This is a genomic window from Microbacterium sp. SORGH_AS_0969 (assembly GCF_030818255.1).
Classification (GTDB): Bacteria; Actinomycetota; Actinomycetes; order Actinomycetales; family Microbacteriaceae; genus Microbacterium.
The window spans coordinates 403,415-861,911 of the sequence record NZ_JAUTAG010000001.1; the positions used below are offsets into that span (position 1 = coordinate 403,415).

At 69.2% G+C, this 458,497-nt stretch carries 426 protein-coding genes, 5 tRNA genes, 6 pseudogenes and 1 other annotated feature (2 of these 438 cut by a window edge); of the genes and pseudogenes, 188 read left to right on the forward strand and 249 right to left on the reverse strand.

The annotated features are described in order from the left end of the window. Together nirB and QE388_RS01760 are read right to left on the reverse strand one after the other, a co-directional pair. Positions 1 to 258: the 5' end (the start) of a nitrite reductase large subunit NirB gene (gene nirB, locus QE388_RS01755; RefSeq protein ID WP_307387035.1), read on the reverse strand. The gene continues 2,322 nt to the left of window position 1, outside the view; the window shows 258 of its 2,580 coding nt (coding positions 1-258); its start codon is at positions 256 to 258; the stop codon falls past the left edge of the window. A 374-nt stretch (positions 259 to 632) separates the two neighbouring features. Continuing rightward, positions 633 to 1,070, reverse strand: coding sequence for a nitroreductase family deazaflavin-dependent oxidoreductase (locus QE388_RS01760; RefSeq protein ID WP_307382516.1), 438 nt, complete (start codon positions 1,068 to 1,070; stop codon positions 633 to 635). Positions 1,071 to 1,136: 66 nt separating this feature from the next. Between QE388_RS01760 and QE388_RS01765 the strand changes: the two genes are divergently transcribed. Then, positions 1,137 to 2,588, forward strand: a complete 1,452-nt coding sequence (locus QE388_RS01765; RefSeq protein WP_307382518.1) for an NCS2 family permease — start codon at positions 1,137 to 1,139, stop codon at positions 2,586 to 2,588. Positions 2,589 to 2,666: 78 nt separating this feature from the next. Here the strand turns inward: QE388_RS01765 and QE388_RS01770 are convergent, their stop codons facing one another. Further along, positions 2,667 to 3,482: a glucose 1-dehydrogenase gene (locus QE388_RS01770; RefSeq protein ID WP_307382520.1), complete on the reverse strand. Its 816-nt coding sequence runs from the start codon at positions 3,480 to 3,482 to the stop codon at positions 2,667 to 2,669. Further along, complete coding sequence (locus tag QE388_RS01775; protein WP_307382522.1) at positions 3,475 to 4,524, reverse strand: sugar ABC transporter substrate-binding protein; 1,050 nt, start codon at positions 4,522 to 4,524, stop codon at positions 3,475 to 3,477. The genes QE388_RS01770 and QE388_RS01775 overlap by 8 nt, the downstream gene beginning before the upstream one ends. 240 nt (positions 4,525 to 4,764) lie before the next feature. Here QE388_RS01775 and QE388_RS01780 point away from each other — a divergent pair, with 240 nt between their 5' ends. From QE388_RS01780 to QE388_RS01800, 5 genes are all read left to right on the forward strand, one after another. After that, on the forward strand, positions 4,765 to 6,261 hold the full coding sequence (locus tag QE388_RS01780) for a sugar ABC transporter ATP-binding protein (RefSeq protein ID WP_307382524.1): 1,497 nt from the start codon (positions 4,765 to 4,767) through the stop codon (positions 6,259 to 6,261). After that, complete coding sequence (locus QE388_RS01785; RefSeq protein ID WP_307382525.1) at positions 6,258 to 7,343, forward strand: ABC transporter permease; 1,086 nt, start codon at positions 6,258 to 6,260, stop codon at positions 7,341 to 7,343. Before QE388_RS01780 ends, QE388_RS01785 begins: the two co-directional genes overlap by 4 nt. Before the next feature lie 14 nt (positions 7,344 to 7,357). After that, complete coding sequence (locus QE388_RS01790; protein ID WP_307382527.1) at positions 7,358 to 8,122, forward strand: LuxR C-terminal-related transcriptional regulator; 765 nt, start codon at positions 7,358 to 7,360, stop codon at positions 8,120 to 8,122. A 76-nt stretch (positions 8,123 to 8,198) separates the two neighbouring features. Then, positions 8,199 to 9,365 carry an LLM class flavin-dependent oxidoreductase gene (locus tag QE388_RS01795; protein WP_307382529.1) on the forward strand — a complete coding sequence of 389 codons (1,167 nt, stop codon included), beginning with the start codon at positions 8,199 to 8,201 and terminating at the stop codon, positions 9,363 to 9,365. A 5-nt stretch (positions 9,366 to 9,370) separates the two neighbouring features. Then, positions 9,371 to 10,216, forward strand: a complete 846-nt coding sequence (locus QE388_RS01800; protein ID WP_307382531.1) for a flavin reductase family protein — start codon at positions 9,371 to 9,373, stop codon at positions 10,214 to 10,216. A 75-nt stretch (positions 10,217 to 10,291) separates the two neighbouring features. Here QE388_RS01800 and QE388_RS01805 read toward each other — a convergent pair whose 3' ends face one another. Genes QE388_RS01805 through QE388_RS01840 form a run of 8 tightly spaced genes read right to left on the reverse strand, consistent with a single transcriptional unit; the run spans position 10,292 to position 19,014 of the window. Further along, on the reverse strand, positions 10,292 to 11,344 hold the full coding sequence (locus QE388_RS01805) for a 2,3-butanediol dehydrogenase (protein WP_275801163.1): 1,053 nt from the start codon (positions 11,342 to 11,344) through the stop codon (positions 10,292 to 10,294). A 17-nt stretch (positions 11,345 to 11,361) separates the two neighbouring features. Then, complete coding sequence (locus QE388_RS01810) at positions 11,362 to 12,228, reverse strand: amidohydrolase family protein (protein WP_275801161.1); 867 nt, start codon at positions 12,226 to 12,228, stop codon at positions 11,362 to 11,364. Between the two features lie 11 nt (positions 12,229 to 12,239). Next, positions 12,240 to 12,644, reverse strand: coding sequence for a PaaI family thioesterase (locus QE388_RS01815; protein ID WP_307382534.1), 405 nt, complete (start codon positions 12,642 to 12,644; stop codon positions 12,240 to 12,242). Then, on the reverse strand, positions 12,641 to 13,108 hold the full coding sequence (locus tag QE388_RS01820) for a MaoC family dehydratase (RefSeq protein ID WP_275801157.1): 468 nt from the start codon (positions 13,106 to 13,108) through the stop codon (positions 12,641 to 12,643). Before QE388_RS01820 ends, QE388_RS01815 begins: the two co-directional genes overlap by 4 nt. Next, positions 13,105 to 14,814 carry an AMP-binding protein gene (locus QE388_RS01825; protein WP_307382536.1) on the reverse strand — a complete coding sequence of 570 codons (1,710 nt, stop codon included), beginning with the start codon at positions 14,812 to 14,814 and terminating at the stop codon, positions 13,105 to 13,107. Before QE388_RS01825 ends, QE388_RS01820 begins: the two co-directional genes overlap by 4 nt. Positions 14,815 to 14,837: 23 nt before the next feature. Then, positions 14,838 to 16,250 (reverse strand): MFS transporter, encoded by a 1,413-nt coding sequence (locus tag QE388_RS01830; RefSeq protein ID WP_307382538.1) that lies wholly within the window; start codon positions 16,248 to 16,250, stop codon positions 14,838 to 14,840. Positions 16,251 to 16,296: 46 nt separating this feature from the next. Next, positions 16,297 to 18,012 carry an FAD-dependent monooxygenase gene (locus QE388_RS01835; RefSeq protein WP_307382540.1) on the reverse strand — a complete coding sequence of 572 codons (1,716 nt, stop codon included), beginning with the start codon at positions 18,010 to 18,012 and terminating at the stop codon, positions 16,297 to 16,299. Positions 18,013 to 18,045: 33 nt separating this feature from the next. Beyond that, positions 18,046 to 19,014, reverse strand: coding sequence for a LysR family transcriptional regulator (locus QE388_RS01840; RefSeq protein ID WP_275801150.1), 969 nt, complete (start codon positions 19,012 to 19,014; stop codon positions 18,046 to 18,048). A gap of 142 nt (positions 19,015 to 19,156) precedes the next feature. Here QE388_RS01840 and QE388_RS01845 point away from each other — a divergent pair, with 142 nt between their 5' ends. The 7 genes from QE388_RS01845 to QE388_RS01875 all read left to right on the forward strand — a co-directional run bounded on the left by QE388_RS01845 (position 19,157) and on the right by QE388_RS01875 (position 26,584). Further along, positions 19,157 to 19,975: a 2-keto-4-pentenoate hydratase gene (locus QE388_RS01845; protein ID WP_307382542.1), complete on the forward strand. Its 819-nt coding sequence runs from the start codon at positions 19,157 to 19,159 to the stop codon at positions 19,973 to 19,975. After that, positions 19,975 to 20,913: an acetaldehyde dehydrogenase (acetylating) gene (locus tag QE388_RS01850; protein ID WP_307382543.1), complete on the forward strand. Its 939-nt coding sequence runs from the start codon at positions 19,975 to 19,977 to the stop codon at positions 20,911 to 20,913. The genes QE388_RS01845 and QE388_RS01850 overlap by 1 nt, the downstream gene beginning before the upstream one ends. Then, positions 20,910 to 21,941 (forward strand): 4-hydroxy-2-oxovalerate aldolase, encoded by a 1,032-nt coding sequence (gene dmpG, locus QE388_RS01855; protein WP_275801146.1) that lies wholly within the window; start codon positions 20,910 to 20,912, stop codon positions 21,939 to 21,941. The genes QE388_RS01850 and dmpG overlap by 4 nt, the downstream gene beginning before the upstream one ends. After that, positions 21,941 to 22,825: an alpha/beta fold hydrolase gene (locus QE388_RS01860; RefSeq protein WP_275801144.1), complete on the forward strand. Its 885-nt coding sequence runs from the start codon at positions 21,941 to 21,943 to the stop codon at positions 22,823 to 22,825. Before dmpG ends, QE388_RS01860 begins: the two co-directional genes overlap by 1 nt. 28 nt (positions 22,826 to 22,853) lie before the next feature. Continuing rightward, a complete protein-coding gene (locus QE388_RS01865) occupies positions 22,854 to 23,795 on the forward strand; it encodes a 3-carboxyethylcatechol 2,3-dioxygenase (RefSeq protein ID WP_275801142.1) in 942 nt (313 codons plus the stop codon). A 50-nt stretch (positions 23,796 to 23,845) separates the two neighbouring features. Next, positions 23,846 to 24,997 (forward strand): iron-containing alcohol dehydrogenase, encoded by a 1,152-nt coding sequence (locus QE388_RS01870; protein WP_307382545.1) that lies wholly within the window; start codon positions 23,846 to 23,848, stop codon positions 24,995 to 24,997. Positions 24,998 to 25,093: 96 nt separating this feature from the next. After that, positions 25,094 to 26,584: an aldehyde dehydrogenase family protein gene (locus QE388_RS01875; protein WP_307382547.1), complete on the forward strand. Its 1,491-nt coding sequence runs from the start codon at positions 25,094 to 25,096 to the stop codon at positions 26,582 to 26,584. 401 nt (positions 26,585 to 26,985) lie between these two features. Here the strand turns inward: QE388_RS01875 and sucD are convergent, their stop codons facing one another. From sucD to QE388_RS01915, 8 genes and pseudogenes are all read right to left on the reverse strand, one after another. Continuing rightward, on the reverse strand, positions 26,986 to 27,888 hold the full coding sequence (gene sucD / locus QE388_RS01880) for a succinate--CoA ligase subunit alpha (RefSeq protein ID WP_307382549.1): 903 nt from the start codon (positions 27,886 to 27,888) through the stop codon (positions 26,986 to 26,988). 17 nt (positions 27,889 to 27,905) lie between these two features. Continuing rightward, entirely contained in the window at positions 27,906 to 29,069 is a 1,164-nt protein-coding gene (sucC, locus tag QE388_RS01885) for an ADP-forming succinate--CoA ligase subunit beta (protein WP_307382551.1), read from the reverse strand. A gap of 172 nt (positions 29,070 to 29,241) precedes the next feature. Next, positions 29,242 to 29,469: a hypothetical protein gene (locus tag QE388_RS01890; protein WP_275801291.1), complete on the reverse strand. Its 228-nt coding sequence runs from the start codon at positions 29,467 to 29,469 to the stop codon at positions 29,242 to 29,244. 71 nt (positions 29,470 to 29,540) lie between these two features. Next, entirely contained in the window at positions 29,541 to 31,097 is a 1,557-nt protein-coding gene (locus tag QE388_RS01895) for a hypothetical protein (protein ID WP_307382553.1), read from the reverse strand. Beyond that, entirely contained in the window at positions 31,073 to 31,837 is a 765-nt protein-coding gene (locus tag QE388_RS01900) for an ABC transporter ATP-binding protein (protein ID WP_275801287.1), read from the reverse strand. The genes QE388_RS01895 and QE388_RS01900 overlap by 25 nt, the downstream gene beginning before the upstream one ends. Positions 31,838 to 31,942: 105 nt before the next feature. Next, positions 31,943 to 32,837, reverse strand: a protein-coding gene (locus QE388_RS01905; RefSeq protein WP_307382555.1) for an IS5 family transposase whose coding sequence is annotated in 2 segments (ribosomal slippage) — positions 31,943 to 32,485 and positions 32,487 to 32,837 — 894 coding nt in all. Because the reading frame shifts where the segments join, the coding sequence is not laid out codon by codon here. 46 nt (positions 32,838 to 32,883) lie between these two features. Then, positions 32,884 to 33,488: pseudogene (locus QE388_RS01910) on the reverse strand (DNA-binding response regulator). Continuing rightward, a complete protein-coding gene (locus QE388_RS01915; RefSeq protein ID WP_275801281.1) occupies positions 33,485 to 34,651 on the reverse strand; it encodes a sensor histidine kinase in 1,167 nt (388 codons plus the stop codon). Before QE388_RS01915 ends, QE388_RS01910 begins: the two are co-directional and overlap by 4 nt. Before the next feature lie 152 nt (positions 34,652 to 34,803). Here QE388_RS01915 and QE388_RS01920 point away from each other — a divergent pair, with 152 nt between their 5' ends. Beyond that, on the forward strand, positions 34,804 to 35,304 hold the full coding sequence (locus QE388_RS01920; RefSeq protein ID WP_275801279.1) for a small multidrug efflux protein: 501 nt from the start codon (positions 34,804 to 34,806) through the stop codon (positions 35,302 to 35,304). 224 nt (positions 35,305 to 35,528) lie between these two features. On the opposite strand, the gene QE388_RS01925 is transcribed toward QE388_RS01920, so the two are convergent. Both QE388_RS01925 and QE388_RS01930 read right to left on the reverse strand, forming a co-directional pair. Further along, on the reverse strand, positions 35,529 to 36,119 hold the full coding sequence (locus QE388_RS01925; protein ID WP_307382556.1) for a DUF305 domain-containing protein: 591 nt from the start codon (positions 36,117 to 36,119) through the stop codon (positions 35,529 to 35,531). A gap of 85 nt (positions 36,120 to 36,204) precedes the next feature. Continuing rightward, complete coding sequence (locus tag QE388_RS01930) at positions 36,205 to 36,687, reverse strand: nucleoside deaminase (RefSeq protein ID WP_307382558.1); 483 nt, start codon at positions 36,685 to 36,687, stop codon at positions 36,205 to 36,207. A gap of 108 nt (positions 36,688 to 36,795) precedes the next feature. Between QE388_RS01930 and QE388_RS01935 the strand changes: the two genes are divergently transcribed. Further along, positions 36,796 to 37,449 (forward strand): hypothetical protein, encoded by a 654-nt coding sequence (locus QE388_RS01935; RefSeq protein ID WP_307382560.1) that lies wholly within the window; start codon positions 36,796 to 36,798, stop codon positions 37,447 to 37,449. Continuing rightward, positions 37,446 to 37,592: a hypothetical protein gene (locus tag QE388_RS01940; RefSeq protein WP_307382561.1), complete on the forward strand. Its 147-nt coding sequence runs from the start codon at positions 37,446 to 37,448 to the stop codon at positions 37,590 to 37,592. The genes QE388_RS01935 and QE388_RS01940 overlap by 4 nt, the downstream gene beginning before the upstream one ends. Before the next feature lie 260 nt (positions 37,593 to 37,852). Here the strand turns inward: QE388_RS01940 and QE388_RS01945 are convergent, their stop codons facing one another. Continuing rightward, complete coding sequence (locus QE388_RS01945; RefSeq protein WP_307382563.1) at positions 37,853 to 38,302, reverse strand: AAA family ATPase; 450 nt, start codon at positions 38,300 to 38,302, stop codon at positions 37,853 to 37,855. Positions 38,303 to 38,486: 184 nt separating this feature from the next. Between QE388_RS01945 and QE388_RS01950 the strand changes: the two genes are divergently transcribed. Both QE388_RS01950 and QE388_RS01955 read left to right on the forward strand, forming a co-directional pair. Next, a complete protein-coding gene (locus QE388_RS01950) occupies positions 38,487 to 39,956 on the forward strand; it encodes a GH32 C-terminal domain-containing protein (RefSeq protein WP_307382565.1) in 1,470 nt (489 codons plus the stop codon). A gap of 67 nt (positions 39,957 to 40,023) precedes the next feature. Beyond that, positions 40,024 to 42,078 carry a sucrose-specific PTS transporter subunit IIBC gene (locus QE388_RS01955; protein ID WP_307382567.1) on the forward strand — a complete coding sequence of 685 codons (2,055 nt, stop codon included), beginning with the start codon at positions 40,024 to 40,026 and terminating at the stop codon, positions 42,076 to 42,078. A gap of 44 nt (positions 42,079 to 42,122) precedes the next feature. Here QE388_RS01955 and QE388_RS01960 read toward each other — a convergent pair whose 3' ends face one another. Beyond that, positions 42,123 to 43,100, reverse strand: a complete 978-nt coding sequence (locus tag QE388_RS01960; RefSeq protein ID WP_307382568.1) for a LacI family DNA-binding transcriptional regulator — start codon at positions 43,098 to 43,100, stop codon at positions 42,123 to 42,125. 47 nt (positions 43,101 to 43,147) lie between these two features. After that, complete coding sequence (locus QE388_RS01965; protein WP_275801266.1) at positions 43,148 to 43,351, reverse strand: hypothetical protein; 204 nt, start codon at positions 43,349 to 43,351, stop codon at positions 43,148 to 43,150. Positions 43,352 to 43,380: 29 nt separating this feature from the next. Between QE388_RS01965 and QE388_RS01970 the strand changes: the two genes are divergently transcribed. Both QE388_RS01970 and QE388_RS01975 read left to right on the forward strand, forming a co-directional pair. Next, positions 43,381 to 43,833, forward strand: coding sequence for a hypothetical protein (locus tag QE388_RS01970; protein ID WP_307382569.1), 453 nt, complete (start codon positions 43,381 to 43,383; stop codon positions 43,831 to 43,833). Positions 43,834 to 43,910: 77 nt separating this feature from the next. Beyond that, positions 43,911 to 44,120 carry a DUF1653 domain-containing protein gene (locus QE388_RS01975; RefSeq protein ID WP_275801262.1) on the forward strand — a complete coding sequence of 70 codons (210 nt, stop codon included), beginning with the start codon at positions 43,911 to 43,913 and terminating at the stop codon, positions 44,118 to 44,120. A gap of 71 nt (positions 44,121 to 44,191) precedes the next feature. Here the strand turns inward: QE388_RS01975 and QE388_RS01980 are convergent, their stop codons facing one another. Together QE388_RS01980 and QE388_RS01985 are read right to left on the reverse strand one after the other, a co-directional pair. Beyond that, positions 44,192 to 44,458 (reverse strand): LysE family transporter, encoded by a 267-nt coding sequence (locus QE388_RS01980; RefSeq protein ID WP_275801260.1) that lies wholly within the window; start codon positions 44,456 to 44,458, stop codon positions 44,192 to 44,194. 38 nt (positions 44,459 to 44,496) lie between these two features. After that, positions 44,497 to 44,784, reverse strand: a complete 288-nt coding sequence (locus tag QE388_RS01985; protein WP_307382572.1) for a hypothetical protein — start codon at positions 44,782 to 44,784, stop codon at positions 44,497 to 44,499. Positions 44,785 to 45,120: 336 nt separating this feature from the next. Here QE388_RS01985 and QE388_RS01990 point away from each other — a divergent pair, with 336 nt between their 5' ends. Then, on the forward strand, positions 45,121 to 45,522 hold the full coding sequence (locus tag QE388_RS01990) for an aldehyde dehydrogenase (protein ID WP_307382574.1): 402 nt from the start codon (positions 45,121 to 45,123) through the stop codon (positions 45,520 to 45,522). Between the two features lie 7 nt (positions 45,523 to 45,529). On the opposite strand, the gene QE388_RS01995 is transcribed toward QE388_RS01990, so the two are convergent. The 3 genes from QE388_RS01995 to QE388_RS02005 all read right to left on the reverse strand — a co-directional run bounded on the left by QE388_RS01995 (position 45,530) and on the right by QE388_RS02005 (position 47,000). Then, positions 45,530 to 45,787 carry a nuclease gene (locus QE388_RS01995; protein ID WP_307382576.1) on the reverse strand — a complete coding sequence of 86 codons (258 nt, stop codon included), beginning with the start codon at positions 45,785 to 45,787 and terminating at the stop codon, positions 45,530 to 45,532. Between the two features lie 100 nt (positions 45,788 to 45,887). Next, complete coding sequence (locus QE388_RS02000; RefSeq protein WP_307382578.1) at positions 45,888 to 46,493, reverse strand: PIN domain-containing protein; 606 nt, start codon at positions 46,491 to 46,493, stop codon at positions 45,888 to 45,890. Positions 46,494 to 46,496: 3 nt separating this feature from the next. After that, complete coding sequence (locus QE388_RS02005; RefSeq protein ID WP_307382581.1) at positions 46,497 to 47,000, reverse strand: helix-turn-helix domain-containing protein; 504 nt, start codon at positions 46,998 to 47,000, stop codon at positions 46,497 to 46,499. Between the two features lie 301 nt (positions 47,001 to 47,301). On the opposite strand from QE388_RS02005, the gene QE388_RS02010 reads away from it, so the two are divergent. The 3 genes from QE388_RS02010 to QE388_RS02020 all read left to right on the forward strand — a co-directional run bounded on the left by QE388_RS02010 (position 47,302) and on the right by QE388_RS02020 (position 48,548). Next, entirely contained in the window at positions 47,302 to 47,475 is a 174-nt protein-coding gene (locus tag QE388_RS02010) for a hypothetical protein (RefSeq protein ID WP_307382583.1), read from the forward strand. 186 nt (positions 47,476 to 47,661) lie between these two features. Further along, positions 47,662 to 48,114: an N-acetyltransferase gene (locus QE388_RS02015; protein ID WP_307382585.1), complete on the forward strand. Its 453-nt coding sequence runs from the start codon at positions 47,662 to 47,664 to the stop codon at positions 48,112 to 48,114. A 23-nt stretch (positions 48,115 to 48,137) separates the two neighbouring features. Then, the gene (locus QE388_RS02020; RefSeq protein ID WP_307382586.1) at positions 48,138 to 48,548 is read left to right on the forward strand and encodes a RidA family protein; all 411 of its coding nucleotides are present in this window, start codon (positions 48,138 to 48,140) and stop codon (positions 48,546 to 48,548) included. A gap of 117 nt (positions 48,549 to 48,665) precedes the next feature. Here the strand turns inward: QE388_RS02020 and QE388_RS02025 are convergent, their stop codons facing one another. Next, on the reverse strand, positions 48,666 to 49,505 hold the full coding sequence (locus tag QE388_RS02025) for a nucleotidyl transferase AbiEii/AbiGii toxin family protein (protein WP_307382588.1): 840 nt from the start codon (positions 49,503 to 49,505) through the stop codon (positions 48,666 to 48,668). Then, complete coding sequence (locus QE388_RS02030; RefSeq protein ID WP_307382590.1) at positions 49,502 to 50,059, reverse strand: hypothetical protein; 558 nt, start codon at positions 50,057 to 50,059, stop codon at positions 49,502 to 49,504. Before QE388_RS02030 ends, QE388_RS02025 begins: the two co-directional genes overlap by 4 nt. Positions 50,060 to 50,306: 247 nt before the next feature. Here QE388_RS02030 and QE388_RS02035 point away from each other — a divergent pair. The 8 genes from QE388_RS02035 (at position 50,307) to QE388_RS02070 (ending at position 61,896) form a co-directional block, all read left to right on the forward strand. Then, positions 50,307 to 51,571 (forward strand): IS3 family transposase gene (locus QE388_RS02035; RefSeq protein ID WP_307387036.1). Its coding sequence is split into 2 segments (ribosomal slippage): positions 50,307 to 50,610 and positions 50,610 to 51,571, totalling 1,266 coding nucleotides; the frame shifts between segments, so codons are not numbered across the junction. After that, positions 50,606 to 50,740: a sequence feature (AL1L pseudoknot), on the forward strand. (Overlaps the previous gene by 135 nt.) Positions 51,572 to 51,890: 319 nt before the next feature. Then, positions 51,891 to 53,030, forward strand: coding sequence for a hypothetical protein (locus tag QE388_RS02040; protein WP_307382592.1), 1,140 nt, complete (start codon positions 51,891 to 51,893; stop codon positions 53,028 to 53,030). A gap of 280 nt (positions 53,031 to 53,310) precedes the next feature. Beyond that, the gene (locus QE388_RS02045; protein ID WP_373426600.1) at positions 53,311 to 54,729 is read left to right on the forward strand and encodes an MFS transporter; all 1,419 of its coding nucleotides are present in this window, start codon (positions 53,311 to 53,313) and stop codon (positions 54,727 to 54,729) included. Positions 54,730 to 54,733: 4 nt separating this feature from the next. After that, positions 54,734 to 56,872: a molybdopterin oxidoreductase family protein gene (locus QE388_RS02050; protein WP_307382596.1), complete on the forward strand. Its 2,139-nt coding sequence runs from the start codon at positions 54,734 to 54,736 to the stop codon at positions 56,870 to 56,872. Next, complete coding sequence (locus tag QE388_RS02055; RefSeq protein ID WP_307382598.1) at positions 56,865 to 58,430, forward strand: FAD-dependent oxidoreductase; 1,566 nt, start codon at positions 56,865 to 56,867, stop codon at positions 58,428 to 58,430. The genes QE388_RS02050 and QE388_RS02055 overlap by 8 nt, the downstream gene beginning before the upstream one ends. 211 nt (positions 58,431 to 58,641) lie before the next feature. Then, positions 58,642 to 59,274 (forward strand): LysE family translocator, encoded by a 633-nt coding sequence (locus QE388_RS02060; protein WP_307382600.1) that lies wholly within the window; start codon positions 58,642 to 58,644, stop codon positions 59,272 to 59,274. A gap of 134 nt (positions 59,275 to 59,408) precedes the next feature. Next, entirely contained in the window at positions 59,409 to 61,202 is a 1,794-nt protein-coding gene (locus QE388_RS02065) for a S8 family serine peptidase (protein ID WP_307382601.1), read from the forward strand. A gap of 25 nt (positions 61,203 to 61,227) precedes the next feature. Further along, positions 61,228 to 61,896 carry a TetR/AcrR family transcriptional regulator gene (locus QE388_RS02070; RefSeq protein ID WP_307382603.1) on the forward strand — a complete coding sequence of 223 codons (669 nt, stop codon included), beginning with the start codon at positions 61,228 to 61,230 and terminating at the stop codon, positions 61,894 to 61,896. A gap of 132 nt (positions 61,897 to 62,028) precedes the next feature. On the opposite strand, the gene QE388_RS02075 is transcribed toward QE388_RS02070, so the two are convergent. Beyond that, on the reverse strand, positions 62,029 to 62,571 hold the full coding sequence (locus QE388_RS02075) for a YbaK/EbsC family protein (protein WP_307382604.1): 543 nt from the start codon (positions 62,569 to 62,571) through the stop codon (positions 62,029 to 62,031). 221 nt (positions 62,572 to 62,792) lie between these two features. Here QE388_RS02075 and QE388_RS02080 point away from each other — a divergent pair, with 221 nt between their 5' ends. The 3 genes from QE388_RS02080 to QE388_RS02090 all read left to right on the forward strand — a co-directional run bounded on the left by QE388_RS02080 (position 62,793) and on the right by QE388_RS02090 (position 66,370). Then, positions 62,793 to 64,052, forward strand: a complete 1,260-nt coding sequence (locus QE388_RS02080; RefSeq protein ID WP_307382606.1) for an acyl-CoA dehydrogenase family protein — start codon at positions 62,793 to 62,795, stop codon at positions 64,050 to 64,052. A gap of 91 nt (positions 64,053 to 64,143) precedes the next feature. Next, the gene (locus QE388_RS02085) at positions 64,144 to 65,322 is read left to right on the forward strand and encodes an AI-2E family transporter (RefSeq protein ID WP_275797554.1); all 1,179 of its coding nucleotides are present in this window, start codon (positions 64,144 to 64,146) and stop codon (positions 65,320 to 65,322) included. 4 nt (positions 65,323 to 65,326) lie between these two features. Further along, entirely contained in the window at positions 65,327 to 66,370 is a 1,044-nt protein-coding gene (locus QE388_RS02090) for an ATP-dependent DNA ligase (protein ID WP_307382608.1), read from the forward strand. 287 nt (positions 66,371 to 66,657) lie between these two features. Here the strand turns inward: QE388_RS02090 and ligD (QE388_RS02095) are convergent, their stop codons facing one another. Further along, complete coding sequence (gene ligD, locus QE388_RS02095) at positions 66,658 to 67,683, reverse strand: non-homologous end-joining DNA ligase (RefSeq protein WP_307382610.1); 1,026 nt, start codon at positions 67,681 to 67,683, stop codon at positions 66,658 to 66,660. Positions 67,684 to 67,898: 215 nt separating this feature from the next. On the opposite strand from ligD (QE388_RS02095), the gene QE388_RS02100 reads away from it, so the two are divergent. Then, on the forward strand, positions 67,899 to 68,525 hold the full coding sequence (locus QE388_RS02100) for a DUF1684 domain-containing protein (protein ID WP_307382612.1): 627 nt from the start codon (positions 67,899 to 67,901) through the stop codon (positions 68,523 to 68,525). Positions 68,526 to 68,759: 234 nt separating this feature from the next. Here the strand turns inward: QE388_RS02100 and QE388_RS02105 are convergent, their stop codons facing one another. Together QE388_RS02105 and QE388_RS02110 are read right to left on the reverse strand one after the other, a co-directional pair. Next, entirely contained in the window at positions 68,760 to 69,818 is a 1,059-nt protein-coding gene (locus QE388_RS02105; RefSeq protein WP_307382613.1) for an SseB family protein, read from the reverse strand. A gap of 67 nt (positions 69,819 to 69,885) precedes the next feature. Next, complete coding sequence (locus QE388_RS02110) at positions 69,886 to 72,333, reverse strand: ATP-dependent helicase (protein ID WP_307382615.1); 2,448 nt, start codon at positions 72,331 to 72,333, stop codon at positions 69,886 to 69,888. 80 nt (positions 72,334 to 72,413) lie between these two features. Here QE388_RS02110 and QE388_RS02115 point away from each other — a divergent pair, with 80 nt between their 5' ends. Further along, entirely contained in the window at positions 72,414 to 72,821 is a 408-nt protein-coding gene (locus QE388_RS02115) for a YccF domain-containing protein (protein WP_307382617.1), read from the forward strand. Here the strand turns inward: QE388_RS02115 and QE388_RS02120 are convergent, their stop codons facing one another. Beyond that, a complete protein-coding gene (locus QE388_RS02120) occupies positions 72,822 to 73,760 on the reverse strand; it encodes a hypothetical protein (RefSeq protein ID WP_307382619.1) in 939 nt (312 codons plus the stop codon). A gap of 370 nt (positions 73,761 to 74,130) precedes the next feature. On the opposite strand from QE388_RS02120, the gene QE388_RS02125 reads away from it, so the two are divergent. From QE388_RS02125 to QE388_RS02145, 5 genes are all read left to right on the forward strand, one after another. After that, a complete protein-coding gene (locus QE388_RS02125) occupies positions 74,131 to 75,048 on the forward strand; it encodes a DMT family transporter (protein WP_307382620.1) in 918 nt (305 codons plus the stop codon). After that, positions 75,029 to 75,745, forward strand: coding sequence for a GntR family transcriptional regulator (locus tag QE388_RS02130; protein ID WP_307382622.1), 717 nt, complete (start codon positions 75,029 to 75,031; stop codon positions 75,743 to 75,745). The genes QE388_RS02125 and QE388_RS02130 overlap by 20 nt, the downstream gene beginning before the upstream one ends. Before the next feature lie 36 nt (positions 75,746 to 75,781). After that, positions 75,782 to 75,857, forward strand: a tRNA-Met gene (locus tag QE388_RS02135). A 150-nt stretch (positions 75,858 to 76,007) separates the two neighbouring features. Beyond that, positions 76,008 to 76,232 carry an RNA-binding S4 domain-containing protein gene (locus tag QE388_RS02140; RefSeq protein ID WP_275797536.1) on the forward strand — a complete coding sequence of 75 codons (225 nt, stop codon included), beginning with the start codon at positions 76,008 to 76,010 and terminating at the stop codon, positions 76,230 to 76,232. Positions 76,233 to 76,327: 95 nt separating this feature from the next. Further along, entirely contained in the window at positions 76,328 to 77,608 is a 1,281-nt protein-coding gene (locus QE388_RS02145; protein ID WP_307382623.1) for a hypothetical protein, read from the forward strand. A gap of 120 nt (positions 77,609 to 77,728) precedes the next feature. On the opposite strand, the gene QE388_RS02150 is transcribed toward QE388_RS02145, so the two are convergent. The 4 genes from QE388_RS02150 to ykgO are packed head-to-tail and all read right to left on the reverse strand — an operon-like array spanning position 77,729 to position 78,715. Then, positions 77,729 to 78,025 (reverse strand): hypothetical protein, encoded by a 297-nt coding sequence (locus QE388_RS02150; RefSeq protein ID WP_275797532.1) that lies wholly within the window; start codon positions 78,023 to 78,025, stop codon positions 77,729 to 77,731. Next, a complete protein-coding gene (locus QE388_RS02155) occupies positions 78,012 to 78,329 on the reverse strand; it encodes a helix-turn-helix transcriptional regulator (protein WP_275797531.1) in 318 nt (105 codons plus the stop codon). Before QE388_RS02155 ends, QE388_RS02150 begins: the two co-directional genes overlap by 14 nt. A gap of 48 nt (positions 78,330 to 78,377) precedes the next feature. Then, the gene (locus QE388_RS02160; protein WP_275797529.1) at positions 78,378 to 78,572 is read right to left on the reverse strand and encodes a hypothetical protein; all 195 of its coding nucleotides are present in this window, start codon (positions 78,570 to 78,572) and stop codon (positions 78,378 to 78,380) included. Between the two features lie 20 nt (positions 78,573 to 78,592). Further along, positions 78,593 to 78,715 carry a type B 50S ribosomal protein L36 gene (ykgO, locus tag QE388_RS02165; protein WP_056226526.1) on the reverse strand — a complete coding sequence of 41 codons (123 nt, stop codon included), beginning with the start codon at positions 78,713 to 78,715 and terminating at the stop codon, positions 78,593 to 78,595. 79 nt (positions 78,716 to 78,794) lie between these two features. Here ykgO and QE388_RS02170 point away from each other — a divergent pair, with 79 nt between their 5' ends. The 3 genes from QE388_RS02170 (at position 78,795) to QE388_RS02180 (ending at position 81,066) form a co-directional block, all read left to right on the forward strand. Then, complete coding sequence (locus QE388_RS02170; protein ID WP_275797526.1) at positions 78,795 to 79,790, forward strand: GTP-binding protein; 996 nt, start codon at positions 78,795 to 78,797, stop codon at positions 79,788 to 79,790. A 257-nt stretch (positions 79,791 to 80,047) separates the two neighbouring features. Further along, entirely contained in the window at positions 80,048 to 80,233 is a 186-nt protein-coding gene (locus tag QE388_RS02175; RefSeq protein ID WP_307382625.1) for a hypothetical protein, read from the forward strand. After that, positions 80,230 to 81,066: a DUF72 domain-containing protein gene (locus QE388_RS02180; RefSeq protein ID WP_307387038.1), complete on the forward strand. Its 837-nt coding sequence runs from the start codon at positions 80,230 to 80,232 to the stop codon at positions 81,064 to 81,066. The genes QE388_RS02175 and QE388_RS02180 overlap by 4 nt, the downstream gene beginning before the upstream one ends. Positions 81,067 to 81,196: 130 nt before the next feature. On the opposite strand, the gene QE388_RS02185 is transcribed toward QE388_RS02180, so the two are convergent. Genes QE388_RS02185 through QE388_RS02200 form a run of 4 tightly spaced genes read right to left on the reverse strand, consistent with a single transcriptional unit; the run spans position 81,197 to position 85,250 of the window. Then, a complete protein-coding gene (locus tag QE388_RS02185; protein ID WP_307382626.1) occupies positions 81,197 to 82,276 on the reverse strand; it encodes an ABC transporter permease in 1,080 nt (359 codons plus the stop codon). Continuing rightward, positions 82,273 to 83,229: an ABC transporter ATP-binding protein gene (locus QE388_RS02190; protein ID WP_307382628.1), complete on the reverse strand. Its 957-nt coding sequence runs from the start codon at positions 83,227 to 83,229 to the stop codon at positions 82,273 to 82,275. The genes QE388_RS02185 and QE388_RS02190 overlap by 4 nt, the downstream gene beginning before the upstream one ends. A gap of 48 nt (positions 83,230 to 83,277) precedes the next feature. Further along, complete coding sequence (locus tag QE388_RS02195) at positions 83,278 to 84,207, reverse strand: NAD(P)/FAD-dependent oxidoreductase (RefSeq protein WP_307382630.1); 930 nt, start codon at positions 84,205 to 84,207, stop codon at positions 83,278 to 83,280. 53 nt (positions 84,208 to 84,260) lie between these two features. Further along, the gene (locus QE388_RS02200) at positions 84,261 to 85,250 is read right to left on the reverse strand and encodes a glycerophosphodiester phosphodiesterase family protein (protein WP_307382632.1); all 990 of its coding nucleotides are present in this window, start codon (positions 85,248 to 85,250) and stop codon (positions 84,261 to 84,263) included. A 143-nt stretch (positions 85,251 to 85,393) separates the two neighbouring features. Between QE388_RS02200 and QE388_RS02205 the strand changes: the two genes are divergently transcribed. After that, entirely contained in the window at positions 85,394 to 86,278 is an 885-nt protein-coding gene (locus tag QE388_RS02205) for a Bax inhibitor-1/YccA family protein (RefSeq protein WP_275797514.1), read from the forward strand. A gap of 241 nt (positions 86,279 to 86,519) precedes the next feature. Further along, positions 86,520 to 87,749, forward strand: a complete 1,230-nt coding sequence (ligD, locus tag QE388_RS02210; RefSeq protein WP_307382634.1) for a non-homologous end-joining DNA ligase — start codon at positions 86,520 to 86,522, stop codon at positions 87,747 to 87,749. On the opposite strand, the gene QE388_RS02215 is transcribed toward ligD (QE388_RS02210), so the two are convergent. Next, the gene (locus QE388_RS02215; RefSeq protein ID WP_307382636.1) at positions 87,716 to 88,273 is read right to left on the reverse strand and encodes a TetR-like C-terminal domain-containing protein; all 558 of its coding nucleotides are present in this window, start codon (positions 88,271 to 88,273) and stop codon (positions 87,716 to 87,718) included. The two genes, ligD (QE388_RS02210) and QE388_RS02215, sit on opposite strands and share 34 nt — an antisense overlap. 73 nt (positions 88,274 to 88,346) lie before the next feature. On the opposite strand from QE388_RS02215, the gene QE388_RS02220 reads away from it, so the two are divergent. After that, on the forward strand, positions 88,347 to 89,060 hold the full coding sequence (locus QE388_RS02220) for an MBL fold metallo-hydrolase (protein WP_307382638.1): 714 nt from the start codon (positions 88,347 to 88,349) through the stop codon (positions 89,058 to 89,060). 102 nt (positions 89,061 to 89,162) lie between these two features. On the opposite strand, the gene QE388_RS02225 is transcribed toward QE388_RS02220, so the two are convergent. From QE388_RS02225 to guaB, 10 genes are all read right to left on the reverse strand, one after another. Next, complete coding sequence (locus QE388_RS02225) at positions 89,163 to 90,530, reverse strand: glycosyltransferase (RefSeq protein ID WP_307382640.1); 1,368 nt, start codon at positions 90,528 to 90,530, stop codon at positions 89,163 to 89,165. Between the two features lie 163 nt (positions 90,531 to 90,693). Beyond that, positions 90,694 to 92,274, reverse strand: a complete 1,581-nt coding sequence (gene guaA, locus QE388_RS02230; RefSeq protein ID WP_307382641.1) for a glutamine-hydrolyzing GMP synthase — start codon at positions 92,272 to 92,274, stop codon at positions 90,694 to 90,696. Beyond that, entirely contained in the window at positions 92,271 to 92,792 is a 522-nt protein-coding gene (locus QE388_RS02235) for a DUF3817 domain-containing protein (protein ID WP_058614267.1), read from the reverse strand. Before QE388_RS02235 ends, guaA begins: the two co-directional genes overlap by 4 nt. Before the next feature lie 9 nt (positions 92,793 to 92,801). Beyond that, entirely contained in the window at positions 92,802 to 93,671 is an 870-nt protein-coding gene (locus QE388_RS02240) for an SURF1 family protein (protein WP_307382644.1), read from the reverse strand. A gap of 13 nt (positions 93,672 to 93,684) precedes the next feature. Next, a complete protein-coding gene (locus tag QE388_RS02245; protein WP_058597889.1) occupies positions 93,685 to 94,800 on the reverse strand; it encodes a GuaB3 family IMP dehydrogenase-related protein in 1,116 nt (371 codons plus the stop codon). 15 nt (positions 94,801 to 94,815) lie between these two features. Further along, entirely contained in the window at positions 94,816 to 95,487 is a 672-nt protein-coding gene (locus QE388_RS02250; RefSeq protein ID WP_307382646.1) for a TMEM175 family protein, read from the reverse strand. 37 nt (positions 95,488 to 95,524) lie between these two features. Continuing rightward, entirely contained in the window at positions 95,525 to 97,213 is a 1,689-nt protein-coding gene (locus QE388_RS02255) for an ABC-F family ATP-binding cassette domain-containing protein (RefSeq protein ID WP_307382648.1), read from the reverse strand. Positions 97,214 to 97,329: 116 nt separating this feature from the next. Next, a complete protein-coding gene (locus QE388_RS02260; RefSeq protein WP_275797301.1) occupies positions 97,330 to 97,542 on the reverse strand; it encodes a hypothetical protein in 213 nt (70 codons plus the stop codon). Positions 97,543 to 97,576: 34 nt separating this feature from the next. Further along, on the reverse strand, positions 97,577 to 98,500 hold the full coding sequence (locus tag QE388_RS02265) for a hypothetical protein (RefSeq protein ID WP_307382651.1): 924 nt from the start codon (positions 98,498 to 98,500) through the stop codon (positions 97,577 to 97,579). 307 nt (positions 98,501 to 98,807) lie between these two features. Further along, the gene (guaB, locus tag QE388_RS02270; protein WP_275799024.1) at positions 98,808 to 100,310 is read right to left on the reverse strand and encodes an IMP dehydrogenase; all 1,503 of its coding nucleotides are present in this window, start codon (positions 100,308 to 100,310) and stop codon (positions 98,808 to 98,810) included. Between the two features lie 273 nt (positions 100,311 to 100,583). Here guaB and QE388_RS02275 point away from each other — a divergent pair, with 273 nt between their 5' ends. The 5 genes from QE388_RS02275 (at position 100,584) to QE388_RS02295 (ending at position 105,414) form a co-directional block, all read left to right on the forward strand. Further along, positions 100,584 to 101,882, forward strand: coding sequence for a branched-chain amino acid ABC transporter permease (locus QE388_RS02275; protein ID WP_307382652.1), 1,299 nt, complete (start codon positions 100,584 to 100,586; stop codon positions 101,880 to 101,882). An 11-nt stretch (positions 101,883 to 101,893) separates the two neighbouring features. Next, positions 101,894 to 102,874 carry a branched-chain amino acid ABC transporter permease gene (locus tag QE388_RS02280; RefSeq protein ID WP_307382654.1) on the forward strand — a complete coding sequence of 327 codons (981 nt, stop codon included), beginning with the start codon at positions 101,894 to 101,896 and terminating at the stop codon, positions 102,872 to 102,874. Next, positions 102,867 to 103,799 carry an ABC transporter ATP-binding protein gene (locus QE388_RS02285; RefSeq protein ID WP_275799018.1) on the forward strand — a complete coding sequence of 311 codons (933 nt, stop codon included), beginning with the start codon at positions 102,867 to 102,869 and terminating at the stop codon, positions 103,797 to 103,799. The genes QE388_RS02280 and QE388_RS02285 overlap by 8 nt, the downstream gene beginning before the upstream one ends. After that, positions 103,799 to 104,581 carry an ABC transporter ATP-binding protein gene (locus QE388_RS02290; RefSeq protein WP_058597882.1) on the forward strand — a complete coding sequence of 261 codons (783 nt, stop codon included), beginning with the start codon at positions 103,799 to 103,801 and terminating at the stop codon, positions 104,579 to 104,581. Before QE388_RS02285 ends, QE388_RS02290 begins: the two co-directional genes overlap by 1 nt. Before the next feature lie 101 nt (positions 104,582 to 104,682). After that, a complete protein-coding gene (locus QE388_RS02295; RefSeq protein WP_307382656.1) occupies positions 104,683 to 105,414 on the forward strand; it encodes a hypothetical protein in 732 nt (243 codons plus the stop codon). 59 nt (positions 105,415 to 105,473) lie between these two features. Here the strand turns inward: QE388_RS02295 and QE388_RS02300 are convergent, their stop codons facing one another. After that, positions 105,474 to 106,760, reverse strand: coding sequence for an ABC transporter substrate-binding protein (locus QE388_RS02300; protein WP_307382658.1), 1,287 nt, complete (start codon positions 106,758 to 106,760; stop codon positions 105,474 to 105,476). 205 nt (positions 106,761 to 106,965) lie between these two features. Continuing rightward, a complete protein-coding gene (gene rarD / locus QE388_RS02305) occupies positions 106,966 to 107,907 on the reverse strand; it encodes an EamA family transporter RarD (RefSeq protein ID WP_275799010.1) in 942 nt (313 codons plus the stop codon). A 288-nt stretch (positions 107,908 to 108,195) separates the two neighbouring features. On the opposite strand from rarD, the gene QE388_RS02310 reads away from it, so the two are divergent. The 4 genes from QE388_RS02310 to QE388_RS02325 are packed head-to-tail and all read left to right on the forward strand — an operon-like array spanning position 108,196 to position 111,909. Next, positions 108,196 to 109,041: a MetQ/NlpA family ABC transporter substrate-binding protein gene (locus QE388_RS02310; protein ID WP_307382660.1), complete on the forward strand. Its 846-nt coding sequence runs from the start codon at positions 108,196 to 108,198 to the stop codon at positions 109,039 to 109,041. After that, positions 109,038 to 110,069, forward strand: a complete 1,032-nt coding sequence (locus QE388_RS02315; protein WP_307382662.1) for a methionine ABC transporter ATP-binding protein — start codon at positions 109,038 to 109,040, stop codon at positions 110,067 to 110,069. The genes QE388_RS02310 and QE388_RS02315 overlap by 4 nt, the downstream gene beginning before the upstream one ends. Beyond that, a complete protein-coding gene (locus tag QE388_RS02320) occupies positions 110,066 to 110,734 on the forward strand; it encodes a methionine ABC transporter permease (protein ID WP_307382664.1) in 669 nt (222 codons plus the stop codon). Before QE388_RS02315 ends, QE388_RS02320 begins: the two co-directional genes overlap by 4 nt. A 2-nt stretch (positions 110,735 to 110,736) precedes the next feature. Beyond that, positions 110,737 to 111,909 carry an aminotransferase class I/II-fold pyridoxal phosphate-dependent enzyme gene (locus QE388_RS02325; protein WP_307382665.1) on the forward strand — a complete coding sequence of 391 codons (1,173 nt, stop codon included), beginning with the start codon at positions 110,737 to 110,739 and terminating at the stop codon, positions 111,907 to 111,909. A 168-nt stretch (positions 111,910 to 112,077) separates the two neighbouring features. On the opposite strand, the gene groES is transcribed toward QE388_RS02325, so the two are convergent. Beyond that, entirely contained in the window at positions 112,078 to 112,374 is a 297-nt protein-coding gene (gene groES / locus QE388_RS02330; protein WP_013583903.1) for a co-chaperone GroES, read from the reverse strand. 132 nt (positions 112,375 to 112,506) lie between these two features. Between groES and QE388_RS02335 the strand changes: the two genes are divergently transcribed. Beyond that, complete coding sequence (locus QE388_RS02335) at positions 112,507 to 113,694, forward strand: class I SAM-dependent methyltransferase (protein WP_307382667.1); 1,188 nt, start codon at positions 112,507 to 112,509, stop codon at positions 113,692 to 113,694. Between the two features lie 5 nt (positions 113,695 to 113,699). On the opposite strand, the gene QE388_RS02340 is transcribed toward QE388_RS02335, so the two are convergent. Genes QE388_RS02340 through tsaB form a run of 4 tightly spaced genes read right to left on the reverse strand, consistent with a single transcriptional unit; the run spans position 113,700 to position 116,528 of the window. Continuing rightward, positions 113,700 to 114,125 carry a hypothetical protein gene (locus QE388_RS02340; protein WP_307382668.1) on the reverse strand — a complete coding sequence of 142 codons (426 nt, stop codon included), beginning with the start codon at positions 114,123 to 114,125 and terminating at the stop codon, positions 113,700 to 113,702. Further along, positions 114,122 to 115,222, reverse strand: a complete 1,101-nt coding sequence (gene tsaD, locus QE388_RS02345; protein WP_307382670.1) for a tRNA (adenosine(37)-N6)-threonylcarbamoyltransferase complex transferase subunit TsaD — start codon at positions 115,220 to 115,222, stop codon at positions 114,122 to 114,124. The genes QE388_RS02340 and tsaD overlap by 4 nt, the downstream gene beginning before the upstream one ends. Then, on the reverse strand, positions 115,222 to 115,896 hold the full coding sequence (gene rimI, locus QE388_RS02350) for a ribosomal protein S18-alanine N-acetyltransferase (protein ID WP_307382671.1): 675 nt from the start codon (positions 115,894 to 115,896) through the stop codon (positions 115,222 to 115,224). Before rimI ends, tsaD begins: the two co-directional genes overlap by 1 nt. Next, complete coding sequence (gene tsaB / locus QE388_RS02355) at positions 115,893 to 116,528, reverse strand: tRNA (adenosine(37)-N6)-threonylcarbamoyltransferase complex dimerization subunit type 1 TsaB (protein ID WP_307382673.1); 636 nt, start codon at positions 116,526 to 116,528, stop codon at positions 115,893 to 115,895. The genes rimI and tsaB overlap by 4 nt, the downstream gene beginning before the upstream one ends. A gap of 63 nt (positions 116,529 to 116,591) precedes the next feature. Here tsaB and QE388_RS02360 point away from each other — a divergent pair, with 63 nt between their 5' ends. Continuing rightward, positions 116,592 to 117,515, forward strand: a complete 924-nt coding sequence (locus QE388_RS02360) for an alpha/beta fold hydrolase (protein ID WP_307382675.1) — start codon at positions 116,592 to 116,594, stop codon at positions 117,513 to 117,515. Here QE388_RS02360 and QE388_RS02365 read toward each other — a convergent pair. The 10 genes from QE388_RS02365 to coaA all read right to left on the reverse strand — a co-directional run bounded on the left by QE388_RS02365 (position 117,490) and on the right by coaA (position 126,149). Beyond that, the gene (locus QE388_RS02365) at positions 117,490 to 118,407 is read right to left on the reverse strand and encodes a sensor histidine kinase KdpD (RefSeq protein ID WP_307382676.1); all 918 of its coding nucleotides are present in this window, start codon (positions 118,405 to 118,407) and stop codon (positions 117,490 to 117,492) included. The genes QE388_RS02360 and QE388_RS02365 overlap by 26 nt on opposite strands. Continuing rightward, positions 118,404 to 119,120, reverse strand: a complete 717-nt coding sequence (locus QE388_RS02370) for a response regulator transcription factor (protein WP_307382678.1) — start codon at positions 119,118 to 119,120, stop codon at positions 118,404 to 118,406. The genes QE388_RS02365 and QE388_RS02370 overlap by 4 nt, the downstream gene beginning before the upstream one ends. Next, positions 119,117 to 119,398: a DUF4190 domain-containing protein gene (locus QE388_RS02375; protein ID WP_307382679.1), complete on the reverse strand. Its 282-nt coding sequence runs from the start codon at positions 119,396 to 119,398 to the stop codon at positions 119,117 to 119,119. The genes QE388_RS02370 and QE388_RS02375 overlap by 4 nt, the downstream gene beginning before the upstream one ends. Then, positions 119,395 to 119,916 carry a DUF3060 domain-containing protein gene (locus QE388_RS02380; protein WP_307382680.1) on the reverse strand — a complete coding sequence of 174 codons (522 nt, stop codon included), beginning with the start codon at positions 119,914 to 119,916 and terminating at the stop codon, positions 119,395 to 119,397. Before QE388_RS02380 ends, QE388_RS02375 begins: the two co-directional genes overlap by 4 nt. Position 119,917: 1 nt before the next feature. After that, positions 119,918 to 121,123: an OmpA family protein gene (locus QE388_RS02385; RefSeq protein WP_307382682.1), complete on the reverse strand. Its 1,206-nt coding sequence runs from the start codon at positions 121,121 to 121,123 to the stop codon at positions 119,918 to 119,920. Positions 121,124 to 121,202: 79 nt separating this feature from the next. Next, positions 121,203 to 121,706, reverse strand: a complete 504-nt coding sequence (tsaE, locus tag QE388_RS02390) for a tRNA (adenosine(37)-N6)-threonylcarbamoyltransferase complex ATPase subunit type 1 TsaE (RefSeq protein ID WP_307382683.1) — start codon at positions 121,704 to 121,706, stop codon at positions 121,203 to 121,205. After that, complete coding sequence (alr, locus tag QE388_RS02395) at positions 121,703 to 122,824, reverse strand: alanine racemase (RefSeq protein ID WP_275796165.1); 1,122 nt, start codon at positions 122,822 to 122,824, stop codon at positions 121,703 to 121,705. Before alr ends, tsaE begins: the two co-directional genes overlap by 4 nt. Continuing rightward, positions 122,821 to 123,201 (reverse strand): holo-ACP synthase, encoded by a 381-nt coding sequence (locus QE388_RS02400; RefSeq protein WP_275796167.1) that lies wholly within the window; start codon positions 123,199 to 123,201, stop codon positions 122,821 to 122,823. Before QE388_RS02400 ends, alr begins: the two co-directional genes overlap by 4 nt. A gap of 98 nt (positions 123,202 to 123,299) precedes the next feature. Then, complete coding sequence (gene glmS / locus QE388_RS02405) at positions 123,300 to 125,150, reverse strand: glutamine--fructose-6-phosphate transaminase (isomerizing) (protein ID WP_307382686.1); 1,851 nt, start codon at positions 125,148 to 125,150, stop codon at positions 123,300 to 123,302. 54 nt (positions 125,151 to 125,204) lie between these two features. Then, positions 125,205 to 126,149 carry a type I pantothenate kinase gene (gene coaA, locus QE388_RS02410; protein WP_058597865.1) on the reverse strand — a complete coding sequence of 315 codons (945 nt, stop codon included), beginning with the start codon at positions 126,147 to 126,149 and terminating at the stop codon, positions 125,205 to 125,207. Between the two features lie 51 nt (positions 126,150 to 126,200). Between coaA and QE388_RS02415 the strand changes: the two genes are divergently transcribed. Next, the gene (locus QE388_RS02415) at positions 126,201 to 127,130 is read left to right on the forward strand and encodes a Ppx/GppA phosphatase family protein (RefSeq protein WP_307382688.1); all 930 of its coding nucleotides are present in this window, start codon (positions 126,201 to 126,203) and stop codon (positions 127,128 to 127,130) included. Positions 127,131 to 127,230: 100 nt separating this feature from the next. Here QE388_RS02415 and glmM read toward each other — a convergent pair whose 3' ends face one another. The 5 genes from glmM to QE388_RS02440 form a co-directional block, all read right to left on the reverse strand. Beyond that, positions 127,231 to 128,586 (reverse strand): phosphoglucosamine mutase, encoded by a 1,356-nt coding sequence (glmM, locus tag QE388_RS02420; RefSeq protein WP_307382689.1) that lies wholly within the window; start codon positions 128,584 to 128,586, stop codon positions 127,231 to 127,233. 14 nt (positions 128,587 to 128,600) lie between these two features. Next, complete coding sequence (gene rpsI, locus QE388_RS02425; protein WP_058597862.1) at positions 128,601 to 129,071, reverse strand: 30S ribosomal protein S9; 471 nt, start codon at positions 129,069 to 129,071, stop codon at positions 128,601 to 128,603. A 24-nt stretch (positions 129,072 to 129,095) separates the two neighbouring features. Continuing rightward, positions 129,096 to 129,542: a 50S ribosomal protein L13 gene (gene rplM, locus QE388_RS02430; protein WP_058597861.1), complete on the reverse strand. Its 447-nt coding sequence runs from the start codon at positions 129,540 to 129,542 to the stop codon at positions 129,096 to 129,098. A 188-nt stretch (positions 129,543 to 129,730) separates the two neighbouring features. Continuing rightward, entirely contained in the window at positions 129,731 to 130,498 is a 768-nt protein-coding gene (locus tag QE388_RS02435; protein WP_275796179.1) for a CPBP family intramembrane glutamic endopeptidase, read from the reverse strand. Positions 130,499 to 130,646: 148 nt separating this feature from the next. Then, positions 130,647 to 131,483 carry an alpha/beta fold hydrolase gene (locus QE388_RS02440; protein ID WP_275796181.1) on the reverse strand — a complete coding sequence of 279 codons (837 nt, stop codon included), beginning with the start codon at positions 131,481 to 131,483 and terminating at the stop codon, positions 130,647 to 130,649. A 143-nt stretch (positions 131,484 to 131,626) separates the two neighbouring features. Between QE388_RS02440 and QE388_RS02445 the strand changes: the two genes are divergently transcribed. From QE388_RS02445 to QE388_RS02465, 5 genes are all read left to right on the forward strand, one after another. After that, positions 131,627 to 132,115 (forward strand): hypothetical protein, encoded by a 489-nt coding sequence (locus QE388_RS02445; protein WP_275796183.1) that lies wholly within the window; start codon positions 131,627 to 131,629, stop codon positions 132,113 to 132,115. 48 nt (positions 132,116 to 132,163) lie between these two features. After that, positions 132,164 to 132,643, forward strand: a complete 480-nt coding sequence (locus QE388_RS02450; RefSeq protein ID WP_275796185.1) for a MarR family winged helix-turn-helix transcriptional regulator — start codon at positions 132,164 to 132,166, stop codon at positions 132,641 to 132,643. Positions 132,644 to 132,680: 37 nt separating this feature from the next. Continuing rightward, positions 132,681 to 133,100, forward strand: a complete 420-nt coding sequence (locus QE388_RS02455) for an organic hydroperoxide resistance protein (protein ID WP_275796187.1) — start codon at positions 132,681 to 132,683, stop codon at positions 133,098 to 133,100. Between the two features lie 76 nt (positions 133,101 to 133,176). Beyond that, positions 133,177 to 133,824 carry a response regulator transcription factor gene (locus QE388_RS02460; RefSeq protein ID WP_275796189.1) on the forward strand — a complete coding sequence of 216 codons (648 nt, stop codon included), beginning with the start codon at positions 133,177 to 133,179 and terminating at the stop codon, positions 133,822 to 133,824. Continuing rightward, a complete protein-coding gene (locus tag QE388_RS02465; RefSeq protein WP_275796191.1) occupies positions 133,821 to 134,951 on the forward strand; it encodes a sensor histidine kinase in 1,131 nt (376 codons plus the stop codon). Before QE388_RS02460 ends, QE388_RS02465 begins: the two co-directional genes overlap by 4 nt. Positions 134,952 to 134,984: 33 nt before the next feature. On the opposite strand, the gene QE388_RS02470 is transcribed toward QE388_RS02465, so the two are convergent. Further along, a complete protein-coding gene (locus QE388_RS02470; RefSeq protein WP_275796193.1) occupies positions 134,985 to 136,049 on the reverse strand; it encodes a PIG-L family deacetylase in 1,065 nt (354 codons plus the stop codon). A 217-nt stretch (positions 136,050 to 136,266) separates the two neighbouring features. On the opposite strand from QE388_RS02470, the gene QE388_RS02475 reads away from it, so the two are divergent. Next, on the forward strand, positions 136,267 to 136,548 hold the full coding sequence (locus QE388_RS02475; RefSeq protein ID WP_307382694.1) for a hypothetical protein: 282 nt from the start codon (positions 136,267 to 136,269) through the stop codon (positions 136,546 to 136,548). A gap of 15 nt (positions 136,549 to 136,563) precedes the next feature. On the opposite strand, the gene QE388_RS02480 is transcribed toward QE388_RS02475, so the two are convergent. After that, complete coding sequence (locus tag QE388_RS02480; protein ID WP_307382696.1) at positions 136,564 to 137,643, reverse strand: PIG-L family deacetylase; 1,080 nt, start codon at positions 137,641 to 137,643, stop codon at positions 136,564 to 136,566. 242 nt (positions 137,644 to 137,885) lie between these two features. On the opposite strand from QE388_RS02480, the gene QE388_RS02485 reads away from it, so the two are divergent. From QE388_RS02485 to QE388_RS02505, 5 genes are all read left to right on the forward strand, one after another. Then, a complete protein-coding gene (locus QE388_RS02485) occupies positions 137,886 to 139,445 on the forward strand; it encodes a sugar transferase (protein WP_275796199.1) in 1,560 nt (519 codons plus the stop codon). 74 nt (positions 139,446 to 139,519) lie between these two features. Beyond that, positions 139,520 to 140,845 (forward strand): UDP-glucose/GDP-mannose dehydrogenase family protein, encoded by a 1,326-nt coding sequence (locus QE388_RS02490; protein ID WP_307382699.1) that lies wholly within the window; start codon positions 139,520 to 139,522, stop codon positions 140,843 to 140,845. A 340-nt stretch (positions 140,846 to 141,185) separates the two neighbouring features. Continuing rightward, positions 141,186 to 143,180, forward strand: a complete 1,995-nt coding sequence (locus QE388_RS02495; protein ID WP_307382701.1) for an AarF/ABC1/UbiB kinase family protein — start codon at positions 141,186 to 141,188, stop codon at positions 143,178 to 143,180. 111 nt (positions 143,181 to 143,291) lie between these two features. Next, positions 143,292 to 143,450, forward strand: a complete 159-nt coding sequence (locus tag QE388_RS02500) for a hypothetical protein (protein WP_275798425.1) — start codon at positions 143,292 to 143,294, stop codon at positions 143,448 to 143,450. Between the two features lie 55 nt (positions 143,451 to 143,505). Next, entirely contained in the window at positions 143,506 to 143,991 is a 486-nt protein-coding gene (locus QE388_RS02505; protein WP_275798427.1) for a VanZ family protein, read from the forward strand. Positions 143,992 to 144,013: 22 nt separating this feature from the next. On the opposite strand, the gene QE388_RS02510 is transcribed toward QE388_RS02505, so the two are convergent. From QE388_RS02510 to QE388_RS02520, 3 genes are all read right to left on the reverse strand, one after another. After that, on the reverse strand, positions 144,014 to 144,670 hold the full coding sequence (locus QE388_RS02510; protein ID WP_307382703.1) for a hypothetical protein: 657 nt from the start codon (positions 144,668 to 144,670) through the stop codon (positions 144,014 to 144,016). Between the two features lie 219 nt (positions 144,671 to 144,889). Continuing rightward, positions 144,890 to 145,318 (reverse strand): hypothetical protein, encoded by a 429-nt coding sequence (locus tag QE388_RS18505; protein ID WP_373426632.1) that lies wholly within the window; start codon positions 145,316 to 145,318, stop codon positions 144,890 to 144,892. 5 nt (positions 145,319 to 145,323) lie between these two features. Next, positions 145,324 to 145,599: a helix-turn-helix domain-containing protein gene (locus tag QE388_RS02520; RefSeq protein ID WP_275798433.1), complete on the reverse strand. Its 276-nt coding sequence runs from the start codon at positions 145,597 to 145,599 to the stop codon at positions 145,324 to 145,326. Between the two features lie 345 nt (positions 145,600 to 145,944). Between QE388_RS02520 and QE388_RS02525 the strand changes: the two genes are divergently transcribed. Then, positions 145,945 to 147,417, forward strand: coding sequence for a sugar transferase (locus tag QE388_RS02525; RefSeq protein WP_307382708.1), 1,473 nt, complete (start codon positions 145,945 to 145,947; stop codon positions 147,415 to 147,417). A 65-nt stretch (positions 147,418 to 147,482) separates the two neighbouring features. Here the strand turns inward: QE388_RS02525 and QE388_RS02530 are convergent, their stop codons facing one another. Next, a complete protein-coding gene (locus QE388_RS02530; protein ID WP_307382710.1) occupies positions 147,483 to 149,135 on the reverse strand; it encodes a polysaccharide biosynthesis tyrosine autokinase in 1,653 nt (550 codons plus the stop codon). Between the two features lie 335 nt (positions 149,136 to 149,470). On the opposite strand from QE388_RS02530, the gene QE388_RS02535 reads away from it, so the two are divergent. Continuing rightward, the gene (locus QE388_RS02535; protein WP_307382712.1) at positions 149,471 to 151,942 is read left to right on the forward strand and encodes a LuxR family transcriptional regulator; all 2,472 of its coding nucleotides are present in this window, start codon (positions 149,471 to 149,473) and stop codon (positions 151,940 to 151,942) included. A gap of 31 nt (positions 151,943 to 151,973) precedes the next feature. On the opposite strand, the gene QE388_RS02540 is transcribed toward QE388_RS02535, so the two are convergent. Beyond that, positions 151,974 to 152,177, reverse strand: coding sequence for a hypothetical protein (locus QE388_RS02540; protein WP_275800944.1), 204 nt, complete (start codon positions 152,175 to 152,177; stop codon positions 151,974 to 151,976). A 136-nt stretch (positions 152,178 to 152,313) separates the two neighbouring features. Here QE388_RS02540 and QE388_RS02545 point away from each other — a divergent pair, with 136 nt between their 5' ends. Both QE388_RS02545 and QE388_RS02550 read left to right on the forward strand, forming a co-directional pair. Continuing rightward, positions 152,314 to 153,078, forward strand: coding sequence for an ABC transporter ATP-binding protein (locus tag QE388_RS02545; RefSeq protein WP_307382716.1), 765 nt, complete (start codon positions 152,314 to 152,316; stop codon positions 153,076 to 153,078). Beyond that, positions 153,075 to 154,529 (forward strand): FtsX-like permease family protein, encoded by a 1,455-nt coding sequence (locus QE388_RS02550; protein WP_307382718.1) that lies wholly within the window; start codon positions 153,075 to 153,077, stop codon positions 154,527 to 154,529. Before QE388_RS02545 ends, QE388_RS02550 begins: the two co-directional genes overlap by 4 nt. Positions 154,530 to 154,531: 2 nt before the next feature. Here QE388_RS02550 and QE388_RS02555 read toward each other — a convergent pair whose 3' ends face one another. Then, positions 154,532 to 155,203 carry a DUF998 domain-containing protein gene (locus tag QE388_RS02555; RefSeq protein ID WP_275800949.1) on the reverse strand — a complete coding sequence of 224 codons (672 nt, stop codon included), beginning with the start codon at positions 155,201 to 155,203 and terminating at the stop codon, positions 154,532 to 154,534. Positions 155,204 to 155,737: 534 nt separating this feature from the next. Between QE388_RS02555 and QE388_RS02560 the strand changes: the two genes are divergently transcribed. Beyond that, entirely contained in the window at positions 155,738 to 157,093 is a 1,356-nt protein-coding gene (locus QE388_RS02560) for a cell division initiation protein (RefSeq protein ID WP_307382720.1), read from the forward strand. Positions 157,094 to 157,185: 92 nt separating this feature from the next. Continuing rightward, on the forward strand, positions 157,186 to 157,404 hold the full coding sequence (locus QE388_RS02565; RefSeq protein WP_307382721.1) for a hypothetical protein: 219 nt from the start codon (positions 157,186 to 157,188) through the stop codon (positions 157,402 to 157,404). A 32-nt stretch (positions 157,405 to 157,436) separates the two neighbouring features. Here the strand turns inward: QE388_RS02565 and QE388_RS02570 are convergent, their stop codons facing one another. Then, the gene (locus tag QE388_RS02570) at positions 157,437 to 157,808 is read right to left on the reverse strand and encodes a hypothetical protein (RefSeq protein ID WP_275800952.1); all 372 of its coding nucleotides are present in this window, start codon (positions 157,806 to 157,808) and stop codon (positions 157,437 to 157,439) included. A gap of 92 nt (positions 157,809 to 157,900) precedes the next feature. Between QE388_RS02570 and QE388_RS02575 the strand changes: the two genes are divergently transcribed. Genes QE388_RS02575 through QE388_RS02585 form a run of 3 tightly spaced genes read left to right on the forward strand, consistent with a single transcriptional unit; the run spans position 157,901 to position 161,130 of the window. Next, entirely contained in the window at positions 157,901 to 158,440 is a 540-nt protein-coding gene (locus QE388_RS02575) for a MarR family winged helix-turn-helix transcriptional regulator (RefSeq protein ID WP_275800953.1), read from the forward strand. Further along, positions 158,437 to 159,231, forward strand: a complete 795-nt coding sequence (locus QE388_RS02580; protein WP_307382724.1) for a transglutaminase family protein — start codon at positions 158,437 to 158,439, stop codon at positions 159,229 to 159,231. Before QE388_RS02575 ends, QE388_RS02580 begins: the two co-directional genes overlap by 4 nt. A gap of 51 nt (positions 159,232 to 159,282) precedes the next feature. Beyond that, on the forward strand, positions 159,283 to 161,130 hold the full coding sequence (locus tag QE388_RS02585) for a DUF2207 domain-containing protein (RefSeq protein WP_307382726.1): 1,848 nt from the start codon (positions 159,283 to 159,285) through the stop codon (positions 161,128 to 161,130). Positions 161,131 to 161,132: 2 nt separating this feature from the next. On the opposite strand, the gene QE388_RS02590 is transcribed toward QE388_RS02585, so the two are convergent. Then, a complete protein-coding gene (locus QE388_RS02590; protein WP_275800987.1) occupies positions 161,133 to 161,798 on the reverse strand; it encodes a triacylglycerol lipase in 666 nt (221 codons plus the stop codon). A gap of 141 nt (positions 161,799 to 161,939) precedes the next feature. On the opposite strand from QE388_RS02590, the gene QE388_RS02595 reads away from it, so the two are divergent. Beyond that, positions 161,940 to 163,382, forward strand: a complete 1,443-nt coding sequence (locus tag QE388_RS02595; protein WP_307382727.1) for a glycosyltransferase — start codon at positions 161,940 to 161,942, stop codon at positions 163,380 to 163,382. A 163-nt stretch (positions 163,383 to 163,545) separates the two neighbouring features. On the opposite strand, the gene QE388_RS02600 is transcribed toward QE388_RS02595, so the two are convergent. Beyond that, on the reverse strand, positions 163,546 to 163,734 hold the full coding sequence (locus QE388_RS02600) for a hypothetical protein (RefSeq protein WP_275800959.1): 189 nt from the start codon (positions 163,732 to 163,734) through the stop codon (positions 163,546 to 163,548). 89 nt (positions 163,735 to 163,823) lie between these two features. Further along, on the reverse strand, positions 163,824 to 166,424 hold the full coding sequence (locus QE388_RS02605) for an MMPL family transporter (protein ID WP_307382730.1): 2,601 nt from the start codon (positions 166,422 to 166,424) through the stop codon (positions 163,824 to 163,826). Between the two features lie 113 nt (positions 166,425 to 166,537). On the opposite strand from QE388_RS02605, the gene QE388_RS02610 reads away from it, so the two are divergent. From QE388_RS02610 to QE388_RS02620, 3 genes are all read left to right on the forward strand, one after another. Beyond that, positions 166,538 to 167,110: a TetR/AcrR family transcriptional regulator gene (locus tag QE388_RS02610; RefSeq protein WP_307382731.1), complete on the forward strand. Its 573-nt coding sequence runs from the start codon at positions 166,538 to 166,540 to the stop codon at positions 167,108 to 167,110. Between the two features lie 262 nt (positions 167,111 to 167,372). Next, positions 167,373 to 168,395 (forward strand): TerC family protein, encoded by a 1,023-nt coding sequence (locus QE388_RS02615; RefSeq protein ID WP_058595144.1) that lies wholly within the window; start codon positions 167,373 to 167,375, stop codon positions 168,393 to 168,395. 106 nt (positions 168,396 to 168,501) lie between these two features. After that, positions 168,502 to 169,467 (forward strand): LLM class F420-dependent oxidoreductase, encoded by a 966-nt coding sequence (locus tag QE388_RS02620; RefSeq protein ID WP_307382734.1) that lies wholly within the window; start codon positions 168,502 to 168,504, stop codon positions 169,465 to 169,467. Between the two features lie 24 nt (positions 169,468 to 169,491). On the opposite strand, the gene QE388_RS02625 is transcribed toward QE388_RS02620, so the two are convergent. The 5 genes from QE388_RS02625 to QE388_RS02645 form a co-directional block, all read right to left on the reverse strand. Next, positions 169,492 to 170,310: a helix-turn-helix domain-containing protein gene (locus QE388_RS02625; RefSeq protein ID WP_307382736.1), complete on the reverse strand. Its 819-nt coding sequence runs from the start codon at positions 170,308 to 170,310 to the stop codon at positions 169,492 to 169,494. 509 nt (positions 170,311 to 170,819) lie between these two features. Next, positions 170,820 to 171,311 (reverse strand): FBP domain-containing protein, encoded by a 492-nt coding sequence (locus QE388_RS02630; RefSeq protein ID WP_058595138.1) that lies wholly within the window; start codon positions 171,309 to 171,311, stop codon positions 170,820 to 170,822. Between the two features lie 274 nt (positions 171,312 to 171,585). Further along, a complete protein-coding gene (locus QE388_RS02635; protein ID WP_307382740.1) occupies positions 171,586 to 171,963 on the reverse strand; it encodes a PPOX class F420-dependent oxidoreductase in 378 nt (125 codons plus the stop codon). Beyond that, positions 171,957 to 172,487, reverse strand: coding sequence for a 2'-5' RNA ligase family protein (locus QE388_RS02640; RefSeq protein WP_307382742.1), 531 nt, complete (start codon positions 172,485 to 172,487; stop codon positions 171,957 to 171,959). Before QE388_RS02640 ends, QE388_RS02635 begins: the two co-directional genes overlap by 7 nt. A 19-nt stretch (positions 172,488 to 172,506) precedes the next feature. Then, positions 172,507 to 172,884: a hypothetical protein gene (locus QE388_RS02645; RefSeq protein WP_307382743.1), complete on the reverse strand. Its 378-nt coding sequence runs from the start codon at positions 172,882 to 172,884 to the stop codon at positions 172,507 to 172,509. Between the two features lie 168 nt (positions 172,885 to 173,052). Here QE388_RS02645 and QE388_RS02650 point away from each other — a divergent pair, with 168 nt between their 5' ends. After that, on the forward strand, positions 173,053 to 173,346 hold the full coding sequence (locus QE388_RS02650) for a hypothetical protein (RefSeq protein WP_307382745.1): 294 nt from the start codon (positions 173,053 to 173,055) through the stop codon (positions 173,344 to 173,346). 7 nt (positions 173,347 to 173,353) lie between these two features. Here the strand turns inward: QE388_RS02650 and QE388_RS02655 are convergent, their stop codons facing one another. Next, positions 173,354 to 173,677, reverse strand: coding sequence for a hypothetical protein (locus tag QE388_RS02655; protein WP_307382747.1), 324 nt, complete (start codon positions 173,675 to 173,677; stop codon positions 173,354 to 173,356). A 190-nt stretch (positions 173,678 to 173,867) separates the two neighbouring features. Here QE388_RS02655 and QE388_RS02660 point away from each other — a divergent pair, with 190 nt between their 5' ends. Beyond that, a complete protein-coding gene (locus QE388_RS02660) occupies positions 173,868 to 174,323 on the forward strand; it encodes a MarR family winged helix-turn-helix transcriptional regulator (RefSeq protein ID WP_307382750.1) in 456 nt (151 codons plus the stop codon). A gap of 4 nt (positions 174,324 to 174,327) precedes the next feature. Here the strand turns inward: QE388_RS02660 and QE388_RS02665 are convergent, their stop codons facing one another. After that, positions 174,328 to 174,648, reverse strand: a complete 321-nt coding sequence (locus QE388_RS02665) for a hypothetical protein (RefSeq protein WP_058595178.1) — start codon at positions 174,646 to 174,648, stop codon at positions 174,328 to 174,330. Between the two features lie 87 nt (positions 174,649 to 174,735). On the opposite strand from QE388_RS02665, the gene QE388_RS02670 reads away from it, so the two are divergent. Continuing rightward, positions 174,736 to 175,761: a glycoside hydrolase family 6 protein gene (locus QE388_RS02670; protein ID WP_307382752.1), complete on the forward strand. Its 1,026-nt coding sequence runs from the start codon at positions 174,736 to 174,738 to the stop codon at positions 175,759 to 175,761. Between the two features lie 135 nt (positions 175,762 to 175,896). Beyond that, positions 175,897 to 176,871, forward strand: coding sequence for a response regulator transcription factor (locus QE388_RS02675; protein ID WP_275800976.1), 975 nt, complete (start codon positions 175,897 to 175,899; stop codon positions 176,869 to 176,871). Between the two features lie 103 nt (positions 176,872 to 176,974). Here the strand turns inward: QE388_RS02675 and QE388_RS02680 are convergent, their stop codons facing one another. Then, on the reverse strand, positions 176,975 to 178,450 hold the full coding sequence (locus tag QE388_RS02680) for a glycosyltransferase (RefSeq protein WP_058596227.1): 1,476 nt from the start codon (positions 178,448 to 178,450) through the stop codon (positions 176,975 to 176,977). Between the two features lie 149 nt (positions 178,451 to 178,599). On the opposite strand from QE388_RS02680, the gene QE388_RS02685 reads away from it, so the two are divergent. After that, positions 178,600 to 179,673 carry a hypothetical protein gene (locus QE388_RS02685; protein WP_307382755.1) on the forward strand — a complete coding sequence of 358 codons (1,074 nt, stop codon included), beginning with the start codon at positions 178,600 to 178,602 and terminating at the stop codon, positions 179,671 to 179,673. Positions 179,674 to 179,727: 54 nt separating this feature from the next. Here QE388_RS02685 and QE388_RS02690 read toward each other — a convergent pair whose 3' ends face one another. Further along, positions 179,728 to 180,528 (reverse strand): hypothetical protein, encoded by an 801-nt coding sequence (locus tag QE388_RS02690; protein ID WP_058615171.1) that lies wholly within the window; start codon positions 180,526 to 180,528, stop codon positions 179,728 to 179,730. Between the two features lie 174 nt (positions 180,529 to 180,702). Between QE388_RS02690 and QE388_RS02695 the strand changes: the two genes are divergently transcribed. Together QE388_RS02695 and QE388_RS02700 are read left to right on the forward strand one after the other, a co-directional pair. Next, positions 180,703 to 182,370 (forward strand): ATP-binding protein, encoded by a 1,668-nt coding sequence (locus QE388_RS02695; RefSeq protein WP_081318599.1) that lies wholly within the window; start codon positions 180,703 to 180,705, stop codon positions 182,368 to 182,370. After that, on the forward strand, positions 182,367 to 183,485 hold the full coding sequence (locus tag QE388_RS02700; protein WP_307382758.1) for a hypothetical protein: 1,119 nt from the start codon (positions 182,367 to 182,369) through the stop codon (positions 183,483 to 183,485). Before QE388_RS02695 ends, QE388_RS02700 begins: the two co-directional genes overlap by 4 nt. A 1-nt stretch (position 183,486) precedes the next feature. Here the strand turns inward: QE388_RS02700 and QE388_RS02705 are convergent, their stop codons facing one another. Continuing rightward, the gene (locus QE388_RS02705) at positions 183,487 to 184,113 is read right to left on the reverse strand and encodes a hypothetical protein (RefSeq protein ID WP_307382760.1); all 627 of its coding nucleotides are present in this window, start codon (positions 184,111 to 184,113) and stop codon (positions 183,487 to 183,489) included. 87 nt (positions 184,114 to 184,200) lie between these two features. Between QE388_RS02705 and QE388_RS02710 the strand changes: the two genes are divergently transcribed. Both QE388_RS02710 and QE388_RS02715 read left to right on the forward strand, forming a co-directional pair. Then, positions 184,201 to 185,967, forward strand: a complete 1,767-nt coding sequence (locus QE388_RS02710) for a DUF4012 domain-containing protein (RefSeq protein WP_307382762.1) — start codon at positions 184,201 to 184,203, stop codon at positions 185,965 to 185,967. A gap of 204 nt (positions 185,968 to 186,171) precedes the next feature. After that, positions 186,172 to 186,738, forward strand: a complete 567-nt coding sequence (locus tag QE388_RS02715) for a hypothetical protein (protein ID WP_058627755.1) — start codon at positions 186,172 to 186,174, stop codon at positions 186,736 to 186,738. Positions 186,739 to 186,820: 82 nt separating this feature from the next. Here the strand turns inward: QE388_RS02715 and QE388_RS02720 are convergent, their stop codons facing one another. The 32 genes and pseudogenes from QE388_RS02720 to rpsJ form a co-directional block, all read right to left on the reverse strand. Next, complete coding sequence (locus QE388_RS02720; RefSeq protein ID WP_307382765.1) at positions 186,821 to 187,513, reverse strand: endonuclease/exonuclease/phosphatase family protein; 693 nt, start codon at positions 187,511 to 187,513, stop codon at positions 186,821 to 186,823. A 65-nt stretch (positions 187,514 to 187,578) separates the two neighbouring features. After that, on the reverse strand, positions 187,579 to 188,436 hold the full coding sequence (truA, locus tag QE388_RS02725; RefSeq protein WP_307382767.1) for a tRNA pseudouridine(38-40) synthase TruA: 858 nt from the start codon (positions 188,434 to 188,436) through the stop codon (positions 187,579 to 187,581). A 77-nt stretch (positions 188,437 to 188,513) separates the two neighbouring features. After that, on the reverse strand, positions 188,514 to 189,074 hold the full coding sequence (gene rplQ / locus QE388_RS02730; protein WP_058596235.1) for a 50S ribosomal protein L17: 561 nt from the start codon (positions 189,072 to 189,074) through the stop codon (positions 188,514 to 188,516). A 43-nt stretch (positions 189,075 to 189,117) separates the two neighbouring features. Continuing rightward, positions 189,118 to 190,107 carry a DNA-directed RNA polymerase subunit alpha gene (locus QE388_RS02735; RefSeq protein ID WP_013583989.1) on the reverse strand — a complete coding sequence of 330 codons (990 nt, stop codon included), beginning with the start codon at positions 190,105 to 190,107 and terminating at the stop codon, positions 189,118 to 189,120. Between the two features lie 178 nt (positions 190,108 to 190,285). After that, positions 190,286 to 190,684, reverse strand: a complete 399-nt coding sequence (rpsK, locus tag QE388_RS02740; RefSeq protein WP_013583990.1) for a 30S ribosomal protein S11 — start codon at positions 190,682 to 190,684, stop codon at positions 190,286 to 190,288. A gap of 36 nt (positions 190,685 to 190,720) precedes the next feature. After that, positions 190,721 to 191,095 (reverse strand): 30S ribosomal protein S13, encoded by a 375-nt coding sequence (gene rpsM / locus QE388_RS02745; RefSeq protein WP_058623963.1) that lies wholly within the window; start codon positions 191,093 to 191,095, stop codon positions 190,721 to 190,723. A gap of 179 nt (positions 191,096 to 191,274) precedes the next feature. Then, the gene (gene rpmJ, locus QE388_RS02750) at positions 191,275 to 191,391 is read right to left on the reverse strand and encodes a 50S ribosomal protein L36 (RefSeq protein ID WP_005050492.1); all 117 of its coding nucleotides are present in this window, start codon (positions 191,389 to 191,391) and stop codon (positions 191,275 to 191,277) included. A 61-nt stretch (positions 191,392 to 191,452) separates the two neighbouring features. Then, positions 191,453 to 191,674, reverse strand: a complete 222-nt coding sequence (gene infA, locus QE388_RS02755) for a translation initiation factor IF-1 (protein WP_013583992.1) — start codon at positions 191,672 to 191,674, stop codon at positions 191,453 to 191,455. 141 nt (positions 191,675 to 191,815) lie between these two features. Beyond that, positions 191,816 to 192,520 (reverse strand): thioredoxin domain-containing protein, encoded by a 705-nt coding sequence (locus tag QE388_RS02760; protein ID WP_058596236.1) that lies wholly within the window; start codon positions 192,518 to 192,520, stop codon positions 191,816 to 191,818. Continuing rightward, positions 192,517 to 193,359 (reverse strand): type I methionyl aminopeptidase, encoded by an 843-nt coding sequence (gene map / locus QE388_RS02765; RefSeq protein WP_307382770.1) that lies wholly within the window; start codon positions 193,357 to 193,359, stop codon positions 192,517 to 192,519. Before map ends, QE388_RS02760 begins: the two co-directional genes overlap by 4 nt. A 2-nt stretch (positions 193,360 to 193,361) precedes the next feature. Then, the gene (locus tag QE388_RS02770; protein ID WP_058596237.1) at positions 193,362 to 193,958 is read right to left on the reverse strand and encodes an adenylate kinase; all 597 of its coding nucleotides are present in this window, start codon (positions 193,956 to 193,958) and stop codon (positions 193,362 to 193,364) included. Then, the gene (gene secY / locus QE388_RS02775; RefSeq protein ID WP_275799828.1) at positions 193,955 to 195,277 is read right to left on the reverse strand and encodes a preprotein translocase subunit SecY; all 1,323 of its coding nucleotides are present in this window, start codon (positions 195,275 to 195,277) and stop codon (positions 193,955 to 193,957) included. The genes QE388_RS02770 and secY overlap by 4 nt, the downstream gene beginning before the upstream one ends. Positions 195,278 to 195,386: 109 nt before the next feature. Next, complete coding sequence (gene rplO, locus QE388_RS02780) at positions 195,387 to 195,920, reverse strand: 50S ribosomal protein L15 (RefSeq protein ID WP_307382773.1); 534 nt, start codon at positions 195,918 to 195,920, stop codon at positions 195,387 to 195,389. Next, the gene (gene rpmD, locus QE388_RS02785) at positions 195,920 to 196,105 is read right to left on the reverse strand and encodes a 50S ribosomal protein L30 (RefSeq protein WP_013583998.1); all 186 of its coding nucleotides are present in this window, start codon (positions 196,103 to 196,105) and stop codon (positions 195,920 to 195,922) included. The genes rplO and rpmD overlap by 1 nt, the downstream gene beginning before the upstream one ends. Further along, the gene (gene rpsE, locus QE388_RS02790) at positions 196,105 to 196,785 is read right to left on the reverse strand and encodes a 30S ribosomal protein S5 (protein ID WP_013583999.1); all 681 of its coding nucleotides are present in this window, start codon (positions 196,783 to 196,785) and stop codon (positions 196,105 to 196,107) included. The genes rpmD and rpsE overlap by 1 nt, the downstream gene beginning before the upstream one ends. After that, positions 196,782 to 197,141, reverse strand: a complete 360-nt coding sequence (gene rplR, locus QE388_RS02795) for a 50S ribosomal protein L18 (RefSeq protein ID WP_058596239.1) — start codon at positions 197,139 to 197,141, stop codon at positions 196,782 to 196,784. Before rplR ends, rpsE begins: the two co-directional genes overlap by 4 nt. 2 nt (positions 197,142 to 197,143) lie before the next feature. Beyond that, on the reverse strand, positions 197,144 to 197,680 hold the full coding sequence (gene rplF / locus QE388_RS02800) for a 50S ribosomal protein L6 (RefSeq protein WP_058596240.1): 537 nt from the start codon (positions 197,678 to 197,680) through the stop codon (positions 197,144 to 197,146). Positions 197,681 to 197,686: 6 nt separating this feature from the next. Next, positions 197,687 to 198,085 (reverse strand): 30S ribosomal protein S8, encoded by a 399-nt coding sequence (gene rpsH / locus QE388_RS02805; RefSeq protein ID WP_058596241.1) that lies wholly within the window; start codon positions 198,083 to 198,085, stop codon positions 197,687 to 197,689. A gap of 92 nt (positions 198,086 to 198,177) precedes the next feature. Then, complete coding sequence (gene rplE, locus QE388_RS02810; RefSeq protein WP_058614733.1) at positions 198,178 to 198,768, reverse strand: 50S ribosomal protein L5; 591 nt, start codon at positions 198,766 to 198,768, stop codon at positions 198,178 to 198,180. 2 nt (positions 198,769 to 198,770) lie between these two features. Continuing rightward, a complete protein-coding gene (gene rplX / locus QE388_RS02815; protein ID WP_307382777.1) occupies positions 198,771 to 199,130 on the reverse strand; it encodes a 50S ribosomal protein L24 in 360 nt (119 codons plus the stop codon). A gap of 2 nt (positions 199,131 to 199,132) precedes the next feature. Then, on the reverse strand, positions 199,133 to 199,501 hold the full coding sequence (rplN, locus tag QE388_RS02820) for a 50S ribosomal protein L14 (RefSeq protein WP_013584005.1): 369 nt from the start codon (positions 199,499 to 199,501) through the stop codon (positions 199,133 to 199,135). A gap of 35 nt (positions 199,502 to 199,536) precedes the next feature. Continuing rightward, positions 199,537 to 199,863: a 30S ribosomal protein S17 gene (rpsQ, locus tag QE388_RS02825; RefSeq protein ID WP_058596244.1), complete on the reverse strand. Its 327-nt coding sequence runs from the start codon at positions 199,861 to 199,863 to the stop codon at positions 199,537 to 199,539. Continuing rightward, positions 199,863 to 200,174 carry a 50S ribosomal protein L29 gene (gene rpmC / locus QE388_RS02830; RefSeq protein WP_013584007.1) on the reverse strand — a complete coding sequence of 104 codons (312 nt, stop codon included), beginning with the start codon at positions 200,172 to 200,174 and terminating at the stop codon, positions 199,863 to 199,865. Before rpmC ends, rpsQ begins: the two co-directional genes overlap by 1 nt. Next, positions 200,174 to 200,593 (reverse strand): 50S ribosomal protein L16, encoded by a 420-nt coding sequence (gene rplP / locus QE388_RS02835; protein WP_013584008.1) that lies wholly within the window; start codon positions 200,591 to 200,593, stop codon positions 200,174 to 200,176. Before rplP ends, rpmC begins: the two co-directional genes overlap by 1 nt. Beyond that, complete coding sequence (gene rpsC / locus QE388_RS02840; RefSeq protein WP_013584009.1) at positions 200,593 to 201,351, reverse strand: 30S ribosomal protein S3; 759 nt, start codon at positions 201,349 to 201,351, stop codon at positions 200,593 to 200,595. Before rpsC ends, rplP begins: the two co-directional genes overlap by 1 nt. Beyond that, positions 201,351 to 201,749, reverse strand: a complete 399-nt coding sequence (rplV, locus tag QE388_RS02845; RefSeq protein WP_013584010.1) for a 50S ribosomal protein L22 — start codon at positions 201,747 to 201,749, stop codon at positions 201,351 to 201,353. Before rplV ends, rpsC begins: the two co-directional genes overlap by 1 nt. Before the next feature lie 25 nt (positions 201,750 to 201,774). After that, positions 201,775 to 202,056 carry a 30S ribosomal protein S19 gene (rpsS, locus tag QE388_RS02850; RefSeq protein WP_013584011.1) on the reverse strand — a complete coding sequence of 94 codons (282 nt, stop codon included), beginning with the start codon at positions 202,054 to 202,056 and terminating at the stop codon, positions 201,775 to 201,777. 12 nt (positions 202,057 to 202,068) lie between these two features. Beyond that, positions 202,069 to 202,908, reverse strand: coding sequence for a 50S ribosomal protein L2 (gene rplB, locus QE388_RS02855; RefSeq protein WP_013584012.1), 840 nt, complete (start codon positions 202,906 to 202,908; stop codon positions 202,069 to 202,071). A gap of 24 nt (positions 202,909 to 202,932) precedes the next feature. Continuing rightward, positions 202,933 to 203,232 carry a 50S ribosomal protein L23 gene (gene rplW / locus QE388_RS02860; protein WP_058596245.1) on the reverse strand — a complete coding sequence of 100 codons (300 nt, stop codon included), beginning with the start codon at positions 203,230 to 203,232 and terminating at the stop codon, positions 202,933 to 202,935. Next, positions 203,229 to 203,891, reverse strand: a complete 663-nt coding sequence (gene rplD / locus QE388_RS02865; protein WP_058596246.1) for a 50S ribosomal protein L4 — start codon at positions 203,889 to 203,891, stop codon at positions 203,229 to 203,231. Before rplD ends, rplW begins: the two co-directional genes overlap by 4 nt. A 4-nt stretch (positions 203,892 to 203,895) precedes the next feature. Then, positions 203,896 to 204,555, reverse strand: a complete 660-nt coding sequence (gene rplC / locus QE388_RS02870; RefSeq protein WP_058596247.1) for a 50S ribosomal protein L3 — start codon at positions 204,553 to 204,555, stop codon at positions 203,896 to 203,898. Between the two features lie 45 nt (positions 204,556 to 204,600). Continuing rightward, positions 204,601 to 204,873, reverse strand: a pseudogene (gene rpsJ / locus QE388_RS02875) (30S ribosomal protein S10); the annotation flags it as partial. Positions 204,874 to 205,402: 529 nt separating this feature from the next. Between rpsJ and lepB the strand changes: the two are divergent. Beyond that, positions 205,403 to 206,119 carry a signal peptidase I gene (lepB, locus tag QE388_RS02880; protein WP_307382780.1) on the forward strand — a complete coding sequence of 239 codons (717 nt, stop codon included), beginning with the start codon at positions 205,403 to 205,405 and terminating at the stop codon, positions 206,117 to 206,119. A gap of 57 nt (positions 206,120 to 206,176) precedes the next feature. On the opposite strand, the gene QE388_RS02885 is transcribed toward lepB, so the two are convergent. The 3 genes from QE388_RS02885 to QE388_RS02895 form a co-directional block, all read right to left on the reverse strand. Further along, the gene (locus tag QE388_RS02885) at positions 206,177 to 206,392 is read right to left on the reverse strand and encodes an Rv0909 family putative TA system antitoxin (RefSeq protein ID WP_307382782.1); all 216 of its coding nucleotides are present in this window, start codon (positions 206,390 to 206,392) and stop codon (positions 206,177 to 206,179) included. A 114-nt stretch (positions 206,393 to 206,506) separates the two neighbouring features. After that, on the reverse strand, positions 206,507 to 208,384 hold the full coding sequence (locus QE388_RS02890; protein ID WP_307382783.1) for a DUF4012 domain-containing protein: 1,878 nt from the start codon (positions 208,382 to 208,384) through the stop codon (positions 206,507 to 206,509). Then, positions 208,381 to 209,457 carry a hypothetical protein gene (locus QE388_RS02895; protein ID WP_307382785.1) on the reverse strand — a complete coding sequence of 359 codons (1,077 nt, stop codon included), beginning with the start codon at positions 209,455 to 209,457 and terminating at the stop codon, positions 208,381 to 208,383. The genes QE388_RS02890 and QE388_RS02895 overlap by 4 nt, the downstream gene beginning before the upstream one ends. Positions 209,458 to 209,950: 493 nt before the next feature. Here QE388_RS02895 and QE388_RS02900 point away from each other — a divergent pair, with 493 nt between their 5' ends. Together QE388_RS02900 and QE388_RS02905 are read left to right on the forward strand one after the other, a co-directional pair. Then, complete coding sequence (locus QE388_RS02900) at positions 209,951 to 211,375, forward strand: polysaccharide biosynthesis tyrosine autokinase (RefSeq protein ID WP_307382787.1); 1,425 nt, start codon at positions 209,951 to 209,953, stop codon at positions 211,373 to 211,375. After that, positions 211,372 to 211,977, forward strand: coding sequence for a low molecular weight phosphatase family protein (locus QE388_RS02905; protein ID WP_307382789.1), 606 nt, complete (start codon positions 211,372 to 211,374; stop codon positions 211,975 to 211,977). The genes QE388_RS02900 and QE388_RS02905 overlap by 4 nt, the downstream gene beginning before the upstream one ends. 33 nt (positions 211,978 to 212,010) lie before the next feature. On the opposite strand, the gene QE388_RS02910 is transcribed toward QE388_RS02905, so the two are convergent. The 3 genes from QE388_RS02910 to QE388_RS02920 are packed head-to-tail and all read right to left on the reverse strand — an operon-like array spanning position 212,011 to position 214,801. Next, on the reverse strand, positions 212,011 to 213,546 hold the full coding sequence (locus tag QE388_RS02910; protein ID WP_307382791.1) for a hypothetical protein: 1,536 nt from the start codon (positions 213,544 to 213,546) through the stop codon (positions 212,011 to 212,013). Next, on the reverse strand, positions 213,543 to 214,019 hold the full coding sequence (locus QE388_RS02915; RefSeq protein ID WP_307382793.1) for a VanZ family protein: 477 nt from the start codon (positions 214,017 to 214,019) through the stop codon (positions 213,543 to 213,545). Before QE388_RS02915 ends, QE388_RS02910 begins: the two co-directional genes overlap by 4 nt. A 2-nt stretch (positions 214,020 to 214,021) precedes the next feature. Beyond that, complete coding sequence (locus QE388_RS02920; RefSeq protein WP_058614741.1) at positions 214,022 to 214,801, reverse strand: glycosyltransferase family 2 protein; 780 nt, start codon at positions 214,799 to 214,801, stop codon at positions 214,022 to 214,024. Between the two features lie 62 nt (positions 214,802 to 214,863). On the opposite strand from QE388_RS02920, the gene QE388_RS02925 reads away from it, so the two are divergent. From QE388_RS02925 to QE388_RS02935, 3 genes are all read left to right on the forward strand, one after another. Next, positions 214,864 to 215,346, forward strand: coding sequence for a GtrA family protein (locus tag QE388_RS02925; protein ID WP_275797928.1), 483 nt, complete (start codon positions 214,864 to 214,866; stop codon positions 215,344 to 215,346). Then, positions 215,343 to 215,627 (forward strand): hypothetical protein, encoded by a 285-nt coding sequence (locus tag QE388_RS02930; protein ID WP_307382795.1) that lies wholly within the window; start codon positions 215,343 to 215,345, stop codon positions 215,625 to 215,627. Before QE388_RS02925 ends, QE388_RS02930 begins: the two co-directional genes overlap by 4 nt. Before the next feature lie 243 nt (positions 215,628 to 215,870). After that, positions 215,871 to 216,815 carry an NAD-dependent epimerase/dehydratase family protein gene (locus QE388_RS02935; protein WP_307382797.1) on the forward strand — a complete coding sequence of 315 codons (945 nt, stop codon included), beginning with the start codon at positions 215,871 to 215,873 and terminating at the stop codon, positions 216,813 to 216,815. An 83-nt stretch (positions 216,816 to 216,898) separates the two neighbouring features. On the opposite strand, the gene QE388_RS02940 is transcribed toward QE388_RS02935, so the two are convergent. Together QE388_RS02940 and QE388_RS02945 are read right to left on the reverse strand one after the other, a co-directional pair. Beyond that, positions 216,899 to 218,089 (reverse strand): glycosyltransferase family 4 protein, encoded by a 1,191-nt coding sequence (locus QE388_RS02940; protein WP_307382800.1) that lies wholly within the window; start codon positions 218,087 to 218,089, stop codon positions 216,899 to 216,901. After that, complete coding sequence (locus tag QE388_RS02945) at positions 218,086 to 219,798, reverse strand: nucleotide sugar dehydrogenase (protein WP_307382802.1); 1,713 nt, start codon at positions 219,796 to 219,798, stop codon at positions 218,086 to 218,088. Before QE388_RS02945 ends, QE388_RS02940 begins: the two co-directional genes overlap by 4 nt. 154 nt (positions 219,799 to 219,952) lie before the next feature. Between QE388_RS02945 and QE388_RS02950 the strand changes: the two genes are divergently transcribed. The 6 genes from QE388_RS02950 to QE388_RS02975 all read left to right on the forward strand — a co-directional run bounded on the left by QE388_RS02950 (position 219,953) and on the right by QE388_RS02975 (position 231,602). Then, complete coding sequence (locus QE388_RS02950) at positions 219,953 to 221,530, forward strand: right-handed parallel beta-helix repeat-containing protein (protein ID WP_307382804.1); 1,578 nt, start codon at positions 219,953 to 219,955, stop codon at positions 221,528 to 221,530. After that, a complete protein-coding gene (locus QE388_RS02955; RefSeq protein WP_307382806.1) occupies positions 221,530 to 223,707 on the forward strand; it encodes an acyltransferase family protein in 2,178 nt (725 codons plus the stop codon). Before QE388_RS02950 ends, QE388_RS02955 begins: the two co-directional genes overlap by 1 nt. Positions 223,708 to 223,848: 141 nt before the next feature. Beyond that, positions 223,849 to 227,490, forward strand: a complete 3,642-nt coding sequence (locus tag QE388_RS02960) for a right-handed parallel beta-helix repeat-containing protein (RefSeq protein WP_307382808.1) — start codon at positions 223,849 to 223,851, stop codon at positions 227,488 to 227,490. 77 nt (positions 227,491 to 227,567) lie between these two features. After that, entirely contained in the window at positions 227,568 to 228,932 is a 1,365-nt protein-coding gene (locus tag QE388_RS02965) for an O-antigen ligase (RefSeq protein WP_307382810.1), read from the forward strand. A 13-nt stretch (positions 228,933 to 228,945) separates the two neighbouring features. Then, positions 228,946 to 230,418, forward strand: a complete 1,473-nt coding sequence (locus tag QE388_RS02970) for a glycosyltransferase (RefSeq protein WP_307382812.1) — start codon at positions 228,946 to 228,948, stop codon at positions 230,416 to 230,418. Beyond that, the gene (locus tag QE388_RS02975; protein ID WP_307382814.1) at positions 230,415 to 231,602 is read left to right on the forward strand and encodes an oligosaccharide flippase family protein; all 1,188 of its coding nucleotides are present in this window, start codon (positions 230,415 to 230,417) and stop codon (positions 231,600 to 231,602) included. Before QE388_RS02970 ends, QE388_RS02975 begins: the two co-directional genes overlap by 4 nt. Before the next feature lie 17 nt (positions 231,603 to 231,619). On the opposite strand, the gene QE388_RS02980 is transcribed toward QE388_RS02975, so the two are convergent. From QE388_RS02980 to QE388_RS02995, 4 genes are all read right to left on the reverse strand, one after another. Continuing rightward, positions 231,620 to 232,159, reverse strand: a complete 540-nt coding sequence (locus tag QE388_RS02980; RefSeq protein WP_307382816.1) for a DapH/DapD/GlmU-related protein — start codon at positions 232,157 to 232,159, stop codon at positions 231,620 to 231,622. 5 nt (positions 232,160 to 232,164) lie between these two features. After that, the gene (locus tag QE388_RS02985; RefSeq protein WP_307382819.1) at positions 232,165 to 233,244 is read right to left on the reverse strand and encodes a glycosyltransferase; all 1,080 of its coding nucleotides are present in this window, start codon (positions 233,242 to 233,244) and stop codon (positions 232,165 to 232,167) included. Beyond that, the gene (locus tag QE388_RS02990) at positions 233,241 to 234,374 is read right to left on the reverse strand and encodes a glycosyltransferase family 4 protein (RefSeq protein WP_307382822.1); all 1,134 of its coding nucleotides are present in this window, start codon (positions 234,372 to 234,374) and stop codon (positions 233,241 to 233,243) included. Before QE388_RS02990 ends, QE388_RS02985 begins: the two co-directional genes overlap by 4 nt. A gap of 320 nt (positions 234,375 to 234,694) precedes the next feature. Next, on the reverse strand, positions 234,695 to 236,434 hold the full coding sequence (locus tag QE388_RS02995; protein ID WP_307382824.1) for a DUF4012 domain-containing protein: 1,740 nt from the start codon (positions 236,432 to 236,434) through the stop codon (positions 234,695 to 234,697). A 191-nt stretch (positions 236,435 to 236,625) separates the two neighbouring features. Here QE388_RS02995 and QE388_RS03000 point away from each other — a divergent pair, with 191 nt between their 5' ends. The 5 genes from QE388_RS03000 to QE388_RS03020 are packed head-to-tail and all read left to right on the forward strand — an operon-like array spanning position 236,626 to position 242,175. Then, positions 236,626 to 237,786 carry a glycosyltransferase gene (locus QE388_RS03000; RefSeq protein ID WP_307382826.1) on the forward strand — a complete coding sequence of 387 codons (1,161 nt, stop codon included), beginning with the start codon at positions 236,626 to 236,628 and terminating at the stop codon, positions 237,784 to 237,786. Positions 237,787 to 237,790: 4 nt separating this feature from the next. Then, positions 237,791 to 238,492 (forward strand): DapH/DapD/GlmU-related protein, encoded by a 702-nt coding sequence (locus QE388_RS03005; protein WP_307382828.1) that lies wholly within the window; start codon positions 237,791 to 237,793, stop codon positions 238,490 to 238,492. Next, positions 238,489 to 239,586, forward strand: a complete 1,098-nt coding sequence (locus QE388_RS03010; protein ID WP_307382829.1) for a glycosyltransferase family 4 protein — start codon at positions 238,489 to 238,491, stop codon at positions 239,584 to 239,586. The genes QE388_RS03005 and QE388_RS03010 overlap by 4 nt, the downstream gene beginning before the upstream one ends. Then, the gene (locus tag QE388_RS03015) at positions 239,583 to 240,965 is read left to right on the forward strand and encodes a hypothetical protein (protein WP_307382831.1); all 1,383 of its coding nucleotides are present in this window, start codon (positions 239,583 to 239,585) and stop codon (positions 240,963 to 240,965) included. Before QE388_RS03010 ends, QE388_RS03015 begins: the two co-directional genes overlap by 4 nt. Then, entirely contained in the window at positions 240,946 to 242,175 is a 1,230-nt protein-coding gene (locus QE388_RS03020; protein ID WP_307382832.1) for a hypothetical protein, read from the forward strand. The genes QE388_RS03015 and QE388_RS03020 overlap by 20 nt, the downstream gene beginning before the upstream one ends. 31 nt (positions 242,176 to 242,206) lie before the next feature. Here the strand turns inward: QE388_RS03020 and QE388_RS03025 are convergent, their stop codons facing one another. The 15 genes from QE388_RS03025 to QE388_RS03095 form a co-directional block, all read right to left on the reverse strand. Further along, positions 242,207 to 243,046 (reverse strand): hypothetical protein, encoded by an 840-nt coding sequence (locus tag QE388_RS03025; RefSeq protein ID WP_307382834.1) that lies wholly within the window; start codon positions 243,044 to 243,046, stop codon positions 242,207 to 242,209. Positions 243,047 to 243,287: 241 nt separating this feature from the next. Then, positions 243,288 to 244,481, reverse strand: a complete 1,194-nt coding sequence (tuf, locus tag QE388_RS03030; RefSeq protein ID WP_058595425.1) for an elongation factor Tu — start codon at positions 244,479 to 244,481, stop codon at positions 243,288 to 243,290. Positions 244,482 to 244,640: 159 nt separating this feature from the next. Beyond that, positions 244,641 to 246,755, reverse strand: coding sequence for an elongation factor G (gene fusA / locus QE388_RS03035; RefSeq protein WP_058595426.1), 2,115 nt, complete (start codon positions 246,753 to 246,755; stop codon positions 244,641 to 244,643). Between the two features lie 86 nt (positions 246,756 to 246,841). Next, positions 246,842 to 247,312, reverse strand: a complete 471-nt coding sequence (gene rpsG / locus QE388_RS03040; protein ID WP_058595427.1) for a 30S ribosomal protein S7 — start codon at positions 247,310 to 247,312, stop codon at positions 246,842 to 246,844. 5 nt (positions 247,313 to 247,317) lie between these two features. After that, entirely contained in the window at positions 247,318 to 247,686 is a 369-nt protein-coding gene (gene rpsL, locus QE388_RS03045; protein ID WP_013584051.1) for a 30S ribosomal protein S12, read from the reverse strand. Between the two features lie 364 nt (positions 247,687 to 248,050). Continuing rightward, positions 248,051 to 248,779, reverse strand: a complete 729-nt coding sequence (locus QE388_RS03050; RefSeq protein ID WP_307382837.1) for a hypothetical protein — start codon at positions 248,777 to 248,779, stop codon at positions 248,051 to 248,053. Further along, complete coding sequence (locus QE388_RS03055) at positions 248,776 to 250,332, reverse strand: DUF5684 domain-containing protein (protein WP_307382839.1); 1,557 nt, start codon at positions 250,330 to 250,332, stop codon at positions 248,776 to 248,778. Before QE388_RS03055 ends, QE388_RS03050 begins: the two co-directional genes overlap by 4 nt. Further along, positions 250,329 to 252,806, reverse strand: a complete 2,478-nt coding sequence (locus tag QE388_RS03060) for a transglutaminaseTgpA domain-containing protein (RefSeq protein WP_307382841.1) — start codon at positions 252,804 to 252,806, stop codon at positions 250,329 to 250,331. The genes QE388_RS03055 and QE388_RS03060 overlap by 4 nt, the downstream gene beginning before the upstream one ends. Next, the gene (locus QE388_RS03065) at positions 252,803 to 254,179 is read right to left on the reverse strand and encodes a DUF58 domain-containing protein (protein ID WP_307382842.1); all 1,377 of its coding nucleotides are present in this window, start codon (positions 254,177 to 254,179) and stop codon (positions 252,803 to 252,805) included. The genes QE388_RS03060 and QE388_RS03065 overlap by 4 nt, the downstream gene beginning before the upstream one ends. Before the next feature lie 25 nt (positions 254,180 to 254,204). Beyond that, positions 254,205 to 255,179 (reverse strand): MoxR family ATPase, encoded by a 975-nt coding sequence (locus tag QE388_RS03070; RefSeq protein ID WP_058595432.1) that lies wholly within the window; start codon positions 255,177 to 255,179, stop codon positions 254,205 to 254,207. A 97-nt stretch (positions 255,180 to 255,276) separates the two neighbouring features. Beyond that, positions 255,277 to 261,234, reverse strand: a complete 5,958-nt coding sequence (locus QE388_RS03075) for an Ig-like domain-containing protein (RefSeq protein ID WP_307382843.1) — start codon at positions 261,232 to 261,234, stop codon at positions 255,277 to 255,279. Continuing rightward, positions 261,234 to 262,367: a serine/threonine-protein kinase gene (locus tag QE388_RS03080; RefSeq protein ID WP_307382845.1), complete on the reverse strand. Its 1,134-nt coding sequence runs from the start codon at positions 262,365 to 262,367 to the stop codon at positions 261,234 to 261,236. The genes QE388_RS03075 and QE388_RS03080 overlap by 1 nt, the downstream gene beginning before the upstream one ends. A gap of 98 nt (positions 262,368 to 262,465) precedes the next feature. Then, a complete protein-coding gene (locus QE388_RS03085; RefSeq protein ID WP_058596744.1) occupies positions 262,466 to 263,128 on the reverse strand; it encodes a hypothetical protein in 663 nt (220 codons plus the stop codon). 80 nt (positions 263,129 to 263,208) lie between these two features. Then, positions 263,209 to 263,694 (reverse strand): hypothetical protein, encoded by a 486-nt coding sequence (locus tag QE388_RS03090; protein WP_307382848.1) that lies wholly within the window; start codon positions 263,692 to 263,694, stop codon positions 263,209 to 263,211. A gap of 11 nt (positions 263,695 to 263,705) precedes the next feature. Next, positions 263,706 to 264,809 (reverse strand): ABC transporter, encoded by a 1,104-nt coding sequence (locus QE388_RS03095; protein ID WP_307382850.1) that lies wholly within the window; start codon positions 264,807 to 264,809, stop codon positions 263,706 to 263,708. A gap of 125 nt (positions 264,810 to 264,934) precedes the next feature. Between QE388_RS03095 and QE388_RS03100 the strand changes: the two genes are divergently transcribed. Then, positions 264,935 to 265,528 carry a hypothetical protein gene (locus QE388_RS03100; RefSeq protein ID WP_307382851.1) on the forward strand — a complete coding sequence of 198 codons (594 nt, stop codon included), beginning with the start codon at positions 264,935 to 264,937 and terminating at the stop codon, positions 265,526 to 265,528. Positions 265,529 to 265,532: 4 nt separating this feature from the next. Here the strand turns inward: QE388_RS03100 and QE388_RS03105 are convergent, their stop codons facing one another. The 5 genes from QE388_RS03105 to QE388_RS03125 all read right to left on the reverse strand — a co-directional run bounded on the left by QE388_RS03105 (position 265,533) and on the right by QE388_RS03125 (position 276,408). After that, a complete protein-coding gene (locus QE388_RS03105) occupies positions 265,533 to 266,129 on the reverse strand; it encodes a hypothetical protein (RefSeq protein ID WP_275801744.1) in 597 nt (198 codons plus the stop codon). A 148-nt stretch (positions 266,130 to 266,277) separates the two neighbouring features. Next, the gene (gene rpoC, locus QE388_RS03110) at positions 266,278 to 270,153 is read right to left on the reverse strand and encodes a DNA-directed RNA polymerase subunit beta' (protein WP_307382854.1); all 3,876 of its coding nucleotides are present in this window, start codon (positions 270,151 to 270,153) and stop codon (positions 266,278 to 266,280) included. A gap of 71 nt (positions 270,154 to 270,224) precedes the next feature. After that, the gene (rpoB, locus tag QE388_RS03115; protein WP_275801742.1) at positions 270,225 to 273,719 is read right to left on the reverse strand and encodes a DNA-directed RNA polymerase subunit beta; all 3,495 of its coding nucleotides are present in this window, start codon (positions 273,717 to 273,719) and stop codon (positions 270,225 to 270,227) included. Positions 273,720 to 273,991: 272 nt separating this feature from the next. Next, complete coding sequence (locus tag QE388_RS03120; RefSeq protein WP_307382857.1) at positions 273,992 to 275,662, reverse strand: urea amidolyase family protein; 1,671 nt, start codon at positions 275,660 to 275,662, stop codon at positions 273,992 to 273,994. Then, positions 275,656 to 276,408 (reverse strand): 5-oxoprolinase subunit PxpA, encoded by a 753-nt coding sequence (locus QE388_RS03125; protein WP_307382859.1) that lies wholly within the window; start codon positions 276,406 to 276,408, stop codon positions 275,656 to 275,658. The genes QE388_RS03120 and QE388_RS03125 overlap by 7 nt, the downstream gene beginning before the upstream one ends. Before the next feature lie 261 nt (positions 276,409 to 276,669). Between QE388_RS03125 and QE388_RS03130 the strand changes: the two genes are divergently transcribed. Then, a complete protein-coding gene (locus QE388_RS03130; RefSeq protein WP_307382861.1) occupies positions 276,670 to 278,334 on the forward strand; it encodes an ABC transporter ATP-binding protein in 1,665 nt (554 codons plus the stop codon). 345 nt (positions 278,335 to 278,679) lie between these two features. Here QE388_RS03130 and QE388_RS03135 read toward each other — a convergent pair whose 3' ends face one another. The 3 genes from QE388_RS03135 to QE388_RS03145 form a co-directional block, all read right to left on the reverse strand. Beyond that, positions 278,680 to 279,639 carry an ABC transporter permease gene (locus QE388_RS03135; protein ID WP_058614107.1) on the reverse strand — a complete coding sequence of 320 codons (960 nt, stop codon included), beginning with the start codon at positions 279,637 to 279,639 and terminating at the stop codon, positions 278,680 to 278,682. After that, entirely contained in the window at positions 279,636 to 280,640 is a 1,005-nt protein-coding gene (locus QE388_RS03140; RefSeq protein WP_058596734.1) for an ABC transporter permease, read from the reverse strand. Before QE388_RS03140 ends, QE388_RS03135 begins: the two co-directional genes overlap by 4 nt. A 137-nt stretch (positions 280,641 to 280,777) precedes the next feature. Continuing rightward, positions 280,778 to 282,445, reverse strand: a complete 1,668-nt coding sequence (locus QE388_RS03145) for an ABC transporter substrate-binding protein (RefSeq protein WP_307382865.1) — start codon at positions 282,443 to 282,445, stop codon at positions 280,778 to 280,780. 308 nt (positions 282,446 to 282,753) lie between these two features. On the opposite strand from QE388_RS03145, the gene QE388_RS03150 reads away from it, so the two are divergent. From QE388_RS03150 to QE388_RS03160, 3 genes are all read left to right on the forward strand, one after another. Then, complete coding sequence (locus tag QE388_RS03150; RefSeq protein WP_275799219.1) at positions 282,754 to 283,620, forward strand: spermidine synthase; 867 nt, start codon at positions 282,754 to 282,756, stop codon at positions 283,618 to 283,620. Between the two features lie 122 nt (positions 283,621 to 283,742). Then, positions 283,743 to 284,270 (forward strand): tetratricopeptide repeat protein, encoded by a 528-nt coding sequence (locus QE388_RS03155; RefSeq protein ID WP_058596724.1) that lies wholly within the window; start codon positions 283,743 to 283,745, stop codon positions 284,268 to 284,270. A 30-nt stretch (positions 284,271 to 284,300) separates the two neighbouring features. Next, on the forward strand, positions 284,301 to 284,789 hold the full coding sequence (locus QE388_RS03160; RefSeq protein WP_307382867.1) for a SprT-like domain-containing protein: 489 nt from the start codon (positions 284,301 to 284,303) through the stop codon (positions 284,787 to 284,789). Between the two features lie 294 nt (positions 284,790 to 285,083). Here QE388_RS03160 and QE388_RS03165 read toward each other — a convergent pair whose 3' ends face one another. Continuing rightward, complete coding sequence (locus tag QE388_RS03165) at positions 285,084 to 285,710, reverse strand: 2-phosphosulfolactate phosphatase (protein ID WP_307382869.1); 627 nt, start codon at positions 285,708 to 285,710, stop codon at positions 285,084 to 285,086. 80 nt (positions 285,711 to 285,790) lie between these two features. On the opposite strand from QE388_RS03165, the gene QE388_RS03170 reads away from it, so the two are divergent. Then, positions 285,791 to 286,297 carry a hypothetical protein gene (locus QE388_RS03170; RefSeq protein WP_307382870.1) on the forward strand — a complete coding sequence of 169 codons (507 nt, stop codon included), beginning with the start codon at positions 285,791 to 285,793 and terminating at the stop codon, positions 286,295 to 286,297. Between the two features lie 29 nt (positions 286,298 to 286,326). Here QE388_RS03170 and QE388_RS03175 read toward each other — a convergent pair whose 3' ends face one another. The 3 genes from QE388_RS03175 to QE388_RS03185 all read right to left on the reverse strand — a co-directional run bounded on the left by QE388_RS03175 (position 286,327) and on the right by QE388_RS03185 (position 288,758). Further along, positions 286,327 to 286,914, reverse strand: coding sequence for a response regulator (locus tag QE388_RS03175; protein WP_373426633.1), 588 nt, complete (start codon positions 286,912 to 286,914; stop codon positions 286,327 to 286,329). Positions 286,915 to 287,018: 104 nt separating this feature from the next. Beyond that, positions 287,019 to 288,176, reverse strand: coding sequence for a sensor histidine kinase (locus tag QE388_RS03180; protein WP_275799207.1), 1,158 nt, complete (start codon positions 288,174 to 288,176; stop codon positions 287,019 to 287,021). Between the two features lie 93 nt (positions 288,177 to 288,269). After that, positions 288,270 to 288,758 (reverse strand): Lrp/AsnC family transcriptional regulator, encoded by a 489-nt coding sequence (locus QE388_RS03185; RefSeq protein ID WP_058596719.1) that lies wholly within the window; start codon positions 288,756 to 288,758, stop codon positions 288,270 to 288,272. A gap of 105 nt (positions 288,759 to 288,863) precedes the next feature. Between QE388_RS03185 and QE388_RS03190 the strand changes: the two genes are divergently transcribed. Further along, positions 288,864 to 290,273, forward strand: a complete 1,410-nt coding sequence (locus QE388_RS03190) for a DUF6421 family protein (protein ID WP_307382874.1) — start codon at positions 288,864 to 288,866, stop codon at positions 290,271 to 290,273. A gap of 160 nt (positions 290,274 to 290,433) precedes the next feature. Further along, a complete protein-coding gene (locus tag QE388_RS03195) occupies positions 290,434 to 291,132 on the forward strand; it encodes an SDR family NAD(P)-dependent oxidoreductase (protein ID WP_307382876.1) in 699 nt (232 codons plus the stop codon). Between the two features lie 90 nt (positions 291,133 to 291,222). On the opposite strand, the gene QE388_RS03200 is transcribed toward QE388_RS03195, so the two are convergent. Beyond that, complete coding sequence (locus QE388_RS03200) at positions 291,223 to 292,812, reverse strand: MFS transporter (protein WP_307382878.1); 1,590 nt, start codon at positions 292,810 to 292,812, stop codon at positions 291,223 to 291,225. Positions 292,813 to 292,932: 120 nt separating this feature from the next. Further along, positions 292,933 to 296,124, reverse strand: a complete 3,192-nt coding sequence (locus tag QE388_RS03205; RefSeq protein ID WP_307382881.1) for a DEAD/DEAH box helicase — start codon at positions 296,122 to 296,124, stop codon at positions 292,933 to 292,935. A 110-nt stretch (positions 296,125 to 296,234) separates the two neighbouring features. Between QE388_RS03205 and QE388_RS03210 the strand changes: the two genes are divergently transcribed. After that, positions 296,235 to 297,302 carry a low specificity L-threonine aldolase gene (locus tag QE388_RS03210; protein WP_307382883.1) on the forward strand — a complete coding sequence of 356 codons (1,068 nt, stop codon included), beginning with the start codon at positions 296,235 to 296,237 and terminating at the stop codon, positions 297,300 to 297,302. A gap of 120 nt (positions 297,303 to 297,422) precedes the next feature. Here QE388_RS03210 and QE388_RS03215 read toward each other — a convergent pair whose 3' ends face one another. Further along, entirely contained in the window at positions 297,423 to 299,345 is a 1,923-nt protein-coding gene (locus QE388_RS03215; protein ID WP_307382885.1) for a M3 family metallopeptidase, read from the reverse strand. Positions 299,346 to 299,383: 38 nt separating this feature from the next. Further along, positions 299,384 to 299,998, reverse strand: a complete 615-nt coding sequence (locus tag QE388_RS03220; protein ID WP_307382887.1) for an NUDIX hydrolase family protein — start codon at positions 299,996 to 299,998, stop codon at positions 299,384 to 299,386. A gap of 202 nt (positions 299,999 to 300,200) precedes the next feature. On the opposite strand from QE388_RS03220, the gene QE388_RS03225 reads away from it, so the two are divergent. Next, positions 300,201 to 300,863 (forward strand): alpha/beta hydrolase, encoded by a 663-nt coding sequence (locus QE388_RS03225; RefSeq protein WP_307382889.1) that lies wholly within the window; start codon positions 300,201 to 300,203, stop codon positions 300,861 to 300,863. A gap of 214 nt (positions 300,864 to 301,077) precedes the next feature. Then, the gene (locus tag QE388_RS03230; RefSeq protein WP_307382891.1) at positions 301,078 to 302,673 is read left to right on the forward strand and encodes an ABC-F family ATP-binding cassette domain-containing protein; all 1,596 of its coding nucleotides are present in this window, start codon (positions 301,078 to 301,080) and stop codon (positions 302,671 to 302,673) included. A gap of 2 nt (positions 302,674 to 302,675) precedes the next feature. Here the strand turns inward: QE388_RS03230 and QE388_RS03235 are convergent, their stop codons facing one another. Then, positions 302,676 to 302,960, reverse strand: coding sequence for a hypothetical protein (locus tag QE388_RS03235; protein WP_275799545.1), 285 nt, complete (start codon positions 302,958 to 302,960; stop codon positions 302,676 to 302,678). 133 nt (positions 302,961 to 303,093) lie between these two features. Between QE388_RS03235 and QE388_RS03240 the strand changes: the two genes are divergently transcribed. The 3 genes from QE388_RS03240 to QE388_RS03250 all read left to right on the forward strand — a co-directional run bounded on the left by QE388_RS03240 (position 303,094) and on the right by QE388_RS03250 (position 309,353). Beyond that, the gene (locus QE388_RS03240) at positions 303,094 to 307,806 is read left to right on the forward strand and encodes an ATP-dependent helicase (RefSeq protein ID WP_307382894.1); all 4,713 of its coding nucleotides are present in this window, start codon (positions 303,094 to 303,096) and stop codon (positions 307,804 to 307,806) included. 119 nt (positions 307,807 to 307,925) lie between these two features. Further along, on the forward strand, positions 307,926 to 308,702 hold the full coding sequence (locus QE388_RS03245) for a DNA-formamidopyrimidine glycosylase family protein (RefSeq protein ID WP_275799543.1): 777 nt from the start codon (positions 307,926 to 307,928) through the stop codon (positions 308,700 to 308,702). Between the two features lie 243 nt (positions 308,703 to 308,945). After that, complete coding sequence (locus QE388_RS03250; protein WP_058598191.1) at positions 308,946 to 309,353, forward strand: transferase; 408 nt, start codon at positions 308,946 to 308,948, stop codon at positions 309,351 to 309,353. A gap of 89 nt (positions 309,354 to 309,442) precedes the next feature. Here QE388_RS03250 and QE388_RS03255 read toward each other — a convergent pair whose 3' ends face one another. Then, complete coding sequence (locus QE388_RS03255) at positions 309,443 to 309,832, reverse strand: DUF1304 domain-containing protein (RefSeq protein WP_058598188.1); 390 nt, start codon at positions 309,830 to 309,832, stop codon at positions 309,443 to 309,445. A 35-nt stretch (positions 309,833 to 309,867) separates the two neighbouring features. Between QE388_RS03255 and QE388_RS03260 the strand changes: the two genes are divergently transcribed. From QE388_RS03260 to QE388_RS03275, 4 genes are all read left to right on the forward strand, one after another. Beyond that, on the forward strand, positions 309,868 to 310,590 hold the full coding sequence (locus QE388_RS03260) for a LysR substrate-binding domain-containing protein (protein ID WP_307382897.1): 723 nt from the start codon (positions 309,868 to 309,870) through the stop codon (positions 310,588 to 310,590). Between the two features lie 87 nt (positions 310,591 to 310,677). Continuing rightward, positions 310,678 to 312,759, forward strand: a complete 2,082-nt coding sequence (locus tag QE388_RS03265) for a CocE/NonD family hydrolase (protein WP_307382899.1) — start codon at positions 310,678 to 310,680, stop codon at positions 312,757 to 312,759. A 64-nt stretch (positions 312,760 to 312,823) separates the two neighbouring features. Beyond that, on the forward strand, positions 312,824 to 313,552 hold the full coding sequence (locus tag QE388_RS03270) for a GMP synthase (protein ID WP_307382901.1): 729 nt from the start codon (positions 312,824 to 312,826) through the stop codon (positions 313,550 to 313,552). 186 nt (positions 313,553 to 313,738) lie between these two features. Further along, positions 313,739 to 314,554 carry a tryptophan-rich sensory protein gene (locus QE388_RS03275; RefSeq protein WP_307382902.1) on the forward strand — a complete coding sequence of 272 codons (816 nt, stop codon included), beginning with the start codon at positions 313,739 to 313,741 and terminating at the stop codon, positions 314,552 to 314,554. 120 nt (positions 314,555 to 314,674) lie between these two features. Here the strand turns inward: QE388_RS03275 and treZ are convergent. The 7 genes and pseudogenes from treZ to QE388_RS03310 form a co-directional block, all read right to left on the reverse strand. Continuing rightward, positions 314,675 to 316,427 (reverse strand): annotated as a pseudogene (gene treZ / locus QE388_RS03280) (malto-oligosyltrehalose trehalohydrolase). Between the two features lie 93 nt (positions 316,428 to 316,520). After that, positions 316,521 to 318,926, reverse strand: coding sequence for a malto-oligosyltrehalose synthase (treY, locus tag QE388_RS03285; RefSeq protein WP_307387041.1), 2,406 nt, complete (start codon positions 318,924 to 318,926; stop codon positions 316,521 to 316,523). Positions 318,927 to 318,931: 5 nt separating this feature from the next. Beyond that, positions 318,932 to 321,154 (reverse strand): glycogen debranching protein GlgX, encoded by a 2,223-nt coding sequence (gene glgX, locus QE388_RS03290; protein WP_307382904.1) that lies wholly within the window; start codon positions 321,152 to 321,154, stop codon positions 318,932 to 318,934. A 64-nt stretch (positions 321,155 to 321,218) separates the two neighbouring features. Further along, positions 321,219 to 321,695, reverse strand: a complete 477-nt coding sequence (locus tag QE388_RS03295; protein WP_307382906.1) for a glutaminase — start codon at positions 321,693 to 321,695, stop codon at positions 321,219 to 321,221. Next, a complete protein-coding gene (locus QE388_RS03300) occupies positions 321,692 to 322,558 on the reverse strand; it encodes a transposase (RefSeq protein ID WP_307382908.1) in 867 nt (288 codons plus the stop codon). Before QE388_RS03300 ends, QE388_RS03295 begins: the two co-directional genes overlap by 4 nt. A gap of 21 nt (positions 322,559 to 322,579) precedes the next feature. After that, positions 322,580 to 323,258, reverse strand: a pseudogene (locus QE388_RS03305) (GTP pyrophosphokinase family protein). 43 nt (positions 323,259 to 323,301) lie between these two features. Then, complete coding sequence (locus QE388_RS03310) at positions 323,302 to 323,469, reverse strand: hypothetical protein (RefSeq protein WP_307382910.1); 168 nt, start codon at positions 323,467 to 323,469, stop codon at positions 323,302 to 323,304. A gap of 119 nt (positions 323,470 to 323,588) precedes the next feature. On the opposite strand from QE388_RS03310, the gene QE388_RS03315 reads away from it, so the two are divergent. After that, positions 323,589 to 323,924 carry a hypothetical protein gene (locus tag QE388_RS03315; RefSeq protein WP_307382912.1) on the forward strand — a complete coding sequence of 112 codons (336 nt, stop codon included), beginning with the start codon at positions 323,589 to 323,591 and terminating at the stop codon, positions 323,922 to 323,924. A gap of 2 nt (positions 323,925 to 323,926) precedes the next feature. Here the strand turns inward: QE388_RS03315 and QE388_RS03320 are convergent, their stop codons facing one another. After that, a complete protein-coding gene (locus QE388_RS03320; protein WP_275801436.1) occupies positions 323,927 to 324,244 on the reverse strand; it encodes an ATP-dependent DNA ligase in 318 nt (105 codons plus the stop codon). 113 nt (positions 324,245 to 324,357) lie between these two features. Here QE388_RS03320 and QE388_RS03325 point away from each other — a divergent pair, with 113 nt between their 5' ends. Further along, positions 324,358 to 324,675: a hypothetical protein gene (locus QE388_RS03325; protein WP_275801437.1), complete on the forward strand. Its 318-nt coding sequence runs from the start codon at positions 324,358 to 324,360 to the stop codon at positions 324,673 to 324,675. A 10-nt stretch (positions 324,676 to 324,685) separates the two neighbouring features. Here the strand turns inward: QE388_RS03325 and QE388_RS03330 are convergent, their stop codons facing one another. After that, positions 324,686 to 325,234: a MarR family winged helix-turn-helix transcriptional regulator gene (locus QE388_RS03330; protein ID WP_307382915.1), complete on the reverse strand. Its 549-nt coding sequence runs from the start codon at positions 325,232 to 325,234 to the stop codon at positions 324,686 to 324,688. 139 nt (positions 325,235 to 325,373) lie between these two features. Between QE388_RS03330 and QE388_RS03335 the strand changes: the two genes are divergently transcribed. After that, positions 325,374 to 325,862 carry a MarR family winged helix-turn-helix transcriptional regulator gene (locus tag QE388_RS03335; RefSeq protein ID WP_275801439.1) on the forward strand — a complete coding sequence of 163 codons (489 nt, stop codon included), beginning with the start codon at positions 325,374 to 325,376 and terminating at the stop codon, positions 325,860 to 325,862. Positions 325,863 to 325,893: 31 nt separating this feature from the next. Here QE388_RS03335 and QE388_RS03340 read toward each other — a convergent pair whose 3' ends face one another. Continuing rightward, positions 325,894 to 326,136: a DUF3072 domain-containing protein gene (locus tag QE388_RS03340; protein WP_275801440.1), complete on the reverse strand. Its 243-nt coding sequence runs from the start codon at positions 326,134 to 326,136 to the stop codon at positions 325,894 to 325,896. Between the two features lie 79 nt (positions 326,137 to 326,215). Here QE388_RS03340 and QE388_RS03345 point away from each other — a divergent pair, with 79 nt between their 5' ends. Together QE388_RS03345 and QE388_RS03350 are read left to right on the forward strand one after the other, a co-directional pair. Beyond that, the gene (locus QE388_RS03345; RefSeq protein ID WP_307382918.1) at positions 326,216 to 327,178 is read left to right on the forward strand and encodes an alpha/beta fold hydrolase; all 963 of its coding nucleotides are present in this window, start codon (positions 326,216 to 326,218) and stop codon (positions 327,176 to 327,178) included. A gap of 67 nt (positions 327,179 to 327,245) precedes the next feature. Next, positions 327,246 to 328,361, forward strand: coding sequence for an aromatic acid exporter family protein (locus QE388_RS03350; RefSeq protein WP_307382920.1), 1,116 nt, complete (start codon positions 327,246 to 327,248; stop codon positions 328,359 to 328,361). Between the two features lie 118 nt (positions 328,362 to 328,479). On the opposite strand, the gene QE388_RS03355 is transcribed toward QE388_RS03350, so the two are convergent. After that, positions 328,480 to 329,835 (reverse strand): aminotransferase class III-fold pyridoxal phosphate-dependent enzyme, encoded by a 1,356-nt coding sequence (locus QE388_RS03355; protein WP_307387042.1) that lies wholly within the window; start codon positions 329,833 to 329,835, stop codon positions 328,480 to 328,482. A 1,823-nt stretch (positions 329,836 to 331,658) separates the two neighbouring features. Here QE388_RS03355 and QE388_RS03360 point away from each other — a divergent pair. Beyond that, a complete protein-coding gene (locus QE388_RS03360; RefSeq protein ID WP_307382921.1) occupies positions 331,659 to 332,309 on the forward strand; it encodes a hypothetical protein in 651 nt (216 codons plus the stop codon). A gap of 10 nt (positions 332,310 to 332,319) precedes the next feature. Beyond that, positions 332,320 to 334,041 (forward strand): signal peptidase I, encoded by a 1,722-nt coding sequence (locus QE388_RS03365; RefSeq protein ID WP_307382923.1) that lies wholly within the window; start codon positions 332,320 to 332,322, stop codon positions 334,039 to 334,041. Positions 334,042 to 334,119: 78 nt separating this feature from the next. Here QE388_RS03365 and QE388_RS03370 read toward each other — a convergent pair whose 3' ends face one another. Further along, positions 334,120 to 335,475 (reverse strand): APC family permease, encoded by a 1,356-nt coding sequence (locus QE388_RS03370; protein WP_307382925.1) that lies wholly within the window; start codon positions 335,473 to 335,475, stop codon positions 334,120 to 334,122. Between the two features lie 17 nt (positions 335,476 to 335,492). Continuing rightward, positions 335,493 to 337,109, reverse strand: a complete 1,617-nt coding sequence (locus tag QE388_RS03375; RefSeq protein WP_307382926.1) for an amidohydrolase — start codon at positions 337,107 to 337,109, stop codon at positions 335,493 to 335,495. A gap of 169 nt (positions 337,110 to 337,278) precedes the next feature. Between QE388_RS03375 and QE388_RS03380 the strand changes: the two genes are divergently transcribed. After that, positions 337,279 to 337,902: a TetR/AcrR family transcriptional regulator gene (locus QE388_RS03380; RefSeq protein ID WP_193754817.1), complete on the forward strand. Its 624-nt coding sequence runs from the start codon at positions 337,279 to 337,281 to the stop codon at positions 337,900 to 337,902. 12 nt (positions 337,903 to 337,914) lie between these two features. Here QE388_RS03380 and QE388_RS03385 read toward each other — a convergent pair whose 3' ends face one another. After that, positions 337,915 to 338,718 (reverse strand): DUF1206 domain-containing protein, encoded by an 804-nt coding sequence (locus tag QE388_RS03385; RefSeq protein WP_307382928.1) that lies wholly within the window; start codon positions 338,716 to 338,718, stop codon positions 337,915 to 337,917. Between the two features lie 16 nt (positions 338,719 to 338,734). Further along, positions 338,735 to 339,412, reverse strand: a complete 678-nt coding sequence (locus QE388_RS03390; RefSeq protein WP_307382930.1) for a phosphatase PAP2 family protein — start codon at positions 339,410 to 339,412, stop codon at positions 338,735 to 338,737. Between the two features lie 256 nt (positions 339,413 to 339,668). Here QE388_RS03390 and QE388_RS03395 point away from each other — a divergent pair, with 256 nt between their 5' ends. Together QE388_RS03395 and QE388_RS03400 are read left to right on the forward strand one after the other, a co-directional pair. After that, a complete protein-coding gene (locus QE388_RS03395) occupies positions 339,669 to 339,851 on the forward strand; it encodes an antitoxin VbhA family protein (RefSeq protein ID WP_275801498.1) in 183 nt (60 codons plus the stop codon). Then, positions 339,844 to 340,491: a Fic family protein gene (locus QE388_RS03400; protein ID WP_307382933.1), complete on the forward strand. Its 648-nt coding sequence runs from the start codon at positions 339,844 to 339,846 to the stop codon at positions 340,489 to 340,491. The genes QE388_RS03395 and QE388_RS03400 overlap by 8 nt, the downstream gene beginning before the upstream one ends. Before the next feature lie 6 nt (positions 340,492 to 340,497). Here QE388_RS03400 and QE388_RS03405 read toward each other — a convergent pair whose 3' ends face one another. Then, positions 340,498 to 341,211, reverse strand: a complete 714-nt coding sequence (locus QE388_RS03405; RefSeq protein ID WP_373426602.1) for a DUF433 domain-containing protein — start codon at positions 341,209 to 341,211, stop codon at positions 340,498 to 340,500. A 170-nt stretch (positions 341,212 to 341,381) separates the two neighbouring features. On the opposite strand from QE388_RS03405, the gene QE388_RS03410 reads away from it, so the two are divergent. From QE388_RS03410 to panB, 3 genes are read left to right on the forward strand one after another with little or no spacing between them, the layout of a single operon-like run. Next, positions 341,382 to 342,146 (forward strand): Rossmann-like and DUF2520 domain-containing protein, encoded by a 765-nt coding sequence (locus QE388_RS03410; protein ID WP_307382937.1) that lies wholly within the window; start codon positions 341,382 to 341,384, stop codon positions 342,144 to 342,146. Then, positions 342,143 to 343,024 carry a pantoate--beta-alanine ligase gene (panC, locus tag QE388_RS03415; RefSeq protein WP_307382938.1) on the forward strand — a complete coding sequence of 294 codons (882 nt, stop codon included), beginning with the start codon at positions 342,143 to 342,145 and terminating at the stop codon, positions 343,022 to 343,024. The genes QE388_RS03410 and panC (QE388_RS03415) overlap by 4 nt, the downstream gene beginning before the upstream one ends. After that, positions 343,021 to 343,875, forward strand: a complete 855-nt coding sequence (gene panB / locus QE388_RS03420; protein ID WP_307382940.1) for a 3-methyl-2-oxobutanoate hydroxymethyltransferase — start codon at positions 343,021 to 343,023, stop codon at positions 343,873 to 343,875. The genes panC (QE388_RS03415) and panB overlap by 4 nt, the downstream gene beginning before the upstream one ends. Positions 343,876 to 343,911: 36 nt before the next feature. Here the strand turns inward: panB and QE388_RS03425 are convergent, their stop codons facing one another. Both QE388_RS03425 and QE388_RS03430 read right to left on the reverse strand, forming a co-directional pair. Further along, positions 343,912 to 344,661: a hypothetical protein gene (locus QE388_RS03425; RefSeq protein ID WP_307382941.1), complete on the reverse strand. Its 750-nt coding sequence runs from the start codon at positions 344,659 to 344,661 to the stop codon at positions 343,912 to 343,914. Between the two features lie 356 nt (positions 344,662 to 345,017). Beyond that, positions 345,018 to 345,108, reverse strand: a tRNA-Ser gene (locus tag QE388_RS03430). A gap of 273 nt (positions 345,109 to 345,381) precedes the next feature. On the opposite strand from QE388_RS03430, the gene QE388_RS03435 reads away from it, so the two are divergent. The 3 genes from QE388_RS03435 to radA are packed head-to-tail and all read left to right on the forward strand — an operon-like array spanning position 345,382 to position 348,382. Further along, on the forward strand, positions 345,382 to 346,335 hold the full coding sequence (locus tag QE388_RS03435) for an L-lactate dehydrogenase (RefSeq protein ID WP_307382943.1): 954 nt from the start codon (positions 345,382 to 345,384) through the stop codon (positions 346,333 to 346,335). Positions 346,336 to 346,358: 23 nt separating this feature from the next. After that, positions 346,359 to 346,958 carry a DUF4304 domain-containing protein gene (locus QE388_RS03440; protein ID WP_307382946.1) on the forward strand — a complete coding sequence of 200 codons (600 nt, stop codon included), beginning with the start codon at positions 346,359 to 346,361 and terminating at the stop codon, positions 346,956 to 346,958. 56 nt (positions 346,959 to 347,014) lie between these two features. Next, a complete protein-coding gene (gene radA / locus QE388_RS03445) occupies positions 347,015 to 348,382 on the forward strand; it encodes a DNA repair protein RadA (RefSeq protein ID WP_307382947.1) in 1,368 nt (455 codons plus the stop codon). A 516-nt stretch (positions 348,383 to 348,898) separates the two neighbouring features. Here radA and QE388_RS03450 read toward each other — a convergent pair. The 6 genes from QE388_RS03450 to QE388_RS03475 all read right to left on the reverse strand — a co-directional run bounded on the left by QE388_RS03450 (position 348,899) and on the right by QE388_RS03475 (position 354,725). After that, the gene (locus tag QE388_RS03450; RefSeq protein ID WP_307382948.1) at positions 348,899 to 349,309 is read right to left on the reverse strand and encodes a dehydrogenase; all 411 of its coding nucleotides are present in this window, start codon (positions 349,307 to 349,309) and stop codon (positions 348,899 to 348,901) included. Between the two features lie 346 nt (positions 349,310 to 349,655). Next, entirely contained in the window at positions 349,656 to 350,372 is a 717-nt protein-coding gene (locus tag QE388_RS03455) for a FadR/GntR family transcriptional regulator (RefSeq protein WP_307382950.1), read from the reverse strand. Between the two features lie 26 nt (positions 350,373 to 350,398). Further along, positions 350,399 to 351,178, reverse strand: a complete 780-nt coding sequence (locus QE388_RS03460) for a 3-oxoacyl-ACP reductase (protein ID WP_275800738.1) — start codon at positions 351,176 to 351,178, stop codon at positions 350,399 to 350,401. Between the two features lie 43 nt (positions 351,179 to 351,221). Further along, a complete protein-coding gene (locus tag QE388_RS03465) occupies positions 351,222 to 352,577 on the reverse strand; it encodes an aldehyde dehydrogenase (protein ID WP_307382952.1) in 1,356 nt (451 codons plus the stop codon). Further along, the gene (locus QE388_RS03470) at positions 352,574 to 353,389 is read right to left on the reverse strand and encodes a gamma-glutamyl-gamma-aminobutyrate hydrolase family protein (RefSeq protein ID WP_307382953.1); all 816 of its coding nucleotides are present in this window, start codon (positions 353,387 to 353,389) and stop codon (positions 352,574 to 352,576) included. Before QE388_RS03470 ends, QE388_RS03465 begins: the two co-directional genes overlap by 4 nt. Further along, positions 353,370 to 354,725 carry a glutamine synthetase family protein gene (locus QE388_RS03475; RefSeq protein ID WP_307382954.1) on the reverse strand — a complete coding sequence of 452 codons (1,356 nt, stop codon included), beginning with the start codon at positions 354,723 to 354,725 and terminating at the stop codon, positions 353,370 to 353,372. Before QE388_RS03475 ends, QE388_RS03470 begins: the two co-directional genes overlap by 20 nt. A 146-nt stretch (positions 354,726 to 354,871) precedes the next feature. Here QE388_RS03475 and QE388_RS03480 point away from each other — a divergent pair, with 146 nt between their 5' ends. Further along, a complete protein-coding gene (locus QE388_RS03480; RefSeq protein WP_058595805.1) occupies positions 354,872 to 356,407 on the forward strand; it encodes an amino acid permease in 1,536 nt (511 codons plus the stop codon). Between the two features lie 174 nt (positions 356,408 to 356,581). Here the strand turns inward: QE388_RS03480 and QE388_RS03485 are convergent, their stop codons facing one another. From QE388_RS03485 to QE388_RS03495, 3 genes are all read right to left on the reverse strand, one after another. Further along, the gene (locus tag QE388_RS03485; RefSeq protein ID WP_307382956.1) at positions 356,582 to 357,250 is read right to left on the reverse strand and encodes a hypothetical protein; all 669 of its coding nucleotides are present in this window, start codon (positions 357,248 to 357,250) and stop codon (positions 356,582 to 356,584) included. 46 nt (positions 357,251 to 357,296) lie between these two features. Beyond that, complete coding sequence (locus QE388_RS03490) at positions 357,297 to 357,806, reverse strand: amino-acid N-acetyltransferase (RefSeq protein WP_275796115.1); 510 nt, start codon at positions 357,804 to 357,806, stop codon at positions 357,297 to 357,299. Positions 357,807 to 357,876: 70 nt separating this feature from the next. After that, the gene (locus tag QE388_RS03495) at positions 357,877 to 360,402 is read right to left on the reverse strand and encodes an ATP-dependent Clp protease ATP-binding subunit (RefSeq protein WP_275801511.1); all 2,526 of its coding nucleotides are present in this window, start codon (positions 360,400 to 360,402) and stop codon (positions 357,877 to 357,879) included. A gap of 189 nt (positions 360,403 to 360,591) precedes the next feature. Between QE388_RS03495 and QE388_RS03500 the strand changes: the two genes are divergently transcribed. Genes QE388_RS03500 through QE388_RS03510 form a run of 3 tightly spaced genes read left to right on the forward strand, consistent with a single transcriptional unit; the run spans position 360,592 to position 362,059 of the window. Beyond that, positions 360,592 to 361,218, forward strand: coding sequence for a hypothetical protein (locus QE388_RS03500; protein WP_307382958.1), 627 nt, complete (start codon positions 360,592 to 360,594; stop codon positions 361,216 to 361,218). Beyond that, positions 361,218 to 361,832, forward strand: coding sequence for a hypothetical protein (locus tag QE388_RS03505; protein WP_307382960.1), 615 nt, complete (start codon positions 361,218 to 361,220; stop codon positions 361,830 to 361,832). Before QE388_RS03500 ends, QE388_RS03505 begins: the two co-directional genes overlap by 1 nt. Next, a complete protein-coding gene (locus tag QE388_RS03510) occupies positions 361,829 to 362,059 on the forward strand; it encodes a helix-turn-helix transcriptional regulator (protein WP_307382962.1) in 231 nt (76 codons plus the stop codon). The genes QE388_RS03505 and QE388_RS03510 overlap by 4 nt, the downstream gene beginning before the upstream one ends. A gap of 86 nt (positions 362,060 to 362,145) precedes the next feature. Here QE388_RS03510 and QE388_RS03515 read toward each other — a convergent pair whose 3' ends face one another. From QE388_RS03515 to QE388_RS03525, 3 genes are all read right to left on the reverse strand, one after another. Next, on the reverse strand, positions 362,146 to 362,874 hold the full coding sequence (locus QE388_RS03515; protein WP_307382964.1) for a hypothetical protein: 729 nt from the start codon (positions 362,872 to 362,874) through the stop codon (positions 362,146 to 362,148). A 79-nt stretch (positions 362,875 to 362,953) separates the two neighbouring features. Beyond that, positions 362,954 to 364,420: a cardiolipin synthase gene (cls, locus tag QE388_RS03520; RefSeq protein ID WP_275801517.1), complete on the reverse strand. Its 1,467-nt coding sequence runs from the start codon at positions 364,418 to 364,420 to the stop codon at positions 362,954 to 362,956. A gap of 82 nt (positions 364,421 to 364,502) precedes the next feature. Further along, positions 364,503 to 364,694 carry a hypothetical protein gene (locus QE388_RS03525; RefSeq protein ID WP_275801518.1) on the reverse strand — a complete coding sequence of 64 codons (192 nt, stop codon included), beginning with the start codon at positions 364,692 to 364,694 and terminating at the stop codon, positions 364,503 to 364,505. Between the two features lie 132 nt (positions 364,695 to 364,826). On the opposite strand from QE388_RS03525, the gene QE388_RS03530 reads away from it, so the two are divergent. Continuing rightward, a complete protein-coding gene (locus tag QE388_RS03530) occupies positions 364,827 to 365,942 on the forward strand; it encodes a DUF4192 family protein (protein WP_307382967.1) in 1,116 nt (371 codons plus the stop codon). A gap of 13 nt (positions 365,943 to 365,955) precedes the next feature. Here the strand turns inward: QE388_RS03530 and lysS are convergent, their stop codons facing one another. From lysS to ftsH, 11 genes are all read right to left on the reverse strand, one after another. Continuing rightward, positions 365,956 to 367,476, reverse strand: coding sequence for a lysine--tRNA ligase (lysS, locus tag QE388_RS03535; protein ID WP_307382969.1), 1,521 nt, complete (start codon positions 367,474 to 367,476; stop codon positions 365,956 to 365,958). A gap of 81 nt (positions 367,477 to 367,557) precedes the next feature. Continuing rightward, the gene (gene panC, locus QE388_RS03540) at positions 367,558 to 368,412 is read right to left on the reverse strand and encodes a pantoate--beta-alanine ligase (protein ID WP_307382971.1); all 855 of its coding nucleotides are present in this window, start codon (positions 368,410 to 368,412) and stop codon (positions 367,558 to 367,560) included. Beyond that, positions 368,409 to 369,137, reverse strand: a complete 729-nt coding sequence (locus tag QE388_RS03545; protein ID WP_307382973.1) for a DUF2520 domain-containing protein — start codon at positions 369,135 to 369,137, stop codon at positions 368,409 to 368,411. Before QE388_RS03545 ends, panC (QE388_RS03540) begins: the two co-directional genes overlap by 4 nt. Next, positions 369,134 to 370,666: a PH domain-containing protein gene (locus QE388_RS03550; protein WP_307382975.1), complete on the reverse strand. Its 1,533-nt coding sequence runs from the start codon at positions 370,664 to 370,666 to the stop codon at positions 369,134 to 369,136. The genes QE388_RS03545 and QE388_RS03550 overlap by 4 nt, the downstream gene beginning before the upstream one ends. A gap of 56 nt (positions 370,667 to 370,722) precedes the next feature. Further along, positions 370,723 to 371,223 (reverse strand): PH domain-containing protein, encoded by a 501-nt coding sequence (locus tag QE388_RS03555; protein WP_373426634.1) that lies wholly within the window; start codon positions 371,221 to 371,223, stop codon positions 370,723 to 370,725. Positions 371,224 to 371,470: 247 nt separating this feature from the next. Further along, on the reverse strand, positions 371,471 to 371,956 hold the full coding sequence (locus QE388_RS03560; RefSeq protein WP_307382977.1) for a DUF3180 family protein: 486 nt from the start codon (positions 371,954 to 371,956) through the stop codon (positions 371,471 to 371,473). Continuing rightward, positions 371,953 to 372,480 (reverse strand): 2-amino-4-hydroxy-6-hydroxymethyldihydropteridine diphosphokinase, encoded by a 528-nt coding sequence (gene folK / locus QE388_RS03565; RefSeq protein ID WP_307382980.1) that lies wholly within the window; start codon positions 372,478 to 372,480, stop codon positions 371,953 to 371,955. Before folK ends, QE388_RS03560 begins: the two co-directional genes overlap by 4 nt. Continuing rightward, positions 372,477 to 372,845 carry a dihydroneopterin aldolase gene (folB, locus tag QE388_RS03570; RefSeq protein ID WP_275801526.1) on the reverse strand — a complete coding sequence of 123 codons (369 nt, stop codon included), beginning with the start codon at positions 372,843 to 372,845 and terminating at the stop codon, positions 372,477 to 372,479. Before folB ends, folK begins: the two co-directional genes overlap by 4 nt. Continuing rightward, positions 372,845 to 373,636: a dihydropteroate synthase gene (folP, locus tag QE388_RS03575; protein ID WP_307382982.1), complete on the reverse strand. Its 792-nt coding sequence runs from the start codon at positions 373,634 to 373,636 to the stop codon at positions 372,845 to 372,847. The genes folB and folP overlap by 1 nt, the downstream gene beginning before the upstream one ends. Continuing rightward, a complete protein-coding gene (folE, locus tag QE388_RS03580; RefSeq protein ID WP_307382983.1) occupies positions 373,633 to 374,220 on the reverse strand; it encodes a GTP cyclohydrolase I in 588 nt (195 codons plus the stop codon). Before folE ends, folP begins: the two co-directional genes overlap by 4 nt. Before the next feature lie 6 nt (positions 374,221 to 374,226). After that, a complete protein-coding gene (gene ftsH, locus QE388_RS03585; protein ID WP_275801529.1) occupies positions 374,227 to 376,230 on the reverse strand; it encodes an ATP-dependent zinc metalloprotease FtsH in 2,004 nt (667 codons plus the stop codon). 241 nt (positions 376,231 to 376,471) lie between these two features. Between ftsH and QE388_RS03590 the strand changes: the two genes are divergently transcribed. Beyond that, entirely contained in the window at positions 376,472 to 377,956 is a 1,485-nt protein-coding gene (locus QE388_RS03590) for an ATP-binding protein (protein WP_307382985.1), read from the forward strand. 138 nt (positions 377,957 to 378,094) lie between these two features. Here the strand turns inward: QE388_RS03590 and hpt are convergent, their stop codons facing one another. Further along, positions 378,095 to 378,646, reverse strand: a complete 552-nt coding sequence (hpt, locus tag QE388_RS03595; protein WP_058595761.1) for a hypoxanthine phosphoribosyltransferase — start codon at positions 378,644 to 378,646, stop codon at positions 378,095 to 378,097. A 23-nt stretch (positions 378,647 to 378,669) separates the two neighbouring features. Further along, positions 378,670 to 379,668, reverse strand: coding sequence for a tRNA lysidine(34) synthetase TilS (gene tilS / locus QE388_RS03600; RefSeq protein WP_307382987.1), 999 nt, complete (start codon positions 379,666 to 379,668; stop codon positions 378,670 to 378,672). Positions 379,669 to 379,757: 89 nt separating this feature from the next. Between tilS and QE388_RS03605 the strand changes: the two genes are divergently transcribed. Next, positions 379,758 to 380,291 carry an inorganic diphosphatase gene (locus QE388_RS03605; RefSeq protein WP_275801531.1) on the forward strand — a complete coding sequence of 178 codons (534 nt, stop codon included), beginning with the start codon at positions 379,758 to 379,760 and terminating at the stop codon, positions 380,289 to 380,291. Between the two features lie 53 nt (positions 380,292 to 380,344). Here QE388_RS03605 and QE388_RS03610 read toward each other — a convergent pair whose 3' ends face one another. Beyond that, the gene (locus QE388_RS03610) at positions 380,345 to 381,775 is read right to left on the reverse strand and encodes a M23 family metallopeptidase (protein ID WP_307382989.1); all 1,431 of its coding nucleotides are present in this window, start codon (positions 381,773 to 381,775) and stop codon (positions 380,345 to 380,347) included. A 214-nt stretch (positions 381,776 to 381,989) separates the two neighbouring features. Between QE388_RS03610 and QE388_RS03615 the strand changes: the two genes are divergently transcribed. The 6 genes from QE388_RS03615 (at position 381,990) to QE388_RS03640 (ending at position 387,484) form a co-directional block, all read left to right on the forward strand. Continuing rightward, positions 381,990 to 382,062: transfer RNA gene (locus QE388_RS03615), tRNA-Glu, on the forward strand. A 28-nt stretch (positions 382,063 to 382,090) separates the two neighbouring features. Continuing rightward, positions 382,091 to 382,164, forward strand: a tRNA-Asp gene (locus QE388_RS03620). 64 nt (positions 382,165 to 382,228) lie between these two features. After that, positions 382,229 to 382,301, forward strand: a tRNA-Phe gene (locus QE388_RS03625). Positions 382,302 to 382,619: 318 nt separating this feature from the next. Beyond that, on the forward strand, positions 382,620 to 383,270 hold the full coding sequence (locus QE388_RS03630) for a hypothetical protein (protein ID WP_307382990.1): 651 nt from the start codon (positions 382,620 to 382,622) through the stop codon (positions 383,268 to 383,270). A gap of 603 nt (positions 383,271 to 383,873) precedes the next feature. Next, the gene (locus tag QE388_RS03635) at positions 383,874 to 385,295 is read left to right on the forward strand and encodes a hypothetical protein (protein ID WP_307382993.1); all 1,422 of its coding nucleotides are present in this window, start codon (positions 383,874 to 383,876) and stop codon (positions 385,293 to 385,295) included. A 128-nt stretch (positions 385,296 to 385,423) separates the two neighbouring features. Continuing rightward, positions 385,424 to 387,484 (forward strand): MDR family MFS transporter, encoded by a 2,061-nt coding sequence (locus tag QE388_RS03640; protein ID WP_307382995.1) that lies wholly within the window; start codon positions 385,424 to 385,426, stop codon positions 387,482 to 387,484. Between the two features lie 67 nt (positions 387,485 to 387,551). Here the strand turns inward: QE388_RS03640 and QE388_RS03645 are convergent, their stop codons facing one another. From QE388_RS03645 to QE388_RS03660, 4 genes and pseudogenes are all read right to left on the reverse strand, one after another. Further along, positions 387,552 to 389,138, reverse strand: coding sequence for an AMP-binding protein (locus QE388_RS03645; protein ID WP_307387046.1), 1,587 nt, complete (start codon positions 389,136 to 389,138; stop codon positions 387,552 to 387,554). A gap of 89 nt (positions 389,139 to 389,227) precedes the next feature. Continuing rightward, entirely contained in the window at positions 389,228 to 390,088 is an 861-nt protein-coding gene (chrA, locus tag QE388_RS03650) for a chromate efflux transporter (RefSeq protein ID WP_307387048.1), read from the reverse strand. Between the two features lie 100 nt (positions 390,089 to 390,188). Beyond that, positions 390,189 to 390,425, reverse strand: a pseudogene (locus tag QE388_RS03655) (chromate transporter); the annotation flags it as partial. Positions 390,426 to 390,434: 9 nt separating this feature from the next. After that, positions 390,435 to 391,439 (reverse strand): Gfo/Idh/MocA family protein, encoded by a 1,005-nt coding sequence (locus tag QE388_RS03660; protein WP_307382997.1) that lies wholly within the window; start codon positions 391,437 to 391,439, stop codon positions 390,435 to 390,437. A 189-nt stretch (positions 391,440 to 391,628) separates the two neighbouring features. Between QE388_RS03660 and QE388_RS03665 the strand changes: the two genes are divergently transcribed. From QE388_RS03665 to QE388_RS03680, 4 genes are all read left to right on the forward strand, one after another. Beyond that, complete coding sequence (locus QE388_RS03665; RefSeq protein WP_307383000.1) at positions 391,629 to 392,693, forward strand: polysaccharide deacetylase family protein; 1,065 nt, start codon at positions 391,629 to 391,631, stop codon at positions 392,691 to 392,693. A 142-nt stretch (positions 392,694 to 392,835) separates the two neighbouring features. After that, positions 392,836 to 393,966, forward strand: a complete 1,131-nt coding sequence (locus tag QE388_RS03670; protein ID WP_275797681.1) for a glycosyltransferase family 2 protein — start codon at positions 392,836 to 392,838, stop codon at positions 393,964 to 393,966. A gap of 45 nt (positions 393,967 to 394,011) precedes the next feature. Beyond that, positions 394,012 to 394,269, forward strand: a complete 258-nt coding sequence (locus QE388_RS03675; protein ID WP_058595771.1) for a glutaredoxin domain-containing protein — start codon at positions 394,012 to 394,014, stop codon at positions 394,267 to 394,269. Between the two features lie 15 nt (positions 394,270 to 394,284). Beyond that, complete coding sequence (locus QE388_RS03680; protein ID WP_307383003.1) at positions 394,285 to 395,520, forward strand: kynureninase; 1,236 nt, start codon at positions 394,285 to 394,287, stop codon at positions 395,518 to 395,520. Between the two features lie 142 nt (positions 395,521 to 395,662). Here the strand turns inward: QE388_RS03680 and QE388_RS03685 are convergent, their stop codons facing one another. After that, positions 395,663 to 396,811 (reverse strand): ROK family transcriptional regulator, encoded by a 1,149-nt coding sequence (locus QE388_RS03685; protein ID WP_307383005.1) that lies wholly within the window; start codon positions 396,809 to 396,811, stop codon positions 395,663 to 395,665. A 110-nt stretch (positions 396,812 to 396,921) separates the two neighbouring features. Between QE388_RS03685 and QE388_RS03690 the strand changes: the two genes are divergently transcribed. From QE388_RS03690 to QE388_RS03705, 4 genes are all read left to right on the forward strand, one after another. Then, entirely contained in the window at positions 396,922 to 399,387 is a 2,466-nt protein-coding gene (locus QE388_RS03690; RefSeq protein ID WP_307383006.1) for a glycoside hydrolase family 2 protein, read from the forward strand. Positions 399,388 to 399,402: 15 nt separating this feature from the next. Continuing rightward, positions 399,403 to 400,269, forward strand: a complete 867-nt coding sequence (locus QE388_RS03695) for a LacI family DNA-binding transcriptional regulator (RefSeq protein WP_307383008.1) — start codon at positions 399,403 to 399,405, stop codon at positions 400,267 to 400,269. 142 nt (positions 400,270 to 400,411) lie between these two features. Continuing rightward, positions 400,412 to 402,160: a sodium:proton antiporter gene (locus QE388_RS03700; protein ID WP_307383009.1), complete on the forward strand. Its 1,749-nt coding sequence runs from the start codon at positions 400,412 to 400,414 to the stop codon at positions 402,158 to 402,160. 97 nt (positions 402,161 to 402,257) lie between these two features. Beyond that, positions 402,258 to 402,728, forward strand: a complete 471-nt coding sequence (locus QE388_RS03705) for a dehydrogenase (protein ID WP_275797670.1) — start codon at positions 402,258 to 402,260, stop codon at positions 402,726 to 402,728. Positions 402,729 to 402,755: 27 nt separating this feature from the next. On the opposite strand, the gene QE388_RS03710 is transcribed toward QE388_RS03705, so the two are convergent. Together QE388_RS03710 and QE388_RS03715 are read right to left on the reverse strand one after the other, a co-directional pair. Further along, complete coding sequence (locus QE388_RS03710) at positions 402,756 to 405,095, reverse strand: excinuclease ABC subunit UvrA (RefSeq protein WP_307383010.1); 2,340 nt, start codon at positions 405,093 to 405,095, stop codon at positions 402,756 to 402,758. Between the two features lie 624 nt (positions 405,096 to 405,719). After that, on the reverse strand, positions 405,720 to 407,267 hold the full coding sequence (locus QE388_RS03715) for a DEAD/DEAH box helicase (RefSeq protein ID WP_307383011.1): 1,548 nt from the start codon (positions 407,265 to 407,267) through the stop codon (positions 405,720 to 405,722). Positions 407,268 to 407,511: 244 nt separating this feature from the next. On the opposite strand from QE388_RS03715, the gene QE388_RS03720 reads away from it, so the two are divergent. Next, positions 407,512 to 407,664, forward strand: a complete 153-nt coding sequence (locus QE388_RS03720; RefSeq protein WP_307383013.1) for a hypothetical protein — start codon at positions 407,512 to 407,514, stop codon at positions 407,662 to 407,664. Positions 407,665 to 407,806: 142 nt separating this feature from the next. On the opposite strand, the gene QE388_RS03725 is transcribed toward QE388_RS03720, so the two are convergent. The 8 genes from QE388_RS03725 to QE388_RS03760 all read right to left on the reverse strand — a co-directional run bounded on the left by QE388_RS03725 (position 407,807) and on the right by QE388_RS03760 (position 417,975). Further along, a complete protein-coding gene (locus tag QE388_RS03725; RefSeq protein WP_307383015.1) occupies positions 407,807 to 408,394 on the reverse strand; it encodes a DNA-3-methyladenine glycosylase I in 588 nt (195 codons plus the stop codon). Positions 408,395 to 408,556: 162 nt separating this feature from the next. Continuing rightward, the gene (locus QE388_RS03730) at positions 408,557 to 409,267 is read right to left on the reverse strand and encodes a peptidase E (RefSeq protein WP_307383017.1); all 711 of its coding nucleotides are present in this window, start codon (positions 409,265 to 409,267) and stop codon (positions 408,557 to 408,559) included. Further along, positions 409,264 to 412,029 carry a glycoside hydrolase family 2 TIM barrel-domain containing protein gene (locus tag QE388_RS03735; protein ID WP_307383018.1) on the reverse strand — a complete coding sequence of 922 codons (2,766 nt, stop codon included), beginning with the start codon at positions 412,027 to 412,029 and terminating at the stop codon, positions 409,264 to 409,266. Before QE388_RS03735 ends, QE388_RS03730 begins: the two co-directional genes overlap by 4 nt. A gap of 4 nt (positions 412,030 to 412,033) precedes the next feature. Beyond that, positions 412,034 to 412,894, reverse strand: a complete 861-nt coding sequence (locus QE388_RS03740) for a carbohydrate ABC transporter permease (RefSeq protein WP_307383020.1) — start codon at positions 412,892 to 412,894, stop codon at positions 412,034 to 412,036. Then, complete coding sequence (locus QE388_RS03745; protein WP_307383022.1) at positions 412,891 to 413,880, reverse strand: carbohydrate ABC transporter permease; 990 nt, start codon at positions 413,878 to 413,880, stop codon at positions 412,891 to 412,893. Before QE388_RS03745 ends, QE388_RS03740 begins: the two co-directional genes overlap by 4 nt. Then, positions 413,877 to 415,946: a DUF6259 domain-containing protein gene (locus QE388_RS03750; RefSeq protein ID WP_307383024.1), complete on the reverse strand. Its 2,070-nt coding sequence runs from the start codon at positions 415,944 to 415,946 to the stop codon at positions 413,877 to 413,879. The genes QE388_RS03745 and QE388_RS03750 overlap by 4 nt, the downstream gene beginning before the upstream one ends. A gap of 267 nt (positions 415,947 to 416,213) precedes the next feature. Continuing rightward, complete coding sequence (locus QE388_RS03755; RefSeq protein ID WP_307383026.1) at positions 416,214 to 416,609, reverse strand: hypothetical protein; 396 nt, start codon at positions 416,607 to 416,609, stop codon at positions 416,214 to 416,216. Between the two features lie 103 nt (positions 416,610 to 416,712). After that, positions 416,713 to 417,975 (reverse strand): ABC transporter substrate-binding protein, encoded by a 1,263-nt coding sequence (locus tag QE388_RS03760; RefSeq protein WP_307383028.1) that lies wholly within the window; start codon positions 417,973 to 417,975, stop codon positions 416,713 to 416,715. Positions 417,976 to 418,154: 179 nt separating this feature from the next. On the opposite strand from QE388_RS03760, the gene QE388_RS03765 reads away from it, so the two are divergent. The 4 genes from QE388_RS03765 to QE388_RS03780 all read left to right on the forward strand — a co-directional run bounded on the left by QE388_RS03765 (position 418,155) and on the right by QE388_RS03780 (position 423,353). Then, positions 418,155 to 419,462 (forward strand): DUF3863 domain-containing protein, encoded by a 1,308-nt coding sequence (locus QE388_RS03765; protein ID WP_307383030.1) that lies wholly within the window; start codon positions 418,155 to 418,157, stop codon positions 419,460 to 419,462. After that, a complete protein-coding gene (locus QE388_RS03770) occupies positions 419,459 to 421,966 on the forward strand; it encodes a family 78 glycoside hydrolase catalytic domain (protein ID WP_307383033.1) in 2,508 nt (835 codons plus the stop codon). Before QE388_RS03765 ends, QE388_RS03770 begins: the two co-directional genes overlap by 4 nt. A gap of 184 nt (positions 421,967 to 422,150) precedes the next feature. After that, the gene (locus QE388_RS03775) at positions 422,151 to 422,435 is read left to right on the forward strand and encodes a hypothetical protein (RefSeq protein ID WP_307383035.1); all 285 of its coding nucleotides are present in this window, start codon (positions 422,151 to 422,153) and stop codon (positions 422,433 to 422,435) included. Between the two features lie 78 nt (positions 422,436 to 422,513). Next, positions 422,514 to 423,353 carry a hypothetical protein gene (locus QE388_RS03780; protein ID WP_307383038.1) on the forward strand — a complete coding sequence of 280 codons (840 nt, stop codon included), beginning with the start codon at positions 422,514 to 422,516 and terminating at the stop codon, positions 423,351 to 423,353. A gap of 819 nt (positions 423,354 to 424,172) precedes the next feature. On the opposite strand, the gene QE388_RS03785 is transcribed toward QE388_RS03780, so the two are convergent. Continuing rightward, complete coding sequence (locus QE388_RS03785) at positions 424,173 to 424,931, reverse strand: SDR family NAD(P)-dependent oxidoreductase (protein WP_307383040.1); 759 nt, start codon at positions 424,929 to 424,931, stop codon at positions 424,173 to 424,175. 82 nt (positions 424,932 to 425,013) lie between these two features. Here QE388_RS03785 and QE388_RS03790 point away from each other — a divergent pair, with 82 nt between their 5' ends. From QE388_RS03790 to QE388_RS03835, 10 genes are all read left to right on the forward strand, one after another. Then, entirely contained in the window at positions 425,014 to 425,919 is a 906-nt protein-coding gene (locus QE388_RS03790; protein WP_307383042.1) for an SIS domain-containing protein, read from the forward strand. Next, on the forward strand, positions 425,916 to 426,872 hold the full coding sequence (locus QE388_RS03795) for an NAD(P)-dependent oxidoreductase (protein WP_307383044.1): 957 nt from the start codon (positions 425,916 to 425,918) through the stop codon (positions 426,870 to 426,872). The genes QE388_RS03790 and QE388_RS03795 overlap by 4 nt, the downstream gene beginning before the upstream one ends. Continuing rightward, entirely contained in the window at positions 426,869 to 427,798 is a 930-nt protein-coding gene (locus tag QE388_RS03800; RefSeq protein ID WP_275800803.1) for a phosphotriesterase, read from the forward strand. The genes QE388_RS03795 and QE388_RS03800 overlap by 4 nt, the downstream gene beginning before the upstream one ends. Before the next feature lie 392 nt (positions 427,799 to 428,190). After that, a complete protein-coding gene (locus tag QE388_RS03805; protein ID WP_307383046.1) occupies positions 428,191 to 428,793 on the forward strand; it encodes a glucose-6-phosphate isomerase family protein in 603 nt (200 codons plus the stop codon). Further along, complete coding sequence (deoC, locus tag QE388_RS03810) at positions 428,786 to 429,475, forward strand: deoxyribose-phosphate aldolase (protein WP_307383048.1); 690 nt, start codon at positions 428,786 to 428,788, stop codon at positions 429,473 to 429,475. The genes QE388_RS03805 and deoC overlap by 8 nt, the downstream gene beginning before the upstream one ends. Next, entirely contained in the window at positions 429,472 to 430,440 is a 969-nt protein-coding gene (locus tag QE388_RS03815) for a shikimate dehydrogenase (protein ID WP_307383050.1), read from the forward strand. Before deoC ends, QE388_RS03815 begins: the two co-directional genes overlap by 4 nt. Before the next feature lie 3 nt (positions 430,441 to 430,443). Then, positions 430,444 to 431,955 (forward strand): FGGY-family carbohydrate kinase, encoded by a 1,512-nt coding sequence (locus QE388_RS03820; RefSeq protein WP_307383052.1) that lies wholly within the window; start codon positions 430,444 to 430,446, stop codon positions 431,953 to 431,955. Further along, entirely contained in the window at positions 431,952 to 432,677 is a 726-nt protein-coding gene (locus tag QE388_RS03825; RefSeq protein WP_275800798.1) for an SDR family oxidoreductase, read from the forward strand. Before QE388_RS03820 ends, QE388_RS03825 begins: the two co-directional genes overlap by 4 nt. After that, positions 432,674 to 433,303, forward strand: a complete 630-nt coding sequence (gene eda / locus QE388_RS03830; protein WP_307383055.1) for a bifunctional 4-hydroxy-2-oxoglutarate aldolase/2-dehydro-3-deoxy-phosphogluconate aldolase — start codon at positions 432,674 to 432,676, stop codon at positions 433,301 to 433,303. Before QE388_RS03825 ends, eda begins: the two co-directional genes overlap by 4 nt. Before the next feature lie 671 nt (positions 433,304 to 433,974). Further along, positions 433,975 to 436,863 (forward strand): chitobiase/beta-hexosaminidase C-terminal domain-containing protein, encoded by a 2,889-nt coding sequence (locus QE388_RS03835; RefSeq protein WP_307383057.1) that lies wholly within the window; start codon positions 433,975 to 433,977, stop codon positions 436,861 to 436,863. 247 nt (positions 436,864 to 437,110) lie between these two features. Here QE388_RS03835 and QE388_RS03840 read toward each other — a convergent pair whose 3' ends face one another. The 5 genes from QE388_RS03840 to QE388_RS03860 all read right to left on the reverse strand — a co-directional run bounded on the left by QE388_RS03840 (position 437,111) and on the right by QE388_RS03860 (position 443,970). Further along, positions 437,111 to 439,213, reverse strand: coding sequence for an acyl-CoA dehydrogenase (locus tag QE388_RS03840; RefSeq protein ID WP_307383059.1), 2,103 nt, complete (start codon positions 439,211 to 439,213; stop codon positions 437,111 to 437,113). A 568-nt stretch (positions 439,214 to 439,781) separates the two neighbouring features. Next, positions 439,782 to 441,815, reverse strand: coding sequence for a DNA helicase RecQ (recQ, locus tag QE388_RS03845; RefSeq protein ID WP_307383061.1), 2,034 nt, complete (start codon positions 441,813 to 441,815; stop codon positions 439,782 to 439,784). A 65-nt stretch (positions 441,816 to 441,880) separates the two neighbouring features. Next, positions 441,881 to 443,335: a cation acetate symporter gene (locus tag QE388_RS03850; RefSeq protein ID WP_307383063.1), complete on the reverse strand. Its 1,455-nt coding sequence runs from the start codon at positions 443,333 to 443,335 to the stop codon at positions 441,881 to 441,883. Continuing rightward, positions 443,332 to 443,724: a heavy metal transporter gene (locus QE388_RS03855; RefSeq protein ID WP_307383065.1), complete on the reverse strand. Its 393-nt coding sequence runs from the start codon at positions 443,722 to 443,724 to the stop codon at positions 443,332 to 443,334. The genes QE388_RS03850 and QE388_RS03855 overlap by 4 nt, the downstream gene beginning before the upstream one ends. A 54-nt stretch (positions 443,725 to 443,778) precedes the next feature. Continuing rightward, positions 443,779 to 443,970 carry a hypothetical protein gene (locus QE388_RS03860; protein ID WP_307383067.1) on the reverse strand — a complete coding sequence of 64 codons (192 nt, stop codon included), beginning with the start codon at positions 443,968 to 443,970 and terminating at the stop codon, positions 443,779 to 443,781. Between the two features lie 25 nt (positions 443,971 to 443,995). Between QE388_RS03860 and QE388_RS03865 the strand changes: the two genes are divergently transcribed. Continuing rightward, a complete protein-coding gene (locus tag QE388_RS03865; RefSeq protein WP_307383069.1) occupies positions 443,996 to 444,511 on the forward strand; it encodes a CGNR zinc finger domain-containing protein in 516 nt (171 codons plus the stop codon). Between the two features lie 109 nt (positions 444,512 to 444,620). On the opposite strand, the gene QE388_RS03870 is transcribed toward QE388_RS03865, so the two are convergent. Genes QE388_RS03870 through QE388_RS03890 form a run of 5 tightly spaced genes read right to left on the reverse strand, consistent with a single transcriptional unit; the run spans position 444,621 to position 449,504 of the window. After that, positions 444,621 to 445,325: a LytTR family DNA-binding domain-containing protein gene (locus tag QE388_RS03870; protein ID WP_307383071.1), complete on the reverse strand. Its 705-nt coding sequence runs from the start codon at positions 445,323 to 445,325 to the stop codon at positions 444,621 to 444,623. Beyond that, positions 445,322 to 446,494, reverse strand: coding sequence for a sensor histidine kinase (locus QE388_RS03875; protein ID WP_307383073.1), 1,173 nt, complete (start codon positions 446,492 to 446,494; stop codon positions 445,322 to 445,324). Before QE388_RS03875 ends, QE388_RS03870 begins: the two co-directional genes overlap by 4 nt. A 13-nt stretch (positions 446,495 to 446,507) precedes the next feature. Next, entirely contained in the window at positions 446,508 to 446,744 is a 237-nt protein-coding gene (locus QE388_RS03880; protein WP_275800565.1) for a YbdD/YjiX family protein, read from the reverse strand. A 7-nt stretch (positions 446,745 to 446,751) separates the two neighbouring features. Beyond that, positions 446,752 to 449,016: a carbon starvation CstA family protein gene (locus tag QE388_RS03885; RefSeq protein WP_307383076.1), complete on the reverse strand. Its 2,265-nt coding sequence runs from the start codon at positions 449,014 to 449,016 to the stop codon at positions 446,752 to 446,754. Then, on the reverse strand, positions 449,013 to 449,504 hold the full coding sequence (locus QE388_RS03890; RefSeq protein ID WP_307383079.1) for a hypothetical protein: 492 nt from the start codon (positions 449,502 to 449,504) through the stop codon (positions 449,013 to 449,015). Before QE388_RS03890 ends, QE388_RS03885 begins: the two co-directional genes overlap by 4 nt. 47 nt (positions 449,505 to 449,551) lie before the next feature. Between QE388_RS03890 and QE388_RS03895 the strand changes: the two genes are divergently transcribed. The 6 genes and pseudogenes from QE388_RS03895 to QE388_RS03920 all read left to right on the forward strand — a co-directional run bounded on the left by QE388_RS03895 (position 449,552) and on the right by QE388_RS03920 (position 455,571). Beyond that, a complete protein-coding gene (locus tag QE388_RS03895; protein WP_307383081.1) occupies positions 449,552 to 449,890 on the forward strand; it encodes a GNAT family N-acetyltransferase in 339 nt (112 codons plus the stop codon). After that, on the forward strand, positions 449,887 to 450,906 hold the full coding sequence (locus QE388_RS03900) for a pirin family protein (protein ID WP_307383083.1): 1,020 nt from the start codon (positions 449,887 to 449,889) through the stop codon (positions 450,904 to 450,906). Before QE388_RS03895 ends, QE388_RS03900 begins: the two co-directional genes overlap by 4 nt. Positions 450,907 to 451,081: 175 nt before the next feature. After that, complete coding sequence (locus QE388_RS03905; protein ID WP_275796322.1) at positions 451,082 to 451,639, forward strand: ECF transporter S component; 558 nt, start codon at positions 451,082 to 451,084, stop codon at positions 451,637 to 451,639. A 64-nt stretch (positions 451,640 to 451,703) separates the two neighbouring features. Then, positions 451,704 to 453,480: pseudogene (locus QE388_RS03910) on the forward strand (ABC transporter ATP-binding protein). Next, positions 453,477 to 454,268, forward strand: a complete 792-nt coding sequence (locus QE388_RS03915) for an energy-coupling factor transporter transmembrane protein EcfT (RefSeq protein WP_307383085.1) — start codon at positions 453,477 to 453,479, stop codon at positions 454,266 to 454,268. The pseudogene QE388_RS03910 and the gene QE388_RS03915 overlap by 4 nt, the downstream one beginning before the upstream one ends. 64 nt (positions 454,269 to 454,332) lie before the next feature. Then, the gene (locus QE388_RS03920) at positions 454,333 to 455,571 is read left to right on the forward strand and encodes an LCP family protein (protein WP_275796316.1); all 1,239 of its coding nucleotides are present in this window, start codon (positions 454,333 to 454,335) and stop codon (positions 455,569 to 455,571) included. Positions 455,572 to 455,648: 77 nt separating this feature from the next. Here QE388_RS03920 and QE388_RS03925 read toward each other — a convergent pair whose 3' ends face one another. Further along, positions 455,649 to 456,785: a M15 family metallopeptidase gene (locus tag QE388_RS03925; protein WP_307383088.1), complete on the reverse strand. Its 1,137-nt coding sequence runs from the start codon at positions 456,783 to 456,785 to the stop codon at positions 455,649 to 455,651. Between the two features lie 135 nt (positions 456,786 to 456,920). On the opposite strand from QE388_RS03925, the gene QE388_RS03930 reads away from it, so the two are divergent. Then, positions 456,921 to 458,351: an ATP-binding protein gene (locus QE388_RS03930; RefSeq protein WP_307383089.1), complete on the forward strand. Its 1,431-nt coding sequence runs from the start codon at positions 456,921 to 456,923 to the stop codon at positions 458,349 to 458,351. Between the two features lie 90 nt (positions 458,352 to 458,441). Here QE388_RS03930 and QE388_RS03935 read toward each other — a convergent pair whose 3' ends face one another. Beyond that, positions 458,442 to 458,497: the 3' portion of a hypothetical protein gene (locus QE388_RS03935; RefSeq protein WP_307383091.1), read on the reverse strand. It continues 571 nt past the right edge of the window; 56 of the gene's 627 nt are visible here — the last part of the coding sequence; the start codon falls outside the window, past its right edge — the gene reads right to left on this strand; it ends in the stop codon at positions 458,442 to 458,444.

Consider the following 458,497-nt stretch of genomic DNA (forward strand, 5'->3'; position numbering starts at 1 on the left):
GGTGACACGGGCGTCGGTCTCGACGCGAACCCGCTCGTGGTCGAGCACGGCGGGGTCGAGCGTGAGGTCGTCGGGCGTCTTGCCGCTGAAGATGCCGGTCAGCCCGACCCGGTCGTAGGGGCCGCGGGCCTCGTCGCCGAGCACCGTGATCGACCAGCGGCCGTCGGTGTCGCGGCTGGTGAGGCTCTCGACGAAGCGGTGCGCCACCATTCCGGCACCCACGACCACGACGGATCCGGATGACGCGGGGTGGAGCATGCCGTCACCGTACGCGTCGGACTTTGCGTCGGCGTCAGCGGCAGGTTTCGTGCCGGTTGCGGTGTGTGAGCGGGCCATGCCCCGACGCTAAGCAGCCGAGGTTTCCCCCGCCGTCGCCCCGGCGTTACCCCCGGCGAACGTTTCTCTCACGCGGCGGTGGCGGTGGTGTGAGGTTTCGCCAGCGGCATCCGGTCCCTTGGACTAGCTCAGGGACCTCCGCCCAGGTGGCTGAGCCGACGCGCGAGGTGGCCGCGCCCGCAAGCAAGGTGGCTGAGCCCGTCGAAGCCACCGCAACCCGCAGAACGCCCGGACCCTTCGACAAGCTCAGGGACCTCCACCGAGGTGGCTGAGCCCGTCGAAGCCACCGCAACCCGTTACTCGACGGGCTCCAGCACGAACACCTCGATGCGGCGCTCGGTCTTCTTCTGGTACTCGTCGTAGTCGGGCCAGACCTCGGTCGCGTAGCCCCACCACTCCTCGCGCTCGGCCCCCTCGGCCTGGTGCGCGTCGTACTCCTTCTTCACGTCGCCGTCCTGCAGCGCGACGCGAGGGTTCTTAACGAGGTTGTAGAACCACGCGGGGTGCGCGGGAGCCCCACCCTTGGATGCCACGACCGCGTACTTTCCGTCGTGCTCGACCCGCATCAGCGCGGTCTTGCGGAGCCCTCCGGTTTTGGCCCCGACCGTGGTGAGGACGATGATGGGTACGCCCCGCAGCTCGGCGGCTTCCCGGCCTCCCGAGGCCTCGAACGCCTCGGCCTGCTGGCGGGCCCACTCGCTGGTGCTGGGCAGATACTCTCCTGAGAGCGACATGTCTCCCACGATACGTCGGCGTCTTCCCCTCCGGTCTAGCCCCTTCCCCCTTTTTCTGGAGCCTTCATGAGCGCTTCTGCTCCCGAGACCACGGCCGCCCCCGAACCGAAGAACGGCCTCGACCGGTTCTTCGAGATCACCGCCCGCGGTTCGACCGTCGGCGCCGAGGTCCGCGGCGGCGTGGTCACGTTCGTGACGATGGCCTACATCGTCATCCTGAACCCGATCATCCTGTCCGGAACCCCCGACGTCGCCGGCAACGCCCTCGGCTTCCCCCAGGTCGCCGCGGTCACCGCGCTCACCGCGGGTGTCATGACGATGCTGTTCGGCCTGGTCACCCGCCTGCCGTTCGCGTTCGCCGCGGGCCTCGGCATCAACTCGTTCCTCGCCGTCGGCATCGTCGGCGAGGTCACGTGGCCCGAGGCGATGGGACTCGTCGTCATCAACGGCCTCATCATCGTGCTGCTCGCCGTCACGGGCCTCCGCCGGATGATCTTCGAGGCCGTTCCGCTCGCCCTCAAGACGGCGATCACGGTCGGCATCGGCCTCTTCATCGCCTTCATCGGCTTCGTCGACAGCGGACTCGTCACCTCGACCGGGCTCAGCTCGCCGCCGGTGGGCCTCGGTGTCGAGGGCTCGATCGCGACGATCCCGACCGCGCTGTTCGTGCTGACGCTCGTCGTTACCGCCGTGCTGCTGGTGCGCAAGGTCAAGGCGGCACTTCTCATCGGTCTGCTCTCGGGCACGATCATCGCGGTGATCGTCGAGGCGGTCGCGCACCTCGGCGCCCGCTCCGACGTCAACCCGGGCGGCTGGAGCCTGAGCGTTCCGACGCTTCCTGCGCAGCTCGTGAGCCTGCCCGACCTCTCTCTTGTCGGCCAGGTCGACCTCGTCGGCTCGTTCGGCCGCATCGGCGCCCTCGCGGCCCTCATGCTCGTCTTCACGCTCGTCTTCACGAACTTCTTCGACGCGATGGGCACGATGACCGGCCTCTCCCGCGAAGCCGGTCTCGCCGCTCCCGACGGCACGTTCCCCCGTCTGCGCTCCGCCCTGGTGATCGAGGGCATCGGCGCGGTGGCGGGTGGAGCGACCTCGTCGTCGTCGAACACCGTGTTCATCGAGTCGGGCTCGGGCATCGGCGAGGGCGCCCGCACGGGCCTCGCGAACGTCGTCACCGGCGGCCTGTTCCTGCTCGCGATGTTCTTCACCCCGCTGACCAGCATCGTTCCGACCGAGATCGCCGCCGCGGCTCTGGTCATCGTCGGCGCGCTGATGATGGCGCAGATCCGCCACGTCGACCTCAGCGACATGTCCGTGCTCATTCCGGTGTTCCTCACCGTGACCGTGATGCCCCTGACCTATTCGATCGCCAACGGCATCGGCGCGGGCTTCGTCAGCTGGGTGCTCATCCAGTCGCTGTCGGGCCGCGTCCGCCGCGTGAGCCCGCTGCTGTGGATCGTCGCCGCCGGCTTCGTCGTCTTCTTCGCCCGAGGGCCGGTGGAGGCGCTGCTGGGCTGATCGCCGCCCTCTTTCGGGGCCCGGATGCCGTGGCATTCGGGCCCCTCCCCGGAGGGGCACGTCATGGCGACCGCATGCTCACGCCTCCCCGCGATCCCCCAGCGAGGGACTCAGGAACGGGCTGTACGAACCAGGCGTCGCGAGCAATCCTCCATCGACCGGCAGCGTCACACCGGTTACGAAGGACGCTTTGGGCGAGCAGAGCCAGGTGACGGCCTCAGCGACTTCCTCGGTCGTGCCGAAACGGTGCAGCGGCTGGGGCGCCAACATCATTTGCTGCAACGGCTCCGGCGCCGATTGCATGAGAGGCGTCCAGATCGCTCCCGGGGCCACCGCGTTGATGCGGACGCCGAGATTGGCATACTCGCCGGCCGACACCTTGGTCAGCCCGACCACAGCATGCTTCGTCGCGACATACGGGCTGGTGAGCGCCGTGCCGGTCAGCCCCGAGACGGAGGCTGTATTCACGATCGCGCCGCCGCCGTGGTCCTGCATATGGCGCAACTCGTGCTTCATGCACAGCCACACCCCCTTGATGTTGACGTCGAAGACCCGGTCCCAGGCCTCCTCCTCCACGTCGGCGGTGAATCCCTCGGCGACCGTGCCGGCGTTGTTATGGGCGAAATCGAGCCGTCCATACGTCGCGATCGTCGTATCGACGAGACGCTCGACGTCCTCGCCCTGGGCGACATCCACGGGCACGAACCTCGCCTCACCCCCCGCCGCGATGATGAGCCGAACCGTCTCTTCGCCCCCTGGCCGGGCGCGTTCCAGATCGGCCACCACGACGGACCCGCCGGCAGCGGCGAAAGCGAGAGCGCTCGCGCGCCCGATCCCGCTGGCGGCACCGGTCACGAGCCCCGCTTTGCCGTCGAACCAGCGCGGCTCAGACACCTTTGGCCTTGTCGACGTTGTCGCTACTGATGACGGTGCCCTTGATGTTGATCAGCGGCGGCAGCTCTCCGCCCTGCTTCGTCAGGATGTCGTAGGCCGCGTAGATGGCCTGCGTGCTCAGCGCGTCCGAGTCGAGGAAGTAGCTGAATGTCACAGCGCCGTTCTTCACCGACTCGACATCGGTGACCGATCCTGCATTCATGCCGGTGATGATCTTGCCCTTGGCGATATTGCCGGCCGCAATCGCGGCGAGGGAGTTGTAGGTCAGGATCGCATCGACATTCGGGTACTTCGTGAGAATGTCACTCGCGGCGGTGGCCGCCCCCGCGGGATTGTCGGTCTGTGCGTCGACCCGGCCGAGGAATTTCAGCCCGAACTTCTCGCCCCAGTACTCCTGCCGATCGCCCACGTACTGCAAGGACGGGATCGGCAGACCGACATTGAGCACGGCGAATGTCGCACCGGGCTTCTTCTCTGCCACCGCTCGGACGATCGCATAGGCCTCATCGTCGTAAGCGTTGCCGATCGAGGCCGAGACGCCCGGGATCGGCTGCTGAGTGAAGTCCCACGGCGTCGCGAACGCCACCACGGGCACGCCCGCCTTGTTCGCCTTCTCGATGGAGTTGCTCCACGATTCGGGGTTCAGCGGGTAGCCGACGATCACGTCGACACCCTGTGTGAGGAGTTCGTCGAACTGGGTCACCTGCAGCTGGGCATCGAGATTGGCGTCCTTCGCGATCATGGTGCCGCCCAGTTCCTCCGTGACCTTCTGGGCGACCTCTTGCTGGTAGTGCGTGACGGGGTACGCGTCGAACGGACTGAGGTAGCCGACGACGAACGACTGCCCCGGGACCTTCTCCGGCGTCGGAAAGCTGTCCGGGTAGCCGGCTTCCGGGCCGTCATACGGCACGTCGACGAACTCGGCGGTCGAATCGCCGGCGGTGCCTGCCGGGGCGGAAGCTGTGCTGCACGCGGCCAGAGAGATACCTACTGCCGTGACGGCGATGATGGCGCCGAAGCGGACGCGGCGGGGTCGGGTCATTGCTGCCTACTCCTCGTTGAGTGATGATGACGCCCCACGCTAGGTCAGGCCTCGTCGCACACACCATGAGATAGTTCGACCGCCATTGATAGCCGAAGTCGTGCCGGATGAACGTCGGCATCGTTCACGCTTTGACTATCGATCCGTGACGAACTTCGTCAGAGACCTGGGCGGTTTCTTCCCCTACATTCGGTCGCGTTGCAGCCACCGTGCTGATCGACCTCACTGGAGAGGGCGCGAATGAGTCATTTGAATCTGACGGGCATCACGAAATCTTTCGGCGGGGTCCACGCTCTGCGCGGCGTGGACTTCGCGGTGTCCGAACGCGGCAGCGTGCACGGCCTCATCGGCGCGAACGGCTCGGGGAAGTCGACGCTGCTCGGCGTGCTGTCCGGGCAGGTCAGCCCGGACTCGGGCGCGGTGTCGCTGCACGGGGAACGCGTGGAGCTCCGCGATCCGGCCCATGCGCTCTCGCACGGCATCGCGATGGTGTCACAGGAGTCGGCCCTGGCACCGCACCTGTCCGTCGCGGAGAACATCCTGCTCGGCCGTCGGCTCGAACGTTCCTGGTGGGGCATCGACTGGAAATCGACCAACCGTCGCGCCCGCGATGTGCTCGCACGTCTCGACCTCGACTACGACCCGACCATCGCCGTGTCGCGCTTGCGTCCAGACCAACGCCAGATGGTCGAGATCGCACGAGCGCTCTCGATCGAGACCTCGATCCTCATCCTCGACGAGCCGACGAGCTCGCTGAGCGACGACCAGGTTCGATCGTTGTTCGCCGCGGTCCGGCGGTTGAAGGGGCACGGCGTCTCGACGGTGTTCGTCAGCCACCGTCTCCCGGAGCTGTTCGAACTCTCGGATGAGATCACCGTGCTCCGCGACGGACTCACGGTGGCCACCGGACCGACCGGGGCGTTCGACCAGGCCACGCTCGTGGATGCCATGGTCGGAGCGCCGAAGGCTTCCCGCCCCGCAGGACGACGGAGCCGCCGCGCGGCGGTTCCCGAAGCCGTCCCGCGGATCCAGGTGCGCGGCGCGAGCTCACCCCGCGCCTTCACCGATGTGAGTCTCACGGTGCAGGCGGGCGAGATCGTCGGCCTGGCCGGTCTCACGGGTGCCGGGCGGGGCGAGCTCCTGGAGTCCCTCTTCGGCTCACGCCCCTTCACCGGAGACGTCGCGCTCAACGGCACATCGCTGGCGGGTTCCCGTCCGGATGAGGCCATCTCGGCTGGTGCCGGCTACCTCCCCCCGGATCGCAAGACGGAAGGGGTGGTGCTGCAGCGCAGCATCGTCGACAACCTGTTGATGGTCAGCACCCGCGACCGTCGGCGCCTCGGCGCCCCGCGGGCTACCGACACCGCGTCCGCCGCGACGCTGGCGAAGCGGATGTCGATCAAGGCGCCCGACCTCGGCTCCACGGTCGGCTCGCTTAGCGGCGGGAACCAGCAGAAGGTCGCGATCGGCAAGTGGCTCGGCGCCGAGAAGTCGGTCCTGCTGCTGGACGAACCGACGCGCGGCGTCGACGTCGCCGCCAAGCACGAGATCCACTCCCTCCTGCGTGACGCGGCGGACCGGGGCACCGCGCTCCTGGTCAGCTCGTCCGAGACCGACGAACTCCTCGAACTGTGCGATCGCATCCTCGTCATGCACGCCGGCGTGATCGTCGCCGATGTTGCTGCGGCAGATGCGACCGAACCCCTCATCACCCGATTGGCTGGAGGCCACCTATGACCATCGAACCGACCACCGCCGCACCGCCCGCTCTGGCGCGCGTCTGGGCGGGAACGAGGCTGTTCCGGCCGGTTCTGTTCCTCGTGATCGCCATGCTGCTCATCTTCGCGATGACCCAACCGGTGTTCTTCACCGCCGGCAACATCGCCAACGTCCTCACCGCGGCCGCGCCGCTCTGGGTGGTCAGCATGGGGATGACCCTGGTGGTCATCACCGGCGGCGTCGATCTCTCGGTGGGGGCGACGGCCGCCCTGACCGGGATCTTCCTCGCCAAAGCCGTCGAAGCGGGACTGCCGGCGGCGCTCGCGCTCCCGGCGAGCGTCGTGGTCGGTGCCGTCGTCGGCGCTGTGGCCAATGGCCTCTTCATCGGGTGGCTGCGGTTGTCGTTCTTCGTGGTCACGATCGCCTCGATGACGACCATCACCGGCATCGTCAACCTGTGGTCGAACAGCAAGTCGTTCTACTTGACCGATCCGCTCTTCTCGCAACTGTCCGGCGGCGGGCTCCTCGGCATCCCGTACCCGGTGTGCCTGATGATCGTGGTGTTCGCGCTGTTCCTCTATCTCGAGCGGCGCACGTTCTTCGGCCGCGACGTGTTCGCCGTCGGCGGGAGCTTCTCGGCCGCCCGACTCTCGGGCATCAAGACGACCCGGACGATCGTGCTCGTGTACTCGGTGTCGGGTGCGCTGGCGGGTGTGGCCGGGGTGCTCTCCAGCGCTCGCGTCGGCGCCGCGACGCCTCAAGTCGACCCGAGCCTGCCGCTCCTGGCGGTCGCGGCGGTGCTCCTCGGGGGGACGAGCCTGCTGGGAGGCCTCGGCAGCGTCGTGGGTACGGCGCTGGGCGTCCTCTTCATCGCCCTCCTGCAGAACGGATTGAGCATCGCGGGCATCGCGAGTTTCTGGCAGCAGGTGATCACGGGCGTCATCCTCGTCGCCGCGGTCCTCGGTGACCGGATCTCGGCGCGGCGCCGGCCCTCGCGCCGGCAACGTGCCGCTGACGCTCGAGCGCAGGCCGAAACTCGCACGGATGCCACCCCCACCGCGACGCCGTCTGCCCAGACGCAGTCCACCGGCGCTCGATGACGATTGGAGCGCGTGTGATCGAGGGTGACGACCTGTCGTCGATCGACTACGACCGGATCTTCGGCGTCCTGTCCGACTGCGATCCCGCGCGCGATCTCGCGAGCTTCCGCGAGGCGCTTCTGGAATCCCTGGGGCGGCGGTTCGGGCTCCGAACGACGACGTTCTTCACCGGTTCATCGTTCGCCGCCATCTGGGCGGACCCGCACCCACTCGAAACCCGGAGCTCCGTGGGAATGCTCGCGCCCTACCAGGACGGCTGGTACCGGAGCGACGTGTTCGCCTCACCGGAGGCGGCGGCACTGCTCCGGCGCACGCGAGTCGCGGGGCTCGGCGAACTCGGCCGGCTTTCGCACCGGTCTCACGAGTACCTGCACCGCTACCTGTACCCCGGCGGCTTCCGCGCGGCCACGGCGCTTCACCTCGACGCCGGAGGGGGGCGGCAAGCCGTCGTCGGGATCTTCAAGACCGAGCCCTCGCTGCGCGAGCAGCAGGAACTGGCCGCTCTCCGGCGCCTCGCCGGACCTCTCAATGCCCTCAGCCGTGCGCTCGCCCCCGCTGATGCGCCGAACCTCTCTCACGATCGACTCTCCTCGCTCGCGCCGCGGCAGCAAGAGGTGGCGCGCCTGGTCGCCGACGGCCTCTCGAACGCGGAGATCGCGGCGCGCCTCAATCTCACGGAGGGCACGGTGAAGAAGTACGTCAGCGCGATCCTCCTGGCGACCCAACTCCGCTCGCGCACGCAGCTCGCGCTGCTTGTCGGCACCCGCCGACACAGGTAACTTTCGACCACTTCAGCGACACCTGCACCTTTCCGACACTGGTGAGACCACGACGACGTGAAGAAAGGGATTCACCATGACGCGCATGCGTTTCGGAATCGTGCAGACCCCGCTGCACTCCTCGAAGATCAACCCCACCCTGGCCATGCGCCAGGACCTCGAACTGATGCAGCATCTCGATCGGCTCGGCTTCGACGAAGCATGGATCGGTGAGCACCACTCGGGGGGCAGCGAGATCATCGGCAGCCCGGAGATCTTCATCGCCGCTGCCGCGGAGGTCACCAGCCGCATCAAGTTCGGGTCCGGCGTGACCTCGATCAGCTACCACAACCCGCTCTGGGTCGCCGACCGCTTCGTCCAGCTCGACCACCAGACACGTGGACGTGTGATGCTCGGCGTCGGGCCCGGGTCGCTTCCCTCCGACTCGTCGATGATCGGGCTGACCCCGACCGACACCCGCGAACTGCTCTCGGACAACATCGACATCATCCTGCGTCTTCTGCGAGGCGAGACGGTCACCGCGACCACCAAGACCCACACCCTCGTCGATGCGCGGCTCCAGCTGGCGCCGTACTCGGAGCCGCTCTTCGACATCGTCGCGGCCGGTGTCGTCTCCCCGACGGGACCGCGGCTGGCCGGAATGCACGGCCTCGGGCTGTTCTCGATCGGCGCCACGATGACCTCCGACGGTTTCGATGCGCTCGCGCACGCCTTCGGCATCCAGCAGGAACGGGCCGCGGAGTACGGCAAGACCGTCTCGCGCGACCAGTGGCGTCTGGCGACGCTGTTCCATCTCGCAGAGACCCGGGAGCAGGCCTACAAGGACGTCGCTTACGGCATCGAGGAGTGGTTCCGCTACTGGAAGGATGTCGTGGCCTTCCCCCAGATGGCGGTCGAGGGCGAGAACGTCCGCGAGATGATCGACTTCATCAACGACAACGGCATCGGCGTGATCGGCACCCCGGACGACGCCGTGCGACAGATCCAACGCCTCGAGAAGCAGACCGGCGGCTTCGGCGCTCTGCTCGTCTTCGGCAACGACTGGGCGGATCGGGCGGCGACGTTCACCTCGTACGAGCTCTTCGCTCGTCACGTCATCCCGGCGTTCCAGGGGCACCTCGCCGCGGCCGCGGCGTCCCAGGCGCACACTGCGGCCATGCGCGAGGAGCAGACCAAGCAGCACCTGGCGGCGATCTCGCACATGACCGAGAAGTACGGCGCCGAAGTCGCTGCGAAGGCGTGACGGCGATGATCATCCGAATCGGAAGCACCGGCGACCCGGCGGGCGTGGAGCTGGTCGAGGCTGACGTCTTCGATCGGCTGCACGTGGAGGCGGAGGAGGGTGCGACACGCGCACAGATCGATGACGCCCTTCGGCGTGCCCGCGCCGGCTCGTTCGACTACGGGGTTGCGCAGCCCGTCATCGACTCGGGGTGGATCCGTCACCATGCTCACGACGACACCGCATGGACGACGTCGTTCGAGGCGATGCTCGCGTTCGCTCAGTCCCGGGGCTGGTACTCCGCGGAAGCGGGCACCATCCAGGCGCACGTCGAGTCTCGGCCGTCGGCGGCCGTCAGCGCCGACGAGTTCCGCGCCGCGTTCCGCGGGTATCCCGCGGGTGTCGCCGTCATCACGGCCGACGACGGCACCGGGCCCGTCGGTCTCACCGCCACCTCGGTCATTTCCGTGAGCGCCCAGCCACCGCTGGTGGTGTTCTCCGTCTCTCAGGACTCGTCGAGCTCTCCCACGCTCACGGCGGCGAGCTCGGTCGTCGTGCATTTGTTGGGCTCGCGCGATCTGTGGGCGGCGAAGCTCTGCGCCACGAGCGGTATCGACCGCTTCGCGGACACGTCGCTGTGGAGCCGCCTGCCCACCGGCGAGCCCTACTTCCCGACCACCACCCGATGGTTGAGGGCCGATGTCGTATCGACGTCGGTGGCGGGCACATCGACGATCGTGATCGTCCACGTGGTTGAGACAGGGTCATCGTGTGACGGGGAGCAGGACTCCGAGGCTGCCCCCCTCGTCTACCACAACCGCACGTGGCACGCGTTGAGCGGGCATTCCGAGCTCGAGGTACGAGCGGGCTGAGCCGCCCCCGCCCCGCTGCCGCAAACGTCGATGGCCGCCTCTCCCGAGGCGGCCATCGACGTCTTCAGCGGACGATCACGGATGGACGAGGATCTTCACCTCGGTCTCGTTGTTCTGGATGAGTCGTTCGAAGCCCTGCTCGACGACATCCTCCAGAGCGATCCGGCTCGTGATGAGCGGGGTCAGATCGATGGATCCCTCCTGGATGAGGGCGATGACAGCGGCGTGGTCGTGGGCGTAGGCCATGGATCCGCGCAAGGTGATCTCCTTTATGACGACACGCTCCATGTCGACGGCTGCCGGCGTCATCCACACGGACACGTTGACGATGGTGCCGGTGGGCTTCACGGCATCCATCAGCATGTCGAGCACGGGCTGGACACTCGTGCACTCGAACGCGACATCGGCGCCGCGACCGCCCGTGCGATCGCGGACGGCCTGGGCGACATCCGTCTCCGAGGGATCGAAGACGGCATCCACGCCGACGACCCGCGCTTTCTCCTTGCGCGCGGGATTGATCTCCGACACGACCACGTTCAGGCCCTTGGCCTTCAAGATGGCTGCCGTCATGAGGCCGATCGGGCCCGCCCCGCCCACCAGAGCGGTCTGACCCCGCTCGGCACCGCTGCGCGTCACCGCGTGGTGAGCCACCGCGAGCGGTTCGATGAGGGCGGCCTGGTCGAGGGGGATGTCCCCGATGGGGTGGACCCACTTCCGGTCGGCGACGACCTTCTCGCTCAATCCGCCGCCGCGGCCCGCGAGCCCGACGAAGTTCGTGTCCGGCGACAGCTGATACTCGTCATCGGGTCCCATGGGCACGTCGTCGCGGATGATGTAGGGCTCGACGACGACGTTCTGGCCGACGACGAGGTCGGTGACGCCCTCCCCGACCGCGCTGACGGTACCCGAGAACTCGTGGCCCATGATGATCGGCGGCTCCTCGCCGGAGATCGGGTGCGGGTGTCCCGGATGGGGGATGAAGTTCGGACCGACGAGGTACTCGTGCAGGTCGCTCCCGCAGATCCCGCACCAGGCGATGTCGACCATGACGGCGCCAGGTCGGAGGACGGGTTCGGGGACGTCCTCGACGCGCAGGTCTCGCGCGGCGTGGAAACGAGCGGCTTTCATGGTCTCTCCATTCGAGGTCAGGACGAGGGGTCGGTGAGGGTGAGCCGCGTCGCCGCCTGTGGGAAGACACGGAGGAGGTTTCGCCACATGATGTTCTCGAGGTCCTCTTGCGGCATGTCGGATGCCAGGAGTTCGTGCATCACGGATGGCGTGTTGTACAGGAGCGGCTGCGCGTACGAGTCGGTTCCGAACAGGAGCCGCTCCGAGCCGAACCGCCCGACGAACTCGTCGAGGGGGCGGAGCAAGGGGAAGCAGATGGCGGTGTCGAAAAGCACGTTGGGGCAACGCTCCGCAATGTCGAAGAGGTAGCGGATCTGCGTGGCACCGGAGAATCCGTCCAGCGCCACGAGGGTGGCATCCGGATGCGCGGTCGCCAGATCCAACAGCGACCACGGAGCTTCCAGACCCGACTCGCTGAACAGGTGGAGGTAGCAGGGCAGTCCGTGTTCGGTAGCGAGATCGATCAGGACGTGCATCCGACGGTCGGAGAGCGCCACGCCCTGGTAGCGGGTGTGCCACGCCAGGCCGTCGATGCGGCATTCGTCGACGAGTCGCGCCACCTCGTCTCGGCAGAGCGAATCGCGATGCAGGGGTTCGACCGTGCCGAGCGCGAGGGGGAATCGGCTGGGCAGACTGTTGCGATACGCGACGATGCCGTCGTTGAGTGCGCGCGTGCTGGCGATTCCCTCGCTGCGGTCGTACTGGAAGCCGGGCAGGACACAGGCGGCGGTCAGACCGAACTGATCGAGCATCGCAGCGTGCACCTCGACCGGCCGGATGCTGGCCCCGTCGACCGTCGTCCCTTCTTCTCCCATTCCCAGAGCGAGTTCGCCCACGTGGTGATGGGTGTCGATGATGTGCGCTGTCGTTCGAGAGGGGGTCATCGCTGTTCCTTTCACGCGGTCCGCGGGTTGCGGAACACCGCTGTCGCGGACGCGATCAGGCGGCCATCACAGGTGATCTCCCCCGCCACGAAGCTCATGGTCTTGGTGCGCGCGGTGACCCGGGCCGAGCCGAGCAGCGTCTCGCCGAGGGAAGCAGCGCCGATCATGCTGCTGGAGAGCTGGATCGTGATGGGATGCCCCTGCTGGCCCGCACCGAGCGAGCGCTCGACCTCCGCACCGAGCGTGAAGTCGAGAAGAGTCAGAATGAGTCCCCCGTGCACGGTGCCGTTCGGGTTCACATGGGCCGATCGCACCGTGAGGCGGATGCCGATCGCGTCCGGTGCGGCACTCCACTCGATGCCACCGATGTGGTCGAGGAACGTGCCCTCCTGGCCGATCGATACGTAGTCGCTCATCGCGAGTCTCCTTCGGTGATCAAGACGATCCAGTCGGCGATCATCGCCGGGCGATCCGAGCCTTTCCGCTCGAGGACGCAGCCGAGGACGAGCCGATAACCGGCCGAGGTCTCCTCGAGGGAGTCGAGCGTCAACCGCAGCCGCAGCGAATCCGCGGGCGTGACCGGCGCGGTGAACCGCACCCTGTCCAGCCCGTAGTTCGTCCAGCGCTGCGCCCGGCGCACCGCGTAGCACTCGTTGGCGAGACCGGTGACGAGGCTGAGCAGGAGGAAGCCGTGCGCGAGCACGTCGCCGAACGGCCCCTCCGACTTCGCACGCGGACGGTCCACGTGGATCCAATGCTCGTCACCGGTGAGCTTCCCGAAGGCGGCGATGCGCTCAGCGGGCACCGTGACCCAGCTGCTCTCTCCGAGCACGCTTCCCACCCGCTCACGGAGCTCACCCGCGGAATCGACGGTGATCATGAGGCCTCCTTCGCCCCGACGGCATCGAGGTGATAAAGCGCGTCGATCAGTCCGACCGAGGCGACGCGGAACGGGGCCGGTTTGATCAGCCCTTTCGGCGAGAGCAGGTCTGCCGGCGGTTCCCCGGGCAATACGGCGGCGGCCCGGATCAGGTTGGTCTGCCCCGACGTGTGCGCGTTGTGAGCGCCGATGACGGCGTCGACGTCCACTCGTGCGCCCTCCTCCACCCAGAACACCGCCACGAGGTGAGGACGGTCCGGTCCGGCGACGACGACGTCGCGCACCGCTGCACCGCCCTGGGCGAGCAGGCTCGAGCGCAGGCGGTCGACGTTCACCCATGACCCGTTGGCCAACTTGAAGTCGTCTGCGATGCGGCCGTCGAAGCGGAACCCGCGACCCGGGTCGTCCTCGTCCACGAGGACGCCGGCGTCGCCCGATCGATAGAAGCCGTCGCCATCGAACACCGCGGCCGTTAGATCCGGCGCTCGCCAGTATCCGGGCATCACGCCGGGCCCCTTCACCCGCAGTTCGAGCTTGTCGGCCACCGGGACCAGCCGCACGGTCACTCCGGGCAGCGGGGGCCCGATGTGCCCGGGTTCGCTGTCGGTGGTGTGGACGGTCGTGGCCGCCGGCCCCACCTCCGTCGATCCCCAGCCCGTAAGCACAGGCACCGGCCGCTCTCGGACGGTCAGCGACAACTCGCGCAGCCGGTGGAACGTGGTCATCGGCATCGCGGCTCCGGCGGAGAAGAGCGCGTCGGAGCGGGCGAAGAACGCCCGTCGAAACGCGTCATCGGCTTCCAACACCGAGAGGAGGGCGTGGAAGGTGGCAGGGACAGCGGCGTGGAACGTGGGCGAGAACTCCGTGATCGAGGCGATCGTTCGAACGAGTTCCTGGGGACGACCGTGCGCATCATCGATGTGAAGGGTGCCTCCCCCGAGGAGCACCATGTCGATGTTCGCGTTGCCCCCGAAGGCGTGGTTCCAGGGCAGCCAGTCCACCAGCACCGGCGCGTGATCCGTCACGAACGGCCACACGTCGGCCGTGGCCCGCATGTTGCTGACGAGCATCCGATGCGTGTAGACGACGGCCTTCGGCGTACCGGTCGACCCGGAGGTCAGCAGCAGCTTGACGGCGTCGTCGTCCTGCGCCACGGCGAGCAGCTGGTCGCCGACGTCGTGCGCGCGATCACGAGTGTGCTCGCCGCGGGGACGCATGCTCGTCACCGCGATCCGCCCGTCAGGAAGTCCCGCGTGCAACGCAGGATCCGGTACCACGATGAGCGCGGGATCGACGACGTCCAGCACTCCGGCGATGCGCGCCGGGTCGGCGCCCGGGCGGAGGTACTGCGGCGCGATCGGCGCCCACATCGCGCCTGCCAGCATGATCGCGTGGCCGTAGATGAACGACTCGATGCTGTTGGTCGCGATCACGGCCACCCGTTCGCCGCGCTGGATTCCCTGCTCGGCTAGGCCCACCGCGGTCCGCGCGATGGCGGACCAGGCGCTCGCGTAATCGAGCGCGCGTCGTTCCCCATCGGGTGCAACTTCGGTGAGCAGGACGGAGTGCGGCGTCCTGCGAGCCCACCGACGCAACCAGTGCAAGGTCGTGACCGGCGCTGCCGAGAGCTCGTGCCGCGAGCGCATTTCGATCACGCCGCCCGGCAGACGCTCGACCTCGACGTCGGGGTCCTTGAACGCAGACACGCCGTGGATCGTCGGCGATGCGCTCACCGGGCGGCCTCGCCGGATGCGGAGTGCGCGACGCGATGGCGGGACGCACGCGTCAGGTGCGAGGTCGCGGCGCCTTCCTCACTCCCGCCGAGCGGCGGGGCCTCTACGGCACGCTCCTTCGAGAACACGAGCGCGATGATGCTCAGCACGGCCACCCCGGCGACGAACCACACGATGGGAGCCACGTCGCCCGGGTCGCCGGCGATGAGGGCGGTCATGATGAGCGGGCCGAAGCCGCCGCCGGTCGTCGCAGCGAGCTGATAGCCCAGCGACAGACCGGTGAACCGCGAGCCGGTGTGGAAGCGCTCGCCCATGAAGGCCGCGAGTGGACCGAAGGTGGCTCCGATGGCGAGACCGTTGATGAGAGAGAAGGCGAGCAACGCTCCCCCCGCGGTGCCGGTCTGCAGCAGAGCGAAGAACGGCCACGCGAGCACGGCCCCCGCGATGACGCCACCGATCATCACCGGGCGGCGCCCGACCCGGTCGGAGAGGGCGGCGAAGAGGAGTTCGCCGATGATGCAGACGAGCGACCCGGCAGACGAGATGAAGAGCACGCTCGAGGTCGTCAACCCGTGGGCGGCGCCGTAGGTGATCCCGAAGGCACCGGAGAGCGTGAAGGAGAGGAACGGTGCCAGCAGTGCGACGAAGGCGAGGATGAGCGCGCCGGGTCGGCGCAGCACCTCGATCAGGGGCGGGCGCACCTTTTCGGTCGCGGTCTCGCGTCGACGCTGCTCCTCCACGAACAGCGGCGACTCGGAGACGCGCACACGGATCCACAGACCGAACACCACCAGGACGGCGCTGAGGGCGAAGGGCACGCGCCAGCCCCAGCTGAGGAACTGGTCCTCGGGCATCAGTGCGAACAAGGCGAGCACGACGCCCGCCAGCAGGGAGCCGCTCGGCTGTCCCGCGGTGGCGAACACGGAGGCGAATCCACGTCGCCGGGGGTTCGCGTGCTCGAACGCCATGAGCGCAGCACCGCCCCACTCACCCCCGACCGAGAGCCCCTGCACGATGCGCAGCACGATGAGAAGCACGGGGGCGAGCACCCCCGCTTGATCGCGAGTGGGAAGAACAGCCATCAGCGCCGTCGCGACACCCATCATGCTCATCGTGAGCACGAGCACCGACTTGCGTCCGACGCGGTCGCCGAAGTATCCGAAGATGATCGCCCCGAGGGGCCTCACCACGAAGCCGACGGCCAAGGTCGCGAAAGCCGCGATCGTGGCGACGGCGGGAGGCAGATCATTGAAGAACAGCCGGTTGAAGATGAGCCCGGATGCGGCGGCGTAGAGCACGAAGTCGTAGTACTCGATCATGCTGCCCACGTAGCTCGAGGTCAGCACGCGTCGGAGCTCCGTGCTGTCCTTGCCGACGTACATCGGGATCTTGGGCTTGGTTGTGCTCATTGTGGTGTCTCCTTTGATCTCCATGAGCGAGCGGGGGGGCGAGGGGTCACGCCGCGCCCACGCGACGGTCTTCCTCGACGTCCCGGTCGACGGTGCGCGCGGAGCCGAGCAGTCGGCCGAACATCGCATCCGGGTCGTCGGGGGAAGTGCCGCTGTAGGCGATGTAGAGGTCCGGCCGCACCAGGACGGCGGGGACGTCGAATGTCCCCTCGGCCTCTTCGTCGTCCAGGGCGACGATCTCCAGCGCGACGCCCGCTCTCCGTGCCGCGGCGCGGAAGGGCTCCGCATCGGTGTCGCCCACCGTGATGAGGGTCCAGTCGCGTCCGAGCGCGTCGAAGAGGGACGAGCCGTCGGTCCTCCAGACGTGCGGCAGCCGCGAGCCGGCCCGCACGGACGGCGTGTACGTGTCGATGGCGGCGATCGCCGTCGCATCGGCGGACTCGGGCGAAACGATGCCCGCCGAGTGCTCGTATCTCGAACCGAACTGCACTCCCTGGCTGTGCCACTGCTGACGATCGATCAGCTGGATGAGCCGGCCTGCCTCCGCGCGCAGCGCGTTCCCCCGCTCGGACGCCGCGTGCAGTTCGGGATCGCGTCCGATGGCGGACATGTCGCGATCGATCTTCAAAGCTGCCCGAGAGGTCGCCTCGCCGACAGACTGCCGCTCCGCCTCATAGTCGTCGAGGAGGGCGTCCGTCCCCACGCCGGAGAGCAGTGCCGCCAGACGCCAGCCGAGCCCGACCGCATCGGCGATGCCGGTGTTCATGCCGAACCCGCCGAGGGGCAGCCACAGGTGCGCCGCGTCACCGGCCAGGGCGATCCGTCCCTGGCGGAAGGAGTCCGCGACCAGGCGGCGCGGAGTCCAGCGGATGACCTGGAGCTTCTCATGGGCTATGGGGCGACCGATGGCGGCTTCGAGGACCCGATCGGGGTCGAGGTCTTCGGGCTCCATCCCCTCCGGCACGCGAGCGTGACAGAGGAAGAGGGACTCGCCGTCGAGTTGGAGGAAGGAACCGCGAAGCTCGGGCCCGTACCACCAGTACATCCATCCCGGATTCTTCAGGAGCGGAACGAGCTCCTCGGACCGGAAGTAGATCGAGAGGCGGCGCTCGGCAGCTTCGGCATCCCCCCGCAGACGGGCGCCGATGGCACGGCGCATGACACTCGCCCCACCGTCGCACCCGGCGGCGTACCGGGCCCGCACCGTGCGGGAATCGCCTTTCGCCGTCGCGGTGAGCGTGATCGAGACTCCGTCGGCATCCTGGTCGGCGTTCGTCGCCTCCCAGCCCCGCACGACCGTGACGCTCGGCAGCTCGGCCAAGCGGTCCGCGAGCAGAGGCTCGAGGAAGATCTGCGAGATCCTGTGCTGCGGCTCAGGGGTCGGCCACTCGGCGAACTCGGGGGCCGAGCCGTCGAGCACCGCCTGACTCGAAGAGAACTCGAAGCGGGTGAGTTCGTAGGAGTCCAGTGTCGTCACGTACACCACGTCGGTCGCGTGCTCGAGGGGCAGCCCGGCGCGGCGGATGCGGTCGGCGCTGCCCTGACGGCGGAAGTACTCCATCGATCGGGCGTTCGTCGTATTGCACCGGGGGTTGGTGGTGGTCTCCGTGGCCTTCTCGACCACGAGTGTCTTCACTCCGCGGAGGCCGAGTTCGGTCGCGAGTGTCATTCCGACCGGGCCTGCCCCGACGACGACGACGTCCCAGGCGGACTCGGCATCGAGCGCGCGATCAACTGAGGTGGGGTTCTGGCTTGTCAACACCGCATCACGGTAAGACGGAGCCGCGTGATAGCACTATGACGTAATCGCGCCTTCATCGATAGCCGAATCGCGAGCAGTCTCCTCCCCCAAACGTTCGTCGATGACGAGACGCAGTCGGTCGAGGAGGCGCTGCTGAACGGGAGTGAGCCGACTTCCGATACGCCGCACGATGAAGAGCTTGTCTCGAATGGGCTGTCCTGCGATGCGCACTTCGCGCAGTGTCCCCGCCTCGATGTCGGCCTGTACCGACGCGCGCCACAGCATGGCGACCCCGATGTCGGCGGCCACGGCCTGCTTGATCGACTCAGCGCTTCCGAGTTCGATCTCCACCCGACGGTCGGTGACCCCGATCGACTCGAGCGCGTTGTCTTGACTGCGCCGGATGGCCATCCCGCCGGGCGGGCAGACGAAGGGCAGCTTCGCCAGTTGCTCCGGCGTGACCGTGTCGGGGATCTCGGTGTTCGTCGCCGCGGCGATCACCGCCCACAGCGGCTCGGCGACGAGTTCGGAGTCGAAGGCTCGCGAGTCGAGCACCGCACCGGTGGCGACGATGGCGAAGTCGTGCCTGCCGAGACGCGCCTGCTCCAACGCGGTCTCGACCGCCGAGATCTCCAACCGCACGGACACTCCGGGGTTCGCGACTTTGAAGTCGATGACCGCCGGAGTGAGGATGCTGTTGCCCACGGTGATGCTCGCTCCCACCGACACGAAACCCGAGAGCCCGTCGGAGAGGTCGGCGAGATCCTTATCCAGGTCGAGGCGTCCGCGCAGCACCTCGTTCGCCCACAGCAGGGTGCGTTCTCCCGCTTCGGTCAAGGCGATGCCCCGACCCTCAGGGTGGAACAGCCGCGCCCCGATCTTCTGCTGCAGAGACCGAAGGTGCGCGCTGACGACCGGCTGCGAGATGTAGAGCTCCTCCGCTGCCCGGCGCACCCCGCCCAGTTCGGCGACCTTGCTGAAGACTTCGAGCTTCTGTAGGGAAATGCGATTGTCGGGGGACATGTGGGCCTCCTCGCCCGGGACTGCACAAATAGTCAATCGACTATATGACTTTGCAAATCTACGTCATAGATCAATGGGGTTTCCCGACCGTACCGTGGACCGGGTCGCAAGAGAAATATCGCGGCACCGAAGGGAGTCCAGCGTGGTGCACATCGACGAGGCAGCCGCACGACTGCGCATCGCCGCCGAGACCGGACGACCCTGCTCGCCGATCCGTGAGCTCGAGCATTACTCCATTTCCGACGCGTATGCGATCCAGGAACTCGTCCTGATGTCGCGGGTCACGTCGGCGAACCGACGCATCGGACGCAAAGTCGGACTCACCTCCCCCGCGGTGCAGAAGCAGCTCGGAGTCGAGCAGCCCGACTTCGGAGTCCTTCTCGCCGACATGGAGGTCGCCGACGGGGGCCACCTGCCGACATCCGCGCTCCTGCAGCCGCGCATCGAGGCTGAGATCGCTTTCGTGCTCGGAGCGGACGTTCCCGACCCGGACCCCGCCGCGGTCATGCGAGCCGTCGCCTACGCGGCTCCGGCTCTCGAAGTCGTCGACAGTCGTGTGGCCGGTTGGGACATCACCATCGTCGACACGATCGCCGACAATGCGTCCAGCGGACTGTTCGTGCTCGGCTCCTCGCGCCTCGCGCTCGACGAGTTCGAGCCGGTGGCGGTCTCGATGACGATGCGCCGCAACGGCGAGATCGTCTCGACGGGCACGGGCGCGGACTGCCTGGGCGATCCCCGGAACGCCCTGGTCTGGGTGGCCGAGACGGCGCTCAGCCTGGGCCGTCCGCTTCGTGCGGGTGAGGTCGTTCTCTCGGGCGCGCTCGGGCCGATGGTCCCCGTCTTCCCGGGCGACCTCTTCGAAGCCGAGATCACGGGCCTCGGTTCCGTCTCCGTACGCGCTTCCGCGCACTCCCCCGTGGCATCCGTGGATGCATCCGCTCCCAGAAAGGACTCCTGATGGCCAAAGCGGCGATCATCGGGTCGGGCAACATCGGCACCGACCTCATGTTCAAGATCCTGCGACTCAGCGAAACGCTCGACATGGGCGTCATGGTGGGAATCGATCCGGAATCAGACGGGCTCGCGCGCGCCCGTCGACTGGGCATCGCCACCACGTCCGACGGGGTGGACGGCCTCATCGCTCACCCCGACTTCGACCAGATCGAGGTAGTCTTCGACGCCACCAGCGCGGGCGCCCACCGTCACAACGCACAACGACTGCTCGCGCTCGGCAAGCAGCTCGTCGACCTCACCCCGGCCGCCATCGGCCCGTACGTCGTTCCGTGCGTCAATCTCGACGCCCACCTCGACGCACCCGACATCAACATGGTCACGTGCGGTGGACAGGCGACCATCCCCATCGTCGCCGCCGTCAGCTCCGTGGTTCCCGTCCACTACGCCGAGATCGTGGCATCCATCTCCTCTCGTTCGGCGGGCCCCGGGACGCGGGCGAACATCGACGAGTTCACCAAGACCACGGCGCGCGCGATCGAGGAGGTAGGACGCGCGGCGCGGGGCAAGGCGATCATCGTCCTGAACCCGGCCGAGCCGCCGATGATCATGCGCGACACCGTGCAACTGGTCGTGGGTCGTCTCGACGAGACCACGAAGCACCGCATCGTCGAGTCGATCGCGGCCACGGTGGCCGAGGTGTCCGACTACGTCCCCGGCTACCGTCTGAAACAGGAGGTGCAGTTCTCCGACGAAGGTGCCGAGCTCGACGGTCTGCTCCCCTCCCCCGCGGACGGTCGCTACACTCGCGTGGCCGTCTTCCTCGAGGTGGAGGGGGCCGCGCACTACCTGCCCTCCTACGCCGGGAACCTCGACATCATGACCTCGGCAGCGCTTCGCGTGGCCGAGCGCGTGGTGTCCGCACGTCTCGAGGTGAACGCATGACCACCTCGGTGTACCTCCAGGACGTCACACTCCGCGATGGCATGCACGCGCTGCGGCACCGGATCACCCCGGCGAACATCGCCCAGATCGCCGCAGGACTCGACCGGGCCGGCGTCGCCGCGATCGAGGTGTCTCACGGCGACGGACTGGGCGGCAGCAGCCTGACGTACGGCGCCGGAAGCAACACGGACTGGGAGTGGATCGAGGCTGCGGCCGGCGCTGTGCGCACCGCGGTGCTGACCACGCTCATCCTGCCCGGCATCGGCACACTGCACGACCTCGCCCGGGCCCGCGACCTCGGCGTGCGATCGGTGCGGGTCGCCACCCACTGCACGGAGGCGGACGTCGCCGCCCAGCACATCGCCGCCGCCCGCGAATGGGGCATGGACGTCTCGGGCTTCCTGATGATGTCGCACCTCAACGACCCCGGTTCCCTCGCGCAGCAGGCGAAGCTGATGGAGTCCTACGGCGCGCACTGCGTGTACGTCACCGACTCCGGGGGTCGCCTGACGATGGCCGGGGTACGAGAACGCGTGCGCGCCTACCGCGATGTGCTCGACGCGTCCACCGAGATCGGCGTGCACGCTCATCAGAACCTGTCGCTCTCCGTGGCCAACTCGATCGTGGCGGTCGAGGAAGGTGCGCACCGGGTCGACGCATCTCTCGCGGGCCTGGGGGCGGGCGCCGGGAACACGCCGATCGAACCGTTCGTTGCGGCGGCAGAACTGCAGGGGTGGGAGACCGGCGCCGATCTGTTCGCGCTCCAAGACCTCGCGGACGACGTCGTGCGACCGTTGCAGGACCGCGCGGTGCAGGTCGACCGAGAAACGCTCAGTCTCGGCTATGCCGGGGTGTACTCGAGCTTCCTGCGGCACGCCGAACGTGCGGCCGAGACCTATGGCCTCGATGCGCGCGAGGTCCTGGTCGAGGTGGGCGCCCGCCGTCTCATCGGCGGACAGGAAGACATGATCATCGACGTCGCCCTTGACCTCGTGGCCGAGCGCGACGCACAGAAGGCGAGGGCATGATGGCCGACCGTCCTTACACGAGCGTCTGGAGCGATCTGAATCAGGTCGAGTTCAGCCAGGGTTTCATCGACGCCGGCGGGTACCGCACTCGGTATCTGCACGCGGGCGACGCGTCGAAGCCGCCTCTCGTGCTTCTGCACGGCATCACCGGTCATGCGGAGGCGTACGTGCGCAACCTGCAGGCGCACGGCGAGCACTTCGATGTCTGGGCCATCGATTTCATCGGCCACGGCTACAGCGCGAAGCCCGAGCATCCCCTCGAGATTCCTCATTACGTCGCGCAGGTCTGCGGCTTCCTCGACGCCATCGGCGCGGAGAAGGCGTCGTTCTCGGGCGAGTCACTCGGCGGGTGGGTGACCGCCCGATTCGCCCAGCTGCACCCCGAGCGGGTGGAACGGATCGTGCTCAACACCATGGGCGGCACCATGGCCAACCCCAAGGTCATGGAGCGGCTGTACACGCTGTCGATGGATGCCGCCCGCGATCCCAGCTGGGAGCGTGTACGGACTCGGCTGGAGTGGCTGATGGCCGACCCGACCATGGTGACGGACGATCTCATCCGCACACGCCAGATGATCTTCGAGCAGCCGGATTGGCTGATGGCGTGCGAGATGAACATGGCGCTGCAGGATCCCGAGACGCGGGCGCGGAACATGATCTCCGACGACGACCTCCGCGCCATCCAGGCACCGGCGATGGTGCTGTGGACGACGAAAGACCCGTCGGGCCCGGTCGACGAGGGGCGACGGATAGCCTCCCTCATTCCCCACGGGAGGTTGGCGGTGATGGAGAACTGCGGTCACTGGCCTCAGTACGAGGACACCGACACCTTCAACCGCCTGCACCTGGACTTTCTGCTCGGCCGATCCGTCGCCGATCAGTAGCCCCGAACGCCTCAGACAAGGAGCCATCATGCCGGTCGCACTCGCCGCCATGTCACACAGCCCGCTGCTCGAGCTCGTCGATCCCGGGCCCGAGACCACCGAGGCCGTGGAGGGCGCCTTCGCCGCGGCACGCGCCTTCGTCACCGATTTCGACCCCGAGCTGATCGTGAGCTTCGGGCCCGACCACTACAACGGCTTCTTCTACGAACTGATGCCCCCGTTCTGCCTGGGGTATGAAGCCGTGAGCATCGGCGACTACGGCAGCCAGGCCGGCGTGCTGGACGTTCCCACTGACATCGCCCGCGGTCTCGCCGAAGCCGTTCTGGACCAGGGAGTGGACCTGGCGGTTTCTTTGCGGATGGAGGTCGACCACGGCGCGGTCCAGCCGCTGGAGATCCTCTATGGCTCCCTCACGGCGAAGCCCGTCATCCCCATCTTCATCAACTCGGTCGCGCCCCCGTTCACCCCGCTCGCCCGAGTGCGAGCGCTCGGCTCTGCCATCGGCGACTACTTCGCCGGCACGGACAAACGCGTGCTGTTCCTCGCCTCGGGCGGCCTGTCGCACGACCCGCCCGTGCCTCGGATCGCGACCGCCACGCGCGAACAGCGTGAGTTCCTGTTGGGCGGGGGGCGGCATCTCACTCCCGAAGCCCGCAACGACCGCCAACAGCGCGTCATCTCGGCCGCCCACGCATTCGCAGCGGGTGAAGCGGACATCATGGATCTCGCCCCCGAGTGGGATGAGGCATTCCTCGACATCGTGGAGAGCGGCGATCTCTCGTCCTTCGACGCCTGGAACCCGAAGTGGATGACAGAGACGGCCGGCAACTCCTCGCACGAGGTGCGAACGTGGATCGCCGCATACTCGGCCCTGGCCTCCAGCGGGCGCTACCGTCTGGATACCCGGTTCTACCGGCCCATCAAGGAGTTCATCGCCGGGTTCTCCGTCACGACCGCGGTCCTCGCGTAAGCGGGATCACGCATCCCCCCAGGGCACACCGACTGCGAAGAAGGATTCGGATGGCATTCATCCAGTACATCGGCCGCATCCAGTTCGACGATGGCGCGCGGCAGACACTGCCCGCCGAGGTCGCGCGGCTGGGCCTCGAGCGGCCCCTGATCATCTCCGATCGGGGGCTCCAGGCCAACGGCGTGCTCGCGAAGGCCCTCGAGTTCCTGACGGGGTGGGAGGCCCTGCCGACCTTCCTCGACGTTCCGAGCAACCCCACCGAAGCGGCGGCGCGCGCCGCGCTGGACCTCTATCGCTCGGAGGGCTGCGACGGGGTCATCGCCATCGGCGGCGGTTCGCCGATGGACTGCGGCAAAGCGGTCGCTCTCCTCGCGACCCACGATCAACCGCTCGAGGTCTACCTCGCGAAGTCGGGCGGCGAGGGGCGGATCACGCGAGACGTGGCGCCCGTCATCGCCATGCCGACGACGGCGGGCACGGGCAGCGAGATTGGACGGGGCGCGGGACTCACTCTGGCGAACGGGGAGAAGGAGGTCTTCCTCAGCCCGAATCTCGTGCCCCGCGTGGCGATCTGCGACCCCGAGCTCACTCATGGCCTACCGCCGCACCTCACGGCCGCGACAGGCATCGACGCGTTCACGCACGCCTTCGAGGCGTTCCTGTCACCCGCCGTCAATCCTCCGGCCGACGCCATCGCCCTTGAAGCCCTTCGCCGGATGCACGCGTGGCTCCCCCGGGCGGTCGCTGACGGTCGGAATGCGCCGGCTCGAGCGAACGTGATGATGGCCGCCCTCGAAGCGGCGATGACGACGTGGAAGGGCCTCGGTCTCACTCACGCTCTTTCGATGCCCTTCGATGATCTCGGTCTGCACCACGGCACGGTGGTGGGTGTGCTCCTGCCGCACACGATCGACTTCCTCACCGAGGCCGTACCGATCGAGCGGCTCGCCGCGGCCTCGGAGGCCCTCGGCTCCACGCCGGCGACGCTGGCGATCGATCTGGCCGCCTTCACCGAGCAGCTCGGCCTTCCCTCTGATCTCACGGCGCTCGGAGTCGACCCCCGGAGCCTCGCCGACTACGGCGTGCTGGCGGCGGGCAGCGCCTTCAACAAGACCGCGCCCGGCCAGGCGAGCGCAGCAGACTACGAGCGCATGGCGCGATCGGCGATGACGCCCTTCGGTCGACAGGTCGTTTTGCGCTGACCTCGATACGCCCGACGAACCGATAGTCGTGGGGTTATCGGTTCTCACCGATCTACCTGTTAGTCCTCGTTCACCCCTCTTCTTAGGCTGAAAATCATGACGAACTCCGCATCGTTGCATCCGTCGTCCACCGATGACATCGAGCCGCCCCGCGAACTGCGCGCGCGCAACCCCCGCTCCGGCGAGATCGACTATGTGGTCACTCCGCCGACGCCGGCGGAGGTCACCGACCTGGCCGCCTCGCTTCGCGAAGGTCAGCGCCCGTGGCGCGACCTCGGGCTCTCCGGCCGGATCGCAGCGCTCTCGGCATGGGCCGACGCGATCGAGCGCGACGTCGCGCGGATCGCCCGCGCCGAGGGCACCGATACCGCGCGTGTGCGCGTCTCGTCCGAGGTGCCCTACATGGTCGCGGCCGCGGTCCGGGATTGGTGCGCCAAAGCACCCGCGCTCATCGACGCCGCGACGCTGGAAGGTCGCTCGAGCGTGATGAGCGACGTCACCTACACGACGCAGTTCGAGCCCTACGGTCTCCTCGGGATCATCAGCCCGTGGAACCATCCCTTCCTCCTGTCGTCCACCGACGCGATCCCCGCGCTGCTCGCCGGATGCGCCGTCCTGGTGAAGCCGAGCGAAGTCACGCCCCGTTTCATCGAGCCCGTGATGTCCACCATCCGGAGCGTGCCCGAGCTCGCCTCGGTCTTCGCTTACATCCCCGGAGCCGCCGACGTGGGGCAGGCTGTCATCGACAATGTGGATGCGCTCTGCTTCACGGGGAGCGTGTCGACGGGCCGCCTGATCGCTGCTGCGTGCGCTTCGCGTTTCATCCCCGCCTTCCTTGAGCTCGGCGGCAAGGATGCCGCGATCGTCACCGCCACCGCGGACGTCGCGTCGGCCGCGTCCGCCATTCTCAAGGGGTCGGTGCACAACACGGGCCAGCTGTGCTTCTCGACCGAGCGCATCTACGTCGACCGCACCATCTACGAGCCGTTCGTCGCCGAACTCGTCCGCCAGTCAGAATCGCTCGAGCTGAGCTACCCCGACCCGACGCACGGCCACCTGGGGCCGTTCATTCTCGAGCGCCAAGCGGAGATCGTCGACGATCATCTTCGTGATGCCGTCGTCCGCGGCGCGACCATCCTCACCGGCGGTACCAGCGTCGAGCTCGGCGGCGGCCGGTACATGCGACCCACCGTGCTCGTGGGCGTCGACCACTCGATGCGCGTGATGACCGAGGAGACGTTCGGACCGGTGATGCCGGTGATGCCCTACGAGAGCATCGACGAGGCCGTCGAACTCGCGAACGACTCCGAGTTCGGCCTGTCCGGAGCGGTCATCTCCGGCAGCGCCGAGGAGTCCGACGCCGTCGCGCGCCGCCTCGACGCCGGTGCCATCAGTCTGCAGGACACGTCGCTGACGATCGGCATCATGCGCGACGTCGAGAAGGTCGCCTTCAAGGCCTCGGGTCTCGGTGGCTCGCGGATGGGGCCGGCGGGCCTGCTGCGTTTCCTGCGCAAGAAGGCCCTGATCCTGCGCACGGGTCCGGTGGTCTCCATGGAGGCGCTCGCCGAGCACAATCGCCCCGTGTGAGCCCACCCCGGAAGGGGCCTGGATGCCATGGCATCCAGGCCCCTTCCCATTGCATGTGCGCCGAACGCATACGATCCAGTCGAGCGCGTACGCACCGGGTGACCCCACCGCGTGCGCTCGACCCGGTCGTGTGCGCTCGCGAGCGCGCCGTCCCGCCCGTCCGCGCCCGCGGGGGATGTCCCCGGCGAGCGTCCGAGACACGCCGCATGCGTCCCGACCGGCACCGCGTGTCTTGGACACTCGACGCCGGAACCGCCGCCGGTGTCGCCGCCGCAGACTCGGTGTCCAGGACGCGCGGATGCGCTGCGGCACCGTCCGCGCGTCTTGGACACTGAACCAAGCCTCACCCGCAACGCAAAGGGCCCGGATGCCATGGCATCCGGGCCCCGATAGAGAAGCGCTTACAGGCTCTCGATGATCTCGCGCATCAGCGACGCGGTCTCGGACGGCGTCTTGCCGACCTTCACGCCGGCGGCCTCGAGGGCCTCCTTCTTCGCCTGGGCGGTACCGGCCGAGCCGGAGACGATGGCACCGGCGTGGCCCATGGTCTTGCCCTCGGGGGCGGTGAAGCCGGCGACGTAGCCCACGACGGGCTTGGTGACGTTCTCGGCGATGTAAGCGGCGGCGCGCTCCTCGGCGTCTCCACCGATCTCGCCGATCATGACGATGGCCTTGGTCTCGGGGTCGGCCTCGAACGCCGCGAGGGCATCGATGTGGGTGGTACCGATGACCGGGTCGCCGCCGATGCCGATGGCGGTCGAGAAGCCGAGGTCGCGCAGCTCGAACATCATCTGGTAGGTCAGGGTGCCCGACTTCGAGACGAGGCCGATGGGGCCCTTACCCGTGATGTTCGCGGGCGTGATGCCCACGAGCGCCTCGCCGGGGGTGATGATGCCGGGGCAGTTCGGGCCGATGATGCGGGTCTTCTCGCCCTTCGACTTCGCGTAGGCCCACGCCTCGGCGGTGTCGCCGACGGGCACGCCCTCGGTGATCACGACGAGGAGGGGGATCTCGGCGTCGATGGCCTCGACCATCGCGTCCTTCGTGAAGGCCGGGGGCACGAACGCGATCGACACGTCGGCGCCGGTCTCGCGGATGGCCTCTTCGACCGAGGCGAAGACGGGCAGCTCGACGTCGTTGCCGGCGGCATCCTTGTGCGTGACGGTGGTGCCGGCCTTGCGGGCGTTGACGCCACCGACGACCTGGGTGCCGGCCTTGAGCATGAGGGCGGTGTGCTTGGTGCCCTCGCCGCCGGTGATGCCCTGGACGATGACCTTGGAATCCTTGTTGAGGTAGATCGACATTTCTCTGTCCCTATCCCTTACGCGTTGGCCAGTTCGGCGGCCTTGTCGGCGCCCTCGTCCATACCGGCGGCGAGGGTGACGAGCGGGTGGTTGGCGGCGGCGAGGATCTCGCGACCCTCCTCGACCTGGTTGCCGTCGAGACGGACGACGAGCGGCTTGGTCGCGGTGTCGCCCAGGATCTCGAGGGCCTTCACGATGCCCTCGGCCACGGCGACGCACGAGGTGATGCCACCGAAGACGTTGACGAAGACGCTCTTGACCTGCTCGTCGCCGAGGATGACGTCGAGGCCGGCGGCCATGACGGTCGCCGAGGCGCCGCCACCGATGTCGAGGAAGTTGGCGGGCTTGACGCCGCCGTGCTTCTCGCCAGCGTACGCGACGACGTCGAGGGTCGACATGACCAGCCCCGCGCCGTTGCCGATGATGCCGACCTGGCCGTCGAGCTTGACGTAGTTGAGGTCGTGCTGCTTGGCCTTCGCCTCGAGCGGGTCGGCCGCGTCCTTGTCTTCCAGCGCCTCGTGGTCGGGGTGGCGGAAACCGGCGTTCTCGTCGAGCGAGACCTTGCCGTCGAGGGCGATGATGTCGCCGTCCTCGCTCTGGATGAGGGGGTTCACCTCGACGAGCGTGGCGTCCTCGCCCTTGTAGACGTTGTAGAGCTTGACGAAGACGTCGGCGACCTTGGGCGCGAGCTCCTCGTCGAACTTGGCGGCGCGAGCGATCTCGAGGGCCTTCTCGGGCGTGATGCCCTCGATCGGGTCGACCTCGATGCGCGCGAGGGCTTCGGGACGCTCGACGGCGAGCTCCTCGATCTCCATGCCGCCCTCGACGCTGGAGAGCGAGAGGTACGAGCGGTTCGAACGGTCGAGCAGCACCGAGAAGTAGAACTCCTTGGCGATGCGAGCGCCGGCCGCGACCATGACGCGCTTGACGACGTGGCCCTTGATGTCGAGGCCGAGGATGGCCTGCGCCGCCTCGAAGGCCTCGTCGGGGTTCTTGGCGACCTTCACGCCGCCGGCCTTGCCGCGGCCTCCGGTCTTGACCTGAGCCTTGACGACGACGACGCCACCGAGCTTCTCCGCGGCCGCCTTCGCCTCCTCAGGGGTGTCGGCGATGATGCCGGCGAGCACCGGCACCTCGTACTTCTCAAAAAGATCACGTGCCTGGTACTCGTAGAGATCCACGGACAATCCTTCGCTGGGCGATCGGTGGTGGGAGGAGGCAAAAGTCTCTCGATATCAAGAGATCTGCGCCAATCGACAAGCCTACTAGACAGGTCCACCGCCCCCGACCCCAGCCCGTCCGAACGGAGGGGGTCCCGGATGCCGAGACCCCTCCGTTCGCTCGGGAACAGGCTCAGGAGTCGCGGCGCGGCGCAGCCCCGAGGCGGATGCGACGCACGTTGAGCCAGTAGAAGACCGGGGTCATCAGGACCACGATGGCCGACATCGCGATGACGATGACAAGTGTCTGGTGCTGACCGAGCAGCGCGAAGACGAGGTAGCCGAGGCTGGAGGCGAGGGCCATGACGAAGCTGTTGAGCCAGATGCGGCCCTTGCTGGGGGTTGCTGCGGGGGTGGACACGGGTTCTCCTTCGGTGAGGTGTCGTCGGTCCGCGCGGGTGCGGGTCGACATGTGGGGTCGGTCGAGCGAGGTCAGCGCGGGGAGAAAGCGGCGAGGAGCCGATCGGGATGTCGATCGAGGTAGTCTCCGCTGACCCGGATCGCCACGACGGCGCCGACCACGGCCAGCACCAGCGCCGCGAGGAGCACCACGTCCACCGGCAGGAACGCCTGGACGAGGGTGCTCAGCCATCCGGCCGCGAGAACGAGGCCGATGGCGGCACCGGTCGCGCCGAGCGCGCGGACCACCAGCGTGCTGCGGTCCCCCTGCGGAGCCTCCTGGTCGTACGCGTTCCGCGAGCTCGAGACCGCGCCGACGGCGAAAGACAGGGCCAGAGCGGCGAGCGCGGAGATGAGCGCGGTCGGAATCTGGTCGGCTGTCCCGCTCGCGATCCCGAGACCGATGGTGACCGCGGCCACCGCGGGAACGAGGAACAGCGATACGGCCAGCATCTTGCCCCGCAGCACGGCGGCGAGCGACGCACCGGTCTGTACGGTCAGTTCGATCCCCCGCCCATCCCAGGCGAAGAGGTTCAGCAGCACGCCCGACGCCATCGCCACGGTTCCGATGGCCGCGGCGAACGGGAGCCCCGTCGTATGCACCTGCGCCACAGCGAACATCACGCCGACGACGGGGCCGACAATGAGGAACTGTGCGGCACGCGGCGCCCGGAAGAAGTAGTAGCGCAACTGCTGGCTCGCCGCCCCGAGGGCCGCACCGGCCGAGAACGGGCGCAGCACCGGCGGCACGAGCGGCAGCTCGCGCGCCGAACGGTGGTGGGGGGATGCCACAGCGCGAGCCGTGTGGCCCTTGACGTGCCGACGCAGCGCGACGCCCCAGAGCAGAAGCGCGAGCACGATCGTCACGACCACGATCCCGAACCGCGCGAGCGCCCCGGGCAGGTCGCCCGCATCGAGGACGTAGCCGACGGCCGCTGCCGCCCCGGGAGGCGTCCAGGTCAAGACCGTGACGAGAATCGCCCCCGCGTTCTCAGCCGCCCCGAGGATCGGAGCGAACACGTGCGGCAGAACGTAGATCGAGACCACCACGAGGCTCGAGAGGACGACGGCCAGATCGCGTCCGCGTCGCGCAGTCAGCGCCTCCGCGAACAGGGCGCGCACGGCGTACGACGTCGCCGCGCACATCACGGTGAACAGCAGCCCCGCCGCAACCGCCGCGAGCCGGCTGGCCAGATCGACGTGGACCTGCGCGACGCCGCCGATCGCGGTGAGGAACGTCGCAGCCGCCGTGGGCGAGAACAATCCGCCGAGGAGCAGGCCGCTCACCTGCTGCGTCCGGCTGAGCGGGTATTGCTCCAGGACCGTGGGGTCGATGATGTTCGCGATCGGCAGCGGCGTGGTGATGGGGAGCACGGCCCACCCGACGAACAGCGCCACGAACAGCAGGAGCACGAGAAGGTCGCCGAACGCCTCGAGACCGGAGTCGAGCGTCGCCACGAGCGCTCCGCCGCACAGCCCCACGACGATGCCGAGCGCCCAGCCGAGCGCGAAGGTGGCGATGCCGAGAGCGGAGGCGCGCGCGCCCCCGATCTGGATCGCGAGCCTCAGGCGGGCGAGGACGAGAGCCATGCGAGATCCCCCTCCGCGAGGTCGCGGCCGCCGACGATGTCGACGAACGCCTCTTCCAACGAACCGTTGGGCGCGAGTTCGGCCACGGTGCCCTCGGCGACGAGGGTGCCCTTGGCGATGATGGCCACGCGGTCGCACAGCTTCTGGACCACGTCGAGAACGTGGCTCGAGAAGACCACGGTGCCGCCGCCCTGGCGGAAGCGCTGCAGCATCTGCTCCATGACCTGGGTGTTGACGGGGTCCAGCGCCCCGAACGGCTCGTCGAGGATCAGCACGCGGGGGCTGTGCAGCATCGCCACGGCTAGGCCGACGCGTTTGGTCATGCCGAGCGAGAAGTCGGCGATGGGACGCCCGGCATCGGCTTCCAGGTCGAGCACGCGAAGCAGATCGTCTCCGCGGCTGCGAATGTCCGCGGATGCCATTCCGCGCAGCATTCCCGCATAGTCGAGCATTTCGCGTGCGGTGAGGCGTCCGAACAGCGGCGGATTGTCGGCGACATATCCGAGAAGGGCCTTCGCATGCCGGGGGTTGGGCCATACCGAGACTCCCGCGACCTCGATCGTGCCGGCATCCGGCTCGAGGAGACCGGTGATCATCCGGATCGACGTGGTCTTGCCTGCACCGTTCGGCCCGGCGATGCCGTAGAACGAACCCTGCGGAATGGTGAGGTTCAGACCGTCGACGCTGGTCACGTCGCCGAACTTCTTCACCACACCCGCAACCTGAATAGCCCCTGTCATATCGCTGAGAATAGGGGAAGAATGCGGTGCGATTGTGACGTTCTGGCAAACTACCTCGCGAACTTTCCACCCGCCGTGTTTCTCGAGCACAAACGCACGGGTCGGCTAGGGCGTGTCTGACAATGTTTTGGTCCAGGTGATGGTGGCGTGGATGAGGACGGCGGCGCGGAATACGACCGCTAACTTGTCGTAGCGGGTGGCGAGGCCTCGCCATTGCTTGGTGTGGCAAAACCGCCGCTCGATGACGTTGCGGTTGCGGTAGTCATCGGCGTCGAGCCCGACGGGCCTGCCGCCGCGGGATCCGCGGCGTTTGCGGTGACCTTGCTGGTCACGCGGTTCCGGGATCACCGCCTTGATTCCCCGGCCGCGCAGGTGCGCTCGGATCGCGCGCGACGAGTACGCCTTGTCGCCGCGGACCGCATTCGGACGTGTGCGAGGCCGTCCGACCGGTCGGGTCACGCGCAGCTGCTCCAGCATCGGGATCAGCATCGGTGAATCACCAGCCTGGCCGGGAGTGATCACGGTGACCAGCGGAAACCCGTTGCCGTCGACGAGTTGATGGATCTTCGTCGACAGACCACCTCTCGAGCGGCCGACGCCGTGATCAGGCGGCTCGACGGTCAGATTCGTGTAATTCGATCCAGCCCCCTGTGGGGCGGGTCGTGTTCGTTGCGTGCTGATGCGCGCGAGCGATCGTGGAATCCACCGACACCGACCAGTCCACCATCCCTTCGGCGTCGGCCTGGGCGATCAGTGTGGACACGATCGTGTCCCACGTCCCCTCGGTGGCGAGCCGGTGATGCCAGGTCCATACCGTCTGCCAGGGCCCGAACACCTCGGGCAGATCACGCCACGCGATGCCGCACCGGTACCGGTAGATGATGCCCTCCAACATCGACCGCGCATCCGAGAACTTCCGCCCCGGACGCCCCGTCGGCTTCGGCAACATCGACTCAATCAACGACCACTGAGCATCAGAGAGCAACTGGAACCGCGACACGACCCCAGGCTCTCAGCCAAACCCACCAACCTTTGTCAGACACGCCCTAGATCCAGCCCCGCTCCCGCGCGTGGATGGTCGCCTGCTGACGGCTCGCCAGCCCGAGCTTCCCGAGCACCGACGAGACGTGGTTGCGCACGGTCCCGGCCGAAAGGTGCAGCGCCGAAGCGATCTCGGCCACCGTCTCCCCGCGCGCGCCCGCCCGCAGCACGTCGAGTTCGCGGTCGGTCAGCGGGCTCCGCTCGTCGCTCAGCGCGCGTCGGCGGCGATCTCGGGGTCGACGTAGCGTCGCCCGGCGGCGACCTCGCGGATGACCGCGGCCACGTCATCCGCGGGCCGTGATTTCGGCAGGAAGCCGTCGACCCCCGCCCCGAGCGCGCGCCGCAGCACGCCGGGACGCGCGTGACGCGTGACGATCACGCACCGCGACGGCACACGCCGCAGGATCCGCGCGGCCGTGTCGACGCCGTCGAGGCCCGGCATCTCGAGGTCGAGCAGGCACACGTCGGGGCGCAGCCGCTCGGCCTCGGCGATCGCGCTCTCGCCGTCACGGCACTCCCCCACGACCTCGAGATCGGGCTCGAGCCGCAGCAGCGCGGCGAGCGCCGTGCGGATCATGTCCTCGTCATCGGCGATGAGCACGCGGATCATGCCGGCACCTCCTCGGGCACGCGAACGGTGATGCGGAAAAGGTCGCCCGCGTGGGCGGCATCCACTGTTCCGCCGACGCTCCGGACGCGCTCGGCGATTCCCGACAGCCCCGCGCCGTCTCCGACCGGAGACGCTGCGGCGCGCGCGTCGTTCTCGACGATCAGCACCCACGACCCCTGGTGTCGAGCGAGGGAGAGGGATGCCGAGACCCCACCGCCGTGCTTGAGCACGTTCGTCGTCGACTCGCGGATCACCGGCCCCAGCACGTCAGCGGGGGCGCGGCCGGCCTCGGTGTCGACGAGAAGCTCGACGGTGAGACCCGCCGCGCGGAGCAGATCGGCGGCGTTGGCGAGCTCGTCGGGAAGGGGGACCCCGCGGAAGCGGGCCGCGAGGTCGCGGGTCCCGCGCCGCGCGTCGTCGACGCTCGCGCGGGCTGCCCGCACCTGCTCCACAGCCGCCTCGGGATCGCGTCCCATCATCTTCTCGGCGAGCTCGAGCTGCAGCGCGATCACCTGGAGGTGGTGTCCCTGCAGGTCGTGGAGATCGCTCGCGAGGCGCAGGCGTTCCTGCGCGGCGGCGAGACGACCCTCCGCACGACGGGCGCGATCGAGCTCACGCACGATGTCCCACCACCACAGCGAGGTCGCGGTCAACGGCGGCAGCATCGCGATGAAGATGCCCATCCCGAGGATCTGGGCGACGTACCCGCCCGGGTTGAGGCGAGTGGCCTCGATCACCCAGGCGGCGATGATCACGACGGTCAGCAGCACGACGAGACGAAGGCGGATACCCGCGCGCCACCGCACGAGGCACAGGGCCTGGGCGACGAGCACGGCACCGAGCAGCAGGGAGCCCGCCGCCGCTCCGGCGAGCGCAGCCGACACCACTCCGGCCAGCACCCAGGGCCACACCGGGCGCCGGGCGCTGGGATCGCCGTCGTCGAGCGGCTCGCGCCGGTAGTGAAGAAGCAGCAGGATCGCGGATGCCACCGACCCGCCCGCCCCGACCAGGTACAGCACCGTGATCCACACCGGCTCGTTCAGGACGAGGACGAGTGCCCAGATCACCAGGCCGAAGACGTGCAGCATCATGATCGAGACGACCGTGTACCACCACGTCACGCGGACGTCGCGGGCGTAGGCGGCGGCGGGGGAAGTGCTCACCCCGGCCACTGTACGGCCGTGACATTCGTCATGGGTGGGGCGCAACATCCTCCCGATTCACCGTGACACCGTGACACTGCCGCCGGAGGGCCGCTCTCGCTGGGATGGAATCACCGCGGAACACGCCGCGGTCTCATCCCCCAGGAGCAGCCATGTCGAACCCCGTCTCCGACCTCGTCCTCGGTTTCCAGAACCTCGTCGCCGAGGTTCCCGACCTCGTCCAGCCCCTCGTCGTCGCGCTGGCAGGCGCCGTGCCCTTCATCGAGGGCGAGGGGGCTGCCGCGATCGGCATCATCGGCGGCATCCCGCCGATCGTCGCCGCTCTCGCCGGAGCCGTCGGCAACCTGATCTGCGTCGCCATCGTCGTGCTCGCGACCTCGCGTGTGCGCACCGCCGTGACCACGCGGCGGGGCGGCGCCGAGAAGCCCGTCACCGCGCGCCGCGAGAAGTTCGAGCGGGCGTACCACCGCTATGGAACGCCCGGCGTGAGCCTGCTCGGCCCCCTGCTGCTGCCCACGCAGTTCACGGCCGCGGCCCTCACCTCGACCGGTGTCCCGCCGATGCGTGTGCTCGCGTGGCAGGCCGCGGCGATCGCCCTGTGGACGACGGTGATCACGCTGATCATCACGGGAGTCATCCGCGCGGTGGCGTGAGCCCGGGAGGGCGGGCCGCGGACCCAGGTCGCGGTCGTATCCCCGCGAGGACGCACCCGTTTGTCGAGGACGCACCGGATGGGCCCCGAACGGGGGCGTCCTCGCCGAACGGGTGCGTCCTCGCCGAACGGAGGCGTCCCGAGCGAACGGAGGCGTCCGGAGCGAACGGGCACGGCGGCGTCGGTGGGGCCGCACCCGGTCAGCACCTCGAGACCGCACCCGGGTCAGCTCAGCTTCGCCTGCAACTGCTCCATCGTGGCGATCTCCGTCATCTGGGTCTCGACGATGCTCCTCGCGAGCGAGACGGCCGCGGTGTTCGACCCCGCTTCGATCTCCTCTTGCGCCATGTCGACGGCGCCGCGGTGGTGCTGGATCATCTGAGACAGGAACAATCGCTCGGCCTCATCACCCGACGCCTTCTCCAGAGCCGTGATGTCGTCCGCGTTCATCATGCCGTCGCCATGGTGCATCGATCCCGCGTTCGAGGCATCCACTCCCCAGCCCTCCAGCCACCCCTGCATCTTGTCGATCTCGGGCTGCTGGGCGGCCTTGATGTCCTCCGCCAGCGCCGTCACGCGTTCGTCGATGCCGTCCTTCGCGAGCAGAGTGTCCGACATTTCCACGGCCTGCGCGTGATGAGGAATCATCATGCTCGCGAACATGACATCAGCGTCGTTCCGATCGCTCGACGCGGGCGGTGCGCTGTGATCGCCGTGGTCCATGCCCGACATCGAGCTCCCCGTGCCGGCGCATCCGGCGATCGCGAGCAGCAGAGCGAGCGTGGCGGCGGCCATCGACGCGGAACGGATTCTCATCGGGGCGTCCTCCTGGTGGCTGATGAAGCGGTGTCGGCCTCAGGGTACTGAGGCGCGTGAAGCACTGCCCACCGTGGCGATCAGGTCAGCCCCAGAAGTCGCGGTGCGGCTCCGCAGCCTCTTCCTGCAGGTGCGGCCCGGACACGACGGTGTCCCGTCCGCCGTGCGCGAAGACGTCGCGCGAGGGCAGATCGAGGGCCGCACCGTCGTCCTCGGGTCCGGCGAGCGCGATGAGCCCCGTCCCCGAGAGCGCGTAGACCACGCGGCCGATCCCCGCCCAGAAGATCGCGCCGCAGCACATCGCGCAGGGTTCGCACGAGGTGAAGAGAGTGGATGCCGGCAGCTCAGCGGCATCCACCTCCTTCCACACGCGGCGCACGAGGTTCGTCTCCGCGTGGCCGGTGACGTCACGGTCGGTGAGCACGGTGTTCTCGGCTTCGATGACGCGGCCGTCGCCGGTGACCAGGAGCGCGCCGAACGGGTGGTTGCCGTGATCGCGAGCGAGCTGGGAGAGCTCGATCGCTCGGCGGAGGCGGGCGAGGTCGGTCGTGTCGAGTGTGTCGGCCATGAGTCGATGATGGCGGGTCGCGCCGCTCATAGCACTCCCATAGGTTCTCTTGGCCGCGGGTAGGGCGCTCTTTGGCCGCGAACAGGGATCGGCGTCTTCTCTGGTGCCATGGACCCCGAGCAGAGCACCCCCGACACCGCCCCGGGCAGCGCGGCCGGCCCGGCCTCGCGCCCAGAGGCCTCGCACCTACAGACCTCCCGCGCACAGACCTCGCGCGCACGCTCCCCGCGCCGCCGCATCGCCCGGCGCGCCTTCCTCGCGGGCGGCCTGAGTCTCGTGCTCGCGGCGGGCGGGGTCACGTGGTGGGCGGCCGACCGGTTCCTCATCCCGCACGTCGAGGTGACCGACGTCGCGGCCTACGAAGCCGAGCACGCGGCCGTGGTCACCTCCACCACACCCGAACCGGAGGCGACCACCCTCACCGACACGAGCTACAGCAACGGCTCCACCTCGGTGACCCTCTCGACGGTCACGACCGACACGCTCACGTATTACGTGGCCGACGTCGTGCTCGGCGATACCACCGATCTGCGGTCGGCCTTCGCGAACAACCAGTTCGGCGAGAACATCACGCAGACGACGAGCGAGATCGCCGCCGACAACGCCGCGGTGTTCGCGATCAACGGTGCGGCGGGCGTCCCTGACCGTCACGATCAGGATGCCGCGGACCAGGGGCGTTCCCGGGTTCGCGGCATCCTTCGCGAGCAGGGGCGGGCTCCCGGCAGCTCCGTCACACCCCGGGCCGTACATCTCACCGCATGACCTGTGCCCGCCCGACGTTCGCCGAGATCTCCGAGTGGGTCACCGATTACGAGAAGCAAGATCGCGTCGCCCACGCGACCGTGCACGTCCTCCCCCAGGAAGCCCCGCGCATCTCGAGTCGGGAATCGTCGCGGTCCATTTGAATCACGGCCCCACCTCGATTTACCGCGACGTCGACTGCGACCCGAAGTGGACGGCCGCCCTCACGGAGCGATCCGGCGCGTTCCCGCTCTCGGGCGGACACCTCATCGCCCTCGGCGAGGAGCTGTTGACGGCCGGGCGACTCTGCGAATACCTGCAATCGCGGACGAATCGACCCCCCTCCGCCCTCGAAGCAGCTGCGCACCACCGATCCGCTCGCGGTGACGCCGAAGACCGTCCCGTTCCACAAACGGGTTCTGCGTCACGACGGGCCAGCCAGCCGTGCGACCACGTCGGCCAGCTCGCCGACGGGTAGCGTCCCGTCCAGTTCGAGTGTCGCGCTCCGCCGGAGGAGCGGCTCGACCGCCGTGACGTAGGCGAGGATCTCCTGCTGCTGTGCCGCGGTGTGACCGTACGCATTGTTCGCTCGAGCACGCACCCGTTCGAGGAGAACCTCCGCGGGGGCGCTCAGCAGCACGACGTGCTCGAAACGGTCGGAGAAGGAGCCTTGGTTCTCGCTCGTCCCCGAAACCACGACCGTTGACTCCGCAGTCAGCAGTGCGGTCATGCGGTCGACATCCCACGGACCGCCGTTGCCGTCGGTCCATCCGTCGTAGTCGGTGTCGACGGTGCGGTATCCGCGCGCGGCCAGCTCGCCGAGCACCGTCGACTTTCCCGCGCCCGACATTCCGGTGATCAGGACCCTCGCCATTCCGTCACGCTACCCGGGTGAGATCGTCCCTGCGGGTTCGCTGGCGTACTCCGCATCCCGGCGCTTCGCCGCTGAGGGAGAGAAAGTACGCGACGCCCAGCCACTTGATCGTTTGGAACGCGATCGCTCGCGGCTCGCACGACGAGAAAAGGGGGTCACCGCCCGACCTCTAGGGTTGACAGTCATGGATCTCGAGCGCAGCGCGCGAACCCTGACCGACCCCGATGCCCCCTCCTTCCATCTCTCCGCCCCGTACGGGCGGATCAACGACCCCAATGGGCTCATCGTGGTGGATGGTGTGGCACACGCGTTCTACCAGTGGGGACCGTCGTTTCCCGATCGTGCCGGCATCGGGTGGGGACATGCCTCCTCGAGCGACCTGATCCGGTGGACCCACCACGGCATGGCCTTCGAACCGGATGCCGACTACGACCGCGACGGCTGCTACTCGGGGTCAGCGATTGCCGCCGACACGGGTGCCGACTTCTTGTACACCGGCAACGTCAAGCACCCCGACGGCACCCGCGAAGCCCACCAGGTGCACGTGCACACCGACGACTTCGTCACGTTCACGAAGAACGTCGACGGCCCGGTCGTGCCCGACGCCGCCCGCCCCCCGGGGTACACGGCGCACTTCCGCGACCCGATGGTCTACGCGTGCGACGGCGGGCGCCTGCGGATGTGCATCGGCGTCCAACGAACCGACGAGACCGGTGCCGTGCTGCTGTACAGCGCCGAATCGGCGGCCGGCCCGTGGCGCTTCGACGGCGAGCTCGCGGTGGGCGGGCTCGACGCGGCATCCGCGGGGTACATGTGGGAATGCCCGAACATCTTCCGGCTGACCGACGAAGAGACGGGGATCGAACACGACGTGCTCGTGATCTGCCCCCAGGGCGCGACCGACCCCGCGATCAATCCGTTCGGCGTCGCGGACGTCTGCGGGTACGTCGTGGGCCGTCTCGACGGAACCCACCTTCGCGACACGACCGGATTCCGGCTGCTCGACGCCGGCTTCGAGTTCTACGCGCCGCAGGTCTTCGCGGGGCGCGACACCACCCGCGATGCTCTGCTGCTGTCGTGGGCGGGCATGCCTGCCGAGGACGATCAGCCCTCGCGAGCCCACGACTGGGTGCACACGCTGTCGGCACCGAGACGCCTCACGCTGCGCGGCGGCGTGCTTCACCAGGCACCCGCCGTCGACCGCGCGGACTTCGGTGTCACGATCCCGCTGGACTCAGCCGCCCTCGAAGCGGACGAGAGCCTCGCCCTCCCCGTGCCCGGCGATGCGCGGACGAGCTGGCTCACCCTCCGCGTGCGCATCGCGGACGGCGCGCAGGCCCGTCTGCGGATCGGACCGGACGCTGCCCCCCTCACCGTCGATCTCGACGCCGACGCCCTGACCGTCGATCGCTCGGCCACGCGCTACGTCGACGGCGGGGCTCGACGCGAGGTCGCCCTCCCCGCCCCGGCGGGCGCTGTCCGCACCATCGACCTGCTGATCGACCGGTCGGTCGTCGAGGTGATCGTCGACGGCACGGTGGCATTCACCGCGCGGGCTTTCTTCGCGCCGGGGCCGGTCGCCGTGACGTTGAAGGCCGTCGGCGGCGGGGTGACCCTCGTCGAAGGCGAGTCGTCGGCGTTCTCCGCGCACTGAGCGTCACATACGTCGCTCATTTGGGCGGAGCCGGGTCAGCACCCTACTATGTCAAACGTTTGACAGAGTGTGTCAATCGGTCCTTCCCTTCACCGCCGTCGACCTTCAGGACTTCCCGATGCAGCACGACCTCGTCGCCCGCTCCGTTCTCACCGCGCTCGGTGGACCCGAGAACATCCAGGTGGCCGCGCACTGCGCGACCCGACTGCGGATCGTGACGGTCGACAAGACCAAGATCGATCAGGCGGCACTGGATGCCGATCCCGACGTGAAGGGCACGTTCGAGGCGGGCGGGCAGTTCCAGATCATCATCGGCCCGGGCGACGTGGACAAGGTCTACGAGGAGCTCGTCGCGCTGTCGGGCGTGCGGGCCGCGTCGAAGGACGAGGTCAAGCAGGTCGCCGGCCAAGGCGGCAACGTCGTCGTGCGGTTCATCAAGATGCTGTCCGACATCTTCGTGCCGGTCCTCCCGGCGCTGATCGCCGGCGGCCTCCTGATGGCGCTCAACAACGTGCTGACGGCGCCGGGCTTGTTCGGCCCCGATGCGGTGACCACGACGCTGCCGTGGCTGGCCGACCCCGCCGCGCTCATCAACCTCCTGGCATCGGCCGCCTTCGCGTTCCTTCCGGTGCTCGTGGCCTTCTCCGCGGGTCAGCGGTTCGGCGCGAACCCCTACCTGTCCGCGGCCCTGGGGGCTGCGATGGTCACCCCGTCGCTGGTGAACGGTTACTCGGTCGCGCAGGCGATCGCCGACGGAACCATGACCTACTGGAACATCCTCGGCTTCGACGTCGCACAGGCCGGGTACCAGGGCACCGTCATCCCCGTCCTCGCGGTCGTGTACCTGCTCTCGCTGTGCGAGAAGCTCCTGCGCCGTGTGCTGAAGGGGACGTTCGACTTCCTCTTCACGCCGATGATCGCGCTGCTCGTGACCGGCATGGCGACCTTCGTCGTGGTGGGTCCCGCGATGCGCTGGGTCAGCGACGCCATCACTTTCGGCCTGTCCTGGGTGTACGACAGCTTCGGCTTCGTCGGCGGTGCGCTGTTCGGACTCGCCTACTCCCCCATCGTCGTCACAGGGCTCCACCAGAGCTTCCCCGCGGTCGAGCTCAGCCTCATCGCGCAGGGCGGCTCGTTCATCTTCGTGATCGCCTCGATGTCCAACATCGCGCAGGGCGCCGCGTGCCTCGCCGTCTTCCTCTTGGTTCGCCGCGGCTCCAAGCTCCGGGCGATGGCGGGTGCCTCGAGCCTCTCGGCCCTCCTCGGCATCACCGAGCCCGCGATCTTCGGCGTCAACCTGCGCTTGCAGTTCCCCTTCTTCATCGGCATGGGTGCCGCGGCCGTCGCCGGCGGCTTCATCAGCGCTCTCGGTGTGAAGGCGATCTCCCTGGGGGCCGCGGGTCTCATCGGTTTCGTCTCGATCCAGCCCTCGTCGATCCCGCTCTTCCTCCTGTGCGCGCTGATCAGCTTCGTGCTGTCGTTCGGTGCCACCCTTGGCTACGGCCGCTGGCGCGTCGCCCGTGGGCGCTCGCTCGACCCGACCGAGGGCGTGGCACCGCTCGACGCGTCGGCGGCCGTCGACTCACCCGACACCGAGGTTGACACGGCCGCCGCCACCGGGTCCGTGGCATCCGATCTGCCCGATGCACGCGTCGACATCGTCTCGCCCGCGCGAGGCCGGCTGATCCCGCTCTCCGAGGTGCCCGACCCGATGTTCTCGGGCGGCGTGCTCGGCGGCGGCGTGGCCGTGGTGCCGAGCGAGGGCGACGTCAGCGCCCCGGTCGCCGGCGTGCTGACCGCGGTGTTCCCGACCGGCCACGCCTACGGCATCACGACCGACGACGGGATCGAGGTGCTGGTGCACATCGGCATCGACACCGTCAACCTGAAGGGCGAGCACTTCACTGCCCTGGTCGCCGCGGGCGAGCGCGTCGAGGTGGGCACCCCGCTGGCACGGGTCGACTGGGCGGCCGTCCGAGCCGCCGGGTACGAGATCACGACGCCGATCGTCATCACCAACTCCGACAGCTTCGAGGTCGTCGACTCCGTCGAGGCGGCGGACGTCGCCCCCGGAGACCCGATCTTCCACGTGCACCGCAGCCCCGTCGCTCCGCACGCCTGATCCGACGCAGTAGCGCGACCCGACCCGTGCCGGTCGCGCCGCGGCTACCGCACGGTCTCGCCGCGGCGGAGCGTCACCGGCAGCACCGTCTCGGCCGGGACGTCGACGTCGGGCGACTCGATGCGCCGCATGAGCAGTTCGACGGACTCCTCCGCCAGCCGGTCCACGGGTTGCAGCACCGTGGTCAGGGTCGGAGCGAGATGTCGAACGGCCGCCGATCCGTCGTACCCGACCACTCCGAAGTCGTCGGGAACCCGCACGCCCCGCGTGCGCGCCCATTCCACGGCCATCAGGGCGCTGACATCGTCGGTGCAGAACGCGGCGTCGTAGCCGCCCTCGTCGAGGGCGCTCTCGATGAGAGCTCGCCTCTCGTCGAGGCTCGACCCGAAGCCGTACGCCAGCAACGATTCCGTCAGTCCGTGCGCGCCCACGACCTCGCGGTAGCCCGACCGGCGCGCCGAGCCGAGGTCGTCGCGAGGTGTGACGAAGAGAATGCGCCGGTAGCCGGCATCCACCAGCAGGTGAGTCGCGAGAGAGGCACCCGCACGGTTGTCGCTTCGGACATCCGGGATGCCGGGACCCAGTCGCCGATCGAGAGCGACGATCGGAAGCCCGGCCGTGCGGTACAAGCCGATGTCGTCATTGTGGGTGGAGGTGATGACCCCGGCGACCTGGTGCGCGAGGAGCAGTTCGAGCGACGCCGTTTCGCGCTCGACGCTGCGCAGACTGTCACAGAGGAGGGTCCGATACCCCCGATCGGCGAGGTTCGCCTCGACCGCGGCGGCGAACTCGCCGAAGAAGGGGTCGGCGACCGTCGGAACGATCAGCCCCACGACCCGCGTCCCCCGGCCGAGGAGAGAGCGGGCCACCTCGTTCGGCCGGTACCCGAGTTCGGCGATGGCCCGGTGGACATCGGCGCGGACTCTGTCGCTGAGGTAGCCGCGGTCGTTCAACACCCGCGACACCGTGGTCACCGAGACACCGGCGCGGGCCGCCACATCGGCAAGGGTCGGACGCGACACATACCCTCCCCGGACGGATCAGCCCGTCGCACGGACCGGTTCTCAGTCTAAACGGCCGGGAGCAGCCCCCGTTCGGCGAAGACCTTCTTCGCCGTGGGTGTCGTGTTCCACGGCATCGCGGTGATCACCGCGGCCACCCTGGCCATGACGCTGCGCAACCGCTGACGGCGGGACCGCGCGACGGCGACGGAGCTTCGAGGCCGGTGGATGCCGCTGCGACGCGCCGATTCACGCGCGTCGCGCGTCGTCATAGGCGCTTCTCGCAGCGAGGATGACCTCGATGTTCTGGTTCCGCACGCTGCTGCACACCGCAGGACGCCTCGTGGCTACGTACCCGGGCACGGCGAAATGGATGCTGATGCACGGGCCGACCGTGACCGCCGCTCTCCCCATCCTCGAGGCGGGCACGGCTGTCCTGTCCGAGAGCGGCTTCGGAGCGCGCACCAGTTTCGCCTACGCCGCCCTCTTCAACAACGCCATGCTCACCGTCTCGCTCAACGACGATCGCCTGCAGCACGAGGGCGACGGCCCCCGCGACCACGCGACCATGATGGACGAGTTCCGCAGGATGCCGACGGCATCCCCTCACGCCCACGATCTCGGGCGGGAGATCATCGGCCCCTTCGCCGAGGGCGGGCAGACGGCCGTGCAGACGCGGTGGGCGTACTACGACTTCGTCGTCGACACCACGATCGCCGGACTCGACGCGAGCCTCCGCCCGACCGCCGGGTGAGTGGGAACGCGGATGCCGTTGCACCCACGCCAGCGCGTCGACGCATGCCCCGCGCGGCTCCCACGAAAGGACGTCCTATGACCATCGAACCCGGCATCTACGAGCACTTCAAGGGTCAGCGCTACGAGGTGTTCGGCACCGCGAGGCATTCCGAGACCGAGGAGGTCTTCGTCTCGTACCGCAAGCTCTACGACGATTACTCGTACTGGGTGCGTCCGGTGGAGATGTTCACGGGCGCCGTCGAGCGGGATGGGTACTCGGGGCCGAGGTTCCGCCGCATCGTGTAGCTCTCGACTTGCCGATGGGGCGGGCGCGGAACTCGGTATGTACGCGGGGTCGTGCGACCTCTGTCGAGAGATCAGCGAGCTTCGAAAGCGAGCCGTCCGGCGAGCAGAACATACGTCGCCGCGAACGTGCGGCGAAGCCACGCCATGACCTTCGGGTGCGTGATGACCTGGTTGCGCATCGTCGCGGCGAAGACGCCGTAGAGCGCGAACACGACGAACGTCAGCGCCATGAACACGAGGCTGAGCGAGACCATGTGCCAGGTGCCGTTGGCTTCGCCCGCAGGAACGAACTGCGGGAGGAAGGCGAAGAAGAAGATCGGATCCACCTTCTGAGACATTCGCGTGCAGCACCGCTTCACCTCCACGCCGGACGGCTTCACCTGCTCAGACGGCGATCCCGATCCCGGCGACGCAACACCGTAAATGTGGCCACCGCAGCCACGAACATCGAGGCCATCACCGGGACGCCCCATTCCGCATGCACTCCGAGTCGACCAGCGTTCCGGAAGCCTTCGAAGAGAGGAAGGCCCAAGAGGTCGACAGGCATCACGACATCGCCCGCCGCGTAGCGCGCAGACTCAGCCGCAAAGAAGAACGCGGCGGTCGTCGCAGCAAGCACAAGGACTGCGGTGGCGGCCGCAATGGTCGCGACCGCGATCGTCATTGGGCCGGGGTTGCGTCTTGCGCTGACTGACGTCATTGGCTTCGTCCTTTCGGGTTTCGTGCGCACCATTGCACACCCAGAAGCACGTAGGCATGCCATTACTCGAGAAACTTCACCCCGCACCCACCAGGCCGCCGCGCCGAGCACCGACTCGGCCGACTCATGACGTGGCGAGAGTTGGATGCGCCGACGCCCGCTCCCTCTCAGCCGCCGTGAGCAACTGATCAACCTCCCCAGAGCCCTGTCGAGCCCCGACACCCTCGGCGTAGCATTCGAGTACGCCGGGTCCTCCGCGGCATCCGGTCCCTCCGTCACAACGAGCACTCGGGAGAAGCAATGGACACGATGGCCATGATGAAGTCGATGGACATGGGCGAGATGACCATGGACACGGATGCCATGCAGGAATGCATGCAGTCCCTGAACGCGTGCGCGATGGCCGCGGCGATGTGCGCCGGCAGCGACATGATGCACGGCCCCGAGATGGCGACGTGCTGCGCCATGTGCTCGAACATGGTCGAGATGGCTCAGGCGACGATGCACATGATGATGCGTCCGGCTGGCATGAACATGGACGTGATGAGCGCCATGATGACCGCCTGCATGACCATGGGCAAGGCCTGCGCCGCCGAGTGTCGCGCCCACGCCGACATGGACGAGATGTGCCGCTACTGCGCCATGGCCTGCGACGACATGGTCATGAAGTGCGAGGCCATGATGGCCTCGATGAGCGCGTAGTTCCGGTTCAGGCGACGCGAGCGGTCGTGATGACCGTCGCCGCGTTGAGGAGTTCCGCGACCGGGTGGTAGGCCACCGGCTCCCCCGCCGCGATGTCGACCGCAGGTCCCACGACCCGCAGTTCCACCGTCGCGCCCTTCAGCAGGGCGACGGTGATCGTCGCGCCATCGGCGTCGACCACGAGACCGTCCCACCACGCGGAGGGGTTCGAGGCTGCCATGCAGCGCTGGATCGGGTGGACTGTCGACGAGATCGTGCGGGACATGGCTTCACCTGCCTTCGAGGGGTTTCGGTGAGATGAAGCTACGGGATGCCGTAGGGGCGGGCGATCTGGGACGTAGTGGGACGTAACACCTCAGGTTCAGCTACAGACCGGGTTCTTCGATGTCCCCCGTCGAAGCTCTCGAGGAAGCCAACACGGCCGAGACCGCATCGGCGAATCGAGGTGCCCCGCCGCGCGCGAGCCGTTCCAGCAGTTCGTCTTTCGTGACCGGGGGTCTGCCCATCGCGCGCGCCTGATCTTCGATGAGCTGCACGGTCACGGTCACGCTGAGATCGAACTGCGACAGCAGGAAATCGTCGAGCCGCACGGCTTCCAGTCCGAGCGGCGCGAGCGCCGTCGTGGGAAAGTCGCGCACGTTCTCCGTCACGATGACATCTGCCCTCCCACGGATCGCGGCCGCGAGAACACGGCGGTCATTCGGGTCGGGCAGTTCGAGCCCCTCGACGAGCGGCTCCCATCCCGATACGCGCGCGTCTTCGAACGCCTCGTTCATGCTCCGAAACCGGCTGTAGAACCGGCCGGGATCGATGTCCGGATGGATCTCGCACAGAGCTCGCAGAACCTCCTCCTCAACCGCCTCCGACCAGAGCGGCCGAAAGGCTCCGCAATCAGCCATACGCAGAGGAGTGTCGCAAGGAGCGATGGGCACGAGAACGCAAGCATCAAGGAATGCCGTGAAATGAGTCACTGGTCACTGCCTTCGTGCGCGCCGCAGTGCCTCTGCGTAGTCCGTCGCACTGGCTTCATAGAGGCCGTCGTCGTTCGCCTGACGGGTCATCTCGTCTAGACGGCTCCGCCGTTCCTCTCGCTTACGGTCGCGATACGCGAGAACGTCGTGAAGCCTCAGCCTGCGATGCCGGGACTCGCCGAGCCGCTCGAACGGAAGCTCGTGTTCGTCCAAGAGCCGCACCAGTGTGTTGCGACTGATCCCAAGGAGCGTCGCCGCCTGCTGGGTCGTGAGCTGGCGATCGATCGGCTCCAGGCTGACAGACGCACCCCGTTCCATCGCAGCGACAACACGCTTGAGCGCTTCGTACACAGGAAGCGGAAGAGGAACCTGCTCTCCGTCCGGGCCGACCAGCACGGCCGGAGCAGAATGCTGCTCCAAGAAGTTGGCCAGCCTCATCATCTCGTCGAGGTCATGCGGTGGCTCGACGACCTGTGCGTGACGGGACGAACGCGCATGCTCAGACATGAATCCATTATCGCGCAAATCGCCCAATTCGTTCAATACGCCCATCGCGCCCGTTCCACGCCGTGGACGGCGAACGCACCCTTCGCGCAGCCACGGCCCGCGTGCTCGCCCCTCCGCGCAGGGCGGCGATGACCACGGTGAAATTGCGAAGCGCGGAACCGCTCGGCGTCGTCATCCAGACCCTCGAGCGCCCACGAATTCACCCGCGCAACACGTTCGTGAACGAGGGTCGCCGGATCGACACGTTCGTCTGCAGCGCCTCTTCGGGAGCACGGTTCCGCCTGGGGCGTGCGAAGGAGTGGTGTACGACGCGTCGATCTGGGAGAGCGCGCGCCTTCGGCAGTCGCTCCTCGCCGCCATCTTGATCGGGTCGGCGCTGATCGCCGCGTCCGTCACCAGCGGCGCTCTGATCATCTCGACGGCTATGCGCGGGCGCCCCATCGCCGCCGAGGAGCCGTCGACAGACGGAACGTGATCAATGAGACTCGTTCTGTACGCAGCGGTGTCTAGCGCGACTCTCGTTCCCATCTTCCGGTGTTTTTGACATTCGGACGATGCATGTGGACCGCGCGGAGTCCGAAGAACCCGGCGTGAAGTCGACGCCACTCCGCCGACGCGGCCAGAGCAGCGGCGGCGTCTGGACGCTGATTACTGTGAGCGTGTGCCATCGTTACGCCCCCGGACGAACGCAGACCTCCCCGTTGTCGCGAGCTGGGTTCCCAACGCCGAGGCCCTCTTCGCGTTCGCCGGCCCGTGGGTGAACTGGCCTTTCCTGCCGAGCGACCTCGATGATCTGCACAAACGGCCCGGCGCGAGCGCGTGGATGCTGGACACGAGCGAGGGCGAACCCGTCGGCCACGTGCAGTTCACTCCGCTCGAGGATGCTCTGCGCATCGGCCGTCTGATCGTCGCTCCGAGCGTCCGCGGCCAGGGGTGGGGACGCCGCCTTCTTCTTCTCACCTTGGACTACGCACGCGCACAGGGCGTTTCGCGCGTGCAGTTGGGGGTCTTGGCATCCAATGCCCCAGCCCGCCGACTGTACGAATCGGTCGGATTCGTCGCCGACCCCGAGACTCTCGACGCCGCCATCGTGCTGATGGCCCGCAACATCTGAACCCACCCCCGAAAGGTCAGAAGATGCCCACCGCCGTCACGCTCATCCGTTCGAGCGCGCTCTCCGACAGCGCGGAGTACGCCTACGTCGCCACCGCTCCCGCCGACGCGCGGCTGATCTTCCTCGCCGGTTCCTGCCCACTGAACCTCGACGGCACGACCGCAGGCGTCGGCGACTACGCCGCCCAGGCGGCGAAGTGTGTCGAGAACATGTCGATCGCGCTCCGCGAAGCCGGCGCGGAGATCACGGATGTCATCAGCACGCGAGTCCTCGTCGCCTCGACGCGCCAAGCCGACCTGGTGACGGCGTGGGAGGTTGTCCGCGACGCGTTCGGTGAGCACGACGTTCCGAGCACGCTCCTCGGCGTCACCGTGCTCGGGTACGACGGCCAGCTCGTCGAGATCGAGGCTGTTGCGGCGGTTGTCGACCGCTGAGGCGTTGCCTGCTCACTAGGGACGGAACCCATCGCATCCGCGGGCCGGGAAACCTCGCGAGGATCACGACCTCCCGCGGAGCTCGTCGCGACACGGGTCTTCACGCAAGACCGCGAATCACCAGTCCTCGAAGGCAGGATCGAGAATCGCAGCAACGCGGACGATCTGATCGTCGAGGCTTTCCTCGCTCAGGCCTTCGAGCCGCTCCTTCCGCCGCCAGGCAGCCCACTTCCGCTGGCTGAGTGCGCCGTATCCTTCGAGGACAGGTCCGATCACCTGCAACTCGACGCCTCGGTGCGACGCCACAGCTCGAGCAGCCTCGCGCAGGTCGACGATGTCGATCCCCGCTTCGCCGAGAGTCACGATGTCGACGTAGTCGCGCCAGCGAGTGCTGGTGACACCTCTCTCCAGGATGGTCACGCCTTTCTCCGCGATCGTCGACTCCGGCGCGTACCCCAGGAGCGTGATGGGCTCTCCAAGAAGGCGAGGCAGTGTCACCTTGCGCGGCGCGGGGACGATGGGATCGCCCGTCGACACGTCCCACGCGATGACTCCCTGCCAGCTCCCGATACGCGCTTTGAGGCGAAGCCGGATGCCGGGGTAGGTCGCGTCCTCGCGAATGTCCGTCACCACGAGACTGTCCAGCAGAAACTCGACGCCGTCGTCGGCTTCGACGGCGGCGACGTCACGGACCACCCGGCGAAGATGCGTCGGTGTGACATCAGCTGCTATCGCGTTCGAGTCAGCGTCCTTTGTGAAACGGCGCACGCCATATGCGCCGAGCAGGAGGCCGCCCTTCAGGACGAAATCCTCTGCATGCGGCGTCCGCGCGAGTCTGGCGAGAAAGGACTCAAGTGCGTGCCTGAGGAGATACTCCTGCGTTGCCACCGGGGCGCCGTTCGCGGCGCCCGAACGGGCGAGCGCCTGGATTGTTCGGAAGGTCTTGACGCCGCTCACGTGAGGATCTCCAGCGCGTCGCGCACGGGCTTAGCGCTCCGAGGAAGGGCTTGAGCGACCTTCATCAACTTCGCGGGCTTCCCCCCGCGACGCAGCCACTCTTTCAGGGCGTCGCGCGGAATCTCGTAACCCGTGTCGGCTCGTAGCCGGAAGCAGTCGACGATCGCTCGTTCGGGCGTGTAGATGCCGATCCGCTGAGTACTGCCAGGGATGCCGATGTCTTCTCGCTCCAGCGAAAAGGTGCCCGCATCAAATCGATGCCAGTGGATGGCACTTTCTGAGGCGGGAACGCGGGTTCCGCGGGGAATAGCGACGTCGAGGGCGTCGGGGATGACGTCCGTGAGGTCGTAATAGGCGAGCGCCGAGACCAGGCAGATGGTCGCCTCAGGGCGTCGAGCCGAAGCTTCGAGTTGGTCCCAGTCCGCCGTAGGCGACCCTTCGGGGAGATAAAGGCCCCGAGCGATCCGCTCCCACGCTCCGCTCTTCGCGCTGCGGTAGAAACTGCTCCGACTGCCCGTACCGTGCGCAGGCGAGTTTGGTGTGACGGGTTGCACTACTCCTCCTCGGCGACACAGAACGTATGCAGCTAAGTCTATCTGGATACGACTCGTCCCATAGGCTCACAGGAGGGCGACCTCGCGTGGCCTTCCACCACCACCCCGTTTCTGCCCTAACCGACTCAGCAGGTGCCGTTTCGGGCTGGATTCCATGCCGGAACGCATGCAGTACCTGAACGCCTGGGCGATCTGAAGCGCCCTGGGTTTGTTGGAGGCTCCTGACCTTGGAAACGAGGATGGGGTTATGCCGAAGGAACAGGCGATCGGGAAGCCGACGACGCGTCGGTATTCGGATGAGGAGAAGGCCGCCGCGGTGCGGATGGTGAGGACGCTGCGCGCCGAGCTCGGAGTCACCCAGGGGACGGTGCAGCGGGTCGCTACGCAGCTCGGCTACGGGGTCGAGTCCGTGCGGATGTGGGTGAAGCAGGCCGACATCGACGACGGCGTCACCGCGGGCGTGAGCACCACGGAGGCGCAGCGGATCCGGGAGCTGGAGCAGGAGAACCGGGAGCTGCGCCGCGCCAACGAGGTGCTGAAGCGGGCCGCGTCTTTCTTCGGGGCGGAGCTCGACCGCCACTACCGGAAGTAGTCGCGTTCATCGACGCGAACAAGGACGACCTGGTCGATGGTCGCCGGCTCGGAGTCGAGCTCATCTGCAGATTGCTGCAGGTGGCTCCGAGCAGCTATTACGCCGCCAAGACCCGTTCCCCGTCAGCTCGCGCCGTCCGCGACGAAGAGCTGATCCCGCAGCTGGTGCAGTTGTGGGACGTGAACTACCGGGTCTACGGGGTCCGCAAGCTTTGGAAGGCTGCCGGACGCGTCGGGATCATGATCGGACGGGATCAGACCGCGCGGCTGATGCGGGCAGCCGGGATCGAGGGCGCGAGACGTTCGAAGCGGGTCAAGACCACCAGGGCGGATCCGACATCGGCCAGACACCCGGATCTGGTGCGGCGGGAGTTCACCTCGACCGCACCGAACCGGCTTTGGGTGACCGATTTAACGTTCGTGCCGACGTGGGCTGGCGTCGCTTACGTCTGCTTCATCGTCGACGCGTTCAGTCGGATGATCGTGGGGTGGCGGGTCGCGTCGCACATGCGTACCGAGATGGTCCTCGACGCGATCGAGATGGCACGCTGGTCCCGCGGGCACCGCCACGCGGACCTGCGGTGTCACAGCGATGCGGGCTCTCAATTCACGTCGATTCGCTACGGGGAGCGGCTCGCGGAGATCGGCGCCACCCCGTCGATCGGGACCGTCGGCGACAGCTATGACAACGCCCTGGCCGAGACAGTCAATGGGTACTTCAAGGCCGAACTCGTCCGCGGGCCGGCACGATCCGGGCCGTGGAAGACCGTCGAGGATCTCGAGCTCGCGACCCTCGGCTGGGTCCACTGGCACAACACCGAGCGCCTCCACGGCTACCTCGGCGACGTCCCGCCCGCCGAGTTCGAGAACGCGTTCTATGCTGTCCAAGCCGACCGCGATCAGCTGGTCGGAATCAAATAGCGCGAGTCTCCATCAGACCCAGGGCGCTTCAATCGCCGCGGCGATGAGCGCCTAATTCTCTTCTTTGGTGCGGCCTCTGACTCTCTAAAAGCGGGTGGTAGCCACCGGTTCCCCCACCGCCATGTCGACCGCGGGTACGACCACCGCGACGACCACGAGACCGTCCCATCACACGGAGAGGTTCTAGGCTGCCCTGCAGCGCTGCATCGGGTGGACTATCGACGAGATCGTGCGAGCATCGCCGCTGATAGGAAAGCTAAGATTTCGACCGTTCTCCCATATGAGCCTCGATGTCGTAGGTGTGCCATACCGTTCACACATGAACACGAACGCGCTCCTGCCGGCCGCTGATCCGGTCGATGTCGCTTTTATTCAGCAAGCGCACCAGATTTGGATCCAGGGTAGCCCGGCACAAGCGACACAATTGGTGAGGTCGAGAGCGGAGACTGGCCAGCCTTGGGCGGCGGCTCTTTTGGCCTGGATGCTTATGCAGCAGGGGTACCCCGCTCTGGATGAAGGCGTCACTTGGGCTCTGCGGGCTGCGAGGGTGGGATTTGCTGGCCAACTGACGCAAGCGTTTCACAACGTCGTTGCGAATCTCAGCTCCTACCCAAACCTCGCCGACCGCCTCCCAGAACTACTCACTCTTGGCGTGCCCTGGTGGTCGAGTCCCGATTTCATCGGGCAAGCCTGGAATTTGCTAGCCAACGGCCAGCCGGAGTTGGCGATGCGTCTCATGATGACGCCGAGCACACCTCCCCCGTGGGCTGAGAACGAGCAGCTGTCTCACATCGTCGCCAGCGCTGGCGACCGCATGCGAGAACTGGAGGGCACCGCCGCATCGATAGAGCGCGTTCAGTCCGATATAAACGAAGCGAGCGTCCGTGCGCAAGAGGCCATCGACCGCGCGACGAACGATCTTGAGACACGGGCTGGCCAGGCAGGGCTACTGGTTGACGCCACGACCTCTGACGCGACGAACTCGTTGTTCAAAGCCGATGCTGCTCGAAACGCAAAAGAATCTAGGGGATCGTGGATCGCGGGTCTCTTCACCCTAGGGGCTGCCGCAACGGTAGCGGTGCTTCCCGTCATACTGCACTACCTCCAGATTGGCCCCACCTACACCGCCTTCGAACAAGTGGGACTCCACCTCGTGTCAACAGCCGCTTTGGCAACGTTCGCTGGCGTTCTACTAGCTCGCGCGCGTTCGCGCGACCAGTCCGCTCAACGCGCGCACGATTTGTCGACGGCGATGGGAACGATGATTGCCTACAGCAACCAGATTGGCGATCCGACCGAGAAGCAGCGATTCATGACGACCATGGGACAACTCGTCCTACAGGCTCACCTGACGACGGGCGGAAAGGGCGGGAGTAGCGAGGAATCCCTGAGTGGAATGCTCACATTGGCCAACCTCATCAAATCCCCCGCCCACTCCGCTGCGACATCCGCTTCGTGAACGCATCACAGCGCCGTTTGCGTGAACGCCTTGCGGTGCCGTTCGTAGGCGACGACGAGCGAGGTCGTCTATTCGCCACCACTGGACGTCAGGTCTGATGAACGGCACCATCAGCCACCCGTGTAACGCCCACGTAAACTCCCCCTCTCCCACCCCGCCCTGCGGGGTGAGCCAACCGTTACCTCCCCGCCCCTCCCGACGCGGTCCCGGGTAACGCCCCCTCCCTACGCTGACGGCACGCCCCGCCCATGCGAGGCGCTGCACCTCCCCCGCATCGCCCATGGAGGACCCCGTGACCGTCACCGACCCGCGCCCCGAAACCGCAACGCCGCCCGCGGCCGCAACGCCTGCCGAAACAGCCCCGGCCGACGCAACCCTGACCCGCCGCCCCGGCCGCTGGATCGACAACTGGAACCCCGAGAACGCCACCCAGTGGGCGAACGAGGGCAAGGCCATCGCCTCCCGCAACCTGCGGTGGTCGATCTTCGCCGAGTTCCTCGGGTTCGTCGTCTGGCAGCTGTGGTCGGTCGTCGTCGTCTCACTGCCGGCGGCGGGCTTCCAGCTCTCGACCGGTGAGATCTTCTGGCTCATCTCGATGCCGAGCCTGGTCGGCGCGACACTGCGCATCCCCTACACGTTCATGGTTCCGCGCTTCGGCGGCCGCAACTGGACGATCGTCTCGGCAGGACTCCTGCTCATCCCGAGCATCGGCCTCGCCATCGCGGTGTCCAACCCCGCGACGCCCTTCGGCCTCCTGCTCCTCATCGCCGCGTTCGCCGGCTTCGGCGGCGGCAACTTCGCAAGCTCCATGTCGAACATCACGTTCTTTTACCCGGCCGCGCAGAAGGGATACGCCCTCGGACTCAACGCCGCCGGCGGCAACCTCGGCGCCTCGGTCGCGCAGTTCGTCGTCCCCATCGTCATCACCGTCGGCGCCGCGGCGACCCTCAACCTGCCCCTCGCGGGCCTCATCTGGGTGCCACTGATCCTCGTCGCGATGGTCGGCGCCTACTTCCGCATGGACAACCTCTCCGCCGCGAAGGCCGACATCACGGCATCCCTCGCCGCTCTCAAAGAGCCGCACATGTGGGTGCTGTCACTGCTCTACATCGGTACCTTCGGCTCGTTCATCGGCTTCGCGGGCGTCTTCCCGAAGCTGCTCGCCGACACGTTCCCCGACTTCAAGGGCATCGCGATCGGCACTGCCACCGTCACCCTCGCGTTCCTGGGCGCGCTCGTCGGCTCGCTCGCCCGCCCCTACGGCGGCAAGCTCGCCGACCGCTTCGGCGGCACGGTCATCACGATCGGCGCCTTCACGGTGATGGGACTCGGCATCCTGAGTGTGATCCTCACCCTGCCGATGCAGAACTTCGCGATCTTCCTGCTGTGCTTCCTCGTGCTGTTCGCCGCGGCGGGCATCGGCAACGGCTCGACGTACCGCATGATCCCGACGATCTTCGCCCTCAAGGCCAACGGCGGCATCGGCGCGCAGCGCAAGGCCGCCGCGGCCCTCGGCCTCATCTCGGCGATCGGCGCGTACGGCGGCTTCTTCATCCCGCAGCTGCTCGGCTTCTCGAAGACGACATTCGGCTCGTACACCCCCGCCCTCGGCTGGTTCGCCCTCGCCTACGTCGCGTTCCTCGCCCTCACCGCGGGCGTGTACCTCCGTATGTCGAAGAAGACCGGAACGCGGATCTGACCCCATGAGCTCCGCCGACACCCACTGCCCCTACTGCGCACTGCAGTGCGCCATGACCGTCAGCCACGCGGGCGCCACGACGGTCACGGGCCGCGACTTCCCCACCAACCGGGGAGGGCTCTGCGCCAAGGGCTGGACGTCGGCGGAGCTCCTGGCATCCCCCCACAGACTCCGGATGCCATTGATGCGGCAATCCGACGGGACCCTCGCCGAGACCACCTGGGATGAGGCACTGGATGCCGTGGCGGCGGCGTTCCGCTCGACGCGCGAGGTCCACGGCCCCGACGCCAACGCGATCTTCGGCGGCGGCGGACTCACCAACGAGAAGGCGTACCAGCTCGGCAAGTTCGCCCGCGTCGCGCTCGGCACCTCGCGCATCGACTACAATGGTCGATTCTGCATGTCGTCGGCGGCAGCGGCATCCAACCGGGCGTTCGGCATGGACCGGGGCCTGCCCTTCCCCGTCACCGACCTCGACGACGCGCGGACGATCCTGCTCGTCGGCTCCAACGTCGCCGCGACCATGCCGCCGTTCCTCGCCCATCTCGCCGGAGCGCGCGCTGCGGGCGGCCTGATCGTCGTCGACCCGCGCCGCTCCGCCACCGCGCGCCTCACCGAAGACGGAGCCGGCACCCACCTGCAGCCAGCGCCCGGCACCGACCTTCCGCTGCTGCTCGGCCTCACGCACATCGCAATCGCCGAGGGCCTCCTCGACCGCGCCTATATAGAGGAGCGCACGACGGGGTTCGACGCCGTGCGGCGGTCGGTCGCCGCATGGTGGCCCGAGCGGACGTCCTCGACGACCGGCGTCCCCGTGGCGCAGCTCCGGGAGACCGCCCGCCGCCTCGCCGCGGGCGGCGCGTACATCCTCACCGGACGCGGCGTCGAACAGCACGTCGACGGCACCGCCACCGCGACCGCGGCGATCAACCTCGCTCTCGTGCTCGGCCTCGTCGGCCGCGAGGGCTCGGGCTACGGAACCCTCACCGGACAGGGCAACGGCCAGGGCGGACGCGAGCACGGCCAGAAGGCCGACCAGCTGCCCGGATACCGCTCCATCCGCGACCCCGAAGCCCGCCGGCACGTCGCCGGGGTGTGGGGCGTCGATCCGGATGAGATCCCGGATGCCGGCATCCCGGCCACCGCCCTGCTCGGCGAACTCGGTGGGCCGGTGAAGACGCTGCTCGTCGCCGGGTCGAACGTCGTCGTCTCGGCCCCCGACGTCGAGGCCGTGCGTGCCGGGCTGAAAGCCCTCGACACCCTCGTCGTCTGCGACTTCTTCCTCAGCGAGACGGCGGAGCTCGCCGACATCGTGCTCCCCGTGCTGCAGTGGGCCGAGGAAGAGGGCACGATGACCTCCCTCGAGGGTCGGGTGATTCGCCGTCGCCAAGCGCTGCCGGGACCCGAGGGTGCCGGCAGCGAGCTATGGATCATGGCCGAGATCGCGCGGCGGCTGGGCGCGGCATCCACCTGGTCGACGGTTCCGTCGGAGGTGTTCGAAGAGCTCGCCCGTGCGTCCGAGGGCGGCATCGCCGACTACTCCGGCCTCTCGCACGCGCTGCTCGACACGGGCATTGAGGCGTACTGGCCCTACCGCTCGGAGGGCACCCCGCGTCCGTTCGCCGAGCGCTTCGCCCACGCCGACGGCCGTGCGCGTCTCGTGCCGGTGGATGCCACTCCCCCGGCGCCCATCGACCGCGGCGGCGAGCTGACCCTCGTCACCGGCCGCTACCTGCAGCAGTACCAGTCGGGCACGCAGACCCGTCGCGTCGCCGAGCTGAACGGTGCCCGCCCCGAGGCGCGGCTCGAGATCCATCCGGCCACGGCGTCGCGGCTCGGCATCCGGGAAGATGCGCTCGTCGCCGTCTCGAACGAGCGCGGCACGGTGCGGGCGCGCGCGACGGTGACGACCGACATCCGTCACGACACCGTCTTCTTACCGTTCCACTACGCCGGCGACGAGTGCGCGAACCGCCTGACCGAGGCGATCGTCGACCCGACATCGGCCATGCCGGAGTTCAAGCGCACGCGGGTGCGGGTGGCTCCGGATGCCGCTGTGCCCGTGCCGGCGTTCGAGCACGGGCCCGTGGCGGTGTCGGAGCATCCGGGCGCTGTTCGCACCGAGGAGGGAACCCATGTCTGAGCGTGTGGTGCTGGTGGGCTACGGCCCCGTCGGGGCACGGCTGATCGACGGGCTGCTGCCCGCGGTGCGCGACGGGCGCATCGACCTCACCGTCGTGGGTGCCGAGCCCCACGACGTCTACAACCGCGTCCTGCTCGCCGAGTACGCGGTCGGCCGCACCGACCGCGCGGGCCTCGACATGGACGACCGCCGCCCCGCCGAAGAAGCCGGAGTGCGATTCCACCTCGGCACCACGGTGGTCGGTGTCGACCGTCACCACCGGGTGGTGCGCCTGCACGATGGCATCCGTCTCGATTACGACCGGCTCGTGCTCGCGACCGGCGCCCGCGCGAACGTCCCGACGCTCGCCGGTATGGAGCGCGCGCGGCGCGATCGGGCTTCCGTTTCAGCCTCCCCCGCGGAACTCGACTTCGGCGGCGCGCCGCTCCCGCGCGGTGTCGTCGCATTGCGCGACCTCGCCGACGCGGAACACGTGCGCGCGGCCGTCTCCGCCGGGCAGCGGATCGTCGTCCTCGGCGCGGGAGTGCTCGGCATGGAGCTCGCCCTCGCGGCGGCCGAGGCCGGGGCGGACGTCGTCGTGGCGTACCACTCCGCAGCTCCCATGAACCGCACGCTCGATGAGAACGGCGGACGCGTCCTGGCCGCCGCGGCCACCGCCGTCGGCGTCGAGATGGCGCACCACGCGCGCGCCGAGAGCATCCTCCTCCGATACGACGACCACGGACACGCGTGGTTCGACGGCCTCGTCTGCGCCGACGGCAAGGTGCTCGCGGGCGACCTGCTCGTGCTGTCGTGCGGGGTCGCGGCGCGGACGGAAGTGGCATCCCTCGCCGGACTCGCCACGTCGGCCGGCATCCTCGTCGACGCCTCCTCGCGCTCGTGGACCGACCCGGACATCTTCGCCATCGGCGACTGCGCGCACGTCGCCGATCCCGCGGACGCCGACGCCCACGGCCGCGTCCCGGGCGGCCCGAGCGGACTCGTCGGGCCGGGCTGGCGTCAGGCCGATCGGCTCGCGGCGCTGCTCTCGACGGGCGCCTCGGGGCCGGCATCCGTCGAACGCCCCGGTGTCGTCATGCTCAAGGCCGAGGGGATCGACGTGGTGGCCGGGGGCGCGGTCGACGCCGACCCGTTCTCGCACGCTCCCGGATGCCACGGCCCCCAAGTCACCCTCTGGGCCGACCCCGCGCGCGGCGCCTACGTCAAACTCGTCACCGTCGAGGGCGTGCTCACCGGCTTCGTCGCGGTCGGGATGCCACGCACCGGCGCCGAACTGACCCTGTTGTTCGAGCGCGGCTCGGAGCTCCCGGCCGACCGCTCGTCGCTGCTCCGGCTCGACGCGCCCGACGCCGGGATGGCCGTCGTCGCCGACCCCTTCGCCGCGGATGCCACCGTGTGCTGGTGCAACGGCGTGAGCGCCGGGGCGATCCGCGAGGCGGTCGCTGCCGGAGAGCCGACGGTCGCGTGCGTCAAGGCCGCGACCCGCGCCGGCACGGGCTGCGGCGGCTGCGTGGGGCGAATCAGCGAGTTGCTGGCGCGGGAGTCGGTGCCGGCGTAGAGCGCTCCCGGCGCGACTTGCCGCACTTTGCCGCTCAGGCGCTCCGAAGCGACGAACACCGGCAAACGAAGCGTCCGCGCGCCGGCCCGACCCCGCGTGACTTGCCGCACTTCGCCGCCCAAGCACCCCCGAAGCGACGAACACCGGCAAACAACGCCCCGACGCACCACAACGGAACGTCCCCGAAACGCGACAGCAGTACGCTGCACGCATGCCTCCGATCGAGAACATGCTGGCCTTCGTGGCGGCATCCGTCGTCATCATCGTCATCCCGGGGCCCAGCGTGCTGTTCGTCATCGGACGTTCCATCGCCCTCGGCCGCCGTGCGGGTGTCCTCAGCGTCGTCGGCAATGCCCTCGGCACGGTTCCCGCGGTACTCGCCGTCGCTTTCGGTGTCGGCGCGATCGTGGCCTCCTCGATCGTCGCGTTCACCGTGCTGAAGATCGTCGGGGCGATCTACCTCGTGTGGCTCGGCATCCAGGCCATCCACCACCGCCACGCCCACGTCGCCGGCGCCACACGCGGCCCCACCTCGTCGTGGACGCTGCTGCGCCAGGGATTCGTCGTGGGCCTCACCAACCCCAAGACGATCGCCTTCTTCGTCGCCGTGCTGCCCCAGTTCGTCGCCCCGCACGCCGGTGCAGTGTGGTTGCAGTTGCTCATCCTCGGGCTGATGTTCCAGCTGATGGCCCTGACGTGCGACAGCGTGTGGGCCCTCGCCGCGGGCACGGCGCGCACCTGGTTCGCCCGGTCTCCGAAGCGGATCTCGACGCTGTCGGGAACGGGCGGCGTGATGATGATCGGCCTCGGCGGGGCTCTCGCCTTCACGGGCGCGAAGAGCTGAACGAGTCCGCGGTCTCGAGCTCGCGAGAAACCTGTGCGTTAGCTGAGTGCAAACCATAGGATGAGGCTCGTCGGCTCCTCGAGCCACCGCCGAGCCACCCGGCCGACGGCGTCGTCGACCAGGAGTCCCCCGCCTTGCGTACGTCCGTCGGTTTCGCCCTTGCCCTCATCCTCATCGCCGGTGGGGTTGCCCCCGCGGCTCTCGCCGCCACGCCCGCTGCTCCGGAATCCTGCCGCACCATCCCCGTCGACGCCGACGCGCCCCTGCGCGCCGACATCGCGCGAGAGACGTTCGGCGTCGACGGCACGGGCGTGAAGGTCGGCGTCATCTCCGACTCCTTCGGCCGTACCTCGGCTCCCGGCGCGACCGTCGCCGACGACATCGCGAACGGACTCCTCGCCGGCCCGGGGAACCCCTGCGGACACGAGACCCCCGTCCACGTCGTGCGTGAAGCCGCCGAGGGCACGGACGAAGGTCGCGCGATGGTGCAACTCGTGCACGGCATTGCGCCGGGTGCCGAGCTCGCCTTCGCCTCCGTCGACGAGGGGCACGCGGCATCCGTCATCGAAGCGATCGAGATGCTCGTGGCCGACGGGGCGGACATCATCGTGGACGACGTCGAACCCAAGAACGAGCCCGTCTTCCAGCGCTCCCCCGTCGGCGAAGCGATCGCGCGGGCGAACGAAGCGGGCGTCGCGTACTTCTCGGCCGCCGGAAACTCGACGGCGCTCGCTCGGGATCCCCGCCCGGGTCAAGAAACATCCCCCATCAACGGCTGGGAAACCCCCACCTACCGCCCGATGGCCTGCCCCGACGACATCGTGACGGGCGCCGAGGCACAGGGCTGGGACACCCCCGTCGACTGCCTCGACGTCGACCCCGGCGAGGGCACGGATGCCACCCTCGGCTACACCGTCGGCGCCGGTGACAGCACCCCCGTCGACGTGCAGTGGGGAGAGCCGCTCGGCCGAGTCAGCGGCCTGCTGGTCCCGATCGTGACGGTCGACGGCGAGATCCTCGCGACTCCCGCGACCCGGATGCTCGACGGCACTCCCGGCTTCACCGTCACGCTCCCCGCGTCCGCGACCCCGACGGAGGTCGAGATCTCGGTCGCGCGCATCGTGATTCCGGATGCCGACACCTCCCTGCCCCTCCCACCCATCTCGGTCATCTTCGGCCAGGGCGCCACCCTTCGGTCGGCCGAATATTGGCGCTCGGCGGGCGACGACATCATCGGGCGGACCAACACCGGGCACAACGGCGACCCCGCGGCTCTCTCCATCGGCGCGTCCCCGGTAGACGATCCCACCGAGGTGGAGTACTTCTCGAGCTACGGCCCCGTCGTCTGGGCGTTCGGATCGGCCACCGCCGACCCGCCGTCGGCGATCCTCGAGCCGCGGCCCGTGGTGAGCCGACCCGACGTGATCTCGGTCGACCGCGCGCGCAACTCGGTCCTGGGAATGCCCACCGACGATCCGGCGGTGAAGACGTTCGTCGGAACCTCGGCGGCCGCTCCCAACGCCGCCGGCGTCGCCGCGCTGGTGCTGTCGAAGACGCCGGACCTCGGCCAGGAGGGCCTGCGCGCCCTCCTCACCTCGACGGCCACGCCGATGGACGCACCGAACGACTTCGTCTCCGTCGAGAACTCGGTCGGCGCGGGACTCATCAACGCGGAAGCGGCTCTCGCGGCGCTTCCTCCCGTGCCGACCCCGAGCCCGAGCCCCACCCCGACCCCGACTGCCTCCCCGACGAACTCCCCGTCGCCGTCGGCATCCGCGACGACGCCCGTCGCCGCCGGTCCGTCGCGCCTCGCCAACAGCGGAATGGATGCCTCGGCATTACTGCCGCTCGCCATCGGGGCGATCCTGCTCCTCATCGTGGGAGCTGTGGTGGTCATGGTCGTGCGCGTGCGGTCGCGGCGACGCTGAGACCCCGCGCCGTTAGGCTTCGGGTGTGAGTGACGCCGCTGCCCCCTCGAGCCGCACGGCCGTGGTGGCCGCGGCCATCGACCTGTTCGCCGAGCGCGGGTACGACCAGACCTCGGTCGAGCAGATCGCGCAGGCCGCGGGGGTGTCGCGCTCGACGTTCTTCCGGCAGTTCGGCGGCAAAGAAGACGTCGTCTTCGCTGATCACGAAGTTCTGCTCGCCGAGACACGGGCGTACCTCGCCCAGCCGCATGACGACCCGTGGGCGGCGGTGTGCGAAGCGTCGGTGCGGGTGTTCCGGCACTTCGCGGCCGACCCCGAGCTCGCGCGGCGCCGCTACGCGATCGTGCGTCAGGTTCCGGGACTGCGCGACCGCGAGATCATCACGGTGTTCCGCTACGAGCGCCTCTTCGACGAGTACCTGCGCGAAGCGCTCCCCGGGCTCGACCCCCTGGATGCCGTCGGCTTCGCGGCCCTGGTCACCGCGGTGCACAACCACGTGCTGCGCCGGCTCATGCGGGGCGCTCGGGTGCCGGCATCCGTTCTCCGCCGCGCTCTCGACGACGTGCTCCGCCGCTACGGGGTGCACCCCGCCGGCGACGACGCGGCCGGCGACGACCTCATCGTCGCGGCCTTCCCCCGCCGCATGCCCGCGGCCGAGGTGACGCGGCGCCTCCGCGCCTCGCTCGGCGAGTAGCGCGCTCGTTCCCTCGGCGTTGAGTGTCCAAAACACGCCGTAAGGGACGCGTATGTTGCGGCGTGTCCTGGACACTCAACTCCGCACGCGCCGGAGGAACCCCGCCACGGCACGGGCGGCAGGGCCGCGATGTCAGGCGAGGGGCTTCGCGAGGTCCTCGATCACCTCGGCGCCGGGGAGGGATGCCAAGACCTCACCGGGGAGGAACAACTTTGCGCCGCGGATCCCGGCGCCGACGATCGCCCGCGGCAGCGCCGCCACGCGCGCGTCGAGCAGCAGGCGCCACTCGGAAGGGATGCCGAGCGGCGTGATGCCGCCGTACTCCATGCCGGTCTGCGCGACGGCGTCGTCCATCGGGGCGAATGTCGCCTTGCGCGCGTCGAGCAGGCGCCGCACCGCGCCGTTGACGTCGAGGCGGGTCGTCGCCAGGGCGAGACAGGCCGCCGTCGAGGTGACGCCGCCGCGCGTCCCCTGCACGACCAGGCAGTTCGCCGAGATGTCCAGGCTCTGACCGTAGGCCTCGCAGAACGCGGCGGTGTCGGCCAGCGCCGGGTCGATGGCCGCCACGTCGATGCGCGAGGCGGTCGCGGGATCCAGCGCCGCGATCGCCGCCGCGACCGGTGCGGCCAGCAGATCGGGGTTCTCTGTCGCGGGGATGAAGGTCAGCGCGCTCACCCTCGCGACCCTACCGGGCACGCCCCCTCTTCCCCGCGTGATGCCGCCCTCGCCGCACCCCGAGGCACGTGAGTGTCCGAAACACCCGGAGCCGGGCGCGAGGGCGTCCGGGTGTTCTGGACACTCAGCGACCTCCGCAGCCCGATGGGGCGAGATCCTCGCCACGCGGCACAACATCCCGCGCGTGACACCCAGTACCAACCTGAGCGATACTGGGAACCATGACCATCGATGCCGATGCCCGTACGCTGCCCGGCGAGCGCGTCTCGCACTACGATCTGCTCGGCCGCCGCGACACCGACTACTACGGCGTGTTCGCCGACATCCCCGAGGCCGACCGCGCGGTCTGGGATCGCGCGAAGGCCTTCTGCGACGAGGTCGGCACGCGCATGCAGGGCGAATGGGATGCCGCGACCTACCCCGTGGAGCTCCTCCGACGTATGGGCGAACTCGAGCTGTTCACCGACGGCATCGAGCACCCCGACCTGCCGGACTCCTCGCCCCTCGCCGCGGGCCTCGTGAACATGGAGGTGTCGCGCCACGACGGCTCGCTCGCCACGGCCCTCGCGGTGCAGGGCGGTTTGGCGCTGCGCACCCTCGCCCTCTTCGGGTCCCCCGAGCAGCAGGAGCGCTGGCTGAAGCCCCTCGCCGACGGCACGGTCCTCGGCGCGTTCGCGCTGACCGAGCCCGACCACGGCTCCGACTCGGTCTCGCTCGAGACCACCGCGACCCGCGTCCCTTCGACAGGCTCAGGGACCGGTGGGTGGTCGCTCAGCGGCACGAAGAAGTGGATCGGCAACGGCGCCTCCGGGGGCATCACGTTCGTCTGGGCCCGCGTCGACGCCGAGGGTGACGAAGATCACGACAAGGTGCGCTGCTTCCTCGTGGAGCAGGACACCCCGGGATACACGGGCACCGTCATCACCGGCAAGGTGTCGCTCCGTGGCATCCATCAGGCCCACATCGCCATGGACGACGTGCGCCTGGCTCCGGATGCCGTCCTCCCCGGCACTCACACCTTCAAGGACGCGTCGACCGTGCTGTTCGCCACACGGTCGGGGGTCGCGTGGTCGGCCCTGGGTCACGCGACAGCGTGCTACGAGATCGCACGAACGTATGCCACCGAACGCATGCAGTTCGGGAAGCCCCTCGCGAAGTTCCAGATGGTGCAGGAACGCCTCACGCAGATGCTCGACGAACTCACCGCGATGCAGCTGTACTGCCGCCGCCTCGCCGACCTCGAAGCCTCGGGCGGCCTGCGCCCCACGCAGGCATCGCTCGCGAAGTACCACAACACGCGAGCCGCCCGCCGCGTGGCGGCGATCGCTCGCGACCTGCTCGGCGGCAATGGCATCCTGCTCGAGAACGGGGTCATGCAGCACATGGCCGACATCGAGGCCATCCACACGTACGAGGGCACCGAGAGCGTCCAGGCGCTCCTCCTCGGTCGCGACATCACCGGAATGAGCGCGTTCGTCTGACCCCGGATGCCGGGCGCCCGGCGCTTAATCCGCGATCGCGGCCCGCGCAAGCCGCGCGGGCCATGTCGGTGGCTCCCGCTAACGTCGTCGCATGGGCCTGTTCTCTCGTCATCCCGCGCCTCGCGACGCCATCGCCTCCGCCGCGGCAGCGGTCGAGCCGCCGCCGAAGAGCCTGTGGGCCGACGGCTTCGGACGCCTCGCCGTGCGGGCGGTGCAGATCATCGTCGTGGCAATCCTCGTGGCGGGGCTGATCTGGGGCATCCAGCAGGTGACGCTCGTCATCATCCCCCTGATCCTTGCCCTCATCTTCGCCTCCGCATTCGGGCCCGTGACCATGTGGATGCGCAAGAAAGGCGTGCCCTCGGTCCTCGCGACGCTGCTGACCCTCCTCGCCGTCGTCGTCGTCCTCACCGCGCTCGGCTGGCTCGTCGTCAACGCGGTCATCAACCAGTGGGACTACCTGTCGTCACAGGCGACGAAGGGGTTCGAACAGGCTCAGGACTGGTACCACACCCTGCCGTTCGCGGTCTCGCCCGACCAGGTCAACCAGGTCGTTCAGGGCATCCAAGACTTCGTCACGAGCTCGCAGTTCGGTACGGGCGCCCTGGCCGGTGTGAGCGCGATCGCGTCGTTCGTCACCGGTTTCGTGCTGATGGTCGTCATCCTGTTCTTCTTCCTGAAGGACGGTCCGCGCATGTGGGAGTTCGTCCTGCGGCCGTTCCACGGCAGCCACTACGACCGCGCGCGCCGTATCGGCGACAAGACCGTCACGGTTCTCGGCTCTTACGTCCGCGGCACGGCCTCCGTCGCCGCCGTCGACGCGATCGGTATCTACATCGGTCTGCTCATCCTGCAGGTGCCGCTCGCGCTGCCGCTCGCGGTCCTCGTGTTCCTCCTGGCGTTCATCCCGATCGTCGGTGCGGTGACCGCGGGCATCCTCGCCGCGCTCGTCGCTCTCGTCACGAACGGTCCGATCGTCGCGCTGATCGTCGTCGGCGTGGTCGTGCTCGTGAACCAGCTCGAGGGCAACTTCCTCCAGCCCGTCCTCATGGGGCGCACGATGAAGCTGCACTCCTTCGTCGTCCTTGTCGTGCTCGCCGGTGGAACCGCGATCGGCGGCATCCTGGGCACCTTGCTCGCGGTGCCGCTCACCGCCGTCGCGTGGGGCATCATCACCGTCTGGAACGGCCCCGACGAACCTGCCGAGTGGGCGCGCCGCAAGAAGCGCCGGAACCCGGTCCCCCTGGCCGGTGACGAGAGCTCGGACTGACACCATGCCGTACGAGATCCCGGCGCCGATGCTGGCGAAGGCCGTACCGGCGATCCCCGAGCACAGCAAGGTCGAGGGCGGGTTCAGCTACGAGCCCAAATGGGACGGCTTCCGGGCGCTCGTGTCGTGGGACGGTACCGATGTCGAGATCGGCAGCCGCGGCGCGAAGCCTCTCACACGGTACTTCCCCGAGCTCGTCGCGGCCTTCGCCGAAATCCTGCCCGAGCCCTGCCTGATCGACGGCGAGGTGGTCGTCGCGCGCGGCGAGCCCGGCGCGCAGCGCCTCGACTGGGAGGCACTGTCGCAGCGCATCCACCCCGCCGCGTCCCGCGTGACGATGCTCTCGCAAGAGACCCCGGCCATGTTCATCGGGTTCGACCTGCTCGCGCGCGGCGACCGCGATCTACAGTCCGAGCCCTTCTCCGAGCGGCGGGCACAGCTCGAAGATCTGCTCGGCGCGGTCCCCCACCCGGTTCACGTCACGCGGACGACCGACGACCCCGACCTCGCCCGTCGCTGGCTGGCGGAGTTCGAGGGCGCCGGGCTCGACGGTGTCGTCGCCAAGCCCCTCGCCCAGCCGTACGCGCCGAACAAGCGCACGATGTTCAAGATCAAGCACGCCCGCACGGCTGACGTGGTCGCGCTGGGGTATCGCATGCACAAGTCGTGTCAGGGCGTCGGCTCGCTCCTCGTCGGACTCTACGACGACGAAGGGCGGCTGCACGGCGTCGGCGGCGTATCCGCCTGGACCGACAAGCGTCGTCTCGAGCTGATCGACGAGCTCGCCCCCTTGGTGGAGCGGGATGCCGACGGCGAAGCGGTCGTCGGAGAGACCGATCGCTCGCGGTTCTCGGCATCCAAAGATGTGTCCTTCGTCCGGCTGCGCCCCGAGCGCGTCCTCGAGGTGCGCTACGACCAGCTCGAGGGGATGCGCTTCCGCCACACGGTGCAGTTCGAGCGATGGCGCCCCGACCGCGAAGCGCGCTCATGCACCTTCGCACAGCTCGAGACCGTCAACGCGTACGACCTGGGCGGCGTGCTCGACTGAGCCGGCCGCGCGGCAACCGTCGCCCCGCCGCCCCGCCCCTTGGCATGGGTCCCCGCACGTCGCCGACGAACGCTGACGTGCGCCGAATGCATGCGCCGAGCGCCCGCCAGCGTGCATTCGGCGCAGTTCACGGGCCCTCGTTGTGACCAGGGAGGGCTTCAAAGCCCCGCGGGGGGCGGGGCACGCTGAGGGGGTCACGGCCGGACCGGTCGCGGCCCGGGGCTGCGGTGCGGGTGCCGCCGGAGAGGTCTCGGCCGGCGCCACCCCGGGAGGTCACCGGTCGAGGATCACGCCTCGGGTGCCTTCGCGCGCGACGGCTGCACGCGGGGCGGCTCTCCGGGCATCTTCGGGAACTCCGGAGGGAACGGCAGCTCGCCCAGGCCGTTGTCGAGGTCGCGCTGCCACCACTCCAACAGCGTGTCGATGCGGCCGGGATTCGCCGCGAAGTCGGCCCACGGGTCGCCGACGGATGCCAGTCGCTCGGGAATCGTCCGCACCGTGAACGCGCTCGGGTCGAGACCGTCGAGCTCGTCCCATCCGATCGGCGTCGACACGGTCGCGGCGGGCAGGGCGCGCGGCGAGTACGCTCCCGCCATCGTGCGGTCGCGGTTCGCCTGGTTGAAGTCGACGAAGATGCGCTGCCCCCGCTCCTCCTTCCACCAGTTGGTGGTCACGGCATCCGGCATCCGCCGCTCCAACTCCCGGGCCGCGGCGATCACCGCGTGCCGAACGTCGAGGAACTCGTGCGTCGGCTCGATCGGGCAGAACACGTGCAGGCCGCGGTTGCCGCTCGTCTTGATCCAGGCCTCGAGACCCGCCTCGCGCAGCACGGCGCGCAGCTCAAGCGCGGCGGTCACGGCCTCGGAGATGCCCGTGCCCGGCTGCGGATCGAGGTCGATGCGGAGTTCGACGGGGTGATCGGGGTCGCTCGCGAGCGACGCCCACGGATGGAAGACGATCGTGTTCATCTGCGCCGCCCAGACGGCGGTGCCGATCTCGGTGACGATGAGCTGCGGATGCCGCCGCCCGCTGTTGTACGTGACGGTGACCGCCTCCACGAAATCGGGGGCCCCCTTCGGCGGGTTCTTCGAGAAGAAACTCTCACCGCCGATGCCCTCGGGAAAGCGTTCAAGCGAGACAGGGCGATTCCCGTTGGCCGCGAGGAACGGATCGGCGACGGCGAGGAAGTACTCGGCCAACTCGCGCTTGGTGATGCCCACTTCGGGCCACAGCACCCGGTCGGGACTCGACAGCCCGATCTCCCGGTCCCCGTGCGGGCCCGGCGCGGTCAGGGTGATGCGAGGGGATGCCATGCCCCGACGCTAGTGCGCGGGCAGGGCTCGTGTCTGCCCCGTTGCGGTGCGTGGTCGTCGCGTTCCCTCGCTCGAGCCGAGGCGCGGACCATGCGCACTCCTGCTTTCGCGCTCGAGGTGCAGCCAGGCCCCGGGGCAGGGAGGCCCCGAGCATCACGGCAGCCGCCCGCTGTCCACCCCGAGCCCTGGCATCCGGCCGCCCGTACGCTCGAAGGATGACCTCCGCCGCCGCCCGCACCGCCCTCGAGATCGCCGACTGGCGTCGCCGCGTGTTCGCCCTCTACGACGCCGTGCGCGAGGCGGATGACCCCGAGGAGGCGCACGAGCTCTGGCGTATCGAGCGCGACGCACTCTTCGCCGGGCATCCCGCGACGCCTCTGCTCCCCGAGCAGCGTGAGGCGTTCACGGGTCTCCCGCTCGCTCCCTACGACGCGGCGTGGCGGTTCGAAGCGCCGCTGCTCGACGTCGACGAGGCGTCGTTCGTCGCCACGACGGGAACCGACGGCGAAGTCGGCTTCGAACGCATCGGCCGTGTCGACCTGCCGGACACGGGATCCCTCGACGTGTGGCGGCTGACCTCGTACGGCGGGGGCTTGTTCATCCCCGTTCGCGATGCCGCCGCCGGACGCCCCGGCGGGACCTACGGCGGTGGCCGCTACCTCATCGACACGATCAAGGGCGCCGATCTCGGCCGGGGCGCGACCCCGGACACGCTCGTGATCGACTTCAACTTCGCGTACAACCCCTCGTGCGCGTACGACCCGATGTGGGCGTGCCCGCTCGCGCCGGCGGGCAACGTGCTGCCGGTGGCCGTCCCCGTCGGCGAGCTGTACGGGGTCTGACGGCTCCGACGCCCGAGCCCGCGGCATCCGCGCGAGGGCGAAACTCCTGAGGAATGGGCCCTCGCGCGGATGAAACCGCACGCCGAAACCGCTAGTGCGCGGAAGCTCAGGAGTTTCGCACGCGGCGCTCGGGCGCGCGAGGCTCGAACGGCACGGGACGCGCCGGTCCGAGCCCTGACGCACAGCCCGCAGTCGGTCCCGCGCACACCGCGCGAGGACACGCCCCGCGACGACTTACTCCGCGAGCGCCAGAACCGGAGCAAGATCGGCGCGCGACAGACGGATCCACGGACCCGCGGGGTCGACGAGCAGGCCGGTGAGCCCCTCGTCGCTCGCGAGCGCCTTGGCCAGCTGCTCCGCCTTCAACGGCACCGGCTGGTCGCCACGGCCGAGAGCCAGCAGCTCGAGCGGGTGCGAGAACACCTCGAGGAAGCGCTCGCCCGTGGCGGAGCGCGACTCGGCGACGCCGACCGCTCCGCCCTCTTCGGTCTGGTTCACCGCGATCCAGAGCGGGACACCGTCGACGATCGCCGAGACGATCGCGGATGCCGTGTCGTCGGTGCGCTTCTCGCTGAGCGCGGTCTTGACGCGCAGCTGCTCGTCGGCCTCGCCGACCATGCGCTCCAGCAGCGCCGCCGGGAGCACCGCACGGGCGTCGTCGGAGGCCGGGTCGAGAACGATTCCGGCGTACGGACCACCGAGGACGTGGCGCAGGAGAGCCATGATCGGCTGCCCCATCGCGGAGGTGTCGCGGTCGCCGTCGGCCTCGACGCTCTTGCTGAGCGCCTGGCCGCTGCTGTAGGCGAGGACGAGCTGTTCGTCTCCGCGGGTGGCAATCGCGAGAGGGAGGTCCTTGCCCGCGGCGAGAAGAGCGCGTGCGTCGCCCTTCACGCGCAGGAAGACGTGTCCCTGCAGCAACTGACGAGCGACGTTCAGCAGCTGGGGAGGCTCGGGCTGGCCCTTGATCTCTGCCAGCGCTGTCGCGAGGAGCGCGTTGTCGCGCAGGCCCGGAATCGACTCGAAGCCTTCAGGCGCCTCCATCGGGCCCGGCTGCCGCGCCGACGGACGTGCCGCGACAGGCGGCGTCGAGGGGGTCTCGGGAGCGGCACCGACCCCGCGGAACGAAGAGGTCGAGATGGTGACGTTCGGGGTGGGTGCGGCGGCGGCTTCGGTGCCGGCGTCCGCGGAATCGGTGGCGTCGCTTGGACCGGCCGGGTCGACGGGCTGCTCGCCCGGTTCGATCGTGGTGTCGGCGCGGTCGTCGGACTTGTTTCGGCGCGAGAAAAGAGCCATTGGGCCAGCCTAGCCGCGTGCCTTCTTCTCGCGTCGCCCCCGGGTGAACTCGGAGGTGACCCTCCGGCTAGAGCTTGGTGATCGGCGCGATCTTGATCAGCAGCTTCTTCGGGCCGACGGTGTCGAAGCGCACGTGCGCGACGCGTTTCGCTCCCTCGCCCGTCACGGCATCCACACGACCTTCACCGAAGTCGTCGTGACGGATGCGATCACCCGATGCCAGGACCATGTCGCCGTTGTCGCGAACCTTCGCGGGAATGCGGTTGGGGAACTTGCTCGGGTCGGCCGGCGCGCGCTTCGGCAGCGGGACGAGGTCGTCTCCGTAGCGGCTTCCGCCCCCGCTCTGACCCGGGCGGCGGCCGCGCGCATTCAGCGCGCGCGACTGCGACCCACCTCGACCGTTGACGTCGCCCGGAGACTGGCGCCAGTCGATGAGGTCGGCCGGGATCTCTTGCAGGAAACGGCTCGGCATCGCCACTGTGACCTCGCCGAACTGCGCGCGGGTCATCGCGAGCGACACGTGCAGACGCTTACGCGCGCGCGTGATGCCGACGTAGAAGAGTCGCCGCTCCTCCTGAGGACCACCGGGCTCGTTCGCCGAGATCCGGTGCGGGAGCAGGTCTTCCTCGACACCGGTCAGGAAGACGGCGTCGTATTCGAGGCCCTTTGCGGTGTGCAGGGTCATGAGAGACACCGAGCCGGACGCGTCGTCGAGGTCGTCGGCATCCGCCACCAGCGTCACCTCGGTGAGGAAGTCGATGACCGTTCCCTCGGGGTTGTTCCGCGCGAACTCACGCGTGACCGCGATGAGCTCATCGAGGTTCTCGAGGCGGGCCTCGTCTTGCGGGTCTTTGCTGGCGCGGAGGGCGTCGAAGTACCCGCTCTTGTTGAGCAGCAGCGTGAGCCCCTCGGTGACCGAGGTCGAGGGGGCGAGCTCTCCGGATGCCGGGAGCATGATCGCTGTGGCCTCGGTGAGCACCGCGTCGAGCTGGTCGATCGCCTTCTGGAGCTTAGGCCCGACGCCGATCTGCGCGGAGTTGGCCAGGGCGTCACGGAAGGTGATGTCGTGTTCGGCGGCGTAGCGCGCGATGGCCGTCTCGGTCACGTCGCCGATACCGCGTCGCGGGCGGTTCAGGATGCGGCGGACCGCCATGCCGTCGGCGGGGTTCGCGACGGCGACCAGGTAGGCGAGCGCGTCTTTGATCTCGGCGCGCTCGTAGAACTTCGTGCCGCCCATGATCTTGTACGGCACGGCCGAGCGGATGAAGATTTCTTCGAGCGCACGCGACTGCGAGTTGGTGCGGTAGAAGACCGCGATGCCGGAGTAGTCGACGCCCTTCTTGTGCAGCGCCTCGATCTCGTCGGCGACGAACTGCGCCTCGTCGTGCTGCGAGTAGCCGGTGAAGCCGATGATCGGGTCGCCCGCCCCGACGTCGGTCCAGAGCTTCTTGTCTTTGCGGTCGAAGTTGTTCGCGATGACCGCGTTGGCCGCCGACAGGATGTTCTGGGTCGAACGGTAGTTCTGCTCGAGCAGCACGACCTTCGCGCCCGGGTAGTCGCGCTCGAACTCGCTGATGTTGCGGATGTCAGCGCCGCGGAAGGCGTAGATCGACTGGTCGGAGTCACCGACGACGGTAAGCGACGCGGCGCCCCCGTCGGTCCCTGAGCCTGTCGAGGGGTCGGCGTCGAAGATCATCATGCCGCCGGACGAGAACGGCTCGGCGTCGGAGCCGACGGGCCGCGTGAGCTCGTGGATCAGCGCGTACTGCGCGTGGTTGGTGTCCTGGTACTCGTCGACCAGGATGTGGCGGAATCGCTTGCGGTAGCGGTCGGCCACCTGCGGGAACGCACGGAAGAGATAGACGGTCTGGGCGATCAGGTCGTCGAAGTCGAAGGCGTTGGCCCGCTGCAGCTCGCGCTGGTACGACGAGAAGATCTCGACGAAGATGCGCTCGGCGGGGTCGCTCATGTTGGCCGATCGCGCATACGATTCCGCGTCGGCGAGCTCGTTCTTGAGCTTCGAGATGCGGCTCTGCGTGCCGGCGGGGGTGAGTCCGAACGAATCGCCCTCGTGCTCTTTCACGAGACGCTTGATGAGCGCCCGCGAGTCGCCCGAGTCGTAGATCGTGAAGGCCTTGGTGAAGCCGAACTGCTCGGCCTCGCGCCGCAGGATCCGCACGCACGCGGAGTGGAACGTCGAGATCCACATGCCGTCGGCCTTCTGACCGATCAGCTGATGCACGCGCTCGCGCATCTCGCCCGCGGCTTTGTTCGTGAAGGTGATCGCGAGGATCTGGCTGGGGTACGCCTCGCGCGTGCGCAGCAGCGAGGCGATGCGCCGGGTGAGCACGCTCGTCTTTCCCGAGCCGGCACCGGCCACGATGAGCAGCGCCTGCCCGCGATAGGTCACGGCCTCGCGCTGGGGGCCGTTGAGACCCTGGAGGAGGTCGGCGTCGGGGCGGACATCCGACGGTGCGGGACCGCCGACGATCAGGGGCGTGGAGGCGTCGGTCATGGCGCGTCCAAGTCTAGGCGGGGGCTCCGACATGGGCCTCGCCCCCTTGGCATCCGGAGTCCTCCCGCCATGATGGAGGCATGCGCCTCATCCTCAACATCCTGTGGCTCGTCCTGTCGGGCTTCTGGCTCTTCGTCAGCTACATGCTGGCGGGGATCGTGCTGTGCATCCTCATCGTGACGATTCCGTGGGGCATCGCGGCGTTCCGCATCGGGCTTTACGCGCTCTGGCCCTTCGGGCGCGAGATCGTGGCCAAGCCGACCGCGGGAGTCGGTTCGTTCCTCGGCAACGTGGTGTGGGTCATCCTCGCCGGGTGGTGGCTCGCCCTCGAGCACATCCTGACCGGCATCGCGCTGTGCATCACGATCATCGGCATCCCGCTGGGCATCGCGAACTTCAAGCTCGTGCCGGTGTCGCTCATGCCGCTGGGCAAGGAGGTGCGCGACGTTCGTCGGGGCGGTCCGTTCGACCGCACCCTGGGGAGCTGACTAGAGCGTCGAGCGTTCGCGAGAGCGCTGCGGAAGAGCGAGCAGGATGCCGACGACCGTCACGACCGCACCCGTCACAGCCGCGCCGATGACGAGCTCGGCGGGGATGTCACCGTCGCGCCCGCCTGTGAGCCGGGCGAGGTCCCAGGGCAGCACCCCGATCTGCTCGTTCCACGAGCGCAGGGCGTCGCCGGCCCCCACGACGGCGATCGTCGCCGCGGGCAGGGCGTACGCGATCCCCATCCCGGCCAGGGCGACACCGGTCGCGCGCCGGCGCCCCAGCTGCGGGCGCAGCGACCAGCCGGCGACGACGAACACCCAGGCCAGGAGGGCGAACGCCAGCGCGAGATAGAGCACGCGGACCATCGGCATCGCCCACAGCGCAGGCCAGATCCCCTCGGGACCCGAGAGCGAGATCACCGCGAGCGCGACGACGCACCGCAGGACGAGCGCTCCTCCGACGCCGGCGATGATCGGCCACGGCGAACGCTTGCCGAGCAGCAGCCGCACGACGATCGCGAAGAAGAGCCAGCCGATCACCGCGAGCGCGGCACCCCAGAGCCCGTCGCGCGGGGTCTGCACGACCCGCGTGGCGACGAGGACGCCCGCGGGGACGACGATCATGAGCCAGCGGTCGAGGGGCAGCAGGCCGAGGCTCGATTCCGCCGCCCGCCACGGCCGCGTCGAGGCGATCCAGCTCGCGCGAGCGGCGGCGGCACCGGGACGGCGAACGAGACGCGTGCGGGCCGCGACCATGCCGACGACGATCCAGACCACCCCGAACAGCAGCAGAATGCGGGCGAGCCACTCGGTCGTGGAATCGACTTCGATGGGCGTCCGCGCGAACGGATCGACCAGCATCGCCAGGATGCCGCCGGACAGCAGCAGTCCGCCGGCGACGATCAGGGCCAGGATGCCTCGCCCCGCCGTCGTCGCCATGCACCTACGTTACACAGCGGTTCCTGAGCGTCCGTCCGGCAGAGGACGGGGTCAAGCGCCGCCGCTCGCGCCCCGCCCCGCGTACCGTCGCGCGGAGTTCCTGACCGACACGCCGCCACACGGCATCCGGAACCGGCGTGTTCCCGACGACCTCCGCCCGACGGCACGGCAGCCCGCCCGCGACCGTCGCGGCCCGGGTCCCGCCAGCCACAGGCCGGGCACACGAGCCGCGTACCGTCGCGCGGAGTTCATCACCGACACGCCGCCACACGGCATCCGGAAGCGGCGTGTTCCCGACGACCTCCGCCCGACGGCACGGCAGCTCGCCGGCGCGGCCACACGCGCGGCCAGATTGTGTAACAATCCACTCATGCTTTCCGCTCTCGCGATCCTCGCTGCGGCGCTGTGCTTCTCCACGACCGGAACCGCGCAGGCGCTCGCCGGCGTCGACGCCTCGCCTCTGGCGGTCGGGGCGGCGCGGATCGTCGTGGGCGGCGGCATCCTGGGTCTGCTCGCCCTCGCGCGCCGCCCGCGCACGCCGACGCCGACGCCGACGCCGACAGGATCGCGCTTCTCGACCGCGGGACTGATCGCGGTGGGAGCGATCGGCGTCCTCGCCTATCAACCTCTCTTCTTTCTTGGGACGCGCGAGAACGGCGTCGCGATCGGCACAGTGGTCGCCCTCGGATCGGCCCCCATCGCGACGGGGATCGTGGATGCCATCCGCTCACGCCGCCTCCCCTCCCCCCGGTGGATGCTCGCCACCGCCATCGCGCTCACCGGCGTCGTGCTCGTATCGGGGGTGACCGGCGGGGCGGTGGTGCTCGCGCCGGGCGGGCTGCTCGCCTCGGCCGGCGCGGGAATGTCGTACGCCCTCTATACGGTGTGCGGAAAGGCGCTGATCGATAGGGGGTGGGACTCCGCGCGCGTGATGGGAACGGTGTTCGGCGTCGCGGCTGTCGCGAGCCTGCCCGTTCTGCTGATCGCGGGAGCGTCGTGGCTCGCGACTCCGAACGGTCTCGCGCTCGCGCTCTGGCTGGGAGTGATCGCGACGACGGTCGCGTACCTCCTGTTCGGCTGGGGCCTGGCGCGTCTGACGGCCGTCACGGTCTCGACGCTCACCCTCGCCGAGCCCCTCGCGGCGACCCTTCTCGGCCTCTTCGTGCTGCACGAGCAGCTCACACCCGTCAGCGCGTTCGGCCTCGCGCTCATCGCCGTCGGCCTCGCCGTCGTGTCAGTTCCGTCTCGTCGACGTCAGGAGGTTCCGGATGCCACGGCCCCCGCGTGACTCCCCCGCCTCCGCCGCGACAGCAGCCTACGTACCCGGCCCTCGCGCGGCCGACCTCGTCGCGGACGCGGTGCGTGCCGGCATCCTCTCCGGCGAACTGGCGCCCGGCACACCCCTCCGGGAGGAGGAGCTGAGCGCGACGCACGGCGTCTCGCGGCACACCGCCCGCACGGCCCTCACCCGGCTCACCGCCGAACGGCTCGTCATCGCGGAGCCCTATCGCGGCGTCCGTGTGTCCCTGCTCGACGACGACGCGCTCGTCGCCCTGCAGCAGTTGCGCTGTGCCCTCGAGACCGAAGCGGTGCGGATCGCGCGGGATCGCGGCATCCGTCCGGCCGAGGTCGACGCCGCCCTCGATGCCCTCGCCGCCGCCGAGGCATCCGGAGACTGGCCCGCCACGCTCGACGCGCACGCGCGCGTGCATCTCGCGCTCGTCGATGCGGCCGGCAGCCCGCGGATCGCGGAGGAGTATCGGCGCCTCGATTCCGAGATGCACCTTCTGCTGACGCACGTGCGCCCGGCGTATGCGCCCGGGGCTCTGACCGAGGAACACCGCGAGTACGTCGAGGAGGCGTGGGCGGATCCGCAGCGGGCCGTGCGCGCGCATCTGGAGCACTCGACGCGGGCGATCCTGGAGGGTCGGCGCGCACCTTCGCCACATGGCGACACATCCGGTCACGATCCGCAACGCCCGTAGGAGGCCCGCCGTGCCCGGGTTAGCGTGGGGGCACATCGCGGCGATCCGGGCGGTCCCGGGCCTCGGCTCATAACCGAAGGCGTGGCGGGTTCGACTCCCGCCGTCGCGTCCACGTCTCAGTTCCAACCGGCACCGTCCCCTCTGCCTCCCGGCCGCGGCTCTGCCTCTCGAGTGTCCGAAACACCCGGACGTGTCGAAAAATCGTCCGGGTGTTGTGGACACTCACCGGGGGACCGCACGCAGACCCTGCCATGCTGAGACCATGACCCGCCCCGCACCCCAGGACGTCCCCGTCGGCAGCGAGAGCATCCGCCTCAGCGCGTTCCTGAAGTTCGCCGGCATCCTGGACTCCGGCGGAGACGCCAAGGAGGCGATCATCGACGGCTACGTGACGGTGAACGGCGAGGTCGAACGGCGACGCGGGCGGCAGTTGCAGCTCGGCGACGTGGTCGGATTCGAGGAGCGCGCGTTCCGCGTTCAGCCCTGACCCCGCAGGCACATTGCCGTCAACTAAGACGTGACGCGCTGCTTCTACTCGGCCTATCCATCCCCGCGCGCCGCAACACCCTACACTGCGATTCCATGGGCAAAGGCAGCCGACTACGACGGCTTCGATCAGAAGCGGCGCTCGCGCGGCACGCGACCTACCCGTGGGGTGCCGCACAACCCCTACTGGATCTCACCGCCGAGTACCCGTCCCTCACGCAGATCGAGCGTACAGTCAACGACACCAGCGAGCTCGAGGCCTCACGCCAGAAGCACCTCGGGCGAAAGAAGCCCCCCTCTCAACCAGAAGCGCGCGTCATCGCCGCCGTGGGGAAAACGGGAGATTACCCTTTCGCCTCGTCGGAATTGATCGAGGAATGGATGCGGGGTTGGGAAATGCCCTCCCGATCCGGGAGCCCAACGAGTGGAGCCGGTCGGATCAAGACGTCGTCGTCGGTCTTTGTGGCGATCACGGACGACGATGACATGCCGTCGTCCTCGGCCGCCAGAGACCGACCCACAGTGAGCATCCCGATCCGATACATAGAACTCTGTTCGCGAATCGCTGACGTCTTCCCTCTTTTCGCAACCGTCACGCGGTCAGGCTTGACATGGCAGCAGGTCGGCGAAGCACGAAGAGCGTTGTTCGAGTACACCGATCCGAACACGGCGACGCCCGCGACGACGGAAGACCTCATTCACAACACCGCCGATGAGATATTCACTACTCGGGTGACTTCGGCTGCGGTACGTTGGGCGATCGCCCACGAGATGGCGCATCTCCGCACGACGGCCACACAGAGACATGCTGCGTACGAAAAGGTCCACCAGCTGTGGCCCTCTCTCCAAGAGGATGAATGGGACTCGCTCCGAGGAGAATTGGAACCATTCGGGGGGATTCTCTACAAGTACCGCGACGAGATCGCGTGCGATCTTCTCGCCAATCAGTTCGTACTCGATTCTGCGTTCTCGTCTGACGACCTTCTCACCCAGGCCTGCGGATCACTGCTTGCTCTCGAGGCGCTCGTGTGGAACGGCTGGCACACCGACAAATCAGCGCGCTCGGACACTCACCCGTCTCCTTCACTGCGGTTCATGCTCGTCTACCAGGACTGGCTCGACGTCGTCGGCGAACTGACAACCTGGCAATACCGCACACCCCCTGATGTCTTGGCACTGCAGGATTTCGCCTACTTCTACGCCTTCCAGAGATGGGGGGTCGGCGCGTACTCGCAGCACCGCAGCGGCTCTCAGTGGGGCCAAGATATCTCGGAGATCCTCTCGACTCTCGAGCACGTGGCTCCTGGCGACGGCCCACCCACCATCTACGCGAAGGATGCGGGGGGACGAATACGAAGGGTGCAGCCTCACCCCTAGCGCCCGTCATCGGCAGGGTTGACTACCGAACTGAACGAGAGCGGAAACGCGAAGGCCCGCCCCCTCATCGGGAGACGGGCCTCACGGCATCCGAGGTTCGGGCCCGGATGCCGTCACACCTCAATGCTCGTCGTAGTGATCGGCGTGGGCCGCGTGACGGTGACCGTCGTGCACGTAGTCGACGTGGTCGTCGTGCTCGACGGCCTCGTGGCCGCAGTCGTCGCCGTGGGCGTGCTCGTCGACGGTGTGCTCAGCCTGGGCCTCGTGCTCGTCGTAGTGATCGCCGTGCAGCGCGTGGTGGTGCGTGCCGTGCACGTAGTCGACGTGGTCGCCGTGCTCGACGGCCTCGTGGCCGCAGTTGTCGCCGTGCGCGTGCTCGTCGACGGTGTGCTCGGCGTGGGTCTCAGTGGTGCTCATGTTCGTTCCCCTGGTCGGTCGTTTCCTGGACGTGGGCGATCGCATCGAGCACGACGTGCGCGACGTGCTGATCGGCGAGGGCGTATCGGATCTCTTTTCCCTCGCGCTCGGATTCGACCAATCCCGCCTGCCGCAGCGTGCGCAGGTGTTGCGACACCAACGGTTGCGACAGGCCGGCCTGCTCGGCGAGCGCGCCGACCGTGAGCGGTTCGCGGCTCAGCAGCCACACGAGCGCGAGACGCGAGTCGTTGCCGAGGACCTTGAACAGCTCGGCGGCGTCAGCGAGCCCCGCGATCTTGTCCACATCTCAAGAAGACCACACACATAAACGCTTTGCAATACGTTTAGGCAATCAAGAACGGTTCTCGTTCGCGTTATCGCCGGGGTCGTCGCCGCGCGGCGGCTCGAGCTTCATCCACCCGAACGTCGCGGCATCCTGAATCTCCTCCGCCTGGCGGCGCCGCAGCATCGCGCGACCCCGCGACGCCCCGAGCCCCGCGAGCGCGAGACCGATCGCGACACCGGCGATCAGACCCCACCACTCCACGCCGCGAGTCTACGAACGACTCACCCCTGTCGCCCCTTGAAGCGCGGATTGAGCTTGTTGATCACGAAGACCTTGCCGCGTCGACGCACGACCTGCGCGCCGGGCTGCTTCTTCAGGGATTTGATCGAGGCGCGAACCTTCATGGCGTTCTCCTTTTTGATAACCGTTCTCATTAACAAGGTAAGGTGTCGAGAGCTCCCTGACAAATGAGAGGTGGATGCCATGCGCCGAACGATCGCCATCATGGGCGTCTGCGCCCCCGAACGCCGGTCCTACGCCGAACGAACCGCCATCGCCCTGGGGAGACCGCTCCACCTGCTGCGCTTCGCCGACCTCCGCGCCGCGCACGCGCTGCCCCTGCCTCGGCCACGAACCGACGAAGAGCACGTGGTCGTCGACATGGCCGCCGACGTCGACCTCATCCACTCGATCGCCGCGCGTGGGGGTTCCGAGGTCGAGGCCGTCTGCGTCGTGGACGCGCGGCACATGATCGGCGACCTCCTCGACGACACCGCGCTCGTGGCATCCGCCGCCCCCGGCGACACGCGTGGAGACGTCGGTGCCCGCGCGCGCCAGGCCGCTCTCGCTCTCGAGCTGGCGACCCGCATCGTCTGGATCAACTGGGAGCAGGTGCCGACACCCGCCCTCGCCGTGCAGATGGCTCTGGCGTCGCACCTGAACCCGGGCGCGGTGGTCCGGCTGACGCGCGACCCGCTCAACGACCTCGCGTCCGAGGCGTCGCACGAGGGCGAGATCCTCGAGCGCGCCGGATGGGTCCACGCCCTGAACGACGAGCACGACCCCTACATGCGCGACAACCGCGTCATGACGCTTCGCTACGAGCAGGTCCGCCCGTTCCACCCTGCGCGTCTCTCCGCCGCCCTCGACCGGCTCGATGACGGGGCTGCGGGACGCCTCGTCCGCTCGGCGGGATTCTGCCGCCTCGCCAGCCGTCCCGGCATCCTGGCCCGGTGGGAGCACGTGGGCTCGGCGATGTGGATCGAACCGATCGGGGCCGACGACGGCCGCATGGGCCTCGGTCAGGAGATCGCGTTCACGGGACTCGATCTCTCCGTTCCACGGCTCGCGCACATCCTCGACGACGCCGCGTTGACCGACGCCGAGCTCGCCGCCGGTCCCGCAGCGTGGACCTCGTTCGACGACCCGCTCCCCGCCTGGCCCGCGGTCGAGTCGTCGATCCCGGATGCCACGGACTGACGCGCGCTGCGACGGCACGGGCCGCGGTTCCCCGACGGCACACGCTGCCCGACGGCGCGGCACGCGCCCCGATCTCGCGACGACACGCGCTGCCCGACGGCGCGGCACCGTGACGGCGGGAGGAGAGGGGACGGGCGGAGGACGATCCGGGCGGAAGAGTCCTGCCCTGGCCCCCTGTCCTCCCCCGGCCCCTCGCACCTCTCGCCCTCGAGCGCAAGCCTGTCGACCACGACGGGGCGAGGGCGCACCGTGGACGCATGAGCACTCCTGACATCCCCTCCCGCCACGCCGACGACGCCCACGCCGACTCGGCCGCCCCCACCGACGCCGTGACCGACGAGGTCCGCGAAGACGCCGCCGAGGCCGAAGAGCACGTCGACCTCGCCGATGACACGGGCGACGCCGTCGACCCCGGCTTCCCCGCCGCCGAGGGCCACGCCTGAGCGCGACCGCCTTCGTCGGAATCTCCGGCTGGCGCTACCCACGCTGGCGGGGAGATTTCTACCCGCGCGGGCTCCCACAGCGGCGCGAGCTCGCGTACGTGGGCGAGCACCTCCGCAGCGTCGAGCTCAACGGCTCCTTCTACTCGCTGCAGCGCCCCGCCAGCTACCGGCGCTGGCGCGAAGAAGTGCCCGCGGACTTCGTCTTCGCGGTCAAAGGTTCGCGGTACGTCACGCACATGCTGCGCCTGGTCGGCGTGCACACAGCGCTCGCCAACTTCTTCGCGTCCGGTGTGCTCGCGCTCGGCCCGACCCTCGGCCCGTTCCTCTGGCAGTTGCCCGAACGGGTGGATTTCGATCCCGACGTGCTCGACGGCTTCCTTTCGCAGCTCCCGCGGACGACCGGCGCCGCCCTCGAACTCGCACGGCAGCACGATCAGCGAGTGGACGGCCGCGACTGGCTCGAGGTCGAGGCCGATATGCCCCTCCGCCACGCGCTCGAACCGCGCTCGGCCTCTTTCTCCGATCCGCGGGCGGCCGAGATCCTTCGCGCACACGGGGTCGCCCTCGTCCTCGCCGATACCGCGGGCCGCTGGCCCGTCTTCGACGCCCTCACCGCCGACCACGTCTACGTGCGACTCCACGGCTCCACCGAGCTCTACGCGAGCGGCTACGCCGGCCAGGAGCTCGATGCCTGGGCCGATCGCATCCGCGGCTGGCTCGACGGCACCGCTTCGACGGACGGCGTGCCGCGCGATGTCTATGCCTACTTCGACAACGACGCGCGTGGCCGCGCTCCGCATGATGCGGTGGCACTGGCCGATCGGCTGCGCTGAGGGCGACGCACACGACTCCACCCCTCCAGCCTCGAGCGCTGACGCCGCCGCCCTCCCCCGACCCCCAGTCTCGAGACCCTCGATCCCGAGTCGTCAGCCCGGGCACTCCGCCCCGACGTCGGCCGCGACCTCAGGCGATACGCGTCCCCGGCGGCAGGCGCTTCGCCGGTGTACGGGTCCGGCCGATTCCCCAGGTCAGCAACCCGGCCGCGATCAGCAGTTGCACGATCAGCCCCACGAACCAGCTGGGAACCGTGCCCTCGAGCTGCTCCTCCGGCGTCTCGTACGACGGGACGTCGGGAGCCACGCACCCGTCGAACCGCGTCTCGGTTTCGGGCGCCTTCTGAGCGAGGCGGACGCTGGAGGCGATCTGCGAGAACAGGTCGCGCGGATACCCGTCGACGTAGGTCGGCGGCGTGGCATCCGCCAGGATCACGAACGGATTCGCGGCCAGCACCCACCACACGCGATCGAAGCGCGGCACCTCCGAGGTGTACCGGTTCTCGACGCACGGGAGCTCCTCGTACGACGGGCACCCGGTGTCCCGGGGCCACACGCCGGGATCACAGCCCTCAGGTGCAGCGCTCCAGTCGAAGTCACGCGTGATCGATACCTGCTCGCTCCGCACCGCGAGTCCACCGAGGCCGAAAGCGATCAGCGTCCCGATCGACAGCGCAGCGATGACGAGGTACGTGCTGGCCACCGAGAAGATCGGCCGCGCGACCACGGCGCTGAAGCCGACACCGACGGCGGCCACGACCCCGACTTCGAGAACGAGGATGCCGAGAGAGGCGAGGATGACGCCCGGGTTCAGGCCGCCTGCCGCGGTGGCGACGACGAGGAACGGCGCGGCCACGACGAGGAAGGCGAGCCCCGAGATCCACGCGGCGAGGAACTTGCCGATGACGATCTCGGCCGTCGTGACGAGCGTCACTTGGACGGGCGCGAGGGTTGCGGCATCCCGATCCCCGTTCACGGCACTGCCGCTGAGGGTCGGGGACACGAGCAGCACGAGCAGGAGCACGAGCATGATCACGAGGGAGAAGAACCACTCGTTGCCCCCGCTGGCGAGCGCGAACGACGCGAACGACAGCGCGAGGACAGCCATCAGGATGACGAAGAACACCCCGAGCAGCACGTACCACCCGACCGAGCGCACGCGCTGACGCAGCTCGATGCCGATCACGGTCCTGAGACGGTGGAGGTTCATGCGGGGCTCCCCTCGCCGCCGGGGCCGACTCTGAGGTCGAGGAAGGCGTGTTCGAGATCTCCCACCGCCGGAGCGAACTCGACCACCGGGACGCCGGCACCGACCAGCGCGCGAAGCCCGGCGACGGCCCCCGCCTCGTCGGCGAACGGCACGAGCAGGTCTCGGCGGTCGACCCCGACCTCGTCGGGGGCACGCCCGAGCGCCGCCGCGACCTCGGCGCGACCCGCCTGCGCCCCGCGCGACGGATCGGTGAGCAGCCGCACCCGCCACGACCGTGTGCGCGTCGCCGCCGCGGCGACCCGGTCGGTCCCGACCGTGCGGCCGTCCATCATGAAGACCGCGTCGTCGACGACCTCCTCGAGCTCGGACAGCACGTGGCTCGAGATGAGGATCGTGCGCCCCTCGGCGGCCAAGCGCCGCAGCAGCACGCGCAGCGCGATGCGCGCCTGCGGGTCGAGCCCCGACGCCGGTTCGTCGAGCAGCAACACCTTCGGGTCGTGCACGAGAGCCCGCGCGAGCGCGAGACGCTGCTTCTGCCCGCGCGAGAGCACCCGCGCCGCGGAGGTCGCGAGCGGGGCGAGGTCGACGAGCGCCAGGAGTTCGTCGGCACGCGTGCGCGCCGCCGCGCGCGGAAGGTCGTACAGCTGCGCCGTCGCGACGAGGACCTCGCGCGCCGTCAGGCTCGGCCACGCGCCCAGAGAGTCCGGCATCCACCCCAGAAGACGGCGCGCCCCCGCGGGGTCGGCGATCGGGTCGACGCCGCAGATCCGCATCTCGCCCGCATCGGGCTGCAGCAGCGACGCGAGCATGAGCATGAGCGTCGTCTTGCCCGATCCGTTGGGACCCACGAGCCCCGTCACCCGGCCCGGAGCCGCCGCGAACGTCACCTCCTGCACCGCCTGAACGGCCCCGAACGAGCGCCGTACCCCCGCCGCGTCGATCCCCACATCCATGGCCCCACCCTAGAGGGGCCCTCTGACATCGCGTCAGGATGGGCGGATTCAGGATGCCGCGAGCGCGCGGCCGAGAGCATCGCCCGACGACCACGCGGTGCGCACCGCGGCGCTCTCGCCCCACGCGTCCCCGCACGCGGACAGGCCGGGCGACCGGAAGAACGGCTGCCCGGTGGTCGTGGTCGGACGGGCGAAGGTCCACCGGTGCGCGAAGGTCGAGACGGGGTCGGGGGCGATCCGGAGGAGGCGGCGGGTCGCGGTCAGGACGGGAGCGATCGCCCCGTCCGGATCGTCGAGGTGCCGCCCGGCACGGTCGGCGGTCGTGTGCACGACGAGTACGGGTGCCCCGTCGCCGCGCCGGTCGCCGTCGTCGGCGATGAAGGACACGTCCGGATCGCCGTCGACGAAGGCGCCGTGCAGATCGGCCGGCCAGTGTCGATCCTCCCACCGCAGCACCACGGCGATGACGGGCTCCCACGCGGCCGCCGAGCCGAGACGGACGTCGGTGAGACGCGCCGCCTGCGGCTCCGGCATCGCGAGCACGACCTCGCCCGACGGCTCCCCGTCGACGAGGGACGGCTCCACGCTCTCGACCGCGCGCTCCGACACCACGTCGAGCCCCTGCGCGAGATCGAGAGCCAGCGAGCGGAGCCCGAGCGGAGCAGCCCATCGCATCGGCCCCGGCTTCGGCGTCTGGTTCCCGTCCGCGTCGACGACGACGAACGTGTCGGTCCAGGGGCGCGCGAGGTCACGCTCCTCCCAGTCCGCGACGACGTGCCCGAACCGGTCCGCCTCGCCGACCACGAAGTACGACGCCCCGAGGTCGACCGGACGCCCCTCGAACGTGCGGCTCGACAGACGCCCGCCGACTCGGCGCCCGCGATCGAGCACGCGCGCCGTCTTCCCGGCATCCTGAACCGCTCGGGCGCACGCGAGGCCCGAGATGCCACCGCCGACCACCGTCACGTCAACCGTCATGCGGCCATCCTCACGCGGCCGACCCACCGATCGGCAGGGGTTGCGGTCCGCCGTCAGCCGCGGAACACCTCGACGCCGAGGTCGGGATGATCGACGAACACCCCGTCGAGCCGTGCATCGCGAAGAACGGCCCACTCGGTCCGGAAATCACCGAATGCGGCCCGACCTCCGTGCCGACGATACCCCGGCAGGAGAAACATATTCTCGGGGCGGCATGTCCACGTGAAGACACGGAGACCCCGGCCCTGCGCCTCGGCGACGAACCGGGCGGGGCCGTGCGCCCGCCCGAGCCGCCCGGGGTCCAGAATGAGCCGTTTGTCGGGGCTGATGCCATCGACCTCGCGAGCGAGCGCGTCCAGCCCGGAGGGCGTCAACATCGACGCGTACGTCGCGGCCTCCGCCCCATCGCGCTCGCGCAGATCCCACGGCGCCCCGCCCGCTTCGATGAGCTGCACGAGCGGCGACCGGATGCCGAGCTCTCGCAGTCGCGCCAGCACGAGGGGCTCGAACGACTCGATCACCAGCGTCGGGTCGTCGAGCCAGTCCGCCTCGCGCAACTCGTCGCGAACGAGCGCCGCCATATCGAAGCCCTGGGCGGCGAACGCCGCCGCGTGCTTGATCTCGAGGACGACCCCCACACCACCCGACCGCGCGAGGTCGAGGACGTCTCGCAGACACAGCACGAACTCGGTGTCGTCGAAAGCCGCGCTGCCCGGTCGCAGGGCCGGAATCCGCTCACGGCAGCGGAGTGTGCGGAGTTCGTCCCACGTGAAGTCCTCGACGAACCACCCGGTCAGCCGCTCCCCGTCCACGACCTTCGAGGTGCGACGGTCCCCGAACTCCGGCCTCGTCGCGACGTCGGTCGTGGCGCCGATCTCGTTCTCGTGGCGGACGACCAGCATGCCGTCCTTCGAGGGGACGACGTCGGGTTCGACGGCATCCGCTCCCGCGGCGATCGCCAGCGCGTACGAGCTCGGCGAGTGCTCGGGGCGGTACCCGGGAGCGCCTCGGTGGCCGATGATCAGCGGGCGGTTGAGCGGCACCCGCCCACGGTAGCGACGGCGGGTGAACGACTCCCTTGCTCATAGCGGAATCCCAGTCAACACAAGGAATCTCGCACCCTGCTCGGCTAGTGTTGTCTGACAGCACGGTGCTGTGATGACCATCATTTGGAGTGTGAGTCCCCGTGGCCCTCAATAACCCGGCATTCAATACCCCGGCGTTCCAGGACCCTCGTGCCGGCGCCCAGACCCGTTACAGCCCTCCCGCGGCCCCCGCCGCGAGCGCGGCAGCCGCTGCTGAAGCGGCCAACCTCGAGGGCATGTACACCGCCCCCGCGGCGGGTGCCGTCGAAACCGATCGCATGACGATCGAAGACACCGTCTTCAAGACGCTCGCGCTGTTCGGCGTGCTCGTCGTCGGCGCCGTCGTCGGCTGGATCTGGTCGATGGCCGGCGTCAGCGTCGCGAACCCCAGCCCCAGCGCCGCCCCGATGATCGTCGGTGGCCTCGTCGGCTTCGTGCTCGCGATGGTCGCGATCTTCAAGAAGAAGCCGTCCGTCCCCGTCTTCCTCGCCTACGCGGCGTTCGAGGGTCTGTTCGTCGGTGGCATCTCGGCGTTCTTCGAGTTCATCTACCCGGGCATCGTCATCCAGGCGACGCTCGCGACGCTCTCCGTCGTCGGTGTGACCCTCGCGCTGTTCGCGAGCGGCAAGGTGCGCGCCTCGGCCCGCGCCACGAAGATCTTCCTGATCGCCATGGTCGGCTACATGGTGTTCGGCCTCCTCAACATCGTCCTGATGCTGTTCAACGCCCCGATCGCCGGTGGCGCGTTCGGCATGTACAGCACCGTCAAGATCCTCGGCATCCCGCTCGGTGTGATCATCGGTGTCGTCGTGGTCATCATGGCCGCGTACTCGCTCGTGCTCGACTTCGACCAGATTCAGCGCGGCGTGCGTAACGGAGCGGCTCGTGTCTACGGCTGGGTCGGCGCCTTCGGCATCATGGTCACCGTCGTGTGGCTGTACGTCGAGATCCTGCGCCTGATCGCGATCCTGCGCGGCAACAACTAAACGTTCCGCTCGAAGGGCCGTCCCGTTCCGGGGCGGCCCTTCGTCGTTCCCGGCGCGCCCCGCCCGCCTGCTCACCCGCTCGCTAGCTCGCCCGCCCGCCCGCCTGTCGAGTGTCCAAGACACGCCGCAACGGCGTCGTTCGTAACGGCGTGTTTTGGACACTCGACGTTCTCTGCGAGCCCCGCGCGCCACGCTCCGCAAGGGGTGCGGCGCACGCGCCACCCGGCGCTAGCCTCGCGCCATGAGCCCCGCGAAGACTCCCCCCGAGATCCTCGACATCGACGGCCATGAGGTGCGCGTCACGAGTCCCGACCGCGTCGTCTTCCCCACCCCAGGCCTGACGAAGCTCGACCTCGTGCGCTACTACCTCGACGTCGCCGAGGGCGCCCTGCGGGGAGCAGGAGGCCGACCGATGGTGCTCAAGCGCTTCTCGAAGGGCCTCGACCAGGAGCCGTTCTTCCAGAAGCGTGTGCCCGACAAGCACCCCGCCTTCATCGACACCGCGACCCTCCACTACGCCTCCGGCACCTCCGCCGAGGAGACGGTGATCCGGGATGCCGCGGGCCTGGCGTGGGTCGTCAACCTCGGCTGCCTCGACCTCAACCCCCACCCCGTGCGGGCCGAGGACCTCGACCACCCCGACGAGCTCCGCGTCGACCTCGACCCGATGCCCGGCGTCGCCTGGTCGCAGATCGTCGACGTCGCCTTCATCGCCCGCGAGGTCCTCGAAGACCACGGGCTCGTCGGCTGGCCGAAGACCTCGGGCTCGCGGGGGCTCCACATCCTCGTGCGCATCCGTCCCGAGTGGGACTACGCCGATGTACGCCTCGCCGCCGAAACGCTGGCCCGCGAGGTCGAGAACCGCGCGCCCGGGCTCGCGACCGCCCGCTGGTGGAAAGAGGAACGCGGCGAGAGCGTCTTCGTCGACTTCAACCAGAACGCCAAGGACCGGACGGTCGCCTCGGCGTACTCGATCCGGGCGCTCCCCGACGCGCGCGTCTCGACTCCGCTGACATGGGACGAGGTCCGCGACCGCCGCCCCGAGGAGTTCACCGTCCTCACCGTGCCCGAGCGCTTCCGCGCGATCGGTGATCCGCACGCCGGCATCGACGACGCGGCGGGCTCTCTCGACGCCCTCCTGGCTCTCGCGAAGGAGCTCGGGCCCGCCGAGAAGCCTCCGCGCGGCTCCGACGGCTCCGGCCGCCGCGCCTCGACCATGCCTCTCATCGAGGTCGCACGCACCAAGACCAAGCCCGAAGCCCTCGATGCCCTCGAGACGTGGAAGTCACGGCATCCGGACGCCGCGGGAGCTCTCCACCCGGCCGACATCCTCGTCGACGGCATGCGCGGCTCGAGCTCTCTCTGGTACCGCGTGCGGGTGAACCTGCAGCATGTCCCGGATGCCGAACGTCCCGCGCAAGAGGACCTGATCGCCGACTACGACCCCTGGGCCGGTCGCACCGCGTCCTGACCCGAGGTCAGTGAGCCCACGATGTGACGCATCCCGTACGCGAAGGCTTCGTCGAGGTCACCCCCGAGACGGAAGGCGCCCGTCAGCTCCATCGTGATGAATCCGAGCGCCCACGAGGTCAGCAACCGCGCTGCATCGAGCGCACGGTCGGGACCGACGACGGCCGCGGTCGCGCGGAGCACGGGTTCGCTGGTCGCCGCGAGCCTCTCGGGGTCGATCGACGAGGCGAACAGCAGACGGAACGCTTCCGGTCGCTCTTGACCGAAGCGGCGAAAGACGGTGAGCAGCTCAGCGAGGTCCCCCCCGGCATCCGTCAGTCGGCGTGTCAGGTCGTCCGCGGTCGCGACCCCGACCAGGCCGAGAAGCGCTTCCCGGTCGCGCACGCGCTTGTACAGCGAGGGGGCCTTGACCCCGACGGCCGCCGCCACCGCCTGCATCGTGACGGCGGTCGGACCGCCGCTCTCCAGCAGTCGGGCGGCCTGCGCGACGACCTCGGCGAGAGACGTTCGTTCGGGTGTCGGCATTCAGCGCTCCTCATGGCTACGTATATAAGCTATCATGGCTATTGCTCGTAGCCATCCCGCGAAAGGTCACCCCATGCGACTCGCCCCCTCCCTTCACCGCCTCGGCAACGACATCGTCGCCTCCTACCTGATCACCACGCCCGCCGGCATCACCCTGATCGATGCCGGCCTCCCCGGCATGTACGCCGATCTCCGGCGGGAGCTGGACACCATCGGCCGCCCGATCGACGACATCCGCGGGGTGGTCCTGACGCACGGCGACAGCGACCACGTCGGCTTCGCCGAGCGTCTGCGTCGCGAGAAGGGCGTCCCGGTGTTCGTGCACGCCGCCGACGCCGACCGCGCGCGGGGCGGAGACAAGCCCAAGACAGCGATGGGCCCGATGCGCCTGGGCCCGCTGCTGAGCTTCGCGGCCTACGGCATCCGCAAGGGCATGCGCCCGAACTGGCTGACCGAGGTGCGCGAGGTCGCCGACGGCGACACACTCGACCTCCCCGGCGCCCCGCGGGTGATCGGCATGCCCGGGCACTCCCCCGGCAGCATCGCGGTCTTCTCCGCCGACGCCCGCGCCGTATTCGTCGGCGACGCGCTCACGACCCGCCACGTGCTGACCGGTCGCACGGGCCCCGGTCCCGCCCCCTTCACCGACGACTCGGCCGAGGCCCTGGCATCCCTCGCCCGCATCGCCGATCTGGATGCCGACTGGGTGCTGCCCGGCCACGGTCCCGCGTTCCACGGCTCGCCGTCCGCCGCGGTCGATGCCGTACGAGCGGCCGCGCTCGGCTGACGCACACCGTTGCCGGCCCGCGCCGCGCCCCGGCGGCGGGATCGACGTAGCCGCGCTGCCGTCTGGCCGACGTCCGGTTCTCGCTGCGCCTCGTCCCCGGAGTCAGCGTCGCCGCGGCCGCGAGAGCGCGTCATCGCACGCCGTGGCCAGGGTCTGCATCGCGCGGGCGGGGCTCAGCGCGGTCGCCGCAGCCGACGCCTCGAGCGACAGGCGCTCGCGCGTCTCGGCATCCGTCAGCACCCGCACCAGGGCACCGACGAGCGCATCCTCGTCGCCGTCGGCGACCAGGATGCCGCCGCCCCCGGCCAGCATGTCGCGCGGGCCGTAGCGGATGTCGTACGCGACCACCGGCGTGCCGTGCGCGAGCGCTTCGGCGAGGGCGAGCCCCTGCCCCTCGAAGGCGGAGGTGGTCAGGTAGACGGCGGCGCCGTCGAGGACGCCACCGGGGTCGGTCGTGAGACCGGGCAGCGACACGACGTCGCGCAGGCCGAGGTCGTCGACGAGCGCCTCAAGGTCGGCGCGCTGCGCCCCGTCGCCCCACAGCTCGAGACGCGCGTGCGGCACCTCAGCCACGACCCGCGCGAAAGCGCGCAGGGCGTGCGGCAGGCGCTTGCCCGGGGCGAGCCGCCCCAGCACGACCACGCGGCCCGGGTCGCGCTCGGCGGCCGGGACCACCGTGACCGGTCCAACGACGGCGTGCGGGGCAACCACGTGGTGAGCTCCGGCACCGAATCGGCGCCGCACGTCGTCGCGCTGGTACGCGGTCGGCCACAGCACGGCGTCGAAGCGAGGTGCGATCTCGAACCACCGCGCCCACAGCGCGTTGAGGTCGGAGTCGGCGGCGTAGGGCGGCTCGAGGTGGATCGTGTGCACGGTGTGGAGGATGCGCACGTCGTCGTCGCCCCACCCCACGATGAGCTCGCCGAGCTGCCGGGACTCGCAGATCACGACGACGGGTCGGTCGCGCTCCGCGCGCAACCGCGCCGCCACGTGCGTGAGCCACGCGCGGTAGAGCGCACCGAACCCGGCGACCACGCCGACGGGCGCGCCCGCGGCATCCCGGACGACGATGGGCGCGGTGGTGAGATGCCAGTCGGGATCGACGACGTTCGGCAGCGACACCGCTCCGCCCGCCACCTCGCGGTACTCCAGGGCGGGATCGGCGTCTCCCGGGCTCGCGGCCGCCCGCAGCCAGTCCGCCGCTCCACCGTCGGGAGCCACGGCCTCGTCGAACAGATTGCGAAAGATCCCGGATGCCGAGGCGGCACCGCGCGCGACGAAGGTTGCGCGGTGCTGAGCGTGAGCGTCGCGTGTCCCGGGATCGACGGTGAGGAGGAACGGCGTCGCGCCCGCGTCGGCCATCTGCCGCGCGCGTGCGAGCGTCGAGATCGTGTAGCCCCCGTCGAGGTCCGGAATGAGCCGGCTCGACAGGATGAGGTACCACGCGTCGGGGAAATCACCGGAAGTCACGCCCCCATCCTCCCCCACTCACCGCACGCCCTGCGGCGCGCTGGAGCCGCAAGAGGGTTTGGGGCGCATTCCGGCGTTTGGGGCGCGCTTTCCCGCGCCCCAAACAGACGATCCCGCCCCAAACCCCGCCCTCGGCGCGTCGACGCGAGAGCAGGCTAGACGCTCACTCCCACTCGATGGTCCCCGGCGGCTTCGACGTCACGTCGAGCACCACGCGGTTGACGTCCTTCACCTCGTTGGTGATGCGGTTCGAGATTCTCGACAGCACGTCGTAGGGCAGGCGGGTCCAGTCGGCGGTCATGGCGTCTTCCGACGACACGGGCCGCAGCACGATGGGGTGACCGTAGGTGCGACCGTCGCCCTGCACGCCGACCGAGCGCACATCGGCGAGGAGCACGACGGGGCACTGCCAGATCTCGTCGTCGAGGCCGGCCTTGGTCAGCTCGGCGCGGGCGATGGCGTCGGCCGCACGCAGGATCTCGAGACGGTCAGCGGTGACCTCGCCCACGATGCGGATGCCAAGACCGGGCCCCGGAAAGGGCTGGCGGCCGACGATCGCCTCGGGAAGGCCCAGTTCACGACCGATCGCGCGGACCTCGTCCTTGAAGAGGGTGCGCAGCGGCTCGACGAGCTCGAACTGCAGATCCTCGGGGAGCCCGCCCACGTTGTGGTGGCTCTTGATGTTCGCGGTGCCCGTGCCGCCGCCGGACTCGACCACGTCGGGGTAGAGCGTGCCCTGCACGAGGAAGCGCACCTGCTCGCCCTCGGCCTTGGCCTCGGCGACGAGGTCGGCCTGCACCTTCTCGAAAGCGCGGATGAACTCGCGGCCGATGATCTTGCGCTTCTGCTCGGGGTCGCTGACGCCGGCGAGGGCGTTCAGGAAGGTCTCGCGCGCGTCGACCGTGATGAGCTTCACCCCGGTCGAGGCGACGTAGTCGTTCTCGACCTGTTCGCGCTCGCCCTGGCGGAGCAGCCCGTGGTCGACGAACACCGCGATCAGCTGGTCGCCGACGGCCTCGTGCACGAGGGCGGTCGACACGGCGGAGTCGACGCCGCCCGACAGCGCCGAGATGACGCGCGACGTCCCGACCTGCTGGCGGATGCGCTCGACCTGCTCGGCGATCACGTTGCCGCTGTTCCAGTCGGCGGGGAGACCCGCCGCCTTGTGCAGGAAGTTCTCGAGCACGTGCTGGCCGTGGTCGGAGTGCTTGACCTCGGGATGCCACTGCACGCCGTACATGCGACGTGCGTCGCTCGCGAAGGCGGCGACGGGCGTGTGCGCGGTGCGGGCGAGCACCTCGAAGCCCTCGGGAGCACGCGACACCTGGTCACCGTGGCTCATCCACACGTTCTGCTCGACCGGCTGCCCCTCGAGCAGGGTGCCCTCGGTCACGATCGTGGCGTCCGTCGCCCCGTACTCGCGCAGGCCGGTGTTCGCGACCTCGCCGCCGAGGGCCTTGGCCATGACCTGGAAGCCGTAGCAGATGCCGAGCGTCGGCACGTCGAGATCGAAGACTCCGGCGTCGAGGCTCGGGGCTCCCTCTTCGTACACCGACGAGGGCCCGCCCGAGAGGATGATGCCCACGGGGTTCTTGGCCGCGATCTCTTCCGCCGAGGCGGTGTGCGGCACGATCTCGCTGTAGACGCCCGCTTCGCGGACGCGGCGGGCGATCAGCTGCGCGTACTGGGCGCCGAAATCGACGACGAGGACGGGGCGCTGAGACGTTTCGGTCTGTTCGGTCACCGGTTGCCTTCCGGGGCGGGAACGGGAGCGGATGCCAGGGCGGCTTCGCGCTCGGCGAGGTAGGCGCGCACGCCGCGGGCGGTACGCACCTCGAGGATGAAGGAGAGGAACGGGACGACGCCACCGAGGGCCAGGAAGACGAACCGACGGAACGGCCAGCGCATCAGGCTCCACACGCGGAAGCACGAGATGAGGTACACGACGTAGAACCAGCCGTGCACCACCAGGATCGCCAACGAGATGTTGACGCCATCACCCGTGGAGATCATCTCGCACCCGTCGCCGCCGGGGATGAAGAGGGAGAACCACTGGCATCCGGGGCCGGCGATGGCATCCGCGAACCACAGGAACCCCCCGGATCCGCCCAGGAACAGCTCCACGTGGATGGGCGTGTACTTCAGGATCATCTCGGTGACCAGCAGCAGAAGGCCGATACCGGTGATGATCGAGCAGATCTGGTAGAAGGTCAGGGCTCCGCGGATCGCCGGGAAAGAGGCGAGTTTCGGGGGACGCGGCATGCGCCAAGTCTAGTCGCGAGGAACCGGCGGCCCCGCCGCCTGCGCCTCTTCCTGGGCGTCTTCGAGGTCTTCGACCTCTTTCTCCCACGCGTCGCGGGCCAGGCGGTACCAGAGGTACAGCGCGAAGCCCGCGAAGATCGCCCACTCGGCCGCGTAGAAGATGTTCAACCAGTTCACGCGGGAACGCTCGTCCGGAGCCGGCGACGAGATCGCTTCGAGCGGCCCGATCGCCGTCTGCGAGGCGACGTACTGGCGGTACACCGCGACGCCGTCGACGTCGTGCCAGCGCCCGAGCAGCATCGCGGGCGACATCCGCGTGAGCGTCTGAGGATCGACCCCGGCGGAGGGACGCGCCGGCCCCTCGTCGGAGATCAGGCGCCCCGTGACCTCGACCTCAGCGGTGGGATCCGCCTCAACCCCGGTGCGCAGGTCGTCTGCGGCGGCCTGGGCCGCCTCGAGCGTCGGAGCCCAACCGAGAGCGACGGCGAGGGATACCGGCTTCCCTGCGCCGTCGACCCGCAGCTGACCCGTGACCCAGTACCCTTCGACGTCGTCGTTGAAACGCGACGAGACGACGATGAAGTCGGAGGGGATCCACCGCCCGCTCGTCTCGACGCGTTGGCCGACAAGGGGCTCGGCGAGATAGGCGCCCGGCTGCACGACCTCGTCGAGGGGGCGCACCACCTCGGTCATCCCGGGCTCGGAGGGCGCGGTGTCGACCGCGCGCCCCAGCTGCCACTGTCCGAGCCATGCGAGGACCCCGGCGACCACCAGCGAGAACGCCAGCAGCGCGAGCCATCGCGGACGCAGCATCACCTCGCGCAGCGTCGGCGGGAAGACCTCGGGGATCTCCGGAGCAATGGCGGGCGACGAGGTCACGCAGACTCCGGCATCAGTGTCCGTACGGGGCCACGACGACCTCGACGCGCTGGAACTCCTTGAGGTCGGAGTAGCCGGTCGTGGCCATCGACTTCTTCAGAGCGCCGATCAGGTTCGCGGTGCCGTCCGCGACGGGCGCCGGCCCGTAGAGCACCTGCTCGAGCGGGCCGACGCGGTCGACCGCGACGCGACGCCCGCGGGGCAGCTTGGCGTGGTGCGCCTCGGGCCCCCAGTGGAAACCGCGGCCGGGAGCGTCCGTGGCGCGCGCCAGGGCGACGCCGAGCATGACGGCATCCGCGCCCATGGCGAGGGCCTTCACGATGTCACCGGAGGTGCCGACACCGCCGTCGGCGATGACGTGCACGTAGCGTCCTCCCGACTCATCGAGGTAGTCGCGGCGAGCGCCGGCGACATCGGCGACGGCGGTCGCCATCGGCGCGTGCAGGCCGAGCGTGGCGCGCGTCGTGGACGCCGCTCCCCCACCGAAGCCGACGAGCACGCCGGCCGCTCCCGTGCGCATGAGGTGCAGGGCCGCGGTGTAGGTGGCGGCGCCGCCGACGATGACGGGAACGTCGAGGTCGTAGATGAACTTCTTCAGATTGAGCGGCTCGGCCACGCTCGATACGTGCTCGGCCGACACCGTGGTCCCACGGATGACGAAGAGGTCGACGCCGGCGGCCACGACCGTCTCGTACAGGTCGTGGGTACGCTGCGGCGTCAGGGCTCCGGCCACGGTCACGCCCGCGGCGCGGATCTCGGCGAGACGATCGCGCACGAGTTCGGGTTTGATCGGCTCGGAGTAGAGCTGCTGCATGCGGCGGGTGGCATCGGCATCCGGCAGCCCGGCGATCTCGGCGAGGAGCGGCTCGGGGTCGTCGTACCGCGTCCAGAGACCCTCGAGGTCGAGCACGCCCAGACCGCCCAGACGACCGAGCTCGATGGCCGTGCGGGGGCTGACGACCGAGTCCATGGGGGCGCCGAGCACCGGGATCTCGAACGAGAAGGCGTCGATCGTCCACGCCGTGGACACGTCTTCGGGGTTGCGCGTCCGTCGCGACGGCACGACGGCGATGTCGTCGAAGGTGTAGGCGCGGCGGGCGCGCTTGGCGCGGCCGAGGTCGATCTCCATGGTCACCCGCCCAGCCTACCCGCGACCTCCGACCTCGCCGCCGGTCGCCGGTGGACCGTCGGCCGAAAGCGGGGCATCGGCTCCGCGCAGGAGGCGCGTCAACAGTCCGTCGACGGCGAAGAGGAGGAAGGCGAGCGATCCGATCCAGGGGCTGAGCGCCACGGCCGCGGCACTGATGATCACCGCGCTGAGGCCGGCCCTGCCCAGTCGCCGCGCGTCGTCCTCCGACAGATCGGCGACAGCCCCCGACCGCACGGCCCAGGCCCACTGCAGCCAGCCGACCACGATCGCGAGGAAGAAGTTGACGGGCAGCAGGATCCGACCGAGCAGGAGGTCTTCGTAGGACGTGTTCAGCGACGAGGTGAAGGGGACCAGCACGATCAGGAGGAGGCGGATGTTGTTCAGCCACATCCCCGTGTCGTCGATCCGGACGATCCACTCGAACTGCCGCACGTGCGTCATCCACATCACGCACAGGATGAGGAAGCTGATGACGAACGAGAACACCGGATGCGAGAGCGCGAGGAGACTCTGCGCGAGGTCGTCGTTGGTGCGCACCGTGCCGAGGGACTGGTCGGTGAGACCCAGGACGAGGAGGGTCGCCGCGATCGCGAACACCCCGTCGGTGAACGCCTCGGTGCGCCGGGCCGAGACGGACGTCTCCGGGTGAATCCTCCGCCGGATCATTCGCACAGCGTAGCCGTGCCGACCACCGGTGCAACGGTCATCGCGCCCGCACCACGCGCTGCTCGTCCCACACCGGCTCGGGCGACTCGTACACCTCGCCGTCCGATCCGAACACGAGGAATCGGTCGAAGGACCGCGCGAACCACCGGTCGTGAGTCACCGCGAGCACCGTCCCCTCGAATCGCGCGAGGGCGTCTTCGAGGGCCTCGGCTGACGCGAGGTCGAGGTTGTCCGTCGGTTCGTCGAGCAGCAGCAGGGTCGTTCCCGACAGTTCGAGGAGCAGCACCTGGAACCGAGCCTGCTGCCCACCGCTCAGCGTGTCGAAGGCCTGTTCCGCCTGCGCGACGAGACCGTACCGGTCGAGGGCCGAGCTCGCGGCATCCCGTGGCATCCCCCTTCTGTTGTCATCACCGCGGTGAAGCAGATCGAGGAGCGTTCGCCCGATGAACTCCGGATGCCGATGGGTCTGGGCGAACCATCCGGGCACGACGCGCGCCCCGAGGATCACCCTGCCCGTGTGCGCGACGCGATCGAGTCCCGCGCCGACCGTGGTCACATGCCCGAGGCGCGCATCGGGATCGGTACCGCCTCCCGCCAGCAGCCGCAGGAAATGCGATTTCCCCGAGCCGTTCGATCCGAGGACGGCGACGCGGTCCCCGAACCAGACCTCCAGGTCGAACGGCTTCATGAGCCCGGTCAGTTCGAGCCGTTCCGCGACGACCGCGCGCTTGCCCGTCCTGGCGCCCCGCAGGCGTAGCTGCAGGTCCTGCTCGGGCGGGCGCTCCTGCGGTGGACCGGCCGTCTCGAACTTCGTCAGCCGGGTGACGGCAGCCTGGTAGCGCGAGGCGAAGCCGTCGTTGGCGGCCGCGGCGACCTTCATACGAGCAACCAGCGCGCGCAGCTTCTCGTGCTCTTCGTCCCACCTCCGACGCAGTTCGTCGAGCCGGGCCATGCGGTCATCGCGCGCTGCGGCGTACGTCGCGAAGCTCCCGCCGTGCACCCACGCGGTGCTCCCGGCACTCCCCGTCTCGAGGGTCACGATGCGATCGGCCGCGCGAGCGAGGAGCTCGCGATCGTGCGAGACGAGCAGGACCGTCTTCGCCGTGTCCCGCAGCTGCTCCTCGAGCCAACGCTTGCCGGGGACGTCGAGGTAGTTGTCGGGCTCGTCGAGCAGCAGCACGTCGTCGGGGCCGCGCAGCAGCGCCTCGAGAGCGAGTCTCTTCTGCTCCCCGCCCGACAGTGTGGAGAGCTCGCGGAACCGCGCGCGCTCATACGGCACTCCGAGCGCGGCGATCGTGCAGGTGTCCCACACCGTCTCGTGCTCGTACCCGCCCGCGTCGGCGTAGTCGGCGAGCGCCGCCGCGTACCGCATCTGCGTGTCGAGATCGTCGCGTTCGATGAGGGCGTTCTCGGATGCCTCGAGCTCGAGCGCCGCGCGACGGATGCGCGCGGGCGACACCGCGACGAGGAGGTCGTGGACGGTCTCGCCGACCTTCCCGTGACCGATGAACTGATCCATCACTCCGAGGGACCCACCGATCGCGATCGCCCCACCGTGGGCCTTCTCGTCGCCGCGCACGATGCGAAGCAGCGTGGACTTCCCCGCCCCGTTCGGGCCGACGAGCGCGGTCGTCACCCCCTCGCCCACGCGGAACGTCACCTCGTCGAGCAGGGGCCGCCCGTCGGGGAGGGTGAACGAGATGGCGGTGAGGTCGAGGTAGCCCATGGGGAGATTCCGGTCGACCGCTCGTGGCGGTGGCGTCGACCTCCGAACGCGCGTGCGGCGTTCGCCGGTCGGCTCGCCGACAAGCGAGCCGACCAGCTTAGCGGCAACTCCGCCCGTCAATGACGACGCGGCCTGGGAACCGCGACGAAAGCCGCTGCGATCATGCCGAGCGATCCCGTTCCGAGCAGGACGAGTCCCGCCGGCCATACGGCTAGCCGGTCACGAGGCTCACCGGAGAACGGACCCGGGTCGTAGACCAAGACCGAGTTGAGCACGAGCAGCACGACTCCCGCCATGACGCAGGCCGCCGCGACAATCGCCGGGATCACGCGCCACGCCCACGTCGCCGCGTTGACTACCGGCTCACTGCCCAACGGCGAACCCGACTCGAGGGTCGAAAGCCGACAGCGTTCGCGATGTCGCCTCGAGAGTCCATACCGGGTACCTCATCCCGAGGGTCTTACGACCCACCCATTTCTGGATCTTATACGTCACCAAAGTTCCGACCGCCCACGCCTTGTAGGAGCTCCCGGCGGGGGCTGAGGGCGACGTCCAACTCACGCTCCCCTTCACGGTCCGCGACTCGTGGACCCCAATCGTGGCGCCGATGCCGCTTTTGCTCGCGCCCAACGTCGCGTCGATCGCGGACTCCACCTCGTAGCTCGCCGACATCGTGCATTTCCCGCGGGCCGCACCATTATGCACTTTGCAGATCGCGAGCTGAACACCGCGGTTCGTCCAGTTCATCGTGCGACGCACGTCGATGACGTCATACCGGTAGTAGGTGACCGATACCCCGGGATCGGCCACGACCGGATACGTCACCTTCGCCGCGGCCGCGGTATCGATGACCTGCGTGAGTCGATCGCCGTCGATCTCATAGTGCGTCGGGACACTCCGCCCGTCGGCGTCCAACGCCCACGGCGGAGCGACCGTCGCCGCTTCCTGCCCGTCGCGATCGAGGACACTCGCTCCACCGTCGGGCTGAGCGACGAGCGAGCCTCCGTCCCCCGCGGCTACCTCGTAGGTGAAGGTCGTCGGCGCCGCCGCATCGCTCGTCACGGACATCACCTGTAGCACGCCGTTGCTGCGCACAGCGGGGATGATGCTCGACCCGTCTCCGAGTTCGTGCTCGACGGCCCCGTCTCCGACCCGCTTCGTCGCTGTGGTCCCTCCATCCGACGGCAGCGTCACGCTCACCTCCTGCCCTCCGGGTGTCGACAACGTCACGGGTTGCTCGACATCTGCGGGCAGCACAGCGGTGACGTCGCCTGTCCGGGCGACCACATCGTCACCCTCGAGGCGCGCGGGCGCCGTATCGTCGAGAATCTGCTCCAGGACGTCTGGCTCGGGTGCCTCCGCAAAGGCGGGTGTCACCCCCGCCGATCGCGATGAGCGCGACGGCGACGACGCCGGTCAGCAGACGTTTCATGATCTCTCCCTGTCTCGATGCGCATGTGTACATGCTTCTTCAGGGATGCTATGGATCGACGAGCGGATTCAAATGTCTACATGATCATTCTCATCTTCTCTCTCACCCGCGCACGAGAAAGGGCCGGGCAGTCACCTGCCCGGCCCCCCTCGAAACGACACGTTACTTCTTGTAGTTCGGCGCCTCGACGACGATCTGCACGTCGTGCGGGTGCGACTCCTTCAGGCCAGCCGAGGTGATGCGGACGAACTTGCCCTTGGTCTTGAGCTCTTCGACGGTGCGCGCGCCGACGTAGAACATCGACTGACGCAGACCACCGATGAGCTGGTAGGCGACCGCCGACACGGGGCCGCGGTAGGGCACCTGGCCCTCGATGCCCTCGGGGATGAGCTTGTCGTCGCTGGGGACGTCGGCCTGGAAGTAGCGGTCCTTCGAGTACGACGTCTTCTTGCCGCGCGTCTGCAGCGCACCGAGCGAGCCCATGCCGCGGTACTGCTTGAACTGCTTGCCACCCTGGAAGACGATCTCGCCTGGCGACTCGTCGGTGCCCGCGAGCAGCGAGCCGAGCATGACGGTGTCGGCACCGGCGACGAGCGCCTTGGCGATGTCGCCCGAGTACTGCAGCCCGCCGTCGGCGATGACCGGCACTCCCGCGGGGATCGCGGCCTGCGCGGCCTCGTAGATCGCGGTGACCTGCGGCACACCGACACCGGCGACGACGCGGGTCGTGCAGATCGAGCCCGGTCCGACGCCGACCTTGACGGCATCCACGCCCGCGTCGATGAGCGCCTGAGCGCCTTCGCGGGTCGCGACGTTGCCGCCGATGACGTCGATGTGCGCGAACGACTCGTCGGCCTTGAGGCGCGTCACGATGTCGATGACACCCGCGGACTGCCCGTTAGCGGTGTCGACCACGAGAACGTCGACGCCGGCATCGCGGAGCGCCTCGGCACGCTGCCACGCGTCGCCGAAGAAGCCGATGGCGGCACCGACGCGCAGGCGACCGTGGTCGTCCTTGGTCGCGAGGGGGTACTTCTCGCTCTTGTCGAAGTCCTTGATGGTGATGAGGCCGGCGAGCTTGCCCTCGTCGTCGACGAGCGGCAGCTTCTCGACGCGGTGCTTGGCGAACGTCGCGATGACGTCGTTGGCGTGGATGCCGACGGGGCCGGTGATGAGGCCCTCTTTCGTCATCACGTCTTTGACGAGGGTCGTCTGGCGCTCGAAGCCCGAGACGAAGCGCATGTCGCGGTTGGTGATGATGCCGACCAGCACGCCGTCGGGGTCGACGACGGGCAGACCCGAGATGCGGTACTGCGCGCACATCGCGTCGACTTCGGCCACGGTGGCATCCGGAGTCGTCGTGATGGGGTTCGACACCATTCCCGACTCGCTGCGCTTGACCTGATCGACGATGCCCGCCTGGTCTTCGATCGAGAGGTTGCGGTGCACGATTCCGATGCCGCCCTGGCGAGCGATCGCGATCGCCATGCGCGCCTCGGTCACGGTGTCCATGGCGGACGAAAGAAGAGGCGTGGCGACGGTGATGCGACGGGTGAGGCGCGACGACGTGTCCGCTTCGCTCGGGATGACATCGGTGTGCCCGGGAAGGAGCAACACGTCGTCATACGTCAGTCCGATGAAACCGAAGGGGTCGTGCTGCTCCATGGATCCTCCTGCGCCGTAGCGCCTGTGTGAAAGGGACGTCCGATGGAATTCTAAGCGTCGGGAGCCTGGGAATTGTTCCCGAGCGCTCTGGCCGCCGTGCGCACTCGTGATGACACGGTTCGCTAACGAGGCAGTCGGGGAAACACCCTCGACACATTACGCTCGTAGCGTCGACCGTCGAAGCTGACGGGACGACTTCGTCAGCGTTGCCGAACTGGAGACTCCGTGGGTTATCCCTCCCCCACCGCGACACGATCGCGCACCATATCCCGCATGGCCATCCTCGTGGCGTTCCTCGCGAGCGCCGTCGCCGTCCTGAGCATGTTCCTCGCGTCACCCGCGAGCGCCCAGACGACGACCGCCCCGACCCCGGTCGCTTCGACCGGAACCGGCGACGTTTCGACTCAGTACACGATCGGCGGCATCATCCGTGCCGGCGACGACCCCCTCGAAGGCGTCGAGGTGGCCGTCGAGGGCTCGGGCTTCTCCGAGGTGGGCACCACCGGCGCCGACGGCCGCTGGTCGGTCTCGGTCCCCGGGCCCGGCACTTACACCGCCGAGCTCAAGGTCGACACGCTCCCGGACGGCGTCGTCCCGCGCGACCCCGACAACGTCACCCGCGACGTGACGATCGGCACGACCAACACGGTCAACGTCCTATTCCCGACGGGCGAGGGGACGGCGGCATCCGGATCGATCTGGGACACGCTGTTCTCGCGCTTCTTCTACGGCCTCAACTTCGGCCTCCTGCTGGCCCTGGCCGCGATCGGCATCTCCCTGATCTTCGGGACGACGGGCGTCAACAACTTCGCCCACGGTGAGATGCTCACCTTCGGCGCGATCATCTTCTACGTCTTCACCGCGATGGGCTGGAACCTCCTGCTGGCGGTGGTGCTGACCGTCGCCCTCTCGGCCGCGCTCGGCTGGACACAGGATGCCGTGCTCTTCAAACCCCTGCGCAAACGCGGGGTCGGCCTGGTCCAGGTGCTGATCGTGACGATCGGTCTCTCGATCGTCCTGCGCTACCTGTACCTCTACTTCTTCGACGGCGGCACCCGGAACATCACGACCGGCATCACCGACAACGTCACGATCGGCCCCGTCACCGTGACCCTGACCTCGATCATCAGCATGGGTGTCAGCATCGTGATGCTCGCCGCTGTGGGGTACTTCCTCACCCGCACGCGAATCGGCAAGGCCACGCGCGCCGTGAGCGACAACGCCTCGCTCGCCGCAGCCTCCGGCATCAACGTCGACCGCGTGATCCGCATCGTCTGGGTCATGGCGGGTGCTCTCACGGGCCTGTCGGGCGTGCTCTACGGCCTCTACCGCGGCGTCACGTGGGACATGGGCTTCGCGATCCTGCTGCTCCTGTTCGCCGCGGTGACCCTCGGCGGTCTCGGCAGTGCTTTCGGAGCCCTCGTGGGATCGCTGATCATCGGCATCATCACGGAACTGTCCACCATCGTCATCCCACCCGACCTGCGGTACGCGGTGGCCCTGATCGTGCTCATCGGCGTGCTGCTCTTCCGGCCGCAAGGTGTGCTCGGTCGTAAAGAGCGGATCGGCTGAGGAAAGACGACATGGACTGGCTTTCGATCTTCAACAACGCCGCGGGCGAGCTCATCAGCCCGACCACCGCGGCCTACGCCCTCGCCGCCATCGGCCTCAGCGTGCACTTCGGCTATGCCGGACTGCTCAACTTCGGTCAGGCGGGCTTCATGGCCGTCGGTGCCTATGCCTTCGCCATCGCGACCCTCTCGCTCTCGGCCCCCGTGTGGCTCGCGATCCTCATCGCGATCGCCGCATCGGTGCTGTTCGCCTTCATCCTCGGCATCCCGACGCTGCGACTGCGCGCCGACTACCTCGCGATCGTCACGATCGCGGCGGCCGAGATCGTGCGCTACGTCGTCTCGACGGTCGGTCTGACCGACATCACCGGCGGATCGCAGGGTCTGAACGGCTACAACCGCGAGTTCCAGGCGCTCAACCCCCTGCCGGGCGGCACCTACGGCATCGGGCCGTGGACCTACTCGGCGAACGACTGGTGGGTGCGTCTGTTCGGCTGGGGCCTCGTCATCGTCGCGACGCTCCTCGTCTTCCTGCTCATGCGCAGCCCGTGGGGTCGCGTCGTGAAGGGCATCCGTGAAGACGAGGATGCCGTGCGCAGCCTCGGCAAGAACGTCTACGCCTACAAGATGCAGGCGCTCGTGCTCGGCGGCGTCATGGGCGGCCTCGCGGGCGTGGTGTTCATCCTCCCCCGCGCAGTGCAGCCCGGTAACTACGGCACGGCGCTGACGTTCTTCATCTGGACCGCTCTCCTCCTCGGAGGCGCGGCCACCCTGCTCGGGCCGATCGTCGGCGCGATGCTGTTCTGGGTTCTGCTGTCGCTGTCCAACGGCATCATCGTGGGACTGCGCGACGTCGGCATCCTGGGGTTCATGTCCAGCACCCAGACGGGCCAGGTGCGCTTCATCCTCGTCGGCATCGGACTGATGCTCCTCGTGATCTTCCGGCCACAGGGCATCTTCGGCAACAAGAAGGAGCTGTCGTTCAATGTCTGACACGACCGTCACCCACCCGCTCGTCAAGGGCGAGGTCGGACCCGGCTGCGCCAAGGTCGACCCGATCGTCGTCGCCGACAACGTCACTCGTCAGTTCGGCGGCCTGAAGGCCGTCGACGTCGACCACCTCGAGATCCCGCGCGGACAGATCACCGCCCTCATCGGCCCGAACGGGGCCGGGAAGACGACGCTGTTCAATCTGCTCACGGGCTTCGACAAGCCCAACACGGGCAGCTGGAGCTTCGAGGGGTCGAACCTCGCCGGTGTGCCGGCGTTCAAGGTGTCTCGTAAGGGCATGGTGCGCACGTTCCAGCTCACCAAGTCGCTCGGGCGCCTCTCGGTGCTGCAGAACATGCTGCTCGGCGCCCGCGGGCAGAAGGGCGAGAACATCTTCCGCGCCCTGATCCCGGGGATCTGGCGCTCGCAGGAGTCCGAGAACACCACGCGAGCCGACGACCTGCTGCGTCGGTTCAAGCTCGACGCCAAGCGCGAGGACTTCGCCGCATCGCTCTCGGGCGGCCAGCGAAAGCTCCTCGAGATGGCGCGCGCGCTCATGAGCGACCCGAAGCTCGTCATGCTCGACGAGCCCATGGCGGGCGTCAACCCGGCGCTCACGCAGAGCCTGCTCGGGCACATCCTCGACCTGAAGAAGGAGGGGATGAGCGTGCTGTTCGTCGAGCACGACATGCACATGGTCCGTCACATCTCCGACTGGGTCGTCGTCATGGCCGAGGGCCGCGTCGTGGCGGAGGGGCCGCCCGAGACCGTCATGAGCGACCAGGCCGTGATCGACGCCTACCTCGGCGCCCACCACGACACCGATCTCGGCGACATGACCACGTCGCAGCTCGAGACCATCCAGGCCGAGGCCGCCGCCGAGGCGGAAGCGGAGCTCATCGCCGACGAAAAGGACGGGAAGCTCTGATGACCGACACCGCCACCACCACCCGCACCGCGGTGCTGCGCACCGACGACCTCGTGGCCGGCTACCTGCCGGGCGTGAACATCCTGAACGGGTGCACGGTCGACGCGTACCAGGGCGATCTCATCGGGATCATCGGCCCGAACGGCGCCGGCAAGTCGACGCTGCTGAAGGCCATCTTCGGCCAGGTGAAGATCCGCGGCGGAGCCGTGCTGCTCAACGGCGAGGACATCACCTCGCTCAAGGCCGACAAGCTCGTCGGCAAGGGCGTCGGCATGGTCCCGCAGAACAACAACGTGTTCCCGAGCCTGTCGATCGAAGAGAACCTGCAGATGGGTCTCTTCCAGCGACCCAAGGTCTTCGCCGAGCGGTTCGAGTTCGTCAGCGGACTGTTCCCCGAACTGGCCAAGCGACGCCGTCAGCGCGCGGGCTCGCTCTCGGGCGGTGAGCGCCAGATGGTCGCCATGGGTCGAGCGCTGATGATGGACCCGTCGGTGCTCTTGCTCGACGAGCCGTCCGCGGGTCTGTCGCCCGTGCGCCAGGACGAGACGTTCCTCCGGGTCGCCGAGATCAACCGCGCCGGGGTGACGATCATCATGGTCGAGCAGAACGCCCGCCGCTGCCTGCAGATCTGCCACCGGGCCTACGTGCTCGACCAGGGCAAGGACGCGTACACCGGCACCGGTCGCGAACTGCTCACCGATCCCCGCGTCATCGAGCTGTACCTCGGCACCCTCGCGGCCGACGAGGACGCGAAGCGCGACAACCGGGAGTCTCCCGCCTGATCCGACGCCGATATGCCGCGAGCGCGGCGCTCACCCTCGCGGGCGTCGCGCTCTCGTCATGCGCGAGCAGTGCCGCGCCGACACCCGTCTCGGTCGCCCTCGTGCAGCAACGCGGCGATATCGCTCCGGGTCGCGTGCAGCTGCGCGTGACGAACGACGGCGACTCCCCCGTCGTCGTGACGTCTGCGACGCTCACCCCTCCCGTGCTCGCGGAGCCGGGCGGCGGCGAGACGAAGCGACCTGTGACGCTGTCCCCGGGCCGGACGGTGGACCTCCCGGTGGCGCTGCCCGCTCTGCGGTGCGTCACGGAAGATCCGTCCGTCCGGGCGGTACTGCGCCTCGAAGAAGACGGGGAAAGCCGTGACGCGACGCTGGACGTCACGGACGAGTTCGGAGTGCTCACTCGTCTGGCTGAGACCGAATGCGGCCGGGAGGCCGTGGCATCCGTCGCCCGGATCTCGGCCGCGTCGGCGGCAGTGGGTGAAGGCGGAACCATCGATCTCGAGGTCTCGATCGAGCCGACCAGCGATGCCGGGGCGGGGACCGCCGAACTCCGCGCCCTGCGAGGCACTCCCCTGCTGCGCTTCCCCGCCGGCACCGAGACGCCGCTGGACGTGACCGTGCGCCCGGACGACCCTCCCTCGACGGTGACGATCGCTCTGACGCCGCAGCGCTGCGATGCGCACGCGATCGCCGAAGACAAGGTCGGCACCCTGTTCGACCTCGTGGTCCGGGTCGAGGATCGCGACGTGGTCATCCCGCTCGAACGATCGCCGTCGGTCGCCGCCGCGATCCTGTCGGCCACAGCCGCCGTCTGCGGCCTCACCCCGTAGTCACGACATGCGAAAGGGCCCGGATCCTTTCGGATCCGAGCCCCTCGCGTGGTGTCAGGTCACTCGTTGAGCGAGCCGAACTCCGTGTTCAGCAGGGTGTACTTGTTGTCGGCACCGTACTGGTAGATGCCGATGTACGCCTCGGTCGGGTCACCGTTCGCGTCGAACGTGATCGGGCCGGAGACACCGTCGTAGTCGATGTCCTTGCCCTCGTTGATGAGCTTCAGGCAGTCAGCGAAGGTCGTGCACTTCTCGCCATCCTCGGAGACCGACTGCAGGTTGTCACGGATCGCCGTGCCCGAGTCGTCCTTGGCCTGTGCCGCAGCGAGAGCCGCGACGATGACCGCGTCGTAGGACTCCGGCGCGTAGCTGAAGTCGGTGAGGGCGGGGTCGACCTCCTTCAGGCGAGCCTGGAAGTCGGTGTCGGCCGGGTTGCCGGGGAGGGTTCCCTTGGCGCCCTGCAGAGTGCCCGCCGGGAACTCGTACGAATTCGACAGGTTGCCGTCGACGAAGTAGACCTTCGACGCCGGGTAGCCCTGCGTGCTGACGAGCTGCGGGATGATCGACGACGTCTCTTCGAAGGCGATGACCGCGACCGCGTCGGGCTTGGCCTGCAGCAGCTGGTCGACCTGCGAGGTGAAGACCGTGTCACCCGGGTTGTAGGGGACCGCGACCGAGACCTCGCCACCGGCGGCCTCGACGGCCTTGGTCGCGTTGTCCTTGAGGCCGATGCCGTAGGGGTCGTTGATGTAGATGATGCCGACGTTGGCGGCGCCGTCACCGGTCATCAGGTTGCCGAGCACGCGGCCCTGCAGGACGTCGGAGGGCGCGGTACGCCAGTAGTAACCGTCGTCGGCGTACGTGGTGAAGTCGGGCGAGGTGTTCGCCGGCGAGATCTGCACGATGCCGGCGTTGACCAGCTGGTCGATGAAGGTGAAGGACACACCCGAGGACGCGGCACCGATCACCACGTCCGCACCGGCGTCGACGAGCTCGGTGGCGGACTGGGTCGCGATGTCGGTCGTGGTGTCACCCGAGTCGCGCTCGGTGAGCTCGACCTTGAAGGGGAACTCGGAGCCCGTGGCCTCGATGTCCTCGATCGCGAGCTTGACACCGGCGACCTCGGGCGGGCCGAGGAACGCGAGGTTACCCGTGGCGGGGAGGATGGTTCCGACGTGGAACGTGCCGTCGGCCGTGGACACGGCGCCGCCGCCGGATGAGGCGCTGGGCGCCGCGGCGTCGTTGCCGCCGCCACCCGAACAACCGGCGAGGACGAGCGCACTGGCACCGACCAGGGCGATACCGCCCAGGACCTTGCCCGCGCGGCTACGCGTGAAGACGTTCATAGTGCTCCTTGCTGTGAATGAACGTTGGGCGACACAAGAGGTCGCCTGGTGACCTAAACCTAACCGGACGCACGTTTTCGTCGTGTTGCCGTTCGTTAACGATGTGCGTCGTCGCGGTCACAGCCCCATAACGACCCTGGCGCTCTCATCCGCGATGGCGTAGGCGCCTCGTGCGGTCGGGCCGGATAGCGCAGAAAGTGGCCGGTCAGACCGGTTCTGCGACGTCGGAGACCGAGCGACGGTGGCGACGCGACATCACGATCGAGTCCACGCTCAGCACGATGAGCGCGACCCAGACGAGACCGAAGCCGATCCACCGCTCGAGCGTCATCGGCTCCCCCAGCACCCACACGCCGATGGCGAACTGGATGATGGGTGCCACGAACTGCAGCAGGCCGATCACCGTGAGCGGGACGCGCCGGGCACCCGAGGCGAACAGCAGCAGGGGAATCGCGGTGACCGCTCCCGCGAGCAGCAGGAGGACGGTGTGCAGCGCACCCGCCGTTCCGAGCGTGATGCCGGTCAGGTTCGCGACGAACACCAGTTGGACCGCCGCGACCGGGAGGAGCCAGAGCGATTCGAGGGTCAGACCGCTCACGGCATCCACGGCCGGGCCGATCTGCTTCTTCACGAGCCCGTAGAAGCCGAACGAGAACGCGAGCGTCAGGGCGATCCACGGGAACGCCCCGTAACCGATGACGATCACCGCGACGGCGACGACCGCGAGGCCGATCGCGATCCACGGCACGAGCCGCAGGCGCTCGCGCAGCACGATGACCCCGAGCAGCACCGTCACGATCGGGTTGATGAAGTACCCGAGACTGGTCTCGATGACGTGGTTCGTCAGGGCGCCGTACAGGTACGTCTGCCAGTTGATGTAGATGAGCACGCCCGCGACAGCGGTGAGGCCCATCAGGCGGGGCTGCCGGACGATCGCGAGGAACGGCCGCCACGCGCGGAGGACGGTCAGCAGGATCAAGCAGAAGAGGAAGGCGAGGATGATCCGCCACGCGACGACCTCGAACGGGCCGGTGGGCTTGAGCTGCAGGAAGTAGATCGGCAGGACGCCCCAGAGCAGGTAGGCGCTCAGGGCGTACACGGCACCGCGGGTGCTCCCCCCGGTCGGGGCGGAAGGAGCGGCAGTCACCGACCCAGCCTACGCGTGCCGTCGTACACCGGACGGCCGAACGCCGTCCGTTTCCTGCCACGCGGAGTCGGGGAGGACGACGGTCGTCCCCGAGACGGAACTCGAGCTCCGGGTGCCACCGCCGCTGCCTCACCGTCCAGCGGGTGAACTGTTGCCGCGTGTGACACAGCGTTTCGCGATCGACGAAGACCTCTCGCTACCGTCCCCGAGGGGCTCGGCGCCTGACAGCCGGCCCCTCGCACAGCACGCGATCCACTGCCACGCACCATCCGAGCACCCGGAGAGTCCATGAGTTTCGCACGTACCGCCGCCGCCGTCCTGGCCGCCACCGCCCTCGCCGTCTCACTGACCGCGTGCGGCGCATCGTCGTCCCCGGCATCGACCGAGGCGTCCACCGACAAGACCGACATCAAGATCGGCTTCAACCCCGGCCCGTACAAGGAGATGTTCCAGGGTGGCATCCAGCCCATCCTCGAGTCCGAGGGCTACACGGTCGAGCCGGTCGACTTCACCGACGGCATCGTCGTCAATGTCGCGGTGAACACGGGCGAGATCGACGCGAACATCATGCAGCACCCCGTCTACCTCTCCTTCGTGAACGCGAAGGAAGGGATCGACAACGCCCCGCTCGTGCAGATCCCGACGCCGCGCATGGGGCTGTTCGGCGGGAAGAAGAAGAGCCTCGCCGATGTCGCGGACGGCTCGACCGTCACCGTCCCGAACTCGCCGTCGAACCTCTACCGCGGTCTGTTGATCCTTCGCGACGTGGGGTGGATCGACTTCGCCGACGTCGACGACCCCAACACCGCCGACCTGTCGATCATCACGTCGAACCCGAAGAACCTGAACATCACCCCGATCGACAACGCCCAGCAGGTTCCGGCCCTGCAGGACGTCGACTTCGCCACCATCCAGGGCAACTTCATCGTCTCGGGCGGCCTGAACTACGACGATGCCCTCGCGGTCGAGAACCAGCCGGTGCAGTTCTCCAACGTCGTCGCGGTCCGTTCGGTCGACGTCGACACTCCGTGGGCCCAGGCGATCAAGTCGGCCTACGAATCGCAGGAGTTCATCGACTACATCAAGGCGAACCCGCAGTACTCCGGCTACCAGCTCCCGGCCTGGTTCCAGTGAGCGGCACCGCGGGCGGAGGCATCGTCTTCGACGCGGTGACCAAGAGCTACACCCGGAGGGCCGTCACCACGACGGCCCTCCGGGACGTCTCGCTCGAGGTCGCCCCGGGGACGATCTTCGGCGTCATCGGATACAGCGGCGCGGGGAAGTCCACCCTGATCCGCACCGTCAACGGACTCGAGAAGCCCACCTCGGGCCGGGTGCTGGTCGACGGCGTCGACATCTCGTCGCTGCGGGGGCGTGACCTGCGCGCGGCACAGAAGAACACCGGCATGATCTTCCAGCAGTTCAACCTGCTCGAGACCCTGTCCGCGCGCGACAACGTCGCGCTCCCCCTGCGCCTCGACGGAGCCTCCCCCGCCGAAGCCCGCCGACGCGCCGACGAGGTGCTCGCCTTCGTCGGGCTGAGCGGCAAAGCCGGAAACCACCCCGGCGACCTGTCGGGCGGGCAGAAGCAGCGCGTCGGCATCGCGCGCGCCCTCGCCCGCAACCCGAAGATCCTGCTGTCGGACGAGTCCACGAGCGCGCTCGACCCCTCCACGACCGCGCAGATCCTCGATCTCCTCCGCCGGATCAACCGCGAATACGGCACGACGATCCTCGTCGTCACGCATGAGATGGACGTCATCAAAGACCTCGCGCACGAGGTGGCCGTGATGGCCGAGGGAGAAGTCGTCGAGCACGGGAGCGTGCTCGACACCTTCATCCGTCCTCGCGCCGCCGCGACGCGCGATTTCGTGGACACCATCGTCCCGCGCGGGCTCCCGCGGCGCGTCGTTGAGCACCTGGGCGGCGACGGACTCTGGCGCATGCTGCTCCTGGATGCCGAGGTCGAGCAGCCTCTCATCACGGGCCTGATCCGCCATGTCGGCGTCGACGTCAACATGCTGCACGCCGACATGACGCAGATCCAGGATCACACCGTCGGGCAGCTGATCGTGAAGGTCACCGGCTCCCCGGAGAAGGTCCGCGAAGCGCATGGCTATCTCGCCGCGCGCGTGGTCGAGCTCGAGGAGGTGGCCGGATGAACGGCGACAAGTGGACGCTCGTCACCCCCGACATGTACTTCCGTGCCCTCGGCGAGACGCTGCAGATGCTGGGCGTCTCGCTCGTGCTCGGATCGATCCTGGGCGTCGTCCTCGGAGCGATCCTCGCGCTCACACGCCGAGGCGGGGTTCTCCAGAACACCGCCGTCAACGTGGTTCTCGCGACCGTCGTCAATCTCATCCGATCGCTGCCGTTCATCATCCTGCTCGTGGCGATCCTGCCGTTCACCCGGCTGCTGGTGGGCACGAGCATCGGCGTCTGGGCCGCGATCGTCCCTCTCACCGTGATGGTCGCGCCCTACATCGGACGCCTGGTCGAGAACTCTCTGCTCGAGGTTCCCGCGGGGGTCGTGGAGGCGGCGCGGTCGATGGGCGCCTCTCCGCTGCAGATCTTCTGGCGGTTCCTCCTCCCAGAGGCGCGCGGCTCCCTCATCCTCGCCATCACCATCGCCACCGTCGGCCTCATCGACGCCACCGCGATGGCGGGCGTCGTCGGCGCCGGCGGCATCGGCGACCTCGCGCTGTCGTACGGTTACGAGCGGTACGACGGATTCGCGATGGTGATCACCTGCGTGACCCTGATCGTTCTCGTCCATGGCATCCAGGCGCTGGGCTCCGCGCTCGCGCGCCGCTACCGGCGGCGCTGACGGTGGTCGACTTCGAACCCGCAGCCCGGGTCGACGCCCTCCCTCCGAACTTCTGGGGGGCGATGGATGCCGAGAACGCCCGGATCGCGGCTCTCCCGGGGCCGCGGTTCATCGACGTGTCCAAGGGCAACCCCGATTTGCCGACGCCCGAGCGCATCGTCGAGGCGATGCAACGGTTCGTCGCCGATCCCGTCAACCACCGCTACCCGTCGTACGCAGCGCGCCCGTCGCTGCGGGAGGGCGTGGTGCAGCGGTACCGGGAGGACCACGGGCTCGATCTCGACCCCGACTCCCAGGTGGCGGTCTTCCACGGTTCGCACGAGGCGCTCATGGCTGCGGTGCTCGGACTCGCCGATCCCGGGTCGACGGTCGTGCTTCCCGACCCGGGCTATCCGATGTACACGTCGGCGGTGGACCTCGCTCAGGCACGGGCGGCGACGCTCCCGCTCGTCGGGCCGGATCATCAGCCCGACTTCGCGGCGCTCGCGCACCTCGACCGTGCGCGCGTGCTGCTGCTGAACTACCCGAACAACCCGACCGGGGCGGTGGCGACCCCGGCGACATTCGAGGCGGCGATCGCCTTCGCCGACCGCGTGGGAGCCGCCTTCGTGCACGACTTCGCGTACTCGTCGCTGGGCTTCGAGGCGCGGCCGCTCTCGGCGCTGGAAGTCGACGGCGCCGACGGGCGCACCGTCGAGGTGCAGACGCTGTCGAAGACCTACAGCATGGCGGGATGGCGGGTCGGTTTCGCCGCCGGCAATGCCACGATCATCGCGGCCATGCGCCGCTACCAGGCCCACGCCTTCAGTACGATGTTCGGCGCGACGCAGGAGGCCGCGGCCGCGGCGCTGCGCGGCGATCAGTCGGCCGCCGCCGACCTGGTCGAGGTCTATCGTCGTCGGCGCGACCTCGTCGTCGCGGGTCTGCGCGCGATCGGGTGGGACGTCATCGAGCCGCGGGGGACGTTCTTCGTGTGGGTGCGCCTTCCCGCGCGCACCGACGCCGTCGCGTTCGCCCGCCGCCTGCGGGAAGAGGCCCGCGTCGCGGTGGCCCCCGGCGACGGCTTCGGTCCGCGCGGACGCGGGCATGTGCGGCTCGGCCTCGTCGTCGACGACGCCACGCTGCACGAGCTCGTGGAGCGCCTCGCCTCGTTCTCGGCCGATCCGTCCGCCTGAAGCTTGCGCACGTCTCCCCGATGCAGCGGGTCGACAGGCCATACCCCGACGGCGCATCGCAGATCAGTGACGCGAAAAGCGCCGAGCGCCATCGTGTGACGGTGCTCGGAAACGACGAAGGTCCCGGATGCCGTGGCATCCGGGACCTTCAGACGATCTCGCTCGGGATCAGCGGACGACGACCGCCAGCACGTCGCGAGCCGAGAGCACGAGGTACTCCTCAGCGCCGAACTTGACCTCGGTGCCGCCGTACTTGCTGTAGAGCACGCGGTCGCCGACGGCGACGTCGAGGGGGACGCGGTTGCCGTTGTCGTCGATGCGGCCGGGGCCGACGGCGACGACTTCGCCCTCCTGCGGCTTCTCCTTGGCGGTGTCGGGGATGACGAGACCACTCGCGGTGGTCTGCTCAGCCTCGACCTGCTTGATGACGATGCGGTCCTCGAGCGGCTTGATGGAAACCGACACGGTCTACCTCTTCTTTCTCGTTACAGAAGACTTGTCAGCACTCACGCGGGGAGAGTGCTAATCCGAGTGTAGAGAAGCGCTGGCACTCACGCAACGCGAGTGCCAACACAATCGCGCACCTAGGCTGAATCGGTGGATACCCGCGAGCTGACCGCCCTCCTCACGCCCGAAGGCCTGCGCCTGCTCGACGAGGTGGGCCGGATGGAGTCCACCGACGACGCGGCGCGGGCGGTGTCGCGACTGCGTGCCGCCGGCCACTCCCCCGACCTCGTGTCGGCGGTCGTCGGTCAGGCGCGGCTGAGGGCGCGCGCGACGACGAAGTTCGGACCCTTCGCCGAGCGGATGCTGTTCACCCGGGCGGGCCTCGAACAGGCCACGCGCCTGTCGATCGCCGCGCGCCACGCCGGTCGGTTCCGTGCCGCGGGGATCACCCGCGTCGCCGATCTGGGATGCGGCATCGGCGGGGACGCTCTCGGGATGGCGGGTCTCGGCATCCGGGTCCGGGCCGTCGACGCCGATGAGGTGACGGCCGCGATCGCCGCGTACAACCTCGCCCCCTTCGACGACGCCGTGACCGTCGCGCACGCGCGCGCCGAGGACGTCGACCTCGAGGGAACGGATGCCGTGTGGCTCGATCCCGCGCGACGGACCGCCGGGCATTCCGAGACGCGACAGGTGTCGTCGGCCGAGTGGTCCCCTTCACTCGATTGGGTTTTCGCGCTGGTGAAGGAACGGTCCGGCGGGGTCAAGCTCGGACCCGGGTTCGACCGGGCGCAGATCCCCGACGACCTCGAGGCACAGTGGATCAGCGCGGACGGCTCGACCATCGAGCTCGTCCTCTGGTCGGGAGCGCTCGCGCGCGAGAACGTGCGCCGCGCGGCGCTGGTCGTGCGCGGAGACGATGCGTGGGAGCTCACGGCTCCGGCCGACTCCCCCGACGTCGAGCCGCGCGAGCTCGGGGCGTTCGTGCACGAGCCGGACGGAGCGGTCATCCGCGCGCGGCTCATCGGCGAGGTCGCTCGCGCGCTCGACGCGGGGATGCTCGCTCCCGGCATTGCCTACCTGACCTCGGACGCGCCGCTCACGAGTCCCTTCGTGTCATCGTTCCGGGTGCGCGAGCAGCTCCCGGCGGACCCGAAGAAACTCGGGCAGGCGCTGCGTGCGCGCGGCATCGGGACGCTCGAGATCAAGAAGCGGGGCATCGACGTCGATCCCGCGGTGCTGCGCAAGAAGCTGTCCCTGCGCGGCGACGAGGCGGCGACGCTCATCCTCACGCGCATCGGCTCGAAGCGGCTGGCCCTCTTGGCCGATCGCGTCTGAGCCCGTCACGCGGCGAGCTGCGAGAAGCCCCAGACCAGCCACCCGGCGCTGAAGACGGCGGACAGCAGTGACAGCACCAGCGCCCATGTCGCCGCGCGTCGACCATCGTGGGCGCGACGCAACGACATCGTCGCGACGATCGCGGCCACCGCGCTGAGCGGGAGCAGCCACCCCCAGAAGAACGACGACGCCAACGACGCGATCGCGAGCAGCAGGGCCCACGGCGCGAGCGAGGGCGGCGGCCTCGGGGCCGGGGGCACGTAGGGGATCACGTGGTCGCCGAAGGCCGCCATCTCGAGTTGCGCCGTGGCGAGGCGGCCCTCCTCCGCGCCCGAATCGACGGCCGCATCCGGCTCGACCGGAATGGAAGGAGTGGTCTCGTCCGCGACCGCCTTGCGCGCGCGCCGGGTCGGCGGCGACGCCTCGCTCACGCGGGCGCTCCGGATCCGGATGCCGGGGGCTCGGCATCCGGATCCTCCGCCACCTGGATCTCGGTGACGGGGAGCGTGGAGTCGGCGCCGAACGCGAGGGCCGACGGACGACGACCCGAGGCGATGAGCTCGGCCGCGAGCGCCGCGATCATCGCGCCGTTGTCGGTGCAGAGCCGCAGCGGCGGAATGCGGACGGCCACGCCCGCGGCGGCGGCCCGTTCGAGGGCGACGTCGCGCAGGCGCTTGTTGGCGATCACACCGCCGCCGAGGAGCAGACGCGGCACGCCGTAGCGCTCGCAGGCGTCGAGGGCCTTGGTGACGAGCACGTCGACCACGGCTTCGCGGAACGACGCCGCGACATCGGCGACCGGGACGGGCTCGCCCGCCGCCTCGTGCTGCTCGACCCACCGGGCGACGGCGGTCTTGAGGCCCGAGAACGAGAAGTCGTAGCGGTGGGATGCCATGTCGGAGCCGCGCGAGAGCCCGCGCGGGAAGCGGATGGCGGTCGGATCGCCGGAAGCCGCAGCGCGATCGATCTCGGGACCGCCGGGGTAGGGCAGCTTCAGCAGGCGCGCGACCTTGTCGAAGGCCTCGCCGGCGGCGTCGTCCATGGTCTCGCCGAGAAGCTCGACATCGCTCGTGAGGTCGCGGACCAGAAGCAGCGAGGTGTGTCCCCCGCTGACGAGGAGCGCGACCGTGGGGTACTCCAGCTCCCCGCCGTCGGCGTCGAGGATGTCCGCGGCGATGTGACCGACGAGATGGTTCACGGCGTACAGCGGCTTGTCGAGGGCGACGGCGAGCCCCTTCGCCGCGCCGACGCCGACCATCAGGGCGCCCGCGAGACCCGGGCCGCTCGTGACGGCGACGGCGTCGAGGTCGGCGAGCGTCACTCCGGCTTCGGCGAGCGCCGCGTCGATCGAGGGCTGCAGCGCCTCGAGGTGCGCGCGTGCCGCCACTTCGGGCACGACACCGCCGTAGCGGGCGTGCTCGTCCATGCTCGACGCGATCGTGTTGCTCAGGAGCTGTCGTCCGCGGACGATCCCGATGCCGGTCTCGTCGCAGCTGGTCTCGATGCCGAGTACGAGGGGGGCGTCCATCAGCACCAGCCCTTTCCGGTCGGAGCGGTGGGGGTACCGGTCCCTTCGACAGGCTCAGGGACCTCGGGGCGGGCAGGGACCTCGGGGCGGGCAGGGACCTCGGGGCGGGCAGGGACCTCGGGCCGGGCAGGGACCTCGGGCCGGACAGGGACCTCGGGCCGGACAGGGACCTCGGGCCGGGCAGGGACCTCGGGCCGGGCAGAGGTCTCGGCGCGCCGCGCCGCCCAGCCGCGCAGGTCGAGCTGCATCACGATCGCGTCGACGTCGTCGGGCTGGTAGTACCGCGGGCGACGCCCCACCTCGACGAACCCCTCGGACGCGTACAACGTCTGCGCGACGGGGTTGTCGGCGCGGACCTCGAGGAACACGTCGTGCGCTCCCCGACGCCCGGCCTCCTCGAGCAGGGCCTCGAGCAGCGCTCGCCCGCGTCCGCGACCGCGCGCGGCCTCGGAGATCGTGATGGTCTGGACGTCGGCATCCCGAGCCCCCCGCACCGCGCGCAGACCCGCGTAGCCGATCACGCGGCCCGCTTCTTCGACGACGACGTACCAGCCGTGAGGTGAGGCGAGCTCCTCGCGCATCATCGCCGCGCTCCAGGCGTCGGTCGGGAACGACGCGTGCTCGAGCGCCATGATCGCGTCGAGGTCGTCGAGGGTGGCCGCGCGCGTCGTCATCCGCTCACCCGCTTCGGGGCGTGCGCGGCGACGACGTCGGGGCTGCGAAGGTAGAGCGGTTCGGGACCCGCGAGGGTGCGCCCGGCGTCGAGGGCTCGGGCTGCGGCGAGGGCGATCATCGCGGCCGACACGCTCGTCGCGTCGACGCGGGCCGCACCGAGCTCGGCCAGGCGGGCATCGAGGTCGTCGCGCGGGCTGAGCGCGGCATCCGAGACGCGGACGGGAAGGCCGTCGTCGTCGATGCCGTCGTAGACGCTGTAGGCGAACTCCCGTCGGCGTGCGTCGGTCACGACCGCGAAGCGCGGCGTCTCGACGTCGATCAGCGCGTCGGCGAGCAGGATCCCCAGCGCGATGCCGTCGTGGCTGGGCACGGGCACGACCGGGACACCGCGTCCCAGCGCGTACACCCGCGCGGTCGCGATCCCGACCCGCAGTCCCGTGAAGGGGCCCGGTCCCATCCCGATCGCCACGTGCGTCGGGGCCGGGGCCGCGGACGTCGCGCGCCGCAACAGATCACCGATGACCTCCGCGTGACCGAGGGGATTCGCGCTCTGTTCGTCCGCGAGCACTTCACCGTCGCGCGTGATCGCCGCGACGGCGGTGCCGAGCGAGGTGTCGATGCCGAGGATCACCGTTCCAGGGTATCCGCCGCAGGTCGTGGCATCCGATCGGGCTCCTCGTTCCGAACAAGGATCATGGATGCCACCGAGCTCGGCCTGCGACGGCTCGTCGTTCCCACCGCGGTGGGACCGATCGTCGTCCACGCGGGCCGATCGTCGGGGAGTCCGGTCGCCACCGTGCTGCTGCACGGCGCAGCCGGATCGTGGCGGACGTGGATTCCGCTGATCGCGGCGTCGGACGCGATGCGGCGCCCCCTGTCGGACGTCGTGGCGATCGACCTGCCCGGGTGGGGCGAATCGGCCGGACCCGTTCCCGACGCGGGAGACCTCGCCGTGGCGGTCGCGGCGGTCGCGCGCGCACTCGGGTATCCGCGCTGGCGCGTGGTCGGGCACTCACTCGGGGCGGTGGTCGCGCTGGATGTCGCCGCGCGCTTCCCCGCGGCGACGGTCGCCGTCGGCGTGGTCTCGCCGAGCGGACGGGGGGCGCGGATCGTGGCACGGCACCCGGTCCGCGGCATCCTGACTCTGCCCGGGCTCAGCGGCATGATCCTGGCGATGCGCGTGCTCCGCGGCCTCGGGCCCCTGTCGCGACCGCTGCTCTCCCTGCTGGCGCGAACGGGCCTGCTGCGCGTGCTGGCGCGGCCGCTGTTCCGGCATCCCACGCGCGTCAACCGTGCGGTGAGCGACGCCCTCGCGTCCGACATCCGCCCCGCCTCGTTCCTCGCCGCCGCTCGCGGGGCGCGCACTCACGACGACGCCGTCTGGAGACGTGTCGCGTGCCCGGTCCGCGTGGTGAGAGGGCGCCACGACGTGTTCGTCGCGGCGCGCGATGGTCAGCGATGGCGGCGGCTGATCCGCGATCTCGACGAGGTCGTCCTCGACGACAGCGGTCATTTCGCACACGTCGAGCAGCCGGTCCTCACGCTGATGGCGCTCCGCGAGGTCTGGGTCGCCGACCGCGTGCCGGCGCCGGTCAGGCGGTCGGCAACCGCAGCGTGACGACGGTCCCCGCGCCCTCGCGCGAGCGGAGCTCGACGTCCCCGCCGTGACGGTGGAGGATGGTCCGCACGAGCGAGAGGCCGATGCCCGAACCGGGCACATCACGGGCGTTCGCCGCGCGAGCGAGGTCGTCGAACACGACGGCCTGGGCGTCGGCCGGAACCCCGCGTCCCGTGTCGGCGACCTCGATGACGGCCCAACCCCCGTCCTCGCGCAGGCGGACCTCGATCGGGCCGGATGCCGAGAACTTCACCGCGTTGGCGAGGACGTTGTCGAGCGCCAGGGCGAGCAGGTCCGGGTCTCCCGGCAACACGGGAACCGGCCACGGCACCCGCTCGGCGATGACGCTGATGCGTCCGCGCGCCTCGGGGCGCTGCTGTTCGATCGCGTGCACCGCGTCGCGAGCGAGCGCCTCGAGGTCGACCGGCTCCGTCTCGAGCGGCCTCGTCTCGATCTCGGACAGTTTGCGGAGGTCTCCCACGAGCGCGGCGAGTCTCCGCGCCTGCGCATCGATCACCTCGACGTGGGCGGGAGCCGTGGCGGGATCGACTCCCGCCAGAGTCGCCCGGATCGCCGTGATCGGATTCTTCAGCTCGTGATCCAGCCGCGCGAGGAAGCGGCGGTGAGCGTCCCGCTCGTCATCGCGTCCGGCGCGATAGCCCTTGTCCCGCGCAAGGTCGCGCGCCGCTCTCGCCCGGCCGCGCCGCGCCGTGAGCGCCACGATCACCGCGGCGACGACCGTCAGGGCCACCCCGACGTACACCACGACGAGGGGCAGGGCTGTGCTCACCGTCAGCGCTCTGCGCTCCCCGGCGACGAACAGCACCAGCGCCGCGATCGCCGCGAGAGACACGGGCAGCGCAATCGCGAGCGCCGCCGTCCGCCGGCTCACGCGGCACCGACCGGGTGCACGAAGCGGTATCCCGCGCTCTGCACGGTCTCGATGTAGCGGGGCGCACCGGGGTCGTCCCCGAGCACGCGCCGTAGCTCCGCGATGCGGTGATCGATCGCGCGGGTCGAGGTGACGAAATCGAAGCCCCACAGCGCCGTCAAGAGCCGATCGCGCGTGTGCACCTCCCCGGGGTGCGCCATGAGGTAGTCCAGCAGCATCACGGCCTTGGGCGTCAGGGTCACCTCGGCGCCGTCGCGCCAGACGCGCCGCGCGGAACGGTCGAGCTCGAGGGCTCCCGCCCTCAGTCGCGGTGCCGCGCTCAACGGGCGCTCCCCCGGCACGCTGCGCCGCAGCACCGCCCGGACGCGCGAGAGCAGCTCCTGCGGATCGAAGGGCTTGTTGAGGTAGTCGTCCGCGCCCTCGTCGAGAGCGGCGCTGCGCTCGTACGACTCCCCCACCTGCGTCAGCAGGATAATCGGCAGCCACCGCCCCTCGGCACGCACGCGCCGCACGAACTCGCGCCCGTCGACCCGCGGCATGATGACGTCGCACACGGCGAGCGCGATATCTCCGGTAGGCAGCACATCGAGCGCCTCCTGCCCGTCCGCGGCGACCACGATGCGATAGCCGCTGCGTTCGAGGAAGGCGCCGAGGCCGGCGCGGATCGTCTCGTCGTCGTCGACGAGCAGGATGCCGGGGCGCTCATCGCTCACGACGACACCCACGTGGCGAAGACCGGGATGCCGACCGCGACAGCGATCAGAAGCCCCACCCCGATGATGGTCGCGGCGAGCGCGATGTAGCCCAACACGAGCCCTGCGATCGCGAGCGTCGCGCCACGGTCGCCGGTGCGACGGATCTGTCCGAGCGCGATGTGCCCGAAGATCACCGGCAGGATGCCGAATCCGCACAGGCCCAGGACGAGGGCGGCGATCGCGAGACCGTTCGTCCGCGGTGGGGCCGGAGCCCACGCGGGGACCGGCGCGCTCATCGGGTGTCCCGGACGGAGGTCGTGGCGACCCCCGTGTCGTCGAGGCGCGGGGCGCTCCCCCGCCAGAGGACCGTGTTCACGTCGCCGCTGACGACGAGATCGCCCACCTGCTGGGCGTACACGACGATGCCGTCGCCACTCACGGTGAGCGTCGAGACGTCGTCGAGCACGACCACCGTCGCGAAGCCCGACACGGTCACGTCGTCGCACGCTCCCTCGACCCGGACGACCTTGCCGTCGTCGGCGATGACGAGACCGGGGGTGCAGGCGACGGTGGTGTCCGCGAGAGAGATCGCCTCGTCGCGGGTGCGGAGGTTCGACGGGGCCTCGGGCGCGTCGGAGGCGGGCGGCGCGATCACCTCGGGCCGCGGATCGTCCGTGGCCATTTCGAGAGTCGAGGCGTCGGTGGGCGAGGCGACGGGGCCGGCGGCATCCTTGTCCGTGATGCTCACGGCGCAGCCGGTGAGAGCGGTCAGGGAGAGGCCCAGGGCCAGAGCGGATGCGGTGATTCTGTGCATGTCAGCCTCCGAAGGTGGGGACGAGGATCTCGACCCGGCGGTTGAGTTGGCGACCCGCGGGGTTGTCGGCCCCGTCGATCTCATTGGCGGCGACGGGGCGGGATTCTCCGTACCCTTCCGCCGTCCAGCTGGTGGGCGTCCCCCGCTGACGGAGCGCCTCGACGACGGCCTGCGCCCGACGCTCGGACAGCACCCGGTTCTCGGCGTCGGTGCCGATGGCATCCGTGTGCCCGGAGACCGTGGCTGCGGGCACCTCGGCCCGCGTCAGCAGCGACGCGAGGGCGTCGAGCACGCCGGTCGCATCCGGCCGGATCTCCGCGGAGTCGAAGTCGAACAGCACCGCGTCCGAGAGGGTCAGGGTGGTGCCGCAACTCGCCACGGGGGCGAGAGCCGCGAGCGGTGGGAAGACCCCGAGCCGCGGCACGGGAGGAAGAGGTGCCACCGCCACCGGCCTGCCGTCGACCCGACCGGTGCCGTCGCCGAAGTTCTGGATCTCGATGGTGCCGTCGCGGTACGACCCGGACCCGTCACCGAAGTTCTGGATCTCGACCGCTCCGGCGCGGTAGGTCCCCGATCCGTCGCCGAAGTTCTGGATGCTCCCGTCGCCGCGGGTGCTGTTCCCCGAGCCGTCGCCGAAGATCCGCACCTCTCGGGCCGCATCGCGGTACGTGCCCGAGCCGTCCCCGAAGTTCTCGATCGCCACGTCACCCGAGGTGTACGACCCCGAGCCGTCGCCGAAGTTCTGGATCTCGACGCCGCCGATCGTCGTCGACCCCGACCCGTCACCGAAGTTGCGGACGGTGCCGTCGGGCCCGGTATAGCTACCCGAGCCGTCGCCGTACAGCACCGCCGTACCGGCTCCGGCGCTCACGCTCTGCCCGGCGTCGCATGGCGCGGAACCGACTGTCACGCCCGGCATCGAGACCAGTGACGACGATGCCTCGATCGTGAAGGCCGAGGCCGAGTCGTCCAGCAACGCCAGGTCGGGGAGGGTGAACAGCGGCACCGGAGGGAACTCGCCCACGTCGTACCCGGCGACCCGGGCGACGTCCGGCTCGCGCGTGGGCGTGGCGACCGCGGCCGACGGAGAGGAGGCGGAGACGGATGCCGCCGGCTCCGCGCTGCACCCGACGAGGCCGAGCAGGGCGAGAGCGGCGGAGACGCCGAGCGCCCGACGGGCCGAGAAGGAGCGGGGGGATCGACTCATGGCATCCACCGTATTCACCCGATGTCGCAGGCGTATCGCGGCGGTGTCGCTGTTTCGCGACAACCCTCGCGCCGCCGCATCACGGGCGACGAGAGATCGTCACCGTCCGAGGGGCATCCGCGTCGAAGTCGAGCGTGTGCGGCGCGATCTCACCGCAGGCGTTGTCGACGCCGCGCCCGCCCACCTCGCGGTCGATCTCGATCTCCCACCACGAGTCGGCGAGGTGCTCGGCGACGCCGCGCCCCCACTCCACGATCACCGCAGAGCCCGCGACGTCGATGTCGAGGTCGTCGAGCTCGACCGCGGCTCCCAGGCGGTACGCGTCGACGTGCACGAGCGGCGTCCCCCCGACCAGCGAGGGGTGCGTGCGCGCGATCACGAAGGTCGGGCTCTGGACGGGACCGCGGATGCCCAGCCCCTCGCCGATCCCGCGGGTCAGGGTCGTCTTCCCGGCGCCGAGCGGGCCCGTCAGTACGACGACATCGCCCGGCTCCAGCGCGCGTCCGAGAGCGCGCCCGAGCTCCTCCATCTCGCCCGGGCCGTCGATGCGGCGCTCGCCGAGCAGCTCCTCGGGCACGCTCATGCGCCGACCTCCCGACGAGGCACGCGGGCACCGATCCGTGTGACGATCTCGTAGTCGATCGTGTCGGCGGCGTCGGCCCAGTCGCGAGCCGCCGGGACGCCCAGCGTCGGGTCGCCGAACAGCACGACCTCGTCGCCGACCGCGACGGGATGATCGCCGACGTCGACGACGAACTGGTCCATCGCGATGCGTCCGGCGACCGTGAAGCGGCGCCCTCCGATCACGACGGGACCTCGGTCCGAAGCCTGTCGGGGCACACCGTCCGCGTAGCCGAGGGGCACGAGCGCGAGGGTCGTGTCGCGCTCCGTGCGGTAGGCGTAGCCGTACGACACCCCTGTCCCCGCCGGAACGCGGCGAACGGCCGACACCGCTCCGCGCAGGGTCATGGCCGGGCGCAGGCCCAGATCCGCCGATGTGCGGTCGTGGAACGGCGAGATGCCGTAGATGCCGATGCCGATGCGCACGGCGTTCAGACGCGTCTGCGGGAGCGCGATGGCGGCGTGCGTCGCGGCGATGTGCCGGAGCGGCGGATGCAGACCCGCGGATGCCGCGAGAACGACGCCCTCCTCGAAGCGAGCGAGCGCGGCGAGATCGTCCGCCTCGCTCGTGTTCGACAGGTGCGAGAACAGCCCGACCACGCGCAGCCGTCCGATGCGCTCGAGGCGCGCAGCCTCGGCGAAAACGGTTCGCCAGTCGGCGGGCGCGACGCCGTTACGCGAGAGGCCCGTCTCGATCTTGAGGTGCACCGCCGCGGGGCGGTCGCCCTGAGCCGACTCGGCCGCACGCAGCAGCTGGTCGATGTCGGAGATCCCGAGCTCGATGTCGTGGCGCACCGCCTCGACGAAGGACGCCCCCGGCGCGTGCAGCCACGCGAACAACGGCGCGTGGATCCCGGACCGGCGCAGAGCGAGAGCCTCGTCGATGTCGGACACGCCGATCCGCGTCGCTCCCCCGCGCAGGGCGGCTGCCGCCGCGCGGTGCGCCCCGTGTCCATACCCCTCGGCTTTGACGACCGCGATGACATCGACCCCGGTGAGGCGTCGGAGGTGTCGGACGTTCTCCGCGATCGCGTCCACGTCGATGAGGGCTTCGCGGAGCACTCCCGGTGCCATTCTCATGCGGTGTCTCCTGGAGGGGTCTGCGTTGCGGCTTCGGCGATCACGTACGCGGTGGCGAGCCCCGCGTCGTGCGACATCGACAGGTGCAGCACCGTGATTCCGCGGGCCGCGATCGTGTCGGCGGTCTCACCGCTCAGGGCGAAGACGGGGCGACCCGAAGGCTCGGACGCGACCTCGATGTCGGTCCAGTACACGCCGTCCGAGCCACCGAGGGCCTTGATCAGCGCCTCCTTTGCGGCGTACCGGGCGGCAAGCGACCGTGGTTTGAGGACACGCTCCGCGGGCGCGAAGAGGCGGGGCAGCAGCCGCGGGGTCCGCGCCAGCTGCTCCTCGAAACGGGGCACGTCGACCAGGTCGACGCCGATTCCGACGATCATGCACTCTCCCCTCCTGGCAATCCTGTCCATTCTGCCCGGTCGCCGCGACGAGAAAGGGGCCGGATGCCACGGCATCCGGCCCCTTCTCCCGATCCGGCTTACTCGACCGTGACGGACTTCGCGAGGTTACGCGGCTGGTCCACGTCGAGGCCCTTGGCCTCGGCCAGGCCCATGGCGAAGATGTGCAGCGGCACCACGGCCAGCAGCGGCTCGAAGAGCGGAGCGGCGAGCGGGATGCGCAGCACCTCGTCGGCGGCGGGCAGCACCGCGACATCGCCCTCCTCGGCGATCGCGATCACGCGGGCACCGCGAGCACGGATCTCTTCGATGTTCGAGACGACCTTCTTGTGCATCTCGCCCGAGCCGCGCGGGCTCGGGACGACGACGAAGACCGGCTGGCCGGGCTCGATGAGCGCGATCGGGCCGTGCTTGAGCTCACCGGCCGCGAAGCCCTCGGCGTGGATGTACGCCAGCTCCTTGAGCTTCAGCGCACCCTCGAGCGCGATGGGGTATCCGACGTTCCGCCCGAGGAAGAGGACCGAGCGGGTGTCGGCCATCCAGTGGGCGAGCTGCTCGATGCGCGCCTGCTCGGTCTCCAGCACGCGGGCGATCTTGCCCGGCACCGCCTCGAGCTCGGTGACGGCCTCGACGGCGACCATGGGGTCGATCGCCCCGCGAACCCGACCGACGTGCAGGGCCAGCAGGTACAGCGCGGTGATCTGCGCGACGAAGGCCTTGGTGGAGGCCACGGCGACCTCGGGGCCGGCGTGCGTGTAGACGATGGCATCCGACTCGCGCGGGATGGTGGCACCCTGCGTGTTGCAGATCGACAGGGTCTTCGCGCCGCGCGAGCGCGCGTACTTCACGGCCATGAGGGTGTCCATCGTCTCGCCGGACTGGCTGATCGAGACGACGAGGGTGCGCGGGGAGAGCACCGGATCGCGGTAGCGGAACTCGTGCGCGAGCTCGACGTCGACGGGCACCCGCGTCCACGTCTCGAGCGCGTACTTGCCGACCATGCCGGCGTATGCGGCAGTGCCGCACGCGATGACGAGGATCCGGTCGATGTCCGCGAGGAACTCGTCGAGCCCGTCGAGCTCGGGGATCTCGACGCGACCCTCGTGGATGCGACCGCGCAGCGTGTTGGCGACGGCCTCGGGCTCCTCGGAGACCTCCTTGGCCATGAACGACGACCAGCCGCCCTTCTCTGCCGCGGACGCGTCCCAGGTGACCTCGAACGCCTCGACCTCGACGGGAGCGCCCGAGAAGTCGGTGACCTCGACGCCGTCGGGGGTGATGGCGACGATCTCGTCCTGGCCGATCGCGAGGGCGTTGCGGGTGTGCTCGACGAAGGCGGCGACGTCGGAGCCGAGGAAGTTCTCGCCCTCGCCGAGGCCAATGACGAGCGGCGAGTTGCGCCGGGCGCCGACGACGAGACCCGGGTGGTCCTCGTGCATCGCGAGGAGCGTGTACGCCCCCTCGAGGCGCGACACGACGGAGCGGAACGCCTGCACCAGGTCCTTGGTCCGGGCGTACTCCCGGCCGATCATGACCGCGGCGACCTCGGTGTCGGTCTCGCTGCGAAACGCGAAGCCGTCGCCCACGAGCTCGCTCTTGAGCTCGGCGAAGTTCTCGATGATGCCGTTGTGGATGACGGCGAGCTTGTCATCGTCGGCCAGGTGCGGGTGCGCGTTTGCGTCCGTCGGGCCGCCGTGGGTGGCCCAGCGGGTGTGACCGATACCGGTCGTGCCATTCGGCATCGGCGAGGCTTCCAGGTCGTCGCGCAGCACGGCGAGCTTTCCCGCGCGCTTGCGCATGCCGAGGCCCCCGTCGCCGTCGATCACGGCGATGCCCGCGGAGTCGTAGCCCCGGTATTCCAGCCGCGACAGACCCGCGAGAAGGATGTCCTGGCTCTGCCGAGGACCCACGTAACCGATGATTCCGCACATAGCTTCCGAGTCTACGGGGCCGCGCCTGAACGAACTCCCGTCGGGCGGGAGGGGTCAGAGCTTGCGCAGCAGCACCGACTCGACCGTGTGGTCGGCACCCTTCTGCAGGACGAGCTTCGCGCGGTGCCGCGTGGGCAGGACGTTCTCCTCGAGGTTGGGGAGGTTGATCTCGCGCCAGAAACCGAGCGCCCGCTCGACCGCCTCTTCGTCGCTGATGTCCGCGAAGACGCGGAAGAACGATGACGGGTTCGTGAAGGCGTTGTCGCGCAGCGCCAGGAAGCGGTCGACGTACCAGCGCTCGATGTGGGCGGCATCGGCGTCGACGTAGATCGAGAAGTCGAACAGGTCGCTGACCGCGACCTCGTTCGGCGAGGGCGGCGGCTGCAGCACGTTGAGCCCCTCCACGATGACGACGTCCGGGCGGTGCACGGTGACGTGCGCATCGGGCATGATGTCGTACCGCACGTGGGAGTAGAACGGAGCGCGCGCCTCCTCGGCCCCCGACTTCACCTCGCTGAGGAACTCGACGAGAGCTCGCCGGTCGTAGGACTCCGGGAATCCCTTCCGGTCCATGAGGCCCCGCCGCTCGAGCTCGGCGTTCGGATAGAGGAAGCCGTCCGTGGTCACCAACTCGACCCGCGGGGTGTCGGGCCAGCGACTCATCAGCTCGCGCAGCAGGCGCGCGATGGTGGACTTGCCCACCGCCACCGATCCGGCGACCCCGATGACGAACGGTGTCGTGGCATCCGGTTCTCCCAGGAAGGCGCTCGTGTCGGCCCCCAGTCGCCGCGTGGCGCGCGCGTAGAGGCTCAGCAGGCGACTCAACGGCAGATAGACCTCGGCGACCTCGCGCTGGTCGAGCCGGTCGCCGATGCCGCGCAACTGCACCACCTCGGTCTCGGTGAGGGGCTGTTCGATCCCCCCGGCCATGCGGGCCCACTCGGCTCGATCGATCTGTCGATAGGGGCTCAGCGACGGTGCGGCGGCGGTCTCGGACACGCGGCAATGCTACTCGCGGGCCGATCGGTGCCTTCCCACTACGCTCGGACCGTGCGTCTCGGAGTCCTCGACATCGGCTCGAACACGGTCCACCTGCTCGTCGCCAACGCGCGAGCCGGGGGCCGTCCCACAGCCACCACGTCCCATCGCTCGGTACTGCGCCTCATGCGCTACCTGCAGCCCGACGGGTCGATCTCGCCCGAGGGAGTGAAGGGACTCGTGGATGCCGTCGCCGCGGCCCGCGCGACGGCTGAGGCCGAGGGCGTCGACGAGCTCCTCGCGACGGCGACGTCGGCGGTCCGCGAGGCGACCAACGGCGACGCCGTGATCGCGCGGATCGAGGAAGCCCTCGGCCAGCCGCTGCAGGTGCTCGGCGGCGAGACCGAGGCGCGCTTCACCTATCTCGCAGTGCGGCGCTGGTTCGGGTGGTCGGCGGGACAGATCCTGCTGTTCGACATCGGCGGCGGATCGCTCGAGATCGCCGGCGGTGCCGACGAGCTGCCCGGTCTCGCGGAGTCGGTCCCGCTCGGCGCGGGACGCTCGACCGTGCAGTTCCTCCCCCACGATCCGCCCAGCGCCGACGAGATCGACGCGCTGCGCCAGCACGCCATGTCGGTCTTGGCACCGGTGGCCGAACGTTTCGCCGCGCTCCCCCGACCCGACCACGTGGTGGGGTCGTCGAAGGCGATCCGCTCTCTCGCGAAGCTCGCGGGGTACCCGGTGCCGGGCTGGTCGGGGATCGACCGCATGGTCCTGCCCCGCCGGCAGCTGAAGGACTGGATCCCGCGTCTCGCGCAGATTCCCGCCGACGCGCGCGAGGCACTGCCCGGCATCACCGCGGATCGGACGTTCCAGATCGTCGCCGCCGCGATCGTGGTTGAGCGCGCGATGAAGGCCATGGACGTCGAAGAGCTCGAGGTCTCACCCTGGGCTCTGCGCGAGGGCGTGCTGCTGCGCTACATCGAGTCGCTGGAGTACTGAACGACGAAGGCTCAGCGACTCCGATGAATCGAGGTCCCTGAGCCTGTCGAAGGGACCGGACGCGCGCGGAGGTTCTCGAACTCGTCGAGGGGACGAGCGCCTACAGCGCGAGGCGCTCCCGCACGACGTCGGCGAGCCGGTCGGCGTGGGCCCGAGCGACATCCTCCGACGCCGCCTCCACCATCACGCGGACCAGCGGTTCGGTCCCCGAGGCGCGCAGCAGCACGCGCCCGGAGTCGCCGAGCTCGGCCGTCGACGCGGCGACCGCCGCTTGCACGCCCTCATCGCCGACACCGTCGCGGTCGACACCGCGGACGTTCACGAGCACCTGCGGGTACACCGTCATCAGCGACGCCAGTTCGGCGAGGGTCTTCCCCTGCCGCGCCATCTCGGCGACGACGTGCAGACCCGTCAGCAGTCCGTCGCCGGTCGTGGCGAAGTCGCTCATGATGACGTGCCCCGACTGCTCGCCGCCGAGGGAGTATCCGCCCTCGTTCATGGCCTCGAGCACGTAGCGGTCTCCGACGCCGGTCTGGAGGACCCGGATGCCATGGGCCTCCATCGCCCGGTGGAGACCGAGGTTGCTCATGACGGTTGCGACGAGCGTGTCGTCGACGAGCGTCCCACGCTCCTTCATCGCGACCGCGAGGATCGCCATGATCTGGTCGCCGTCGACGACGTTGCCCTGCGCGTCCACGGCGAGGCAGCGGTCGGCGTCCCCGTCGTGGGCGATGCCGACGTCGGCGCCGAGGCGCACGACGGTCTCGGCGAGCACGTCGAGGTGCGTCGAGCCGACGCCGTCGTTGATGTTCAGTCCGTCGGGGTCGGCGCCGATCACGGTGACCGTCGCGCCGGCGTCCTTGAACGTCTCGGGAGAGACACCGGCGGCTGCTCCGTGCGCGCAGTCGAGGACGACATGGATGCCGTCGAGCGGGTGCGGCAGCGAGCCCAGCAGGTGCAGCACATACCTGTCCTCGGCATCCGCGAAGCGACGGATACGGCCGACACCGGCGCCCGTGGGCTGCAGACGCTCCCCCTCGAGAGCGCGCTCGATGCGCTGCTCGACGATGTCGGGGAGCTTGGTGCCGCCACGGGCGAAGATCTTGATCCCGTTGTCGGGAGCGGGGTTGTGCGAGGCCGAGACCATCACGCCGAAGTCGGCGTCACGGTCGGCGATGAGGAACGCGGTAGCGGGGGTCGGGATGACGCCGGCGTCGAGGACGTCGACACCGGAGGAAGCCAGCCCTGCGGAGACCGCGGCTGCGAGGAACTCCCCCGAGACGCGAGGATCGCGCGCGACGACGGCCGTGAGGCGACGCCCCTCGGCCTTGCGCGCCTCCGCAGAACGGCCCTGGCCCAGGACGACGGCAGTCGCCTGGGCCAGGTGCAACGCGAGCTCGGCGGTGAGGAGGCCGTTGGCCAGCCCCCGCACCCCGTCCGTGCCAAAAAGAGGCATACGGAGTTTCGAACTCAGCGCTTGGAGTACTGAGGCGCCTTGCGGGCCTTCTTGAGACCGGCCTTCTTGCGCTCCTTGACGCGAGCGTCGCGCGAGAGGAAGCCGGCCTTCTTCAGGGTCGGGCGGTTGTTCTCGGCGTCGATCTCGTTGAGCGCACGGGCGATACCCAGGCGCAGTGCGCCGGCCTGGCCCGAGGGGCCGCCGCCGGAGATGCGCGCGATCACGTCGTACGAGCCCGCGAGCTCGAGCACCGTGAACGGGTCGTTGATCAGCTGCTGGTGCAGCTTGTTCGGGAAGTAGTCCTCGATCGTGCGGCCGTTGACCGTGATCGTGCCCGAGCCGGGAACCAGGCGCACGCGGGCGATGGCCTGCTTGCGGCGGCCGACGGCTGCGCCGGGGACCGAGAGCACGGGGCGCTCGGCGGCGACGACGGACTGCTCGGCCGGCGTCTCGGTGCTGTAGTTGCTGGAGTCGATGTTCGACACTGTTTCGTCCTTATCCGGCGGCGCTTACTGGGCGACCTGGTCGAAGGTGTATGCCGTGGGCTGCTGGGCACCGTGGGGGTGCTCCGCGCCGCGGTAGACCTTGAGCTTCTTGAGCTGCGCCGCGCCGAGGCTGTTCTTGGGCAGCATGCCGCGGATGGCCTTCTCGACCGCGCGGACAGGGTTCTTCTCGAGGAGTTCGTCGTAGGTGACGGACTTCAGACCGCCCGGGTAGCCCGAGTGGCGGTACGCCTTCTTGTTCTGGAGCTTCTGACCCGTGAGCGCCACCTTCTCGGCGTTGATCACGATGACGAAGTCGCCGGAGTCGATGTGGTTGGCGAAGGTCGGCTTGTGCTTGCCGCGGAGGAGGACCGCCGCGTGCGAGGCCAGGCGGCCGAGAACGACGTCGGTGGCGTCGATAACGACCCACTCGCGCGTGACCTCAGCGGCCTTGGGGGTGAAAGTGCGCGTCACAGTAGTGCTGCTTTCTTGATCGAACGGAGGAGTTCGTGAATCCCGCTCCGGTGGTCCGTTCCCGTGTCGACGACTCGGGGAACAGGGCCGGTGGAGGGCTCACGTTCGGGCAACCTGCTCGCAGAGAGGCAGGCACCAAAGATCAAGACTACGTCATTCGGATGCCGAGACCAAACGCGGGCGATCCGTCACCCCCAGAGGGTCCCGACGGCGACGAGGACGACCCCGGTGGCGTTGAACACGATGTGCGTGGCGACCGCCCCCCACAGCCTGCCGGTACCGAGCACGAGCACGGCCGTGACGACCCCGACCAGCGCGAGAGCCCACACATCCGGAACGGACAGCGTCGCCGCGAGAAGGTGCGCGGAGACGAACAGCGCCGCGGATATCGCCGTCGCCGCGATCCCTCCGGCGACGCGCCCCGCCCACCGGCGGACAATCGTGTAGGCACACACGAGCACGACACCGCGGAAGAGGAGTTCTTCGAGCACGGGGGCGACGACGACAGCGGAGATCGCGTCGACGACGAAACCGTCGGGGAGGGCCCCATCGACGCTGGGGGTCGACGGCCACGGCAGCGGTCCGCTCTCGGCTTGCGCCAGGGCTCCCTGGACGAATCGCAGGGTGACCCCGAGGACCGCCCCGTACAGGACGTCGACGGCGCGGAAGGCGAGAAGACCGCGAGGGCGAGAGCGGCTCCACGCCCAGACCACGGGGACAGCGAGGCTGACCCAGATGACCGCCTGCGAGACGATCGCAGAGCTCGAAGCGGGCAGGACGGGTGCGAGAGCCCGCGCGACCAGGGCACCCGCACCCGCGGCGGCCGTCGCCCACCCCAGCAGCTCCAGCCCCCACGGCGCCGTCGTCGCCCCGCCCTCACGCCAGGCGCGGTGGGGACGACGACGTCGTCGTCGCATCGGGGCGCCGTCGAGGGATTCGGCATCGCGGGCGCTCATGATCGCCACCGTAGAGGCGTGATTCCGCGGCATCCCGGGAACGTCCGACACCGCCGGGGCGTCTCGCGTCGTGCCCGCCCACCGCGTCACCCGATGAAGGTGAGGGATTCACCTGCGCGGCCGGGCGCGCATCCGGCCGCGCAGGAGATCAGCGCTGCAGGAAGTCGATGAGCACGCGGTTGAACTCGTCGACGTGGCTGACATTGACGCCGTGCGGAGCACCGGCGACGACGTGCAGCTCGCTGCCCGCGATCGCGGCGTGCGTGCGCGCACCCGACCCTTCGAAGGGAACCGTCGCGTCACTGTCGCCGTGGATGACGAGCGTCGGGACGGTGACGTTAGGCAGGTCCTCGCGGAAGTCGGTTGTCGCGAACGCCTCCATCGCCTTCAGCGCCGCATGGTGGTCGGCCTGGTTCGCGAGCCGCTCCGCCTCGGCGCGGTCCGCCTCGGAGACGACGAGCGTGCCGTCGACCGAGAAGAAGTCGGTCGTGAACTGGTGGTAGAACGCCTTCTCGTCGTCCTTCAGGCCCTGCTTCATGCCGTCGGCGGTCTCGTCGTCGAGCGGACCCTCGGGGTTGTCGTCGGTCTTCGCGAGATACGGCGGCACCGCCGCGGCGAAGACGACGCTGCGCACGCGGTCGGCGCCGTGCCGCGTGAGGTAGCGGGCGACCTCGCCACCTCCCATCGAGAAACCGACGAGAGTCGCGTCGCGCAGATCCAGCGCGGCCAGAACCGCCTCGAGGTCGTCCGAGAAGGTGTCGTAGTCGTACCCCGTGCGGGGCTTGTCGCTGCGACCGAAGCCGCGGCGGTCGTAGGTGACGACGCGGTAGCCGGCCTCCTCGAGCGCCGGAACCTGGTGGGCCCAGGACTCCCCCGAGAGGGGCCAGCCGTGGATGAGGACGACGGGACGACCCGTGCCGCCGGTGTCGTCGACGTGGAGGTCGATGTCGGTCAAGAGTCCGTGGTGTGCAGTGATCTCGCTCATGCCGACCATCGTTCGACTCGAATCTGGACGGACGGGGACGGTTGACGTCATGCCGACGAGTTGATACCTCCGCGCATGAACACGAACGTCGTCCCGAGCGCAACGCCGGGCGTGCGCGGCGAGCCTGTCACTAGCCTCCCGGCATGACTTCTCTTCGTCTTCCGTTCGCGATCCTCACGGCCGCGCCTCTCGCCCTGGCACTGACGGGCTGCGCCCCCTCCACGACGGGCGCGGGCACCTCGGAGACGGTCGTCGCGGCCGTCGTGCGCGCGGAGTCGGACAGCGGCGGGCGCGCCGTCGATCTCGAGCGCGAGGACGACGGCTCGTGGGAGGTCCGCGTGGCCATGAGCGGGCGAGCCGAGGATCTGCGGATCAGCGCGGACGGAGGGCAGGTGCTCTCGCGGGGCGAGGCGGACACCCTCGACGCCGAGGATCGTGCCGCGCTCGAGAGGGCGGGGACGACGATGGCGGATGCCGTGCGGACCGCCGTCGCGGCCCACGGCGACGGCAGCGTCGAAGAGGTCGGGATCGAACGCGCCGAGGGCGGCTCGGTATGGCGGGTGTCCTTCGACACGGGTGCGGACGTCACCATCTCGCTCGCGGACGGGAGCGTCGTGCCGTCCGCCCCGTGACGAGTAGGTTAAGTTGTGCACAATTAAATTGTGTGCAACCCTTATCGCATGCCCGCTGTCGATGCCCTCGTCTGCTTCGCCCTCTACGCGGCGAACCGCACGACGACCCAGGCCTACCGGGCTCTGCTCGAGCCCTGGAACCTCACGTATCCGCAGTACATCGCGCTCGTGACCCTCTGGAACGACGGCGACCAGACCGTGAGCAGCCTGGGCGACGCGCTCCAGCTCGACTCGGGAACACTGTCGCCGATGCTCGCGCGCCTGCAGACCGCCGGGTACGTGACGCGAACGCGCGACGGCCGCGACGAGCGCGTGGTCACCGTCTCCCTCACCCCGAGAGGTCACGAGCTGCGCACCGAACTCGCGCACGTGCCGCGGTGCATCGCGCAGGGCTCGGGACTCCCCGACGCCGACAGCGCTCGAGACCTCATCGATGCACTGCACCAGCTGACGGCCGCGATGCGCGACCTGCGCGACCACCCGGAAGACGCCGTCGCCGCCGAACGCGCGACGCGCGACGCCTCCTGAACCGCCCGACACCCCGTCCCCAGAAAGGAACACACTCATGGACGTTCTCTACACCGCAGAAGCGCTGTCCACCGGTCAGGGCCGCCTCGGCCACGTCTCGGCCGGCGAGTACATCGACCTCGAGGTCGCACCGCCCAAGGAGCTCGGCGGATCCGGCCAGGGCACCAACCCCGAGCAGCTCTTTGCCGCGGGTTACGCGGCCTGCTTCCACAGCGCGCTGCACTCCGTCGCGCGCGCACAGAAGGTCACGATCGAGGACTCCTCGGTCGGCGGCCGCGTGCAGATCGGGCCCAACGGCCAGGGCGGCTACCAGCTCGCCGTCCTCCTCGAGGTCGTCCTCCCGGGCATCGAGCACGAGCTCGCCCAGCAGCTCGCCGACGCGGCACACCAGGTGTGCCCGTACTCCAACGCCACGCGCGGCAATATCGACGTCACCGTCACCGTCTCGGACGACTGATGACCACGGGCGGGGGCGCTCGTCACCAACGCCCCCGCCCTTCGCGTCGCCCGGCGGGCGTCGTAGGGTGTGAGTCGTGATCCGGGTCGTAGTCGTCGATGATGAAGCCCTCGTACGCTCCGGTTTCGAGTTGATCCTGGGCGCTGCGCCCGACATCCGGGTCGTCGCGGCCGTAGACGGAGACGTCGCCGTCGACACCATCCGCCGCGAACGCCCGGACGTCGTCCTCCTCGACATCCGAATGCCGGAACGCAGCGGCCTCGACATCCTGGGCGACCTGCGACACGACGCCCACCGCCCGGTCATCGGCATCCTGACGACCTTCGACACGGACGAGTACATCGCTCGCGCACTGTACGACGGTGCGGCGGGGTTCCTCGTCAAAGACACCGCGCCGGAGAACCTCGCGGCCATGGTGCGCACACTCGCCGCCGGCGGAGTGGTGCTGTCACCGCAGGTCTCGCGCACCCTGGTCGACGGCTACACCGGCGCACCCGACCACGACGCCGTGCGGCGGATCGCCCTCCTGACGGATCGCGAGCGCGACGTCCTGGCCTGCCTCCCCACGGGTGAATCCAACGCCGAGATCGGCCGAAGACTGCACCTCAGCGGCGCGACCGTGAAGGACCATGTCAGCGCGATCCTGTCGAAGCTGTCCGTGTCGACGCGGCTCGAAGCGGCTCTCATCTCGGAGCGGGCACGCCCCCGTCGGCGCCGCGCATGACGCGCTTCGTCCCGCGGGCCGTCGAACGACTCAGCGGAACGCGCGGCTTCGCCGTCGTCGTCGACCTCACGCTCGCCGCGGCGGCCTTCATCGACGTCGCCGTCTCGATTCCCTCGTGGTCGACGATCGAGACCGCTCTCGCTCTCGTCGCGGTGGCGGGGCTCCTCGTGCGCCGCCGCCTGCCCTGGGTGTCGTTCGCACTCGTGCTTCCCGGCCTCGTCGTGGATTCCATGACGATCGCCGCCCCGATCGCGCTGTACTCGGTCGCGGTGCGGACCCGTCGCATCCCTCTCCTGGTCGCTGCGGGAGCGGTGACCTTCGGCTGCTTCCTCCTGCCCGACTGGCAGCTGCCCGAGATGGACTTCCTCGCGCCCGCCTTGCTCTACGCCCTGATGTACGCCGCGACGCCCATCGCCCTCGGCGCCCTCGTCCGCACGCACCGCGAACTCTCCGACCGTGTCGCAGAGTTGTCGCTCGCGCGCGAGGCGGGGCGCGAGAGAGAGAGGGAGGACGTCCTCCGGCGCGAGCGCGTCCGCATCTCACGCGAGATGCACGACGTCGTCTCTCATCAGGTCAGCCTCGTCGCCGTCCAGGCCGGGGCCCTCCAGGTCTCGTCTCCCGATCCCGAGTCGCGACGGATCGCCGGGGTCATCCGCTCCCTCGCGGTCCGGACGCTCGATGAGCTCCGCCAGATGGTGGGGGTCCTGCGCGCCGACGGAGCGCGCACCGACTCCGCCGAACCGCAGCCCACGGTCGACGACCTCCCCCGACTCGTGCGAGAGAGCGGCCTCGAGGCGGAGCTGGATATCTCTCTCCCCGCCGATCTCGCTCCTCCCCTCCAACGCGCGGTCTACCGCACCGTCCAGGAAGGCCTGACGAACGCCCGCAAGCACGCGCCCGGGGCGCGCGTCCAGGTCACCGCGACCGCGGACACCGCCGCGATCGACGTCGTCATCGAGAACGACGCCGCGACCGAGCACGGTATCCACCTGCCCTCGAGCGGGACGGGCCTGCTCGGTCTTCGCGAGCGCGCCGAGCTGCTCGGCGGCCACCTCGACGCCGCGGCGCGCAGCGGCGGAGGCTATCGACTGCGCGTCACGATCCCCCGGCGTGACAGCGAGCACTGACACCGCTGCCGCCACCGACCACGGCCGGGGCCCTCAGCTCACGCGCAGCTCGGACTCGCCCTTCGGGTACGAGCGGCGCAACCACGCCCCGAACCCCGGCTGCGAGAGGCATGCCGAGGCATCGGCGCAGGTCACGACGGGGTCGTCCGCGGCGTACGTCTCGTAGATCCGCACCTTCGTGTCGAGCACCGCACCGTCGACGTTGGCGGGCTCGTCCTGCGAGGGGTACCCGATGTAATAGGACATCGCCTCCGGTCCGATGCCCGCCTGCGGCGCGAGGGCTCGCACGAGCGAACCCACCGCCGAGTGATCGGGGTGATCGCCGCGCGCGAAAGCGCTCTCGTGAGGGATGTTCGTGGTCACGTGGGTCGGCTGCGCCGCAGCCAGGAGCTCGACGATCGTCGCCGATAGGCGCGCGCGGTCGTAGACGGTCGAGCCGTCCACCGATGTCAGCGTCGCCGCGGAACCGTTGATGAGCCGCGTCAGGCACACGTTGCCCGTCGCGACGAAGCCCTCGGCATCCAGACCTCCATCCGGCAGCCGCATCATCGTGAGTGAGAGGCGCGGCTCGTCCGAGGGGGTGAACCGTATGACCTGTGCGCCCGAGAGCAGCGTGAGCTTCTCCTCCTGCCACGGCGCGGTGCTGCCGCGCATCTCGTCGTACGCGGCGCGGATACCGGCCTCCCGCTGTTCCGCGTACTCGAGGCCCTTGCCCGCGTCACCCGCCGTGACGAACACGGCACGAACGGTACGCCCCGAGGCGATCTCCTCCGACAGCGCCGGGTTGGCGAAGATGATGTCGTCGTCCGCGTGGGCCCAGATCGCCATCGCGGTGTCGGTGCCGGCAGCCTGCGCGGCCGGAGAGGGCGGCAACGGGGAGGGGAGGGATGCCGGCAGGATCGGCGCGAGCGAGACCCAGGTGCCGACAGGGCCGGAACTCCGTCGGACGTTGCGGTAGACCAGCGCACCCGCCCCGAGCCCGACGACCGCGAGCCCACCGATGAGCAGTCCGCGCCGGGTCAACCGGGCGCGGCGCGCGCGATCGACAGCGGAATCGTCGGGTGCCGTGTCGGGCGAGGGATCGTCGTCAGTGCGCACGGCGGTTCCGTCCTCTTCTCCTGCACCGCGCCGGTCGGGCCGCGTGGCCCCCGGTTCGGTTCTTCGTCTTCCGTCTCGACGCTATCGCGGCGACCCCGGGTATCCCTGTCAGCGCCCGAGAGTTCCCCCGCTCGGCGGGGTTGAGCACCTACGGCAATTCATCCGGTCCATCGATAACGCTCAGCCGAAACCGAGGGAGCGCGGCCACACTCGCCCCATGCAGACGTCCTCACCGCCGCGGTCGCTGTCGCCCGCTGCTCTGCGCGTACGCGCCGTCCTCTGGGAGTGGGACCCGATCGGGGTCCGCGACATCGGCGACGGGTGGCCCGACGACGAGTACGACGACCTCATCGTGCCGATCCTCGAGGCCCTGGCATCCAAGCCCACCGCCGACGAGCTCGCGGCCGACCTGCGTTCGGTGGTCGAGATCGACTACGGCCTGCCCACGCCGGACGGATGCCACGAGGTCGCGGTGTCTCTGCTCCGCCTCCAGGACTGAGCCGTACCGGCCGGCTCAGGGCATCTGCAGTTCGGCCTCGGTCTTGGGGTAGGACCGCCGGAGCCACTCGCCGAACTTTCGCGTCTTGAGACACCCATCGCGGTCGGCGCAACGGATGACGTCGTCCTGTTGGGTGTAGACCCGGTAGATCTCCACCTTGGTGTCGAGGGCCGCCCCCTCGATGTTGCGGGGCAGATTCTCGGACGGATAACCCACGAAGTAGCGCAGCCCCGGGCCGGCGTCCGCGGTCGGTCCGATCGCGTCACGCACGAGTGTGCCGACGACCGAGTGGTCAGGATGATCGCCGGGCGCGAACGCGCTCCCCCGCGGAATGTGGGTCAGCGTCTGGGAGGGGTGGAACGCCTCGGCGAGCTCCGCGAGACTCGCGGTGAGCTGAGCGCTGCTCAGCGCGGGGCCGCCGTCGATGGGAGCGAGCGAGGCGATCGACCCGTCAAGCAGTTTGCTCAGCGTCGCGTACCCGGTCGCCGCGAACCCTCCGTCGGTGATGTTGCCGTCGGGAAGACGGACGAAGAGGACGGACACACGGGGGTCCCCCTGCGGCGTCAGACGATCGACGCGCATTCCCGCGTCCAGGGTGATCTCGGTCTCGTCCCAGAGCCCCTCTTCTCCTCGCATCACGTTGTAGGCGCGCAGGATGCCGAGCTCTCGCGATCGGGTGTAATCCATGCCACGGCCGGCGTCGCCCGCGGTGACGAAGACCGTGCGGACGCAGTCGCCCGCCGCGATCGCCTCGGAGATCGTCGGGTTGGCGAAGATGATGTCGTCATCCGGGTGCGCCCAGATCGTGAGAAGGGTGTCCTCACCGACACAGGGCTGGGCGACCGGCGACGTCGGGGTCGGGGTCGGGGTAGGGGGCGGGGTCGGAGTCGGGGTCGGAGAATCAGTCGGGCGCGGCGACTCGGCCCGAGAGGAGGGCGTCGAGACCGCCGCGGGGGCGGGAGATGCGAAGCGATCGAGCACGATCGGCACGGCGATGGCGGCCGCCGCGACGGCGACGACCGCGGCGACCGCGACGAGGAGGGCGGCGCGGCGGCGTCTTCTCGCGCGAGCGGAGCGCGTTCGCGTGCGCGTCATCGATGGTCCTTTCGGCCGCGGCGCATCGGTCGAGGGCCGGCGATCATCCGTCGCCCGAGTGTAACGACACCGCTTCCCGGCGCCGCGGGACGCCTCCCGCACGGGCGGAAAGTGACCGGATCGCGCGTGTCCCCGAAACATCGCATTCACCCGAGGGTGATTCACTGGGTGAGATCCGCCTGTTATCGTTCAGCGGGGAGAAAGTGAATTTTCAGGCACCCTGGGGGAAAGGCCTAAGCACTGTGACGTCTGACCTGAGAGTCGACGCGACATCGGCGTCGCAGGACAGCTACGGCGGCATCGCCGACGCCGATGAGCAGATCCCTGTTGCCCCGGCGCCGACGACCGTGGCCGCACACCCGCGAGATCGCTGGCGCCTGCGCTATCGCCGCAATCTCTTCCTCACCGACCTCGCCGCGCTGGTCTGGGTCGTCTACGGAACCCAGCTGATCTGGTTCGGTACCGGCAACGTCGCCGTCGCCGCCAACAAGGACGGTCGCATCACCGACCTGTCGTACTGGATCTTCTCCGCGATCCTGATCGTCGCCTGGATGTGGGCGTTGTCGTTCGTCGACTCGCGCAGCGACCGCGTCATCGGCACCGGCTCCCAGGAATACGTGCGGATCATCGACTCGAGCTTCCGTGTGTTCGGCGCCGTCGCGATCCTCGCCTTCCTGACGCAGATCGACGTCGCTCGCGGTTACCTGCTCATCTCGCTCCCCGCCGGGATCGCCGTCCTCATCTTCACGCGGTGGCTCTGGCGCCAGTGGCTCATCGTCCAGCGGTCGCAGGGCAAGTACTCCGCCAACGTGCTCCTCGTCGGATCGTTGACGTCCGTCACCCAGCTGGCGCGCGAGTTCGCGCGCACCCCGAGTGCCGGTTACCGCGTCGTCGGGGCGTGCGTGCCCAACGGGAAGATCGCCGACGTGATCCCCGGGACGACCATCCCCGTCATGGGTCACGTCGGTGACATCGGACGGGCTCTGTCCGTCACGGGCGCCGATACCGTCGCCGTCACGAGCGCCGACGAGCTCCCCGCCGACAAGGTGAAGCAGATCTCGTGGAGTCTGGAAGCCGGGCGTCAGCACCTCGTGCTGGCCCCCAGCATCATCGACATCGCCGGTCCGCGTCTGCACACCCGACCGGTCGCGGGTCTCCCCCTCATCCACGTGGAGACCCCGCGCTTCTCGCGCGGGCAGGTGTTCCTCAAGCGGACCGTCGACCTCGTCGCGAGCGTGACGGGCGTCATCCTGCTCAGCCCGGTCCTCGCCTTCCTCGCCATTGCCGTGCGCCTCTCCAGCACGGGGCCGGTGTTCTTCCGCCAGACGCGCGTCGGGTATCACGGCAACGAGTTCACGATGATCAAGTTCCGCTCGATGGTCGTCAACGCCGAGGACCTTCTGCACGATCTCGCCGCGCAACAACGCGACTCCGGCAACGAGGTCCTGTTCAAGATGAAGAACGACCCGCGCGTGACGCCGATCGGCCGGGTGATGCGCAAGTTCAGCCTCGACGAGCTGCCCCAGCTCTTCAACGTGATCGGCGGTTCGATGTCGTTGGTGGGTCCCCGACCTCCGCTGCCGTCCGAGGTGGCCCAGTACGCGGATCACGTCCACCGCCGGTTCCTCGCCAAGCCCGGAATCACCGGGCTCTGGCAGGTCAGCGGCCGCTCGTCGCTCTCGTGGGAAGAGTCCGTCCGTCTCGACCTGTCGTACGTTGAGAACTGGACGCTCCTCGGCGACTTCGTCATTCTCGGCAAAACCGCTCGCGCCGCCCTGGCGCCGGGCGACACCGCCGCGTGAAATCCCCGCGTGTCCGCGGGTCCGCGACAGGATGCATCCGCGTCGCGTCGACAAGAATCTGAAAGGCTTTCATCGTGCGTTTGTCTGTAGTGGGGTGCGGTTACCTGGGTGCGGTGCACGCGGCGGCGATGGCATCCATCGGCCATGAGGTCGTGGGCATCGACGTCGACGAGCGCAAGATCGCCGCTCTGAGCAAGGGCGAGGCGCCCTTCTTCGAGCCCGGGCTGCAGGAGATCCTGACCGAGGGCATCGCGTCGGGCCGGCTCTCCTTCACGACCGACATGTCCGCCGCGCAGGGGGCCAAGGTCCACTTCATCGGCGTGGGTACCCCGCAGCAGGCTGGTGGGTACGCGGCCGACCTCACCTACGTGAACGCCGCCGTCGACGGACTGCTTCCCTACCTGTCCGAGGGCGATCTCGTGGCCGGAAAGTCGACCGTGCCGGTCGGCACCGCAGCGACGCTCGCCCCGCGGGTGACCGAGACGGGCGCGACCCTGGTGTGGAACCCGGAGTTCCTCCGGGAGGGATGGGCCGTTCAGGACACGATCGACCCCGACCGCCTGGTGGCCGGCGTCCCGTTCTCAGAGGGCGTCGCGACCGTGGAGGGCGAGCGAGCCGCGCAGATCCTCCGCGAGGTCTATCACCCCTCGATCGCGAAGGGCACGCCGTTCATCGTCACGGACTACGCCACCGCCGAGCTCGTGAAGGTCTCCGCCAACGCCTTCCTGGCGACGAAGATCAGCTTCATCAACGCCATCGCCGAGATCGCCGAGGTGACCGGTGCCGACGTGACGACCCTTGCCGACGCGATCGGGCACGACGCCCGTATTGGCCGCCGCTTCCTCGGGGCCGGCATCGGTTTCGGTGGCGGCTGCCTGCCGAAGGACATCCGTGCTTTCTCGGCGCGCGCCGAAGAACTCGGCCGCGGCGAGTCCGTCGCCTTCCTGCGCGAGATCGACGCCATCAATCTGCGTCGACGCGACCGTGCGGTCGAACTGACGAGCGAGGCACTGGGCGGCTCGGTCTACCAGAAGAAGGTCACCGTGCTCGGCGCCGCGTTCAAGCCGCACAGCGACGACATCCGGGACTCCCCCGCCCTCGACGTCGCGGTTCGCCTGCACGGTCTGGGCGCCGATGTCACTCTGACCGACCCCGCGGCCATCGAGAACGCGCAGCGCATCCACCCGCAGCTGACCTACGTGCACGACCGCGACGAGGCACTTCAGGACGCGGATGCCGTCATCGTCGTCACCGAATGGGACGAGTACCGTCATCAGCTCGATCCGGCGCACGCGGCCACGCTCACGCGGGGACACATCGTGATCGACGGTCGCAACTGCCTCGACGCGTCCGCCTGGCGGGCTGCGGGCTGGACGTACCACGGCATGGGTCGCCCCTGATCTCAGCGCTCCCGTCGAACGCCTCGGCCTCGGCCGGGGCGTTCGGCGTCTCCTCGGGGCTCCTGTCGCGGGCCACGGACGAATCCTGTGGACAACGCTCCTCCCCCTGCATGCGCATGTAAGAATGCATACCCCGCCACAAAGGACACGCATGCTCCCGACACTTCGCCTCTCCGTTCCGTCGGCGTCGTCAGACGACGACAGCGACCGGGGATTCGCTCCTCGATGCCCGTCCTGCCTCACGGCCATGGTCGAGACCTGTTCCGGTCGCCTCGCGCACTGGTCCTGCGCGCACTGCGGACATATCCGCATCTCGTGATGCTGCCGCTACGCTGACCCCGTGGTCGTCAGCCTTCTCATCTCCGTCGCCGCCGTCGTCTCGGCGGTGCTCGTGGGGTTCGTCGCCCGCCGCATCCTCGGAACCGCCGTCGGGTGGCCGCGCAGCATCGTCGTCGGGCTGCTCGTCTTCTTCGTCGGCGTCCCCTTCGCGGAATGGACCCTCCGGCAGACGGGCACATCTCCGGACGCCTCGGGAAGCGTCGGTCTGTGGCTCGCACTGATCGCCCTCGCCATCGCCTGGGCCTTCGCGATCGGGGTGGCGGCACTGGTGGCGAGCGAAGCGATCTTCCCCACACGTCCTCTTCCCAACCCCGTCGATCTCGTCCGGGCCGCACTGCGGCAACGCAAGCGCACGCGGCGCTATCTCGAGATCCTGGCGATCGCTTCCCGACACGGCGTGGGCTGGCTGTTCCACGGCGGTCACGCACGAGTGGAACAGGAGCTGAGCACCGCGGAGGAGCGCGCCAACGCGATCGTCGCGACCATCAACGACGCCGGCGTCAGCTTCGTCAAGCTCGGTCAGGTGCTCTCGACTCGCCGCGACCTCATCCCCGAGCCGTACCTCAGCGCACTGTCGACCCTGCAGACCAAGGCGACGACCCTGCCCTGGGAGACGGTGCGCGAGGTGATCGAGACCGACCTCGGCACCTCGATCGACGAGGTCTACGCCGAAGTCGATCGTGCGCCGCTCGCGGCCGCCTCGGTGGCTCAGGTCCACCGAGCACGGCTGCTCGACGGGACGGAAGTGGTGGTGAAAGTGCAACGTCCCGCCGCGCGTGCGCAGGTGGAAGCGGATGCCGACATCATCGGGAGACTCGCGCATCGCGCCGAGGTCCGCACGCGGGTGGGGAAAGACCTTCACATCGCGTCGGTCGCGCGGGGCTTCACCGCGACGCTCCTGGAGGAGCTCGACTATCGCATCGAGGCGCGCAACACCGACATGATCCGTTCCACCCTCGAGCGCATCGACAAGGCGGAGCCCGATCGCCGGGGTCTCGTCTCGGTGCCACGGGTCTTTCCCGACGCGAGCGGGCCGCGGGTTCTGACGATGGACCTGGTCGACGGCGCCGCGTTGAGTGATTCCGCCGAGGCTCTCGCGACGCTGGGACCGGAGCAACGGGATCGGCTCGCCCAGGTGCTCATGTCCACGGTCATCGAGCAGATCCTCGTGTACGGCGTGTTCCACGCCGACCTCCACCCGGGCAACGTCCTCCTGAAGGGCGACGGCACCCTCGGACTCATCGACTTCGGCGCGGTGGGGATCATCGAACGCAGCCGACGCGAGCACATGACGGCCCTGCTCCTGGCCGCGCTGAGCGAGAACGACGTGGCGGCGACCGATGCTCTGCTCCTCATCGTCGACGCCCCCGACGACGTCGATCTCGAAGCATTCCGGCACGACGTGGGAATCGTGCTCACAACCGAACACCTGCGAACGGGCGGCCAGGGGTCGATCTTCACGCGCATGGTCGACGTCATCCGTCAGCATCGCATCGCCCTGCCCGGCGAACTCGCGTCGGCCTTTCGCAGCTTCGCGACCCTCGAGGGGTGCCTGCGCGTGATCGTCGATGACTTCGACATGGTGGGGCGCGCGTTGCCGCTGATGCCGACGCTGCTGCGGCGAACCCTGTCCATGACGCGACTGGCGACGGACCTCCAAGCTGCGACCGTGATCTCGATGGCGCGCATCCAGCGCATGCCTCGGCGCCTCGAGGCTCTCCTCACGGGAATCGAGAAGGGCTCGATCGGCGTCACCCTCCGCTCCGAGGAGGGGAAGGATGCCGGCGGCATCCTGAACCGGGTCACGGCCGAGGCCGCATCGACTCTGGTTTCCATCGCGGCGGTGGTGATCGCCGTCGTCCTCATCATTTCCGGCGGGGGTCCGGTCCTCGGCGGATCCGTGACCCTCTTCGCGGTCCTCGGCGCCGTGATCGGGTTGTTCGGCTTCCTCGGGCTGCTCCGCATCGTGCGACGGACATTCGGCGGGCGCGGCTGAAGAATCGACGATCTTTCGTCGCGCCGATGCGCCCACAGGACACCGGGCGCCGCTACTGTGAGCAGCAGTCACCTCGTCGTTGCACCACCCGGACTCCAAAGGAGAAGTCCCATGGTCGTCACATTCCTGGTCGCCCTGCTCGCGTGGATCGTCATCTCACTCGGCGCCGGCATCGGCCTCGGCCGCATGATGGCGCGCGCCGAGACGGAGGACGGCCGCGTGCCGCCCCTGGCCGGTCGAACGGCCGGCACCACCGCCGCGCGACTCTGATCTCACCCGCTCCCTCCACGAAGGAGGGGCTCGGGCTTCGGGCCTACCGTGAGGCATGCCCATTGCCCGTGCGGTCGCTCGTCGCCGCCGAACAGCCATGACGACCGCGGCGGCCTACCTCATCGCCCTGGCGACGATCGTGTTCTGGCCCGAGCATGTGGATGCCTGGGCGGCCAGGTGGTATCCCGAACTGATCCGATCCGCGCCGTCCCTCTTCCCATTCGGAGTGGATGCCACGCTCAACGTGATTCTGTTCCTCCCGTTCGGCGGCCTCTTGAACAGCGTTCTCCCACGGCGCCCTCTCAGCGCGATCGGACTCGCTTGGGTGACGTCGTTGCTCATCGAGATCGCGCAAGGGCTCTTCCTGCCCGGCCGCACATCCAGCGCCATCGATGTAGCGGCCAACACCCTCGGCGCGGCTCTGGGGTACGCAGCAACGGCGCTCGTCAGGTGGCAGCGGCGAGAACGTTCGAAACGCCGACTGACGACGACGGCGACCGCCGATTCCGCCGACACAACGAGCGCGAGCCCCGCGGCGTGACGCTCCGTCGATCCGCCGGCGCTCAGCCGGGGGTACGGGTCGATTCTCGATACTCTCTGCGTGTCAGCGGCCGAACGGGGCCATGGCCTGTCCCGCCCGAGCCGAGCAGATCAGACGCGGCCTCGGCGATCGCATCAACGGCACTCGTGGCGCTTCTCTCGAAGTCGGCCCACACTGCGGGTCCCTGTCCGATCGGGTCGATGATGTCGTCTTCGCTTCGATCGACGTGACGCTCCACGGCACGAACCCGGGCGACGGCGGAGAGCAGCGCCGGCCATGTGGCCGCAGCCTCCGTCGAGCGTGCCGCACCGACGAGTCGCGCGAACTCGCGAACGGTGAAGACCGTCGCCATCAGGTCGGGCCGCATTCCCAGGACCACCCGCCGGTGTGTGCGCTCCGCACACAGCACCGTGGTTCCCGGGCGGAGCATCTGCTCATTCAAGAGCCGCGTGCGATGCTCCTCGAGCGAAAAGCCCTTCGCCAGCGCGAGGCTGCGTGCGCCCGCCTCAGCGCGGAGACCCGATCGGGCCGCGGTTCCCGCGCTCTCGAGGTCGACCCTGCCGGACCCCTTCTCTGCGAGCCGCTGACGTAGGAGGTTCTCGATGAACGGCGACCGGATCGCATTCGCCGTGCAGACGACGATCACGTGCGGCGCGAGCAAGGAACGTGGCGAGGACATCGAGGGTCTCCTTCCGCGTGGCGCCTCCACGCTCCCCCAGTCAAACGCAGGTTGCTCACGGCGGACCGCCACCGCCGTCCTCCCCACGAAGGACGAATTCTGGGGTGAAATCAGTGCGGCGTGACGCGTGACCATCCCGTCGTCGACCGCTTCGCGCGCGCATCGTCGAAGCGCGACAGCGGCGCCCTTCCCGACGCCACGCGACTGCCCTGTGCCCCCTCACCCCGCGTCATTCCGAAGCGCCGCGGCGATATCGCGATCCTCACGCAGAAGCCTGCCGAGAACACGCGCCGCCGCGGCGTCGATCGCAACGGTGCGTCCGGCTCCGAATTCGAGGGCGACCCACGTTTCGCGGTCGTCGGGGCCGCGGACGAGGCCCACTTCGATGTCGGTCACCGTGCCACCGCCGACGAACCCCTCCCGAACGCGCGCCGGAAAGCCCGTACCGGCGCTTCGATGCACCTCATCGTCCGGGTGGACGGTGTGACCGTGCTCTGTCGTGCACCACACGAAGGCGCACTTCTCCGATCCCGGAGAATGCGCCGCGGGGATTGAGTTCATGCCTGACACCTCTCTCGCTGAGTCGTCGCTGCGCGACGACCCGATCATCGGTGGGCACGCACAAAGTGAACCACGACCCTCCGACATCGAGGTCAACGCCCGGGCGCAACCCCTCCTGGCCGCTCGGGAATCAGCTCATCCAGAGACAGATCGAGCACTTCCGCCAGCACGACGAGCGTCCTCAGACGGGGATTGGCGGGAGTCCCCGGATTGGACTCGCCTTTCTCGAGCTTGCGGTACGTGAAGGTGGCAAGGCCCGCCGCGTGGGCGACGTGCTCTTGGGAGAGTCCGCGCGTCGCGCGGGCGCGAAGAAGTCGCTTTCCCAGTTCCTGGGCGAAGTCGTTCCACGGGTCCGGCGCATCGTTCATCTCCCCAGCTTGATCCGCAGGCTACGCGCACATGAACATGTTTACATGTCGTAGCGACCATCAGCCTCGACGGGTCGTCACGCGAGGCGCGGGTGAAGGATCCCGAGAGTCGGGTGAGCGTTCAGGGGATCAGTGTCGAGCGCCTTCGGCGGGCTGAGCAGGACGCGAGAGTTCGCGCGGTCGGCCCCGGGAATCCGTCGACACCGGCGACTTCACCCGGACTCGGGCCCGTTCGACCCGATCGAGACCGCGCCCGGCGAATGGCACAGTTCCGAGGCCCGCCGCATTCCTCCCGACCCCGCGGCGGCCCCTTCTCGGCCCTCGGCCGCCGTCAGTGGAGCGTTCATGAACTTCGCCGTCTCAACCGTGACTTCACCACCTCCCGCGTCACCCTCGCTCCCACGGCGTGCTCCGGGAACGTCGTGGGAGCGCCGGTACGCCACGATCCTCGTCCTCGTCGACACGGCCGTCGTGCTGGCCGCGGTCTTCGGGGCACAGCTGCTCTGGCTCGGACCTCATCCGATCGAGGTCAGCGCACTACCCGTGAGCTACACGGCCGTTTCCGTTCTCCTCTCCGCAGCGTGGCTCATCGCACTCGCGCTGAGCGGGAGCAGGCATCGTCGGGTTGTCGGACACGGCATCGCCGAGCATCGACTGATCATCGGGGCGTCGCTACAGCTGTTCGGCCTGATCGCGATCGGGGTCTACTTGGGAGGTATTGACCTGTCGCGCGGGTACTTCCTCCTCAGCCTGCCGGTCGGGACGGCCGTCCTGGTCGGTATGCGAACGGCCTGCCGGTCATGGCTCGTACGCCGGCGACGACACGGCGCGATGACAACGCGAGTGATTCTGGTGGGCGGGCAGCAGGAGAACTCCCGCGTCGCCGCCGAACTCCGACGTCGACCGGAGGTCGGGTTCGTCGTCGTCGGCGTTCACACCCTCACCGACGACGCGACCGACGGCGGGTGGGACGGGGATCAGTCACGCCTCCTGCGCGAACGGCTCCAGGATCTCGACGCCGACAGCGTCCTGATCACCGGCAGCGCACATCTCGAACCGCAGGACATCCGTCGGATCGGGTGGGGCCTGGAGCCGGGACGCGAGCACCTCATCGTCGCCCTCAATCTGGTCGACGTGGCAGGACCGCGCATCCACACGCGACCGATCGCCGGTCTTCCTCTCGTACACATCGAGACACCTCAGTACTCCGTCGCGCAACGAGTCCTGAAACGCGCGTTCGACATCGTCGGCTCGGCGACGTTGATCCTGCTCCTCTCACCCGTCCTGCTCACCGTGGCCGCCCTCGTGCGGATGTCGGGCCCCGGGCGCGTCCTCTTCCGCCAGCAGCGGGTCGGCCAAGGCGGAGCGCACTTCGGAATGCTCAAGTTCCGCTCGATGGTCGACGGTGCCGACGCGCGCCTGCGTGAGCTGCTGATCGAACAGGGAAGAGACGGGACGCCCCTGTTCAAGGTCGAGAACGACCCGCGCGTGACACCGATCGGACGGTGGCTGCGTAAGTACTCCCTCGACGAACTGCCCCAGTTGTTCAACGTCCTCCGCGGTCACATGAGCCTGGTCGGGCCCCGCCCGCAGCGCGATGCGGAAGTCGCGTTCTACGACGACGACGCTCGCCGGCGCCTCATCGTCCGACCGGGGATGAGCGGACTGTGGCAAGTGAGCGGTCGGTCGGCACTCGCGTGGGACGACGCCATCCGACTCGATTTGTTCTACGTCGAGAACTGGTCGCTCGTCGGCGACATCGTCATCCTGGCGCGAACCTTCAAGGCGGTGGTCGCTCCGGGGGCGACGGCGCACTGACGAGAGCATGAAGGGGGCGCCGATCCGATATCGGATCGGCGCCCCCCTTCATGCCGGTGACGAGATCACGAGCGACGACGGCGACGATTCTCCCCTGCACCCTCGGGGATGACGCCGGATGCCGCGGCGACAGCCGCGCCCTGTTCACCCGCCAGTTCACCTGATTGCGCGGGCGCGGTCCTCTTCTGCGACAGAGTCCGCAGACCGCTGACGTTGTCGGGCGGAAGGTCCGAGCGGCGCCGCGGGCCGGGATCGCCCTCGATCTCGATGTCGCCACCGCGCGCTCGCCGCGAGCCACTGAACCAGCCTCGCCGCCACCACGCGCCTTGCGGACTCGCGGGGACGCCATAGCCGTAGTACCCCCCGTACTGCGCTCCGTAGTAGCTCGAATCCGCGCCTCGGAGTGGCATACGGTTCAAGACGACGCCGAGCAGTCGGCCCCGCGTCTTCTCGATGTTCTCCGATGCGCGAACGAGCATGTCGTCCGTGGTGCGTCCGGCAGTGACGACGAGAACGGCACCGTCCGCCCAGCTCGCTATCACCGCGGCATCCGCGACGGCGAGGGTGGGAGGAGAGTCGATGACGACGATCATGTCGTCTGCGAGCCTCCGGGTGAGCTGCTGCATGCGCTGAGAGCCGACCATCTCCGTGGGGTTCGGAGGCGTACGACCGGCCGCGACGACGAAGAGGCGACCGTGCTCATCGACCTGATGAGCCACCTGTTCGATGCGTGCACGTCCGGCCAGCACATCCGAGAGGCCGACGTCATCCGAGAAGCCGAAGATCCCTCCCAGCACGGGGCGGCGCATGTCCGCGTCGATGAGGATCACGGACTGGCCGGTCGCCGCGATGCTCACCGCGAGATTCGCCGCGGTGGTCGACTTCCCATCGCCCGGGAGCGGGCTCGTGATCACGATGACGCGCGCGGGGTGGTCGACATCGACGTACTGGAGGTTGGTGCGGAGCTCGCGCATCGCCTCCTTGTGCGCGAAGGAGCCCCGCCCGTCTCGGATGTCGTCGAACGAGAACACGGCGCGTCCGGATGCCAGTTCCTTCTCGACCGGCAGCACACCGATCACGGAGGCGTCGACCGCCTCCGTGATGTCGTGGACCGAGCGCAGGCGCCGGTCGAAAGCGCGCCGCACGAGCGCGAAGACGATGCCCAGAACCGCTCCGCCGATGGCTCCGAGAGCCACGGCGAGTCGAACGTTCGGAGACGACGGCGACGTGGGGAGCCGGGCGGAATCCCCCGCGATCAATTGGACCGCCCCCTCACCCGAGCCAGGGGATTGCAGGCCGTTCACCTCCTTGGTCATGCCGCGGATCCACGCCTCCGCCAGGTCTCGAGCAGATTCCGGCGTCGGCCCGTTGGCCTGGACCTTTACGTTGACCGTGTCGACCGGGTTGGACACCTGGATGCGCTGCACCAGAGATTCCGGACTGTCCGTCAGGCCCAGATCCTCCCGGGCGGACTCCGCGACGCTGCGCCAGTACCCCATGTCGATGAACGACTTGACCTTCGACAGCGCCAGCTGGTCGCCGGCGAGAGCCGCCCCGGTGGAATTGTCGGAGGTCACCGCGGCCACGTAGCCGCTCGCATCTGCCGTATACACACGGGGCTGCAGCGCGCTCCACCCCAGACCGACCAGGCCGCCGGCGACGGTCAGGGCGACGATCGCCTTCCAGTAGGCCCGCAGAACGCGAACCACCCGCTGCATATCCACTCGATCCCGCCTTTCCCACGCCCGGCGACAGGCCGCCGAGCCGGACGCAGCATAGGCAGACACGAGCTCCACCTCGCGACGCCCCTCACCGGAAGCGCCCCGGGCGAGGGCCCGGGACACCCCGTAGCGCCCCGGCCGACGGGGCGGGGAGTATGACGCGGAAGGGGTGATGAGGGGATGACGCCGGGGATGAAAGACCCCCTCACGGGAGAGGAGTCGAATGAATCACCCCCAATGATCAGCAGTGCGCGCCATCACGCGAGACACCGATTGCCCTTCCCTCAAGCCCGGAGGGAAAGGGACGACGGTCACCGAGTTGGAGATACCCGATGCTGATCGACCTGGACACCTCACCCTCTCTCGCGCGCGCCTCCCGCCGCGCGAGCCGATTCTGGACTCCTCGCTGCGACACGGTGACGACGTTGAAAGACGCCGTGACCAGCGATGTGGTGCTTCTCCGCGGCCCCGCGAGGGTCGGGAAGACGTCACTGCTCCGACAGTTCGCCACCGCTCTCGTGGACGACCCCGACATCGGAGTCCAGCTGATCGACGCGGCGCAGATCACACCCGAGAGGTTCGAAAGGGTCTCGGCGGCGTTCCAGGAGGGGCCCGCGCAGCACGTCCTCCTGGTCGACAACCTCACGGACAAGCAGGGGGTGACCTCCGAACAGATCCTCGACCTCCTCCGCGCGGACGGCGATCTCCGCGTCGTCGCGGCCACCCGGCATGTCACCCGTTTGGAGAGCCCCTTGGTCACCCTCGAGTTCGATGTCCACGTGGTTCCGCCCGCGGATCTCCTGATGTCGCGCGCCGAGCTGGCTCTGGTGTTCGAACTCAACGGGGTGGAGATCACGGATGCAGCTCTCGACGTCGTCATGGCGCGCACGCACGGGTGGCCGGCCCTCGCCCAGCTCGTGAGTTCGCGACTTCGCCTCGAAGGGCTCTCGCTCCGCAGTCGCGACGAGGCGGAAGCCATCGCGGAGCATGCGAGTCGATCCCTGACCGGCGACATGGAACAGCACCTGACGACACCGATCACCGACGATCTGCGCCTGCTCGCCGTCGCACCGTTTATCAATGTCGAGCTCGCCGAGGCCATTGGAATCGACTCGACCACCGCGACGGCCCAGCAGCTGCTGTCCGAGCTGCAGGACGCGGGCTTCGTCTGGCCGAGCTCGACCCGCCTCGTCCTCGCAGAGCCCGTGCGAGCGCAATGGCTGCGCGAGATCGAGACCCGGCGACCCGCAGAGGTCGATCGAGCGCGCGTGCGGCTGCTGGAGCATCTCGTCGCGACGGGAGAGCCCCTCCGAGCCGCCCAGCTGGCCGCCGACGCCGGTCAGTGGACGACCCTCGCGTCCGTGCTGCGCTCGTCCGGGCCGGAAGTGTGGTCGCGCGACGCCGACGGCTTCCGGTCACTGATCTCTGCGCTCCGCTCGCACGGCGGTTCCGACCCGATCGTCGTCGACACCCTTCTGAGGCTCGACCCCGAGACGGTCACGTCATCCGAGACGCCGGTCGCCGTGATCAGCGCCCTCAGCAAGCTCCCCGAGGCGAAAGCTGCGGCGCACGGTCGAATCGAGGCACTCCTTCTCCGTGTGAGCCTGCTGCGAGCCGCGGGCCGCTTCGCCCTCGCCACCGAATCGGCCGCGCTGCTCGTCGACGCGCTTCGTCGTCGCCAGGACCTCGCAGCCGACATCGTCACCGAGGGCTGGTACCAGGTCGGCATGACGCACTTCGCGATGGGCAAGCTTCGCGACGCCTCCTTGGCGATCGGTCAGGTCGAGCGGATGGCCCCGCCTGCCCAGAAGATGCGCGCGCGTGGGGTCCTCGCCGTCATCGCCTTGTTGGAAGGCGATGTGCGTGCGGCGGAGTCCCGCATCGCGACCGCTCGAACGGACGGATGGGTCGACACTCCCTGGGGGGAAAGCCTCCGCCTGGCCTCCGCCTGGTTGTCGCTCGAGCACGGCGACGCACTCGAGGCTCGGACGATTCTCGAGTCCGTTCCGGCCACCGCATCGGCGCGCGAGCTGTGGCCCTACGCGGCCGCCACTCAAGCTCTCGCGTTCCTCCTCTCGGGGGCGGCGCCCGATGCGCTCGGGATGCTGCGGTCGTGGGGTGTTCGTGCCCGCAGCACCCCGCCGTCGCATTTCCAGTCCACGCAGATGCTCACGGCTCGCGCGAAGGTGCTCATCGCTCTCCGCCAGGCGAGGAAGGCACTCGCGTTGTTCGAGGGACCGTTCGGCCTGTCCTCGGCGACGGCTCCGGCCATCGCCCTGTCGCAGCTGTACGCGGGTCGCGCACACGAGGCGTATGTCATGAGCGTGAAGTGGGGTATCCACCAGGAGTCTTCACCTCGGGCTTCGCTCGAGAGCATGGTGGTCAGCATCGTGGCCGATATCCGATTGAACGGCTCTGCCGCACAACGGAGCACGGTGCAACGCGCGGAGGCGATCAGCATCAGGAACGATCTGTGGACTCCGTGGAGTGCGGTCGCTCCCGAAGACCGCGCGATGGTCCTCAGCGCGCTGTCCAGCGGCGCGCGTGAAAAGGTCCTGACCCGCGATTCGTTCTTCGCATCATCCGTCAGCGTCCCTCATCTCACCAAGAGGGAGCAGGTCGTCCTGGCACAGTTGACACCCGAGGCGACCATCGTCGACATTGCGCGCATCCTCGTCGTGTCGCCGAACACCGTGAAGACGCAGTTGCAGAGCCTGTATCGCAAGCTGGGGGTCTCGGACCGAGCCAGTGCCATCCGGGCTGCCCATGCCTGGGGTCTCATCGAGAGCGAAAATGAGGGGTGACCCCACTCGCCGTCGCGGCGATCACTGTCCGTCAGCGACGATCGGCGCGACGGCGATCGGCGCGACGGCGGGCCCGCACGACGATGAACCGAACAAGCACGAGAAGCAGGAGCGTGAGGACGACGCCGGGGAAGGTGAGCGGCACACCCGCGCCACGGAGTACGGCGAGCACGACGAGGAGCGCAGCTGCGGGAGCGACCCATCCGAGGACGCGCCAGGCAAGTCGTCGATTCACACGCCAACGCTAACGGTTGGCCGGCAGCGGCTCGCGTCCCGTCATCGGCCCCGTCACTCTCGAGGATGACGCTCCGGCCACGAAGTCCTCCGTCGAGCCGACGCGCTCCGAGAGGGGGATTTCTAGCGTGGGAGCCATGAACATCTCCCCGAGCGACGCCGGCTTCGCCGCCCGCGTCGAAAACCTCACGAAAACCTTCGGAGACGGCGCCAACACCGTTCGCGCGCTCGACGGAGTCTCGCTCACCGTTCGCCGCGGCGAGTTCGTCGCGGTCATGGGACCGTCCGGTTCGGGCAAGTCCACGCTCATGCACGTGATGGCGGGCCTGGATGCACCCTCCAGCGGTCGGGCGTGGCTCGGCGAGCAAGAGATCACCGGCCTGTCCGACGCTGAGCTGACGGTCCTGCGGCGGCGGCGCGTCGGCTTCGTGTTCCAGGCTTTCAATCTCGTTCCCACGCTGACCGCGGCTGAGAACATCCGGCTGCCCTTCGACCTCGATGCTCGGCGACCCTCGGCGACAGAGGAGGCACGGATCGCGAGCCTCGTCGACTCGCTGGGACTGTCGGCGCGGATGAACCATCGCCCGGACCAGTTGAGCGGCGGGCAGCAGCAGCGTGTGGCCATCGCCCGCGCTCTCGCCACGGCGCCCGATCTCGTCTTCGCGGACGAGCCGACCGGCAATCTCGACAGCAGGTCCGGGCGCGAAGTGCTGCAGCTGCTTCGGACGGCGGCGCGGGAGTTCGGTCAGTCGATCGCTATGGTCACGCACGACGCCGTAGCCGCGAGCCGCGCCGACCGAGTCGTCTTCGTGGCCGACGGTCGCGTCGTCGCAGACAAGCCCGGCCAGACCGCCGAGGAGATCTCGTCGTTCATGCTCCGCGCGGAAGGAGCTGCAGCATGACCGCCCCCGTCGTCACTCCCCCCGCACGCCGGAGCGCTGCGGCCTGGTTGCGCGAGCCCGGCATGGGTGCCACCGTGCTGGTCGGCGCGATCTCGACGGCGTTCGGTGTCGTCCTCCTCTCGGTCACGGAGTACGTCGCCACCCTCATCCGGACGCAGCCCGGACTCGAAGGGGTCGAGGGGGTGCAGAGTGTGCTCACCATCGCGACGACCGTCCTGGTGGGCCTGTCGATCTACGTCGGCGCGGTGGTCACCGCGAACACCTTCGCCACCGTGGTCGCGGGGCGGACACGCCGTATCGCGCTTCTGCGGCTGCTCGGGTCCTCCGCTCGACGTGAGCGGACGATCCTTGCTCGCCAAGGTCTCGTTCTGGGGTGCCTCGGTGCGGCGGCGGGGTTGATCGGCGGTCTCGTCGTCTCTCTCGTCGGACTGCGACTCGCGTCGAACGCGTGGGGGCTGGACGTTCAGTGGACCGTTCTCCGTGCCGATCTCGCGGCTCCCTCGATCGCCGTCATCCTCGTCACGTGGGCAGCCGCATGGGTCGGTTCGCGGCGGGTGGGGGTCGTCACCCCCGTCCAGGCGCTCTCGAATGCTGTGGAAGCGCCGCGTGAGCGGGTCGTCGCGCGACGCGGCCGTCATGTCACGGCGGCCGCGCTGGCCATCATCGGGACGGGGCTGCTGGCGGTCGGTATCGTCGTGGGGGGAGTGTCGTCGTCGGGCATCCTGTTCAGCTTCGTCGGAGGAGCGCTTTCGTTCACCGGGATCATCCTGGGTGCCACTCTCTTCCTTCCACCGGTGCTACGCGGGGTGGGAGCGTTGTTCGGGCGGAGCGTCGTCGCTCGGATGGCAGCGGCCAATGCCCTCCGGCATTCGGAACGCTCCTCGCGGATGGCGGTCGGCGTCGTCATGGGTGTGACCCTCGTGACCATGTTCGCCGTCGCGTCAGCCACCTCGACGCGCTTCTTCCACGTCGTCCTCGGCGAGGATATCCCCGCCGAACTCTCCCTCTCCGTCGACGTCTTCACCGGAGTGATGATGGGGCTGGTCGGGGTGTCCGCGGTCATCGCCGCGGTGGGAGTCGTGAACCTGCTGATCCTCGGCATCCTTCAGCGTCAGCGGGAGCTCGGTCTCCTTCGCGCTCTCGGACTGTCCGTCCGGCAGGTTCGCACGATGGTGGTCTGGGAAGCCGCGCACGTCGTTGTCACCTCGGTCGCGATCGGCCTCGTCTTGGGCGTGGTCTACGGCTGGGCGGGCGCGCAGTCCCTCTTCGGATGGATGCCGCACGCGGCCGGTTTCGCCGCCGGTCCCGTGTTCGTCGCGCCGGCGGTTCCGGCGTCCGCCGTCCTGGTCATCGCGGTCGCGACGGCCGCGCTCACCCTGGGCGCCTCGATCGTGCCCGCACGCCTTGCGACCCGTCTGAGCCCCGTGAGATCCCTCGCGGCTCAGGTCTGAGATCAGGACGCCGAGATGCGCTCGTCGGACGCCACCTGCAGACCGAAGACCCCGAACCACGCGATCGCGAGCGTGGCAGCGGTGAACTCGAGGTTGCCGCCGAGCACGGTGTCACCGCGGAACAGCGAGATCATGGCGCCGGTGAACGACGTGGCTCCCACGGCGACGAGCGTGGCCACGCTCGCGGCTCTCATCCACGGCCGGCGCCTCAGCGCGGCCACCTGGGCCATCGCGATGATCGCGAGCACGAACCCCATGACCGCAGAAGAAATGTGCACGAGGTCCTGCGGCAACGCGCCGGGGGTGAAGGGCACGGGGCAACCCGGCGAACACGTCACGACGGAAGCGAGCGCGAAGCAGAGGCCGCACGCGACCAGGGTCGCAGCAACCGGCCACCCTGCCCGGTACGGCCGCGCGCTGCCCACGACCGCGCGGTCGACGAGCACCGTGGCGACCGCCAGGAGCAAGAGCGCCAGGTTGAAGACGGGGGCGGTCGACATCCCGGTCGCCCCCAGCTGGCTGACGTAGTGGACGCTGGGCTCCCACGAACGGCACAGCCAGATCAGACCGGCGCTCGCGAACGCCGCGATCGCACCCGCCGTGGCAACGTGCGCGGGGCGCCGGAGTCGGCCGCTGCCGGTCGTCTCAGCGGACAGCTCCGTCGTTCGGGTCATTCGGCTCTCCGCGCGTGGTCAGTGGCCTCGCAACATTACCGTGCCCCCAGCCGCACCGCCGATGCGTGGATGACTCATCCGCGGGTCGCGGGTGATTTCCACCCGGCCTCACCGAGGGGCGCGAGCAGAGGTCGGATGCTGGTCAGGCGGGCAGAGCCTGCGGAACGCCTGCGTGCCGGGGGGCCGTATCGCGCTGCGGCTCTGCCCGTCTCTCGCTCCGGGGACGCGGCAATGACGTCGAGGCTTCGCGATCTTTCGACGGGCGATTCACCGGGTGAGGAATACCGCTCCCCGCGACGGACGAGCACCTCGGCGTGCGATTCTCTTCGGGAGCGATCAGGAATGGTTCTCCCCCAAGCACCCTTTCTCATTCGGTCGCTCTCCTCGGATGCGCGGTCTCCACACCACGGCACCCGGTCGTCGAGGCCGCGCATCCCCTTGGAACCTCCTTCGAGCTCTCCAGAGCGATCCCCCGCGTGGGGTTGAATCGAAGGGACGTCCGCGCCGGGACGCCACACCGCGAGAGGACTGCCTGTGACCGACGACCGCGAGATCGCGAACGACCACCGAGACGACACGGAAGGCGCTGGTACCGACGCCCTTCTCGACGAGCTGCTGTCGACCAGCGGTGAGGTCGACGGCACGACGGTCTTCCCCGTCGGCTTCCGCGGGTACGACCGCGAAGCCGTCGACGAGGCGATCCGGCAGCTGGTCGAGCGAGTCCGCCGAGCCACGGAGGACTCGCAGGATGCCAAGCGCCGCGCCGAAGCGATGTTCGCTCAGCAGCGCGCCGAGCACGACGCCGAACTCGAGGAGTCGGCCCGAAGGTACTCCGAAGAGGTCGCCGGCCTGCAGGAGCAGCTTCGCGCGGCTTCCGCGCGGGCCGCCGACGCGGAGTCTCAGGTGCACGCGCTGTCGGACGAGTTCGCGTCGAGGGAAGACGACGATCCCCAGCGGGGCCGTGAGCACTTCGACGCGATCCTCCGCGTCGCCGAGGAGCAAGCCGGTGTCCTCGTTCAGAATGCCGTCGCTCAGGCCGAGCGGCTCTTGGCGAGCGCCCACGACGAAGCCGCATCCATTCGCGATGAGGCCCTCGCCGAGCAGGACCGTCTCCGCGCCGAGGCGCAGCACGACGCTGATCAGGTTCGTCTGCGCATCGAGACCGAATCGACCGCCCACACCGCCCGCCTCGAGCGCGAGGGCGCACACGCCGCCGAGAAGGTCGCCCAGGCCGAGCGCGAGGCCGTCGCGATCCGCACAGAAGCGGAGAAGGGAGCGGCCGCACTGCGCTCGATGGCGTCTCGAGAGACCGGGGAGCTCCGCGCGAAAGCCGAACGCGATGTGCGGGAGATGACCGCGCGGGTCCTCGAGTTCGAAGAGTCGCTGACACGCCGCCAGGATGAGGCGCAGCAGGAGTTCCTCGTCCTGCACAACCAGGCCGTCGCGCACGCGGAGCGCATCACCGGCGATGCGAGCGAGCAAGTCGCCGCCGCCCTCGAGCACGCCCGTCGCATCTCCGCCCGTGCGGACGATTACGAGCGTCTCGCTCGCGCTCAAGCGCAGCAGGTCGAGGCCGATGCCCAGGTCAAGGCCCGAGAGATCCTCGACGCCTCCCGCGAGCGTGCGCAGCGTATCGCCGACAAGATCACCGAGCATGCGGCATCCGTCCTTCGCGACGCCGAAGACCGCACGCGCGACCTGCGGTGGCAGCAGCAGCAGCTCGGCAGCTTCATGTCGGAGATGAACGAACTGCTCCGCGCCGCGCCGCGCGGCGGGTCCGCGGGGGCCGACTTCGGAGACGAAAAGTCCACCGACGAGAGCGCCGATGATGCTGCCGTTCCTTCGGAGAGGGAAGAGACGACCGCCGATGAGGAGAACGAGCGCAGCTGAGGCGGGCGCCGTATGAGCCGCCGATCGGATGGCTCCGCTACGCCGATGCGATCGCGCCCGCTCTAGGCTGGGGGCAATCGAAGGGAACCGGGATGGACAGTCGTCGATCACGCCCGATGGGCGCTGCCCTCAGCGCCCTCGCCGCCCTCGTCTTTGCGACGCCGACACTGTTCCTTCCCGCCGACGCGCACGCCTCGGTGAAACTGGTGTTCATCGTGGGCGGGTCCGCGCTTTTCGCGTTCGGTGTTATCCGCGTCCGCGCGGAGGGCGCGGAAACGCGAGAGCCGAAAGATGACCGGCCGCTCGACTGAAGTCCACCCCTGTTGCGCGGGGGCAGAGAGTCTCAGGCGGCGCGGACCAGGGACCTCTGGGCCGCAGAGCGAGCCGGTGCCTTCGCGGGAGCGGTTGCCTGCTTCTCGTCGACCGTGACGTCGAGGCTCAGGCCACGCGAGGAGTTCGCGTCGTTGGCGAGGCGCTTGAGCAGTTCCTGGTCGAGGGACTCCGGCTGCTCAGAGTCGAAGACGAAACGCAGAGGAATCGCGGGCTGGAGCCAGATCGTCGATCGACCGGCGGGCTCGTCGGCGCGGTGCGTCCAGGAGAGGGTGAAGCTCTCGCCGCGGCGGAGCTTGGTCGCGGCGACGACCTTGACATGGGCGAGCATCCGGTCGTCGACCAGGATCGGCTCGGGGGTGGTTCCGTAGAACAGCTTCGCCATGATGTTTCCTCTCCTCGTTGCTTGGTTAGTAACTTACTAGGTAGGCTAGCGAATAGGCAAGCGAGATATCAGGCAGATTTCGGAGGACATCCATGACCGACATCGATGCGAGTCCCCCGTCCTACTGGTACAGCGACAGCACGGAGGACGAGCGCGGAGCGCGAGTCATGGAGGCCCTGCGCGCCTATCGCGCCGCGGAGATGTCCATGCGGCGGCGAACCCAGGCGTCGATGTCGATGGGCGAGAACGAGATGCTCGTCCTCCGTTTCCTCACGCGACGGGGCCGCCGGCACCACGACGTCACGCCGATCGATCTCGCTCGCTACCTCGGGATCTCGACGGCGTCTATGACCGCTCTCCTGGACCGGCTCGAGAAGTCCGGTCATCTCGAACGACAGCCGCACCCGAGCGACCGACGGAAAGTCCTCATCGCCGTGACAGCGCACACCGAGAGTGACATGCGTCACGTGCTGGGGAACATGCACGCGCAGATGATGCTCGCGACGCACGGCATGAGCGAGACCGAGGCTGCGGCGGTCATCCAGTTCCTCGAGCGCATGCGTGGCGCCGTCGACGGCGTCGGAACGGCGCCGATCCCGCACACGTCGGGAACCCCGGACGTGGCGGCGTGACAACTCACGTCGAGTCCCGCCTGAACCTGCGCGTCGACCACGCCACGGATGCGGTCTTCTCCCTTGCGGTCGCGCGAGGCTGGGCACGGAGTGACAACCTCACGCTGACGGTGGACGGGCGTCCGCTCGCCGCCGAAGAGATCGCGGACGAGCACGGAACCCGCCTCCATCGAGCGACGCTCCCCGAGGGAGAGGTCGTCGTGCGGTATCGCGCCGAGGTGGAGCGGCCGACCGAGCCCGTGGCATCCGATGTCGTCGACCCGCTCCGATACCTTCGGCCGAGCCGATTCATCCCGTCGGACGAGCTCGCCGCCACCGCCCTGTCGTGGTTCGGCGGCGCCACCCCCGCCGAGAGCGTGCGGAACATCCCCGACTGGGTCGCCGCGCACCTGTCGTACGTCCCCGGTTCGAGCGGCCCGACAGATACGGCGATTCACACGCTGCTTCTCCGGCAGGGAGTCTGCCGCGACTACGCGCACCTCACGGCGGGACTGCTGCGAGCGGTCGGCGTTCCCGCGCGACTCGTGTCGGTCTACGCTCCGGGCCTGAGCCCGATGGACTTCCACGCCGTCGTCGAGGCCTTTGTCGACGGCCGATGGGAGGTCGTGGATGCCACACGCCTCGCGCCCCGTCCCGAATACGTCCGGATCGCCACCGGCCGCGACGCCGCCGACACCGCTTTCCTCACGACCCTCTCGGGCGCGGCCACGCTCGAGAACGTCGAAGTCCTGGCCGTGGCGGGCGGGGATCTGTCACCCGACGATCCGGCCGCGAGCGTGCTGCTGCCCTGAATCCTCCTCGCGGTGGAGTTTCCGCCGGCTCGACCTCGCTACCGTCGAGGAATGGATGTCGCTCCGAGCCCCCGACCTCGCCACGCCACGCTCTCGGCACTGTTCGTCCTCGCGCTCCTCGTCCTGACGTTCACGGGTGCGCCGCTCGCACGCGCCGACGTCGACGACTTCACCTTCGACTCGTTCGACGCCGACATGGTTCTGAGCCGCAGTCCGGACGGACACGCGGCGCTCGAGGTGACGGAGACGATCGTCGCGCGCTTCCCCGACGAGGACCAGAACAAGGGGATCGTCCGCGTCATCCCCGACGACTACGACGGGGTCCCTCTGCACACCGAGGTCGTCTCCGTGACCGACGGCAGCGGATCGGCGGTGCCGTACGAGGTCGAGCAGAGTCGACGGGAGGTGCGAGTCCTCACCGGGGACGACACCTACGTGAGGGGCGTCCAGACCTACATCATCTCGTACACGCAGCGAGACACCATCCGTGCGTTCGTCGACACAGACGCCGACGAGTTCTACCGCGGAATCAACGGCACGGACGCCGCCCAACCGTTCGGCGAGGTCACCGCGCGACTGACCCTGGACGCCGAACTGGCAGCCGCCGCCCTCGACGGCGCCGCGTCCTGCTACCAGGGCCCGCGGGGCTCCACGACGCGCTGCGACATCTCCGCGGCGGGCGGAGGAGGGACGCCCCTGACGTGGTCCGCTCGCGCGACCGCTCTCGGGCCCGGCGAGAACATGACCATCGCCCTCGGGTTCGTTCGGGGCACGTTCGTCCCCGGCGAGGTATACCGCACTCCGCTCGAGCAGTTCTCGATCGACAACGCTCCGCTCCTCGGCGGCGTCTCGCTCGGCGCGGTCGGGCTGGGTGCCGCGGGCGTCGCCGCGGCTCTCGTGGCGCGCTGGCGGGGACGTGACGCGGCTGGGCGAGGGGTGATCGTCCCCGAATACGGTCCTCCGGACGATGTCGACGTCCTCGAGGGCGCCGAACTGGTCCAGCGGGGACGGGCCGGGGTGCCCGCCGCGATCCTCGACACCGCGATCGCCGGTCATCTCCGCATCATCGACGACCAGGTCGACTCGAAGAAGCTGATCCTCGAACTCGTTGACGCGGAGGATCCCACACCGCTTCGGCGTGGCATCCTGAACGCGGTCTTCGGCGCCGACGCGCAGCAGGGCGCGCGCGTGACACTCGGCCCTCAGAGCCAGGACGTCGCGATCGCCCTTCAGGCGCTCCCGAAGGCCGCAGCCGCCGAACTCCGACGGCGAGGGTGGACGGGACCACCACGGCACGGCCGTTCGGCGCTCGCCGTGTGCCTCTCGATCGGGGCCTTCATCGTCGCGATCGCGACTCTCATCGTCGCCGCCGCGGGCACCTCCCCGGCCTGGTGGCAGGTCGCCGCCGTCCCGGCGACGGTGGTGGCCGGCATCCTGACCTTCGTGTTCCTCCGCTACCGGGATCGGGTGACGGATGCCGGAGCCCCGGCCCGTGATCACCTCCAGGGATTGCGCGACTACCTGGCCCTGGCCGAAGCCGACCGCCTGCGCGTCCTGCAGAGCCCGGAGGGCGCGGAGCGTCGACCGGTCGACGCGGGCGATCCGACCCAGGTGCTCCACCTCTACGAGCGTCTCCTGCCGTGGGCGGTGGTCTGGGGCGTGGAGAAGGAGTGGGCGGAGGCGCTCGACACGCGCGTGCGCGAGATCGGCGACGATCTGCACTGGTACGGCGGGTCGCACGGCTTCTCGACCGCGGCCTTCGCTTCGACGTTCAGCTCCCTGCAGTCGGCGAGCGCTCCCGCCGTGTCGAGCGGCAGCTCAGGGGGCTTCTCGGGCGGATCCTTCGGAGGCGGTTTCTCAGGAGGCGGGATGAGCGGGGGCAGCGTCGGGGGCCGGTGAGCTCACTCGGCGACGCGGATGACCTCGGCGACCACTCGGGGGTCCGCGAGAACGCGGAAGTGGCCTCCCGTGGAAAGACGCACGTTCTTCGCCCCGGCCAGCTCGCTCCCCTCGGGGATGTGCGGATCGAACGCACCGTAGACCGAGGTGATGCGGGTGTTCACGTCCGCCGAGGCGGCGAGCGCGCGCATGGTCGCGTCGCCGGATCGGAAGGCGCGTAACGACGGCGTCGGCATCAGTCGGCTGTAGCGGGAGCCGCCGAAGGGGGTCGCCACGGCCACCATCGCGCGGATCCGCTCTCCCGCGGGGTCGAACGCCATGACGTGCTTGCCGATGAGACCGCCTTTGCTGTGGGCGACGACGACCACGTCCCGGAGATCGCGGGCGATCAGGAGACGGGCGACGCGCTCGGCCGACTCCGTGACGGGCCGACGGTTGCCGCCGAGTTCCGCAACGACGTGAACGGGGTGCCCGCGGTCGTGGAGTGCGCGCGCGAGAGGCTCGAGGAACCGCCAGGTCTCGTAGATGCCGGGGAGGAGGACGATCGGTACGCCGTCGCCCTCGGCGAGGGCGTCCGGGAGGCTGCTCCCGCGCAGGGCCCGGGCTTGCGCGAGGACGGCGTAGACGTAGTCCTGCGCCCACCACAGACCGTTGCGCAAGATCGACATGCGCCCATCGTGCGTCACCGGCGCGCCCACGGCCAGCGGGTTGCGAAGTGCCCGCGCGCGAGCCTCGGCGGCGCGCGGAGCCGAGAGGTCAGCACGTAGAGTCGCGGGCATGGAGACCCCCGACATCCAGGCCGACGACGCATGACCGCACTCCCTACCGGACGGCAGTTCGTGCTCACGTGGGGGATCCCCCGCGACTTCGGAGGCCTGACCGCTGCGCTCCTGCAGCGATCCCGCCTGTTCGATCGCCGAGGCGACGCCCCCGTCCACGTCCTCACCTGCGACGATCGCGAGGATGCCGCCGAGGTCGCGGCAGAGCTGACCCGTCGCGGTGCACTTTCCGAACGCGTTCGTGTCACGAACCTCTGGGACTGGTTGCGTGAGAACGATCTCCCCGGCCGCCGTGTGCGTGCGGCGGACGGTTTCGATCCCCTCCCGGAGTCGGCCGTCGAGGAGCCGGCGGGCGGACTCGCCCGGCGTCGCATCCGTGTCGACGCGAACGGAACCGTGCAGCAGGTCGACCACCTGCGCGCCGACGGCACGCTGGCCGTGAGCGACCGGCGGGACGTCCCCCGCGCTTCGGGCCGGAGGCGACGCGTCGTGATCGGCTGCGACCCCGACGGCACGCCGCGGGCAGCGTGGAACGGGGTTCGCGAGGTCTACCGTTCATGGTTGGACCACCTGACCGCAGGCGAGCGGTCCTTCCTGCTGGTCGACAGCAAGGCGATGGCGCGCTTCGCCGCGGACTACCGGCGCCCGCACGTCGTCGTGCTGCACATCGTGCACGGCTCGCACCTGACGGACGACGGGACGGCCATCCGCGCGTCCCGTGCCGAGGTGTTCGGCCGGCTCGGTGCGTTCGACGCGGTGGTGTTCTGCACCGAGCGACAGGCGCGGGATGCGCGGCGACATGCGGGACCCCTCCCCCTCCTGGCGGCGGTGGCACATCCCGTCACGATCCCGCCGGATGTCGACGTCGCCTCTCCGCGGCGCGGAGCCGTGGTCGTGTCGCGCCTGGCACCCATCAAGCGGGTCGAGGACGCGGTCGACGCTGTGCGGCTGGCGCGGCGCGACCACCCGGGTCTCACGCTCGACGTCTACGGGGACGGTCCGAGCCGTTCGCTCCTCGAGGCGCGCGCCGCTGCGGACCCCGCCATCCGCTTCCGGGGTTTTCAGCCCGCGGCCGTCTCCGCCCTGGCCACTGCCTCGGTGCTGCTGATGACGAGCCGGTCGGAGGCATTCTCGATGGTGGTGGCCGAGGCGATGGCATCCGGATGCCTGCCCATCGCGTACGACGTGCCCTACGGCCCCCGCGAGCTGATCGACGACGGACGCACCGGCTGGCTCGTGCCGGCGGGGGACGTGGCCGCGCTGGCCGACGCCGTGCGGCATGCGGCGGACCTCGACGACGCGACGCTGACTCGGATGCGTCGAGATGCGATCGCCCGCGCGCGCCTCTACGACGAGAGGGCGATCCTCGCCAGGTGGGCGCGTACCCTGCGACGGGCGGATCGTCGGCATGCGCTCCGTCGCCGCACGTGGCGATTCCGTGAGGTGCTGCGGCGCCGCCTTCGAGTTCGCTGAATCCGGTCCCAAACGCCCCGGATCGGCGTACCGTTCTTCTCACCCAGCCCCGGCATCGCCGGCGCGGATGACGCCCCTTCACCGGCGCGTGCGACGACCCTCGTCCGTCGAGCCTCTCCCCCACCTGGCTCCGGACGAGGGCCGCCGCTCTTTAGGCGGGTCGTCAGCGGTCTTCGCCGTAGGCGCGGATGCTGCGCAGATCGTCCTGCAGGTCCTCGTTCGGAAGATCGTCGTCCTCCACGGCGGCATCAGCGGAACGCTGCTCCTGTGCGCCGGCCTTCTTCTCCTCGGGTGCCGCGTCCGTGGCACCGTCCATGACGGGGGCGTCCTGTGTCTCTTCACGATCGGTCATCGTCGTCCTCCTCGGAATCGGTGATCACCGGCATCCTGACGCCCGTCGCCTGCGACCGTCCGGGGCTTGCGCGGATGGTCGCGGGATGATCAGTGCATGGGGTGGCGGCGCTCGAGGGCGGCCCCTTCGACGTCGACGTTGGGCACGATTCGGTCGAGCCAGCGGGGCAGCCACCAGGCGGAACCGCCGAGAACGTGCATGATCGCCGGAACCAGGAGCATGCGCACGATGAACGCGTCGAACAGCACGCCGAGGGCGAGTCCGAGGCCCATCGACTTGATGATGACCGAGTCGGAGGCGATGAATCCCGAGAACACCGCGATCATGATGATCGCTGCCGCCGTCACGACGGTACGACCGGCACGGAAACCTTGCGCGACGGCCAGCCTCGGTGCCGCCCCGTGTGCCCACGCCTCGCGCATTCCGGTGGCGAGGAAGAGCTGGTAGTCCATGGCGAGACCGAACAGGATGCCGACGAGGATGACCGGCAGGAAGCTCAGGATCGGCCCCGGGTTGTGCACGCCGAGCAGCCCGCCGAGCCATCCCCACTGGAACACCGCCGTGACCGCGCCGTAGGTCGCGAACAGCGAGAGCACGAAGCCAGCCGTCGCGATCAGCGGCACCAGCAGCGAGCGGAAGACCATGACCATGATCAGGAACGACAGCCCGACGACCACGACGAGGTAGATCGGCAGCACATCGGCCAGCCCCTCGGAGATGTCGATGTTGATCGCCGCGGCTCCCGCGACGCCGAGGTCGATGTCGCCGTTCACCGGCGGCAGAGCCCGCAGATCGCGCACGAGCTGCTCGGTCGACACCGCGTTGGGCCCCTCTTGCGGGATGACCTGGAACGCGGCGAGCGTGCGGTCGTCGGACACTGCGACTGGGGCCACTGCGGCCACGTCGTCCTGGGCGAAAAGCTCACGCGCGACGTCGAGCTGCAGGCCCTGCACGTCGCCCTCCGTCGTGCCGGCGGGAAGGGAGGCCGTGACGAGCAGCGGAGCGTTGGCACCCGCACCGAAAGCCTCTTCTGTCCAGGTGAAGGCCCGATAGGCGGTGGAATCCTCCGCCTCGGATCCTCCGTCGGGAAGACCGAGGCGCATCGAGAGAGCGGGAACGGCGATGACGAGCAGCGCGGCCGTGGCCACCACCATGGTGACGACGGCACGGAGCGTCGACATGGGGCGCACGGGCCGGCCCACGGTCGCGACAGGAACGGTGCCGGTCCGAGCAGCCCGGCGCGGGTGTTCGTCGACGTCGACCGAGGCCGGGCGGGTGTCGCGCCCGGAGTGCGCCGACGCGTCGGTCGCGGCTGCCGCACGGGCACGCGCCTTCTTGCTGAGGATTCGCGTGCCCGCCAGGCCCAGCAGCGCGGGAATGAGCGACACCGCAATCAGCACGGCGACGAGGACGCTCACCGCGCCGGCGGTGCCCATGAGGCCGAGGAACGGAATGCCGGTGATGTTCAACGCGAGCAGGGCGACGATCACCGTCGTGCCGGCGAACACCACGGCGTTGCCCGCCGTGCCGTTGGCCAAGCCGATGGACTCGACCACGTCGGCCCCCTGCAGAAGCTGCCGACGATGGCGGTAGAGGATGAACAGGGCGTAGTCGATCCCGACGGCCAGGCCGAGCATCACCCCGAGGATCGGGGTCACGGATGCCATCTGCGCCAGACCCGAGAAGGACAGGGTCGCCATGGCGCCGATGGCTACGCCGACGAGCGCCGTGATGATCGGGAACGACGCGGCGAGCAGCGAACCGAGCACGACGATGAGGACGATCGCCGCGATCGCGACGCCGATGGCCTCGCCGACACCGAGGATCTCGGGCACGCCCTGCGAGATCTCGGTGTTGAACGCCACGTCGGCCCCCGGAAGGGGTTCGGCGGTGAAGTGCTCGACCACGGCTTCTTTCGACGCCTCGGGGAGCTCGAGCCGGGGCTTGTCGAAGGAGACGTTGACGATCGCGGTCGATCCGTCCTCGGAGACCAGGCGGACGGCATCCGCGAACGTGAGAAGTTCGGCACCGTCGGCGAGCTGCGTCTCCTGCGCCGCGATCTGCGCGAGCCCGTCGGTCACCTGCGTTCGCTGCTGCTCGAGCGCGGCGCGCTGCTGATCGAGCTGCGCCTGCTGCACGTCGAGGGCGTCGAGCTGCGCCTGCTTCTGCGCATTCGGGAGAGGTGCCGCCTCGACCTGGGCTCGACCGGCGGCGAGTTGCTGCTGCCCCGCGTCGAGTTGGGCCGCGCCCGCGTCGAGCTGCTGCTGCCCCGCTTCCGCTTGCGTGCGCGCATCCGCGAGCTGCTGGCGACCATCGACGACCTGTTGTCGCTGGTCGTCCAGCTGCTGTTGGGCCGAGAAAGGGTCGGTGACCCGTGCCACGTCGGGGAGATCGTCCGCGGACGCGACGAGCGCACTGATCTCGCTCTTCTGCGCGTCGGTGAGAGCCGCCCCGTCGTCGGTGCGGAAGACGACCGTGCCGGAGGCCCCGCTGAAGTCGGGCAGCTCGTTCTGGAGTTTCGCGATGACGTCTCCGGATGCCGTCCCGGGGATGTCGAAACTCGAGCTGAGGCCCTTGAACCCGATGAGGAAGCCGCCGACCACGATCCCCAGGATGACGGCCCAGGCGACGATCACGGTCCATGCCCGGCGGGCTGCGAACGTCCCGAGGCGGTGCAGCAGTTCGGCCATGAAGGGTTCCTCTCGCGTGGCGCACAAGAGAGCACCGTCGGCTCCGACCAGTCGGCGTAAAGATAACACGGACCGTCTCGTCTTTTCTGGGGACCTCATTCAGAATGTGTGACATGGCTCTTCCGCGCAGTGGCCCCGTTCGCAGTGAGGCCGCCCGCCTGGCGATCCTCGAGGCAGCGGCAGCGCTGTTTGCCGAAAGCGGGTACGACCACCTCACGATCGAGGGCATCGCGCGGCGCGCGGGCGTCGGGAAGCAGACGATCTATCGCTGGTGGTCGAGCAAGGGAGACGTGATCGCCGAGGCGATCCTCGAGGGTCACCTCCTGGACGGTCGCCGTCACCTTCCCGACACGGGCGACGCACGCGCCGACCTCGCGGCGTGGCTCACCGAGCTGTTCGCCCTGCGCGCGAGCCCCGACGGAGAGGGGCTCCTACGATCGTTCGTCGCCGCGGCCGCGGAGAACGCCGAGATCGGCCGCCGCCTTCGCGAGGCCATCCTCGCCGCGCCCCTCATGGAGCGTCTGTCGCAGGCGATGGGCGGAACGAGCGGGGCGCGCCTCGAGGCGGGCGCGGAGGCACTGCTCGGCGCGGTGATCCTGCGAGCGCTCAGTCGCGAGGACTTCGACGCCGACGACATGCGCGCCCTCGTCGACGTCGTCACGAGCGGGTCGCCCCCAGTCCCCTGACCCGAGGACAGTGACGCTGCACGACCCGTACACGGCACCCGCACGGCGACCCCTCCACGGACTAGCACAGCGCGCGGATCGAGGTCCAGCCCCCGCGTGGTGACGCGCGTCCGCTAGAATCGCATTCAGCAAGGGGAGTACTCCCACCGCGACGTTCTCGTCAATACGGCCACGCCATCGTGGACCCGGGACGTCGGCCCATCTCACCGGGTGGAGGAGACCTTGGTGTCTTGTCGTACACCTATTTCCCTTGGAGGTCTCCATGGGCGTCACCCCGCTCATCTGGATCATCACGATCGCCGTGACGATCGCGTTCTTCGTGTTCGAGTTCTTCGTCCACGTCCGTAAGCCCCACGAACCGACCATCGGCGAATCCGCCCGATGGTCCGCCTTCTACATCGGTCTCGCCCTGCTGTTCGGGGTCGGCATCGGCGTGTTCTCGGGCTGGACCTACGGCGGCGAGTACTTCGCCGGGTATCTGACCGAGAAGGCGCTGTCGATCGACAACCTCTTCGTGTTCCTGATCATCATGACCGGGTTCGCGGTGCCCAAGAAGTACCAGCAGAAGGTGCTGATGATCGGCATCGTCATCGCGCTCATCATGCGCGGAGGATTCATCGCCGTCGGCGCGGCTCTCATCGAGAACTTCTCGTGGATCTTCTACCTCTTCGGCGCGCTCCTGCTCTTCCTCGCTTACAAGCAGGCGTTCTCCCACGGCGACAGCGACCCCGCCAACGGCAAGTTCATGCAGTTCGTGCGGCGCATCCTCCCCGTCAGCGAGGAGTACAACGGCGACAAGATGACGGTGCGCAAGGACGGCAAGCGGTTCGTCACGCCCATGCTGCTGGTGATCATCGCCATCGGCTTCATCGACCTCGTCTTCGCCGTCGACTCGATTCCGGCGATCTACGGTCTGACGAAAGAGGCGTACATCGTCTTCACCGCCAACGCCTTCGCCCTGATGGGCCTGCGTCAGCTGTACTTCCTGATCGGCGGTCTGCTGGAGCGTCTGGTCTACCTGGCACAGGGCCTGGCCGTCATCCTCGCGTTCATCGGCGTCAAGCTCGTCTTCCACGCCCTCCACGTCAACGAGGTGCCCTTCATCAACGGTGGTGAGCCGCTGCTGTGGGTGCCGGAGATTCCGATCTGGTTCTCGCTGCTGTTCATCGCCGCGACGGTCGCGGTGGCGACCTGGCTGAGCCTGCGCAAGACGCGCAACGACGCCCAGAAGGCGGATCGAACGACATTCGACGACGAGAAGGTGATCCACGCGCCGGAGGATTGACTCTGCGCCGACGGGCCCGTGGCGCACGCCGCGGGCCCGTTGCCGCATCCGACGCCGACGCGCAACCCCGGCGAGCGCCATACGCGTGCGGCCTACCGTGGCCCGCATGACGCGATTCGGGTACACCCTCATGACCGAGCAGAGCGGCCCCCGGGCCCTCGTCGATTACGCCGTCGGCGCCGAGCGAGCGGGCTACGACTTCCTGGTCTCCAGCGACCACTACTCCCCCTGGCTCACCAGCCAGGGTCACGCGCCCTACGCCTGGACGGTGCTCGGGGCGGTCGCGCATGCCACCTCGGACGTCGAACTGATGACGTACGTGACGTGCCCGACGGTGCGATACCACCCCGCGGTCGTGGCGCAGAAGGCGGCGACGCTGCAGCTGCTCTCGGAGGGGCGGTTCACTCTCGGGTTGGGCTCCGGCGAGAACCTCAACGAGCACGTCGTGGGCGAAGGCTGGCCCGCGGTGCACGCCCGTCAGGACATGCTCGTCGAAGCGATCGAGATCATCCGCGCCCTCCACACCGGCGACCTCGTGACCTACGACGGCGAGTACTTCCGCGTCGATTCGGCCCGCGTGTGGGACGCCCCCGAGGGCGGAGTCCCGATCGGGGTCGCGGTCTCGGGCGAGCACTCGATCGAGCGCTTCGCGCCGCTGGGCGATCACCTCATCACGACCGAGCCCGACGGGGACATCGTCGAGGGGTGGGACCAGCACCACGAAGGCGAGTCCCGCAAGATCGGGCAGATCCCGATCAGCTGGGATCCTGACCGGGATGCCGCTGTCGCCCGCGCTCACGACCAGTTCCGCTGGTTCGCCGGAGGGTGGGCTGTCAACGCCGACCTCCCGACACCCGCCGGCTTCGCGGGGGCCTCGCAGTTCGTGCGCCCCGAAGACGTCGCCGACTCGATCGCGTGCGGTCCAGACCTCGACGAGCTCGCGGAGAGCGTGCGCCCGTTCATCGATGCGGGGTTCACCGATATCGCGATCGTGCAGGTCGGAGACGAACAGCAGCAGCGGTTCGTCGACGAGATCGCCGCCCCTCTTCTCGAGAAGCTCCGCGCGCTCTAGGCCCGGCGGCGCCGGGCACATCCGTCAGTGCGGCGTGTGCCCGGTCTCGCGCACCCACTGGTCCAGCCGCCACGGCGGGATGCGGAACACACGGGCGACGTCGGCGAGCGCATACCCGCCCTCCACGACGGAGGCCACCGCGAACTCCTGGAGCGAGCGGAAATCCCGTCCGGCCAACGCGCCGGTCCGCAGATCCGCGAAGGTCCGGGGGGCCGGTTTCGCCGAGGCACCCGGAGCCACGAAGACGTAGGCGGACTTCTTTCTCATCCCATTGGCGAGCGCGTAGTCGTGGGCGTGGGTTGCCGCGGGCGTCGACGTCATGCGCGCCGACGGAACGACGACCTCGTCCGTCCCGAGCGGTTCCTGCGGCACCCAGGGTGCCTGCGGAAGCGGGCCGCCCCAGACCTTCTCCGCGGGCTGGAACGGTGGAACGTCCGATGCACCCCTCACCGGATGCCGCTCATCAGGCACCTCGACTTCACGCGCTGTGTCGCCCGAAGCGGTGACCCAGGGGGCCGGGGGAATCTCTCCTCCCCACACGACGGGGCTCGGCACGACGTACGGGCTCAGGGGCTCGGCATCCGCACCGTTGCTCGCCGTCTTCGTCGCGTCTTCGAACAGGTCGGCGAGACCGATCTCGAAGGTGTCGGCGATCGCTACGAGCGTGGCCAGCGAGGGTGCGGCGCGGCCCGACTCGACGGCGCGCAGTCGACTCTCCGAGAGTGCTGACTCGAAGGCGAGGTCGCTCAGCGACATTCCTCGACCTCCGCGGAGGAGCCTGACTCGATCGGCGAGCGCACGGAGGACCTCGTCGAGACGGTCGGATTCGAGGTCTTCACTCATCGCTGCTCCCTCACCGCGGGTGCATCTGCGACAGGGGCATCGTCCCCCCACTGCGGCAGACGCCGCTGCTGAACGCGGACCAGCCGTGAGATGGTCGCCAAGGAATACCCTCCCTCGACGAGAGCGGCAGGTGCCGCGGCGAGAGCGGCATGGTTCTTGGGCACCCCCGATGCCCTCCCCGGTTGCTCGCCGAAGGACACGTCGACCAACGCTCTCCCCTCAGGCGTCGAGTATTGCGAATGGATGCCCGGGGGAGACACTGAAGATTACCGCGAGAGCGGCGCGGACGGGAAGGCCGTCCGTGACGAGCACGCCCTGGAACACATCGCCCGGGATCGTGGCATCCCGCACAACAGGCAATGCCTCGGCTCCCGGAGGACTTCGACGCCCGTCGGAGCGCGGGGCGGTTGCCGGAGCGAGCGATGTCGTGGACGCGGGTGCGCACGCGCTCACCGTCCTGCCCGCATCCCCGCCGCCCGATCGTGCGGAACGGCGGGGCATCGGTGTCGTCAGGCTCCGTCGCGCAGGTCGCGGAAGAAGCTGTCGACGTGCGCGCGCAGACCCTCGATGCGGCGGTCCCGTGCGGCCGCGGCATCGTGCCCGAGGTACGCCGGAGGATCGAGACGCCGGACGTTCCGCGAGCACTCGAAGTTCGCGCAGAGCAGGGTGCCCACGGTGTTTCCCGCGCGGCCCGCCTTGCCCGCGCGCCGAGCGGCGAAGAAGACGACGTCGTTGGGCAGCGTCACGTCGGCGCACCAGGAGCACTGCGGACGTGACCGCGTGGGCTGCTCGGCCTGGCGCAGTTGCAGACCGACCGGCTTTCCGTCGATCTCGGCGACGACGAACCCGAGGAGGGGCGTCTTGGGGTCGCGCCAACCGAAGTAGTCCAAGCGGTCCCAGTCGTTCCCGTCGAGATCGGTGGGGATGACCAGGGCGCTGCGTTCGCGCGTCGAGACATTGACGAACGAAGAGCGTACGGAGGCAGGGGTGAGAGCGTGCATGAAGGAATCCCGTCGATGGGCTGCGCGACCATCAGCCGTGCAGCAGAATGCCGCGCGCAGCAGTGCTGCACGCGAGCGGAGACCCGGCCGCCCGAGGGGGGCGGTGGGCGGAAGGGCGCGACCCCAGATGTCGGGCCCGCGCCGGCGCCGGTCAGCCGGCGAGAGAAACGGCGCGGTCGGCGCCTCTGCCGCCGGCGTTTCGCACGCCGACGACCCCCTCACGCCCGGTGGGCATCGACGAGGAGACGGGGGACATGTCTCCAGGGCACGCCGCTCAGGCGCGGAACGGCTGAGAGCCCAGGACGCGCTCGACGGTCATCTCGAGCACGACGCGCTCGGGGTTGACGCGCGGCTGGCGGTAACGCGCCGCGTACAGCTCGACGGCGTGTGCGACCGCCTCGGGGTCGTCGGTGACGCGTGCCGGACCCTCGAAGCTGATCCATCGAGCCCCGTCGACGGAGCACACCGCCGCACGGCCGCTGCGCTCGGCGTTGACGAACTTCTGCGTCCCACGGGATCCGATGATCCTCACGACGCCGCCCTCGTAGGTGAACCCCACGGGCACGGCGTGGATCCTCCCCCGTCGCCCCACGGTCGACAGCGTCGCGAGGTGGTACTCGCGGAGGAAGGAGAGCGCATCGTCGGTCAGCACGGTTCCAGGGTGCCACTTCCGGCTATGTGCGTGATGGTGCGGTCGGCGGCATCCCAACGCCGAAGGCACGTCGCGCGCACGGGTAGCTCTCCTCCCCCGGCCGCGGACACGACCGTCAACGCCTCGGCAAGACGCTCGAGAGGAACGCGGCGCGCGAGAGTGACGTGGGGCGTCCATGCGCCCGGAGCGGTGTGATCGCCCTCGCCGATCGATCCCGCCTCGGCGTGGATGGCGGCGTGCAGGCGCAGCAGGGCCGCCGACGGAACGACCGAACGGGCGAGCACTCGGCTCCGTCCCAGGCCGAAAAGCACGGGAGCCCCGAGCGTCAGGCCCAGGGGCAGCCCGTCCTCGAACGTCGAACCGTCGATCTCGTTCAGGGAGGAGCGCACCAGCATCGTCACGTGCGGGCGATTGCTCGCGCCCGTGTGCTGCGCCTGACTGGGCAAGCCGGCCGCGAGCAGGGCGTCCCACTCGCGTCGCACCGCGGCATCCGATGATTCGTCGAAGGTGAGCTCGAGGCTCACGACGGACTTCATACGTATGTCAGCGCGTAGACCACCACGCCGCGGCCACGAGCGCGGGCTGGAAGAACAGTCGCGTGAAGCGCTTGCGGTCCGTGTCGAGGCCGAACGCCGAGCGCCGCTTCCGCCATTGATCGATGTTGCCGGGGAAGATCGCGACGAAGAAGGCCGCGAGGGCCGCGCCGATCCGTCGGCGTTCCCGGGGAAGAGCGATCAGAGCGAGGCCGAAGCCCGCTTCGACGACCCCTGATGCCACGACCACCAGGTCGCGATCGAGGGGAAGCCGTTCCACGAGAGCGTCGGGCACCTGGGCCTGGAAGTCGCGACGCGCGAACGTGAGATGCGAGACCCCGGCGAGGATCATGGCCGCCGCAAGCGTCCACCGTATGAACGATTTCATGACCTCACCGTAGGCTCCGCCGCACACGTCGAGGGCGGGCTTGACGGGCGGGCGCACCGCAGGGCGAACCCGTCACCAGCGCCTACGCGAGGGGGTCGGTTCGCGCAACCCCCGGCCTCCGCCCGCAGGACGGCGTTTGACTGTGACCACCAGCGAGAGGAGGAGCGCGTGACCATCACGGAGATGCCGCCGGCGGCGACCGATGACGCGGATGCCGACACCCTCCTCACCCGCGCCTCAGCGGGAGATCGAGACGCCTTCGGCGCGTTCTACGACCTCACGGCTCCCCGCATCCATGCCGTGCTTCTGGTCCTGACGCGGAATGCGACACGGTCCGCGCTTCTTCTCGAAGAGGTGTACATCGAGGCGTGGGAGCACGTCGTGGCGCGGGGCGTCCCGCGGTGCCCGGCGTGGCAGTGGGTGTCGCTGATCGCGCACCGTCGCGCCGTCGCTGCGGTCTGACCCGGACCTAGGCGGGCAGTGGGGCGGACCGTTCCGTCGCACCGATGTCGACGGTCAGTCCGCCGGACGAGTTCGCCGAGTTGGCGTACGCCTGGAGCAGAGACGGATCCAGCATCTCGGGCTCACTATCGCCGAAGACGAAACGCAGCGGGATCGAGGGCTGGAGCCAGATCGTGCTCCGTCCCACGGTCTCGCCTTCGGGATGCCGCCACGAGAGGGTGAAGCTCTCCCCCCGTCGGAGCTTCGTCGCGATCACGACTTTGACGTGCGCCAACACGCGGTCCGGCATCTGGATGGGGTCCGCGGAGGACCCGTAGAACAAGGAGCCCATCGCGGGCCTCCTTCCGGAGTTCGTCGTAACAAAAATTTTACTAGATTCCCTAACTATCTCCTAGTGCGAAGAGTGATTTTTCCACGTCCCGAAATGAACTATCCGCTATCCCGCGAGATCCATAGGCATGCGTGATTCTCGTTTACCTAACTAGACTGTGCGATCGGGCGGTCCGGGCGACAGGAGAACGATGACAATCGTGGAGAACGACGACCCTTCGACGGTTGCCGCCCGCGCCGTCGAGCGTCTGCGCCTGGCCGAGGCACGCCTCGCCCGTCGACGCCAGACCGGTTGCGGCCCGAGCGAGAACGCCCGGGCAGCGATGAGGTTGATCCTCGAGCGCGCCGATGACGGACAGACGGTGACGCCGACGGAGATCGCTCAGGCGCTCGGGGTGTCGACCGCATCGGTGACAGGGATGCTCGACCGGCTCCACGCCGGCGGCCTGATCGGGTTCATCGCGAACCCGGACGACCGGCGCAGCAAGTTCGTCGTGCCCTTCGATCGATCAGTCGACGCCGACGCCATCGATCCCGTCACCGCGCGAATCCGAGAGTTCGCTCTCACTCTCCCGGCGGACGCGGCCGACCACATCGCGACGTTCCTCGACCAGGTGCGCGAGGTCGTCGACGCCGAATGCCGCTGAAGCGCTAGGCCGAGCGAGCCTCGGGCGAATCCGGCTCCGGTTCGGCTATCACCGTCAATCCGTTCGCCGAGCTCGCTTCATGCATGAGCTCGTCGATCCAGCGGCGGTTCAGCTGCGGCGCTCGACTGCCGTAGAAGTGGAAGACGAGCGGAATCGACGGGTGAATCCACAGCGTCCGCGTCCCGCTTCCGTCCCCGACCGGGAAATGGAACATGAAAGGCTCTCCGCGGCGCAGCTTGTTCATGAACACCATGCGCAAGTGGGAAAGCGTTCGGTCCTCGATGTCGAAGGAATGACCCAACGCGTTGTAAACCAGTTTTCCCACGAATAAAGAGTACATGTCGACCATTGATTAATTACCCGCGACGGAACGCCGCCCTCACCGAACCGATGCTCGGATAGAGTCCACTGCGTGGGGAGAGCGCATCGTCCGAGCCGGCAGCGCCGTCGCATTCCTCGGGTCGTTTTCCTGGTGGGTGCCGTGGTGTTCGTCGTCGCGCTCATCGCCGCGATAGCCGTCGTCGGGAACCTGGTGTCCTCGCTTTTCCAGACCCTCGCCGCCCGTCCGCCCGCCGTCGACACCCGCATCGTCGCTCCGGACGAATCGAAGGCCGCGAAAGCCGCCGGCGATGCCTCGGCCACGCCCGACGAAGCCGCCGCCGCGACGTGGCTCGCCGCTCAGCCCACGACATATTGGCTGACCCCCGAGATCGACCCCGTCGACGAGGTCTGGGACCGCGTCGCTCATCTCGCCTCCGAGGCTCGGGATCAGGATGCCGCCCTCTCCGTCGCCGTCTATGGGCTGCCGGACCGCGACTGCGGGAATCACTCGGCCGGTGGACTGGACCCCGACTCCTACCGCGACTGGACCGCGCGGATCGGCGATGCGCTTCGCAACGCACCCGACGTGCAGAAGATCGTGATCCTCGAGCCCGACAGCATCGCGTTGTCGTCCTCGTGCGGTTCTCCCGCGGATCGCGCGGGCTACCTCAAGACCGCCGTCGAGAACGTCCGCGGGACGAACACGTGGATTTACCTCGATGGCGGCCACTCCGCGTGGCATCCGGTCGACGAGATGGCCTCGCTGATCTCGGCCACGGGCCTCATCGGCGACGTGCGCGGGGTGGCGCTGAACGTGTCGAATTACCAGGACACCGCGGCGGAGTTCGCCTATGCGCACGCCCTGTCCGAGCGACTCGGGGGGACGCACGCGGTGATCGACACGTCGCGCAACGGTGCCGGCCCGGCCGGTTCCGAGTGGTGCAACCCTGCCGGACGGCTCGTCGGGCCGGCAGGCGGCTCCTTCGGCGACGGAGTCGTCGACACGACGCTGTGGATCAAGCCCCCCGGCGAAAGCGACGGCGAGTGCAACGGAGGACCTCCCGCGGGAACCTGGTGGCCCGCCGCCGCGGTCGAACTCACGCGCGAGAGCCGCTGACACCACGCGTCGAACAGTCCCCGCGCCGCCCAGGGGTTCGCGAAAGTGTGTAAAGATGTGGCTCGGTCCGTGTGGCCGCCGCGTCTCGGGGGAGAACGCGGGCACGTTTTCGTGCGAACCAGAAGAGTGGGTGCGATGAGCGACAGCACGGAGATGCTGAAGACGGCCGTGATCGTGGAAGACGATCCGGATATCCGTCATCTCCTCGTCGAGGTCTTGGAAGCGGCCGGTTTCTCGACGGTCTCCGTCGGCAACGGCATCGACGGGGTTCGCGCCGTCATCGCCTATCAGCCCCTCATCACCACTCTCGACGTCAACATGCCGGGCATCGACGGCTTCGAAGCCGCGCGACGGATCCGGGCGCAGAGCGACACGTACATCATCATGCTGACCGGGCTCGAGGAGGAGGCCGACGTCGTCCTCGGACTCGGCGCCGGTGCCGACGAGTACGTCGTGAAACCGTTCCGACCGCGCGAGCTGCGCGCGCGCATCGAGGCGCTTCTGCGCCGGCCCCGCGCCGGCGGGACCGCTGGTGCCGCCCCGCGACAGGACAGCGTGGGCCCGTCCTTCCCGGCTGCACGCCCGGCCGAACAGCAGGCACCCGCTGCCGTCCCACCGACGGCTCCCCCACCCGCCGCGACGAGCGTCCCCGTCGTCGTTCCCTCATCCCAGGGCCCGGAGCCCCGGGAACACGCCGGCGCGGAACTCGCGACGCGCCCGTCGTCCGACGTCGTCGCCCGATCGAACAACGCCGTCACCCCTGGCGGCGGCCCCTGGATCGTGCACCGCGACCTCCAGCTCGACCCCGACAGCCGGATCGTGCTCGTCGGCGGCGACGAACTGGAGCTGACGCGCACCGAGTTCGACCTCCTGGCGACGCTCATGGAGTCGAAGCGACGCGTGCGGAGCAAGGCCGACCTCACGCTGGTTCTCCGAGGCGAGTCCTACGTGACCAGCTACTTCGTCGGTGAGGCCGACAAGCGGGCGATCGAGGCGCACATGACCAACCTCCGTCGCAAGCTCGGCGACAACCCCGCGAACCCGCGCTACATCGAAACGGTCCGCGGGGTGGGGTATCGCCTCACGTCCGAGTTGATGGCCGCTCCCTGATCCTTCGCCCCTCCGACGGATACAACGGATGCCTCGACCCTCCCCAGGGCCGAGGCATCCGTGTTTTCTGACGCGTTCGGGTCGCGATCAGATCGGGTGTCCGTCACACCTTGAAGCCGTGGTGACGACGGACGAGCTTGGAGAACATCAGGAGGGTCTGCAGAACGGTGACGACACCGACGATCGGCCACCCGATCCACAGGATCGACGACTGCACCATGGGGCCGACCATGACCCAGATCACGGCGAGCGCGACGGCGACGGCGAGGAGCACGACCATCGGGGCCCAGTGGCCGAGTCCGCCACCGCGTTCGGCCTTGGCCTGCATCGCCCAGTTGTCGACCTTCTTGCGGGACAGGAAGCGCGTCCACGAGCGGACGAAGTGGCTGATGCGAATCCACATGAAGATCTCGGCCGGGAAGAAGAGCACGGCGAACAGGATGTCCCGACGGTTGACGGCCTTCATCGTGCGGGCGATGCGCAGGTTCAGCAGCATGGCGATCACGGGCGGGATGAGCCACAGCGGCGAGAAGACGAACGCGCCGATCGAGAGCGATCCCGCGAGCAGGGTGAGGAACGCGACGCGGACGAACAGGTTCGTCAGCATGCCGAAGTTCTCGAACCACCGCAGGCGCAGGTTGGGGTGGAAGGGCTGGCCCTTGGTGTCACCGCGCTGGCCAGGCCACATCAGCTCGATCGCGCCGTACGTCCACTTCACCTGCTGGGCGTCGTACCCGGAGAGCGTGGTCATGCCACCCACGTCGGCGCGGGCGTACGGGCTGATCTTGGTCAGGTAGCCGGCGCTCTTGATCTGCAGCGAGAGGAGCGAGTCCTCGACCTCCGAGTCCTTGACCCACGGGGTGACCTGGTGGTTCTGCTTCATCGCGTCGCGGAGCGCGTTGGTCGAGAAGATCGAGAACTGCCCGCCGAGCACGGCCATGTTGCGTCCACGGAGCATGTTCTGCAGGTTGAAGGCCGCGAACTGCGTGCGCTGCCCGGCGGTGAGGAACTTGGCCACCACTCCCTTGATGGGGCGGTCGTCGATCGTGTAGATCGCCGAGATACCACCGATGCGGGAGTCGGAGACGGCCTCGGTCTCGAGGTACTCGACGGCTTTGCTGTCGGCGATGGTGTCGCCGTCGACGCCCAGGAGGTAGTCATAGCCCTCGACGAGCGAGTACCCGTAGTTGAGCGCACCGACCTTCTTGTCGGGGTTCTTGCCGATGTCGTGGACGAACACCTCGGTGAACTGCTCGCCGAGATCGGTGACGACCTCGTGCGGGCCGCTGTATTCGGAGGCGATCTTGACGGTGTTGTCGGACGTGTTGTTCACCACGACATGGATGACATCGGGCACGCGGGTCTGACCGAGAAGCGCCTCGATCACGGCGGCGATCGACTCCTCCTCGTTGTACGCGGGGATGACACAGCCGATCGTCGAGCGGTGGACCGAGGTGTTCTCGAGCACCGCCGCGAAGTCGTCGGCGAAGCCGTGCTCCGAGGCCGCCCCGCCGTTCACGTCGTCGGACGTGTAGGCGAGTGCCTTGGTGTGAGGGGCGAAGCTGCGCGCATCGGTCATGGCGGTGTCTTTCCGTTTCGGAGGGGTGGCGTGTCGGCCATGTCCCACTCTGGTAGGTTCACCGCAAGACGCCAGCCGGGATCCGGCATCGTCCCCGCAAGATTCCCTCAAGATCCGCTCAGGGGAGCAGGAGCAGAAAGCGCCCGCCGATGGCTGTCCTCGACCTCATCGCCGCCATCGCCGCCGCCGCTCTCTCCGTGACCGTGCTCTTCCTTGCCCACGGCCGTCACGGAGACGATCGCGGAGGGCCGCGTGCCGAGCTGGTGCGCTACTTCGGGATCGCCGCACTGGCCGCGCTCGCGTGCGCTTTCCTGAACGTCCTCGAGGAGATGGGCGGTGGCACGTTCGCCGCCGCCGTCGGTAACGCCACGAACGTCTTCGCCCCGGCGCTGGCGTGGGCGGGACTCCGACGCCTCAACGCCCGACCCGCGATCGGTGCGATCACCGCGGGCGCCGGCGCCATTCTCATGCTCGGCGTGACGTACGTCATGCCGCTCGACGACGCCATCCTCTGGAAGACCTTCGGCATCGCCGCCTTCAGCACTCTGGCCGCGATGGAGGCGCGCCGCGCACCGATCAGCGCGATCCGCGGGACATCGCTTCTCGCCGGATCCCTCGCGGTCTTCGCCGCGTACAACGCGAGCCGCCTGGTCGTCGCCGGGGCGACGGGGATCAACTCACCGCTCTGGGAGAAGGTCAGTTCCGCAGAGCTCACCTCGGTCGTGAGTGCGCTCACCATCTGCGCCGCCACCATCGCCACCCTCCAGATGGGCCGGCAACTCGACGACGACCCTGCCCCCGGGACGCGAGCGCACGACCGCGGGGCACTTCGACGCGAGGCCCACGATCTGTTGGAAGAACATTCGGCCATCGACGTGGTCGTCGTGCGCATTCCCGAAATCGACCTCATACGGGCCGCCCACAGCAACGAGCGCGCCGAGCAGATGCTCACCGCCCTCGTGGATGCCGCCCGCGGGACGCTGTCCGCGGTCGGCGCGGGGGTGCCCGCGCGCGACACCGTCTTCTTCCTGCTCCCGGCGAGCGCGGAGGTCGCTCGGGTCGAGCAGTCCGTCCGCGACGCGTTCGCCACGGCGATGCCGCTGATCGGGTACGACGACACCCCCGATCTCTTCTTCGAGCATCACCGGGTCGGTGATGTCGACGGGGTCTCGATGCTCATGGAGAGCCGCCGCCTCCGACCGCGTCAGCCTCTCCCCCACTGACATCGGGGGAGCATGGCAGGGAGGGCGCCGTGCCGAACGAGCGTCGAGGCCGGGTCAGCCCTGATCGGTCGTCTGACCCCATCCGGGCGCGCGTCCGTTGGTGTCGGTGGTGGTGCTCTGCGGCGTCGTCTGGGTGCTGTCGACGGGATAGATCGCGATGGGGAGGTATTGGTAGACGGTCTGCTGGCTGAACGACGAGTCGGTGTTGGCCGTTCCCTCGACCGCGACGCTCAGCGCGAACTCGAGAGTGATCCCGTACGTGTCGTTCGGTAGTTGACGGATCGAGGTGGTGGGCACCAGCAGCCCGCCCTGGAAGCTGTTGAGGAGCAGTCCGCGGTCGGATCGAAGCGTGTCCGACGGCACGAGGGTGCGCGGATCGGCGCTGAACTGGAACGGGTTCGACACCTGTCCCCCGGTCTGGGCGGTCTGCGACGTGATCGAGACCGAGGAGAGGTAGACGCGGCGCTTCTGCGTCAGCACGGCCTTCTCATCGACGCGGTGATCGTAGACGTTGACCGCGAAGCCGAGCTGCTTCTCGTTGGTGGGTGTCCACTCCATCGTGCGCTTGGGGTCCACGGCCCAGACGTCCAGCCGGAGCTCCAGACCATCTTCAACCTCGGACGACAGGGTCACCGAGCCGTCGTAGGTGAAGCGCGAGTCGAACGGCATGCTGGTCGACGCCGCTTGCGGGGCGGTCGTCGGCACGACCACCGACTGATTCGTCGACGAGTGGCCCTGGAAGGCGTTGAACGCGTCGATGACCTGAGTGCACCCACTGAGGGTGATCGGTCCGACGACGAGCGCGGAAGTGATCGCGAGCACGCGCAGAGCGCGTCGGCGAGAGGTCGAGGTCACGGGTGTCTCCTGAGGGAGGGCGCTGGCGCGCAAAGGTCGATAAACGACCATCACACTGCGGGATGCAGGCCTCAGGGGGAGTCTGACCGGACGACGTGCCCCGGTGGGCACAAACGGCGAGCAGAGACAGGATGGCGCGCAGAAGACTACACCACCGTCGATACACTCGAAGACATGTCAGCGGGAAGGAGCGTCGGATCGGCAGCACCGATCCGCGCGCTGGAGCTCGACGAGGGGTCCACTCCCAGCAGTAGGACGCGTTCCGTCTGGCTCCTGCAGCTCGTTCTCGGAGCCAGCGTGGTGATCACCGTGCTGCTCACGCAGGCGTTGGAGCCGTCCCTCTTCGCCGTCTGGACGTTCTCGACGGGCGTCGGCGTCGTCATCGCCCTGACCGCGGTCGCCATCATCGTCCCCTGGCACCGCCTCCCGCGAAGCGCGGTGGCCATCATCCCGTTCGGCGACATCATCGGCATCGGGCTGCTGAGCTTCGGCACGGATCTGCGTTTCGGGTTCTTCTGGGTGTTCCCCATCACGTGGATCGCGACCCATTTCGCCGTGACCCTGTTGATCTCGACTCTCGCGACCGTCGGCGTCATCATCGTGGTCGACGCCGCCGCGAACGGGTCCGGACCGGCCACCGCTCTCCGGCTCATCGTCGTCCTCCTGTCACTGACGTTCATCGGAATCACGGCCTATCTCTCGTCGAGGCAGACCCGCGCGTTCAAACAGCTCTTGCGACGCCAAGCCAGTCGGTTGCAGGGCACCCTGCAACGCGTGACGGGTCAGGAGAGGCGCGTCTCGCAGGTGCTCAACGGGCTCGACACGGGCATCGCGCGCATGTCGGCGGACGGCGAGGTCCTCGCCCTCAACGACACCTACCTGTCGCTGTACGGCATCGATCGCGACGAGCCGCAGCGGCCCGGCAGCGCCGTGGAGTACGCGACCCTGCGCGGCGAGCCGCTGAGCGAGTCGGAGCGCCCGTTCGCCCGTGCCGCGCGAGGCGAGCAGTTCGACGACGAGCGGGTGTGGCTGTTCGACGCAGACGGGGCGTGGCACGCCCTGTCCGCTTCCACCCGACGCCTCGTCTCGTCCGACGAGCCGGAGAGCACGCTTCTGATCGTCCACGACATCACCGCTCTCATCGAGGCCGAACGCGCACGCGAACGACTGGCCGCGACGGTCTCGCACGAGTTGCGCAACCCGCTGACCGCGATCATCGGTCACGCCGATCTGGCTCTCGACGACCCTGATCTCTCGCCGAAGGTGCGGGAGCAGCTCGAGGTCATCGCCGGCGCGGGGGAACGCATGCAGAAGCTGATCTCCGAGATCCTGGCGAACTCGCGAGGTGTCTTCCGCGAGAAGGACACGCCGAAGACCGCGGATGCCATGCGAATCATCGCGTCGTCGCTGGAATCCTTCCGCCCCGCCGCCGCGTCGCGCCGAGTCAGCATCATCGACGATCTTCCCGACACCGCCGAAGTGGTCGGCGATGCGTTCCGGCTCCGGCAGGCTTTCGACAACATCCTGAGCAACGCGATCAAGTACACCCCGGGCGGCGGCACGGTGCGCCTCTCCGCGGAGGTCGGCGACGAGAGCGTCGTCCTGCGATTCGCCGACACGGGGATCGGCATCCCGGCCGAGGACCTGCCGCGAATCTTCGACCCCTACTTCCGCTCACGCGCGGCCCGGGACAGTTCGACGCCGGGGACGGGCCTGGGGATGGGGATCGTCCGAGGGATCGTCGAAGAGAACGGAGGCACCGTGTCACTGGAAAGCGAACTCGGATCCGGCACCACGGTGACGGTCGTCCTCCCGATCCCGCTGAAGGATCGCGAGGAGTGACGGCCGTCGAGACCCTCGCGAATCTCAGCCTCGCGCAGGCGACGGTCACCACCCTCGCGTCGATCATGATCGTCAGCCTGGGTTTCCTCCCCCGCCCTTCCCGCGCGGCCTTGCTCTGGTCCCTGGCCTTCCTGCTCGCGATGAGCAGCACCTGGACATCGGTCGTCGGCGTCGCGGTCGGCGACGAGTCACTCCGCCGTGTGGGGCTGGGGTTGATGCTCGGCGCGCCGGCGCTCATCTGGTCGGGTTTTCGGGCGCGGCGGGGCGGGCGGGCCCTGCCGTGGGTGGGTGCGCTGCAGGGAGTGTGCTCGGCCGTGCTTTTCCTTTTCGCACAGGATGCCGCCGCATACGGCCTCGTGTTCCGTCTGGCGTTCCTCGCCGCCGCCGTGTTCGCGGGGCTGACGATCCTCGAGCTGAGGCGCTCCCCCGACGGACGCGAGCGTCTCATGCTCCCTCTCCTCGTCGTCTCGGCTGGGTTCGTCGTCCTCGCCCTGGCGAGCGTGGTCTCGGCGATCGCCGCTCCGGCAGCGATCGGTGACCTCCAGCTTCCGCGCCTGCTGAACGGGCTCGCGATGCTCATCTACCTCGTGTGCGCGACCGTCAGCCTGCTCTATTTCACGTCGGTCTCCCCCGGGTACTCGCTCACGGCGACCGCGTGGCCGCAATTCGCCGTCACGGCATCCGATCGTCTGCGACGCGCGGGCCGTGCCGCCGAGCCCGGCTGGGTGGCGCTCTCGATCCAGGTGGACGATCCGACTCACCTGCGCAGCGCGGCGGGCGACAACAACTGGGCGCACATCATCTCGGCGTTCGAGTCGCTCATCACCGAGGTGTTTCCCGCCGAAGCCGACATCGGACGCAAGGCGAGCGGTCATCTCGTGGTCGTCGTGGCGCGCCCCGACACCGTGGTCCGTGAGTACGTGCGAACCGTGCTCCGCCGATTCACCGAGATGGATGCCACGTCGTGGATCGCCGTCCAGCTCTCGGCCAGCGTCGGGTGGGTACCCGCGGAAGCCGCAGGTTACGACTTCGATGCGCTCGTCGAGCAGGCGGACACGGCGGCGTCGACGGCTCAGCGTCTCGGCGGAGACCGGTGGGAACGCGTGCGGCTCTGAATCAGCCCGCGGATCCACCACCGGCGATCGCCACGGTGAGCGTGTCGCTGGCCGTCTGCTTGGCGTACTCGTCCGACGTGGGCGTCGCCTGCACGAGGTACTCGTAGGTGAATTGCAGGGTGACAAATGTGGCGTCGGCGGGGACCTCGCCGACGTTGAACGTCTGGGAGTAGCTGTAGGGCGAGAGCACGAGGTAGCCGGGTGCGTTCGACTGGTCGGTCTGCGCGGCGAGCGGCGCGAAGGACTGGGTCTCGTTCCCCGGGACCGCGGTCATCGTCGCGCGTTGCAGGTAGACCTTCTGGCCGTCGTCCGGCGTCACCGTCGTGACCATCGACAGGCTCACCGGCTTCAACGCGGTCGGGGTCCACTTGTCCATCGACAGCGTGGACCAGTAGTTCACCGTCGCCGAGACGGCCCCGGCCGTGACGGTCTTCTGCGTCGAGCCGCTGGAGAGGTCGTTGGACACCGGCTGGGGCGCCGGCGTGGAGACCTGCGTCGGCGACGGAAACGCTGATGCGGCGTTGTTGCCCTGCGCCCACGGCGGCGCTCCGCATCCGGCGACGGCGAACGTCATCGCCAGACCGACCGTGCCCAGCACGACACGACCACCACGCGCCCGGTTCCGCATGCACCCTCCCCCGTCGCGGTCAATTCTAGGGTGACGCGCACCACCCGGGCCTCTGACGCCCGCTCGAGGGCGTCCTATTGTTCGTGGGTGATCGGTACTCATGATCGTCGGCCGGCGGCTCGGGCAGAACGCGTCTTCGCCTGGAGCCTCGGGGCCGTTCTCGTCGTCGGGCTGGTCGCCGCCGCGTGGATCGGTGTGCGCGGGGGCATGGCCGTCGCTCACCTCACGTCCGCACGCCAGACGCTCCAGGCCGCAGAGGCCGGCCCACACGATCCGCCGACCATCGCGGTGGCGCTCGCGACCGTCCGGGACGACACCTCCGCGGCCCGCACCCTGACGAGCGACCCCGTGTGGTCGTGGGCGGAACCGCTTCCGTGGATCGGGCCGCAACTCCGGGCTCTCGCGGTGTCCTCCGCGGCGCTGGACACCGCCGTCTCCGAAGGTCTCGGGCCGCTCTCGTCCGCGGCATCCGGGCTCTCCACGGACGTCCTGCGACCCCGGGAGGGCGCTTTCGACAAGACCGTCATCGCGTCGCTCGAACCCGAGGCCGACGCCGCCGCGACGCACCTTCACGCCGCGGCGGACGAACTGTCCCGCATCGATACGGCACCGCTCCTCGGTCCGCTTCGAGACGGCGTCACGCGCGCGCGAGAGCTCGTCGACGGCGCAGCGTCCGCATCGGACGCTCTCCATCGAGCAACCCTGCTGCTCCCGCGCATGCTGGGCGCCGACGGACAGCGGTCCTACCTCGTCCTGTTCCAGAACAATGCGGAATGGCGTTCGCTCGGCGGCATCGTCGGCGCGGTCGCGCAGGTCGACACGCAGGACGGGCGCTTCGCGCTCGTCGACCAGGCGTCGACGTCCGATTTCCCGGTCGAAGCCGAGCCGGTGGTCGATCTCCCCGGCGAGGTCCAGGATCTCTTCGACACGCGACCGGCGCGCTACATCCAGAATGTCACGCAGGTACCGGACTTCACCCTCGGTGCACCGATCGCCCGAGAGATGTGGAAGCGCCTGCGCGGGCGGACCGTCGACGGAGTCATCACCCTTGACCCCGTCACCCTCGGCTACGTCCTGAAGGCGACGGGGCCGGTCACCTTACCGACCGGCGATCACCTCACGCCCGACAACGCCGTGCCTCTTCTGCTGCAGGACGTCTATCAGCGATACCCCGACCCCGCTCGTCAGGACGAGTTCTTCCGCGCAGCGACAGCGGCCGTCTTCTCCGCTCTCGCCGAGGGGCGCGCCGATCCCGAGCTCCTTCTCGCCGCCCTCATGAGGGCCGGTTCCGAGGGCCGGCTGATGCTCTGGAGCGCGGATGCCGACGAGCAGGCGATCCTCGACGGAACGACGCTGCAGGGCACGCTGCCCGATGACGGCACGGATCAGTCCACGTTCGGGGTCTACCTCAACGACGGTACGGGCTCGAAAATGGACTCCTACCTGCGCCCGAGCGTCGACGTCGCATGGTGCGGGCAGGACTCGGCGGTGTTGGGCGTCACGCTGCGCAACGACGCCCCGGATCCGGCTTCCCTGCCCTCTTATGTGACGGGAGGCGGCGAGTACGGAGTCCCCGTCGGCGAAGCGCTCACCGGCGTGTACGTCGTCCTCCCCGCCGAAGGGAGGTTGGAGGGGTACGCGTCGACGACGGACGGCATACCGCCGGGCTTCGCGGGTGGAACCCTTGAGGGACGACCCGTGTTGAAGTGGTCCGTTCAGCTGGCGCCCGGCGAACAAGCGCATCTGGACGTGCGCGTGTCCATGCCGTGGACGCCGCATCTCGGTGCCGTTGTGACGCCGACGATCGTGAGTCCGGCGATCGGCCGCGGAGCCACCGGCTGCGGCGGGAACTGATCGAGGAACAGACGGGTCACCACGGGCACCCCGCCCGGCCCTGGTGAAGTCCACAGCCTCAGCTCGTGAATACGCCGCGATATGACGGCAGCCCGGCGGACTCCTTCGAAAGACTGCCGTCTGGGGCGATCCTCACCGGCAGAGGTCGAGCGGGTCGCTCTTCGACTTCCACCCGGCCACCGTGCCACCGAGATGGGACCCACCATGAAGAACACGATCCTCCGCGCTGCTGCTGCGGTCTCGCTGGCCGCAGCCGTGTTGTTGGCACCGACCGCCGCCAACGCCTACGTCGATCCGTCCGCCATCACCGCGACGCCGAGCACGATCGCTCCGGGCGAGTCCTCGACCTTCACCACGCCCGGCACCCCGTTCACGGGTAACGAAGACGTGCTGATCTCCATCACCGGAGAAAGCGCCTCGGGCGCAACCCTCGGCATGGTGAAGACGGCGGTCGAGACCAACTCCAACCTGCACACGAGCGCGAACGCCGGCAAGCTCAACGTCCGGATCACGTTCCCCTCGAACGCCATCGGAACCTACAATCTGACCTTCACGGGCGCGACGAGCGGCACCGTCCTGCACGCCCAGGTGCTCGTTGTGAAGGCGAGCCCGACCCCGACGACGCCGCCGGCCTCAGCGGGCCTGGCCAAGACCGGCATCGACGGCGGCGCCACCACGGGTCTGTGGATCGCCGGTGGCGCGCTCGTCGCCACGGGCGCCGCGGTAGGTATCGGCGCCGTCGTGCGCCGTCGTCGTCAGACGGCCGCCTGACGCTCATACGCGAGAGAGAAAAGGTGGGATCGCCCCTTCGGGCGATCCCACCTTTCGCGTCCCGACGGCTGGCGCTCGTCGATCAGGAACCAACGGACGTGGGCGACGTCGATACCTCGGCGGTGATGAGAATCGGTAGGTGATCGCTCAGCCCTTGCGGCAACGTGCGGATGTGAGCGATGTCGAAACCCACCGAGGTGGCGAAGTCGTAGTGCCCGCGGAAGAAGCGGTACCGGGTGTACGTCCGTGCGTCACTCAAAGTGAGCTCGTACCCCTGATCGCGCACCTTCTGTCCCAGGTTCTCCTTGAAGACCGGGTAGTTGTAGTCGCCGACCATGAGAGCGGGAAGCCCCGGTCCGAGGTTCTGCAGCTCGTTGAGGGCCGTGCGGATCTGGTGCCGTCGAAGAGAGTTCAGCGCCGTCAGTGGCGCCGCGTGGAACGACGCCACGATGATCTCGCGGCCGTCGTCGATATCACGCAGCCGCACACCCAGCATTCGTTCCTCGGCCGGCTTCAGAACGTAGTCGTGCAGCGACTTCTTCAGCGCGATCGCGCGCACCTCCACGGCCCGGAACGTGTTCTCCCGGAAGTAAACGGCCAGGCCGAGGCGATTGCGCTGGGTCGCCTCGGCGAGCCGGAGACCTGAGATTTCGAGGGGAATGTCTCGCGTGTCGCACTCTTGCAGGCACAACACATCGACCGCGTGCTCGTCGACGAGTTTCGACAGCTCACCGGCGGCGCGGTGCTTGCGGAGGTTGTACGAGATGACCTTCATAACGCCCCCAGCCTAGAGCCGCACCCGGTCGCGCGACGGGGGTTGCGGACGCACTCCTCGAGGATTCATGCACCGATGTCGTCGGCGTCCCTCCGGTTCCGCGTCTGCTCGGCGCGAGAGGCCAGCAGATCGTCGGCAGGGTATCCCACCTGCGCGAGCACCAGCCCCCGTGCTGCCAGCACCTTGGTGTCGGGGGTCCGGCGCCCGTCGTCTCGGATGCGGACCACGTCCTCCACGTCGAGGCGCCCCTCCCCCACGGCCACGCACGCGCCCACGAGCGCGCGGACCATGCTGTGACAGAACGCATCCGCTCGCACGTTCGCGACCAGGATGCCGTCATCCCCGCGCCGCCAGTCGTACTCGAGCAGGGTGCGGATCGTGGTGGCCTCCTCGCGAGCCTTGCAGTAGGCCGCGAAGTCGTGCAGGCCGATGAGGCGCTGAGCAGCGATATGCATGGCCTCGACGTCGAGAGGAGCCTTGACCGTGGTCGTGCGCAGGCGTTCCAGGGGATCGTATCCCGAGTTCGCGTCCGCGACCCGATAGGTGTAGCGCCTCCACACCGCCGAGAAGCGCGCGTCGAAACCCGCTGGGGCGAGCGTGGTGCGGTGCACGGTCACGTCGGGGTACGCGCCCAGAACGCCGCGCACACGCCCCGCGAGGGCAGCGACGGCGTCGTCCTCGTCGCCTTCGCGGCGACGACGCGGCAATCTCGCCATCTGGTGGCCGTCGAGATCCAGGTGCGCCACCTGTCCGGACGCGTGCACGCCGGCATCCGTCCGTCCCGCCACGACCAGACGCGGGTCACCGCCCAGAATGCGCGCGAGGGCATCCTCGAGGGTTCCCTGCACGGTGCGCAATCCCGGTTGTCGGGCCCACCCTCGGAAGTGCGTTCCGTCGTAGGAGATGTCGAGTCGAAGACGCACCTCTCCAGCCTACGGCGACCCGCAAACACGACGAAGCCCTCACCCCGGTGGGGTGAGGGCTTCGTGGAGAGCGGAACTCAGGCCTTGGCGTCGTCCGAGACGGCGTCCTCGGCAGCAGCCTCAGCGGCGGCACCCTCGTCCTGCGACTCGGCGCCGGCCTCAGCCGACTCGTCGACCGCGGGGGTCTCGTCGACGACGGTCTCCTCGGCGGCGGGCTCCTCAGCCGGGGCGGCAGCAGCAGGAGCCGCGGCGGCCTTCGACGACGAGGGCTTCTTGGTCACGGGCTCGAGAACGAGCTCGATGACAGCCATGGGGGCGTTGTCACCCTTGCGGTTGCCGACCTTGGTGATGCGGGTGTATCCGCCGTCACGCTCGGCCACCAGCGGCGCGATCTCGGTGAACAGGGTGTGCACGACTTCCTTGTCACCGATCACGCTCAGCACGCGGCGACGCGCGTGCAGGTCGCCACGCTTGGCGAACGTGATGAGACGCTCAGCGAGCGGGCGAAGGCGCTTGGCCTTCGTCTCGGTCGTCTTGATGGACTTGTGCGTGTACAGCGCTGCGGCGAGGTTCGCGAGAAGCAGACGCTCGTGGGCCGGGCCGCCTCCGAGGCGGGGACCCTTCGTGGGCTTAGGCATTTCGTGTTACTCCAGTGGGAAGGTTCGGTCGGGTCTGACGGGGTCAGACGGTCTCTTCGTCGTAGCCGCCGAAGAACTGGGCACCGTCGAAGCCGGGCACCGAGTCCTTGAGCGAGAGGCCGAGCGAGACGAGCTTGTCACGCACCTCGTCGACCGACTTCTGACCGAAGTTGCGGATGTTCATCAGCTGGGTCTCCGAGAGGGCGACCAGCTCGGACACCGTGTTGATGCCCTCGCGCTTCAGGCAGTTGTACGAACGGACCGACAGATCGAGGTCCTCGATCGGCATCGACAGCTCGTTCGAGAGAACGGTCTCGACCGGCGCGGGGCCGATCTCGATGCCCTCGGCCTCGACGTTCAGCTCGCGGGCCAGGCCGAACAGCTCGGTGAGCGTGCGCCCAGCCGAAGCAACGGCGTCGCGCGGAGCGATCGAGGGCTTCGACTCGACGTCGAGGACGAGCTTGTCGAAGTCCGTGCGCTCGCCGGCGCGGGTCGCCTCGACGCGGTAGCTGACCTTGAGAACGGGCGAGTAGATCGAGTCGATCGGGATCTGACCCGCCTCGGCGTACTCGTTGCGGTTCTGCGTGGCCGAGACGTAGCCGCGGCCACGCTCGATGGTGAGCTCGAGCTCGAACTTCGCGGTGTCGTTCAGAGTCGCGATGACCAGATCGGGGTTGTGCACCTCGACCCCGGCCGGAGCCGAGATGTCCGCCGCCGTGACCTCGCCGGAACCGGTCTTGCGCAGGTACGCGGTGATGGGCTCGTCACGCTCGCTCGAGACGACGAGCTGCTTGATGTTCAGGATGATCTCGGTGACGTCTTCCTTCACGCCCGGGATCGTGCTGAACTCGTGCAGGACACCGTCGATGCGGATGCTCGTGACGGCCGCGCCGGGGATCGACGACAGCAGGCTGCGACGCAGGGCGTTGCCGATGGTGTAACCGAAGCCGGGCTCGAGGGGCTCGATGACGAAACGACTGCGGAACTCCCCGACCTTCTCCTCGGTCAGAGTGGGACGCTGTGCGATGAGCACTATGTGTTCCTTTCGATCACGTGCCCGCTATATGACACGTGTAATGGGGTGAGGTGTTGAGTTGTACTCGCGGGATGCCGTGAGGACCGCGACCGCGGGTCCCGGCATCCGGAAGTCTGAATCGCGCGTGAGCGCGGCGTTCCCGGGGAGCGAAGAACTCTCCCCGGGAACGGACGCGTCAGACGCGGCGACGCTTGGGCGGACGGCAGCCGTTGTGGGCCTGCGGCGTCACGTCCTGGATCGAGCCGACCTCGAGGCCGGCCGCGGTGAGCGAACGGATCGCGGTCTCACGACCCGAACCCGGACCCTTCACGAAGACGTCGACCTTCTTGACGCCGTGCTCCTGCGCCTGGCGGGCGGCCGACTCGGCGGCCATGCCGGCGGCGTACGGCGTCGACTTGCGCGAACCCTTGAATCCGACACCGCCGGACGAGGCCCAGCTGATGACGGCGCCCGACGGGTCGGTGATCGAAACGATCGTGTTGTTGAACGTCGACTTGATGTGGGCCTGACCCACGGCGATGTTCTTCTTCTCTTTGCGGCGCGGCTTGCGCGCGGCGGACTTGGCCTGTGCCATGTGCGTTCTCCTGAATCCTGACGCTCAGCCCGCGGCTTAGCGCGCCTTCTTCTTGCCGGCGACGGTGCGCTTGGGACCCTTGCGGGTACGCGCGTTCGTCTTCGTGCGCTGACCGCGCACGGGGAGGCCGCGGCGGTGGCGCAGGCCCTCGTAGGAACCGATCTCGACCTTGCGGCGGATGTCGGCGGCGACCTCGCGACGGAGGTCACCCTCCACCTTGTAGGTGCCTTCGATGTGGTCGCGCAGCGCGACCAGCTGGTCGTCGGTGAGGTCCTTGACGCGGATGTCCTGGCTGATGCCGGTCGCGTTCAGGATCTCGACGGAGCGGGTGCGGCCCACGCCGTAGATGTAAGTAAGTGCGATCACCACGCGCTTATCGCGCGGGATGTCGACGCCGGCAAGACGTGCCATGCGGCTCTCCTCAGAGTGTGCTGGAGGTGTGGAGCAGGATCGGTGCTCGGGCCTCCGCCCCGAGGTGTCCCCGCCGTTCGGTCGCTGAGCTTGTCGAAGCGTCCGAGAGGCGGATCTGATCCTGCCGGTGTGTATTCAGTTGGAGATGACGTCGAGTGGAACGACGTCGAGCTGGAAGCTCAGCCCTGGCGCTGCTTGTGGCGCGGGTTGCTCTTGCAGATCACCATCACGCGCCCGTGGCGGCGGATCACCTTGCAGTGATCGCAGATGGGCTTGACGGAGGGGTTGACCTTCATGATGTTCCTGTTTCGCTGTCTTCGAAGCCGCGAGGTGCGGTTCGTTACTTCTCGGCCGGACTCAGCGGTAGCGGTAGACGATACGACCACGGGTGAGGTCGTACGGGCTCAGTTCGACGACGACGCGGTCCTCCGGGATGATGCGGATGTAGTTCTGCCGCATCTTGCCCGAGATGGTCGCGAGCACTTTGTGCCCGTTCGTCAGCTCGACACGGAACATCGCGTTGGGCAGTGCCTCGGACACCGTGCCCTCGATCTCGATGACACCGTCTTTCTTCGCCATAAACTCGCTCACGCTCAGTTGCAGACCGGCCGGTCTGCGGTGGATGGGGGTTCGGTGCTTCGACACGCCAATGAAGGCGCAACGCACCAAAGATCAAGCATACGTGGTAATGCTCGACCCGGCAACTCGCCGGGAGTGTCGTCAGCCGTTCAGACGGGCGACGATGTCCTTCTGCGGGTCACCGGTCAGGTCGGTCTTGTTGGTGAGGAGCGTCCCGTTCACGACGATGGTGGGAGTGGAGACACCACTCGCGCCCGACTGGATCGGGGTCTGACGGGTCATGGCCGTCACGTACTTCTCGTATGTGCCGTCGTTGATGCAGGAGGTCACGGCATCCGATGCGCCGGCGCTCGTCGCGATCGACGCGATCGTGGCGTCGTCCAGGCCCGACGTTCCCTCTGCGGGCTGCTGCGCGTACATCGCCTTGACGAAGGCGGGAATGTTCGCGGGGTCGTCGACCGCGACGCAGTAGGCCGCGCTGGCGGAACGCGTCGAGTACTGGGTCCCCTGCGATGACCGGTCGAGGATGGAGATCGGGTGGATGTTGAGCGTGATCGTGCCATCGTCGACGAGCTGCTGGAGCGTCGGTCCGTACGACTGCTCGAACGAGTTGCAGATGGGGCACATGAAGTCGACATACGTGTCGACGGTCTTCGAGCCGGAGCCCACCGAGATCGCACCCGTGTCCGTGTTGACCGCCGAGGACTGCGGAAGGGTCCCGGGCGAGGTCGCCTGGCTGTTGGCGAACCACACGACACCGCCCACGACGAGCACGACCACCACCGCGGCAGCGGTGATGCCGATCGCGAACCAGTTCGTGGCCTTACGTGCCGCAGCCATCATCATGAATCGATCTCCTTCGGCACCACACCGAAGGGCGCCAGTTTTTCTGCACCACCGTCGGGAGCGGTGAGAACCCAGATGCCTCCATCGTGCACGGCGACGCTATGTTCCCAATGGGAGCCGGCTGTACCGTCGATCGTCGACACGGTCCACCCGTCGTCCTCGACCTCGGTGGCCTGATCGCCGATGACGACCATCGGTTCGATGGCCACAGCAAGACCGGGGCGCACCTCCGGGCCCTTGTCGGCCACGGCGTAGTTGAAGACGCTCGGCGATTCGTGCATCTTCCGCCCGATCCCGTGCCCGACGTAATCGCGCAGGATTCCGTAGCCGCCTTCCGGCGCGTTGTCGTCGATGTACGCCTCGATGGCAGCCCCGACCTCCGCCAGGTGCGAAGCACGGCTCAGCGCCGCGATGCCCGCCCACAGCGAGCCTTCGGTGACTTCCGACAAGCGGCGCCGGGGAGCGACGACATCTTCCGGCGCGTCGCCCGGCACGATGACCGTGAAGGCCGAGTCGCCGTTCCAGCCGCGGAACTGCGCCCCCGCATCGATCGACAGGATGTCGCCCGCCTGCAGGGGTCGTTCACTGGGGATGCCGTGGACCACCTGCTCGTTGACCGAGGCGCAGATGGTGTGCCGGTAGCCGCGCACCATCTGGAAGTTCGACTCGGCACCGCGCTCGGCGATGACCCGGGCGGCGGCCTCGTCGAGCTCGAGCGTGGTGACACCCGGAGCGATCAACGCGCGCACGGCGTCGAGCGCGGCTGCGGTGATCAGCCCCGGCTCCACCATGGCGCGCAGCTGAGCGGGCTTCTTGTAGATCGAGGAGCGGAAGACCACTGTCAGTCAGCCGAACGACGGCGGAGTCCGCGCGCGTCCAGCGCCGCGAAGATCCGGTCCGTGACGTCGTCGAGCCCGCCGACACCGTCGATCTCGTCGACGATCCCTCGCGTCCCGTAGACCCCGAGAATCGGGGCGGTCTCGCGCTCGTAGATGTTCAAGCGGGTCTCGATCGCCTCGGCCGTGTCGTCGGCGCGGCCCTGCTCGGCCGCGCGGGCGGTGAGACGCGCCAGAGACTCGTCACGGGGAACCACGAGTGCGATGACGGCGTCGAGGGCCTCGTCGCGTCCGCCCAGGAACTCATCGAGGTGCATCACCTGCGCGAGGTTGCGCGGGTAGCCGTCGAGGAGGAACCCCTCCCCCGCGTCCGGCTGCGACAGCCGGTCACGCACGACCGCGCTGGTCAGCTCGTCGGGGACGAGGTCGCCAGCGTCGATGATCGAGGTGACCTGCTTGCCGAGGTCGGTGCCTGCGGCCACATTCGCACGGAACACATCGCCGGTCGAGACGACGGGGATGCCGAAGGCCTCCGCGATGCGGACGCCCTGCGTTCCCTTGCCCGAGCCCTGTGGGCCGACGATCAACAGACGTGCCGTCATCGGAGGAGCCCTTCGTAGTGGCGCTGCTGGAGCTGCGCGTCGATCTGCTTCACCGTCTCGAGACCGACACCCACGATGATGAGGATCGAGGCACCGCCGAACGGGAAGTTCTGGTTCGCGCCGACCGTGGCGAGGGCCACGAGCGGCAGGAGCGCGATGAGGCCGAGGTAGATCGAGCCGGGGAGCGTGATGCGCGTCAGCACGTAGTCGAGGTACTCGGCGGTCGGGCGTCCCGCGCGGATGCCGGGGATGAACCCACCGTACTTCTTCATGTTGTCGGCGACATCGACGGGGTTGAACGTGATGGCGACGTAGAAGTACGTGAAACCGACGATCAGCAGGAAGTAGATGAGCATGTACAGCGGGTGGTCACCGCGCGTGAGGTACTGCGAGATCCAGGTGACCCACGGGGCCGGTTCCTGACCCGCCTGCGGCTGGTTGAACTGCGCGATGAGGGCCGGGATGTACAGCAGCGACGATGCGAAGATCACCGGCACCACGCCGGCCATGTTCACCTTGATCGGGATGTAGGTGTTGGTGCCGCCGTAGGTGCGGCGGCCGACCATGCGCTTGGCGTACTGCACCGGAATGCGGCGCTGGGACTGCTCGACGAAGACGACGAGCGCGACGACCAGGATGCCGACGGCCAGGACGAGGAGGAAGACCTCGACACCGCGCGAGTTGAGGATCGACATCATCGCGGCCGGGAAGGTGGCGGCGATCGACGTGAAGATGAGGATGGACATGCCGTTGCCGACGCCACGCTCGGTGACCAGCTCGGCGAACCACATGACGAGGCCCGTACCGGCGGTGAGTGTGATGATCATCAGCAGCTGAGCCCACCAGACGTCGTTCGTCAGGAGCTGCTGGCACTCCGGGATGCCGGCAGTGCCGAAGAGCTGCCCGGAACGCGCCACGGTGACCAGGGTCGTCGACTGCAGCAGCGCGAGAGCGATGGTCAGGTAGCGCGTGTACTGCGTCAGCTTCGCCTGCCCCGCCTGGCCCTCCTTGTAGAGGGTCTCGAAGTGCGGGATGACGACGCGCAGCAGCTGCACGATGATCGTGGCCGTGATGTACGGCATGACACCGAGCGCGAAGATCGACAGCTGCAGCAGGGCGCCACCGGAGAAGAGGTTGACCAGCGACAGCAGACCTTCGGTGCTTCCGGAGTCGCTCAAACACTGCTGGACGTTGGGGAAGTCGACGAACGGCGACGGGACATGAGCACCGAGCCGGTAGATGGCGATGATCCCCAACGTGAAGGCGATCTTGCGCCTCAGGTCGGGCGTGCGGAAAACCCGCGCGATGGCGCTGAACAAAGGGGATTCCTCCAGAACGATCTCGGCGCGCCGCAGGCGCACACCAAATCAGACTAACCCAGAAGGGGCCGACGGCCGTAAGGCCGCCGGCCCCTCCGGGGTTCGGGCGTCAGTTGACGGTGCCGCCCGCGGCGACGATCTTCTGCTCTGCGGAGCCGGAGACCTTGTCGACCGAGACGGTCAGCGCGACCGAGATGTCGCCGGTGCCGAGCACCTTGACCTTCTCGTTCTTGCGCACGGCGCCCTTGGCCACCAGGTCGGCGACGGTCACGTCGCCACCCTGCGGGTAGAGCTCGCCGAGCTTCTCCAGGTTCACGACCTGGTACTCGACGCGGAACGGGTTCTTGAAGCCGCGGAGCTTCGGGGTGCGCATGTGCAGCGGCATCTGCCCACCCTCGAAGCCGACCTTGACCTGGTAACGGGCCTTGGTTCCCTTGGTACCGCGACCGGCCGTCTTACCCTTCGAGCCCTCACCGCGACCCACGCGGGTCTTGGCGGTACGGGCACCCGGGACGGGACGCAGGTGGTGGACCTTGAGCACGCCGGGGCGCGCCGCGGGGGCTTCCTTCTTGGCGGCCGTCTTACCGGCCGTCGCCTTCTTCGGGGCGTCGACCGTGGCGGTCTCGTCCTTCTTGGCAGCCATTAGTCGATCTCCTCAACCTTGACGAGGTGGGCGACGGTCTTGACGTAACCGCGCGTCTGCGCGTCGTCGGGACGGACGACCGAGTCGCCGATCCGCTTGAGACCGAGCGAGCGCAGCGTGTCACGCTGGTTCTGCTTCTCGCTCACCTTGGACTTGATCTGCGTGACCTTCAGACGCTCGGCCATCAGGCACCTACCTTCTGAGCGGCGGCCTCGGCGCGCACGAGGCGGGCCGGGGCGACCTGGTCGAACTCCAGGCCACGGCGAGCGGCCACGGCGCGGGGCTCCTCGAGCGACTTCAGCGCTTCGACGGTCGCGTGCACGATGTTGATCGTGTTCGACGAGCCGAGCGACTTCGAGAGGACATCGTGGATGCCGGCGCACTCGAGGACGGCACGGACGGGACCACCGGCGATAACACCGGTACCGGCAGCGGCGGGGCGCAGGAGCACCACACCGGCAGCGGCCTCACCCTGGACGGGGTGCGGGATGGTCGAGCCCGAGCGGGGAACGCGGAAGAAGTTGCGCTTGGCCTCTTCGACACCCTTCGAGATGGCGAGGGGGACTTCGCGGGCCTTGCCGTAACCGACACCCACGACGCCGTTGCCATCGCCCACGACGACGAGCGCCGTGAAGCTGAAGCGGCGACCACCCTTGACCACCTTCGACACGCGGTTGATCGTCACGACGCGCTCGAGGAACTGGCTCTCGTTGCGGTCGCGCGAACCACGGTCGCGCTGGTTGGTGTTGCGCTCGCGACCACCGCGACGCGGCTCGCGCTCACGCTCGGCAGGGGCCGTGGCCGCAGCCGCACCCTCAGCCGGTGCAGTCTGCTCGGTCACTTCGGTCTCCTTGTTGTCACTCACAGGTTCAGCCCTCCTTCGCGGGCACCGTCGGCGATCGCGGCGACACGACCGGCGTACCGGTTCCCGCCACGGTCGAACACGACGTCGGACACGCCGACGGCCTTCGCACGCTCGGCGACGAGCTCGCCGACCTTGCGGGCCTTGGCGGTCTTGTCACCGTCGAAGCCGCGCAGGTCGGTCTCGAGGGTGGAGGCGGAGGCCACGGTGTGGCCCTTGCTGTCGTCCACGACCTGGACGAACACGTGGCGCGCCGAACGCGTCACGACCAGACGGGGGCGCAGCTCGGTGCCAACGACCTTCTTGCGAAGGCGCGCGTGGCGACGTGCGCGAGCAACAGACTTCGACTGCACAGCCATGCTTACTTACCAGCCTTTCCGGCCTTGCGGCGGACGACCTCGCCCGCGTAGCGCACACCCTTGCCCTTGTAGGGCTCGGGCTTGCGGATCTTGCGGATGTTGGCGGCGGCCTCGCCGACGGCCTGCTTGTCGATGCCGCTCACGGTGAGCTTGTTGTTGCCTTCGACCGTGAGGGTGATCCCGGCGGGCGGGTCGATGAGCACGGGGTGCGAGAAGCCGAGGGCGAACTCGACCGAGCTGCCCTTCTGCGCCACGCGGTAACCCGTACCGACGACCTCGAGGCCCTTGGTGTAGCCCTGGGTGACACCGATGATGTTGTTGTTGATGAGCGTGCGGGTCAGGCCGTGGAGCGACCGCGACTCGCGCTCGTCGTCGGGGCGGGTGACGAGAACCTGGTTCTCCTCGACCGACACCTCGAGGGGCTGCGCAACGGTGAGCGCGAGCTCGCCCTTGGGGCCCTTGACGGAGACCTCCCGGCCGTTCACCGTGACGGTGACTCCGGCGGGGATGTCGATGGGAAGACGTCCGATACGCGACATGTCAGATCACCACACGTAGGCGAGGACTTCCCCGCCGACGCCCTTCTGCTCGGCCTGACGGTCGGTGAGGAGACCGGAGGAGGTGGACAGGATGGCGACGCCGAGCCCGCCGAGGACCGTGGGGACCTCGGTCGACTTCGCGTACACGCGGAGGCCGGGCTTCGAGACGCGCTTGATGCCGGCGATGGACCGCTCGCGGTTCGGGCCGTACTTCAGCGTCATGTTGAGGGTCTGGCCGACACGGGCGTCTTCGACGTTCCAGTCAGCGATGTAACCCTCCTGCTTGAGGATTTCGGCGATGTTGGTCTTGAGCTTCGAGCTCGGCATCGACACGGAGTCGTGGTGCGCCGAGTTCGCGTTGCGCAGACGGGTCAGCATGTCTGCGACCGGGTCTGTCATCGTCATGTGTTGCTTCTTTCGTTCATGAGGTTTCGCCTGCCGTTACACGACAGGCGACCTTCGATGATGGGCCCCCGGAAACCCGGGGGCCCAAGGGGTCAGGCCTGAGCGTCGGCCGACTGGAACGGGAAGCCGAGCTGGCGCAGCAGCGAACGGCCCTCGTCGTCGGTCTTGGCCGTGGTGACGATCGTGATGTCGAAACCACGGACACGGTCGATGCGGTCCTGGTCGATCTCGTGGAACACGGACTGCTCCTGGAGACCGAAGGTGTAGTTGCCGTTGCCGTCGAACTGCTTGGGCGACAGGCCGCGGAAGTCGCGGATGCGCGGCAGAGCGAGGTTAACGAGGCGGTCGACGAACTCCCACGCGCGGTCACCGCGGAGGGTGACGTGCGCGCCGATGGCCTGGCCTTCGCGCAGCTTGAACTGGGCGATCGACTTGCGGGCCTTGGTGACGACCGGCTTCTGACCGGTGATCTTGGTGAGGTCGTCGACCGCACCATCGATCACCTTGCTGTCACGAGCGGCCTCGCCGACACCGGTGTTCACGACGACCTTGACCAGGCCGGGGATCTGCATGACGTTCTCGTAGCCGAACTCGTCCTGCAGCGCCTTCTTGATCTCGGCGTTGTACTTCTGCTTGAGGCGGGGCTGGATCTTGCCAGTCTCCGCGGCAGTCACGGTGCTCATGTTCAGAGGTCCTTGCCTGACTTCTTCGCGAAGCGCACGCGGACGGTGCGCTTGACGCCGTCCTTGACCTGCTCCTCGACCCGGTGGCCGACGCGGGTCGGCTTCTTGGTCGAGGGGTCGACGATCGCGACGTTGGAGATGTGGATCGGGGCCTCGAACGTCTCGATGCCACCGGTCTTGGTGCCGCGCTGGGACTGGCCCACGCGGTTGTGCATGGTGACGTAGTTCACGCCCTCGACGATGACGCGGTTCTGCTCGGGAAGGACCTCGAGGACCTTGCCCTGCTTGCCGCGGTCGCCGCCGCGCTCGGGCTTGGCGCCCGAGATGACCTGAACGAGGTCACCCTTCTTGATTTTCGCCATGATCAGATGACCTCCGGGGCGAGCGAGACGATCTTCATGAACTTCTTGTCACGAAGCTCACGACCGACCGGTCCGAAGATGCGGGTGCCGCGGGGCTCCCCGTCGTTCTTCAGGATCACGGCGGCGTTCTCGTCGAACTTGATGTACGAGCCGTCGGGACGGCGGGTCTGCTTGACGACGCGGACGACGACGGCCTTGACCACGTCGCCCTTCTTGACGTTTCCACCCGGGATCGCGTCCTTGACCGTGGCGACGATGACGTCGCCCAGGCCGGCGTAGCGACGGTTGGAGCCGCCGAGCACGCGGATGGTGAGCAGCTCCTTGGCGCCGGTGTTGTCGGCGACCTTCAGCCGGGATTCGTTCTGAATCACTTTTTACTCCTTGGGTTCCAAGCAAGCCGCGAGGCTTACTTGGCCTTCTCGAGGATCTCGACCAGACGCCAGCGCTTGGTGGCGCTGAGCGGACGGGTCTCGTTGATGACGACGAGGTCGCCGATGCCCGCCGAGTTGGTCTCGTCGTGCGCCTTGACCTTCGAGGTGCGACGGATGACCTTGCCGTAGAGCGGGTGCTTCACGCGGTCCTCGACCTCGACGACGATCGTCTTGTCCATCTTGTCGCTGACGACGTAGCCACGACGCGCCTTGCGGTAACCGCGGGCGTTCTCGTCACGGACATCGTGTTCGGCGTGCTCGTGACCGGCGACCTGCGCCTCGGCCTTCTTCGCGGTAGCCATTACTCCGCCTCTTCCTTCGCGGCGTCGTCAGCGGCATCCGCCTTCTTCGCCTTGCTCTTCTTCGCCTTCGTCGCCTCGACCGGAGCCGGGGTGGCGCGGATGCCGAGCTCGCGCTCACGGATCACCGTGTACAGACGCGCGATGTCGCGCTTGACTGCACGGATGCGGCCGTGGCTCTCGAGCTGGCCGGTGGCCGACTGGAAGCGCAGGTTGAACAGCTCTTCCTTGGCCTTGCGCAGCTCCTCGACGAGGCGCTGGTCTTCGAACGTGTCGAGCTCGCTCGGGGCGAGCTGCTTGGTGCCGATCGCCATTACGCGTCGCCCTCCTCGCGCTTGATGATGCGTGCCTTCAGCGGCAGCTTGTGGATGGCACGGGTCAGTGCTTCACGAGCGAGTTCCTCGTTGACACCGGCGACCTCGAAGAGGACGCGACCCGGCTTGACGTTCGCAACCCACCACTCGGGCGAGCCCTTACCGGAACCCATGCGGGTTTCGGCCGGCTTCTTGGTGAGCGGACGGTCGGGGTAGATGTTGATCCACACCTTTCCGCCACGCTTGATGTGACGCGTCATGGCGATACGAGCGGACTCGATCTGACGGTTGGTCACGTAAGCGGGGGTGAGCGCCTGGATCCCGAACTCACCGAACGACACCGTGGTGCCACCGGTGGCCTGGCCCGAACGGCCCGGGTGGTGCTGCTTGCGGTACTTGACCTTGCGGGGGATGAGCATTACGCCGACGCTCCTTCTGCCACGGGGGCCTCGTTGCGCGGGCCACGACGACGGTCGCCACCGCGGTCGTCACGACCGCGCGACTTGGGCGCGTTGGCCTGCTCGCGGGCGAGCTCCTTGTTGGTGAGGTCGCCCTTGTAGATCCAGACCTTCACGCCGATGCGGCCGAAGGTCGTCTTGGCCTCGTAGAAGCCGTAGTCGATGTTCGCGCGGAGCGTGTGCAGGGGCACCCGGCCTTCGCGGTAGAACTCTGAACGGCTCATCTCGGCGCCGCCGAGGCGGCCCGACACCTGGATGCGGACACCCTTGGCGCCGGCGCGCTGTGCGCCCTGCAGGCCCTTGCGCATCGCGCGGCGGAACGCCACGCGAGCGGTGAGCTGCTCAGCCACACCCTGCGCGACCAGCTGAGCGTCGGCCTCGGGGTTCTTGACCTCGAGGATGTTCAGCTGGATCTGCTTGCCGGTGAGCTTCTCGAGGTCGGCGCGGATGCGCTCGGCCTCGGCGCCGCGGCGACCGATCACGATGCCCGGACGGGCGGTGTGGATGTCGACGCGGACGCGGTCACGCGTGCGCTCGATCTCGATGTTGCTGACACCGGCGCGGTCGAGCGACGTGGTCAGCAGGCGACGGATCTTGATGTCCTCGGCGAGGTAGTCGGCGTAGCGCTGACCGGCCTTCGTCGAGTCCGAGAACCACCGCGACACGTGGTCGGTGGTGATGCCGAGGCGGAAGCCGTACGGGTTGACCTTCTGTCCCATTACTTGCTCGCCTTCTTGTTGGCGCGAGCCGGGGCCGCCTCAGCGGTCTCGGGCGTCGCGAGCACGACCGTGATGTGGCTCGTGCGCTTCTTGATCTGGAAGGCGCGACCCTGAGCGCGGGGCTGGAAACGCTTCAGCGTCGTGCCCTCGTCGACGTACGCGTTCTTCACGTACAGGTCAGCGTCATCCAGGTACTCGTTCGTCTTGTCGGCCGTGACGCGAGCGTTCGCGATGGCCGAGGCGACGAGCTTGTAGATCGGCTCGCTCGCGCCCTGGGGCGCGAACTTCAGGATGGCAAGGGCCTCTTCGGCCTGCTTGCCCTTGATGAGAGCGACGACACGACGAGCCTTCTGAGGGGTCACGCGGATGTGTCGCACGCGTGCGATGGACTCCACCATTTCTCTCTCCTCTTGCGCCCCCGCGTCAGCGGCGGCGGCCCTTCTTGTCGTCCTTCACGTGGCCGCGGAAGGTGCGGGTAGGCGAGAACTCGCCCAGCTTGTGGCCGACCATGGTCTCGGTCACGAACACGGGGATGTGCTTGCGACCGTCGTGCACGGCGATGGTGTGTCCCAGCATGGCGGGGATGATCATCGAACGGCGCGACCAGGTCTTGATGACGTTCTTCGAACCGGCTTCGTTCTGCGAGACGACCTTGCGAAGCAGGTGCTCGTCGACGAAGGGGCCCTTCTTAAGGCTGCGAGGCATCTTCCTCTACTCCTACTTGCGCTTCTTGCCGGCGGTACGACGGCGGACGATGAGCTTGTCGCTCTCCTTGTTCGCGTGACGGGTGCGGCCCTCGGCCTTGCCCCACGGCGAAACAGGGTGACGACCACCGGAGGTCTTACCCTCACCACCACCGTGCGGGTGGTCGACCGGGTTCATGGCGACACCACGCACGGTCGGGCGGACGCCCTTCCAACGCATGCGGCCGGCCTTGCCCCAGTTGATGTTCGACTGCTCGGCGTTGCCGACCTCGCCGATCGTCGCGCGGCAGCGCACGTCGACGTTGCGGATCTCGCCGGAGGGCAGACGCAGCTGCGCGTACGGGCCGTCCTTGGCGACCAGACGCACCGAGGCGCCGGCCGAACGGGCCATCTTCGCACCGCCACCGGGACGGAGCTCGATCGCGTGGATCACGGTACCCGTGGGGATGTTACGCAGCGGCAGGTTGTTGCCGGGCTTGATGTCAGCGCCGGCACCCGACTCGACGACGTCACCCTGCGACAGCTTCGCCGGAGCGAGGATGTAGCGCTTCTCGCCGTCTGCGTAGTGCAGCAGGGCGATGCGCGCGGTGCGGTTGGGGTCGTACTCGATGTGCGCGACCTTGGCGTCGATGCCGTCCTTGTCGTTACGACGGAAGTCGATCAGACGGTACTGACGCTTGTGGCCACCACCGATGTGACGCGTGGTGATGCGGCCCTGGTTGTTGCGGCCACCGGTCTTCGACAGCGGGCGCAGCAGCGACTTCTCGGGCGTCGATCGGGTGATCTCGGCGAAGTCGGCCACCGACGAGCCGCGGCGACCGGGGGTCGTGGGCTTGTACTTGCGAATAGCCATTGTTCTTGTCCTCTATCCCGACCGTCAGCCGACAGACGTGAAGATGTCGATGGTGCCGGACTTCAGCGTGACGATGGCACGCTTGGTGTCCTTGCGCTTGCCGATGCCAAAGCGGGTCCGACGGGCCTTGCCCGCGCGGTTCAGCGTGTTCACCGAAGCGACCTTGACGCCGAAGATCTTCTCGATCGCGAGCTTGATCTCGGTCTTCGACGAACGGGGGTCCACCAGGAAGGTGTACTTGCCCTCGTCGATGAGCGAGTAGCTCTTCTCGGAGACGACCGGCTTCAGGATGATGTCGCGCGGGTCCTTGTTGACGGCGGTCATGCCGAGACCTCCTCGGTGGCGCCCGACTTCGACGCGACGAAGGCGTCGTAGGCGGCCTTGGTGAAGACGATGTCGTCGGAGACGAGCACGTCGTAGGCGTTCAGCTGGCCGAAGGTCAGCACGTGGACGTACGCGAGGTTGCGCACGCTCTTGATCGTCAGCTCGTCGTCGCGGTCGATGACCACGAGAACGTTCTTGACGGCACCGAGGCCGGTCAGCACCGCGGCGGCAGCCTTGGTCGAGGGCGCACCCTCGATGCCGAAGCTGTCGACGATGTGCAGGCGCTGGCCACGAGCACGGTCGCTGAGCGCACCCAGGAGGGCGGCGGCGATCATCTTCTTGGGGGTGCGCTGGCCGTAGTCGCGCGGCTTGGGGCCGTGGACGATGCCACCACCGGTCATGTGCGGCGCGCGGATCGAGCCCTGACGGGCGTTACCGGTGCCCTTCTGCTTGAAGGGCTTGCGGCCGGCACCCGAGACCTCGCCACGACGCTTGGTCGAGTGCGTGCCCTGGCGAGCCGCGGCGCGCTGCGCCACGACGACCTGGTGGATGAGGGGGATGTTCGTCTTGACGTCGAAGATGTCGGCGGGCAGCTCCACGGAGCCGGCCTTCTTGCCGTCGACCTTCAGGACGTCGAGCGCGAGAGTCGAGTCAGCCATGAGATCAGGCACCCTTCACTGCGTTGCGGACGTAGACGATGCGGCCACGAGCACCGGGGACGGCGCCCTTGACGAGCATCAGACCCTTCTCGGCGTCGACGGCGTGCACCGTGAGGTTGAGGACGGTCACGCGCTCGCCACCCATACGGCCGGCCATGCGCATGCCCTTGAACACGCGGCTCGGGGTCGACGAGGCGCCGATCGAGCCGGGCTTGCGGTGGTTGCGGTGCGCACCGTGCGAAGCGGACACACCCTTGAAGTTGTGGCGCTTCATGACACCCGCGGTGCCCTTGCCCTTGCTGGTGCCGACGACGTCGACCAGCTGGCCGGCCTCGAAGAGACCGTCGACGGTGAGCTCCTGACCGAGCGAGTAGTCCGCGGCATCCGCGGTACGAACCTCGGTGAGGTGACGGCGGGGGGTGACGCCCGCGGCCTCGAAGTGGGCCGTGAGGGGCTTGTTCACCTTGCGGGGGTCGATCTGGCCGTAGCCGATCTGCACGGCGTTGTAGCCGTCCTTCTCGACCGAGCGGAGCTGGGTCACGACGTTCGGAGCGACCTCGATGACGGTGACGGGAACGAGCTTGCCGTTCTCGTCCCACACCTGGGTCATGCCGAGCTTCGTGCCGAGGAGGCCCTTGGAGATCTTGGAGTTGATGTCAGCCATGTCGAACCTCAGAGCTTGATCTCGATGTTGACATCGGGCCGGGAGGTCGAGGCGCATCAGCGAGTCGACGGCCTTGGGCGTCGGGTCGATGATGTCGATGAGGCGCTTGTGGGTGCGCATCTCGAAGTGCTCGCGGCTGTCCTTGTACTTGTGGGGCGACCGGATAACGCACACGACGTTCTTCTCGGTCGGCAGGGGAACCGGGCCCACCACGGTGGCGCCGGCACGGGTCACGGTGTCGACGATCTTGCGCGCCGACGAGTCGAGCCCGGCGTGGTCGTACGACTTCAGGCGAATGCGGATCTTCTGTCCCGCCATTGTCTGCTCTCTCTCTTTCTCGCGTCTTACCCGACCTGGGGCATTGGACGCACGGTGGTGCTGACGCACCCTGGCACTTCCCCTCGCTTGCGCGAGAGATGCTGCACCGCTGTTCAGCTGTCAAACCGGATGCCATGGCATCCGGCCCGCCCCTCGCACGCACGCGCGCGAATCCCGTGAAGGAAGAGGGGGTTCGGTGTGGTGTTCTGCTGCCCGCGGCCCAGGACCCTGCGCTCACGCGCCGCCTGTGCACTGCCCTGACAGTGATCCTGGCGCGCGCCGAGCGCACGCCGGAATGTGGAACTGGACTAGTCTACGGACCCGTCGGGCGTGTCGCAAACCCGGGCGTGTCGCGCGCGGCATATCCTCAGCATCGCTCGCCTGGCCGCCGGTGCGTGCGGTGCTTCCTATGGGGGTGAACCGCTCGGAGCACGCGGTTCTCCGAGCGGCAATGCACCCATCTCCTGCCTACCATGTCGGCGCCCGCGGATGCCCCGCGCGGCTGGCGACTCCGATTGGTGGCAGGCACATGAGCGCACGTGATCCAGGCGCGCGACCGACGGGCACCCGCCTGCGCCGCATCCTCCGCTCCCCCGTCCTGCACCTCGTCGCAGCACTGTTCACGCTCGCTCTTCTGCAGGCGTTCGTCGTCAAACCGTTCCAGGTGCCGTCCGAATCGATGTCCCCGACCCTCGAGGCGGGTGATCGCATCCTGGCCGACCGGATCAGCCTCATCGCATCCGATCCTCGCCCGGGCGACGTCGTCGTGTTCTCTCGCCCCGAGGCATGGGAGACGGATGCCACGGCGCCGAGCCCGCTCCGTCGGGCGGTGGGCTGGGTCGGAGATCTCGTGGGCTTCGGTCCGAGCAATCTCGATGCGCTCGTGAAACGGGTCATCGGCGAGCCCGGGACGACTGTGCAGTGCTGCACGGCGGATGGCCGGGTCGAAGTGAACGGGACCGCGCTCGACGAGGACTACGTCCGCAACGACCTCGCCTTCGCCCCCGGGCAGCTGGATTGCGACAGCGTCCCGGCTTCGTCGCGGTGCTTCGGCCCCGTCACCGTCCCCGACGGCTCCTATCTCGTCATGGGCGACAACCGGGCGAGTTCGTCGGATTCGGTGGTGAAGTGCCGCGGCACGACGTCGACCGACGGATGCGCGCGCTTCGTGCCTCGCGATCAGGTCATCGGGACCGTCTTCGCGATCGTCTGGCCGCTAGACCGGCTTTTCTCCCCACTCGACTGAGATGCCGAAGCGGCGCCGCCCGTACCCGGGGCGGCGCCGCTTCGTGTGGCTTCGGAGTCAGTCGTTGCCGATGTGCTTGTCGACGTTCTGACGCACCTCGTCGACCTTCGCGTGCTGCTCCCCCGGCACGACCTTCTTGATGGCATCCGCCGCGCCGTCGAGGATCTTGTCGCTGACTTCTTCGGCTTTCTCGCTCTTCAGCGCCTCTTCGATCTTGTCGCGATTCTCATCGAGCAGCTTCTTGCCCTTGTTGATGATGTCGTCCACGCCCATGCGCGTCTCCCTTCAGGACCGGTGCCGGCGGGGATGCCGACGAGGTTGCGGTTCATTGTCGGGCGGGCGCGGAGCGGAAGGGAAGGGGTTGCCGAAGCGAAGTGACCTCGTGGATCAGCCCGCAAATCCTGCAAGGAAGGGGTCACACGACGCGTCGATCGTCACGGGCGTGTCGTTTGCCGTCGGCGTGTGACGCAGGTCGAGCGGACCCAGCGGCCCCGCCGGCAACTGCACCGTGTACGAGATCGTCCGGTTCTCGTTCTGACCGAGCGTGACCATCCGGCTCTCGCCCGTGTTGTTGTCTTCGACGCCACTGCGTGAGAGCGACGGGATGTCGCCGTCACCCGGGTCCATCGCGGTGATCGTCGCCCCCGGAGGGGCGAAGAAGAGCGCGTTGAGCATCATCGTGGTCTTCGGCAGACCGTAGTCACTGTTCCGGAACCCGAGGGTGTAGGCATTGGTGATGTCATCGGTGATGCCGTTGTGCATGTTCATCGAGACGTTCACCGTGCGATCAGCCGCGTTGCACGTGGCAGAGACATCAGTGGTCAGGTGGTACTCGAGCTTCCCGATCGAGAAGTCGTTCAAGTAGATCCCGAGCTGCGTCGAGGTCGTGTTGTCGGGACGCAGTCCCCCATCGAGCCCCACCTCCGTCACGAGCGCCTGGGCCTGCTCATCCGTGAACCAGAGATTGATGCGTTGTTCCTGCGCGCTCCGCGTCAGCTGATCGAACATGGCGATGGGGTTCCACTGGCCTCCCGCGAGGCGGGAGAAAACGGTGGACGACACCATCGCGAAGAACTCGTCGGACGAACGCCCATTATCACCGGCATCCCCAAAGCGCTGATAGGCGTCACTCAGCAGGAGTTTGACGGCGTTCTCAGAGGTGATCTGCTCGCCCGTCGGCAGATCGACCGGCCCGAGCACCTCGAGCATGTGCGCGAGTACGACCGGATCGATCGACATCACGCCGTCGAACTGCGAACCGTCGGTTCGCTTCCACAACGATTCGAACAGTCGCGCCGTCGTCGGGAAGTCGGGGGTGAAGGTGTAGTCCTGCGAGTAACGCGTGAACGTGTCGGGGTAGAGGGCCAGAGTGCTCTCCGGAAGGTCCAGCACGGAGCGCCCGGCCTGACCCGCCGCGTAGAAGGCCATCGAATCGGACTGCTCTTTGAGCTCGATTCGCCCGTTGTCCACCACCATCACGCTGGATGCAGCAGGATTGCCGCCGGTCGCCCGGATCTCGGCGTTGTTCTGGAACACCACCAGGTACGTCTTCGGGCCGTCCCCGCCCGCTGCGGCAAGCAGAGACGGGAGGTACTTCTGGACCAGGGTGAGCGAGGGAGCCGCCTGATCGACGATCTGCGCCACCTGGTCGAGCGGCTCGGTGACGATCGGGAGCAGGTTGGCCCGGTCGATACCGTCGGTGACCGTCTTGGCATCCGTGAAGGCGCTCGTGATCTCCGGAAGAGCGCCCTCCGCCTGCCGGAACGGCTCGAGATTGATACCCCCACCCTCGACGGCGAGAGAAGAGAAGTCGGATGCCGACAGCAGAGCGACCGTCGGCGGCAGGGCGCGGCCGGTGAGGTCGCGCGTCATCGCCGTGAGTTCCTGGACCGCCTGGGTGTTGTCCTTCACGAGAGGGATAGACGACGCCAGGTCCCACAGGGGGCCCGAGGATCCGGCATCCGCGCGTTCCGTCATCTGGAGCACTTCACCGGAGACCTGATTCAGCCCGTTGATGTCTCGGTTGGCCACGATCTGCGGAACGAAGGACAGCTTGGTCTGCGCTCCGAGGAGGTCGGTGCGCACGACGCCCGCCTGCTGCATGAACGCCAGCGCCACCGCACCGACTGCGCATGCGGCGAAGGCGAGGACGCCGAGCGTCCACCCTGCGATCGTTCCGACGATCCTGCCCGGACCGGGTGCGACCGGCTCCGCCGACTCCTGACGTCGGCGGCGACGCGTCTGATCGTCGGGGTGCGACGTCATGTGGTGCCACCTTCGATCGGGGCGGTGGGGTCGGGATTCGGAACGGACGGCACCGTCGGCTCGGGGTCGGGCGTCGGCTCCGGCTGCGAAGGCTCCGGTGACGGTTCGGGGTCCGGGGAAGGAGCCGGCTGAGAGGGTTGCGGCGCGGGCGATCCGGGATCGGAGGAATCGGAGTCCGTGTCGCCGCCGTTGCCGGTTCCCCCGATGGGAGCGGTCGGCCGGCTGGGCGTGTTCTCTCGCTCCGCCTCTTCGAGGGCGACGATGCGCGCGTTCTCGGCGCGCAGCGCATCCACGGCCGCGGCGTACGCCGGCATCTCCGCGAGGCCGTCACCGCCGGCCCGCTGCGCCGTCACCACCCGCGCGGCAGCATCTGTGACCGCTGTCCGGAAGCTCGAGCCCGCCGAGTCGTTCTCGACGACGAGCTTGGAGGCCTCCGACTCGATCGCCGTGCCCAAGGACTGCAGTTGCGCCCGGTAGCCCGAGATGGCAGAGACGATCGTCGAGCGCGCATCCCGAGCATCGGTGATCAGCGCAGGGAGTTCGTCGCGCGAAAGCCGCACGTTGTCGATGGCTTTGCCCACATCGGCGAGGTCCTTCTCGTCGATCTGGGCACGCTGATAAGCGGGCACGGAGATCGTCACTGCGGAGGCGGCCGCAGCAGCCAGGGTGCCGCGGGCGCTTTCGACGGAACCGAGAACCGAACCATCGACGCGCCCGCTGAGTCCCGCCAGGACCGGAGCGCTCGCGTCTGCGAGCGAAGCCGCCTCTTCGACAGAACTGTCGAAGAGATCCGCCGCCGTCTGGAGCACCTTCGTCTCGTTCGCCAATTCGGCTTCGCGTTCCCTCAAGCTGATCATCGCGTCGTCGGCGGGGTTGGCCGTCGCCCGCTGGATGAAGGCGAACGACGTTGTCACCACCAGCGCCACCACGGCGAGGGTCGCCGCTGCGACACTCAAGTAGTTGACCGCCCCCGCCTTCCGGCGGCCTCCGAAGAGGGGGCGGGCACCCACCTGGGCGAGTTCGGGGGCTCGCCAGCCCTCGCTGTCGACAACCTGTCGCGTCGGTGCGCCCACGAGTGCGGACAGGTCCTTACTCTCGACCGCGGCGTCTCGAGATTCCGCAGCCCCGACGAGTGCAGAGAGCGCGGGCGCCGCTGTTGCACTCGAGTCGTGTCGTTCGGCCGGGCCGAGAAGAACGGAAAGGTCTGGTGGCGCCGTCGCCGGCTCCGCAGACGCGTCGCCCACAAGGTCGCGGAGGTTGTCTTTCGGAACCGGGCGAACAGTTTCATGGGTAGACGGTCCCACCAGAGCCCGAATCGTTTCTGATCCCGTCGACGGACTTTCACCATGCGTCTGAACTGCGCCGGGTTCCGCGTTCGGCCATAGCAGGGTTCGCAGGTCGGTCATGGCGTCTCCTGGGCACCATTTCCGGTGCCGTTCTTGGAATGTCGTAGGGTAGTCGAGGGGGCGCCGTGAGGGCGCGGATCGCCTTGGGAAACAATAACCCGAGAATCTGCGTGATCCAGCCGGGCACCCGCTCATCTACCGATAGGCGAATGGACGAGGCTTGGAACTGCGCGACTATCTTCGAATCCTTCACCGCAACTGGATTCTCATCCTTGCGTTGACGGTTCTCGGCGGTGCGGGAGCCTTTGGCTATTCGCTTCTCCAGACACCGACGTATGAGGCGAACACGCAGTTGTACGTCTCCGTCCGATCGGACAGCTCCGGAGTGAGCGAACTCGCGCAGGGCACCAACTTCGCCCGGCAGGCTGTCGTCAGCTTCGTGGACGTCGTCGACAGTGCCGTTGTTCTCGACCGCGTCATCGACGACCTGAACCTCAATCGCACCGCCCAGCAGCTCGCGAGCTCGATCGAAGCATCTTCTCCCACGAATTCCGTCATCATCTCAATTCGCGTTTCGGATACAGATGCAGAAACGGCCGCCGCCATCGCCAATTCCGTCGGTTCGAATTTCGCCGATGTTGTCGTGAACCGACTCGAGAAGCCGGAAGGCGAGGCAGCCAGCCTCGTCCGTGTCGAAACGATCGCGCCCGCTCTCGTCCCCACGTCGCCGTCGTCACCGCATGTCGCGCTGAACGTCGCGCTGGGTGTGTTGCTCGGCCTCGCGCTGGGCTTGGGTATCGCCATCCTCCGCTCCGTGCTCGACACGCGCATCCACTCGCTGCACGACATCGAAGCCGCGACCGAATCTCCGGTGCTCGGTGGGATCGCCCTCGACCCGGACGCCAAGAAGCGTCCCCTCATCGTGCATGCCGACCCTCGCAACCCTCGCGCCGAGTCGTTCCGCAGCTTGCGTACCAACCTTCAGTTCATCGATGTGGACGGCACCTCGCGCTCGTTCGTCGTGTCGAGCGCCGGACCGGGCGAAGGAAAGTCCACGACGACGGCCAACCTGGCCATCGCTCTCGCCGAGACAGGTGCCCGCGTCGTTCTCGTGGACGGCGATCTTCGCCTGCCGCGCGTCGCTGACTACATGGGCATCGAGGGAGGCGTCGGCCTCACAGACGTCCTCATCGGACGCGCGGAACTGGTGGACGTGCTCCAGCAGTGGGGCACGGGAAAACTGTTCGTGCTGCCATCCGGTCGGACACCCCCCAACCCGTCGGAGTTGCTGGGAAGCCAGGCGATGCAGCGCACCCTGGCCGCTCTGGCCGACGCGTTCGACTACGTCCTCGTCGACGCTCCTCCCCTCCTGCTGGTCACCGACGCTGCGGTCATCTCGCGGTTCACCAGCGGCGTCTTGATGGTCGCCGCCTCCGGCACGACGAAGAAGCCCCAGCTCACCGCGGCCGTCGAGAAGTTGCAAGCAATCGGGAGCCGCCTCTTCGGCGTCATCGTGACGATGCTGCCTTCCAAGGGACCGGACAGCTACGGGTACGGCGCCTACTCGTACAGCGCTCCCGAGGAGCCTGCGACCGCGAGCAAGGGTGAGCGCCGGTCGCGTCGAGACAGGTCTGACGAGAAGTGACCTTCTCGGTTCTCTCGGTCTGCACCGGCAACATCTGCCGGTCCCCCGTCGCGGAGCTGCTCCTCGTTCAGGCCCTGGCCCCCCTCGGCGACGTGCACGTGGAGAGCGCCGGCACCGGTGCCCTCGTGGGCAGTGGTGTGCCGGAGCAGGCGCAGCGACTCGCCGCATCTCGTGGAATCGATGCGTCGGCCCATCGCGCACGCCAGATCGACAACGACATGATCCGCGGCGCAGACCTCATCGTCGCCATGGCGCGCGAACATCGCCGGTTGATCGTCGAGTCGCTCCCGGCCGCCATGCGCCGCACCTTCACCCTGCGTGAGCTGGCACGGATCGCTGAGTTCGTGGAACCTCGCCTGGCACAGGCCGTGATCGACTCCGGTGCGACCAACGCCGCCGATGGGATGCGCGCCGCAGTCGGTCTAGCCGCCGCACTTCGTGGCACGGTTGAGCCACCGGCAAGCCCAGAGGAATTCGACGTCGTCGACCCCTACCGTCGCTCGGATGAGACGTACGAGCGCTCGTTCGTGGAGCTGGCCCCGGCAGCAGACCGCGTGGCCGACTACCTCGGATCTGCAGCGCGCATCGCCCTCTCGCGCTGAGCTTCGGGAACGCGCGAAGCCCAGGGGTCCGGGTCAGCCCGCGTTCCGGCGCCAGAAGCGGAACCCCACGATGTCGCCCTCGAGCCGGTACGACGATGCGACGAAGGGAGCGAGTCCCTCGAAATTCGCCTCACCGTACGGGCACTCGATCGAGATCCCGCATGATTCGGGCGACTCGACGATGAGAGCCGGGGGGAAGGACGTCACGTCGGCGAGGTACTGGGCGGGGAGTCCGCCGTAACCCTGCTCGACGGGAAGCGAGTAGGTGATCGAGGTGGGTGAGAGACGTCCGGATGCCGCGAGGATCCACGTCTCCGCACCGTGCACGAGAACCCGGTCATTCGGGTTCGTCTCCGCGACGACCCTGTCGACGAGCTGCGCCTGATAGGAGCCCGCGACGAACACTCCGGATCTGGTCGCGATCCGTGCCCACTGCAGCGCGCTCGCCGATGAGCCCGCGAGGACGAGGAGGACCGCTCCCCCCGCGACGACCGCCCGGGGGAGGCTTCGGCGCCCCTCGGACGAGACGGTCGGCAACAGAGGAAGTGGAAGAAGACGAGACGCGAGAACGACCCCCGCGACGGCGAAGCCGGCGATCGCGACGACGAGGTAGTGCGGATAGGGGCGACCGGACACCATCTGGGACAGAGCGTCCAGTCCTCCCACCGCGAAGAACACCGCCACGACGAGCGGCGGCGTGCCGTCGGCGGCATCCGCTCTCCGCCCACGGGCGAGCCAGGCCCCCGCGAGCACGAGTACGGCTACCACGACGGCACCGGAGACGAGCAGCTGCGCGAGGGTGCCGAACGCGGCCAAGCGGTCAGAGGCAGTCGTCCCGCCCGAGTAGAACAGGTTGTATCGCACGTACTGGTCGATGCCGGCCCGGAGAGCGTTGCCCACCCAGAGCCACAGGACCAGACCCACCCCCACGGCGACGACGACGGCGCTCACTGCGGCGAGGAACAGCAACCGACGACGGAGGTAGACGGCGCCGACGGCCACGACCAGCACGAGTCCCACGACGTTGTTCATGCGCGTGAATAGCCCGATGGCAAGCGCGAGCCCGAGCACCAGTCCGACGGACGCGGTCGCACGGACGGACGCTTCCCGTCCGGATCGCAGTCCCAGGTGAGCAGCGGCCGAGTATGCCACGAGCTGAAGGGGGAAGAGCCAGGTCTCGGTGAAGTTGCCTCCCTCGAACACCCCGAGATAGGTGACACCGACGACGAGGACCGCCGGCACCGCCGCGTAGCCGATCATCCGGGACCAGAGCACCCCCGCGACGGCGAGACCGACGAACAGCGCGACACCCTCGAGCATCGGAGCGCCCGCGATCCCTCCGCCGAGCTTCCATGCGACGGCTTCGATCGCCGCGAGCAGCGGCCCTTTGTGATCCCACGAATCGACGTACGGCATCCCTCCCCGCGAGACCACCATCCCCGTGTAGAGGAAGACGCCGGAGTCGCGGGTCAGGTGGCCGCTGACGATCATCGGAAGGTACGCGAGAGCGCTGACGAGGAGAGCGGCTGCCGCGGCGGTAAGGCCGGCGCGGGTGAGGAATCGGGTCATGAGAGCGGCTCCCGCACCCCGACGACGTTCTTCTCCCGCCAGGTGCGGATGACGCGTCGGTCGCGGACGTGGACGGCGACGACGACCGCCCCGGCGACGGCGACGCCGATCCAACCACCGAGGGAGTTCGCGATGACGTCGTTGACGGTCGCAAAGCGTGCGGGAAGGACGAAGTACTGCACCATCTCCAGGGTTCCCGACAGCGCCGGGATCAGCGGCAGCGCCAGCCACAGGAAGCGTGTCGGGAACACGAGCGCGAGGAAGAACCCGAGGGGGACGAACATCGCGACATTCGCGGAGAACTCGAACCAGCGATACCCGAACCAGCCCGGGACGCCGTTCCGATGGAGAACCGAGAGCACCCGTTCGATCGCGGATTCGTAACCCTGGTCGATAGGAGTGGGCGACAGCGTCGCCAGAAGAACCACGACCAAGCACATCCCCAGCCCGGTGGCCGCGATCAGCAGGCGCATGATCAGCCGCGCACGGTCGCAACGGGGCGCGGCGACCGTCGCGCACGGGCGATGTCGATGCGCCAGAGCTCCGCGAGCGCGCGACCCGCGAATCGTACGAGACGACGGGGCGGGAGCATCACGCGGGATCGCCCGGTTCCCCACATCGTGCCCTGGACCACCGTCCCGCGGCGGGGGATGCTCTCGACGGCCACATAGCGGACCCGGAGGCTCTTGCGTGCTTCCGCGATCGAGAAGTGCACATGTGGGACGAGGGCGTCCGAGGGCACGCCGTCGACGAGGCGCGTGAGCGTGTCGGGGTGGTACGCGCGCAGCGGGGTGTTCACGTCGGGGACGGAACGGCCGCACAGAAGAAGAACGGCGAAGCGGACGAGCGCGCTCAGGCATCGGCGGAACCAGGGGTCCGTGCGTCCGCGGCGAACCCCGTGGACGACGTCGGAGTCCGACCGGTCCAGTGCGACGGCGACGCGAACGATGTCGTCACCGTAGAACTGCCCGTCGCCGTCGACATGAACGATGACACCGGCGCCGCTTCGCAGGCCCTCGGCGTACGCGGACAAGGCCGTGGGGCCGTGCCCACGATTGACGGGCGAACGCACGACCTCGGCGAAGGCGGAGCCCGCCTCGACGGTGTGGTCCGTCGAAGCGTCGTCCACGACGATCAGTGACACGGTCCGCCCCGCCGCCTCGAAGGAGGTCCGGATCTCCGCCAGGAAGATCGGCAGCGCCTCGGCCTCGTTGAAGGCCGGTATCACGACCGCGACATGGTCTTGCGCGTGCACCCTGGCATCCCTACTTCTCCTCGGGCTGATTTCACCCGGCATCTCCCCCGAACCTGTAGCGTATGACACTCGTGGGGCGCACCAGGAATCTTCGTCGCGCGGGCGCTCTGTCCCTGCGCTTCCTTATCGTTGGAGCGGTCAGCACCGCGATCGAGATCGCGGCGTTCAATCTGCTGATGATCGCGGGTCTCGGCCCGGTCGCGGCCAAGGTGCTCGCGTCACTCATCGCCCTCGTCAACGCGTACTTCGGCAACAGGGAGTGGGCGTTCCGTTCCCGTTCGCGCACCGGAGCCGGTCGGCAGATGGTGCGTTTCCTCCTCGTGAACGCGCTGTGCACCGGCGCCGGCGCCGGGGGCGTCTGGATCGGAGAGCGTGCGCTGGAGGCAATCTACGGGGAGGCAGGACCTGTGGGGCTGAACATCGTCAATCTCGTATCCATCGCGTTCGTCACCCTTCTCCGCTTCGCGCTCTACCACTTCTTCGTCTTCCCACCCGCCCGCCCGATTCCGGCCGCAGAACAGCGCTCCGGTAGGCTCGGCCCGTGAAGACCGCCCCCCGAGTCCTCGGAACCCTCTCGCTGCTCGCCGCGCTGGCATCAATCGGCATCCAGCTGATCGTGGTGGTGCGCCTGTGGGCGGTCTTCGTCGAGACGATCCCCCTGACCAGCACGCTGGCCCTGAGCACAGCGGGGGCGGTGCTCGGTTTGGTCCTGGCGATCGTGAGCGTCATTCTGCGTCGCGGGTCTGTGGGGCTGTTGACGCCGATCGCTGGCCTCGCGAATCTCGGCCTGCTGGCGGCATACGCCTATCTCTTCTCGGTGATCTGACGATTCCCCGTTGTGACGCGAGATTCGCCGAAACCATTTCCGGCCAGACGCCCTTGACGTCAGTAATACTCTCAGCTGCGATCCGTAGAGCATGTCGGCGACTCCGGCCCTGAGGAAGAATGTGTATCGCCGTCGAAAGGCGCAGGAATCTCGAACGCTTTTCCGGCGCGCTCACCTCCTTGAAGTGGATAGCTCGTCGACACGGTCCTCATAGGATTGGGGAGACGAGAAAGGTGGCCACGAGTGAAGGCACTTGTAACAGGTATCGCGGGCTTCGTGGGGAGCACTTTGGCGAAGCGCCTGCTGTCGGACGGCCATGAAGTCGTCGGCATCGATTCGATCACGGACTACTACGACCCCGCCATCAAGAACGCGAATCTCGACTCCATCGGTCGGGATGCCTTCACGTTCTACGAGCAGGACATCAATGAGGCCGACCTGACCCAGGTCCTCGCGGGAGTTGATGTCGTCTTCCACCAGGCGGGCCAGCCGGGCGTCCGCAGTTCGTGGGGCGACGAGTTCTCCGTCTACACGTCGGCGAATATCCTCGCCACTCAGCGCCTCCTCGAGGCTGCCAAGGTACTCGGGACCGTCAAGAAGTTCGTCTACGCGTCCTCCTCGTCGGTGTACGGCAACGCCGAGCGCTACCCGACCGAGGAGACCGATCGGCCGCAACCGATCAGCCCGTATGGGGTCACGAAGCTCGCCGCGGAACACCTCGTCAGTCTGTACGGCGTGAACTTCGGTATACCGACGGTCTCCCTGCGGTACTTCACGGTGTACGGGCCGGGGCAGCGCACGGACATGGCGTTCACCCGCTTCGTCCGCGCCGCCTGGCTGGGCGAGTCGATCTCGCTCTACGGCACGGGTGAGCAAGTCCGCGACTTCACTTTCGTGGACGACGTCGTCGAGGCCAACGTCCGCGCTGGGCTCGGGGACTCCGCACCAGGAAGCGTCTACAACGTCGCCGGCGGCAGCAACGTCTCGATGCTCGAGGTCATCGATCTCATCAACGAGATCTCAGGTCGGCCGCTCAAGGTCGACCGCTATCCGGGGGTCGCCGGAGACGTCTTCCGCACGGGCGGCAGCACCGATCGGATTCGGGAGGATCTCGGGTGGTCCGCGCGCGTCACCCTCGAGGAGGGGCTCAGACGGCACTACGCGTGGGCACAGCGGTCCTTCTCCTAGCAGCGAGAACACGGAAGAGGGGTTACCGCCACGGGCGCAACCCCTCTTCCGTCTTCGTGCGTCTTTTGCGGTGGGAGGCGCCGTCAGCGCCGGGTAAGGCGGTCGAAAACTGCCAGGTACGGGACACTCTGAAAACGCCAGTCGAGGACGTTCACCGCACGCTCGCGACCCGCCCGGCCCATGGCATCCATCTCTTCCGGTTGCTCCAGCAGTCGCAGCAGCTCGTCGCCGTACGCCTTCGGCGTCGCCGGGGTGACGTAGACCGCGGAATCGCCGGCGCTGAAGCGCGTCTCCTTCAAGTCGAAGGCAATGACCGGAAGACCGAACGCCATGTACTCCATGGTCTTGTTCATCGTGCTGACGTCGTTCAGCGGATTGGGCGGATCGGCACTGAGCCCGACGTCAGCTGACGACAGGTAGCGGAACAGCTCCTCGTCGCTCACTCGGCCCGGCATGTAGACGTAGTCGTCGAGTCCGAGATCTGTCACCATCGCTCGCAGCGACGTGTACTCATCGCCCTTGCCGAGGACCGAGAACGAGATATCCGTGCGCTGCTTCTCGTGAACCACGTAATCGATCATGCGGATGACGATGTCGACCCCGTCCTGAGGCCCCATGACACCGTGAAAGTGGACGAGATAGCGGCGACCTCGCTTGGTCGCCTCGTCGGGAGTACCCGGCGTCAACACCGTTGTATCGGGTCCCGTGCGCACGACCGTGACGCGCTCAGCCGGAACCTTTCCGCGTCGACGTGCGACCTCGGCATACGATTCATTCGTGACGATGGTCTCGCGAGCCGTCTTGTACGTCGCGCGTTCCAAGAGTTTGAGTCCCGTGTAGAAGAAACCACGCTTGTGGAAGCGGGATTCGTACACCTCCGGGTTGAGATCATGCTGGTCGAAGACGAAAATGCTGCCCCGCACGCGCATGATCAAGCCGATGAGCCAGAACGTGTCCGGCGGATTGCACGACTGGATCACCGCGGGGACACCGTGGCGCCGCGTCACCCGGAGCGTCAGGAAGAACGTCCGGATCCAGCAGTACACGAACTCCCAGAGGAAACTCGCGATCGACGAGGTCTCCTTCGGGGGCGCGTACTTATAGAGGTGAACACCTTCGTGCAGCTCGTAAGCAGGGTCACCGGGAGCCGCGGGAGTGATGGCAGCGACGCGGTATCCGTTGTCGCGCAGGCTCTTACATTCCAGCCACACGCGCCGGTCACCCGGAAGCGGGAGGTTCTGCACGAGAATGAGGACGAGCGGCGCGTCCTTCACCAGGCTGCCCCCGTGTACGCCGGCACATCCGAGTCGAGGATGCTGCGTCCGCGCAGTTCTTCCTCGTAGCGGGCGGGGAGGAGACCTGAGAGGTCGATCACCGGCACGGTGACGCCTGCAACCACGCGGTCGAGCTCGGCGGGCAGGTGCGTACCGATGAGAACGAGCTCGGCATCGGCGATCGCCTCGTCGACCGAGTCCGTCAGAACGTCATCGAGCGTGGGCAGGATGCTTTCGACGTGTGAACGATTGGCGCCGATCAGGCGATCGATCTTGATGATCGGGTCGAAAGCGGTCACCGTCACCCCCGCTTCGATGAGTCGGGCGACCAGCGCGAGATAGGGGCTCTCGCGCACGTCGTCGGTGGAGGGCTTGAAGGTGAGACCGATCTGCGCAACCCGGCGGACACCGCGATCGAGCACCATCTTCACGGCCTTCTCGATGTGCGCGGTGTTCGTCACCGTCAGGCTGTCGATCAGCGGTAGGTCGACACCGACCGTCTTGGCGTGGAACTGCACGGCCTTGACGTCCTTCGGCAGACACGAGCCTCCGAAGGCGAAGCCGGGCTTCAGGTAGCGGGGGGAGATATTGAGCTGGCGGTCTTCGACGAAGATCTTCATGACCTCGCGCGCATCGATGTCGCTGACGTCGCAGAAGCGGCCGATCTCGTTCGCGAAAGCGACCTTCAGAGCGTGGAAGACGTTCGAGGAATACTTGAGCGCTTCCGCCACACCGGTCGTCACGATGCGGGGAGGCACGCCGATGAACTCAAGGAGCTCGGAGGGACGCTCCGCGGCGACCTCTGATTCCACCCCGATGACGGTGAAGGGAGGACCGTAGAAGTCCGCGATCGCGGTGGACTCACGAAGGAACTCCGGGCAGAAGGCGACGAAGAAGTCGGACCCCTCGACCTTGCCCGATGCCTCCTCGAGCCACGGGATGACGCGGTCACGCGTCGTCCCCGGTAGCACGGTGCTGCGGAGCATGATCGTGAGGGGGCTGGTGCGCTCACGGATCCGACTGCCGATCTGACGGGCCACGGACTCGACGTGGACGAGGTCGAGCTCCCCCTCGGAAGTCGACGGCGTTCCGACGCAGATGATGGCGATGTCGACATCGTCCACCGCAGCTACGTCGCTGGTGGCGCTGAGGAGAGACTGACCGTGGACCTTCGCCATCAGCTCCTGCAGGCCAGGTTCAACAAGTGGTGTCAGCCCCTGATTGACGGCTTCGACCTTTTCGACCGAAGGGTCGATGCCGATGACGACATTTCCGGCGTCCGCCAAGCATGCAGCAGTCACACATCCCACGTATCCCAGCCCGAGTACGGCAACTCTCATTCTTCCCCCTGCATTTCCGGAACATCGGCTGAGACTTCGTCGGCTCTTCATGAAAATAGTACTGTCGGCTCTCGCAACGACCCGGGCGCGGAACTCGAGGAACAAAGAGACGAACACACCCGGTGGCCGTGTCGCTCGCGCCTCGGGGCGAGAGCGAAAAGCCCACGTCGCGATCAACGCTACTCGAATGGTCACAAGAAACACGAAGGCGGTTCCGATGTGCTGCTGACGCGAGTCGTCGAGCGCACCCGCCACGTAGAGCATTCTCGTAACTTCGCTGCCCGATAATCGACTCTGCTCGTACGCCCCTCGAGAACGAGCGCGCAAGAAAGAGACGGCACGCGTGAAGCGACTCCTGACGGCACTCATCGTTGTCGCCTTGGTCGTCACGCTTGCGCTGGCGGGTAGTATCGTTCGCCCTCCGCACCAGCGCGTCACACACGCAGGGACGATCGACGCAACGTCATCGTCGATCCGGTACACAGGTGATTGGATCGCGCACTCTCTCAATGGTCACCAATCGATGACCACCTCGGGCCCCGCGGACGTGCAGTTCACGTTCGAAGGGACGGGGTTCCAATGGTCGGGGGCGACATCGCCTGACGGTGCCACCGTCGAGGTCTCTGTCGACGGTGTCTCCCTGGGCACAGTCGACATGCGCCGGCTCGGCGGTCCGTCCGTCGAACCCCTCTTCTCCACGCCCGTCCTGCCGAACGAGCAGCACGACGTGCGAATCCGCACCGTCGATCTCGATCCGTTTTCGTGGAGTGGTGCCCGCCTTGACGTGGCGGACTTCCTCATCTATAACCCAGAGCCCCCGCCCGCGGTAAAGGGCCTGGGAGGCACCAGCGTGCAAGGCGGCGTCAAGCTCAGCTGGCAGGCATCCACAGACGAACAGATTGTCCAGTACCGGGTCTACCGCAAGTTGGCGTCGGTCGATCAGTTCGAGGAGATCGCTCGCGTTCCGGCGCCGTCCGCGGAGGCCCTGGATGGGTCGATCGGCCGGAGTGACCGCTCCGCGGTTTACCGGGTGACCGCCGTCGACATCGCCGGCCGCGAGTCGGCGAACCCCGCATCTGTCCGCGTGGCTCTGCCGCTGCCAAGCGCGCCGAAGTACCCCGTCCGACAGGACTGCCCCTCCCCGACGATCCAGGTGTCGGACGCCGGGGGCCTTCGCAGCGCCCTTCGACACGCACGAGCGGGCGACTCCATTCTCCTGGCGGACGGCGTCTACGACGGCAACTTCGAGGTTCACGTGCGCGCCACGCTCTCGAAACCGCTCTGGATCTGCGGATCGTCCGGGGCGATCCTCCGGGGGCCGAGCATCAACGAGGGGTACGGCCTCCACATCGCAGACTCTTCGTATGTCAACGCGATCGGCTTCACCGTCAAAAACAGCCGGAAGGGAGTGATGCTCGATCGGAGTGACCACATCACCATGACGCAGCTCACCGTCACCGACATCGGAAACGAGGGCGTGCACTTCCGGAGCAAGACGACCGACTCGATCCTCGCGGCGAGCTCCGTCTCCGATACCGGACGCCAGACCGACACACCTAATCCGCAGTGGGGCGAGGGGGTCTATGTAGGAAGCCACCAGAGGAACTGGTGCGCTCAGGGGTACGCGGATTGCAAGCCCGGCTGCGCCAAGAGCGCTGCCGGGTGCGAGCCGGACGGATCGAGTCGCAACATCATCGCCGACAATGAGATCTTCAACACCACTGCAGAAGCCGTGGACATCAAAGAGGGGGCGCTGAACGGAATCGTCATCGGCAATCACATCAATGCCGACGACTCCACGTCCACGAACCGGTGGATCGTCGTCCGTTCCAACGGATGGTTCATCCTTGACAATCACGGGTCTTCCGATCGCGGCGGAAATGGGATCCAGGTGTACCGCCCACCGGCCCCGGGGTACGGGCGGGAGAACTACATCAGCGGAAACACCGCAGACTTCGCTGGCTCGCAGAAATCGAGCATCGGCTTCGCCGTGTTCGTGCAGACGGGCGGCAACACCGTCGCATGCGACAATTCATATCGGGGCGCGGCAAAGGTCGCAGCTTCGAACGTGTCATGCGAGGCGGGGAGCGGCGACCGGTGATGACGGCGACTACGCGAGCCCGAGAGGCCCGGAAAATCAACACCCCCGCTCATGCATCGGCCACCGGCATTCGGCTCGACATTGAGGGCCTCCGTGCCATCGCGGTACTGGCGGTCCTCGTCTATCACCTCCGCCCGGAGTGGCTGCCCGGCGGTTTTGCCGGTGTCGACATGTTCTTCGTCATCTCGGGTTTCCTCATCACCTCGCATTTGATGCGTGAGGCCGAATCGCGGGGCACGGTGTCGCTCCGCACCTTCTATGCGCGGCGCATCATGCGTCTCATACCGGCGGCGACCGTTGTTCTTGTCACCACGGTCATCGGCGTCTTCCTGTTCGCCCCCCGACTGCTGTGGAGCCAGATCGGGATCGATGTCATCGGGGCGGCGACGTACTCGTTGAACTGGATCCTCGCGAACAGATCGGTCGACTACCTCGCGGAAGGCTCCGCCGCCTCGCCTGTGCAGCACTTCTGGTCGCTCGCAGTCGAAGAGCAGTTCTATCTCATCTGGCCGCTCTTGATCGTGCTCGCGATCGTCTTCAGCGCGAGGGTCGCGCGGAACAAGCGAACCACGGCGAGTGCGCTCGCGGGCGCCGTTCTGGTTCTCTCCCTCGCGTTCGCGATCCAGCAGTCCATCGTCGCCGACGTGTCGGCCTACTTCGTCACGACAACGCGCTTGTGGGAACTCGCGGCCGGCGCGCTCGTCGCCCTCACCATCGACCGGGTTCGTCTCACGTTGCCCGCCGTCGTCCGCAGCATCCTGGTCACGCTCGGGATCGCGATGGTCGCGTGGTGCCTGTTTTTCATCGACGACAGCTTCTGGCCGTCTGCGCTCACGGTCATCCCCGTGGTGGGGATCTGTTTCGTGATCCTCGCGGGCGGGAACGAACAGCCGTCTGTTGGGGAACGCGCGCTCTCAGCCAAGCCGCTCGTTTGGATCGGCGGGATCTCGTACGCCGTGTATCTGTGGCACTGGCCTCTCATCGTCGTAGCCGGGTACAAGTGGGACTCTCCTCCCCTCGCCGTGTCGATCGGCATACCCTTTCTCTCCGTCGGCCTCGCGTGGGCTACGTCTCGCGTCGTCGAGAGCCCGCTTCGCTTCAATCCGTGGTTCAAAGCGAGAACGCGCCGTTCCTTCGCGTTCGGGTTCGGTGCCATGCTTTTCAGTGTGGTCCTGGGAGCATCCCTGGTTCTCGCGGGACCCGGGGATGCCCTTCGTCCGCCGAGTGGTGCGGTCGCCGTCGGAGCGGAGGCCATACCGCTTCCCATCGATCCTCAGGCCGAGACGTCGGCGCAATGGCTCCAGGGGGTGACATGGGCTCTACCTTCGCCCATGGATGCCGCAGAAGATGTGCCCGTCATCTACGCGGACGGTTGCCAACAGGACACCGTCTCCAGCGAGCCGATCAGCTGCACCTACGGAGATGTCGACTCTGACACCACGATGGTCGTCGTCGGCGACTCCAAGGCCGCCCAATGGATGCCGGCACTGATCGCCATAGCTGAGCAATCCGGAATGCGTCTCGTCACGTTCTTCAAGTCGTCCTGCGCCTTCGCGGACGCCCCCATCGAGAGAAATGGCGACCCATATCCGTCCTGCGCTGAATGGAACGCTCGCGTCGTCGAGCAAATCACAACCCTGCGGCCCGGTCTCGTGGTCACGAGCCAGGTCAAGGGTCTCGCCTACAGCGCCTCGGGCGAGGACCAACGAACCCGTGCTGACCGCATGCGCGATGGCCTGCTTCGCACATGGGGAGTCTTGCGGTCGCTCGGTTCGAAGCTGGCCGTGATCGGAGACACCCCCCAGGTCGGCAGCAATGTCTTCGAGTGCGTAGCGGAGAATGCCCAGAACCTGGATGCCTGTTCATATGACCGACGACGGGCGGAATCCGATAGCGCTCTCCCGACCCAAGAAGCCGCTGTCACCGCGCTGGGCGGACGGATAGTGGTCGCGGGGGCCGCATCCGCTGAGCTCACTGACGGCACGGACGGATCTGTCGCCCTCATCGACATGAACGACGTCGTGTGCCCCTCCACCGAACAATGCCCCGCCATCGTGGGAAACACGCTCATCTACCGGACCGGCTCGCATATCACGGCAACATATGTCACCAGCGCGACACCACTTCTTTCTGAGGCCCTGGCCGTGGTGGATGCGCTTCCCTCACGTCACAAATGACGTTTATCCGACCATCTCGAACGCCCTGCGCCAGGTACACCGCGCTCGTATCCTTCTCAGCTGACTGATATCTTTACGCCTTAAGCGTGCGGACCCAGTTGCCTCAAAGGCACAATCCTCGCGGATCAGATTGGGGCACTCGTGGTATTCACTCGGCAGATCGCCATAACTGGCGCAGCAGCTCTCGCCCTCGTGGCGTCATTTCTGACGGCATCCCCCGCTGTGTCTGCGGAGCCCGTCGGTCCTGGCACATACGAGAATGACGCCGCGGCAATCGAATACTCCGGCACGTGGACCTCCGTCGCCTCAAGCAAGGACAGCGGAGGCAGCTACCACAACAGCACGTCACCGACGGCGTCCGCTTCTCTGACCTTCGCGGGCACCGGCGTGACGTGGGTGTCACGGAAGACTGCGAGCGCAGGAATCAATGAGGTTTACATCGATGACGTCCTCGTCGCTACCGTGGATAGATACGACCCCGTCGGCGCGTTCCAGCAAACGCTATACAAAACCGATGGCCTGAGCGCAGGCACGCACACGATCACCATCAAAGCCACAGGTCAGAAGAACGCAGCCGCATCTGGCTCTACGACCGTGATCGACGCCATCGTCGTGCCTCAACCCACCTCGGTCACCGGTCTCTCGGTCGCCCTCAAGGCCGAGGGCCCAGAACTGACGTGGAAAGCCACAGCAGGTGCCGACGGCTACGTCGTGTACCGCACAGGCGGCGAAGAAACTCAGCGTCTGACCGAATCACCCATAACCGATCTCTCCTTCATCGACACCGGAGCGCAAGCCGCGACTCGATACACGTACACCGTTCGAACTCTCTCCGAGGGCCAAGAGGGGCCCGCCTCAGAGGCTGTCCCCGTGGTCACTGCGGCGGGTCCAGGCACTTACGAGAATGATCACACCGCAATCACGTATGAGGGCACATGGACCACCGTCGCCTCTAGCAACGACAGCGGTGGATCGTTCGCGTCGTCGAACTCGTCAACTTCAAAAGCGTCTTTCACCTTCAACGGAAGCAGTGTGAGCTGGATATCTCGACGCACCGGCGCCTCGGGTATCAACGACGTGCTGGTGGATGGCACCAAGGTGGCCACGGTCGATCGCTACAGCGCAGTAGGCGCCTACCAGCAGGCGGTTTTCTCGACCGACTCGCTCTCGGACGGCCCGCATACGATCACCATCCTCGCGACCGGGATGAAGAATGCGTCAGCGTCGGGATCTCAGACAATCATCGACAGCTTCGTTGTACCCGACACGCGCGTCGCGAAGAATCTCCGCGCAGACCCCGACGGGGCCAGCATTGCCTTGACCTGGACTGCTGTCCCCCAGGCAACGTCGTACAACGTATACCGCCAGCCCGATGCTCAGGGAGACGCCTCCGCGATGGGGCGGGTGAATACAGAACCGGTCGTGGCCGCGAACTTCACGGATGCTGGGGCCAGTCCGAGCACCAGCTACTCGTATGCCATTGCCGCAGTTCTCGACGGCGAAGAAGCCCCGCGCAGCGAAACCGCGTCCGCGACGGCAGCGGCGGGCCCCGGCACCTACGAGAACACTCATTCGGCGATCTCCTACTCAGGTACGTGGACGACAACCACATCCACGAACGACAGCGGTGGCTCGTACGCACAGAGCACGTCGCCTACGGCATCCGCGTCCTTCACTTTCTCAGGCCCGACCATCCAATGGATATCTCGCAAGACAGGAGCATCCGGAATCAACGACGTCTACATCGACGGCGTCAAAGTGGCCACTGTCGATCGGTACAGCGCTAGTGGACAATTCCAACAAGTCGTGTACCAGACCACGAGCTTGTCCAATGGAACACATACGATCACCATCAAGGCGACAGGAAAGAAGAACGCATCCGCGAGTGGATCCATCACGATCATCGATGCTTTCGTCGTTCCAGACGCTCGCGTCGCCAAGAATCTGCGCGCTGCAGCGACAACATCCGGAGTCAGCTTGACGTGGAGTTCGGTGAGTTCCGCGCAGTCGTACAACGTCTACCGGGCCGAGGCGGGCTCCTCCCCCCTCAAAGTGAACTCGTCCCCCGTAACCTCAACGACGTTCGCGGACACCACGACCACGCCCGCATCGGTGTACTCCTACACGGTGAAGACCGTGGTAGGCGGTTCCGAGGGTCCTGCCTCGACCGCTACCTCGGTCGTCTCTGCGGCACTTCCCGGCACATATGAGAACGATCGGCCGGCCATCCAATACTCAGGCACGTGGACGACCGCGTCCTCTAACAACGACAGTGGCGGCTCGTACGCGACGTCGAACTCGCCGACCGCGTCGGCCTCGTTCACCTTCATCGGGTCGAACGTCGTGTGGATATCCCGTATGACGGGGGCATCCGGGATCAACGAGGTTCTGATCGATGGCAAGGTGGTGGCGACTGTCGATCGATACAGCGCAACGGGAAAGTACCAGGTGCAGGCGCATCGGACGACGGGGTTGTCGGACGGGGTCCACACCATCACGATCCGCAACACCGACAAGAAGAACGAGGCGGCAAACGGGGCGTCTGTGATCATCGATTCGTTCCGCGTGCCCAAGCCCACGGCACCCGCCAAGCTCTCGTCTGTGAAGTCGACGACTCAGGAAAACGGCGTGAACGTTACGTGGAAGGCCGCGGGGGATCCAGACGTCGTCGCCTACAACATTTACCGCGGAACGAGCACGACCGGGGAGCTCAGCCGTATTGCGACGGTACCGGCGACTGCGACGTCCTTCCTGAATGTCGATGTGAAGGGGACACGGACGTACCGGTACTACGTTCGCGCGGTGGACTACATCGATCGGCTCTCCGCCTCGTGGACATCCGCATCCGCAACAGTCAAGGCCTATGCCGGATCGAACTACGCAGGGATCGAGGACTGTCCCGCAGCCACCGTCACGGTCGCGTCGACGGCGGCCCTCGAGACCGCGCTTGCAAACGCCAAGCCCGGCGACGTCATCCGCTTGCGCGACGGCACCTACAACAAGCGCTTTGCACTCTCCGTCCGCGGCACCGCCGCAGCCCCCGTGTGGATATGCGGATCTTCGAAGGCAATCTTGAAGGGTTACGGCATCTCAGGCGGCAATGGCTTCGAGATCAAGAACTCGTCCTACGTCATCCTGTCGGGCATCACCGTCACGGAAAGCTTGAAAGCGGTGATGGTGACGCGCAGTGATCATGTGACCGTCTCGAACGTCACAGCCCACACGACCGGTCAAGAGGGTATACACCTGCGACAGAACACGACTGACTCCGTCGTCGCCGGCAACACAGTGAGCAAGACGGGCCTGGTAACACCCGAGTTCGGCGAAGGCATCTACATTGGCAATCACCCCGACAACTGGTGCTCGCAGAACGACTGCGAGCCCGACAAGTCGGATCGCAACCTCATCGCCGACAACATAATCTCTCAGACGGCGGCCGAGGCCATCGACGCCAAAGAAGGCTCCGCAGACGGCCGGATCATAGGCAACCAGATCGATTCCACCGGGACCACGGCCACGGACCGCTGGATCGTCATCCGTGGAAACGGCTGGTTCGTCGCAGACAACAGAGGTTCTGGCGGTTCGGTCACCGACGGAATCCGAATCGATGCGCCGCCCCTTCCGGGCTATGGCACGGACAACATCGTCGTTCGAAACAGCGCAACACTCAGCACGACTAATGGGTATGCGGTGCGCGTCAATCAAAAGGGCAACCTCGTCGGGTGCACGACCAACACGAAGTCCGGAGGAAAGGCACTGACGAACATCACCTGCGTCAAATGACCAGTGGAGGGCGGATCGGGTTCCGCAGCGGCCTGCGGGTAGGCTGGGGTCATGATCGATCGACCGACGGCCGCTGAATGCTGAGCTCCGCGGCAGCTGCGCTCGACCGGATCGATTTCGCGGCGCCCCTGGTGTTGATCGCGGTCATCATCGGCGTTGGTGCCCTCATCGCCCTCTTGGCAATTCCGATTCACCTGCTTCCGGTCATGGCCTTCATCGTCATGGTGGCGATTCCGGACCGGCTCCTCTTCATCGCGCCGCTCGAGTACTTTCCGCCGGAAGTAATCATCATGTTCGTGTGGGCTGTTCGAAAGCTCTTGAACGTGGGGACAGGCAGACGCGTCAACGTGCGAACACCTGTGCGAGCGGCCGTCATCGTGATGCTCATGGCCACGTTGACCTGGTTCATCGTCGTTGCGATGAGCCACACCCCCACACGGTCGGCGTCATGGATGGTCTCGTTCGTCGTGCTCCTCGTACTTCCGCTGATTCTCCCGGACAGGGATCGGGAGATCGATACTCTTCGCCGCGCGTGGCCATGGACCGGCGCGATCGTCGCCGTGTACGCATGCCTCCAGGCACTGATCCAGTTCAACCCGATCTACGACCCTCTGTACAAGAGCCTGCGTTTGATCCCCATCCAGCACTGGTCGGTCTTCCGGGCCGACGCATCGCTAGCCCATCCCCTCACGGCGGGACTGTTCTTCTCGATGACGCTGGCTTTCTGTGTGGGCCGCTGGGTGGAGACGAGCCGACGGACCTTCGCTGTCCTCGCATTCCTCAACGGGCTTGGCGTCATTGCGACCGTTTCTCGAGGTTCGTACATCGCTGCGGGAGTCGCTGTCGCTGCGCTCCTTCTCCTAGCCTTGGTCGCCGGCCACCGATTCGGCCGCGACAGAATCGTGCTCATCCTGTGCGCGTTCGCGGTCTTCGGTTACTTTGCTTTGCAGTCCGATTCGTTTCAAGAACGCTCGAATAGCATCGACGGTCTCGGCTCCGTCTCCGCACGTGAGGACATGTGGGGTATCACTGAGGCGACCGCCAGCTGGTACAGATGGCTCGGCGCCGGCCCGGGGACCTCAGAATCGGCGGCCATCCCCTTCAATTGGAAGGGCCTGCCGATCGAGAACTCTTACTTCCAGCTGCTCATCAGCGTGGGAGTTCCCGGAGTCATCCTGTTCGGTTTGTTCCTGGCCACTGTCTACCGTGTCGCGATTCGCGAGCGTAACCTCAGTGCCATCGGCGGTCTGACAGCCGCTCTCGTCGCCATCGGCGGTTACGCCGCGATCGACGGTCCGAGAACCGCACTGGGTCTCCTTGCTTTCATGATTCTGCTCGCGGTGAATCCGGTTCGTGCGGACGAAAACATCGTGAAGGCCTACTCTGCTCCAGTCCGTAATCGACGAAAGTCCTCGCCTGTTCGTCGAGCCGTCGTTCGCTGAGTTAGGAATCGAGTTGAATCTGCCGTACTCTGCTACGCCCTCTGTCTCCTGTGTTGTTCCGACCCACGGCCGGCCAGAGTTCCTCGCTGCGGCTCTCTCCTCTGTGCTGAAACAGAGCTATCTGCCCGTTGAGATCGTGGTGGTGAGCGATGACGAAGACGTGTCCGCTTCGGAAGCCGTGGTGAACGCGGCGAGCGACGGAGCCGATGTACCGATTCGTTTGGTGCGTCGGGCGCATGGTGAACCGGGCGCTTCCGGCTCCCGCAACCTTGGCGCTCATCAGGCGCAGGGAGAGCTGTTGGCGTTTTTGGATGACGACGACATCTGGGAACCGGAACATCTTGCCTCGGCGGTGGCCCTGCTCGTGAATCGTCAGGTGGATGCAGTGGTCTCGCCGTTCTACCGATTCTCAACCTCGGGACGGAGCACAACCACCACTCCGTCCGAGGCATTGACCGCGCGGGACGCGTTTGTGCGCTCCCCAGGGGTCACCGGGAGCACCCTCGTCATCCGAGCCGACGTGTTCGCTCTCCTAGGCGGCTACGACGTCGCGCTCCCCGTCATGAACGACATCGATCTCTTCCTTCGTTTCCTCTTAGCTGGACACGAGTACGCGGTCGCTCCCGAGCCCACCGTTGGTGTGCGCAAACACGATTCCGGACAGCTGACGGACAACTCTCCACGTCGCGTTGCAGGCGGATGGGCATTCCTTGAAAAGCACCGGGGAGCCTTTGCTACTCAGGACGTATCGCCGCGCCTGCATTGGCAATACAGAATGCTCTGGCGCACCCGTCCGAAGAATCCGATCGTGCGCCTGAGGGCACTCGTGGGAATGCTGCGATATCCGGCGGGCGTGATCGCCCAAGATTCACCTGGTCCTTCGCGACGTATTCAAACTCGCGCAGATCTGAGGGACTTCATCGAAGCGGATGCCCTGGCACAGGGCGCCGAGAAACTTCCCATCTGGAGACGCCGCTCGAAGCCGACTCTGCGCTTTCTCCGCGCTCTCCGGGTGGTCGAGTACCACCGTCGTCCCGGCGCGCCCTTCGCGACGAAACCGCTTCTTTTCCTGGCTCAGCGACGCCTGCGACGTCTTGCCGTTCTGACGGGGATCTCGATTCCGCCGGGTGCCTTTGGTAAGGGCCTCGGGCTCCCCCACTACGGCAGTATCGTGGTGCATTCACGCGCACGGTTCGGCGACTGGTGCTGCGTGCAGAACAATGTGAATATCGGTGTCTATCGCGGCGGTGTCCCCAGGGGTGGGGATTTCCTCTACGTCGCTCCGGGTGCTGTCCTGTATGGCGACATCACGATCGGGTCGGGAGCCGTCATCGGCGCCAATTCGGTTGTGAACACCGACGTTGAGGCGAACACGACCTTCGCAGGATCGCCCGCCCGGCTGATCTCACGTCGGGATGCGTCTCTGCTGCACCTCGACGAGGTCGCTGCACGTATGACGGTCCAGAGAAGCGCGCACAAGAAGTGAAACAGCAATTCCTCTTCATCCTCATCTCGCGAGGTCTCGCCAGCGTGCTCAATGCGCTGGTCTTCGTCTGGCTGGGGCGACTCGTAGGCGTCGAGCTCGTCGGCGTCTTGGGGATTGTGACGAGCATCACATCCTTCATCTTCCTGATCGCAGACTTTGGAATGGCGACATTTCTCTCTCGAGAACGCGCAAGAGGGAACGTGGATCACGTGTCCGGGGCCCTCATGTTCAACGTGACGAGCACGCTCGTCTTCGGCGCACTTCTGACGATCGCTCTTGCCGCCTTCGCTGCAGTCGGAGTGGTCCCGTGGGCGGTCGTCCTTCTGGGGCTGGCAGCTGCGTTGGAGAAGAACACCGAGACGACGTTGAGCGTGCCCATCGCCGATAAGAAGAAGTTCGTTCCGGCGTTCAATGTGCTCCTGCGCCGAGCGCTCGCTCTGATCGCGTTCGGCGCAGCAGTGCTCGCCGGCGTCGACCCCGTCCTGGCGTTCTGCTTGGGCACCGCCGCGGCCGCCGTCGCCGGGCAGATCCAGATCAGAACCTGGATGCGGGGAAGAGTCGACCCCGTGGGCCCTGTCTCGTTCGCTCGATTGAAGGACACCGCCCAGCAGGCGTGGCCGTTTTGGATCAGTAACGTCACCGCAGGTGCGCGGCAGCTCGACATCCCGATTGTCGGCCTCTTCGCCTCCGCCTACTCCGCGGGCCTTTACTCAGCCTCGTCGAAGATCATGAACCCATTCCGGCTCATCCCTTCCACCTTGACCGCCCTCGTCGTGCCGCATGTCGCGCGCCAAGGCAAGGCGACGGCAAGGAAGACCGCGATGAAGATCTCTGCGCTCTTCTTGGCAACTCTGGTCGTGATCGTGCCAGCTTCGCTCTTCAGCGAGCCGCTGGTGGTCTTTCTCATGGGAGAGGAGTTCAGCGGGGGCGGCGCGATATTCGCGTTGATGCTGCTCGGACTGCCGTTCGTCGCTCTCGCACCCCCGCTCGGATCCGTTCTGCAGAGCCAAGGACAGGAGAAGTTCGTCGGGTTGAACGGAACCATCTTCGCGATCGTCACGATCGGATTTGTCGCGGTGGGAGCGCTACTCTCCGGAGGGGAAGGAGCAGCTTTGGGGTTGGGGTTGTCCTACGTGCTCAAGTGCCTGTCTCTGTTCGTTCGGATCGTTCGGCACCTTAAGTAGACATCTCCCGGCTCGGACTACGAAAGTCCGCCGAGATCCATCGGAGGGCGCGGTCCGGTCTCGCGCACGGAGTCCACGCGTGAGCGGTAGCTCTCGCCGCGCATATCGGACTCCGCGGGCCAGCCACCCACCTTGGCCATCAGATCATCGTATGAACTCACTGGTCTCGCAGGATTTCCCGCGACGACCAGGCCAGACGGTACGGATCTGGTGACAACGGATCCGGCACCGATGACACAACGATCACCAATGGCGACCCCCGGCATGATGATTGCTCCGGTGCCTACGAAGACATCTGATCCGATCGTCACCGGGGCGTACCGGAATCGACGTCCACGCTCATCCCGGTGGAGCCATCCAGTGCCATCGTGGGTGACGAGCGTCACTTGAGAGCTGATCGTGACGCGATCTCCGACGGTTACCAACCAGGGTTCGGTGGTGACAATCTTCGATAGGATCCGGCAGCCGGTTCCCACCGTGCACCCCATGGCCCGAGACGCATAGACGGGACCCTTGAGGGCCTTCAGAACGCGGTACTTGATGTATGGCCACTTCATGTGTATCAATCCGCCTTCAGAGAGTTCACGAGACGTAGCAAGAGATCGACGCTGTTCTCGGTAGAGAACTCTCCCAGCCAGCCTCTCGGCGCGGACCGCGGCAACCGCATCGCACGCAGAACAGCATCGGCATACTCATCGACGGAGTCCGTCCGCGCGAAAAACCCTGTTACTCCGGGAACGATCGCATCCGCGCTGCCGAAGGCGGTCGAGCCGACTACGGACGGAACACCGCGAGACGCCGCCTCGGGCAGGACATTGCCGAACCCTTCCACGGCTGAGGGCAGCAACACGACAGCGTTCGCGGGAATGTGATCGAACCAGTTCTCGACTCGCCCCTTCAGCACGATCGGGTAGGGACGCTGAACGATGCCGAGGTCACGTTCGAGTTCACCGACGCCGAAGTAGTGGACGGCGACATCCACCTCCTTCGCGAGCCGGTCGGCGATCTCGACGGCAAGCATCGGACGCTTCTTCGCAACCACGCGTGCGGGCACCACGAGCGTGACCGAACGAGTCTCGGGCTGCGGGTCGGCGGGGAACGCGATGCCCGACTTCGCGATCGCCGGATTGGGAATCACCCACACTCGCTCGCGCTGCAGGCGCGCCGCGTACTGGAAAACCGCGCCCACAGGGTGCGAGATCGCGACGAATGCGTCGGCCTTGGGGTAGAGAGCGCGATAAGCCTTGTCGCGAGCAAAGACGTGCAATCCGCTGTGATCGGCTTCCGCGAACGGGATGTTCCGTTCGCTAATCACCACGCGAGGGCGAAGGCGCTTCGGAAGAGACTGAACCACCGCAAGCAGTTGAAAGTTCGCTCGCGTCATCATCGCGATCGCCACATCTGGCTGCTCGGCCAGCAAGTACTTGCGCAGAGCATGCGTCTCGCTCGCCCGTCCGGCACCGGCACGGGAGATGTGTCGAACGTGCACTCCCTCCAGAGTCGGCTCACCCTCGCGGGCGCGGAGGAGGACGACCTCGACATCGTGCCCGCGACGGGCAACCTCCGTTGCCCACATCTTCGTAACGAACTCTGCACCCCCGCCGACGAGGGAAGGAAGGACGAACGCGATCTTACGGCTCATCCCTCCTCCTCCTCCGCGGACGCCTCACGACCAAGCACGAACGGAACAAGGATGGTGGCACGAAGCCCCTCGACCGAAATAATCGCGCGCTCGGCCTTCACGTCGTTGACTCGTCGGATGGCGGCCGCCACGTCCTCGGGGGTACGTTCGGCAATCCGCGTGCCATTGACACCTTCCACCACCAAGCCGTTCGGCTCGCCACCAGCGGTGGTTATGACGGGCAGTCCGCATGCGAGCGACTCCACTACCGCGCGCGGGAAGCCCTCGTGGTGGGAAGTCATCAGAAGCGCGGAGTGCGCGCGGAGGTAGTCGGAGACGCTTCGCTTCTCGACGGGGCCCCTGATGTCGATGCGATCAGAGAGGCCGAGTTCCGCGGCAAGGTCCTTGGTCTTCTGCAGCAGCGAACCGCCGCCAAGCATCGTCAAAGAGTATTGGGGGCCTGCGGCAGCGATGGCCCGCACCGCGAGCAACGGGTCTTTTGTCGCTTCGAAACGCCCAACCCAGAGGAGATTCGTGCGATCTCCCTCGAGAGGCTGGTCGGCGGGATAGAAGTACTCGTCGTCGAACCACGTGGGAGAGAACCGAACGTTCCCACCCCACTGGCTCAGCCGCTCGGCAGCCGCACTATTGAAGATCACGACGTCTTCGCACTCCTTGACAGCGCGCTTCTCGAGAAAACGGAAAGCCTTCGTGAACTTCTTGAAGTATGACTCATTGCCGAGCTTGATACTGTCTTCGCCGTCGTTATGAATGAACTGCACGTGACGGGTCTTGCGAAAGAACCGGCGAATCGCAAAGCCGGTCGTGATTCTGTGCGTCTGCAAGACATCAGCCGAAATCGCTGCTCGATGCTTCCAGACACCCCAGACGAGCTGTGCAATATGAGGAATTCTCGGTCGGATTACGGTGTTGTCAGCGCGATAGACGGGAAGGAATTTTACGAAGCGCCCGTCGATCTCTTCCGTCCGCCACGTGCCAATCGATGCGTCTCCGACCGCATCGACTCCGACAATTGCAAGATCCATATCGTCGGGACGGTACTTGATCAGGCCGCGAATGCAGGTATCCACTCCGCCCGGCTTCGACTTTCGAGGATCGATCGGCTCGATCAGAACGCGCTTTTCCGTCACGGGATCTCCATTCTCCGGCCGCCAGCGGACAGGACGGCGACACCCCGCTTCCGCGTCGTCAACGACCGCCCCATCCTATCGACACGCGAATGCGAAGACCTTCACTCGTCTTCTTCGGCCGGTCGGACACGAGCAGGAGACCCAAAGAGGCGATCAACCGTCATCCCAAGCCCCCACGGCTCCGCCGAGAGGCTCAGGGTGAGTCCATCACCCGCATGGGGGACCCCGCTCAAGGACGTCGGCAGCGGGACAGCGCTACGCGGCCATCATTCGAGGACGGATCATGCGTGCGGCCTCGGCGCGTATCCCCTCGACTGGAACTATCCGCAGCCCTTCTCCGTCACGCTGGTGCGAACCGGATTCACCATCGGCGTGTGGACGAGTGCAGCTTCGTCGGCATTCTGAGGGCCGCCTTCGAACGTCATGGTCATCGTGTGCGCCTCCTGAAGGCCGTTGACGACCCACATGCGTCCCACGGGCCTCCCCAGGTGCTCGCCAGTCGTGATCGCCACATCCGTTCCGTCGATAGTCGCTCCCACGAAGCGGGCGCCGCTTGGACCGTAGAACTGAAGATCAGTTCCGATCACACCCTTGGGGTAATGCCGTCCGCCGTTGACGTAGCTCACCAAGCCATCGGAGGTCGCCTGGTCGAGCGCGTTCACGAACGTGACGGTCGTCGTGTACGTAGGGACGCCCGCGCATCGATCGACGACGAGATCGGCCGACATCCAGGTGTAGAAACTGAGCTTCCCCTCCGTGAGGTCGTTCACGAAAACGCCGACAGTGGCGTCATCTGGACCATCTGATGTCGGTAGCGGACCGGAGAGCCGCGACCCGTCGAAGGCGGATTCGACACCTGAATCGAAGGAGTGGAAGTAGACGCGATTTTCATCGACAGACTGGACGACCGCGTTCACGAAGGGGACGGGCTTGAAGTCACCCGATGAAACGGCGTCGAAGATCTCGACCGCGGCTGATGCGAAGAACTTGTCTTGGTCCACGTTCTTGGGATACCGCGCGTACACATCGCTAAGAAGAACCTGAACAGCATCGGAAGAGGTCAGCTTGTCTCCGGTCGCGAGTGTGATAGGCCCGGTCGCCTTCAGAACATAGGAGAGGACAACGGGATCGATCGCGATGACGCCATCTACCGGCGTTCCGAATGTCTCGGTCCAGAACGCCTTCGAGAGGTCAGCCGCCAGCGTGAAATCGGGCGTGGACGTCGCGTCCTGGGACCAGCGTCCGATCTTGTCGTCGTACAGCTTCACGACTTCCGGGTCGAGGGGGATGATCGGCGTCGCCCGCTTGTTCGTGAAGTCGCCACTCGCGGCCTGCTGCACGATCTCCATCTTGCCGCTCTCGAATCGCAGCATCACAACAGATGCCGGGATACCGCCGAGGCCACGGGCCTCGGCGTTGTTCTGAACAAGGAGGAGATAGTTCTTCGGGCCGTCCTGGCCCATGATGGACGGCAGGTACGGCATCAAAGCGTTCGCGCGCGATAGGGCCGGTTGGAGCTCCTTGACCCCGCCGGTCAGCTGCGCGAGCGGAGCACGCAAGACACCAGGGGTGTCGGCGAGGTCGACCCCGGAGAGGGCGTCCGCAGCATTCTCGCCCGCTGCGGCAGCTGTCGAGATGGGTCCGGCGAGCGCTCCGATAGCAGCGACGTCGAAAGCACCACCAGCAGGACGCAGGAGCGCGGGATCGACGTCGGCAAGCGTCGGCAAGACGCCCTGCGCCAATTCGTCGACGGCGACCGTCGACTCCCGGACCGCGTGCAGAGTCGGGCCGATGAAAGGTGCCTGCTCGGCAATCCACCACAAAGGAGTGTCCGCGGCACCGCGTGCGGCCGCCGCGTGACCCTGCAGTTCCTGCACGGAAGCGGCCAGCGTCGCGCGATCGTCCGAGCCGAATTCGTCCTGGATCTGAGAAACGATGGGCACGGCGGCCCGCAGTTCCTTCTGCGCGATGAATGCGCCGATCGCCACCGCTGCCGCGAGCGCCACGAGCACGGCGACCACCACGGCAAGAGCAATCCAGGCAACCTTGGTGGGGTTCATCCGGCTCAGGAAAGTTCGCGACATGTCATTCCGATCACGCCGAGAAATCGGGCCTCCGGCGTCGTCCGCGACGGGGCTCGTCGCGCGAATGGGTATGCTACCTGAGTCGGATGCAAAGGTAGCTGGTCGCTTTCTTGCGCAGCAGCCCGGGGGTCGCATTCGAAAGGGCCCGCCGAAAGACGAGGAGACGCGTGGGATCTCGCCGCACGCCATCCGTCGCGATCATCGGTACGCGGGGCTACCCCAGCTATTACGGGGGTTTCGAAACGGCTGTCCGTCGGCTTTCGCCCTACCTCGTCGATCATGGCTGGGATGTCTCGGTGTACGGTCGCCCCGGCGCTGTCGAGTCTGACGATCCCGAACGCGATCTGCGCGTCGTTTCTCGCATGACCAGCGGGATCGACTCCCGTGCGCTCAGCACACTGTCGTACGGGTTCACGTCGACCTTCGACGCAGCTCGACGACGGCCGGACGTTGCGCTCATCATGAACGTCGCGAACGGTTTCTGGCTCCCGATGCTGCGAGCTCGCCGCATCCCGACCATCGTGAATGTCGATGGACTCGAATGGAAGCGCGAGAAGTGGAGCGCTCTGGGAAAGGCCGTGTTCCGAGCCGGCGCGCACGTGACCGCGAAATGGTCGACGGAGCGCGTTGTCGATGCGCGTACGATCGGCGACGCCTGGCAGAGCCGGTTCGGTGTCGGAGGCGAGTTCATTCCCTACGGTGCCGACGTCCCCCCGCCCCTCCCCGTTGAACCGGGGTTCGAGCACCGGGGCTACGCCCTGCTCGTGGCGCGCTTCGTCCCGGAGAACACCGTCGGTCCGTTCTTCGATGCGGCCGAACGTCTTGCGCAAACGCACGACGTCATCGCCGTGGGTTCAGCGGGATACGGGGGCGAACTCGACGAGCGCGCCGCAACTCTCGACGCTCGCCTCCCCCGCTTCCACTGGTTCGGTCACGTCCACGACGATCAGCGCCTGCACAGCCTCTGGCAGCACGCGGGTGCTTACTTCCACGGCCACAACGTGGGGGGCACCAACCCCGCCCTGGTCCAGGCGATGGCGGCGGGCGCACCGATCGTCGCTCGCGACACGGTGCACAGCCGCGAGGTCCTCGGCTCCGCCGCCGGGGAGTTCACCGGCCCTGAGCCGGCGAAGATCGAAGCGGCCCTGCGAGGCCTTCTGACGGACCCGGAACGACAGCAACGTCTCAGCGAGGCGGCAGTACGTCGTGCCCGGGACGCTTATTCGTGGGAAAGCGTGAACGCTGCCTACGAGCGCCTCCTCCGGTCGCATCTGCGTCCCGACGGGGACGACGCACCTCGACCCAATCGGCAGGAACGGGAAGGCTGACGCCATGGGCATCGCCGGAAAGATCATCCACGAGCAGCGTGAACGTCTGCGCGAGGCCGGCAGTGATCGGTGGCGCATCGTGAGCGCGCAGCTCGCCGCGAAGGTCGGGCCGATGGCACTTCGCGGAGTCCTGCTCTCCCCCCGTCTCGGTTCGGTGACAGGCATCCCCCTCATCGGGCGCGGAGTCCGCGTGCGCAATGCGCACCTCGTGCACGCCGGGTCGGACCTCATCGTCGAGGACTTCGCCGAGATCCAGGGCCTGAGTCGCGATGGCATCCGCTTCGGTGACCGGGTCTCGATCGGCACCGGAACGCTCATCCGTCCCAGCAGCTACTACTCCCGCGCCATCGGGGTGGGACTCGTCATGGGCGACGGCAGCAGCTTGTCGCCCGGGTGCTACATCGGCTGCTCCGGTGGTGTGACGATCGGCGAGAAGACGATGCTCGGCCCCGGCGTCCGGGTGTTCGCCGAAGACCACGTAATGAGCGATCCTTCGATCGATGTGAAGTCACAGGGCGTCGAGTGGTCTCCCATCACCATCGGCTCCGGATGCTGGATCGCGAGCGGCGTGACCATCACCTCCGGCGTGACCATCGGCGACGGTGCCGTCGTCGCCGCCGGTGCGGTGGTGACCCGCGACGTGCCGGCCGGCGCCGTCTACGGGGGCATTCCCGCTCGAGAGCTCAAGTCGCGGAGCGCTCCGTGACCCGTCGCCGGCGTTGCATCGTCGTGCATCCCTCCGACGAGATGTACGGCGCGGATCGTGTGCTGCTCGAGGTCCTGCGGACCGCGCCGGCAGATCTCGACGTCGAAGTGTGGCTGCCGACCGACGTCGACTACCCCGACCGCCAGCTCTCGCGAGCGCTCCAGGATGCCGGGATCCCGGTGCGTCTTCTCGCGTTGCCGATCATGCGCCGGGCGTACTTGCGTCCCGGCCGTCTGCCGGGCCTGGCCTGGCGCGCGTTGACCGCGAGTCTGCGGCTATTGGTCGCGCGACCGGACCTCGTGTACCTCAACACCGCTGCCGCCTCGCTGGCCGCTCCGGCCGCCCGCGCATCAGGAGCGCGTGTCGTCCTGCACCTGCACGAGCACATCGACGAACGTTCACGCGCCGTCCTCCCGTTCCTCCGCTTCGCGCACCGCATCGTCGCGGTCAGCTCGGCGGTGGCGGACGTGCTGCCGGACGCTCTCCGCTCCCGCACCCGCGTCGTCAACAATGGCTTCGACTCCGCACCGCCAGCTCCCCTGCCGACTTTCGCGGACGGCATCCGCGTCGTCGTCGCCAGCCGCTGGAACGCCTGGAAGGGTCACACGGTTCTCCTCGCGGCGTGGGGGGCCGCGAGGCGCGACGATCTGCGCCTCGAGGTCTTGGGCGATCGCCCGCCGAGCGGAGAGGCCGTCGACGTGCCCGCCCTCGTCGCGACGTCGCCGCGCCGCGCGAGCATCACCGTCACCGGGCCGACCTCGGACGTGCGCGCGTATCTCGACGCCGCGCACGTGGTCGTCGTTCCCAGCGTGCTGCCCGACCCGCTCCCCACGATCGCCATCGAAGCGCTCGGAGCCGGGCGCGCACTGCTGGCGAGCGACAGCGGGGGTCTTCGCGAGATCGCGGGCGACAGCCCTCTCCTCGTCGCTCCCGGCGACGTCGACGCATGGACGGCGGCACTCGAGGGCCTGGACGAGGAGAGCGTTCGTGCCGCCGCCGGCTCCGCCCGCGCCCGCTTCGATGAGCTCTTCTCGCGAGACACCTTCGACCGCCGCATCCGCGCCGAGCTCTGGGACCTGGTGCCCCGATCGTGAGCCTCTTCTCCGCCTCCACGGCCTACGCGCGACCGAGCCTCACCGGCCGAACGCGCCTGATCACGCTCGGGCTGATCGCCGCGGTCGTGGTGAGTTCGTTCCTCGGACGTTACGACGCCGAGATCGTCGGCTTCCGGGTGCGGGTGGAACAGGTCGTGCCCCTGCTCCTGGCCGGCTGGATGCTCGTGCACCCCGTGTTGCGGGGAGCGTTCTTCCGTGCGCTGCGGCATCCCGTCCCGCTCGTGTATGCGGCCTTCGTCGTATGGAATGTCGTCACGACTCTGCTCTTCTCGCCGAGCCTGACCTGGAGTGCGTCGATCCTCATTTGGCTCGTCATCGACCTGCTCCTGCTGGTGTCGATGATGGCGCTGGCCGAAGGCGCGAATCTCGCCGCGCGGCTCGGTCGTCTGTCCGTGGCGCCGTGGGCCCTGGTCGGCTTCGCGGCATACGCCGTGGCGAACCTCACGCGCGGGCAGGTCGCGCTCGGCACCGACTTCGACTACCTCTACGAGGTGTACGTCGCGCGGGTGACCGCGATCGAGGCGAACATCTACGCGTCGATCCTCATCTTCTGGACCCTTCTCACGATCACCCGCAGGGGTATCGGCCGGTGGGAGATCGCCGCCGTCGCGGTGGCGGTGCCGCTGGGGCTCGTCGCCTCTCAGACGCGGACCGCCGTGTTCAGCCTCGTCCTGGGGCTGGGCATCTTCGCCGTCTTCACGCTCTTCTCGCTGCGTTCCTCGTGGCGAGAGCGCATCACCCGCATCCTCCCCGCGGGAATCCTCATCGCGACGCTCGTGGTCACCTACGGAATCATCGCCGCAATGGGAGGCACCGCGCCCGCCGACCGCACCCTTCCCGCGACGGCGAGCCCGTCGGCATCCGTCTCCGCATCCCCGACGGGGACCGCGCCCTCCCCCGCACCCACGCGGGAGCCCGACCCGACGAACCCCGAGCAGCAGAACAAGATCGGCGACGTCGACTTCGTGGGCGGCACGATCGGGTTCCGGCTCGAGGTCGCGGGGCTCGCCGCCCAGGAGATGAAGGGCATCAACCTCTGGCTCGGCAACGGAACGAACACGTTCGGCCTTCGCCACGAGCAGCCCGGCACGCCGGGGATCAGCGGGCACATCATCATGCTGCCCGTCCAGGTGCTCTACGACGGCGGGATCGTCGGCCTCGGGTTGCTGATCCTCTTCTTCGTGACGGTGTTCGTCTGCGTGCCCCGGGAGCGGAAGCCCGTCGCAGCCGGCCTCCTCGCGTCGTACCTGCTCTCGGCGACCCTGACGAGCATGTTCTGGTTCGCGGTCACCTGGATCCTGATCGCGGTGCTGCTGCGGCCCCTCACCGAAGACGAACGTGACCTCGACCGCGTCTGAGGCACCGCGCCCGCACCGCGCCCGGAGTGTCGCGCTGTTGACGGCCGTCTCGGCGGTGTCAGCGATCTCGCCCCTCATCGCGTTGCCGCTCATCACCCGCGCGGCCGGGCCCGACGGCTTCGCCGAGATCGCGATCGGCCAGGCGCTCGGCACCCTGGCGGCCACGATCATCACGTTCGGATGGGCCGTCCGGGGCCCCGTCGAAGCCGCGCGCTCGTCGCACCCCGCCCGGGTCTTCCGCGCCAGTATCGTCGTTCGCGGCGCGAACAGCCTGCTCGTCCTGCCGCTCGTCGCCGTCGTCGCCGCCTTCGCGAGTCACGCCGACGACCACGCGTTGGCGATCGTGTCCGCACTCGCGTTCTCGCTGCAGGGGTTGTCGCTCAGCTGGTACGCGGTGGGCGTCGGCCGACCGCTGCTCGCGCTGATCTTCGATGCCGTGCCGCGCATCGTCCTCAACCTCGTCGGAGCCGTCGCCGCGCTCCTCACGGCCACTCCCCTGCTGTACCCCGCGATCCTGCTCGTCGGCACTCTCGCGGCCTTCCTCGCCGCGACCTGGTTCATCGGCCTCCGGGAACGGTTCTCCGTGCGAGCGGCCCTCGCCGACGCGCGGGGCGCCTACCGGGGCGGCTGGCGTACCGCACTGGCCGCGGGACTCCTCACTTTCTCCGAGACGGCTCCCCTCTCCACGCTCGGCGTGGCGAGCTCTCCGGCCGCGGTCGGGTTCGCTCCATTCGACCGTGTGCTCAAGTACGGCTACATCGGCGTCTACATGATCACCGGCTCTTTCCAGGGCTGGGTGTCATCGGCACCCGGTGACGCGGGCCTCCGACGCATGCGCCGGGCCGTCGGCATGCACGTCGCCCTCGCCCTCGCTCTCGGGGCGGGGTTCGCCCTGGTCGTGCCGTGGGCGACGCCCGTGGTGCTGGGACCCGGCTTCGAGATCTCGACGCTCACGGCCCTCTTCGGCGGGGTCGCGCTGGCTGCCATGACGCTGGCCACGGCCCTGGGGATGTGCGTGGTCCTCCCCGCGGGCCGCGACGGCGCCTACCTGGCCGCCGTCTGCGTCGGAGCGCTGCTCATCGTTCCGGCGGTGCTCGTGGGTTCCTCGCTCGCCGGCGTCGCCGGGGCGGCGGGCGGGGTGGCCGCAGTTCAGCTGCTCGTGATGACGGTCTTCGCGGTCACGGCGCTGCCGGTTCTGCGCAAGCGCTGACCAGGCACGTGGGGGTGTCGTGAACCCTCGCTCAGGCGAGGACGAATCCCGCGATCGAGAGCATCACCCAGACGCTCGTGAAGACCAGGCCCATCAGGAGCGGTCCCCAGAAGCGGCGCGACAGAGCGACGAACACGGATGCCGCGATCCCCAGCCCGACGGGGAGGGCGAACGGCATTCCCGAGACGTTTCCCGCGAAGACGATCGGGATGACGGCGAAAGCGACGGCCGAGACCGCGCCCGAGACGACACGGGCGATGGTCGGCGAGAAGCGCGTCGACGCGTAGGCGAGAGCCGCCGGATAGACGAAACCGATGGCGAAGAACGTGAGCATCATCACGACGAGGAACGGTGCCGCGACCCCCAGGATCAACCACCGCAGCGACAACGCCTCGAACGCGGGCCACCCACGCGAGACCGCGCCGATCCCGGCGATGAAGGGCATGATCGCCCCGAGGACGAGCCCCCACAGCACGTCGAGGCCGCGCACCCGGAAGAATCCGACGGGGCGCGTGCGCGCCATCAGGCCCAGCCCGGTGCCGCCGACGACGATGGATGCCAACACGCTGCCGGCGCTGCGACCGGCGGCGCCGTTGAACGCCACCGTCACGATCAGCCCGACGACCACGGCCACGATCAACGCGGCTGCTGCCGCAACGAGCGGCTTCCACGTGCCGAAGAAACTCCCGGACGGGCGCTCGACGGTACGCGACGCGGACCGGGAGTCGGTCTCGGCGCGCGACGAGCGCTGCTGCTCGGTGCGGGTGACACCGTCGTCGACACCGGTCGTCCGGTCTGTCGTGGGGGTGTCGACGGCCGCTCGGGCCTCGCGACGGGAGCGCCGGCTCGGCTCGAAGGGGGTGTCACTCATCCGTTCAGCTTACGGGTTTCACCCGATCGGCCCCACTTCCCGGGCATCGGCTCCCCCGGACCGCCGTCTGGCTCAGGCGCAGAAGCCGTACGACGTGCTCTTCTCGCGGCGGCCCGGGGTGTCGGCATCCGGCGCTGCACCCGGTAGCGGCGTGAAGGACCGGCATCCGGGAACGACATCCGGGAACGACGAAGGGCCGGGCCCGAAGGCCCGGCCCTTGCCGAGTGAAGTCTGGAGAGACTTACTTGAGGATCTTGGTGACGGTACCGGCACCGACGGTGCGGCCACCCTCACGGATCGCGTAGCCGAGGCCCTCTTCCATGGCGATCGGCTGGATGAGCTCGACCGACATCTCGGTGGTGTCACCGGGCATGACCATCTCGGTGCCCTCGGGCAGCGTGATGACGCCGGTCACGTCCGTGGTGCGGAAGTAGAACTGCGGGCGGTAGTTCGTGAAGAACGGGTTGTGGCGGCCGCCCTCTTCCTTGGACAGGATGTACGCCGTGCCCTCGAAGTTGGTGTGCGGGGTGACCGAACCGGGCTTCACGACGACCTGGCCGCGCTCGACGTCGTCACGCTTGGTGCCGCGGAGGAGCAGACCACAGTTCTCGCCGGCCCAGGCCTCGTCGAGCTGCTTGTGGAACATCTCGATACCCGTGACCGTGGTCTTCTGCGTCGGGCGGATGCCGACGATCTCGACCTCGGAGTTGATCGCGAGGGTACCGCGCTCGGCGCGGCCCGTGACGACCGTTCCACGACCGGTGATGGTGAAGACGTCCTCGATGGGCATGAGGAACGGCTTGTCCTTGTCACGCACCGGGTCGGGGATCGACTCGTCGACGGCTTCCATGAGCTCGACGATCGAGTTGACCCACTGCTCGTCACCCTCGAGAGCCTTGAGGCCCGAGACGCGGACGACGGGGGCGTTGTCGCCGTCGAAGTCCTGCGACGACAGCAGCTCGCGAACCTCGAGCTCGACGAGCTCCAGGATCTCCTCGTCGTCGACCATGTCGCTCTTGTTCAGCGCGACGAGCAGGTAGGGAACGCCGACCTGCTTGGCGAGCAGAACGTGCTCACGGGTCTGAGCCATCGGGCCGTCGGTGGCGGCGACCACGAGGATCGCGCCGTCCATCTGAGCGGCACCGGTGATCATGTTCTTGATGTAGTCGGCGTGGCCGGGCGCGTCGACGTGAGCGTAGTGACGCTTCGGGGTCTCGTACTCGACGTGCGAGATGTTGATGGTGATACCGCGCTGACGCTCTTCCGGCGCCGAGTCGATCGACGCGAAGTCACGCTGGACGTTGGTGGCCGACGGGAACTTGTCGGCGAGCACCTTCGAGATGGCAGCGGTGAGCGTGGTCTTGCCGTGGTCGACGTGACCGATCGTTCCGATGTTCACGTGCGGCTTGGTCCGCTCGAACTTGGCCTTAGCCACTGGGTCCTCCTCAGGACGTAGTTGCGAAGTCTCGGGCGCTGGATTGCGACCGATTCTCCACGGGGATGGTTCTCAGGTTACTAGAGAGTCGGTATTGAGTTTGAGTGGATGCCGGGAACCCGAGCAGGAACCCGGGTTCCCGGCATCCGGAGAGCGGTGTTACTCGCCCTTGTTCTTCTGGATGATCTCGTCAGCCACGGCCTTCGGGACGTCGGCGTAGCTGTCGAACTCCATCGAGTAGACGGCGCGACCCGAGGTCTTCGAGCGCAGGTCACCGATGTAGCCGAACATCTCGGACAGCGGCACGTTGGCCCGGACGACCTTGACGCCGGCGGCGTCTTCCATCGACTGGATCTGGCCACGACGCGAGTTCAGGTCGCCGATGACGTCGCCCATGTACTCCTCGGGAGTACGCACCTCGACGGCCATGATCGGCTCGAGGATGGTGGGGTTCGCCTTGCGGACGGCCTCCTTGAAGCCCATCGAGCCGGCGATCTTGAACGCCATTTCCGACGAGTCGACATCGTGCGAGGCGCCGTCGAGGAGGATCGCCTTGACACCCACCATGGGGTAGCCGGCGAGCACGCCGACGTTCATGGCGTCCTGGAAGCCCTGGTCGGTCGGCGAGATGTACTCGCGCGGGATACGACCACCGGTGACCTTGTTCTCGAACTCGTAGGTCTTGTCGGCCGTGACCTCGAGGGGCTCGATCGCGAACTGGATCTTCGCGAACTGACCCGAACCACCGGTCTGCTTCTTGTGGGTGTAGTCGTGACGCTCGACCGACTTGCGGATGGTCTCGCGGTACGCCACCTGGGGCTTGCCGACGTTGGCCTCGACCTTGAACTCGCGCTTCATGCGGTCGACCAGGATGTCGAGGTGGAGCTCGCCCATGCCCTTGATGACGGTCTGGCCGGTCTCGGCGTTCTGCTCGACGCGGAACGTCGGGTCTTCCTCAGCGAGCTTCTGGATGGCGACACCCAGCTTCTCCTGGTCGGCCTTGGTCTTGGGCTCGATCGCGACCTCGATGACCGGCTCCGGGAACGTCATCGACTCGAGGACGACCTGGTTGGCCGGGTCGCACAGGGTGTCACCGGTGGTGGTGTCCTTGAGGCCGATGACGGCGTAGATGTGGCCGGCGGTGACCGACTCGACCGGCATCTCCTTGTTGGCGTGCATCTGGAAGATCTTCCCGATGCGCTCCTTCTTGCCCTTGGTCGCGTTGACGACCTGGGCGCCGGAGTCGAGGTGACCCGAGTAGACGCGGATGTAGGTGAGGCGACCGAAGAACGGGTGCGTCACGATCTTGAACGCGAGGGCCGCGAAGGGCTCGTCGCGGTCGGCGTGGCGCTCGATGACGACCTCTTCGTCCTTGGGGTCGTGCGCCTCGATGGCGGGCACGTCCAGGGGCGAGGGGAGGTAGTCGACGACGGCGTCGAGCATGGGCTGCACGCCGCGGTTCTTGAACGCCGAGCCGCACAGCACGGGGTAGACCTCGCTGGCGATCGTCATCTTGCGGATGGCGCCCTTGATCTCCTCGTGGGTGAGCTCTTCGCCACCGAAGTACTTCTCGAGCAGCGCGTCGTCGGACTCGGCGACGGTCTCGAGGAGCTTCTCGCGGTACTCCTGCGCCTTCTCGACGAGGTCGGCCGGGATCTCCTGGATCTCGTACTTGGCGCCCATGGTGACATCACCCTTGGCGTCGCCGGGCCAGACCAGAGCGCGCATGTAGACCAGGTCGACGACGCCGACGAAGTCGTTCTCGGCACCGATCGGCAGCTGGATGACGAGGGGCTTGGCCTTCAGGCGGTTGACGATGGTGTCGACCGTGAAGTAGAAGTCGGCGCCCAGCTTGTCCATCTTGTTGACGAAGCAGATGCGGGGGACGTCGTACTTGTCTGCCTGACGCCACACGGTCTCGGACTGGGGCTCGACGCCCTCCTTGCCGTCGAAGACGGCGACGGCACCGTCGAGGACGCGGAGCGAGCGCTCCACCTCGACCGTGAAGTCGACGTGACCGGGGGTGTCGATGATGTTGATCTGGTTCTTTTCCCAGAAGCAGGTCACAGCAGCGGAGGTGATCGTGATGCCACGCTCCTGCTCCTGCTCCATCCAGTCGGTGGTCGCCGCACCATCGTGCGTCTCACCGATCTTGTGGTTGACGCCCGTGTAGAACAGGATGCGCTCGGTCGTCGTGGTCTTGCCGGCATCGATGTGCGCCATGATGCCGATGTTGCGGACCTTGTGCAGGTCGGTGAGCACGTCTTGTGCCACGGGTGTCTTCCTTACCTGTTGGGAGGTTGGTGCCGGGCCCATCGGAGGGTCCGCGACCGGGTTCGATCACGGACCCTCCGCGGGTATTACCAGCGGTAGTGCGCGAAGGCGCGGTTCGACTCGGCCATCTTGTGGGTGTCTTCGCGGCGCTTGACCGCGGCACCGAGGCCGTTCGAGGCGTCGAGGATCTCGTTCTGCAGACGCTCGGTCATCGTCTTCTCACGACGACCCTTCGCGTAGCTCACGAGCCAGCGCAGCGCGAGGGTGTTCGCGCGGTGCGGCTTGACCTCGACGGGAACCTGGTAGGTCGAGCCACCGACGCGGCGGCTCTTGACCTCGAGGGTGGGACGGACGTTGTCGAGCGCCTTCTTGAGCGTGGCGACGGCGTCCTGGCTGTTCTTCGCCTCGACGCCGCGGAGAGCGTCGTAGACGATCGCCTCGGCGATGGACTTCTTGCCGTCGACGAGGATCTTGTTGACCAGCTGGGTGACGACGGGAGCGCCGTACACCGGGTCGTTGACAACGGGACGCTTCGGGGCGGGACCCTTACGAGGCATGGTTCTCAGCCCTTCTTCGCGCCGTAGCGGCTACGAGCCTGCTTACGGTTCTTGACAGCCTGGGTGTCGAGCGCACCGCGGACGATCTTGTAACGGACACCGGGGAGGTCCTTGACACGACCACCGCGGACGAGCACGAGCGAGTGCTCCTGCAGGTTGTGGCCCTCGCCGGGGATGTAGGCGGTGACCTCGGTGCCGTTGCGCAGCTTCACGCGGGCGACCTTGCGCATGGCCGAGTTCGGCTTCTTGGGGGTCGTGGTGTACACGCGGGTGCACACGCCGGCCTGCTGGGGGTTCGACTTCAGCGCGGGAGCCTTGGTCTTCGAGACCTTCGGCGAGCGGCCCTTGCGAACCAACTGCTGAATGGTTGGCACGTTCTCTCCTTGTTTGGCCGGGCGGTTCCTCTCGGACCGTCCGGGGTGCTGCACGGTGACAGCGGTCGTGTCTCCCCCGACACTTCGCGCATCTTGCGATTCGTGACGTGTCGGGCTCACGTGTGATCCACCGCACGTCAGAATGATCGGACGCGGTTTGTGGTGGATATGCCGTGGGGGCGACCTGTTCGCAGATCGATCCCTGAGATGGTGCGAGCGTTGATCCGCACCCCCTGCCCGAAGGCATGACGCACGGCGCGCGTGAACGCACACCCGGTCAATGATACGTGGTGTTCGGGGGTGCGGGCAAACGTGAGGCGATCTCGCAGCACACGGTGCGCGACCGTCCGCGTGATCGCTGCGTTCAGCGGACGAGCGCGACGAAAACGGCCAGGGCTCCCGCGATCACGGCGACGGTCGCTCCGCCGATGACCAGCGGTGCGAGGGCGCCGCGACGCGAGGATCGGGCGCGCACGAGCGCGGGATCGCGCTCGGGGCCGCCCCTCGGCGCGGGCGCGCTGCGCGGCACGCGAACGGCGTCGTCGATGCGAGGCCGGTACGTCTCGGCGGTGTCGGGATCGGGGACGCGGGCGGGTCGCGGAGCAGCGGGCGCATCATCGACCGCGGGCGCGGGTGCAGAAGCATCTCGTGAGGGAAGCGCGTCGCGTGATCCCCGGGACCCCGGCGCCGTCTGGTCATCGTGCTGCACGGTCCGCGACGAGCGCGCCGTCTCGTCGACCTCGGTGCGGAGTGGCGGCGCGGTGTCGTCGTCCGCCGACGTTCCGCGCGCGGAGCGGACGGTGTCGTCGACGAACGTGCGGGAACCGGGTGCGGTGTCATCGTTCACCTCCGCCGCGACGGGCTGCTCCTCACCGCCTCCGGCGTGGTCCGCGCGAACGGTGTCGTCGTCTCCGCGGCGTCGGGTGACCAGGGTGTCGTCGTCGACGGCTCCGGAACGGCGACGACGGGCGACGACCGTCTCGTCGGCGTCATCTTCCCCGGAGTCGACGGGCGCCGTCGGCCAGGGCCGGAGTCGGCCCGCCCAGAGCGTGACCTCGTCCGGGTCGTCCGGTTTGTCGTAGGGGCCGCTCACGCGTCCCTCCGGGACAGCCGCACCTCCGCGTCACCCAGGAAGAACCGTTCGCCGGCTTCGATCTCCTCCCCCGGAGGCGCCTCGATCTCGGTGCCCATCAGGGTGGCGAACAGGACCCCGTTCGTCGAGTCCAGGTCGGTGACGAACCACGTGTCCCCGCGGAGCTGGAGTCGCGCGTGGGTTTTGGACACCGTGCGCGTCTCATCGGTGATCGCCACGAGCTGCGCGTCGGGGAATGCGGTGTCGGCGGCGGGGCGGCGGCCCACGATGACCACGGACGACGTGAGGTCGATCGGGTCGCCGCTCGGCGGGACGAGCGCCCACGGGATCCGGCGTCGACGAGCCACGACCGTGCGATCCAGGGCGTCGAGGTCGTCGTCGCCGTCCGGGTCGGCGGCGAACTCCGGCTGCGTGTACAGCGCGGCGACCGAGGTGCGCGCGGAGCGGGGGGCGCCGGCATCCGGAGCGCCGGAGACGGCGGAGACCGCCTCGGACAGTTCGGGGAACTCGTCCGGGGTCACCTCGGCGTCGAGGGCGGGCGCCTCGGGCTCCGGCGGGGCCTCAGCCGCGGGACGCGTGAGCGGAGAATCGGACGCCGGGGTATCGACGACCTCTGCCCGGCGCGGCGGCGCCCACGGCTCCGGCTGCGGGAACGTCTGCGCGGCGCGCGGCGCGGGCTCGACCTCGGACTCCGCCGGCGCGGGGGGCACCGCGGCGGCGCCCCGCCCGCGGAAGGGCAGACCCGGAGTTAGGGGCACCGTGGGCTGGAAGCCGTTGTCGTCGGAGTCGGACGGGGCGGGCGCCGCATCGGCGGTGCTGCGGCGCGGAGCCGGCTCGTTCGCGTCGGCGCGAAGAGCATCGAGGACGTCGAACACGGACGTCGGGGGCGCGGCATCCGGAGCACGGTCCTGCGGGCGGGACGGGACGGGGCGCTCCGCGAGCGAGGCGTCGTCGTCGTGACGGGACGGCGCCCAATCCACGGCCGAGGGCACGGCGTCCGACAGGGAGCCGGAGGGAGCGGCGAAGGGGAGCACGACGGGCTCGGAGCGGGGTGAATCGTCGTCGGCTGCCGCGGCGGGGGGCTCGGGCGTCCAGCCCCCGACGAGGGGCACGTAGGGACCGGCGAAGTCCTGGCCCCGTCGCGACGGGGCGGAGTTCTCCTCGACCGCGGACGAGCGGATCGCCTCGTGCCCGTACCAGCGCGCGGAGCCGAACCCGAGAACACTCGCCCACACGACCTGCACGAGAACGCCGAGCACGGTCGTCCCGGCCCCGCGATCGAACCCGACGCTGATGCGATGCACCGCGACGATGAAGACGATCACGAACGCGATCCCGCCGAAGAGCGGCACGAGGTTCAGAAGGACGAGCCAGGGCGAGAAGCCGCCGAGCTTCAGGATCGTGGCGCCGTTCACCACGGGGACCCAGGCCTTCCACGACGGCTCGCCGGTCTTGGCGAACATCGCCGACAGTGCCAGGGCGTACCAGACATAGAGGATGACGAACAGGACGGCGGTGGACAGCCCGAGGATGGCGCCGGTGGAATCGTTCATGTCGTGTCGCGCCGCCGTGGGGCGGGGCGCTTCCCCCTCTCGTCGCGGTGCGGCGGCCGTCGGCGCGTGGGGCGCGGGGCGAGGAACCGCAGGAACGATCTCAACGATACGGCCGCGAGCAGCCGCCGCCATCCGCCGCGCTGACGCGTGAGCGTGCGGCGTTCGGCATCGACGATCCGCCAGAACGCCGCGGCTTCGTCGGCCGTGACGGTCCGGGACGAGAAGACCGCGCGATCGGCCTCGTCCGCGAGACGTTCGCCCCCGGCTGTGCCCCACGCCGACACGAGCTCTCGGCGTGTGGATGCCGGCGGGAGTTCGCGACCCGCATCCACACCGGCGTCGACGTACTCGTCCCACCCGCCGGCGATCGCGGCGCGAGGGTCGGGATCGCGACGGCGGCCGCGACGACGGATCACCTTCGCGATCACCACCGCGAGGAACGGGCCGAAAAGCACCAGGACGACGAGAAACGAGAGCCCGGTGATCCGCAGGATCGGCCACAGCCAGGCGAGATCGAGACCGTCGTCCGCCCGGTTCTCATCGTTGAGGGTGTTGTCCTCCTGCAACGGAGCCGGCGGAACGACGTCGTCGACCGTGTCGGGGCGCACCTCGGTGACGTTCTCGGGGTCGCGCTGCTCGGTGACCTCGAGGCTCGGCGACTGCTCCCGCTGCGGGGTGACGTCGATCGCCGCCCATTGTCCATCGGTGCCCTGTACCTCGGTCCACGCGCTGAGGTCTTCGGCACGGCAGATCCCGGCGTCGCACGTCGGGAGGGCGGGATCCGCGGACGTCAGTCGCGCGCCGACGACGACGCGCGCGGGGAAGCCCAGCTCGTGGGCGATCAGGGCGACGGCCACGGCGAACTGCTCGTCGTCGCCGACGGCGGCGACATAGTTTCCGGATGCCGCGGCCCGAGGGTCGTCCTCCCGATCGAGCAGGCGCTGGAACATCGTCTCGATGCGGGCCAGGGAGTGGCCGGACGCGCTCGGCTGCACCTGATAGCCCGAGAGATCGGTCGCCCACTTCGGGAGTGCGGAGCCCGCGGCCGGTGCCAATCCGTGGCTGAGGTACCCGCGCTCCCGCAGCAGCTGCACGAGGGAAGCGAGCGCCGCCCCGCCGTCGCCGGTCGCGTGCTCGTCGACCCACCGGCGGAGGTTCTCGCCGCCCGAGACACCGCCGGGAGCGCCGGGAGGAGTCAGGCTCGCGACGTCCACCGCGGCGGTCTCGGTCCCCGTCACCCGGTAGCGGTCGCCCGGCTCGAGCCCGCCGTCGGCGATCTGCACGCCCGCCTCTGCGGCGGAACTGTAGTAGAACCGGTCGGCCAGCTGGTTCGCCCGGTCGCCGGCGAAGGTGGCTTGACTGAGGCTTCCCGCCGTCGGCATCCAGATTCCGCCGAGGTCGCCGATCTCGATCTCGGCGTCGATCGGACGCCCCTCGCCCGACGGCAGTCGCGACGGGACGCGGACGAAGCGCCCCTCGCCCGTGCCCGAGGAGCGGAAGATCTCTCCGTCGTAGGAGTCGAGCGTGGCGACGCGGATGCGGTCGGGCAGGGCACCGTCGCCGTTCACCTGGAACAGCACGTCGTCGACGCGGGCGTCCGAGAACATCGCCCGGTACGAGGAGAGCGGACTCACCGCCTCTGCGATCTGCCTCTCGGGGCCCGTGGCCGACCGCAGCACGTGCCGGTCGGCGTCGCCAGCCGCCCACGGGACCACGGCGACGGTCGCGAGCGCGGCGACGAGGATCGTGCCCGCCCCGGTGAGGGCGCGACGCCGATCCGTCCGCGATCGCCGCGTGCTCGACGCGACCGTCGCCAGGGCGGTGGCACGACGGAGAGACCGGACCCGCTCGTCGTGGGCCCGCCACGCGAGCCAGAGCACCGCGGAGAGCAGCGCCGCCAGCCCCACCGCGGTCTCGATCGGCGCGGGCAGCGACAGCGGACCCCACACGAGCGGCGAGCTCGGGGACGTCCGCCCGAAGAACAGACCGAACCCGGTCATGAGCAACCCGCTCACGACGGCGGCCGTCGATCGCCGATCGGTCCGCACGGCGAGGGAGAGCGTGAGCACGGTGCCGACGAGGAAGACCACGAGGGCGGGCACGAGCAGGTTGCGGTAGTCGCCCACCGGGAGGTCGACGGTGACCAGGTCCTTCCAGGCCACGAGGACTCCCGCGGATGCCTCGCCGATGCCCCGCAGGATCTCGAGCGGCCCCCCGACCCGCGACGGGACGGCGAGCGGCACGCACAGCACGAGGAACGCGACGACCGTCGCGGCCGCCGTGATCCACCCACCGCCGCGGCGCCAGGTCACGAGCGCGACGATCAGCGCCGCCGCGAACGCCGACACGACCACGAGCACGAGGAAGGACCACGAGGCGTAGACCGGCCAGGCGGCGACGGCGGCGAGCGCGACGGTCGCGAGCGTGTAGAGCGCGGCGGCCACGACGCGCCCCGGATGCCGGGGGGCGGTCACGAGGTCGCTCCCCGCACGAGGAGGCCGGAGAGATCGTCGAGGGTGCCGATGGTCAGGACGGTCAGGCCGGCGATGCTCTGCATGCGCGGGTGCGCACGCTCGTCGCACACGACGGCCGCGACCGCGGTGTCGGCGGGGAAGGCCAGCGCGGCCTGACGCAGCTGCGCGACGGGAACACGGGAGCCGACGACGACGAACGCGATCGAGAGACGCTCGTTCGATTCGGATGCCAGGCGGCAGACGTCTGAGACCGGCATGGTGTTGTCGTGGCGCTCGAGGGCGCTGAAGCCGTCGAGCATCTGCCGCGGAGTGATCGTCGGCACGTGACGGATCGCACGCAGACGGCCCTTGACGACGCGCGGGATCTCGGAGCCCGTGACGATGTCGATGTCGCGGGCGTCGCGGACGGCGCGGAGCCCGAGCGACGCCGCGGCGGCCACGGCGAGCTCGTACTCGTCGGCGTCGAGGTACTCCTGCGAGGCGGCCCCGAGAACGACGGCCATGCGGGAGCGGCGTGACTCCTCGTACTGACGCACCATGAGTCGGCCGGTCTTGGCCGTGGACTTCCAGTGGACCTGCCGCTGCGAGTCGCCGGGCGCGTATTCGCGGATCGCGTGGAACGACATGTCGGCATCGACGAGGCGACGGGTCGCGTTGCCCTCGAGGTCGCGCACGAGACCTGCGCTCGTGGAGGGAAGGGTGACCGTGCGGGGGTGGACGAACACCTCGTGCGCGTCGTCGAAGTCGTGCTCCCGGCGCAGGAGCCCGACGGGATCGCTGCGGACGGTCGTGACCGGACCGACACGGACGATGCCGCGCGGCAGCGGAGGGATCTCCAGCGCCTCGGTGACGCTCTGCCCCGGACGGAGGAGCGGGACCCCGAACTCCACGAGGCCCTGCCCGACGGGGATGTCGAGGCGCCCGGGGAGCGCGACACGCGAGCTCTCGTTGTGTACGACGATCTCGCCCGTCACGCCGTGGCCCGCCACGACGCGCTCACGCGCGAGGGTCAGATCGACGGCGTACGCGCGGGCGCCGAAGAGGAACGGCACGCTCATGAGCAGCAGAAGAAGTGCTGCGCTGCCGGCGACCATCCACTCGATCCAGCCGAAGACGACGCCGAGCAGCAGTCCCCCCGTCGCGGCGATCGTCACGACGGCGCCCGCCGGGCGCACGGTGCGCCCCGCCCACCGCGTCGCCGTCACGGCGGCATCCGTCGTGACGCGCCACGCCTCGGCGACACGCACGACGGCGCGCACGATCCGCCGCTCGCGCCTCGTCGACGTGGACGTGATCGAGGTGCGCGAGCCGGTGACGGCCGTGCCGGCGGACGTGCGCGTCAACCGCGACTCGGTGGAGTTCACCTCCGGCATGGGAGGAACCCCCTCGCAACGGAGGTCATCGCGCGCGCTCGCTCTCGCGCTGCGTGGGCGGTGCGACGTCGAGGAGCACCTGCCCGATGACCGCCTCCGCGGTCACCCCGTCGAACTCGGCCTCGGGGTGCAGGATGAGCCGGTGCGAGAGCACCGCCACGGCGAGCGCCTTCACATCGTCGGGGGTCGCGTACGTGCGGCCCTGCGCGGCGGCGCGGGTACGGGTGGCCCGGGTGAGGGCCAACGCCCCGCGGATGCTGACGCCGAGGCGGACCTCGTCGGCGGAGCGCGTGGCATCCACGAGCCGGGCGATGTAGTCGAGGACGAGGGCGTCCACGTACACGGTGGCCGCGAGATCTGCCATTCCGACGAGAGCCTGCGGGGTGACGATCGGGCGGAGGTCGGCCGTCGAGACGGCCGCTCCGTCGAGGATGCGCACGGTGGCGGCGTGATCGGGGTATCCGAGCGAGGTCCGTAGGAGGAAGCGGTCGAGCTGCGCCTCGGGGAGGCGATAGGTGCCCGCCTGCTCGACGGGGTTCTGCGTCGCGAGGACGAGGAAGGGCACGCCGACCTCGCGCGAGACGCCGTCGATGGTGACCCGCCCCTCTTCCATGACCTCGAGCAGGGCCGACTGCGTCTTCGGGCTCGCCCGGTTGATCTCGTCGGCGAGCACGATGTTGGCGAAGACGGGCCCGGCGTGGAACTCGAATCGCCCCGTCTTCTGGTCGTACACCGTGATGCCGGTGATGTCGCCCGGCAGCAGGTCGGGCGTGAACTGGATGCGGGTGTTCGTCCCCTGCACCGACTGGGCGACCGCGCGCGCGAGCGAGGTCTTCCCGGTACCCGGCACGTCCTCGAGGAGGACATGCCCGTCGCTCAGCATCGCGGTCAGCACGAGCTCGACCACGTGCCTCTTACCGAGCACGGCGCGCTCGACGTTGTCGGCGATCTGCGAGAACGTCTGCGCGAACCAGGTCGCCTGCTCCTGGGTGATCGTCATGTGGGTGGGTCTCTCTCTGGGGGATGGATGCGGGGGGATGGATGCCGGGGGCCGGACTACGCGGGGATCGGTGCTTCGCGGGTCGAGGCTCGGCGGGTCAGGGCTTCGTGGGGGTTCCGGGCGAGCAGGAGCCCGACACCGTGAGCGTCGCCCCATCGAGTCCCCAGCCGCGAGGGGACCAGTCGACGGTCACGACGATGTTCTCGACGCGCTCCGCGCCCACGGGGACACGGTCGCTGCCTTCGGCGCGGGGAACGACCGCGCCGCTCGCGTCGCGGAACACGGCGTTCGAGGTGTCGACTGTCAGGACGGCCTTGTCGTTGCTGGAGCTGCGCGAGATGTCGAGCTTGTCGCCGGCGACGCACGAACGCACGTAGGCGGAAGCCTGCACCTGATAGGGGGCGCTGCCGTCGGCGGGAGTGACGCGACCCGTCTCGGACTGCGTGCCCCACAACTCGTGCTCGAAGTAGACGCCGATACCCGGGTCGCTGCCGAAGACCGTCGACCTGTTGTTCTCGAAATTCGTGTACTTGGGCTCGTTGTTGCGCGGGGGCTTGTTGCCGGCCTGGATCGTTTCGTCGATCCGCCAGCGCGCGATCGCGCGACCGCCATCACGATCGAGAATCGGCTCCGCGTCGACGCGGAACGTGTACCCCTGCGGAGCGGCACGATCCTGGTCGACCCGCTTCGTGTCGGTCACCGGGGCGGCCGAGCCGTACGTCTTGCCCTGGTACACGGAGTCGACGCACGCGGTGAAGGTGTATTCCTCGCCGTCCTTCTTCCCCGGGAACTCGCGGCGCGGGCCACCGTCGCCGGTGCGACAGTTCGTCCCCTCGACGATGCCGTAGCGGAGCTCGGAATCGGTGCCGTTCGGATCGGCGCTCGCCTCGGCCACGATCGTCGTCGACCCGTCGGATGCCGCGCGCGAGGTGAGCGTCAAGGCGAGCCCGGTCGGCTTGCCGACGCCGTGCGCGCGGAAGGTCAAGACGCCGCCCTCGACCGAGCCGCCGAGGCCGGGCGGGACGTCGAAGCGGGACAGAGGCGTGACCCGGACCTCTGTCGAGGCGTTGCTGCCGACGACGAAGCCCTTGATCGGCACCTCCTGCTGATTGCGGCCCACGGAGACGGTCTGCGTCTCGCCCGTGCTGCTGCGGATCTGCAGAGACCCCGTCTCGGCGGCATCCACCCCCCTCACCACGAGATCGACGACGTTGCCGGAGCCGTCGTCCGTGACGGTCGGGGTCCAGTCCACGCTGTCGGGGCGCGGCGGCGGGTCGTACGCCCACGCGGTCGTGCGCACGGAACCGCGCGATTCGCCCACGTCATTGACGGCGGTGACGACGTACTCGCGCTGGTCGCCGTTCGGGGCGGAGACGGTGGGGCAGCCGCCGTCCGGCGCGCAACGGGCGACGATGTCGCCGCGGTATCGCACCACGAAGCCGGTGAGACCGGGGTACGCGCGCCGCGCCTCACCCGCATCGACGCGGAGCGTGACCGAACCGTCGGCGTACGCGGACTGGCGGACGCTCGCCGGCGTGCGCGGGTAGCCCTGCAGATCGAGAACGACGCGCGCGTCGCGCGGACCTGCGGTACTGCGCCCCTGGGCATCGCGCAGGGTCACGCTCGCGGCGCAGGTCGCGCCGGGGGCGTCGGCTGTCCAGGATGCCGCGATGCTCGAGTCCGACGCCACCGAGAAGCTGACACCGGTGCAGGTTCCCGTCGGGCGCACGCCGACGACCTCGAGAGGCGTGCGCGGCAGCGGGTTGACCTCTCCGTCAGCGCCGATCACGTCGATCGTGCACGAGGAGCCGTCGGCCTGCGAGCACTGGCGCGAGGTGGTTCCCCCCTGCGGGAGGGTCGACGGCGCCGCCCCGACGCGCAGGAGGAGGCGAGCGGGGGCCACCGCGTTGTGGCTGGTCACGGTGATGATCGCCGCGTTCTCGGTGCCCGGGACCGCCCGGTCGGCACCGGTGACGGTGACGGTCGAGTCGTCGAGCGTGACGGACGAGAACGCCGACCCGGAGTACTCGACCGCGTAGCGGATGCTGTTCCAGTCCTCGCGGCCCAGCTGCCACGACGTCATGTTGCGCAGGTCGAATGTGGCCGTCTCGCCCGGCCCGACGGTGAGCGAGCCGGGGCGGAGCTCGGGCTGCGGGTCGCGCGCCACGATGCCGATCGGGACGGACAGGAGCGTCCACTCCTGCGTCCCCGCGATGCGCACCGGAACGATGCACGCATCGGCCCAGGGCGACCCGGTGCCGGCTTCGTAGGTCACCCGGGAGCCCGACACCGTGCAGCGCGCCTCCGCGCGCGCACCGGTGGTGGTGGCCTCGGTGCCCACCTCGAGGGTGGCGCGCCGCGGAAGGGCGACGAGGGATGCCATGTCGAACTCGACCGACGACAACTCGTCGACGCGCTGCGCAGAGTTGGGGCGCAGAGCGAGCGTCACATCGTCGTCCCCGGGGACGCGGAGGAAGGCGTAGGTCGTGACCTCCGAGCCGCCGACCGTGCCCGTGACCGCGAAGGGGATGATGCGTCGCGTGGCCGGGAGGTCGCCCGAGATGCGGCGCCCGTCGAGGCGGACATCGGTGGGGTTCCCCCACAGCGAGACCCTGAGGTCGCTGACGTCGCCACCCGACCAGCTGGCGCGGCCGGCGAGCACGTCGACACCCGAGGTGAAGTCGTCGCGGTCCTCGAGGGTCAGCGAGGTGTCGGCCACCACCGGATAGTCGGGCACGCTCTCGCGCACGACCTTGACGACGATGAGCCCCCGCCCCGTGTTGCCGGAATCGGACGCCACGTCGTAGAGGAACGACATCGTCGCCGGGGCGTCCCCGGCGCGGATCACCACCCCGGTGTCGGTGATCGACTCGACCCGGTCCGCCAGACGTGCGTACTCGGGGTTGTCCTCGCCGTCGACGAGCGTCTCGGGGAGGTCGGGGCGCACCCCGGTGAGCGTCAGGCGACCCTGCGTGGGATCGATGTCGTTCGCGAGCGGACTCACGCGGAGCCGGCTGTCTGCGCCCGCCTGCACCTGGACGTAGTCGGTGAAGGTGATGGGGCTCGGGTTCGCCTGGGCATCCAGGACGCCGATGCGCACGGTGCCCTCGCCCGTGGCGCCGGAGGTGTCGGAGACGCGGTAGCGGAACGACACCTGGCCACGATCCCCGGGGACGGACGCGTAGACGAGAGAAAGTCCGTCGGGAGAGATCGACGCGGTCCCGCGATCGGGTTGGCTGACGATCCGGTCGAGCATCACCGCATCGCCGTCGGGGTCGACCCCGAAGCCGGTGAACGGGATCGTCGTCGTCCCGCCGCTCAGCACCCGGCCCTGCAGGGTGTCGGGCACCGGCGCGCGGTTCGCGTCGTCGCCGAGGACGGTGATGCGCACCGTCGCCTCGTCCCACAGCGACGGAGCGCCCGTCGTGTACACCCGGTACGTCACTTCGTACGAGCCGGGAGTGGTCGGCGCGAGGTAGCGCAGCACGCCGCCCGAGGCGAAGGCGAGGGCGTCGCTGGCCGGCTGCGCGCTCACGCTCGCCGGATCGAGGGTGGGTCGTCCGCCGGCGGGCGACACGTCGTTGTCGAGCACCGGAATGTCGACCTGGGCGCCGGCGCGCACGGTGACGGTGTCGTCGACCGCGATCGGGGCGATCTCGGGCGCCGGAGGGAGCAGGTACACCGTCGCCTCGCCGGTGACGCGGGCACCCTCGTCGTCGGTGCCGTCGCTCACGCTGTAGGTCACGGTGCCCAGAAGGCCGGCTTCGCCCGTCGCGGTGCTCCCCGAGACGCGGAGATCGTTCTGGCCGACCGTGTCGACGCTGAGCGAGGCGCCGTCCTCGGCCGCGGCGACGACGTCGCTCAGCAGGAGGACCCGCCCGGTCGGGTTCGACACCGCGGAGAACACGTCGAGCGTGGCGTCCTCCTGCGGGCGGACGAACGCCACGACGGGGGCGGTCGACAACTGCGCGGGGGCGTCCGCGGCCAGGAGGGTGATGCGGGCGGTGCCCGTGGCATCCCGTCCCCCGTCGGAGACCGTGAAATCGACCCGGTACACGCCCGGTTGCGACGCGGTGAAGTCGAAGGTCGTGCTGCCGCCGATGACACCCGCGGTGGCCGCGGCGTCGTCGAGGATCCGGACCGAGCTGAGCGAGACGGCCCCCGCGGTCCCGGTCACGTGCGGACCGACATCGACCGTGAGGCTCGACCCCACCGTGTCGACGACGGCGAAGGACTGAACGGCGAGGCCGGGGTCAGGGGCGACACGGATCAGCAGCGGCTTCGTCGCCACGGCTCCCCGGGTGTCGGCGACGGTGACGTCGAGCTGGATCGTCTGCTCGCCGCCGGAGCCGTCGTCGGCGTGCTGGTAGACGACCTCGCCCGCGGGGGTCGAGGTGACGCTGCCGACTCCGCCCGGGTTGTCGACCGACAGCAGCAGCAGCGGGTCACCGTCCGGATCGACCCATCCGGGGAGGACGGGGACCGTGATCGTGCCGCCGCGGGCGACCTCCGGGGTGGGCCAGGGCTGGAGGCACTTCTCGACACCGCACCACACGGGGGCGGCGTTCGCGGCTTCGGGCGAGACGGTCAGCGTGACGGTGGTGGGGGCGGATGTCAGCCCGTCAGGCGTCGTGCCATCGGTCACCGCGTACGAGAACGTCGCCGTGCCGGTCGCCTCGGGACGCACGCGCACCGCGAGGCGCTGATCGTCGTCGGTGAGACTGAGCTCACCGAAGCCGGGATCCAGACCCGTGACACTCTCGCCGACGATGCTCAGCACGTCCTCGTTGGGGTCGTGGTCGTTCAGCAGGACCGGAAGGGTGACGAGGCGGCCCGCCCGCACGCCGAACGCGTCCGGCTCCGCGATCGGGGGCTTGGGATCGAGAACGACGCTGAGCTGCTCGTCGCTCTGGACCGCGGCCTGCTCCGTCCGGTCGTCGAGGCTCCAGTTCTGACTCGACGCGACGAGCGCGCCGTTCGGGACGGTCCACACCCAGCCGCTGCGCGTCTCATTCAGGATCACGGCGTGGTCGGTCGCGACGAACACCGGACGACGCTGATCGGGAAGCGTTCCCCCCGCGTAATCGAGCGGCGTCTCGCCCGCGTCGGAACGCCAGAGCGTTCCGCCGGCCTCGCCGGGGAGCAGCCACGCCGCGTACGCGACGCCCCCGCGGGAGAGGGGCTTCGCGGGCTGACCGAGCACGGTGCCACCGCCTCCCACCTCGCGGTTCGGCCCGGAACCGTCGACGGGAATCGCCCACAGCGACTGCTCGTCGGCGAGGTAGACCGCGCTGCCCGCGGAATCGGGAGAGCTGACGACGGCCTGGTCGACCACGGCGACATCGACCGGGTCGGTCCCGCGCACCCACACGCGCCCCGCGTCGCCGTCGACGAGAACCCAGGTGTCTCCGGCCGCCGAGAGGAGCGGGGTGGGCACCTCGGCGGCGAGCGCATCGCGCGCGCGCACCTCGTCGGCGGCGATGTCGTAGCGGATGACGGAACCGTCCGCCGAGGAATACGCGAAGAGCATTCCGCGGTCGTCGAGGGCGATGGCATCCGCGGTGTACGACGGGGAGTCGCCGCCGGCCGAGCCGAACGGATCGAGTTCGGATGCCGCCTGCCCGGCCTCGCTCAGTCGCCCGGTGAACAGCGTGCCGGTGTCGGTGCGGTACACGACGAAATCGCCCGCCGTGACCACCGAGGTCGTGCCCGCGGGGGTGTCGGGGGCGGACGAGAGCTGCTCCTCCTGCAGGTCGACCGGCTGGGCCTCGTCGATGCGCGAGAGCTTGCTGTAGCTGTCGGTGAACAGGTACGCGCCGTCCGCGCTCTGCGCGACCTCGCTGGGATTGCCGGCCGACCGCACGGTGTCGAGCTCGCCCACCGAGGTGTTGACCCGGGCGTAGCGCTGGCCCTCGCCGGTCTGCAGAGCCCAGACCGAGGTGTCGACCTCGGGGGTCTCTTGCGCGTCGAGGCCGGGCCAGACGACGCTGGCCGTGATCACGAGAGCCGCAGCCGCGAGCGTGGAGGCGAGACCGACGACCGTACGTCGCCGCATCACAGCACCCCCGTGGCGTACAGCGCGGCGACGACCACGGCGCCCGCGGCGACGACCGTCGCTCCGGCGAGCGCCCAGGGCAGGACGCGGTGCGACGCCGGCCCGGGAGCCGAGATGTCGGTGTCTTCGTCGCGGGCGAGGCCCGTCACCCCGGAGCGGTCGCGGACCTTGCGCGCGCCCTCGCGCTCGATGTGCGAGCGCGTGGGCCCACGCAGCGCCGTGTCGGAGAAGTCGACCATCCCGGCCGACGGCGACCAGGCGGCGCTGGGCACCTCGAGAGGGGTCGCGGCGAGGCCGAGCTCGGTCTGCACGTGCTGCAGATCTTCGCCGAGAGCGCGCGCGCTCGGATGCCGGTCCTGCGGGTTCCGTGTCATCGCGCGGGCGAGCGCGGCCTGCAGGGACGGCGGCACGTCGGAGCGGGAGATCTCGGTGTACGACGCTCGCGCGATGCGACGACGCAGCTGCTCGCGCGAGTTCTGCCCGCGCTCACGACGCTCGAAGGGACTGTGCCCGGCCAGGAGCGAGTAGACGGTCGCCCCGAGACTCCAGACCTCGCTCGAGACGGTGCCGGCGGTCTGCTCGGCGATCACCTCGGGGGCGCTCCAGGGCACCGACATCGCGAGCATCTCATCGGCGTCCTGACGCACCAGCGACGACGAGATCCCGAAGTCGGCGAGGACCGGCGCCCCGAATGTCGTGACGAGGATGTTGCTCGGCTTCACGTCGCGGTGCACGAGACCCGCGTGATGAGCGGACTCGAGGGCTCCGGCCATGCGCACGCCGATGGCGAGGACCTCGGGGACGGGGATCCGCTCGACCCGATAGCGCTGGGCGAGCGACCCCGGGCAGTACTCCATGACGATGTAGGGCCGGCCGTCGGCGGAGATCCCGGCCTGGTACACGGTGACGATCGAGGGGTGCGCCGAGAGGTGCGCGAGCACGTCGGCCTCGGCGTTGAACATGCGCCGGAGGTCGGGGTCGCGCACGTCGCTCGGCAGGACCTTGACCGCCACCTCGCGGCGCGGCATGTCCTGCCCGTAGAGGAAGACGTCGGCGAAGCCCCCGGAGCCGAGCGGACGGATGTACGCGAGCCCGGGCAGGATCGGCGGCGACGAGGGGAGGCGCTGCGGCATGGTGCCCCCTCCCGGACGACGCGCCCGCGTCTGGCCGGGCGGACAACCCGGCAATGCTAACAAAGGCGCCTCCGGGATCCCGGGGGCTGTGGACAAGCTCAGGATGCCGCGTCGCCGGGGTCGCGCGGATCGAACGGCGCGTCGAGGGAACGCGTCAGTTCGTCGAGCATCGCCGCCACCTGCGGCTCCACGTACTCGGCGATCGCCCCCTGGATGCGCAGGCGGTGGTGCAGCAGGATCGTGCACACCTCGCGGCCGATCATGTTCGCGTAGTCGTCGGCGAGACCGACCTCCTGGCGCAGCGCCGCCTTCGCGGCATCCGACAGCGGTGGGAGGGCGGGGATCACCGCGTCTTCTTCAGCGGCCAGGCCGGTGAGGGTGAAGAGGAACGGCGCTCCGGGCTCGGGCTCCGGGTCGAGCGGCAACCCCTCGAACTCGGGCTCGAGGCCTTCCGCCGGACGGTACGAGCGACGGCGGTTGCGTTCGGCCTGCTGGTCCAGTTCGGCCTGCAGCATCGGGAGGTTGCGTGCGGTGTACTCGGCAACGGCGTGATCGACGATCGTCTTCACGCGGGTGGACAGACCGTGCTGGACGCCGTGGGGGACGTCGGAACCGAGACCCGCCGCGGAGAGGACCGGGGATCCGAAGCACCGACGACACGGCGCGATGCGGCCGCGGTGGTTCGCGGGCTCCCACCGGGGCAGCCATTTCAGCCAGGCGTCCACCGCCTGGCCTACCTGGGTCTCGAGCGACCGCTCCACACTCCTACGCTAGACCGACACGCCCGGGCAGCGGGGATGATCGTGTCTCCCGCGCGTCACACCCGCGTCCCCGGCGGCGATCAGGGGGTGTCGTCGTCCTCGTCCTCCCAGGTCCACCGCGGGCGCTCGGTCCGTACGCGCACGAGGAACACCCCGAACACCGCCGCCAGCAGCGCAGCGACCGCGAGCACGGCCCCGGGCCAGCCGAGCGCGACGGTCCCGGCCGCGGCGACCGCCCGCGCGGGGTCCGCCCCGCTGAACAGGCCTCCCACGACGATCCCGGCGAACTCCCCCACGTAGGCACCGAGAGCGCACGGAACCGTGGTGAGATACCCGGGCGGCTCCGCTCTGAGTCCCCAGAGCAGGATGCCGGCGAAAAGCGCGGTCGCGACCACGAGGCCGATGACCCCGGGGATCGGGCCGAGACCCGTCACGGGGATGACGTCGCGATCGACGACGAGACTGGCGACCCCGAGTCCGCCGATCCCGAGAGCGACGAACGTCACGGTCGCGAAAACGACCGCGACCGGCGGGGTCACCCCCGCCGGTCGCGGCGCGTCGGTCATGGCATCCCGCTTCAGACGACGGAGACCTGCGGGCCCGCTTCGAGCGTGCGCTCGTACTCGCGCTGCGCCTCGTCGTTCAGCTCGGTCACGCGCCGGCCGCGACGCGCGACCCACGCGCCGAACCAGATCGTCAGCTCGCGCCCGAGGACGAACGCGACGATCGCGAGCGGGGCGAGGACGTTGTCTCCGAGGAGGTCGACGCCCTCTCGGGCGGTGAGCATCCAGAACGGCGCGGCGAAGAGGGCACCGAGGAGATGCCCGCCCCAGGCGATCACGCCCACGACGAGGCCCCAGACCACCCAGTGCCCCCACCGGCCGCGGTTGATGAGGGCTCCGAGGAACCAGAAACCCAGATAGAACGCCACGGTCGGCACCCAGAGGCCCCACGTGGCGAGGGCGCCGAGAGCGGCATTCGCGAGCCCGGACACCTCGAGATCGCCCGTCAGCAGACGCAGACCGAGGGTCGCCGCAAGGTAGAGGACGGCGAAGCAGAGCGCGGCGAGCAGACCGATCGCGCCGGCCGCCCCGCGGTTGCCGCGCGGACGCGGGGCTTCGGGGGCCTGGACGAAGATCGGCTGCGCGGTGTTCGCGTACGCCGTCGGGGAGGCCGTCGTGGGAGCGTCGGTCGATCGCGTGTCGTAAGCGGTGGTGGACGCCACCGGAGTCGAGGACGCTCCGGCCGCCGCGGCACCTGCGGCGACGGCTCCCCCGGCAGCCGCGGCCCCGGCGGTGTCGCCGTAGGCGTCGTAGCGCTGCGTGGACGCGTCGGTCGTCGCCGCCTCGGTCGCCGCCGCGGCGGGCGCCGCCTCGGGCTCCGCCGAAGCCGCGTACGCGGCCCAGCGGGCGTCTTCGTCATCGAGGTCGGTCGTGGTCGTGGGGGCGACCGGCGACGCGTCGTGAACGGTCGCCGTGGTCGTCTCGGTCGCCGCGGGCGTCGACGACACGTGCTGGTCGCGCTCACGCTCGTCCCAGGCGGCGGCAGCCTCGGCGGGGTCGACGGCATCGCGCTGGGCGGCCTCGGCGTCGGCCAGGCCCTCGTGCGCGCGCCCGACCACGTCGTGCGCCTCGTCTTTGGGCTCGTCGACGGGGTCACCGTACGACTGGGGGTCGCTCATCGGGGTCTCCTCACGCGCGCAAATATCTGCGGCGTCAGGCTAACCCGCGCTCGTCGCCGCACGGCGCAGGCGTGCCGTCGTGTGTCGGTCTCGACCGTGTCGGTGGCGGCATCTAGGGTGACTTCATGGCCCGTCGCGTGTTTCGTCCGACCGGCGCAGCCGTGTTCGCGGTCGCGGCGGTGCTCGCCCTGAGCGCGTGCGCGCCGGACGACGGCGGCTCTACCGCAGCGACGACACCGGCCACGGAGTCGTCCGCCTCCCCGACGGCGACACCCATCCCCACGATCACCCCGACCGTCGCCCCCGCGGCCATCCCCACCGACTGCCGCGCGATGCTCTCGGCCGACGTGCTGGCCCAGTTGGCACCCGTCCCACTGAATGACCCGTCGGTCGGTGCCTCCGGGCCGCAGCCCGACGGCTCGCTCATCTGCATCTGGCGCGATCCCGGCGCCGACACGACGGGCCTCGAAACGCGTATCACCCGCGTCGACCGCGGACCCGCCCTCGACATGCTCAACGACCTCGTCGCCACGCAGGGCTTCAGCTGCTACACGCCCGACGACGGCACGCGGTGCGAGAAGACGTGGATCAACGACACCTACCCGGTCAACGACGGTCGCACGCTCTTCTGGCGCGACCACGTCCTGATCGACACGCAGTACTCCAACCTCGCGCCGACCGGCTACACGGCGAGCATCATCGCGTCGATCTTCGGCTGATCGCTCACTCGGCGAAGGCTCGGGATGCCACCGTCTCGGCGTAGCCGTCCGGCATCCAGTTCGTGAGGGTCGACGACACCCACCGATCGCCGCGGATGTCGTGCACCTCGACGACACCGCCCGCCGCGCGCTCGCAGTGGACCGTGTCGCCGGAGACCTGGCATCCGAATCCCTGCGACGACAGGGTCGCCTGAACAGCCGAGGCCCCCTCGGGGGTGACGGTCGACACCGTGGTCTCCATCGATCGACCCGCCGTCCCCCGCCAGTGACAGGTCACGACCACGGTCGCCCCCGACGCCGCGACGGCCTCGGGGGTCGACGCCGCCGGGGTCCGACGCTGCGTCAGGAGATTGTTGCGCGACCAGACCAGCGACGACCAGAGGTCCGCCGAGTAGAGCTCGCGACAGGTCGACGCCGGAGTCGGAGCCGGCTCCGGCGTGGCCGTGGGAGCGGACCGGGCCGCGCGGAGCGTGTCACCGACGAAGATCACGGATGCCGGGATGCCGGGGACCGCGAGAACGACCAGGACGGCGACCACCACGGTGCAGATGATTCCCACCGGCCACGCGATCCACACGTTCCGGCCACCGACTCGCGCCATCCGTTCCTCCCCGTCCACGGTAGGCGCACTCCCCCGGCGCATCCGGCCTCCGACACGCCGCGGACGCCACACGTCGCGCGGTCGAAACGCCGCGGACACGACGAAGGCCCCCGGCGTGAGCCGAGGGCCTTCGTGCGGGACGGATCCCTTAGTTGTAGCTACCGGGCGTGAAGTCGTCCGTCGTGAAGCTGTCGAAGTCGACGTAGCTCAGATCGGCGTCGGAGTACGCGCCGTCCGAGGCGAAGATGCGGTTGGGGTACCGCTCGCTCTTGGCCTCTTCCGTCGCCTCGACGGTGACGTTGCGGTACTTCGACAGGCCCGTCCCCGCGGGGATGAGCTTTCCGATGATGACGTTCTCCTTCAGGCCGACGAGCGGGTCGCTCTTGCCCTCCATGGCCGCCTGCGTCAGGACGCGGGTGGTCTCCTGGAACGACGCGGCGGACAGCCACGACTCCGTCGCGAGCGACGCCTTCGTGATACCCATCAACTCGGGACGACCCGACGCGGGGCGCTTGCCCTCGCCGACCGTCTCGCGGTTGATGTTCTGGTACCGCTTGAAGTCGACGAGCTCGCCCGGGAGCAGGTCGGTGTCGCCGTGGTCGACGACGGTGACCTTGCGCAGCATCTGGCGGACGATCACCTCGATGTGCTTGTCGTGGATCGGCACACCCTGCGAGCGGTACACGCCCTGGACGCCGTTCACGAGGTACTTCTGCACCTCGCGGGCGCCCTGCACACGCATGACCTCCTTGGGGTCGAGCGTTCCGACCTGGAGGGGCTCACCGACGGTGACGTGCTGGCCGTCCTCGACCAGGAGCGTCGCACGCTTCAGGACGGGGTAGACCACGGGCTCGTCGCCGTTGTCGGGCGTGAGGATGACCTTCTTGGCCTTCTCGGTCTCGTCGATCGTGATGCGGCCATCGGCCTCGGCGATCGGCGAGGCACCCTTGGGGGTACGCGCCTCGAAGAGCTCCTGCACACGGGGAAGACCCTGCGTGATGTCGTCGGCCGACGCGGAACCACCGGTGTGGAAGGTACGCATCGTCAGCTGGGTACCGGGCTCACCGATCGACTGGGCCGCGATGATGCCGACGGCCTCGCCGATGTCGACGATCTTGCCGGTGGCGAGCGAACGGCCGTAGCACTTCGCGCAGACACCGACGGCGGAGTCGCAGGTCAGCACAGAGCGGACCTTGATGGACTCGATGCCACCCGCGACGAGCTTGTCGATCAGGACGTCGCCCACGTCGTCGCCGGCCTCGGCCAGGACGGTGCCCTGCGCGTCGACGACAGCCGTCGCCAGCGTGCGGGCGAACACCGAGTTCTCGACGTTCGCGTCCTTGACCAGCGCACCGGTCGAGTCGGCAGCGGCGATCGGGAGCTCGAGGCCCTTCGACGTGCCGCAGTCCTCTTCGCGGATGATGACGTCCTGCGAGACGTCGACCAGACGACGCGTCAGGTACCCCGAGTCGGCCGTACGGAGGGCCGTGTCGGCCAGACCCTTACGGGCACCGTGCGTCGCGATGAAGTACTCGGCGACCGACAGACCCTCGCGGTACGAGGAGATGATCGGACGCGGGATGATCTCACCCTTCGGGTTGTTCACAAGCCCTCGCATACCCGCGATGTTGCGGATCTGCAGCCAGTTACCACGCGCACCCGACGAGACCATGCGGTTGATGGTGTTGTCGGCCGGGAAGTTGTCGCGCATCGCCTTCTGGACGGCATCCGTAGCCTCGGTCCAGATCTTGATGAGCTCCTGACGACGCTCGGCGTCGGTGGTGAGACCCTTCTCGTACTGCGCCTGGACCTTCGCGGCCTGCTTCTCGTAGCCGCCCACGATCTCGGCCTTGTTCGGCGGGGTGAGGATGTCGCTCAGCGCCACCGTGACACCCGAACGGGTGGCCCAGTAGAAGCCGGCGTCCTTGATCCGGTCGAGCGATGCCGCGACCTCGACCTTGGGGTACTCCTCGGCCAGCTTGTTGACGATCTGCGACAGCTTGCCCTTGTCGGCCTGCTCGCGAACGAACGGGTAGCCCTTGGGGAGCGTGGCGTTGAAGATCGCCTGGCCGAGCGAAGCGTCGACGAGACCGTGCTTGTCGTAGCCCTCGGGCGCCTGGCCCTCGAGGAACGTCAGGCCGGGGATGCGGATGCGCGCCTTGGCCTGCAGGTCGAGGGTGCCCTCGTCCTTGGCCAGGATCGCCTCGCCCACCGAACCGAACGCACGGCCCTCACCGATCGCACCCTCCTTGAGGGTGGTCAGGTGGTGCAGGCCGATGATCATGTCCTGCGAGGGCAGGGTCACCGGACGGCCGTCCGACGGCTTCAGGATGTTGTTCGAGGCGAGCATCAGCACGCGGGCCTCGGCCTGGGCCTCGACCGACAGCGGCAGGTGGACGGCCATCTGGTCACCGTCGAAGTCGGCGTTGAACGCCGCGCAGACGAGCGGGTGCAGCTGGATCGCCTTGCCCTCGACGAGCTGGGGCTCGAACGCCTGGATGCCGAGACGGTGCAGGGTGGGTGCACGGTTCAGCAGCACGGGACGCTCGCGGATGATCTCTTCGAGCACGTCCCAGACCTCGGGACGGTAGCGCTCGACGGCGCGCTTGGCGGCCTTGATGTTCTGCGAGTGACCGAGGTCGATCAGGCGCTTGATCACGAACGGCTTGAAGAGCTCGAGCGCCATCTGCTTGGGCAGACCGCACTGGTGCAGCTTCAGCTGGGGTCCGACGATGATGACCGAACGACCCGAGTAGTCGACGCGCTTTCCGAGCAGGTTCTGGCGGAAACGACCCTGCTTTCCCTTGAGCATGTCGCTCAGGGACTTGAGGGCACGGTTGCCGGTACCGGTCACGGGGCGACCACGGCGGCCGTTGTCGAACAGCGCGTCGACGGCCTCCTGCAGCATGCGCTTCTCGTTGTTGACGATGATCTCGGGGGCACCGAGGTCGATCAGGCGACGGAGGCGGTTGTTGCGGTTGATCACGCGACGGTAGAGATCGTTCAGGTCGCTGGTGGCGAAGCGGCCACCGTCGAGCTGGACCATCGGGCGCAGCTCCGGCGGGATCACCGGAACGACGTCGAGCACCATCGAGGCCGGGCTCATGCCGGTCTGCAGGAACGAGTTGACGACCTTCAGGCGCTTGATCGCGCGGATCTTGCGCTGGCCCTTGCCCTCGGAGATCTGCAGGTGGAGGCTGTCGGCCTCGGCCTGCAGGTCGAAGGTCTCGAGGCGACGCTTGATCGACTCCGCACCCATGTGGGCCTCGAAGTACTGACCGAAGCGGTCCTGCAGCTCGTGGAAGACGTCGTCCTCGGGCTTGAGGGCGCCGACCTCGAGCGTGCGGAAGTCCTCCCACACGCGCTCGAGCTTGGCGATCTGCTCGTCCGCGTTCTTGCGGGCGGCCGTCATGTCCTTCTCGGCGGCGTCCTTGACCTTCTTCTTCTGGTCCGCCTTGGCGCCCTCCGCCTCGAGGGCGGCGAGCTCCTCCTCGAGCTTGGCCAGGCGAGCGGCGATGCGGGCATCGCGGCGGTCGCCGAGCGTCTTCAGCTCGAGACGGATGTTGTTCTCCTGCGTGGCGAGGTCGCGGTGACGAGCATCCTCGTCGACCGAGATCACCATGTAGGCGGCGAAGTAGATGACCTTCTCGAGGTCCTTCGGCGCCATGTCGAGCAGGTAGCCGAGGCGCGAGGGAACACCCTTGAAGTACCAGATGTGCGTGACGGGCGCGGCGAGCTCGATGTGGCCCATGCGCTCGCGACGGACCGAGGACTTGGTGACCTCGACGCCGCAGCGCTCGCAGACGATGCCCTTGAAGCGCACGCGCTTGTACTTGCCGCAGGCGCACTCCCAGTCGCGGGAGGGTCCGAAGATCTGCTCGCCGAAGAGGCCGTCCTTCTCGGGCTTCAGCGTGCGGTAGTTGATCGTCTCGGGCTTCTTGACCTCACCGAAGGACCAACGACGGATGTCGTCGGCGGTGGCCAGACCGATACGGATCTGATCGAAAGTGGTTGATTCGAGCACTGGTTCTCCTGTGTCGGAATTCTCAAATGAAGATCGTGTCGCTGTGCTTCGACAAGCTCAGCAACCAGAGCTCAGATCTCGTCGATCGACGAGGACTCGAAGCGGCTGGAGATGTTGATGCCGAGCTCTTCCGCGGCGCGGAAGGCGTCGTCATCCGTGTCACGGAGGTTGACCGCGGTGCCGTCGGCCGAGAGGACCTCGACGTTCAGGCAGAGCGACTGCATTTCCTTCATGAGGACCTTGAACGACTCCGGGATGCCGGGCTCCTGGATGTTCTCGCCCTTGACGATCGCCTCGTAGACCTTGACGCGGCCGAGGATGTCGTCGGACTTGATCGTGAGGAGCTCCTGCAGCGCGTATGCCGCACCGTAGGCCTCGAGGGCCCACACCTCCATCTCACCGAAGCGCTGGCCACCGAACTGCGCCTTACCACCGAGCGGCTGCTGGGTGATCATCGAGTACGGGCCCGTCGAACGCGCGTGGATCTTGTCGTCGACCAGGTGGTGCAGCTTCAGGATGTACATGTAGCCGACCGAGATGGGCGCCGGGAAGGGCTCGCCGTAACGACCGTCGAACAGGATGGTCTTCCCGCTCGAGTCGATCAGACGCTGGCCGTCGCGGTTGGGGATCGTCGAGTCGAGCAGACCCGCGATCTCCTCCTCGAACGCACCGTCGAACACCGGGGTCGCGACCTTGGTGCCGGGAGCGGCCTCGCGAGCCTGCTCGGGCAGGTGCGCCGCCCACTCGGGCGTGCCCTCGACCTTCCACCCCTGCTGGGCGATCCAGCCGAGGTGGAGCTCCAGGACCTGACCGAAGTTCATTCGACCGGGGATACCGAGCGGGTTCAGCACGACGTCGACGGGGGTGCCGTCGGCGAGGAAGGGCATGTCCTCGATCGGAAGGATCTTGGCGATGACACCCTTGTTGCCGTGGCGGCCGGCGAGCTTGTCGCCCTCGGTGATCTTGCGCTTCTGGGCGATGTAGACCACGACGCGGCGGTTGACGCCCGAGCCGAGCTCGTCGTCTCCGTCTTCGGCGTTGAACTCCTTGACGGCGATGATCGTGCCCTGCTCACCGTGGGGCACCTTCAGCGAGGTGTCACGGACTTCGCGGCTCTTCTCGTTGAAGATCGCGCGGAGCAGACGCTCTTCGGCGCTGAGCTCGGTCTCGCCCTTGGGCGTGACCTTGCCGACGAGGATGTCGCCGGGGCGGACCTCGGCACCGATGCGGACGATGCCGCGCTCGTCGAGGTCCTTCAGCAGGTCGGGGCTGACGTTGGGGAGATCACGCGTGATCTCTTCCTTGCCGAGCTTCGTGTCGCGGGCGTCGACCTCGTACTCCTCGATGTGGATCGAGGAGAGCGTGTCGTCCTTCACCAGGTCCTGGCTCAGGATGATCGCGTCTTCGAAGTTGTGACCCTCCCACGTCATGAACGCCACGAGGAGGTTCTTGCCGAGGGCGAGCTCGCCGTTCTCGGTGGCGGGGCCGTCGGCGATGACCTCGCCGGCCTCGACACGCTCGCCGGCGGAGACGACCACACGCTGGTTGTACGACGTGCCCTGGTTGGAGCGGTCGAACTTGCGGAGGAAGTAGTCCTGCGTGCCGCCCTCGTCGAGCTGCACGGTCACGACGTCGGCCGAGACCTCGAGGACCACACCGGACTTCTCGGCGGTCACGACGTCACCGGCGTCGATCGCGGCGAAGCCCTCCATACCGGTACCGACCACGGGCGACTCGCTGCGCACGAGCGGCACGGCCTGGCGCTGCATGTTCGCACCCATGAGGGCGCGGTTGGCGTCGTCGTGCTCGAGGAAGGGGATGAGCGAGGTCGCCACCGACACCATCTGGCGCGGCGAGACGTCCATGTAGCCGATCTCCTCCACCGGGAAGAGGTCGACCTCGCCACCCTGACCACGGCGGGCCAGGATGCGGTCCTCGACGAAGTGGCCGTCGGCCTTGAGGGCGACACCGGCCTGGGCGACGATGTGGTCGCTCTCTTCGCTGGCCGTGAGGTAGTCGATCGTGTCGGTCACGCGACCGTCGACGACGCGGCGGTACGGCGTCTCGATGAAGCCGAACGCGTTGATGCGCGCGAACGAGGCGAGCGAACCGATCAGACCGATGTTCGGGCCTTCGGGCGTCTCGATGGGGCACATGCGGCCGTAGTGCGAGGGGTGGACGTCACGGACCTCGACGCCGGCACGCTCACGCGACAGACCACCGGGGCCCAGCGCCGACAGGCGACGCTTGTGGGTCAGACCCGCGAGCGGGTTGTTCTGGTCCATGAACTGCGACAGCTGCGAGGTTCCGAAGAACTCCTTGATCGCGGCGACGACGGGGCGCACGTTGATCAGGGTCTGCGGCGTGATCGCCTCGATGTCCTGCGTGGTCATGCGCTCGCGGACGACGCGCTCCATGCGCGACAGACCGGTGCGGACCTGGTTCTGGATGAGCTCGCCGACCGCGCGGATACGACGGTTGCCGAAGTTGTCGATGTCGTCGGTGTCGAGACGGATCTCGGCGGGCTTGCCGCCGCGCACGCCGTCGAACGACACGTCGCCGCGGTGCAGGCGGACGAGGTACTTGATCGTCGCGACGATGTCGTCGACGGTCAGCACCGAGTCGCTGAGCGGCTTGTCGAGGCCGAGCTTCTGGTTGATCTTGTAGCGACCCACCTTGGCCAGGTCGTAGCGCTTGGCGTTGAAGTAGAAGTTGTCGAGGAGCGCGCGCGCAGCCTCGGCGGCCACCTGCTCGCCCGGACGGAGCTTGCGGTAGATGTCGCGGAGGGCGTCTTCCTTCGTGAGGATCGTGTCCTTGGACAGCGTCTCTTCGATGGAGTCGAAGCCGGCGAACTCGGCGAGGATGTCTTCGCTGGTCAGGCCGAGGGCCTTGAGGAAGACGGTGACCGACTGCTTGCGCTTGCGGTCGATGCGGACGCCGACCTGGTCGCGCTTGTCGATCTCGAACTCGAGCCAGGCACCGCGCGAGGGGATGACGCGCGCCGACACGATGTCCTTGTCGGACGTCTTGTCGGGGGTCTTGTCGAAGTAGACACCGGGCGAGCGCACGAGCTGCGACACCACGACACGCTCGGTGCCGTTGATGATGAACGTGCCCTTGTCGGTCTGGAGCGGGAAGTCGCCCATGAAGACCGTCTGCGTCTTGATCTCACCGGTCTGGTGGTTCATGAACTCGGCCTCGACGTACAGCGGGGCGGCGTAGGTCTTGCCGCGCTCCTTGCACTCTTCGATCGAGTACTTCTCGGGCTCGAGGTAGGGGTTGGTGAACGAGAGCTGCATCGTCTCGCTGAGGTCTTCGATCGGCGAGATCTCTTCGAAGATCTCCTCCAGACCGCTGATCTCGGGCACGTCGGTGCGGCCTTCGGCCTGCGCCTCGGCGACGCGGGCCTTCCATGCGTCGTTACCGACGAGCCAATCGAACGACTCGGTCTGCAGTGCGAGCAGATCGGGAACGGTCAGCTTGTCGGAGATCTTCGCGAACGAGAGGCGAGATGCGCCGCGTCCGCTCTTCGGGGTGGTGGTGGATGCGTTGCTCGCAGCAGCCAAGGGAATAACCTCCAGAAGCCCGGGCGAGGGGCTCGTGATTCCTTGTCGTCAGGTGGAGTGCGTTCCTGCCCCGATAACCTGCTCGTCACACACCGCGGTGAAGCGGGGACGGACAGGCTCAGCCGACCACCATATGAGGGCAGGGGGAATCGAGGAGCGCAAAGTCCAAGCATACGCGGGAGGACTCGCCGTGTCCAGTCGAATTCTTGACGCGTTTGCGGACCTGCGGTATAACCGCGCACGCCCGTCGAGCATTCCCCCCGGGGAGGACGTCAGACGCGCCGGAATCGCACGCGATCGCCGGGCCTCACCTGCGCGAGCGCGTCGAGCGTGGCATCCGTTACCACGGCGATCACGGGGTATCCCCCGGTGACCGGACCGTCGGCCAGCAGCACGACCGGGCGTCCGTGCGGCGGAACCTGGATCGCGCCCGGACGCATGCCCTCGCTCGGCAGCTCGCCGGGGCGGAGGCGCTCGAGCTCGGGCCCGTCGAGACGGATGCCGACACGATCGGCGTGGGTCGACACCTCCCATTCCGTGTCGACGAGCGTTTCTTGCGCCCCGGGGGCGAACCAGTCCGCGCGCGGTCCCGCGGCGATGTTCACCTCGACAAGCGTCGGCGGGACGGACCAAGGGAAGAAGTCGAGAACGGGGATCGCGGATGCCGGGGTCTCGGCGCCCATGACATCCCCGGCGCGCACGGGGGCGGGTCCGAGACCGGCGAGCACGTCGCTCGCGCGCGAGCCGAGGGCGAGGGGCGCGAGGACACCGCCGCGCAGGGCGAGGAAGGAGCGCAGGCCGGCGAGAACGGGCCCGATGGAGATCTCGGCGCCCGCGGGGACCCGGACGGGGGCGTAGAGATCGCGCGCCCGACCGTCGACGCGCAGGTCGGTGAGAGCGCCCGTCACGCACACCCACGTGTCGGCTTCGGCCCGCGCGCGGAAGCCGCCGAGCGCGATCTCGAGACCCGCGGCCCCCTCGGCGTTGCCGACCAGGCGATTGGCGATGCGGAGTGCGGTCCGGTCGAGCGCGCCCGAGCGCGCGACGCCGAGGGCCGCGAGATGCGGACGTCCCAGATCCTGGACGGTGGTGAAGCCGCCGGAGTCGAGAACATGCAGCGCCGGGGCCGGGGCGAGCGCGGTGGCGGGACGGGAGGAGATTCCGGCGCGGGAGGAGGAGTCCGCGCCATCCGGTCCTCCGCTGCGCAGATCCCCTCCGCTCTCGGCACCGGCGAGGGGCCGGGGCCCCTCGACAGGCTCAGGCGGCTCGGGGGAGCCCCCGTCCGCGCGAGGCTCGGCCTCGGAGACTCGGGCGGCCTCGATGCGGGCGGGCTGCGGGACGAAACGCACGCGGGCGCGCGGGGGAAGCAGCACCGGGTCGGCGGCATCCGGATCGAAGAGGACCGCATCGGTCGTCCCGATGAGCCTCCACCCGCCGGGGGTCTCGCGCGGATACGCGCCGCTGAAGCCACCGGCCAGACCCACCGCACCCGCGGGTACACGCGTGCGCGGTTGGGCGAGCCGCGGCACGTCGAACGGCCAGTCCTCGCTCACCAGATAGGCGAAGCCCGGGGCGAAGCCGGTGAAGGCCACCGTCCACGGGGCGGCGGAATGCCGGGTGATGAGCTCGTCGACGCGGATGCCGAGCGAGGCGGCTGTGGAGGTGAGATCGGCGCCGTCGTACCGCAGCGGAACCTCGACGAGGGGGCCGGAGGGGGTGGCATCCGGAGCCGTCCGAGAAGCCGCGTGGATCCAGGCGCGGACGGCATCGAGCGAGATGCGACGCGGGTCGAAGGCGACCAGAACGGTGCGGGCGGCGGGGACGAGGTCGTCGATGCCCGCGGGCGGATCCGCGGCGAGCGCGGCGTGCAGCGCCAGGACGGCGGCGAGGTCCGCGACCTCGGCGAGGACGGCGCGCTCCCCCATCGGCCGCAGCGTCACCACGGTGCGCGCACCTCGACGCCCGCGGCGTCCAGGGCGGCACGGACGGCGCGGGCCATCGCGACCGCCGACGGGGTGTCGCCGTGCAGGCAGAGCGAGGCAGCGGCGACGGCGATGCGATCACCGTCGACCGTCTCGACCTCGCCCTCGCGCACGAGCCGCACCGCGCGCGCGGCGACGCGGGCCGGATCCTCGACGAGGTCGCCGGGTTCGCCGCGTGGGACGAGTCCGCCGTCCGCGGTGTAGCCGCGATCCAGGAAGGCCTCGTGCACGAAGGGAAGACCCGCGGATGCCGCGACCTCGGCGATCACGCCCGGAAGCCCGAGCACGGGGAGGGCACGACCGAGACGCGAGGACAGGTCGACGACGGCGTCGACGACCGCCCGCGCCTGCTCGGCATCGTCACGGACAGCGTGATAGAGCGCCCCGTGGGGCTTCACGTAACGAAGGTCGGCGCCGGCCGCCACGAGCGCGGCGAGCTGCGCGGCGACGCTCGTGCGGAGCGCCGCGACGGCGGGCTGGCGGCAGATACGGCCGAAGTTCTCCCGGTCCGCGTAGGAGGGGTGGGCGCCCACGGCGACGCCGAAGCGCGCGGCCCGCGCCACGGCTTCGCGCATCGACGCAGCATCACCCGCGTGACCGCCGCAGGCGACGTTCGCGCTCGAGATCACGGCGAACATCGCCTCGTCGTCGGCGGTCGGCATCCCGTCGACGGTCTCGCCGAGGTCGGCGTTGAGGTCCACGCGCATGCTGCCCACGGTAGCGCCGCACGGGCGTGGGCTCACCGGCAGTGCGGGTTCACGGCCCCTCAGCTTCGGGGCGCCGTTCCTTCATCGGCGCGGCCCGCGCGCGCCCCGAACGGCGGAAAGCGCCCCGAGCGGGGGACGCGCCCGGCCGGCACGCTCCCGACCCGCGGTCTGCCGGGGCGTGATCGCGCCGACGCGTTACGGCCGCGTGACGATGTGCGCCGGGGGGTGGGCAGACGGGGCCGGGCGGACGAGGATGGACGAATGACCTCCGATGTCGCCGGTCCCCCCGCTCCGGCATCCCCCCAGCCCCTTCTCTCGGTCCGTGATCTCGCGGTCGACTTCGCCACCATGGATGGCCCCGTGCGGGCCGTCGATGGGGTGAGCCTCGACATCCACGCGGGTGAGACCATCGCGATCGTCGGCGAGTCCGGCTCCGGCAAGTCGACGACCGCCATGGCGATCATCGGCCTGTTGGCATCCGGTGGTCGTGTGGCGCGCGGGCAAATCCTGCTCGACGGCGAAGACCTCACGACCTACGGCGAAGCGCGGATGCGCCAGGTGCGCGGGCGACAGATCGGCCTCGTCCCGCAGGACCCGATGTCGAACCTCAACCCGGTCGCGAGGATCGGGACGCAGGTGGCAGAGACGCTGCTCGCCCACGGGCTCGCCGACCGGTCGAGCGTGAAGGGCAGAGTCGTCGAGGCGCTCGAGGCCGCCGGCCTCCCAGACGCCGCGAAGCGGGCGGCGCAGTACCCGCACGAGTTCTCGGGCGGGATGCGGCAGCGCGCCCTCATCGCGATCGGCCTCGCGTGCCGACCGCGCCTGCTCATCGCGGACGAGCCGACCAGCGCCCTCGATGTCACCGTGCAGCAGACGATCCTCGACCAGATCGACAAGCAGACGGACGAGCTCGGCGCGGCCGTGCTGCTGATCACGCACGACCTCGGGCTCGCCGCCGAGCGGGCATCGAGAGTCGTCGTGATGCACCGCGGACGGGTCGTGGAGCAGGGCCCGGCGCGGCAGATCCTGGAGAACCCGCAGCACTCCTATACGAAGTCGCTCGTGGCTGCGGCGCCGTCGGTGGCGGCGGTGCGCCTGCGGCCGGAGGACTTCCGCGGCGACCGGGCGGTCGAGACCCGAGACGACATCGTCGAGATCGAAGGGCTCACCAAGGTCTACCCCGTGCGTGGTCGCGGCGACGACTTCCGCGCCGTCGACGACGTCTCGCTGTCGATCCCCCGCGGCCAGACGGTCGCGATCGTGGGCGAGTCGGGATCGGGCAAGACCACCACGGCCCGCATGCTGCTGAAGGTCGTCGAGCCCACGAGCGGCTCGATCCGCTTCGACGGACAGGACGTATCGGCGCTGAAGGGCGAGGCGCTCCGGCAGTTCCGCCAGAGAGTGCAGCCGATCTTCCAGGACCCCTACTCGAGCCTGAACCCCATGTTCACGGTCGAACGGATCGTGGAGGAACCCCTCTCCTTCTACAAGCGCGGGTCGAAGGCCGACCGTTCGAAGCGCGTGCGCCAGTTGATGGATGACGTGGCTCTGCCGGCATCCATGCTCCGCCGCTACCCCTCGGAGCTGTCGGGCGGGCAGCGGCAGCGCGTCGCGATCGCCCGTGCCCTCGCGCTGTCGCCCGAGCTGATCGTGTGCGACGAGCCGGTGTCGGCGCTCGACGTGCTCGTGCAGGCCCAGATCCTCGAGCTGCTGGGCGACCTTCAGCGCGAATACGGGCTGAGCTACCTCTTCATCTCGCACGACCTCGCCGTGGTGCGCCTGATCAGCGACTACGTGTGCGTGATGAAGGACGGGCGCCTCGTGGAGGCGGCATCCAGCGAAGAGGTCTTCACGAATCCGCGCGATCCGTACACGCGGCGCCTGCTGTCGTCGATCCCGGGGAATGAGTTGGGGCTGGCCGGCTGAGGCGCGGCTCTGGTGTCTCCGTTCTGGCGATGCATGTCCCACTTTGTGCGAGATTCCAGGGCGATTCCTGCACAAAGTGGGACACCGCTACCTCGGTGAGCAGCCCACCACACGGCATGTCCCACTTTGTGCGAGATCACCGCACCATTCCTGCACAAAGTGGGACACCCCGGCGGCTGCGGGGTACCCGTCCCACGGCACGTCCCACCCCGCCCCGGGGCATGTCCCACATTGTGCGAGATCACCCCGCGAATTCTGCACAAAGTGGGACATGGATGCCGCGGCGCCGACGCCGCGGCCCCGACCCGCGCGAGCGGGCCGGGGCCGGAACAGCCGGGCGAGGCGCTACCGCGCGCGGGTGCGCGGGTCCATCGCCTCGCGGAGGGACTCGCCGAGGAGAGTGAAGCCCAGGGCCGTGACGGCGATGCAGATGCCGGGGAGGAACGCCAGCCACGGGGCGATCGCCAGCTCGGCCTGCGCGTAGGTGAGCATGCGGCCCCACTCGGCGGTCTGCGGGAGACCGCCGCCGAGGCCCAGGAACGACAGCGCGGCGGCGTCGATCACAGCGGTCGCGAGCGTCAGGGTGCCCTGCACGATGACCGGGCCGACGCTGTTGGGCAGCACGTGCGTCATCGTGATGGTCCGGCGGCTGAGGCCGAGGGTCTGCGCCGAGAGCACGTAGTCGGCGCCACGTTGCTGCAGCATCGATGCCCTCAGAAGGCGCGCGAACACCGGCACCTGCGACGCGCCGATGGCGATCATGATCGCGAGCTGGCTCTGGCCGAGGATTGCGGCGATCGAGACGGCGAGCAGCAGGTTCGGCACCGACAGGAGGATGTCGACGAACCGCATCACGAGCGCGTCGACCCAGCCACCGAACATCCCCGCCAGCAATCCGAGCGCCATTCCGCCCAGAAGACCCAGGGCCGTGGAGATCACCCCGATCTGCAGGGACGCCTGGGCGCCCCAGATGAGCTTGGACAGCACATCGCCGCCGAACCGGTCGAGGCCGAGGGGGAACTCCGCCATCTCGCCCGGGCCGGGGATGTCGGTCGGGGTGATGAAGCGCTGGCCCGGCAGCGACTCGGCCGGGTACGGCGCGAGCAGCGGTGCGAGAGCCGCCACCAGGAGGAATGCCAGCACGATGATCGCGCCGATCCAGGCGACCGGGCTGCGGCGGATCCGCTGGAACACGTCGTGCCAGAAACCGCCGCGCGCCTGGGCGGCGAGCAGCTGCGCATCGACCACCGCGTTGTCGTCGACGGGGCCGCCGCTGGGGGCGGGAGGGAGGATCGAAGAGCTCACTGGACTCTCACTCTCGGGTCGATGACGCTGTACGACAGGTCGACCAGCAGGTTGATGAGGGCGTACGCGATCGCGATGAAGATGATGAAGCCCTGCAGCACCGGGAAGTCGCGCGTGAAGATCGCCCGCGCGAGGAACTGCCCGATGCCGGGGAAGGCGAACACCGTCTCGGTGAGCACCGCGCCGGAGATGAGCAGGCCCGCCTGCAGTCCCACCGTCGTGATGACGGGGAGCATCGCGTTGCGCAGGATGAAGCGGTTGCGCAGCGTCCCGGTGCCGATGCCCTTCGCGCGGCCCGTGCGCACGTAGTCGGCATTCTGCACCTCGAGCACCGAGGCGCGCGTGATGCGCACGATGATCGCGAGCGGGATGGTGCCGAGCGCGATCGCGGGCAGGATCAGGTGGAGGATGGCATCCCACGACGCGTCGAACTCGCCCGTGATCAGGCCGTCGAACACGTACAGGTTCGTGTAGTGCGTCGCGTCGATGCGCGGGTTCTGCCGGCCGTCGGAGGGCAGCCAGCCCAACTGGACGGCGAAGACGTACTTGAGGATGAACGCCAGGAAGAACACCGGGATCGTGATGCCGATGAGGCTCAGCACGACCGCGGTGTGGTCCCAGATCTTGCCGTGGCGACGAGCGGCCCAGTATCCGAGGGGGATGCCGATGCCCACGGCCACGATGAGCGCGGCGATCGAGAGCTCGAGGGTGGCCGGGAAGCGCCGGACGAACTCCTCCAGCACGGGGCGGCCCGTCTGGATCGAGGAGCCGAAGTCGCCGGTGAGGAGCCGCCCGAGCCAGGTGAAGTACTGCACGTACAGCGGCTCGTTGAAGCCGTACAGCTCGTTGATGCGCTCGACGGCCTCGGGAGTCGCGCGCTCGCCGAGAAGGGCGACGGCCGGGCCGCCGGGAAGCGCGCGGACCCAGGCGAAGAGCAGGATCGAGAGGCCGAACAGGGTCGGGATGAGCAGGAGCAGGCGTCTGCCGATGGTGCGGAGCACGGGTTCTCACAGGGTGTCGGGAGCGGGGGGACGCGGGATGCCGCCGGCCCGGCCGTCCGAGACGGCGCCGGGGCGGCGGCATCCGTGAGCCGTGGGCCCCTACTCCCTCGAGGGGGACGGAGCCCACGGCATCCGGATCACTCGGTGAGTTCGATCTCGTTGTAGACCTCGTCCTGCACGGGGCTGGCCGGGTACGACTTCACGCGCTTCGCGAAGGCGAGCGTCGGCACCGGGTTCGCGAGCGGGACACCGGGCAGGAACTGCGCGATCTGCTCGTTCACCGCCTGGTACGCGGGGTCCTGCTCGGCCTCGGTCGCGATGCCGCGGGCCGAGGTGAGTGCCGAGAAGAGCTCGGCGTTGTCGAAGCCCCACTCGTTCGACTTCCCGCCGAAGAACGTGCCCACGAAGTTGTCGGGGTCGTTGTAGTCGCCGGTCCAACCGAGCAGGTGGATGCCGTGCTCGCTGCCGCCCTGGATGAGGTCGAGGTACTCGCCCCACTCGTTCGACACCGGGTTGACGACGATCCCCACCGCCTGCAGCTGCGACTGCAGGTTGGTGAAGATCTGCTCGGGGTTCGGCATGTACGGACGCGAGATGTTGACCGGGTAATTGAAGGTCAGGGTCAACGGGTTCGCCTCGGTGAAGCCGGCCTCGGCGAGGAGGGCCTTGGCGGCCTCCTGGTCGAAGTCGTACGTCGTGACTCCGGAGTTGAAGCCGATGACACTCTCGGGCATGAACTGGGATGCCACGGTGGTGCCCTCGGGCAGCACCTGGGTCACCAGCTGCTCCTTGTCGATGGCGTGGGCGATGGCCTGGCGCACGCGGATGTCGGCGAGCGCGGGGTCGGCCTGATTCATCCCGAGGTAGAGGATGTTGAACGGGTCGCGGTTGGTGAGCATGTAGCCCGCGCTCTCGAGCGCACCGAGATCGGCCGGCGCGACGAGGTCGTAGCCGTCGATCGAGCCGGACTCGAGAGCCTGACGCCGTGCGGTGGTGTCGCCGATCACGCGGAAGATGACCTGCTGCACCTGGCCCTGCTCGCCCCAGTACCCGTCGAACGCGGTGACGGTCGCTTCGGCACCCGGCTCCCACGAGTCGAACCGGAACGGGCCGGTACCGGTGGGGTGCGCCTGGGCGTACTCGCTGAGCGTCGGCGCCTCGGACGTGCCGCCGACCTCGTCGGCCTGGTACTCCTGCAGGGCAGTGGGGCTCTGGATCGCGAAGGCGGGGAGCGAGAGCGCCGGGATGAAGCCGGCGAACGGCTCGGTCAGTGTGATCGTGACCTCGGTCGGGCTGGTCGCTTCGCAGCCCCCGTAGATGGAGGTGCCCGTGTCGGCGTAGCCGCGCATGATCTTGCCCCAGTAGTAGGACAGGCTCTCGGACTGCGCGATGCCGGTGAAGTTGTTCTGCCGGTCGAAGTTGAAGCAGACCGCGTCGGCGTTGAAGTCGGTGTCGTCGTGGAACTTCACGCCCTCTTTGAGCTGGAAGGTGTACGAGAGCCCGTCGTCGGACTGCGTCCAGCTCTCGGCGAGCATGGGCGCGGGGTCGGCCGTCCCCGACTCGACGCCGACGAGTCCCTCGAAGATCTGCCGCGAGATGCGGAACGACTCGCCGTCGCTCGCGAACGCGGGGTCGAGGCTCGACGGATCGCCCGAGGCGCCGAAGACGAAGGTGGAGTCGACGTCGCCGCCGGCATTGCCGCCGCCGTTGTCGTCGCGCTGGCTCGTGCAGCCCGAGAGGGCGAGCGCACCGATGGCGATGATCGCGCCTCCCGCGAGCACGCGGGTACGGAGATTTCCTTGCATTTTTTGTTGTGACCTTCCGGGGGGAGGAAAGGAGGAGCCCGACGGCGCTGTCACTTCGTCGTGCCGCGCTCCGCTTGCTGTTCCCCCGACCGTACAGGTCTCCCCGGCCGCTGCCCATTGCCCGTGTGTATCGATCGTGTTTCGGGTCGGCGGGCAGGATGCCACAGCGAAACGGCGCGGAACACCCACTTCGCGCAGCCCGGCGACGTGCGGCGCAGCGATTCGCTCACCAACGCGCGCGCCCGCCGCCTCCGCGGGCGGCACGGCGGCATCCGGAGCGCCCGGACCCGAGGGCCTAACGTGGAGGAATGGCTCGAATGCGCATCGAACCCGACGACGCCCCCACCGCACGACTGTCGGACGGCTCGATCGCGCGCGTCTCGCCGTCGGGCTTCGTCTCGGGCTTCGAGCTCGTGGTCGACGGCACCCCGCAGTCGCACGTCGACCTCGACGACCCCACGCACCTGCACTTCGAGTACATCGCCCGCATGGGCGCGGTCATCGATCGACTCCGGATGCCGGGACAACCGCTGACCGCTGTGCACCTGGGTGCGGGGGCCCTGACCCTCCCCCGGTACGTCGAAGCCACACGGCCGGGCTCGCGGCAGCAGGTGATCGAGCTCGAGCCGAAGCTGTGGGACCTCGTTCGCGAGAACCTCCCCCTCCCCCGCGGAGCCGCGGTGCGCGTGCGGATCGGTGACGCGCGCGCGGGCCTCTCGCGGCTTCCCGCCGGCCTCACCGGCGCCGTGGATCTCCTCGTCAGCGACGTGTACTCGGGGGCGCAGACGCCCGCGCACCTGACGACGGTGGAGTTCTATCGCGAGGCCGCACGCCTGCTCGCACCCGATGGCGTACTCCTCGTCAACGTCTCCGACGGCCCCGGCCTCGCGTTCGCGCGACGTCAGGTCGCGACGGTGCGCGAGGTGCTCCCCGAGGTGATCCTCCTCGCCGAGGTGCAGGTGCTGAAGGGCCGCCGGTTCGGCAACCTCGTGATCGCCGCCTCGGCGGCTCGCCTTCCCGTCGAGTGGCTGCCGCGACTCATGGCCGCCGGCCCGCACCCCGCGAAGGTGTCACAGGGGGCCGAGATCGAGGAGTTCGTCCGCGGTGCGCGTCCGGCGACGGATGCCGACGCCACACCGTCTCCCAAGCCCTCGGCATCCCTCTTCGAACGCTGACCGCGTGGCGGTCTTCGAATGCTGACCGCGTCACGGTCTTCGAACGCTGACCGCGTGGCGGCTGGGCACATCGGCGTTCTCGACGCAGACTGGAGACCATCGGCCATTCGGGAGGAGCGACGGTGAGCTATATCCGCGGGTATGACCCCGACACATTGCGCGAGATCACTGACTCTCGTGAGTGCGCGGAGCGTCTCGACGAGATCGGCTCGCAGCGCAGCCTCCCCGCCCTGCTCGAGCGCGTGTGGCTCCTCAAGGTTCTCGACCGCTTCGACGAGGCCCTCGCGATCTCGGAGCAGTCGGTGCGCGTCGCCCGCATGGCAGGCACCCGCCGCGACCTTCTGCGCGCCCGCATCCTGCACGCGACGATCATGCAGTGCCGCGGCGCCTATGCCGCCGCCGAGCAGGAGCTGACGATGTGCGCCGAGGAAGCCGAGGGGCAGAACTGGGCGAGCATCGCCGCCTTCGCCCTGCAGCACCGCGGCAAGGTGCACTACGACGAGGGCGACTACGACAGCGCCCGTCGCGACTTCAAGCGTGCCCTGTTCCTCCGTCAGAACGCCGGGGCCACCGACGCCCAGCTCGAGTCGACGCTCCTCGCGATCGATGCCGCCGACCGCCGTCGTTCGCGCGAGGTCGTCGCGAGCTGAATGTCGTAGCCCCCGCTTAGTCTTCCGGTCATGTCCGAACTGCAGCGCGTGCGCACCTGGGCAGAGGCGCTGATCGCCCTGCACCTCGACGCGTCATGGACGTTCGGCTTCGACAACGCCAAGCGTCGCGCGGGTCTCTGCGACTACAGCCGCAAGCGCATCAGCGTGTCGCGCTACCTCGCCGCACGCTACGACGACGACACCAACCACCAGACGCTGCTGCACGAGGTCGCGCACGCCATCGCGGGCGGCGCGGCCGGGCACGGTCCGGTGTGGAAGCGCACCGCCCGAGAGCTCGGCTACGTCGGCGGAACGACCCACGCCGGCGAGACCGCCAACGAACTCGCCCCCTGGGTCGGCACGTGCCCCGCGGGCCACGTCGCCTACCGCCACCGCCGCGCGACGCGGCCGACGTCGTGCGCGAAATGCGCACCGCACTTCGACCCGCGCTTCGCGCTGTCGTGGGTCCGGCGCGACATCAGCCGCGCGACGCGCCTGGCGGCGGCGACGCCGCGCTGACGCGCATCGCGGATTCGGACCTGCGTCGCAGATTCGGACGAGATCCCGCGCTTCATCCGAATCCACGCACTATCTCCGAATCCACGCCACAACACGCCGCATCGGAGACGGCGCGGCCCCGGCCCGCGCGCAAGACCGCACCGGCCCGCCACAGGATCTGCGGGCGCGCCCGGTTCGCCAGGCGTCGCAGATTCGGACCTGCGTCGCAGATTCGGACGAGATCCCGCGCCTGATCCGAATCCGTGCACCATCTCCGAATCCGCGCCACCACACGCGGGCCGGGGCCCGGGCGCTTCAGCCCGCGCGGAACCCGCCGTCGATGAGGGTGGGGACGACGGATGCCGCGTCGCGCGCGGCCGCGGCCTGCACCACATCCGCGCGCCCGGCGTCGGTCAGCGACCGACCCGTGCCGCTCGCCGAGAGAAGATGACGGGCCGCACCGCGGAGAGCGCGATACCCCTCGCCCGCGAGGGCCGCGTCGGGCGAGGCGTGGTCGATGCCGAGGTCGCCGAGCGCGGCGATCACGGCCCCTGACCCCAGGAGGTCATCGACCGCGAAGCGGAGGGTCTCGGCATCCGGACCGTCGGGGTACCCGACCGCGATGAGGGCGATGCTCGTCCGCGCTGCCCGCGCCGTCTGGATCTCGAGCACGCGGTCGGCCACGGCACGTGCGTTCCGGATGCCGCCGACGAGAACGTCCGCGGCGTCTCGGGCCGCGGCGCGCACCAGCGCGGCGGTCGGGAGCCCCTCGACGGGCAAGATGTCCCCCGCCTCGATGGCGGCGAGCGCGTCGGCCGAGAGGCCGAGTGTCTGCACCAGGATCACCACGTCGGCGGGGGCGAGGCGGCCGAGGCCCGGCAGGCCCCAGTCGAGACGCACCTGGTAGTTCGCTTGGGCGTGCGGGGTGGGGTCGTTCGGCATCCCCCGAGCCTAAGCCGGGTGCGCGCGCCCACCGCGTCAACCCGGGTGCCGCTCACCGGCGGTGCGGCAGAATTCGCTGCATGCGCATTCTGTTGAAGTTCGTGATCGATTGCGATCCGGATGCCGCGTGGCGAGCGCTCCACTCCCCGCGCGCCGTCGCGGAGCTGTACGGGCCGCTCCTCGACGTCGAAGCGCTCGGTGAGATGCCGACCTCGTTCTCATCCGGAGACGACGTCCCGGTGCAGATGAGCTTGGCCGGCGCCCTGCCCCTCGGGCGTCAGCTGATCTCGGTTGCCGATCGCGAGACCACGGACGGGAACGGTCGGGTGCGGGTGTTCCGCGACTGGGGGGTGCCGTTGACCGGTCCCCTCGCCGCCCTCGACGTCTGGGATCACCAGATGGCGGTATCGGCGGCTCCCGGTCAGCCCGGGCGGACGCTGTGGCGTGAGCGCCTCACGATCGGCGGATCCGCCGCCCCCGTGCTGTGGCCGGGACTGTGGGCGATGTGGCAGTGGCGCGAGGGCCGCATCCGGGCTCTCGCCCCGACCTGGGCCTACGACCCTGAGTCGAGCGACGACAACGCCTGACGTGGGCACGCGCCCGGACGCGCTGCCGCTCAGACCAGGCCGTGCCGATAGGCGAAGACGACCAACTGGACGCGGTCACGCAGCGCCAGTTTGGAGAGGATGCGGCTGATGTGCGTCTTGACCGTCGCCTCCGAGAGGAACTCCTGCGCCGCGATCTCGCTGTTGCTGAGGCCGCCCGCCGCGAGGACGAAGATCTCGCGTTCACGCTCGGTCAGGTCGCTGTAACTGTGCGGCACGGGCTCGGCGGTACCGTTCTCGGCGATGTGGGCGAAGAGTTCGCGGGTCGCCTCCGCCGCGATGACGGCTGAGCCGGCGTGGACCGTCCGGATGGCGGACAGGAGGAACTCGGGCTCGGAGTCCTTGAGAAGGAAGCCGCTGGCGCCGCCCTGGATCGCACGGGCGGCGGCCTCATCGAGGTCGAAGGTCGTGAGGACGACCACGCGTGGCGCGCCGGGCTCGCGGAGGATCTCCGCCGTCGCGGTGAGCCCGTCCATGACCGGCATGCGCACGTCCATGAGCACGAGATCGGGACGCATCGAGCGGACCATCTCGACGCCCTCACGACCATCGGACGCTTCGCCGACGACCTCGAGGTCGGGCTGCGAGTCGATCACCATCCGGATCCCGGCGCGGAACAGCGCCTGATCGTCGACGAGAACGATACGTACGGGGGTGGTGCTCACTCGGTCGGTTCCTCTCGGCTGTTGGTCGGGTACGGGGCTCACTGCGGCGCCCCGACGGGCAGCGTCGCTCGGACGACGAAGAAGCGCCCCTGCGGCTCAGCGGTCAAACGGCCACCGACGAGCTGCGCGCGCTCGCGCATCCCGATGAGACCGTGTCCGCCCGACGGCTGCGACGGGCCGTCCGCTCGGGCGTTACGGACCGTCAGTTCGACGCGATCGGGCAACCACCCGAGATGCACGTCGACGTGACGGTCGACGCCGTGGCGAAGCGCGTTCGTCAGAGCTTCCTGCAGGATGCGGTACACCGCGAGCTGGATCGCCGCCGGCGGTTCTCCGGGGGGCGCCGGATCGACATCGACCGAGAGTTCGACACCCGCGGCGCGCACGTGCGCGTACAGAGCGTCGAGATCGGTGAGCCGAGGCTGCGGCCCCTCCGCCTGCGTATGGCGCAGTTGAGTGAGCAGTTGACGCACGTCGGTCAAAGCGGCTCGAGCGGTCGTCGAGATCGTGGCGAGAGCCGCCGTGGCGGCGTCCGGGTCGGCGGCTGCGGCATACCGCGCCCCGTCCGCTTGCGCGATCACGACGGCCAGCGAGTGCGCGACGACATCGTGCATGTCGCGCGCGATGCGCACGCGCTGCTGCTCCGCGATGGTCTCGGCTTCGGCGAGGCGCTGGGCGCGACTGTTCTCCGCCGCGCGCATCGCCGTCCGCACCAGGGCTCCCGTCACCCACGCGAGCAGGAGCGCGAACGCCGCAGCCAGAAGAATGGCGAAGATCGCGAACACGTCGTTCGGCTGGACGGGCGACGTCAGCCTGCGGACGACCAGGTACAGCGTGACCAGGACGGCACCTGCGACGGCCGAGGCGAAGCCGGTCCAGAAGACCCGACGGGAACCGTAGGCCGCGGTCGTGTAGAGCACCGCGAAAATGGCCATGTCGGTCGGCGAAGGTTCTCGCCCCAGGCCCATCTGCAGGAGGGCACCCACCCAAGCCAGCGAGAGGGCGAGCCCGGGGTTCAATCGCCGCAGAGCGACGGCCCCGGTGAACGCGACGACCATGACGCTCACCCCGAGGTTCTCGAGGACAGAGGGTTCGGTCGACGCGAGTTCGAGCGCGAGAGCGAGCAGCCCGAAGAAGCCGGCGAGGACGAGGTCGGTCACCAGTTGGTATCGGCGCAGCGGGCGGAGGGAGAGCATCGCGGCAACGCTACAGACCCGCGAGGGAGGCAGCATCCGTCCCGGGATGTATTCGTGGACGCCCGGCCGGATTGCGCGTCTGGGGAGGAGAAGTCAGGCCGGGAAATCGGCCGGTTCGATCGGACGCGCCTCGAAGAAGGTCTGCAGGACGATCGTCGTGCGCGTGTTCACGTGCGCCGCCGCGCGGATGTCGCGGATCAGCTCCTCGAGGTCGCGCGGGGTCGGCACACGGACGAACAACATGTATGCCGCGTCTCCCGCGATCGAATGGCATGCCTCGATCGCGGTGAGGTGCGCCAGCAGCTCGGGCGCGTTGTCGGGCTGCGCGGGGTCGAGCGGCGTGATCTCGACGAAGGCCGCGAGAGGGCGGCCGAGCGCCTCGGCATCCAGGACGGGCCGATAACCCCTCACGATCCCGCGCGCTTCGAGCCGACGCAGTCGCGACTGCACGGCGGAGACGGACAGGCCGACCCGTTCCGACAGGTGCGACAGCGTCGCGCGCGCATCGAGGGAGATCTCGCGGACGATCGCCGCATCGACGGCGTCATCGAGGCGCGCGGGGCGGGCAGAAGCCTCGGTCATGGCGTCGACAGTATCAGGATGCCGCGACACTCCCCTGGCGCCATGCGTAAGTTTTCCGTTAGCATGACGGATCGACAGGAATATTTCCGCTGAACGGAGGATGCCATGACCATCGCGACGCCTTCCCGCGCCTCGCACGAGTTGCTCGACGGCCGCACCGTCGCCGAGGTCGAGCTCACTCCGGCGTGGGCGCAGCTGAAGAACGCGACCGTCGCACTGCAGGGTCTGCAGGCGAGCGACGGGTCGATCGCCGATGCGGCAGCCGCCGCCCCGCTCCTCGACGACATCGTCGAGGCGGTCGAGACTCTCGCGCCCCTCTTCCCGCACGACGCCGCCTACCTCGAAGCCTCGATCGCGGACTTCCAGCGCTGGCGCGACGCCGGGCTCGGCGTGCCCGATTTCCTCGACTCCCTCGTGGCCTTCCAGCCCCAGGAGCACCGGGTCGACGGCATCCGTCATCTCGTCATCTTCCCGATGTACACCCAGAACGGTTCGCGTGATCGGCACCTGGAGGCGGTCCTTGTCGAGGCCATCTGGCCCGACTTCATCGCCCGACTCGAGACCGAGTACACCAACCGGCTGTTCGTTTCGCTGCGCCTGATCGATTTCACCTCCGGATACGACACCAACTCGGCGGTCCTGTTCCCCGAGACGGTCGCGATGCGCGAGATCCCGACGTTCACGTGGGGCGCGATCTTCCAGGACCGCGAGGCCGCCCGCTACCGCCGCGTGACCCGCGCCGCCGCCGAGATCACGAAGCTCGAGCTTCCCGCGGCCGCCGCTCGCATGCTCGACGACCAGTCGCTCACCGAGCAGACGTTCGTCATGTGGGACCTCATCCACGACCGCACGCACATGCGCGGCGACCTTCCGTTCGATCCGTTCATGATCAAGCAGCGCATGCCGTTCTTCCTGTACTCGCTCGAGGAGCTGCGGTGCGACCTCACCGCGTTCCGCGAATGCGTCGCGTTGCAGGCCCGCCTGTCGGCTCGACAGGCTCAGGGACCGGAGCTGGATGCCGCGGAGCAGGCCATGCTCGAACACGCCGGGCTCGTGCAGTACGCGGTGATCTTCGACCGCATCTTCCGCTTCGCGATCACCGGGTCGCGGGTGCGCAACTACGACGGCCTCGGCGGCCAGTTGCTGTTCGCGTGGCTGCACCAGCGCCGCGTGCTGCACTGGACCGACACGTCGCTCGCCTTCGACTGGGACGAGGTACCCGCCGCGGTGATCGCCCTCGCGGACGCGATCGACGAGCTGTACTGGCGCTCCATCGACCGCCCGAAGACGGCGCACTGGCTCGCCGCCTACGACCTGGTGCGCTCGGTCGTCACCCCGCACCCCGCGTCGGTGTGGGCACGCGGTCTGCCCGACGACGTGCTCGCGGGTCTGCCGAAGGGGTACACCGACGCCGTGCTCGACGACGAGTTCCCGCTGTCGATGTTCTTCGAGGCGCTCGAGAAGAAGATGCGCCCCGTGATCGCCTCGACCGAGGGCATCCGCGGCACCGACTGAGGCGCCGCGCGCGCCCCGCGGCGGGCTCCCCCCGTCGAGTGTCCAGAACACGCCGTAGCCGCCCGCGGCGATACGGCGTTTCTTGGACACTCGACGAGGGTGGGCGCGAACGGTCTCGACGTGGCGCGCGAGTCGGGACACACTGGACGAGGGGGCGACGATGACCGACGTGGTGGCCATGGACGAAGGCGCGCGGGACCGACTGGTGCTCCTCGCGGGCGGCACCAGTGCTGCGGGGCGCTCCGCCGCCCGGTTGCTGCTCGATGCCGGGGCTCGCGTGGTGGTCGTCGGCAGCGACGACGAGCGCCTCGCTTCGGTCGCGGCTGAGATCCCCGGCGTCGCCGTTCGACGCTGCGACCTCACGGATTCCGACGCGGTCGACGCCCTGCGTGATCACGTGCATTCGGCGCACGGCCGGATCGACGGTCTTCTGCACCTCGTCGGCGGTTGGCGCGGAGGCGGCGGACTCGCGGGCCAGAGCGACGACGACTTCGCATTCCTCTTGCGCTCGCTCACGGCACTGCGACACGTGAGCCGAGCCTTCGACGACGACCTGAGAACCTCGGATGCCGGGCGCCTGGCGATCGTCTCTTCGACCTCGGTCGCGCGCCCCCTCGCGGGCGGTGCCAACTACGCGACGGTGAAGGCCGCCTCGGAGACGTGGGTTCGCGCGGTCGGTCAGGGCTACGCGAAAGACGCGCGCGACGCGGGGCGGGAACCCACGGCGGCGGCCGTCATCTTCCGGGTGAAGAGCCTCGCCGGCCTCGAGGACGCTCTGGCCGCCTCGTTCCTGGCTCTGTGGGACGACGAAGCCGCCGTGCTGAACGACGTGGTGATCGGGATCGAGGGGGCGGACTGATCCCGCCGGGCGGGTACGCCCGCCTGGCCTGAACCGAGACGCATCGTCGAGAGCGCAGGTGTTGTCTTCGGGCAGACGGCTGGCGCCCCCTCAGTCGCGCCCGCCATTCGATGGGGCGGGGGCGATCCTCGAGCCCTCGTGTCCGTCGGCACGGACAGCGTGGCCAGCGGTGGTGTCGATCGTTCGCTGCTCCTCGGGCGGAGGACCGCTCGGGGCGACCTCGACGTCGGCCCCCAGCCGCGTGGGCGCGGACACCGTGGTGCCCTCGGCATCCGGAACACCTGCCTCGACGACCTCGGCGTTCACCTCGGCCGTGCGGTACTGACGTGAGAGCGTGCGGTACGACCGAGTGAGGAAAGCCAGAGAAGCCGCGATCACCATGAACAGGCCCGCCAAGACGAAGACGAGCGCGATGCCGCGGGACTGGCCGTCGCCGAGCAGCCAGCCCCACGTGGCCTTCCCCGTGTCGCCGTTCATGTAGGGGATGATCGCGAACGCCGCGATCGGCGCGATCAGGAACGACGTCACCGGCGCTGCGGCCGACTCGGCGGCGGCAGCGAATCCGAACACCCGCCCCTGAGTGGCGAAGGGCACGACTTTCTGGATGACGGTCTGCTCGGCGGACTCGACGACCGGGATGAGCGCCATGTAGACCCAGATCCCCACCGCGAAGAGCCACCCCCATTCCCGCAGGGTGAAGATCGCCCCCAGCACGCCCATCGCGATGACGACCCAGAGCATCGTGCGGATCGGATTGCGACCGAGGCCGAACTTCGCGACGAGGCCGCCCCCGACGATGAAGCCCGTCGAGGTGATTGCGAGCACGATGCCCCAGACTTCGGCGTTGTAGACCCGTCCGTCGATCTCCCATCGGTAGAGGTCGAGCCCGTACGGGTCCATCAGCGCCATGTAGACGCCACCGATGAGGTTGTTGAAGGTCGAGAAGATGATGAGCGCGATGAGCCCGGGGGCGGCCCGGACGGCGCGCCATGCTCCGCGCAGATCGACGATCGGCCCCGGTTCGGCCCCCGCCGCCGGCTTCTCTTCGGCGATGCGGATGGTGAGGAGGTGCACGAGCGCCGCGAGCGTGAGCCCGATCGCGATGGCCAGCGTGCCGCCCATGCCGAGGAACCCGACGGACAGGCCACTGAAGACGCTCGTGACCACGAACGCCAAGCCTTGGACCGTCCCGACGAGACCGTTCGCGTTGGCGTGACGCTCGACCGGGACGAGAAGGGTCACGGTGGTGGACAGGGCGATGTTCCGCATGTTCTCGACGACAGCGCCCGCGAGGATGACCGCGGAGAACACCCAGAACCACGGTCCGCCGAGATCGAGCAGGGCCGACTCGGGGAAAGCCAGCCAGAGCGCGCCGGCGACGAGGAATGCCGTGAGGGTGACGAGCCCGGAGAACACCATGACGCGGTGCTTCCGGTGTCGGTCGACGATCGACCCGAAGACCATCGCGAACACGGCGAGGAGAAGCATGTACGCGCCGCCGACGATGCCGATGGCCAGGACCGAACGCGTCTCGAGGTAGACCCAGAAGGTGAGGGCGAACCACAGGAAGCTCGTCGTGACGTTGGCCGCCGCGGTGTTGACGAGAACCGCGAGGAAGGTGCGGTTTCCCCCCGCGGGGGTGCCGGCGACGACGGCGACGGGAGACGGTTCGGCGGACATAGCCACACGGTAGACCCGACCTCCGACATCGGCCAGACGCGCGTCGATGCGAGAGTCCGGCGGCAGCCATCCGGGGCCGTCGATCGGACCATCCCCACGGTGAACGGGCATCGCAGGACGTCAGTCCAGCAGGCTCCGGATGTCGTCGGCGGTCAGGCGCGGTCCTCCCGCGAACGTGCCGCCCTCGTCGCTGCCGCCGTCGAGGACGCGCGAGAACAGCTCGGCCTTCGCCTCGCGCAACGCGACCACCTTCTCTTCGACGGTCTCGGCCGCGACGAGGCGGTAGACGATCACCGGACGCGTCTGCCCGATCCGGTGCGCGCGATCGATCGCCTGGTCTTCGACGGCGGGGTTCCACCACGGGTCGAGCAGCACCACGTAGTCGGCCTCGACCAGATTGAGCCCGATGCCCCCCGCTTTCAACGACACGAAGAAGGCGGGGTCGTCACCCTCACGGAACCGATCGATCTCCGCCTGCCGGTTCGTGGTCGTGCCGTCGAGATATCCCGAGGCGAGTCCCGCCTCGGTGCAGCGCTCCCGGGCGGCGCGGAGGAAACGCGTGAACTGGCTCAGGACCAGGACGCGGTGCCCCTCGGCGGCGGCCTCGACCAACAACTCCTCCAGGGCGTCGAGTTTCGCGGACGGGGCTTCTCCCTCGTCGACCAGGGCGGGATCGAGTGCCAGCTGCCGCAGCATCGTCAGCGATCGGAAGATCGCGAAGCTGTTCCCCTCGGCGTCGTCGAGCAGCCCGAGCAGACGCTGCCGCTCCCGGTGGAAGCGCCGGTCATAGAGCTTGCGGTGCGTCGGGTGGAGGGAGACCTCGATGATCGTCTCCTGCTTCGGCGGAAGCTCCGACGCGACGAGATCCTTCGTGCGCCGCAGCAGGAACGGCCGGATCCGGCGACGCAGGAGGTCGAGGCGCGCGGCGTCGGAGTGCTTCTCGATCGGCGTCCGATAGAGGGTCGTGAAGGATTCGCGCGTCCCGAGGAGTCCCGGCGCAACGAGCGACATGAGGGCCCACAGCTCGAGAAGGTTGTTCTCCATCGGGGTGCCCGTGATGACCAGCGTGAAGGGGACGGAAAGCGCCCGCGCGGCGCGATACCCGCGGGAGGCAGGGTTCTTGATCTGCTGCGCCTCGTCGAGCACCAGCCCGGACCAGTCGACCTCGGCGTACTGCTCCTGCTCGAGTCGGAATAATGCATAGCTCGTGACGACGACGTGCGCCCCGGCGGCCGTCTCTTGGATGCTCGTCGCGCGCCGCGCCTGCGTCGCCGTGACGACGCGCACGTCGAGCCCCGGCGCGAACGTCGCGCACTCCCGGGCCCAGTTTCCGACGACGCTCGTCGGAGCGACGATGAGGAACGGCGCCATGGTCGGATCCGCCCCGCGTGCCGCCTCCATCATGGCGATCGTCTGCACCGTCTTGCCGAGACCCATGTCGTCGGCCAGGATGCCGCCGAGTCCCTGTGTGCGCAGGAAGTGGAGCCAGTCGAGGCCCGCACGCTGGTAGTCGCGCAGGGTCGCGCGAAGACCCGCCGGCGGATCGACAGTCTCGAGCGCTGCATCGTCGGTGAGCCCCCTCACCCGCAGCCACCACTCGGCCTCTTGCGCGGCGATCATGCCCAGCTCCGACAGGTCATCCCACAGACCGACGTTGTACCTGTTCAGCTTCAGCTGCGACTCCGGCCGGTCGGCGAGCGTCCGGGCCTCATCGATGACCGCACGCAAGCGCGCGAACTCGGGGGTGTCGAGACGGACGTACTCCCCATCGCCGAGGAAGAGCACCCTGTCGCCGAGCGCCAAGGCCGTGTACAGGTCGGTGAAGTCGACCTCGACGTCGCCGACGCTGACTCGCGCGTGAAGATCGAACCAGTCACTGCCGTCGTCGGCGGAGGTGCTCAGTTCCACGACCGGAGCCTCGGGTGCCGCGCGGTAGTCCCGCCCCGCGCCGGTGACGAGCACGCGCACATGATCGACGTCGCGAAGGCGCGGCAGCACCTCGACGGAGAGGATCGCCGCCGCCGCCGGAACGAGCGGCCTCGGAGGCGTCGTTCCCGACGGGTACGGCTCCGGGAGGGTGATCCGCGCATCGGAGGCGACGGCGGAAGCGGTCGCCCACACAGCGCTCTCGTGCTCGGGGTGGTGGCGTCCGCGCGTGGTTGAGCGATCCCACCGCGCCGCGATCGATGCCCCGTCGCCCTGGTGGTCGACGATGAGTTCGAGTACCGGCAGAGGAGCGGCGGGCACCTCGACGGTGCCACGTGGGGACACGACGGGCGCATCGAGCTGGAGGCGCGGCAGGTAGTCGGCCAGGAAGGTGTCGGCGCTCGCCGCGTCGATGGTGAGCGCGTTCGGGCGGGCGAGGAGTCCGCGCACGGGTGCGGCCGCCGGGGTCGACAGTCGCGCGAGGGTGATCCTTTCGTCGGCACCGTCGCGATCGGCGACGAAGGCGACGGCGACGGCCGGGTCGCCCACGACCCAGGACGACAGCGAAGCGACCTCTTCGGCGACGCCCTCCACGATGCCGCGCATCTGCAGGCTCGACCCGCGTCGCTCGAGCGCGACAGCGGCGCGGACGGGCTCGGCGGGGATCTCCACCGGGTGGTGCACGCCGGAACCGGAGACGATCGGGACGCCGGCCGCGCGGACCGCGTCGAGCTGCATCCACAGCGAGTGCGGCGGGACCGCGGAGAGCGGCATCCATTCGTCGGAGAGGAACGCACCCGGTCCGGACCGTCCGAGGCGGCCCAGGCTGTCGAGGGCGGCACGCGCCGCAGGATCGGCCGGCAGCGCCGCGAGAGCCGACCACCCGGCCCGCCCCTTGATCCACGTGCCGCGCGTCCCGCGCACGCCGGGACGCGCCGTCAGGGTGAGAGCAGTGCTGCGCCCGTGCCCGCCCCCGCGTCGGATCGACAGGAACAGACAGAGCTCGAACGGTGGTTCGTCAGGAGTCGGCGGGGCGGCGAGGAAGAGCTCGTCGAGGGAGCGCTGCCACTCCGGCCGTGGCGGTCGCCCGGCCGAGATCAACCGGTCGAAAAGCAGGAGCGCCGCCGCGCAGGAGTGTTCGCATTCGGGCCCTCGTCCGCACGAGCACCACCCTGACAGCCGCGTGACGTCGTCAGGGACCCGCAGCTCGAGGTGCTCGTACCCCGCCGCGCCGAAGGACTGCGCGGTGACCACCCGCACGTCGCCGATCGTCTTCACGTCGCCGACCTCGACGGAGCCGTAGACGAGGAGCCGGTCGGCGCGCGTCATCGCCGCCGGCGAGAAGATCTCGCCCGCGATGCTGAGCGCTTCGGGGTCCAGGTGCATCCCCTCATTCTCGTCGGGCCCTCCGACACGCGGCTGCAGCCCGGCCCCGATGGGGGATGGTTCGTCGATCTGTCCGGCTGGGGATAAGAGGCCGAAGTTAGGCTGGGGCCGTGACTTCCCTCCACGACGTGTCGGTGCGCGGTTTCGCCTCCGACAACTACTCCGGCATCCACCCCGACGTCCTCGCCGCGATCGCCGCGGCCAACGAGGGCCACCAGGTCGCCTACGGCGAAGACGTCTACACCGCTCGCCTGCAGGAGCTCTTCGTCGGGCTCCTCGGCGAGGGGGTCGAGGCCTATCCGGTCTTCAACGGCACGGGAGCGAACGTTGTCGGGCTGCAGTCGATGCTGCCGCGCTGGGGCGCCGTGATCTCGGCGTCCACGGCGCACATCAACGTGGACGAGGGCGGGGCGCCCGAGCGCGTCGGCGGCATCAAGCTGCTGACCGTCCCTACCGACGACGGAAAGCTCACCCCCGATCTCGTCGACCGCGAGGCCTGGGGCTGGGGCGACGAGCACCGTGCGCAGCCGCTCGTCGTCTCGATCACGCAGTCGACCGAGCTCGGCACGCTGTACACGGTCGACGAGATCCGCGCCCTGGCCGACCACGCCCACGGGCACGGTATGCGCCTGCACATGGACGGCGCTCGCATCTCCAACGCGGCGGCCGCCCTCGACGTGCCCCTGCGTACCTTCACGCGCGACGCGGGTGTCGACGTGCTGAGCTTCGGCGGCACGAAGAACGGCGCGATGATCGGCGAGGCGATCGTCGTGCTCGACCCCGCGGCATCCACCGGGCTCACCTACCTGCGAAAGCTCGACATGCAGCTCTCGAGCAAGATGCGCTTCGTTTCGGCGCAGCTCGTCGCGCTCCTCGAGAACGACCTGTGGCTGCACAATGCGCGCCACTCGAACGCCATGGCGCAGCGCCTGCGCGCCGGTGTCCAGGCGGGTCTCGCCGACGGGTCGATCCGGGGCGTCGAGTTCACCCAGCCGACCCAGGCGAACGGCGTGTTCGCGACGCTTCCCGCGGGCGTCGCCGATCGTCTGCGCGAGAGCTTCCGTTTCTACGATTGGGACGAGCTTCGCCGCGAGGTGCGCTGGATGTGCTCGTTCGACACGACCGAGAGCGACATCGACGCGTTCATCACGGCGATCGCCCGCGAGACGTCGGCCTGACGCGACCCGCCCGGGCCCGCCCCGGGCCCGGGCCGACCGCGCGATCTGGGCGCCGGAGCCGCGCACCCCAGCTCGAGTGGCTGTGACATCCGAACCCCGGATGCCACGGCCCTCACCGTCTCACGAACCCGCGAGCCAGTCGCGGTAGGCGTCGAAGGTGCTCTCTCGCCCGAGGAACGCGGTGACGAGGTCGCGCGCGTCGCGTGATCCGCCCGGCTCGAGGATCTCGCGGCGGTACCGCTCGGCAATCTGCGTGTCGAACAGGTCGTCGCCGAACGCCGAGAGCAGGTCGCGCGCGATCACGAGGCTCCACTGATACGTGTAGTAGCACGCGCCGTATCCGGTCAGGTGGCCGAAACCGGCGTACGAGTGCGACCCGTCGAGCGGCGTCACGGGGCTGGCCGCGCGGTAGTACCCGTCGACGGCGCTCCGCAGGTCGGCGGGGCGCTCGACGTGCAGGCGGTAGGACGTCGTCGCATGGCCGAGCTGCCGCGTCACCTCGAGCGCGCGGCCGAAGGCGTCGGCCGTGCGCATGCGGGCGACGAGGTCGGCGGGGATCGGTTCTCCTGCGTCGTCGACGGCGAAGGATGCCAGCACCCCGGCATCCCACGCCCATTCCTCGAGCAGCTGGCTCGGCGCCTCGACGAAGTCCCACTCGGTGGCGACCCCGGTGAACCGGGCCCACCGCTGGTGGCCCCCGATGATCTCGTGCACGAGGTGACCGAACTCGTGGAAGAAGGTGACGACCTCGTCGTGCTCGAGCAGGCCGCGCGAGAAGTTGCAGAGGAGAACGCCCTCGGGGAGCGAGCGGCCGGTGATCCCGGGCGCGAGCGGGAAGCACGCGGCGTGGTTGTACTTTCCGTCGCGCGGGTGGAGATCGAGGTGGATGCGGCCGAGACGCTCGTCGCCACGCACGACGTCGTAGGTGCGCACGTCGTCGTGCCACGACGGGGCGTCGACGGCCACGTAGGACACATCGAGCAGGTGCGCGGTCGTGGCCAACACGCCGTCCAGCGTGCGATCGAACCGGAAGTACGACCGCACGACCTGCGCGTCGACGTCGTACTCCTCGCGCTTCAGGGTGCTCAACAGGTACCAGAAGTCCGCGATCGTGACGGCCTCGGCGGACGGGTCGTCACGGCGCAGCCGCTCGAGGATGCGGTCGTACTCCACCGCTGCCGCCGGCGCGGCAGCTTCGGCGACGCGCGTCAGGAACGCGTCGACGGCGGCGCTCGATCCGATCATGCGCGTCTCGGTCTCGTAATCGGCCCAGTCGCCGTAGCCGAGCAGCGCTGCGCGTTCCGCTCGCACGGCCAGCAACTCGGCGAGAACGGGCTCGTTCTCGGGCCACGCCAGGTCGTTGTAGGCGGCGACCAGCGCGTGACGCGCGGAGCGGTCGCGGGCATATTCCCGCACGGGCATGAGATCGGTGTACTCGGTTGTGAGCGTCACCATCCCCTCGTCATCGACCGCGTGGTCGGCGACGAAGTCCGCGGGCAGGCCGTCGAGGGCGCTCGCCGGCACCCGGATCTCGCGCTTTCCGTCGCGGATGTGTCGCGAGAACGTCAGCGAGAGCTCGGTGTCGCGCTCGCTCAGCTCGCGCACCCGCTCGCGCGCCGCGTCGTCGAGGTCGACGCCGCCACGCCGGAAATCGCGGCGGATGTGCGTCAGGAGGCGCAGCTCGTCGTCGCCGACGCCGGTCTCATCGGCCTCGGCGAACGCGCTCCACAGACCCCGATCGAGCAGACGCCGAGCCTGCAGGGCCTCGAACTGCTGGACCTGTTCTTCGGCGAGGCGACGGATCTCGGCATCCGGATGCGACTCGCTCAGCAGGTGCGCCTCGGACAACGCTTCGGCGAAAGCGATGTCGGCGTCGTTCCACAGCTCCAGCCGCTCGGCGGTGGGCAGGTCGTCCGCCATGGCGAGGCGGGCGTCGATCGCGTCGATGCGCGCGCGACGCGTAGCGGGACGGTCGGTGACGAAGCTCGTCCACCCGGCGGCGTCCGTGGGCAGGAGCAGCGGAGCAGGTTCGGTGATCGGCATTCTCCGACCCTAGACAGGGCCTCCGACACCGGCAAAGGTCAACGCAGCGCGCCCACAGACGCGAGCGCCTGCCGCACGAGGGTGCCGCGGCCGCCCTCCATCTCGGCGGCGAGGGCGTCGGATGCCGCCTCCTCGGGCGACAGCCACGTGACCTCGAGTGCGTCCTGGCGCGGCTCGCACGTGCCGGTGACGGGCACGACGAACGCGAGCGCGACCGCGTGCTGCCGGTCGTCGTGGAAGGCGCTGACGCCCGGGAGCGGGAAGTACTCGGCCACCGTGAACGGCGCGGGCTGCGGCGGAAGGAGCGGGAAGGCCATGGGTCCGAGGTCGTTCTCGACGTGCCGGAACAGTGCGTCGCGCACCGTCTCGCCGTAACGCACGCGCCCCGAGACGAGGGTGCGCGTCATCTCTCCGAGCGGTGTCGCGCGCAGCAGGATGCCGACCTGCGTCACCATGCCCATGCCGTCCGTGCGCACCGGGAGTGCCTCGACGTAGAGCATCGGGAGCCGTCGCCGTGCTTCGGCGAGCTCGACCTCGCTGAGCCAGCCCGGGTTGGTGTTCGGGCCGCTGGGCGCACCCGAGAAGGGGCCGGACAGCGGCTCGCGGTCCCCGCCGTTGTCGCCGGGCTCGGGGTCGGGTGTGCGGACAGCCATGCTCCCTGTATATCAACCGACCGCTCCGGATGCCGCGTGTCCGCGCGGTCACGGTGCGTTCCGCCGCGCGGAGGGAGGGGAATCCGAGACGGGAGGAGGTCTCGCGGGCGAAGGGTCCTCCCGTCCCGGGTCCTCCTCCCGACTCACCACCGGCGAAGCCCGATGGGAGCCCGATGTCGGAGGCCTTTGCCACAATGGCCGCATGAGCGCGCCCCTCTCCCTCGACTCCTCCCTCGTGCGGTGGTCGGTGCCGCCGGCCGAACGCGCGAATCGGCCGGTCCTGCTCCTGCTGCACGGCTACGGCTCCGACGAGCACGACCTCTTCGGTCTCGTCCCGTACCTGCCGACCGAATTCGTGATCGCGAGCGTCCGTGCTCCTCTTGCGCCGCCGTGGCCGATGCCGGGAGCCTCGTGGTATCCCATCGAGGGTCTCGACGGACGCGACCCCGACGCCGTCACCCGCGCGGCGCGATCCGTGCTGGCGTGGATTCAGGATGCCGTCGGCGATACCCCCGTGGGGCTCCTCGGCTTCTCACAGGGCGGCGCGGTCGCCGTCCAGACGCTGCGGGTCGACCCCGACGCGGTGGCGTTCGTCGTGGTGCTCGCCGGTTACGCGGCGGGGGGCGAGCTCCCCGGGGACGCGGTCCTGGCGGACCGTCGTCCCCCCGTCTTCTGGGGTCGGGGAGCCGCGGACGATGTCATCCCCGCCCACCTCATCGACGCGACGGCGCAGTGGCTCCCCGGGCATAGCGAGCTGAGCGGCCGGGTGTACCCGGGACTCACCCACTCGATCTCGCAGGACGAGCTCGACGACGTTCGCACGTTCCTCGACGCGCGCCTCGCCGACCGCGAGGCCGCGGGCTGAGACGGACACGGGTGGCCGGGGTTCCCCATCCCGCCCACGTGGGCTATCGTAGGCAGCCCTGTCCCCGAGAACGAGGTCTCCTCCGGTGAAGAACGTCGACGCTTCCGCGCCCCTGTCCGCGCGCTGACCCGTCGACCCGCCGTCTTTCTCGGCCTCCCTCCGCTGATGCGGACGGGTCCGGCGTCCGCGCATCCCGCGTTCCCGGAGTTCCGTCATGTCATCACCGTCCCCTTCCCTCGTCTTCGACCACGTCCGCCTCGAGTGGCCCGACGGAACCGTCGCCCTCGACGGCGTCTCGGGCGCGCTCGGCCGCGGGCGCACCGGTCTCGTCGGCCGTAACGGCGCCGGCAAGTCCACGCTCCTCCGCGTCGCGGCGGGGCACATCGCCCCGACGTCCGGCTCGGTCTCGGCATCCGGTGAGGTCGCGATGCTGCCCCAGCGTCTCGCGTCCGATCCGCGCCGACCGGTCTCTTCGCTCCTCGGCGTCGAGAGGGCGCTGACCGCCCTCCGCGCGATCGAGTCGGGGGATGTGGCACCGCACCACTTCGACGCCGTCGGCGACGACTGGGACGTCGAGACACGCGCCCATGCCCTGCTCGCCGAGGCCGGTGTGCCGTCCGACGCGCTGGATCGAACCGTCGGCGAGCTCTCCGGCGGTGAGACGATGCTGGCCGCGCTCGTCGGGCTGCGCGCCCGTGCGGCCGAGATCACGCTGCTCGACGAGCCGACGAACGACCTCGACCGCGAGGCCCGCGCGCGGGTGAGCGAACTCGTGCAGGCGTGGCCCGGCACCCTCGTCGTGGTGAGTCACGACGTGAGCCTGCTGGAGCTGATGGATGCCACCGCCGAGCTGTACGGCCACACCCTCAGCGTCGTCGGCGGTCCGTACAGCGTCTGGAGAGCGCACCGCGACGCGGAGCAGGAAGCGGCTGTCCGCGCCGAGCGCGACGCCGCACAGAGCCTCCGCCGGTGGCGACGGCAACGCATCGAGTCGTACGACAAGCTCGCCACCCGCGCCCGCGTCGCGCACAAGGCGCAGGTCGAGAAGCGGGTTCCGAGAATCATCGCGGGAGGACGCGCCAACGCGGCGCAGGTGAGCGCGGGCCGATTGAGCACGGAGATGAAGGGCAAGGAAGATGCCGCGCGCGCGGCGCTGAACGAGGCGTCGGCGCGCGTCCGCGACGATGACGTGGTGCGCATCGACCTGCCCGATCCGGGCAACGCGCCCGGTCGGCGCATCGCGACGCTGGGCGACGGCGAGCGCGAGTGGATCGTCACCGGCCGTGAGCGCGTCGCTCTCGTCGGGCGCAACGGTGCGGGAAAGACGACCCTGCTCGAGAGCCTCGTGCACCGAACGGAGTTCGCGGGGGCGGTTCACGCCCGAGCGAGCGTGGAGCACGTCGGCTACCTCCCCCAGCGTCTCGACGGCCTCGACGACGCGGCATCCGTCCTCGACACCGTCTGCGCGGCGGCGCCGGACGTTCCCGTGGCCTCGGTGCGGGATCGGCTCGCCCGCTTCCTCGTCCGTGGAGACGCGGTCATCCGTTCCGTCGGGTCGCTGTCCGGTGGCGAGCGCTTCCGTGTCGCCCTCGCCCGCGTGCTGTTGGCCGATCCGCCGCCGCAGCTCCTCGTGCTCGACGAGCCGACGAACAACCTCGATCTCGACACGGTCGATCAACTGGTGTCGGCGCTGCAGGCCTACCGCGGAGCGGTGCTCGTGGTCAGTCACGACGACGCGTTCCTCGCGCGACTCGGGCTGGACCTCGTTCTGGAGCTGGAGGACGGGGGGCTGACGGAGTGCGCCCCGTGAGCTCAGCAGGCGCCGTCGCCGCCCCCACCGCCGCCGTCGCCGCAGCCTCCACCGCCGACGACGACCGCACCCGCGTCGGCACCGGGGCCGCCGCGCGAAGACGCCCCCGTGCGTACCGCGAAGACCGCGAAACCACCGAAGAGCAGTGCCAGGATGCCGCCGATCGTGGCGCCCATGAGCAGGTTCTGCGAGCCGAGCCACAGGGCGGCACCGATGGCGAGGCCGAGGAGGACGGAGACGGACACGACCGCGACGGCGGCCCGCGGGGACGACGATGCGCTGTTCATGCCTTCACGCTAGGCACCTGCGCGCATCACCGCCTCCGTCTCGAGGGGGAACTCCGGGCGGCCATCCGCCCGTTCCGCGGCGGGCGAACGTCAACCCCGAGCCGATGTCGGAGGTCCGAGAGAAGATGTCGGCATGGCTGACGTCCTCGACAGATTCGGTCCTGCGACGCAGGACTGGTTCCGCGGTGCGTTCTCGGCCCCGACCAATGCCCAAAGAGGCGCGTGGGAATCGGTGTCGTCCGGGCGCAACGCGCTCGTCGTCGCGCCCACCGGCTCCGGCAAGACCCTCTCGGCCTTCCTCTTCGCGATCGACCGGATCTTCCGCGAGAAGGCCCCCGAGATTCCGGATGCCGAGCCCCCGCGCCGCGGCAAGAAAGCGGCTCCGAAGGCCCCCGCGACGAACACGCGCGTGCTCTACATCTCTCCGTTGAAAGCCCTCGGCGTCGACGTGGAACGCAACCTCCGGTCGCCGCTCGTCGGGATCGGGCAGTCGGCCCGGCGCCTCGGCATCCAGGTTCCGGGTGTGACCGTGGGCGTGCGCTCCGGCGACACGAGTTCGAGCGACCGTCGAAAGCTCGTCACCGACCCGCCCGACATCCTCATCACCACGCCCGAGTCGCTGTACCTCATGTTGACGAGCCAGGCCGCCGAGACGCTGCGCGGCGTGCACACCGTCATCATCGACGAGGTGCACGCGGTCGCGGCCACCAAGCGCGGCGCCCACCTCGCGGTGAGCCTCGAGCGGCTCGATGCACTGCTCGAGAAGCCCGCGCAGCGCATCGGCCTCTCGGCCACGGTGCGACCGATCGACGAGGTCGCTCGGTTCCTCGGCGGCGCGCAGCCCGTCGATATCGTGGCGCCGAAAGCGACGAAGGCGTTCGACCTGTCGGTCGTCGTCCCGATCGAAGACATGCTCAACCCTCCCCCGCCCCCGGGCTCCCCCGAGCCAGACGAGGCGACCGACGGCGAGTGGTTCTCCGAGCGACCCGAGAGCACCGAGATGGCCGGCTCGGTGTGGCCGCACGTCGAAGAGGCGATCGTCGACCGGATCCTGGAACGGCGATCGACCATCGTGTTCGCCAACTCCCGCCGGCTCGCCGAGAGGCTCACGGGGCGTCTCAACGAGATCTACGCCGAGCGCGTCGGCATCGACGTGCCCGAACCCACCGTCCCTGCGGGCATGATGGCGCAGGCCGGAGCGTCCGCGGGTGTCGCCGCGATCCTCGCCAAAGCCCACCACGGTTCGGTCTCCAAGGAGCAGCGCGCCCAGGTCGAGGACGAGCTCAAATCGGGCGCGCTGCGCTGCGTCGTGGCGACGAGCAGCCTCGAACTCGGGATCGACATGGGCGCGGTCGACCTCGTCATCCAGGTCGAGGCGCCCCCGAGCGCGGCATCCGGTCTCCAGCGAGTGGGACGCGCGGGGCATCAGGTCGGCGAGGTGAGCCGCGCGGCTCTGTTCCCCAAGCACCGCAGCGACGTGCTGCACACGGCCGTGGTCACCGAGCGCATGCTCGCCGGTCGCATCGAGGCCATCGCGGTACCGCAGAATCCACTCGACATCCTCGCCCAGCAGACCGTCGCGGCCGCGGCCCTCGGCTCGATCGACGTCGAAGAATGGTTCGACACCGTCAAGCGCAGCGCGCCGTTCCGTTCGCTGCCGCGCTCGGCGTACGAGGCGACGCTCGACCTCCTCGCGGGGCGCTACCCGTCCGACGAGTTCGCCGAGCTCCGCCCGCGCCTGGTCTGGGATCGCGACGCGGGGACCCTCACCGGCCGGCCGGGCGCTCAGCGCATCGCGGTGACGAGCGGCGGCACGATCCCCGACCGCGGGCTGTTCGGCGTCTTCGTCGCGGGCGAGTCGCAGAACGCCCGCGTCGGCGAGCTCGACGAAGAGATGGTCTACGAGTCGCGCGTCAACGACGTGTTCACGCTCGGAACGACGAGCTGGCGCATCGTCGAGATCACGCACGACCGCGTCAACGTGCTGCCGGCCTTCGGGCAGCCCGGCAAGCTGCCGTTCTGGCACGGTGACGGCATCGGCCGCCCCGCCGAATTGGGTGAAGCGTTGGGAAAGTTCTCGCGCGACCTGGCGGGCGCCGACCAAGCCAAGGCCGAGGAGCGCCTGCGCGAGTCGGGACTCGACGACAACGCGATCACGAACCTGTTGTCGTATCTCGCCGAGCAGCGCGAGGCCACCGGCAGCCTCCCCACCGACCGCACCCTGACCGTCGAACGCAGCCGCGACGAGGTCGGCGACTGGCGCATCATCCTGCACTCCCCCTACGGCATGCAGGTGCACTCCCCCTGGGCTCTCGCGGTGAACGCGCGCATCCGCGAGCGACTGGGTGTCGAGGGGGCCGCCGTCGCGAGCGATGACGGGATCATCGCCCGGGTTCCGGATGCCGCCGCCGAACCGCCCGGAGCCGACCTCTTCGTCTTCGAACCCGACGAACTCGAGCAGATCGTCACCGACGAGGTCGGCGGATCGGCGCTGTTCGCTTCTCGCTTCCGCGAGTGCGCGGCGCGCGCGCTCCTGCTTCCCCGCCTCAACCCGAACCGCCGTTCGCCGCTGTGGCAGCAGCGGCAGCGGTCCGCCCAGCTTCTCGAGGTCGCGAAGCGACATCCGGCATTCCCGATCATCCTCGAGACGCTGCGCGAGGTGCTGCAAGACGTCTACGACCTTCCCGCGCTCCTGCGCGTGACCCGTCAGATCGGCGAGCGTCGCATCCGGCTCGTCGAGATCACCACCTCGCAGCCCTCGCCGTACGCCCGCGACCTGCTCTTCGGGTACGTCGGGGCCTTCATGTACGAGGGCGACTCGCCTCTCGCCGAGCGACGCGCAGCGGCGCTCTCGGTCGACCCGGCGCTGCTGAGCGAACTGCTCGGCAAGGTCGAGATGCGCGAACTCCTCGACCCCGAGGTCATCGCGCAGTTCGAGCGCGAAGCGCAGCGCCTCGATCCGGATCGCCGCGTGCGAGGGGTCGAGGGCGTGGCCGATCTCCTGCGCATCCTCGGCCCGCTCGACGCGGCCGAGGTCGCGTCGCGTCTCGACGCCGAGACCGATGCCCTCGCCGAGGCCGAGCAACATCTCGCCACCCTCGTCGACGATCGCCGCGCGATCCGCGTCACGATCGGCGGCGTCTCGCGCGTCGCCGGGATCGAAGACGCCGGGAGGCTCCGCGATGCTCTCGGCGCGGCGCTGCCGGTCGGCATCCCGAACGCGTTCCTCGAACCGCTCGCCGACCCGCTCGGCGATCTGGTCGCCCGCTACGCCCGCACGCACGCGCCGTTCACGACCGACGCGGTCGCCGAGCGACTCGGGGTCGGAGTCGCCGTCGCCCGGCTCACACTGCAGCGGCTCGAATCACAGGGGCGTCTGGCGAGCGGGTTCTTCCTGCCCGACCATTCGACAGGCTCAGGGACCCCTTCGACAGGCTCAGGGTCCGGAGGGGGCAGCCGCGGCGACGACACCGAGTGGTGCGACGTCGAGGTTCTCCGTCGTCTGCGCATGCGCTCGCTCGCCGCGATCCGCGGCAGCGTCGAGCCCGTGCCACCCGCGGCCTACGCGCGATTCCTCCCCGTGTGGCAGCACTTGGGGCGACCGCTCGAGGGCATCGACGGGGTGCTCGCGGTCATCGAGCAGCTCGCGGGAGTGCCGATCCCGGCGAGCGCGTGGGAGTCGCTCGTGTTGCCCTCGCGCGTCCGTGACTACTCCCCCGCTCTCCTCGACGAGCTCACCGCCACGGGCGAGGTGGTGTGGTCGGGGCACGGCACCCTTCCGGGCCGCGACGGATGGATCGCGCTGCACCCGGCCGAGGCGGCGCCGTTCACCCTGCAAGACCCCGACGATCCCGACGACCCGGCTCCCGACTCGCTCGAGGCCCGCATCCTCGCCGCGCTCGACGGGGGCGGGGCGTACTTCGCCGCGCAGCTGAAGCAGCTCGCCGGGGCCGAGAACGAGCAGTCGGTCAACGACGCCCTCTGGGCACTGACCTGGGCGGGGCGCGTCACGAACGACACGTTCGCCCCCGTGAGGACGCTCCTCAGCGGCGGCGGACAGTCGCACCGCGTCGTCCGTCGCGCGCCGCGCGCACGCATGTATCGCGGGGCCGCGATGCCGCGGGCGACGTCGGCTCCGCGACCGCCGTCGCTCGGCGGGCGCTGGTCGCTCCTGCCCGAGCGGGAGGCCGATGCCGCCGCTCGCGCAACGGCGACGGCGAGCCTGCTGCTCGACCGCTACGGCGTCGTGACGCGAGGTGCCGTGCAGTCCGAGGGCGTCCCGGGTGGGTTCGCGCAGGTCTACCGGATCCTGGCGGGGTTCGAGGAGGCGGGGCACTGCCGCCGCGGATACGTCATCGAGAAACTCGGGGCGGCCCAGTTCGCCGCCTCCGCGACGGTCGACCGGCTCCGCGAGTTTGCCGCCGTCGCCGACCCTCCTCCCCTGCGCACGGTCACGCTCGCGGCGACCGACCCCGCGAACCCTTACGGTGCTGCCCTGGGCTGGCCCGCCCTCGAAGGCGTTACGCATCGCCCCGGTCGCAAAGCGGGCGGAGTGGTCGTGCTCGTCGACGGAGAACTGACCCTGTACCTGGAGCGCGGGGGCCGCACCGCCCTGGCCTTCACCGATGACGAAGCGCGTCTCGCGGCAGCCGCGACCGACCTCGCCGAGACGGCCAAGCGTCGTCGACTCGAAACGCTGACCATCGAGCAGGTCAACGGCGAGTTCGTCTACGGCACGGCGGTCGGGCGCGCGTTGCGCACCGCCGGGTTCGTCGAGTCGCCGAAGGGGCTCACGCTGCGCAAGCTCACCGCGGGCGACACCCTCCGCGAGGCCGCGCGTGCCTGAGCACCACACCGCCGCGGCCCGCCCCGCCACGCCGGCCGGGACCGACCGCCTCGCTCCCCCCGTCCTCCACGTCGGGGAGCCGAGCCGCACCGTGGTCCGGCCCCGAGCGGAGGCCGCCCGTGCCTGAGGGTGACACCGTCTACCGCGCGGCGGCGAAGCTCTCGGCCGCTCTGGCCGGAAAGGTCGTCACGCGCTTCGACATCCGCGTCCCCGGGAGCGCCACCGCCGATCTGCGCGGCGAGACCGTGCACGAGGTCGCCGCGCGCGGCAAACACCTGCTGCACCGCATCGGCGGATACACGCTGCACTCGCACCTCAAGATGGAGGGCCGGTGGGACGTGTACCGGCCGGGCGAGCGCTGGCGCCGCCCCGCTTTCAAAGCCCGCGCGATCGTCGGGGTCGCGGGAGCCGATGCCGTCGGCTTCGACCTCGCGATGGTCGAGGTGCTGCGCACCGTCGACGAGCACACCGTCATCGGGCACCTCGGTCCCGACCTCCTCGCCGACGACTGGGATGAAGCCGAGGCGGTGCGCCGGGTCGCGGCCGACCCGCGGGAAGCGCACGTCGCACTGCTCGATCAGCGAAACGTCGCCGGTTTCGGCAACGTCTACGCGAACGAGCTGCTCTTCGTGCGCGGCATCGCGCCGACCACCCCGGCCACCGAGATCGACGTGCAGGCGACGATCGCGCTCGGCGAGCGCATGATCCGCGCCAACCTCCCGCGCCCCGAACGGACGTTCACCGGCGACACCCGCCCGGGCCGTCGGTTCTGGGTCTACGGACGTGAGGGCGCGCCCTGTCGGCGTTGCGGCACATCGATCCGCGCGACCTCGCTCGGAGCCTCGGCAACGAGCGAGCGCAACGTCTACTGGTGCCCTACCTGCCAGCCGGCGTGAGGGTCGAGCAGCACCCCGGATCAGCCTCCCCTTCGCGCCCGTCTGTCAACCCGGCAGGCTCACCGCCGTCGACGTGCGAGAACAGGAGGACGAAACATCGTCGAGAGTCCTCGCCGCACTTCTCTCGACGTCGAGCAAACCGATGGCGGCACGGGCGACGAAGAACCATTCGAGGGAATGAAGGGCATTCCCCACCCGTTGTCATACATGTCGGCTGAATCCGAGAGTCGACCGGAGGGGATCGTGGGTAAGAACTACATCGACATCGAAAACGACCACGGCGAGACGCTGCGCTACCGCAAGCACGTCAACGGTCGCGGACTCGTCGCGCACGGCGCGAAGGTCCACCCGTCGGCGCTGGTCGAGAACGGCGCCTACGTCGAACCCGGTGTGCAGATCGCCGCGGGTGTTCGTGTCGGCCGAGGGGCGTGGATCGAATCCGACGCCGTCATCGGACCCGAGGCTCGCATCGAGCCGCACGCGCACATCTGCGCCGGCGCGGTCATCGGCGCGGGCGCTCACATCGGCGTTCGCACGCAGGTGGGCCACAACGCCCGCGTCGCGACGGGCTCGCTCATCGGCGACGACGAGATCATCAACGACGGCGAAGCGGTCGCGACCGACCAGCGGGGACTCCGCCTGGCCGCGTGATCCGGCCGCCGCGACAGCCGTCCCGTGGCCTCACGACCCGCACGACTCCTCGGAGCGTGCGGGTTTTCGTCTCTTGAGCAGCGGACCCGTCAGGCGAAGATCGCGAGCACGAGACCGATGAGCGGCAGGGTGCCCTGAATCGTCGCGGGGCGCAGGTACTTGCTGCCCGAGGTCACGAGCACGAGCGCCGCACCCAGCATGGAGCCGAGCGAGAAGATCAGCAGCGTGCGTCCGGCCACGTCGCCCACGCCGTTGACGATCCAGAACAGGATGCCGATGATGGCGCCGATCGCGAGGAAGAGGTTGTAGAAGCCCTGGTTGTAGGCCATCGGCTTCGTGGCATCCGCCGTCTTCTGATCGGCGATCCCGAAGACCTTCCACGTCTTCGGCTGCGACCAGCGGACACTCTCGAGCACGAAGATGTAGACGTGCAGCAGGGCCGCGAGGCCGGCGAACACGAGCGCCAGGATGCCGATCATGCGTTCCACGTTACTCGCGCGGATAGCCTGGAACCATGGCGAGCGGCAGTGGGTCCCGGGGACGTGGTCCCACCGGCGGTGCCCGCAAGGGCGGAGCGGCACGGCCCTCCACGCCGAAGCGCCCCGCGAGAGGGAAGGCACCGCGCCCCGCCCCCGCTCCTCCGGAACCCCCGCGCACCTTCGTGCTCGGCGCGGTCCCGGGTGCGACCCCGGGGAAGTGGATCGGCCTGTGGCGTGAGCGCATGCCGCACGTCACCCTCGAGCTCCGGGAGATCGACGTCGCCGGGCAACGGTCGCACCTCGACGAGGTCGACGCCGCTCTCGTGCGGCTCCCCGTCACGGCATCCGATGACCTCCACCTCATCCCGCTCTACGAGGAACAGCCCGTCGTCGTGATGTCGGTCGACTCTCACCTGACGGCCGGCGACGAGCTCGACACCGCGGATCTGGCCGGCGAGGTCGTGATCGTCCCCGCCGACGACGTGCTCGGTGCGCGGATCCCGGATGCCGTCCCCCCGACGTTCGCGCCGCCGTCGGACACCGGCGAAGCCATCGCGACCGTGGCCGCGGGCGTCGGCGTCGTGGTCGTGCCGATGTCGCTCGCGCGCGCCCACCAGCGCCGCGATGTCGAGTACCGGGTGCTGAGTGACGGACCGGTGTCGACGGTCGCGCTCGCGTGGCTCCGCGAACGGACGACCGCCGACGTCGAGGCCTTCGTCGGCATCGTCCGGGGACGCACCGCGCGCTCTTCGCGCTGACTCCGCGCGGGGGCGCCCGCACACCGGGAGAGGGACACGCCCCGCGCGGTAGGGTGCGATCGACGCGCACCGCGAAGGGGAGACGGAATGCACGGACGCACAACGACGAACGCCCTGGTGCTGACCGTCGTGCTGACTCTCATCGGCGCGACCCCCGCCATCGCCTCCGACACGAGTGACGCCGCGTCGGCGCCCGCCGCCCCCTCCGCGGAGGCCACCTCCGCGGACGACGGCGCCCCCACGCCCGACGCGGATGTGGACGCCGACCCCGACGTCTCGCGGGGCGTCACGCACGCGGAGAACCCCTCGGTCCCCGAGGGCGCGGTGTGGACCGAGCATTACCTGCCGTCCTCCGTCGCGAATCGCAACGGCGACCCCGTCGAACTGCACGCCGACGTGCTCCGTCCGGCGGGTGTGCCGGCGGACGCCCGCACGCCGGTGATCCTCATCAGCGGTCCCTACCTCTCGCACGCGGGCCAGCAGGCCGACGAGGGCAAGTCGTTCACCGGCCCCTCGATGCGCCACCGCGCCTTCATCGACGACGGCGGCCTGTTCGCCGCCGGCTACACCGTCGTGTTCGGCGACCTGCGCGGCTTCGGCGGGAGCTCCGGCTGTTACGACTTCAGCGGTCCGGGCGAGCAGGCCGACGTGCGCGCGTTCGTGGAGTGGGCGGCATCCGCTCCGTGGTCGACGGGTCGCGTCGGGATGTACGGGAAGTCGTACGACGCCGTCACGGGGCTGATCGGTCTCGCCGACCGTCCCGCGGGCCTCGCGGCGGTCGTCGCCCAGGAGCCGTCGTGGGACCTGTACGACTACCTCTACGAGAACGGCATCCCCGCCGAAAACAACCGCACGACGATCGAGGCGTACAACCGCATCGCGGCCCTGCCCGGCATCGATCACTCCGGGACCGTGGACGGCGTCGTGATCCCGCCCGACACCGAGCGCTACCGGACGAACGCCGCGTACGAGCAGACCCACCCCGAGTGCGCCGCCGGCATCCTGGCCGACACCCTGGAATCCGATCCCTCGTCGCCTTTCTGGACCGCGCGCAACACCGCGCAGCGCGCCGAGGGTTCGACGATCCCGCTGTTCCTCACGCAGGGGTGGACCGAGAGGAATACCCGCCCGGAGGGCATGGCGGAGTTCCTGGATGCCGTCGCCGGTCCGGTGAGCGGGTGGGCGGGGCCGTGGGACCACTACTCCGGCAACGACGTAGACGACGAGGGCCGTCTGAAGATGGGCCGCGCCGGATGGGTCGACGAGGTTCGGGCGTTCTTCGACGCTCATCTGCTCGGGGCGCCGGCCCCCGAACCCGCCTGGGCGCTGCAGGACAACGAGGGGCGCTGGCGCCTCCAGTCGTCGTGGCCCGGCGTCACGCACGAGGTCACCGCTCCTCTCGCGCCCGGCTCGTACGTCGACACCGGCCGCGGCGCCGATGCTCTCCCCGCGGGCGACGAGGGCGACGGCTCGCTCTTCGGCACCGCCCCGCGCGACGCGCAGACCATCGGGGCCTCGCAGACGCTCTCCGCCCCCGTCGACGAGCCCACGCGCCTCAGCGGCAGGGCGTCCCTGAACCTCCGCACCCAGGGGGCGGGCGTCGCGCACGCGCGACTGTGGGACGTCGAGCCCGACGGTGTGCCGACGCTCATCGTCGAAGAAGCGGCACCCCTGGACGCGTCAGGGACGACCCGCATGCACCTGCGCAACGTCGAGTGGACGCTCGCGCCCGGGCACGCGCTCCTGGTCACGGTCGGAACGACCGATTCCCTCGCCTGGCGCCCCTCGCCGAGCGAGCAGACCGTCACGATCGAGAGCGGCGAAGTCACGCTCCCGCTGCAGTCAACGGCCGACGACGTGCCGACCGAGGGGCAACCGGCCCCCTTCCTGGCGACGTACCTCGAGGACGCCCGCTGGCCCGTCCCGATCGCGGCGACGCCGAGCTTCTCCCTGGCGGAAACCTCCCCCGCACCCGTTCCGACCCCCTCGGCCTCGGGCGCGGCCCCCGCGCGCCTGGCCGAGTCGGGGATGCCGTCGAGCCCGGGCCTCGCGGTCGGGGGCGCCGCAGCGCTCCTCGCGGGAGCCCTCCTCATCGCGGTGAGGCGGTCGCGCGTGAGCGGGACCGATGCGCGGGCGAGCGCGACAGCCGGGCGCGGTTCCCGGAGGTGACCCGCTGTTTCCTCGTGAGTCCAGCCCCGGGCACGACGCCCGTGCGCGCGCATAGAATCCCTGGGTGACCGCTCGCCTGCTCTACGTCTGCGCCCGCCCGCAGCGCGATGCGGCCGCGGCCGAGTGGGCGTCGTTCCGCGACGGACTCGGGGTGGACGACGACGATCTCGTGCACCACGACCTCGTCCGTGAGCCCCTCCCCCGCGATATCGAGCGCTTCGCCGCCGTGGTCGTGGGCGGAAGTCCCTTCAACGTCACCGATCCCGACAAGACCGACGAGCAGCGCCGTCTCGAGCGCGACCTCGAGCGCCTCGCGGCCACCGCGATCGAGGGGCGCACGAGCGCGATGTTCACGTGCTTCGGCATCGGCGTCGTCACGCGCATGCTCGGCGGCGAGGTCACCCTGAACACCCCCGAGGGCACGGGCCCCGCCGAGATCGCGCTGACCGACGCGGGGCGCGACGACGAGCTGTTCGGCATCCTGAGCCCGCGTTTCCAGGCGCTGACCGCGCACAAGGAGGGCACCGCGAGCGTGCCTCCCGGGGCGACGCTCCTCGCCGAGAACGCCGCCTGCCCGGTGCAGGCGTACCGCGCCGGGGCCGGCCTGTGGGCGACGCAGTTCCACCCCGAGCCGACCGCCGAGGCGTTCGTCGCGCGGATGGAGGTCTACCGCGACGCGGGCTACTTCGACGCCGAGGCGTTCGACCAGGTCTCGGCGCACGTGCGCACGGCCTCGGTCGAGCAGCCCACCCTGTTGCTGCGGTCTTTCGCCGCGCGGGCCGTCGCGGTCTGACCCTCCCGCGGGCCGTCGCGGCGTGCCCCGTCACGCGAGCCGTCAGGCGGAGTCCATGCCCGACACGCCGCCCCGCCGACCCGCTCCACGGCGTGTCCGCCCCCAACTCCGCACGACGGCGCGGGCCGGATGCCGCGATGTCAAGCCCGAACCGCGAATCTCGCTAGCTTATCTAGGCTTTAGCCCATGAACGTAGAAGCTCCATGGCGGGGGAACGACCTCGCACGTCAGATCGTCGTCCTCTCCGCCCTGTCGTTCATGATCATCGCGGCGGTGATCGGCGCCGGCGCCTTCGGCAACACCGCGGTCGAGGATCAGCAGGACGGCGCGCTCAGCACGAACGGGTCGTACCTCGCCCCCGCGGGGCCGGCGTTCTCGATCTGGTCGGCGATCTACCTCGGCCTCATCGCGTACGCCATCTGGCAGGCCCTCCCGCGCCAGCGTACGAACCCGCGCCAGCGCGCGCTCGGCTGGCTCATCGCCCTGACCATGACCCTCAACGGTCTGTGGCTCGTCGCCGCGCGCTTCGGCACCCTCTTCCTCACGGTCGTCGTCATCGTGCTGCTCCTGGCCGCCCTCGGCTGGACGTTCCGCGTCGCCGTGCTCACGCGCGAACCGCGCGGCGGCGTGGTCGACTCGATCCTCATCGACGGCGTCACGGGTCTGCACCTCGGCTGGGTCACCCTGGCCACGGTCGCCAACACGGCCGCCTGGCTCACGACCGTCGCCCCCTCGTCGTGGGAGAAGGCGGCGGATGCCATCGGCATCGGGGTCCTGGTCGTGGTGGGCCTCATCGGCCTCGCGATCGCGTGGAAGAGCTCGTGGCGCCTCACCCCGGCCCTCGCGCTGGCGTGGGGACTGAGCTGGCTCGCGGTCGAGCGATTCGGCGGCGAGCCGCGGAGCACCGGGATCGGGGTGATGGCGATCATCGTGGCCGCCTTCGTGCTCCTGCCGCCCGCCGTCATCCGCATCCTGCGCCTGATCCGCCCGTCGGTCGACTGACGTCTTTCGAACCTCGTCCCACTTATGGCTGGTTGCAGCCCCCAACCCGCCATAAGTGGGACATGCTCCGTCAGAAGTGGGACGAGGTCCTAAGGAGTCGATACGAAGCAGCGCCCCACATCAGAGAGCCGGAGCCGCGATCGCGCTCCCGCCGGCGGGAACAGTGAGCGCCACGCCGTCGAGCACCACGCCCTCCGTCGTCGCCAAGAGCACCCGGGCACCGGAGGAGACGGATGCCGAGACCTCGGCATCCGACAGGTTGACGACGACCACGAGGTCACCGCGACGAAGCTCGTACACCCGACCGCCCGTCGCCTCGCGCGCCGCGGCCGACAGGCCCACGCGGGAGGGGTCGGTCAGTTCCGGGCGCTCCCGGCGGAGCTTCGCCAGCTCGCGGTACAGCCCCAGCAGCTGCGCGTGGTCGCCCTCGCCGACCTCGTCCCAATCGAGCTTCGAATTTTCGAACGTCGTGGGGTCCTGCGGATCGGGCACGGTGGACTCGTCCCAGCCCATCTTCGCGAACTCGGCGATGCGTCCCTCGGCGGTGGCCTTGCCGAGCTCGGGTTCGGGGTGCGAGGTGAAGAACTGCCAGGGAGTGGATGCGCCCCACTCCTCGCCCATGAACAGCATCGGTGTGCCCGGGGCGGTGAGCGTCAGCACAGCGGCCGCGGCGAGGCGGTCGTAGCCGAGCGACTGCGACAGGCGGTCGCCCGCGGCACGGTTGCCGATCTGGTCGTGATCCTGCGCGAAGGTCACGAGGCGCCAGTTGGGCACGGCATCCGGAATCGGCTTTCCGTGCTTCTCCTCGCGGAACGACGAGTAGGTGCCGTCGTGGAAGAAGCCGCCCTCGCTGACCTTGCGGAACGCGTCGAGGTCGGCGAAGTCCTCGTAGTAGCCGATCGTCTCGCCGGTGAGGGCGACGTGCGCCGTGTGGTGCCAGTCGTCCGACCACTGCGCGGTGAGGCCGTAGCCGCCGGTCTCGCGCGGCAGGATCAGCTTCGGGTCGTTCATGTCGCTCTCGGCGATGGTTGTCAGCGGGATGCCGCGGTGCGCCGACAGGGCGTCGGTGCGCTCGGCGATCTCCTGCAGCACGTGCGGGTCGCGGTGATCGAGCAGCGCGTGCACCGCATCCAGGCGCAGACCGTCGACGTGGTAGTCGCTCATCCACATCAGAGCGTTCTCAACGATGTAGGCGCGCACCGCGTCTTCGTCGAGGTTGATCGAGTCGCCCCACGTGTTGCGGCTGCCCTCGCGCAGGTATGGCCCGTATTCGGGCAGATAGTTTCCCGAGGGACCGAGGTGGTTGTAGACGACGTCCTGGATGACCGCGAGGCCGGCCGCGTGCGCCGCGTCGACGAAGCGCTGGTATGCCTCGGGTCCGCCGTAGGCCTCGTGCACGGTGTACCAGAGAACGCCGTCGTAGCCCCAGTTCCAGGTGCCATTGAAGCCGTTCACCGGGAGGAGCTCCACGTGGGTCACACCGAGGTCGACGAGGTGCTCGAGGCGCCCGATCGCGGCATCCAGCGTCCCCTCGGGGGGTGAAGGTGCCGAGGTGCAGCTCGTAGATCAGTCCGCCCGCGAGCTGCTTGCCCGTCCAGCTCGCGTCGTTCCAGGCGTAGACGCTCGGGTCGAACCAGGCCGAGGCTTCGTGCACGCCCCCCGGCTGGCGCCGTGAGCGCGGGTCGGGGCGCAGGTCGTCGCCGTCGCCGAGGACGAAGCCGTACCGCTCTCCGTCGGCGAGGTCGACCGGGGCGGTCCACCACCCGTCGGCGGCGCTTTCCATCTCGATGTCCTCGACGACGGCATCGCCGCTGTCATCCAGCCGGCGCAACCGCACCCGTTCTGCCTTCGGTGCCCAGACGTCGATGCTCATGGTGTGTCCTTACGCGTGAGGGGTCAGAAATTGTCGCTCAGAGAGGCGTGAAGCGACAGAAAGTGACCCCTCACGCGCTCGGGGGACGGGGGGTCAGAAGATGAGGAGGGCCACCGGGTAGAAGGCCAGGAGGTCGGTCAGCGGGGTGGGTCCGCCCGCGAAGGAGCGGCCGGTCAGCACGTCGATCAGGGGCACGTCCGGGAGCAGCACCACCGTGTCGCGCCATCCGCCCGCCGCCACCAGGCCGTGGGGCAACCGCGTCGCGACGGCGAACACCCCACCGCGATCGAACGCGATGACATGATCGGATGCCACTCCCGCGGCCTCCAGCGGACGGTAGATCTCCAGCGGGTGCTCGCGACGCAGACGCAGCGCTCGCGATGTCACGAGCATCTTGGCCGCGCCCGTGGCATCCACCGCGGGGAAAGCCGCGCCGGGCGCGTCGAGCGAGGCGAGCAGACGTCGCCGTTCGGCGAAGTCCACCGCGCGACGGTTGTCGGGGTCGACCAGAGACTGCTCCCACAGCTCCGAGCCCTGGTAGACGTCGGGGACACCGGGACCCATGATCTGCAGCAGCTTCGCCGACAGGCCGTTCGACCAGCCCGCGGGCGAGATCTCGTCCACGAACGCGCGCACCCGCTCGGCGGCGGGGCCGGTCGCCGCGTCGACGACCGCGTGCATGCGCTCCTCGAAGGCTTCGTCCTGCTCCCACCAGCCGGTGACCTCGCTCGCCTCGCGCGCGGCCTTCTCGGCGTAAGCGTGCAGACGCTCGCGATAGACCTTCAGCCCCTCGGGAGTGGAGGCGGATGCCGGCCACGCGCCCACGATCGCCTGCCACAGCAGGTTGTCGAACGGACCGTGCCCGGTCGAGGCGATTCCGCGGAACTCGCCCAGCACCTCCGCCCAGCGCTCCGGGATCTCGGCCAGCACCGCGATGCGGGCGCGCGTGTCCTCGCCGCGCTTGGTGTCGTGCGTCGACAGCGTGGTCATGGCGGTCGGCCACGACGCGTGCCGCAGCGCCTGGGCGGTGTGGAATCCCGAGACGTCGAGGGCGAACTCGCCCGGGTCACCCCCCACCTCGGTGAGTGAGCCCAGCCGCGTGTAACGGTAGAACGCCGTGTCTTCGACGCCCTTGGCCATGACCGGGCCGGTCGTCTGCTGGAACCGCCACGCGACCTCGCGGCTGGTGTCGGCGAGCACCGGTACGAGCTTCTCGATCACGTCGCCGAGCTCGGGTCGGCGCACCTCGGCCTCGCCCGCGGCGGCATCGAGGTGGGCGCGGCCGGCGGGGAGGTAGGAGCGGTAGACGGGGAAGCACGCGAGGACCTCGGCGAGCGCGTCCTGCAGCACGTCGGCCCCGAACTCCGCACGGAGCTCAGCGGGAAGACCCCGCACGAGCCGCCGGATCTCCGACACCTGGATCGAGTCGGCGATCTTGCGCTTGGTGTCGTGGATCAGATCGTGCCACCCGGTGAGCGGCGCAAGGTCGCTGTCGGCGCGCAGACGTGCGTCGAGCGCGTCGAGCGCCGCCTCGCCCGCGGGGTCGGTCAGCACGCGGTCGATCTCGGCGAGCGCGTCGTAACCTGTCGTCCCGGCGGTCTTCCACCACGAGGGCAGCGCCTCGCCGTGCTCGAGGATCTTCTCACCGAGGACGTATCCGACCTCGCCCTCGCCCGCTTCCTCGAGCGCGACCGCGAGCCGGTCGAGGTAGCCACCCGGGTCGACGAGGCCGTCGGGGTGATCCACGCGCAGACCGTCGGCGAGGCCCTCGCGCACCCAGCGGAGGATCTCGGCGTGCGTCGCCTGGAACACCTCGGGCAGCTCGACACGGACACCGGCGAGGGTGGTGACGGCGAAGAAGCGGCGGTAGTTGAGGTCAGCGGCCTCGTCCTGCCAGAACCGCAGCTCGAAGTTCTGCGCGTCGAGCAGAGCGACGATGGCGTCCCGCGAGCCCGAGGCCGCGGCATCCGTCCCCGTCCCCGGCGCGACCGGGAAGGCGTGGTCGTAGTACCGGATCACACCGTCGGGAGCGTCGTCAGCCGGCGTCGGGTCGTACGAGATCTCGCCGATGACCGCGTCGAGGTCGTCGCCGAGCACGGGTACGCGCACCTTGCCGCCGCCGAACTCCCAGTCGATGTCGAAGGAGTCGGCGTACACCGAGGCGCGACCCTGGCGCAGCACGTCCCACCACCAGGCGTTCGTCCGCGGCTCCGAGACCCCCATGTGGTTCGGGACGATGTCGACCAGGATGCCGAGACCCTCCCCACGCGCGGCTTCCGCGAAGCGCGCGAGGCCCTCGGCACCGCCGCGTGCGGGGTCGACCCGCGTGACGTCGACGACGTCGTACCCGTGGTCGGAGCCTGGCGTCGCCTCCAGCAGCGGCGACAGGTACGCCCACGAGACCCCGAGGTCACGGAGGTATCCCGTGACCTCGGCGGCGTCGTCGAGGGTGAACGATTCGCGGATCTGCAGGCGGTAGGTCGAAAGCGGATGCCGCATCTCGGTCACAACTCCGGCTTGGGCGCCTGGCCCGGCAGGTCATCGGGGCCGACCACCTGGATCTGGGCGGTCAGCGAGGCGGCCACGGAGTGGTCGACCTCGGGCTCGGGGAGGTGGTGCTCGCGCAGCACGATGAGCGACTTGGGCTCGATCGGCAGCGTCTCACCCGGACTCAGCGGCTCGGTGTTCGCGCGCTCCCCCGCGGTGTCGACGTAGGCGTCCCACTCGGGCGCGTATTCGAAGTCCGGCAGAACGAAGTCGACGGGCTCGTCGCCCGCGTTGAACAGCACGAGGAAGTGGTCGTCGCTGATCGACTCGCCGCGACGATCGCGCTCGCGGATGCCCTGGCCGTTGAGGAACACCCCGACGGCGCGGCCGAAGCCGTTGTCCCAGTCCTCCGGCTGCATGAGCGAGCCGTCGGGACGCAGCCACACCACGTCGGGGATCGGCGCCCCCTCCTCCATCTTCACGGGGCGGCCGTCGAAGAAGCGGCTGCGGCGGAAGGTGGGGTGCTGCTTGCGCAGCCGCGCGAGGGCCGCGGTGAACTCGATGAGCGGGTGGTCGACGCTCGACCAGTCCACCCAGGTGATCTCGTTGTCCTGCGCGTAGCCGTTGTTGTTGCCGCCCTGCGTGCGGCCGAGCTCGTCGCCGTGCAGCAGCATCGGCACGCCCTGGCTGAGCAGGAGCGTGGCGATGAAGTTGCGCTGCTGCTGCGCGCGGCGCTTGAGCACCTCGGGGTCGTCCGTGGGACCTTCGACGCCCATGTTGCTCGAGCGGTTGTGCGATTCGCCGTCGTTGTTGTCTTCGCCGTTCGCCTCGTTGTGCTTCTCGTTGTACGACACGAGGTCGCGCAACGTGAAACCGTCGTGCGCGGTGACGAAGTTGATGGATGCCACGGGGAAGCGCCCCGAGTGCTCGTACAGGTCGGCGGACCCCGTGAGGCGCGATGCGAACTCGGCGAGCGCCTGCGGCTCACCACGCCAGAAGTCGCGGACGGTGTCGCGGTACTTGCCGTTCCACTCCGTCCACTGGGGCGGGAAGTTGCCGACCTGGTAGCCGCCGGGGCCGACGTCCCAGGGCTCGGCGATGAGCTTGACCTGCGAGACCACCGGATCCTGCTGCACGAGCTCGAAGAAGGTCGCGAGCTTGTCCACCTCGTAGAACTCGCGCGCGAGGGTCGAGGCGAGGTCGAAGCGGAAGCCGTCGACGTGCATGTCCAGCACCCAGTACCGCAGCGAGTCCATGATCAGCTGCAGCGTGTGGGGGTTGCCGACGTTCATGCTGTTGCCGGTGCCCGTGTAGTCGGTGTAGTACCGCTTGTCGTCGTCTTCGAGGCGGTAGTAGGCCTCGTTGTCGATGCCGCGCATCGACAGGGTCGGGCCCATGTGGTTGCCCTCGGCCGTGTGGTTGTAGACCACGTCGAGGATGACCTCGATGCCGGCCGCGTGAAGCGCCTTGACCATGGCCTTGAACTCCTGCACCTGCTGACCGTGATCGCCGGTCGAGGAGTAGGTGTTCTGGGGCGCGAGGAACGCGATGGTGTTGTAGCCCCAGTAGTTCGACAGCCCCTTCTCTTCGAGGGTGGAGTCGTTGACGAACTGGTGCACGGGCATGAGCTCGATCGCGGTGACACCGAGCTTGCGCAGGTGGTCGATCACGGCCGGGTGCGCGATGCCCGCGTAGGTGCCGCGCAGCTCTTCCGGAACGTCGGGGTGCAGCTGGGTCAGGCCCTTGACGTGGGCCTCATAGATGAACGTCTCGGAGTAGGGGGTCTTGGGCTGGCGGTCGCCCGACCAGTCGAAGAACGGGTTGATGACCACGCCCTTCATCATGTGCGCGGCCGAGTCCTCGTCGTTGAACGAGTCGGGATCGCCGAACTCGTAGCTGAAGACGGGCTGGCCCCAGTCGACCTGACCTTCGACGGCCTTCGCGTACGGGTCGAGCAGGAGCTTGCTCGCGTTGTAGCGCTTGCCGTTCGCGGGGTCGTACTCCCCGTGAACGCGGTACCCGTATCGCTGTCCCGGTTGGATGTTCGGGAGATACGCATGCCAGACGAACGCGTCGACGTCGATCAGCTCGAAGCACGTCTCCTTCCCGTTCTCGTCGAAGAGGCAGAGCTCGACCTTCTCTGCTCCTTCGCTGAACAGGGCGAAGTTCGTCCCGTTACCGTCGTAAGTGGCCCCGAGGGGATAACTGGATCCTGGCCATACCTGCTGCACGTCGCTCACGATAGACCAGCGTTGTTTCCCCGACGGGGCGCGTCATGGCTGTTGACACCCGCCCCGGCCCCGACTATGCGCGCTCGGGCGGATGGCGCAGCAGCTCGACGCGCTCGTCGAGGTAGCGCGCGAGCGGCAGGAAACCGCCTGCCGCGCTCCAGCGGACGAGCGGTTCTCCCCCGCGTATCGCGAGCGGCGTCGAGCGTTCGCCGAGGGCGGGAAGGTCGATCGGATGCCACTCGATGTGGACCGTCTGCCCCTCGGGGACTCCTCCGCGCGCGGCCGCGGCCGCGAGTTCTGCTCGTCGACGCTGCGACTCGGCCGCGAATCCGCGGCGCACCTCGGCGCGCGAACGCACGATGTCGCCGGTGGCGAGCACGGCCTCGTCGGTGAGCAGCAGCACGCCGAGGTGCCACGCGGTTCCGCGCGCCACGATGCGCGGCGGGCGGGGGATGCCGAGCACCCGGCGTCCCTCCTGGAGCTCGCCGAGCCGTTCGCGCGGCGCATCCGCCAGACGGGCTCGCGCGTCATCGAGGAGTGCCGCGATCACGCGTCCGCCCCATCCGCGCGGGCGGCCTCGGCTCGCTCGATCCCCCGTTGCGCGGCGCGCGTCGCCGCGGCGGCTTCCTTCTGCTCGCTCTCGCGCTGTCCGACGACGGCATCCGCATCGGCGGCGTCAGCCTCGGCGCGCGCCAGATCGGCTCGCAGCCCCTCGACGCGCTCGCGCGCGCGATCGGCGCGCTCCCGCGCCGTCGCGAGACGACGGTCCGCGGCCGCGTTCTCGCGGACGGCGTCGGCGTGGACGCGTTCGGCCTCGCGCACCGCCCGCTCGGCGGCCTTGCGCGCCCGCCGTGCGGCGAGATCGTCGCGCGGCGGCGCCGGGGCCATCCCTCGCGGCACGGAGCCCGCGACGGCGTCTCCGAGGCCGCCGGGGTCGAGAGTCGCCAGATCGATCGGTGAGACAAGCCGCCCCGTGAGCACGGCCGCGGCGACCTCCGGATCCACCACCGCGGCGTTCACCGTCTTCTCCACCGACTCCGCCATCGCCGCGCTGAGCGGCGTCCCCGCTTCGGCGGCGAGCTCGCCCGCGCGCCGCGCGAGGGCGGCGACCAGCTGGCGCCGTTGCTTTCCGAGGCGCGCAAGCTCGGCGGCATCCAGGTCGTCCTGCGCCTCCTGCAGAGCCCGCGAGAGCTCGACCGCTTCGCCGAGGCGACCGTCACGGACGAGCAGGTTGACCGCCCACGCGGCCACCGTCGGCTTGCGCAGCTTCGCGATCCGGCGGCTCACCGCTCCCGCCGCGGCGGCTGCCCGTTCCGCGCGAGCGGCGGTGAAACGGGCGGGCGGGAGCGCGAGCAGGTCGGCCGCCGCTTCGTCGACGAGCGCGTCGTCGTCGCTTCGCACTGCGCCGGTCATCGCTCCATTCTGACCGTCGGGTCAGATCGAGACCACCCCGGGCCGGGGTCCGCGGATCTCGCGGTGGAGGCGCTCCATGCGGGTGTCGAGCTCGGCGGCCGTGTCGGCGGCATCCTTCAACTGGTCGAGCAGATCGGCGGGGACGAGGCGGTCGTACTTGTAGTAGATCTTGTGCTCCAGGCTCGCCCAGAAGTCCATGGCGATGGTGCGGAACTGCACCTCGACCGGCACCTGGACCCTGCCCGTCGAGAGGAAGACGGGCACCTCGACGATGACGTGGAGGCTCTTGTACCCGTTGGCCTTGGGCCGGGCGATGTAGTCCTTGACGTCGCGGACGGTGATGTCGTCCTGCTGGGTGAGCAGATCGGACAGCCGGTAGGCGTCGTCGATGAAGCTGCACGTGACCCGGATGCCGGCGATGTCGGTGATCGCCGCGCGAATGGAGTCGAAGTCGGTGTCGATGCCCTTGCGCTGCACCTTGTCCACGAGACTGTCGGGCGTCTTCACCCGGCTCGAGACGTGCTCGATCGGTGTTGTAGTCGTGCATCTCCTGGAATTCTTCGCGCAGGATCGCGATCTTCGTGTCGACCTCGGCGAGCCCGAAACGGTATTCCATGAGGAATCTCTGGAACTCGTCACGCATGGCGCGGAGAGCGGCGCTCGAGACGGTGATCTGCTGATCGTCCAGCGAATCGGCCATGCGACCGACGGTATCGGGTGCAGATACGAGCGTCCTGTGAGCGTCACGCGCGCGGCGGCCCGGGCTCCCGCGGCACGAGCTCGCCGTCGACCACGTCGATTCCCACCAGCCCGTCGAAGACGTCGGGGAGGTCGGCGGAGCCAGGGGAACCGGCGGAGTCGGCGGGGCCTTCGCCGGGTTCCATCGGAGACGGGGGGTATCGGTCGTTCACGGCGCTGTCCTTCCGTGGAGTGCTTCTACGGTGGCAGCACGCCACGCTCCGCCCGGGTGGCTTGACACTCTCGGACGCACGGCGTACTCCCGGTGAGGCCGCGCGGTTAGTGTGGAGGCATGGGGACGATCATTTACGGAAGCTCGACCACCGTTCACATCGAGGATCGCGCGTTGGCGCACCTCAAGGTCGTCATCTCGACGAAGCTCCGCCGCGGTGAGAGCTTCACCCTGTCGTGGCGCCACCCCGACGAGGAGCCTCGCGGCCGGAGCACCCTGTGGCTGCACCCGGCGATCCCGCTGCGGTTCGTCTTCGACGACGCCGAACCGACGAAGCTGAGCCGGGAGTGGATCGCGCGTCTCTCGGAGTCGGCGAACTCGTCCGGTGGCATCATGCTGGTCGCCGAAGACATCGCCCCGTCACACGAGACGAAGAGCGACAGCTCGACCCGCTGAGGTCAGCCCTCGTCGGAGACGCTGTCTTCGGACGGCTCAGGCGTGATCGCCAGCCCGTTGGGTCCGGATGCCGCGAGCATGAGGTCTTCGACCCACACGCGGTTGATGCGCGGCGGGCGGCTGCCGTAGAAGTGGAACTGGATCGGCACCGAAGGGTGCATCCAGAAGCTGCGGCGACCGCTGCCGTCTCCCACCTCGACGTCGAACATGAACGACTCGGAGCGGCGCAGCTTGTTCATCACGACGATGCGCAGGTGAGCCAGCGTGCGGTCATCGATGTCGACGGCGTTGGCGACGGTGTCGTAGATGAATCTGCCCATGGGGTCGAGCCTATCCGAGGAACGCACAAGTCATCCCGACGACGCGTGCCACGTCGGTCGAGGGGAAATCAACCCCGCGGAGAGCGCGAGCCGATCTCGCTAACGTGCCTGGGGTGGGAACGCTCTACTACGGCGACGTCGCGACGCCGATCGAAATGGAAGACCGCGCGCTGGCGCATATCAAGGTCGTCATCGCCACGAAGCTCCGCCGGGGGGAGAGCTTCACCCTCTCGTGGACGCACGGTCCCGGCCAGGAGGTCGGGCGCAGCACCGTGTGGTTGCACCCGTCCATTCCCCTTCGCTTCGTTTTCGACGAGCCGGAGCCGGCGTTGCTGAGCCGCGCGTGGGTGGAGGAGCTGGCGAACTCGGCCAACTCTTCGGGGGGCCTGCTCATCGTCCCCGAGCCGGGAACCGAGAACCCGAAGCCCTGACCCCCGAGACCTAAACGGTGGTCTCGGCGTCCTCGGGCGATGTCTCGTGCGAGGCGGGAGCGGGATCGACCTGGTCGACCGCGTCCTGCAGCCGACCCAGACACGCGACCACGACGTCGCACTCCTCCGGCGTCATCTCGGCCACAGCCGCCATCATGCGACTGTGCATGGAGCCGAGGGTCGCTCGCACCTCATGGTCGCTGGCCGCGGTCGCGACGATTCGGACGCTCCGCCGGTCGGTCGGGTGCGGCACACGCGTGACGTGGCCGGACCTCTCGAGGCGGTCGATGATCGCCGTGGTCGAGGCGGTCGACACCCCCAGGTACCGTGTCAGCTCGGCCGGTGTCACATGGCGATCCTGACCCGCTGCGCGCAGGAGGTAACGGAGCACGAGAAGGTCGTTCTCGCCCATCGACATCGCCTCACGCGTGCGGCGGCGCATGGCGACCTCGGCGGCGCGGTAGACGCGGAAGGCCTGCAGGACCTCGACGGCCCGGTGCCGACGCTCCTCTTCGCTCGCGCCGTACCAGTAGCGCGACGACGATGAGGCGTTCTCCACCTCGGCATCCTATGTCAGGGCGCGTTGTCCAGGCCCCTGCCGTTGCGCGAGGGGGACGAGTACCATGGAAAAATACATCGGCTGACGAGTTGATAGGACATCGAGACACTCGACCGACAAGGAATCCGCGGGAGGTGACATGCGGCACACGGCCACGGCAGACGACGTGGTGAAGGCCCTCAGCGACCTCACCGATTCCAGCGCGATCTCGGAACGGGCGGCGCTGCAGTCCCTGGGCATCGGCCCGAACGACGCGAAAGTACTCCGCTTCCTCCTCGAGCGCAGCGAAGACGACGATCCCGTCACCCCGCGCCTGCTGACCGAGATGCTCGGGATCTCGTCCGCGGCGACGACCACCCTCATCGATCGCCTCGCGGAAGCGGGCTGGGTCGAGCGAGAGCCCTACCCCGGCGACCGGCGTTCGATCGTGGTGCGCGCGACCGTCGATCCCGAGTCTCCCGCCCGACGGATCCTTTCGGTCCGGCGGGCTTCGGTCGCCGAGGCCGCGTCGAAGCTCGGCGCGGCTGAACGACGCGTGGTGGCCGACTTCCTCGACGACATCGCGCGCGTCGAGAAGCAGCACGTGGAGGGCATCGCCGCGGCCGACACCGCGTCCCGCTCGCACTGATCTTCTTCAGCACGAACGGGACGCGTCGCACTCAGGAGGAGTCGCGACCGGTCGCCGACTGCAGGCGGTCGATCTGCTCGGACGCCTCTGCCTTCGTCAGGTCGGCGGGGATCTCTTCCCCCGCTTCGCGCGCGAGCGTGTCGAGGTAGCTGCGCTGCGGCGCGGTCATCGGCTCGTCGCCGGTGACCCAGTCGGACGGATCCTTCTCAGCGGGGTTGTCGCCACCGTCGCGGACGGCGCCGAGGGTCTCTTCTTCACGGGAGGTATCGCTCATGCGCCCGAGGCTAGGCGGAGCGTCCGACACCGACTCCGGGATTGACAGCGCGCCCCGTCCGGTACGGCATCCTGGATCGATGACGAACGACCCGCCTCCCGCCGACGTCCAGGTCGAGACGTACCGGCGCGGGCGCGCACGGACGCGGGTGACGCGCGTGTCGACCGGGGCGAAGACGGGCCGGGACTTCGTGCTCGTCGCGGGCATCGGCGTGGCGTCGACCTACTTCGAGTTCCTCGCGCCGTTGCTGGCGGCCGAGGGAGAGGTCTACGCGCTCGACCTCCCCGGTTTCGCCGGGGTCCCGGCATCCGGAGATCAGCCGACCGCCGCGTTCTTCGCCGATCAGGTCGAGGGGGTGCTCGATCACTACGGCCTGCGCGACCCGGTGCTGATCGGGCATTCGATGGGCACGCAGGTGGTCACCGAGGTGCTCACGCGCCGCGAGCTCTCGCACGCGGTGCTCGTGAGCCCCGTCGTCGACGAGGGCGAAGCGCGGGCCGGCGTGCAGGCCGTGCGGTTCGCACAGTCGACCCTGCGCGAGTCGCTGCACATCGCGCTGCTGGCGGTGTCGGCGTACCTGCTGTGCGGGTTCCTCTACTTCTTCGAGACGCTGCCGTACATGCTGCGGTACCGGATCTCCGACCGCATCGTTGACGCGCGGTCCCACCTCCTGCTCATCCGGGGCGAGTTCGACCGCCCCTCACCGCGCCGGCTGCACTCCCGTCTGGTGGAGCGCGCGCGTTCCGCTCGCCGATGGGAGATCGAGGGGGCCGCCCACTGCGTCGTCAACAGCCACGCGGTGGGCGTCGCCCGGCTCACGATGGAGCACGTGCGCGACGAGCTCGCCCGGAAGGGTCGGATGCCGGCGGCCGAGGCCGCCGTGCCGCCGGCGCGGCACGCCGATGTCCGCATGGTGCTGGGGGCCATGGCGAGCCGCCTGGCGGAATGGATCAGCGCCGCGCGCAAAGACGAGACGGGCGTCGAGCGCGCCAAGGCGCGGCACGCGCGCGTGCTGTGGGAGGCGTACCGGGCGCGACGCTGAGCTACCGCTCGTCCGGCGAGACGGCAACCCCCGAGACCGACCGGCGCGCGGCCCGGAGCATGGAGGGGTGTACATCCGCCCCTCGCTGAGCAGCTCGTTCGACCCGAGGCAGTGGTGGCGCGACGCGATGACGGCCGACCGCCTGGTGCTCGCGGCCAAGACCGCCGGGGCGGCCGCGCTCGCCTGGTACCTCGCGCCTTACGTGCCCTTCGCGCAGAGCGAGTACTCGTACTACGCCCCGCTCGGCGTCCTCGTCAGCATGTACCCCACGGTCGCGCGCTCGGCCTCGAGCGGCGTGCAGGCCGTGGTCGGACTGGCGCTCGGCATCGGCCTGGGCCTTGCGAGCCTCGCGGTGGTGGGTGCGGGCCTTCCCCGCATCGCCGCGGTCGCGATCGTCATCTTGCTCGGCGTGCTGCTGGCCGGGGTCCGTGCCCTCGGCGTCGGCCGCGACTGGGTGGCGATCGCTGCGCTCTTCGTCTTGCTGCTCGGCGGCGCCGATCCCGACGGGTACTCGTCGTCGTACCTGATGACGATGGCGTTCGGCGTGCTGGTCGGGGTCTCGGTGAACCTCCTCGTCGTCCCGCCCCTGCGGGTCAAGCGGGCCGATGACCGCCTGGCCCGGCTCCGCGACGACCTGGGAGAGGCGCTCCGCAGGATCGCGGACGCGCTGGCGGGGCACGCCTTCGATCAGGATGCCGCCGACACCGCGACCGCCGGACTCACGGGGACGCTCGCCGACGTCCGAGAAGAGGTCGAGCTCGCCGACGAGAGCCGGCGCTACAACCCGCGCGGGCGTCGCCTGCGCGCGCCCCGGGATCTCAACCGCCGGCGTCTGGACGCCCTCACCGGAACGGCCGACGCGACGCGCGAGCTGTCGGCATCCCTTTCTCGTCTGACCCAGGGGCCCGATGTCGACACCCGCATCCCCGACGACGCGCGTCGAACTCTCGCCCGCGCGATCGAGGCCGCGTCGCACCTGGTGACCACTCCCCCGGATCCCGAGGCGACCGCGGGGCAGCTGCGCGAGGCCGAGCACGCGCTCACCGCGTACACCGACCGTCTGCGAGAGCTCACCGCACACGACGAGCCTCTCGATGCCTGGGAGGCGGCGGTGAGCCTTCGGCGTGTGATCGCCGCGTGCGGACCACTCTCGGATCCGGACGCCGACACCGCGACCCGCTGAGTTCGCGCGTCGCACCGGGTCTCACGCGACCGCGAGGTCCCTGAGCCTGTCGAAGGGACCGGCACCTTCGACACGCTCAGCCGCCTCGCCCCGTATCCCGGCACCTCCCGCGAGACCGTCAGTAGCCCGTCGACAGCACGCGATCGAGCATGTCGACGAAGTAGTCGGCCGACTCCCGAGTCACGCACAGCGGCGGCTTGATCTTCAGCACGTTCTGGTGATCGCCGGTGGGCTGCATGATCACGCCGAGCTCGAGGAGACGATCGCAGATCGCGGCCGTCTCCTCCGTCGCCGGCGTGAGGGTGCCGCGGTCGCGCACGAACTCCAGGCCCAGGTACAACCCCGACCCGTGGACGGTGCCGACGATCGGATGCCGATCCCCCAGCGCGGCGAGCCGTGCCTTGAGGTGTGCACCGACGACCCGCGCGTTCTCCTGCAGCTGCTCCTCGTCGATGATGTCGAGCACGGTCTGACCGACGACGGATGACAGCGGCGAACCGCCCGTGGAAGAGAAGAAGTATCCCTGCGTCCGGTAGCGGTCGGCGACCTCACGACGGGTGATGACCGCGCCGAGCGGGAAGCCGGCGCCGATGGACTTCGCAACGGCGACGATGTCGGGAACGACCCCCTGCTGCTCGAAACCCCAGAACCACGAGCCGAGGCGGCCGAAGCCGACCTGCACCTCGTCGGCCACGGCCAGCCCGCCGAGCTCGCGTACCGTGGCGTACACCTCTCTCAGGTAGCCGTCCGGCAGGGCGACGCCTCCCGCGTTGCCGTAGAACGTCTCGCTCAGGAAGGCGGCGGGCGGGTGTCCCTCGGCGGCGAGCGCGCGCAACCGCGCGGCCGCCTCGGGCGCGTAGGCAGCGGCATCCGCTCCCCGATGACGACCGCGGTACGAGTTCGCGGCATCGACGGTGTGCACCCACTCGGGACGGGTCTCGAGTGCGTTGGGGTTGTCGGCGATCGAGGTCGAGACCGCATCGCTCGCGTACGTCCAGCCGTGGTAGGCCTCGGCCATCGCCACGACGTCGCGGCGCTCGGTCGCCGCCATCGCGAGGCGGATGGCCAGGTCGACCGCCTCCGAGCCGGAGTTGACGAAGAACACCGTGTCGAGCTCGTCGGGAAGCCGGGATGCCAAGCTCTCGGCGTAGCGCGTGATCGCGGCGTAGTGGAAGCGCGAGTTCGTGTTCAGCAGACGCGTCTGGCGCGAGACGGCTGCGGCGATGCGGGGGGTGCGCGTGGCCGACCGAGGCGACGTTGTTGACCATGTCGAGGTAGACGCGGCCGTCGACGTCGACGAGGAACTCGCGCCATCCGCGCTCGATGCGCGGCGGCCGGGCGTAGTAGTGCTCCTGGACCTCGGCGACGACGGCCTCGCGGCGGTCGAGGAGGTCGTCCTCGACGGGCGCGGCCGGTACCTCGACCCCGAGCGCGAGGGTGGCGTCGCCGACGACGGCGCGCCACCCGGGCAGATCGGCGGCGCGGATCGTCTCGGGGACCTCGTCCGGGTCGAGCGCGGTGAGCAGCACGTCGATACGCCGGCGGGCGGGCACCTCGGCGCTCACCTCCGTGTCGCCGTGGCGGATGCTCAGTCCCGCCGGGACATCGAGCGTCGTGGGCCGGGCGAACCACACCGCAGCCGCGGTCGGCACCGTCGCGGGTGCGTGCGGCGTGCGGGACGGCGCGCCGAGCAGCACCGGGCGCAGAGCCGGGAGCACCACGACCTCCGCTCCCTCGTCGAGCAGACGCTGCGCCGCGCGCTCGACGGCGTCGTCGTCGAGCCACGCCCCCTCGTCCGCGAGCGGCGACAAGGTCCCGGCATCCAGGATCACCGCCCGCCCCGGCTCGCTCAGGAGCGGCGCGCCGGCCCACTCGGGGACGCCGACGGCGGGACGCCCGAGCGCGTGACGAATCTGCGCGGTCGCCACCTCGATCGGAACGGCGGTCGCGCGCCGCAGGATCGAGAACTCCCGATCCAGCGCGCCGCTGGCGTAGTCGTTCGCCTCGTCGAGGCGCACCTGCTGGCGCCCGCTGAGGACGAGCACGACCCCGCGCAGCACGACGAGCGGCCAGAGGGCGGTGATCTCATCGTCCGAGAGCGCCCGCCGTCGGTCGAACGCCGCGATGGCCGGCAGAGTGGTGCGATACGACGCGCCGGCGTGGTGCAGCACCGACGAGACCGTCACGGCGATCTCGCCCACCGCCCACGAATCGATGACGTCTCCGAAGTCGATGACGGCATCGGGGAGGGTCTGGATGCCGTGCGGCCGGAGCACATTGTCGTCGGTCACGTCGTAGTGCCCGAGCTGGCGCGGCAGCGCCTCGGCGACCGGCGCGAGCGCGGCGAGCGCGCGGGCGGTCGCCTCCGCGGTGAACGCGCGCACATCGGCGTCGGGCTCGGTCTCGGCGATCTCGGTGATCGCCCGCTCGGCGTGCCGCAGGTCCCACTGGAGGACGCGCCCCGAGGCCGGGTGCGTCTCGTTCGCGAGCGCCACGCTCACCGCGGCGGACAGCTCGCCGAGCCGTTCGACGACGCGCGGCGAGAGGTAGGCCGAGCCGGTCAGCGTCTTCCCCGACACGAACGAGATGACCCGCGCGTGCAGCCGCCCCTGCGAGGTCTCCCACCACCCCGACATCGCGCCCCGCGGTCCCGTGACGATCTCGGGGATGCGCAGGGTGGGCTCCGCTCGCGCGACGAGGGCGGCCGCGGCATCCTGCATCTCGATCTCGGATTCGCTGAAGACCGGGTTGCTGATCTTCAGCACGCCGAGTGGGTCGCCCCCTCCAGCGGGGGTGACGAGGAAGTTCTGGTCCTGCTGGCTGCCGAGCGAGCGGAGCTCCGTGTCGATGCCGTAGACCTCGCGCAGCAGGGATCGAGCCTCGTCGATGGGAAGGGTCGGCGTCGGCAGCTCACCGTGGGCGAAGTAGTCGAACGAGGCGTCGGTCACGGCGGGCTCCATGAGGCTCGAATCGGGCGGGTCGGTGGCGCGGCAGCTCGGGCGTTCGCGAGGCAGGCATGCGACGAGCGCGCGGTCTCGGAGGGTGCTGGAATGAAACATACAGCGTATGTTTTCGGGCCGCCAGACCGCCGGCGGGCGACTGATCATCACGCCGCGAACGACATCGCAGGTGAATCACGCCGAACCTCGGGGCGGCGCCTCCGACACGGGCGGCGCTCGCCGCCTCGCGGGCGACCGTCCCACCCGCCGGGGCAGGGCCACCGACCCCATCGCCAGAACCCCACCGCGCGATAGAGATGGGACCTCTCGCACTCTCCGAACCCGAACAGGAGCCGTCGTGTCCACCCAGAATCCCGCGCCGTCACGCCGCCGTCGTCTCGCCCTTCCCGTCCTCCTCGCCGGGGGGCTCGGATCCCTGATCCTGGCCCTCGGTCTCTCGCCCACCATCTCCGCGTTCACGGCGCAGATCAAGAACACCGTCGACACGGCCGGCACCGGCACCGTCATCATGCAGGAGAGCAACGCCGACGGCTCGATCACCTGCAACAGCACGGACGGCGGATCCGTGTCCTCGAACACCGCGACCTGCGCGACCATCAACAAGTACGGCGGCAGCGTGACGATGGTGCCCGGCCAGACCGTGTCGACCGACATCAAGATCAAGAACACCGGCAGCGCCGCCGCCACGGGATTCACCCTCACGCCGGGAACCTGTACGCAGACGAACAACGGAACGCCCAACGGCACCGCTACCAACCTCTGCTCCACCATGACGCTCGTCGTGACCTCGGGTTCGACGACGCTCTACTCGGGAACCCTCCAGGGGTTCGCGTCGTCCGTGAACGTGCTCACCGCCCTCGGCACGACATCGGTTCCGTCCGGCTCGACCGTGCCCTTCACGTTCGCGGTGACACTCCCGTCGACGGCGGGGAACACGTACGCCGGTCTCCAGGTGTCGCAGCCGCTCACCTGGGACTTCAGCAGCTGACGTCGCCCTCGTGATCCCGCACCCCGCGGCGACCGCCGTCCGAGGGAGCGCGCGCCCGGCGATCATCGTCGCGGTCGCACTCGTCCTGCTCTCGGTCGCGGTCGCCGCGGCGTTCGCCATCGCCGGCATCCGCCTGTTCGCGGTCCAGACCCCGAGCATGGGCGAGACCGCGCCGGTGGGCTCGCTCGTCGTCAGCCGCGCCGAGCCGAACTATGCCGTCGGCGACATCGTCACCTTCTCGACCGGCGACCGCACCGTGACGCACCGCATCGTCGGCGACTCCGACGGGTCGTTCACCACGCAGGGCGACCTCAACGGGGCGCCGGACGGGAGCCCCGTCGCAGCCGATCAGGTGATCGGTCGCGCCGTGGCGATCCTGCCCGGCGTCGGATTCCTGCTCCAGGTCGCCCCCTGGCTTCTGTTGGGCGTCGCTCTGACCGAAGCGCTCGTGTGGCTCAGCCTGCGGCAGCCGGGGTGGATCTGGAGCGCCCGCCTCACGGGATGGTCGTTGACCGTCACGATCGTCGCCCTGTGGCTTCGGCCGTGGTTCAACGTTCAGATGCTCGACTTCCGCCCGGGCGACGACGGCACCAGCGCGCTTCTTCACGTCGTCAACACCGGGCTGTTCCCGCTCCTCGCGAACGGCACGCGCCTGCTGAGCGGACAGGACGCCGTCGTCTCCACGACCGACCGCCTCCCCAGCGGCGCCTACGTCCTCACCCCCCAGGCCGATCTCGACCTGCCCCTGCGGCTCCTCGTCATCGCGCTGTGCCTGCTCCCGCTCGGGGCGGCGTTGCTCATCCGCGACGACGATGCCGTCGCGCTGCCCGACGGACGTCGCCCCCGACCCGACCGCCGCGGCGGCCGGATCGTCGTTCCGCTCGTGATCATCACGGTGCTCGCGGTCGCCGCGCTCACGACGTTCTCCTCGACCGGAGCGAGCTTCACCGCCCGCATCGCGAACACGAAAGACACCGCGGGGACGAACCCGTTCTTCAGCTGTCGCGACGCCGCACTCTCCGTCGGCACTTCCGCGACCAAGGGCGCGTACGCCCTCACCCCCACGAACAATCCCGCCAAGACCGAGAACGACCTCTCCGGCGCCGCCTCCCGGCGCGCGACGTACGCGGTCTCCCCCACCCTCTCGACGAGCGTCGGGTGCCTCCACGACTCCCCCGCCTCCTCGGTGAGCTTCAACGGCACGTCCCAGTGCCTTTACGTTCCGGGATCGGTGACCAACCCGAACACCTTTACGATCGAGGCCTGGTTCCGCGCTCCGTCGACCGGACGGGGGAAGATCATCGGCTTCGGCGACGCGAACCAGTCCGCCGCCGACGGTCACTACGACCGACACGTCTACCTCGACCAGACCGGTCGCATCGTGTTCGGCGTGTACCCGGGGAGTGTGCGGACGATCTCGACCCCGGCCGGGCGTTCGTACGCCGACGGGACGTGGCACGCGGTGGTGGCATCCCTCTCGAGTGCGGGGATGGCCCTGTACGTCGACGGGAGCCTCGTCGCCACGAACACGTCGATCACCACGGGCGAGAACTACTCGGGGTACTGGAAGATCGGCTGCGGCAACCTCACCGCGTGGGCCAACGGAACCTCGAACGGCACGATCGACTGGTACGGCCCGTCCTTCTTCACGGGCGAGATCCAGTTCGCGGCGATCTACACGCGCGCTCTCTCGGCCGACGAGGTGCGCTCGCACTACGCCGCCGGGCGTTGACGCACACCTCGTGCGAGACAAGGCCGCGCACGCCGGCGGCGCGGCATCCGGAATCCCCCGATGCCGCGCCGCCACCGATCACGCCGGGATGCGTTCGGGCGCCTCGGCCTCTTCGTCGAACTCGACCTCGGGCGGGCGACGGCGGAAGCCGCGGGTCAGCACCGCGAGCCAGACGACGCCGACCCCGATCCACACGAGACCGACCGTGAGCGCGAGCGGCGACAGGCTGAACCACAGCCACGCGGTGAGCGCGAAGCCGAGCGCGGGCAGGACCCCGTATCGGAACGCGGCGACTCCCCCGCGACGACCCTCGTCGATGAGGAAGTGCTTGATCACCGACAGGTTGACGAGCGAGAACGCGGCCAACGCACCGAAGCTGATGAGGGATGCCACCGTGTTCAGGTCGGCGAACAGCGCGGCGAGCGAGACGACACCGACGAAGATCGCCGCGCCGATCGGCGTCCGATAGCGCTTGCTCAGCCGAGCGAAGAAGCTCGGCAGCACGCCGTCACGCCCCATCGCGAACAGGATGCGCGCCACGCTCGCCTGCGAGGCGAGCGCCGCGGCGATGCAGCCCGCGATGTACGCGATGAGGAAGAAGAGCTCGAGCCAGCGCCCCGCGGCGACCTCCATGATCTGGTTCGCCGCGGCATCCGGGTTCTCGATGTCGGCGACGTTCGGGATGACGAGGGTCGACACGTACGCGATCACGGTGAAGATGAGCCCGCCGATGATCGTGGTCAGGATGATCGCCCGCGGGACCGTGCGCTCGGGGTCGCGCGCCTCCTCGGAGAGGGTCGAGATGGCGTCGAACCCGAGGAAGGACAGGGCGAGCATGGCCGCACCCGCGAGGAGGCCGGGGAAAGTGAGGCCGGCATCGTAGAGCGGCTGCAGCAACGAGACGCCGGGGTTCTGCAGGACGTGAAGCACCGCGCACACGACGAACACGGCCGCGAACACGAGCTGCAGACCCACCAGCACGAGGTTGGCGTTGCGCACGACCGTGATGCCCACGATGTTCAGCCCGGTGATGAGGAGGACGCCCGCCAGAGCGAACACCCACGGCGGGATGCCGGGCAGTTGGGCGTTGAGGTAGATGCCCATCAGCACGTAGTTGATGAGCGGGAGAAGCAGGTAGTCGATCATGAGCGACCACCCGGTGAGGAAGCCGACGTGACCGCCGAACGCGCGGCGGGCGTAGGTGTACGCGCTGCCCGCACGGGGGAACGCCTTCACGAGCGCCGCGTAGCTGAACGCGGTGAAGAGCATGGCGACGAGCGTGACGAGGTAGGCCGTCGGCACGTGGCCGCCGGTCGTGACGGCGACGAGGCCGTACGTGGTGAAGACGGTCAGCGGCACCATGTAGGCGAGGCCGAAGATGACGAGGGAGGGAACTCCCATGACTCGCCGGAGCGAGGTTTCGGAGGAGGTCACGGTTTTCCTGTTCGGGGTCAGAAGGAGCGAGGCGGAGTGGCGCCGGCGAGCGCCGACGCCGTGAAGGTGCGGATGCCGCGTCGCCACGTCCCGCGGATACGGGCATCGGCGATGCGGTCGACCGGCTCGCGGCGGATGTCGCGATCGAGCCAGACGAGGTCGGCGACCATGCCGGGGCGAAGAGCGCCGCGGTGAGCGTCGTCGCCGGCCTGCCATGCGACGCCGCTCGTGGCGGCGTCGAGGGCTTCGTCGAGGGTGAGTCGTTCCTCGGGCTGCCAGCCGCCGGCGGGCTGCCCGTCTTCGTCCTGGCGGGTCGCCGCGGTGCGGATGCCGAGGAGCACATCCGGTGAGGTGACGGGCCAGTCGCTGCCGAAGCTGAGGTGCGCGCCGGCGGTGCGCGCGGCACGCATGCGGTACTGCCTCTCCCTCAGGGGGCCGAGGCGCGGCAGCGTGAGCTCGGTCATCACGGCGTCGGGGACGGCCCACTGGGGCTGGAAGCAGAAGGTGACCTCGAGTTCGGCGAGTCGCGGCAGGTCGGCCGGGTCGACGATCTGCGCGTGGGCGATCGTGAGGCGGCGCCCGCGGCGGAGGCTCTCTCGAATGCCCTCCGCTGCGCCGATCGCCGCCCGCACCGCTGCGTCGCCGATCGCGTGCAGGTGCACATCGAACCCGGCGGCGTCGCACGCGGCGACGGCTTCGCCGAGCTGATCCGGATGCCAGTTCGGCAGGCCGCGGGTGTGGGCATCGTGGTAGCAGTCGAGCAGGTGCGCGGTGCGGTTCTCGAGGATGCCGTCGACGAAGAACTTCACGGTCCGCGCCGTGAGACCCGGGACCCCCGCGATGCCGTCCGCGGCGCGGCGCAGGTCGTCCAGCTGCGCGGGCCAGCGCGCGGGGTCGGCACGCAGGGCGAGATCGACGTCGACCGCGAGCCGACCGCTCTCCGCCGCTGCCACCCACGAGGGGAGGTCGTCGAGCTCGGTCCAGGCCTCTTGCGCCCAGGCGATCCCGTTCGCCGCGAGACGTTCGGTGGCCCAGGCGAGCGCCTCGACGTCGGCCGCGACGGACGGACGCGGCGCGCGGTCCAAGACCAGGTCGATCGCCGGTCGCTCGACGAGCGTGCCGAGCGGGGAGCCGTCGGGACGGCGCTCGATGCGTCCGAGCGCGGGCTCGGGGGTCTCGGCATCCAGTCCCGCCGCCCGCAGGGCCGCGGTGTTCGCCCAGACCGTGTGATAGTCCCACGCGTGCAGGACGACGGGCCGCTCGGCCTCCGCCTCGTCGAGCCAGCGGGCGTCGAACATCCCGCCCGGGACGATCGTGGCGTCGTAGCTGCCGCCGATGAGCCAGGCGTCGTCGCTGTCCGCGGCCCACGCGCGGACCCTCTCGACGATCTCGGCGACGGAGGTCGCATCGCGCAGTTCCGGCCCGCGCCGCTCGCGACCGGCGAGCAGGGGGTGGGCGTGTCCGTCGCCGAACGCGGGGAGCAGAAGCCCTCCCTCGAGGTCGACCACCTCGGCATCGTCGGGGACCGGCGAGCCCGCGGATGCCACGACCCCGTCGATCACGACGAGTCGGTCGATGTCGGCCGTCGATCCGTCGACACGGATCGCGCCGTTCGTGAACACCACGACCGCCATGGAAACCTCCTTGAGACCACGCTGCGAGAAACATACAGCGTAGGTTTTAGGAACGCTACGACTTTTCCTCACGACGAATCCGCCGTTTCCTCGACTCGTCACGAACCCGATACACGCCCGAAACGCGGGCATCGCGTAACGTGGTCGAACCCGACCGAAAGGCCCCGACGTGCCACGGCCGCCGCACCCCAAGCTCTCGCGCGAGGCGATCGCCCGCGCCGCCCTCGCTCTCGTCGATCGCGACGGCAGTGACGGGGCGAGCATCCGGCGCGTCGCCGACCGCCTGAAGGTGCACCCGACCTCGCTCTACAACCACGTGCCGAACCTCGCGGCGCTCATCGAAGACGTCCGCGCGCTGGTCTCGCAGCGCATCGACTCATCCTCGCTCCGTGACGACGAGTGGGAGGAGGGCCTGCGACGGTGGGCACGTTCCTACCGGGACGCCTTCCGTCGTCACCCCCGGACGATCCCGCTGCTCATGTCGCACCGGTCGTCGGCGCCGCTGCTGATGTCGCAGTACGAGGACTTCGCCGTCGCCGCCGAGCGCGTCGGCTGGAAGAGCGACGACATCCTCCCGCTGCTCACGGCCTTCGAGTCGTTCATCCTCGGCAGCGTGCTCGACATGTCGGGCCCGACCGTGATGTTCGATCCGACCGGACAGGAAGAGAGCGTTCCCCGCTTCGCGGCGGCCTACGCCACCCTCGTCGACCAGGACCCGGCCGACCCGGTCGCGACTCGCGCTTTCGAGCTCGGCCTCTCGCTCCTCATCGCCGGAGCCCGACCGCGGGAGTGAGGCCGGACGCGGTCACATGTGCGCGTATCGCGCGCGGGCGAAGCAGAAGAGGCCGTAGACGACGAGGCCCGCACCGACGAGCCACAGCACGACCTGCCCGAACGGCAGACCCGCGAGCGAGCGCAAGGCGGCGTCGAGTCCGCCTGCGGTCGAGGGGTCGTGCTTCAGCGCGGCGACCACGAACAGCACGCCCGCCACGCCGACGGCCACGCCCTTGGCGATGTACCCCACCATGCCGAAGGTGCGGATGCCGCGCCCCGCCGCCCCGCCGGGGATCGACATGTGCTTCTCGAACGCCTTCGTGAACCCGCGAACGACGAAGGCGACACCGACGGCCGCGACGCCGAGTCCGATGACGACGAGCAGCACCACCCCGGCTGGGCTCGACAGCAGCTGCGCGGACATCGTCTGCGACGACTGCGACGAGCTCGAGCGTCCGCCGAGCGCCACGGTGAGAGCGGTGAACGCGATCGCAGCGTAGGCGACGGCGGTGCCGACGAACTTCGCTCGATGCGCCCAGCGCTTCTTGGCATCCGGGTCCTGCTCGACGATCGCCTCGGCGATCTGCCACACCGCGAGCGCGGCCAGGCCGACGGCGATGACCCAGAGCAGCACCACTCCCGCGGGAACCTGAGCGACCTTCTCCAACGCCCCGCTCTGGTCGGCGCTGTCGCCGCCGGATCCGGTGGCGATCGAGATCGCGATCACCCCGATCAGCAGGTGGAGCAGGCCGAGCACGACGTATCCGACGCGCGCGGCGACCTCGAAAACGGTCGAGTCCTGCGCTCTGTTCGCGGCGGCCGAGGGAGTGGTCATCCGGGAACCGTAGTCCTCACGAACCCGTCACGGCGAGGCGTTGCGCTCGACGCTCGCGGACCACTTGGATGAGCGCCCACACGAACGTCGAGACCGCGACCCCCTCGAGAGCACCGGCGACGACGTCCGAGAGCCAGTGCGCGTGCAGGTAGGTACGGCTCCACATCATCAACACCACCCAGACAGCACCGGTGATCCACACCCACCGGCGGCGCAGGATCAGCCCGAGCACGACGGCGATGGTCGTCGCCACCGCCGTGTGGCCCGAGGGGAAGGATGTCGCCATCGTCTCGGCCAGGGAGTCGGCGGGCCGCTGCCGCGCGATGATCGCGGCCATCGGGGCGCCGATCGCCACGACGAGAGCGATGGATGCCGCAACCGTCAGCGCGTCCCACGGGCGACGCCGGAGGGCGAAGACGATCGTCGTCGCCACCCCGATCACGATCATGCCGATCGTGCCGCCCACGATCGCGGGGACCCACGCGAGGATCACGCCCACCGGGGTCGCGATCGCCGCCATCGCGGCATCCCACCACACGTCGACGTCGAGGGCCGTGTGTCCGTTCAGGGCGACGGCGAGGCGCAGGGCGACGAACGCGACCGTGGCCAGCGCGCCGACGACGAGGGCGATGGCGCGGCGTGCGTCCGCTTCGGCGACGGGGAGCGCCGGGGCGTCGGCGGGTATGGCATCCATCCCGGAATCGTGACAGGACCGGATGCCGCGGAGCCAGGGATTGCGTCCGGGGGCGCGAGCGCTCCCGAGGCGCCTCGCACGGCCACCGCATAAACGCTGTTCGCGCGCAGAAACACGTGCACAGCGCGTTTATGCGCGCGGATCGCGTTTATGCGCGACGCGGGAAAAGCCTGCTCGAGGAACAACACCGGGCCTGAACGACGGCGTCGACGAGCTCATCGCTGAGAGAATGGAGCCGAGGAGAAGGAGACCACCGATGGCTGCACTCGATTCGCGGGAGGCCCGGCGTGAGCTCGTGATCGACACCATGGCGAGCTGGGCCCTCGAAGATATGGAGCCCACCCCGGAGATGGTGCAAGACATCGGCCTCTACGTCGAGGGGAAGATCTCGACGGCGGAGATCATCGAGAAGGTCAAGCGCGGGGGCTACCGTGACTGACGGTTTCGTCGACCCGTACGTCTATCCGGGTTCGAGCGTCTTGAAGAACCTTCTCGACGAACGCGACCGGAACCGTCTCGAACGCCAGGAGTATCAACTCACCCTTGCCCGCCGGATGGAGCTCGAAGTCGCCCCGATCACGGGGCCCTTCGACCTTGCCCGGTGGACCGAGACCCACCGTCGCCTCTTCCAGGACGTGTACGCGTGGGCCGGCCGGATCCGCACGGTCGAGATCAGCAAGGGTTCATCTCAGTTCCATGCCTCGGCGCTCATCCCGTCCGCGGCAGGGAGCACCCTCGACTGGCTTGCGACGTCCGGTCTCTTGAACCCCGAGATCGACGAGCCCGAGTTCGTGGTGCTGGCAAGCGATCTGCTCGAGAAGATGAATGACATCCATCCTTTCCGCGAAGGCAACGGTCGGACGCAGCGCGCCTTCCTCGACCAGGTCGCGCGGGTATCGGGTCGTCGGCTCGCCTGGCGCAACGTCACTTCCCGGGAACACCTGACCGCCAGTATCCGCGCCTTCAACGCGGGGAACGGCGAGCCGTTTCGACCGATACTCGAACTCGTGCGTCAGCCTCCGCTCGACGGCCTGTCGCCCCTCGATCCGTCCGTCTACCAGGTGACGAAGCCGATCTGACAGCGATCACCGACACGTCGCGGGCACCTCGCCCGCGGAGCCCGGTCGTGCTGCCTGAAGAAGAAGCGAAGTCAGTTCCTCGTCCTCGAGCCCGAAATCCTGTGCGACATCCGCCATCGGATCACCAGCGCGTAGTCGGCTCAGAACGTCCTCGACGCGGACACCGAGGCGCGCGATCGTCGGTTGACCCGAGTTGCGCCGGGGATCGACGACGACCTCGGCTCTTTCGTACGTCGGCAGGCGCAGAGAGTCGATGTAGCCGTCGCGGTAGCTGATCGTTCGCAGGTACTGATCGACGACGTCGCGGAAGACTCCCTGTCGATTACGAACGACGACGAGGTCGTGGTCGCCGTTCTCGATGAGAATCTCCGCGCCGTCCGTTTTCAGCTTCTCGCGGAGCAGAGCGTTCTCCAGACCGAGCTCGTTGCGCAGGACATCCACCGCTGGACGAATGCGAGCCAGGGGGAGACCTGCGCGACGAAACGACTCCACGATGTACCCCTCGGCGAGGGCGTTGAAGGGCACGGTGAATCCGCGGCCACTCTTCACACCCCGGAGGATGGGGTCACTCCATCGCCGGCCGCTGCCGTTGCGCTGCCGAAACGCGTGCCCGTGTGCCCACCGACCGAAAGACGACGTGGGAGCCCGAATGATGTGAGCGGCCTCGGAAAGCGTGTAGACCGGGGTCGTGTACGCCCGATCCGAGATCGACGTTTGCATACAAACAGGGTAAATGGAGGCGGTGCGGTCTGCATCGCTGATTCACCCGCCGCGCGGCAGCGGCCGAGCGGTAGCCGAGCGGTAGCCGGTCTCTGCGCCTCACCGGCCTCCCGGTAAGCGAGTACGGTTGACTGCGGCGAAGCCGCCTCCGCGGCTGTCACCCCACGCACATGACACCGCAGCCCCTCCCCTCCGCCCTGGCACTCTCCGGGCCCCTCCTCGTCGTCGGCGACGGCCGGATGGGTCGCGCGCTCGTCGCCGCTCTCGAGGCGGCGGGGGTTCCCGTCGCAGGCCCCGCGGGGCGGGGCGAGTCCGGCGCGGACGCCGGCATCGTGCTCCTCGCCGTCCCGGACGCCGAGATCGCGTCGGCCGCGCGCGCGATCGCGCCCGGCCGGATCGTCGGCCACCTCTCCGGCTCTCTCAACCTCTCGGTCCTCCACCCGCACGACGCGTTCAGCATTCATCCCCTCATGACGGTGACGGGCGCGGGAACATCGTTCGCGGGTGTCACGGCCGCCCTCTCGGCGGGTTCACCCGCGGCCCACGCCGTCGCATCCGCCCTCGCCGATGCGCTGGGCATGACCGGCGTCGACGTTCTCGACGAGGACCGCGCGGCGTACCACGCCGCGGCCTCGATCGCGGCGAACTTCCTGGTCACTCTCGAGGGGATGGCCGAGCAGCTCGCGGCGACCGCGGGGGTCGAACGAGAGGCTCTCGTCCCCCTCGTCCGGGCCGCGGTCGACAACTGGTCGGAGCGCGGAGCCGCGGCCGCGCTGACCGGACCGGTCTCCCGCGGCGACGCGGCCACGATCGACAGGCAGCGTCGGGCGATCAGCGACCGCATGCCGGACCGTCTGGCCCTCTTCGACGCGCTCGTCGACGCCACCCGCGACCTCGCCGCCACGCAACGAACCGGAATCGAGACGACCCCATGAGCATCCGCATCGTGCGCAGCATCGCAGACCTGCGCGCGGCCCTCTCCCCCCTCCGCGGTGAGGAGATCGGGTTCGTTCCGACTATGGGCGCCCTGCACGAGGGTCACCTCTCGCTCCTTCGCACCGCGCGGTCCGAGAACGCCACCGTGGTCCTGTCGATCTTCGTGAACCCGACGCAGTTCGGCGAGGCCGCCGACCTCGCCGCCTACCCGCGCACCGAAGAAGCCGACGTCGAGCTGGCCGCCGAAGCCGGCACCGACCTCGTGTTCGCCCCCTCGCCCGCCGAGATGTACCCCGCGGGCTTCGCGACGAGCGTCTCGGTCGCCGGAGCGATCACGGGAACGTTGGAGGGCGCTGTCCGCGGCCGCTCCCACTTCGACGGAGTCGCCACGGTCGTCGCCAAGCTCCTCCTCGCGGTCCAGCCCGACCGCGCGTACTTCGGCGCCAAGGACGCGCAGCAGGTCGTCGTCGTGCGCCGCATGGTGAGCGATCTCGGCATCCCCGTCGAGATCGTGGCGCGCCCGACCTCGCGCGACGACGACGGTCTCGCGCGTTCCAGCCGCAACACCCGACTCTCGGCCGAGGAGCGCGATGTCGCGGCCGTCATCCCGCGCGCGCTTCGAGCGGCACAGGATGCCTTCGCCTCCGGCATCCGCGATCCTCACCGCCTCACGACCGTCGTGCGCGACGAACTGGGCGGGGCGGGACTCGACCCCGAGTACGTCGAGGCGGTCGACGCGGACAGTCTCGAGCCGATCACGACGGCCGAGACCCCGACGCTGCTCGCGCTCGCCGTTCGGGTGGGTGAGGTGCGGCTCATCGACAACGTGGTCCTCGGCGTGGACGATCTCATCCCGGTGACCGGGAGTCCGTCGTGACGCGCCCCCGGGTCACGCTCCGCCGCCTCCGCGAGCTCGCCGAAGCCGGCACGCCGATCGTCATGGTGACGGCGTACGACTTCCCGTCGGGCCGCGTCGCCGAGCGCGCGGGCGTCGACATCGTGCTCGTCGGCGACTCCGGAGCACAGGTGGTGCTCGGACACCCCGACACCACCTCGGTGACCCTCGACGAGATGCTGACGCTCTCGAAAGCCGTTCGTCGCGCGGTGCAGACCCCGCTCGTGGTGTGCGATCTGCCGTTCGGAACGACCGAGCTGAGCGACGAGCAGGCCGTCGCGACGTCGGTCCGCTTCGTCCACGAGGCCGGCGCCGACGCGGTCAAGATCGAGGGCGCGAACGCGGCCCGCCTGTCCCGGCTTCGAGCGATCGTCGAGGCCGGCATCCCGGTCGTCGGCCATGTGGGCCTGACACCGCAGACCGCGACGGCGCTCGGCGGCCTCCGAGCGCAGGGGCGTACCGACGACGACGCGATCCGGGTGGCCCGTGATGCCCTCGCGGTGCAGGATGCCGGAGCTTTCGCGATCGTGATCGAGGCGGTTCCCGCCGATGTCGTCACCGAAATCCGCCGGGCACTGCGCATCCCCGTCATCGGCATCGGCGCGGGCGAGGCCGACGGACAGGTGCTCGTCCAGCACGACCTGCTCGGCATCACCGAAGGCCGCGCCCCCGTCTTCGTCAAGCGCTACGCCGCTCTCGGCGACGCGATGGTCGAGGGTGTCGAGACGTACGCGCGCGAGGTGCGCGAGGGCGTCTTCCCCGCGGGCGAGCACACCTACCGCGCCGCCCCGGGCGTCGCGACGGCGGTGCGGGAGTTCGTCGACGGGCTTTGAGCCGCCCCCTCGTCTGCGCGATCACGCCATCCCGCGTCAGGACCGGAGCACCTCGTCCCCGTCGCTCTTCGTGGCGTCCCTCTCGATGACCTCTTCCAACGCCTGTTGGAAGAGGTCATCCACGAGTATGGCGACGTTGCTCTCGGCGTCCGTCTCCGACACCCGGCTCACAAGACCGTGTCTCGTGAGGAAGAGATCGCCCGAGATCAGTCCCCCGGGGAGCGGGTCCCGGACGATGCGTTGTGTGATCATGGCCAGGTGGCGCACACCGTCCAGGGGCTCCCGTCGTGAAAGCGGCAGCGCGAGAAGCAAGTGGCGATGCGGGATCGCGAATACGGTGCCGAACTCAGTCACAGGCACGGCCCGGGCGAGATTGATCGCTTTCGATGCCACGAAGAACGATTCGCCGGTGAGGACGTGGATGCCCGTCTCAAGAACGTCGTGCTCGTCCACGGATTCCCGGTCCGTATTCTCCTGCCCCCACCGGTAGAGCTCGTCGAGATCCCACCCGGCTTCCGCGATTCCGGCGTCGCTGATGGTCTGCACGGTCTCGGGCAGGTCCAGGCAAAGCGCCACCACGACCCCGTCGGCGAACGGGCGAGCGTAGTCGAACGAGGGCTCATCGGGACGCACGTTCCGATTCGAGATCAGTCGTGTGCGGATCATCGAGCGCAACTCATCGCGCGTCGGTTCGAGGATCGACGGCTCCTGAGCCAACGACCGAACGTGGTCATCGATGACCTTCTCCGCCTCCGACCGAGTCAGGCCGTCGGTCTTGACGAGCAAGTTGTGGAGCGGGAATCGACGACCGTCAGCGGACAGCGTGACATCCTCGGGCGCGGGTCCGTGCTCGATCGTGCTCTCCACGCCGCGTTGCGCGAAAGCCTGTCGGGCCGTCGCGACGACCCATTCCACGCGATCCACAGGCTGCGCGGCTTTCGGTCGCTTTCCGAACCACCCCACGCTGTCCCCCTACGCTGCCTGCATCCCGCGATGCTGCGAGGCGAACATAGCGGAAGCCCGCGATTCCGGCTTGACCGCGCGCCCCGGGATCACGACCGGCGTACCCGACTCCGCGGCGTGAAAGAAATGACGAAGGCCCCGCCTGCCGCGTGATTCCGCGTGAGTCGGGGCCTTCGTGGTGGCGGTGACGGTGGGATTTGAACCCACGGTAGGGGGTTACCCTACACAACTTTTCGAGAGTTGCACCTTCGGCCGCTCGGACACGTCACCGCCGACCAGCTTACGACAGATGAGCGGATGCCGCGAATCCGGCCATCGCTCCGCCCCCGGCGCGGGCGAAACTCCTGAGAAATCGCCCCCGCGAGCCCCCGAGACCCTCCTAGGAGTCGATCCGTACGGAAACTCAGGAGTTCGGCCCGCCCCACCCGTCGCGCCAACCCCACAGACCCGAACCGACCGGCACCCCGACCCCGATGGCATCCGTTCATCCACCGTCGAACGACCGCCCTGGCACCGGTCCCACCCCGCTGCCAGGATCGAGTCATGAGCGTGATCGAGAACTCCAAGCTGACGGTCGTGGGCGCGGGAAGCGTGGGAGCGAGCGTCGCGTACGCCGCTCTCATCCGGGGGTCGGCACGGCACGTGGCGCTGTACGACATCGCCGAGGCGAAGGTCGAGGCCGAGGTGCTCGACCTCGCCCACGGCACGCAGTTCACCGGTTCGAGCGACATCGTGGGCGGTAGCGACGTATCTGTGGCCGAGGGCTCGCACGTCGTCGTCATCACCGCGGGTGCGAAGCAGAATCCCGGACAGACGCGCACCGAGCTCGCCGCGACGAATGCCCGCATCATCCGCGACATGATGCCGAAGCTGCTCGAGGTCGCTCCGAACGCCGTCTACGTGATCGTCACGAACCCGTGCGACGTCCTGACCGTTCTCGCACAGGAGGCGACCGACCTTCCGACCCGCCGCATCTTCGCGTCCGGCACCGTCCTCGACACCTCGCGCCTGCGCTGGAAGCTCGCGCAGCGCGCGGGCGTCGCCACCTCGAGCGTGCACGCCTGGATCGTCGGCGAGCACGGCGACACCGAGTTCCCGCTCTGGTCCACGGCGACGATCGGATCGATCCCGATCACCGAGTTCGACCTCCCCGACGGCGGGCGCTTCACGAAGGACGAATTGGATGCCATCGCCGTCGACGTCCGCGACGCCGCCTACAAGGTCATCCAGGGCAAGGGCGCTACGAACTACGCGATCGGACTCTCGAGCGCCCGCATCGTCGAGGCGATCCTGCGCGACGAGCACGCGATCCTGCCCGTCAGCACCGTCCTCGAGGACTTCCACGGCATCAGCGGCATGGCCCTGTCGGTCCCCTCGATCGTCAGCGCGAAGGGCGCCGTCCCCCTGACGGGCACCCCGTTCTCCGACCCGGAGCTGGCGCTTCTGCGCCGCTCCGCCGACGCGCTGACGACCGTCGCCGACTCGCTGCGCGACTGAGGCACGCCGATACGATCTCCGTCATGAGCGAGATCGAAGAACGCTTCACCGAGGCCGTCGCCGCGATCGGCGGGGTGCTCAAGACACACGGCTTCCGCAAGAAGAGGTACGTCTGGACGCGCGTCGGCGACGGTGTCGCGCACACGGTCGACGTCCAGCGCAGCCACGGCAACACCGCCACCGGCGTGCGGTTCTACGTCAACGCGTCGGCATACGTGGCGGAGCTCGACCGCGCGATCGGACGTTCCGTCCCCGATGACCTCACCCGCGCGACAGCGCAGTACTCGACACGGTTCGAGGCCATCAGCGACTGGCCGAGCGATCGTGTCGACGTGGAGCGGGATGCCGATGCCCTCGGCACCGCGCTCCCGGCGGCGATCGAGCAGGTGGTGGCGCACCTCGACGCGATCACCGACGCGCCATCTCTCGCGCGCGCTCTTCTCGACAACGGGTACGTCCTCGATGACGACCTCTTCGCCTGGTTCTGCGCGACCGGTCGCACCGACGACGCCCGCGCACAGTTCGTGGCGGCCCGCGACCGCTTCGGCGCCGAGGACCGGTGGCCCCGCCTCGCCGCACGGTTCGAAGAGACGGCCCTGAAGTTCGGCACCCCTCTCCCCTGATCCCGGATGCCGTGCCCCGACGGATCGATGTCGGAGGCCCCGCGTAGCCTGGGCACATGGCATCCCGACGTCCCGCTACCGCCCCTGCTCCGTACCGGTGCACCGAGTGCGGATGGACGACGCTGAAGTGGGTCGGCCGCTGCGGCGAGTGCCAGTCCTGGGGCACGGTCGTCGAGGCCGCCGAGCAGACGGGGATCGTGCGCTCGATCGTCCCGGTGGCGCCGGGTGCCGCGCGAGCGGCGCGGCGCATCACCGAGATCGACACGCAAGACGCCCCGCGTCGCACGAGCGGAGTGGGCGAGTTCGACCGCGTGCTGGGCGGGGGCATCGTCCCCGGGGCGGCCATCCTGCTCAGCGGCGAGCCCGGCGTCGGCAAGTCGACGCTGCTGCTCGAGGTCGCGGCGAAGAGCGCGCACGCCGGGCGTCGCGTGCTGTACGCGAGCGGCGAAGAGTCGGCCGCCCAGGTGCGCCTGCGCGCCGAGCGCACGGGCGCGCTCCACGACGAGTTGTTCCTGGCCTCCGAGACCGACCTGGCCACGATCCTCGGCCACGTCGACCAGGTCGAGCCCGGCCTGCTGATCGTCGACTCGGTGCAGACGATCTCCTCGGCCCACAGCGATGGAGCGGCGGGCCAGCCCGCGCAGGTGCGGGAGGTGGCATCCGCCCTCATCCGTGTCGCGAAGGAGCGCGGACTGCCGATCATCCTGGTCGGCCACGTGACCAAAGACGGGTCGATCGCAGGTCCCCGCATCCTCGAGCACCTCGTCGACGTCGTCTGCCACTTCGAGGGCGACCGGCAGACGTCGCTGCGCTTCGTGCGTGCACTCAAGAACCGCTTCGGACCGACGGACGAGGTCGGCTGCTTCGACATGACCGGCACCGGCATCGCTGAGGTCGCCGATCCGAGCGCGCTCTTCCTCGGGCACGGCGAACCCGAACCCGGTACGTGCGTGACGATCGCGATGGAGGGCCGACGCGCGCTGCCCGTCGAGATCCAGGCCCTCGCCGTGCGGCAGACGGCGCCGAATCCGCGGCGCATCGTGAACGGCGTCGATTCGTCCCGCGTCGCGATGGTCCTGGCGGTGCTCGAGAGCCGGATGGGCCTCACGCTGTCCGACCGCGACGTCTACGTCTCCACCGTGGGCGGCGTCCGACTCGTGGAGCCCGCGGCCGACCTCGCGATCGCGATCGCCGTGGCGAATGCCGTGAAGAACCGCAAGATGTCGAAGCGCCTCGCGGCGATCGGCGAGCTGACGCTGACGGGCGAGATCCGCAACGTGACGCAGGCCGCGCAACGCGCGTCCGAGGCGAAGCGTCTCGGGTATCACACCGTGCTCGACGCCTCCTCGCGCAAGCTCGCGCAGGCCCTCAACGAGCTGCAGGTGCGCGGCATGCCCCGCGACGACAGCGAACCCGGCTTCTGACTCCGCGCACTCGATACGGTCGACCGCCGCTCCGGCCTCGAGGCGCCTCGGTAGAGCGCGGGTCAGCGCCCGGGAGGAGCGGACCGGCGGCGACGGTGCGGCGACGTCATGCCGAGCACCACGGGGATGACGAGTCCAGCGGCGCACACGGCCGCGGTGATCACGTACTCCATGCCCCGAGTCTGTCACTCTCGTATCACCCGCGCGACTCGCGTATTTCACCCGCGAGCTATCGCGCGCGCGTCCCGCACCCCGGAGCCCCGCGGCCCAGTGCACCCACGTCCCGCGCTCCGGAGCCTCGCGGCCCCTGCTGCGCAACGTCCTCCGTGCGGCCCACGTTCTCCCCCGCATTTCCGGAGCCCGGCACGCGCGGCCGTTCGCGCACGCGTCACTCGCCCGCGGCGCCGAACTTTGCTCGCGGACGGGTCGCCCGGTTGAGTGTCCACAACACCCGGACGATTTTCCGCGGGCTCCGGGTGTTTTGGACACTCGACCGGGAGAAACCCCGGGCGACGCTCAAGCGTCGAGCGCCGCGATCAGATCGGCGGGGCTGGCCTGGATGGGGTGCGGACCCGCGATGTCGATGAACACCGTCGTGAGCTCCTCCTCGTGCATGCCGAGAAAGGTCCGCAGCCACTGCGGCGGCTGCAGGGCGACGTGCGGCGGCAGGGTCGCGGGCTTGTGTGCCGCGTCGCTGAACAGCAGCAGCGCGACCTGGCCGGTGTTCGGGTCGCGGTAGGTCCACACTTCGCCCATGTCGAGCGGGTTGTCGGCGTCGCCGGCCCTCATCAGCGGGACGACGGTCGGGCCGTGCCGCAGGGCGAAGGCGATCGCGGCCATGTCCTGCGTCTGAAGCGCGTCGGTCAGGGCGGTGTTCTTGAACTCCACATCGACCTTCTTCCCCTTGCGTTTCTTGCCCGCGGCCATCCTCCGAGCCTATCCGCGGGCCCGCTCCCATGCCCAACGGAGGAGATGCGGCGACCGGAGGACCCGAACGCCGCGCGCATCCTCCCTCCGTCCCAACTCCTCCCCTCGCCCCACCGGCCCCTTACCCCGCCGGTGCGCATCAGCCCCCGGAGTTCACACCGGGCGTCCTACGCCCGCGGCATACCGTGCCCAGCGGAGGAGATGCGGCGACCGGAGGACCCGAACGCCGCGCGCATCCTCCCTCCGTCCCAACTCCTCCCCTCGCCGCGCGCATCCTCCCTCCGTCCCAACTCCTCCCCTCGCCCCGCGCCCGCCCCAGCACCCCAGCACCGGCCCCCCGCGGTCGCTACGCCAAGAACCCTCGCAGCAGTGCTTCCGAGCCAGCCAGGTGGTCGCGCATCGCCGCGTGGGCGGCATCCGGTCTCCCGGCGAGGATCGCCGACACGATCGCGGCATGCTGCGAGGTGGAATGGTCGATGTTGCGCGGCAGGAGCGGAAACGTGTCGAGCCAGGCGTTGATCTTCGCGCGATTGTCCGCGACGAGGGGAACGAGAGACGGGATGCCGGCGACCTCCGCGATCGTCAGGTGCAGGAGCGTGTCGAGTCGGCGGTAGTCCGCCCCCTCGGCCCGCGCGGCCGCTTCGTGCCGCGCCCAGAGCACGTCGCGCTCGTCCGCCGACAGCGAGCGCGCCGCCGCGGCCCACACGGCCCCTGGCTCGAGGACGCCACGCAGCGCCACGACGTCGTCGAGCTCTGCCGCGGACACCTCCGCCGGTCCCGAGGGCCGCGGTACCGGATCGACGACGAACGTCCCGCCGTACCGACCGCGCCGCGTCTCGAGCCACCCCGCGTCGGACAACTCCCGGAGGGCCTCCCGCACGGTGTCGCGGCTGACGCCGTAGAGCGCGGCGAGCTCACGCTCCGCGGGCAGCGACTCCCCCGGTGCGACGAGACCCAGACGCACCGTCTGCACGATGCGCGCCGTCGTGTCCTCGAGCGCGTTCCCGCTGCGCACGGGCCGGTAGACGGCCCGGCGCAGGTCGTCGAGCGGAGCGTCGGTCACCGTCTCAGCCTGTCACGGTCGACGACTCAGAGCGGCGTGACGTAGGCGTTGGTGATGCCCCCGTCGACGACGAAGGCCGTCGCGGTGATGAACGACGCGTCATCGGATGCCAGGAACGCCACCGCCGCCGCCATCTCCTCCGGTTCCGCGAACCGGCCCATCGGCACGTGCACGAGGCGACGCTGCGCACGCTCGGGGTCTTTGGCGAACAGCTCCTGGAGCAGGGGCGTGTTCACCGGCCCCGGGCACAGCGCGTTCACGCGGATCCCCTGGCGGGCGAACTGCACACCCAGCTCGCGCGTCATCGCGAGCACGCCGCCCTTCGAGGCGGTGTACGAGATCTGCGAGGTCGCCGATCCCAGCAGTGCGACGAACGAGGCCGTGTTGATGATCGACCCCTTGCCGGCCGGCACCATGTGTCGCAGCGCCGCGCGCGAGCAGAGATACACGCTCTTGAGGTTCACGTCCTGCACACGGTCCCACGCGGGCAGTTCTGTGGTCTCGATCGAGTCGTCGTCGGCGGGCGAGATACCGGCGTTGTTGAACGCGATGTCGACGCTGCCGAGGTCGGCGGCGACGCCGTCGAAGAGAGCGTCGACGGATGCCTCGTCGGCGACGTTCACCTGCCGGAACACCCCGCCGACCTCCTCGGCCGCGGCGGTACCGGTGGTCTCGTCGAGGTCGGCGATCACGACGCGGGCGCCCTCGGCGGCGAACCGACGGGCGGTGGCGAGGCCGATGCCGCTGGCACCGCCGGTGACGATGGCGACGCGGTCGCCGAGGCGCTGGGTGAGATCGATGGTCATGAGCTGTGGTTCCTTAGGCGTGGGGGTGGAGAGGGATGAGGGGTCACTCGGTGGCGTAGAACACGTTCTTCACCTCGGTGAAGTGCTCGGCGGCATCCGGTCCGAGCTCCCGGCCGAGACCGGAGGCCTTCATGCCGCCGAAGGGCGTCGCGTACCGCACCGACGAGTGCGAGTTCACCGACAGCACGCCGCTGCGCACCCCGCGGGAGACCCGGATGCCACGCCCCAGGCTCTCGGTCCAGATGGACCCCGCGAGACCATAGGCGGTGTCGTTCGCCAGGCGGATGGCATCCGCTTCGTCGTCGAAGGGCATCACGGCGAGCACGGGCCCGAAGACCTCGTCGCGCGCGATGCGGTCGCCGGGCTGGGCGAGCACGACCGCGGGGGCGAACCAGAAGCCGTCGCCCTCCGGCGCGGATCCGCGGAACGCCACGTCGACCCCGTCGAGGAAGCCCTGGACGGTGGAGCGGTGGGATGCCGAGATCAGCGGCCCCATCTGCGTGTCTTCGCGCGTCGGGTCGCCGACCTTCCACGCGGCGACGGCGGGCTCGAGCATCTCGAGGAACCGGTCGTAGACGCTCCGCTGCACCAGCAGTCGGCTGCGGGCGCAGCAGTCCTGCCCGGCGTTGTCGAACACCGAGCCGGGTACGCCGGCCGCGGCCTTCTCGAGGTCGGCATCCGCGAAGACGATGTTGGCGCTCTTCCCTCCGAGTTCGAGGGTCACGGGCTTGAGCATCCGCGCGCACCCCGCGGCGACCTCGGTGCCCACCTCGGTGGACCCCGTGAAAACGACCTTGTGCACGTCGGGGTGCGACACGAACCGCTGGCCGACGACCGAACCCGAGCCGACCACGACCTGGAAGAGACCCTCGGGCAGGCCCGCTTCGAGAGCGAGTTCGCCGAGGCGGATCGCGGTGAGCGGCGTCAGCTCGGCGGGCTTCAGCACCACGGCGTTGCCCGCGGCGAGCGCGGGGGCGAAGCCCCACGCGGCGATGGTCATGGGGAAGTTCCACGGCACGATGATCCCGACCACGCCGTACGGCTCGTGGTACGTCACGTCGAGCCCGCCGGCGACCGGGATCTGCGATCCGATCAGGCGTTCCGGTGCGCCCGCGTAGTAGTTGAGCACCTGGGCGACGTGCTGCGCCTCCCACCGCGCCGACCCGATCGGGTGGCCGGAGTTGCGCACCTCCAGCGCCGCGAGCTCTTCAACGTGCGCCTCGACGACCCGTGCGAACGACCGCAGAGCGTCGGCGCGGGCGACGGGGGCGAGCGCCGCCCACGCGCGCTGCGCGCGCACGGCGTCGGCGACGGCGGCATCCACCTGATCGATCTCGGCGCGCTCGAGCGTGGTGATCGGCGACCCGGTCGAGGGGTCGATGACGGTGAAGGTGCTCATGCGGGGACTCCCTGGTGCTCGGAGGTGGAGGCGGGCGAGCCGCCGACGGCGTTCGCGCCCTCGAAACGCGAGGCCCGGTAGCGTGCCGCGGCCGCGACGAGCCCGAGGAACAGCCGCCGGTCCTCGGCGTTCTCCTCCGGATGCCACTGCACGGCGACGAGGTAGTCGTCGCCCGGCATCTCGACGGCCTGCACGAGCCCGTCGTCGGTCCGCGCGGTCACGTGGAGTCCCTCACCGACGCGGTCGACGCCCTGGTGGTGGTAGCTGTGGACCGTGAGCGGGCCGGCCCCGACGAGGCCGGCGAGCCGGGTTCCGCCATCCACCTCGACCGTGTTCTCGGCGAAGACGCCCCCGCCGATCCGGTAACGCTCGGTGCCGAGGGCTTCGGGCAGGTGCTGGTGCAGGGTGCCCCCGAGGGCGACGTTGATCAGCTGAAGACCCCGGCAGATCCCGAAGACCGGGATGCCGCGCTCCCGCGCCCCGGCGAGGAGCGCGAGCTCCCATGCGTCGCGGTCGGCGCGCGCGGGGTCGGTCAGCGGGTGGCGCTCGGCGCCGTAGAGCTCGGGCTGCACATCGAGCCCGCCCGTGAGGATCAGCCCGTCGAGGCCGTCGAGCACCGCGGCGGTGGCCTGCTCGGGACGCGGTTGCGGCGGCAGGAGCACGGCGGTGGCACCCGAGGCGGTGACGGAGTCGAAGTACTGCTGCGGAAGGAACGCCGCGCGCACGTCCCACACGCCCTGCTTCGCGCGCTCCAGATAGGTCGTGAGCCCGACGACGGGGGTCAGGGCCGGATCAGAGACGTTCGAAACCACGCACGCGCTCCCAGTCGGTCACGGCGGCGTCGAAGGCTTCGACCTCGATGCGCGCCTGGTTGAGATAGTGCTCGACGACCTCGTCACCGAAAGCGGCACGAGCGATGGTCGACCCCGAGAAGAGCCGCGCAGCCTCGCGCAGAGTCGTCGGCAGCGTGTCGACACCGGAGGTGTAGGCGTTGCCCGTCAGCGGAGCGGGCAGCGGGAGCTCGTTCTCGATGCCGTACAGTCCCCCGGCGATGATCGCCGAGATCGCGAGGTACGGGTTGACGTCCCCGCCCGGCACACGGTTCTCGACGCGCAGCGACGAGCCATGCCCCACGACGCGCAGCGCGCAGGTGCGGTTGTCGACGCCCCACGCGATGCCGGTCGGCGCGAACGAGCCGAGGGCGAACCGCTTGTACGAGTTGATCGTGGGGGCGTACAGCAGCGTGAACTCGCGGAGGGTGGCCAGGATGCCGGCGATCCAGTGCTCCATGAGGGGGCTGAAGCCGTGCTCCCCGTCGCCCGCCATGACGGCGGTGCCGTCGTCACCGCGGACGGAGAGGTGGATGTGGCAGCTGTTGCCCTCGCGCTCGTTGAACTTCGCCATGAACGTCAGCGACTTGCCGTGCCGGTCGGCGATCTCTTTCGCGCCGTTCTTGTAGATCGTGTGATTGTCGGCCGTCTCGAGGGCTTCGGCGTAGCGGAACGCGATCTCCTGCTGACCGAAGTTGCACTCGCCCTTCACGCCCTCGCAGTACATGCCCGCGCCGTCCATCCCGACGCGGATGTCGCGCAGGAGGGGCTCGAGCCGGGTGGTGGCGAGCAGGTTGTAGTCGACGTTGTAGTCGGTCGAGGCCCGGAGCCCCGTGTAGCCCTTCGCCCACGCCTCCCGGAACGAGTCGTCGAAGACGATGAACTCGAGCTCGGTGCCCGCGTAGGCGGTCAGTCCCCGCTCGGCCAGCCGAGCGCGCTGGGCGTTCAGGATGCCACGCGGCGACTGCGCGACGTGCTCGCGGTCCTCCCAGGCGAGGTCGGCCATGACCAGGGCGGTCCCGGGCTGCCAGGGGACACGGCGGAGCGTCTCGAGATCCGGGACCAGCAGCATGTCGCCGTAGCCCTTGTCCCAGCTCGACATCGCGTATCCGTCGACGGTGTTGAGGTCGACGTCGACCGAGAGCAGGTAGTTGCAGGCCTCCGCTCCGTGCGGCAGCACCTCGTCGCGCCAGAACCGCGCGGCGACCCGCTTGCCGACGAGGCGACCCTGCGCGTCGGGGAACGCCACGATGACCGTGTCGATCTCGCCGCTGTCGATCGCGGCATCCAATTCTGCGGTGGTGAGATTGCCCGCCATGGTTTCCCTCTCGCGTGCTCGTCGTCCTCGCGTGCGGAGGACGTAACGAGGAACTTACACGCCAAAGGTAGACAGGTCGACCAATAGAAGGCCATGATTTCCCGCAAGGCGAGCCCGCCGCCTGCCCGCATCCTTCTGGAGGTCACATGTCCACCTCGAGCAGTTCCCGCAAAAAGGTCGCCGGAGCCACCTATACGGCAACGGATTCCTCGTACTTCGAGAAACGCACCCTCAAACGTTCGGCCGGCGTGTGGGGCCTCTGGGGCCTCGCCGTCGCCGCCGTCATCTCCGGCGACTTCTCGGGCTGGAACTTCGGCATCGGCTTCGCCGGCTTCGGCGGCATGCTCATCGCCTTCGTGATCCTCGTGATCATGTACTACGGCCTGACCTTCTCGATCGGCGAGATGGCGGCCGCGATGCCGCACACGGGCGGCGCCTACTCGTTCGCGCGCTCGGCGATGGGGCCGTGGGGAGGCCTCGCGACGGGCCTCGCCGAGACGATCGAGTACGTCGCGACCACCGCTGTCGTCGTCTACTTCTCGGGCCAGTACGCCGACTCCGCCCTCGAACTGCTGACCGGGGTGAGCCTGCCGGCGTTCGTCTGGTGGATCATCCTCTACGCGCTCTTCATCGCCCTGAACGCCGCGGGTGCCAACATCTCGTTCGGCTTCGCGATCGTCGTCTCGATCATCTCGATCGGCATCATCGTCGTCTTCGGCGTGATGTCGCTCGCGAGCGGCGCCTTCGACTGGGGCTCCCTCTGGAACATCGCCCCGACCGACGGCAACACCGAGTTCCTCCCCTTCGGCGTCGGATCGATCCTGCTCGCCCTCCCGTTCGCGATGTGGTTCTTCCTCGGCATCGAGGAACTCCCCCTCGCCGCGGAGGAGTCGCACAACCCCGCCCGCGACATCCCCCGCGCCGGCCTCTGGGCGCGCGGCACGCTGATCGTCACGGGCCTCATCGTGCTGTTCCTCAACACCGGCGTCCTCGGGGCCGAAGAGACCGGCGGCTCTCTCGAGCCCTTGCTCGACGGCTTCCGCGCGATGGTCGGGGATCAGGCGGCGGCCCTGCTGTCGCTCCTCGCGCTGATCGGCCTGCTGGCATCCCTCATGGGCATCATGTTCGCCTACGGCCGCAACATGTACTCGCTCTCGCGCGCCGGGTACTACCCGCGCTGGCTCTCGCTCACCGGCGCCCGTAAGACGCCCTGGGTCGCGCTGGTGTTCGGCGCCGTCCTGGGCTTCCTCGCCCTCGTGATCGTGCAGGCGGCCGGCGGCGACGCCAGCCCCGCCGGCGCGATCGTGCTGAACATCGCGGTGTGGGGAGCGGTGCTCGCGTACTTCCTGCAGATGGTCTCGTTCATCGTGCTCCGCAAGAAGTTCCCGAACGCCGTCCGCCCCTACAAGAGCCCGTGGGGGCTGTTCGGGGCCTACTCGGCGGCGATCATCGCCGCGGTCGTGTTCTTCGGCCTTCTGCTGAACCCGGCGTACCTGCTCGCGATCGTCGCGATCATCGTGGTCTACGCCGTGATCTTCATCGCCTTCGCGATCTACGGCCGGCACCGCCTCGTCCTCTCCCCCGAGGAGGAGTACGCCCTCTCGGGTGGCCTACACGGCGACCCGCAGAAGGAGGGCTACGACGCCATGGAGGGTGAGGTCTTCGGCGAGAAGCGCCCCTGACGGAGCCGCAGAGGGGCGGATGCCATGGCATCCGCCCCTCTCTCCTCGCGCTCCTGCTGGCCCGGCTCGCCCCGCGGGGTCGGCCCACCTGGTTTGGGGCGCGTTATTCCGTGTGGGGCGGAGTATTCCACGCCCCAAACGGAAAACGGTGCCCCAAACCAGCGCCTGCCGAGATCACTGCAGGATGAACGACGCCGTCCCGGCGGAGGGGATGCCGCCGATCGACACGCTCAGGTGGTACGTCGCTCCGCCGCCGGGCGCGAACGGACGCTCGCTCTCGCACGAGCCGACGGAAGAACGGGTGCGATCCCAGGTGAGGGGCGACGAACTGGTGACCGTCTGCCCCGCGGCGAGGGTGACCTCCATGTCGCTCGGCTCGGACTGGCAGTCCGTCGAACGCCACCACACATCGGAGCCGCTGGTCACCGTGAACGACTGCGCGCTGGTGCCCACGTTCATGACGCAAGGGCTGGCTCCGGTGTTCGTCAGCCGAATGGAGAGCTGCGGGTTCTCACCCTGGCCGTATTCACTCTTGTCGGAGAGCGCCTCGACCTTGATGTCGGCGGGCGTGCACTCCGCGGGCCCGGAGGATTCGTTCGCGCTGGGGGTCGGGTCAGGGGTGGCCGCCGGAGTGGTCGGGTCGGCCGCCGGGGTCGGCACGGCGGCTGGAGCGGTGGGGGCGGGGGCGGGAGCGCTGTCGGAGGCGGGAGCGGAGCGCCAGGGCGGGGCCGCGACGAGCCACACGACGAGGCCGATCACGATCAACGCGAGGAGCGCGGCGGCGAGACGGCGACGACGGTAGACCGCCGGGGACTGCCGCCGCCTGCGGGGGGCATCGGTCATCGTTCCAGCGTATTCGGCCTCGCTGTGCGCTCAGCCCACGGCACGCTCAGAGGTGCTTGAGCATGCGGGTGTTGCCCAGTGTGTTGGGCTTCACGTGCGCGAGGTCCAGGAACTCGGCGACGCCCTCGTCGGGACTGCGCACGAGCTGCGAGTACACGTCGGGATCGACGACCTGCTCTCCGATCGGCGAGAAACCGCGGCGCGTGAAGAAGTCGACCTCGAACGTGAGGCAGAACAGCCGGCTCACGCCGAGCTCGCGCGCGCGCTGCTCCAGCTCTTCGACGATCGCCCGGCCCACGCCGTGGTGCAGCCACTCGTCGTGCACGATGAGGGTGCGGATCTCACCCAGGTCTTCCCACATCACGTGCAAAGCACCGCACCCGATGACCACGCCATCGGCCTCGGCGACGACGAACTGCTGCACCGAGCCGTAGAGCACCACGAGGTCTTTGCCGAGCAGGATGCGCTTCTGCACGAACGGCTCGAGGAGTTCGTGGATGCGGCGGACGTCGGCGGTTCCGGCGGGGCGGACGACGAACGGCGCGGATGAGGTCATCCATCCAGCGTACGCCGCAACGCAGAAGAGACCCGGATGCCATGGCATCCGGGTCCCTGTCTGTTACGCGTCAGCTGCCCGCGAGCGTGTCGGGGGTGGCGGCGATCTCGCCGGCCGTTCCGACCCCGATCGCGACCTTCTCGCCGCGCGGGGCGGTGTCGAAGGTGAACTGGCCGTTCTCGACGCCGACCTTCACGTGGTCGCCCGACTCGAGCTCGCCGTGCAGGATCTTCTCGCTGAGGCGGTCCTCGACCTCACGCTGCATGGCGCGGCGAAGGGGACGGGCACCGAGCGTCGGGTCGAAGCCGATCTCGATGAGCTTGTCCTTCGCGTCGTCCGACAGCTCCACCGTCATGTCGCGGTCGAGCAGACGGTCGGCGAGGCGCTTGACGAACAGACCGACGATCTGACGAAGCTCTTCCTTGTTCAGCTGGGGGAAGACGATGACGTCATCGACGCGGTTGAGGAACTCGGGCTTGAAGTGGCGCTTGAGTTCTTCGTCGACCTTGCCCTTCATCCGCTCGTATGAGGTCTGCGCGCTGCCCTCGACCTGGAAACCGACCGGACCACCGGCGATCGCCGACGAGCCGAGGTTGGTCGTCATGATGATCACGGTGTTCTTGAAGTCGATGACACGACCCTGACCGTCGGTCAGGCGACCCTCTTCGAGGATCTGCAGCAGCGAGTTGAAGATGTCGGGGTGGGCCTTCTCGATCTCGTCGAAGAGCACGACCGAGAACGGCTTGCGGCGCACCTTCTCGGTGAGCTGGCCGCCCTCTTCGAAGCCGACGAATCCGGGAGGGGCACCGAACAGACGCGAGACGGTGTGCTTCTCTCCGAACTCCGACATGTCGAGGGAGATCAGCGCGCCCTCGTCGTCGAAGAGGAACTCGGCGAGCGCCTTGGCGAGCTCGGTCTTTCCGACACCGGTGGGGCCAGCGAAGATGAACGAGCCGGAGGGGCGCTTCGGGTCCTTGAGCCCCGCGCGCTGACGACGGATCGTGCGCGAAAGAGCCGCGATCGCCTCTTCCTGGCCGATGACGCGCTGGTGCAACGCCTTCTCCATGAACATGAGGCGGCTGGACTCCTCCTCGGTGAGCTTGAAGACGGGGATGCCGGTCGCCTGGGCCAGAACCTCGGCGATCAGGCCCTCATCGACGACCGCGTGGGAGGCGACGTCGCCCGAGCGCCACTGCTTCTCGAGACGCAGACGCTCGGCGAGGAGCGACTTCTCCTCGTCGCGGAGCGACGCGGCCTTCTCGAAGTCCTGCTCCTCGGAGGCCTGCTCCTTCTGCTCGCGCACCTTCGCGATCTTCTCGTCGAACTCGCGCAGCTCGGGCGGCGACGACAGGATCGACAGACGCAGACGGGCGCCGGCCTCGTCGATCAGGTCGATGGCCTTGTCGGGCAGGAACCGGTCGCTGATGTAGCGGTCGGCGAGGTTCGCCGCCGCGACGATCGCGCCGTCGGTGATCTGCACCTTGTGGTGTGCCTCGTAGCGATCGCGCAGCCCCTTCAGGATGTTGATCGCGTGGGGCAGGCTCGGCTCGGCGACCTGGATCGGCTGGAAGCGGCGCTCGAGAGCGGCATCCTTCTCGAAGTGCTTACGGTACTCGTCGAGCGTGGTGGCACCGATCGTCTGGAGCTCGCCGCGGGCGAGGAGAGGCTTGAGGATGGATGCCGCGTCGATCGCGCCCTCGGCGGCTCCCGCACCGACGAGGGTGTGGATCTCGTCGATGAAGACGATGATGTCGCCGCGCGTGCGGATCTCCTTGGTGACCTTCTTCAGACGCTCCTCGAAGTCACCGCGGTAGCGGGAACCGGCGATGAGCGAACCGAGGTCGAGCGAGTAGACCTGCTTGTCCTTCAGCGTCTCGGGGACGTCGCCCTTGACGATCGCCTGGGCCAGGCCCTCGACGACGGCCGTCTTTCCGACACCGGGCTCACCGATGAGGACGGGGTTGTTCTTGGAACGGCGCGAGAGGATCTGCATGACCCGCTCGATCTCCTTCTCGCGACCGATGACGGGGTCGAGCTTGTTGTCGCGCGCCGCCTGCGTGAGGTTGCGACCGAACTGGTCGAGCACGGCCGACCCGCCCTGCGCACCCGAGGACTGCTGCTCGCCGGCGCCGGTGGCGACACCCGCGGGCTCCTTGCCCTGGTAGCCCGAGAGCAGCTGGATGACCTGCTGGCGAACCTTGTTCAGGTCGGCGCCGAGCTTGACGAGCACTTGCGCTGCGACACCCTCGCCCTCGCGGATGAGGCCGAGGAGGATGTGCTCGGTGCCGATGTAGTTGTGGCCGAGCTGCAGCGCTTCGCGCAGCGACAGCTCGAGCACCTTCTTCGCACGCGGTGTGAAGGGGATGTGGCCGGTCGGCTGCTGCTGACCCTGGCCGATGATGTCCTGCACCTGCTCGCGGACGGCGTCGAGCGAGATGCCGAGCGACTCGAGCGCCTTCGCGGCGACGCCCTCGCCCTCGTGGATCAGTCCGAGCAGGATGTGCTCGGTGCCGATGTAGTTGTGGTTGAGCATCTTCGCCTCTTCTTGGGCGAGGACGACCACACGACGGGCACGGTCGGTGAATCTCTCGAACATCTCAGTCCCTCCAGAAATGGGCTGACAGGCACGCCTCCGCGCGCCGTACATCGAGAGTAACCAGCGGTCGGATGCCAGAGCCCCGTGTTCGCCGTGGGCATACCGGAAGCGGGGCAGGGCTTGCGGAACCTATCGATAGTCATTAACTTATCGATAACCGATAACAACGATCATCGATAAGGAGTTGTCATGGCCTCCCCCCGTCCGACCTCCCGGGTCCTCTCTCGCGGCGACACCGTCTCGTTCTGGTTCTTCGTCGTGGCCGGCATCGGCATCGCGATCTGGGCCGTCGTCCGCAGCGTCGTGAACATCGCGGCCGCGGCTTCGAATCAGAATGTGCGGGTCCACGCTCCGTTCCTCGACACGGTCGCGCAAGCCCCGATCGGTCCGAACGGCGCTGAGGTTCCGGTGGAGCTCACCGGCGCCGTCATCACCGCCCCCGCTCTCCCGCCCGCCTCCCTCGCCGCACTGTTCATCGCGGAAGGTCTCTTCGCCGCGGTCGTGGTCGCCGTGGTGACGCTGCTGCTCCTTCTCACGTCGAGCATCCTGCGCGGTCGCATCTTCAGCCGCCGCAACACGGGCCTCGTCTCTGCGGCCGGGATCGTGACACTCGTCGGTGTGGCCGGCGTCCCGTTCTTCCAGAACATGGTCGCGAACGGCGCCATCGCGTGGCTCTCGGAGCGCACCTTCGATCGCGGCGCGATCCAGCTGATCGACGTGCCGTCGCTCTTCGGGATCGCGTTTGTCGCCGGCCTCGCCGGAACGGTCTTCGCCGTGGGCGACCGCCTGCAACGCGACACGGAAGGACTCGTGTGATGACTGGCCCGTCCTGGGTATCGGCCCGGATGGAACGCGGCACCGTCATCCTGTTCGTCGCTGCGGGGCTGGTGATGGGCTTCGCGCTCGCCCTCCCCGCGATCCGCGCGGCGATCGACATCGCCGGAGGCAGCGGCGCGATCAGCCTCTTGACCGAAAGCGCGGTGCCCCTCACCCCCGGCGCGGACAGCGCGACGATCGTCTCCGCGACGTACGACTCGGCGCGCGTCGTCGCCGAGGGGTTGGGCGGCCAGACGCGCACTCTTCTCGTCCTCGGCGCGGCGTTCAGCGCGTTGACGACCCTGCTGACCGTCAGCGCTGTCGTCCTCTTCTTCCTCCTGCTGATGTGGCGTCGACCATTCCACCGCGCGCTCATCACAGCCACCCAGGTCGCCGGTGCCGCGCTGCTGATCGGCGGCATCCTCTCCGCGGGCCTCGGCGGTCTGGGTCGCATGATGGCCGCGGACGAGCTCAACCCGGCGGCGGGCGGGGTCTTCGTGATCGGGTTCTCCTTCGACCCGGTCTGGATGCTGGTCGGACTGGGCGTCCTCGCCCTGTCCGTCGTCTTCACCTACGGCACGCGCCTGCAGCGCGACACGGAGGGCCTCGTATGAGCCCCGCAGCCGACGACGAACCGACCGGCATCCACTGCCGACTCGACGAACTCCTCGAGTCGCGAGGCATGACCCTCACGCGCCTCAGCGAGATCGTCGGCGTCTCGATCGTGAACCTCTCGGTGCTCAAGAACGATCGCGCGCGGGCGATCCGCTACTCGACCCTCTCGGCCATCTGCCGCGCGCTGGACTGCGAGGTCGGCGACCTGCTCGTGATCGAGCACTGAGCCGTCCGGCTGTTCCCCCTCGCGAGGAAGCCCGGGCGAATGACATCGGCCCCCGCGATTCCTCGCGGGGGCCGAACGCGACGATGTCAGCGCTTCCCGATGATCGGTACGGGGCCGTCGGCCGTCACGCCCCCACCCGACAGCACGAGGCTCGAGGTCTCCGGCCCTCCGATGCCGGTCACGTCGGCCAGGCTGAGCTGCGGAGCGATGTCGAGCGTACAGACGAGGTCGGCCGGAGGCGTCGCGAAGCCGACCGCGATCGCGTCGCCCTGGGCCGACACGGTCTCGACGGACGGCGGGCAGCTGGAGCTCCCGTACGTCATGATCGCCACGAGCGAGTCGTCGACCCAACCGGCGTTGGGCGTGAAGTCCTCAGCCTGGACGGGTGCCGCGAGTCCCGCGAGCGTCGCTTTTCCGGTCGCGGCACCGCTCACCGCGATCTCGAGATCCTTCGTGGGATCCACCCCTCCCGGCAGAGAGACCAGGGTCGGCCGCGGAACCATGTCACGGGTGCAGGCGGTGCCCTCCGACGCGGTGAGCGACACCGTGAGGACCCCGTCGGCGATCGTGGGGGTCTCGGTGCTCCGGGGGACGCACGACGAGCTCCCCCACGTGACGAGGGCGAGCGAGCGGCCCCCGTTGAGCCACGCGGCTCCGATCTCGGACGACTCGGCCGGGGCCGTGGCATCCGGAGTCGAGGTGGATGAACCCGAGGATGACGGCGCGGACGCGGTGCCGGTGGCGCATCCGGTCGCGGCACCCACGACGATCAGACCGGCTCCGAGGAGCCCGAGGAGCGAAAGACGACGAGACATGAGACCTCCGGGGGCGAGTTGTCGTCGCTCCATCGTGGCCGAGAATCCTGGATGCCAGCGGCGAAAACCGCAGCCTGGTCTACTGCAGCGCCGACGTGAGGCGAGCGAGGTTGTCGAGGATCGTCGACCGCAGCGGCTGCAGACGCCACTCTTCGATGGTGAGCTCGCGGCTGAGACCGCGATAGACGTCTTCGACCGCGCGCATGTCGCGGACGAACTCCTGCCCGCGGACGAGCATCGAAACCTCGAGGTTCAGACCGAACGAGCGCATGTCCATGTTGCTCGACCCGATGACCGCGACCTCGTCGTCGATCGTCACGCTCTTGCTGTGCAGGATGAACGGCTTGCGGTACATCCAGATGACGACACCCGCCCGGAGGAGCGCCTCGTAGTAGCTGCGCTGAGCGTGGTAGACCATCGCCTGGTCGCCCTCTTCCGAGACGAACAGTTCGACGTGCACACCGCGCTGGCACGCGGTGGTGATCGCGAGGAGAAGTGCCTCGTCGGGAACGAAGTACGGGCTGACGATGATGATGCGTTCGCGTGCGGCGAAGAGCAGTCCGAGGAAGAGCTTGAGGTTGTTCTGAAAATCGAAGCCCGGTCCGGACGGCACGATCTGGCAATCGAGCTCGCCGGGGCCGGTGGTGACGCTGAACAGGTCGATCTCGTCGCGCAGGGTCTCGTCGGTCTCGCTGTACCAGTCGGACAGGAACACGGCGTTGATGCTGGCGACCACCGGCCCCTCCACGCGCACCATGAGGTCGACCCAGTGCAGGCCGCGCCGGATGTTCTTGCGAAGGTTGTAGGAGGAGTCGGTGACGTTCTGCGATCCCATGTAGGCGACGTCGCCGTCGATGACGAGGAGCTTCCGGTGGTTGCGCAGATCGGGTCGCTGCCAGCGTCCGCGGAGCGGCTGCACCGGCAGCATGAGGTGCCAGTGCGCCCCCATGGCATCGAGTCGTCGGAGGGTCTTCTTGTAGAAGGGTTTGCCGCGGTTGGCCCAGTGATCCAGCAGCACCCGGACGACCACGCCGCGCTCAGCAGCCTCTTCGAGGGCGCGGAAGAAGTTGTCGGTCGATTCGTCCGACTGCAGGATGTAGAACTCGACGTGCACGTAGCGTCGCGCCTGGCGGATGGCGTCGGCCATCGCATCGAGGCTCTGCTGGTAGTCGGAGATCAGGGTCGCGGCGTTGTCTCCCGCGATGGGCATGGCACCGAGGTTGCGGTTCAACCGCACCAGCGCGCGGAACCAGTCGGGGGCGTTGGGGCGCAGGGTTCCGAACTCGAGCGACGCGCTGGTGTCGTGGATGTACTCGTTGATCGCCGCCTGCTTGCGCCGACGCTTGCGGGGCAAGCGGGGGTTGCCGATGAGCAGGAAGAGGAACACGCCCACGAACGGGATGAAGTAGATCGCGAGGAGCCAGGCCATCGCCGCGGTGGGCCGACGGTTGCGCGGGACGACGATGATCGCGGCGACACGCACCACGAGGTCGATGACGAAGAAGGCGATGACGAGCCAGCTCGCTTCGAACGTGGCGTCGATCACGGGTCCTCCTGGGCGGGTTGTCCCCTCAGCGTAGTGAGTACCCCCGACACGCGACGGGACCGACGTCGGCCAGCGGCGCTGTTTAGCGGGCCGCGCTGTCGCCGGCGACGGGAGGAAGACCGCGTTTCGCACGCTCCTGCGCTTCGATGCGCGCGTATGCCTTCCGCTCCGTGCGATCCATGCGGATGGCCCCGCGCAGGATCAGGAAGAACGTCACCGACACGACGATGGTCGGCAGAATCGCCCACAACACCGGCAGCCAGGAGTCGTCCATCCCTCAAGGATACCCGGGGTCCCACCGTCCCGGCCCAGCACTCCTCCTTCACATTCGACCATGTGCAGGATCTGTCCCCATTTCGCCGCCGCGTGCCGTTTCGCGATCCACGGATCCACGACGCTCGTCGTCATGTCCACGGTCATCCGCGTCTCGTCACCCCTGTCCCTGCTCGCCCTGGTTCCGCACCTGCTCCACTGCACCCCGCGGCGCAGCCTCGTGCTCATCCCTTTCGCGAAATCGCGATCGCTCGCCGCTCTGCGCGTCGACCTCCCCGCCGACGACAGCCCCGACCTCCCTCGCGTCGCATCCACGGTCATCGGGATGGCGTGCAAGGTTCCCCTCGCGGATGCCGTGACGGTGATCGTCTACACCGACGACGCCGTGGTCGGTTCGGATCCGCTGCCGCACGGCGCGCTGCTCGACGCCGTCCGGGAACGTGCGCACATCTGCGGACTCCGCCTCGTCGACGCGCTGGTCGTGGGCGCGAACGGGTGGAGCAGCTACCTCGACCCCGCGATCGCCGGTGAGCACGGGCTCGACGAGATCAGCGCCGCGGGGCCCGAGCTTCCCGAGGCGTCGCCCCACCACGACCAGGCCGCCGGCGCAAGCCTGCCCACCGTCGACCTCGCCGAGAAGGAGCGCCTTGGTCGCGCGCTCGACGACGTCGACCGCCTGCTCGACATCCCGCGTCGACGGGACCGTCTGAGCGTGTCGCGCCGCCGAGCCGCGGAGGCGATCCTCGACGAACTGAGTGATCCGCCCGCGCTGTTCGAGAGCGTTCTCGACCCCCTCTCGGCCCCGGACGGCCGCCACCGGCTCGCGAGCCTGGCCTTCGCTCTCGAAAGACCGATGCTCCGCGACGTCGCCCTCATGCAGTGGGTCGGTGACATCACCGCCGGCGATGCCGTGTTCCAAGCGCAGACGCGTTTTCCGGACGGAGTGGGCTACCCGGAAGACCTCGCGCGCCCGATGTGGGGCGAGGGCGCGCAGCCCGATCTCGATCGACTCCTCATCGCGCTCGAGCGGTGCCGTCAGGTTGCGGCGACGACGCCGCGCTCCCGGCGCCCGGGGCCGCTCGCGGCCTGCGCCTGGCTCGCCTGGGCCACCGGGCGCGGAACACACGCCGCTTTCTACGCGCAGTCGGCGCTCGAGATCGACCCCGAGCACGGGCTCGGAGCGATCGTGCTGACGCTGGCCGACAGCGGCCGGCTCCCGGAATGGTTGTTCGAGCGTGTCCCGCGCTGAGCGCGGGCGCGCGTCACTTGACGAGCGGGAAGAGGATCGTCTCGCGGATGCCGAGCCCGGTGATGGCCATGAGGAGGCGGTCGATCCCCATTCCCATTCCGCCGGTCGGGGGCATCCCGTGCTCGAGAGCGCGCAGGAACTCCTCGTCGATCGACATCGCTTCGACGTCGCCGCGCGCGGCGAGCGTCGCCTGCTCGACGAAGCGCTCGCGCTGAATGACGGGGTCGACGAGCTCGGAGTATCCGGTCGCCAGCTCGAAGCCGCGAACGTACAGATCCCACTTCTCGACGACACCGGGGATCGACCGGTGCTCGCGGACAAGGGGGCTGGTGTCGACGGGGAAGTCCATGACGAACGTCGGGCGGGTCAGACCGCTCTTCACGAAGTGCTCCCAGAGCTCTTCGACCCACTTGCCATGCGTTTCGTGCGCGGGGGCGTCGACACCAGCCTCGGCGCCGAAGGCACGGAGTTCATCGAGCGGGGTCTGCGGAGTGATCGAGCGGCCCGACGCCTCCGACAGCGAGTCGTACATCGAGATCCGGTCCCACTCGCCGCCGAGGTCGTACTCGGTGCCGTCGGCCCACGTCACCGTCGTCGAACCGGCGACCGCGACGGCGGCGTTCTGGATGAGCGTCTGCGTGAGATCGGCGATCCCGTTGTAGTCGGTGTAGGCCTGGTAGGCCTCGAGCATCGCGAACTCGGGGCTGTGCGTGGAGTCGGCACCCTCGTTGCGGAAGTTGCGGTTGATCTCGTACACGCGGTCGATGCCGCCCACCACGGCGCGCTTGAGGAAGAGTTCCGGCGCGATACGCAGGTACAGCTCGGCGTCGAATGCGTTCGAGTGCGTGACGAAGGGACGCGCACTCGCCCCACCGTGCTGAACCTGCAGCATCGGGGTCTCGACCTCGACGAAATCACGCTCGGTGAACGTGCGGCGCAGGCTGGCGTTGACCTTGGCACGGGCGAGGACGGTCTCTCGTGCACGGTCGCGCACGATGAGATCGAGGAAGCGGCTGCGCACGCGGCTCTCTTCGCTGAGCTCGCTGTGGAGGTTCGGCAGCGGCAGGACGGCCTTGGCGGCGATCCGCCACTCCGCGACCATGATCGACAGCTCGCCCCGACGGCTCGAGATGACCTCTCCCGAGACGAAGACGTGGTCGCCGAGGTCGACCAGTTCCTTCCAGGCCTGCAGCGATTCCTCGCCGACCGCGGCGAGCGACACCATCGCCTGAATGCGACTGCCGTCACCGGCCTGCAGCGAGGCGAAGCAGAGCTTGCCGGTGTTGCGGCTGAACACCACGCGGCCCGCGACGCCGGCGGTGACGCCGGTCTCGGCCCCCGCCTCGAGGTCGCCGTAGCGCTCGCGCAGTGCCGGAATCGTGTCCGTCACGGGAACGACGACCGGGTACGGACCGCCCGCGGCGTCGGTGCGCTCGGCGAGGAGCCGTTCGCGCTTACCGAGGCGGACGGCCTTCTGCTCGAAGACGTCGTCTTCGGTGGGTTCGGCGGCGTCGTTCGCGGGCGCGTCGGTCATCGTGAAAGCTCCTCGGGGTCTCCCCCAGTGTATTCGCCGGGCGCGGGACCCCCGTGGCCGAGCAGCCCCGGCGAGCGTCGTTCAGCGCAGCGAGATCTCGGCGTTGTCGATGAAGCGGTGACCGCCGACGGTGGCGGCGATCAGCGCCAGCGCCCGACCGCAGTGTCCCTCCTCGACAGGGAGGAACGTCGCCGGGTCGACGACGGTGAGGTACTCCAGGGCGATGCGCTGCTCGCCCATCAGCGACGACTGCGCCGCCGCGATGCACGCGTCCACGCCCAGGTCGGCGTTCGACGCTGCCGCTTCGAGCGCACGAGGAAGCTTGGCCGCCGCGCGACGATCGGCATCCTCGAGAAGGGCGACACGGCTCGAGATCGGCAGGCCGTCTTCGGCGCGGACGGTGGGCACGACGACCGTCTCGATCGAGAAGTCGAGATCGCGGATCATCCGTTGAACGAGGAACACCCGCTGCAGGTCGCGCTCCCCGTAGACCGCCACGTCCGGACGCACGAGGTGGAAGAGCTTCGCCTCGACCGTGAGCACCCCGTCGAAATAGAACGGTCGCGATCGTCCCTCGTACCGGAACCCGAGGTCGCCGGCGGCGACGCGCGTGGTGGCCGTTCCCGCGGGCAGGAACTCGGCCGCCGTCGGCGCGAAGACGAGGTCGACGCCCAGGTCGGCGAGAAGGTCGGCATCCGCCTCCGGCGAGCGCGGATAGGCGGCCGTCTCCTCGGCGGTTCGGAACCGCAGCGGGTTGACGAAGGTCGACACGACCACCAGGTCCGCGTGCCGACGGGCCTCTCGGATCAGGTCGACGTGCCCCTCGTGCAGAGCGCCGAGCGTCGAGACGAGAGCGACGCGCGCGGCGCGTCCCGAGGGGTCGGCGCTGCGCACATCCGACAGGCGGGCGCGCAGATCGTCGAGGGTGCGGATCATCCGTCGATCGTAGCGTCCGGACCCAGCCCGTCCCCGCCGGCTCGAGTGCCCTCGGCGAGCGCCTGGTCGACGCTCGAGCGCACGAGAGCCGAGAGGTATCCGCCGGTGTTCTCCACCCCGACGCTCGACAGCAGCGCCGCGGACTGCTGCACGATCGAACGCGAGAACTCGGTCGCCGTCGCGATCGCCTCGGCATACGTCGGGCGGTCCGCTTCGGCGACGACGACGGGCTCGCAGCCGAGCTCGACGGCGAGGGCCTGCGCGATCGGCAGTACGGGGGCCGGAGCCGTCACGGCCGCGTACGCCTGGGCGAGCTGGTGCAGGTCGTGCGATGAGACCCCCGTGAAGGTGATCGCGGGGTGGATCGCGAGCGGGATGGCCCCGCACTTCACCGCAGGTCCGAGGACTCCGGTGCCGTACGCCGGGTCGGTGTGCAGCACGAGCTGCCCCGGTTGCCAGGCGCCGAGGTCGGCGAGGCCCGCGACGAGACCCTCGAGCTGGTCATGCGGCACGGCCACCACGACGAGCTCGCTGCGTCGCACGACCTCCTCCGGTGCCAGCACCGGTAGTCCCGGCAGGATCGCATCCACGCGGTCGTCGTCGGACCCCGACGTGATCCCCGTGAGGGCGTGCCCCGCCCCGGCCAGGGCCGCACCGATCACCGGACCGACGCGTCCTGCTCCGATGATCCCGACGCCCAGTCGCCCGTCACGCATATCGCTCATCCTGCCCACCTGTGAGTCCTGTCCTCCGCCGCGGCGGCCACGGTCGCGCGGGCGGTGTCCTCCATCAACGTCACGGCTGCGTCGCGGTCGAGCGCGCCCACCGAGGTCTGCACCGTCCCGGCGATCACGTGCGCCGCCAACCGCCCGGTGCGTGTCGCCCGCGCCAGGGGCCCCTGGTGCAGTCCGATCGACTGCAGTCGGGCCAGCGGGAACACCGACAGCGATCGCCAGATCCACCCGCGCCGGAGGAACAAGGCGTCAGACGTCAACAGCGCGCCGTTCCGTCGCCACGACAGCGGGCGGAGGAGGCGGGCACGGCGCGGGGTCGTGACGTAGGGGTCGTCCTCGGCGGGACCCAGCATGCCGTCCTGGATGACCCGAGACCAGCCGTCGACGGGAAGGGCGGGCGCAAGGATCCGCAGCACACGCTCGACGTCGTCCCTCGTGCCCACCGGCAGGACGGCAGCGAGTTGGTCTGTAGACGAATCGGTGGAGGAGCGACCCGACAGGCGGTTGATCGAGACCGACCACCATCCGAACGGCCGCCACAGCAGCGGTTGGCGCACCTCGATCGCGTGCACGCGTCCGGGGGGCACGACCTCGCTGATCGTCGTGAAGAGCCCGAATGTCACCCGCACGCCGTCCGCGGTGGGTGCGATCGAGTACCGCAGCCCGCGTGCGATGGACCGCACGTAGTACGCCCCATAGGCGAGGAAGGTGGGGACGACCGTGAACAACAGCCACACCGTCGAGATCGAGGCCGCGACGACGATCGCCGCGACGAGGCCGAGCAGCCAGAACATCGACCCGCTCAGCACCCGAGAGGCCACGAGCCGCCCGAGCGGGATCCGCACGATGCTCTCGGGCTCGGCATCCGAGAAGTCCTCTCCCTCGACGAGTCCATGGATGCCGGAACCCACGGCCGCAGCCGTCGCCCGCGCGAACGATCCCCCGGCGACGGCGTTCGGTCCGGTGCTCGGACCGGCGTCCGGCACGGCCTCTGCGAGGCGACGCCCCGAGGCGAGCCGCAGGATGTCGCTGCGCAGGGCGTCGGCGTCCCTCGCCGACAGGTACTCGAGCTTGACGTTGGCATCCAGCCCGGCGCCCACCACTTCGAGCTTCGCGAGCCCGAGGAGCCGCGCGACCATCGGGCGGGTGAGGTTCACGCCCTGCACCCGGTCGAGGGGCGCGCGTCGGTGGGTGCGGAAGAGGACGCCGGAGCGCACTTCCACGTCGTCGCCGATGCGCAGCGTGTGGAACCGCCACGACAGGCGGAAGGCGCCCAGGAGGATCAGCAGCACCACCACGACGACACCCGTGGCGATGAGCAGGAGGTTGTTCGCGAAGAGGAAGTCGACGGGGTCCGGCGGCATCACCCCCGGCGGAAGGTCGGTGAACATCGGAAGGAAGAGCTCGAACAGACGCTCGCGCAGGTTGGCGACGAGGACGCCGATCATCACGAGCAGGAAAAGCCCTCCGCGCAGGAGCGGGGTCAACGGGTGCAGGCGGTGCCACTCGCCGTCGCTCATCGGCGACCGGGTCGCGATCCGGCCGCCGCGGGGAGCCGGTTGCGGCGCGGGATCCGTCACAGGCCGGTCCGACGTGTCTCGGCGACGGCGATGAGCGTGTCGCGCAGCTGCTCGGCAGCGGCCTGGGTCAGTCCGGGAATGGTGACGCCGGTCGAGGCGGCAGCGGTGACGAGCTTGAGCTGCGCGATGCCGAAGCCTCGGTCGAGGGGTCCGTGAGTGATGTCGACGAGCTGCATCCGGCCGTAGGGCACCGCCACGACGCGCTGCCAGAGGATGCCCCGGCGGAAGACGAGGTCATCGCGCCGCAGTTGATAGCCGAACGATCGCGCCTGCCGCGGGGTGATGACGAGGCCGACGATCGTGATCACCGACAGGATCCCCGCGGGGATCCACGGCCAGGGCACGTGCAGGAAGAACTGCAGCGCGAACGCGGCCGCGAGGACGACCACGAGGAACGCGCCCTGCGAGATGAGCTGCACCCGCACGTACGCGCGAGCCAACTGGTGCCACGTGCCGTCGCCGAGCGGAAGACGCCCGACGCCGCGCGGCTCGAGGATGCGCGGGAAGGTCCCCTCGTCGAGAACGCGAGACGCGCTCACCCCGTCCGCATCGCGAGCGACGGCACCCGGTCCGGTGCCGAGCCCTTCGGGGCGCTCGACCGCTTCCCGCGCAACCGCCCCAGGCTCAGCCCGTTCCCGCAGAACCGCCTCACGCTCAGCCACCTCCTGCGCAGCGTCTTCGCGCTCAGCCCCATCCGGCTGAGCCGCGTCCCGCTCGACCGCTTCCCGCGCAGCCGCTTCCCCCTCAGCGGGGAGCGGCGTCCGCTCCGGGAAGTCCGGGCTGTTCGTCATCGTCGTCCTTCCGGATGGTGCAGAGCTGCTCGGCCACGAGACCCGCGACGACGAGGACGACTCCGCACACGACCGTCGCGATGATCGATCCCATCGAGCCTACCGACGGAGTCACCGGGCGGGTGAGGAGGAACGCCAACAGACCCCCTCCGAAGCCCGTCGCCGCCGCACCCACGAGAGACGAGGCCTTCGCCAGCATGGCGACGCGCAACGCGCGGAACGGGTCGATCCGTCGTGAGACGCGACCCCGGGTCGCGCGGGCGATCGGCACCGCCAGAGCGACGATCACCGCCCCCAGGAGGACGAGGATCGTGGGCAGGCTCGCGGCGGGAGAGAACGTCGGTCGCCCCATCGCGGCGAGGACGGTGTCGAGGATGAACCCGCACACCGCGCCGATCACCGCGGCGATGACGAGGATGCCTGCGCCGGTGCGCTTCATCGTGCTCCTCCCCGGAGGCCGTCCAACAGATCCCGAACGCGCCCGCGCCCCGGGATCACGGCATTCGGATCCACCTCCACCCACGGCTCGAGCACGAACGCGCGCTCGTGGGCACGCGGGTGCGGCACGGTGAGGTCGTCGTCGTCGATGCGTTCGTCGGCGTAGGCGATGAGGTCGAGATCGAGGGTCCGGTCTCCCCAGCGCTCACGACGGACGCGTCCGTGCTCGGCCTCGATGCGGTGCAGCTCGCGCAGTAGCGGGCGCGGCGCGAGCCGGGTGGTCACGAGGGCGACCGCGTTGAGGTAACGGGGCGCGTCCTCGTCCTCTCCCTGCAACGTGACCGCCACCGTCTCGAGCGGTGCCGACACGCGCACAGCGGTCGTGAGCGGCAGCGCACGCAGCGCCGCGATGGCCGCGTGCAGGGTCTCGGCACGGTCACCGAGATTCGCACCGAGGGCGACGACCGCTTCCACGGGGGCGTCTCTCGGGGCGTCACCGATGCCGTGTGCCAAGCGCACGCTCATTCGCGACCGCGCCGAATGGTCACGGCGACATCACCGAACGGCACGGTGATGGGGGCGGCCGGCTTGTGCACCGTGACCGTCACCTCCTCCACGCGCGGGTCGACGAGGACGTCGTCGGCGATGCGCTGCGCGAGTGTCTCGAGCAGGTCGGCGGGCTCGCCCTCGACGATCTCGACGATGCGTTCCGCGAGCTCCCCGTAGTGCACGGTGTCGCGCACGTCGTCGGTCGCCGCCGCGATGTGCAGAGGCAGACGCAACCGCACGTCCACGACGAACTCCTGCCCGTCGCGCTTCTCGTCGGCGTACACCCCGTGATAACCGAAGGCGCGCACCCCCGTGAGGGTGATCTCGTCGACGGCATCCATCAGGCCTCCCAGGCGCGGGCGACGGCGAGCGCGTCGCGAGTGGTCGGAACATCGTGCACGCGGACGGCCCACGCCCCGGAGCGCGCGGCGAGGGCACTCGTGACAGCCGTGGCGAGGTCGCGGCGGGCGAGATCGGCGTCGTCGCCGAGCACCTCGGCGAGGAACCGCTTGCGGCTCGTCCCGATCAGCACGCGCGAACCGAGCGCGGCGATCGTGGGGATCGCGCGCAGCACGTCCCAGTTCTGGATGCCACGTTTGCCGAAGCCGATGCCCGGGTCGACGACGATGCGATCCGGCGCGATTCCCGCGGCGCGGGCCGCCGCCACGCGTTCGGCCAGCTCGTCGGCCACCTCCCGTCCGACGTCGACGTAGTCGGCCCGGGCGTACATGTCGGTGGAGGGGCCACGCCAGTGACCGAGCGCGATCTCGGCGTCGGTCTCGGCGACGGCGTCGAGCATGTCGGGGTCGGCGAGGCCGCCCGACACGTCGTTCACGATCCGCGCGCCGGCCTCGACCGCCGCCCGAGCGGTCGAGGCGTTCATCGTGTCGATGCTCACGACGGCACCCTCGGATGCCAGCGCCTCGACGACCGGCAGCACGCGCTGCTGCTCGACGCGCGGGGCGACCCGCTCTGCGCCGGGCCGCGTCGACTCGCCGCCGATGTCGAGGAGGTCCGCCCCCTGCGCGCGCAGGGAACGCGCGTGCGCGATCGCCACGTCGGGATCGAGATAACGGCCGCCGTCGCTGAACGAGTCGGGGGTGACGTTCACGATCGCCATGATGAGGGTCACGCGCGCGTTCCGATCAGGGCGACGAGCTCGGCGCGGGCGACGGGGTCGGTGTACATGCCGCGCGCGGCGATCGTGACGGTCGAGGCGTCCAGCTGCCGTCCGCCGCGCATGGTGACGCACTCGTGAACGGCGTCGAGCACGACGAGCACCCCACGCGCATCGAGGGCGGATGCCACGGTGTCGGCCACCTGCTCGCCGAGGCGTTCCTGCACCTGCGGACGCGACGACAGGATGTCGATGACCCGGGGCAGGGCGCCGAGCCCCACGACTTCTTCACCCGGAAGGTAGGCGACGTGCGCGCGCCCGCGGAACGGCAGGAGGTGGTGCTCGCACATCGAGCGAAACGAGATGTCCCGCAGCATCACGGCACCGGACGGGAGGGTGTCCGGCGCCGGCCCGCGTGTCACCGAAATGGTGTGCGCGAGGGGTGCACCGGCATCCTGATCCACTCCGCCGAAGAACTCGCTCCACGACTCGGCGACGCGGGTCGGCGTCTGCCGGAGCCCGGGGCGGTCGGGGTCTTCTCCGATCGCCTCGAGCAACTCGCGTACGAGCGCGGCGACGCGCTCCCGGTCGACGGCCACGGCGCCTTAGGCCGTGGCCGGTCGCGTCTGTCCGCTCGGGCGGCGCTGCGCCTGCGTCGCGGTCTGCGACTCCGACTCCACCGAGGCGGCGACCCCGGCGGGGGCGGGGCGACGAGGGACGTCGACGGGCGGCAGGGTCGAGACCGGGCGGTCGCCGGACGACAGCCACTGCGGACGCGGCGGAAGACGCTTGACGTCTTTGAAGATCTCGGCGAGCTCGATGTGGTCGAGCGTCTCTTTCTCGAGCAGTTCGAGAGCGAGGCGGTCGAGCACGTCGCGGTTGTCGTTGATCACCTGGTAGGCCTCGTTGTGCGCCTGCTCGATCAGCGCGCGCACCTGGGCGTCGACGCGCTCGGCGATGCGCTCCGAGAAGTCGCGGCCGTGACCCATGTCGCGGCCCATGAAGACCTCGCCCGACGACGAGCCGAGCTTGACCGGGCCGACCTCGTTGGTCATGCCGTACTCGGTGACCATCTTGCGGGCGATGCTCGTCGCCTTCTCGATATCGTTCGACGCGCCGGTGGTGGGGTCGTGGAAGACGATCTCCTCCGCGACGCGGCCGCCCATGGCGTAGGTCAGCTGGTCCTGCAGCTCGTTGCGGGTGACGGAGTACTTGTCGTCGAGCGGCAGCACCATCGTGTACCCCAGCGCCTTGCCACGCGGCAGGATCGTGACCTTCGTGACGGGGTCGGTGTGGTTCATCGCCGCGGCGGCGAGTGCGTGACCGCCCTCGTGATAGGCCGTGATGAGCTTCTCTTTGTCTTTCATCACGCGGGTGCGGCGCTGCGGGCCGGCGATGACGCGGTCGATCGCCTCGTCGAGCGCGCGGTTGTCGATGAGCTGCGCGTTCGAGCGCGCGGTCAGCAGAGCCGCCTCGTTCAGCACGTTCGCCAGATCGGCGCCGGTGAAGCCGGGGGTCTTGCGGGCGACGACCTCGAGGTCGACGGAGTCGGAGAGGGGCTTGCCGCGACCGTGCACCTCGAGGATGCGCTGGCGGCCCTTCAGATCGGGGGCGTCGACGCCGATCTGACGGTCGAAGCGGCCGGGGCGCAGCAGGGCCGGGTCGAGGATGTCGGGACGGTTGGTCGCCGCGATGACGATGACGTTGACCTTCGGGTCGAAGCCGTCCATCTCGACGAGCATCTGGTTCAGCGTCTGCTCGCGCTCGTCGTGACCGCCTCCCATACCGGCGCCGCGGTGACGACCGACAGCGTCGATCTCGTCGATGAAGATGATCGCCGGCGAGCTCTCTTTGGCCTGGTTGAACAGGTCGCGCACGCGGCTCGCGCCGACGCCGACGAACATCTCGACGAAGTCGGAACCCGAGATCGAGTAGAACGGCACGCCGGCCTCGCCGGCGACGGCGCGGGCCAGGAGGGTCTTACCGGTTCCGGGAGGGCCGTACAGCAGCACGCCCTTCGGGATGCGGGCACCGACCTCTTCGAACTTCTTCGGATCCTTGAGGAACTCCTTGATCTCGTCGAGCTCTTCGATCGCCTCGTCGGATCCGGCGACGTCCTGGAAGGTGACGGTCGGCGTCTCTTTCGTGACGAGCTTCGCGCGCGACTTGCCGAACTGCATGACCTTGCTGCCGCCGCCCTGGGCGCTCGAGAGCAGCCACCAGAAGAGCAGGCCGAGCAGCACGAGGGGGATCATCAGGCCGAGGATGCTGTCGAACCAGCTGGGCTTGGGGACGATGTCGTTGAAGCCGTCAGCCGGCGCGGCGCTGTCGATCGCGCTCGCCACCTCGTTCGCACGGGCCTGGCTGTAGTAGAACTGCACGTCGTTCGCACCCTCGAACGGCTGCGACAGCGTGAGGTCGACGCGCTGGTCGGGGTCGTTGGTCACCACCTGGGTGACCGTCCCGCCCTTGAGCAGGTCGAGACCCTCTTTGGTGGAGATCTGTCGAGCGCCGCTCAGGTTCGAGATGAGCGAGAAACCGATGACCAGAAGCAGGCCGACCAGCAGAACGTAGATGATCGGGTTGCGCGTGATCTTCTTGAAATCCATGGTGGGCGAGCCCAGCCCTTTCGTGATCCGCTCCAGATAAAAGCGGTGGGATCAGGGTAACGCTCAGCGGCTATGCCGAGTCTGTGCGTTCGTCGTGGGCGTATCCGGACCTGGGATGCCACGCCCGGGCGCGCGGCATCCGGGTCGCCGTCAGGAGTAGACGTGCGGCGCGAGCACGGCGACGTCGCGCAGGTCGATACGGTGGGTGTTCAGTCAGCATCGGGGCAGAGGAGGGACGATCTTGATCCACTCGCGAGAGCAGCTGCTGCACCTTGTCCCGGAGTTCACCGCGCTTCCTGCGGAGACCGAGTGGCTGGAATTCAAGGTCGACAACGTCGAGCCCGACATGGTCGCCGAGCGGATCTCAGCGCTCTCCAACTCCGCTCGCATCAACGGGCGAGACTTCGGCTACCTCATCTGGGGCGTCGAAGATTCAAGCCACAAGATCGTTGGGACGCGATTCGATCCAGCTACCGCCAAGAAGGGCAATGAGCCGATCGAGGCGTGGCTCGCGCGCATGATCAACCCCCAGGTGCACTTCGAGTTCGAGGTCGTCGAACTTCGTTCGACTCGCCTCGTGGTCCTCACTATCGAGCCAGCGTCATTCGAACCCGTGAAGTTTGGATCCACCGCCTTCGTGAGGGTCGGATCAACGACGCGTGAGTTGTCCCGGTTTCCGGACCGAGAGCGTCGGCTGTGGCGAGCATTCGACCAGAGGGGCTGGGAAGGCGGAACGGCTAGAGAACGCCTCTCCGATGAGACCGTGCTCACGCTTCTCGACTACCCCAGCTACTTTCAGATGCTCGGATCGCCTCCAATGCTCAACAAGGCAGGTGTGCTTGATGCCCTCGCTGCCGACGGGCTGATCTCTTCGATGCCCGGCGCGGGTTGGCGCATCTCAAACCTGGGCGGGATCCTTTTGGCGCGCCGCCTGAGCGACTTTCCCTCCCTCGTTCGCAAGGCGCTCAGGGTCATCCGATACCGCGGGACAGACCGCTTCCATGCCGTGAAGGAACAGGTAGGGGGCAAGGGCTATGCGGCGGGGTTCGAGGGTCTGGTCGAGTACGTCAACGGGCTACTCCCGGTCCACGAGGAGATCGGAATGGCTCTTCGCACCTCGAACTCGCCGTATCCACCCATCGCAATCCGAGAGCTCATCGCCAATGCTCTGATACACCAGGACTTCAGTATCTCTGGGGCAGGACCGATCGTGGAGGTCTTCGATGACCGCGTCGAGATCTCGAACCCTGGTGCGCCAATCGTCGACCCCGCCCGACTCATCGACACCGCGCCCCGATCTCGAAACGAGGCGCTCGCCAGCATCCTTCGGCGGATGGGTGTTTGCGAAGAACGCGGAAGCGGCTGGGACCGAGTCGCTGATCAAGTGGAACGTCACCACCTGCCCGCTCCAGAAGTGTCGATCACGTCCGACACGACTCGCGTCACGCTGCTCTCCCCTCGAACGCTCACGGAGATGACGGCTGGCGAGAGAGCGCAGGCGGTTTACCTTCACGCCTGCCTGAATCAGGTCGCTCGGCGTCACACCACCAACAGTTCGGTGAGAGAGCGATTCGGTATCGAGGAGCGGAACAAGGCCACCGCATCCCGACTGCTCAAGGACGCAGTAGCGAGAGAACTGATCGCCCCTTATGACGCAACAGCCTCACCACGGCAGATGAGGTATGTGCCGTTCTGGGCGGCCCGGGAGGCGTCAACTCCAAGTTGACGGCAAGTTGATGGCCCCGGCGCTCACCGGCACCATCTTCTCGGTACTTCAGCGTATTTCCGCGGATCTCACCGCTCCGTATCAGTTGACGCGCAGTTGATGGGGGCGAGCCCTCCGCCTTCCCTTAGGCGCAGATCGTCAGGAGTACACGTGCGGCGCGAGCACCGCCACGTCGCGGAGGTTGCGGTACTTCTCGGCGTAGTCGAGCCCGTATCCGATGACGAAGTCGTTGGGGATGTCGAAACCCACGTACCGGCAGTCGACCTCGACCTTCATGGCATCCGGCTTGCGAAGCAGGGCGAGCACCTCGACCGACTCCGCTCCGCGCGAGGCGAAGTTCTCGAGCAACCAGCTCAGGGTGAGGCCGGAGTCGATGATGTCCTCGACGATCAGCACGTGCTTGCCGGTGATGTCGGTGTCGAGGTCTTTGCGGATCTGCACGACACCGCTCGAGCGCGTGCTCGCGCCGTACGACGACACGGCCATCCAGTCCATCGTGATGTGCATGGGCAGGTGCCGAGCGAAGTCGGCCATGACCATGACGGCCCCCTTGAGCACGCCCACGAGCACGACGTCTTTGCCGGAATAGTCGGCGACGACCTGCTGCGCCAGTTCGGCGAGCTTCTCGTGGATCTGCTCCTCGGTGAGGAGGACTTCGCTGATGTCGTCGGAGATGTCGGCCGCGCGCATTCGGAAAGTCTACGTCGGTCGATTCAGGATGCCGCCCGCGCGACGACCTCGATCCGCCCGCCGACGCGGCGCGCGAGGCAGCCGGGCAGATCGATCGGGCCCTGCCCGCGCCAGTCGGTGGCGAGGCGCGCGACCTCGAGGGTCTGGGTGCGCGTCAAAGACACCCCGAACTCGCTCTCGACCACGTACCGCACGATCCGGTTGCGCAGCGCCGCGGGGTTCGCCGCCAGCGCCGCGACCGAGACTGAGATGCCCGCCTCGGCGTGCTCGACGATGTCTTCGATCGTCTCGTCGATCATGTCCTGGAAGGCTGCCGCGTCCTCGCGCAACTGCTCGGCGGTGCGCGCCAGCGCCTCCGCGACGCCGGGACCGAGCTCGGCCTCGAGCACCGGCAGAACGCGCTCGCGCACCCTGACCCGCGTGTACGCGGGATCGGTGTTGTGCGGATCGGTCCACGGGTCGAGCCCCTCCGCGGCGCAGGCCGCCACGGTCGTCACCCGCCGCACGGCGAGGAGGGGGCGAACCCACGCGGGGCCGGTGGCATCCTGTCGCTCGGGCGCCATGCCCGCCAGGCTCGTGGCCCCCGCCCCGCGCGCGAGGCCGAGGAGCACCGACTCGGCCTGGTCGTCGAGGGTGTGGCCGAGGAGCACCGCGCTGGCGCCCGACTCCGCCGCTGCGCGCGAGAGACCCGCGTAGCGCGCGGTCCGCGCGGCCGCCTCGGGGCCATCGGCCGAGCCGACCTCGACAGCGACGACCCGGGCCTCGAGCCCGAGAGCGCGCGCCTTCTGCGCGGCGGCCGCGGCCACGGCATCCGATCCGTCCTGAAGTCCGTGATCGATGACGACCGCCTCGGCCCGGATGCCGGCGCGCGGCGCCTCGAAGGCCGTCGCGGCAGCGAGGGCCAGCGAGTCCGGTCCGCCCGAGAGAGCGACGACGACGGACCCGTCGATCCGGGCGAGGGCGGTGCGCACGGCGCGACGCACCTCGGCGACGGACGGGTCGAGTCCGGGGCGGTGATCCATGCCTCCACGCTAGCGGCGCCCCGACTCCGGCCACGGGCGGCTCCCGACTAGGCTGGGCGCGGAAATCCACAGATCTAAGGAGCACGAGTATGGGCGCTTACGACGCCGTCATCGAGATTCCCCGCGGCAGCCGCGTGAAGTACGAAGTCGACCACGGCACCGGCCGCGTCTACCTCGACCGCATCCTCTACACGGTGTTCGGCTACCCGGCCAACTACGGCTTCTTCGAGAACACGCTCGGCGAAGACGGCGACCCGCTCGACGTGCTCGTGCTGCTCGACCGCGAGCTGCACCCCGGCATCCTCGCGAAGGTGCGCCCCGTCGGCGTGCTCAAGATGAGCGACGAGGCCGGCGGCGACGACAAGGTCGTGGCCGTGCTCGCCAAGGACCCGCGCTGGGACCACATCCAGGACGTCGGAGACATCGACGAGTGGACCAAGAAGGAGATCACGCACTTCTTCGAGCACTACAAGGACCTGGAGCCCAACAAGTGGGTCAAGGTCGACGAGTGGGCGGATGCCGCCGAGGCCGAGCGCCTGGTGAGCGAGGCGTTCACGCGCTTCGACGAGCACGACGCGCAGACCAAGACGCAGGGTTCGGGCGAGGCTCCCAACACGCTCTGAATCACGCTCTCACGCGAAGAACCCCCCGGTCTCGGACCGGGGGGTTCTCTCGTTCAGACGTCGATTCCGCGCCAACGCAGCCAGGGCGCCGGGTCGGTGGTCCCACCCCACGGCGGGTAGACCTCGAAGTGGAGGTGGCAGCCGAACGAGTTACCCGTCTGCCCGGCGGCCGCGATCTGCTGTCCCGACGAGACCCACTGGCCGTACGAGACGTAGATGCCGCCGTCGACGATGTGGGCGTAGCCGGTGCCGGAACCGTCGGGGTGCTCGATGCGGATGTAGTTGCCGTAACCGCCGTTGTAGCCGGCGTAGGTGACGCGGCCATCGAACGCGGCGTAGATCGGCGACCAGCACCCGGCGCCGAAGTCGAGACCGAGGTGCCAGGAGCTCGCGCAGTAGCTGCCGTTGCACTGGCTCGAGCGCGGGCCGTAGCCCGAGGTCGTGCCGGCCCACGACGGGCGAGACCAACCGCCCGGGCCGCCGTCGTTGCCGCCGCCACCTCCGCCACCGCCGCTGTCGCCACCGCCGCCGCCGTTGTTGTTATTGGCGTTGTCGCGCGCTTCCTGTTCGCGACGCTCGCGCTCGGCGCGGTCGCGCGCCTCCGCCTCTTCGCGGGCCTTGCGCTCACGCTCTTCGCGGGCCTTGCGCTCCGCCTCGACGCCCGCCTGGTAGTCGGCGACGGTCTTCGCGGTCGTGTCCTGGAGGGCGGCCAGCTGCGCCTCGAGCGTCGCCTGGTTGGCCTGCTGCGCGGCGAGGGCGTCCTGCGCGGCCGCGGCGGCCTGCTGGGCGGCCACCATCTTCTCTTCGGCGATCTTCTGCAGACGGTCGCGCTCGGCACGCGCGTCGTTGGCCTGGTTGCTCAGGTTCTTCGCGTTGTCGCGCGCCGTCACAGCCGCGGCGTACACCGCGCGGTTGCGGTCGACGAGCTTGTCCATCGTGCCGAGCTTGGCGAGCAGGTCGTCCGCCGTCGCGGCCGAACCGGAGAAGAACAGGTCGAGGGAGGTGTCGTCGCCGCCGGCGCGGTAGAGCTGCGCGGCGACCTTGCCGGCCTTGGTCGCGGCATCCGTCGCCTTCTGCGCCTCGGCGTCGGCCTGCGACTGGATCTGCTGAGCCCGGTAGTCGGCGTCGAAGTAGGCCTGCTGCGCGGTGTAGTACTCGTCGGAGCGGGCGACCACCTCGGCCTGCGTGCGCGCAACTTCGGACTGCAGCTGCTGGATGAGGCCCTGGATCCGGGTGATCTCGGCGGCCTTGGCAGCCTCGTTCGCGCGGGCCGCTTCGACGTCGTCCCACGAGGGGTAGTCGGCGGCGTAGGCGGGCGATCCGAACGACGGGACAGTGGCGCCGAAGGCCCCGACCGCGACCGCCCCGAGGGCACCGAGCTTCAGCGCGCTCCGTCGATCGAGCGACGGCCACAGGCGGCGCCTCTCGTTCGCAGAGGGCGCGCAACCGCAGTCGTCTTGATCTTCGGGGCGCTCGAGCGTCACGGGAATACCTTCTCTCACCGGTTCGCAACTCGGAACACAGTAGCAACACGAGTCACAGGAGCAACAGAGCGAGTTCCCGCCGTTGCGCCTCATTGTCGGCCCCGTCGGGCCCTCTGACACGGACGCCACGCCCTCGATTGGCAATCTCGCGAATCATGAAGTAGGCTCGGTCGTCGGCAAGCGAGAGCGAAACCGCAAGGTTTCTCCCTCATCCGGCCCCATCGTTTAGCGGCCTAGGACGCCGCCCTTTCACGGCGGTAGCACGGGTTCGAATCCCGTTGGGGTCACTTTCCGAATGAACAACTAAATACGCATGGCCCTGTAGCGCAGTTGGTTAGCGTGCCGCCCTGTCACGGCGGAGGTCGCGGGTTCAAGTCCCGTCAGGGTCGCTCTGAGCGACGGGCCCTTTTCGGAGGGCCTTTCGTTTCGGTCGCGGCATCCATGGTGCCGCGAGGCTCTGTAGCTCAGTTGGTAGAGCGCACGACTGAAAATCGTGAGGTCACGGGATCGACGCCCGTCGGAGCCACTGGGACCCTCGTGTGGCTTCTACGCACGGGGGTTCTTCTGTTTCCGGATGCCGAAAGCCTGGCATCCGTTTCCTGTCGGGCCGTTCGACACCGTCTGGTCGCCGCAACGTTGCGACTGATCCCGAGAACGGGCCGTGCGACGGCCACAGCCGCCGCACGGGTCCAGCCCTTCGGCGACGGGCACTCTCGTGAAGCCGCCGCCCCGCCGGGTGATCGCGCTCGACTGCCGGGTGAATACCGCCCGCGGAGCGCCGTGAACGATCGCGGCCGCGCCTACGGTCATGCATACATGTCACGCGCGCGAAAGGCAGATGAGCATGAGCATGAGCAGGTACGTCACCGCCATTGCGAGCGCCGCCATTCTGGCCTGCCTCTTGACAGCCTGCGCAACCGCGACAGCGGCAGCGCCGGCCGATGACGGGGAGAGACTCGCCCCCTCCTTCGCGGCTCTCGCTCAGCAATACCTCAACGAAGGCGCCATGTCGGACTGGGACCGCGCCGTGGTCGAGAAGGCCGCCCGGACGGGACGCATCAGCCAAGCGGACTACGACGAGGGGGCTGACAACTTCGAAGCCTGCATGATCGCAGGCGGCGAACGGTGGGTTCGAACCCGTCATCTCAACGGCGTGGTCGAGTTCCAGCCGCCGCACGAATCTTCTTCCTCCGACGCCGAGAGCGAGAATCAGCTACGCGTCCAGGGGCAGTGCTACTCATCCGGATACCTCGTCACCCAGGAGCTTTTCGCGATTCAGCAGGTCAACCCCGACCTCCTGTCGAACTTCTCGCTCGTCGCCCTCAAGTGCTTGAAGAGTGCGGGCGTGGTCGACGAGGATTTCCCGCTCGACGAGTACGAGAGCGCGATGGGGCCGCACCTCATCCCGGTGGAGTACCCCTTCGATGTCATGGACCCGCGCTCGCAGACGTGCCTGTGGTCCACGGGCAGTGCGGTCTCGGTCAACGGGGGATAACAAGCGCGCGAGCAATGGGCTCACCGTGCTTGACGCGATGCTGGCGTTCGCGGCATTCGCCGACGTTGGTGCGGCGGTGCCGCGCACCTGCTCGAGGTGCGGCTGGACTACCTGTTCTCCTTCACGGTCGCGACGACCGGTCGGGTCCTTCCGGGACAGGATGCCACTTCGCACGCGCGCGGACGGTGAGCCTCGGCGGTACCCGACCTCGCTGCTCACGGTTCTCGTCGGTCGACGACCGAAGGGGCTCCCGAGTTTCTCTTGCCGCTCGACGACCAGCCGTCGTTCGAGCGGTACCTCGCGTCGATATGGGACGTACTGCCGCTCCAGAGGTTTGACCTCGCCCTCCGCCGCGTGGACAGTGGGCCGAGAGGCTGCTCCTCCGCAGAGTTCACCTCTCGACGACGTCCTTACGAGGGACTCCGTAGCGCCTCATCCAACGGAAGCACCCGCGAGCCGGTGCAGGCATTCGATCTCTTCGAGCAGAGCCGGGCGCGAGGAAGCGAGCAAGGAACACGACAACCGCCTCGAATACACACCTTTCCCACGCGCTGATAGCGTCAGGACGGCGCGTCGCATGGGTGCGAGGCGCCGGGGGGAATCATGGGGACTATCAGCCCACGTCTGCGACTGGCTGTCGCGGCATCCGTTGCGATCGCGGCGCTCACCTTGCACCCAGGCGCGGCCGCGGTCGCTTCAACCGCGAAGCCTTCCACGACAGCCACTCCGGAATCGTCGGCCACACCAAGCGCATCAGCCGTCGCGCCAGCCCTGACGACCGCAGTAGACACCACGGGGCCCTCACTCATCGGTGGCACGGTCGACAAAACGACACTGAGCCCCAGCACCGGCAACGCGACCTTCACCGCCACCGTCAAGGCCAGCGACCCCTCCGGCGTCAAGACCCCCACCATCTCCGCCGACAGCACCACCACCGACCAAAGCGAAGGCTTCGGCTCAATGGACCTCGTCGCCGGCACCGCCACCAACGGCACCTGGAAACGCACCATCACCCTCCCCGCCACCGCCGCACCCGGCACCTGGGAGATCACCCTCTTCCCCCTCAACGACACCCTCGGCAACAGCAGCGGCAGCTTCCGCACCATCGGAACCGTCACCGTCACCACCAAAACCCCCACAGACACCGCCGGCCCCACATTCATCAGTGGCACGGTCGACAAAACGACACTGAGCCCCAGCACCGGCAACGCGAGCTTCACCGTCACCGTCAAGGCCAGCGACCCCTCCGGCGTCAAGACCCCCACCATCTCCGCCGACAGCACCACCACCGACCAAAGCGAAGGCTTCGGCTCAATGGACCTCGTCGCCGGCACCGCCACCAACGGCACCTGGAAACGCACCATCACCCTCCCCGCCACCGCCGCACCCGGCACCTGGGAGATCACCCTCTTCCCCCTCAACGACACCCTCGGCAACAGCAGCGGCAGCTTCCGCACCATCGGAACCGTCACCGTCACCACCAAAACCCCCACGGTGCCCCCTGGCTCAGTCAACATCTTTGGAACTGCTCGGGTGGGCTCCTCGCTGAGCGCGACGACCGCGAATTGGCCCGTAGGCACGACGTTCACCTACGTCTGGTTGGCCGATGGCGCAGCCATCCGAGGCGCGACGAAGAAGAGCTTCACCCCCTCCGCGGCGGAGCTCGGCAAGAAACTGTCGGTGAAGGTCACCGGATCACTGCCAGGCCACAAATCCGCATCCAAGACCGCTTCCGCTACGGCAGCCGTCGCCCCCGGAATGCTTGTCACTGCGATACCCACCATCGTGGGAACCGCGAAGGTAGGACGCTCGCTCTCTGTAAGTGCCGGGAGCTGGTCGCAGGGCACAACCTTCTCGTACCAGTGGTTCGCCGGCTCGTCCCCCATCAAGGGCGCGACGAAGTCGACTTTCGTTCCAACTGCAGCGCAGCTTGGGCAGCGTTTGAGCGCCAAGATCACGGGCAACCTAGACGGCTACACAACGACCGCAAAGACGTCGGCGCAGACGAGCCCGGTAGTGAAATAGCGCGCAAACCCGCTCGGCAAACCGCCACGCGTCGAGACGCGCTACACTTTGTTGACTTTTAGCAAACACCTGGCGCCCGACCGAGCCTCCCCGAGCCGTCCGCCAGGCCTTCTCTCGAAGAGGCCCCGATGTCAGACATCACTCGCACCCGGCGTGCGCATACCGCGTCGACCGACACGGTCATGACCCACCGCATGATCATGTTCGTGATCTTCGGCCTCATGGCCGGCATGTTCCTATCCGCCCTCGACCAGACGGTCGTCGGCACCTCGATCCGCACGATCGGCGACGACCTCCAGGGTCTGAGCCTGCAGGCGTGGGTCACCACGGCATACCTGATCGTGTCGACCATCTCGACGCCCATCTACGGCAAGCTCTCCGACATCTTCGGGCGCCGGCCGCTGTTCCTCATCGCCATCCTCATCTTCATCATCGGGTCCGTGCTCGCGAGCTTCTCGACCTCGATGATCGAGCTCGCCGCGTTCCGCGCGATCCAGGGCCTGGGCGCCGGTGGCCTCATGTCGATGCCCCTCGCGATCATGGGCGACATCCTCGCGCCGCGCGAGCGCGCGAAGTACCAGGGGTACTTCCTCGCCGTCTTCGGCATCTCGAGCGTCATCGGCCCCCTCGTCGGCGGTATCTTCGCCGGCGCGAGCGAGATCCTCTTCATCACCGGCTGGCGCTGGGTGTTCCTCATCAACGTGCCGATCGGCATCGTCGCTCTCGCGATCGTGTGGCGCTTCCTCCACATCCCGAAGCAGCCGCGGCACTCGGTGCGCATCGACTGGTGGGGTGCCACGACCGTCATCGTCGCACTCGTCCCCCTCCTCCTCGTCGCCGAGCAGGGTCGCGAATGGGGCTGGGGCTCGCCGATCGCCCTCGCCTGCTACATCGTCGGGGCTCTCGGCATCCTGGCCTTCGTCATCGCCGAGACCTACATGAAGGACGACGCGCTCATTCCGCTGAAGCTCTTCCGCTCGTCGACCTTCTCGATGGCCACGGTCATCGGCGTGCTCGTCGGCTTCGGCATGTTCGGCGCGATGCTCACGCTGCCGCTCTACCTGCAGCTCGTGCTCGGCTCCACGCCGACGCAGAGCGGTTTCGAGATGCTGCCGATGATCCTCGGCCTCATGATCGCGTCGATCGTGAGCGGCCAGCTCATCGCCCGCACCGGCCGCTACCGCATGTTCCCCATCCTCGGCACGCTGCTGATGTCGGTCGGCTTCTTCCTGCTGACGTTCCTGAAGTACGACACCCCGTACTGGCAGGTCGCGCTGTCGATGCTCGTCATCGGCCTGGGCCTCGGCCAGCTCATGCAGACGCTGACGATCGCGAGCCAGAACTCCGTGGGCCTGCGCGACATGGGTGTGGCGACCAGCGGGTCGACGTTCTTCCGTCAGATCGGCGGCACGCTCGGCACGGCCGTGCTGCTGTCGCTGCTGTTCACGCTCATGCCGTCGAACATCATCGGCTCGTTCAGCGACCGCACGACGCTGACCGACGCGCTCGACGCCGCGTTCGATCCCACTGTTTCGTCAGCCCCGGCCAACGCGCAGATCATGAACGCGATCTACACCCCGATCGTCACGAAGACCTCGGATGCCGTCACGCAGCAGGTTCAGCAGGGCGTGCAGCAGGCGACGGATGCCGCGACCCAGGCGGTCGCGCAGCAGGTCGCCGCGGGCCAGATCCCGGCGGCGGCGCAGGCGCAGGCGACCCAGGTCGCCGTGTCTCAGGCCATCGCCGCCGCGACGACGAAGATCCAGGAGCAGGTGCCCGCCGCGCGGGTCGCCGCCGACGGAACGGTCTCGCTCGACTTCTCGGATGCCGGGCAGCGCGCCGCGTTCGTCGACACCATCGCCACGAACCTCGAGGACCAGTTCTCGGCGGGCGACGAGAACACCTCGATCGGCGACTCCACCCTCGATGACACGTCGTTCCTCGTCGGGGCGGACGCGCGTCTCAGCAAGCCGTTCCTGGTCGGGTTCAACTCCTCGGCCGTCACGGTCTACTGGGTGGCGATGTCGGTCGTGCTGCTCGCCTTCGTGCTGTCGCTGTTCTTCCGCACGCCGCCGCTGCGCTCGAAGTCGGCGCTGCAGGAGGCCGCGGACGAACGCCGCGGTCGCGACGACGAAGAGAAGCGCGCCGAGGAATCGGCCGCGCAGGCCGGCGCCCTGATCGCGCCGTAAGCGCAGCGCACACACCGAAGGGCGAGGCCATCGTTGAGATGCCTCGCCCTTCGGTGTTCTCGCGCGGTTACGCGCGCTCGCGCGCCCGAAGGTCCTTCCGCAGGATCTTGCCCGAAGCCGACTTCGGGATCGCCTCGATGAACTCGACGCGGCGCACCTTCTTGTGCGGCGCGACCTCGGCGGCCACGAACGCCATCACCTCGTCGGCCGTGAGCCCCGAGTCCGGCGCGGCGACGACGAAGGCCTTGGGAATCTCCTGCTTGTCGTCATCGTCCACGCCGATGACGGCGGCATCCATGATCCTCGGATGCGACAGCAGCAGAGCCTCGAGCTCGGCCGGGGCGATCTGGTACCCCTTGTACTTGATCAGCTCCTTGAGCCGATCGACGATCGAGAAGTACCCGCTGACGTGGTGCACGCCGATGTCGCCCGTGTGGAGGAAGCCGTCGGCGTCCAGGGTCTCCGCCGTCGCGTCGGGGCGGTTCAGGTAGCCGAGCATGACGTTCGGGCCGCGCACCCAGATCTCCCCCGGCGCGGTGAGACCGTCATCGCCGTGGGCCTCGATCTCGACACCCGTCTCGGGGTCGATGAGCTTGGCATCGGTGTTCGGCAGAAGCACGCCCACGGAGCTGGCCGGCATGTCGACGCGATCCTCGGGGACGGCGTGCGACACGGGGCTGAGCTCGCTCATGCCGTATCCCTGCAGGATGCGGGCGCTCATCCGCCGGGCCGCGGCCTCGGCGGTCTCGCCGTCGAGAGGGGCAGCCCCCGAGAAGACGGTGCGCACGGACGAGGTGTCGAACTCGTCGACCAGCGGGTGCTTGGCGAGGGCGACCGCGATCGGCGGGGCGATGAAGAGGAACGTGCAGCGGTACTCCTGGATGTTCCGGAGGAACTCGACGAGATCGAACCGCGGCATCGTCACGAGGCTCGCCCGCTGACGCAACGCCAGATCGAGCAGGACCGTCATGCCGTAGATGTGGAAGAACGGCAGGACCGCGAGCACGCGGTCATCGCGGTGGAGCTCGATCACGACCCGACACTGGTGGACGTTCGCGACGAGATTGCGATGGGTCAGCATGACGCCCTTCGGGTTCCCCGTCGTGCCCGACGAGTACGGCAGCACCGCCACGTGCGTCGCCGGATCGAAGCGGACCTCCGGCGGCGTGCGCCCCTCCGCGAGCAGGCTCCGAAGGTCGGGATGCCCCTCGGCTCCGTCCAGGACGATCACACGCTCGTCGGGGATCCCCGCCGCCCGCGCCGCCTCGGCCGCCGGCCCGAGCAGCGGCGACACCGTCACGAGCCAGGTGGCCGCGGCATCCTGGATCTGGTTCTCGATCTCGTGCGCCGTGTAGAGGGAGTTGATTGTCGTGACGATCGCGCCCAGGCGCAGGATGCCGTGGAACACCGTCGCGAAGGCGGGAACGTTCGGGCAGAGCAGAGCCACGACGGTCTCGGTGTCGACACCGCGCGCGGCGAGCGCTCCCGCGAAGGCGTCGACCTGGGCGCGGAGCGATCGGTACGTGGTCTCGGCTCCGGTCGCCGGGTCGATCAGGGCGACACGGTCCAGGTCGGCCTCGACGAGCGAGCCGAACAGGTCGTCGTAGATGCTGTCGTCGGGGATGTCGACGGGCGGGTACGGGCTCTGGAACACGGGCTTCTCCTTCGAAACCGGGCGGCGTGCGCCCATCCTGGCACCGACGAGACGCGGTGTCACGGATGCCGACACCGAGAATCGATCTGCTACGTGAGCAGTCGAATCGCCACTCCGCCCACGGCGCCGATGATCACCACCGCCCACGCGGGCACGCGGAATCGCGTGAGCAGCACGAATCCGAGCAGTGCCAGCAGGAACGGCGCGGGTCCGGTCACCGCGGTCGTGAACACCGGCGTGTAGAGAGCCGCGCCCAGGATGCCGACGACCGCGGCATTCGCCCCGCGCATCGCCGAGCGGACGAGCGGCCTCTCGCGCACGGCGTCCCAGAACGGCAGCACGCCCACCAGCACGAGGAAGCCCGGGAGGAAGATCGCGGCCAGGGCGATCGCAGCACCCGCGATCCCGCCGGGGCCGACAGTGCTCACTGCGCCGAGGAACGCGGCGAACGTGAACAGCGGGCCGGGCACGGCCTGCGCAGCCCCGTAACCGGCGAGGAATGTCTCGGGCGAGACCCACCCCGTCTGCACGACCTCCGCCTGCAGCAGCGGGAGCACGACGTGACCGCCACCGAAGACGAGGGCGCCCGAGCGGAAGAAGGCGTCGGCGAGGGCGAGGGCGCCCGAACCGCTGACGGCGGCGAGCGCCGGGAGACCGAGAAGTCCCACACCCGCGAGCACGAGGCATCCGATCGCCACCGCCCGGGGGACTCCGAAGGAGGGCAGCGGTGCGGATGCTGCTTCGGTCACGCCGCGCAGGAGCACCAGGCCGGCGACGACTCCGACGCCGAGGGCCCCGAGCTGGCCGATGGCTCCCGGCGCGAGCAGGGCCAGAGCCGCCGCCACGACGGCGATGCCCGCGCGGGTCGCGTCGGGGGTGAGAGTTCGCGCCATCCCCCACACGGCCTGCGCGACGATCGCGACGGCGATGATCGTGAGGCCCTCGAGCACCCTCGGCGCCGATCGGTCCGCCGAAGAGCGCGGCCCCTCCGGCGAAGGCGACGAGCAGCACCGCCGAGGGAAGGGTGAACGCGAAGAAGGCCGCGACCGCACCGAGGAACCCGGCGCGCTGCAGCCCCATCGCGAAGCCGACCTGGCTCGATGCCGGCCCCGGGAGGAACTGGCACAGCGCGACGAGATCCGCGTAGGCGCGATCGTCCATCCACTTTCGGCGGACGACGAGATCGTCGCGGAAGTACCCGAGGTGCGCGACGGGGCCACCGAACGAGGTCAGACCGAGGCGGAGGAACGCCCGGAACACCTCCCACGGGCTCCCGGTTCTGTGCATCGGTCCGTCCTATCGGCCCCGAGAGAACAGCAGGTGAACCGTCAGCAGGTGAACGTCAGCGGAGCGGCTCGGCCAGCAAGGCATCGACGAGACGCAGCGTGGCGGTCGTCCGCTCCTGGTCCGCACGGATGTCGGCGCCGCCGATCGCGTCGCGCAGGCGCTCGACCTCTCGCCGACCATGACGTTCTCGTGCGCCTCGACGCGGATGATCTCGGCGTCTCCCCCGCGCGGCGTGAACTCGAGGACGCGTGGGGCGTCGATCGTGTCGATCCGCAGCGAGGCGTCCTCGCCCTGGATCTCGCTCGACAGGGAGGTGTCGGTGATCTTCGACCAGGCGATGTCGGCGACGAATCCGTCGTAGGCAGCCAGGGCGCTCCCGAGCCCGTCGGTCCCCGAGGCGATGCCGATCCGGACGCCCTGCACCGCCCGCGGAACGCCGAAGAGCTGGACGAGCGCGTGCAGGGGGTACACACCGAGGTCGCGCAGCGCGCTGCCGCCGAGGGCCGGGTCGAAGATGTTCGTCTGCTCGCCGGCGAGCACGTGGTCGTAGCGCGCCGAGCGCTTCTCGTAGCGCAGCGAGACCCGGCGCACCGTCCCGAGCTTCGGCAGCACATCGGCAACGGCCGCGAGGCCCGGGTCGTACGCGGTCCGCATCGCCTCCAGCAACACGACGCCGCGCGTGGCCGCGCGCCCGACCAGCTCTTCCCACTGCGGCGCGGTCAGCGTCGCCGGCTTCTCGACGAGGGCCGGGATGCCGGCATCCAGAACCGTCTGCGCCTGCGCGACGTGCGCGGAGTTCGGGCTCGCGAGGTACACCGCGTCGATGTCACCGGCATCGAGAAGAGCCCGGAGCCCGAGGGCGATGCCCGGGGCGCCGATCTTGTCGGCGAAGGCGCGTGCGCGCTCCTCATCGCGCGAGGCGACGCGACCCACCTCGACCCCGTCGACGACGTCGACGGCCTCGGCGAAGCGTTCGGAGATGCTGCTGGTGCCGACGATGCCGATGCGGATCATTCCTCCATCATCGCGGCTCACCCCGACCGATTCGGCAGGACCGTCCGGGGAGTGCGCAAAACGTCCCGCTAGGATCGCGATGATCGCACCAGACCCGAGGGATCATGACCACGACACGCGCCCAGCATCGCCGCCGCACCACGCGTCGGACGCGCCCTTCGCCGAACCCTCGTCGCCACGACGGCGATCGTGCTGATCGCGGGCGGAGTGACCGCCTTCGCCCTGACACGCGGAGCATCGACTCCCACCGCGGACGGCACGACCGCACCCTCGGTCGAAGACACCCCGACCCCGACGCCGACACCCAAGACGGCATCGGAGCAGCTCCTGGCGACGACGACCGACCCGAAAGCGTGCGCGGTGTCCTTCGCGGGCGACGGGATCGCTCTCGCCCCGCAGTTGCAGACACAGGACACGCTGTACGCGGCTCTGCCCCTCCCCCAGGCCGACGGTCGCGTGTTCGCCGGCTGGTACGAGACCGCCGCGGACGCCGCCGCCATGACGCTTCCCGCCCGGGTGAACGGGTCCGATGTCGTCACGTGCACCGCGCAAGAGAAGACGTTGCACGCCGGCTGGACGACGCCCGACGCGAACGCGGCCGAGGATGCCAGCATCCCGATCTTGATGTACCACCAGTTCACGACGAAGCCCGAGGGCGAAGACAACTGGCTGCGCCTCAACTACGCCTACATCGGCGACTTCGACGCGCAAATGGCCTACATCCAGGAGGGCGGCTTCTACCTGCCCACCTGGGATGAGCTCAGCGCCTTCATCGACGGCAAGGTGTTCCTCCCCAAGCACTCGGTCATCATCACCGACGATGACGCCGACAGCACGTGGCTCGAACTCGCCGCCCCCATCGTCGACAAGCGCCACCTGCTCACGACATCGTTCGTCATCACCTCGGCCCGCACCGAGCCGACCCCGAACCGCTTCGTGCTCCAGCGCTCCCACACGCACGACATGCACCGCGCGGGCGAGAACGGCAAGGGGCGGATGGTGAACGACGACGCCGACACGATCGCCGCCGACCTCGAGCAGTCCGCGACGATCCTCGGGGCGAAAGAGGTCGTCGCGTACCCGTTCGGTCACTACAACGACACGACGAAGGAAGGGGTGCGCAAAGCCGGCTTCGAACTGGGGCGCACCATCGAGAACGGGTACGTGCGCATCGGCACCGACAAGCTCGCTCTTCCGGTCATCCGGATGAACTACGGGATGACCGTCGACGACCTGAAGGATGCCATCGGCTGATCGGCGGGGCGCACCCTATCGGGGAGGAGTGGGGTTGAACATCTGCTACCTCCCAGGTAACTGATCCACAATACCAAGTTGAGCACGCGTCGGCCGGTCTACGCTGTGTCTTCCTGGCTTCCCTTCTGAAACGCGAGAGCCCATGATCCTTTCCGTCATCGTTCCGACCTTCAACGAAGGTCCGAACGTCGCCGAACTCGTTCGACGGACGGCGGCCGCGCTCCCGGGTCGTGACATCGAGATCATCTTCGTCGACGACTCCACCGACGACACCCCCGAGATCATCCGCGGTGTCGCGCAGAACGCGCCGGTCCCGGTGCGGCTGATCCACCGCGATGCGCCCCAGGGCGGACTCGGCGGCGCGGTCGTCGAGGGCATCAAGGCCGCGGCATCCGATTTCTGCGTCGTCATGGACGGCGACCTGCAGCACCCGCCGGAGGTCATCGCCGATCTGCTCGCGCGCGCCGAGGTGGGCGACGCAGAGGTGGTGGTCGCCTCGCGCTACGTCGACGGCGGCACCTCCGACGGCCTCGCGAACGCCGTGCGCACGATGGTCTCGCGCGCCTCGACGCTGCTCACCAAGGCGATGTTCCCGAAGAAGCTGCACAACTGCTCCGACCCGATGACGGGCTTCTTCCTCATCGACCGCCGCTCGCTCGACATCGAGGAACTGCGCCCGCGCGGCTTCAAGATCCTGCTCGAGATCCTCGCGCGCAAGCAGATGCGCGTCGCCGAGGTGCCGTTCGACTTCGCTCCCCGCTTCGCGGGCGAGAGCAAGGCCTCGTTCAGCCAGGGCATGCGCTTCATCACGCAACTGACCATGCTCCGCTTCGGCCGCATGTCGGCCTTCGCCGTCGTCGGCGGCCTCGGAGCCGTGGCAAACCTCGCGATCATGTGGGGTCTGCAGACCGTCGGCGTGCAGTACCTCGTCGCCGCGGTCATTGCGAGCGTGCTGACCATCATCGCCAACTTCATCGCGCTCGAGTACCTCGTCTTCGCCGACATGCGCGAGGAGTCGGGGCTCATGCGGCACCGCTTCATCAAGTCGTTCACGTTCAACGGCATCGAGGCGATCGTGCGCATCCCGGTCATCTGGCTGCTCGTCAACGAGGCGCACATCCAGAGCGTGCTCGCGGCGGCCCTCACGCTCATCGCGGCGTTCATCATCCGCTTCGTGTTCCACGCCCTTGTCGTGTACGCGCCGAAGAAGGCTCAGGCCGCGCCCGCCGTGGCCGCGGTGCGCGAACCCCTCGAGGACGAACTCGCGGCCTGACTCCTCGGCCGCCTTCGGCCCCGCTCTCCGGCGTACCCTGGAGGCATGTCCTCTGACGCTCCCATCCGCATGTTCGGCGCCGACTGGTGCCGCGATTGCATCCGCACGAAGAAGCAGCTCGACGACCTCGGCATCGCCTACGAGTACGTCGACCTCGTGGCCGACCCCGCCGCCGCCGACGTGGCGAAGGAGATCTCGGGCCGGACGAGCATCCCGGTCGTGGTGTACCCCGACTCGAGCCACCACGTCGAGCCGAGCAACGCCGACGTCGAGGCGAAGCTGCGCGAACTGTCGCTGATCTGACCCTTGTCGACGGATGTGACGGCCGCTTTCGCGTCCGAGGCGGCAGCTCTCGACGCCGCCGACCCCCTCGCGCAGAACCGCGACGCCTTCGTCGGCGCCGAGACGTCGCTGATCTACTTCGACGGCAACTCCCTCGGGCGGCCTCCGCGGGCGACCGCGGAGCGTCTCGCGCGCTTCGTCGAAGACGAGTGGGGCGGTCGCCTCATCCGGGGCTGGGACGAGTCCTGGATGCAGCTGCCGTTCGAGATCGGTGACCGCATCGGCGCCGCAGCCCTGGGCGCTGCCGCAGGCCAGACCGTCATCGGCGATTCGACGACGGTGCTCCTCTACAAGCTCCTGCGTGCCGCCCTGGACGCGCAGATGGCCGCCGACCCCGACCGCGTCGAGATCGTCGTCGGCCGCGACGACTTCCCGACCGATCGGTACCTGGTCGAGGGCATCGCCGCAGAACGCGGGGCGCGCGTGGTGTGGGTCGAGGTCGACACGACGCGCGGCGTCGAACCGGGGCTCCTCCGCGCGGTGGTCGGCCCCCGCACGGCGGTCGTCCTGCTGAGCCACGTGTCGTATCGCTCGGGGTTCCTCGCCGACGGGGCCGAGCTGACACGCATCGCGCAGGATGCCGGAGCGCTCGTGCTGTGGGACCTGTGCCACTCGGCGGGTTCGGTGCCGGTCGAGCTCGACGCGTGGGGCACCGATCTCGCCGTCGGGTGCACCTATAAGTACCTCAACGGCGGACCCGGGTCCCCCGCCTTCGCCTACGTCGCCACGCGCCACCACGACACCCTCGCCCAGCCGGTCCAGGGGTGGATGGGGGCGGCCGATGTCTTCTCGATGGGCCCGGAGTACCGGCCCGCGACGGGGATGCGCCGCTTCCTCTCGGGGACGCCGCCGATCCTCGGCATGATCGCGATGCAGGACACGCTCGACCTCCTCGAAACGGCGGGGATCGCCGCCGTGCGTGAGAAGTCCGTCGCGCTCACCGAGTTCGCTCTGCGCGTGAGCGATGGCATCCTGTCTCCCCTCGACGTCCGTGTCGCCTCACCGCGGGACGCGGCGGAGCGGGGCGGGCACGTGACGCTCTCGCACCCGGCGATGCGCGCGGTCACCGCCCGCCTGTGGACGCAGGACGTCCTGCCCGACTACCGCGATCCGGGGGGACTGCGCATCGGCCTGTCACCGCTGTCGACGAGCTTCGCCGAGGTGCTCACGGGCCTCGAGGCGGTCGCCGAGGCGTTACGCGCCGAGGCCTGAGCCCGCCCCTTCCCGGCGCGGCGCGGCGGGTCTCACCGCGAGGTTGGACATCGAGTGTCCACGAAACGCCGTAACCGGGGGCGCGGTTGCGGCGTGTCTTGGACACTCGACGAGATCGAGGGTCGCGGGTGGCACGGCGCGGTCAGCGCGCGTCGACGTGGTCGCGCAGAACGGAACCGGCGGCGGCGACCGCGCCCGCGTCTCGCTGGTTCGCCGAGACCGCGACGACGAGATTCGTGCGGCCGAGGGCGCGCGCGTGGTCACGCACGCCGTCGAGGTAGCGATCGAGAAGCCGGCCGTAGCCGCGGCCCGAGAGCACGAGCCGGTCGAGGTCGAGCACGTCGGCGAAAGCGACCACTCCCCGGCTGAAAGCGGCCACCGCCTCGTCGATCGCCCGAGCGGCGAGGGGGTCCGTGCCCGCGCGCGCGGCGATGCGATCGGCGGTCAGGGCGGTTCCCGCTTCGTCGACGTAGCTCTTCACGATCGCGTGGGGTGTCGCCACGACGCCGAGACACCCCCGCTGGCCGCAGCGACACGGGGGGCCGGCCGGATCGTTGGGAAGGTGCCGGATGTCGCCCGCGCGTCCGCGCGACCCGCGGACGAGACGCCCGTCGACGACGATCCCCGCACCGAGCTCCCCATCGAGATGGATGACAGCCAGGGCGCGCGAGTCGGCCGCCGCGCCCGTCCACACTTCGCCGGCGGCGGAGAGGAGCGCGGCGCTCTCGAGCCGGACGTCCAGGCCCGTCGCCGCCTCCAGCGCGGACCGGAGGGGGAACCCCTCCAACGCGGCGAGAGAGGGCGTATCGAGGATCGCTCCCGCGTCGTCGTGCGGCCCGGGCACGGCGACGCACAGACCCTCGACGAGTCCATCACCCAGCGATGTCGCCGCGAGCAGCTCGGTGACGGCTGCGGCCACGGAGGCGACGATGTCGTTCGGGTCTGCGTCCGCCGCGCCGGCCACGCCGATGCGGCCGACGACGGCACCCCAGAGGTTGGCCACGACGACCTGCACCGATTCAGGACCGAGCTGCACCCCGAGGCCGTAGCGCGTCGTCGGGTTGACGTCGAGCAGCTCGCGGCGCTTCCCCCCGGTGGACTCGCTGTGACCCACCGACATGACGAGCTTTTGGTCGATCAGGTGGCGCACGGCGTTCGTCATCGTCGCGGGGGTGAGGCCCGTCGCGGCGGCGAGCTCGATGCGGCTGATCGGACCACGCGTGCGGATGACGTCGAGCACCAGCGACGGCGTGGAGACGCCGGTCGTCTCTCCCGGCATACTTTCTCTCACCCGCTTAATTTAGTAGGTTGAATAACACCCGTGACCGTTCTGATACTACCGTCCACCCGGATCCGCGTGGGCGTGACGGCGGGCCTCTCCCGGAAGGAACACCGACGCTGATGTACCACCCCCTCGACGAAGGCTGGAGCCTGACCCTCCTCCGCGGAGACCGCCCGGACGCCTATGCGGCCCTCGACGACGGCATCCCGGCGACCGTTCCCGGGGTCGCGCACACCGACCTCCTCGCCGCCGGCCTGATGGCCGATCCCTTCCCGGGCGCGCAGGAGGCCGAACTCGCGTGGATCGGAGAATCGGACTGGCGTTACCGATCGACGTTCTCGTGGCACCCCACCCTCGATGACGCGCGCGTCGACCTCGTCGCGGACGGACTCGACACCGTCGCGACCGTCCGCATCAACGACGTGGTCGTGCTCGAAACGGTGAATCAGCACCGCAGCTACCGTGCCGACCTCGCCGCGGTGCTGCGCGAGGGCGAGAACACCCTCGAGGTCGACTTCCGCTCTCCCGTGCGTTACGCCCGCGAGCGGGAAGCTGTCCTCGGCGAGCGCCCCCACTCGTACGCGCACCCGTTCAACACCATCCGCAAGAGCGCCTGCAACTTCGGCTGGGACTGGGGTCCCGACTTCGCCACCGCCGGCATCTGGCGCCCCCTGGGCCTGCAGGAATGGGCGCACGTGCGCATCGCGGCGGTGCGCCCGGTGGTCGATGTCGTCGACGGCATCCCGCATCTCACCGCGAATGTCGACCTCGAGTGGCAGGGCGACGACGAGGAGCCGGTCACGGTCGAGATCGAGGTCGCGGGAGCCTCCGCGCGAGTCGAGGCGCGGCCCGGTCAGCCCGTCGTGATCGACCTCGATGTCCCGGATGCCGAGCCCTGGTGGCCGCGCGGCTACGGCGAGGCGAGGCTCTACGACCTCGCCGTGCGGGTGGGCGACGGTGTCGACGAGGCGACCCGGTGGTCTCGAGCGATCGGATTCCGCCGCGTCGAGGTCGACATCGCGCCCGACGAGCAGGGCAGCCCCTTCTCGGTGCGCATCAACGGCCGGGACGTCTACGTGCACGGGGCCAACTGGATTCCCGACGACGTCTTCGTCACCCGCATCACGCCCGAGAGCCTCGCGGCCTCGATCGCGGATGCCACGGACGCGGGCCTCAACCTGCTGCGCGTGTGGGGCGGCGGCCTCTATGAGAGCGACGACTTCTACGACATCTGCGACCGCGAGGGCGTCCTCGTCTGGCAGGACTTCCTGCTCGCGTGCGCCGCGTACTCCGAGGATGCCGAGCTGTGGGACGAGTTCGAGGCGGAGGCGCGCGAGGCCGTCACGCGTCTGACGAGCCACCCGAGCCTCGTGATCTGGAACGGTGGCAACGAGAACATCTGGGGCTACGTCGACTGGAAATGGCGCACTCGTTTGAACGGGCGCACGTGGGGCGAGGGCTACTATCGCGACCTCTTCCCCCGCATCGTCGCCGAGCTCGCACCGACGACCTTCTACTCGGACGGGAGCCCCTTCTCGTTCAGCTCGTACGTCCACCCCAACGACGACGCCCACGGAACGATGCACATCTGGGACGTCTGGAACACGCGCGACTACGACGGCTACCGCGCCTACCACCCCCGGTTCGTCTCGGAGTTCGGATTCCAGGGCCCACCCGCGTTCTCAACGCTCGAGAGCGTCGTGCGCGACGAGCCCCGCAGCCCCTTCGGACGCGAGATGCTCGCGCACCAGAAGGCGAACGAGGGCAACGACAAGCTCGAGCGGGGCCTGGGTGCGCACCTGCCGGCGCCCGACGACTACGCCGACTGGCACTGGACGATGCAGTTGAACCAGGCGCGGGCGGTCTCGTTCGGCATCGAGTGGTTCCGCTCACTGTTCCCCCTGAACCGCGGGTGGATCGTGTGGCAGCTCAACGACTGCTGGCCGGTCGTGTCGTGGGCCGCGGTCGACAGCCACCGTCACCGCAAGCCCCTCTGGTACGAGCTGCGACGCGTCTCCGCGCCGCGACTGCTGACGATCCAGCCCGCGCTCGACGGAGACGGCCTGCGCGTCACCCTTCACAACGACAGCGACGAGGCGATCACCGGCCGTGTCGAGCTGCGCCGCGAGGACCTCGACGGCACCGTCCTGGCATCCCTCACTCTCGATCTCGAGGTGGCGGCGCGCTCGGCCTGGACAGCACCGATCGATGCGTCGCTGGCCGCAGCCGGCGACCCGTCGCGCGAAGTGCTCGTCGCCGAGTCGTCCTCGGGGGAGCGCGGTCTGCACTACTTCGTGGAGGACACCGCCCTCGCCCTCGTCGACGCGACGGCGGTGGACGCGCGCGCCGTCGCGGACGGCTACGAGGTCACGCTGACCGCGCAGACTCTGGTGAAGGATGCCACGCTCCTCGTGGACCTCGTGGACCCCGCCGCTCGCGTGGATTCGGGCATGGTGACCCTGACCGCCGGAGAACGACACGTCTTCCGGGTGAGCGGCCCCGCGGGGATCGACCCCGCGGCCTTCACGCGAGCCGGTGTCCTGCGCTCCGCGAACGACCTGGTCGCCCGCGCGCTCGCGAGATAGGCGATACTGGCGACGATGATGGTCGAGCCCGCACCCCCCTCCGCTCTGCGGCGCTCCGTCGGCCTGGTGCTCCGGCGCCCCGTGCGTCAGCTCGGCGTCGAAGCCTTCTACAGCGACTTCATGAGCGGGCTCGAGGAGGTGCTCACCGAGCACCGTCGCCCCTTCGTGCTGCAGGTCGTGCCCGACCTCGACGAAGAGCTCGACGCGTATCAACGCTGGGCGCAGTCGGGTCGGGTCGCGGGGGTGGTACTGGTCGACATCCTCGAGCAGCACGACCCCCGGCTCGAGCTCGCCGACCGTCTCGGATTCGCGAGCGTCGCCCTGGCCCACCCCAACGACGCTCCCGACCACGCGGTCGTGTGGGTCGACGACGAGGCGCCCATGCAGACCGCCGTGGAGTACCTGCGCGAACTCGGCCACACGCGCATCGGACGAGTCTCGGGCCCGGACGACCTCGCCCACACGATCCGCCGCACGCACGCCTTCGAGGCGGTGGCGGCGCGTCTGGGCCTCGACGCCCGCATCGAGGTCGGCGACTTCACCGCTGCCGGGGGCGTCGCCGCCGTCGATCGCCTGGTGGCGGGCGCGAACGCCCCGACCGCGATCGTCTTCGACAACGACGTGATGGCCGCGTCCGCGGCATCCGCTCTCACCTCGCGCGGGGTCGACGTGCCGGGTGAGCTGTCGCTGCTCGCCTGGGACGATTCGGTGCTGTGCCGCTCGACGGTGCCGTCGCTCAGCGCGATGGCCCGTGACATCGCTCTCTTGGGAGAGCGCGCGGGGACGGCGATCCTGCAGGCGCTCGGGCACGACGCCCAGCCGGTGATGACCGCTCCGTCACCGGAACTGATCGTGCGCGACTCGACGGCTCGGGCGCGCTGACCGGACACCCCTCGTCGTGGGACCAGTCCGTGAACCCCGGGGCAGACCCCGTCGTCGCGGGCATACGCCAGGACATCGGGGGCATACGCCAGGACAGAGAGCGAGAGGCGATGCCAGAAGAACCGAGGACTAGCCTCGAATCGTGACCGAACCCCTCTTGATCGTGGTGGCCGGTGTCGTCGTGGTGGCGCTGGTGACGGTGATCGCGCCGCGCTTCAACGTCGCCGGGCCGCTGGTGCTCATGGCGATCGGGCTCGGGGTGAGCCTGCTGCCGTTCTTCCCGCCGTTCGTCCTCGACCCGGAGGTCATCCTGGTCGGGGTCCTCCCGCCGCTGCTGTATTCGGCGGCGGTGCAGTTGCCGGCCATCGAGTTCCGCCGAGATTTCGTCCCGATCGCGGGGCTCTCGGTCCTCCTCGTCGTGCTGAGCTCGGTGGTGCTCGGACTCTTCTTCTGGGCGGTCATCCCCGATGTCGGTCTCGCCCTCGGCATCGCCCTCGGCGCGATCCTCAGTCCCACGGATGCCGTCGCCACCTCGATCGCGAAACGACTCGGGATCGCGCCACGCGTCGTCACCACCCTCGAGGGCGAGAGCCTGCTCAACGACGCCACCGCGCTGGTGCTGTTGCGCACCGCGGTGGCGGCTCTGGCATCCGGATTCGCCTTCGGCGACGCCGTCGGCAACTTTGCATGGGGTGTCTTCCTCGCCCTGCTGTTCGGCGCGGTCGTCGGGTGGGGCAACCTGCGCCTGCGCGAGCGGGTGACGAACTCGGCGGCCAACACCGCGCTCAGCTTCACCATTCCGTTCATCGCCTATCTGCCGACGGAGCACTTCGGCGGATCGGGACTGGTCGCGGCGGTCGTCGCGGGGATCGTGACCGGCCAGGGCGCCGCACGACGGTTCACGCCGGAACAACGACTGAGCGACCGCGTCAACTGGCGCACGATCGAGCTGCTCCTCGAGGGCGGAGTGTTCCTCGTCTTCGGCCTCGAGCTGAAAGACATCGTCATCAGCAACCTGCGCGAGAACGAAGGTCTGTGGCACGGCGCGTGGCTGGCGCTGTCGGCCCTCGGGATCGCACTGGCGGTCCGCGCCGTGTACGTCACAGGTCTGATCTGGGTGCAGGGCCGACGCAGCCGCGACCTGGCACGCCACCGATGGCGGGTGGATGCCGCCCAGCAACGACTCGACCGCTTCGAAGACGCGTACCGCAACGACCCCGCGAGCCTCTCGGGTCGGGCCGACGACCCCGCTCGCGCGGCCCGGCGGATCGGCTGGATGCGCTCGCGCATCGCCCGCACGGTCGCCGACCTCGACTACTACCGCGACACGCCCCTGGGCTGGCGACACGGCGTCGTGATCGTGTGGGCAGGGATGCGCGGCGTCGTCACGCTCGCCGCCGCGCAGACTCTCCCGCGCGACGGGGTGACCGACCGACCGCTGCTCATCTTCGTGGCGTTCCTCGTCGCGCTGCTGAGCCTCGTCCTGCAAGGCGTCACACTCCCCGCGGTCGTGCGGGCAGTAGGCCTGGGAGGCGAGGGCGGCGAAGGGCCGTCGCGCGAGGAGCAACGAGCGCTCGACGCGGAGCTTCGGGATGCCGCGGTCTCGGCGCTGCGCTCGGGCTCGCTCACCCGACGGAACGGTGAGAGCTTCCCCGCCGAGATCATCGACCGCGCCGGATCACGACTGACCGAACCGCCCGACGAGGAAGCGACCGCGCGCGTGCGGGACCTGCTGCAGTTGCGCCTCGCGTCGATCGAGGTGATGCGCGACCGCCTCAACGATCTCGCGAGCGACGGCCGCTACAGCACGGCCGCCCTGCGTCACGGCCCTCGCGGAGCTCGACGCCGACCAAATCAGCCTCGAGTTGCGCATCGACGACGAGGACGTTGACTGACGGGGCTGGTGCGCAGGGGACGCAGTGTGCGCGGGACGCGGTGTGCGCTCTGCGCGGGACGCCGCGTGCGGCACAATGGGAGCGGAGGTTTCCATGAGCGATCCGATCCCGACGACGACGTCACCCGCGGATGCCGCCGGGACCGGCGCCGTGCCCATCGCGCACGCCGCGGCTGAGTGTCCGAAGTGCTTCACCGAGCTGCAGAGCGACCGCGACTGGTGGCGCGCCCGCCCGGCCGGGTCGCGCCTCGTGGGTTTGGTGGTCTCGCGACCCGGGATGCCCAGTGTCGTCCAGCAGCGCGATGACCTCACCCGTTTCGGCGTGCCGATCGAGGGCTTCCGGCACCCGGCCCCCGAAACGCTCGAGGGGTGGGCAGCGCGCCTGGACCGGTTCTTCAGCACGCTGACGCGCGGTGACGTGCTCGTCGTGACGAGCGCTCGCTCTCTCGGGGTGACGCGCGACGACGAGACGCGGGCGGTCGCCGAGCTCCGCCAACGGGGCGTGATGGTGAAGGTCCTCTCGCACGGGGAGCGTCACCTGCACGATGCGGTCGCACCCCTCTGACGTCCGTTCCGGGTTTCTGACGGCGGTTCAGGCCCCCACGTAGCGGGCGAGATGTTCGCCCGTGAGGGTGGAGCGGGCGGCGACGAGATCGGCGGGGGTGCCCTCGAAGACCACCCGTCCGCCGTCATGGCCGGCCCCGGGTCCGAGATCGATGATCCAGTCGGCGTGCGCCATGACCGCTTGGTGGTGCTCGATCACGACGACCGTGTTTCCGGCATCCACAAGTCGATCGAGCAGACCGAGCAGGTTGTCGACATCGGCGAGATGGAGCCCTGTGGTCGGCTCATCGAGAACGTAGACAGCCCCGGACTTCGCCATCGAGATGGCGAGCTTGAGTCGCTGCCGCTCGCCGCCCGAGAGGGTGTTCAGCGCCTGGCCGAGCGTGAGATACCCGAGCCCGACATCGACGAGTCGGCCGAGGACCGCGACCGCCGGCCCGGTGGTGAGGAACGCGGATGCCTCGGACACCGACATCGCCAGGACCTCGGCGATGTTCTTGCCGTGGAGTGTGTACTCGAGCACCTCGTCGGAGAAGCCGCTCCCACCGCACAGCTCGCAGTCCGTTTCGACGGTCGATTGGAAGCCGAGCTGCGTGACGATCACGCCGAGACCCTTGCAGGCGGCGCAGGCCCCTTCGGAGTTCGCGCTGAACAGGGCGGGCTTCACGCCGTTCGCCTTCGCGAAGGCGGCGCGGACCGCGTCGAGGATGCCCGTGTAGGTGGCGGGGCTGCTGCGGCGCGAGCCCTTGATGGGCGTCTGGTCGACGACCACCACGTCGTCGAAGGCGGGGAGTGCGCCGTGGATGAGGGACGACTTGCCGGATCCGGCGACCCCCGTGACGACGGTGAGCACCCCCAGGGGGACGTCGACGTCGATGTCGCGGAGGTTGTGCCGGGTCGCCCCGCGGATCGGGAGTGCGCCGGTGGCGGAACGCACCGCGCTCTTGAGCTCGGCCCGGTGGTCGAGGAAGCGACCCGTGAGGGTGCGAGAAGCGCGGAGGCCGGCGACATCACCCTCGTACTGCACGGTTCCGCCGTCGCGTCCCGCGCGAGGGCCGAGGTCGACGACGTGATCGGCGATGTCGATCACCTCGGGCTTGTGCTCCACGACGAGCACCGTGTTGCCCTTGTCACGCAGCTGCAGGAGGGTTTCGTTCATCCGCTGGATGTCGTGCGGGTGAAGACCCGCCGTGGGCTCGTCGAAGACGTAGGTGATGTCGGTGAGGCTCGAGCCGAGGTGGCGGATCATCTTGGTGCGCTGCGCCTCACCGCCTGACAGGGTGCCGCTGGCACGGTCGAGCGAGAGGTATCCGAGCCCGATATGGACGAACGCGTCGAGCGTGTCGCGGAGCCCCTGCACGAGCGGAGCCACCGAGGGATCGTCGACCGTGCGCACCCAGGCGGCAAGGTCGGTGATCTGCATGGCGGCGGCATTCGCGATGTTCACCCCGCCGATGCGCGACGACCGAGCGCCCTCATTGAGACGGGTTCCCCCGCACGCCGGACAGGCGATGAAGGTGACGGCGCGATCGACGAACGCACGGATGTGAGGCTGAAGGGCGTCACGGTCTTTCTGCAGCATGCTCTTGGTGACCTTGGGAACGAGCCCCTCGTAGGTCATGTTGGTGTTCGCGATGCGCACCTTCGTCTGCTCTTTGTAGAGCAGGTCGTGGCGTTCTTCGGCGGTGAACTCTGAGACGGGTTTGTCGCCGTCGAAGAAGCCCGACTCGCTGAAGACCCGGACCATCCAACCGTCGGCCGTGTAACCGGGCACGGTGATCGCTCCGCCGTTCAGCGACTTCGTTTCGTCGAGGAGCTGCGAGATGTCGATGTCGCTGACGTGACCGAGACCCTCGCAGTCGGGGCACATCCCGCCCGTGATCTCGAACGAGCGCCGCTCCTTCTGCCCCTTTCGCGCCCCGGTGGCGATCGTGACGGCACCGGCCCCCGAGATCGAGGGGACGTTGAAGGAGAACGCCTGAGAAGACCCGACGTGAGGCTGACCGAGCCGGCTGAACAGCACGCGCAACATGGCGTGCACGTCGGTGGCAGTGCCGACCGTCGACCGGGCGTTGGCGGCCATGCGCTCCTGGTCGACACGGATCGTGGCGCTGAGATTCTCGAGCGCGTCGACGTCGGGGCGGGAGAGCTGCCCCATGAACTGCTGAACGAAGGTGGGGTACGTCTCGTTGATGAGCCGCTGCGACTCGGCGGCGATCGTGCCGAAGACGAGCGACGACTTGCCCGAGCCGCTGACACCGGTGAAGACCGTGAGCCGGCGCTTGGGAACGTCGAGGTCGACGTTCTGCAGGTTGTTCTCGCGGGCACCGCGCACGCGGATGACGTCGTGGGCGTCGGGGTCGGTCATGGGCGCCTCCTCGGGATCGTCCCAGTGTGGCGGAGACCTCCGACATTCGCGACGGCGCCGCTTGCGCTGCGGGCGCCCGGGCGTACCGTCGCGCGGAGTCCCGGGCGACGGTCTGTGCCGTCAGGCGGAGACCGGGGCGAAACGCCGAGGCCGCGGCATCCGCAAGCGGCGGGTCGCGGCTCAACTCCGCAGGACGGCACGGCATACGCACGCCGGCACCCACGGCGACCCGGGCGTACCGTCACGCGGAGTCCCGGGCCGCGACGCGTACCGTCCCGCGGTGTCCGGGGCGAAACGCCGAGGCCGCGGCATCCGGAACCGGCGTGTCGCGGCTCAACTCCGCACGACGGCACGGCACACGCACGCCGGCCCCCACGGCGACCCGGGCGTACCGTCACGCGGAGACCCGGGCCGCGACGCGTACCGTCCCGCGGTGTCCGGGGCGAAACGCCGAGGCCGCGGCATCCGGAACCGGCGTGTCGCGGCTCAACTCCGCACGACGGCACACCCCCGGCCCACGGTGCGGCACACCCGTGCCGATCGGCGCCGCGCCGGCGCCGAGGCTCGCTCCGGAGACGACGGTGCCCCCCGCGGACGAATCCGCGGGGGGCACCGGATGAAGACTCAGCCCTGGGCGCGACGGTTCGTGCGCGAGTTGCGGGCGCCGACGACCATGCCGGTCGTGGGAGTGCCGGATGCCGAACGACCGGCGCCCTGCGGACGACCGGCGGACGCACCGGTGCGCTGCGCACCCGCGCCGCCCTGACCGCGACCCGCGCCGGAGCGCTGACCGCCGCGACCGCCCTGGGGAGCGCGCCCCGCGGCCGGAGCATCGGATGCCGCGGCACCCGCGCCGCGACGACGACCGCCGCCGCCCTGACCACCGGAGCGGCCGGCGGGCTGCTGGCCCTCGCCGCGCGCCGCGCGCTTGCGCTGCGCGTTGGCGCCCTGCGAGCGGCCCCCGCCCTGGGGCTGCGCGACGACGGGCTCGGGCTTGACGTACGGGGCGACCTCGCCCACGAGGGCGACGACCTCGGGCGAGGTCGAGGTGACCTGCTGCGGGGTGGCCGAGATCTTGGCCTTGCGGAGGATGTCGAGGGTGTCACGACGCTGCTCGGGGAGCATGATCGTGACGACGTCGCCGGCCGAGCCCGCACGGGCGGTGCGACCCGAGCGGTGCAGGTACGCCTTGTGCTCGACGGGCGGGTCGACGTGCACGACGAGCTCGACACCGTCGACGTGCACGCCGCGCGCGGCGACGTCGGTGGCGACGAGGACCTTCGCGCGGCCGTCGCCGAAAGCGGCGAGGTTGCGGTCACGCGCGGGCTGCGAGAGGTTGCCGTGCAGGTCGACGGCGGGGATGCCCGAGGCGGTCAGCTGCTTCGCGAGCTTCTTGGCCTGGTGCTTGGTGCGCATGAAGAGGATGCGTCGCGCGGTGCCCGAGGCGAGCGTCTGCACGAGGTCCTTCTTGGCGTCCGCGTCAACCGGCGCGAAGACGTGGTGGGTCATCGCGGCGACGTGCGAGTGCGCCTCGTCGACCGAGTGCAGGACCTCGTTGCGGAGGAACCGCTTCACGAGCTTGTCCACACCGTTGTCGAGCGTGGCCGAGAAGAGCAGGCGCTGGCCGTCGGCGGGCGTGCGCGCGAGCAGGCGCGTGACACCGGGGAGGAAGCCGAGGTCGGCCATGTGATCGGCCTCGTCGAGGACCGTGATCTCGATGTCGCTCAGGTTCGCGAAGCCCTGACCGATGAGGTCTTCGAGGCGACCGGGGCAGGCGACGAGGATGTCGACGCCCGCGGCGAGCGCGTCGACCTGACGCTTCTGGTTCACGCCGCCGTAGACGGTCGTGGTGACGAGGTTGAACGCGGCGGCGAGGGGTTTGATGACCTCGTCGATCTGGTTGGCCAGCTCGCGGGTGGGGGCGAGCACGAGCGCGCGGGGCTTGCGGCCCCGGCGGCGGTCGGTCGACGCGCCGAGGCGCGCGACGAGCGGCAGCGAGAACGCGAGGGTCTTGCCCGAGCCGGTCTTGCCGCGGCCAAGCACGTCGCGCCCGGCGAGGGTGTCGGGAAGGGTGTCGGCCTGGATCGGGAAGGGCTCGTTCTTGCCCTGCGCGGCGAGAACGGCGATGAGGGGGGCGGGCACGCCGAGGTCGGCGAAAGTCTGGGACGTCATGAATACTCCTGCCGCGGCACACGCGCACACGGCGATTCGGGATGCCGCGATGCTGCGGCTGCAAGGGGCGAAGGCGCCGGGTGGCGCATCCGTTCGCCGTGAAGGTCAAAGGCCCGAGAGAAAAGGGGCCGGTGCGTTCGACGACGCGAGGAGCGAAAGCTCCGCCCACCAGTCTAGCGGGTGAGGCGCCATCTCCGTCGCGCGGGGGATCCGCGAGCGCATCGGCGCTCGTAGCGTCGAGGACATGGACGTCTCATCGATGATCATGGGCGGCGCGATCGCATCGATCGCCTGGATCGCCTTCTATCCGTGGGCGCAGATGCGCCGCCTCCGCGAGATCGACGCCCACGCCGCGGCGGAGGGCGGGGAGGCCGGGCAGGGGACGACGGAACGCTAGACGCCCCGCGCGAGGGCCCGGCGCTGATCGGCCGCGCGCTGATCGGTCGGCAGGAGGCGACCCGGTGCTGCCCGCCCGGCGCCGGCCGGCCGGTCGGAGGGTCGGGCGCGCGGAGGGGCAGCCGGCGAGCGGCGGCCCGCCGCTACATGCCCGGGCTCGAGGCGGCCGCGCGCCAGCAGCCCGCGACGTGGTCGTCGACCATGCCGGAGGACTGCATGAGCGCGTACATCGTGGTCGGCCCGACGAAACGGAAGCCGCGACGGCGCAGCTCTTTGCTCATCGCCGTGGACTCCGGCGTCACCGCGGGGACCTCGGCGAACGTGCGCGGCGGCTCGTGCGTCGCGGGGGCGAACGACCACATCAGGGTGTCGAGTTCTCCTTCGGCCATGCCCGCCACGATGGTCGCGTTGCCGATCACGGCCTCGATCTTCCCGCGATGGCGGATGATGCCGGCATCCTGAAGCAGTCGCTCGACGTCGTCGGGGCCGAAGGCGGCGACGGCGGTCGGCTCGAAGCCGTGGAACGCCTCGCGGAAACGCGGACGCTTGCGCAGGATCGTGATCCAGGACAGACCCGCTTGGAAGCCCTCGAGGCTCAGCTTCTCGAACAAGGGGCGGTCGCCGCGCAGCGTCGTTCCCCACTCTTCGTCGTGGTAACGCTGGTACTCGGCGTCAGAGCCGGCCCACGCGCACCGCACGACACCGTCGGCCCCGGTCACCAGATCACTCATGCCCACAGGCTACGGGTGCGCTCCGACACCGGTCCCCGGCGGCCGGACACCGGCGTCCCCGCCGACGTCACCAGAACAGGGGATGCCACGAAAACAGGCCGCACCGCGCGCAGACGCCCTGTTTTCGCAGCGTTCCCTGTTCTCGACGCAGCGATCGGCGCGTCACAGTACCCGCGTCGGCACGGCCTCCTCGACCGCCCCGTCGCCGACGCGATTAACGCGATGCACCGCGCCCCCGGGCAGCTCGGTGACGAAGTCCACCGCGCGGGTCCCCTCGTAGAGCACCCCGGTGCCCTCGTCGAGGCCGAAGCCGCCGGGGAGCGTGCCCTCGGCGATCGCGCGGTGCAGCGCCGGCCGTCGCTCGACTTGCGAGTCGTAGTGCACCCCGAGCGACCCGGGGATGAACCCGAGGCCATCGGTGATGGTGCGCACCTCACCGAAGCCCGAGGTGGGGCCGCCGGCGTGCCAGCACAGGGCGCCCGCCGAGGTCCCGGCGAGCAGGATGCCGCTCTCCCACGCCGCGCGCAGGACGGTGTCGAGACCATGGGCGCGCCACACCGCGAGGAGGTTCACCACACTGCCGCCGCCCGTCCACACGAGGTCTGCGGACTGCACAACCTCGGCCAGGTCGAGCACCGTGCGTCCGAAGAGGCGCAGGTGCACGGCATCCACGCCCGCCGCCATCGCCGCGGCGAGCTCGCGGCCTTCGTCGATGCGCTGGTCGCCGCCCGCGGTGCCGAGGAACACGATCCGAGGGCGCCCCTCGACGCCGGTGAGATCGAGCGCGTGCCGGAGCAGCGGGCCGAAGGCCAGGTCGCCCCACGAGGCGTCGGCCCACCCGCCGCAGGTCGCGAGGATGCGGGGCACCGTCACAACGTCACCGCCACGGCATCCGCGTTCCACGCCCGCACGCGCGGGTCGTCCCACGACGCCCCCGCCAGATCGAACGCGACGAGACGCTCCTCGCCGGGTTCGAGGCCGAAGGCGTTGTCGTCGAGCCACGCGCCCGGCGCCGTCGGGAATCCGTCGACGAGCACGATCGGCGCGGGCACCGCGCCGACATTGCGCACGCGCAGCACCCCGTCGGAGAACCGCGCTTCCAGACGCGTGCGGGGCTGCTCCTTCAGCGGCGCGGGGCCCGTGGCGTAGGGGGCGAGCAGTTCCTCGATCGGCCGGTCGGTCAGGCTGTCGAGCGGCTCGGCCTCGAGGGCCGCGACCTCCGCGCTCTTCGGCTGCGCGTTGATCGCGTACCAGGCCGACGAGAGGAGCTCGCCGCGTGCGTCGCGAAGGTACACCGCCAGGACGAGCACCTCGTCGGCAGGAACCTCAGCCCCGAGCGTGAACGCGAGGGCGTGGGAGTCGGCATCCAGATCCACGGATGCCGCCCGCTCGGCGATCACGCCGAACCGGGCGTCGTAGAGGCGGGCGTTCACCGAACCGGTCAGCCCCGAGGGCGTGTCGTTCGCCGCGTGCACCTCGGCCGAGAACGTCTCGCCCGCGCCGAGCGACGTGCGCTCGTACACCGCGAACGCCGAGCGTGCCGCGCCGAACTGGCGCGCGCGGTAGTACGACAGCTTCGCCCGGCCGTAGTAGTCGACGATCGCCCACGAGGCGCCCGGGAACACCTCGCCGACCTTGTAGAACCAGTACGCCGAGGTGCGCGTGCCGGCGTGCGCGCGCAGGCGCTCCGAGGCGAAGCGCAACGCGTCGCCCTGCGCGAGCTGCGAGTACTCCACGAACGTCGCCCAGTCGGTGAGGGGTCCGTAGTGCGCGTAGCGCGCCTGCTTGAAGAGGTCGAACAGCGAGAACTGCGCCTGGTGCTGCAGGATCGCGCCGTGCGCGGGCGGCGGCCACTGCTCCAGCAGCGCGGGGTCGAGGAAGCGCGCCATGCTGTCGAGGTCGCACTGACTCGACAGCCCGTACTCGCCGAACACCGGCGGCACGTGCGTCGCGTACGCCTCGACCGGCTGCCCCTCGTGATAGACGCCGTAGTAGTGCTCGCTCCCGCCCCACGGGTCGGTGCGGTGGAAAGGCCGCGTCGGGTCGTACTGCCGCACGCGCGTGCCGATCACGGTGAGCAGGTCGTCGCCCGAGACGGTCTCGGGGTTCTCGTTGCCGCCGCCCCACATCACCAGGGACGGGTGGGTGCGCAGACGCCGGACGATCCGCGACGCCTGCTCGTCGACGACGGCGAGGGTGGCTCCCGTGGCGTCGAGTCCGAACGAAAGCGGGAACTCCTGCAGCACCAGGATGCCGCGGCGGTCGCACTCGTCGTAGAACGCGTCGCTCTCGATCGTCCCGCCGCCCCACGCCCGGAGCATCTGGAGGTTCGCACGCACGCACAGGTCGAGGATGTGTCGGTCGACATCGAACCCGCGTCGGGCCATCGGGTCGGTGAAGCACCAGTTCGCGCCCTTGAGGAAGAGCGGACGCCCGTTGACCACGAACTGCCAGTCGTAGACGTCGTCGCCCGACACCTCGGGCAGCGCCCGCATCTCGACGGTGCGGATGCCGACACTCGTCGAGCGCGATGACCCGTCAACGCTCGCCTCGACGCGGTACAACGGCTGCGCGCCGTAGCCGAACGGCCACCACAGCCGGGCGCCGGGGACGTCGATCTCGATCGCGTGCCGGGACGTGCCTCGGGATGCCACGGTCTCCGCCGTCACGTCGGCGACGACGGCGCCCTCGGGGTCGAGCACGCGGACGCGCGTCGGAGCGGGACCGCCGTCGGTGTGCGCGATCAGGTCCCACTGCACCCGGATCCGCGCCGCCACCTCGGCGGCGTGCACCGTCGAGACGAACAGGTCGTCGAGCTCGAGGTCGGGCACCCGTTCCAGGCGCACGCCGCGCCAGATCCCGATCGAGATGAGGTGGCCGTAGTGCCACCCCCACCCCGGCGAGGGCTTGAGCACGCCGTGCCAGTCGCGCGGGGGCGTGTCGATGCGGACGACGATCTCGTCGGTGCCGTCGCCGCGCAGCAGGGCCGTCACGTCGATGTCGGGTCCGCCGTACATGCCGGTGTGCCGGGCGATCGGCTCGCCGTTGAGCCAGAAGGATGCTGCGTCATCGACGCCGTCGAAAGCCAGGCGCACCCGATCCCCGCGCCACTCGGCCGGCACGTCGAAACGCCGGGCGTACCACCACTGCTGCTCCTCGACGCGGGTGCGACGGAAGTACCACGGCCACTCTCGCGGCACACCGTGCTCGGTGAGCTCGGCGTGCGTGTGGTCGTGGAGGAGCGGGTCGGGGATCTCGCCCGCCGCGGTGAGGGCGGCCTGAACCGTCCCCGGAACGGTCGCGCGGATCCACGACGAGCGGTCGGTGTCGGGGCGGTGCCAGCCCACGGGCGCGGGAGGGGCCTGCCCGCCGAACCAGCGTTCGATCGCGAACTCGCGGCCGGCGGGAGCGCCGGCGAGCAGCCATTCTCCGTCGAGGGAGACCGTCTCGCGCGTGGGCGGTGCGTCCGTCGCCGGCGCCGGGGCCCCGGCATCCGGGGCTCGCCCGACTCCGTCAAGAACGGATGCCGGGACGACCTCCAGCACCGGAAGCGTCGCGTGCTCCCGCACCCACCGGTCGCCGAACAGCGGCGAGGCGAGCGACTGCGCCCGCTCGCGATCGTCGAGCGAGCTCATGCCCTCACTTCACCGCCCCGGCGTAGAGGCCACTGACGAAGAAGCGCTGCGCGAAGACGAACAGCAGCAGGATCGGCAGGCTCATGATGAGCACCGCGGCCATGATGTTGCCCCAGTCGGCGAGGTACTGCGCCTTGAAGTAGAGCACGCCGGTGGTCAGAGTCCGCTTCGAGGGGTCGGTGAGCAGCAGCTGCGGGACGAGGTAGTCGTTCCAGACGCCCACGCCCTGCAGCACCCAGAAGGTCGCGATCGCGGGGCGGGCGAGCGGGAGGAAGATGCGGCGGAAGAGGGTGAAGTAGCCCGCGCCGTCGATGACCGCGGCTTCGACGATCTCCTTCGGCACCTGGCGCATGAAGGCCGCCATGAGGAAGACGCCGAAGGGCAGCGCACCCGCGATGTAGATGAGGATGACCCCGGCGTAGTTGTTGATGAGGCCGAGGTCACGGACCACGCGGAACTGCGGCACGAGCGCGAGCTGCATCGGCAGGAAGATGCCCGCCGCGAGCAGCAGGTACACGCCCGAGCCGATGCGCGTGGCCTGGCGCACGATCGCGTACGACGCGAGGGCCGCGACGAAGGTGGCGACCGTCATGCTCGTGACCGTCAGCAGCACCGAGTTGAAGAAGAGGTTGGTGAACCCGGCATCCTTCCACGAGGTGACGAAGTTGTCGAAGGTCGGCGCCTGGGGAAGGCCGGTGGGGTTCGTCAGCACCTCGAGGTTCGGCTTGAACGCCGTGATGACGATGATGACGATCGGGTAGATCATCGCGATGCTGAGCACGATCAGCAGCAGGTTGATCGGGATGCGGCGGGCCAGGCGGAGAAGGGACCGCGTGTTCACGCGGGGGGTGGCGTGCGTGCTCATCGGTTGCCCTCCTCGGCGGCGACGCGGTTGTTGAGTCTGTTCTGCACGGCGGCGATCCCGATCAGCACGATCAGCACGAGCACGGCCATGGCCGAGGCGTAGCCGAAGTTGTTGTTGACCAGGCCCTCCTGGAACACCTGCGTCATGAACAGCTGGGTCGAGTTGCCCGGTCCCCCTCTCGTCATCAGGTAGACGGTGTCGAAGGCCCTCAGGGCACCGTTGATCGACAGCACGAGCACGAGTCCGATCGAGGGGATCATGAGCGGGATCGTGATGAAGCGCATCGCTTTCCACCCGCGTGCACCGTCGACTTTGGCCGCCTCGAGGATCTCGCCCGGGATCGTCGAGAGTCCCGCGAGGAAGATGACGACGTTGAAGCCGAGACCGCTCCACAGGTCGACGAGGATCACGCTGTACAGGGCGAGGTCGTAGTTGCCGAGCCAGTCCTGCGCGAGACCGCCGAGCCCGATGCTGCGCAGCAGCGTGTTGAACGTTCCCGTGGTCGGGTCGTACATGAAGCTCCACGTGAACACGATCGCCACGGGGGAGATGACCATCGGTGCGAAGAAGATCGCGCGGTAGATGTTGCCGAGCCGGAGCTGGCGGTGCAGGAGCACGGCGATGAGGAACGCCAGGATCGTCTGCACGACGATCTTGAAGAACCCGTAGATCGCGGTGTTGCCGATCGCCTCCATGAGCACGGGGTCGCCCGAGAAGATGCGCACGAAGTTGTCGGCACCGACGAAGTCCCACGCGCGGTTGAACCCGCGGGCGTCGGTGAAGCTCGCGACGATCACCTGTCCCATCGGGTACACCGTGAAGACGGTGTAGAGGATCAGCGCGGGAGCGACGGCGATCCAGAAGGTGCCCGCGGTCGATCGGCCGGTCCACAAGCGCGCCTTCAGCGAGCGCGTCGTCACCGCCTGGGTGGCGGTGGGGTCGTCCAGGGCGAGGACCCGCGGGTCCTCGACGCGTGTGCTACTCATAGCGATCCAATCGAGTCGAGAGAGGGGGTGACGACGGTCGCGCTCCGGGCGGGCACGTCGATGCGCCCGTCCGAGACCGGCGCGCGAAGCCCGTCGAGGTCGTCGGTCTCGGCATCGCCGAGGCCGGGCAGATGCAGGGAGAGCACCTCGTCGCGATAGTTGGCCACGACGAGGGCGCGGCCACCGTCGTCCCCCTCCCACACGGTGAGGAGGTCGTGGACGGAACCGTCCGGACGGAGGGCGACGACGTCGTGATCGACGACGAGGCGCCCGTTCCACAGGCGGTCGCGGTGGCGATCGCGCAGGGCATCGGCCTGTCGGGCGAGCGAGACGGTCGCGGGCATGTCACCCGGCCGGCCCTTGAAGTTGTAGGGCTCCAGGCTGATCGCGTACCCGTAGAGGAGGCACTGCGCGATCATCGAGCGGTCGTCGAACCCGGTGAGGGCGGTCACGATGCGGGCGTCGGGGCGCAGCTGGCGACCGAGCGGGCGGTGCGTCGGCGAGGCACTGCGGAAGTACGACACGTCGTAGTGCGCGAACTGGTCGTCGTACGCGCCCTCGGCGGCGATGACGAACGTGTCGGCGCGGTCGCCGAGCCCTGCGCGGATGTCCTCGACGAAATCGGCATCCCACGTGAACGCGCTGGCACCCACGGGGTGGCCGTGATCGTCGGCGAAGCACAGCAGAGCGCGACCGTGATACAGCGACTCATCGGCCAGGATGCCATCGGCCCCCCACGCGGCCATCTCGGCGACCTCGTCGGCGAAGCGCCGGCGCAGCGCCTCGACGCCGAAGCACAGCGGCACGTACCAGGGGGTGTTGATGCCGTAGCGCTTGCGCGACGAGTGGTACACCGGGCCGGGCTGGGCGTACGGCTGGCCGTTCGGGTCGCGCGAGACGAAGGACTCGAGCTCGTCCCAGAGCGGTCCGGGCTTCTCGACCCACACGTACTTCACGTACAGCACGGTGGCGACGTCGAGCTCGCGCGCGCGATCGAGGGCGCGGCGCAGGCCCTCCTCGCCGCCGAGCTTCTCGGCGGGCCGGTGCTGAGGCACGAGACCGTCCTGGCCGCCCTCGTTCCACCCGACGATCTGGATCGCGCCGATGCCCTCGCGCGCGCACTCCTCGATGATGTCGACGAGCGCGTCGAAGTCGTACCGGGGTTCGCCCTCGGTCGACATGAGCTGCACCTGCAGCCACGAGCGGGGCTCGCGGAGCCAGGATGCCGCGCTCCGCCGCGTCGGATCCTGCGTCGGAAGGTACGCGTCGAGACCGCGCTCCCACTCCCCCGCGAACGGGACGACGGCCATCTCGGGCAGCTCGGCGGCGGACCCGTCTGCCGCAGGGAAGTGGATGGCGTCGAGGGTCACGGCCGCATCCTCCGCCGCGGTGCGACGCAGACTGTCGGCGAAGCCGGGCACGAGGCTCGCCCGCCACCCGATGAACTCGAGGGTACGCGCGGCTGGCTGCACCGTGATCCCCCCGGTCTCGCTCGCGAGCACCACGAAGGGCGATGTCGGCGTGCCCACCAGCTCGGGGCGCAGGTTGCCGCTGGCGTAGTCGGGGTACAACGTTCCCCAGTACGGGGCGTTGGAGTCGAACACCGGCAGCAGCGACACGCGCGTGCCCGTGGAGTAATCGACGCCGCGGAGTTCGAGCGTGCCCTCGACCGGACGGATGCCGCCGAGCGAGGGGAAGCGCACGGCCTCCACGCCGCCCTGGTCGAGGCGGAACGACAGCGACAGCCGCAGGCCCCCGTCACGCACGCGCGCACCGACGACGATCTCGCCGGTGAGCCGCTCGCCGGCGGAGGTCACGGGATCGCGCCACACCAGGCGCAGCGCGTCGTCGCCCTCGCGCTCGACGTTCGTCAGCGTCTGCGCACCCGTCTCGACGACGACCGTGCGGTCGCCGCCCCGCGGAATCTCGACCACGAACAGCGACGGGCGCCCGCCGGAGAGGGGCGCGAGCCCGGTCTCCGGGCCGTCGAGCGCGAGCAGTCCGCCCGTCTCGGGGTCGAACGTCGCGGTGGTGCGATCGTCGGTGATCGTCAGCAGGGAGGTCACAAGCACATCCTCGTTCTCGTCGTGTAGCCATACTACATCTTCTGGTCGATCCTGCCGCTGCGGATCCGGAATCCCTCGCTGGCGCAGCTGTTTCGCGTAGCTGCGCTACCGCCCACGCGGTGGCATCCGGCCCCCACCGCGCGCGTGGGGCGTGTTCTGCCGTTCGGGGCGGGAACTACTCGCCCCGAACGGAGAAACACGCCCCAAACCCGGAATAACGGGGAGGGATGCCACGGGCCACCGACGCGGCAGGCGACCCGTCGCGCCTCAGTCGGCGTTCGCGCGGACCTCGGCGAGCGTCGCGTCGAGCTCGGTGATCACCGCGGCGACGTCGCTGCGCCCGGCGATGAGGTTCTGCATCCCCACGAGGAGCGTCTCCTGCAGCTGCGGGTGCGCGGGGATCACGACGGGGCGGAAGGTCTTGCCCTCCCACGCCGCGACCATGTCGGGGAAGAGCGGGTCGTTCGCCGAGACGTCGATGCCCCCGGTCGTGGGGAACGCCTTCACCGTGGTGAGGAAGTCGGTGTACACCTCATCCTGGAAGAAGAAGTCGATGAAGCTCTCGGCCGCCTCGACCCGGTCGTTGCCGGGGTTGATCCCCCATGCCACCAGGTAGCTTCCCCACATGTCGGCCACATCGGCATCGAGCGTGGGGAAGTTCATGTAGCCCGGCTCCACCCCCGCGGCACGCGCGTCGGAGAGGATCCGTCTTTCGAAAAGGGAACCGCCTCGCCCGGGCGCTCCCGAGCGAGGCGGTTCGAAGGGGTCAACCGTTGTTGGCGCGGTACTGCGCGAGGGCGGCGTCGAGGTCGCCCAGCACCTGCTCGGTGCTCTTCTGTCCGCTGATGATGTTCTGCAGCCCGACCAGGAGAGCGTCCTGGATGCTCGGGTCGGTGGGCGAGAACGCGGCGACGAAGGTCTTGCCCTCCCACGCGGCCTGCATCTCGGGGAAGAGCGGGTCGACGTCAGCGCCGATCTCGACGTCCTTGGTGGTCGGGAACAGCTTCACCTTGTCGAGGAACGCCTTGTAGGTGTCGTCCTGGAGGAAGAAGTCGAGGAACTTCTGCGAGGCGGCGAGCTTGGCATCCCCGTTGTTCGGGTTCAGGCCGAACCGCACCTGGTACGTGCCCCAGATGTCATCGGACGGCTTGTCGACGGTCGGGAAGTTCATGTAGCCGAGGTCGAGGCCCGCCTCGCGCGCGTCGGACAGGATCCACGTCGCGGGGAACATCGCCGCCTGCCCGCCGAGGAACGCCGACTGCGCAGCGGTCTGGCTCGTGCCGACCGGGTTGGGCATGTAGTACGGCGTGAGCTCCTTGACGACGTCGAGCGACTCGGCCCAGGCCTTGCTGTCGGAGAAGGTCGTCTTGCCCGCGGCCATCTCGGCGCCGAGCTCTTCGTTCGCGCCGTGCTCGGCGAGGGCGTAGTACACGATGAACTGCGGCCACCAGTTGTCCTGCGCGCTCATCGCGAAGGGGATGACCCCGGCGTCCGAGAGCTTCTTGGAGTCGGCCAGCAGTTCGGTGTAGGTCGTGGGCGGAGCGTCGATACCCGCCTTCTCGAACAGCGCCTTGTTGTAGATGATGCCGTTGCCCGAGAGCGAGATCGGCAGGTTGTAGGTGCCGCCGGCGCGCTGGCTGTCTTTCGCAGCCTCGGGAGTGAGCTTCGACAGGTAGCTCTCACCACCCTGGGAGAGGTCGGCCGCGAAACCGTCGGCGACGAAGGTGTCGATGTTGCCGAGGTCGAAACCGTAGATGTCGGGACCGGCCCCACCGGAGAGGCGGGTCTTGAGGATGTTGTCGTAGTCGTTCGTGTTGAAGAACTCGGCGTTGATCGTGATGTCGGGGTTCGCCGCCTCGAACTCGGTGATGACGTCTTCGTACGCCTTCTGCGTGTCGCCGCCGTCTCCCCACATCAGGAAGCTGAGCTCGGTGGGACCGCCGCCGGCGCCTCCCGCGCAGCCGCTCAGCGCGCCTACGGTGGTCAACGCGACCGCCGCTACCGCCGTGTGCTTCAGCCACTTCGTCATGGCCACTCCCTCATCTCCGTCGATCGTCGCGCGGCTCTTTCCGCGGAACGTGGTGTCGGTAGCAAGACTACACAAAATCGGTTCATTCGCCCATATCGAATGCGCAACGGTGCCCCATCCTGCGAATATTGCTAGTGGAACTACGCAGGCGCGTGCGTCGGCGGATAGGGTGAGGCCCCATGCAGACACGCCCGCCACTCGGCCGACGACTGACCATCAACACCATCGTCCGCCGCCACCAGATCGAGGCGACGAGAGACACCTCCCTCTGGGAAGACGAGACCGAACTCCACTCCGCAGCCCTCGTCGAGCGCTTTTCCGACGCCGTGCGCAGTGCGGTCCCCGACGCCTCTCTGACGTGGGCCCTCTCGTGGGGCGCTCTGACCGACGACTCCCCGCGCTACCGCGACATCCGCCGCACGCTCGCGCGCCTCGCGGCCGAGCACGGCGACGACATCACCTTCGTCCCCGGCGGCTTCTTCGCCAACCTCTACGGAACCCGCGACGAGGTCGCCCGCGACATCTCCGACGCGGTCGACCTGCTCCACACCCACTTCGACCGCCCGACCACGGCGCTGGTCGCCGGGTTCCTCTCGGCCGCGAACATCGCGGGAGCGCGCGATCTCGGCATCCGGACCGTCCAGGGCAACATCTGGAGCCAGTTCGACATCGATCTGCAAGACGGAGACGGCTCGCTCGCGTACCCCTACTACCCCTCCCGGAACCACTTCCTCGTGCCCGGCCGCGGCGACGATCGCATCGACGCGGTGCAGCTCGACGGCTGGACGGTCGACCTCGTCGCCGCGCGCACCGCCGGCATGTCGTCCGATTACAACTCCCGACTGGGCCTGGGGCCGATCGAGACGCTGCACCGCCTGCCGCGCGCCGAGGCGCTGAGAGAACTGGATGCCACCAGCGAGGCCCACCTGAACGAGCGCAACGTCGCGCGCAACGGCCTCGGGTGGCTCACGGTGAACTACGAGATCAGCGAGGTCGCGCGCGGGCTCGCGCACGACCCCACCACGCTCGACGCCTGGGCGGGCTGGCTCGGAGGCCTCCGCGAGCGGTGGAACGATCTCGAAGTGACCACGATCAGCCGATTCGGCGACGAGTGGCGCGCCCGGCACGCCGACAACGAGGACCTCGCCTACCTCCTGCAGCAGAGCGGCAGCGGCGTGCAGGCGTCGCGCGCGGGAGAGACGGTGACGTGGTTCATGTGCGCCGACTTCCGCCTCGGCATCGTTCAGGTCGGCGACACGGTCGAGGTGTTCGACTACACGTCCTACGCCGGTGCTTTCGCCGAGCCCGCGGAGCGCGGCGACCGACGGTGGAGCCTGCTCGGCGAGATCAACCAGAAGCAGACGCGCCCGCAGGACCGACCGGTGGCCCTGGCCGCCTTCCTCGCGCAGCATGCCGACGTCGACGCCGCCCTCGACCGCCACTGGGGCGATGCCCCCGAACTCCGCGAACTGCGAGACGCCGCATGATCTCCGTCACCGACCTCACCGTCGAGCACGCCGTCGACCCGGTCGGCGTCCCCACATCGCCCCGCTTCGGCTGGACTTTGCGCTCCGACATCGACGGCGTCCGGCAGCTCTCCTACCGCCTGAGCGTGCGCACCGGCACCGAGACGCGGTGGCGGAGCGGACCCGTCGCGTCCGACCGCAGCGTCGACATCGCCTACGAGGGGGCTCCGCTCGCCCCGCTCCGCCGCCACGAGTGGACGGTGGTGGTCACCACGACCGCCGGCGACGCGGTCGCGACGGGAACGTTCGTCACCGCCGTCACCGACGGCGACTGGCGCGGCGCGACCTTCATCGGTGCCGCGGACGACGGCGCGGCCGCTCCGCTGCTGCGCACCGAGTTCGAGGTGGATGCCACCCCCGACGAGGCGTATCTCGTGATCGGGGCGGGTGGTCTCGCCCGCGTCGAGATCGACGGCATCGCCCCCGACGACAGCGTTCTCGGGCCCGGCTTCACCGACTACGAGGTGAGCGCGCAGTACACGGTCGTCGACGTCACCGAACGGATGACCCCCGGTCGCCACGCGATCGGCGTCGAACTCGGTCGCGGCTTCTACGGCATGCGCGGCCGCAACACCTGGAACTGGGAGACCGCGCCCTGGCACGCCGACCCCTCGGCGCGTGTGCTGCTGGTGTGGCGCGACGACCGCGGCGAGCACGTCGTCGTGAGCGGCCCCGCGTGGACCACCATTGCGGGTCCGACCCGCTTCGACGATCTCTACGCCGGCGAGGACTACGACGCGCGTCTCGAGCAGCCGGGGTGGAGCACCGCCGGATTCGATGACAGCGCCTGGGCCGCGGTCCGTGAAGTCGAGGGGCCGCGCGGCGTCCCCGTGCCGCAGCGTCAGCCTCCGATCGTCGACGGTGAGACGCTCGAGCCGACGCACGTGACCGAGCTGTCCGACGGGCGCTGGGTGGTCTCTTTTGCCCGGGTCATCGCTGGCTGGGTCGAGGTCGACGCGGAGGCCGACCCTGGAGCCGAGATCGAGCTGCGCTTCGGCGAGACCCTCCGCGCCGACGGGACGCCGAACTCCGACGACGAGAAGGGCTACTTCGACGGCCGCTTCCAGACCGATCGCGTGATCCTCGCGGATCGGCCGCTGCGGTGGCATCCACGATTCACCTGGCACGGGTTCCAGCACGTCGAGGTGCGCGCCCGGTCCCTGCCCACCCTTCGCGCTCGGGTGGTCCACACGCGCGCGGAGCGCACGGGCCGCTTCGAGTCGTCGTCGCCGATGCTGAACACCCTGCACGAGCTCACGGTGCGGACGATCCTCAACAATCTGCACGGCATTCCGACCGATACGCCGAAGTACGAGAAGAACGGGTGGACCGGCGACGGCATGGTCGGCGCCCGCATGATGCTTCTCAACCTCGACACGCACGAGTTGCTGGCGAAGTGGGTCGACGACATCGCGGCATCCCGCCACGGGCAGGGAGCCCCCGAGGTGATCGCCCCGCACGGCGGGTGGAGCATGGACTGGACGCCCGCGCCGACCTGGCACTCCGCCCTGCTGCTCGTTCCGTGGGACATCTACCAGCTGCGCGGCGACGAGCGGGTGCTCGCCGACGTGTGGCCCGACGCGCGTGACTACCTGCGCTTCGAGCTCGAGCGGGGAGTCGACGGTCTCTTCGACACCACCCTCGGCGACTGGGTGAGCCCCGAGACCGACCCGGGCGGCGGGAACGCGCCGGAGGACACCCGCATCGCGGCCACGGCGTTCGTCATCGCGATGTGCGACACGGCGGCCGCGATCGCGCGTGTGCTGGGCGAGGATCCGGGCGAGTGGGAGGCCGCCGCCGCACGCTCGCGCGACGCCTTCTTAGGCGAGTTCTGGGATGCCGAGACCGCCGAGGTGCGCGGACGGGGCGACGCCGGGTATCGCCAGGCCCACACGACTCTTGCCCTGGCCTTCGACATCCTTCCCGCCGGGGACCGCCAGCGCGCGGCCGACCGCCTGGCCGCCGACGTGGTCGACCGCGGACACCACCTGTCGACGGGTGCGCTCGCGACCAAGCACCTGCTCCCCCAGCTCACACGTTTCGGCCACGCCGACGTCGCGGTCGGGGTGGCGCTGCAGACGACGTTCCCGAGCTGGGGCTTCTGGGTCGAGCAGGGCGCGACCTCGCTCTGGGAGCACTGGAAGGAGGAGTCGCGCTCGCGCGGCCACTACTTCCTGGGCACGGTCGAGGACTGGTTCTACGCCGACGTGGCCGGGCTGCGAGCGGTCTCGCCGGGGTGGCGCGAGGCGCGGATCGCTCCGAGCGTCCTCGGGACGGCACTGTCGTCGGCCTCGGCTGCCGTACGGACGCCGTACGGCGAGCTGTCGGTGCAGTGGCTGGTCGAGGACGGCGCGGTGACGCTGTCGTGCGAGGTTCCGATCGGCGTGCGCGCCGAGATTGAGCTGCCGGGACTCCGCCGCCGGGTCGAGGCGGGGAGGCACGAGGTGCGGGTGGCGCTGGACTGAGGGCGGGGCTGGGCTGGGGGCGCGGCGATCCGCAGCCTGCGGGGGCCCACTCGGGCATAAACGCGATCCGCGCACAGAAACACGCTCTGCTCGCGTTTATCGGCGTGGATCGCGTTTATGCGTGCGGTGCGCTGCCCTCTCGCGGTTCACCCGACGGACACCGAACGGCGCTACGGTGTCGGCCATGTCGAAGCCTCTTGCGTGGGCCGGTCTGAGCGCCCTTCTGCTGCTGCTGGTCCCCGTCGTGTACAACGGCGCGATGGCGTACGGGGCCGAGTTCCTCGTGTGGGATGAGCAGTACTCCACGTACTACTACGACGAGCGGCCCGGCGGTTTCGTCGTGATCGTCGCGGGCCTCGTGGCATCCGTGGTCCTGATCCTGCTCGCGGTCGGCGCAGCGCTTCGCGCGGGAGTGCTCTTCGTCCGCCGCGCACGCTCGCGCGGTGACGAAGCGACAGCGGGAGCCTGAGGCAGCGGCGCGTTCGCCCCGCGTTCACCCGCCCGTGTGAGGGTCGTCCCGAGACGACAGGGAGGTCGACGGATGCCGATGACCACACGTGCCCGCATCGGGATCGCCGCCGCCGTCGTGGGGGCGATCGCCGTCGGCGGCGCTGCCGTGGTGGTGTTCGGCTGGATGATCGACGAGACGCGCTTCGACCGGCCCGAACCCGCGTTCGACGCGCTGACCGCGGAGATCGCGGCCGTTCCCGGGGTGTCCGACGTGCAGAAGCAGCGCTGGGTCGAGGCGCCGCTGTTCGCGAATCCCTCGTCCTGGGTGCAGGTCACGGCCGATGCATCCGCGTTCCCGGAGATCCGCGAGATCGCCTGCGACACCGCCTATCCGGATGCCGTCGAGTGGGGCTTCGACCTCGAAGGCGCCGGAGCCACCCGGGTCTCGGCGTACGCCGACGCCGTGCGGGGATGCCCCGAGTTCGGGTTCGACCTGGAGGCCGTGGCATCCGAGATCTTCCGGGTCGCCCCGGGGAGCGTCATTCAAGCGGCGATCTGGGATGCCGAGCGCTTCGCACTCTCGTCGCTCGACGGGCGCCCCGACGAGGTCGGGGCGCAGCTCCTCCCCCTCGTCGCTCACGCCGACACGCTGCGCGCGGCCGCGGGAGTCGATCCCGAGATGCCGGTCGAGGTCTCGGGTCCACGGCTCGGCGTGGAGATCGGCCCCGGCGAAGCCGCGGGGTACCACGCCCTGCTCACGACGCTCATCGACGAGCACGACGTCACGTACTTCGCGTTCGGGGGCGGCGGAACGCCGATCGACGGCGTCGAAAAGGTGCAGGTGACCGCCCCCGACGCGCAGCACGACGCGATCGAGCGGCTGATCGCCGACTCGGGTCTGCCGGTCGCCGCGCTTCCGGTGGCGTTCCTGGAGTGACGCGGAGCGGGGCGGCGGGGGACCCCGGCGCGCGCGGCGCGGGGCGGCGCGGCGCGGCGCGGCGGGCGCGGGGCGGCGCGGCGGGTCGCCCATAAACGCGATCCACTCGCATAAACACGGGGAGAGCGCGTTTATGCGCGCAAACAGCGTTTATGCGTGGTGCGGAAGCGCCTGCGCGCGAGCGCGCGGAGCGGCGCGACGGGGTGGCGGATGCGCGCGGCGGGCGCGGGGCGGCGCGGCGCGGCGGGCGCGGGGCGGCGCGGCGGCGCATCCATAAACGCGATCCACTCGCATAAACACGGGGAGAGCGCGTTTATGCGCGCGAACAGCGTTTATGCGTGGCGCGCCCGGACCGCCTGCGAGGGAACGCCCGCACGGTAGCGCCCGTGCGGTAGCGCCCGTGCGGTAGCGCCCGTCCGTGCGCGGGGGCGGCTGGACGCCGGCGCGGGACCGCGGGTCGGCACCCCGTGTCACCGATAAACGCGATCCACTCGCATAAACACGGGGAGAGCGCGTTTATGCGCGCGAACAGCGTTTATGCGTGGCGCGCCCGGACCGCCTGCGCGAGAACGCCCGTGCGGTAGCGCCCGTCCGTGCGCGGGGGCGGCTGGGCGCCGGCGTGGGACCGCGGGTCGGCACCCCGTGTCACCGATAAACGCGATCCACTCGCATGAACACAGGGAGAGCGCGTTTATGCGCGCAAACAGCGTTTATGCGTGACGCGCGGGCAGCGCGGCAACGCCCGCGCGCGGCAGGCAGCGCGCAGTAGCGGCAACGCCCGCGCGCGGCAACGCCCGCCCCCGCCCCGCGCGGCGCGAGTCACCAGGCCGAGTAGCCGCCGTCGATCAGCACGACCGAGCCGGTCATGTATGACGCAGCGTCCGACGCGAGGAACGCCACGAGCGAGCCGATCTCTTCCGGAGCGCCGAGGCGGCCCATCGGTGTGCGACGCACCCAGTCGTCCCACCAATCGCCGGGAACGCCCTCCTTGGTCAGCTCGGTGCCGACGTAGCCGGGGGCGACGGCGTTGACGCGGATGCCCTGCTCGGCGAACTCGATCGCGAGCGACTTCACGGCGAGGTGCACCGCCCCCTTCGAGGCGTTGTAGGCGGCCTGACGCTGGGGCGCGTTCGCGAGCTCACCCGACATCGAGCCGATCGCGACGATGGAGCCGCCGCGCTCCTGCATGTGCCGCGCGGCCTCGCGCGCGCACCAGAACGTGCCCGTCGCGTTGACGGCGAGAACCCGGTCCCACGTCTCTCGCTCGAGCTCGAGCGACGGCTGGTGGTTGGCGATGCCGGCCGAGGTCACGAGGATGTCGACCGATCCGAGACGACCGGCCACGTCGGCGAACACGCGCTCCACCTCGGCGGCGTCCGTGACGTCGAGGTGCACGTACGACACGCGCCCGCTCTCGAACGACCCCGCGGCGGCGGTTCCGGCCTCGTCGAGCACGTCGGCGATCACGACGATCGCCCCGAACTCCTCGAGAGCGGTCACCACCGCGAGCCCGATGCCGCGGGAGCCTCCCGTCACAACCGCCACACGGTCGGTGAGTTCCAGCCTTTGTCGGTACATCTTCGTCCTCCTGTGCTGTCGCGCTGTGCGGAGAAGCCCGCATCGGCTAAGATGTAGCCATACTACATGGAAGGAGCTCGCGATGACCCTCGACGTCGAGCAGGCCAGCGAAGAGTCCACCGACACGCTTCTCGAGCGCATCACCCGCCAACTGCCGCACCTGCGCCGCTCCGAACAGCGGGTCGCCGCGATCGTCCTCGACAATCCCGTCGGCGCCGCCCAGTTCACGATGGCCGGCCTCGCCGAAGCCGCCGAGGTCAGCGAGCCCACCGTCATGCGATTCTGCAGCTCGGTCGGCTGCGAGGGGTTCCAGGACTTCAAGATCCAGCTCGCCCAGACCCTCGCTCTCGGCCTGCCGGTCACCCACTCGACCATCACCTCGTCGGACTCCTCGGGCGACGTCGCCGAGAAGATCTTCGACCACACCATCTCGAGCCTCGACCGCGCGCGCCGCACCCTCGCCCCCGCCGCCGTCGAGCGAGCGATCGAGGCGATTCTGGATGCCAGCGACATCCTCTTCGTCGGCTTCGGCGCGAGCGGCATCATCGCGCAGGACGCCCAACAGAAGTTCCCCCTCTTCGGCGTCCCCTGCCAGGCACCCGAGGACTTCCACCAGCAGTTCATCGCCGCGACGATGTCGGGTCCCCGCAGCGTGACCGTCGCGATCTCGAACACCGGGCACACCGAGCAGACGCTCACGGTCGCCCGGGCGGCGCGCAAGGCCGGGGGAACCGTCATCTCGCTGACCGGTCGCGTCAGCCCGCTGTCCGAGATCGCGGATATTCCCCTGATCGTGCGCACATTCGAAGACACCGACGTGTACACGCCGTCGACGAGCCGTCTGGCGGGTCTCGTGGTCATCGACATCCTCGCCACCGGTGTCGCCCTGCGTCGCTCGCCGGCCCACAGCGAAGCCATCCGCCGCATGAAGAGCGAGCTCGCGGCCATGCGTCACGCCGAGGGCGACGCCACCGAGGCCGACTCGTGACCGGGGTCGTGCTGGTCACCTCCCGCTCGTTCGGGTCGGGCGAGTACGACCCCGGAGCGGTCCTCGCGGAGGCGGGATACCGCGTCGTCCGCGCCGGCTCGTCGCACGACCTCGAGGAGCTCGCTCCCCTGCTCGCCGAGGCCGACGGGTGGATCGCCGGCACCGGCCCGGTCACCGCGCCCCACCTCGACCTCGCCCCGAAGCTGAGGGGGATCGCTCGCTACGGCGTCGGCGTCGACAACGTCGACCTGGCTGCGGCCGCGGCGCGCGGCATCCCGGTCACGAACACTCCCGGCGCGAACTCGGCCGCGGTGGCCGAGCACACCCTCGCCCTCCTCCTGACGGCCCTGCGGGGCATCCCGGCCGCCGATCGTCGCGTGCGCGCGGGCGACTGGTCGGGAAAGCCCGCGCGAGAGCTGTCGGCGCTGACCGTCGGGGTGGTCGGACTGGGCCGGATCGGACGCCTCGTGACCGAACGCCTGCGCGCGTTCGGTGCCACGGTCCTCGGGGCCGACCCGTGGGTCGACGCCCGCGATCCGCTGTTCGAGGCCGTGGAGCGCGCCGACACCGAGACACTCTCGACCCGCTGCGATGTTGTGACACTACATGCGCCGGGCGGGCAGAAGGTCATTGATGAGCGGTGGCTCGCCGCCGCCGACCGGCCCGTCCTGCTCGTGAACACGGCTCGCGCCGACCTCGTCGACGAGGAGGCCGTCGCCCGCGCCGCCCGGCGTGGACGCGTGGCCGCCTACGCCGCCGACACCCTCGCGATCGAGTCGACCGGTGACGCGGCGTCGCCCCTCTTGGCCGACGACCTGGCCGACCGCGTGATCGTCACCGCCCATCTCGGCGCGCAGACCCGCGAGGGCGTCGACGGCATGGGGCGAATGGCGGTGAACGACATGGTCGCGCTCCTGCGCGGGCAGACTCCCGCTCACCCCGTGCCCGCATGAGCGGGTTCGTCCGGTCCGTCATCGGCGACCTCGCCCCCGACGCGCTCGGCACCGTCGACTACCACGAGCACCTCTTCCAGGTCTCGCCTCTGCTGCCCGACGACGATCTCGACGACGAGGAGGCCAGCACCGAGGAGACCCGCCAGTTCGCGGCATCCGGATTCCACACCCTCGTGGATGCCACACCCCTGGGCCTCGGCCGTCGCCCCGCCGCCGCGCGTCGCATCGCGGAGGCCACCGGGGTCGCCGTCGTGCTCACCACCGGCCTGCACCGCCGCGAGCACTACGGAGACGGACATCCGCTCCTCTCGGCGGACGTCGACACACTCGCCGCGGCGTTCGAGGACGACCTGGTGCGGGGAGCTGCGGAGCCCGGCGGCGAGCGCGACCCCGCGGTGCGCGCGGGCGTCCTCAAGGCCGGGATGGGCTACTGGCGACTGGATGCCATCGCCCGACGTTCGATCGAGGCGATCGGCCGCGCGCACGCGGCGACCGGCGCTCCGGTCATGGTGCACCTCGAGCACGGAACCGCGGCCTTCGAGGCGCTGGAGGCGCTCGCATCCGTCGGCGTGCGGGCCGACCGCGTCGCCCTGGCGCACGTCGATCGCAATCCCGACCCCGGGCTGCACGCCGAGCTCGCTGCCACGGGAGCCTTCCTCGGCTACGACGGACCCGCTCGCGCGCGAGAGCACCCCGACTCCGTGGTGCTCGCGTGTCTGATCGCCACCGCCGCGGCCGGAGGCGGGGACCGCATCCTGCTGGGCGGCGACGTCGCTCGCCGCACCCGCTACGTCGCCTACGGCGGCATGCCGGGGCTGCGCTACCTCGGCGACCGCTTCGTCCCGCGCCTGCGCGCCGAGGGCGGCGCCGACCTGGCCGACGCGGTCCTGCGCCGCAACCCCGCCGCCTGGCTCACTTGGCGCTGAGCCGGGGCGCCGCGAGCCGACGCGCGGCGAGGCGCCGGGCATCGCGCCCCCGGCCGTGCGCACCCCGGGGCTGTGCGCGGCGCGGGCCGTGCGCACCCCGGGGCTGTGCGCGACCCGCGCCGCGAGTCGATGGGGCCCCGCGCGCGCTCATCGCGTGGCGACGGGAGGAGATCTGGCGCGCGGAGGACGCGGGAGCGCTCACACGTCCTCCGCTCGCCAGGTCTCCTCCGTACACCCCAGATCGGCACCGCACACACGGACGAAGTAGCCGAACTACGCGCAAAGCCTCGCCACTGGCACCAAAGCGTCGGAGATTGCCCAAACTCCCCCACTTCTTGTAGTGTTACTACGCACGACGACGTACCCCAGTCGTCGGCGAAGGGAACGACTGCATGTGCGCCGCTGCACGACTGGCCGAACCGGCCCGGCTGACCGTCGATATCGCCCGTGGCCTCCTCGCCGGAGGATCCGAGCGCTACGAGAAGCACCTGCCCGACCTCGCGGGCGTCTATCGCGATGACGCGGCCTACGCCGAAGCGATCACCCGCGACGGCGGCGAGCCGGTCTACTGGGTCGAGAGCAGCACCCCCGAGACCGGGCGCGGAGCGCTCACCATCGGCCTGAGCGTCCTCCGTCCCGGCCGGATCGGCGACGAGTTCGCGATGACGCGAGGGCACCTGCACGCGCAGGCCGAGTTCGCCGAGCTCTACTACGGCGTCGCCGGTTCCGGCGTGATGCTGCTCGAGTCGGTCGAGGGCGAGTCCCGCGCTCTGCCCATCGCTCCCGGCGTCGTCGTCCACGTCCCCGGCGGCTGGATCCACCGCAGCGTGAACGTCGGCGACGACACGCTCGTGACGCTCTTCACCTACGCCACCGAGGCCGGTCAGGACTACGGGATCATCGCCGACGCCGGAGGCATGCGACAGCTCGTCGTGGCCGACGGTGACGACTGGACGACCCGCCCGAACCCCGACCACGGAGGCTACCGTGCCTGATCCCGGTCCCGTCCTCGCGGACCTCGCCCGACACATCGACATCAGCTGCGTCCAAGCGCAGCACGCGCGCGCCGACATCGACGAGCTCGTGCGCCAGGCGGTGGCGGGCGGTTTCGTCAGCGCCCACGTCCTCCCCGAGTGGCTCGGGTACCTGCGCGAACGCCTGGAGGGCACGGGCGTCCTCGCCGGCTCGCCGGTGTCGTTCCCGAGCGGCGGTGCCACGACCGCGACGAAGGTGGCCGAGGCATCCGAGCTCCTCGACCTCGGCGCTCAAGAGCTCGACGTCGTCGTCGCGATCGGACGCCTGCGCTCCGGAGACGACGCCTACGTGACGAACGAGCTCGCCGCGATCGTCGAGGTCGTCGACGGCCGCGTGCCGCTGCGCGCGATCCTCGAAGTCGGCCGCCTCGACGACGACGACATCCGGCGGGGGGTGGATGCCGCCATCGAGGCGGGCGTGCCCTGGATCAAGACGGGCACCGGCTGGTCGGGCGTTGCGACCACGATCGAGCACATCCGACTGATCGCCGACCGGGCCGACGGTCGCGCAGCGCTCAAGGCCGCGGGAGGAATCCGCGACCTCGACACCGTCCGAACGATGGCCGAGCTCGGCGTCACCCGATTCGGCATGAATGCCACGGCCGCGCTGGCCGCGGTCGCCGCCACGAAGGACCAACGATGACGTTTCCCACCCTCACCGCCTCGACCCTGCGTCCGGCGACGGCCCCTACGCTCTACTTCATCGGCGTCACGACGGGGAGTTCCTCGATCCAGCACGTCTTCCCCCGGTGGGCCGCGCACCTCGGATTGCAGGATGCCGTGCTGCAGGGCATCGACCTGCCCCTGCACGCACCCGCCGACGACTACCGCGCAGTCGTGCAGTTCATCGCGGACGACCCCCTGAGCCTCGGGGCCCTGGTCACCACGCACAAGATCGATCTCTTCGCCGCGTGCCGCGACCTCTTCGACGAGATCGACGCCTTCGCCGAGCTGATGGGTGAGACGAGCTGCATCTCCAAGCGCGACGGCCGGCTCATCTGCCACGCGAAGGACCCGATCTCGAGCGGTCTCGCCCTCGACGCCTTCCTACCGGCCGGGTTCTGGTCGCGCGGTCCCGCCGACGCGCTCTGCCTCGGCGCGGGCGGATCGTCGATCGCGATCAGCTGGTACCTGTCTCGGCAGGAGCGGGGCCTCGACCGGCCCGCGCGGGTCATCGTGACGAACCGCTCGGCGGCGCGCCTGGACCACCTGCGCGAGATCCACGCGTCGCTGCCGACCGACACGCTCTTCGAGTACCACCTCACCCCCACCCCGGCCGACAACGCCCGCGTGCTCGCCGACCTGGCGCCGCGCTCGCTGGTCGTCAACGCGACCGGCCTCGGCAAGGACGCCCCGGGCTCCCCCCTTCCCGACGACGCCGTCTTCCCCCTCGACGGGGTCGCGTGGGATCTCAACTACCGCGGCGATCTCGTCTTCCTCGACCAGGCGCGGGAGCAGAGCGCCGAGCGCCGCCTCCGGGTCGAGGATGGGTGGATCTATTTCGTGCACGGATGGACGCAGGTCATCGCCGAGGTCTTCGACATCGAGATCCCGACGTCGGGCCCCTCTTTCGAGCGGCTGAGCGAGCTCGCCCTGGCCACCCGCTGATCGATGGGTCCTCTCGCTCTCGCTCTCGACCTCGGTACCGGGGGGTGTAAAGCGTCTCTCTGGTCGGCCAAGGGCCGCTCGGTCGCCGAGACGGTCGTGTCGTATCCGACGCGGCATCCCGGTCCCGGCCGTGCCGAGCAGCGGCCGGAGGAGTGGTGGGATGCCGTGGTCTCGGCGACCCGCGAGGTCGTCGCCCAGACTCCCGGCGCGCGTGAAGCCGTCATCGGGATCGCCCTGTCGGGGCAGAGCCTCGGCGTCGTGCAGGTCGACGCCGCCGGAGAGCTCGTCGCCCGCGACACCCCGATCTGGTCGGACACCCGCGGTCGGACCGAAGACGTCTTCGCCCACCTCGACGAGGACGCGTGGTACCTGCGCACGGGCAACGGCTTCGGCGCGCAGTTGTACCCGGTGTTCAAGGCGCAGACGATGCGCACCGAGGATCCGGAGGGATGGGCACGCACCCGGTCCCTGCTCGGCTCGAAGGACTGGATCACCCTGCGGCTCACCGGCGAGGTCGCGACCGACCACTCCATGGCATCCGGGTCGGGCGCCTACGACCTCACCCGCGGCGACTACGACGACGCGATCCTCGACGCGGCCGAGCTCGACCGCTCCCTGCTCCCCGTCCCGCGCGAGTCGTCCGACGTCGTCGGGACGCTCCGGGCCGACGCCGCGGAGGCACTTGGGCTCCCCGCAGGGGTACCCGTGCACGCGGGGGCGGTCGACAACGCGGCGATGGCACTCGGCTCCCGCGGCACGACGGACGGTCGGATCTACGCCGCCCTCGGCTCCTCGAGCTGGATGACGGTGACCGCGAGCGCCCCCGTCCTCGACGTCGAGACCCGCCCCTACGTCTTCCGTCACGCCGTGCCGGGGCTCTACATCAGCGCGCTGTCGACGTTCAGCAGCGGCACGACGCTGACCTGGCTGCGCGACGTGATGCGTCCGGGTGCCGACATCGGCGCGTTCATCGACGGTGCGGCGGCGAGCCCGCGCGGCGCGCGAGGCGCCGTGTTCGTCCCGACGCTCGCGGGCGGCACCCCGCTCGAGGGCGGCAGCGGGGTGCGGGGACTCCTCGCCGGTGTCGAGCTCGGCACCGACGCCGACGACCTCGTGCGGGCATGCCTCGAGGGGGTGGCGTTCGCGCTCGACCGGAGCCTGCGTCACATCCGCACGCTCAGCGGACTGCCGTCCGACACCGACCTGCTCGTCTCGGGCGGGGGTAGTCGGTCCGCCGTCTGGAACCGGATCTACGCCGACGTGCTCGACACCCCGCTCGTGCGCACCACCGTCGACCAGCAGGCGGCGACCCTCGGCGCCGCCGCCCTCGTCTTCGCCGGGTCCGGGGTGTGGCCCTCCCTCGCCGCGGCGGACGACGCGCACGAGGTCGTCGACCGCGTGATCCCCGACCCCGACGGGGTGCGCGCTTATGCCGCGCTCCGTGACCGCTACACCGCGGCGGCCGACGCCGCGGTGGTCTTCGCCCGATCCACCCCTTCCCAGGAGAACGCATGACCTCCCTTCCCCTCGTCGTCATCACCGGAGCCAGCTCCGGCATCGGTGCCGCGACCGCGCGCGCCTTCTCGGCCGCCGGACACCCGCTGCTCCTCATCGCGCGGCGCCTCGCCCCGATGCAGGCCCTCGGTCTTCCGGATGCCGAGCTCGCCGAGGCCGACGTCACCGACACCGCCGCGGTGGCCGCGGCCATCGCGCGCGCCGAGGAGCGGTTCGGTCCGGTCGACCTGCTGGTCAACAATGCCGGGCTGATGGCGCTGTCAGCGGTCGCCGAGCAGGACCCCGCGCTCGTGCAGGAGCAGTTCGACGTCAACTGCGTCGCCCTGGTGAAGAACAGCCAGCTCGTGCTCCCGGGCATGCAGGAGCGCCGTCACGGCACGATCGTCAACATCGGCTCGATCGCCGGCAAGCAGCTCTACGAGAACCACGTCGTCTACAACGGCACGAAGTACGCCGTGCACGCGATGACCGAGGGACTGCGGCGCGAGAACGCCGCGCACGGCGTCCGTGTGCTCCTCGTCGCCCCCGGAATGGTCGACACGGCCCTGCTCAGCAACACCGGCGAGGGCGACGTCCTCGACGGCTACCGCGAGTACAAGCAGAGCATCGGCGGCGGACTCGTGCCCGACGACATCGCCCGCGCGATCCTCGCCGCGTACCAGCTGCCCCAGCACGTGAGCTTCCGCGAGATCGTGGTCGCCCCGACGTCGCAAGACGCATGAGCGCCGCTCACGACGTGCTGCACGGCAGCCGGATCGTCCCCGTGGTGGTGCTCGACGATGCGTCCTTCGCGCCCGACCTCGCCGACGCGCTCCAGGCCGGCGGCATCCCGACCGCCGAGATCACCCTCCGCACCCCCGCCGCCCTCGATGCGATCCGCGCGGTCGCCGGACGATCCGGCTTCGCCGTCGGTGCCGGCACGGTGACGACCGTCGCCCAGGTCGAGGCGGCCGTCGACGCCGGCGCGACCTACCTCGTCTCACCGGGGTTCGACGACGCCGTGGTCGAGCGGGCGGCGGAGCTCGGCATCCCGTTCCTCCCCGGAGTCGCGACCGCGACCGAGATCCAGCGAGCGATCGCCGCGGGACTCGACCGACTCAAACTCTTCCCCGCGGGCGCCGTGGGCGGACCCACTGCGCTGAAGGCCTTCGCCGGGCCGTTCCCCGACGTGCGGTTCCTCCCGTCGGGTGGGGTGTCCTCCGCGAACGCCGCCGAGTACCTCGCCCTGGGCAACGTCTTCGCGGTGAGCGGGTCGTGGATGGTGCCGGCCGCAGCCCTCGCGGCACGGGATGCCGAGACCGTGCGCGCCCTGTCCGCCGAGGCGTCCGCGGCGGCCTCGGCGATCTGACGAACCGTCGCGGGGCCGCCGGGTGGGAGCCCGCGCGGCCCATACCGTCGCGCGGAGTTCCTCCCCGACACGCCGGCCCACGGCACCCCGAACCGGCGCGTCGCGGCCCGACTCCGCCCGACGGCACATCGGCACATTCGCCGCCGCGACCCCGGCCCCGTACCGTCACGCGGAGTCCGTGCCCGACACGCCGAGTTCCGGCATCCCGAACCGGCGTGTCACGGCCCGACTCCGCCTGACGGCACACCGGCACGTTCGCCGCCCCCGTACCCTCACGCGGAGTTCCACCCCGACACGCCGGCCCACGGCACCCCGAACCGGCGCGTCGCGGCTCGACTCCGCCCTACGGCACATCGGCACCAACGCCGCTGCGACCCCCGCCCCGCACCGTCACGCGGAACCCGCACCCGCCACGCGGGGTTCCGGCGTCCGGGATCGGCGTGTCCACCCTCGACTCCGTAAGACGGTACTCCGCGCACCCATAAGACCTCACGTAGAGTAGTACAACTACAAACAGTAGTGACGATCAGCGTGAAAAACCATGACAATTCGGGCTTGCGCGACCATTGCAACCCTCATAGCCTCGCTGATACATCCCCCCGGCGTAGCATTACTACCGATTCAGTGATGAGTCACCGCGACGCCTCCCATCACCGGCGATAGGAGAACCCATGAGACGACGGCGCACAGCCCTCGCCTTGACCGCGACGACGAGCGTCGCGGCCGCCCTGCTCGTTCCCGCGACCGCAGCCTCCGCGGCCGACGAACAGCGCACCGTCACCGTCCACCTCGACCAGACCGTGCAGGAGGACTACCTCGGCGTCGGCGTCAACGTCATCCCGTGGAGCCTCCTCGAGGGCACCACGAAGTACGGCTACGACGACGCCGACTGGGAGGTCGACGTCGAGCGCATCCACACCCTGCAGCCCAAGGTCGCCCGCATCTGGTTCCAGATCGACTGGATGGAGCTCGAGAAGGGCCAGTACGACTTCGAGAGCCCCGAGATGCTCGCGTTCTACCGCTACCTCGACGCGTTCAAGGACGCGGGCACCGAGGTCGAGCTGAACTTCGGATGGAAGGTCGGCGCGCGCGTCCACGACTGGTTCACCATCCCCGGAGCCCCCGACCCCTACATCTCGGCCCCGGCCGACCTGCCGGCCTACGGCGCCTCGGCATCCGCTTTGCTGCAGAACCTCTTCGACCGCGGCTACGACAACGTCGATCACCTCACGTTCTACAACGAGCCCAACGGCAGCTGGGACTTCTGGGCCCCGGGCGACGAGAAGGCGTACTACGCCGACATGGCTCGCGCGGTGAGCGACCGGCTCGCCGCCGACGGACTGCGCGACGACGTGCAGATCTGGGGCCCCGAAGAGGTCAACGCGGTGGCCTGGACGCAGTACATGGCCGAGAACGCCGGCGACGTCTTCGACCAGTACTCGTTCCACCTGTACGGCGAGTCGTACGACGCGATGGGGGATGCCATCGCCCAGCGCCGCGCCGTCATCGGCGATGCTCCGCTCAACCTCTCCGAGATGGGCTGGACCAACCCGGGCACCAGCGTCTGGGAAACCGGCTACGCGAACTACATCATCCGCAGCGCCAACGACGGCGTGCACTCCAACCTCATCTGGCAGCTCAACGGCGTCATGACGGGCGACCCCGCGGGCGACACGAACGGCTCCTACAACCTGTGGGACTCGCTCATCCTCGGTCTCGAGCCCACGGCCGCGTTCTCGGAGGCGGGCCCCCTCATGCGGTACGTGCCCGCGCACAGCACGGTGCTCGGCACGGAGGTGTCGGATGCCGATGTGCGCGCGACCGCGTTCCGCGCACCGGACGGCGAGCTCACCGTCCTCGTCGAGACGCAGTCGGGCTCGCCGAAGGACGTGCGCGTGCAGTTCGACGGCGGCGACGCGACCGCGGACTTCACCCGCATCGCCTACACGGATTCGATCGCGCAGCCCGGCGAGAACGCCCTGTTGCCGGCTTCGAGCGGAACCCTGACCCCGGATGCCAACGCCTTCACCGACTCGGAGATCGGCGACGAGCACACCTACGCCATCTACACGACGGCCCCCGCGGCCACGCAGGTCGAGATGACCCCCGTGCGCACCTCGGTCGCCGGCGGTACGCAGGTGCAGCTCGGGGCGAACGTCATCGACGGCACCGGCACGCCGACCTGGTCGGTGGTCGGAGACGACAACGGCACCATCGACGCGAACGGTCTGTTCACGGCCCCGTCCGTGACCACCGAGCGCACCGTCGCCGTGCGGGCCACGCTTCCCGACGGGGAGTACGGCGTCGCGCAGGTCGAGGTCACCCCGGCCAGTACGGCCGGTGTCACCGACGCTCCGGTGTTCAGTCTTGAGCGAGGCGTCTACGACTCGATCGAGGCCGTGACGATCACGAGCGCCACCCCCGACGCGCAGATCTTCTACACGACGGACGGCAGCGAGCCCGCGGCATCCTCCACCCCGTACACCGGGCAGATCTTCCTCGAGCCACTCAAGACGACCTACCTGCGCGCCGTCGCGGTGGCACCCGGGGCGGACGCATCGGGAGTCACGTCACGCCTGTACAAGGTGAGGGACGTGCAGAACGCGCCCGACGGGTACACCTTCTGCCAGTACGCGGACGGCGGCGAGTGCGCCTTCGACGGGGAGGCGAACGTCGCGTTCGGGTCGGACGGGCTCTTGGTCTTCGGCACGTTCACCGACGGCGTGGACTGCGCGGTCGCCTCCTTCGGCTCGAACCCGAACCCGGGCGGCGACAACCGCTGCTTCGTCAACCCGGACGTGTCGGAGGAGCCGCCGCTGGTGAGCATCCTCAACGCCGGGTTCGAGCGCCCCGCGACCGGCGGGACGGCGAACGGTCCGATGGTGAACGGCTGGACCTTCAGCGCTCGCGCCGGCATCCAGCACAACAACAGCGTGTTCGTTCCCGCCTCGCCCGCCCCGCAGGGCGAGCGGACGGCGTACTTGAAGAGCGACTCGGGGCTGGCCAGCCGCATCGACCAGACCGTGGTCTTCCCAGCCGGCACCTACGCGATCACGTTCGCCGCGGCGAACCGCGTCGGCTTCGGCGGCCAGCAGGAGTTCGACGTCGAGGTCGACGGGCAGAAGCTCGGTCACTACGTGCCGGTCGGCGGCGAGTACCAGTACTACGAGACGGCGCCCTTCACGGTGACGCAGGGCGAGCACACCATCTCGTTCGTGGCGACCACGACCGAGGGCGACAACACGGGATTCGTCGACGACATCCGCGTGGTCGCTGCCGGCGACGCGGACACCACGGCCCCGACAGTCACGGTGAAGGAGGGCGCGGAGTTCACCCAGGGCGACGCCGACGCCTACGACAAGGTGAGCTTCAAGCTCTACGACGCCGGCAAGATCGACCGCGCGGTCATCAACGGCATGGTGAAGGATCTGACCGACAACACCTGGTCCGACGTCAACTTCGTCGCCCCGGGCGTCTTCGGTGCGGTCTCGGGCGAGAACACGCTCGTGGTGTACGACGTCGCCGGGAACAGCACGACGGTGACGTTCACGCTGCGCTGACGCTCACGCGAGGCCCGTCTCGCCCTTCGGGGCGGGGCGGGCCTCTTCGCGCATGGGCGTCGGGGGTCGCCGCGGTCCGGCTCCGGTCGATCGCGGCGGCCCCGTGTCACGAGAACAGGCGATGCACCCGGAACAGGACGGCATCCTCCTGATCGTCCTGTTCTCGGCGCATCGCCTGTTCTGATGCCGCCCGCGCGGGCGACGAGCGCGCGGGCGGCAGTCCCCCACGGCCGCCGCCCGCGCGCGCTTACTTGGCCGGCTTCTTCTCCGGGACCGGCGCGTTGCCCGAGGCGCGCAGTTCGGCGTAGTACGCCGCGGCCTCGTTCTGGCGATCGTCCTCGACACCCGTCGCGATCGAGGCACGCACGTGCTCGGGGCCGTAGCCGAAGGCATCCACGAGATCCTGCGCGTGCGGCCGGAGGCGCGCACACAGCCGATCGATGTAGCTCGAGACCGCCGCCGCACGCTGGGTCGACAGACGCCCGTTGATGAGGTGCCACGCGAGGTGCTTCTCGATGAGCTGCAGGCCGAACAGATCGCGCAGCCACGTCATCACCTGCAGGGTGCCGCGGTCTTCGATGCGGTTGATCGCGTCGGTGAACGCTTCCCACTGCAGCAACTCGCCATGGGCTCGAGCCGCCTCGATCAGCTCGGCCTGGTTCGCGTTGAACAGCGCCGCCGCGTCCTCGCGGGAGAGCTTGGATGCCGGACGCAGGCGCCCCGCGATGTCGGCGATCATCTGCTGGACGCGACCCGCCAGCAGCTCGTGCTGCTGATCGGCGCGGAGTCCCCGCTCGACCGAGCGCGCCGTGGACCCGAGGTCGGTGACGGCCTGCCCGAGCTGACGCAGCCCCGCTCCGTGAAAGAGCTTGCCCGCGGTCTGCCCGACGGCGAACGCGGCGAGCTGCTTGGCATCCTTGCCCTTGAACTGGCGGGCGTAGTCGGCGAGCAGGCGCTTGCCGACGAGCTGCAGCAGGATGTTGTTGTCGCCCTCGAAGGTCACGAAGATGTCGAGGTCGGCGCGCAGCCCCACGAGACGGTTCTCGAAGAGGAAGCCCTGACCACCGCATGCCTCGCGCGCTTCCTGCAGGGTGTCGAGCGCGTGCCAGGTCGACAGGGGCTTGAGGGCCGCCGCCAGGGTCTCGAGGTCTTCGCGGTCGGCGTCCGTGTCGAGCGCGCCACTGAAGACGCCGTCGAACTTCTGCAGGAACTCGTCGTGCGCGAAGATCTCGGCGTACGTGGTCGCCAGGCGCGGCAGCAGGCGGCGCTGGTGCTTGCCGTAGTCGAGCAGGGTGACCTCGGGCGTGCCGCTTCCCGAATCGAACTGGCGACGCTGGTTGCCGTAGGTGATCGCGATGATGAGGCCGATCGCCGAAGCCCACGCGGCTGCACCGTCGAGCGAGACGCGGCCCTGCACGAGGGTGCCGAGCATCGTGAAGAACCGCCGACCGGGGCTGGCGATGTCGCTCGAGTAGGCGCCGTCGGGGGCGACGTCGCCGTAGCGGTTCAGGAGGTTCGTGCGCGGGATACGCACCTGGTCGAAGTGCAGACGTCCGTTGTCGATGCCGTTCAGACCGCCCTTGAGCCCGTCGTCCTCGCCGCCGATGCCGGGGAGGAAGTTGCCCTCTTCGTCGCGCAGGGGCACGTAGAAGCAGTGCACGCCGTGGTTGACCCCGTTGGTGATGAGCTGGGCGAACACCGTGGCGGCCTTGCCGTGGAGCGCGGCGTTGCCGAGGTAGTCCTTCCAGGCGCCGCGGAAGGGCGTGTGGATGACGAACTCTTCGGTCTGGGGGTCGTACGTGGCCGTCGTGCCGATCGCGGCGACGTCGGAACCGTGCCCGGTCTCAGTCATGGCGAAGGCACCGGGGATCTCGAGGCTCATGATGCCGGGAAGCCACTTCTCGTGGTGCTCGGCGGTGCCGAGCTGCAGCACCGCGGAGCCGAAGAGCCCCCACTGCACGCCCGACTTGATCTGCAGGCTCGGGTCGGCAGCGACCAGCTCCTCGAAGCCGGCGATGTTCGCGCCGTTGTTCTCCTCGCCACCGAAACGCTTCGGGAAGGCGCGGTGCACGGCGTTGTTCTGCACGAGCAGGTGCAACTGGCTCAGGGTGCGCTCGCGGTGCGCGTCCATCCCCAGGCTGTCGTCGCGCCACAGCGCGGGGTCCTTGAGCATCTCGCGCGCCTGGCGGCGGGTGTCGCCCCACGTGCCGAGGAGCAGGTCGGTGACCCGATCGATGTCGATGCGCGCCTCAGCGGCTTCGGCGGCGGAGTGCGGAGCGGACGGGGCACCCCCGACGGGCGTGCGCGTGCTCGTGGCGGGCGTGGTGGGACGGACGGCGGCGTCGGTCATTTCGGCACCTTTCGACGTTGCAAAGGGATGCCACCACGGTAGGAGTCCCACAACGTACCGGCAAACGGTGTGTGCGGTGTCGACAATGCCGCCCGGCGACGGGCGGCGGGGTCGTTGTGGGGGGTCAACATTCCCGTGCAGGGGCTGTGGGCCGGGCGCGGCGCGAACGCCCGGTGGCTTCGACAGGCTCAGCCACCTCCCGTCGGACCACCCCACGACAAGGTCCCTGAGCTCGTCGAAGGGACCGGAAACACCGCGGCACCGCGCGATCGCGCGGTGGCTTCGACAGGCTCAGCCACCTCCCGTCGGACCACCCCACGACAAGGTCCCCGAGCTCGTCGAAGGGACCGGAAACACCGCGGCACCGCGCGATCGCGCGGTGGGCTTCGACAGGCTCAGCCACCTCCCGTCGGACCACCCCACGACAAGGTCCCCGAGCTCGTCGAAGGGACCGGAAACACCGCGGCACCGCGCGATCGCGCGGTGGCTTCGACAGGCTCAGCCACCTCCCGTCGGACCACCCCACGACAAGGTCCCCGAGCTCGTCGAAGGGACCGGAAACACCGCGTCAGTTCGCGGCGACCACCGTCAGGATGCCGTCGCCGTACGCCTCGCGCTTCTTGGCGCCGATGCCGGTGATGCCGTCGAGGTCGCCGATCGACGCGGGGCGCGCAGCGGCGATGGCCCGGAGCGTGGCGTCGCCGAAGACGATGTACGCCGGAACGCCCTGTTCGCGGGCCTTCTCGGCGCGCCACGCGCGCAGGGCCTCGAAGAGGCCGCGGTCGTCGGGGGCCACGTCGTCGGCGCCCGAGGTCCGCGGGCGCGAGGAGCCCCCGCCGCTGCGACCCAGGACGTCGCGGCGGAGCGGCACCGGGGTCTCCCCGCGCAGCACGCCCGCCGACGCCTCGCTCAGCGCGAGGGTGCCGTAGTCGCCCTGTGCGACGATGATTCCCCGGGCGAGCAGCTGACGGATGACACTTCGCCAGTCCTGATCGGAGAGGTCGGCGCCGAGCCCGTAGGTGCTGAGCCGATCGTGCCCCTGCTGGGAGATGCGCTCGGTCTTCGCGCCGCGGAGGATGTCGATCAGGTGCCCCGCTCCGAACGCCTGACCGCGCTCGCGCTGTAGGCGAACGATGGTCGACAGCAGCTTCTGCGCGGCGATCAGACCGTCCCACGTGTCGGGCGGGGTGAGGCACGTGTCGCAGTTGCCGCACGGTTCGGACTTCTGCCCGAAGTAGTCGAGGAGGTTCTGGCGGCGGCATCCGACCGTCTCGCACAGGGCGAGCATGGCGTCGAGGTGCTGGCCGAGTCGCATCTTGTAGGAGCGATCGCCCGGTGACTGGTCGATCATGCGGCGCTGCTGCACCACGTCGCCGAGGCCGTAGGCCATCCACACGACCGAGGGGTCGCCGTCGCGGCCGGCGCGGCCGGTCTCTTGGTAGTAGCCCTCGACCGACTTGGGCAGGTCGATGTGGGCGACGAAGCGCACGTCGGGCTTGTCGATGCCCATGCCGAACGCGATCGTGGCGACCATGATCACCCCGTCTTCGCGCACGAACCGGGACTGGTTCGCGGCGCGCACGGAGGCGTCGAGACCCGCGTGATACGGCAGGGCGTCGAGCCCCTGCGTCGAGAGATAGGTCGCCGTCTGCTCGACGCTCTTGCGGCTCAGTGCGTAGACGATGCCCGCAGAGCCCTCGGGCTGACTCTTGATGAACTGCACGAGCTGGCGCCGGGGATCGACCTTGGCGTCGATGCGGTACTGGATGTTGGGCCGATCGAAGCTCGCGACGAAGCCGCGGGCGTCGCGCAGCCGCAGCCGTTCGACGATCTCTTGCGCGGTGGCCGGGGTCGCCGTGGCCGTGAGCGCCATGCGCGGCACCCCGGGGAAGCGGTCGGCCAGATCGCCGAGCGCGAGGTAGTCGGGACGGAAGTCGTGACCCCACTGCGACACGCAGTGCGCTTCGTCGATCGCGATCACGCTCAGACGACCGCGCGAGAGCAACCCGAGCGTCTGAGCGCCGTTCAGTCGCTCGGGGGCGACGTAGAGCAGGTCGAGCTCGCCCGCGAGGTACGCCTGCTCGACCGCCTGGCGCTCGGCCGGGGCCTGCGTCGAGTTGAGGTACCCCGCGCGCACGCCGTTGGCGATGAGCGCTTCGACCTGGTCGTGCATGAGCGCGATCAGGGGGCTGACGACGAGTCCGGTGCCCGGCCGCACGAGCGCGGGCACCTGGTACGTGACGCTCTTGCCTCCGCCGGTGGGCATGAGCACGACAGCGTCTCCCCCGTCGACGACGTGCTGCACGATGTCGGCCTGGTCGCCGCGGAAGGCGTCGTACCCGTAGACCTCGTGAAGGACCTCGCGCGGGTCGCGACCGGTGAAGTCGCGCACCGCCGGGAGTTCGCGCGCGGTGCCGGTCGCGGCCGCGGCGCGCGCGAAGGCGGAGGTGGGGTCGACGGGCGGCGGCGGAGCATCGAGATCGTCGGGCGGGGCGAAGAGATCGGGGTCCCAGTCGACGTCGGCGTACGGGTCGTCGTACCCGCCGAACGGCTCGGGCGGCGCGTCGGCGTAGGGCTCGGGGGCGGCGCCGGAAGAAGTCACCCGTCCACGGTAACCCGGGGCACCGACACCCGCGCGGGCCCGTCCGGGTATCTGTGGAGGGAGCCTCAGGAATCCGGGGTGTGCAGACGTGCCAGGTAGCGTTCGACGCGGAACGGAACCCCCGCGCGATCGCTCAGCGACACCGCCACGATCACGGCGGTGGTCAACGGGATCGTCCAGGCCGCAGGCTGAGCGAGGACGGCGCCCCAGCCCTCGGCATCCGGGATCATCCCTCCGGCCACGAACGCCGCGCCGCACGCGACCGCGCCCACCACCATGCCCGCGACCGCGCCCCGCGCCGTCAGACGCGGCCACCAGACCCCGAGAAGGAGAACGGGCGAGAGCGTGGATGCCGCGAACACGAACACCGCGCCGACGCTCGACACGAGACCCTCGGGTTCGGTCAGCAACGCGACCGCGAGGGGCACCACCGTGCACAGCACCGCCGACAGACGGAACGAACGGACGCTGCCGCCGAACACGTCCTGGCTGACGACGCCCGCGAGCGAGACGACCAGACCCGACGAGGTCGCGAGGAAGGCGGCGAAGGCTCCCGCGACGATGAGCGCCGTGAGCAGCTCGCCCACCACGCCGGGGAGGAGGCGCGAAGGCAGCGCGAGGACGACCGTGTCGGCGAGACCGCGCACCGCCAGATCGGGTGCCACCACCCGCGCGATGAGTCCCATCGTCGACGACACGGCGTAGAACGCGCCGATGAGCACGATGACGACGACGGTCGTGCGTCGGGCCGACCCGCCGTTCGGGCTCGTGTAGAAGCGCACGAGCACGTGCGGGAGCCCGATCGTCCCGAGCAGGAGGGCGAGCAGCAGCGACACCGTCGCGTAGGTGTCGACGGCGCCGGGCCCGTAGTCGGCGGGGAAGATCGCGGCGGGGTCGAGGTCGCGCCCGCCCTGCGACAGCACGACGAGGAGGAAGACCGCGGGCACGAGCAGCGCGGTGAGCTTGAGCCAGTACTGGAACGCCTGCACGGCGGTGATCGCTCGCATGCCTCCCGCGGCGACGATCCCGGCGACGAGGGTGGCCACCACCACGGCACCGGTCCACCGGGGCACGTCGGCCACGACGCCGAGGGCGAGGCTCGCCCCGTGCAGCTGCGGCACGATGTACAACCAGCCGATCATCAGCACGACGACACTCGTGATCCGCCGGGCCGCGCGCGACTCGAGCCGCGCCTCGACGAAGTCGGGGATCGTGTACGCGCCGCTGCGCCGGAGCGGCGCGGCGACGAAGAGGAGGACGAGCAGATATCCGGCCGCGTACCCGATCGGGAACCAGAACCCCTCGGAGCCCGAGAGCAGCACGAGGCCCGCGAGCCCCAGGAACGTCCCGGCCGAGAGATACTCGCCGCTGATCGCCGAGGCGTTCCACACGCTCCCGACGCTGTGCGAGGCGACGAAGAAGTCACCCGTCGTGCGCGACAGGCGCACGCCCGAGAAGCCCAGCACCGCGGTGACGGCGATCAGCAGCCCCACCGCGGCGAGATCGAACACCGGGTTCACGCGTCGGATCCGGGGTCGGCGAGGTGGCGATAGCGCCGTTCGTTGCGCGCCGCCGCGCGCACGAAGATGAGCGCGAAGACGAGGATCAGCGGATAGAAGCCGTACGCCTGCGCGAGCCACGACAGCGGCACGCCGAACAGCACCGGGTCACCCAGCGCGGGAAGCGCTGCGATCGCGACCGCGAATGCCCCCGCGACGACGAGGAACGCGGCGACGCAGCCGATCGCGAGACGGAGCTGCGCCCGCACGAGCCCGCGCGAGAACACGTCGTCGGCCTCGTCAGGGGCGTGTCCCGGCAGCGCGAAGCCGCGCGTCGCCGGGCGCGGCATCCGAGCGGATCCGGATGCCGTGACCCGGACGCGAGGACGGCGCGGCGTCTCTTCGGTCATGGCCTCCCATCGTGGCATCCGGGGCGGTCGGCGTCGACGCGCGTCCTCCCGTTCTCACACCTCGCGGGACAGCGGGACCGGGGGCGTCGCGGCGGCGGGGTCGAGGTCGACGCGACGGGCGCGGCATCCGGTGCACTGCACGTAGCGCACGCGCCCCTCACTCGTCGCGTGCACCGATTCGGTGACCCACGCGTGTTCGTGGACGGATGCCGTGACGGGAAGCGAGAGGGTGTCGGGGGCGCTCATGGAGCCAGCGTGCTGTAATGCCCTTATGCATCTCAACCCTTACGGCGAGTACGCGGTCCTGCTCGCCGCGTCGCTCGCGAACGACTGGCCCGCCGACCGCGACGGCGTGGAGCAGAGGGCGAGGGATCTGGGCATGTCGATGGAGTTCCCCGTCGGCACCGACGATCACGAGCGCACGCGCGAGGTCATCGACGCGTGGTTGCGGGTCGTCGATGAGCCCGATGAGGACGCCCGCGCCGCTCTACTCAACGCCCAGATGGCCGAGGTCACGGCCTACCCCCGGCTCACCAACCACAACGGCGAAGGCTGGCACCTGCACTACCGCGACGAGAACGACGCGCTCCCGCGCGTGCTCGCCGCGGTCATCTCGGTCGGCACCGCGCTGCACCTCGTCACCCGCGGTCAGGACCGCCTCGGCCGCTGCGAGGCGGAGCCGTGCGTCAACGTCGTCGTCGACGTCACGCGCAACGGACGCCAGCGGTACTGCTCGGTGCGCTGCGCGAACCGCGCGGCCGTACGGCGGCATCGCGCGCGTGCGTGATGCCGGCGCACGCGAGAGCATGTCCCACTTTTTGCCGCCTGAGACCGTCCCCCGCAGCACATTTCGGGACATACTCCGCGAAAAGTGGGACATGCTCTCGCCGGGCGCCTCAGCGCAACAGAGCGTCGCGCACCGACGGGACGAGCCGCCGACTGACCGGGAGCTCGATCTCGGCCAGGACCACCGACGGCGCCGCACCCGACAGGCGCACCTCGACGATGGCATCCCGGTGCACGAGGTACGACCGGTGCACGCGGACGAAGCCGGCGTGCGCCCAGCGATCGGCGAGATCGGACAGCGGCAGGCGCACCAGGTGGTCGCAGGTCGGGGTGTAGAGGCGCGAGTAGTCGCCACTGGCCTGGACCCAGCGGATCTCGGCACGACGAACCAGGCGCGTCGTCGACCCGATACTGACCGCGATCGTCTCGTCGTCGTCTGCGTTGGCGTCCGCGCGCGCCGCGAGGGCGCGCCCGAGCGATCGGTAGAGACGTTCGACACGGACGGGTTTCAGCACGAAGTCGACGGCCTCGACGTCGAACGCCTCGACGGCCCCGGCATCGTCGGCGGTGACGAAGACGATCGCGGGGCGCTCGCGCAGGCGCGCCAGACCGCGGGCGAGGTCGAACCCCGAGAGCCCTGGCATGTGGATGTCGAGGAACGCCACCGCGACGTCGAACCTGTCGAGGATGCGCAGCGCCTCGGCCCCGCTCGCCGCCGCGTGCACCTCGGCCACGCGCGGGTCGGCCGAGAGCAGCGCGACCAGTTCGGCGCGCGCCGGCGCCTCGTCGTCGGCGACCAGGACCGCGACGCTCACGGCAGCGCCGTCTCGTGTCGCGGCTGCGACTTCGGCACCCGCAGGCGCACGGCCGTTCCCGAGCCGACGTTCGTCTCGACCACGAGACCGCCGGCGGGTCCGTAGAGCTGGCGCAGTCGCGCATCGACGTTGCGCAGCCCCACGTGGGTCGACGTCGCATCGAGGTCGAGCAGGGTCGCGAGCTCCTCGGGGTCCATGCCGACCCCGTCGTCGTCGACCACGACCTCGGTGTGCGTGCCGTCGTCGATCGAGGTCACCGTGATGACCCCGCCGCGCTCCCCCGGTTCGAGGCCGTGCCGCACGGCGTTCTCGACGAGGGGCTGGACGGACAGGAACGGGATCACCGTCGCGAGGGTCTCGGGAGCGATCCGCAGGCGCACCGACAGCCGGTCGCCGAACCGGGCGCGTTCGAGCTCGAGGTACGAGTGGATGCTGCGCAGCTCTTCGGCGAGCGTCGTGAACTCCCCCTGACGGCGGAACGAGTACCGGGTGAAGTCGGCGAACTCGAGCACGAGGTCGCGGGCGCGCGGCGGATCGGTCGAGATGAACGAGGCGATCGCCGTGAGCGCGTTGTAGATGAAGTGCGGACTGATCTGCGCCCGCAGGGCGCGCAGCTCCGCCTCGGCGAGCGCGGCACGAGAGGCGTCGAGACCCGCCAGCTCGAGCTGCGCCGCGCACCACTCGGCGACGTCGCCCGTCGCGCGCACGAGCGGTCCGCGCACGGGCGACGCGAAGGCGATCACCGCTCCCCAGACGCGCCCGTCGACGACGATCGGCGCCCCCACGGCATCGCCGTCGCTCTCGGTGAACACCTGTCGGCGTCCGGTCTCGCGCACGCGCGCAGCGATGCGGCGCGCCGACGCCGTCAGCGTCTCAGGGCCGTCCAGCGCGACCCGATCCGCGGTCGCGTCGACGATCGCCACCGCGTCGGCGGCGAGGAGCGTCCTCAGATGCTTGGCCGCGCGGGCGGCATCCGGTTCTTCCCGTCCCCCGCGGAGGGCGGATGCCGCTGCGGCGGCGAGGTGCAGGGTTCGGTGCGTCGCCCGCTCGGCGTCGCTCCCCAGGTCGCGCGGCGCGAGCGCGAAGCGGCGCGCGAAGACGAGCGCGAGGGTCAGCGCCGCACCGACGACGACCCCCGCAGCCCCGGCGAGCAGCGGTGCGTCGAGCATGGTCGCAGCCTAGTCAGCAGCAGCGCGCGCCGGGATTGGCATCCTGATCCGCCGCCCGCTGCCGCCAGAACTGCCGTTCGGTCAAAGGCGACTCGCCCGGGTGGTGCACCCGGTGGTGCGCGACGTACACGTCATAGGCGCGGTCGCCCATGAGCGTCGTCACGTACCACCGGATGCCACGCGCGAGCCGCGCGAGGCGCGCCCCCACGCGGGCGAGGGCCGAACCGGATTCCGCGCGCACCAGAGCCATGACGACCTCAGTGGTGCGCCGACGCGGTCGGACGGTCGGGGTGGTCGGCCGGCAGGGCTTCCCACTCCTTCTCGATCTCGCGCTCGGGCTTCGTGGCGAGGAAGCCGGCGGGGGCGAAGCGACGGGATGCCACGGGGGCGTCCTCGAGGTCGGCACCGCCGCCGTTCCGCAGGGCCTTGATCGTCACGATGACGGCCATGACGATCACGACGATCGCGAGCGTGACGAAGATCACCGACAGCACGCCCTGCACGAACGTGTTGCGCACGACCGCTTCCATCGCCGCGACCGTCTTCGCGGTGCCGAACTCGGTCTTGCCCGCGGCCAGCGCGTCGCGGAACGCGAAGTGGTTCGCCCAGTACCCCACCGCCGGAACCGGCGAGAAGATCTTGTACATCGACGCCGTGATCGTGACGACCGCGGCGAAAGCCAGGGGCAGGGCGACGATCCACAGCCAGCGGAAGTAAGACCGGCCGCGCTTCGCGACGATCGCGAGCACCACGGCGAGCGCGATCGCCGCGAGCAGCTGGTTGGCGATGCCGAACAGCGGGAAGAACGTGTTGATGCCGCCGAGCGGATCGGTGACACCGAGGATCAGGATCGATCCCCATCCCGCGACCATGACCGCCGTGCAGATCCAGACGCCGGGGCGCCACGACAGATCCTTGAACTTCGGGAGGACGGTGCCGATCGAGTCCTGGAGCATGAAGCGGGCGACGCGGGTTCCGGCATCCACCGCCGTGAGGATGAACAGGGCCTCGAACATGATGGCGAAGTGGTACCAGAACGCCATCATCGCCTGACCGCCGAGGGCCTGCTGCATGATGTGCGCGAGGCCGAGCGCGAGGGTCGGGGCGCCGCCGGTGCGCGAGACGATCGAGGTCTCACCGACGGCCGCGGCCGTGGTCGTGAGCATGTCGGGCGTCAGATTGACGCCCGCGAGCCCCAGCCCGTTCACGAACGCGACGGCACCTTCGACCGTGCCCAGGGTGGCCGCCGGCGAGGCGTTCATCGCGAAGTAGATGCCGCGGTCGATCGAGAGGGCGGCGACGAGCGCCATGATCGCGACGAACGACTCCATGAGCATGCCGCCGTAGCCGATGAAGCGCGTCTGACGCTCCTTCTCGACGAGCTTGGGCGTCGTTCCCGAGGCGATGAGCGCGTGGAATCCACTCAACGCGCCGCACGCGATCGTGACGAAGAGGAACGGGAAGATGGGGCCGCTGAACACCGGTCCAGTCTGTCCGCCGGCGAACTCGCTGAACGCGGGCACCGAGATCTCGGGGCGCACGAGCACGATCGCCCCCGCCAGCATCACGATGACGCCGACCTTCATGAAGGTCGAGAGGTAGTCACGGGGAGCGAGGAGCAGCCACACCGGCAGCACCGCCGCGACGAAGCCGTAGATGATGATGCCCCAGGCGATGACGGAGCGGTCAAGGTGGAAGGCGGCGTATCCCCACTCGGTCGAGGCGACCCAGCCGCCGGCGATGATCGCCCCGATCAGCAGGACGAAACCGATGATCGAGATCTCGGTGATGCGACCCGGGCGGATGTAACGCAGGTAGAGACCCATGAACAGCGCGATCGGGATCGTCATCGAGACGCTGAAGACGCCCCACGGGCTCTCGCCGAGCGCGTTGACGACGACGAGCGCGAGGATCGCGACGATGATCAGCATGATCAGCAAGCTCGCGAGGATCGCGGCGGTGCCGCCGATCTTGCCCAGCTCGTCTCGCGCCATCTGCCCGATCGTGCGGCCGCCCCGGCGCATCGAGAAGAAGAGGACGAGGTAGTCCTGCACCGCGCCGGCGAGGATCACGCCGACGATGATCCAGATCGTGCCGGGGAGGTAGCCCATCTGCGCGGCGAGCACGGGCCCGACCAGGGGACCGGCGCCGGCGATCGCGGCGAAGTGGTGGCCGTAGAGCACACGGCGATCGGTGGGGACGTAGTCCTTGCCGTCCTGCTTGCGCTCGGCGGGGGTCGCTCGACGGTCGTCCGGGCGCGTGATGTAGCGCTCGATCACCTTCGAGTAGAAGCGATAGCCGATGAGGTACGTGCAGACGGCGGCGAACACGAACCAGATCGCGTTCACCGTCTCTCCGCGCACGATCGCGAGCATCGTCCAAGCGAGGCCGCCCAGCAGCGCGATGCCGACCCACAGCGCGATCTTCGCGGGGGTCCATCTGCTCCGGAGCTTGTCGGGAGGGACGGCGACCGGGGGAAGGGTCGGGTCGGTGACGACATCGTCGTCGACGGAAGCGCTCATGTTGTCTCCTGCTCGCGGCGTTGCGGACTCGCATAGTGAACCGGATGCCGCGCGCCCGAGGCCGTGGCATCCGCCGATCGTGCGGTGAGCGGCGTGAACGGTGCGGTGAGCGGCAGGGCGGGGTTCTCACCCTGCGACTGTCCGGGCTCGCTGGAGGGACCGGAGGCTTCGACAAGCTCAGCCACCTCCGCCCCACCCAGCCACGCGAGGTCCCTGAGCCTGTCGAAGGGACCGGGGGCTTCGACAAGCTCAGCCACCTCCGCCCCACCCAGCCACGCGAGGTCCCTGAGCCTGTCGAAGGGACCGGGGGCTTCGACACGCTCAGCCACCTCCGCCACACCCCGCCACCCGAGGTCCCTGAGCCTGTCGAAGGGACCGGAGGCTTCGACACGCTCAGCCACCTCCGCCACACCCAGCCGCGCGAGGTCCCTGAGCCTGTCGAAGGGACCGGAACCGACCTCGACGTTTGCCGAGGGGGTGCGGAACACGGCGAGGCCCCCGTACGTTGCTGGAGAGACCGACGACAGGAGGCGCCATGACCGACGCACTGACCGTGACCCGCAACGACGACACCCACCGCTACGAGATCCACGTGGGCGAGGAGCTGGGCGGGTTCCTCGAGTTCCGTCCCGCGGGCGAGGGCCGCGTCGTCCTTCCGCACACCGAGGTCGATTCCGCGTTCAAGGGACGCGGCCTCGGCTCGACGCTCGCAAGCGAAGCCTTGGGCGATCTCGCCCGCCGCGGCGACAGCGTCATCCCCTCGTGCCCGTTCGTGGCGCACTACCTCCGCGAGCACGACGTTCCCGGCCTCATCATCGAGTGGCCGCACGACACCGACGCGGCCGATTCGGCCGACCCCAGCGAACCGGCATGACCCGACTCGACGTCGCGCCAGAGGCATCCGAAGGCCCCGTCGAGTGCGACGGGCCTCGCGCCCTCATGATCGAGGCGCGCGAGGTTCCGCTGGGCGGCGTGCGCGCCATGGAGGTGCACCGCACGCTCCCGCACCGCGCGTTGCCGATGGTCGGCGCCTGGTGCTTCCTCGACCGATTCGGTCCGCAGGAGACACTCATGCGCGTCGAGCCGCACCCGCACATCGGCCTGCAGACCGTAACCTGGCCGATCATCGGCGAGGTGCGTCATCGGGATGCCGTGGGCAGCGACGTCGTGGTGCGCCCGGGTGCGCTCAACCTCATGACCAGCGGTGAGGGCATCGCACACTCGGAGTACTCGGTGGGCGACGAGGCGATCCCGCTGGACGCCCTGCAGCTGTGGGTCGCGCTCCCCGAGTCGCGCCGTCACGGAGCTCCTGCTTTCGAGCGGCACGAGGATCTCCCCGTCCTCGATCTCGGCGACGGCGCGGACGCGGTCGTCGTCATGGGCGAGCTGGGCACGGTGACCTCCCCCGCGACCGTGCACACGCCGATCGTCGGCGCTGAACTGCGCCTCCCGGCCGGCGTGAGAGTGCGCATCCCTCTCCGACCCGACTGGGAGCATGGACTCTACGGAATGATCGGCATCGCGGATGTCGAGACGGGAATGGATGCCGTCGACGCCGACGCCGCACGGCGCTCTTCCCCCTCGGCGAGGGACGACGGCACGGCATCCGTCGACGGATCCCGCCTGCTCTACCTCGGCACGGGACGGGACCACGTCGACGTCGTCAGCGCGGACGGCGCTCGGGTCTTCCTGCTCGGCGGCGAGCCGTTCGAGGCGGACATCGTCATGTGGTGGAACTTCGTCGGTCGTTCGCACGACGAGATCGTCGAGGCGCGCGAAGCCTGGGAGGCGCGTGCCCCGCGCTTCGGGCAGGTCGTCGACCACGGCCCCGAGCGCATCCCCGCTCCGCCGCTCCCGGCGGTGCGCCTGACGCCGCGTCGGCGGCGCTGACCCGCCCGCCCGAGCCACCCTCGGCGCCCCGCGCCACCGCCCCGCCCAGCGGTGCGCACGCCTGTCGAGTGTCCAAGAAACCCGGGAATCGGGCGCGTCCTTTCCGGGTTTCTTGGACACTCGACGTCGAGAGACGCGAGCACCGACGCCGCGTGACCGCCGATACGCTGGCCCCATGGCCTCGGCATCCGTTCTCTCGACCCGCGTGCTGCTCGTCTGCGCGGCCATCGGGGTGGGGACGGGCATCCTCGGCGGAGCGGCCGGATGGCTGACCCTCGCGGTCCTCGCCGCGGCACCGTGGGCCTACGGGCTGGTGCTGGGCTCGCATGTTCTGCCCGGGATCATCGCGCAGCAGGTCATCCGCCGCCCCTGGGTCGCGCTCGTCACCCACGTGCTCGCCGCCCTCGTCGCGAGCGCGATGGCGCCGCAGTGGACCTTCCGCTTCCTGGGCACCGCGATCCTGATCGGCGGAATCCAGGAGGGCGTGGCGGCCCTCACCCGTTACCGCGTGTGGGCCGCGGCCCGCTTCTTCATCTCGGCGGTCATCGTCGGCGTCGTGATCGCCGTCCCGGTGTGGTTCGCGGGCGACATCGCGAGCCTCGCCCCGATCGCGCGGGTCGCGGCGGTGGCGATCAGCATCCTGGGTCCGGTGGCGTGGACGGCCGTGGGCCTGGCCATCGGCTCGGGACTGCGCGGCGCGGGCGTGGCGCGCGGTCTCTCGACGCCGAGATGAGCGCGAACCACCCGAGTTAGGGTGCACTAAGTTGGGGGGCGTACGCGCTTCCGAGGACTCGCCCGTGACCACTCGCCCCCACCCCGTCGTCGCCTCCGCCGCGGCGGACACGGCGGCACTGCTGAGCCTGCGCGACGTGACGATCACGCACCTCGACGCCCCGCGCGCGACGCCCTCCGCCGTGAGTCTCGACGTGCGACCCGGCGAGGTCGTGCTTCTTCTCGGTCCGAGCGGCTCGGGCAAGTCGACGCTCGCCCTCGCGATGAACGGCCTCGTCCCGCACGCGGTCCCGGCGACGGTCGAGGGCACGGTGCGGGTGGCGGGACAGGATGCCGCGACCGCGACGGTCGCCGAGCTCGCCACCACGGTGGGCATGGTCTTCCAAGACCCGGACGCTCAGCTGATCACCGGGACGCTGCTCGACGAGGTCGCCTTCGGCCCGGAAAACCTACGCCTCCCCCGTCGACGAGGTGCTCGCGCGCGCCGAGGCGGCCCTGCGGCGGATGGGACTCTGGCACCGGCGCCGCGAGTCACCGGACGTGCTCTCCGGCGGCGGGCGGCAACGCCTCGCGATCGCGTGCGCCCTCGCGATGGGATCGCCGCTCCTCGTGCTCGACGAGCCCACGGCCAACCTCGACCCGGCCGGCGTCGACGACGTGTATTCGGCGCTGCGCGACGTGGTCGCCGCGGGCGATCGGGCCATCGTCCTCGTCGAGCACAACCTCGATGCGGCGGTCGAACTCGTCGACCGCGTCGTCGTGTTGGACGAAACCGGATGCCTCGTCGCCGACGGCCCGGTCGACGCGATCCTGCGCGACCGCGCCGCCGATCTTCACGCGCTCGGCGTGTGGCTCCCCACCGCGACCCTCGCGGCGCTCCGCCTCGAAAAGAGCGGCCACCGTTTCGACCGGCTGCCGCTCACACCGGCCGAACTGCGCGCGGCGCTCGACGACGCCCCGGCAGGGTCTGCCGCGCCCGCAGCGGGCTCGGCAGACGCTCCTCAGCCGCAACCGCGCCGCGGCGACGTCCTGGTGCGCGTCGAGGGGCTGCGACTCTCGCGCGGGCGCACGCCCGTGCTCCACGGGGTCGACCTCGAAGTGACGACGGGCGAGTTCGTCGCCGTGGTCGGCGCGAACGGCGCGGGCAAGACGACGCTGGCCCAGGCGATCGCGGGCGTCCTGCGTCCCCCGCGCGGGACCGTACGGGTCGACGGACTCGACGTGCGCCGCGTCGACGCGCGCACCCTGTCGCGGCACGTGGGGTTCGTCTTCCAGAACCCCGAGCACCAGTTCATCGCGACGACGGTGTTCGACGAGATCGCGCACGGCCTGCGGGCGCAGCGTCTCGACGGTCGCCGCCTCGACGACGCCGAGGTGCGCCGGCGCACCGACGACCTGCTCGTCCGCTTCGGTCTGGCCGACAAGGCCGGCATCCATCCCTTCCTCCTCTCCGGCGGCCAGAAGCGACGGCTGTCGGTCGGGACGGCGCTCGTCGGCGGTGCGCGGCTGCTCGTGCTCGACGAACCGACGTTCGGGCAGGACCGCGCCCGCGCCGACGAACTGCTCGCGCTCCTCGACGACCTGCGCGAGGAAGGCACGACGATCATCGTGGTGACGCACGACATGCAGGTGGTCGCCGAGCACGCCGACCGGCTGATCGTCGTCGACGGCGGGCGCATCGTGGCGGACGGCCCCACCGCACATGTCTTCGCGGACGACGCGCTCCTCGCGCACGCGGGGCTCCGGCCCCCGCCGCTGCGCGAGGCGTTCGCCGGACTGGAAAGCCATCCCGAACTCGCGGCGATCACCCGTCTGCGCGACCTCCCCGGCGGTGCGGGATGACCGCGGTCGCGGAGGTCGCCGCTCGCGCAGAGGAGCGACGCGGCCTCGCCGTGCTGAATCCGCTCGCGAAGTTCGCCGGGCCCCTGCCCGCGATGATCGCCCTCGTCTTCGTCCGCGACCTCGCGAGTCCGCTCGTGTTCCTCGCTCTCGCGTACGTCGTGCTGCTGCTCGGCGCTCGTCTCACCCGGCGGGTGATCGGCATCCTGATCGCCGTGATCCCGGCCGCGACCGTCGTCGTCGCCGTCGGGTTCGCGCTGTGGGTCGACCCCGCGCGCGTCGAGGGCACGAGCGAAGTCCTCCGCCTCGGCGCGTGGGCGATCACGGAAGGCGCGCTGGCCATCGGCCTCGCCACGGGACTGCGTCTCGCGGCGATCATGGCCCTCGCTTTCATCGGCGGGCTCACGACCGAGGGCTCCGACCTGGTCCGCGCGCTCGTCCAGCAGCTCCGCGTGCCGTACCGGGTCGGCTACGCGGCCCTCGCAGCGATCCGGTTCGTCCCGCGTTTCGGGCACGAGCTCGCGGTTATCCGGCAGGCGCACCGCGTCCGGGGCGCGCGCGGCGGGGTGCTGTCTGCACCCGCACGGTGGGCGGGATACGTCGTCCCGCTCCTCGCCGGGGCGATCCGGCACGCCGAACGCGTCGCGCTCGCGATGGACGCCCGCGCCTTCGGCGCCCACCCCGACCGCACCGAGCGCCACCGGGTCCCGTGGCGCCGACGAGACACGGTGTTCGTCGCGCTCTGCTGGGCGGTGTCGGCCGCGGTCTTCGTCGTCGTGCGTCCGTTCTGAGCGTTTCGCGCGCCAAAGCCGCGGCATCCGTCCCCCTAGACTCGGGGAAACCTCAGGAGAAGCCATGCCCCGGCGCCGTCGCACCGTCGCGCAACACGCTCGTCTGCGCTCCCCTCACCCGTTCACGCAGCTGGTCAAGCTGCTTGCCGTCGCGGCCACGGTCGTGCTCGTCGCGGTCGCCGGCGTCACGGCGTATACCGCGGTCGATCTGACCTCGGAGTACGTCGCCGAGGCGGTCGTGGTCGAGAACCAGCCCGCCATCCCGCCCGACCTCGGGCAGCTCGAGGGCGGCGTGAACATGATGGTCGTCGGCATCGACGCGTGCGAGGAGCAGCTGAAGGCCCTGTTCGGCGAGCGGTGCGAAGGTCCGGATGCCGAGGGCCAGCTGAACGACGTCAACATCCTGCTGCACATCTCCGACGCCCCACGCCGGGTGACCGTCGTGTCGTTCCCGCGCGACCTGCTCTTCGAGGCCCCGGCGTGCGACACCCCCGACGGAGGTCGCTGGGGCGGTGGACCCGTGCAGATCAACGAGATCTCCTCGTACGGCGGGCTGTCGTGCGTCATGACCGCGGTGTCCGACATGAGTGGGCAGCAGGTGCAGTTCGGCGCGATGGTGACCTTCGGCGGCGTGATCGAGATCACGAACGCGATCGGCGGTGTCGAGATCTGTCTCGCGAGCCCCATGCGCGACGAGAACACGGCGATCGACTGGCCCGCCGGCCCCCGCACGATCCAGGGTTACGAGGCGTTGCAGTTCCTCCGGACGCGCTACGGCGTCGGCGGCAGCGACCTCGCGCGCATCAGCAACCAGCAGCAGTACATGTCGCGCCTGGCACGCAAGCTCGTCAGCGAAGAGGTGCTCTCCAACCCCGCGACGGTGTTCCGTCTGGCATCCACGGGACTGCGCAACGTCACGCCCACGCAGAGCCTCACCAATCCGCTCACGCTCGTCCAGATCGCGTCCGCGGTCAAGGACGTGCCGTTCGAGGACATCGTGTTCGTGCAGTACCCGACGGTGACGGCGAGTTCCGACGCGAACCGGGTCGAGCCGAACTACGCCGCGGCGCAGGTGCTGTGGGACGCGCTCTCGGCGAACCAGGGGATCGAGGTCACCGGCGCGGTGGGCGCGAACGACGGCGTCGTCGCGGAGCCCGCGCCCGGCGAGACCGCGGCGCCGACCGACGCTCCCGAGGTCGAGCCGGGCACCGTCGACCCGGCCACCGGGTCCGTCGCCCTGCCCGAATCGATCACCGGCTCGAGTGCGGCGCAGCAGACCTGCAGCAACGGCGTCGTGAACTGACGCGCGAGCGCACGCGGGTCGGTTTCACGCGCGGGCAGGCGCCACGCGCGCCACTCGGACGCCGCGAGCCGCAGCCGTCAGTACGTCGGCGCGGCCGGGAGGTTGAAGAAGGCCTCGAGGGTCGAGTACCCGCCGTCGTGGTACGCCTGGGCGAGGTCGGGCCCGATGTACCGCAGGTGCCAGGCCTCGGGCTCGTAGCCCGACACGCTCTCCTGCCCGTCCACGTAGCGGACGATGAAGCCGTACTCCCACGCGTGATCGCGCACCCACGCGCCCTGCGACGAGCCGGCGATGTCGTCGAGCGACCCGCACGAACCGCTGCACGGCACGATGTCGACGGCCATTCCGGACTGGTGTTCGCTGTACCCCGCGCGCGCGCTCTCGCGGTCGGCCGCCTCGACGCCGCCCACCGCGACGCGACCGGCGTAGGTCTCTTGCTGCGTCGCGTACGAGCGGAAGGCGCTCAGGTATCCGATCTCACCCGCACCCGCATCGTCGGCTGCGCGCACGAGTGACGACAACGCTTTCGCCGCCGACGAGCGCATCGCGCTCTGCTCCAGCGCCCGCACGCCGTCGGGCATGACGAGGTCGTCGGGACGCCAGTCGACGGGGTCGTAGGGCCGCTGCTTGTTGACCACGACCCACTGATGCGTCGGATCGCTCAGCGAGACGCACGGGGCGATCCCGGATGCCACGGCGTCACGGAACTTCGCTCCCCCACCGGCCGCGGCGATCGCCGCTCCGTCGTCCTTCGCGGCGAGAGCGGCGGTGAATGCGGGGTTGTCGCAGGGCGTCGCGGCCGCGGGGGCGGCGGCGAGGGTGGGGACCGGCAGCCCCTCGGCGGGAACGGCCGGGGGTCCCTGCACCACGGCCACCGCGTCGGCCCCGGCGGCGTTGGCCGGACCCGCGGCATCCTGTCGTCCTCCGGTGGCGGCGGCACCGATCGCGACCGCGCACGCCGCGACGACGACGATCCCCGCGGCCGCGACCGCGAGACGTCGACGCAGAAGGAGTGCGCCGAGGGCCGTGCGCGGGCTCTCTTCTTCACGCCGCGCACGTCGCGTGAGGGGCTGGTCGGAGGGGACGTGCTCCTCGAAGGTGGACCGGCGGGGGCCGGAGTCGGCCTCGGCGATCGGGATGGCCGCCGTCGCCCGACGCTCGGCCTCCGCGCGCGCGGCGCGACGGGTCGGGAACGTCGGATCGGAGGAGTTCATTCACCCCATTGTCTCCCGAGCGCTCGCCCGGGTCGACCCGGGCGGGGGCGCACTCGGTGAATCCTCGGTTGCGACCCGACGAGGTCGGGGGCACGCTGGGAAGACCGTGTCCCGATCCGAGGAAGAGGAGCACCCATGCTCGACGACGACGATCGCGACCTCATGCGCGCTGTGCGCAGCTACCTGAAACACGTCGAACGACTCGCCGCCACCGAAGCCGCCGGTGAACGCACGCCCCTGGGTGTCGCGCTCAGCGAGCACTTGGGCGTGGACGCCGCGTCCGTGCCCGTCCTGACCGAGACCGTCCCGCCCCACCGGCTGGTCGACGCCGACATCGCCCTCGACGAGCTGACGACCGCGGGCGGTGGGACCCTCCTGGGCGTCACCGGCGGAGAGCAGCGTCTGCACTCTTCCGTCGCCGACCTGATCGCCAACGCGCACACCCGCTTCGCCCCCGGGCCGGTGTCGTACGAGATGCGGGCGACCGGACCGCACACCGAGCGTCGCGTGGTGGCCTTCGGCGTTCGGCTGCTGTCGTTCGCGGGACACCCGATCGTGGTCGTGCAACGCGGTGCCTCACCCCGCCACGGTGAGCAGACGGCCCGTCTCGAGGTGCTGAGTCCCGATCAGGATGCCGCGACCTCTCTCATCGCCGAGCTGCGGCGCCTGATGGTCGAACGCAGCGTCCTGAAGGGGCGCGTGCTGTCGTTCGTGCCGACGGAGTACGGCCACGACGCGGGCGCGACGTTCCTCGAGCGTCCCGACGTCCGCGCCGACGACATCGTGCTCGAGGAGGGGGTGCTCGAGCGGGTCGTCGAGCACGTGGTCGGCGTCGGCGAGCACCGCGAGGCCCTTCGCGCGGCCGGACAGCACCTCAAGCGCGGTGTGCTCCTCTACGGCCCGCCGGGGACCGGCAAGACCCTGACCGTTCGGCATCTCCTGACGCGGACCCCCGAGACGACGGCCGTCGTCCTCACCGGGTCGAGCATCCGTTTCATCGCTGCCGCCGCCGAGATCGCCCGGACCTTCCCGCCGTCACTCGTCGTGCTGGAGGACATCGACCTCGTCGCCGCCGACCGCGGATACTCGCCGCAACCGATTCTCTTCGAGGTACTCGACGCGCTGGACGGCCTCGAGGGGGATGCCGACGTCGCGTTCGTCATGACGACGAACCACGTGCACATCCTCGAAGAGGCGCTGGCCGCCCGGCCGGGTCGCGTCGACCTCGGCGTCGAGATCCCCCTGCCGGGACCGGATTCCCGACGCCGGCTCTTCCGCCGTTACGCCGCCGACCTGCCGCTGTCGGATGGAGCACTGGATGCCGCCGCCGCCCGCGCCGAGGGAACGACGGGGTCGTTCGCGAAAGAGCTGATCCGCCGCACGGTCCTCCTCGCCGCGGTCCGCGGGGACGGCACCGCGGTCACCGACGCCGACCTGGAGACGGCCCTGGACGATCTGCTGTCGTCGGGCGCCGCTCTCACGCGACTGCTGCTCGGGGCGCGGATCGGTGGCGACGACGCGACCGAGCCGCCGGAGTTCCACCACGGAGCCTCGTACCACCCCTGAGTGGGGGTGCACGGACCCGGGCGGTGCGCGGAGCCGTGCCACGGACCCCGGGGTGCGTGGACCCGGACGGTCGCGCGGAGCCGCGGCGGATCAGGAGATGAAGTCGAGGGCGATCCGACCGGCGTAACCGAAGCCGACGACGACCG

Coding starts and splice junctions, on each gene's coding strand:
- QE388_RS01760 (WP_307382516.1), bottom strand. CDS start 1,070: ATGTCGCTCTCAGGAGAGTATCTGCCCAGCACCAGCGAGTGGGCCCGC.
- QE388_RS01765 (WP_307382518.1), top strand. CDS start 1,137: ATGAGCGCTTCTGCTCCCGAGACCACGGCCGCCCCCGAACCGAAGAAC.
- QE388_RS01775 (WP_307382522.1), bottom strand. CDS start 4,524: ATGACCCGACCCCGCCGCGTCCGCTTCGGCGCCATCATCGCCGTCACG.
- QE388_RS01780 (WP_307382524.1), top strand. CDS start 4,765: ATGAGTCATTTGAATCTGACGGGCATCACGAAATCTTTCGGCGGGGTC.
- QE388_RS01785 (WP_307382525.1), top strand. CDS start 6,258: ATGACCATCGAACCGACCACCGCCGCACCGCCCGCTCTGGCGCGCGTC.
- QE388_RS01795 (WP_307382529.1), top strand. CDS start 8,199: ATGACGCGCATGCGTTTCGGAATCGTGCAGACCCCGCTGCACTCCTCG.
- QE388_RS01800 (WP_307382531.1), top strand. CDS start 9,371: ATGATCATCCGAATCGGAAGCACCGGCGACCCGGCGGGCGTGGAGCTG.
- QE388_RS01805 (WP_275801163.1), bottom strand. CDS start 11,344: ATGAAAGCCGCTCGTTTCCACGCCGCGCGAGACCTGCGCGTCGAGGAC.
- QE388_RS01810 (WP_275801161.1), bottom strand. CDS start 12,228: ATGACCCCCTCTCGAACGACAGCGCACATCATCGACACCCATCACCAC.
- QE388_RS01815 (WP_307382534.1), bottom strand. CDS start 12,644: ATGAGCGACTACGTATCGATCGGCCAGGAGGGCACGTTCCTCGACCAC.
- QE388_RS01820 (WP_275801157.1), bottom strand. CDS start 13,108: ATGATCACCGTCGATTCCGCGGGTGAGCTCCGTGAGCGGGTGGGAAGC.
- QE388_RS01830 (WP_307382538.1), bottom strand. CDS start 16,250: ATGAGCACAACCAAGCCCAAGATCCCGATGTACGTCGGCAAGGACAGC.
- QE388_RS01840 (WP_275801150.1), bottom strand. CDS start 19,014: ATGTCCCCCGACAATCGCATTTCCCTACAGAAGCTCGAAGTCTTCAGC.
- QE388_RS01850 (WP_307382543.1), top strand. CDS start 19,975: ATGGCCAAAGCGGCGATCATCGGGTCGGGCAACATCGGCACCGACCTC.
- dmpG (WP_275801146.1), top strand. CDS start 20,910: ATGACCACCTCGGTGTACCTCCAGGACGTCACACTCCGCGATGGCATG.
- QE388_RS01860 (WP_275801144.1), top strand. CDS start 21,941: ATGGCCGACCGTCCTTACACGAGCGTCTGGAGCGATCTGAATCAGGTC.
- QE388_RS01865 (WP_275801142.1), top strand. CDS start 22,854: ATGCCGGTCGCACTCGCCGCCATGTCACACAGCCCGCTGCTCGAGCTC.
- QE388_RS01870 (WP_307382545.1), top strand. CDS start 23,846: ATGGCATTCATCCAGTACATCGGCCGCATCCAGTTCGACGATGGCGCG.
- QE388_RS01875 (WP_307382547.1), top strand. CDS start 25,094: ATGACGAACTCCGCATCGTTGCATCCGTCGTCCACCGATGACATCGAG.
- sucD (WP_307382549.1), bottom strand. CDS start 27,888: ATGTCGATCTACCTCAACAAGGATTCCAAGGTCATCGTCCAGGGCATC.
- QE388_RS01895 (WP_307382553.1), bottom strand. CDS start 31,097: ATGGCTCTCGTCCTCGCCCGCCTGAGGCTCGCGATCCAGATCGGGGGC.
- QE388_RS01900 (WP_275801287.1), bottom strand. CDS start 31,837: ATGACAGGGGCTATTCAGGTTGCGGGTGTGGTGAAGAAGTTCGGCGAC.
- QE388_RS01920 (WP_275801279.1), top strand. CDS start 34,804: ATGTCGAACCCCGTCTCCGACCTCGTCCTCGGTTTCCAGAACCTCGTC.
- QE388_RS01925 (WP_307382556.1), bottom strand. CDS start 36,119: ATGAGAATCCGTTCCGCGTCGATGGCCGCCGCCACGCTCGCTCTGCTG.
- QE388_RS01930 (WP_307382558.1), bottom strand. CDS start 36,687: ATGGCCGACACACTCGACACGACCGACCTCGCCCGCCTCCGCCGAGCG.
- QE388_RS01935 (WP_307382560.1), top strand. CDS start 36,796: ATGGACCCCGAGCAGAGCACCCCCGACACCGCCCCGGGCAGCGCGGCC.
- QE388_RS01940 (WP_307382561.1), top strand. CDS start 37,446: ATGACCTGTGCCCGCCCGACGTTCGCCGAGATCTCCGAGTGGGTCACC.
- QE388_RS01945 (WP_307382563.1), bottom strand. CDS start 38,302: ATGGCGAGGGTCCTGATCACCGGAATGTCGGGCGCGGGAAAGTCGACG.
- QE388_RS01950 (WP_307382565.1), top strand. CDS start 38,487: ATGGATCTCGAGCGCAGCGCGCGAACCCTGACCGACCCCGATGCCCCC.
- QE388_RS01965 (WP_275801266.1), bottom strand. CDS start 43,351: ATGACGACGCGCGACGCGCGTGAATCGGCGCGTCGCAGCGGCATCCAC.
- QE388_RS01970 (WP_307382569.1), top strand. CDS start 43,381: ATGTTCTGGTTCCGCACGCTGCTGCACACCGCAGGACGCCTCGTGGCT.
- QE388_RS01975 (WP_275801262.1), top strand. CDS start 43,911: ATGACCATCGAACCCGGCATCTACGAGCACTTCAAGGGTCAGCGCTAC.
- QE388_RS01980 (WP_275801260.1), bottom strand. CDS start 44,458: ATGTCTCAGAAGGTGGATCCGATCTTCTTCTTCGCCTTCCTCCCGCAG.
- QE388_RS01985 (WP_307382572.1), bottom strand. CDS start 44,784: ATGACGATCGCGGTCGCGACCATTGCGGCCGCCACCGCAGTCCTTGTG.
- QE388_RS01990 (WP_307382574.1), top strand. CDS start 45,121: ATGGACACGATGGCCATGATGAAGTCGATGGACATGGGCGAGATGACC.
- QE388_RS01995 (WP_307382576.1), bottom strand. CDS start 45,787: ATGTCCCGCACGATCTCGTCGACAGTCCACCCGATCCAGCGCTGCATG.
- QE388_RS02005 (WP_307382581.1), bottom strand. CDS start 47,000: ATGTCTGAGCATGCGCGTTCGTCCCGTCACGCACAGGTCGTCGAGCCA.
- QE388_RS02020 (WP_307382586.1), top strand. CDS start 48,138: ATGCCCACCGCCGTCACGCTCATCCGTTCGAGCGCGCTCTCCGACAGC.
- QE388_RS02040 (WP_307382592.1), top strand. CDS start 51,891: ATGAACACGAACGCGCTCCTGCCGGCCGCTGATCCGGTCGATGTCGCT.
- QE388_RS02045 (WP_373426600.1), top strand. CDS start 53,311: ATGGAGGACCCCGTGACCGTCACCGACCCGCGCCCCGAAACCGCAACG.
- QE388_RS02050 (WP_307382596.1), top strand. CDS start 54,734: ATGAGCTCCGCCGACACCCACTGCCCCTACTGCGCACTGCAGTGCGCC.
- QE388_RS02055 (WP_307382598.1), top strand. CDS start 56,865: ATGTCTGAGCGTGTGGTGCTGGTGGGCTACGGCCCCGTCGGGGCACGG.
- QE388_RS02060 (WP_307382600.1), top strand. CDS start 58,642: ATGCCTCCGATCGAGAACATGCTGGCCTTCGTGGCGGCATCCGTCGTC.
- QE388_RS02080 (WP_307382606.1), top strand. CDS start 62,793: ATGACCATCGATGCCGATGCCCGTACGCTGCCCGGCGAGCGCGTCTCG.
- QE388_RS02085 (WP_275797554.1), top strand. CDS start 64,144: ATGGGCCTGTTCTCTCGTCATCCCGCGCCTCGCGACGCCATCGCCTCC.
- QE388_RS02090 (WP_307382608.1), top strand. CDS start 65,327: ATGCCGTACGAGATCCCGGCGCCGATGCTGGCGAAGGCCGTACCGGCG.
- ligD (WP_307382610.1), bottom strand. CDS start 67,683: ATGGCATCCCCTCGCATCACCCTGACCGCGCCGGGCCCGCACGGGGAC.
- QE388_RS02100 (WP_307382612.1), top strand. CDS start 67,899: ATGACCTCCGCCGCCGCCCGCACCGCCCTCGAGATCGCCGACTGGCGT.
- QE388_RS02105 (WP_307382613.1), bottom strand. CDS start 69,818: ATGGCTCTTTTCTCGCGCCGAAACAAGTCCGACGACCGCGCCGACACC.
- QE388_RS02110 (WP_307382615.1), bottom strand. CDS start 72,333: ATGACCGACGCCTCCACGCCCCTGATCGTCGGCGGTCCCGCACCGTCG.
- QE388_RS02115 (WP_307382617.1), top strand. CDS start 72,414: ATGCGCCTCATCCTCAACATCCTGTGGCTCGTCCTGTCGGGCTTCTGG.
- QE388_RS02120 (WP_307382619.1), bottom strand. CDS start 73,760: ATGGCGACGACGGCGGGGCGAGGCATCCTGGCCCTGATCGTCGCCGGC.
- QE388_RS02125 (WP_307382620.1), top strand. CDS start 74,131: ATGCTTTCCGCTCTCGCGATCCTCGCTGCGGCGCTGTGCTTCTCCACG.
- QE388_RS02130 (WP_307382622.1), top strand. CDS start 75,029: ATGCCACGGCCCCCGCGTGACTCCCCCGCCTCCGCCGCGACAGCAGCC.
- QE388_RS02140 (WP_275797536.1), top strand. CDS start 76,008: ATGACCCGCCCCGCACCCCAGGACGTCCCCGTCGGCAGCGAGAGCATC.
- QE388_RS02145 (WP_307382623.1), top strand. CDS start 76,328: ATGGGCAAAGGCAGCCGACTACGACGGCTTCGATCAGAAGCGGCGCTC.
- QE388_RS02150 (WP_275797532.1), bottom strand. CDS start 78,025: ATGAGCACCACTGAGACCCACGCCGAGCACACCGTCGACGAGCACGCG.
- ykgO (WP_056226526.1), bottom strand. CDS start 78,715: ATGAAGGTTCGCGCCTCGATCAAATCCCTGAAGAAGCAGCCCGGCGCG.
- QE388_RS02170 (WP_275797526.1), top strand. CDS start 78,795: ATGCGCCGAACGATCGCCATCATGGGCGTCTGCGCCCCCGAACGCCGG.
- QE388_RS02175 (WP_307382625.1), top strand. CDS start 80,048: ATGAGCACTCCTGACATCCCCTCCCGCCACGCCGACGACGCCCACGCC.
- QE388_RS02185 (WP_307382626.1), bottom strand. CDS start 82,276: ATGAACCTCCACCGTCTCAGGACCGTGATCGGCATCGAGCTGCGTCAG.
- QE388_RS02190 (WP_307382628.1), bottom strand. CDS start 83,229: ATGGATGTGGGGATCGACGCGGCGGGGGTACGGCGCTCGTTCGGGGCC.
- QE388_RS02195 (WP_307382630.1), bottom strand. CDS start 84,207: ATGACGGTTGACGTGACGGTGGTCGGCGGTGGCATCTCGGGCCTCGCG.
- ligD (WP_307382634.1), top strand. CDS start 86,520: ATGAGCCCCGCGAAGACTCCCCCCGAGATCCTCGACATCGACGGCCAT.
- QE388_RS02215 (WP_307382636.1), bottom strand. CDS start 88,273: ATGCCGACACCCGAACGAACGTCTCTCGCCGAGGTCGTCGCGCAGGCC.
- QE388_RS02220 (WP_307382638.1), top strand. CDS start 88,347: ATGCGACTCGCCCCCTCCCTTCACCGCCTCGGCAACGACATCGTCGCC.
- QE388_RS02235 (WP_058614267.1), bottom strand. CDS start 92,792: ATGCCGCGTCCCCCGAAACTCGCCTCTTTCCCGGCGATCCGCGGAGCC.
- QE388_RS02245 (WP_058597889.1), bottom strand. CDS start 94,800: ATGGAGATCGACCTCGGCCGCGCCAAGCGCGCCCGCCGCGCCTACACC.
- QE388_RS02250 (WP_307382646.1), bottom strand. CDS start 95,487: ATGATCCGGCGGAGGATTCACCCGGAGACGTCCGTCTCGGCCCGGCGC.
- QE388_RS02255 (WP_307382648.1), bottom strand. CDS start 97,213: ATGGGCTACCTCGACCTCACCGCCATCTCGTTCACCCTCCCCGACGGG.
- guaB (WP_275799024.1), bottom strand. CDS start 100,310: ATGGAGCAGCACGACCCCTTCGGTTTCATCGGACTGACGTATGACGAC.
- QE388_RS02275 (WP_307382652.1), top strand. CDS start 100,584: ATGGCCATCCTCGTGGCGTTCCTCGCGAGCGCCGTCGCCGTCCTGAGC.
- QE388_RS02280 (WP_307382654.1), top strand. CDS start 101,894: ATGGACTGGCTTTCGATCTTCAACAACGCCGCGGGCGAGCTCATCAGC.
- QE388_RS02285 (WP_275799018.1), top strand. CDS start 102,867: ATGTCTGACACGACCGTCACCCACCCGCTCGTCAAGGGCGAGGTCGGA.
- QE388_RS02290 (WP_058597882.1), top strand. CDS start 103,799: ATGACCGACACCGCCACCACCACCCGCACCGCGGTGCTGCGCACCGAC.
- QE388_RS02300 (WP_307382658.1), bottom strand. CDS start 106,760: ATGAACGTCTTCACGCGTAGCCGCGCGGGCAAGGTCCTGGGCGGTATC.
- QE388_RS02310 (WP_307382660.1), top strand. CDS start 108,196: ATGAGTTTCGCACGTACCGCCGCCGCCGTCCTGGCCGCCACCGCCCTC.
- QE388_RS02320 (WP_307382664.1), top strand. CDS start 110,066: ATGAACGGCGACAAGTGGACGCTCGTCACCCCCGACATGTACTTCCGT.
- tsaD (WP_307382670.1), bottom strand. CDS start 115,222: ATGGACGCCCCCCTCGTACTCGGCATCGAGACCAGCTGCGACGAGACC.
- rimI (WP_307382671.1), bottom strand. CDS start 115,896: ATGACGACGCGCGCGGCCACCCTCGACGACCTCGACGCGATCATGGCG.
- QE388_RS02360 (WP_307382675.1), top strand. CDS start 116,592: ATGGATGCCACCGAGCTCGGCCTGCGACGGCTCGTCGTTCCCACCGCG.
- QE388_RS02375 (WP_307382679.1), bottom strand. CDS start 119,398: ATGAGCGCGCCGGTCCCCGCGTGGGCTCCGGCCCCACCGCGGACGAAC.
- QE388_RS02380 (WP_307382680.1), bottom strand. CDS start 119,916: ATGCACAGAATCACCGCATCCGCTCTGGCCCTGGGCCTCTCCCTGACC.
- QE388_RS02385 (WP_307382682.1), bottom strand. CDS start 121,123: ATGAGTCGATCCCCCCGCTCCTTCTCGGCCCGTCGGGCGCTCGGCGTC.
- tsaE (WP_307382683.1), bottom strand. CDS start 121,706: ATGAGCGTGCCCGAGGAGCTGCTCGGCGAGCGCCGCATCGACGGCCCG.
- alr (WP_275796165.1), bottom strand. CDS start 122,824: ATGAGAATGGCACCGGGAGTGCTCCGCGAAGCCCTCATCGACGTGGAC.
- QE388_RS02400 (WP_275796167.1), bottom strand. CDS start 123,201: ATGATCGTCGGAATCGGCGTCGACCTGGTCGACGTGCCCCGTTTCGAG.
- glmS (WP_307382686.1), bottom strand. CDS start 125,150: ATGTGCGGAATCATCGGTTACGTGGGTCCTCGGCAGAGCCAGGACATC.
- glmM (WP_307382689.1), bottom strand. CDS start 128,586: ATGCCTCTTTTTGGCACGGACGGGGTGCGGGGGCTGGCCAACGGCCTC.
- QE388_RS02435 (WP_275796179.1), bottom strand. CDS start 130,498: ATGAGCGCCCGCGATGCCGAATCCCTCGACGGCGCCCCGATGCGACGA.
- QE388_RS02440 (WP_275796181.1), bottom strand. CDS start 131,483: ATGAGCGAGATCACTGCACACCACGGACTCTTGACCGACATCGACCTC.
- QE388_RS02445 (WP_275796183.1), top strand. CDS start 131,627: ATGACTTCTCTTCGTCTTCCGTTCGCGATCCTCACGGCCGCGCCTCTC.
- QE388_RS02450 (WP_275796185.1), top strand. CDS start 132,164: ATGCCCGCTGTCGATGCCCTCGTCTGCTTCGCCCTCTACGCGGCGAAC.
- QE388_RS02455 (WP_275796187.1), top strand. CDS start 132,681: ATGGACGTTCTCTACACCGCAGAAGCGCTGTCCACCGGTCAGGGCCGC.
- QE388_RS02465 (WP_275796191.1), top strand. CDS start 133,821: ATGACGCGCTTCGTCCCGCGGGCCGTCGAACGACTCAGCGGAACGCGC.
- QE388_RS02475 (WP_307382694.1), top strand. CDS start 136,267: ATGCAGACGTCCTCACCGCCGCGGTCGCTGTCGCCCGCTGCTCTGCGC.
- QE388_RS02480 (WP_307382696.1), bottom strand. CDS start 137,643: ATGACGCGCACGCGAACGCGCTCCGCTCGCGCGAGAAGACGCCGCCGC.
- QE388_RS02500 (WP_275798425.1), top strand. CDS start 143,292: ATGGTCGTCACATTCCTGGTCGCCCTGCTCGCGTGGATCGTCATCTCA.
- QE388_RS02505 (WP_275798427.1), top strand. CDS start 143,506: ATGCCCATTGCCCGTGCGGTCGCTCGTCGCCGCCGAACAGCCATGACG.
- QE388_RS02510 (WP_307382703.1), bottom strand. CDS start 144,670: ATGTCCTCGCCACGTTCCTTGCTCGCGCCGCACGTGATCGTCGTCTGC.
- QE388_RS18505 (WP_373426632.1), bottom strand. CDS start 145,318: ATGTCGGAGGGTCGTGGTTCACTTTGTGCGTGCCCACCGATGATCGGG.
- QE388_RS02520 (WP_275798433.1), bottom strand. CDS start 145,599: ATGAACGATGCGCCGGACCCGTGGAACGACTTCGCCCAGGAACTGGGA.
- QE388_RS02525 (WP_307382708.1), top strand. CDS start 145,945: ATGAACTTCGCCGTCTCAACCGTGACTTCACCACCTCCCGCGTCACCC.
- QE388_RS02530 (WP_307382710.1), bottom strand. CDS start 149,135: ATGCAGCGGGTGGTTCGCGTTCTGCGGGCCTACTGGAAGGCGATCGTC.
- QE388_RS02535 (WP_307382712.1), top strand. CDS start 149,471: ATGCTGATCGACCTGGACACCTCACCCTCTCTCGCGCGCGCCTCCCGC.
- QE388_RS02545 (WP_307382716.1), top strand. CDS start 152,314: ATGAACATCTCCCCGAGCGACGCCGGCTTCGCCGCCCGCGTCGAAAAC.
- QE388_RS02550 (WP_307382718.1), top strand. CDS start 153,075: ATGACCGCCCCCGTCGTCACTCCCCCCGCACGCCGGAGCGCTGCGGCC.
- QE388_RS02555 (WP_275800949.1), bottom strand. CDS start 155,203: ATGACCCGAACGACGGAGCTGTCCGCTGAGACGACCGGCAGCGGCCGA.
- QE388_RS02565 (WP_307382721.1), top strand. CDS start 157,186: ATGGACAGTCGTCGATCACGCCCGATGGGCGCTGCCCTCAGCGCCCTC.
- QE388_RS02570 (WP_275800952.1), bottom strand. CDS start 157,808: ATGGCGAAGCTGTTCTACGGAACCACCCCCGAGCCGATCCTGGTCGAC.
- QE388_RS02575 (WP_275800953.1), top strand. CDS start 157,901: ATGACCGACATCGATGCGAGTCCCCCGTCCTACTGGTACAGCGACAGC.
- QE388_RS02585 (WP_307382726.1), top strand. CDS start 159,283: ATGGATGTCGCTCCGAGCCCCCGACCTCGCCACGCCACGCTCTCGGCA.
- QE388_RS02590 (WP_275800987.1), bottom strand. CDS start 161,798: ATGTCGATCTTGCGCAACGGTCTGTGGTGGGCGCAGGACTACGTCTAC.
- QE388_RS02595 (WP_307382727.1), top strand. CDS start 161,940: ATGACCGCACTCCCTACCGGACGGCAGTTCGTGCTCACGTGGGGGATC.
- QE388_RS02600 (WP_275800959.1), bottom strand. CDS start 163,734: ATGACCGATCGTGAAGAGACACAGGACGCCCCCGTCATGGACGGTGCC.
- QE388_RS02605 (WP_307382730.1), bottom strand. CDS start 166,424: ATGGCCGAACTGCTGCACCGCCTCGGGACGTTCGCAGCCCGCCGGGCA.
- QE388_RS02610 (WP_307382731.1), top strand. CDS start 166,538: ATGGCTCTTCCGCGCAGTGGCCCCGTTCGCAGTGAGGCCGCCCGCCTG.
- QE388_RS02615 (WP_058595144.1), top strand. CDS start 167,373: ATGGGCGTCACCCCGCTCATCTGGATCATCACGATCGCCGTGACGATC.
- QE388_RS02620 (WP_307382734.1), top strand. CDS start 168,502: ATGACGCGATTCGGGTACACCCTCATGACCGAGCAGAGCGGCCCCCGG.
- QE388_RS02625 (WP_307382736.1), bottom strand. CDS start 170,310: ATGAGTGAAGACCTCGAATCCGACCGTCTCGACGAGGTCCTCCGTGCG.
- QE388_RS02630 (WP_058595138.1), bottom strand. CDS start 171,311: ATGCACGCTCTCACCCCTGCCTCCGTACGCTCTTCGTTCGTCAATGTC.
- QE388_RS02645 (WP_307382743.1), bottom strand. CDS start 172,884: ATGAAATCGTTCATACGGTGGACGCTTGCGGCGGCCATGATCCTCGCC.
- QE388_RS02655 (WP_307382747.1), bottom strand. CDS start 173,677: ATGGGCTCCTTGTTCTACGGGTCCTCCGCGGACCCCATCCAGATGCCG.
- QE388_RS02660 (WP_307382750.1), top strand. CDS start 173,868: ATGACAATCGTGGAGAACGACGACCCTTCGACGGTTGCCGCCCGCGCC.
- QE388_RS02675 (WP_275800976.1), top strand. CDS start 175,897: ATGAGCGACAGCACGGAGATGCTGAAGACGGCCGTGATCGTGGAAGAC.
- QE388_RS02680 (WP_058596227.1), bottom strand. CDS start 178,450: ATGACCGATGCGCGCAGCTTCGCCCCTCACACCAAGGCACTCGCCTAC.
- QE388_RS02685 (WP_307382755.1), top strand. CDS start 178,600: ATGGCTGTCCTCGACCTCATCGCCGCCATCGCCGCCGCCGCTCTCTCC.
- QE388_RS02695 (WP_081318599.1), top strand. CDS start 180,703: ATGTCAGCGGGAAGGAGCGTCGGATCGGCAGCACCGATCCGCGCGCTG.
- QE388_RS02705 (WP_307382760.1), bottom strand. CDS start 184,113: ATGCGGAACCGGGCGCGTGGTGGTCGTGTCGTGCTGGGCACGGTCGGT.
- QE388_RS02715 (WP_058627755.1), top strand. CDS start 186,172: ATGAAGAACACGATCCTCCGCGCTGCTGCTGCGGTCTCGCTGGCCGCA.
- QE388_RS02720 (WP_307382765.1), bottom strand. CDS start 187,513: ATGAAGGTCATCTCGTACAACCTCCGCAAGCACCGCGCCGCCGGTGAG.
- rplQ (WP_058596235.1), bottom strand. CDS start 189,074: ATGCCTAAGCCCACGAAGGGTCCCCGCCTCGGAGGCGGCCCGGCCCAC.
- rpsK (WP_013583990.1), bottom strand. CDS start 190,684: ATGGCACAGGCCAAGTCCGCCGCGCGCAAGCCGCGCCGCAAAGAGAAG.
- rpsM (WP_058623963.1), bottom strand. CDS start 191,095: ATGGCACGTCTTGCCGGCGTCGACATCCCGCGCGATAAGCGCGTGGTG.
- rpmJ (WP_005050492.1), bottom strand. CDS start 191,391: ATGAAGGTCAACCCCTCCGTCAAGCCCATCTGCGATCACTGCAAGGTG.
- infA (WP_013583992.1), bottom strand. CDS start 191,674: ATGGCGAAGAAAGACGGTGTCATCGAGATCGAGGGCACGGTGTCCGAG.
- QE388_RS02760 (WP_058596236.1), bottom strand. CDS start 192,520: ATGATGATGGCTGCGGCACGTAAGGCCACGAACTGGTTCGCGATCGGC.
- QE388_RS02770 (WP_058596237.1), bottom strand. CDS start 193,958: ATGACGGCACGTCTGTTGATCGTCGGCCCACAGGGCTCGGGCAAGGGA.
- rplO (WP_307382773.1), bottom strand. CDS start 195,920: ATGGCTGCCAAGAAGGACGAGACCGCCACGGTCGACGCCCCGAAGAAG.
- rpmD (WP_013583998.1), bottom strand. CDS start 196,105: ATGGCCGAGCGTCTGAAGGTCACGCAGATCAAGTCCAAGGTGAGCGAG.
- rplR (WP_058596239.1), bottom strand. CDS start 197,141: ATGGCTGTGCAGTCGAAGTCTGTTGCTCGCGCACGTCGCCACGCGCGC.
- rplF (WP_058596240.1), bottom strand. CDS start 197,680: ATGTCGCGTATCGGACGTCTTCCCATCGACATCCCCGCCGGAGTCACC.
- rpsH (WP_058596241.1), bottom strand. CDS start 198,085: ATGACGATGACAGACCCGGTCGCAGACATGCTGACCCGTCTGCGCAAC.
- rplE (WP_058614733.1), bottom strand. CDS start 198,768: ATGAGCACCGTGACTGCCGCGGAGACTGGCAAGATCCAGCCCCGCCTC.
- rplX (WP_307382777.1), bottom strand. CDS start 199,130: ATGGCGAAAATCAAGAAGGGTGACCTCGTTCAGGTCATCTCGGGCGCC.
- rpsQ (WP_058596244.1), bottom strand. CDS start 199,863: ATGGCTACCGCGAAGAAGGCCGAGGCGCAGGTCGCCGGTCACGAGCAC.
- rpmC (WP_013584007.1), bottom strand. CDS start 200,174: ATGGCGATCGGCACCAAGCAGCTCGCCCCGAGCGAGCTCGACACGTTC.
- rplP (WP_013584008.1), bottom strand. CDS start 200,593: ATGCTCATCCCCCGCAAGGTCAAGTACCGCAAGCAGCACCACCCGGGC.
- rpsC (WP_013584009.1), bottom strand. CDS start 201,351: ATGGGACAGAAGGTCAACCCGTACGGCTTCCGCCTCGGCATCACCACC.
- rplV (WP_013584010.1), bottom strand. CDS start 201,749: ATGGTGGAGTCCATCGCACGCGTGCGACACATCCGCGTGACCCCTCAG.
- rpsS (WP_013584011.1), bottom strand. CDS start 202,056: ATGCCTCGCAGCCTTAAGAAGGGCCCCTTCGTCGACGAGCACCTGCTT.
- rplB (WP_013584012.1), bottom strand. CDS start 202,908: ATGGCTATTCGCAAGTACAAGCCCACGACCCCCGGTCGCCGCGGCTCG.
- rplW (WP_058596245.1), bottom strand. CDS start 203,232: ATGACCGCCGTCAACAAGGACCCGCGCGACATCATCCTGAAGCCGGTC.
- rplD (WP_058596246.1), bottom strand. CDS start 203,891: ATGGCTGACTCGACTCTCGCGCTCGACGTCCTGAAGGTCGACGGCAAG.
- rplC (WP_058596247.1), bottom strand. CDS start 204,555: ATGGCTGACATCAACTCCAAGATCTCCAAGGGCCTCCTCGGCACGAAG.
- lepB (WP_307382780.1), top strand. CDS start 205,403: ATGAGCGCACGTGATCCAGGCGCGCGACCGACGGGCACCCGCCTGCGC.
- QE388_RS02885 (WP_307382782.1), bottom strand. CDS start 206,392: ATGGGCGTGGACGACATCATCAACAAGGGCAAGAAGCTGCTCGATGAG.
- QE388_RS02890 (WP_307382783.1), bottom strand. CDS start 208,384: ATGACGTCGCACCCCGACGATCAGACGCGTCGCCGCCGACGTCAGGAG.
- QE388_RS02910 (WP_307382791.1), bottom strand. CDS start 213,546: ATGACCCGATTCCTCACCCGCGCCGGCCTTACCGCCGCGGCAGCCGCT.
- QE388_RS02915 (WP_307382793.1), bottom strand. CDS start 214,019: ATGCGCCTGCTGATCGCGGCCACCGGGCTGGGGATGTGCTTGGTCGTG.
- QE388_RS02925 (WP_275797928.1), top strand. CDS start 214,864: ATGACACTCGTGGGGCGCACCAGGAATCTTCGTCGCGCGGGCGCTCTG.
- QE388_RS02945 (WP_307382802.1), bottom strand. CDS start 219,798: ATGAGTGCCGTCAGGAGTCGCTTCACGCGTGCCGTCTCTTTCTTGCGC.
- QE388_RS02950 (WP_307382804.1), top strand. CDS start 219,953: ATGACCACCTCGGGCCCCGCGGACGTGCAGTTCACGTTCGAAGGGACG.
- QE388_RS02955 (WP_307382806.1), top strand. CDS start 221,530: ATGACGGCGACTACGCGAGCCCGAGAGGCCCGGAAAATCAACACCCCC.
- QE388_RS02965 (WP_307382810.1), top strand. CDS start 227,568: ATGCTGAGCTCCGCGGCAGCTGCGCTCGACCGGATCGATTTCGCGGCG.
- QE388_RS02980 (WP_307382816.1), bottom strand. CDS start 232,159: ATGAAGTGGCCATACATCAAGTACCGCGTTCTGAAGGCCCTCAAGGGT.
- QE388_RS02985 (WP_307382819.1), bottom strand. CDS start 233,244: ATGAGCCGTAAGATCGCGTTCGTCCTTCCTTCCCTCGTCGGCGGGGGT.
- QE388_RS02995 (WP_307382824.1), bottom strand. CDS start 236,434: ATGAACCCCACCAAGGTTGCCTGGATTGCTCTTGCCGTGGTGGTCGCC.
- QE388_RS03005 (WP_307382828.1), top strand. CDS start 237,791: ATGGGCATCGCCGGAAAGATCATCCACGAGCAGCGTGAACGTCTGCGC.
- QE388_RS03025 (WP_307382834.1), bottom strand. CDS start 243,046: ATGAGTGACACCCCCTTCGAGCCGAGCCGGCGCTCCCGTCGCGAGGCC.
- rpsG (WP_058595427.1), bottom strand. CDS start 247,312: ATGCCTCGTAAGGGTCCCGCCCCGAAGCGTCCCGTTGTCAACGACCCG.
- QE388_RS03055 (WP_307382839.1), bottom strand. CDS start 250,332: ATGAACGATTCCACCGGCGCCATCCTCGGGCTGTCCACCGCCGTCCTG.
- QE388_RS03065 (WP_307382842.1), bottom strand. CDS start 254,179: ATGCCGGAGGTGAACTCCACCGAGTCGCGGTTGACGCGCACGTCCGCC.
- QE388_RS03070 (WP_058595432.1), bottom strand. CDS start 255,179: ATGACGATCACCCAGGAGCAGGCGACCTGGTTCGCGCAGACGTTCTCG.
- QE388_RS03075 (WP_307382843.1), bottom strand. CDS start 261,234: ATGCGGCGACGTACGGTCGTCGGTCTCGCCTCCACGCTCGCGGCTGCG.
- QE388_RS03080 (WP_307382845.1), bottom strand. CDS start 262,367: ATGCCGCAGCGCCTCCCCTCGTCGCCGCCGATCCTGCCCGGGCTCGCG.
- QE388_RS03090 (WP_307382848.1), bottom strand. CDS start 263,694: ATGACCGACGCGCCGCGACCGGCGGGGGTGACCCCGCCGGTCGCGGTC.
- QE388_RS03095 (WP_307382850.1), bottom strand. CDS start 264,809: ATGAGCGACCCCCAGTCGTACGGTGACCCCGTCGACGAGCCCAAAGAC.
- QE388_RS03100 (WP_307382851.1), top strand. CDS start 264,935: ATGGCCCGTCGCGTGTTTCGTCCGACCGGCGCAGCCGTGTTCGCGGTC.
- QE388_RS03105 (WP_275801744.1), bottom strand. CDS start 266,129: ATGGCGCGAGTCGGTGGCCGGAACGTGTGGATCGCGTGGCCGGTGGGA.
- QE388_RS03125 (WP_307382859.1), bottom strand. CDS start 276,408: ATGCGCGTGGACCTCAACGCCGACCTCGGCGAGACCGTCGACGGGATG.
- QE388_RS03130 (WP_307382861.1), top strand. CDS start 276,670: ATGACCTCCGATGTCGCCGGTCCCCCCGCTCCGGCATCCCCCCAGCCC.
- QE388_RS03145 (WP_307382865.1), bottom strand. CDS start 282,445: ATGCAAGGAAATCTCCGTACCCGCGTGCTCGCGGGAGGCGCGATCATC.
- QE388_RS03150 (WP_275799219.1), top strand. CDS start 282,754: ATGGCTCGAATGCGCATCGAACCCGACGACGCCCCCACCGCACGACTG.
- QE388_RS03160 (WP_307382867.1), top strand. CDS start 284,301: ATGTCCGAACTGCAGCGCGTGCGCACCTGGGCAGAGGCGCTGATCGCC.
- QE388_RS03165 (WP_307382869.1), bottom strand. CDS start 285,710: ATGCCGAACGACCCCACCCCGCACGCCCAAGCGAACTACCAGGTGCGT.
- QE388_RS03170 (WP_307382870.1), top strand. CDS start 285,791: ATGCGCATTCTGTTGAAGTTCGTGATCGATTGCGATCCGGATGCCGCG.
- QE388_RS03175 (WP_373426633.1), bottom strand. CDS start 286,914: ATGGTGATCGACTCGCAGCCCGACCTCGAGGTCGTCGGCGAAGCGTCC.
- QE388_RS03180 (WP_275799207.1), bottom strand. CDS start 288,176: ATGCTCTCCCTCCGCCCGCTGCGCCGATACCAACTGGTGACCGACCTC.
- QE388_RS03185 (WP_058596719.1), bottom strand. CDS start 288,758: ATGACCGAGGCTTCTGCCCGCCCCGCGCGCCTCGATGACGCCGTCGAT.
- QE388_RS03190 (WP_307382874.1), top strand. CDS start 288,864: ATGACCATCGCGACGCCTTCCCGCGCCTCGCACGAGTTGCTCGACGGC.
- QE388_RS03195 (WP_307382876.1), top strand. CDS start 290,434: ATGACCGACGTGGTGGCCATGGACGAAGGCGCGCGGGACCGACTGGTG.
- QE388_RS03200 (WP_307382878.1), bottom strand. CDS start 292,812: ATGTCCGCCGAACCGTCTCCCGTCGCCGTCGTCGCCGGCACCCCCGCG.
- QE388_RS03205 (WP_307382881.1), bottom strand. CDS start 296,124: ATGCACCTGGACCCCGAAGCGCTCAGCATCGCGGGCGAGATCTTCTCG.
- QE388_RS03215 (WP_307382885.1), bottom strand. CDS start 299,345: ATGCCGATCACCGAACCTGCTCCGCTGCTCCTGCCCACGGACGCCGCC.
- QE388_RS03220 (WP_307382887.1), bottom strand. CDS start 299,998: ATGGCTGTCCGCACACCCGACCCCGAGCCCGGCGACAACGGCGGGGAC.
- QE388_RS03225 (WP_307382889.1), top strand. CDS start 300,201: ATGAGCGCGCCCCTCTCCCTCGACTCCTCCCTCGTGCGGTGGTCGGTG.
- QE388_RS03230 (WP_307382891.1), top strand. CDS start 301,078: ATGTCATCACCGTCCCCTTCCCTCGTCTTCGACCACGTCCGCCTCGAG.
- QE388_RS03235 (WP_275799545.1), bottom strand. CDS start 302,960: ATGAACAGCGCATCGTCGTCCCCGCGGGCCGCCGTCGCGGTCGTGTCC.
- QE388_RS03240 (WP_307382894.1), top strand. CDS start 303,094: ATGGCTGACGTCCTCGACAGATTCGGTCCTGCGACGCAGGACTGGTTC.
- QE388_RS03255 (WP_058598188.1), bottom strand. CDS start 309,832: ATGATCGGCATCCTGGCGCTCGTGTTCGCCGGCCTCGCGGCCCTGCTG.
- QE388_RS03260 (WP_307382897.1), top strand. CDS start 309,868: ATGGCGAGCGGCAGTGGGTCCCGGGGACGTGGTCCCACCGGCGGTGCC.
- QE388_RS03265 (WP_307382899.1), top strand. CDS start 310,678: ATGCACGGACGCACAACGACGAACGCCCTGGTGCTGACCGTCGTGCTG.
- QE388_RS03275 (WP_307382902.1), top strand. CDS start 313,739: ATGAACGTAGAAGCTCCATGGCGGGGGAACGACCTCGCACGTCAGATC.
- treY (WP_307387041.1), bottom strand. CDS start 318,926: ATGCGGCATCCGCTTTCGACCTACCGCCTGCAGATCCGCGAATCGTTC.
- QE388_RS03300 (WP_307382908.1), bottom strand. CDS start 322,558: ATGACCGGCGCAGTGCGAAGCGACGACGACGCGCTCGTCGACGAAGCG.
- QE388_RS03315 (WP_307382912.1), top strand. CDS start 323,589: ATGGGGACGATCATTTACGGAAGCTCGACCACCGTTCACATCGAGGAT.
- QE388_RS03320 (WP_275801436.1), bottom strand. CDS start 324,244: ATGGGCAGATTCATCTACGACACCGTCGCCAACGCCGTCGACATCGAT.
- QE388_RS03335 (WP_275801439.1), top strand. CDS start 325,374: ATGCGGCACACGGCCACGGCAGACGACGTGGTGAAGGCCCTCAGCGAC.
- QE388_RS03340 (WP_275801440.1), bottom strand. CDS start 326,136: ATGAGCGATACCTCCCGTGAAGAAGAGACCCTCGGCGCCGTCCGCGAC.
- QE388_RS03345 (WP_307382918.1), top strand. CDS start 326,216: ATGACGAACGACCCGCCTCCCGCCGACGTCCAGGTCGAGACGTACCGG.
- QE388_RS03375 (WP_307382926.1), bottom strand. CDS start 337,109: ATGGCGGTCGTGGTGTTCACGAACGGCGCGATCCGTGTCGACGGATCG.
- QE388_RS03385 (WP_307382928.1), bottom strand. CDS start 338,718: ATGACCACTCCCTCGGCCGCCGCGAACAGAGCGCAGGACTCGACCGTT.
- QE388_RS03390 (WP_307382930.1), bottom strand. CDS start 339,412: ATGGATGCCATACCCGCCGACGCCCCGGCGCTCCCCGTCGCCGAAGCG.
- QE388_RS03395 (WP_275801498.1), top strand. CDS start 339,669: ATGGCTGCACTCGATTCGCGGGAGGCCCGGCGTGAGCTCGTGATCGAC.
- QE388_RS03405 (WP_373426602.1), bottom strand. CDS start 341,211: ATGCAAACGTCGATCTCGGATCGGGCGTACACGACCCCGGTCTACACG.
- QE388_RS03410 (WP_307382937.1), top strand. CDS start 341,382: ATGACACCGCAGCCCCTCCCCTCCGCCCTGGCACTCTCCGGGCCCCTC.
- panC (WP_307382938.1), top strand. CDS start 342,143: ATGAGCATCCGCATCGTGCGCAGCATCGCAGACCTGCGCGCGGCCCTC.
- QE388_RS03435 (WP_307382943.1), top strand. CDS start 345,382: ATGAGCGTGATCGAGAACTCCAAGCTGACGGTCGTGGGCGCGGGAAGC.
- QE388_RS03440 (WP_307382946.1), top strand. CDS start 346,359: ATGAGCGAGATCGAAGAACGCTTCACCGAGGCCGTCGCCGCGATCGGC.
- radA (WP_307382947.1), top strand. CDS start 347,015: ATGGCATCCCGACGTCCCGCTACCGCCCCTGCTCCGTACCGGTGCACC.
- QE388_RS03450 (WP_307382948.1), bottom strand. CDS start 349,309: ATGGCCGCGGGCAAGAAACGCAAGGGGAAGAAGGTCGATGTGGAGTTC.
- QE388_RS03460 (WP_275800738.1), bottom strand. CDS start 351,178: ATGACCATCGATCTCACCCAGCGCCTCGGCGACCGCGTCGCCATCGTC.
- QE388_RS03465 (WP_307382952.1), bottom strand. CDS start 352,577: ATGAGCACCTTCACCGTCATCGACCCCTCGACCGGGTCGCCGATCACC.
- QE388_RS03475 (WP_307382954.1), bottom strand. CDS start 354,725: ATGGCGGGCAATCTCACCACCGCAGAATTGGATGCCGCGATCGACAGC.
- QE388_RS03480 (WP_058595805.1), top strand. CDS start 354,872: ATGTCCACCTCGAGCAGTTCCCGCAAAAAGGTCGCCGGAGCCACCTAT.
- QE388_RS03485 (WP_307382956.1), bottom strand. CDS start 357,250: ATGACCGATGCCCCCCGCAGGCGGCGGCAGTCCCCGGCGGTCTACCGT.
- QE388_RS03490 (WP_275796115.1), bottom strand. CDS start 357,806: ATGACCTCATCCGCGCCGTTCGTCGTCCGCCCCGCCGGAACCGCCGAC.
- QE388_RS03495 (WP_275801511.1), bottom strand. CDS start 360,402: ATGTTCGAGAGATTCACCGACCGTGCCCGTCGTGTGGTCGTCCTCGCC.
- QE388_RS03500 (WP_307382958.1), top strand. CDS start 360,592: ATGGCCTCCCCCCGTCCGACCTCCCGGGTCCTCTCTCGCGGCGACACC.
- QE388_RS03505 (WP_307382960.1), top strand. CDS start 361,218: ATGACTGGCCCGTCCTGGGTATCGGCCCGGATGGAACGCGGCACCGTC.
- QE388_RS03510 (WP_307382962.1), top strand. CDS start 361,829: ATGAGCCCCGCAGCCGACGACGAACCGACCGGCATCCACTGCCGACTC.
- QE388_RS03515 (WP_307382964.1), bottom strand. CDS start 362,874: ATGTCTCGTCGTCTTTCGCTCCTCGGGCTCCTCGGAGCCGGTCTGATC.
- QE388_RS03525 (WP_275801518.1), bottom strand. CDS start 364,694: ATGGACGACTCCTGGCTGCCGGTGTTGTGGGCGATTCTGCCGACCATC.
- QE388_RS03530 (WP_307382967.1), top strand. CDS start 364,827: ATGTCCACGGTCATCCGCGTCTCGTCACCCCTGTCCCTGCTCGCCCTG.
- lysS (WP_307382969.1), bottom strand. CDS start 367,476: ATGACCGACGCGCCCGCGAACGACGCCGCCGAACCCACCGAAGACGAC.
- panC (WP_307382971.1), bottom strand. CDS start 368,412: ATGATCCGCACCCTCGACGATCTGCGCGCCCGCCTGTCGGATGTGCGC.
- QE388_RS03545 (WP_307382973.1), bottom strand. CDS start 369,137: ATGAGCGATATGCGTGACGGGCGACTGGGCGTCGGGATCATCGGAGCA.
- QE388_RS03550 (WP_307382975.1), bottom strand. CDS start 370,666: ATGAGCGACGGCGAGTGGCACCGCCTGCACCCGTTGACCCCGCTCCTG.
- QE388_RS03560 (WP_307382977.1), bottom strand. CDS start 371,956: ATGAAGCGCACCGGCGCAGGCATCCTCGTCATCGCCGCGGTGATCGGC.
- folK (WP_307382980.1), bottom strand. CDS start 372,480: ATGAGCGTGCGCTTGGCACACGGCATCGGTGACGCCCCGAGAGACGCC.
- folB (WP_275801526.1), bottom strand. CDS start 372,845: ATGGATGCCGTCGACGAGATCACCCTCACGGGGGTGCGCGCCTTCGGT.
- ftsH (WP_275801529.1), bottom strand. CDS start 376,230: ATGGATTTCAAGAAGATCACGCGCAACCCGATCATCTACGTTCTGCTG.
- hpt (WP_058595761.1), bottom strand. CDS start 378,646: ATGCGCGCGGCCGACATCTCCGACGACATCAGCGAAGTCCTCCTCACC.
- tilS (WP_307382987.1), bottom strand. CDS start 379,668: ATGGATCACCGCCCCGGACTCGACCCGTCCGTCGCCGAGGTGCGTCGC.
- QE388_RS03605 (WP_275801531.1), top strand. CDS start 379,758: ATGGGCGCTTACGACGCCGTCATCGAGATTCCCCGCGGCAGCCGCGTG.
- QE388_RS03630 (WP_307382990.1), top strand. CDS start 382,620: ATGAGCATGAGCAGGTACGTCACCGCCATTGCGAGCGCCGCCATTCTG.
- QE388_RS03635 (WP_307382993.1), top strand. CDS start 383,874: ATGGGGACTATCAGCCCACGTCTGCGACTGGCTGTCGCGGCATCCGTT.
- QE388_RS03640 (WP_307382995.1), top strand. CDS start 385,424: ATGTCAGACATCACTCGCACCCGGCGTGCGCATACCGCGTCGACCGAC.
- QE388_RS03660 (WP_307382997.1), bottom strand. CDS start 391,439: ATGATCCGCATCGGCATCGTCGGCACCAGCAGCATCTCCGAACGCTTC.
- QE388_RS03670 (WP_275797681.1), top strand. CDS start 392,836: ATGATCCTTTCCGTCATCGTTCCGACCTTCAACGAAGGTCCGAACGTC.
- QE388_RS03675 (WP_058595771.1), top strand. CDS start 394,012: ATGTCCTCTGACGCTCCCATCCGCATGTTCGGCGCCGACTGGTGCCGC.
- QE388_RS03690 (WP_307383006.1), top strand. CDS start 396,922: ATGTACCACCCCCTCGACGAAGGCTGGAGCCTGACCCTCCTCCGCGGA.
- QE388_RS03695 (WP_307383008.1), top strand. CDS start 399,403: ATGATGGTCGAGCCCGCACCCCCCTCCGCTCTGCGGCGCTCCGTCGGC.
- QE388_RS03705 (WP_275797670.1), top strand. CDS start 402,258: ATGAGCGATCCGATCCCGACGACGACGTCACCCGCGGATGCCGCCGGG.
- QE388_RS03710 (WP_307383010.1), bottom strand. CDS start 405,095: ATGACCGACCCCGACGCCCACGACGTCATCCGCGTGCGCGGTGCCCGC.
- QE388_RS03715 (WP_307383011.1), bottom strand. CDS start 407,267: ATGACGTCCCAGACTTTCGCCGACCTCGGCGTGCCCGCCCCCCTCATC.
- QE388_RS03720 (WP_307383013.1), top strand. CDS start 407,512: ATGGACGTCTCATCGATGATCATGGGCGGCGCGATCGCATCGATCGCC.
- QE388_RS03725 (WP_307383015.1), bottom strand. CDS start 408,394: ATGAGTGATCTGGTGACCGGGGCCGACGGTGTCGTGCGGTGCGCGTGG.
- QE388_RS03735 (WP_307383018.1), bottom strand. CDS start 412,029: ATGAGCTCGCTCGACGATCGCGAGCGGGCGCAGTCGCTCGCCTCGCCG.
- QE388_RS03740 (WP_307383020.1), bottom strand. CDS start 412,894: ATGAGCACGCACGCCACCCCCCGCGTGAACACGCGGTCCCTTCTCCGC.
- QE388_RS03745 (WP_307383022.1), bottom strand. CDS start 413,880: ATGAGTAGCACACGCGTCGAGGACCCGCGGGTCCTCGCCCTGGACGAC.
- QE388_RS03755 (WP_307383026.1), bottom strand. CDS start 416,609: ATGAACTTCCCCACGCTCGATGCCGATGTGGCCGACATGTGGGGAAGC.
- QE388_RS03760 (WP_307383028.1), bottom strand. CDS start 417,975: ATGACGAAGTGGCTGAAGCACACGGCGGTAGCGGCGGTCGCGTTGACC.
- QE388_RS03765 (WP_307383030.1), top strand. CDS start 418,155: ATGCAGACACGCCCGCCACTCGGCCGACGACTGACCATCAACACCATC.
- QE388_RS03770 (WP_307383033.1), top strand. CDS start 419,459: ATGATCTCCGTCACCGACCTCACCGTCGAGCACGCCGTCGACCCGGTC.
- QE388_RS03775 (WP_307383035.1), top strand. CDS start 422,151: ATGTCGAAGCCTCTTGCGTGGGCCGGTCTGAGCGCCCTTCTGCTGCTG.
- QE388_RS03780 (WP_307383038.1), top strand. CDS start 422,514: ATGACCACACGTGCCCGCATCGGGATCGCCGCCGCCGTCGTGGGGGCG.
- QE388_RS03785 (WP_307383040.1), bottom strand. CDS start 424,931: ATGTACCGACAAAGGCTGGAACTCACCGACCGTGTGGCGGTTGTGACG.
- QE388_RS03790 (WP_307383042.1), top strand. CDS start 425,014: ATGACCCTCGACGTCGAGCAGGCCAGCGAAGAGTCCACCGACACGCTT.
- QE388_RS03800 (WP_275800803.1), top strand. CDS start 426,869: ATGAGCGGGTTCGTCCGGTCCGTCATCGGCGACCTCGCCCCCGACGCG.
- QE388_RS03805 (WP_307383046.1), top strand. CDS start 428,191: ATGTGCGCCGCTGCACGACTGGCCGAACCGGCCCGGCTGACCGTCGAT.
- QE388_RS03815 (WP_307383050.1), top strand. CDS start 429,472: ATGACGTTTCCCACCCTCACCGCCTCGACCCTGCGTCCGGCGACGGCC.
- QE388_RS03820 (WP_307383052.1), top strand. CDS start 430,444: ATGGGTCCTCTCGCTCTCGCTCTCGACCTCGGTACCGGGGGGTGTAAA.
- QE388_RS03825 (WP_275800798.1), top strand. CDS start 431,952: ATGACCTCCCTTCCCCTCGTCGTCATCACCGGAGCCAGCTCCGGCATC.
- eda (WP_307383055.1), top strand. CDS start 432,674: ATGAGCGCCGCTCACGACGTGCTGCACGGCAGCCGGATCGTCCCCGTG.
- QE388_RS03835 (WP_307383057.1), top strand. CDS start 433,975: ATGAGACGACGGCGCACAGCCCTCGCCTTGACCGCGACGACGAGCGTC.
- QE388_RS03840 (WP_307383059.1), bottom strand. CDS start 439,213: ATGACCGACGCCGCCGTCCGTCCCACCACGCCCGCCACGAGCACGCGC.
- QE388_RS03855 (WP_307383065.1), bottom strand. CDS start 443,724: ATGACCGAAGAGACGCCGCGCCGTCCTCGCGTCCGGGTCACGGCATCC.
- QE388_RS03860 (WP_307383067.1), bottom strand. CDS start 443,970: ATGAGCGCCCCCGACACCCTCTCGCTTCCCGTCACGGCATCCGTCCAC.
- QE388_RS03865 (WP_307383069.1), top strand. CDS start 443,996: ATGCATCTCAACCCTTACGGCGAGTACGCGGTCCTGCTCGCCGCGTCG.
- QE388_RS03875 (WP_307383073.1), bottom strand. CDS start 446,494: ATGCTCGACGCACCGCTGCTCGCCGGGGCTGCGGGGGTCGTCGTCGGT.
- QE388_RS03880 (WP_275800565.1), bottom strand. CDS start 446,744: ATGGCTCTGGTGCGCGCGGAATCCGGTTCGGCCCTCGCCCGCGTGGGG.
- QE388_RS03885 (WP_307383076.1), bottom strand. CDS start 449,016: ATGAGCGCTTCCGTCGACGACGATGTCGTCACCGACCCGACCCTTCCC.
- QE388_RS03895 (WP_307383081.1), top strand. CDS start 449,552: ATGACCGACGCACTGACCGTGACCCGCAACGACGACACCCACCGCTAC.
- QE388_RS03900 (WP_307383083.1), top strand. CDS start 449,887: ATGACCCGACTCGACGTCGCGCCAGAGGCATCCGAAGGCCCCGTCGAG.
- QE388_RS03905 (WP_275796322.1), top strand. CDS start 451,082: ATGGCCTCGGCATCCGTTCTCTCGACCCGCGTGCTGCTCGTCTGCGCG.
- QE388_RS03915 (WP_307383085.1), top strand. CDS start 453,477: ATGACCGCGGTCGCGGAGGTCGCCGCTCGCGCAGAGGAGCGACGCGGC.
- QE388_RS03920 (WP_275796316.1), top strand. CDS start 454,333: ATGCCCCGGCGCCGTCGCACCGTCGCGCAACACGCTCGTCTGCGCTCC.
- QE388_RS03925 (WP_307383088.1), bottom strand. CDS start 456,785: ATGAACTCCTCCGATCCGACGTTCCCGACCCGTCGCGCCGCGCGCGCG.
- QE388_RS03930 (WP_307383089.1), top strand. CDS start 456,921: ATGCTCGACGACGACGATCGCGACCTCATGCGCGCTGTGCGCAGCTAC.